This window comes from Rhodococcus sp. OS5, assembly GCF_056837585.1.
On sequence record NZ_CM166368.1, the window covers coordinates 1,132,094 to 1,587,046 of the forward strand.

The 454,953-nt window shown below is 62.0% G+C and carries 442 protein-coding genes, 1 tRNA gene, 4 pseudogenes and 5 riboswitches (1 of these 452 running past the window's edge); of the genes and pseudogenes, 237 read left to right on the forward strand and 210 right to left on the reverse strand.

The window, feature by feature from the left end; genetic code table 11:
* The first annotated feature begins 39 nt into the window (after positions 1-39).
* A complete protein-coding gene (locus tag ACVZUB_RS05215) occupies positions 40-612 on the forward strand; it encodes a TetR/AcrR family transcriptional regulator (protein WP_482628201.1) in 573 nt (190 codons plus the stop codon).
* A gap of 137 nt (positions 613-749) precedes the next feature.
* The gene (locus ACVZUB_RS05220) at positions 750-2,606 is read left to right on the forward strand and encodes a DUF2339 domain-containing protein (RefSeq protein ID WP_482628202.1); all 1,857 of its coding nucleotides are present in this window, start codon (positions 750-752) and stop codon (positions 2,604-2,606) included.
* On the opposite strand, the gene ACVZUB_RS05225 is transcribed toward ACVZUB_RS05220, so the two are convergent.
* From ACVZUB_RS05225 to trmB, 3 genes are read right to left on the reverse strand one after another with little or no spacing between them, the layout of a single operon-like run.
* Positions 2,581-5,520, reverse strand: coding sequence for an MMPL family transporter (locus ACVZUB_RS05225; protein ID WP_482628203.1), 2,940 nt, complete (start codon positions 5,518-5,520; stop codon positions 2,581-2,583). The genes ACVZUB_RS05220 and ACVZUB_RS05225 overlap by 26 nt on opposite strands.
* A gap of 10 nt (positions 5,521-5,530) precedes the next feature.
* Positions 5,531-6,238, reverse strand: a complete 708-nt coding sequence (locus tag ACVZUB_RS05230) for an NYN domain-containing protein (RefSeq protein WP_003945733.1) — start codon at positions 6,236-6,238, stop codon at positions 5,531-5,533.
* Positions 6,235-6,993 carry a tRNA (guanosine(46)-N7)-methyltransferase TrmB gene (gene trmB, locus ACVZUB_RS05235; protein WP_037132323.1) on the reverse strand — a complete coding sequence of 253 codons (759 nt, stop codon included), beginning with the start codon at positions 6,991-6,993 and terminating at the stop codon, positions 6,235-6,237. Before trmB ends, ACVZUB_RS05230 begins: the two co-directional genes overlap by 4 nt.
* Before the next feature lie 199 nt (positions 6,994-7,192).
* Here trmB and ACVZUB_RS05240 point away from each other — a divergent pair, with 199 nt between their 5' ends.
* The 6 genes from ACVZUB_RS05240 (at position 7,193) to epsC (ending at position 13,703) form a co-directional block, all read left to right on the forward strand.
* Positions 7,193-8,089 (forward strand): hypothetical protein, encoded by an 897-nt coding sequence (locus ACVZUB_RS05240; RefSeq protein WP_482628204.1) that lies wholly within the window; start codon positions 7,193-7,195, stop codon positions 8,087-8,089.
* 181 nt (positions 8,090-8,270) lie between these two features.
* On the forward strand, positions 8,271-9,422 hold the full coding sequence (locus ACVZUB_RS05245) for a hypothetical protein (RefSeq protein WP_482628205.1): 1,152 nt from the start codon (positions 8,271-8,273) through the stop codon (positions 9,420-9,422).
* A gap of 134 nt (positions 9,423-9,556) precedes the next feature.
* Positions 9,557-9,895, forward strand: coding sequence for a DUF6802 family protein (locus ACVZUB_RS05250; RefSeq protein WP_063314962.1), 339 nt, complete (start codon positions 9,557-9,559; stop codon positions 9,893-9,895).
* A 277-nt stretch (positions 9,896-10,172) separates the two neighbouring features.
* On the forward strand, positions 10,173-12,002 hold the full coding sequence (locus tag ACVZUB_RS05255) for a phosphoenolpyruvate carboxykinase (GTP) (protein ID WP_003945806.1): 1,830 nt from the start codon (positions 10,173-10,175) through the stop codon (positions 12,000-12,002).
* Between the two features lie 181 nt (positions 12,003-12,183).
* Entirely contained in the window at positions 12,184-13,119 is a 936-nt protein-coding gene (gene cysK, locus ACVZUB_RS05260) for a cysteine synthase A (protein WP_003945916.1), read from the forward strand.
* A 5-nt stretch (positions 13,120-13,124) separates the two neighbouring features.
* Positions 13,125-13,703 (forward strand): serine O-acetyltransferase EpsC, encoded by a 579-nt coding sequence (gene epsC, locus ACVZUB_RS05265; protein WP_482628206.1) that lies wholly within the window; start codon positions 13,125-13,127, stop codon positions 13,701-13,703.
* 58 nt (positions 13,704-13,761) lie between these two features.
* Here epsC and ACVZUB_RS05270 read toward each other — a convergent pair whose 3' ends face one another.
* From ACVZUB_RS05270 to ACVZUB_RS05280, 3 genes are read right to left on the reverse strand one after another with little or no spacing between them, the layout of a single operon-like run.
* Positions 13,762-14,064 carry a hypothetical protein gene (locus ACVZUB_RS05270; RefSeq protein ID WP_063314961.1) on the reverse strand — a complete coding sequence of 101 codons (303 nt, stop codon included), beginning with the start codon at positions 14,062-14,064 and terminating at the stop codon, positions 13,762-13,764.
* Between the two features lie 28 nt (positions 14,065-14,092).
* Entirely contained in the window at positions 14,093-15,040 is a 948-nt protein-coding gene (locus ACVZUB_RS05275; protein ID WP_042452614.1) for a cation diffusion facilitator family transporter, read from the reverse strand.
* Between the two features lie 10 nt (positions 15,041-15,050).
* The gene (locus ACVZUB_RS05280; protein WP_063314960.1) at positions 15,051-15,815 is read right to left on the reverse strand and encodes an alpha/beta hydrolase; all 765 of its coding nucleotides are present in this window, start codon (positions 15,813-15,815) and stop codon (positions 15,051-15,053) included.
* Positions 15,816-15,867: 52 nt separating this feature from the next.
* Between ACVZUB_RS05280 and ACVZUB_RS05285 the strand changes: the two genes are divergently transcribed.
* The 5 genes from ACVZUB_RS05285 to ACVZUB_RS05305 all read left to right on the forward strand — a co-directional run bounded on the left by ACVZUB_RS05285 (position 15,868) and on the right by ACVZUB_RS05305 (position 20,324).
* Positions 15,868-16,476 (forward strand): TetR/AcrR family transcriptional regulator, encoded by a 609-nt coding sequence (locus tag ACVZUB_RS05285; RefSeq protein ID WP_082845673.1) that lies wholly within the window; start codon positions 15,868-15,870, stop codon positions 16,474-16,476.
* A gap of 16 nt (positions 16,477-16,492) precedes the next feature.
* Positions 16,493-16,628, forward strand: a riboswitch (cobalamin riboswitch).
* A 117-nt stretch (positions 16,629-16,745) separates the two neighbouring features.
* Positions 16,746-17,753, forward strand: a complete 1,008-nt coding sequence (locus ACVZUB_RS05290) for a FecCD family ABC transporter permease (RefSeq protein WP_047269567.1) — start codon at positions 16,746-16,748, stop codon at positions 17,751-17,753.
* Positions 17,750-18,568 (forward strand): ABC transporter ATP-binding protein, encoded by an 819-nt coding sequence (locus tag ACVZUB_RS05295; RefSeq protein WP_063314958.1) that lies wholly within the window; start codon positions 17,750-17,752, stop codon positions 18,566-18,568. The genes ACVZUB_RS05290 and ACVZUB_RS05295 overlap by 4 nt, the downstream gene beginning before the upstream one ends.
* Entirely contained in the window at positions 18,565-19,626 is a 1,062-nt protein-coding gene (locus ACVZUB_RS05300) for an ABC transporter substrate-binding protein (protein ID WP_063314957.1), read from the forward strand. Before ACVZUB_RS05295 ends, ACVZUB_RS05300 begins: the two co-directional genes overlap by 4 nt.
* Positions 19,623-20,324 carry a (2Fe-2S) ferredoxin domain-containing protein gene (locus ACVZUB_RS05305; RefSeq protein ID WP_054781993.1) on the forward strand — a complete coding sequence of 234 codons (702 nt, stop codon included), beginning with the start codon at positions 19,623-19,625 and terminating at the stop codon, positions 20,322-20,324. Before ACVZUB_RS05300 ends, ACVZUB_RS05305 begins: the two co-directional genes overlap by 4 nt.
* 330 nt (positions 20,325-20,654) lie before the next feature.
* Here the strand turns inward: ACVZUB_RS05305 and ACVZUB_RS05310 are convergent, their stop codons facing one another.
* The 5 genes from ACVZUB_RS05310 to ACVZUB_RS05330 all read right to left on the reverse strand — a co-directional run bounded on the left by ACVZUB_RS05310 (position 20,655) and on the right by ACVZUB_RS05330 (position 26,265).
* Positions 20,655-22,100 carry an aldehyde dehydrogenase gene (locus ACVZUB_RS05310; protein ID WP_003945530.1) on the reverse strand — a complete coding sequence of 482 codons (1,446 nt, stop codon included), beginning with the start codon at positions 22,098-22,100 and terminating at the stop codon, positions 20,655-20,657.
* A gap of 4 nt (positions 22,101-22,104) precedes the next feature.
* The gene (locus tag ACVZUB_RS05315; RefSeq protein WP_042452600.1) at positions 22,105-23,274 is read right to left on the reverse strand and encodes an Rv3169 family protein; all 1,170 of its coding nucleotides are present in this window, start codon (positions 23,272-23,274) and stop codon (positions 22,105-22,107) included.
* 1 nt (position 23,275) lies between these two features.
* Positions 23,276-24,463: a phosphotransferase family protein gene (locus ACVZUB_RS05320; protein ID WP_007734522.1), complete on the reverse strand. Its 1,188-nt coding sequence runs from the start codon at positions 24,461-24,463 to the stop codon at positions 23,276-23,278.
* 139 nt (positions 24,464-24,602) lie between these two features.
* On the reverse strand, positions 24,603-25,490 hold the full coding sequence (locus ACVZUB_RS05325; RefSeq protein WP_070162157.1) for an ROK family protein: 888 nt from the start codon (positions 25,488-25,490) through the stop codon (positions 24,603-24,605).
* A gap of 4 nt (positions 25,491-25,494) precedes the next feature.
* Positions 25,495-26,265, reverse strand: coding sequence for a class I SAM-dependent methyltransferase (locus ACVZUB_RS05330; protein WP_003945692.1), 771 nt, complete (start codon positions 26,263-26,265; stop codon positions 25,495-25,497).
* Between the two features lie 173 nt (positions 26,266-26,438).
* On the opposite strand from ACVZUB_RS05330, the gene ACVZUB_RS05335 reads away from it, so the two are divergent.
* Positions 26,439-27,653, forward strand: coding sequence for a glycosyltransferase family 4 protein (locus ACVZUB_RS05335; protein ID WP_063314955.1), 1,215 nt, complete (start codon positions 26,439-26,441; stop codon positions 27,651-27,653).
* Here ACVZUB_RS05335 and ACVZUB_RS05340 read toward each other — a convergent pair.
* On the reverse strand, positions 27,600-29,339 hold the full coding sequence (locus tag ACVZUB_RS05340) for an MmpA family trehalose lipid delivery protein (RefSeq protein WP_482628207.1): 1,740 nt from the start codon (positions 29,337-29,339) through the stop codon (positions 27,600-27,602). The genes ACVZUB_RS05335 and ACVZUB_RS05340 overlap by 54 nt on opposite strands.
* A 33-nt stretch (positions 29,340-29,372) precedes the next feature.
* On the opposite strand from ACVZUB_RS05340, the gene ACVZUB_RS05345 reads away from it, so the two are divergent.
* Positions 29,373-30,599, forward strand: a complete 1,227-nt coding sequence (locus ACVZUB_RS05345; protein ID WP_482628208.1) for a lipopolysaccharide biosynthesis protein — start codon at positions 29,373-29,375, stop codon at positions 30,597-30,599.
* Here the strand turns inward: ACVZUB_RS05345 and ACVZUB_RS05350 are convergent.
* Positions 30,580-31,536, reverse strand: coding sequence for an ABC transporter substrate-binding protein (locus ACVZUB_RS05350; protein ID WP_065351995.1), 957 nt, complete (start codon positions 31,534-31,536; stop codon positions 30,580-30,582). The genes ACVZUB_RS05345 and ACVZUB_RS05350 overlap by 20 nt on opposite strands.
* Before the next feature lie 169 nt (positions 31,537-31,705).
* Positions 31,706-32,839, reverse strand: coding sequence for a cell envelope lipid trafficking protein PgfA (gene pgfA, locus ACVZUB_RS05355; protein WP_065351996.1), 1,134 nt, complete (start codon positions 32,837-32,839; stop codon positions 31,706-31,708).
* Between the two features lie 216 nt (positions 32,840-33,055).
* Here pgfA and ACVZUB_RS05360 point away from each other — a divergent pair.
* Positions 33,056-34,105, forward strand: a pseudogene (locus ACVZUB_RS05360) (acyltransferase family protein); the annotation flags it as partial.
* Between the two features lie 23 nt (positions 34,106-34,128).
* On the opposite strand, the gene ACVZUB_RS05365 reads toward ACVZUB_RS05360, so the two are convergent.
* The 4 genes from ACVZUB_RS05365 to ACVZUB_RS05380 form a co-directional block, all read right to left on the reverse strand.
* Positions 34,129-38,463 (reverse strand): alpha-(1->3)-arabinofuranosyltransferase, encoded by a 4,335-nt coding sequence (locus ACVZUB_RS05365; RefSeq protein WP_482628523.1) that lies wholly within the window; start codon positions 38,461-38,463, stop codon positions 34,129-34,131.
* A gap of 43 nt (positions 38,464-38,506) precedes the next feature.
* Complete coding sequence (locus ACVZUB_RS05370) at positions 38,507-38,680, reverse strand: DUF2613 domain-containing protein (protein ID WP_003945488.1); 174 nt, start codon at positions 38,678-38,680, stop codon at positions 38,507-38,509.
* Positions 38,681-38,809: 129 nt separating this feature from the next.
* Positions 38,810-39,898 carry an isochorismate synthase gene (locus ACVZUB_RS05375; RefSeq protein WP_083058398.1) on the reverse strand — a complete coding sequence of 363 codons (1,089 nt, stop codon included), beginning with the start codon at positions 39,896-39,898 and terminating at the stop codon, positions 38,810-38,812.
* Positions 39,899-39,943: 45 nt separating this feature from the next.
* Complete coding sequence (locus tag ACVZUB_RS05380) at positions 39,944-40,411, reverse strand: universal stress protein (RefSeq protein ID WP_003945900.1); 468 nt, start codon at positions 40,409-40,411, stop codon at positions 39,944-39,946.
* Positions 40,412-40,512: 101 nt separating this feature from the next.
* Between ACVZUB_RS05380 and ACVZUB_RS05385 the strand changes: the two genes are divergently transcribed.
* Entirely contained in the window at positions 40,513-41,691 is a 1,179-nt protein-coding gene (locus ACVZUB_RS05385; protein WP_058039141.1) for a glycoside hydrolase family 3 N-terminal domain-containing protein, read from the forward strand.
* 72 nt (positions 41,692-41,763) lie between these two features.
* A complete protein-coding gene (locus tag ACVZUB_RS05390; RefSeq protein WP_003945885.1) occupies positions 41,764-42,363 on the forward strand; it encodes a TetR/AcrR family transcriptional regulator in 600 nt (199 codons plus the stop codon).
* Between the two features lie 100 nt (positions 42,364-42,463).
* On the opposite strand, the gene ACVZUB_RS05395 is transcribed toward ACVZUB_RS05390, so the two are convergent.
* Both ACVZUB_RS05395 and ACVZUB_RS05400 read right to left on the reverse strand, forming a co-directional pair.
* Positions 42,464-43,327 carry a MaoC/PaaZ C-terminal domain-containing protein gene (locus ACVZUB_RS05395; protein ID WP_063314950.1) on the reverse strand — a complete coding sequence of 288 codons (864 nt, stop codon included), beginning with the start codon at positions 43,325-43,327 and terminating at the stop codon, positions 42,464-42,466.
* A complete protein-coding gene (locus ACVZUB_RS05400; protein ID WP_482628209.1) occupies positions 43,327-44,673 on the reverse strand; it encodes a 3-oxoacyl-ACP reductase in 1,347 nt (448 codons plus the stop codon). The genes ACVZUB_RS05395 and ACVZUB_RS05400 overlap by 1 nt, the downstream gene beginning before the upstream one ends.
* A 130-nt stretch (positions 44,674-44,803) precedes the next feature.
* Here ACVZUB_RS05400 and ACVZUB_RS05405 point away from each other — a divergent pair, with 130 nt between their 5' ends.
* Together ACVZUB_RS05405 and ACVZUB_RS05410 are read left to right on the forward strand one after the other, a co-directional pair.
* On the forward strand, positions 44,804-46,159 hold the full coding sequence (locus ACVZUB_RS05405; RefSeq protein ID WP_063314948.1) for an acetyl-CoA C-acetyltransferase: 1,356 nt from the start codon (positions 44,804-44,806) through the stop codon (positions 46,157-46,159).
* Positions 46,160-46,453: 294 nt separating this feature from the next.
* Positions 46,454-48,694: a VanW family protein gene (locus ACVZUB_RS05410; RefSeq protein ID WP_063314947.1), complete on the forward strand. Its 2,241-nt coding sequence runs from the start codon at positions 46,454-46,456 to the stop codon at positions 48,692-48,694.
* 4 nt (positions 48,695-48,698) lie between these two features.
* Here the strand turns inward: ACVZUB_RS05410 and ACVZUB_RS05415 are convergent, their stop codons facing one another.
* From ACVZUB_RS05415 to ACVZUB_RS05425, 3 genes are all read right to left on the reverse strand, one after another.
* Entirely contained in the window at positions 48,699-49,682 is a 984-nt protein-coding gene (locus ACVZUB_RS05415; RefSeq protein ID WP_172403486.1) for an LLM class F420-dependent oxidoreductase, read from the reverse strand.
* 85 nt (positions 49,683-49,767) lie between these two features.
* Complete coding sequence (locus ACVZUB_RS05420; RefSeq protein WP_050655513.1) at positions 49,768-50,256, reverse strand: hypothetical protein; 489 nt, start codon at positions 50,254-50,256, stop codon at positions 49,768-49,770.
* The gene (locus ACVZUB_RS05425) at positions 50,253-50,498 is read right to left on the reverse strand and encodes a helix-turn-helix transcriptional regulator (RefSeq protein WP_007734566.1); all 246 of its coding nucleotides are present in this window, start codon (positions 50,496-50,498) and stop codon (positions 50,253-50,255) included. The genes ACVZUB_RS05420 and ACVZUB_RS05425 overlap by 4 nt, the downstream gene beginning before the upstream one ends.
* A 65-nt stretch (positions 50,499-50,563) precedes the next feature.
* On the opposite strand from ACVZUB_RS05425, the gene ACVZUB_RS05430 reads away from it, so the two are divergent.
* Together ACVZUB_RS05430 and ACVZUB_RS05435 are read left to right on the forward strand one after the other, a co-directional pair.
* On the forward strand, positions 50,564-51,142 hold the full coding sequence (locus ACVZUB_RS05430; protein WP_482628210.1) for a nucleotidyltransferase family protein: 579 nt from the start codon (positions 50,564-50,566) through the stop codon (positions 51,140-51,142).
* Positions 51,143-52,019: 877 nt separating this feature from the next.
* Positions 52,020-52,556, forward strand: a complete 537-nt coding sequence (locus ACVZUB_RS05435) for a hypothetical protein (protein ID WP_054781872.1) — start codon at positions 52,020-52,022, stop codon at positions 52,554-52,556.
* Positions 52,557-53,990: 1,434 nt separating this feature from the next.
* Here ACVZUB_RS05435 and ACVZUB_RS05440 read toward each other — a convergent pair.
* Positions 53,991-56,003: a YhgE/Pip domain-containing protein gene (locus ACVZUB_RS05440; protein ID WP_058039138.1), complete on the reverse strand. Its 2,013-nt coding sequence runs from the start codon at positions 56,001-56,003 to the stop codon at positions 53,991-53,993.
* A gap of 5 nt (positions 56,004-56,008) precedes the next feature.
* A complete protein-coding gene (locus ACVZUB_RS05445) occupies positions 56,009-56,731 on the reverse strand; it encodes an ATP-binding cassette domain-containing protein (RefSeq protein ID WP_054826521.1) in 723 nt (240 codons plus the stop codon).
* 179 nt (positions 56,732-56,910) lie between these two features.
* Here ACVZUB_RS05445 and ACVZUB_RS05450 point away from each other — a divergent pair, with 179 nt between their 5' ends.
* A complete protein-coding gene (locus ACVZUB_RS05450; protein WP_230091090.1) occupies positions 56,911-57,543 on the forward strand; it encodes a hypothetical protein in 633 nt (210 codons plus the stop codon).
* Positions 57,544-57,628: 85 nt separating this feature from the next.
* Here ACVZUB_RS05450 and ACVZUB_RS05455 read toward each other — a convergent pair whose 3' ends face one another.
* From ACVZUB_RS05455 to ACVZUB_RS05470, 4 genes are all read right to left on the reverse strand, one after another.
* Positions 57,629-59,464 carry an acyl-CoA dehydrogenase gene (locus ACVZUB_RS05455; protein ID WP_003945933.1) on the reverse strand — a complete coding sequence of 612 codons (1,836 nt, stop codon included), beginning with the start codon at positions 59,462-59,464 and terminating at the stop codon, positions 57,629-57,631.
* A gap of 89 nt (positions 59,465-59,553) precedes the next feature.
* Entirely contained in the window at positions 59,554-60,186 is a 633-nt protein-coding gene (locus ACVZUB_RS05460) for a class I SAM-dependent methyltransferase (RefSeq protein WP_482628211.1), read from the reverse strand.
* Positions 60,187-60,207: 21 nt separating this feature from the next.
* Positions 60,208-62,691: an FtsX-like permease family protein gene (locus ACVZUB_RS05465; protein WP_482628212.1), complete on the reverse strand. Its 2,484-nt coding sequence runs from the start codon at positions 62,689-62,691 to the stop codon at positions 60,208-60,210.
* Positions 62,691-63,473, reverse strand: a complete 783-nt coding sequence (locus ACVZUB_RS05470; protein ID WP_054826162.1) for an ABC transporter ATP-binding protein — start codon at positions 63,471-63,473, stop codon at positions 62,691-62,693. Before ACVZUB_RS05470 ends, ACVZUB_RS05465 begins: the two co-directional genes overlap by 1 nt.
* Before the next feature lie 109 nt (positions 63,474-63,582).
* Here ACVZUB_RS05470 and ACVZUB_RS05475 point away from each other — a divergent pair, with 109 nt between their 5' ends.
* From ACVZUB_RS05475 to murJ, 4 genes are all read left to right on the forward strand, one after another.
* Positions 63,583-64,821, forward strand: a complete 1,239-nt coding sequence (locus ACVZUB_RS05475; RefSeq protein ID WP_242430781.1) for a sensor histidine kinase — start codon at positions 63,583-63,585, stop codon at positions 64,819-64,821.
* Positions 64,809-65,450: a response regulator transcription factor gene (locus tag ACVZUB_RS05480; RefSeq protein ID WP_083058382.1), complete on the forward strand. Its 642-nt coding sequence runs from the start codon at positions 64,809-64,811 to the stop codon at positions 65,448-65,450. The genes ACVZUB_RS05475 and ACVZUB_RS05480 overlap by 13 nt, the downstream gene beginning before the upstream one ends.
* A 161-nt stretch (positions 65,451-65,611) precedes the next feature.
* On the forward strand, positions 65,612-66,640 hold the full coding sequence (locus ACVZUB_RS05485) for a beta-ketoacyl-ACP synthase III (RefSeq protein ID WP_003945837.1): 1,029 nt from the start codon (positions 65,612-65,614) through the stop codon (positions 66,638-66,640).
* 97 nt (positions 66,641-66,737) lie between these two features.
* Positions 66,738-68,366: a murein biosynthesis integral membrane protein MurJ gene (gene murJ / locus ACVZUB_RS05490; RefSeq protein ID WP_482628213.1), complete on the forward strand. Its 1,629-nt coding sequence runs from the start codon at positions 66,738-66,740 to the stop codon at positions 68,364-68,366.
* Here murJ and ACVZUB_RS05495 read toward each other — a convergent pair.
* The 3 genes from ACVZUB_RS05495 to ACVZUB_RS05505 form a co-directional block, all read right to left on the reverse strand.
* The gene (locus ACVZUB_RS05495) at positions 68,352-69,506 is read right to left on the reverse strand and encodes an alkaline phosphatase family protein (RefSeq protein WP_042452555.1); all 1,155 of its coding nucleotides are present in this window, start codon (positions 69,504-69,506) and stop codon (positions 68,352-68,354) included. The genes murJ and ACVZUB_RS05495 overlap by 15 nt on opposite strands.
* A gap of 135 nt (positions 69,507-69,641) precedes the next feature.
* Positions 69,642-70,415, reverse strand: a complete 774-nt coding sequence (locus tag ACVZUB_RS05500) for a VOC family protein (RefSeq protein WP_058227329.1) — start codon at positions 70,413-70,415, stop codon at positions 69,642-69,644.
* Positions 70,416-70,677: 262 nt separating this feature from the next.
* The gene (locus ACVZUB_RS05505) at positions 70,678-71,622 is read right to left on the reverse strand and encodes an alpha/beta fold hydrolase (protein WP_047269548.1); all 945 of its coding nucleotides are present in this window, start codon (positions 71,620-71,622) and stop codon (positions 70,678-70,680) included.
* A gap of 219 nt (positions 71,623-71,841) precedes the next feature.
* Here ACVZUB_RS05505 and ACVZUB_RS05510 point away from each other — a divergent pair, with 219 nt between their 5' ends.
* Positions 71,842-71,979, forward strand: a complete 138-nt coding sequence (locus ACVZUB_RS05510) for a hypothetical protein (RefSeq protein WP_003945592.1) — start codon at positions 71,842-71,844, stop codon at positions 71,977-71,979.
* Here ACVZUB_RS05510 and ACVZUB_RS05515 read toward each other — a convergent pair.
* Positions 71,961-72,722: an SDR family NAD(P)-dependent oxidoreductase gene (locus ACVZUB_RS05515; RefSeq protein WP_042452547.1), complete on the reverse strand. Its 762-nt coding sequence runs from the start codon at positions 72,720-72,722 to the stop codon at positions 71,961-71,963. The genes ACVZUB_RS05510 and ACVZUB_RS05515 overlap by 19 nt on opposite strands.
* A gap of 205 nt (positions 72,723-72,927) precedes the next feature.
* Here ACVZUB_RS05515 and ACVZUB_RS05520 point away from each other — a divergent pair, with 205 nt between their 5' ends.
* The gene (locus ACVZUB_RS05520; RefSeq protein WP_003945944.1) at positions 72,928-73,056 is read left to right on the forward strand and encodes a hypothetical protein; all 129 of its coding nucleotides are present in this window, start codon (positions 72,928-72,930) and stop codon (positions 73,054-73,056) included.
* 109 nt (positions 73,057-73,165) lie between these two features.
* Here the strand turns inward: ACVZUB_RS05520 and ACVZUB_RS05525 are convergent, their stop codons facing one another.
* Positions 73,166-74,011: a glycosyltransferase family protein gene (locus tag ACVZUB_RS05525; RefSeq protein WP_482628214.1), complete on the reverse strand. Its 846-nt coding sequence runs from the start codon at positions 74,009-74,011 to the stop codon at positions 73,166-73,168.
* Positions 74,012-74,119: 108 nt separating this feature from the next.
* On the opposite strand from ACVZUB_RS05525, the gene ACVZUB_RS05530 reads away from it, so the two are divergent.
* From ACVZUB_RS05530 to ACVZUB_RS05540, 3 genes are all read left to right on the forward strand, one after another.
* Positions 74,120-75,355, forward strand: a complete 1,236-nt coding sequence (locus tag ACVZUB_RS05530) for a cytochrome P450 (RefSeq protein ID WP_058039133.1) — start codon at positions 74,120-74,122, stop codon at positions 75,353-75,355.
* A complete protein-coding gene (locus ACVZUB_RS05535; RefSeq protein ID WP_042452540.1) occupies positions 75,352-75,915 on the forward strand; it encodes a TetR/AcrR family transcriptional regulator in 564 nt (187 codons plus the stop codon). The genes ACVZUB_RS05530 and ACVZUB_RS05535 overlap by 4 nt, the downstream gene beginning before the upstream one ends.
* 99 nt (positions 75,916-76,014) lie before the next feature.
* The gene (locus ACVZUB_RS05540) at positions 76,015-77,928 is read left to right on the forward strand and encodes an alkyl/aryl-sulfatase (protein WP_209448377.1); all 1,914 of its coding nucleotides are present in this window, start codon (positions 76,015-76,017) and stop codon (positions 77,926-77,928) included.
* A 34-nt stretch (positions 77,929-77,962) separates the two neighbouring features.
* Here the strand turns inward: ACVZUB_RS05540 and ACVZUB_RS05545 are convergent, their stop codons facing one another.
* Genes ACVZUB_RS05545 through ACVZUB_RS05555 form a run of 3 tightly spaced genes read right to left on the reverse strand, consistent with a single transcriptional unit; the run spans position 77,963 to position 80,570 of the window.
* Positions 77,963-78,583 carry an L-threonylcarbamoyladenylate synthase gene (locus ACVZUB_RS05545; protein ID WP_003945756.1) on the reverse strand — a complete coding sequence of 207 codons (621 nt, stop codon included), beginning with the start codon at positions 78,581-78,583 and terminating at the stop codon, positions 77,963-77,965.
* 26 nt (positions 78,584-78,609) lie between these two features.
* The gene (locus tag ACVZUB_RS05550; RefSeq protein ID WP_064688682.1) at positions 78,610-79,035 is read right to left on the reverse strand and encodes a MerR family transcriptional regulator; all 426 of its coding nucleotides are present in this window, start codon (positions 79,033-79,035) and stop codon (positions 78,610-78,612) included.
* 35 nt (positions 79,036-79,070) lie between these two features.
* A complete protein-coding gene (locus ACVZUB_RS05555; RefSeq protein WP_482628215.1) occupies positions 79,071-80,570 on the reverse strand; it encodes a SulP family inorganic anion transporter in 1,500 nt (499 codons plus the stop codon).
* Between the two features lie 297 nt (positions 80,571-80,867).
* On the opposite strand from ACVZUB_RS05555, the gene ACVZUB_RS05560 reads away from it, so the two are divergent.
* The 4 genes from ACVZUB_RS05560 to ACVZUB_RS05575 all read left to right on the forward strand — a co-directional run bounded on the left by ACVZUB_RS05560 (position 80,868) and on the right by ACVZUB_RS05575 (position 84,437).
* On the forward strand, positions 80,868-82,082 hold the full coding sequence (locus tag ACVZUB_RS05560; protein ID WP_482628216.1) for an Ig-like domain-containing protein: 1,215 nt from the start codon (positions 80,868-80,870) through the stop codon (positions 82,080-82,082).
* 55 nt (positions 82,083-82,137) lie between these two features.
* Complete coding sequence (locus ACVZUB_RS05565) at positions 82,138-83,256, forward strand: Ig-like domain-containing protein (RefSeq protein ID WP_234550647.1); 1,119 nt, start codon at positions 82,138-82,140, stop codon at positions 83,254-83,256.
* A gap of 288 nt (positions 83,257-83,544) precedes the next feature.
* Positions 83,545-83,913 carry an Rv1352/Rv1906c domain-containing protein gene (locus ACVZUB_RS05570; RefSeq protein WP_029537646.1) on the forward strand — a complete coding sequence of 123 codons (369 nt, stop codon included), beginning with the start codon at positions 83,545-83,547 and terminating at the stop codon, positions 83,911-83,913.
* Positions 83,914-84,266: 353 nt separating this feature from the next.
* Complete coding sequence (locus tag ACVZUB_RS05575) at positions 84,267-84,437, forward strand: hypothetical protein (protein ID WP_007734610.1); 171 nt, start codon at positions 84,267-84,269, stop codon at positions 84,435-84,437.
* 16 nt (positions 84,438-84,453) lie between these two features.
* On the opposite strand, the pseudogene ACVZUB_RS05580 reads toward ACVZUB_RS05575, so the two are convergent.
* From ACVZUB_RS05580 to ACVZUB_RS05590, 3 genes and pseudogenes are all read right to left on the reverse strand, one after another.
* A pseudogene (locus ACVZUB_RS05580) lies at positions 84,454-85,197 on the reverse strand (HNH endonuclease family protein); the annotation flags it as partial.
* Between the two features lie 78 nt (positions 85,198-85,275).
* The gene (locus ACVZUB_RS05585; RefSeq protein WP_223304675.1) at positions 85,276-85,641 is read right to left on the reverse strand and encodes a pyridoxamine 5'-phosphate oxidase family protein; all 366 of its coding nucleotides are present in this window, start codon (positions 85,639-85,641) and stop codon (positions 85,276-85,278) included.
* Positions 85,642-85,754: 113 nt separating this feature from the next.
* Positions 85,755-86,123 carry a roadblock/LC7 domain-containing protein gene (locus ACVZUB_RS05590; RefSeq protein ID WP_020906454.1) on the reverse strand — a complete coding sequence of 123 codons (369 nt, stop codon included), beginning with the start codon at positions 86,121-86,123 and terminating at the stop codon, positions 85,755-85,757.
* Between the two features lie 704 nt (positions 86,124-86,827).
* Here ACVZUB_RS05590 and ACVZUB_RS05595 point away from each other — a divergent pair.
* Positions 86,828-87,298: a hypothetical protein gene (locus ACVZUB_RS05595; protein ID WP_003945723.1), complete on the forward strand. Its 471-nt coding sequence runs from the start codon at positions 86,828-86,830 to the stop codon at positions 87,296-87,298.
* A 7-nt stretch (positions 87,299-87,305) separates the two neighbouring features.
* Here the strand turns inward: ACVZUB_RS05595 and ACVZUB_RS05600 are convergent, their stop codons facing one another.
* The 3 genes from ACVZUB_RS05600 to ACVZUB_RS05610 form a co-directional block, all read right to left on the reverse strand.
* On the reverse strand, positions 87,306-88,229 hold the full coding sequence (locus ACVZUB_RS05600; RefSeq protein WP_075832379.1) for a DUF2797 domain-containing protein: 924 nt from the start codon (positions 88,227-88,229) through the stop codon (positions 87,306-87,308).
* 65 nt (positions 88,230-88,294) lie between these two features.
* Positions 88,295-88,951 (reverse strand): DUF305 domain-containing protein, encoded by a 657-nt coding sequence (locus ACVZUB_RS05605; protein WP_482628217.1) that lies wholly within the window; start codon positions 88,949-88,951, stop codon positions 88,295-88,297.
* Positions 88,948-90,513: an LVIVD repeat-containing protein gene (locus ACVZUB_RS05610; RefSeq protein WP_482628218.1), complete on the reverse strand. Its 1,566-nt coding sequence runs from the start codon at positions 90,511-90,513 to the stop codon at positions 88,948-88,950. Before ACVZUB_RS05610 ends, ACVZUB_RS05605 begins: the two co-directional genes overlap by 4 nt.
* Positions 90,514-90,691: 178 nt before the next feature.
* Here ACVZUB_RS05610 and ACVZUB_RS05615 point away from each other — a divergent pair, with 178 nt between their 5' ends.
* A complete protein-coding gene (locus tag ACVZUB_RS05615) occupies positions 90,692-91,279 on the forward strand; it encodes a TetR family transcriptional regulator (RefSeq protein ID WP_475845629.1) in 588 nt (195 codons plus the stop codon).
* Between the two features lie 45 nt (positions 91,280-91,324).
* Entirely contained in the window at positions 91,325-92,461 is a 1,137-nt protein-coding gene (locus tag ACVZUB_RS05620; RefSeq protein WP_042452510.1) for a GIY-YIG nuclease family protein, read from the forward strand.
* Positions 92,462-92,542: 81 nt separating this feature from the next.
* On the opposite strand, the gene ACVZUB_RS05625 is transcribed toward ACVZUB_RS05620, so the two are convergent.
* The 4 genes from ACVZUB_RS05625 to ACVZUB_RS05640 form a co-directional block, all read right to left on the reverse strand.
* A complete protein-coding gene (locus tag ACVZUB_RS05625; protein WP_007734620.1) occupies positions 92,543-93,760 on the reverse strand; it encodes a Dyp-type peroxidase in 1,218 nt (405 codons plus the stop codon).
* Entirely contained in the window at positions 93,753-94,253 is a 501-nt protein-coding gene (locus ACVZUB_RS05630; RefSeq protein WP_285181414.1) for a copper chaperone PCu(A)C, read from the reverse strand. Before ACVZUB_RS05630 ends, ACVZUB_RS05625 begins: the two co-directional genes overlap by 8 nt.
* 25 nt (positions 94,254-94,278) lie before the next feature.
* A complete protein-coding gene (locus ACVZUB_RS05635) occupies positions 94,279-95,709 on the reverse strand; it encodes a PepSY-associated TM helix domain-containing protein (RefSeq protein WP_054781348.1) in 1,431 nt (476 codons plus the stop codon).
* A 108-nt stretch (positions 95,710-95,817) separates the two neighbouring features.
* Positions 95,818-96,348 (reverse strand): hypothetical protein, encoded by a 531-nt coding sequence (locus tag ACVZUB_RS05640; protein WP_007734626.1) that lies wholly within the window; start codon positions 96,346-96,348, stop codon positions 95,818-95,820.
* 220 nt (positions 96,349-96,568) lie between these two features.
* On the opposite strand from ACVZUB_RS05640, the gene ACVZUB_RS05645 reads away from it, so the two are divergent.
* Entirely contained in the window at positions 96,569-97,276 is a 708-nt protein-coding gene (locus ACVZUB_RS05645; protein ID WP_003945876.1) for a hypothetical protein, read from the forward strand.
* Between the two features lie 309 nt (positions 97,277-97,585).
* Complete coding sequence (locus ACVZUB_RS05650) at positions 97,586-98,752, forward strand: MinD/ParA family ATP-binding protein (RefSeq protein ID WP_003945525.1); 1,167 nt, start codon at positions 97,586-97,588, stop codon at positions 98,750-98,752.
* A 40-nt stretch (positions 98,753-98,792) separates the two neighbouring features.
* Here ACVZUB_RS05650 and ACVZUB_RS05655 read toward each other — a convergent pair whose 3' ends face one another.
* The 3 genes from ACVZUB_RS05655 to ACVZUB_RS05665 form a co-directional block, all read right to left on the reverse strand.
* On the reverse strand, positions 98,793-99,827 hold the full coding sequence (locus ACVZUB_RS05655; RefSeq protein ID WP_007734628.1) for a baeRF2 domain-containing protein: 1,035 nt from the start codon (positions 99,825-99,827) through the stop codon (positions 98,793-98,795).
* A gap of 201 nt (positions 99,828-100,028) precedes the next feature.
* On the reverse strand, positions 100,029-101,111 hold the full coding sequence (locus ACVZUB_RS05660) for a M48 family metallopeptidase (protein WP_482628219.1): 1,083 nt from the start codon (positions 101,109-101,111) through the stop codon (positions 100,029-100,031).
* Positions 101,112-101,188: 77 nt separating this feature from the next.
* Positions 101,189-101,392, reverse strand: a complete 204-nt coding sequence (locus tag ACVZUB_RS05665) for a hypothetical protein (protein WP_003945456.1) — start codon at positions 101,390-101,392, stop codon at positions 101,189-101,191.
* Positions 101,393-101,537: 145 nt separating this feature from the next.
* Between ACVZUB_RS05665 and ACVZUB_RS05670 the strand changes: the two genes are divergently transcribed.
* A complete protein-coding gene (locus tag ACVZUB_RS05670; RefSeq protein ID WP_003945912.1) occupies positions 101,538-101,693 on the forward strand; it encodes a DUF6131 family protein in 156 nt (51 codons plus the stop codon).
* On the opposite strand, the gene ACVZUB_RS05675 is transcribed toward ACVZUB_RS05670, so the two are convergent.
* The 3 genes from ACVZUB_RS05675 to ACVZUB_RS05685 form a co-directional block, all read right to left on the reverse strand.
* Complete coding sequence (locus tag ACVZUB_RS05675) at positions 101,687-102,865, reverse strand: carboxylate-amine ligase (RefSeq protein ID WP_058037545.1); 1,179 nt, start codon at positions 102,863-102,865, stop codon at positions 101,687-101,689. The genes ACVZUB_RS05670 and ACVZUB_RS05675 overlap by 7 nt on opposite strands.
* A 1,165-nt stretch (positions 102,866-104,030) precedes the next feature.
* A complete protein-coding gene (locus ACVZUB_RS05680) occupies positions 104,031-105,443 on the reverse strand; it encodes a serine hydrolase (protein ID WP_328599954.1) in 1,413 nt (470 codons plus the stop codon).
* A gap of 184 nt (positions 105,444-105,627) precedes the next feature.
* Complete coding sequence (locus tag ACVZUB_RS05685) at positions 105,628-106,515, reverse strand: class I SAM-dependent methyltransferase (RefSeq protein ID WP_234550616.1); 888 nt, start codon at positions 106,513-106,515, stop codon at positions 105,628-105,630.
* 384 nt (positions 106,516-106,899) lie between these two features.
* On the opposite strand from ACVZUB_RS05685, the gene ACVZUB_RS05690 reads away from it, so the two are divergent.
* Complete coding sequence (locus tag ACVZUB_RS05690) at positions 106,900-107,385, forward strand: hypothetical protein (protein ID WP_064074095.1); 486 nt, start codon at positions 106,900-106,902, stop codon at positions 107,383-107,385.
* A 44-nt stretch (positions 107,386-107,429) separates the two neighbouring features.
* Here ACVZUB_RS05690 and ACVZUB_RS05695 read toward each other — a convergent pair whose 3' ends face one another.
* From ACVZUB_RS05695 to ACVZUB_RS05710, 4 genes are all read right to left on the reverse strand, one after another.
* Positions 107,430-108,200, reverse strand: coding sequence for an SDR family oxidoreductase (locus ACVZUB_RS05695; protein ID WP_312638582.1), 771 nt, complete (start codon positions 108,198-108,200; stop codon positions 107,430-107,432).
* The gene (locus ACVZUB_RS05700; RefSeq protein ID WP_312638581.1) at positions 108,197-108,784 is read right to left on the reverse strand and encodes a TetR/AcrR family transcriptional regulator; all 588 of its coding nucleotides are present in this window, start codon (positions 108,782-108,784) and stop codon (positions 108,197-108,199) included. The genes ACVZUB_RS05695 and ACVZUB_RS05700 overlap by 4 nt, the downstream gene beginning before the upstream one ends.
* A 51-nt stretch (positions 108,785-108,835) precedes the next feature.
* Complete coding sequence (locus ACVZUB_RS05705) at positions 108,836-109,363, reverse strand: SRPBCC family protein (protein WP_054781433.1); 528 nt, start codon at positions 109,361-109,363, stop codon at positions 108,836-108,838.
* Between the two features lie 114 nt (positions 109,364-109,477).
* On the reverse strand, positions 109,478-110,665 hold the full coding sequence (locus ACVZUB_RS05710) for a zinc-dependent alcohol dehydrogenase (RefSeq protein WP_042452468.1): 1,188 nt from the start codon (positions 110,663-110,665) through the stop codon (positions 109,478-109,480).
* 181 nt (positions 110,666-110,846) lie between these two features.
* Between ACVZUB_RS05710 and ACVZUB_RS05715 the strand changes: the two genes are divergently transcribed.
* Positions 110,847-110,993 (forward strand): hypothetical protein, encoded by a 147-nt coding sequence (locus tag ACVZUB_RS05715; protein ID WP_003945804.1) that lies wholly within the window; start codon positions 110,847-110,849, stop codon positions 110,991-110,993.
* Between the two features lie 139 nt (positions 110,994-111,132).
* On the opposite strand, the gene ACVZUB_RS05720 is transcribed toward ACVZUB_RS05715, so the two are convergent.
* Together ACVZUB_RS05720 and ACVZUB_RS05725 are read right to left on the reverse strand one after the other, a co-directional pair.
* A complete protein-coding gene (locus ACVZUB_RS05720; RefSeq protein WP_037132380.1) occupies positions 111,133-111,771 on the reverse strand; it encodes a PAS and ANTAR domain-containing protein in 639 nt (212 codons plus the stop codon).
* A gap of 168 nt (positions 111,772-111,939) precedes the next feature.
* Positions 111,940-112,815 (reverse strand): haloalkane dehalogenase, encoded by an 876-nt coding sequence (locus tag ACVZUB_RS05725; RefSeq protein WP_204856212.1) that lies wholly within the window; start codon positions 112,813-112,815, stop codon positions 111,940-111,942.
* A 62-nt stretch (positions 112,816-112,877) separates the two neighbouring features.
* Between ACVZUB_RS05725 and ACVZUB_RS05730 the strand changes: the two genes are divergently transcribed.
* Positions 112,878-113,336, forward strand: coding sequence for a MarR family winged helix-turn-helix transcriptional regulator (locus ACVZUB_RS05730; RefSeq protein ID WP_176741993.1), 459 nt, complete (start codon positions 112,878-112,880; stop codon positions 113,334-113,336).
* 125 nt (positions 113,337-113,461) lie between these two features.
* Here the strand turns inward: ACVZUB_RS05730 and ACVZUB_RS05735 are convergent, their stop codons facing one another.
* The 3 genes from ACVZUB_RS05735 to ACVZUB_RS05745 form a co-directional block, all read right to left on the reverse strand.
* Complete coding sequence (locus ACVZUB_RS05735) at positions 113,462-114,076, reverse strand: hypothetical protein (RefSeq protein ID WP_003945583.1); 615 nt, start codon at positions 114,074-114,076, stop codon at positions 113,462-113,464.
* Positions 114,077-114,125: 49 nt separating this feature from the next.
* The gene (locus ACVZUB_RS05740) at positions 114,126-114,914 is read right to left on the reverse strand and encodes a hypothetical protein (RefSeq protein ID WP_482628220.1); all 789 of its coding nucleotides are present in this window, start codon (positions 114,912-114,914) and stop codon (positions 114,126-114,128) included.
* Positions 114,915-114,984: 70 nt separating this feature from the next.
* Positions 114,985-115,857 carry a hypothetical protein gene (locus ACVZUB_RS05745; protein WP_007734676.1) on the reverse strand — a complete coding sequence of 291 codons (873 nt, stop codon included), beginning with the start codon at positions 115,855-115,857 and terminating at the stop codon, positions 114,985-114,987.
* 368 nt (positions 115,858-116,225) lie between these two features.
* On the opposite strand from ACVZUB_RS05745, the gene ACVZUB_RS05750 reads away from it, so the two are divergent.
* Complete coding sequence (locus ACVZUB_RS05750) at positions 116,226-117,602, forward strand: wax ester/triacylglycerol synthase family O-acyltransferase (RefSeq protein WP_475845996.1); 1,377 nt, start codon at positions 116,226-116,228, stop codon at positions 117,600-117,602.
* A gap of 15 nt (positions 117,603-117,617) precedes the next feature.
* Here the strand turns inward: ACVZUB_RS05750 and ACVZUB_RS05755 are convergent, their stop codons facing one another.
* From ACVZUB_RS05755 to ACVZUB_RS05780, 6 genes are all read right to left on the reverse strand, one after another.
* Positions 117,618-118,829 (reverse strand): serine hydrolase domain-containing protein, encoded by a 1,212-nt coding sequence (locus ACVZUB_RS05755; RefSeq protein ID WP_063314923.1) that lies wholly within the window; start codon positions 118,827-118,829, stop codon positions 117,618-117,620.
* Positions 118,830-118,903: 74 nt separating this feature from the next.
* On the reverse strand, positions 118,904-120,229 hold the full coding sequence (locus tag ACVZUB_RS05760; protein ID WP_475845988.1) for an MFS transporter: 1,326 nt from the start codon (positions 120,227-120,229) through the stop codon (positions 118,904-118,906).
* Between the two features lie 132 nt (positions 120,230-120,361).
* A complete protein-coding gene (locus ACVZUB_RS05765) occupies positions 120,362-120,676 on the reverse strand; it encodes a DUF202 domain-containing protein (protein ID WP_007734680.1) in 315 nt (104 codons plus the stop codon).
* Complete coding sequence (locus tag ACVZUB_RS05770; protein WP_081557457.1) at positions 120,673-121,044, reverse strand: YidH family protein; 372 nt, start codon at positions 121,042-121,044, stop codon at positions 120,673-120,675. The genes ACVZUB_RS05765 and ACVZUB_RS05770 overlap by 4 nt, the downstream gene beginning before the upstream one ends.
* Before the next feature lie 59 nt (positions 121,045-121,103).
* Positions 121,104-122,288, reverse strand: coding sequence for an acyl-CoA dehydrogenase family protein (locus ACVZUB_RS05775; protein ID WP_063314921.1), 1,185 nt, complete (start codon positions 122,286-122,288; stop codon positions 121,104-121,106).
* 12 nt (positions 122,289-122,300) lie between these two features.
* The gene (locus tag ACVZUB_RS05780; RefSeq protein ID WP_063315142.1) at positions 122,301-123,857 is read right to left on the reverse strand and encodes an acyl-CoA synthetase; all 1,557 of its coding nucleotides are present in this window, start codon (positions 123,855-123,857) and stop codon (positions 122,301-122,303) included.
* 115 nt (positions 123,858-123,972) lie between these two features.
* Between ACVZUB_RS05780 and ACVZUB_RS05785 the strand changes: the two genes are divergently transcribed.
* Positions 123,973-124,581, forward strand: a complete 609-nt coding sequence (locus tag ACVZUB_RS05785) for a TetR/AcrR family transcriptional regulator (RefSeq protein ID WP_007734687.1) — start codon at positions 123,973-123,975, stop codon at positions 124,579-124,581.
* Here the strand turns inward: ACVZUB_RS05785 and ACVZUB_RS05790 are convergent.
* The 7 genes from ACVZUB_RS05790 to ACVZUB_RS05820 all read right to left on the reverse strand — a co-directional run bounded on the left by ACVZUB_RS05790 (position 124,539) and on the right by ACVZUB_RS05820 (position 131,477).
* Positions 124,539-125,741 (reverse strand): CaiB/BaiF CoA transferase family protein, encoded by a 1,203-nt coding sequence (locus tag ACVZUB_RS05790; protein WP_217018458.1) that lies wholly within the window; start codon positions 125,739-125,741, stop codon positions 124,539-124,541. The two genes, ACVZUB_RS05785 and ACVZUB_RS05790, sit on opposite strands and share 43 nt — an antisense overlap.
* 138 nt (positions 125,742-125,879) lie before the next feature.
* Positions 125,880-126,740 carry a hypothetical protein gene (locus tag ACVZUB_RS05795; RefSeq protein ID WP_063314919.1) on the reverse strand — a complete coding sequence of 287 codons (861 nt, stop codon included), beginning with the start codon at positions 126,738-126,740 and terminating at the stop codon, positions 125,880-125,882.
* Positions 126,741-126,765: 25 nt separating this feature from the next.
* The gene (locus tag ACVZUB_RS05800; protein WP_064074086.1) at positions 126,766-127,539 is read right to left on the reverse strand and encodes an ABC transporter ATP-binding protein; all 774 of its coding nucleotides are present in this window, start codon (positions 127,537-127,539) and stop codon (positions 126,766-126,768) included.
* Positions 127,536-128,576 (reverse strand): FecCD family ABC transporter permease, encoded by a 1,041-nt coding sequence (locus ACVZUB_RS05805; protein WP_482628221.1) that lies wholly within the window; start codon positions 128,574-128,576, stop codon positions 127,536-127,538. Before ACVZUB_RS05805 ends, ACVZUB_RS05800 begins: the two co-directional genes overlap by 4 nt.
* Positions 128,573-129,325 carry a methyltransferase domain-containing protein gene (locus ACVZUB_RS05810; RefSeq protein WP_475845981.1) on the reverse strand — a complete coding sequence of 251 codons (753 nt, stop codon included), beginning with the start codon at positions 129,323-129,325 and terminating at the stop codon, positions 128,573-128,575. Before ACVZUB_RS05810 ends, ACVZUB_RS05805 begins: the two co-directional genes overlap by 4 nt.
* Positions 129,326-130,339 carry an ABC transporter substrate-binding protein gene (locus tag ACVZUB_RS05815; protein WP_482628222.1) on the reverse strand — a complete coding sequence of 338 codons (1,014 nt, stop codon included), beginning with the start codon at positions 130,337-130,339 and terminating at the stop codon, positions 129,326-129,328.
* A gap of 58 nt (positions 130,340-130,397) precedes the next feature.
* Positions 130,398-130,578: riboswitch (cobalamin riboswitch) on the reverse strand.
* A 41-nt stretch (positions 130,579-130,619) separates the two neighbouring features.
* The gene (locus ACVZUB_RS05820) at positions 130,620-131,477 is read right to left on the reverse strand and encodes a siderophore-interacting protein (RefSeq protein WP_217018460.1); all 858 of its coding nucleotides are present in this window, start codon (positions 131,475-131,477) and stop codon (positions 130,620-130,622) included.
* 156 nt (positions 131,478-131,633) lie between these two features.
* On the opposite strand from ACVZUB_RS05820, the gene ACVZUB_RS05825 reads away from it, so the two are divergent.
* The gene (locus ACVZUB_RS05825) at positions 131,634-131,792 is read left to right on the forward strand and encodes a hypothetical protein (RefSeq protein WP_155419158.1); all 159 of its coding nucleotides are present in this window, start codon (positions 131,634-131,636) and stop codon (positions 131,790-131,792) included.
* Positions 131,793-131,958: 166 nt separating this feature from the next.
* Entirely contained in the window at positions 131,959-132,750 is a 792-nt protein-coding gene (locus tag ACVZUB_RS05830) for an SDR family NAD(P)-dependent oxidoreductase (RefSeq protein WP_404650589.1), read from the forward strand.
* A 50-nt stretch (positions 132,751-132,800) separates the two neighbouring features.
* On the opposite strand, the gene ACVZUB_RS05835 is transcribed toward ACVZUB_RS05830, so the two are convergent.
* Entirely contained in the window at positions 132,801-134,156 is a 1,356-nt protein-coding gene (locus ACVZUB_RS05835) for a DUF1254 domain-containing protein (RefSeq protein WP_209448387.1), read from the reverse strand.
* A gap of 101 nt (positions 134,157-134,257) precedes the next feature.
* On the opposite strand from ACVZUB_RS05835, the gene ACVZUB_RS05840 reads away from it, so the two are divergent.
* The 4 genes from ACVZUB_RS05840 to ACVZUB_RS05855 all read left to right on the forward strand — a co-directional run bounded on the left by ACVZUB_RS05840 (position 134,258) and on the right by ACVZUB_RS05855 (position 136,813).
* Positions 134,258-134,659, forward strand: a complete 402-nt coding sequence (locus ACVZUB_RS05840; protein WP_007734703.1) for a nuclear transport factor 2 family protein — start codon at positions 134,258-134,260, stop codon at positions 134,657-134,659.
* A 164-nt stretch (positions 134,660-134,823) separates the two neighbouring features.
* Complete coding sequence (locus ACVZUB_RS05845; protein WP_003945564.1) at positions 134,824-134,979, forward strand: DUF6131 family protein; 156 nt, start codon at positions 134,824-134,826, stop codon at positions 134,977-134,979.
* Between the two features lie 135 nt (positions 134,980-135,114).
* Complete coding sequence (locus ACVZUB_RS05850; RefSeq protein ID WP_003945539.1) at positions 135,115-135,591, forward strand: hypothetical protein; 477 nt, start codon at positions 135,115-135,117, stop codon at positions 135,589-135,591.
* 64 nt (positions 135,592-135,655) lie between these two features.
* Positions 135,656-136,813, forward strand: coding sequence for an AI-2E family transporter (locus ACVZUB_RS05855; RefSeq protein WP_482628223.1), 1,158 nt, complete (start codon positions 135,656-135,658; stop codon positions 136,811-136,813).
* A gap of 7 nt (positions 136,814-136,820) precedes the next feature.
* Here the strand turns inward: ACVZUB_RS05855 and ACVZUB_RS05860 are convergent, their stop codons facing one another.
* Positions 136,821-137,036 carry a hypothetical protein gene (locus ACVZUB_RS05860; protein WP_003945874.1) on the reverse strand — a complete coding sequence of 72 codons (216 nt, stop codon included), beginning with the start codon at positions 137,034-137,036 and terminating at the stop codon, positions 136,821-136,823.
* Between the two features lie 187 nt (positions 137,037-137,223).
* Here ACVZUB_RS05860 and ACVZUB_RS05865 point away from each other — a divergent pair, with 187 nt between their 5' ends.
* Positions 137,224-137,493 carry a DUF4235 domain-containing protein gene (locus ACVZUB_RS05865; protein WP_003945929.1) on the forward strand — a complete coding sequence of 90 codons (270 nt, stop codon included), beginning with the start codon at positions 137,224-137,226 and terminating at the stop codon, positions 137,491-137,493.
* 22 nt (positions 137,494-137,515) lie between these two features.
* Here ACVZUB_RS05865 and ACVZUB_RS05870 read toward each other — a convergent pair whose 3' ends face one another.
* Positions 137,516-137,923 (reverse strand): RidA family protein, encoded by a 408-nt coding sequence (locus ACVZUB_RS05870; protein WP_019747226.1) that lies wholly within the window; start codon positions 137,921-137,923, stop codon positions 137,516-137,518.
* Positions 137,924-138,034: 111 nt separating this feature from the next.
* Here ACVZUB_RS05870 and ACVZUB_RS05875 point away from each other — a divergent pair, with 111 nt between their 5' ends.
* The gene (locus ACVZUB_RS05875; protein WP_003945782.1) at positions 138,035-138,250 is read left to right on the forward strand and encodes a BldC family transcriptional regulator; all 216 of its coding nucleotides are present in this window, start codon (positions 138,035-138,037) and stop codon (positions 138,248-138,250) included.
* A 72-nt stretch (positions 138,251-138,322) separates the two neighbouring features.
* Here the strand turns inward: ACVZUB_RS05875 and ACVZUB_RS05880 are convergent, their stop codons facing one another.
* The 3 genes from ACVZUB_RS05880 to ACVZUB_RS05890 are packed head-to-tail and all read right to left on the reverse strand — an operon-like array spanning position 138,323 to position 140,945.
* Entirely contained in the window at positions 138,323-139,522 is a 1,200-nt protein-coding gene (locus ACVZUB_RS05880) for an acetyl-CoA C-acetyltransferase (protein ID WP_482628224.1), read from the reverse strand.
* The gene (locus ACVZUB_RS05885) at positions 139,519-140,181 is read right to left on the reverse strand and encodes a 3-oxoacid CoA-transferase subunit B (protein WP_020906493.1); all 663 of its coding nucleotides are present in this window, start codon (positions 140,179-140,181) and stop codon (positions 139,519-139,521) included. Before ACVZUB_RS05885 ends, ACVZUB_RS05880 begins: the two co-directional genes overlap by 4 nt.
* Complete coding sequence (locus ACVZUB_RS05890) at positions 140,178-140,945, reverse strand: CoA transferase subunit A (RefSeq protein WP_172827097.1); 768 nt, start codon at positions 140,943-140,945, stop codon at positions 140,178-140,180. Before ACVZUB_RS05890 ends, ACVZUB_RS05885 begins: the two co-directional genes overlap by 4 nt.
* Before the next feature lie 167 nt (positions 140,946-141,112).
* Between ACVZUB_RS05890 and ACVZUB_RS05895 the strand changes: the two genes are divergently transcribed.
* A complete protein-coding gene (locus tag ACVZUB_RS05895; protein WP_165639149.1) occupies positions 141,113-141,892 on the forward strand; it encodes an IclR family transcriptional regulator in 780 nt (259 codons plus the stop codon).
* Here the strand turns inward: ACVZUB_RS05895 and ACVZUB_RS05900 are convergent.
* Complete coding sequence (locus ACVZUB_RS05900; protein WP_482628524.1) at positions 141,889-142,491, reverse strand: helix-turn-helix domain-containing protein; 603 nt, start codon at positions 142,489-142,491, stop codon at positions 141,889-141,891. The genes ACVZUB_RS05895 and ACVZUB_RS05900 overlap by 4 nt on opposite strands.
* Positions 142,492-142,603: 112 nt before the next feature.
* On the opposite strand from ACVZUB_RS05900, the gene ACVZUB_RS05905 reads away from it, so the two are divergent.
* The 10 genes from ACVZUB_RS05905 to ACVZUB_RS05950 all read left to right on the forward strand — a co-directional run bounded on the left by ACVZUB_RS05905 (position 142,604) and on the right by ACVZUB_RS05950 (position 156,254).
* Entirely contained in the window at positions 142,604-144,007 is a 1,404-nt protein-coding gene (locus tag ACVZUB_RS05905; RefSeq protein ID WP_482628225.1) for an MFS transporter, read from the forward strand.
* 109 nt (positions 144,008-144,116) lie between these two features.
* Complete coding sequence (locus tag ACVZUB_RS05910; protein WP_482628226.1) at positions 144,117-146,024, forward strand: alkyl/aryl-sulfatase; 1,908 nt, start codon at positions 144,117-144,119, stop codon at positions 146,022-146,024.
* Between the two features lie 17 nt (positions 146,025-146,041).
* Positions 146,042-147,022: a linear amide C-N hydrolase gene (locus tag ACVZUB_RS05915; RefSeq protein ID WP_081557465.1), complete on the forward strand. Its 981-nt coding sequence runs from the start codon at positions 146,042-146,044 to the stop codon at positions 147,020-147,022.
* Between the two features lie 104 nt (positions 147,023-147,126).
* Complete coding sequence (locus ACVZUB_RS05920; protein ID WP_338927692.1) at positions 147,127-148,458, forward strand: MFS transporter; 1,332 nt, start codon at positions 147,127-147,129, stop codon at positions 148,456-148,458.
* 46 nt (positions 148,459-148,504) lie between these two features.
* Positions 148,505-149,701, forward strand: a complete 1,197-nt coding sequence (locus ACVZUB_RS05925; protein ID WP_042452394.1) for an anhydro-N-acetylmuramic acid kinase — start codon at positions 148,505-148,507, stop codon at positions 149,699-149,701.
* A complete protein-coding gene (locus ACVZUB_RS05930) occupies positions 149,698-150,573 on the forward strand; it encodes a MurR/RpiR family transcriptional regulator (RefSeq protein ID WP_003941452.1) in 876 nt (291 codons plus the stop codon). The genes ACVZUB_RS05925 and ACVZUB_RS05930 overlap by 4 nt, the downstream gene beginning before the upstream one ends.
* Before the next feature lie 123 nt (positions 150,574-150,696).
* Complete coding sequence (murQ, locus tag ACVZUB_RS05935) at positions 150,697-151,614, forward strand: N-acetylmuramic acid 6-phosphate etherase (RefSeq protein ID WP_482628525.1); 918 nt, start codon at positions 150,697-150,699, stop codon at positions 151,612-151,614.
* On the forward strand, positions 151,615-152,394 hold the full coding sequence (nagB, locus tag ACVZUB_RS05940) for a glucosamine-6-phosphate deaminase (RefSeq protein ID WP_003941456.1): 780 nt from the start codon (positions 151,615-151,617) through the stop codon (positions 152,392-152,394).
* Positions 152,395-152,454: 60 nt separating this feature from the next.
* Positions 152,455-153,870 (forward strand): FAD-dependent oxidoreductase, encoded by a 1,416-nt coding sequence (locus ACVZUB_RS05945; RefSeq protein ID WP_482628227.1) that lies wholly within the window; start codon positions 152,455-152,457, stop codon positions 153,868-153,870.
* Positions 153,871-153,956: 86 nt separating this feature from the next.
* Positions 153,957-156,254 (forward strand): serine/threonine-protein kinase, encoded by a 2,298-nt coding sequence (locus tag ACVZUB_RS05950; RefSeq protein WP_054187591.1) that lies wholly within the window; start codon positions 153,957-153,959, stop codon positions 156,252-156,254.
* A 27-nt stretch (positions 156,255-156,281) separates the two neighbouring features.
* Here the strand turns inward: ACVZUB_RS05950 and ACVZUB_RS05955 are convergent, their stop codons facing one another.
* Positions 156,282-156,590: an amphi-Trp domain-containing protein gene (locus tag ACVZUB_RS05955; RefSeq protein WP_037129603.1), complete on the reverse strand. Its 309-nt coding sequence runs from the start codon at positions 156,588-156,590 to the stop codon at positions 156,282-156,284.
* Between the two features lie 248 nt (positions 156,591-156,838).
* Here ACVZUB_RS05955 and ACVZUB_RS05960 point away from each other — a divergent pair, with 248 nt between their 5' ends.
* The 3 genes from ACVZUB_RS05960 to ACVZUB_RS05970 all read left to right on the forward strand — a co-directional run bounded on the left by ACVZUB_RS05960 (position 156,839) and on the right by ACVZUB_RS05970 (position 160,094).
* Complete coding sequence (locus ACVZUB_RS05960; protein WP_064443491.1) at positions 156,839-157,282, forward strand: Fur family transcriptional regulator; 444 nt, start codon at positions 156,839-156,841, stop codon at positions 157,280-157,282.
* Between the two features lie 36 nt (positions 157,283-157,318).
* A complete protein-coding gene (gene katG, locus ACVZUB_RS05965; RefSeq protein ID WP_003941458.1) occupies positions 157,319-159,541 on the forward strand; it encodes a catalase/peroxidase HPI in 2,223 nt (740 codons plus the stop codon).
* A gap of 79 nt (positions 159,542-159,620) precedes the next feature.
* Positions 159,621-160,094, forward strand: coding sequence for an NUDIX hydrolase (locus tag ACVZUB_RS05970; RefSeq protein ID WP_003941446.1), 474 nt, complete (start codon positions 159,621-159,623; stop codon positions 160,092-160,094).
* 17 nt (positions 160,095-160,111) lie between these two features.
* Here ACVZUB_RS05970 and ACVZUB_RS05975 read toward each other — a convergent pair whose 3' ends face one another.
* From ACVZUB_RS05975 to ctaD, 3 genes are read right to left on the reverse strand one after another with little or no spacing between them, the layout of a single operon-like run.
* On the reverse strand, positions 160,112-160,930 hold the full coding sequence (locus ACVZUB_RS05975; protein WP_482628228.1) for a universal stress protein: 819 nt from the start codon (positions 160,928-160,930) through the stop codon (positions 160,112-160,114).
* Positions 160,908-161,159: a hypothetical protein gene (locus tag ACVZUB_RS05980; RefSeq protein WP_007726433.1), complete on the reverse strand. Its 252-nt coding sequence runs from the start codon at positions 161,157-161,159 to the stop codon at positions 160,908-160,910. The genes ACVZUB_RS05975 and ACVZUB_RS05980 overlap by 23 nt, the downstream gene beginning before the upstream one ends.
* Positions 161,152-162,894, reverse strand: a complete 1,743-nt coding sequence (ctaD, locus tag ACVZUB_RS05985; protein WP_482628229.1) for an aa3-type cytochrome oxidase subunit I — start codon at positions 162,892-162,894, stop codon at positions 161,152-161,154. The genes ACVZUB_RS05980 and ctaD overlap by 8 nt, the downstream gene beginning before the upstream one ends.
* A gap of 199 nt (positions 162,895-163,093) precedes the next feature.
* On the opposite strand from ctaD, the gene ACVZUB_RS05990 reads away from it, so the two are divergent.
* Positions 163,094-163,474, forward strand: coding sequence for a VOC family protein (locus ACVZUB_RS05990; RefSeq protein ID WP_007726436.1), 381 nt, complete (start codon positions 163,094-163,096; stop codon positions 163,472-163,474).
* A gap of 3 nt (positions 163,475-163,477) precedes the next feature.
* Here the strand turns inward: ACVZUB_RS05990 and ACVZUB_RS05995 are convergent, their stop codons facing one another.
* The 3 genes from ACVZUB_RS05995 to ACVZUB_RS06005 form a co-directional block, all read right to left on the reverse strand.
* Positions 163,478-165,178 (reverse strand): GAF domain-containing sensor histidine kinase, encoded by a 1,701-nt coding sequence (locus ACVZUB_RS05995; RefSeq protein WP_063314904.1) that lies wholly within the window; start codon positions 165,176-165,178, stop codon positions 163,478-163,480.
* The gene (locus ACVZUB_RS06000; RefSeq protein ID WP_039972719.1) at positions 165,168-165,899 is read right to left on the reverse strand and encodes a response regulator transcription factor; all 732 of its coding nucleotides are present in this window, start codon (positions 165,897-165,899) and stop codon (positions 165,168-165,170) included. Before ACVZUB_RS06000 ends, ACVZUB_RS05995 begins: the two co-directional genes overlap by 11 nt.
* Positions 165,900-166,133: 234 nt before the next feature.
* Positions 166,134-166,478: a PNPOx family protein gene (locus ACVZUB_RS06005; protein ID WP_037129595.1), complete on the reverse strand. Its 345-nt coding sequence runs from the start codon at positions 166,476-166,478 to the stop codon at positions 166,134-166,136.
* A 238-nt stretch (positions 166,479-166,716) separates the two neighbouring features.
* Here ACVZUB_RS06005 and ACVZUB_RS06010 point away from each other — a divergent pair, with 238 nt between their 5' ends.
* Positions 166,717-166,938, forward strand: a complete 222-nt coding sequence (locus ACVZUB_RS06010) for an RGCVC family protein (protein WP_075832430.1) — start codon at positions 166,717-166,719, stop codon at positions 166,936-166,938.
* Positions 166,939-167,045: 107 nt separating this feature from the next.
* Here the strand turns inward: ACVZUB_RS06010 and ACVZUB_RS06015 are convergent, their stop codons facing one another.
* Both ACVZUB_RS06015 and ACVZUB_RS06020 read right to left on the reverse strand, forming a co-directional pair.
* Positions 167,046-167,648, reverse strand: coding sequence for a hypothetical protein (locus tag ACVZUB_RS06015; RefSeq protein ID WP_082845672.1), 603 nt, complete (start codon positions 167,646-167,648; stop codon positions 167,046-167,048).
* A gap of 23 nt (positions 167,649-167,671) precedes the next feature.
* Positions 167,672-168,121 (reverse strand): winged helix-turn-helix transcriptional regulator, encoded by a 450-nt coding sequence (locus tag ACVZUB_RS06020; protein ID WP_007726458.1) that lies wholly within the window; start codon positions 168,119-168,121, stop codon positions 167,672-167,674.
* 127 nt (positions 168,122-168,248) lie between these two features.
* On the opposite strand from ACVZUB_RS06020, the pseudogene ACVZUB_RS06025 reads away from it, so the two are divergent.
* Positions 168,249-169,328, forward strand: a pseudogene (locus ACVZUB_RS06025) (MFS transporter); the annotation flags it as partial.
* 84 nt (positions 169,329-169,412) lie between these two features.
* On the opposite strand, the gene ACVZUB_RS06030 reads toward ACVZUB_RS06025, so the two are convergent.
* From ACVZUB_RS06030 to ACVZUB_RS06045, 4 genes are all read right to left on the reverse strand, one after another.
* Complete coding sequence (locus ACVZUB_RS06030; RefSeq protein WP_064689438.1) at positions 169,413-170,663, reverse strand: amidohydrolase; 1,251 nt, start codon at positions 170,661-170,663, stop codon at positions 169,413-169,415.
* A gap of 97 nt (positions 170,664-170,760) precedes the next feature.
* The gene (locus tag ACVZUB_RS06035; protein WP_007726468.1) at positions 170,761-171,183 is read right to left on the reverse strand and encodes a hypothetical protein; all 423 of its coding nucleotides are present in this window, start codon (positions 171,181-171,183) and stop codon (positions 170,761-170,763) included.
* A 470-nt stretch (positions 171,184-171,653) separates the two neighbouring features.
* Positions 171,654-172,202 carry a hypothetical protein gene (locus ACVZUB_RS06040; protein ID WP_064443219.1) on the reverse strand — a complete coding sequence of 183 codons (549 nt, stop codon included), beginning with the start codon at positions 172,200-172,202 and terminating at the stop codon, positions 171,654-171,656.
* Positions 172,203-172,361: 159 nt separating this feature from the next.
* Positions 172,362-172,622: a hypothetical protein gene (locus ACVZUB_RS06045; protein ID WP_042452363.1), complete on the reverse strand. Its 261-nt coding sequence runs from the start codon at positions 172,620-172,622 to the stop codon at positions 172,362-172,364.
* Between the two features lie 67 nt (positions 172,623-172,689).
* Between ACVZUB_RS06045 and ACVZUB_RS06050 the strand changes: the two genes are divergently transcribed.
* The 4 genes from ACVZUB_RS06050 to ACVZUB_RS06065 all read left to right on the forward strand — a co-directional run bounded on the left by ACVZUB_RS06050 (position 172,690) and on the right by ACVZUB_RS06065 (position 177,343).
* Positions 172,690-174,405 carry a 3-ketosteroid-delta-1-dehydrogenase gene (locus ACVZUB_RS06050; RefSeq protein ID WP_482628230.1) on the forward strand — a complete coding sequence of 572 codons (1,716 nt, stop codon included), beginning with the start codon at positions 172,690-172,692 and terminating at the stop codon, positions 174,403-174,405.
* Positions 174,406-175,094: 689 nt separating this feature from the next.
* Positions 175,095-175,907 (forward strand): peptidoglycan DD-metalloendopeptidase family protein, encoded by an 813-nt coding sequence (locus ACVZUB_RS06055; RefSeq protein ID WP_482628231.1) that lies wholly within the window; start codon positions 175,095-175,097, stop codon positions 175,905-175,907.
* A gap of 244 nt (positions 175,908-176,151) precedes the next feature.
* On the forward strand, positions 176,152-176,913 hold the full coding sequence (locus ACVZUB_RS06060) for a pentapeptide repeat-containing protein (protein WP_341514085.1): 762 nt from the start codon (positions 176,152-176,154) through the stop codon (positions 176,911-176,913).
* A 13-nt stretch (positions 176,914-176,926) separates the two neighbouring features.
* On the forward strand, positions 176,927-177,343 hold the full coding sequence (locus ACVZUB_RS06065) for a hypothetical protein (RefSeq protein WP_042452357.1): 417 nt from the start codon (positions 176,927-176,929) through the stop codon (positions 177,341-177,343).
* Between the two features lie 78 nt (positions 177,344-177,421).
* Here ACVZUB_RS06065 and ACVZUB_RS06070 read toward each other — a convergent pair whose 3' ends face one another.
* From ACVZUB_RS06070 to ACVZUB_RS06085, 4 genes are all read right to left on the reverse strand, one after another.
* A complete protein-coding gene (locus tag ACVZUB_RS06070; protein ID WP_482628232.1) occupies positions 177,422-177,763 on the reverse strand; it encodes a hypothetical protein in 342 nt (113 codons plus the stop codon).
* Positions 177,760-178,911 (reverse strand): alkane 1-monooxygenase, encoded by a 1,152-nt coding sequence (locus ACVZUB_RS06075; protein ID WP_063315140.1) that lies wholly within the window; start codon positions 178,909-178,911, stop codon positions 177,760-177,762. The genes ACVZUB_RS06070 and ACVZUB_RS06075 overlap by 4 nt, the downstream gene beginning before the upstream one ends.
* A 95-nt stretch (positions 178,912-179,006) precedes the next feature.
* The gene (locus tag ACVZUB_RS06080) at positions 179,007-179,660 is read right to left on the reverse strand and encodes a class F sortase (protein WP_482628233.1); all 654 of its coding nucleotides are present in this window, start codon (positions 179,658-179,660) and stop codon (positions 179,007-179,009) included.
* Positions 179,661-180,959 carry an ice-binding family protein gene (locus tag ACVZUB_RS06085; RefSeq protein ID WP_482628234.1) on the reverse strand — a complete coding sequence of 433 codons (1,299 nt, stop codon included), beginning with the start codon at positions 180,957-180,959 and terminating at the stop codon, positions 179,661-179,663.
* 223 nt (positions 180,960-181,182) lie between these two features.
* Between ACVZUB_RS06085 and ACVZUB_RS06090 the strand changes: the two genes are divergently transcribed.
* Positions 181,183-181,899: a TetR/AcrR family transcriptional regulator C-terminal domain-containing protein gene (locus tag ACVZUB_RS06090; RefSeq protein WP_042452349.1), complete on the forward strand. Its 717-nt coding sequence runs from the start codon at positions 181,183-181,185 to the stop codon at positions 181,897-181,899.
* A 356-nt stretch (positions 181,900-182,255) separates the two neighbouring features.
* Here ACVZUB_RS06090 and ACVZUB_RS06095 read toward each other — a convergent pair whose 3' ends face one another.
* From ACVZUB_RS06095 to ACVZUB_RS06115, 5 genes are all read right to left on the reverse strand, one after another.
* Positions 182,256-182,399, reverse strand: coding sequence for a hypothetical protein (locus ACVZUB_RS06095; RefSeq protein WP_165639161.1), 144 nt, complete (start codon positions 182,397-182,399; stop codon positions 182,256-182,258).
* 58 nt (positions 182,400-182,457) lie between these two features.
* Positions 182,458-182,919 carry an Hsp20/alpha crystallin family protein gene (locus ACVZUB_RS06100; protein ID WP_007726499.1) on the reverse strand — a complete coding sequence of 154 codons (462 nt, stop codon included), beginning with the start codon at positions 182,917-182,919 and terminating at the stop codon, positions 182,458-182,460.
* Positions 182,920-183,105: 186 nt separating this feature from the next.
* On the reverse strand, positions 183,106-183,990 hold the full coding sequence (locus ACVZUB_RS06105; protein WP_482628235.1) for an MBL fold metallo-hydrolase: 885 nt from the start codon (positions 183,988-183,990) through the stop codon (positions 183,106-183,108).
* Positions 183,991-184,127: 137 nt separating this feature from the next.
* A complete protein-coding gene (locus ACVZUB_RS06110) occupies positions 184,128-185,381 on the reverse strand; it encodes a wax ester/triacylglycerol synthase domain-containing protein (protein ID WP_482628236.1) in 1,254 nt (417 codons plus the stop codon).
* A 46-nt stretch (positions 185,382-185,427) separates the two neighbouring features.
* Positions 185,428-187,092, reverse strand: a complete 1,665-nt coding sequence (locus ACVZUB_RS06115; RefSeq protein WP_482628237.1) for a hypothetical protein — start codon at positions 187,090-187,092, stop codon at positions 185,428-185,430.
* Positions 187,093-187,275: 183 nt separating this feature from the next.
* On the opposite strand from ACVZUB_RS06115, the gene ACVZUB_RS06120 reads away from it, so the two are divergent.
* Positions 187,276-187,893, forward strand: a complete 618-nt coding sequence (locus ACVZUB_RS06120) for a hypothetical protein (protein WP_007726510.1) — start codon at positions 187,276-187,278, stop codon at positions 187,891-187,893.
* A gap of 200 nt (positions 187,894-188,093) precedes the next feature.
* Positions 188,094-188,585: an FBP domain-containing protein gene (locus tag ACVZUB_RS06125; RefSeq protein ID WP_007726512.1), complete on the forward strand. Its 492-nt coding sequence runs from the start codon at positions 188,094-188,096 to the stop codon at positions 188,583-188,585.
* Positions 188,586-188,734: 149 nt separating this feature from the next.
* Here the strand turns inward: ACVZUB_RS06125 and ACVZUB_RS06130 are convergent, their stop codons facing one another.
* From ACVZUB_RS06130 to ACVZUB_RS06140, 3 genes are read right to left on the reverse strand one after another with little or no spacing between them, the layout of a single operon-like run.
* Positions 188,735-189,475, reverse strand: coding sequence for an ABC transporter permease (locus ACVZUB_RS06130; protein ID WP_218695601.1), 741 nt, complete (start codon positions 189,473-189,475; stop codon positions 188,735-188,737).
* Complete coding sequence (locus ACVZUB_RS06135) at positions 189,472-190,407, reverse strand: ABC transporter ATP-binding protein (RefSeq protein WP_058227586.1); 936 nt, start codon at positions 190,405-190,407, stop codon at positions 189,472-189,474. Before ACVZUB_RS06135 ends, ACVZUB_RS06130 begins: the two co-directional genes overlap by 4 nt.
* The gene (locus tag ACVZUB_RS06140; RefSeq protein WP_042452337.1) at positions 190,404-190,766 is read right to left on the reverse strand and encodes a GntR family transcriptional regulator; all 363 of its coding nucleotides are present in this window, start codon (positions 190,764-190,766) and stop codon (positions 190,404-190,406) included. The genes ACVZUB_RS06135 and ACVZUB_RS06140 overlap by 4 nt, the downstream gene beginning before the upstream one ends.
* 847 nt (positions 190,767-191,613) lie before the next feature.
* Here ACVZUB_RS06140 and ACVZUB_RS06145 point away from each other — a divergent pair.
* Complete coding sequence (locus ACVZUB_RS06145; protein ID WP_482628238.1) at positions 191,614-192,621, forward strand: IS481 family transposase; 1,008 nt, start codon at positions 191,614-191,616, stop codon at positions 192,619-192,621.
* Positions 192,622-194,370: 1,749 nt separating this feature from the next.
* On the opposite strand, the gene ACVZUB_RS06150 is transcribed toward ACVZUB_RS06145, so the two are convergent.
* A tRNA-Gly gene (locus ACVZUB_RS06150) sits at positions 194,371-194,444 on the reverse strand.
* A 173-nt stretch (positions 194,445-194,617) separates the two neighbouring features.
* On the opposite strand from ACVZUB_RS06150, the gene ACVZUB_RS06155 reads away from it, so the two are divergent.
* From ACVZUB_RS06155 to ACVZUB_RS06170, 4 genes are all read left to right on the forward strand, one after another.
* Entirely contained in the window at positions 194,618-194,740 is a 123-nt protein-coding gene (locus ACVZUB_RS06155) for a hypothetical protein (RefSeq protein ID WP_256261805.1), read from the forward strand.
* 9 nt (positions 194,741-194,749) lie between these two features.
* Complete coding sequence (gene dcd / locus ACVZUB_RS06160) at positions 194,750-195,319, forward strand: dCTP deaminase (RefSeq protein ID WP_003943702.1); 570 nt, start codon at positions 194,750-194,752, stop codon at positions 195,317-195,319.
* Positions 195,320-195,344: 25 nt separating this feature from the next.
* The gene (locus tag ACVZUB_RS06165) at positions 195,345-195,629 is read left to right on the forward strand and encodes a hypothetical protein (RefSeq protein WP_042452329.1); all 285 of its coding nucleotides are present in this window, start codon (positions 195,345-195,347) and stop codon (positions 195,627-195,629) included.
* Positions 195,630-195,957: 328 nt separating this feature from the next.
* Positions 195,958-197,481 (forward strand): hypothetical protein, encoded by a 1,524-nt coding sequence (locus ACVZUB_RS06170; RefSeq protein WP_482628239.1) that lies wholly within the window; start codon positions 195,958-195,960, stop codon positions 197,479-197,481.
* A 3-nt stretch (positions 197,482-197,484) separates the two neighbouring features.
* Here ACVZUB_RS06170 and ACVZUB_RS06175 read toward each other — a convergent pair whose 3' ends face one another.
* Complete coding sequence (locus ACVZUB_RS06175) at positions 197,485-198,237, reverse strand: IclR family transcriptional regulator (protein WP_058038934.1); 753 nt, start codon at positions 198,235-198,237, stop codon at positions 197,485-197,487.
* A complete protein-coding gene (locus ACVZUB_RS06180; protein WP_482628240.1) occupies positions 198,237-199,748 on the reverse strand; it encodes an APC family permease in 1,512 nt (503 codons plus the stop codon). The genes ACVZUB_RS06175 and ACVZUB_RS06180 overlap by 1 nt, the downstream gene beginning before the upstream one ends.
* A 238-nt stretch (positions 199,749-199,986) precedes the next feature.
* On the opposite strand from ACVZUB_RS06180, the gene ACVZUB_RS06185 reads away from it, so the two are divergent.
* From ACVZUB_RS06185 to tatA, 3 genes are read left to right on the forward strand one after another with little or no spacing between them, the layout of a single operon-like run.
* A complete protein-coding gene (locus tag ACVZUB_RS06185; protein WP_063314892.1) occupies positions 199,987-201,567 on the forward strand; it encodes a flavin monoamine oxidase family protein in 1,581 nt (526 codons plus the stop codon).
* A 39-nt stretch (positions 201,568-201,606) separates the two neighbouring features.
* Entirely contained in the window at positions 201,607-202,278 is a 672-nt protein-coding gene (locus ACVZUB_RS06190) for a Rid family hydrolase (RefSeq protein WP_007726540.1), read from the forward strand.
* Positions 202,278-202,454 carry a Sec-independent protein translocase subunit TatA gene (gene tatA / locus ACVZUB_RS06195; protein ID WP_003943732.1) on the forward strand — a complete coding sequence of 59 codons (177 nt, stop codon included), beginning with the start codon at positions 202,278-202,280 and terminating at the stop codon, positions 202,452-202,454. Before ACVZUB_RS06190 ends, tatA begins: the two co-directional genes overlap by 1 nt.
* Before the next feature lie 52 nt (positions 202,455-202,506).
* Here the strand turns inward: tatA and ACVZUB_RS06200 are convergent, their stop codons facing one another.
* The 5 genes from ACVZUB_RS06200 to ACVZUB_RS06220 all read right to left on the reverse strand — a co-directional run bounded on the left by ACVZUB_RS06200 (position 202,507) and on the right by ACVZUB_RS06220 (position 206,510).
* Positions 202,507-203,121 (reverse strand): class I SAM-dependent DNA methyltransferase, encoded by a 615-nt coding sequence (locus ACVZUB_RS06200; RefSeq protein WP_042926398.1) that lies wholly within the window; start codon positions 203,119-203,121, stop codon positions 202,507-202,509.
* Positions 203,118-203,876 (reverse strand): PIG-L deacetylase family protein, encoded by a 759-nt coding sequence (locus ACVZUB_RS06205; RefSeq protein WP_003943643.1) that lies wholly within the window; start codon positions 203,874-203,876, stop codon positions 203,118-203,120. The genes ACVZUB_RS06200 and ACVZUB_RS06205 overlap by 4 nt, the downstream gene beginning before the upstream one ends.
* Positions 203,870-204,808: an acyl-CoA dehydrogenase family protein gene (locus tag ACVZUB_RS06210; protein WP_007726542.1), complete on the reverse strand. Its 939-nt coding sequence runs from the start codon at positions 204,806-204,808 to the stop codon at positions 203,870-203,872. The genes ACVZUB_RS06205 and ACVZUB_RS06210 overlap by 7 nt, the downstream gene beginning before the upstream one ends.
* Entirely contained in the window at positions 204,805-205,509 is a 705-nt protein-coding gene (locus ACVZUB_RS06215) for a glycosyltransferase family 2 protein (RefSeq protein ID WP_042452319.1), read from the reverse strand. Before ACVZUB_RS06215 ends, ACVZUB_RS06210 begins: the two co-directional genes overlap by 4 nt.
* A gap of 233 nt (positions 205,510-205,742) precedes the next feature.
* Positions 205,743-206,510 (reverse strand): ANTAR domain-containing protein, encoded by a 768-nt coding sequence (locus tag ACVZUB_RS06220; RefSeq protein WP_482628241.1) that lies wholly within the window; start codon positions 206,508-206,510, stop codon positions 205,743-205,745.
* A gap of 109 nt (positions 206,511-206,619) precedes the next feature.
* On the opposite strand from ACVZUB_RS06220, the gene ACVZUB_RS06225 reads away from it, so the two are divergent.
* The gene (locus ACVZUB_RS06225) at positions 206,620-207,318 is read left to right on the forward strand and encodes a HemK2/MTQ2 family protein methyltransferase (RefSeq protein WP_037131016.1); all 699 of its coding nucleotides are present in this window, start codon (positions 206,620-206,622) and stop codon (positions 207,316-207,318) included.
* Here the strand turns inward: ACVZUB_RS06225 and ACVZUB_RS06230 are convergent.
* Positions 207,275-208,324, reverse strand: a complete 1,050-nt coding sequence (locus ACVZUB_RS06230; protein WP_007726547.1) for an iron-containing redox enzyme family protein — start codon at positions 208,322-208,324, stop codon at positions 207,275-207,277. The genes ACVZUB_RS06225 and ACVZUB_RS06230 overlap by 44 nt on opposite strands.
* On the opposite strand from ACVZUB_RS06230, the gene ACVZUB_RS06235 reads away from it, so the two are divergent.
* Complete coding sequence (locus ACVZUB_RS06235) at positions 208,325-208,564, forward strand: CDGSH iron-sulfur domain-containing protein (RefSeq protein WP_064075807.1); 240 nt, start codon at positions 208,325-208,327, stop codon at positions 208,562-208,564.
* 128 nt (positions 208,565-208,692) lie between these two features.
* On the opposite strand, the gene ACVZUB_RS06240 is transcribed toward ACVZUB_RS06235, so the two are convergent.
* The 3 genes from ACVZUB_RS06240 to ACVZUB_RS06250 all read right to left on the reverse strand — a co-directional run bounded on the left by ACVZUB_RS06240 (position 208,693) and on the right by ACVZUB_RS06250 (position 210,714).
* Complete coding sequence (locus ACVZUB_RS06240; RefSeq protein ID WP_003943666.1) at positions 208,693-208,896, reverse strand: cold-shock protein; 204 nt, start codon at positions 208,894-208,896, stop codon at positions 208,693-208,695.
* A 316-nt stretch (positions 208,897-209,212) separates the two neighbouring features.
* Positions 209,213-210,190, reverse strand: coding sequence for a YihY/virulence factor BrkB family protein (locus ACVZUB_RS06245; RefSeq protein ID WP_003943713.1), 978 nt, complete (start codon positions 210,188-210,190; stop codon positions 209,213-209,215).
* 86 nt (positions 210,191-210,276) lie between these two features.
* Complete coding sequence (locus tag ACVZUB_RS06250) at positions 210,277-210,714, reverse strand: STAS domain-containing protein (protein WP_058038940.1); 438 nt, start codon at positions 210,712-210,714, stop codon at positions 210,277-210,279.
* 330 nt (positions 210,715-211,044) lie between these two features.
* Here ACVZUB_RS06250 and ACVZUB_RS06255 point away from each other — a divergent pair, with 330 nt between their 5' ends.
* The gene (locus ACVZUB_RS06255) at positions 211,045-211,293 is read left to right on the forward strand and encodes a hypothetical protein (RefSeq protein ID WP_003943680.1); all 249 of its coding nucleotides are present in this window, start codon (positions 211,045-211,047) and stop codon (positions 211,291-211,293) included.
* 16 nt (positions 211,294-211,309) lie between these two features.
* On the opposite strand, the gene ACVZUB_RS06260 is transcribed toward ACVZUB_RS06255, so the two are convergent.
* Entirely contained in the window at positions 211,310-212,092 is a 783-nt protein-coding gene (locus tag ACVZUB_RS06260) for a SigB/SigF/SigG family RNA polymerase sigma factor (RefSeq protein ID WP_003943639.1), read from the reverse strand.
* Positions 212,089-212,523: an ATP-binding protein gene (locus ACVZUB_RS06265; RefSeq protein WP_482628242.1), complete on the reverse strand. Its 435-nt coding sequence runs from the start codon at positions 212,521-212,523 to the stop codon at positions 212,089-212,091. The genes ACVZUB_RS06260 and ACVZUB_RS06265 overlap by 4 nt, the downstream gene beginning before the upstream one ends.
* 237 nt (positions 212,524-212,760) lie before the next feature.
* Between ACVZUB_RS06265 and ACVZUB_RS06270 the strand changes: the two genes are divergently transcribed.
* Positions 212,761-213,198, forward strand: a complete 438-nt coding sequence (locus ACVZUB_RS06270) for a hypothetical protein (protein WP_039972685.1) — start codon at positions 212,761-212,763, stop codon at positions 213,196-213,198.
* A 9-nt stretch (positions 213,199-213,207) separates the two neighbouring features.
* On the opposite strand, the gene ACVZUB_RS06275 is transcribed toward ACVZUB_RS06270, so the two are convergent.
* From ACVZUB_RS06275 to ACVZUB_RS06295, 5 genes are all read right to left on the reverse strand, one after another.
* Complete coding sequence (locus tag ACVZUB_RS06275) at positions 213,208-213,525, reverse strand: WhiB family transcriptional regulator (protein ID WP_003943622.1); 318 nt, start codon at positions 213,523-213,525, stop codon at positions 213,208-213,210.
* Positions 213,526-213,710: 185 nt separating this feature from the next.
* Positions 213,711-214,382: an ANTAR domain-containing protein gene (locus tag ACVZUB_RS06280; RefSeq protein WP_482628243.1), complete on the reverse strand. Its 672-nt coding sequence runs from the start codon at positions 214,380-214,382 to the stop codon at positions 213,711-213,713.
* A 48-nt stretch (positions 214,383-214,430) separates the two neighbouring features.
* Positions 214,431-214,565, reverse strand: coding sequence for a hypothetical protein (locus ACVZUB_RS06285; protein WP_256261806.1), 135 nt, complete (start codon positions 214,563-214,565; stop codon positions 214,431-214,433).
* Between the two features lie 73 nt (positions 214,566-214,638).
* Positions 214,639-215,184, reverse strand: coding sequence for a Dps family protein (locus tag ACVZUB_RS06290; RefSeq protein WP_003943731.1), 546 nt, complete (start codon positions 215,182-215,184; stop codon positions 214,639-214,641).
* Positions 215,185-215,268: 84 nt separating this feature from the next.
* Complete coding sequence (locus ACVZUB_RS06295; protein WP_003943664.1) at positions 215,269-215,427, reverse strand: hypothetical protein; 159 nt, start codon at positions 215,425-215,427, stop codon at positions 215,269-215,271.
* Between the two features lie 358 nt (positions 215,428-215,785).
* On the opposite strand from ACVZUB_RS06295, the gene ACVZUB_RS06300 reads away from it, so the two are divergent.
* Positions 215,786-216,088 (forward strand): MerR family transcriptional regulator, encoded by a 303-nt coding sequence (locus tag ACVZUB_RS06300; protein WP_003943719.1) that lies wholly within the window; start codon positions 215,786-215,788, stop codon positions 216,086-216,088.
* Positions 216,089-216,112: 24 nt separating this feature from the next.
* Here ACVZUB_RS06300 and ACVZUB_RS06305 read toward each other — a convergent pair whose 3' ends face one another.
* The 4 genes from ACVZUB_RS06305 to ACVZUB_RS06320 form a co-directional block, all read right to left on the reverse strand.
* Positions 216,113-216,490 carry a hypothetical protein gene (locus ACVZUB_RS06305; protein ID WP_482628244.1) on the reverse strand — a complete coding sequence of 126 codons (378 nt, stop codon included), beginning with the start codon at positions 216,488-216,490 and terminating at the stop codon, positions 216,113-216,115.
* 136 nt (positions 216,491-216,626) lie between these two features.
* Positions 216,627-218,114, reverse strand: a complete 1,488-nt coding sequence (locus tag ACVZUB_RS06310) for an alpha,alpha-trehalose-phosphate synthase (UDP-forming) (RefSeq protein ID WP_064075809.1) — start codon at positions 218,112-218,114, stop codon at positions 216,627-216,629.
* Positions 218,111-218,530 (reverse strand): STAS domain-containing protein, encoded by a 420-nt coding sequence (locus ACVZUB_RS06315; protein ID WP_007726563.1) that lies wholly within the window; start codon positions 218,528-218,530, stop codon positions 218,111-218,113. The genes ACVZUB_RS06310 and ACVZUB_RS06315 overlap by 4 nt, the downstream gene beginning before the upstream one ends.
* A 259-nt stretch (positions 218,531-218,789) precedes the next feature.
* Entirely contained in the window at positions 218,790-218,978 is a 189-nt protein-coding gene (locus ACVZUB_RS06320; protein ID WP_136472457.1) for a PI-type proteinase, read from the reverse strand.
* 166 nt (positions 218,979-219,144) lie between these two features.
* On the opposite strand from ACVZUB_RS06320, the gene ACVZUB_RS06325 reads away from it, so the two are divergent.
* Positions 219,145-219,393, forward strand: coding sequence for a hypothetical protein (locus tag ACVZUB_RS06325; RefSeq protein WP_007726566.1), 249 nt, complete (start codon positions 219,145-219,147; stop codon positions 219,391-219,393).
* 220 nt (positions 219,394-219,613) lie between these two features.
* On the opposite strand, the gene ACVZUB_RS06330 is transcribed toward ACVZUB_RS06325, so the two are convergent.
* Both ACVZUB_RS06330 and ACVZUB_RS06335 read right to left on the reverse strand, forming a co-directional pair.
* Entirely contained in the window at positions 219,614-220,105 is a 492-nt protein-coding gene (locus ACVZUB_RS06330) for a hypothetical protein (protein ID WP_218960345.1), read from the reverse strand.
* Positions 220,102-220,680: an RNA polymerase sigma factor gene (locus ACVZUB_RS06335; protein WP_007726571.1), complete on the reverse strand. Its 579-nt coding sequence runs from the start codon at positions 220,678-220,680 to the stop codon at positions 220,102-220,104. The genes ACVZUB_RS06330 and ACVZUB_RS06335 overlap by 4 nt, the downstream gene beginning before the upstream one ends.
* A 186-nt stretch (positions 220,681-220,866) precedes the next feature.
* On the opposite strand from ACVZUB_RS06335, the gene ACVZUB_RS06340 reads away from it, so the two are divergent.
* From ACVZUB_RS06340 to ACVZUB_RS06380, 9 genes are all read left to right on the forward strand, one after another.
* Entirely contained in the window at positions 220,867-221,331 is a 465-nt protein-coding gene (locus tag ACVZUB_RS06340; protein ID WP_003943699.1) for an Asp23/Gls24 family envelope stress response protein, read from the forward strand.
* Positions 221,328-221,612 (forward strand): Asp23/Gls24 family envelope stress response protein, encoded by a 285-nt coding sequence (locus tag ACVZUB_RS06345; RefSeq protein ID WP_042452304.1) that lies wholly within the window; start codon positions 221,328-221,330, stop codon positions 221,610-221,612. Before ACVZUB_RS06340 ends, ACVZUB_RS06345 begins: the two co-directional genes overlap by 4 nt.
* Positions 221,613-221,682: 70 nt before the next feature.
* Positions 221,683-221,871 (forward strand): hypothetical protein, encoded by a 189-nt coding sequence (locus ACVZUB_RS06350; protein WP_007726577.1) that lies wholly within the window; start codon positions 221,683-221,685, stop codon positions 221,869-221,871.
* A 38-nt stretch (positions 221,872-221,909) separates the two neighbouring features.
* Positions 221,910-222,089 (forward strand): hypothetical protein, encoded by a 180-nt coding sequence (locus ACVZUB_RS06355; RefSeq protein WP_003943629.1) that lies wholly within the window; start codon positions 221,910-221,912, stop codon positions 222,087-222,089.
* Positions 222,082-222,474 (forward strand): Asp23/Gls24 family envelope stress response protein, encoded by a 393-nt coding sequence (locus ACVZUB_RS06360; protein WP_482628245.1) that lies wholly within the window; start codon positions 222,082-222,084, stop codon positions 222,472-222,474. The genes ACVZUB_RS06355 and ACVZUB_RS06360 overlap by 8 nt, the downstream gene beginning before the upstream one ends.
* Positions 222,471-223,040 (forward strand): DUF6286 domain-containing protein, encoded by a 570-nt coding sequence (locus ACVZUB_RS06365; protein ID WP_287484152.1) that lies wholly within the window; start codon positions 222,471-222,473, stop codon positions 223,038-223,040. Before ACVZUB_RS06360 ends, ACVZUB_RS06365 begins: the two co-directional genes overlap by 4 nt.
* Positions 223,037-223,621, forward strand: coding sequence for a hypothetical protein (locus ACVZUB_RS06370; RefSeq protein ID WP_046378100.1), 585 nt, complete (start codon positions 223,037-223,039; stop codon positions 223,619-223,621). The genes ACVZUB_RS06365 and ACVZUB_RS06370 overlap by 4 nt, the downstream gene beginning before the upstream one ends.
* 409 nt (positions 223,622-224,030) lie before the next feature.
* Entirely contained in the window at positions 224,031-224,294 is a 264-nt protein-coding gene (locus ACVZUB_RS06375; RefSeq protein WP_003943661.1) for a GlsB/YeaQ/YmgE family stress response membrane protein, read from the forward strand.
* 90 nt (positions 224,295-224,384) lie between these two features.
* Positions 224,385-224,582, forward strand: coding sequence for a CsbD family protein (locus ACVZUB_RS06380; RefSeq protein WP_007726588.1), 198 nt, complete (start codon positions 224,385-224,387; stop codon positions 224,580-224,582).
* Positions 224,583-224,615: 33 nt separating this feature from the next.
* On the opposite strand, the gene ACVZUB_RS06385 is transcribed toward ACVZUB_RS06380, so the two are convergent.
* Positions 224,616-225,338, reverse strand: a complete 723-nt coding sequence (locus tag ACVZUB_RS06385) for a hypothetical protein (RefSeq protein ID WP_021333851.1) — start codon at positions 225,336-225,338, stop codon at positions 224,616-224,618.
* 306 nt (positions 225,339-225,644) lie between these two features.
* On the opposite strand from ACVZUB_RS06385, the gene ACVZUB_RS06390 reads away from it, so the two are divergent.
* From ACVZUB_RS06390 to ACVZUB_RS06405, 4 genes are all read left to right on the forward strand, one after another.
* Positions 225,645-227,606 (forward strand): hypothetical protein, encoded by a 1,962-nt coding sequence (locus tag ACVZUB_RS06390; RefSeq protein ID WP_042925707.1) that lies wholly within the window; start codon positions 225,645-225,647, stop codon positions 227,604-227,606.
* Positions 227,603-229,336 carry an ArnT family glycosyltransferase gene (locus ACVZUB_RS06395; protein ID WP_003943618.1) on the forward strand — a complete coding sequence of 578 codons (1,734 nt, stop codon included), beginning with the start codon at positions 227,603-227,605 and terminating at the stop codon, positions 229,334-229,336. Before ACVZUB_RS06390 ends, ACVZUB_RS06395 begins: the two co-directional genes overlap by 4 nt.
* Before the next feature lie 46 nt (positions 229,337-229,382).
* Positions 229,383-230,531, forward strand: a complete 1,149-nt coding sequence (locus ACVZUB_RS06400; RefSeq protein WP_482628246.1) for a beta-mannosidase — start codon at positions 229,383-229,385, stop codon at positions 230,529-230,531.
* A 572-nt stretch (positions 230,532-231,103) separates the two neighbouring features.
* Complete coding sequence (locus ACVZUB_RS06405; RefSeq protein ID WP_058038947.1) at positions 231,104-232,027, forward strand: UTP--glucose-1-phosphate uridylyltransferase; 924 nt, start codon at positions 231,104-231,106, stop codon at positions 232,025-232,027.
* A gap of 99 nt (positions 232,028-232,126) precedes the next feature.
* Here ACVZUB_RS06405 and ACVZUB_RS06410 read toward each other — a convergent pair whose 3' ends face one another.
* Positions 232,127-232,450 carry a helix-turn-helix domain-containing protein gene (locus ACVZUB_RS06410; RefSeq protein WP_223304618.1) on the reverse strand — a complete coding sequence of 108 codons (324 nt, stop codon included), beginning with the start codon at positions 232,448-232,450 and terminating at the stop codon, positions 232,127-232,129.
* A 348-nt stretch (positions 232,451-232,798) separates the two neighbouring features.
* Here ACVZUB_RS06410 and ACVZUB_RS06415 point away from each other — a divergent pair, with 348 nt between their 5' ends.
* Positions 232,799-233,962, forward strand: a complete 1,164-nt coding sequence (locus tag ACVZUB_RS06415; RefSeq protein WP_064443233.1) for an O-antigen ligase family protein — start codon at positions 232,799-232,801, stop codon at positions 233,960-233,962.
* Between the two features lie 13 nt (positions 233,963-233,975).
* Here ACVZUB_RS06415 and ACVZUB_RS06420 read toward each other — a convergent pair whose 3' ends face one another.
* Positions 233,976-235,427, reverse strand: coding sequence for a glycosyltransferase (locus ACVZUB_RS06420; protein WP_482628247.1), 1,452 nt, complete (start codon positions 235,425-235,427; stop codon positions 233,976-233,978).
* Positions 235,421-236,887, reverse strand: coding sequence for a hypothetical protein (locus tag ACVZUB_RS06425; protein ID WP_482628248.1), 1,467 nt, complete (start codon positions 236,885-236,887; stop codon positions 235,421-235,423). Before ACVZUB_RS06425 ends, ACVZUB_RS06420 begins: the two co-directional genes overlap by 7 nt.
* 850 nt (positions 236,888-237,737) lie before the next feature.
* Between ACVZUB_RS06425 and ACVZUB_RS06430 the strand changes: the two genes are divergently transcribed.
* From ACVZUB_RS06430 to ACVZUB_RS06540, 23 genes are all read left to right on the forward strand, one after another.
* Positions 237,738-239,258, forward strand: a complete 1,521-nt coding sequence (locus ACVZUB_RS06430) for a sugar transferase (RefSeq protein WP_064443494.1) — start codon at positions 237,738-237,740, stop codon at positions 239,256-239,258.
* 122 nt (positions 239,259-239,380) lie between these two features.
* Complete coding sequence (locus tag ACVZUB_RS06435; protein ID WP_198174632.1) at positions 239,381-240,538, forward strand: glycosyltransferase; 1,158 nt, start codon at positions 239,381-239,383, stop codon at positions 240,536-240,538.
* A 50-nt stretch (positions 240,539-240,588) separates the two neighbouring features.
* Complete coding sequence (locus ACVZUB_RS06440) at positions 240,589-241,092, forward strand: acyltransferase (RefSeq protein ID WP_080657158.1); 504 nt, start codon at positions 240,589-240,591, stop codon at positions 241,090-241,092.
* Positions 241,093-241,118: 26 nt separating this feature from the next.
* Positions 241,119-242,399, forward strand: coding sequence for a glycosyltransferase (locus ACVZUB_RS06445; protein ID WP_164490553.1), 1,281 nt, complete (start codon positions 241,119-241,121; stop codon positions 242,397-242,399).
* On the forward strand, positions 242,396-242,935 hold the full coding sequence (locus ACVZUB_RS06450) for a DapH/DapD/GlmU-related protein (protein WP_064443236.1): 540 nt from the start codon (positions 242,396-242,398) through the stop codon (positions 242,933-242,935). The genes ACVZUB_RS06445 and ACVZUB_RS06450 overlap by 4 nt, the downstream gene beginning before the upstream one ends.
* A gap of 70 nt (positions 242,936-243,005) precedes the next feature.
* Entirely contained in the window at positions 243,006-244,217 is a 1,212-nt protein-coding gene (locus ACVZUB_RS06455; RefSeq protein WP_158170310.1) for a lipopolysaccharide biosynthesis protein, read from the forward strand.
* Positions 244,210-245,274 carry a polysaccharide pyruvyl transferase family protein gene (locus ACVZUB_RS06460; protein WP_064443238.1) on the forward strand — a complete coding sequence of 355 codons (1,065 nt, stop codon included), beginning with the start codon at positions 244,210-244,212 and terminating at the stop codon, positions 245,272-245,274. Before ACVZUB_RS06455 ends, ACVZUB_RS06460 begins: the two co-directional genes overlap by 8 nt.
* A 100-nt stretch (positions 245,275-245,374) precedes the next feature.
* Positions 245,375-246,406 (forward strand): GDP-mannose 4,6-dehydratase, encoded by a 1,032-nt coding sequence (gene gmd / locus ACVZUB_RS06465; RefSeq protein ID WP_181991934.1) that lies wholly within the window; start codon positions 245,375-245,377, stop codon positions 246,404-246,406.
* Positions 246,403-247,371, forward strand: coding sequence for a GDP-L-fucose synthase family protein (locus ACVZUB_RS06470; RefSeq protein WP_042452275.1), 969 nt, complete (start codon positions 246,403-246,405; stop codon positions 247,369-247,371). Before gmd (ACVZUB_RS06465) ends, ACVZUB_RS06470 begins: the two co-directional genes overlap by 4 nt.
* Before the next feature lie 52 nt (positions 247,372-247,423).
* The gene (locus tag ACVZUB_RS06475) at positions 247,424-248,749 is read left to right on the forward strand and encodes a UDP-glucose dehydrogenase family protein (RefSeq protein WP_058038960.1); all 1,326 of its coding nucleotides are present in this window, start codon (positions 247,424-247,426) and stop codon (positions 248,747-248,749) included.
* 639 nt (positions 248,750-249,388) lie between these two features.
* A complete protein-coding gene (locus ACVZUB_RS06480; protein WP_474337785.1) occupies positions 249,389-250,834 on the forward strand; it encodes a polysaccharide biosynthesis tyrosine autokinase in 1,446 nt (481 codons plus the stop codon).
* A 417-nt stretch (positions 250,835-251,251) separates the two neighbouring features.
* A complete protein-coding gene (locus tag ACVZUB_RS06485) occupies positions 251,252-251,554 on the forward strand; it encodes a GNAT family N-acetyltransferase (protein WP_230359580.1) in 303 nt (100 codons plus the stop codon).
* A gap of 875 nt (positions 251,555-252,429) precedes the next feature.
* A complete protein-coding gene (locus ACVZUB_RS06490; RefSeq protein WP_047269061.1) occupies positions 252,430-253,953 on the forward strand; it encodes a sugar transferase in 1,524 nt (507 codons plus the stop codon).
* Positions 253,940-255,265 carry an O-antigen ligase family protein gene (locus ACVZUB_RS06495; RefSeq protein WP_482628249.1) on the forward strand — a complete coding sequence of 442 codons (1,326 nt, stop codon included), beginning with the start codon at positions 253,940-253,942 and terminating at the stop codon, positions 255,263-255,265. The genes ACVZUB_RS06490 and ACVZUB_RS06495 overlap by 14 nt, the downstream gene beginning before the upstream one ends.
* Before the next feature lies 1 nt (position 255,266).
* On the forward strand, positions 255,267-256,478 hold the full coding sequence (locus ACVZUB_RS06500) for a glycosyltransferase family 4 protein (protein ID WP_482628250.1): 1,212 nt from the start codon (positions 255,267-255,269) through the stop codon (positions 256,476-256,478).
* Positions 256,475-257,686, forward strand: a complete 1,212-nt coding sequence (locus ACVZUB_RS06505) for an MATE family efflux transporter (RefSeq protein WP_058038963.1) — start codon at positions 256,475-256,477, stop codon at positions 257,684-257,686. The genes ACVZUB_RS06500 and ACVZUB_RS06505 overlap by 4 nt, the downstream gene beginning before the upstream one ends.
* Complete coding sequence (locus tag ACVZUB_RS06510) at positions 257,683-258,579, forward strand: glycosyltransferase family 2 protein (RefSeq protein ID WP_482628251.1); 897 nt, start codon at positions 257,683-257,685, stop codon at positions 258,577-258,579. Before ACVZUB_RS06505 ends, ACVZUB_RS06510 begins: the two co-directional genes overlap by 4 nt.
* Positions 258,576-259,742, forward strand: coding sequence for a glycosyltransferase family 4 protein (locus tag ACVZUB_RS06515; protein ID WP_058038965.1), 1,167 nt, complete (start codon positions 258,576-258,578; stop codon positions 259,740-259,742). Before ACVZUB_RS06510 ends, ACVZUB_RS06515 begins: the two co-directional genes overlap by 4 nt.
* Positions 259,743-259,747: 5 nt before the next feature.
* On the forward strand, positions 259,748-260,542 hold the full coding sequence (locus ACVZUB_RS06520; protein ID WP_042452261.1) for a WecB/TagA/CpsF family glycosyltransferase: 795 nt from the start codon (positions 259,748-259,750) through the stop codon (positions 260,540-260,542).
* A 97-nt stretch (positions 260,543-260,639) separates the two neighbouring features.
* Complete coding sequence (gene gmd / locus ACVZUB_RS06525; protein WP_007726640.1) at positions 260,640-261,671, forward strand: GDP-mannose 4,6-dehydratase; 1,032 nt, start codon at positions 260,640-260,642, stop codon at positions 261,669-261,671.
* A complete protein-coding gene (locus ACVZUB_RS06530; protein ID WP_039972726.1) occupies positions 261,668-262,636 on the forward strand; it encodes a GDP-L-fucose synthase family protein in 969 nt (322 codons plus the stop codon). The genes gmd (ACVZUB_RS06525) and ACVZUB_RS06530 overlap by 4 nt, the downstream gene beginning before the upstream one ends.
* A gap of 55 nt (positions 262,637-262,691) precedes the next feature.
* Positions 262,692-264,017 carry a UDP-glucose dehydrogenase family protein gene (locus tag ACVZUB_RS06535; protein WP_482628252.1) on the forward strand — a complete coding sequence of 442 codons (1,326 nt, stop codon included), beginning with the start codon at positions 262,692-262,694 and terminating at the stop codon, positions 264,015-264,017.
* 129 nt (positions 264,018-264,146) lie between these two features.
* Complete coding sequence (locus ACVZUB_RS06540) at positions 264,147-265,571, forward strand: tyrosine-protein kinase domain-containing protein (protein ID WP_054187547.1); 1,425 nt, start codon at positions 264,147-264,149, stop codon at positions 265,569-265,571.
* Here ACVZUB_RS06540 and ACVZUB_RS06545 read toward each other — a convergent pair.
* The gene (locus ACVZUB_RS06545) at positions 265,543-266,067 is read right to left on the reverse strand and encodes an arsenate reductase/protein-tyrosine-phosphatase family protein (protein ID WP_058038968.1); all 525 of its coding nucleotides are present in this window, start codon (positions 266,065-266,067) and stop codon (positions 265,543-265,545) included. The genes ACVZUB_RS06540 and ACVZUB_RS06545 overlap by 29 nt on opposite strands.
* Positions 266,068-266,175: 108 nt before the next feature.
* Between ACVZUB_RS06545 and ACVZUB_RS06550 the strand changes: the two genes are divergently transcribed.
* From ACVZUB_RS06550 to ACVZUB_RS06560, 3 genes are all read left to right on the forward strand, one after another.
* On the forward strand, positions 266,176-267,495 hold the full coding sequence (locus tag ACVZUB_RS06550; RefSeq protein ID WP_063314864.1) for a UDP-glucose dehydrogenase family protein: 1,320 nt from the start codon (positions 266,176-266,178) through the stop codon (positions 267,493-267,495).
* A 149-nt stretch (positions 267,496-267,644) separates the two neighbouring features.
* Positions 267,645-269,321, forward strand: coding sequence for a DUF7159 family protein (locus ACVZUB_RS06555; protein WP_233405664.1), 1,677 nt, complete (start codon positions 267,645-267,647; stop codon positions 269,319-269,321).
* A gap of 442 nt (positions 269,322-269,763) precedes the next feature.
* The gene (locus ACVZUB_RS06560; RefSeq protein ID WP_054826884.1) at positions 269,764-270,597 is read left to right on the forward strand and encodes a glycosyltransferase family 2 protein; all 834 of its coding nucleotides are present in this window, start codon (positions 269,764-269,766) and stop codon (positions 270,595-270,597) included.
* An 18-nt stretch (positions 270,598-270,615) separates the two neighbouring features.
* Here the strand turns inward: ACVZUB_RS06560 and ACVZUB_RS06565 are convergent, their stop codons facing one another.
* A complete protein-coding gene (locus ACVZUB_RS06565; protein ID WP_058038970.1) occupies positions 270,616-271,302 on the reverse strand; it encodes a DUF998 domain-containing protein in 687 nt (228 codons plus the stop codon).
* Positions 271,299-272,459 (reverse strand): type 1 periplasmic-binding domain-containing protein, encoded by a 1,161-nt coding sequence (locus tag ACVZUB_RS06570; RefSeq protein ID WP_007726654.1) that lies wholly within the window; start codon positions 272,457-272,459, stop codon positions 271,299-271,301. Before ACVZUB_RS06570 ends, ACVZUB_RS06565 begins: the two co-directional genes overlap by 4 nt.
* Positions 272,460-272,693: 234 nt before the next feature.
* Here ACVZUB_RS06570 and ACVZUB_RS06575 point away from each other — a divergent pair, with 234 nt between their 5' ends.
* From ACVZUB_RS06575 to ACVZUB_RS06600, 6 genes are all read left to right on the forward strand, one after another.
* On the forward strand, positions 272,694-273,884 hold the full coding sequence (locus tag ACVZUB_RS06575) for a glycosyltransferase family 4 protein (RefSeq protein WP_063314862.1): 1,191 nt from the start codon (positions 272,694-272,696) through the stop codon (positions 273,882-273,884).
* 2 nt (positions 273,885-273,886) lie between these two features.
* Positions 273,887-275,902, forward strand: a complete 2,016-nt coding sequence (locus ACVZUB_RS06580; protein ID WP_482628253.1) for a glycosyltransferase family 2 protein — start codon at positions 273,887-273,889, stop codon at positions 275,900-275,902.
* Positions 275,899-278,151: a hypothetical protein gene (locus ACVZUB_RS06585; RefSeq protein ID WP_063314861.1), complete on the forward strand. Its 2,253-nt coding sequence runs from the start codon at positions 275,899-275,901 to the stop codon at positions 278,149-278,151. The genes ACVZUB_RS06580 and ACVZUB_RS06585 overlap by 4 nt, the downstream gene beginning before the upstream one ends.
* On the forward strand, positions 278,148-278,366 hold the full coding sequence (locus ACVZUB_RS06590; RefSeq protein ID WP_007726658.1) for a hypothetical protein: 219 nt from the start codon (positions 278,148-278,150) through the stop codon (positions 278,364-278,366). Before ACVZUB_RS06585 ends, ACVZUB_RS06590 begins: the two co-directional genes overlap by 4 nt.
* A 207-nt stretch (positions 278,367-278,573) precedes the next feature.
* Positions 278,574-279,257 (forward strand): glycoside hydrolase family 16 protein, encoded by a 684-nt coding sequence (locus ACVZUB_RS06595; RefSeq protein WP_082893210.1) that lies wholly within the window; start codon positions 278,574-278,576, stop codon positions 279,255-279,257.
* A 100-nt stretch (positions 279,258-279,357) separates the two neighbouring features.
* Positions 279,358-280,209: a glycoside hydrolase family 16 protein gene (locus tag ACVZUB_RS06600; RefSeq protein WP_063314860.1), complete on the forward strand. Its 852-nt coding sequence runs from the start codon at positions 279,358-279,360 to the stop codon at positions 280,207-280,209.
* On the opposite strand, the gene ACVZUB_RS06605 is transcribed toward ACVZUB_RS06600, so the two are convergent.
* The 3 genes from ACVZUB_RS06605 to ACVZUB_RS06615 all read right to left on the reverse strand — a co-directional run bounded on the left by ACVZUB_RS06605 (position 280,191) and on the right by ACVZUB_RS06615 (position 284,909).
* Positions 280,191-281,498: a lipopolysaccharide biosynthesis protein gene (locus tag ACVZUB_RS06605; RefSeq protein WP_230691577.1), complete on the reverse strand. Its 1,308-nt coding sequence runs from the start codon at positions 281,496-281,498 to the stop codon at positions 280,191-280,193. The genes ACVZUB_RS06600 and ACVZUB_RS06605 overlap by 19 nt on opposite strands.
* A gap of 384 nt (positions 281,499-281,882) precedes the next feature.
* Positions 281,883-283,145 carry a YibE/F family protein gene (locus ACVZUB_RS06610; protein WP_003943628.1) on the reverse strand — a complete coding sequence of 421 codons (1,263 nt, stop codon included), beginning with the start codon at positions 283,143-283,145 and terminating at the stop codon, positions 281,883-281,885.
* Positions 283,146-283,655: 510 nt separating this feature from the next.
* Complete coding sequence (locus ACVZUB_RS06615) at positions 283,656-284,909, reverse strand: pyridoxal phosphate-dependent aminotransferase (protein WP_003943683.1); 1,254 nt, start codon at positions 284,907-284,909, stop codon at positions 283,656-283,658.
* Between the two features lie 76 nt (positions 284,910-284,985).
* Here ACVZUB_RS06615 and ACVZUB_RS06620 point away from each other — a divergent pair, with 76 nt between their 5' ends.
* A complete protein-coding gene (locus ACVZUB_RS06620) occupies positions 284,986-286,926 on the forward strand; it encodes a S9 family peptidase (RefSeq protein ID WP_063314859.1) in 1,941 nt (646 codons plus the stop codon).
* Here ACVZUB_RS06620 and ACVZUB_RS06625 read toward each other — a convergent pair.
* On the reverse strand, positions 286,916-287,848 hold the full coding sequence (locus ACVZUB_RS06625; protein WP_482628254.1) for a hypothetical protein: 933 nt from the start codon (positions 287,846-287,848) through the stop codon (positions 286,916-286,918). The genes ACVZUB_RS06620 and ACVZUB_RS06625 overlap by 11 nt on opposite strands.
* A gap of 245 nt (positions 287,849-288,093) precedes the next feature.
* On the opposite strand from ACVZUB_RS06625, the gene ACVZUB_RS06630 reads away from it, so the two are divergent.
* Entirely contained in the window at positions 288,094-289,272 is a 1,179-nt protein-coding gene (locus ACVZUB_RS06630) for a DUF6745 domain-containing protein (protein ID WP_063314857.1), read from the forward strand.
* A gap of 45 nt (positions 289,273-289,317) precedes the next feature.
* On the forward strand, positions 289,318-289,773 hold the full coding sequence (locus tag ACVZUB_RS06635; protein WP_003943690.1) for a hypothetical protein: 456 nt from the start codon (positions 289,318-289,320) through the stop codon (positions 289,771-289,773).
* 173 nt (positions 289,774-289,946) lie between these two features.
* Here ACVZUB_RS06635 and ACVZUB_RS06640 read toward each other — a convergent pair whose 3' ends face one another.
* Positions 289,947-293,102: a (Fe-S)-binding protein gene (locus ACVZUB_RS06640; protein ID WP_063314856.1), complete on the reverse strand. Its 3,156-nt coding sequence runs from the start codon at positions 293,100-293,102 to the stop codon at positions 289,947-289,949.
* Between the two features lie 359 nt (positions 293,103-293,461).
* On the opposite strand from ACVZUB_RS06640, the gene ACVZUB_RS06645 reads away from it, so the two are divergent.
* Entirely contained in the window at positions 293,462-294,112 is a 651-nt protein-coding gene (locus ACVZUB_RS06645; RefSeq protein ID WP_003943407.1) for a DUF8020 domain-containing protein, read from the forward strand.
* A 79-nt stretch (positions 294,113-294,191) separates the two neighbouring features.
* On the opposite strand, the gene ACVZUB_RS06650 is transcribed toward ACVZUB_RS06645, so the two are convergent.
* The 5 genes from ACVZUB_RS06650 to ACVZUB_RS06670 form a co-directional block, all read right to left on the reverse strand.
* Positions 294,192-295,502, reverse strand: coding sequence for a S1 family peptidase (locus tag ACVZUB_RS06650; protein WP_007726683.1), 1,311 nt, complete (start codon positions 295,500-295,502; stop codon positions 294,192-294,194).
* Positions 295,503-295,727: 225 nt separating this feature from the next.
* Positions 295,728-297,068 (reverse strand): S1 family peptidase, encoded by a 1,341-nt coding sequence (locus ACVZUB_RS06655; RefSeq protein WP_054187118.1) that lies wholly within the window; start codon positions 297,066-297,068, stop codon positions 295,728-295,730.
* A 109-nt stretch (positions 297,069-297,177) separates the two neighbouring features.
* Entirely contained in the window at positions 297,178-298,428 is a 1,251-nt protein-coding gene (locus ACVZUB_RS06660; RefSeq protein ID WP_482628255.1) for a hypothetical protein, read from the reverse strand.
* 111 nt (positions 298,429-298,539) lie between these two features.
* Positions 298,540-300,975 carry a LuxR C-terminal-related transcriptional regulator gene (locus tag ACVZUB_RS06665; RefSeq protein ID WP_063314854.1) on the reverse strand — a complete coding sequence of 812 codons (2,436 nt, stop codon included), beginning with the start codon at positions 300,973-300,975 and terminating at the stop codon, positions 298,540-298,542.
* Positions 300,976-300,989: 14 nt separating this feature from the next.
* Positions 300,990-302,717 carry an Hsp70 family protein gene (locus ACVZUB_RS06670; protein WP_228401985.1) on the reverse strand — a complete coding sequence of 576 codons (1,728 nt, stop codon included), beginning with the start codon at positions 302,715-302,717 and terminating at the stop codon, positions 300,990-300,992.
* Positions 302,718-303,053: 336 nt separating this feature from the next.
* On the opposite strand from ACVZUB_RS06670, the gene ACVZUB_RS06675 reads away from it, so the two are divergent.
* The 5 genes from ACVZUB_RS06675 to ACVZUB_RS06695 all read left to right on the forward strand — a co-directional run bounded on the left by ACVZUB_RS06675 (position 303,054) and on the right by ACVZUB_RS06695 (position 311,168).
* The gene (locus ACVZUB_RS06675; protein ID WP_482628256.1) at positions 303,054-305,339 is read left to right on the forward strand and encodes an IniB N-terminal domain-containing protein; all 2,286 of its coding nucleotides are present in this window, start codon (positions 303,054-303,056) and stop codon (positions 305,337-305,339) included.
* Between the two features lie 123 nt (positions 305,340-305,462).
* A complete protein-coding gene (locus tag ACVZUB_RS06680; protein WP_007726689.1) occupies positions 305,463-307,331 on the forward strand; it encodes a dynamin family protein in 1,869 nt (622 codons plus the stop codon).
* The gene (locus ACVZUB_RS06685; RefSeq protein ID WP_042452229.1) at positions 307,328-308,812 is read left to right on the forward strand and encodes a dynamin family protein; all 1,485 of its coding nucleotides are present in this window, start codon (positions 307,328-307,330) and stop codon (positions 308,810-308,812) included. Before ACVZUB_RS06680 ends, ACVZUB_RS06685 begins: the two co-directional genes overlap by 4 nt.
* Before the next feature lie 104 nt (positions 308,813-308,916).
* Positions 308,917-310,500 carry an MFS transporter gene (locus tag ACVZUB_RS06690; RefSeq protein WP_007726692.1) on the forward strand — a complete coding sequence of 528 codons (1,584 nt, stop codon included), beginning with the start codon at positions 308,917-308,919 and terminating at the stop codon, positions 310,498-310,500.
* A gap of 23 nt (positions 310,501-310,523) precedes the next feature.
* Positions 310,524-311,168 carry an FMN-dependent NADH-azoreductase gene (locus ACVZUB_RS06695; protein ID WP_007726694.1) on the forward strand — a complete coding sequence of 215 codons (645 nt, stop codon included), beginning with the start codon at positions 310,524-310,526 and terminating at the stop codon, positions 311,166-311,168.
* A gap of 19 nt (positions 311,169-311,187) precedes the next feature.
* On the opposite strand, the gene ACVZUB_RS06700 is transcribed toward ACVZUB_RS06695, so the two are convergent.
* The gene (locus ACVZUB_RS06700; protein WP_042926298.1) at positions 311,188-312,192 is read right to left on the reverse strand and encodes a TIGR03617 family F420-dependent LLM class oxidoreductase; all 1,005 of its coding nucleotides are present in this window, start codon (positions 312,190-312,192) and stop codon (positions 311,188-311,190) included.
* Positions 312,189-312,764 carry a hypothetical protein gene (locus ACVZUB_RS06705; RefSeq protein WP_058038559.1) on the reverse strand — a complete coding sequence of 192 codons (576 nt, stop codon included), beginning with the start codon at positions 312,762-312,764 and terminating at the stop codon, positions 312,189-312,191. The genes ACVZUB_RS06700 and ACVZUB_RS06705 overlap by 4 nt, the downstream gene beginning before the upstream one ends.
* A gap of 262 nt (positions 312,765-313,026) precedes the next feature.
* Here ACVZUB_RS06705 and dnaK point away from each other — a divergent pair, with 262 nt between their 5' ends.
* From dnaK to ACVZUB_RS06750, 9 genes are all read left to right on the forward strand, one after another.
* The gene (gene dnaK / locus ACVZUB_RS06710) at positions 313,027-314,880 is read left to right on the forward strand and encodes a molecular chaperone DnaK (RefSeq protein WP_003944365.1); all 1,854 of its coding nucleotides are present in this window, start codon (positions 313,027-313,029) and stop codon (positions 314,878-314,880) included.
* A complete protein-coding gene (gene grpE / locus ACVZUB_RS06715) occupies positions 314,877-315,473 on the forward strand; it encodes a nucleotide exchange factor GrpE (RefSeq protein ID WP_003944430.1) in 597 nt (198 codons plus the stop codon). The genes dnaK and grpE overlap by 4 nt, the downstream gene beginning before the upstream one ends.
* A 22-nt stretch (positions 315,474-315,495) precedes the next feature.
* On the forward strand, positions 315,496-316,668 hold the full coding sequence (gene dnaJ, locus ACVZUB_RS06720) for a molecular chaperone DnaJ (RefSeq protein ID WP_058038558.1): 1,173 nt from the start codon (positions 315,496-315,498) through the stop codon (positions 316,666-316,668).
* Positions 316,665-317,075, forward strand: coding sequence for a heat shock protein transcriptional repressor HspR (locus tag ACVZUB_RS06725; protein ID WP_003944355.1), 411 nt, complete (start codon positions 316,665-316,667; stop codon positions 317,073-317,075). Before dnaJ ends, ACVZUB_RS06725 begins: the two co-directional genes overlap by 4 nt.
* Positions 317,076-317,407: 332 nt before the next feature.
* On the forward strand, positions 317,408-318,622 hold the full coding sequence (locus ACVZUB_RS06730; RefSeq protein ID WP_007726702.1) for an ABC transporter substrate-binding protein: 1,215 nt from the start codon (positions 317,408-317,410) through the stop codon (positions 318,620-318,622).
* Positions 318,619-319,476, forward strand: coding sequence for a branched-chain amino acid ABC transporter permease (locus tag ACVZUB_RS06735; RefSeq protein WP_007726703.1), 858 nt, complete (start codon positions 318,619-318,621; stop codon positions 319,474-319,476). The genes ACVZUB_RS06730 and ACVZUB_RS06735 overlap by 4 nt, the downstream gene beginning before the upstream one ends.
* A 1-nt stretch (position 319,477) precedes the next feature.
* On the forward strand, positions 319,478-321,328 hold the full coding sequence (locus ACVZUB_RS06740) for a branched-chain amino acid ABC transporter ATP-binding protein/permease (RefSeq protein ID WP_459682233.1): 1,851 nt from the start codon (positions 319,478-319,480) through the stop codon (positions 321,326-321,328).
* Positions 321,328-322,047 (forward strand): ABC transporter ATP-binding protein, encoded by a 720-nt coding sequence (locus ACVZUB_RS06745; RefSeq protein WP_003944438.1) that lies wholly within the window; start codon positions 321,328-321,330, stop codon positions 322,045-322,047. The genes ACVZUB_RS06740 and ACVZUB_RS06745 overlap by 1 nt, the downstream gene beginning before the upstream one ends.
* Positions 322,048-322,179: 132 nt before the next feature.
* The gene (locus ACVZUB_RS06750; protein ID WP_042452220.1) at positions 322,180-323,355 is read left to right on the forward strand and encodes an NADH:flavin oxidoreductase; all 1,176 of its coding nucleotides are present in this window, start codon (positions 322,180-322,182) and stop codon (positions 323,353-323,355) included.
* 91 nt (positions 323,356-323,446) lie between these two features.
* Here ACVZUB_RS06750 and ACVZUB_RS06755 read toward each other — a convergent pair whose 3' ends face one another.
* Entirely contained in the window at positions 323,447-323,908 is a 462-nt protein-coding gene (locus ACVZUB_RS06755; protein ID WP_311094499.1) for a hypothetical protein, read from the reverse strand.
* Between the two features lie 176 nt (positions 323,909-324,084).
* Between ACVZUB_RS06755 and ACVZUB_RS06760 the strand changes: the two genes are divergently transcribed.
* Complete coding sequence (locus ACVZUB_RS06760; protein ID WP_007726710.1) at positions 324,085-324,744, forward strand: response regulator; 660 nt, start codon at positions 324,085-324,087, stop codon at positions 324,742-324,744.
* A 7-nt stretch (positions 324,745-324,751) separates the two neighbouring features.
* Here the strand turns inward: ACVZUB_RS06760 and ACVZUB_RS06765 are convergent, their stop codons facing one another.
* Positions 324,752-325,192, reverse strand: a complete 441-nt coding sequence (locus tag ACVZUB_RS06765; RefSeq protein WP_047269511.1) for a hypothetical protein — start codon at positions 325,190-325,192, stop codon at positions 324,752-324,754.
* Between the two features lie 327 nt (positions 325,193-325,519).
* Here ACVZUB_RS06765 and ACVZUB_RS06770 point away from each other — a divergent pair, with 327 nt between their 5' ends.
* The 4 genes from ACVZUB_RS06770 to ACVZUB_RS06785 all read left to right on the forward strand — a co-directional run bounded on the left by ACVZUB_RS06770 (position 325,520) and on the right by ACVZUB_RS06785 (position 329,176).
* Positions 325,520-327,145, forward strand: coding sequence for a flavin-containing monooxygenase (locus tag ACVZUB_RS06770; protein WP_007726712.1), 1,626 nt, complete (start codon positions 325,520-325,522; stop codon positions 327,143-327,145).
* Complete coding sequence (locus ACVZUB_RS06775) at positions 327,142-327,939, forward strand: mycofactocin-coupled SDR family oxidoreductase (protein ID WP_058038555.1); 798 nt, start codon at positions 327,142-327,144, stop codon at positions 327,937-327,939. The genes ACVZUB_RS06770 and ACVZUB_RS06775 overlap by 4 nt, the downstream gene beginning before the upstream one ends.
* A gap of 4 nt (positions 327,940-327,943) precedes the next feature.
* The gene (locus ACVZUB_RS06780) at positions 327,944-328,774 is read left to right on the forward strand and encodes a mycofactocin-coupled SDR family oxidoreductase (RefSeq protein WP_064074638.1); all 831 of its coding nucleotides are present in this window, start codon (positions 327,944-327,946) and stop codon (positions 328,772-328,774) included.
* Positions 328,775-328,873: 99 nt separating this feature from the next.
* Entirely contained in the window at positions 328,874-329,176 is a 303-nt protein-coding gene (locus tag ACVZUB_RS06785) for a hypothetical protein (protein ID WP_007726715.1), read from the forward strand.
* 186 nt (positions 329,177-329,362) lie between these two features.
* Here ACVZUB_RS06785 and ACVZUB_RS06790 read toward each other — a convergent pair whose 3' ends face one another.
* Entirely contained in the window at positions 329,363-330,796 is a 1,434-nt protein-coding gene (locus ACVZUB_RS06790) for an FAD-dependent oxidoreductase (RefSeq protein WP_482628257.1), read from the reverse strand.
* 412 nt (positions 330,797-331,208) lie between these two features.
* On the opposite strand from ACVZUB_RS06790, the gene ACVZUB_RS06795 reads away from it, so the two are divergent.
* Positions 331,209-331,520 carry an STAS domain-containing protein gene (locus tag ACVZUB_RS06795; protein ID WP_228232503.1) on the forward strand — a complete coding sequence of 104 codons (312 nt, stop codon included), beginning with the start codon at positions 331,209-331,211 and terminating at the stop codon, positions 331,518-331,520.
* Positions 331,521-331,756: 236 nt separating this feature from the next.
* Positions 331,757-333,028 carry an EAL domain-containing protein gene (locus ACVZUB_RS06800; protein ID WP_080726745.1) on the forward strand — a complete coding sequence of 424 codons (1,272 nt, stop codon included), beginning with the start codon at positions 331,757-331,759 and terminating at the stop codon, positions 333,026-333,028.
* A gap of 57 nt (positions 333,029-333,085) precedes the next feature.
* On the opposite strand, the gene ACVZUB_RS06805 is transcribed toward ACVZUB_RS06800, so the two are convergent.
* Both ACVZUB_RS06805 and ACVZUB_RS06810 read right to left on the reverse strand, forming a co-directional pair.
* Complete coding sequence (locus tag ACVZUB_RS06805; RefSeq protein WP_042452212.1) at positions 333,086-333,328, reverse strand: hypothetical protein; 243 nt, start codon at positions 333,326-333,328, stop codon at positions 333,086-333,088.
* Positions 333,329-333,400: 72 nt separating this feature from the next.
* Entirely contained in the window at positions 333,401-334,771 is a 1,371-nt protein-coding gene (locus tag ACVZUB_RS06810; RefSeq protein WP_482628258.1) for a cytochrome P450, read from the reverse strand.
* Positions 334,772-334,862: 91 nt separating this feature from the next.
* Here ACVZUB_RS06810 and ACVZUB_RS06815 point away from each other — a divergent pair, with 91 nt between their 5' ends.
* The gene (locus ACVZUB_RS06815; protein ID WP_039972697.1) at positions 334,863-335,483 is read left to right on the forward strand and encodes a TetR/AcrR family transcriptional regulator; all 621 of its coding nucleotides are present in this window, start codon (positions 334,863-334,865) and stop codon (positions 335,481-335,483) included.
* Here ACVZUB_RS06815 and ACVZUB_RS06820 read toward each other — a convergent pair.
* Positions 335,461-336,138 (reverse strand): nucleoside/nucleotide kinase family protein, encoded by a 678-nt coding sequence (locus ACVZUB_RS06820; RefSeq protein ID WP_482628259.1) that lies wholly within the window; start codon positions 336,136-336,138, stop codon positions 335,461-335,463. The genes ACVZUB_RS06815 and ACVZUB_RS06820 overlap by 23 nt on opposite strands.
* Positions 336,135-336,569 (reverse strand): nucleotidyltransferase domain-containing protein, encoded by a 435-nt coding sequence (locus ACVZUB_RS06825; RefSeq protein WP_037131485.1) that lies wholly within the window; start codon positions 336,567-336,569, stop codon positions 336,135-336,137. Before ACVZUB_RS06825 ends, ACVZUB_RS06820 begins: the two co-directional genes overlap by 4 nt.
* A 92-nt stretch (positions 336,570-336,661) precedes the next feature.
* On the opposite strand from ACVZUB_RS06825, the gene ACVZUB_RS06830 reads away from it, so the two are divergent.
* Positions 336,662-336,862 (forward strand): hypothetical protein, encoded by a 201-nt coding sequence (locus ACVZUB_RS06830; RefSeq protein ID WP_042924160.1) that lies wholly within the window; start codon positions 336,662-336,664, stop codon positions 336,860-336,862.
* Positions 336,859-337,344, forward strand: coding sequence for a flavodoxin family protein (locus ACVZUB_RS06835; protein ID WP_007726729.1), 486 nt, complete (start codon positions 336,859-336,861; stop codon positions 337,342-337,344). The genes ACVZUB_RS06830 and ACVZUB_RS06835 overlap by 4 nt, the downstream gene beginning before the upstream one ends.
* Here the strand turns inward: ACVZUB_RS06835 and ACVZUB_RS06840 are convergent.
* From ACVZUB_RS06840 to ACVZUB_RS06850, 3 genes are all read right to left on the reverse strand, one after another.
* Positions 337,317-337,562, reverse strand: coding sequence for a hypothetical protein (locus ACVZUB_RS06840; RefSeq protein WP_003944366.1), 246 nt, complete (start codon positions 337,560-337,562; stop codon positions 337,317-337,319). The two genes, ACVZUB_RS06835 and ACVZUB_RS06840, sit on opposite strands and share 28 nt — an antisense overlap.
* Positions 337,562-337,948, reverse strand: coding sequence for a nuclear transport factor 2 family protein (locus ACVZUB_RS06845; protein ID WP_003944423.1), 387 nt, complete (start codon positions 337,946-337,948; stop codon positions 337,562-337,564). Before ACVZUB_RS06845 ends, ACVZUB_RS06840 begins: the two co-directional genes overlap by 1 nt.
* Before the next feature lie 112 nt (positions 337,949-338,060).
* Positions 338,061-338,561, reverse strand: a complete 501-nt coding sequence (locus ACVZUB_RS06850) for a flavin reductase family protein (RefSeq protein WP_075832512.1) — start codon at positions 338,559-338,561, stop codon at positions 338,061-338,063.
* 240 nt (positions 338,562-338,801) lie between these two features.
* Here ACVZUB_RS06850 and ACVZUB_RS06855 point away from each other — a divergent pair, with 240 nt between their 5' ends.
* Positions 338,802-339,503, forward strand: coding sequence for a PadR family transcriptional regulator (locus ACVZUB_RS06855; RefSeq protein ID WP_003944324.1), 702 nt, complete (start codon positions 338,802-338,804; stop codon positions 339,501-339,503).
* 1 nt (position 339,504) lies between these two features.
* Here ACVZUB_RS06855 and ACVZUB_RS06860 read toward each other — a convergent pair whose 3' ends face one another.
* From ACVZUB_RS06860 to ACVZUB_RS06880, 5 genes are all read right to left on the reverse strand, one after another.
* Positions 339,505-340,287 carry an IclR family transcriptional regulator gene (locus ACVZUB_RS06860; protein WP_007726735.1) on the reverse strand — a complete coding sequence of 261 codons (783 nt, stop codon included), beginning with the start codon at positions 340,285-340,287 and terminating at the stop codon, positions 339,505-339,507.
* Between the two features lie 291 nt (positions 340,288-340,578).
* On the reverse strand, positions 340,579-341,490 hold the full coding sequence (bphC, locus tag ACVZUB_RS06865) for a biphenyl-2,3-diol 1,2-dioxygenase (protein WP_007726736.1): 912 nt from the start codon (positions 341,488-341,490) through the stop codon (positions 340,579-340,581).
* A 39-nt stretch (positions 341,491-341,529) separates the two neighbouring features.
* Positions 341,530-342,711: an acyl-CoA dehydrogenase family protein gene (locus ACVZUB_RS06870; protein ID WP_003944352.1), complete on the reverse strand. Its 1,182-nt coding sequence runs from the start codon at positions 342,709-342,711 to the stop codon at positions 341,530-341,532.
* Positions 342,712-342,762: 51 nt separating this feature from the next.
* Positions 342,763-343,959 carry a 3-ketosteroid-9-alpha-monooxygenase, oxygenase component gene (locus ACVZUB_RS06875; RefSeq protein WP_058038551.1) on the reverse strand — a complete coding sequence of 399 codons (1,197 nt, stop codon included), beginning with the start codon at positions 343,957-343,959 and terminating at the stop codon, positions 342,763-342,765.
* A 126-nt stretch (positions 343,960-344,085) separates the two neighbouring features.
* Positions 344,086-344,631: a hypothetical protein gene (locus ACVZUB_RS06880; protein WP_007726737.1), complete on the reverse strand. Its 546-nt coding sequence runs from the start codon at positions 344,629-344,631 to the stop codon at positions 344,086-344,088.
* Positions 344,632-344,853: 222 nt separating this feature from the next.
* Here ACVZUB_RS06880 and ACVZUB_RS06885 point away from each other — a divergent pair, with 222 nt between their 5' ends.
* Positions 344,854-346,428 (forward strand): AMP-binding protein, encoded by a 1,575-nt coding sequence (locus ACVZUB_RS06885; RefSeq protein WP_031332006.1) that lies wholly within the window; start codon positions 344,854-344,856, stop codon positions 346,426-346,428.
* 24 nt (positions 346,429-346,452) lie between these two features.
* Here the strand turns inward: ACVZUB_RS06885 and ACVZUB_RS06890 are convergent, their stop codons facing one another.
* Entirely contained in the window at positions 346,453-347,136 is a 684-nt protein-coding gene (locus ACVZUB_RS06890; RefSeq protein WP_003944308.1) for a response regulator, read from the reverse strand.
* The gene (locus ACVZUB_RS06895) at positions 347,133-348,785 is read right to left on the reverse strand and encodes a sensor histidine kinase (protein ID WP_230359592.1); all 1,653 of its coding nucleotides are present in this window, start codon (positions 348,783-348,785) and stop codon (positions 347,133-347,135) included. The genes ACVZUB_RS06890 and ACVZUB_RS06895 overlap by 4 nt, the downstream gene beginning before the upstream one ends.
* A 112-nt stretch (positions 348,786-348,897) precedes the next feature.
* Between ACVZUB_RS06895 and ACVZUB_RS06900 the strand changes: the two genes are divergently transcribed.
* Together ACVZUB_RS06900 and ACVZUB_RS06905 are read left to right on the forward strand one after the other, a co-directional pair.
* Entirely contained in the window at positions 348,898-349,950 is a 1,053-nt protein-coding gene (locus ACVZUB_RS06900; RefSeq protein WP_482628260.1) for a Bug family tripartite tricarboxylate transporter substrate binding protein, read from the forward strand.
* Between the two features lie 93 nt (positions 349,951-350,043).
* Complete coding sequence (locus ACVZUB_RS06905; protein ID WP_003944372.1) at positions 350,044-351,429, forward strand: CitMHS family transporter; 1,386 nt, start codon at positions 350,044-350,046, stop codon at positions 351,427-351,429.
* Positions 351,430-351,435: 6 nt separating this feature from the next.
* Here ACVZUB_RS06905 and ACVZUB_RS06910 read toward each other — a convergent pair whose 3' ends face one another.
* On the reverse strand, positions 351,436-352,623 hold the full coding sequence (locus ACVZUB_RS06910; RefSeq protein ID WP_042924169.1) for a nitric oxide synthase oxygenase: 1,188 nt from the start codon (positions 352,621-352,623) through the stop codon (positions 351,436-351,438).
* A 235-nt stretch (positions 352,624-352,858) separates the two neighbouring features.
* Between ACVZUB_RS06910 and ACVZUB_RS06915 the strand changes: the two genes are divergently transcribed.
* Positions 352,859-354,019: a globin domain-containing protein gene (locus tag ACVZUB_RS06915; RefSeq protein WP_054781177.1), complete on the forward strand. Its 1,161-nt coding sequence runs from the start codon at positions 352,859-352,861 to the stop codon at positions 354,017-354,019.
* A 3-nt stretch (positions 354,020-354,022) separates the two neighbouring features.
* Here the strand turns inward: ACVZUB_RS06915 and ACVZUB_RS06920 are convergent, their stop codons facing one another.
* On the reverse strand, positions 354,023-354,769 hold the full coding sequence (locus ACVZUB_RS06920) for an FAD-binding oxidoreductase (protein ID WP_209448427.1): 747 nt from the start codon (positions 354,767-354,769) through the stop codon (positions 354,023-354,025).
* Positions 354,770-354,785: 16 nt separating this feature from the next.
* The gene (locus ACVZUB_RS06925) at positions 354,786-355,982 is read right to left on the reverse strand and encodes an FAD-binding oxidoreductase (protein WP_007726748.1); all 1,197 of its coding nucleotides are present in this window, start codon (positions 355,980-355,982) and stop codon (positions 354,786-354,788) included.
* A gap of 182 nt (positions 355,983-356,164) precedes the next feature.
* Here ACVZUB_RS06925 and clpB point away from each other — a divergent pair, with 182 nt between their 5' ends.
* From clpB to pyrE, 5 genes are all read left to right on the forward strand, one after another.
* A complete protein-coding gene (gene clpB, locus ACVZUB_RS06930) occupies positions 356,165-358,717 on the forward strand; it encodes an ATP-dependent chaperone ClpB (RefSeq protein WP_007726750.1) in 2,553 nt (850 codons plus the stop codon).
* Positions 358,718-358,875: 158 nt separating this feature from the next.
* Positions 358,876-359,847 (forward strand): hypothetical protein, encoded by a 972-nt coding sequence (locus tag ACVZUB_RS06935; protein WP_482628261.1) that lies wholly within the window; start codon positions 358,876-358,878, stop codon positions 359,845-359,847.
* An 86-nt stretch (positions 359,848-359,933) separates the two neighbouring features.
* Positions 359,934-360,821, forward strand: coding sequence for a hypothetical protein (locus ACVZUB_RS06940; RefSeq protein WP_003944407.1), 888 nt, complete (start codon positions 359,934-359,936; stop codon positions 360,819-360,821).
* Between the two features lie 46 nt (positions 360,822-360,867).
* The gene (locus tag ACVZUB_RS06945; protein WP_037131478.1) at positions 360,868-361,668 is read left to right on the forward strand and encodes an SDR family NAD(P)-dependent oxidoreductase; all 801 of its coding nucleotides are present in this window, start codon (positions 360,868-360,870) and stop codon (positions 361,666-361,668) included.
* Between the two features lie 98 nt (positions 361,669-361,766).
* On the forward strand, positions 361,767-362,300 hold the full coding sequence (pyrE, locus tag ACVZUB_RS06950; RefSeq protein WP_003944385.1) for an orotate phosphoribosyltransferase: 534 nt from the start codon (positions 361,767-361,769) through the stop codon (positions 362,298-362,300).
* Positions 362,301-362,351: 51 nt separating this feature from the next.
* Here pyrE and ACVZUB_RS06955 read toward each other — a convergent pair whose 3' ends face one another.
* From ACVZUB_RS06955 to ACVZUB_RS06965, 3 genes are read right to left on the reverse strand one after another with little or no spacing between them, the layout of a single operon-like run.
* Positions 362,352-363,608, reverse strand: a complete 1,257-nt coding sequence (locus tag ACVZUB_RS06955) for an MFS transporter (RefSeq protein ID WP_003944384.1) — start codon at positions 363,606-363,608, stop codon at positions 362,352-362,354.
* Between the two features lie 23 nt (positions 363,609-363,631).
* Positions 363,632-364,075: a MarR family winged helix-turn-helix transcriptional regulator gene (locus tag ACVZUB_RS06960; protein ID WP_003944339.1), complete on the reverse strand. Its 444-nt coding sequence runs from the start codon at positions 364,073-364,075 to the stop codon at positions 363,632-363,634.
* Between the two features lie 33 nt (positions 364,076-364,108).
* The gene (locus ACVZUB_RS06965) at positions 364,109-364,672 is read right to left on the reverse strand and encodes a TetR/AcrR family transcriptional regulator (protein ID WP_482628262.1); all 564 of its coding nucleotides are present in this window, start codon (positions 364,670-364,672) and stop codon (positions 364,109-364,111) included.
* Between the two features lie 63 nt (positions 364,673-364,735).
* Between ACVZUB_RS06965 and ACVZUB_RS06970 the strand changes: the two genes are divergently transcribed.
* Positions 364,736-365,416 carry a lysophospholipid acyltransferase family protein gene (locus ACVZUB_RS06970; protein WP_003944312.1) on the forward strand — a complete coding sequence of 227 codons (681 nt, stop codon included), beginning with the start codon at positions 364,736-364,738 and terminating at the stop codon, positions 365,414-365,416.
* Positions 365,417-365,465: 49 nt separating this feature from the next.
* Positions 365,466-366,179, forward strand: a complete 714-nt coding sequence (locus tag ACVZUB_RS06975; protein ID WP_482628263.1) for a lysoplasmalogenase — start codon at positions 365,466-365,468, stop codon at positions 366,177-366,179.
* A 4-nt stretch (positions 366,180-366,183) separates the two neighbouring features.
* Here ACVZUB_RS06975 and ACVZUB_RS06980 read toward each other — a convergent pair whose 3' ends face one another.
* Positions 366,184-366,627, reverse strand: coding sequence for a hypothetical protein (locus ACVZUB_RS06980; protein WP_007726759.1), 444 nt, complete (start codon positions 366,625-366,627; stop codon positions 366,184-366,186).
* Between the two features lie 34 nt (positions 366,628-366,661).
* Here ACVZUB_RS06980 and ACVZUB_RS06985 point away from each other — a divergent pair, with 34 nt between their 5' ends.
* The 5 genes from ACVZUB_RS06985 (at position 366,662) to ACVZUB_RS07005 (ending at position 370,701) form a co-directional block, all read left to right on the forward strand.
* On the forward strand, positions 366,662-367,444 hold the full coding sequence (locus tag ACVZUB_RS06985; RefSeq protein WP_003944309.1) for an SDR family oxidoreductase: 783 nt from the start codon (positions 366,662-366,664) through the stop codon (positions 367,442-367,444).
* A 67-nt stretch (positions 367,445-367,511) separates the two neighbouring features.
* On the forward strand, positions 367,512-368,111 hold the full coding sequence (locus ACVZUB_RS06990; RefSeq protein ID WP_064074646.1) for a DUF6636 domain-containing protein: 600 nt from the start codon (positions 367,512-367,514) through the stop codon (positions 368,109-368,111).
* The gene (locus ACVZUB_RS06995) at positions 368,111-368,803 is read left to right on the forward strand and encodes a TrmH family RNA methyltransferase (RefSeq protein WP_482628264.1); all 693 of its coding nucleotides are present in this window, start codon (positions 368,111-368,113) and stop codon (positions 368,801-368,803) included. The genes ACVZUB_RS06990 and ACVZUB_RS06995 overlap by 1 nt, the downstream gene beginning before the upstream one ends.
* Before the next feature lie 57 nt (positions 368,804-368,860).
* Positions 368,861-369,982 carry a glycoside hydrolase family 76 protein gene (locus tag ACVZUB_RS07000; protein ID WP_003944321.1) on the forward strand — a complete coding sequence of 374 codons (1,122 nt, stop codon included), beginning with the start codon at positions 368,861-368,863 and terminating at the stop codon, positions 369,980-369,982.
* 11 nt (positions 369,983-369,993) lie between these two features.
* Entirely contained in the window at positions 369,994-370,701 is a 708-nt protein-coding gene (locus ACVZUB_RS07005) for an alpha/beta fold hydrolase (protein ID WP_047269488.1), read from the forward strand.
* Here ACVZUB_RS07005 and ACVZUB_RS07010 read toward each other — a convergent pair.
* Entirely contained in the window at positions 370,664-371,662 is a 999-nt protein-coding gene (locus ACVZUB_RS07010) for a GNAT family N-acetyltransferase (RefSeq protein WP_231915013.1), read from the reverse strand. The two genes, ACVZUB_RS07005 and ACVZUB_RS07010, sit on opposite strands and share 38 nt — an antisense overlap.
* Before the next feature lie 91 nt (positions 371,663-371,753).
* Between ACVZUB_RS07010 and ACVZUB_RS07015 the strand changes: the two genes are divergently transcribed.
* A complete protein-coding gene (locus ACVZUB_RS07015; protein WP_007726771.1) occupies positions 371,754-373,106 on the forward strand; it encodes an LLM class flavin-dependent oxidoreductase in 1,353 nt (450 codons plus the stop codon).
* A 44-nt stretch (positions 373,107-373,150) separates the two neighbouring features.
* Positions 373,151-374,278, forward strand: coding sequence for a GTP-binding protein (locus ACVZUB_RS07020; protein WP_054187136.1), 1,128 nt, complete (start codon positions 373,151-373,153; stop codon positions 374,276-374,278).
* Between the two features lie 11 nt (positions 374,279-374,289).
* Here ACVZUB_RS07020 and ACVZUB_RS07025 read toward each other — a convergent pair whose 3' ends face one another.
* Entirely contained in the window at positions 374,290-374,952 is a 663-nt protein-coding gene (locus ACVZUB_RS07025; protein WP_003944306.1) for a DedA family protein, read from the reverse strand.
* A gap of 29 nt (positions 374,953-374,981) precedes the next feature.
* Positions 374,982-375,719: a VTT domain-containing protein gene (locus ACVZUB_RS07030; protein WP_277921643.1), complete on the reverse strand. Its 738-nt coding sequence runs from the start codon at positions 375,717-375,719 to the stop codon at positions 374,982-374,984.
* Between the two features lie 181 nt (positions 375,720-375,900).
* On the opposite strand from ACVZUB_RS07030, the gene fbaA reads away from it, so the two are divergent.
* Complete coding sequence (gene fbaA / locus ACVZUB_RS07035) at positions 375,901-376,938, forward strand: class II fructose-bisphosphate aldolase (protein WP_007726777.1); 1,038 nt, start codon at positions 375,901-375,903, stop codon at positions 376,936-376,938.
* Positions 376,939-377,017: 79 nt separating this feature from the next.
* Here fbaA and ACVZUB_RS07040 read toward each other — a convergent pair whose 3' ends face one another.
* On the reverse strand, positions 377,018-377,872 hold the full coding sequence (locus ACVZUB_RS07040; protein WP_083059794.1) for an Rv0361 family membrane protein: 855 nt from the start codon (positions 377,870-377,872) through the stop codon (positions 377,018-377,020).
* Between the two features lie 125 nt (positions 377,873-377,997).
* Here ACVZUB_RS07040 and ACVZUB_RS07045 point away from each other — a divergent pair, with 125 nt between their 5' ends.
* The 3 genes from ACVZUB_RS07045 (at position 377,998) to ACVZUB_RS07055 (ending at position 380,567) form a co-directional block, all read left to right on the forward strand.
* The gene (locus tag ACVZUB_RS07045) at positions 377,998-378,414 is read left to right on the forward strand and encodes a DUF3151 domain-containing protein (RefSeq protein WP_007726781.1); all 417 of its coding nucleotides are present in this window, start codon (positions 377,998-378,000) and stop codon (positions 378,412-378,414) included.
* Positions 378,401-379,546 carry an FUSC family protein gene (locus tag ACVZUB_RS07050; protein WP_083059808.1) on the forward strand — a complete coding sequence of 382 codons (1,146 nt, stop codon included), beginning with the start codon at positions 378,401-378,403 and terminating at the stop codon, positions 379,544-379,546. Before ACVZUB_RS07045 ends, ACVZUB_RS07050 begins: the two co-directional genes overlap by 14 nt.
* A 91-nt stretch (positions 379,547-379,637) precedes the next feature.
* Positions 379,638-380,567: a cation diffusion facilitator family transporter gene (locus tag ACVZUB_RS07055; RefSeq protein WP_083059811.1), complete on the forward strand. Its 930-nt coding sequence runs from the start codon at positions 379,638-379,640 to the stop codon at positions 380,565-380,567.
* Here ACVZUB_RS07055 and ACVZUB_RS07060 read toward each other — a convergent pair.
* Complete coding sequence (locus tag ACVZUB_RS07060; RefSeq protein ID WP_054187145.1) at positions 380,557-381,021, reverse strand: pyridoxamine 5'-phosphate oxidase family protein; 465 nt, start codon at positions 381,019-381,021, stop codon at positions 380,557-380,559. The two genes, ACVZUB_RS07055 and ACVZUB_RS07060, sit on opposite strands and share 11 nt — an antisense overlap.
* Before the next feature lie 64 nt (positions 381,022-381,085).
* On the opposite strand from ACVZUB_RS07060, the gene ACVZUB_RS07065 reads away from it, so the two are divergent.
* A complete protein-coding gene (locus ACVZUB_RS07065) occupies positions 381,086-382,039 on the forward strand; it encodes a helix-turn-helix transcriptional regulator (protein ID WP_482628265.1) in 954 nt (317 codons plus the stop codon).
* On the opposite strand, the gene ACVZUB_RS07070 is transcribed toward ACVZUB_RS07065, so the two are convergent.
* The gene (locus ACVZUB_RS07070) at positions 382,036-382,977 is read right to left on the reverse strand and encodes a DUF808 domain-containing protein (RefSeq protein ID WP_007726787.1); all 942 of its coding nucleotides are present in this window, start codon (positions 382,975-382,977) and stop codon (positions 382,036-382,038) included. The two genes, ACVZUB_RS07065 and ACVZUB_RS07070, sit on opposite strands and share 4 nt — an antisense overlap.
* Before the next feature lie 240 nt (positions 382,978-383,217).
* Here ACVZUB_RS07070 and ACVZUB_RS07075 point away from each other — a divergent pair, with 240 nt between their 5' ends.
* Complete coding sequence (locus ACVZUB_RS07075) at positions 383,218-383,874, forward strand: class I SAM-dependent methyltransferase (protein WP_042924200.1); 657 nt, start codon at positions 383,218-383,220, stop codon at positions 383,872-383,874.
* 28 nt (positions 383,875-383,902) lie between these two features.
* Here the strand turns inward: ACVZUB_RS07075 and ACVZUB_RS07080 are convergent, their stop codons facing one another.
* Together ACVZUB_RS07080 and ACVZUB_RS07085 are read right to left on the reverse strand one after the other, a co-directional pair.
* Positions 383,903-385,072 carry a thiolase family protein gene (locus ACVZUB_RS07080; protein WP_042452159.1) on the reverse strand — a complete coding sequence of 390 codons (1,170 nt, stop codon included), beginning with the start codon at positions 385,070-385,072 and terminating at the stop codon, positions 383,903-383,905.
* Entirely contained in the window at positions 385,069-386,484 is a 1,416-nt protein-coding gene (locus ACVZUB_RS07085; RefSeq protein ID WP_083059816.1) for an MFS transporter, read from the reverse strand. Before ACVZUB_RS07085 ends, ACVZUB_RS07080 begins: the two co-directional genes overlap by 4 nt.
* A 58-nt stretch (positions 386,485-386,542) precedes the next feature.
* Between ACVZUB_RS07085 and ACVZUB_RS07090 the strand changes: the two genes are divergently transcribed.
* Positions 386,543-387,040 (forward strand): winged helix-turn-helix transcriptional regulator, encoded by a 498-nt coding sequence (locus ACVZUB_RS07090; protein ID WP_003944415.1) that lies wholly within the window; start codon positions 386,543-386,545, stop codon positions 387,038-387,040.
* 92 nt (positions 387,041-387,132) lie between these two features.
* Positions 387,133-388,371: an HNH endonuclease signature motif containing protein gene (locus tag ACVZUB_RS07095; protein ID WP_341514103.1), complete on the forward strand. Its 1,239-nt coding sequence runs from the start codon at positions 387,133-387,135 to the stop codon at positions 388,369-388,371.
* A gap of 100 nt (positions 388,372-388,471) precedes the next feature.
* On the opposite strand, the gene ACVZUB_RS07100 is transcribed toward ACVZUB_RS07095, so the two are convergent.
* The 3 genes from ACVZUB_RS07100 to ACVZUB_RS07110 form a co-directional block, all read right to left on the reverse strand.
* A complete protein-coding gene (locus ACVZUB_RS07100) occupies positions 388,472-388,960 on the reverse strand; it encodes a GNAT family N-acetyltransferase (RefSeq protein WP_007726792.1) in 489 nt (162 codons plus the stop codon).
* A gap of 70 nt (positions 388,961-389,030) precedes the next feature.
* Positions 389,031-389,801: a site-2 protease family protein gene (locus tag ACVZUB_RS07105; protein ID WP_003944319.1), complete on the reverse strand. Its 771-nt coding sequence runs from the start codon at positions 389,799-389,801 to the stop codon at positions 389,031-389,033.
* Positions 389,798-390,472 carry a hypothetical protein gene (locus ACVZUB_RS07110; RefSeq protein ID WP_080961056.1) on the reverse strand — a complete coding sequence of 225 codons (675 nt, stop codon included), beginning with the start codon at positions 390,470-390,472 and terminating at the stop codon, positions 389,798-389,800. The genes ACVZUB_RS07105 and ACVZUB_RS07110 overlap by 4 nt, the downstream gene beginning before the upstream one ends.
* A gap of 283 nt (positions 390,473-390,755) precedes the next feature.
* On the opposite strand from ACVZUB_RS07110, the gene ACVZUB_RS07115 reads away from it, so the two are divergent.
* A complete protein-coding gene (locus ACVZUB_RS07115) occupies positions 390,756-392,045 on the forward strand; it encodes an adenylosuccinate synthase (protein ID WP_003944351.1) in 1,290 nt (429 codons plus the stop codon).
* A 52-nt stretch (positions 392,046-392,097) separates the two neighbouring features.
* On the opposite strand, the gene ACVZUB_RS07120 is transcribed toward ACVZUB_RS07115, so the two are convergent.
* Together ACVZUB_RS07120 and ACVZUB_RS07125 are read right to left on the reverse strand one after the other, a co-directional pair.
* Positions 392,098-392,568 carry a 5' nucleotidase, NT5C type gene (locus ACVZUB_RS07120; protein WP_054781778.1) on the reverse strand — a complete coding sequence of 157 codons (471 nt, stop codon included), beginning with the start codon at positions 392,566-392,568 and terminating at the stop codon, positions 392,098-392,100.
* A gap of 45 nt (positions 392,569-392,613) precedes the next feature.
* Positions 392,614-392,844 carry a hypothetical protein gene (locus ACVZUB_RS07125; protein ID WP_003944349.1) on the reverse strand — a complete coding sequence of 77 codons (231 nt, stop codon included), beginning with the start codon at positions 392,842-392,844 and terminating at the stop codon, positions 392,614-392,616.
* 61 nt (positions 392,845-392,905) lie between these two features.
* Here ACVZUB_RS07125 and yczR point away from each other — a divergent pair, with 61 nt between their 5' ends.
* Both yczR and ACVZUB_RS07135 read left to right on the forward strand, forming a co-directional pair.
* On the forward strand, positions 392,906-394,381 hold the full coding sequence (gene yczR / locus ACVZUB_RS07130; protein ID WP_064074656.1) for a MocR-like transcription factor YczR: 1,476 nt from the start codon (positions 392,906-392,908) through the stop codon (positions 394,379-394,381).
* A 47-nt stretch (positions 394,382-394,428) separates the two neighbouring features.
* Positions 394,429-395,532 (forward strand): class I SAM-dependent methyltransferase, encoded by a 1,104-nt coding sequence (locus ACVZUB_RS07135; protein ID WP_003944389.1) that lies wholly within the window; start codon positions 394,429-394,431, stop codon positions 395,530-395,532.
* A gap of 60 nt (positions 395,533-395,592) precedes the next feature.
* Here ACVZUB_RS07135 and ACVZUB_RS07140 read toward each other — a convergent pair whose 3' ends face one another.
* From ACVZUB_RS07140 to ACVZUB_RS07150, 3 genes are all read right to left on the reverse strand, one after another.
* Complete coding sequence (locus ACVZUB_RS07140) at positions 395,593-396,693, reverse strand: CaiB/BaiF CoA transferase family protein (protein ID WP_042924245.1); 1,101 nt, start codon at positions 396,691-396,693, stop codon at positions 395,593-395,595.
* Positions 396,694-396,800: 107 nt separating this feature from the next.
* Positions 396,801-398,867 (reverse strand): ABC transporter ATP-binding protein, encoded by a 2,067-nt coding sequence (locus ACVZUB_RS07145; protein ID WP_042924214.1) that lies wholly within the window; start codon positions 398,865-398,867, stop codon positions 396,801-396,803.
* Positions 398,864-400,597 (reverse strand): ABC transporter ATP-binding protein, encoded by a 1,734-nt coding sequence (locus tag ACVZUB_RS07150; RefSeq protein WP_482628266.1) that lies wholly within the window; start codon positions 400,595-400,597, stop codon positions 398,864-398,866. Before ACVZUB_RS07150 ends, ACVZUB_RS07145 begins: the two co-directional genes overlap by 4 nt.
* Before the next feature lie 320 nt (positions 400,598-400,917).
* Here ACVZUB_RS07150 and ACVZUB_RS07155 point away from each other — a divergent pair, with 320 nt between their 5' ends.
* The 6 genes from ACVZUB_RS07155 (at position 400,918) to ACVZUB_RS07180 (ending at position 405,383) form a co-directional block, all read left to right on the forward strand.
* Positions 400,918-401,040, forward strand: a complete 123-nt coding sequence (locus ACVZUB_RS07155) for a hypothetical protein (protein WP_003944443.1) — start codon at positions 400,918-400,920, stop codon at positions 401,038-401,040.
* A 210-nt stretch (positions 401,041-401,250) separates the two neighbouring features.
* Positions 401,251-401,373 carry a hypothetical protein gene (locus ACVZUB_RS07160; protein ID WP_019749478.1) on the forward strand — a complete coding sequence of 41 codons (123 nt, stop codon included), beginning with the start codon at positions 401,251-401,253 and terminating at the stop codon, positions 401,371-401,373.
* A 362-nt stretch (positions 401,374-401,735) separates the two neighbouring features.
* On the forward strand, positions 401,736-401,882 hold the full coding sequence (locus ACVZUB_RS07165; protein WP_007726811.1) for a hypothetical protein: 147 nt from the start codon (positions 401,736-401,738) through the stop codon (positions 401,880-401,882).
* A 240-nt stretch (positions 401,883-402,122) separates the two neighbouring features.
* A complete protein-coding gene (locus ACVZUB_RS07170) occupies positions 402,123-403,628 on the forward strand; it encodes a GGDEF domain-containing protein (protein WP_223304638.1) in 1,506 nt (501 codons plus the stop codon).
* A 40-nt stretch (positions 403,629-403,668) separates the two neighbouring features.
* Entirely contained in the window at positions 403,669-404,904 is a 1,236-nt protein-coding gene (gene purT / locus ACVZUB_RS07175) for a formate-dependent phosphoribosylglycinamide formyltransferase (protein ID WP_003944342.1), read from the forward strand.
* On the forward strand, positions 404,901-405,383 hold the full coding sequence (locus ACVZUB_RS07180; RefSeq protein WP_007726816.1) for a DUF456 domain-containing protein: 483 nt from the start codon (positions 404,901-404,903) through the stop codon (positions 405,381-405,383). The genes purT and ACVZUB_RS07180 overlap by 4 nt, the downstream gene beginning before the upstream one ends.
* On the opposite strand, the gene ACVZUB_RS07185 is transcribed toward ACVZUB_RS07180, so the two are convergent.
* Both ACVZUB_RS07185 and ACVZUB_RS07190 read right to left on the reverse strand, forming a co-directional pair.
* Complete coding sequence (locus ACVZUB_RS07185; RefSeq protein ID WP_223304639.1) at positions 405,287-406,126, reverse strand: amidohydrolase family protein; 840 nt, start codon at positions 406,124-406,126, stop codon at positions 405,287-405,289. The genes ACVZUB_RS07180 and ACVZUB_RS07185 overlap by 97 nt on opposite strands.
* Positions 406,127-406,235: 109 nt before the next feature.
* Positions 406,236-407,633 (reverse strand): FAD-dependent oxidoreductase, encoded by a 1,398-nt coding sequence (locus tag ACVZUB_RS07190; protein ID WP_372026715.1) that lies wholly within the window; start codon positions 407,631-407,633, stop codon positions 406,236-406,238.
* Positions 407,634-407,863: 230 nt separating this feature from the next.
* Here ACVZUB_RS07190 and ACVZUB_RS07195 point away from each other — a divergent pair, with 230 nt between their 5' ends.
* The 3 genes from ACVZUB_RS07195 to ACVZUB_RS07205 are packed head-to-tail and all read left to right on the forward strand — an operon-like array spanning position 407,864 to position 409,984.
* The gene (locus ACVZUB_RS07195) at positions 407,864-408,289 is read left to right on the forward strand and encodes an Rv0361 family membrane protein (RefSeq protein ID WP_007726820.1); all 426 of its coding nucleotides are present in this window, start codon (positions 407,864-407,866) and stop codon (positions 408,287-408,289) included.
* Positions 408,290-408,335: 46 nt separating this feature from the next.
* A complete protein-coding gene (locus ACVZUB_RS07200; protein WP_007726822.1) occupies positions 408,336-408,764 on the forward strand; it encodes a rhodanese-like domain-containing protein in 429 nt (142 codons plus the stop codon).
* Entirely contained in the window at positions 408,761-409,984 is a 1,224-nt protein-coding gene (locus tag ACVZUB_RS07205) for an O-succinylhomoserine sulfhydrylase (protein ID WP_172403504.1), read from the forward strand. The genes ACVZUB_RS07200 and ACVZUB_RS07205 overlap by 4 nt, the downstream gene beginning before the upstream one ends.
* A 43-nt stretch (positions 409,985-410,027) precedes the next feature.
* Here ACVZUB_RS07205 and ACVZUB_RS07210 read toward each other — a convergent pair whose 3' ends face one another.
* From ACVZUB_RS07210 to ACVZUB_RS07245, 8 genes are all read right to left on the reverse strand, one after another.
* Positions 410,028-410,624 carry an alternate-type signal peptide domain-containing protein gene (locus ACVZUB_RS07210; RefSeq protein WP_054782213.1) on the reverse strand — a complete coding sequence of 199 codons (597 nt, stop codon included), beginning with the start codon at positions 410,622-410,624 and terminating at the stop codon, positions 410,028-410,030.
* The gene (locus ACVZUB_RS07215) at positions 410,624-412,225 is read right to left on the reverse strand and encodes a signal peptidase I (protein WP_482628267.1); all 1,602 of its coding nucleotides are present in this window, start codon (positions 412,223-412,225) and stop codon (positions 410,624-410,626) included. The genes ACVZUB_RS07210 and ACVZUB_RS07215 overlap by 1 nt, the downstream gene beginning before the upstream one ends.
* A 5-nt stretch (positions 412,226-412,230) precedes the next feature.
* Positions 412,231-412,833: a SipW-dependent-type signal peptide-containing protein gene (locus ACVZUB_RS07220; protein WP_063314824.1), complete on the reverse strand. Its 603-nt coding sequence runs from the start codon at positions 412,831-412,833 to the stop codon at positions 412,231-412,233.
* Positions 412,817-413,461, reverse strand: a complete 645-nt coding sequence (locus ACVZUB_RS07225) for a signal peptidase I (protein ID WP_063314823.1) — start codon at positions 413,459-413,461, stop codon at positions 412,817-412,819. Before ACVZUB_RS07225 ends, ACVZUB_RS07220 begins: the two co-directional genes overlap by 17 nt.
* Positions 413,458-414,024 (reverse strand): hypothetical protein, encoded by a 567-nt coding sequence (locus ACVZUB_RS07230; protein WP_075832540.1) that lies wholly within the window; start codon positions 414,022-414,024, stop codon positions 413,458-413,460. Before ACVZUB_RS07230 ends, ACVZUB_RS07225 begins: the two co-directional genes overlap by 4 nt.
* Before the next feature lie 4 nt (positions 414,025-414,028).
* The gene (locus ACVZUB_RS07235) at positions 414,029-414,586 is read right to left on the reverse strand and encodes an alternate-type signal peptide domain-containing protein (RefSeq protein ID WP_047269467.1); all 558 of its coding nucleotides are present in this window, start codon (positions 414,584-414,586) and stop codon (positions 414,029-414,031) included.
* 290 nt (positions 414,587-414,876) lie between these two features.
* Positions 414,877-415,692: an HAD-IIA family hydrolase gene (locus ACVZUB_RS07240; protein ID WP_003944345.1), complete on the reverse strand. Its 816-nt coding sequence runs from the start codon at positions 415,690-415,692 to the stop codon at positions 414,877-414,879.
* A gap of 37 nt (positions 415,693-415,729) precedes the next feature.
* Entirely contained in the window at positions 415,730-416,497 is a 768-nt protein-coding gene (locus ACVZUB_RS07245) for a sulfite exporter TauE/SafE family protein (protein WP_003944404.1), read from the reverse strand.
* Positions 416,498-416,696: 199 nt separating this feature from the next.
* Positions 416,697-416,791: riboswitch (SAM riboswitch) on the forward strand.
* Between the two features lie 7 nt (positions 416,792-416,798).
* Between ACVZUB_RS07245 and ACVZUB_RS07250 the strand changes: the two genes are divergently transcribed.
* The 16 genes and pseudogenes from ACVZUB_RS07250 to ACVZUB_RS07325 all read left to right on the forward strand — a co-directional run bounded on the left by ACVZUB_RS07250 (position 416,799) and on the right by ACVZUB_RS07325 (position 431,810).
* Positions 416,799-416,876, forward strand: a complete 78-nt coding sequence (locus ACVZUB_RS07250; protein ID WP_350318888.1) for a putative leader peptide — start codon at positions 416,799-416,801, stop codon at positions 416,874-416,876.
* 110 nt (positions 416,877-416,986) lie between these two features.
* Positions 416,987-417,961 carry an amino acid ABC transporter permease gene (locus ACVZUB_RS07255; RefSeq protein ID WP_003944440.1) on the forward strand — a complete coding sequence of 325 codons (975 nt, stop codon included), beginning with the start codon at positions 416,987-416,989 and terminating at the stop codon, positions 417,959-417,961.
* Complete coding sequence (locus tag ACVZUB_RS07260) at positions 417,958-418,743, forward strand: amino acid ABC transporter ATP-binding protein (RefSeq protein ID WP_020968833.1); 786 nt, start codon at positions 417,958-417,960, stop codon at positions 418,741-418,743. The genes ACVZUB_RS07255 and ACVZUB_RS07260 overlap by 4 nt, the downstream gene beginning before the upstream one ends.
* Positions 418,744-418,777: 34 nt before the next feature.
* The gene (locus tag ACVZUB_RS07265; RefSeq protein WP_209448436.1) at positions 418,778-419,749 is read left to right on the forward strand and encodes an ABC transporter substrate-binding protein; all 972 of its coding nucleotides are present in this window, start codon (positions 418,778-418,780) and stop codon (positions 419,747-419,749) included.
* A gap of 10 nt (positions 419,750-419,759) precedes the next feature.
* A pseudogene (locus ACVZUB_RS07270) lies at positions 419,760-420,870 on the forward strand (FAD-dependent oxidoreductase).
* 8 nt (positions 420,871-420,878) lie between these two features.
* Positions 420,879-421,469 carry a GNAT family N-acetyltransferase gene (locus tag ACVZUB_RS07275; protein WP_050768581.1) on the forward strand — a complete coding sequence of 197 codons (591 nt, stop codon included), beginning with the start codon at positions 420,879-420,881 and terminating at the stop codon, positions 421,467-421,469.
* A 17-nt stretch (positions 421,470-421,486) separates the two neighbouring features.
* A riboswitch (SAM riboswitch) is annotated at positions 421,487-421,581 on the forward strand.
* 8 nt (positions 421,582-421,589) lie between these two features.
* Positions 421,590-421,679 carry a putative leader peptide gene (locus tag ACVZUB_RS07280; protein ID WP_310504006.1) on the forward strand — a complete coding sequence of 30 codons (90 nt, stop codon included), beginning with the start codon at positions 421,590-421,592 and terminating at the stop codon, positions 421,677-421,679.
* A 136-nt stretch (positions 421,680-421,815) separates the two neighbouring features.
* On the forward strand, positions 421,816-423,453 hold the full coding sequence (locus ACVZUB_RS07285) for an ABC transporter substrate-binding protein (protein ID WP_003944291.1): 1,638 nt from the start codon (positions 421,816-421,818) through the stop codon (positions 423,451-423,453).
* 2 nt (positions 423,454-423,455) lie between these two features.
* Positions 423,456-424,454 carry an ABC transporter permease gene (locus ACVZUB_RS07290; protein WP_210378170.1) on the forward strand — a complete coding sequence of 333 codons (999 nt, stop codon included), beginning with the start codon at positions 423,456-423,458 and terminating at the stop codon, positions 424,452-424,454.
* Positions 424,447-425,337: an ABC transporter permease gene (locus tag ACVZUB_RS07295; protein ID WP_482628268.1), complete on the forward strand. Its 891-nt coding sequence runs from the start codon at positions 424,447-424,449 to the stop codon at positions 425,335-425,337. The genes ACVZUB_RS07290 and ACVZUB_RS07295 overlap by 8 nt, the downstream gene beginning before the upstream one ends.
* Positions 425,334-426,956, forward strand: coding sequence for an ABC transporter ATP-binding protein (locus ACVZUB_RS07300; RefSeq protein WP_333831565.1), 1,623 nt, complete (start codon positions 425,334-425,336; stop codon positions 426,954-426,956). The genes ACVZUB_RS07295 and ACVZUB_RS07300 overlap by 4 nt, the downstream gene beginning before the upstream one ends.
* Complete coding sequence (locus ACVZUB_RS07305) at positions 426,943-428,061, forward strand: LLM class flavin-dependent oxidoreductase (RefSeq protein ID WP_209448439.1); 1,119 nt, start codon at positions 426,943-426,945, stop codon at positions 428,059-428,061. The genes ACVZUB_RS07300 and ACVZUB_RS07305 overlap by 14 nt, the downstream gene beginning before the upstream one ends.
* Positions 428,062-428,085: 24 nt before the next feature.
* On the forward strand, positions 428,086-429,456 hold the full coding sequence (locus ACVZUB_RS07310; protein WP_058038522.1) for an NtaA/DmoA family FMN-dependent monooxygenase: 1,371 nt from the start codon (positions 428,086-428,088) through the stop codon (positions 429,454-429,456).
* Entirely contained in the window at positions 429,453-430,277 is an 825-nt protein-coding gene (locus tag ACVZUB_RS07315) for a DUF1684 domain-containing protein (protein ID WP_209448440.1), read from the forward strand. The genes ACVZUB_RS07310 and ACVZUB_RS07315 overlap by 4 nt, the downstream gene beginning before the upstream one ends.
* Entirely contained in the window at positions 430,274-431,416 is a 1,143-nt protein-coding gene (locus tag ACVZUB_RS07320) for an LLM class flavin-dependent oxidoreductase (RefSeq protein WP_063314815.1), read from the forward strand. Before ACVZUB_RS07315 ends, ACVZUB_RS07320 begins: the two co-directional genes overlap by 4 nt.
* Before the next feature lie 28 nt (positions 431,417-431,444).
* Positions 431,445-431,810 (forward strand): nucleoside deaminase, encoded by a 366-nt coding sequence (locus tag ACVZUB_RS07325; protein ID WP_075832552.1) that lies wholly within the window; start codon positions 431,445-431,447, stop codon positions 431,808-431,810.
* Positions 431,811-431,840: 30 nt separating this feature from the next.
* On the opposite strand, the gene ACVZUB_RS07330 is transcribed toward ACVZUB_RS07325, so the two are convergent.
* Positions 431,841-432,782 carry an alpha/beta hydrolase gene (locus ACVZUB_RS07330; RefSeq protein WP_003944347.1) on the reverse strand — a complete coding sequence of 314 codons (942 nt, stop codon included), beginning with the start codon at positions 432,780-432,782 and terminating at the stop codon, positions 431,841-431,843.
* A gap of 114 nt (positions 432,783-432,896) precedes the next feature.
* On the opposite strand from ACVZUB_RS07330, the gene ACVZUB_RS07335 reads away from it, so the two are divergent.
* The 6 genes from ACVZUB_RS07335 to ACVZUB_RS07360 all read left to right on the forward strand — a co-directional run bounded on the left by ACVZUB_RS07335 (position 432,897) and on the right by ACVZUB_RS07360 (position 438,984).
* Positions 432,897-433,631 carry a hypothetical protein gene (locus tag ACVZUB_RS07335; protein WP_003944326.1) on the forward strand — a complete coding sequence of 245 codons (735 nt, stop codon included), beginning with the start codon at positions 432,897-432,899 and terminating at the stop codon, positions 433,629-433,631.
* Positions 433,631-434,104, forward strand: a complete 474-nt coding sequence (locus ACVZUB_RS07340) for an RDD family protein (RefSeq protein WP_003944375.1) — start codon at positions 433,631-433,633, stop codon at positions 434,102-434,104. The genes ACVZUB_RS07335 and ACVZUB_RS07340 overlap by 1 nt, the downstream gene beginning before the upstream one ends.
* Positions 434,101-434,448: a YidH family protein gene (locus tag ACVZUB_RS07345; protein ID WP_003944317.1), complete on the forward strand. Its 348-nt coding sequence runs from the start codon at positions 434,101-434,103 to the stop codon at positions 434,446-434,448. The genes ACVZUB_RS07340 and ACVZUB_RS07345 overlap by 4 nt, the downstream gene beginning before the upstream one ends.
* A 95-nt stretch (positions 434,449-434,543) precedes the next feature.
* Positions 434,544-435,557, forward strand: coding sequence for a glucose-6-phosphate dehydrogenase (coenzyme-F420) (gene fgd / locus ACVZUB_RS07350; protein WP_003944371.1), 1,014 nt, complete (start codon positions 434,544-434,546; stop codon positions 435,555-435,557).
* 146 nt (positions 435,558-435,703) lie between these two features.
* Positions 435,704-437,788 carry a phosphate acetyltransferase gene (pta, locus tag ACVZUB_RS07355; RefSeq protein ID WP_042452123.1) on the forward strand — a complete coding sequence of 695 codons (2,085 nt, stop codon included), beginning with the start codon at positions 435,704-435,706 and terminating at the stop codon, positions 437,786-437,788.
* Positions 437,785-438,984, forward strand: coding sequence for an acetate kinase (locus tag ACVZUB_RS07360; protein ID WP_209448441.1), 1,200 nt, complete (start codon positions 437,785-437,787; stop codon positions 438,982-438,984). The genes pta and ACVZUB_RS07360 overlap by 4 nt, the downstream gene beginning before the upstream one ends.
* A 33-nt stretch (positions 438,985-439,017) precedes the next feature.
* Here ACVZUB_RS07360 and ACVZUB_RS07365 read toward each other — a convergent pair whose 3' ends face one another.
* Genes ACVZUB_RS07365 through ACVZUB_RS07375 form a run of 3 tightly spaced genes read right to left on the reverse strand, consistent with a single transcriptional unit; the run spans position 439,018 to position 443,715 of the window.
* Positions 439,018-441,345 (reverse strand): serine/threonine-protein kinase, encoded by a 2,328-nt coding sequence (locus ACVZUB_RS07365; protein ID WP_058228018.1) that lies wholly within the window; start codon positions 441,343-441,345, stop codon positions 439,018-439,020.
* Positions 441,346-441,352: 7 nt separating this feature from the next.
* On the reverse strand, positions 441,353-442,339 hold the full coding sequence (locus tag ACVZUB_RS07370; RefSeq protein WP_042925914.1) for a glutamate ABC transporter substrate-binding protein: 987 nt from the start codon (positions 442,337-442,339) through the stop codon (positions 441,353-441,355).
* Positions 442,340-442,353: 14 nt separating this feature from the next.
* Positions 442,354-443,715, reverse strand: coding sequence for a hypothetical protein (locus tag ACVZUB_RS07375; protein WP_042452116.1), 1,362 nt, complete (start codon positions 443,713-443,715; stop codon positions 442,354-442,356).
* Positions 443,716-443,873: 158 nt separating this feature from the next.
* Between ACVZUB_RS07375 and ACVZUB_RS07380 the strand changes: the two genes are divergently transcribed.
* Positions 443,874-444,473, forward strand: coding sequence for an NUDIX hydrolase (locus ACVZUB_RS07380; RefSeq protein ID WP_042925897.1), 600 nt, complete (start codon positions 443,874-443,876; stop codon positions 444,471-444,473).
* Positions 444,474-444,565: 92 nt separating this feature from the next.
* On the opposite strand, the gene ACVZUB_RS07385 is transcribed toward ACVZUB_RS07380, so the two are convergent.
* Positions 444,566-444,697, reverse strand: coding sequence for a hypothetical protein (locus ACVZUB_RS07385; RefSeq protein ID WP_003944354.1), 132 nt, complete (start codon positions 444,695-444,697; stop codon positions 444,566-444,568).
* Positions 444,698-444,945: 248 nt separating this feature from the next.
* Positions 444,946-445,641: a thiamine phosphate synthase gene (gene thiE, locus ACVZUB_RS07390; protein ID WP_058038517.1), complete on the reverse strand. Its 696-nt coding sequence runs from the start codon at positions 445,639-445,641 to the stop codon at positions 444,946-444,948.
* Positions 445,642-445,667: 26 nt separating this feature from the next.
* A riboswitch (TPP riboswitch) is annotated at positions 445,668-445,814 on the forward strand.
* Between thiE and thiO the strand changes: the two genes are divergently transcribed.
* The 7 genes from thiO (at position 445,814) to ACVZUB_RS07425 (ending at position 452,288) form a co-directional block, all read left to right on the forward strand.
* Positions 445,814-446,893, forward strand: coding sequence for a glycine oxidase ThiO (thiO, locus tag ACVZUB_RS07395; protein WP_003944311.1), 1,080 nt, complete (start codon positions 445,814-445,816; stop codon positions 446,891-446,893). (Overlaps the previous riboswitch by 1 nt.)
* A complete protein-coding gene (gene thiS, locus ACVZUB_RS07400; RefSeq protein ID WP_003944402.1) occupies positions 446,890-447,105 on the forward strand; it encodes a sulfur carrier protein ThiS in 216 nt (71 codons plus the stop codon). The genes thiO and thiS overlap by 4 nt, the downstream gene beginning before the upstream one ends.
* Positions 447,098-447,850 (forward strand): thiazole synthase, encoded by a 753-nt coding sequence (thiG, locus tag ACVZUB_RS07405; protein ID WP_007726857.1) that lies wholly within the window; start codon positions 447,098-447,100, stop codon positions 447,848-447,850. The genes thiS and thiG overlap by 8 nt, the downstream gene beginning before the upstream one ends.
* A 129-nt stretch (positions 447,851-447,979) precedes the next feature.
* The gene (locus ACVZUB_RS07410; protein WP_058038516.1) at positions 447,980-448,969 is read left to right on the forward strand and encodes an ABC transporter ATP-binding protein; all 990 of its coding nucleotides are present in this window, start codon (positions 447,980-447,982) and stop codon (positions 448,967-448,969) included.
* Positions 448,969-449,739, forward strand: coding sequence for an ABC transporter permease (locus ACVZUB_RS07415; RefSeq protein ID WP_047268852.1), 771 nt, complete (start codon positions 448,969-448,971; stop codon positions 449,737-449,739). The genes ACVZUB_RS07410 and ACVZUB_RS07415 overlap by 1 nt, the downstream gene beginning before the upstream one ends.
* A gap of 132 nt (positions 449,740-449,871) precedes the next feature.
* Complete coding sequence (locus ACVZUB_RS07420) at positions 449,872-451,323, forward strand: M20/M25/M40 family metallo-hydrolase (RefSeq protein ID WP_209448442.1); 1,452 nt, start codon at positions 449,872-449,874, stop codon at positions 451,321-451,323.
* A 113-nt stretch (positions 451,324-451,436) separates the two neighbouring features.
* Positions 451,437-452,288 (forward strand): adenylate/guanylate cyclase domain-containing protein, encoded by an 852-nt coding sequence (locus ACVZUB_RS07425; protein ID WP_007730127.1) that lies wholly within the window; start codon positions 451,437-451,439, stop codon positions 452,286-452,288.
* Between the two features lie 4 nt (positions 452,289-452,292).
* Here the strand turns inward: ACVZUB_RS07425 and thiD are convergent, their stop codons facing one another.
* The gene (gene thiD / locus ACVZUB_RS07430; protein ID WP_209448443.1) at positions 452,293-453,135 is read right to left on the reverse strand and encodes a bifunctional hydroxymethylpyrimidine kinase/phosphomethylpyrimidine kinase; all 843 of its coding nucleotides are present in this window, start codon (positions 453,133-453,135) and stop codon (positions 452,293-452,295) included.
* Between the two features lie 237 nt (positions 453,136-453,372).
* Between thiD and ACVZUB_RS07435 the strand changes: the two genes are divergently transcribed.
* Positions 453,373-453,723 carry a GNAT family N-acetyltransferase gene (locus ACVZUB_RS07435; RefSeq protein ID WP_042453439.1) on the forward strand — a complete coding sequence of 117 codons (351 nt, stop codon included), beginning with the start codon at positions 453,373-453,375 and terminating at the stop codon, positions 453,721-453,723.
* A 44-nt stretch (positions 453,724-453,767) separates the two neighbouring features.
* Here ACVZUB_RS07435 and ACVZUB_RS07440 read toward each other — a convergent pair whose 3' ends face one another.
* Together ACVZUB_RS07440 and ACVZUB_RS07445 are read right to left on the reverse strand one after the other, a co-directional pair.
* Positions 453,768-454,568, reverse strand: coding sequence for an exodeoxyribonuclease III (locus ACVZUB_RS07440; protein WP_042926198.1), 801 nt, complete (start codon positions 454,566-454,568; stop codon positions 453,768-453,770).
* Positions 454,569-454,584: 16 nt separating this feature from the next.
* Positions 454,585-454,953: the 3' end of an N-acetylglutamate synthase, CG3035 family gene (locus ACVZUB_RS07445; RefSeq protein WP_202426378.1), read on the reverse strand. It continues 573 nt past the right edge of the window; only the last 369 of its 942 coding nucleotides appear in the window; its start codon lies off the right edge, out of view — the gene reads right to left on this strand; it ends in the stop codon at positions 454,585-454,587.

Consider the following 454,953-nt stretch of genomic DNA (forward strand, 5'->3'; position numbering starts at 1 on the left):
AGTGTTGTCTATATGTGTACTGATCGGTATATTGAACGTATGTCTACGAAGGATTTGTTGGTCGATGCCGCTGCCGATCTGTTGCAGCGGAAGGGCTACGCCGGAACGGGTGTGTCGGAAGTTCTCTCGGCTAGTGCGACTACCAAAGGTTCCTTGTACTTTCACTTTCCCGGCGGCAAGGAAGAACTCGCAGGCGAGGCTCTGAGACGACGTGGCGAGGCAATGGCCGATTTCATCCGGCACCTGCTGGAGAGCTCACCCGATGCAGCCACCGCGATCTCGGCATTCGCCGCCGCATTGGCTGCGCGTTTGTCGGATTCGGACTACGAACGTGGATGCGCCCTGGCTACGGCAACACTGGATGCCGCAACCGAATCCGAGGTCATCCGCGGTGCTTGCGCGGACGGGTACAACTCGTGGCTCGCACTGCTGGCTCAGCGCCTCGAGGCAGACGGTTGGTCCCGCGAAGACGCCGAGTCCGAGGCAATTCTCGCTCTGTCCGCACTCGAGGGCGCGCTGGTCCTTGCTCGGGCGCGTCAGGATCCCGCTCCGCTTCACACTTCGGGTCGGCTTCTGTCCGAACGATTGCGGAACGCGGCACCTCGGCGTTAGTGCCCTGTCAGTCGATGATGCAGTCAGTCGAGGGTGCTGTCAGTCGAAGGTGTCCTCAGTTGAGTACGAGAAGTCCCCAGGCTGATCGAGTAGTACTACTCATCTGATCGGTTCGGCCACGCAGCAAGCTCGAAGCCATGACCACACCGAGCTCTTCCGCCGTCGATCCGCGACTGGTGACCGCCCTCTCGGCCGAGTGCGACAGCATCGGCCGGCAGTTGCGTCACATGGGCCAGAACCTGTCGATCCTGCAGACTCAGCTGGCCTCGGCTACTGCGACCCCGCCCATGCCGGTAGTCCCGGCACCCGCAGCTCCGGTGCCACAGGTGCCGCAGATGCCGCCAATGCGTCCTCAGCAGAGCGTGCCCGCGTGGCAGCCGCCGACGTATCCGGCTGCCGCACCTCGCCAGCCCTGGTGGCAACGCGACGGTGTCATCAGTCGACTCCTGGCCGCGGCCGGTGTTGCCGTCACACTGATCGGCGTCGTGATGCTGCTGGTACTTGCAGCGCAGGCCGGATTCTTCGGACCTCCGCTGCGGGTGCTCGGCGGTGCGCTCCTTTCCGGCGCCTTAGTGTTTGCCGGGGTGCGGGTCCACGGACGACCAGGGGGCAAAGTGGGGGCAATTGCCCTGGCTGCCACAGGTTTTGCAGGGATGTATCTCGATGTCGTCGCAGCCTCCGTTCTCTACGGTTGGGTGACGACACCGCTCGCGGTGGTGATTGCCTTCGGAATCGCCGCCGCCGGCGTTGCCCTCGCCGTGAAGTGGCATTCCGAATCGCTGGCGCTCATGATCGTTCTGGGAGCAGCGCTGCTGGCTCCCGTGTTGACGTCGGGAATATCGTTGACCCTCATCGGTTTCCTCTTCGCGATCCAGTCGGCGACATTCTCCGCCCAGCTCGGTCGTGACTGGAAGTACCTGGGCATGGCGCGCACCGTACCGGTGGTTCTCGCACTGCTCGCAGCGATAGCGTCGGAGTCCATCTTCGGCGAATCCGGTAACAGTGCAGTGCAATTGGTGATCAGTGCCGGCGTGGTTGCAATCGTGGGGGCCGGCTGCGCGATGGTTATGCAGTGGACGGGTTCGCCCTCGCGTGACGGCATTGCAGGGGCGTGGTCCACCGCTACCTTTGTCGTCTCGTCCCTTCCGCTGATGAGCGTCGGAGCCGTGCTCGGGCGCACCGAATCCGCAGTGCTGTACGGAATTGCTGCGGCACTACTTCTTTCGGCTGCAGCGGCGGCCAAGCCTTTGCCGACGCAACTGCGATTCGGACTGGGCGCAACCGGCGCCCTCGCATTGTTGCTCTGCTGCTTCTCCGGGGCGACTGAATCTCTGGTCGTACCGCTGATCCTCACGGTCGGAATGATCTTCCTCGGAGTCTCGCTGTATGCGGGTTCGCGCTTCGTCTTCGCACTCGGAACCGCCTTTGCGGCAATCGGATCGATCGGATACCTCACGACGGTTCCGCCGGAGGCGTTGACGACCGCTCGCGCCGCATCCATGCAACTCGGTGCGATCACGGCACTCTCGAGCCTGACGGCGATAGGTGCACTGGTGATGCTGGTCTGGGCGATTCACCGACTGAAGTTGATTGCCGATTCGAATGCAGCGGTTCTATGGGCGGCCGCAGGGTTCGGTGTCCTCTACGCTGTGACGTGCGCGCTCGTCTCATCCGGCGTCGAAATTTTCGACAGTGCAACCGGTTTCGTTGCCGGGCACAGCGTTGCAACCATCGTCTGGATGCTTGCCGCCACGTCAGCGCTGGTGCTCGGATTGAACAACCGCCAGCACGCTCGCGTCTTGCTCGGAGCCGGGCTTGCTCTCACCTGTGCGGCCGTGGCAAAGCTGTTCCTCTTCGACCTGGCCACACTCAGTGGGCTGGTGCGCAGCGTTGCCTTCCTGGTGGTCGGCTTGCTGCTCCTGCTGGTCGGGACACGTTATGCACGAGCCTTCGCCAAGCAGGAGCAGGTCAGCTTCGCTTCTGGCGAGCGATGAGCTCGCTCACGCTGATGGCGCCTGCGTCGTCAGGCCGGTGCCTGCCGGTGGCGTTGTCGTCGCCGTCAGGGGTGGCGTCCGAGACTCGGGGCTCGTTGGTAGGCGAAGGCGAATCCGTGAAAACCCCGTTACGACGCTCCGGAGCGGTCGGTGGAGGCGGCGACTGGGGGGTCGCCTCCACCGAGGTCGGGGCTGAACCGTTTGTTGCAGAGCCGTTGGTAGCACGGTTTGCGGAGCCGTTCCGGCTCGCGCCGTTGGAGCCTGAACTGCTGCTGGCAGCACCGTTGGTCGCCGAACCGTTTGTCCGCGAAGGCGTCCGGACCACCGGCAGTGGACGTGAGGCCGGGGGAGTCTGTTCCCGGGCCCGCAGGTCCGACAACCAACTCTCGATGGGACGCTCGGCCGGCGCAGCGGGCGTGGGGTTTCTGCGCTTGTCGCTGGCATTCGGTTGCGGCCGGTACGAGGGATTGGGTACAGGTGCCTCGATCAGGTTCTGGGGGGCGCTGGCTGCACTCCCGATATCGAGACGACGTCGCGGTGCCGGCTTCTCCGCGGCGGGAGCCTCCGTGTTGGGTGCCTTGATCGCCATTTCGCTGAGCGGAATGGGCTCGGTGAGAGGATCGGGAACGCGAGGTCCGCTTTCCGGCTGTGCAGCCGGGGCAGGCGGCGGCATGACCCGCGAGGCCGCTTCGATCTTGCGCGGCTGCCCCGGTCCGGCGATCGCACCGACAGGCGCGATCTGCGGGACGTTCGCGAGTACCAGCTCGTTGTCGAGGATCGGCTCGCCCAGCCCGATCTTCTGCTGGATCCGCTTCATCCAGGCCGGAGCCCACCAGCAGTCGTCGCCGAGCAGTTTCATGGTCGCGGGGACCAGGAACATTCGGATGAGAGTCGCGTCGATGATCAGCGCGGAGATCATGCCGTAGGAGATGTATTTCATCATCACCAGATCGGACAGGCCGAATGCGCCGGTGACCACGATCAGAATCAGTGCGGCAGCGGTGATGATCCGGCCGGTATGTGCCGTGCCGATACGGATGGATTCGGTAGTACTCGCGCCCTGCGCTCGCGCTTCGACCATGCGGGAGAGCAGGAACACTTCGTAGTCGGTCGACAGGCCGTAGACGATCGCGATGATCAACACCAGGACGGGAGACATGATCGGTCCCGGCGTGAAGTTCAAGAGACCGGAACCGTGCCCGTCGATGAAGATCCAGGTCAGGATTCCGAGCGTCGAACCCAGTCCGAGCGCGCTCATCAATGCGGCCTTGATGGGCAGGACGAGCGAGCCGAACGTCAAGAACATCAGCAAGGTCGTCAGCAGGATGACGGATACGACCATCAGCGGCAGACGATCGAGCAATGCGTCGACGCTGTCCTGCTCGATGGCCGGAGTACCGCCGACCAGCACAGTTGTGCCCTCGGGCCAGTCCGCGGACCGCAGATAGTCGATGGTGGGACGTGCCTCGTTCCGCTCCGTCAGACCGGCCTTGAGGACGTTGACACCGTCCTTCGTCGCAACCTCCGGGGTGAACTTCTCGACCAGACCCGGCGCAGCATTTGCGGTCTTGGAAATCTGACCGAGGGTGGTGTTGTCGGCTCCCTCGATGACGAGTCGAACGGGCTCGGTGCGATTGCCGGGGAAGAGTTCGTCGAACTGCGCCTGCGCGACACGCGTGGGGCTGTCCGGGGGCAGGTACGTCTCGTTGATACCGCCGAACTTGATGCCCGTCAGCGGAATGATCATCAGCAGTAGAGCCGCGACGATCGGGACCGCGACCTTGAGCGGATGCTGCATGACCCAGCGGGTGAGCTTGCCCCAGAAACCGTTCTCGATTTCCTCGTTGGTCTTGGTCTGGCGCAGCTTCTTGAAGGTCAGCGCGTCGATCCGCTTGCCGAGAATGCCGAGAATCGCGGGAAGAATCGTGATGGACGAGATCGCGGCAAGCATGACGGCAGCAATGGCGCCGTAAGCCACCGATTTGAGGAAGCCCTGCGGGAACAACAGCAGACCGCCGAGGCTGACGGCAACCATGGTCGCCGAGAACATGACCGTTCTACCCGCCGTCATGACCGTTCGGCGTACTGCGGTCGGGGTGTCGTACCCCTCGGCTATCTCTTCTCGGAAACGGCTGACGATGAACAGTCCGTAGTCGATCGCGAGACCCAGGCCGACCAGAGAGACCACGGGCGCAACAAACGCGTTGACCTCGGTGAAGTTGGTGATCAGTCGAATGATGCCGTTGGCGCCGATGACGGTCAGACCGCCGACGATCAACGGGAGGGCAGCAGCGACGACGCCACCGAAGACGAAGAACAGCAGGACACCGACAGCAGGAATCGCGAGCATTTCCATGCGCTTGATGTCGTTGGCCATCGTGTCGTTGAGCGAATTCGCGACAGGTTGCAGGCCGGCGAGTTGCACGTCGACGCCGTCGATGTAGAACTGCGACTCGACGTCGCGGAAGTTGTTGGACACCGCGGTGTCGTTGTCTCCGGCGATCGCGATGCTGGTGACCGCGTGTTGCTTGGTCTTGTCCGCCAGGGCCGCCACCGAGAGACCGTTGTCGACCTTGAAGTACGAGCCGTTGATCTTCATGATCTGGTCGGGGTTGTCGGCGACGAGTCGCTGCAGATTGTCGATGACCTTCGCTTGGAACTCGGGGTCGTCGACGGTCTTGCCCTCCGGCGCCGTGTACAGCGCCAGAACGTCACCCGTCGTGCTGCGTCCGAACGTGCCGTCAGCGAGTTTGGCAGCCTCTACCGATTCCGACCCCGGATCGTCCCAGCCGCTCTGGCTGAGATGATCCTGCAGGCTCAGGCCGTACGCAGCGAGCCCGAGGAGCCCCGCCACCATGACAGCGATGACGGTGAAGCGGGCTCGATAGACGATGCTTCCCCAGCTGGCGAACACTGATCAACTCCTACTCGGCAACACTTTTTCGCCCGATGAGCAGGGCAGAAAGCGGTCGGAACGGCTGCAACCAGGCGCCCTCGTCGGGCAGGGTGTCCAGGCTTACCCGTGGCAGAGGCTCACGGAAGACACCTGGGATGTCCTCGAGATCGACGAAGTCCAAGATATCGGACGACACAGCCCAGCTGGCGTGTTCACGGAACCCGAGAACCTGGACCGGGATACCGGTTGCTGCGATGTCCTCGAGAGGTTCGCGGAACGCTTGGCCGTCGGCGGACGCGACCATGATTCCGGCGAGGCCCTCGCCGTACCGGAGCGCGATGTGCTCGAGCATGTCCGAATCGACATCGCTGTCTTCATCGACCTTCGGCTTGGCGAACACCGCGAAACCCACGTTACGCAAGGCTTCGACCCAAGGACGAACGACGTCGGCGCTGCCGGACGCGATGTTGGTGAAGACGGTCGCTTCAGGCTCGAGCGTGCCGCTGTTCTGTGCGGACAGTTCGGCGGTGCGAGAGAGCAGCCAACGACCCAAAGCGTCGAATCGTGGCCGGTAGGCGGCGGTAGGCCGGCCACCGAGGATGGCGCCGAGGCCCATGTCGAGGTTAGGGGCGTCCCAGACCAGAAGCACCCGCTTGGGGTGGCGGGAGTCACGACCGAAGTCGAGAGGAGATTCCGACGACGTCACGTCGTCGGATAGCTGTTCGCTGACGCTCATGCTCTGATCTTCCCCCATATAAGCTCGGTGATTGCACTTCCGACCTTATGGGCTTTGTCCTCGAACTTGGTGACCGGACGCTCGTGGGTCATCGGAGACTCCCAGTCGAGTGCGGTCAGCAGCGGCTCGGCATTGCCGGCTTCTTCGATCCATTCGGCGTACTCGGCGTGATCGGTTGCCACGTGCAGCACTCCGCCAGGCTTGAGACGGTTGGCGATCAGCGCGAACGTCGGCCCCTGCAGGAGGCGACGCTTGTGATGTCGGGCCTTGGGCCACGGATCCGGGAAGAACACCCGGACGCCCGTCAGCGACTCGGGGGCGACCATGTTCTCGAGTACGTCCATCGCGTCACCGCGCAGTACGCGGACGTTGGGAATCTCTTCGCGTTCGACCTGCTGGAGAAGCTGCGCGAGCCCGGGGCGGTACACCTCGATCGCGATCAGGTTCACGTGCGGTTCCGCCTTGGCCATTGCGGCCGTCGCGGTGCCGGTACCCGAACCGATCTCGATGATCAGGGGTGCTTCGCGTCCGAACCAGGCGTTCGCGTCGAGCGGTGTGTCCGAGACGTCGGCGCCGATGAGCGGCCACTGACGGTCCCAAGCCTGCTGCTGTGCGTCGGTCAGCGCACCCCGGCGAGAGCGAAAGCTGGTCACTCTCGGATGGAGACGGGACCCCTTGGTGTGGTCCGTCTGCCCCGTGTCAGGGGTCTGCGGTGCATGCTGATCGGCTTCGTTCACGAACCCATTGTCACGCATGACCCCCGTTTAGCGCAGACGGGTCTGAAGTTTGAGTTGAGACTTTCCACGGAAAGTCCTGAAACCGTCGACTTCGGACTGTCGGCGAAAGGGCGGTGTCACCTGCCGTCCTTGCCGAGAACCTGACAGAATCTCACCGACACGATGGGGACGTGGGGTGGGGATGAACACAGGATTTGCATGCAGTAATTGGTCACGAATGTTGCCCGCAGAATCGATCGACGACGCCTGCGTGGAGCCGATCGATCAGTTGCGCGCTCTGGCATATCGGCTGACATCGATCGATTCGGGAGCCGCCGAGGCGGTTCACTCGGTGCTCGGATCGCTGACTGCGCCGCTCGAGCTGGTGGTCGCCGGACGGGCCGGGGTGGGGCGGTCGTCGTTGGCGCGGATCCTGGGGCGCGACGACCGGTTCTCGCGCAGAGTTGTCGGCGCACCGGTTGTGGTGACCGAGTCGAGGGCATTCGATGTCCCTGGAACGTCGAACCCCGATCTGGGTCGTCGTTGCGTTGTCTACGTGGTGGTCGACGCGGTCCGCGACGTCGACGGCCGAGCCATTGCTCGAGTTTCCGATCGTGTGGTCGTCGCTGCGAACAAGGCTGACTTGTTCGGTCCGCGCTGGGACGAGGCGCTGGGACGGGCGGCGGAAATCTCGGAGAACGTCGGCGTGCCCACGGTTCCGGTGGAGACACTGACCGGGCGCGGCGTCGAAGAGTTGTTGGCGGCTCTCGGACCTGTTCTGGAGGCGCAGTGGTGGGGCCGGGTCGAGCAGATCGGCCCGGCGCTGAGGCGATCTGCCTCGCGCAGCGCTGCGGGCAGGGACGAGATCGAGTTGTATCTGAGTTCGGACTCCGCGGTGTTGTTCGGCGCTGCGGCGGCGATGATGAGCCCCGAAATTCGAGCCCTGCGTCAAGGCGAGCCTCCCGATCCTCGTACCGCTGACGACGCGGGCACGTGCAGCCGGTGGTGGGGCGAGCTCGTGGACGAGTCGGAACAGTGTCCGCAACAAAGGGTCTCACTGATTCGACGCGGGTATGTGCGTCGGTGGGCGCAGCTCGGAGGCGATCGCTCTGCCCCGGCGGTGACCGATGAATAGCGTTTCGGTACTTCCGGATTCGGTGCTGCGCGTGGTGCAGCGATGGAATCCGGCATCCGATCCGGGTCGCCAGGTCGCCGCCGAAACATGCAGGGGCACTCGCATTTACGTTGTCGGTCCACCAAGGTGTGGACGGGAAGACGTCGCGCAGATGTTCGATGCTTCGGATGATTGTTCGTCAGTGACACGCGAGGTGGACGCCGACGTCGTACTTCTGGTCGTCGACGCCGCCAGTGTGATCGGACGCGAGGATCTCCTTCTCCTCGGCGACGCTGCGGCGCGCGGAACCCCGGTGGTGGTGGCGCTGACCCGCGTCGACGTCTATCGAGACTGGCAGGCGGTGCGCCGGCGTGATGCCGAGATTCTCGCTTCGCACTGCACCGCTTTTGCTCAGGCTCCGGTGGTCCCGATTGCGCCTGGTCAGGAGCAGTCACTCGTTGCGGTCGTGAGCCGGGCGGCACGGGAGAGGGAAGCAGGTGGTTCGGATTCCGGAGTCATCGCACAGACGCGCCGGATGATCGAGATGGAGATCCGGAATCTACGTGACGGTGTTCCTGGTGCCGAACTGCGGGCAGAGCGATCGCAGCTGCTCGCAGACCGTGACGGCCGGCGAGGCGAACGCCTGGTGCAGGTGCGAAGCCGACTGCAACGAGCGCGCGGGGATCTGTCACAACAAATCGCCGAGGCAACCCGGGCGACGGTCGCCGGGGCACGTGCCTGGGTCGACACGGCCTCGCGAGCCGAATTGGGCAGCGTGCCGACGCGACTGCAGCACGAGGTCGACCACCACACCCGGGTGTTCGACGCCGCGATGGCGGCAGCGGTGGAATCTGCGGGGACGAACGGATACATGCCTTCCCCGCAGATTCCGGAGGGCCTGCCGGGCCGTCAGCGCGGAAACGAGGACCGGGTGACAATTCTTGTCGGCGCGTCCGCGGGTCTCGGCCTCGGCCGTATCGCAGTGACTCCGCTGGAAATGATTCCGGCCTTGGAGTTCGCAAGTATCCCCGTGACGTTGATTCTGGGTGGCGCCGCGGCGTGGTGGTTGGCGCGAACTCGCGGGCTGACGGCCGATCGTGCCCACTCCAGGTCGTGGATCGTCGAATCGATGTCGGCGGTTCGCGCTCAGTGGGAGCAGCGAGTGCAGAGCGTGCTGCTCGAGGCCGAGGCGGATCTGGGAGCGGCGATCATGGCGGAGAGTCGCGAGCAGTTGGCGTCGGCGCAGGCTCGAATCGTGGAGATCGACGGTGAACTTCGTGAGCTCGCCGCGGCCAGATCGGGTCAGCTCGCGTCGTGCGAGCGCGACCTCGCCGTTTTGAACACCGCCTACTGATCATTTCGCGAGTGCAGAGTTCTCCACAGTGCGGCAATTTCGGCCACGACTGATCGTCGGGGTCTGGTAATACTGAGCGGACGGTTTCGGTAGGGGTTGCCGAAGCAGTAGGTCACCATCCAGTAGGGGGAGTAATGGAAGCATTTCTGATCACGGCCGGACACATCGACGGGCACGAAGCCGAAGCGCTCGATCCTGGGCGTATCGAGCCCGAGACCTTCGGGCCCGCGTCGGGACCGGTCGATGCCGGCGACCTGAACTTCGACGCCTTCGACTTGGACGGTGACGGAACGGTCGACAGCCGTGTCGTCCACTCCGACGACGCTGTCGTGATCGTGTCCGATTTCGATCGCGACGGTAGCGCCGATCGCCTCACGATGATCGAGTCGGACGGCGACTACTCGGCCTGGGAATGCAGTCGAGACGACGAAGGCGCCCTCGTGTGGCAGAAAATCGATGCCGGAGCGCTCTGAAAAGCTTCCGTTTATGTGCTCTGAGCGCCGGGTAGGCACCTGAACACACCAACTGAATCGTTTCTGTGACATTTCTGACCGCACCCGATTACCTGCAGGTGAACAGCCAGCGTTAACCTCAATACATAGGACACCCGGCGTCCGTGAAATCCACGTGAGTGGATGACGCGGCTGGACCCCGTCGAGAGGGGGACACCGGGATCGACTGGTATCGGGGCGCTGCAGTTCGCATCCGGTGTCACGAGAACCCGGTTCCGGCTCACCCCAGGAGAGTTTGATGACCTCAGCGACCATTCCCGGTCTCAATGGAACTGACGGCACGCCCCCCACGCAGCACAAGGAACTGCTTGCATGGGTGCAAGAGGTTGCCGAACTCACCCAGCCTGATCGCGTCGTCTTCGCAGACGGCTCGGACGAAGAATGGGACCGACTGACAACGAAGTTGGTCGAGGCAGGAACCTTCACCCGCCTCAACGACGAGAAGAAGCCGAACTCTTTCCTCGGCAACTCCGATCCGTCCGATGTCGCGCGAGTCGAATCGCGTACGTACATCTGCTCGAAGGAAGAAATCGACGCAGGTCCCACCAACAACTGGATGGACCCGGCGGAGATGCGCACCCTCATGGGTGACCTGTACCGCGGTTGCATGCGTGGACGCACCATGTACGTCGTGCCGTTCTGCATGGGCCCCCTCGACGCCGAGGACCCGAAGCTGGGCGTCGAGCTCACCGATTCCGAGTACGTCGTCGTCTCCATGCGCGTCATGACCCGCATGGGCAGCAAGGTTCTCGACAAGCTCGGCACCGACGGGTTCTTCGTCAAGGCGCTGCACTCGCTGGGCGCTCCGCTGGCCGAAGGCCAGGAAGACGTCGCGTGGCCGTGCAACGACACCAAGTACATCACCCACTTCCCCGAGGATCGTGAGATCTGGAGCTTCGGTTCCGGCTACGGCGGAAACGCTCTCCTGGGCAAGAAGTGCTACTCGCTGCGTATCGCCTCGGCAATGGCGCACGACGAGGGCTGGCTGGCCGAGCACATGCTCATCCTCAAGCTCATCTCGCCCGAGGACAAGGCCTACTACATCGCGGCGGCATTCCCCTCCGCTTGTGGCAAGACCAACCTCGCGATGATCCAGCCGACCATCCCCGGGTGGCGCGCCGAGACCCTCGGTGACGACATCGCCTGGATGCGTTTCGGTGAGGACGGACAGCTGTACGCCGTCAACCCGGAATTCGGTTTCTTCGGCGTGGCTCCCGGCACCAACTGGTCCTCGAACCCCAACGCCATGCGTACCATCGACCAGGGCAACACGGTCTTCACCAACGTCGCTCTGACTGACGACGGTGACGTCTGGTGGGAGGGCCTCGAAGGCGACCCGCAGCACCTGATCGACTGGAAGGGCAACGAGTGGACGCCCGAGTCGGGCACCCATGCGGCTCATCCCAACTCGCGTTACTGCACCCCGATGTCGCAGTGCCCGATCATGGCTCCCGAGTGGGACGACCCGAAGGGCGTGCCGATCTCGGCAATCCTGTTCGGCGGACGCCGCAAGACGACGGTTCCGCTGGTCACCGAGGCTCGCGACTGGCAGCACGGCGTCTTCATGGGTGCAACGGTCGGCTCCGAGCAGACCGCAGCAGCCGAAGGCCAGGTCGGTACGGTTCGCCGCGATCCGATGGCAATGCTGCCGTTCCTCGGCTACAACGTCGGTGACTACTTCCAGCACTGGATCGACCTCGGCAAGTCCGCCGACGCGTCCAAGCTCCCCAAGGTCTTCTACGTCAACTGGTTCCGCCGCGGCGACGACGGACGCTTCCTGTGGCCAGGCTTCGGCGAGAACTCTCGCGTCCTGAAGTGGATCGTCGAGCGTATCGAGCACAAGGCTGCCGGTATCGACACCCCGATCGGCGTCGTTCCCACCGGATCGGCACTCGACATCGAAGGCCTGGACGTGTCGGACGCCGACATCACCGAGGCCCTCGCGGTCAACATCGACGAGTGGAAGGCCGAGATCCCGCTCATCGAAGAGTGGTTCGACTTCGTCGGCGAGAAGCTGCCGACCGGCATTCGCGACGAGTTCGAAGCTCTGAAGCAGCGGTTGGCCTGATAAACCGCCCCCGTATGTAGTGGCCTGATGCCGCATTGGTTCAATTTGATGAACCGATGCGGCATCGGTCGTCTGTATGCCCTTGCCTGTAGCCGTTAAGCAGTTCAGCCGTTATGCAGTTCAGCCGTAAAGCAGTGATCAGCGAGCGGGTCGACACACTCGATCCTCAGGAGGACCAGATATGAGCGGGATCTACAACAACGTGACCGAATTGGTCGGGCGCACCCCGATCGTGCGGCTCAACCGTCTAACCGAGGGCCTGGACGCACAGGTCGCCGTCAAGCTCGAGTTCTACAACCCGGCCAACAGCGTCAAGGACCGGATCGGCGTGGCGATTATCGACGCCGCCGAGAAGTCCGGTGCACTCAAGCCCGGTGGCACCATCGTCGAGGGAACCAGCGGTAACACGGGTATCGCACTCGCCATGGTCGGTGCTGCTCGCGGCTACAAGGTCATCCTGACCATGCCCGAGACCATGTCCACCGAGCGTCGCGTGATGCTGCGTGCTTACGGCGCCGAGATCGTGCTGACCCCGGGATCCGAGGGCATGGCCGGTGCGGTCGCCAAGGCCAAGGAAATCGTCGAGCAGACCGAGAACGCTGTCTCGGCCAGCCAGTTCGCGAACCCGGCCAACCCGGCCATCCACGAGGCAACGACGGGCGAAGAGGTCTGGGCCGACACCGACGGCGCCGTCGACATCTTCGTGTCCGGCATCGGCACCGGCGGCACTATCACCGGCGTCGGACGCACCCTTCGCAAGTACAAGCCCGAGGTCAAGATCGTGGGCGTCGAGCCCATCGACTCACCGATCCTCAACGGTGGCCAGCCCGGCCCCCACAAGATCCAGGGAATCGGCGCGAACTTCGTGCCCGACGTCCTCGATCGCGAGATCTACGACGAGATCATCGACGTCTCGTTCCCCGATTCCATCGAGGTCGCTCGCGCACTCGGCACCAAGGAAGGCATCCTGGGCGGCATCTCGTCCGGCGCCATCGTCTGGGCAGCACTCGAGTTGGCGAAGCGTCCGGAAAACGCCGGCAAGCTGATCGTGGCTGTCGTGTGCGACTTCGGCGAGCGTTACATCTCCACCCCGCTGTTCGAACACATCCGGGACTGAGACTTGTGAGTATCCTCGGGACAATTCGCGAGGACCTGCAGGCTGCGCGCGGTCAGGATCCTGCCGCGCGCAGCAATGTGGAGAACGCGCTCGTTTATTCAGGGCTGCATGCTATTTGGGCGCATCGGATTGCGCATCGCATGTGGGCCGTCCCTGCGCTACGCGGCCCGGCGCGAGTGCTCTCGCAGCTGACACGCTTCGTCACCGGCATCGAGATTCATCCCGGTGCCACCATCGGTCGGCGGTTTTTCATCGATCACGGCATGGGCGTCGTGATCGGGGAGACGGCCGAGGTCGGTAACGACGTGATGCTCTATCACGGCGTCACTCTCGGTGGTCGCTCGCTCGAGCAGGTCAAGCGTCACCCGACGCTGGGAGACCGGGTCACCGTCGGCGCTGGTGCCAAGATCCTCGGACCTGTCGTCATCGGTGAAGGTAGCGCTATCGGCGCCAATGCCGTTGTCACCAGAGATGTTCCGGCCGAATCCATCGCGACGGGTATCCCGGCGGTGGCGCGGCCACGGACCACCAAGGAAAAACTGGTGGACCCGAACAGCTACATCGATCCGGCGATGTACATCTGAAGCACTCCTTCTTCGATGGCCACCCTCGTGTAGACGGCGGGTGGCCATCGGCGTCTGTTCAGGCTCGCGTCAGGTGCCACCCGCGACGTCCCAGTACGACGGCCGTCGCAGCGCCCAATGCTGCTCCGATCAAGGGATAGCAGGCCAGGACGAGCCAGCGCGGTCCGTCTAAGGGTTCGTAGGCGGTGGCTATTGTCGACTCGTAGTCCCGAGCCATCTGCACGTCCCGGAACGGTACGTAGGAACCCTGATAGACGATGGTCTCGTCAGGGCTGGTCATCACGTCGATCAGACTGCCCACCAGGGGAATTCCCCCGACGACAAATCCCAGAACCGCCAGAATCACGATCAGTGTGCGCATCGCCCGAGCCTATCGCCCGGCCGGAAGTTCAGACTGTGATCGACGGTTCTTCGGGGGTCGAGAGGGTCAGGATCGCCCGCACGACACGTGGGCTCTGCTCGAGTGAGCGCTCGAGTTCGCGCAACGTGTGGGCCACACGGGATTCCGCGTAGTCACCGACCAGGTCGACGCTGGCCACCAGGTAGACCTGTCGCGGCCCGAGGTATTCCATACGCAGGAACGTGATTCGGTTGATCTCGGGCAGTTGGGTGAGAGCTTCGACGGCTGCTGCCCGCAGCGTCGGTGAGGCCTCTTCGCCGACCAGGAAGCGGCGGTTCCGATCTATCAGAATGATTGCGATGACCCCGAGGAGAATGCCGACGAAGATGGAGCCGAGGGCGTCGGGGATGGGTGAACCGGTGACCTGGTGCAACAGAACACCGACGAACGCGATGACCAAACCGATAAGTGCCGCAGCATCTTCGGCGAACACGGCCCGAGTCGTCGGGTCGGATGTGTTGAGTGCCTGGGTCATGACGTCGCGGTTCACGGCGGACGCTTCGTTTCGGAGTTGTTTGTACGCCTGCCGGAACGAGATGCCTTCGAGGATGAACGAGACGCCGAGGACGGCGTAGGCGACACCGAAGTCGGACGCCGGTTCGGAATGGAACAGTTCCTGGATGCCATGAGTGATCGAGACACCCGCGCCGAGTGCAAACAGTCCGAGAGCGGCGAACATCGACCAGATGTATGCCTCCCGGCCGTAGCCGAGTGGCTGGTCTCGGTCGGGAACCCTTTTCGAGCGGCGGTTCGCGATCAGCAGCAGCACTTCGTTGCCGGTATCGGCCCAGGAGTGGGTGGCCTCTGCGACCATCGATGCAGATCCGGTGACGATGGCGGCCGCCGTCTTGGCACCGGCGATCAGCGCGTTCGCCGCAAACGCCAGTACGACCGTCGTGGTGCTCTCGTCGGCCGATGCTTCCGTTTCGGTGCTCACGATTCTCAGGCTAGGCGGGTGACGACAGTTTCGTGCGGTGACGCTCGGCGACGGAGTGCAGCAGTGTGGCGACGGCGTCGTGGAACTGCGTCAGGCCCGGCTCTTCGACGGGAAAGTGCCCGCACCCGTCCAGCATCACGAATTCGGTGGGTGCGTTGATGCGGCGGAGGAACTGCAGGCTCAGTTCGGGTGGCGTCCATCGGTCGTCGGCCGGGTGGGTGAGCAGAACGGGCGTCGTCCGAAATGCTTCGGGTGCGGTGTGCTCGAACGAGAAGTAGCTGCTGAGGAATCCGAGTGGCACCCGAACACCGCCACCGCGCGGATCGGTTGCGCACAGCGTTGCGAGCTCCCGATTGCTGCTCATGTTCGCCACGTCGGCTACCTCGTAGGCCAGCAGACCGCCGATGCTGGCTCCCAACAACACCAGCGGCCGATCGTCGGCTGCCTTCTCGGCCCGGACGAGATCGCAGAGGAGATCGACCCACTGCTCGTACCGGACGCCGGCGGGATCGGCTACGACGGTGTCGCCGTACAGCGGAAGGTCAGGGAAGAGGACTTCGGCTCCGAGTTTCACGCCGATCCCGGCGAACGGCCACAACGCGCCCGAGTAGCCGCCGGCGCCGTGGATGCCGAGAACACGAACCGGCGCGTCTGGAACCACGGCCCGTGCGACGTGGACGGTGTTGCCGTTCCACTCCCACCACGTCGGGGTCGGCGCCGGCATGTGGTCGGTGTACCGGTCGGGCATAAACTTCGAGTAATCGGCGCTGGTCACCTACACAATTCTCGGTATCGGCGTCGCGGCTGACAACTCGCATCGGAGGACCGTGTCGACTCGGCGGAAAAGGCCCTCCCAGCAGCGCTCGAGGGCTACCTACGACGCGATCCTGGAGGCAGCTACTCGCGTTTTCGCTTCGGAAGCCATGGCAGCGACCACCAACCGGATCGCTGACGAAGCAGGGGTGTCGGTGGGCTCGCTCTACCAGTATTTCGGCGACAAGTACGAGATCCTCTCGGAGTTGGCGAACCGTCACGTGAGTGCTGCGCGGGAGAGTTTTGCGCTCTGCCTTGCCGACATCGTCGAGCGTGAGCTCACCCCGGACGAGGCCGTGAGGATGTTGGTGGAGTGCGCGGTCGAAGTGAACAGTAAGCCGCGAGAGTTCTTTCACCTGCTCTACGATCAGGTTCCGCGTACGCGTGAGCTCATCGAGCAGGTCGAAGGAATGAATCGGCAACTGGTACTGGGTTTTTCGGATTACTTGCAGAGCCGCGGTTTCAGTGCGGAGGATGCGTTGCTGACATCGCGGCTGACTGTGACTGCCGTGGACAGCCAGGTGCATCGGGTTGTGCTGGAATCGGATTCACCCGAAGAACTTCGAGTGCGAACGGAAGCCGTCGTGCGGCAGACGAGATCGATGATCGCGTCGGAATCCTGATCCGGTGTGCGGAATGGTGACCACAGTCCGTTATGGTTCTGACGTCATCATCGAGGTAATGGGAAGTCGGTGCAATTCCGGCGCGGTCCCGCCACTGTGAGGTCGTCCCTGCGTCGACCGTAGCCAGATACCACCCTCGTTGACGTTGTGTCATGCCACGAGGATGGATCGGTCACACCATGAATGCTGTTGGCGGAGCTCTGTCTCCACCTACCCACCTGCCTCCGCCGAAGGCGGGTGCGCCGCGAGGACGGCTCAGTCCGGGTATCGTGCTGCCCGCTCTGCTGGTCGTCACCGTGCTCTCTGCTGTGTGCGCGTTGGCATTCGGATCCGAGATGCTCCCCGTGTCCACTGTGGTGGACGTGGTGCACTCGCGCTTCGGAGGCCCACCCGTCACGCGTTCCGAACTTGCGATCGTGTGGGGGATCAGAGCACCTCGGGTACTGCTCGGTCTGGCCGTCGGCGCTGGTCTTGCCGTCGCCGGCGCGGTGGTGCAAACCCTCGTCCGTAACGCTCTTGCCGATCCCCACCTGCTGGGAGTGTCGTCCGGCGCGAGTGTCGGTGCCACCGCCGTCATCACCACCGGACTGTTCGCCGGCGCGGGAGTGTGGGCGCTCAGTTTCGGCGCGATGATCGGGGCGTTGGGAGCTGCGATTCTCGTCTTCACCATCGCGACGCTGCAAGGCGGTATCACTCCACTGCGATTGGTTCTGACCGGCACCGTTACCGCATCCGCCCTGTCGGCGATCGCGAGTTTTCTGGTGCTGCGTACCAATGATTCCCAGGCCGCGCAGTCCGTATTGTTCTGGCTCCTGGGAAGTTTGGCCGGGGCATCCTGGGACAAGTTGTGGGCGCCGGTCATCGTTGTGTTCCTGCTGACGGCAGCGGTGTTCGCCCTGCACGGTTGGCTGGATGCGCTGGCGGCCGGACCGGACGTCGCGGCTTCGCTCGGTATTCCCGTCCGAACCCTGCGAAACGTGCTGTTCGGCGTGCTGGCAGCGTTGGTCGGCACGATGGTTGCAGTGTCCGGCGCGATTGCCTTCGTAGGCTTGGTCATACCGCACGTCACACGCATGCTCGTCGGAGCCAGACATCGAGTGGTGTTACCGGCGGCAGCACTGATCGGCGCGTCCTTCCTGGTGTGGGTCGACGTCGTGGCGCGGACCTCGTTGCGGCCGACCGAGATCCCGCTGAGCGTGGTGACCGGGGTGATCGGGGCCCCACTGTTTCTCCTGCTTCTCGGCCGTCGGCGCTACCGATTCGGTGGCAGTTCGTGAGCGCCCGAGCCCTGGCGCTGACCGCGTCCGGAGTCGTTGTCCGCATCGACCGTCGAACCATCGTCAAAGGCGTCGACATCGCGGCCGACGCCGGCGCAGTGGTCGGCGTGGTTGGTCCGAACGGATCGGGCAAGTCGACGTTCTTGCGTGCTCTCGCGGGTCTCGGGCCGATCGCCGGCGGTGACATTCGTGTCGGCGGCGACTCCGTGCACGCGATGTCCGCGCGGTCGAGGGCCAAAGCCATTTCCTTTGTGGCGCAGGAAGAGCAGAGTCCCGCCGATTTGTTGGTTCACGAGTACGTGAGTCTGGGCCGCACGCCACATGCAAAGCCCTGGAGCGTCGGTGGAAAGCACGAGAATGCCGTCGTCGATCGTGCTCTGGGCGAGGTCGGAATGATCGAGCACCGGTTCTCTTCGATGGACACGCTTTCCGGCGGTGAGCGTCGGCGGGTGTTTCTCGCCCGAGGTCTCGCGCAGGACGCCGGTGTGCTCATCCTCGACGAGCCGACCAATCATCTCGACATCCGGCATCAACTCGAACTGCTCGATCTGGTCCGGTCGTTGGACCGGACGGTGATCATGGCACTGCACGACCTCGATTTGGCTGCGGCAGTGTGCGATCGGGTGCTCGTGCTCGCGGATGGAGTGGCCAGGGCGTTCGGACATCCATCCGACGTACTCACCACCTCGGTGGTGGCAACTGTTTTCGGCGTCGAGACTTTCGAACTCGTGAACCCCGCGACAGGCCGTTCACACCTCGTATTCGAATCACGAAATTCTCAACCACAACACACATTTTCGGAGAGTGCACTTTGATACACGTAAAGACCCGCGCGTCGTTCGGTGCGGTTGTAGCCGCGACAGCGTTGTTGGCCGTGTCCGGATGCTCGGCAACCGCGCCCGTCGACGAAGCCGCGGACAAGACTTCGGTCACGCTGGAGAACTGCGGAACGGAAAGCACTTTCCAGCTTCCGATCGAAAAGGTTGTTGCCACAAGCAATGCGGCCAATATCGGTACCATTCTCCGAGTCGGCGGTCTGGATCGTCTCGCTGCCGTCGTGTTGAACACGAACAACGACGCGGTCATGGACTCGATGTTCGGTCCCGGAATCGCCGACGTCCCACACCTGGACGGAACGATCACGATGGAGACGATTCTGGGTAAGCAGGCGGACCTGGTGGTCGGCTCCTACAGTGGCTTGTTCAAGGGAGCCTCCGGTGTGACGCCGGAATCGCTGCAGAGCAACAACATCGATGCATATGTGATCTCCGATAGTTGTCGGCAGAGTGCCGCAGCGGATTCCGCGCTCGGCACGATGGGTCCGTGGGATGCCCTTCGTGCGGACGTGACCAATTACGGAAAGCTGTTCGGAACCGAGGACACCGCCGCCGAGGCATTGACCGAATTGGATTCACGTTTGGCACGTCTGGAGTCCGCGCCAGATGCCGCCGACAAGCCGAAGGTGCTGATCTACGACAGCGGTGAAGAAGATCTGTACACCAGCGGCGGCAACGGAGCCCCCAACGGAATCATCGACGTCGCCGGGGGAACCAATGTGTTCGCCGACGTCGACAACACCTGGTTCAAAGCGAGCTGGGAGACCGTCGCGAAGTCAGAACCCGACATCATCGTGATCATGGACTACAAGAAGAGTGCCGACGAAGTACAGGGCAAGATCGACGCGATCAAGAGCCGAGAAGGCCTGCGTGACCTCGACGCAGTCAAGCAGAACCGTTTCGTCGTACTCCCGCTCGCCATGTTCACCAGTGGGTTCCCCAATATCTACGGCGCGGAACAGTTGCGCGCGAAGATCGAAGAGTTCGGGCTGGCTCCGTCGAGCAGCATCGACTGGACAACCGCGCCGTCGGCATGAGCAACAACCGGTGCTCGCGTCGGGTGATTGTCGTCTTACGGCCGACTGTCAGCGGCCTGGACGAGTCGGCTGCACGACGGATGCTCGACGCTGTTCAGGCGGGCACCGACGTCGACGTTCGTATTGCGTACCTCGATGTCTCCTCGCCGAGCCTTCACGAGGAACTCGATCGAGCCCATGTCGATGACGTCGACAAGGTCGTGTTGATTCCAGTTGCGGTGCCGAGGGATCGGTACCTGCTCACGTGGACCAGCAAGGCGGTTGCGAACTGGCGCGAAACCCGGATCGACGCCGAACTGGAAGTGACGCTCCATGAAACGGAAACGCTCGAAGGTGCGGTGGCCGGGCAGGTGATCGACGAACTCGACTCGGCGGGAAAGCCGATCACCGCGAGTCCGGCGTCGTATCGCAGTCCGGCGTGGTCCGTGATCGAGCAGCACGATAGGCATCTGTTGGTGTGCAAGGGCCCTCGCTGTATGGCGTACGGAGCAGGACCGTTGCACCGGGCGATGAGCGCGGCGGCCAAAGGTACCTCGTCGAAGGTGACCGGAACCGGTTGTCTGAGCCCGTGCAACCTGGGGCCGTTGGTGATCGCGAACCCCGGCGGTACCTGGTTCGGGCACGTGGACGCCGGTGACGCTGAAGCATTGGTCGCAGGTCAGGAGAATCAATTGGAGGATCACGTTCTGGACCGGTAGATGCAGGTCGGCGAAACAGAGAACCCGCTGAGCGCGAAGTGCGCTCAGCGGGTTCTGTTGTCCTGTCTCAGGAACCGAAGGGAAGGGTTCCCGGCGGGATCTGGTATCCACTGCTGCCGACGGAGGCGCTGCCCCAGAGTGCGAGGAAAGCGTTGATGGCGTTGGTGAGCATATGAATGTCCTTTGTGAGATGACTGATTCGTTTTCGACGGTACCGGGTGGATCTGTGGATTCGCTGGGAGTTGGCACCCATTTCATGGGGCTGGCACCCGTTCCGGCAGGTCGGAACGGGTGCCAACTGTCAGCAAAGGGTGCCAACTCCCGGGTGGGTCAGCCCACGTAGCCGGGCGGCATGAGTACGGACTTGGTCTCGCAGAAGGCTTCGAGGCCCTCAGGTCCGTTCTCGCGCCCGATACCGGAGTTCTTGTAACCACCGAACGGCGATCCGGGATCGAAGGCGTACCAGTTGATCGCGTAGGTACCCGTGCGGATCTGCGCAGCAACTTCGAGTCCGTGATCGATGTCGGTGGTCCACACCGATCCGGCGAGGCCGTAATCCGAATCGTTGGCGATCTTGATGGCCTCGTCCTCGGAGTCGTACGGAATCACCGAGAGAACGGGTCCGAAGATCTCCTCGCGTGCGATGGTCATCGAGTTGTCCACGTCGGCGAAGATGGTCGGCTCGACGTACCAGCCCTTGTCCAGGCCGGCGGGGCGTCCACCACCGAGTACGACGCGCGCGCCTTCTTCCTTACCCTTGGCGATGTAACCCTCGACGCGCTCGCGCTGCTTCTCGGAGATCAGCGGGCCGAGTTGTGCTGCGGGATCGGACGGATCGCCGACGGTCATGAAGCCTGCGGCGGTCTTCATTCCCTCGATGACCTCGTCGTAACGCGAACGGGGAGCGAGGATTCGGGTCTGAGCGACACAGGCCTGACCGGTGTTCATCAGGCCGGACATGACGAGCATCGGCATTCCGGCGGCGATGTCGGCGTCCTCGAGGATGATCGCGGCGGACTTGCCACCCAGTTCGAGGGAGCAGCGCTTGAGGTTCTGTGCGGCGATGGCACCGATCTTGCGGCCGACGGCACTGGATCCGGTGAACGTGATCTTGTCGATGCCCGCATGAGAGACCAGGTATTCGCCGGTCTCGGCTCCGCCGGGGAGCACGGAGATGACGCCTTCGGGAACGCCTGCCTCGGTGAAGATCTCGGCGATCACGTGGACGGAGAGAGGGGATTCGGGTGCGGGCTTGAGCAGTACGGTGCAGCCGGCGAGCAGTGCGGGGGCCAGCTTGTTGATCGCCAGGAACAGCGGGACGTTCCAGGCCAGCACGGCGGCGACGACGCCGACGGGCTCACGGGTCACCTTGGTCTGCCCGAAAGCGCCGGTGCGCTTCTCTTCCCACGCGAACTTGTCGGCCAGCTCGGCGTAGTAGCCCAGCGTCGCCATCGACGGGGTCTGCTGCATCATGCCGACCATGGCGGGCGGCTGGCCCATCTCGTTGGAGATGAGCTGGTTGATCTCCGCGCTGCGCTCTTCGATCAGCTTGGCGGCCTTGGCGAGGATCGCGCCGCGCTCGGCGGGGGTGGTGCGTGACCACGGTCCCTCGAACGCCGCGCGGGCTGCGGACACGGCCGCGTCGATGTCTGCCGGTGCTGCGATGGGACAGCTGCCGACGCGCTCCTCCGTTGCGGGAGAGAACACTTCGAGTACCTGGTCGGTGGCCGGGGCCACCCATGCTCCACCGATGTAGAGCTTGTCGTAGTCAGTCATCAATTCATTCCTCGGTGTTGTCGGTCGCCGCGAGGGCATACGCGTCGTCTGCCTGTGCGGTGTCGGTGAAACTGGTGAATCCGTATTTCTCGTGCGGTCCGATGGCGGCTACCTCGAAAAGACCGGTGCCGGTGTTGGTGTTCGTGCCTTCGGTGAGCGTGAAGGACGCGAGGTTGTCGACGGGGGAGAACATGCGTTGGAACGGTTCGATCTCGTGGACCTTGTGGCGGAGCCCTTGTACGACGAGTTCGCCCTGCCACATTCCGTGACGCCAGTCCTGTTCGAGCCCGTAGCCGGTGCCGATTCCGATGTAGTTGGCCAGCAGCAGTTCGCAGGCGACGGTCAGGACTTCACCGCCTGGCCGGTGGAAGGTGATGGTCGCTCCGGTGACGTCGCGGGTGTCGGGGCAGAACGTCAGTTCGTGTTCGGGTCGGCCGAGCCATTCGTTGTCCCTGGCTTCGTCCGGCCACACTCGCATGGCTTCTTCGACGATGCGCCTGCCCTGCTCGTCTTCCTGCATGATCACCGAGATCGTGAACTCGTCGAACTGCATGACCGCGTAGATCCAGAAGAAGTTCTGGATTCCGTCGACGGCGCGTCTGCCTTGCGGTTCGGCTTCACCGACCGGACGCACACCCCACGAGCGGTCGCGGTTACCTCGCCACGTCTTCGGGTCGATCGCGAAGTCCTCCCCGTCGACGGTGAGCGATCCGGTCCAGGTTCCGGTCTGCAGGAAGCGTGAGGTGTCGAACGTGACTCGTTCGAGTTGACGGCGAAAGTGCTTGGGCTCGAGCGCCGCCGGGATGGTGGCGTCGAAGGTGATGTCGAAGGAGAGATCGTATTCGCTGCCTGGTTCGAGGACGACGCGGAGCTTCTGCAGTCCTTCCAGCACTTCGATGCGCAAAGGTCCGACGGTGGTGTCGGTGCGGTCGGCGCCCAGAGCCTTCGACATACGAGCAACGATGTGGTCGTCACCGCGGCGCAGTACCGCGAAGGCGTCCATGACGCCGAGGTTGGGGTACTGGCCGAGTCCGACGATGAGGAACACGTCGGGGGATTCGGTGGGGTAGCAGTTGAAGTAGTAGCGGTCGTAGAAGTTTCGATCCGAGGTGGCTACGTGACGGATCGGTTCGGCGATCTGGTGAACGGGATAGTCGTCCATCGGTGAGAGCATGTCAGGCCAACCTCTCCCAGTAGGTACCGTCGAGCATCGCGGCGAGCGAAGCGCGGTGCATGATCATGTCGTCGGGGTCTTCGGGTCGCTGTGACTGGCCGAAAGCTATGGCGCGAGCCTGGATTCGCCACATGATGACCGCCTGACGCAGTGCGGCATAGGTAACGTAGAACTCCAGATCGTGTGGGGTGTGGCCGGTGATCTCGGCGTAGGTCTGCGCGAGATCCGGCAGTCGAAGGAAGTCGGGAAGACCGGGTAGGTTCGCCAGTCCGGCGATGTCCTCGAAGAACCTGTGCAGGAATGCCATCCAGCCCAGATCCATCTCCCGCGGGCCGAGAGTTGCCATTTCCCAGTCCAGTACGGCTACCGGCGCGAAGTCCTGGTACATGACGTTGCCGATGCGCGAGTCGCCCCAACAGAGCACTGCCGGCGAATCGTCCGCGGGATTGTTCTCCTCGATCCAGTCGAGGGCACGTTCGATGAGCGGTGATCTGATCCCGTCGGAGACCACCCACTCGTAGTACGCGCGCTGCTCGGCGATGTGCGCCGTGAATGCTTCTCGTGCAGTCGTTCCCGAATTCGGGAGTCGGAGGAAGTCGAAACGCTCACCAGGTTTGTCGATGGCATGCAACTGAGCCAGGACGTCGACCGAGCTGCGCTGCAGGGTCTTTCGCTGCTCGGGAGACGCTTCGGTGACCCACGATCCGAAGTTGTACGGCATGACGTCCGGTGGCACGTCGCCGGAGATGCGTTCCATCACGAAGAACGGCGCACCCAACGCGTCCGGGTCGGATTCCGACCAGTACACCGCGGGTACGGGCACTGCCGAGTGCTCGCGCACCTGAGCCATGGTGCGGAACTGGGATTCGAGGTCGTAGGCAGGAAAGACCGGCATGGTCGATTCCGTCGGCGCCACCCGAGCGACCAAGGGATGATGTTCGCCGTCCCAGGTGGCGTCGAAGAGGATGGTTTCGCTGGACATGCCGTTGGCTGCGGGCAAGGTGACGTCGGCGACGGTCACAGTGGATCCGCTCGGCACCTTGCCGGCCATCCACCGTTCCAGGCGCTCACGGAGGTCTTCGGTGTCGCGGAGGGAATCGCTTGGTCGGGCGACCTGGGCGTGATGCTCGGTTTCATCGGTCGAAGAAGCAGTCGAGGCAACGTCAGATGAGGAAGCGTCTGGGCTCACGGTCACCTCCTTCCCGTAGGCGTCACGTGCAATGCCCGTAACGGTGTGAGTCAGAACACTAAAACACGTTACAGAAATTGGGAACAGGTGGCGCCCGTTTAGTGGGACTCCCTGCGGATTTATCGGGGAAGAACGCGTGTCAGATAACGGCGGTGAGCGCGAGCAAGCCCGCACCGGTCAGAGTTCCGGCGCCACCCAGCTCGGCGGGAACGATCCGGAGCCCGGCGACGAACGACAAACGGGCATGTCGGGCAGCCGCGTCGAGCATCGGTTCCCACAGCGGTGTACCCGACTGGGCGAAACCGCCGCCGATCACCGCGAGGTCCACGTCCAGGAGGGCAGCCGCCGAGGCGATGGCACCACCGAGCGCCGTGCCTGCACGGTGAAGCGCGTCCACGGCGATCGCGTCGCCGCTGCGTGCACCCTCGGCTAGTTCACGGCCGGTGTTCCCCGACCAGCCCTGGCTACGAGCCCATCGCACCGCGGACGGTCCACTTGCCACCGTCTCGAGGCAGCCGACGCCCCCGCAGCTGCACGGTTCGGCAGATCCTGGAACGACGATGTGGCCGATGTGACCGGCGTTCCCCGTGCGACCCCGAGCAATCTCACCGCCGAGAACGATTCCTCCGCCGATTCCCGTCGAGACGACCAGGCTCAGGAGGTTCGGGGTTCCGCGTCCGGCGCCGTGGTGGAACTCCGCCAATGCCGCTGCGGCTCCGTCCATTGCGAGGGCGGTTCCGGCATCGGGAAAGACGCTGCGGACGCCCGCTACGAGCTCGAATCCCTGTGCCCACTCGGTGATGTTGATGGGAGCGACGACGCCGGCGACGGTGTCCACCGGCCCGGCGCACGCGATGCCGACACCGTCGACCTCTCGGCCGTCTGAGACTCGTTCGAGCAGCGCCGCACACGCTCTCCACGGGTCGGTCTGCGGCGTCGGCACGCTGTCGAACACGGGAACGCGGCCGTCCTCGGACACGACCCCGGCAGCCATCTTGGTACCACCGATGTCGACTGCGAGGCGCATGTCGCTATCGCTTTTCGAGAACCACGACGAGGTTGCTCACCAGGAACTCCCGCAGACCGGGGACTCGGACCATCCACCACGCCCACGACGGGTGGTAGCGCGGGATCGCGGCGAGCAACGTGCCCTGGCTGGTTCCACGGGCCCAGCGTAAGCCGTCCGTGGCGCCGACTTTGAACAACGACACCCCGAATCTGTTCTTCGGTTCGCGCCCGGTCTTGCGGAGGTACCGCTTGGCTGCGTACTCGCCGCCCAGCGCGTGCCACGGTCCGGTTTCGTGGCCGCCGAACGGACCCCACCACAGGGTGTACGAGAGAACCATCAAGCCGCCGGGCTTGGTCACGCGCAGCATTTCCTCGGCCATCAGCCAGGGCTCGCTGACGTGTTCGGCCACGTTGGAGGAGAAGCAGATGTCCACGGACGAGTCCAGGAACGGCAGTGCCAAACCGGATCCACGCACCGCGCCGCCCACGGTCAGACCCGCAGCATGCATCTCCGACGGATCGGGTTCGACGGGAATGTAGCGGGCACCTGCGGCTTGAAAGACCTCCGCGAAATAGCCCGGACCACCGCCCACGTCGAGGACGGTGAGACCGTCGAGGGATCGTCCGGTGTGACCTTCGTGCAGGTCCGAGATCAATTCGACGGAGTCGCGCGCGAGCGCGCCGTAGAAGATGTCGGGCGCGGACTGCTCGTGGCGGAAGTCGCTGAGCAGGCCGAACGAGCGTTTCAGGGTTGCCCGTCGGCCGAAAATGCGGGTCACTGCGGGCTTGGTCACGGGTAGCAACTTTAGCCACTGGGGCACCCGGTCCACGAACACCGTCAGGAGCGCGGCAATACGGACGCTCGAACAGTTAGGGTGTTCGGCAGGGTTACCGGCCGGTCAGGCGGGGCATCCCGCAGGATCGCCCGAACCGGGGTGGCCACCGACCAACTCAGGGAGTAACGCACGTGCGCGAGGTTCTGTTGCTCTGCTGGCGCGATACCGGGCATCCCCAGGGCGGTGGAAGCGAGCGTTACCTCGAGCAGGTCGGATCCCAGTTGGCCGAGCGCGGTATCAAGGTGACGCTGCGGACGGCGTCGTATCCCGGGGCGCCCGCGTCGGAGGTTCGAGACGGCATCACGATCAGCCGGGCCGGTGGACGTTTCAGCGTGTACCCCCGCGCTCTGGCCGCCATTGCCGCCGGACGTCTGGGTTTCGGATCGCTCAAGGGCATCCGCCCCGACGCGGTGATCGACACCCAGAACGGCATCCCCTTCTTCTCGAAGGCCGTGGCGGGTGCACCGGTCACGCTTCTGGTCCATCACTGCCATCGCGAACAGTGGCCGGTGGCAGGCAAGCTCGTCGGCCGGATCGGCTGGTGGGTCGAATCGCGATTGTCACCGCGCACCCATCGACGTAGTCAGTATCTGACGGTGTCGCTTCCCTCAGCGGAAGAATTGGTGGACCTCGGTGTCGAGCGCGAACGAATTGCCGTGGTGCGTAACGGTGCCGATCGGCTCCCCGTCGGCGTCGACGCGGGCGGATCGATCACCAGGGCCGAGCGTCCCACCATCTCGGTTCTCTCACGGCTGGTGCCGCACAAGCAGATCGAGGACGCACTCGAAGCGGTCGCAGCCCTGCGTCCGACGCTTCCGGACATCCATCTCGACGTCATCGGTGGTGGTTGGTGGGAGCAGAACCTGCGAGATCGCGCCGCCGAGTTGGGAATCGGTGACGCCGTCTCGTTCTACGGTCACGTCGACGAGGCTCGTAAACATGAACTCCTTGCGCAGTCGTGGATTCACCTCATGCCTTCGCGGAAGGAAGGGTGGGGCCTGGCGGTCATCGAGGCTGCGCAGCACGGTGTTCCGACGATCGGTTACCGCAGTTCGAAGGGTCTGACCGATTCGATCGTCGACGGAGTGACGGGCCTTCTGGTCGGGGGAGAGAACGCCGGCGACGGCGACATCGCCGATCTGACGCAGGCTGCCGGCACTCTGCTCCGCGACCACGAACTTCGCATGGTGCTCGGTGAGAAAGCTCGGGTGTGGTCGGGCGAGTTCTCCTGGGAGCAGACCGGCACCGGAGTGCTCGAGGTGCTGACCGCGCACAAGGACGGTCGGTGGGTCTCAGGACTGGCCGCGCCTCGCGAGTCGAATTCGGTTCTGGTTCAGTCCGACTGAGATCAGCGCGATCGCACCCATCAGTATCCACGCGAGATGCGCAGCGATGACGGCAGTTCGGGCACCGGTCGAGGCTTCCTGCGTGGCAACATCTCCGGGTACCCGGTAGAGCGCGAGATCGTTGTCGGCAAAGACCTGTTCCAATCCGTCGAGCGTGGTTGCCGAGTTGCCGAGTTGACCTGGTGTCCCGCGCTCGATCAGTACCCATCCGACTCCGAGATCGGCCAACTGCGTAGGACTTCCGCCGGCCAGCAGTAGGTCCTCGACCCGAGTTGCCCGAGTCCCCTCGCCGCCGACAGCACCACCGGCAACCACCAGTTGGCCGGTCTGCAGAACGTCGAGGGGCAGGAAGCGTGGTGCAGGGTCGAGTACCGGCGCATCACCGCTGTAGGGGAACGCGCGGAACATTCCGGCGGGAAGCACTGCAACGTCACCGGTTTCGTCTCGCAGTTGCTCGGTCACCACGGTCCAGGACCCGGGGTAGTGCACGGGCTTCAACGCGCCGCCGACACCCCACACCAGATCCGGCAGTGCCACGATCGTCACCACGATGGCGGCAACCGAGAATGCCGGGCGGGGGAGGGAGAACCGATTGCCTGCCCACATCACCGCTGCGGCCGCAGCAAGTGCGTAGAACGGGACGGCCAGCGCGACCCACTTCTGCGCGTCACGTAGTAAACCGGCGCCGGTGAACACCTCGACCGACCATCGGCCGGCGTCGAGACCCCACGGGGTAGCGCCCATGGTCGGAGCCAGCACCGCGAATAGGGCCAGCAGTCCGAGTCCACTGACAACAGGATTCCGGCGTCGGCGCCACAGAGCGGGCATACCGGCGAACACGACGACGAGCAGAAGAACCGTTCCCACCAATGCGAAGAGTGTTGTGCGCGTGGACGGTACCGCTGCCGAGTTCCAGATACCGCCGAGACCGGCGAGGCTGCCCAGCGTCGCGAGTCCCGGTTCTGCTCGGGCGGCAAAGGCGGCGACTCCCGCCGGATCGGAACCGTCGCCTGCTGCTCCGGATACGAAGGTGGCGACCAACCACGGCGAGGCGGCGACGAGGAACAGCCCGATAGTGCCGCAGACACGCCGCATGGCCGAGGTTCGGCCTCCGGGGGTGGCTACCACCACCAGCGCGGCCGTCAGAGCGAGCAGAGCGCCGGTAGGTGTCAGGCCCGAGAATGCCAGTGACGCGGCCAACGCCCACCAGGACCCGGGCGTGGCTCGGCGAACTCCGATTCCGGCACACACGATCCACGGCAGTGCGGCATAACCGGTCAGCAGGCTCCAATGTCCTTGCAACAGGCGCTCGGCCACGTAGGGGTTCCAGAGCATCACCGTCGACGCGACCAGTTGTGGACCGAGACCGGCCGTCGGCAGCAGAACGGCGACCATGCGCGCCGCACCCCAACCGGCGAGCCAGAGCGCCACGAGCAGGATGAACTTGACCACCAGTCCGCCGTCGATCACGGTGGTCAACGCTGCGATCAGCGCGTCCTGGGGAACGGCGCGGGCTGCGGCGTCGGTGAGTCCGAGGGCGGAGTCGGTCAAGTACGAGCGCGGCGTGCTGACGGCGTCGCGCAGCAGGAGGTAGCCGGGGCCGAGCAGCGGTCCGAGGATCAACAGTGCCAGCGCCAGGCTGTACGCCGCAGGCAGGTAACGGCGGTATCCGGCTTGCACTGTCATGACGCGCACGATACGTGGTGCATCATTACTGCCATGCCTCGCCAACCACTCGATCGCGCCGCCGCGGCCGGGGTCGGCATGGTTTTGGTGGGATCGATGACGGCCAATGTCGCGTCGTACCTGTTGGCATGGTTGGCCAGCCGATGGTTGGGTCCGGTCGGCTACGGCGAGTTCGCGAGTCTGCTTGCCGCCCAGTTGGTGCTTGCGGTTCCGGCATTGGCGTTGCAGACGGTGGTCGCCCGCGAGGCGGTGCGTGGCAAGAGCACAGATGCGTTGCGGTCGTTGGGGCATCGATGCACCGCGATCGTCGCCGTCCTCGCGGTTGCGCTCGCTCCGGCGATGGCGTGGCTGCTCGACACCGGAATCGTGGCGTCGTTCTCGGCATTGGTGACTGCGCCCATGTTGGTTCTGCTGGCAACGGAGCAGGGATTGTTGCAAGGACACGGTCGATTCGGCACTCTCAGTGCCGTACTGGCCGGAGCCGGGGTAATGAAAGTCCTTCCGGCAGTGATCGTTCTGGCTTTCGGCGGCGGGGCAGGCGCGGCATTGGTCGCGGGCGCGGCCGGAACTGCGTTCCTGGTGGCGATAGTTCGAGTGGTCGATCGAACCGTCTCGGTGAGCGAGGACCGTCCGGTGCGTATCGGCGTCGTCTCCGTGCTCGCGGCGTCACAGGTCCAGCTTGCGCTGATCGCGTTGTCTTCGCTGGACCTGCTGATCGTCCGCGTCGTCCTCAGTGAGTACGACGCCGGTGTCTACGCACTCGGCGCCGTCGCGACGAAGGTGGCGTTCTGGCTGCCACAGGCAGTGGGCGTCGTGCTGTACCCGAAGATGGCGAACCCGGCGCACTCGGCGCAGGCGGTTCGCTCGGCGTTGGCGGTGCTCGTCGGTATCGGCGCCGTCCTGGTTCTGGGGGCGGCGGTTGCCGGCCCGCTGGTGCCGATGCTCGTGGGCGACGCGTACGCCGCCGTGGCTCCGATGCTGTGGGCCTTCGCTCTGCACGGTGCAGCGCTGGCGGTACTCCAGGGTGCCTTGCTGTCCGCAATCGCGTCAGAACGCACGCGAGTGGCCCTTCTGGCGTGGGCAGGACTGGTTGTGGAGGCGACGGTCATGCTGGTGTGGGCGAAGACGCCGGGAGAGTTGATCGGCGTTGCCGTGGTGGTTGCGTCGACGACGGCGTTGTCGGTGTCCGTCGCCGCAGTGCGAAGTGCCGACCGCGCCGGGCCGGCACCTCGCGGCTCTGTCAGTTCTCCAGACGCGTGAACAAATCGTCGAAGTAGTCGAGCGTACGCATCGCGGTGTAGACGGATCCGTAGTTGATGTTCCCACCCGTGTAGACGACGTTGTCTCCTTGTACTGCGCGGATACGGTTCCACATCGCGCGGTCGTCGCTGACGGGATCCACGCCGGGCGCGGTGGTGACGATCATTCCGTCGGCCGAGTCGAGGGCAGTCACGAGGTTTTCGGTAGAGATCTCCTTCTGTCCCTCGACCGGCCACTGGAGCTGGACGCCGAGGTCTTCGGCCACCTGTGTGGAGATGCCCTTGCGGTTGACGCCGTTGACCTTCTGATTCACGTAGTTCAGCAGCACGATCTGCTTGCTCGCCAAGCTCGGGGCGTGGCGTTCCTTCAATCCGGCTGCCTTGTCCTCGTACGCTCCGATGACCTGACGGACGTCGGGGTTCTCGGTGCGATTCAGCCAACTCGCCAGCTGATCGATGTTCTCGCGCCACGGACGCGTGAAGTCCATCGGAAGCACAGGCGCTGTCTGGCTCAACTGCTGTAGCGGCCACATGTCGGAGGCCTCACCGATGTCGGTGCAGATGATCAGGTCCGGTTCCAGCGCGAGAATTGCCTCGACGTTGACCGGTGCCTCGAACACCTGTGCCGTGGGATCGGCCGGAACCCACGGCTCGGCGGCGTCGAAGCTGTACGCGATGACCGGCAGGCCCATCGCGACGGCTGGTTCGAGGTCGAGTCTGGAGTCGATGGCGACGACGCGCTTCGGGGTGACCGGAATGTCGTAGGTTCCGAGCGAGGTCGTGACCGTGCGCATCCCGGCCGAACCGCCCTCGGTACCGGCGGACCTCGCGCAACCGGCGGCGAACAGCCCGGAGAATGCAGCCGTGCCGACAACAAACCTCCGTCGCGTCAGATCGCTGACACAGATGTGCGAACCCAGAACTGTTGATGCGGGCATGTGGCTCCTCGTGTTCGGGGTGGTCTGGACTTCCAGAAAACGCTAAGCCCGCAACCACGCGGAGGGAACGACCCGTTGCGCCAATCCGTACGCCGATCCGGCAACAAAGCCCCGAAACGCAGCAGAGCGCCCCTTCCGTGTGGAAGGGGCGCTCTGCTTACTGTCTGAATCAGTCCTTGCGCAGATCCGGACGCGGAATCACCTGAGTGTCGTCCGAGGTCCAGTCGTGCTCACCCGGAGCCGGCTCGGGCGAGCCCTGGCCGCTGGGATTCTGGTTCGTTCCGCCGTGTGCAGCGCGGGCCGGAGTTCCGCCCTTGCCGCCGCGAATGCCGAGGAAGATACCGGCGATCAGCGCGATGACGCCGAGCACACCTGCCACGATCGGGACTGTGCGGCCGAACAGCGAGAGCTTGTCCATGCCGTCACGTGCCTGCTGGACCTGGTACTCGATGGTTGCTTCGTCGAAGGGCAGCGTGACCTTGAGAACCTCGACGTCGACGGCATCCTTGTTGCGTCCGTAGTACTGGTGCAACTGCTCCTGGCCCTTGACGACGACGCCGGTCTTGGGCTCGACCCACAGGTCACGGACGTTGGTGTACCAACGCGTCATCGTGATCGGAGTAGCGCCACCGGGAACGCCCCAGGTGTCGGCGGGCAGGCTCAGCTTGTTGGTGGGGGAGTTGACGACCTTCGACAGGTCGACGGGATCGATCGTCTGCTGGAAGTGGTACACCTTCAGACCGTTGATCTCGGTCTCTTCGACGAAGTCGATGTCCTTCGTGGCGCGAGCGTTCAGGTCGAAGTAGGGGTAGCTCTTCTGTTCCGTGTTGAACGGGAACTTGTACTGCAGACCGTCGCGGGAAACTTCTTCGGCGGGCTGGTCGCTGGACGTCTGGACGGTTCCGACCGGATCGTTGGTCGGCATCGAGCTGACGCGATCGAGCGTGACGCGGTCCAGGGTTGCGGTCAGCAGTCCGGTGTCACCCTGCTTGTCGGTACGACGGACGGTCTGGCCGGCTTCGACGGTGATGATGTCGGCGTCGGACGGGTCCTGCGTGGTGACGTAGCGCTGAGCGACGATCGGCACGTTGGTGTCGACCTGTGCCTTTCCGCCGAGGAGGGCCGCCGAGTTGAGGACGCTACCGGTGCCTGTGGCGACAGTGGTCACCTCGAGGTCGAGTGGCGTCTTCTCCAGCTTGCCTACCGTGTAGGTAGGAATGAGGATGGCGATGGCCAAAAGGAAGGCACCGAGGCCCACCAGAATGCAAGGAAGTATCCGGCTCGGCCCTGAGCGTTCCGCCATGCTGTGACTCCTAACCCGTTAAGTCTTTCGAGGTTCCCCAACCGGCACAATATGAGCTGCGCAGATCGCATGGGGCCCCCGATGGACACCATGTGTGGCAGAACACTAACAGTCCACCGGCCCGGTTTGTCGCATGAGGGCATGAATTGGCCAGGCATTTTGTTGTGAGTCCCTGGTGGTTTCCCTCAATCGGCCTGGGGTGCACACTTATCCGTGATGATCAGTTCCACGAATTCCCCTCAGACGGTCCCGCCACAGGCTCGGGGCTTCGTTCCGGCTTTGGACGGTATGCGTGGATTGGCGGCGCTCGGTGTCCTCGTCACCCATGTCGCGTTCCAAACCGGTGAAGCGCAGTCCGGCGCGATCGGGCGCGCGTTCGGTCGACTCGATCTCGCCGTAGCGGTGTTCTTTGCCTTGTCCGGATTTCTCCTGTGGCGCCCCCACGCGGCAAAGGCTCGCGGAATCGGGCAGCCGCAGTCGACCGTCCGGTACTGGATCTCCCGCGCGACGCGCATTCTGCCGGCGTACTGGGTGGCAGTGGTCCTGATCCTGCTGTTCCTGCCCGGTGCCGGCGGGGGCTACCAAGTGTGGTTGGCGAATCTCGGGTTGGCGCAGGTCTTCGTGCCGTTGACACTCACCGAGGGCCTCACGCAGATGTGGAGCCTGTCGGTCGAGGTGGCGTTCTATGTTCTGCTGCCGCTGTTCGCGTATCTGATGGTGCGACTACGCGGAAACTCGGCCCGGTTCCGGCTACCGCTTCTGCTCGGGGTGTCGGTGTTGGCGCTGACGTGGGCTTTCATTCCGATCCCGACTCCGGACGCCATTCACCACGACAACTGGCTGCCGGGCTACCTGCCGTGGTTCGGCGCAGGCATGGTGCTGGCCGAGTTGGCCGTGGGCCCGTCGACGTGGATGCATCGCCTCGCGCACCGGCGGGTGCTCCTGACTTTTGTTGCGTTTGTGGCCTTCGTTCTCTCGTGCACCGATCTGGCCGGGCCCGAAGGTCTGGTGCGGCCGGAGCCGTGGCAGTACGCGATCAAGATTGCACTCGGCGCGATCATCAGCTTCTCGTTGATCGCTCCACTGGTTCTGCGCGATCAATCGCAGCATCGATTCCTGGCGAGCCCGCTGGCGCTGGCAATCGGACGCTGGTCCTACGGCCTGTTCATCTGGCACCTGGCCGTACTGAACGCTGTGTTCCCCGTGTTCGGCATAGTTCCGTTCTCGGGCAGCTTCTTCTACGTCCTGGCCCTGACGGTCGTCCTGAGCGTCGCTGTGGCCTCGGCCAGTTACGCCTTGGTGGAGGAACCGGCGCGCGTCGCGGTGACGCGCTGGGAGAAGCGCCGCCATATCGGTGAACCGGCAAAGGGCAACGCGGCCAACCCGGTCACGACCAAGGCCACCAACATCGAGAACTGAATCGCGAACGAGTCGCCCACATAGCCGCCCGGTGCTCGCCACGGTCCGGTCGAGAGCAGCGTGATGCCGATCATCGCGGCCACGCCGGCGGTGCCGACGAGAATGCGTGCGGTCCGAGCGGGGCCGAAGATTCGCAGCGCGGCAAGTCCGAGGATCGAGCACACAACTGCGATCGCCGCTCCCACTCCGCCGCCGATGACGGTGGCCGCCGCGAGCACGCCCACCCATCCTGCCGCGACGCTGCGCCACGGACGGGGTGGTGTGAGGGACTTGGGCTCTCGGCGCGTAGGGACAAGTGCCGCGAACAGCAGTGGGATCAGCAACACGAGCCCGCCGAATATGCCGAGGCGGTACCAACGGTCGCTGGGGAAGTCGATGGTGACGGTTCCCGCGGTGCCTGCCGGCACGATCCAGCCCTGCTGCCAACCGTTCACGACCACCGGCGTCAGCTCGGAACCGTCCGGCGCGGTGGCGATCCAACCGATGCTGGTGCTCTCGGGATTGACGATCAGCTGATCGGTGGACGAGTTCGTGACGGTGAGTTCCCGGTGATTCGCCGTCCACGAGGTCGATTCGAGCGGTGTATTCCGTTGCGCGGCTGAAGGACCGACCGCCGTCAGATCGAGGTTGTCAACCGAGAATGCCGGGCCTGGTTCGACGACCACTTCGGGCTGGCCCGCCGGCAACGTCGCCGACGCGTCCAGACCGCACACACGTGCCTCGACGGGTGCGCCGGTCCGGAGTTGCGTCGCCGTCGCCGTGATCGAGGTGGGGAATTGCTGTCCGGCAACCGAAATGGTCGGGCCATCGCCACAGGTGACGGTGACGGTGCGGTTGTCGAATGAGTCCGAGCCCTGCACTCCCGAACCGGCGATCGGGGTTCCGTCGGCACCGATGACGTCGACCTCGGCGAGGCCGGTGGGCTGCGCCTGGGCGAAGCCGAGCGCCGTCTGATCGAGGACCGGTTCCCAATCGGTGATGCTCAGGACGATCTTGTCGGTGACGAAGGGGGAGAGGGTAATTCGACTGGTTCGAGGCGTGTCGTCCGAGGGTTCGGGCAGCTCTCGCACCTGCGGCCCGTTGCCGAGATTCACCGCGACGCTGGTCGGCAGCGACGGCAGGGTGCCGAGTCCCCGCGTGATGTCCAGGCCGGTGACCAGGGTCGGCTCGGGAAGATTGAGAGTCAGCGTCGGTTTCGGGCCGCCCGGTTCGGTGGTGCTCTGCGGCGCCGACCACGTGGTGCGTGCGTCGCCGTCGGTGGCAGCGAAGGCAGATCCGCGTGTGTCGCCGATGTCGCTCGAACCCGAAGCCGTGATTCGGCCGGGGACGGAAAGCAGATCTTCGAGGGCGTTGCCCTGACGCGCCCGGACGGTCAGTGTCGGTGCAACGACTGTATTTTCGGGCACCGTGAGTGTGCGTTGGAAACGGCTCGGCTCTTCGGGTATCGCCATGAATGCATTGCTGCACCGCACGCGGTCGGTCGAGTCCGCGCACGCGTTGCGACCGGGGAACTCCTGGCTCAGATTCCAGGCGTTCACGGATGCGCCCGTCGGCGTATTCGGCAGGACCGTGTCGAAACGGATCGGTACGGTCTTCGGTGCGCTGCGATCGGAGAAGTCTTCGACGGAGAGTTCGCTGATGCCGAACTGTGTTCCAGGCGATCCGTTTTCGGTGTGAGTCGCTGTGATGCGTACCCACGGAGTGGTGCCGCCCGGGATCGAGACGGTGATGGGCTCACCGGGACGCTCCACCTTCACCGCTGTGCTGCCGTTCGGTGTCGAGACCTCGAGCCATTTGACGGGAGCACCGATTGCCGCGGCACTGGTGGTCAGATGAAGCAACCCGCTGGAAATCGGTGTGTCGAAGTCGATCTGCAACCACTGGCCCAGGGCTCGCTCGATGCCGTTGCTGAACCAGCCGGTGGCGGGATCGCCGTCGACCGTCGACGCGGGACTGCTCGACGGTGAAGTGCCGCCCAGCTGGGTGGCATCCGAGGCGGCGCTGGAGACGGTGATCGAAGCTCCGCTCCAACGGCCTTCCACGAGAGGCGTGTTCGCAACCGGGTAGTCGGGCACCAGATTGTAGGTACGACGAGCGTCGTCGGGGGTGCGCAGGGCGGAACTGTGGTTGTCGACCTGACCGAAATCGGTTTCCCGATCGCGCGGTGTGTCGGTGACGGTGACAGAATCGACGGGCAGTCCCGCAGCTTCGGCGTCGGCGGCAAGAATCATCGGCCCGGTCCCCGGAACCAGCCCGCTTTCGTGAAGTCGCACAGACGATTCCGGCCCACCTTGTACACGCGGAACCTGGTTCAGGTCGACGGAGTACGGGCCGCTGACCGCCGGGGTGCCGTCGGGCGGGGTGACCTCGAAGACTTCGATGGCCGGGTAACCGGGACGCAGATCGCTGTCCGCGACCAGCCCTTCGATCGGTTCGGGTCTGTCGTCTTCACCGAAGTGGGCGACTCGCTTGATCCCCGGCGAGCCTTCGACCGCCTGGTGCACGAGTATCGGCCTAGCCGAGCGCGACGTTTCGCCGTCGAGGTCGTTGCGCATCACCAGGTAGTGGATGCCCTGCCCCAGCAAGGTCTGTGCGAGGCCGTCCGACGGACGTCCGTCGGCGATGAGACGTTGCACCGAATCGAGCGCTCGGATGGCGCCGGGAGGGGTCAGCGGGACCGAGTCACGTACTGCCCACGGCGTACTCGCCAACGCCTGAAGCGGTTCGTCGCGCGTCAGACCCCAGACTTGGCTGCCGAAGGGCGCTCCCGGGACGACCAGGGCACGTTCGGCTTCCGATCCGGGGGAGGTGTTGTCCTCGAGCCACTGCGCCGCTTCGTTCCAGTACGAGGGGACGTCCGGATACGCACCGCGGGGAGCGAGCTTTCCCGTCCAGGCCAAGGCGGTCGAGAGGGTGAGGGCAACGAGGATCAGGCTGGTCAGTGCGACCATCGGTTCGCGCTCGGGATGGGCGAACGAGCGGCGCCATCGGGGGAGTGGAACCGATCCCGGCAGTGGCACTTTGGCCAGCAGGTGTGCGAGTCCGAGCACCAGCGGCAGACGGACCAACGGCTCGAGCTTGTGGACGTTGCGCAGCGGCGCGCCTGCCGAGTCGAGGAACAGGCGCACCGACTCCGACACCGGCGAGCTGAGTTCACCCACGTAACCCGCGGCCAGGCCGGTGATACCGACGAACAGGATGAGTGTCAGCCGGCCGCGAGCAGGCATGGACCGCATGCAGAGCCCGGCGAGGCCGGCGGCGGCAACCAGGCCGGTGGCGACGACTGCTGCGGGTTGGGTGACCAGGACGGCGCCGGCAATGCGCTCGGGGGAGACGAACGGGGTCCAACTGTCCGTGCCGCGAAGTATCTCGGCGAGCGATGCCCACTGAGTGGTGACACCGGCGGACTCGATGTAGTCGAGAAACGGTGGGCTGATCTTGCCGAGCAGAAGTAGCGGCACGATCCACCAGAGGGTGCCGAGAGCGACGAACAGCGCCCACCACGCGGTGAACGTCAGCCATGTTCGGTTGGGTTTGTGCGAGAGCCACCAGATGATCGCGACCAGGCAGGCCGCGGCAGTGGCGACGGCATTGATCGAACCCATGAGCGCGACGGCAAGCGCGGATTGTGCGGCCAACCGCCTCAACCCCCGTGAGTGGTCAGGGAGTCCAGGGACTCCTTTTCCACGCACAGGGCCGAAGGCCAAAATCACCGGCAACAACACCCACGGCGCCAGCATCATCGGCAGGGTTTCCGAGGAAATCGAACCGAGCGTGGTCAGCACGCGGGGAGAAAGAACAAAGGCAACCGCTGCGATGACGCGCGAACTACGGCTGCCGATACCGAGAGCCTCGGCAACTCGGATGATGCCCCAGAATCCTGCGATCAGAAGCAGCGCCCACCAGATGCGCTGGGTGATCCACGGCGGAATGTTCGCCAACTCGCCGAGCGCGAAGAACGGCCCGTGCGGAAAGAAATATCCGTAGGCCTGGTTTTGAACCTGGCCGAGCGGGGCCTGACTACTCCACTGATGCGACGCGCGTTCGAGAAAACCGAACGGATTCTGCGTCAGGTCGTACTTGGTGTCAGCGGTGATCAGACCCGGCGATTGCAGAAAAGTGAGAAGAAACGCTACGACGGAGGCGCCGAACAGCCACCGCTTCGACAGGGGCTCTGCCGACGGGGCGGTGTCTACCGAAGACACCGCTGCGTCGGCGGAAGAACGGGAACTCGCGAGGCCTGCGCTCTCAGCGGCTGCCGTACTCAACCTGGTTCAGCACGGAAGAATCTGCGTTTCCGCTGCGGTCGATCTCGGGACGAGTGTTGTCCGACGCGGCGGCCGTGACACCGAAGATGACGCCGGCACCCAGAACGGCACCGATGACAGCGCTGGCCACACCGGGGACAAGGAACTTCGTCATCGCGGATCTCCCAATTGGTCGTTAGTCGGTCGTTCGCGGTCGGACGGACTTACCGGCCCGTACGAACTGCTCGGGTCAAGGTATCACCCGCACTCGAGAATCCGGACGATTACCCTCGTGACGTGCTGGTCAGTCGAGGGTTTCGGCGCCAAGCGCGGTCAACAGAGTGCGCAGTTTCGTAGATGTCTCGTCGAGTTCGTCCTGCGGATCCGATTCGGCGACAATTCCACCACCCGCGCTGGCCCAGGCGTTGCGGCCGTCTGCACTGATCTCGGCGCAGCGGATGGCAACCACCCAATCGCCGTCACCGGCCTCGTCGCACCATCCCACGGCGCCGCCGTAGAAACGCCGAGGCTCCTCGGTCTCGCGGATGACCTTCAGTGCCGCGTCAGTGGGTGTTCCGCACAGCGCGGGCGTCGGATGCAGCGCGATGGCGAGGTCGAGCGCAGTAGTGTCGTTTCGCAGCGTGCCGCGGATCGGGCTGGCCAAGTGCCAGACCTCGTGAGTATTGGTCAGTTCGGGAGTTGCAGGCACCGACAGATCACTGCACATCGGTTGCAGGACCTCGCGGATCCACGACGTCACGAAGGCGTGCTCGGCCAGATTCTTCGTCGAATGCAGAAGGCTTTCGCCTGCCTCGCGGTCTTGATCGGCGTCGGCGGATCGCTTGGTGGTCCCGGCCAACGGGCGACACGTCACGACGCGCCCGCGCCGACTGACCAATACTTCGGGCGTCGCGCCGACCAGGCTGTGGCCCTCGAATTCGGCTCCCGCAGCAGAGAGGTCGACGGCAAAGGTGTTGGCGACGGGATTGAGCGCCGCCATGCGTGCGGCGAGCGCGGTTGGGGAGATCGGGGTCTGCGTGCGAAGTTCCACAGTGCGAGCCGCGACAACCTTGTCGATCTCTCCACTGCGGAGGCGTCCGATCAACTTTTCCACTCGACGAAGATGCTCCGACGACGACGGGATCTCCCGGTCAACCCGGGTCGTGGGCAGGGCCTGGGGATCGCGCGGTTGCCACGGCCGCGACGCGATCGTCGCCTCGGCGGGTTCGTACAACGCCGTTGCGGCAGCCGGGTCGAAGGGGAGCGCTCCGACGATCAGCTTTGTCGTACCTGCCGACAGAGCGTTGGTGGCCGCGTCGGAGCTGTCGAAGCTGCGTCGTACGCCGCGGGTGACCACGCTGTGATCGGGGCGCGAGAGAACAAAACCGTCCATGGTGCTTTCGACACTAGTCGGCCACGGATCAGGAATGCGCGAAGGTCACTTCCCCGGAGGGACGATCAACACCGGCCGATGACTGTGACGCAGAACATGATCCGCGACGCTGCTCTGCAGTAGCGACCGCAAACCCGTGGTGCCACGGGTGCCGGTCACGATGATGTCGACGTCCAATTCGTCTGCGGTTTCGCAGATTGCAGACCAGATCGCGGATCGGCACTCGGCGCTTCTGCCTTCGACGGTCAGGCCTGCGGCCTCGGCCAGTGCGACGCCCTCGGCGAGGGTGACTTTGGCGTCGGTGTAGGCGATGTCCTCGACGTCGTCGTCGGGAACCCACTCCGGTTGCATCACCCCGGACAGGCCGGACATGCGAGCGGCCTGGCGAACCATGGGCTCCCAGGCAGTGACGAGAACAGCACGATTGGCGGAGAGGAAACGCCCCGCATAGTCGACTGCACGCTTGGCGTTGTCGGAACCGTCGTACGCGATGAGCATCAGACCTTGTGGCATCACGACCTCCTCGTCAGCGGGGGAATCGGTTCTCTTCCAGGCTACCGTCCCGATGTGCCCGTGAGGGAGTGTATGGGTACCGGGTCCGTTACGGTCGAGGTATGCGGATCAAGTTTCTGAAGGCTGCGACGACCATTGCATTGTGCGGAGGGTTGGTTGCGGGATGCTCGGGCGAAAACGGGACCGCCGATCCGGTTTCGAGCGCCCCGACCAGCACCAGCACCGAGATCACGTCGACGCCTGCGGCATCGAGCTCCGCACCCGTCGCCGCATCGTGCGGTAGCGACCTTCTAGCCTCGCTGTCCTTGCGTCAGAAACTTGCCCAGCTGCTCAACGTCGGCGTCACCGGGACCGACGACGCGTTGTCGATAGTGCAGAACGAGGAGATCGGCGGTATCTTCGTCGGAAGTTGGACCGATCAGTCGATGCTCACCAATCGCGAAGTGCCGCAGGTTGCTTCGGCGTCGAAGTTGCCGTTGATGGTGACGATCGACGAAGAAGGTGGACGGGTTTCGCGCGTCGCGGACATCCTCGGGCCCGATCCGTCGGCCAGGGAAACGGCGCAGACCATGACAGTGGAACAGACGTACCAGATGGCACTCGAGCGTGGACGCGGTTTGAAGGATCTCGGGATCACCGTCAACTACGCCCCCGACGTCGACGTCAGCAGCCAACCCGACGACTCCGTGATCGGGGACCGCTCGTACTCCGACGACCCCCAGACCGTGGTTGCCTACGCCGGTGCGTACGCGCAGGGGATGCGCGACGCCGGAATCTTCCCGGTGATCAAGCACTTTCCCGGGCATGGCAGCGCGTCGGGTGACTCGCACCGGGGTGAGGTGACAACGCCGCCGCTACAGGATCTGATCGCGTCGGACCTGATTCCCTTCCGTGAGCTGTCGGGAACCGGAGTCGGCGTCATGATGGGTCACCTCGAGGTTCCCGGTCTGACCGAGCCCGGTACCCCTGCCAGCATCAGCCCCGCAGCCGTTGCGTTGCTTCGCGACGGAGTGGGTTACGGCGCAGCGCCGTTCACTGGCCCGGTATTCACCGACGACCTCAGCGGAATGCAGGCGATCACCGACCGATACGATATTGCCGACGCGGTTCAGGCTGCGCTGGTGGCTGGAGTCGATCAGGCATTGTGGCTGACCACCGACGACGTTCCGCGGGTTCTCGATCATCTCGAGCAGGCCGTCGCGTCGGGTGAGCTTCCGCAGACGCGGGTCGATCAGGCTGTGGTCACAGTTGCCGCTGCCAAAGGTGCCGTGACCTGCTGAGTCGAAGTCAGGATTCGACGCGCAATCTTACCGTAGAGTAAGATCGGCATTTACCCTGTGGTTGGAGGAAGCATGGCCGGCGGTACCAAGCGACTGCCACGCGCAGTGCGTGAGCAGCAGATGCTCGACGCGGCTGTGGACGTGTTCTCCGACAGGGGGTTTCACGAAACTTCGATGGACACCATCGCAGCCAAAGCCGAGATCTCGAAGCCGATGCTGTACCTGTACTACGGCTCGAAGGAAGAGTTGTTCGCGGCGTGCATTCATCGTGAAGGGCTCCGCTTCCTCGAGGCCCTCGCCCCGGCCGGCGCGCCGAACCTGACTCCGCGTGAACAATTGCGCGCCGCTCTCGAGGGCTTCCTCGGGTTCGTGGGCGCAAACCGCAAGTCGTGGATGGTGCTCTACCGTCAGGCCGTCGGGCAGCAGGCTTTTGCGGGAACCGTGCAGTCCAGCCGCGATCGGTTGATCGAGTTGACCGCGCATCTGCTCGAGTCCAGCACCAAGGATCCTGATGCCGCGCATGATTACGGGATCATCGCCATCGCGCTCGTCGGCGCCGGTGAGGCGGTAGCCGACCGGGTCGCGGGTGGGGAAATCGAAGTGGATGCCGCAGCGGATCTACTCGAATCCCTCGCGTGGCGCGGTCTGTCGGGCAAGAAGAAGTCCGAATAGCTCTCAAACCAATCTGAGCGAACGTACCTTTCAGCGCATCCAAGGCGCCGAAAGGTACGTTCGCTCAATTGGGGCGGGTGGGAACCCGACAAAACTCAGGTCAGCGCAGCGTCGCAGTGACGTGCGGGTAACCCTTCTTCGGGTGGCGCAGTGACAGATCCCAGCCGTCGTCGGTGCGATCAGCGTAGGCATTCAGCGTCGCCGGTAGCAGAATCGGCTTGCCGAAACGCACGCGGTAGGTGACCTTGTCCGCGACGGACCCCTCGACGGTCCGCAGAACTGCCGCGGCACTCCACATTCCGTGAGCAATGGTCTTCGGGAAACCGAAAGCCTTCGCGCCCAGAGACGAGACGTGAATCGGATTGCGATCGCCGGAGACAGCGGCGTACTTGCTGATCGTGGTCTGGTCGACGCGGATGGTGCTCATCGGCATCGGCGGGACCTCGTCGGCCTTGGGCTCCGGACCGGGCTGGCCGGACAGGGAGGTCTTCTGCTGGTTCAGGAAGCTCGAGGTCTGTCGCCAGACCAGTTCCCGTCCCACCCGAATTTCGGTGATCACGTCGATCAGCAGGCCCTTGCGGTGCTCACGCAGGTTCTCGGCATGCACCGAGAGGTCAAGCGGTTCGCTGACGGAGATGGGCCGCAGTGATTCGATGACGTTCTCGGCGTGAACGGAGCCGACGGCGGCGAAGGGGAAGTCCTTCGACACCATCAGCTTCATCACGGTCGGGAAGGCCAAGGTGAAGGGGTACGTGATCGGCAGAGTGTCGCCGAACCGCAGTCCGGTCACGCGGCAGTACGCCGCCAGATTGTCGGTGTCGACCTTCAGTCCGGTGAGGGTGAAGGTCTGCTGTGGCACCGAGCGCGAGTTGGACTTGTTCCACGGCAACAATCCCAGTACCGCGCGGGAGTAGATGTCGAGGGTCTTCGGCTGCTCGGTGAGCGCGACGGTCTTTGTTGCCATCATGCGCCCAGGAGGCTCTGGCCGCAGACGCGAACGACCTGTCCCGTAACGGCATTGGAGGCCGGGCTGGCGAAGTATGCGACGGTCTCGGCGACGTCGACGGTCTCGCCGCCCTGCAGGAGCGAGCTCATGCGGCGGCCGGCTTCGCGGGTGGCGAAGGGGATGGCTGCGGTCATGGCGGTCTCGATGAAGCCCGGTGCGACGGCGTTGATGGTGATGTTCTTCTTCGCCAGGACGGGAGCTTCGGCGTGTACGAGGCCGATGACGCCGGCCTTGGAGGTGCCGTAGTTGGTCTGGCCGCGGTTGCCCGCGATGCCGGCGATGGAGGAGACGTCGACGACGCGGCCGCCTTCCTTGAGGGCGCCCTTCTCGACGAGGTGCTCGGTGATCTTCTGCGGTGCAAGAAGATTGACGTTCATGACCATGTTCCAGCGGCCCTCGTCCATGTTGGCGAGGGTCTTGTCGCGGGTGATGCCGGCGTTGTGGACGATGATGTCCGCTCCACCGTGACGCTCGAGGAGGTGAGCTGCGAGGACCTCGGCTGCGTCGGCTGCCGTGACGTCGAGGGCGAGGGACGTGCCGCCGACCTTGTTCGCGGTCTCGGACAGCGCTTCGCCGGCGGCCGGGATGTCAGCGCAGACGACGTGCGCGCCGTCGCGGGCCAGGACCTGGGCGATGGTGGCGCCGATACCGCGGGCTGCGCCGGTGACGACGGCAACCTTGCCTTCGAGCGGCTTGTCCCAGCTTGCGGGCGCGACGGAATCTTCAGCACCGACGACGATGACCTGGCCGTCGACGAAGGCGGACTTTGCCGAAAGGAGAAAGCGCAGAGTCGATTCCACGCCGGAGAGTCCGGTGGATGCCTTGGGGGAGACGTAGACCAGCTGAGCGGTGGAGCCGCGCTTGATCTCCTTGCCGACGCTGCGGGTGAAGCCTTCCAGAGCGCGCTGCGCGACATGCTCGTCGACGCTCGACGTTTCTTCCGGCGTCGTGCCGAGAACGACGACGCGAGCCGACGGTGCGAGGTTGCGGATTACGGGCTGGAAGAACTCGAACAGCTGCTCGAGCTCGCTGACCTGAGTGATTCCGGTGGCGTCGAACACGAGTCCGCCGAAGCTGCTGTCGTGTGCCTGAGCCGCCGGGTAGTCGGAGAGCAGTACGCGAAGTGGTTCTGCGAGTCGACCCTTGCCGCCGATGAGGACAGGTCCGGCGAGTGCGGGTTCCCCTGCTTTGTAGCGACGCAGGTTCTCGGGCCTGGGCAGGCCGGCCTTCGACGCGATGAATGCGCCGGGGGCGGACGAGAGGAACTGTGAATAGAGGTCGGGAGCTCCCTTGCTGGCTGCCACGGTCCTACCTTCTGTTGTGTTTCGGGTTGTCTCTCACCGGGCAATCGAAAGAATGCGGCGATAGACAAGTAACTTACTACTGAGTAAGAATAGTCTTCAACAGGTAATCGCACCATCCTTGGAGACGCAAGTGACAAGCAAAGCCCGTTCAAATGCAAAGCCCGCCGCACCGCGCACTGCACCGGCCACAGCCGCTGCAAATTCTGCAGGTCAGCGCCGTCCGGTTGCGATCGTCGGCGGAAATCGCATTCCGTTCGCACGCTCGGACAAGGCGTACGCACAGGCGTCCAACCAGGACATGTTCACTGCGACGCTCGACGGTCTGGTGAGCCGATTCAATCTGCAGGGCGAGAAGCTCGGCATGGTCGTCGGCGGTGCGGTGCTCAAGCACAGCCGTGATTTCAATCTCATTCGCGAGTCCGTTCTCGGCAGCGCGCTGAGCCCGTACACGTCGGCGTACGACCTTCAGCAGGCGTGCGGCACGGGACTGCAGTCGATCATCGCCGTCGGCGACGCCATTTCGGCCGGCCGCATCGATTCGGGCATCGGCGGCGGCACGGACACCACGTCCGACGCTCCGATCGGCGTCAACGATCAGGCACGCGAGTTCCTGCTCTCCCTCAATCGCGCGAAGTCCACGGGCGACCGCATCAAGCTGCTCGGCAACGTCCGTGCGGGCATGCTCGGCCTGGAGATTCCGCGCAACGGCGAGCCTCGCACCGGCAAGTCGATGGGTGACCACGCTGCGATCACCGCCAAGGAATTCGGCATCAAGCGCGAGGACCAGGACGAACTTGCCGCTGCCAGCCACAAGAACATGGCAGCTGCCTACGACCGCGGCTTCTTCGACGACCTCGTCACCCCGTTCCTCGGCCTGACCCGCGACGACAACCTCCGTCCCGGTTCGACCGTCGAGAAGCTGTCGACGCTCAAGCCCGTCTTCGGTACCAAGCTCGGCGACGCGACGATGACGGCAGGCAACTCGACGCCGCTCACCGACGGCGCTTCTGCAGTGCTCCTCTCCACCGACGAGTGGGCAGCCGAGCGCAATCTTCCGGTTCTGGCGCACCTCGTCGATTCCGAAACCGCTGCCATCGACTACGTCCACGGCAAAGACGGGTTGCTCATGGCTCCCACGTACGCGATCCCGCGTTTGCTGGCCCGCAACGGTCTGACCTTGCAGGACTTCGATTACTACGAGATCCACGAAGCCTTCGCTTCGGTGGTTCTGGCAACCCTGCAGGCCTTCGAGTCGGACGAGTACTGCAAGGAACGCCTCGGCCTCGACGGCGCATTGGGATCGATCGACCGAAGCAAGCTCAATGTCAACGGATCGTCCTTGGCTGCAGGTCACCCGTTCGCGGCAACCGGCGGACGTATTGTGGCTTCCCTCGCAAAGATGCTCGCTGAGAAGGGTTCGGGCCGCGGCCTGATCTCGATCTGTGCGGCCGGTGGCCAGGGTGTCACGGCGATCATCGAGCGGTAACCGCTCCACAATCTCCCCATGCGACTGAAAACTGCGCTCACCTGCAGTGATCGTCGCGAGGGGATGCGTAATCGGGGATCCGGCCACGAGGGGTGGCCGGATCCCCGAACTCTTTGCAAACTTTTTCGCGCAGGCGTGTAACGCTGCAGAATAGCTACCGATATTCATGACAGCCCCGTGTTGCTGCCTGACCCCCGACCTGGCAGCAGCGCGGGGCTCTCGTATGTCCGGATATCCTGTATTGAGTTGTCGGTGAGCGCCGCAGCGACGGTTGATGCAGCGAGGAGCCAACAGGTGAGTGACGAAGAGGGTCCGTCCGTCGAGAAGACGAACAGCGAGGACTCGTCCCTCCCGGAACAGGAACTCGAGTCGGTCGAGGAACCTCAGGCGGTCGAAGAGACCGAGTCGGTCGAGGAAACCCAGTCGGTCGAGGAACCCCAGTCGGTCGAGGAACCCGAGGCCCCTGAGGACACTGAGGCTGTTGTCGAGGCTGAATCAGTAGAACCTGAACCAGCCGAAGCACCAAGGCCTGTCGACGAAGAAGCAAGCGATTCCACGGAAGCGACAGTCGACGAATCGGCAAACGAGGTCACCACCGTCATCCCTGTCGTCCCAGCGGAGGACGCACCGCCGTCGGAAGTAGTCGACGAGGTTCCGGCGACAGAAGCCATCGACGAGCAGACAGAGCAGTTCGAGCCCCCGGCAGTGGTGGTTCCCCCGAAGCCGCCGCGTCCCGAGTTCGTGCAGCAGTACGACACCCAGCAACTCGAACCCATCCAGCAGCAGTACGAGCCTGTTGTCCGAGAACCAGAGGTAGTTGCACCCCCGGCGCCGCAACAACCGGTGGTGCCCGCTTCGCAGTCTTCCCGCAAGTGGGTCAAACCGGCGATAGCAGTCGGCGCCATCTTTGCCGTCGCAGCGATTGCCTACGGAGTGGACATCTTCACCTCGTCCGGGAAGACACCACGCGGCACTCAGGTCGCCGGGGTGGACATCGGTGATCTCACGCCCGCCGACGCGGAAGCCACGCTGCGCGCCCAACTCGGCCCGAGGCTCGTCGAACCGGTAGCGGTACATGCAGGCGGCGTCGACTCCGAGATCGTTCCCGCGTCTGCGGGTGTGGACGTCGACTGGTCGGCGACGCTGTCGGGCGTGAACGCTCAGCCCATCAACCCGATCACCCGCATCACGTCGTTCTTCGGCTCCCGCGAGGTGCCCGTGGTGTCGGCAATCGACCAGGGTGCGTTGGATGCGTCGATGGCGCAGCTCGCGGCGAACAGCGATCGTGCGCCCGTCGAAGGTGCAGTCGTGTTCGAGAACGGGAAGGCGACTGGTGTTTCGCCCGCTGCCGGTCAGGCGCTCGAAACGCAGCAGGCGGGTTCGACCTTCGCCGCTGAATGGTCCGATGGTGGCGTCGTCGATCTTCCGGTCGACGAGGTTCCGGTGACGGTCACTCAGGCCGGTGTCGATCGTGCGCTGCAGGAGATCGCTATTCCAGCTGTCTCGGGTGACGTCGTGGTCAACGGCCGTGACGGCAAGGTCGCGACACTCGGCGTCGATCAGATCGGCGAGGTTCTGACCTTCACACCCGACGGCTCGGGTGGGCTGACTCCGCAGTACAACACGGATGCTGCGATCAAGATTCTGACTCCGCAGTTGGCGTCGACGGAAGTACAACCCAAGGACGCGTCGTTCACCTTCGCCGGTGGCAAACCGTCGGTTGTGCCCGGTGTCGTCGGTGATCTGATCAACTGGCCGGACACGGTCAAGGAACTTCCGGTTCTGTTGGGCAGCACGGCTTCTCGGGCAACGCCCGCCGTTTACGGACCGGTCCCGCCGGCGTTGACCACCGAAGCCGCGGAGGCCCTCGGCATCAACGAGGTGATCGGCGAATTCACTACCGGTGGTTTCGAATACGCGTCTGGTGTGAACATCGGCCTGGCCGCGTCGGAGATCGACGGGGCCGTGATCAAGCCCGGTGACACGTTCTCGCTCAACGAGTACACGGGCCCGCGCGGTGCGGCGCAGGGATACATCGAGTCGGGGATCATCAACAACGGTCGCCCGGACAAGGCTGTCGGCGGCGGTATCAGCCAGCTCGCGACGACGCTCTACAACGCGACGTATTTCGCAGGTATGGAGGACGTCGCGCACACCGAGCACAGTTACTACATCTCGCGGTACCCCGAGGCTCGTGAGGCGACCATCTTCGATGGTGCGATCGACCTGCAGTTCCGTAATCCGGCGAAGACCGGCGTGATGATCGAGACGATTGCGACGTCGTCGAACATCACCGTTCGGATCTGGGGAACCAAAACTGTCGATGTCACGTCGACGACCGGCCCGCGGACGTCGCCGACGTCGCCGAACACCGTGACCTTGCCGGAGGGGCCTGGCTGTGTGGCTTCGAGCGGTGCGCCCGGGTTCACGGTCAGCGACACTCGCGTGATCACCGACCACGCGAGTGGCGCCGAGATTTCCTCGAACACCCGGACCGTCAAGTACGACCCGGTGCCGATCGTGAAGTGCGAGTAGGGAACTACTTGCCGACGAGTGGGGCGAGGGTGCGGCCCGCGAGGTCGACGATGCCTGGCTCTTCGCCGTTCGTGATCAGGTTGATCACGACGCCGTCGATGCCGTGGTCGAGGATGCGCGTCTGGACCTGCTCGGCTACGTCGTCCGGGCTGCCGACGAAATGGCGTTCGGTGGCCTTGGCGACCACGTCTTCCGGCGCGGTGGTGATGTCGAGGCCACGCTCCGCGAGAAATGTTCGCTGATGCGCGCGAGCCTTGTCGCCGTCCTCGTCGATCATCATGAACGTCAGGAAGCTGGTTTCGAGGGTTGCGGGATCGCGACCGGCTTCGTCGCAGCGTGCCGCAAGTGCTTCCATCTTGCGGGGCAGTTCCGACGGGTCGCAGATGATGTTGAGGTGATCCGCGAAGCGAGCGGCGAGGCCGAACGTTTTCTTCTCACCGCCACCGCCGAGCAGGATCGGTAGGTCGTCGCGGACGCGAGGCTCGTTGATGGCGTCCTCGACGTGGTACCACTTGCCGTCGAAGGTGGGGCGATCACCGCGGAGCATCGGCGCGATGATCTGCAGGGCTTCGTCGAGTTTCTGGAAGCGCTCGGTGAAAGTGCCGAACTCGTATCCGAACGAATTGTGTTCGAGTTCGAACCAGCCGGCGCCGATGCCCAGGATGGCCCGACCGCCGCTCACCACGTCGAGGGTGGTGACGGTCTTGGCGAGCATGGGCGGATTGCGGTAGGTGTTTCCCGTGACCAGTGCAGACAACTGGATGGTCTCGGTGGCCGTCGCCAGCGCGGAGAGCGCGGAGTAGGCCTCGAGCATCGGGGCGTCCGGCGCTCCGATTCCGGGGAGTTGGTAGAAGTGATCCATCACGAATGCAGTGTCGAAGCCTGCGGCTTCGGCTTCGCGGGCCTGCGCTATGACGGTGGGGAAGAGGTCCTTGACCGGACCGCCGTAGCTGAAGTTGGGCATCTGGTATCCGAGGCGAGTGCTCACCGTTTCGACGTTACTCGCGATCGGTTGACCTGGCACGATTTTACCAACTCTATGGATTCCGTTGTGCTGGGCAGACTTCCGGAATTCAGAGAAGTTCTTCGGCCGCTTCGCGTCGCTTGGCGCGCTGCTGGTGAAGTTTGACGATTGCGATTGCGACGCCACCGCCGATGATGGCGCCTACCAGCGCGCCGACCCAGGTTGACGATTCTTCGTACGAATCGAATTCGAGACGGGCCATGATTCCGACAGCGGCCACGAGGTAGAGCGCGATGCTGATCACCACGCGAGGACGGCCGTAGGTGGACAACACGTACACATCGACGTCGCGACGCTTCGCATAGATGATCGTGATCAACGAGCCGAACAACGCAACGATCAGCAGCGCGAGCGAGATCCACGCCCCTGTTCGGCCGGCGACCCAGGGCAGAATCGCCGAGCTGACGAATATTGCCCAGAAGACACTCTGGAGTCCCACCGCCGAGGCTTCGTTCCAGACGTCGCGCTGACGCTCGTCCTTGTAGAAGTCGTCGTCCAGATCGCCGACGAACCGCATTGCCTTCATCATGGTGCTCATGCCGTCTCCTCTGGAATTTCTGTGGTGAGTTCCGATTCGGGTAGGGGAAAGAGCGCTTCGACGGTGGTCCCCAGTGCCAGTGCCAGGCGTAGTGCCAGGTAGACACTCGGTGCATAGTCGCCGCGTTCGACGGAGACGATGCTCTGTCTGCTCACCTGACCTGCCGTGGCCAGTTGCGCCTGGGTGAGGCCGGCGAGGCGTCGGTGCTCCCGCACGTTGTTGTCGCCGGCCTTTCCAGTCATGCAAAAAGTAAAGAATACTTGTCACTAGATGTCAAGTTTGCTTGTCATATGAGAGGCTGAAGAGCATGCGTGAACGATTTCTCGAGATCGCCCTGGCCAATCCGGTGGTCGCAACGATCGTGGATCGGGCACCGAAGCTGGGATTGCCGGAGTGGTACCTGACGGCGGGTGGGCTCTTCCAAACCGTCTGGAATCACATCGACGGCCGTGACCTCGGCGCCGGAATCAAGGACTACGACCTCTTCTACTTCGACGCCGGCGATCTGAGCTACGACGCGGAGGACCGTGTGATTCGTTCGGCGGCAGAACTGTTCGCCGATGTCGATGCCGATGTCGAAGTACGCAACGAAGCCCGCGTGCACCTGTGGTACGAGCAACATTTCGGGATTCCCGGCGTTCCGTTCACCAGTTGCCGCGACGCTATCGACCACTTCGCTTCCACAACTTGCTGTTTCGGGATCATCAAGGGATCAGACGGCACCGTCGACGTGTATGCCCCGCATGGCTACGACGACCTTTTCGACATGATCGTCCGCCCCAACCCGGTACTGGCGCCGAGAGAGGTGTACGAGGCCAAGGCGGCACGGTGGCGCAGGGAATGGCCCGCGCTGACCGTGGAGCCTTGGCCGGAGAACCTGACCTAGACTTCGATCGGCGGATGCAGCCTGTCCATGGTCCATTGCCGATTTCGGCGTGAGAGGCGTGTCTTCCCTGGTCGCAGTGCGTCCGCCACGGCCACGAACTGTGGCCGATCCGTGTCGACCCTGCTGTCTCGTCCGTCCGTGCATGGAGACAACCGGCCGGATTCAACGCATCCAGCTGTAGTTCTGGTAGTTGAACCCCCGCAAGACCTTGCGCCTTTCGGAATCGTCTGCGCTAATTTCACGAACTTTCAGTGTGCTGCGACGTTCATCCATGATTGTCTGGGTCCCCTCATGGTGAAAATCTCTTCCGATATTTGGTGGATTGTTTCTAATACTTTACGTCTAATTATTTAGTGCTAATAAGGTTTCTCCAATGTGAATAGCAATCATCACTAACAAATGAACATTCTACGGTGAAAGTGTGGTTTGTCTATGTGACTTTTCGTGCAACGTGCGATATATCGGAATATTTTCTGCTCGACGACTGTCGTGGCTTTTCAAACTTCTCGACTATTTGGATTGTCGGTTTAAACGCTTTGCATTCGATGCTCGAAATTTCATTGAGAAAAATATCGAGGTTGGACGAAAAATTTCTAGAACCTGTTCCCGGATGGACGAAATGTGAGTACAGTGACTCACGTCACCAGAGCTTCGGGTCCTGTTCAATGCGAGCTCTCACCAGGGCATTCCCTTTTAGGGAAAGCTGTAGCCCTGCGAGCAGGGCCATAAATGCGAAGTTGGCGATAGCCCCGAAGATAGCAGGTCGGTTGGTGATAAGAGATGGTCAGAACAGATCGGGTTGGAGCGTTAAGGACTCCGCGCTCTCGCCTATGAATTGAACGCCTGGGGTCTATCAATTCAACCGAAGGAAGAACTCGTGAAGTTGACTGCCAAGAATTCCGTCAGAGGTGTCCTGCTCGGTACCGCAGCCGGTGCGATGGTGCTCGCCGGAACCGGTATTGCATCCGCTGCCACCGTCGGCGCTGCTGGCTCCGCCGTAACTCTTTCCGCATCCTCTGCGTATCAGGTATGTGGCAATTTCTACGTCGGCCCGGACGCCCACGTGGCGGGCGTGCCTTCTGGTGCCAAAGCGGTAGTGGGCGCCCAGGTCACTGGCAAGCTATACAGCTCATCCTCCAGCACGACTCCGATCACGACCTTCACCGCCACAACGAATGCCGCGGGTGGATGGTGCATGCAGGGTGACTCGGCGATGGCTAGCACCGTGACGAGCGGTGGTGAGGTCAGGATGTCCACCGACACTCCGACCGTGTTGGACGGCACAACAACTCGCACAGGGCAGTGGTCGGGCGGCGGGGCGGACGCCGTCATCGATGCAGGGGAGTTCCTCCTCCATGGCAATGCGTTCATCTTTTCGGATAGGGCCTCGAAGGTGAACTTCTACTACCAGTAAGTCGATCGGCTGCAAGGTTGATCGTAAGAACCTGGACGGGTTGGAGTGCGGGTCTCCGTGCTCCAACCCGTTCGCCGTATGACGCCGTGTTGCGAGTTCGGGTGTGTGTTTCGGCAATTGTGACAATGGGCGCGGGTGTCGCCAGGGAGATGGCGAATGCTGCTTCGGCTGTGACGAATGCAGGCCTGTCTCTGCGGCTTTGTCTCGCAGCCTGCTCGATGTAATTCGGTCGTCCGGCACGGATTGGACGGCATCGGTATCGTCTCGAAGTCATGGCTTATGGGCAATCGCCGTAAGGTTGGCTCGCAATCAATTCTTGTGCCACTGAATAGTGTTCGTGAAGCCGTGATCGGGAAGTTGGCTGCGCGACCTGAATCCGTGATTCGGGTGGCTTTCTGATCCTGCAAGCGGTTCCATCTCGCTTTCGGTGCAAAATTTCTAGTCCTAAAGATTTAATGAACCGAACTATAGTACTAGGACTTTAGTGCTAACTAAATGAATTCCATCTATGGCAAGAAAAATTCCTAGAACGAGTTCCTAATTTGCAAATTTTGGGTACAGTTGTCGGCACCACGAGGAGTTGCGGGCTTCCCCAAAACCTCGCTTGGCAACCACTGTTGTGCCGGATAAACCGACCTGGCCCCGCGCCACAGTCAGAGCAATTACCTACTGGAAACGGAGTAACAAATGTTAGGTCAGTTCATGGCCCTCCTGCGGGCATTTATCCCGTCCTTTGCAACATCGTTAGGCGACGGGCTTGATGGATTGAACGCCATCTCGCTCGACATGTCCGCGAGTGGAGGAGAGGGCTGATGGGATCCGTGCAGCAAGGTACCGCGTCGCTGGGGCAGACCGTAGAACAGATGCTTCCGATGTTATTTACATATCTGATGGATATCCCGCTCCAACTGTCATTCGGTTACCCCCGGTGACCCTGTTCAATCTGAGGAGAAACTAGATGTCGCTCAACGCAATGAGCACGGACCTGGCTGAACTTGCAACCATGACGTTCTACGCCCTTAGGTTTCCGCTTCAACAATTCCTTGTCGGACTCTCGTAAAGAAGGGTGAACTCATGTCGTCTGATTTCTGGACCGGAAGTGTCAAGAACACGCTAGCGTTTTACGGGCTGACGTTGGTCGGGTTGTGGACCGCATCAATGGAAGGCGGCGGGTGGGCAAGCCTCGATCGATGAGCGCGAAATAGAATATTCGACGTGAGCTGATCGGCAGCTCCGACGATATCTGAGATAGCCGAATGCAGACCCTGTCGTAAAGGTTCCTGGCAGGGTCTGCATCACGTGCGAGGCAGCTTCAAAACATGATCGTCCGCCCCTCCCGGTGCTGGCGCCGCGAGAGGTTTACGAGGCCAAGGCAGCACGGTGGCGCAGGGAATGGCCTGCGCTGACCGTGGAGCCTTGGCCGGAGACCCTGACCTAGACTTCGATCGGCGGATGCAGCCTGTCCATGGTCCATTGCCGATTTCGGCGTGCAGCAAGTGAACTGGCCCCGAGTGAGGCGACGAGAAGGCCGCCGAGGACGGCGATCGAGACCCACAGCCTCGAGTCGATGCCGCCGACGGTGAGTTGTCGAAGCCCGTTCACCGCGTAGGTCATGGGGTCGAACGGGTGGATGATCTGGAACGGTTTCGCGGTGGTTTCCACGGGATAGATGCCGCCGGCCGAAACCAGTTGCAGCATCAGGAACGCCAGGGTGATCACGCGTCCGACGGAGACTCCGAAGATGGCGTTGAACGCCTGGATCAACGCCATATACGTGGCAGTGATGAGCATCAGGAATCCGACGGTGCCGAGGGCGTGCGTGGGGTGCAGGCCAACGGCGAAGTGCACGACCAGGTACATCACGATCACCTGGCAGATGCCGATGAGCAAGGCCGGCCAGTACGAGGCGAGGACCACTCGCAGCGCGCCGAGTCCGTTTGCGATAGGCCGGTTCTGGAGCGGCTTGAGCAGCATCCAGGTGATGATGCCGCCCACGAACAGTGCGAGGGGCAGGAAGAACGGAGCAAAACCGGTACCGAAGGTGCTTGCCCGGTTCTCGTAGGTCTCCTGCAGCTCGACCGGACTGGAGAGGGTTTGAGCGGTTGCTGTTCGCTGCTGATCGGTCCAACTGGGAACCTGGCCGGCGCCCTCGGTGAGTTTGGTTGCGAGTTCGGCAGACCCGGCACGGAGTTGCTCGGTTCCGTCGGCGAGTTTGGCTGCACCGTCGGAGAGTTGGACGCTGCCGTCGGTGAGTTGAACCAGTCCACTGCTGAGGGTTTGAGCGCCGTCGTTGACTTGCTGACCGCCGTCACGCAGCTGTACCAGGCCGTTGCGGAGTTCACCGCCGCCGTTGGCCGCGGCGCTGAGCCCGGCGCGGAAGGTGCTCGAGGGATCGTCGAGTTGGTAAGCGAGTTGTTGTGCGCCGCTCTTGAGTTCGCCCAGTTGACCCATGGTCGCTTCGCCGAAGCCCTGAGTGCGCAGCATGTCCTGGGCAGGCGCGAGGGCGTTGGCGATCTGTTGGCTGACGGGATCCGGGTTCAGTCGAAGGCTGGCCACTGCCTGACCGACCAGCTGTGCGACGTCTGCTTGTGTGTTCCCGAGTACGCTCAGCTGGTCGACGACCTGGGTGACGCCACCACTGAGTTGGCTTGCGCCGTCGCCCAGTTGGACGGCCCCGAGATCGAGCTGCCCCAAACCGTCGGTCAGTGCGAGGACACCGTCCGTGGCGGTATTGATACCGGTCGAGAGTTGCGCTGTACCGCCGGCAAGAGTGGCTGCGCCGTCACGTGCGGTAACCATGTTGTCGGCCAGCGTTTTCGAGCCCGACGCCAATTCGCCGGCTCCGGCGTTGGCAGTGTTCACTCCGGCCGAGAGCTGGAGTGCTCCGTCGGCGGCCTGCTTCAAACCTGCACCCGCGTCGGTCAATCCGACCAGGACCGTCTCGACGGACTGCGCGCCGATCTTGTCGCTGACTTGACTGAGGACCTGCTGGGCGGCGTTTTGGCCGATGATGGTGCCGAGGTAGTTGTTGACGTCGTTGAAGGTGAACTGCAACTGAGCTTTGTGGGGGTCCTTGGTCGTCGGGGAGGCCACGGCCTCGCTGAAATTCTCAGGCAAGGTGAGAGAGAAGTAGTACGTGCCGTCCGAGACTCCCTGAGCGGCTTCCTGCTGTGAGACCAGGTGGAGATCGAGCTCACCGGAATCGAGCAGCGCTTGGCTTACCTCGTCGCCCGCGTTGAGTTCCTGACCCTGCACCATCGCACCGCGGTCTGTGTTGACCAGCGCGACGGGGACCTTGTTGACCTCACCGAACGGATTCCAGAAGGCCCACAGGTACATCGCGCCGTACAGCAGTGGCATCAAGATGATGGTGACGAGTGCGATCCTGGGCATCGCGCCGCGGGAGAACCGCTTGAGTTCGGTTCCGAGAGACATTCCAGCGAGCATCGCGGTTACCTCGCCCCTTCTTGGTCGGGATTGGTGACTTCTTGGAGCAGGGTGACGGCATCGATGGGTGATCCGTCGGGCAGCGGGTTGACGGTCGACGCGATGATGGTCTGGTAGCTCCCCATCTCGACCAGTCGCTCGACGAGATATGCGCGCTCGGAGTCACGCCGCACCTGTTCGAGATCGTCGACGACCAGCAAGGCCGGCTTCTTCGTGTTCGCGACGGCGATACGCAGCAGGGTCGCCTCGAGTTCCCCGAGATCGCTGACGTATCGGCCGAGCGCAGGCAACGGATGATCGCCGAAGACGGGAGCGCACACCGCTTCGAGTTCGCGGTCTCCGGCGCGTCCGACGAGTTTGTACCAGGGAGCATCCCAGCGAATTTGTTCGGTGATCAGATCGCGGACGGTGACGGACTCGGCAAGCTCGTCGATGTCCTCGAACCCGGCGATCCCGGCGATCTCGAAGATCTCTCGGGGACGCGTTCGACCGAAGACGGACAGTGATCCGGAACTGGCTTTCATTCGCCCGCTGAGTGTCAGAAGTAAGGACGTACGTCCTGAACCGGCCGAGCCTTCGAGGATGGTCACACCGCCCGCACGAATCTCGAGATTGACGGGTCCGAACACCGGCCCCCATGGGCCGTCGAGCGCCAAGTCCGTGGCGGTCAATGCCAGGTCAGGGGCGTAATCGGGTTGTGCGTGCTCTGGTGCGACCACGATGATCACCTGTCTGTTGATCTACTCGGCCTTCGAAAGAACCGAGTGCTGGTTCAGTGGACGTTCGTGCTCACCCAATCACATCGGTAGCGGGCGAGCTGTCCCATGAATGGGATGTGTCGGACACGTCCGGCAACTTGGAGACCGAACGGTATGTATTCTGTTGGAAACGGAACGGGGGAGTCGAGGTGCCGGTTCGTAGACGCGGGATGTGCGCGGTGCTGGTCATGGCCACCCTGTCGGTTGTCTCCTGTGCCGGTGAGCGCGAGTCGCCCCCGTTCGTGTCGAGCGAAAGGCTTTTCGAGTTCACCGGTCGCAATGTCGGACCCTTGACGGTGCCGCCCTTGCCCTCCGATCGGCACGAGTCCGAAGCAGCGCCATACGGAGCCATCACCCTGTCCGGTGGGTGGAGCGGCGCAGCCAATGTCTCGCTGCCTGGATCCGTCACGTGTTTCGAGCACAACTGGGCGGATTCGCTGCCCGCCGGTCACCGTCAGTGGGCCTACGAGGTGCACACGAGTTCCTTCTACGAGTACGACGGCGGCGGCGAATATCCGGGACGTGATTTCCAGTTGCAGGTCTACGTGAACGAGAAACCCGAACCAGGTCAGCACGGGTCCGCGATCATGAAGTTCTCGGATCAGAGCGGACAGTTCGTGTCCTTCGGCGGTGGCGACGACAAGTCCGTCGAAATAGTCAGTTCTCCGGACCGCAGGCGCGTGGCGCTTTCCCTGGCGGGTACGGCGGCACGACCGGGCGAGCAACCGACGACGTCGGTACTGTCCGCGCAGATCAGTTGTCCGACCGTCGAGCGCAGATGACCTCGGATTCCATGGACTGCTGAGCATGAAAATGCCGGCCCCGAAACGTTCTCGGGACCGGCACTTTTCATGAATCAGGAACGAATCAGAATGCTGCTTCGTCGATCTCCATGATGTCGTTCTCGGTGTTCGCGACGATCTCGCGTGAAGCGGTGAGCTCGGGCAGGACGTTCTTGGCGAAGAAGGACGCGATGGCGACCTTGCCCTCGTAGAAGCCCTTGTCCTTGTCGGAAGCGCCGTTGTCGAGTGCTGCGAGAGCGATCTCGGACTGGCGGAGCAGCTGCCAGCCGATGAGCAGGTCGCCGACGGACATCAGGAAGCGGACGGAGCCGAGGCCGACCTTGTACAGCTCGGTGGGCTGCTCCTGAGCTCCCATGAGGAAGCCGGTGAGCGTGGCGGCCATGGCCTGGACGTCTTCGAGTGCGGTGGCGAGCAGTGCGCGCTCCGCCTTCAGACGACCGTTGCCGGCTTCGCTGTCGATGAAGGTCTTGATCTGTCCGGCAACGTGAGCGAGCGCGACGCCGCGGTCACGAGCGATCTTGCGGAAGAAGAAGTCCTGAGCCTGGATGGCCGTCGTGCCTTCGTACAGCGAGTCGATCTTGGAGTCGCGGATGTACTGCTCGATCGGGTAGTCCTGCAGGAAGCCGGATCCACCGAGGGTCTGCAGGCTGTCCGTCAGGTACTGGTACGCACGCTCGGAGCCGACGCCCTTGACGATCGGGAGCAGCAGGTCGTTGACGCGGAACGCGGTGTCCTTGTCTGCGCCCGAGACGAGCTGGGCGACAACCTCGTCCTGGTGAGCTGCGGTGTAGAGGTACACCGCGCGCAGGCCTTCGGCGTATGCCTTCTGCATTGCCAGGCTACGACGCACGTCGGGGTGGTGCGTGATGGTCACGCGCGGTGCTGCCTTGTTGGTCATCTGGGTCAGGTCTGCGCCCTGCACGCGCTGCTTGGCGTAATCGAGAGCGTTGAGGTAACCGGTGGAGAGGGTGGCGATTGCCTTGGTGCCGACCATCATTCGAGCGTGCTCGATGACGTCGAACATCTGGGCGATGCCGTTGTGGACCTCGCCGACCAGCCAGCCCTGTGCGGGGATGCCGTGGCCGCCGAAGGTGACCTCACACGTGGCGGAGACCTTCAGGCCCATCTTGTGCTCGACGTTGGTGACGAAGACACCGTTACGCTCGCCGAACTCTTCGGTCTCGAAGTTGAAGTGCGTCTTCGGGACGAAGAACAGGCTCAGGCCCTTGGTGCCCGGTCCGGCGCCTTCGGGGCGAGCGAGAACGAGGTGGAAGATGTTCTCGAACAGGTCGTCCGAGTCGGCCGAGGTGATGAAGCGCTTGACGCCCTCGATGTGCCAGGAGCCGTCGTCCTGCTTGATCGCCTTGGTGCGTCCGGCACCGACGTCGGAGCCGGCGTCGGGCTCGGTGAGGACCATCGTGGCGCCCCATCCGCGTTCGACGATGGTGGCTGCCCACTTCTTCTGCTCTTCGGTGCCGTTGTTGAACAGCACGTCCGCGAAGGCGGGTCCGGCCTGGTACATGTGCGCTGCAGGCTGTGCGCCCAGGATCAGCTCACCGATGGCCCACACGACGGAGCGGGGAACCGGCACGCCGCCGACCTCTTCGCTCAATCCCATGCGGTACCACTCGGCATCCCACAGAGCTTTGAACGACTTCTTGAAGGATTCCGGAAGTGCAACGGTGTGCGTCTCGGGATCGAAGACAGGGGGATTGCGGTCCGCATCGGCGAAAGATTCGCCAAGCGGTCCCTCGGCCAGGCGTGCGACCTCTGCCAGCATGTTGCGGACAGTGTCGGCATCCAGGTCGCCCCAAGCGCCTTCGCTCAGTGGCTTCTCCAGTCCGAGAACCTCGAAGAGGTTGAACTCCAGGTCCCGAACGTTGCTCTTGTAATGGCCCATGTCTTCTGCTTCTCCCAGTGAGGTGGTGCGGTCCAGCACTCCTAGTACCGCCCGAAGTTTATTACTCGTCGGTAACTTAATACATGTTACTAGCCGTTCTTTGCATTGCCAACACCGGATTTGCGTCCGATGACAAGCGCGTCGACCGCGATTCCCGTTTCGGTGTGCCTGTGGGGATTTCCGGCGATCTCGAACTCGAGCTTTCCGCGGAACTCCTGCATCAATTCTTCTGGTGTGTAAAGGATTTCGGGATCTTGCGGCCCGCCGACGCCGTAGTCGATGTTGCTTCGGTCGTGACCCAAAATCATGAGGATTCCGTCAGGTTTCAGAGAATTTATGGCACGGTTCACAACCAGGGTGCGTTGTGGTGCGGGCAGATGAAGGTAAAGAAGCAGGGCCAAGTCGTATCCCTGCCCGTTCCTCGAGGCGTAATCCGCGACGGTGACGTCGCCGCGTCGGTAGTCGAGCCGGTCGAGAACCGATCGGGGCGAGCGGGCCGCGATCGTGCGGGCTTTCTCGATCGCGACGGCCGAGTAGTCGATCCCGGTGACCTCCCAACCGCGGGTCGCGAGCCACAACGCGTTACGGCCCTCGCCGCACGCCAGGTCCAGTGCCTGGCCGTGGGGGAGGGCCGTCGCGTATTCCACCAGCAGTTCGTTGGGAGGAGCGCCCCAGACGAGCTCGGTTTCTTCGTACTTCTTGTCCCAGGCCGCCGCATCCATAGATGACGACGGTAGTGCCACTCAGTGGTTACGCACTCCGTCCATCGGGTTCTTGCGTAGAGCGGCGCGCGTCGGGATCGCGATGGAGACAAATCCCAGAACAGCGGTCACCGCGACGATGGAACCGTAGATCGCCGGTGAAATCGCCGGGATCGGCTGCCCGGACACCGCTACGGCAATGCCCATCAGAGGCGGCAGGGCGATCAGTGATCCGACCACGACGGCGATTCCCACCACCATCAACGACTCGATGCGCATCATTGCTCGGACCTGCCTCGTCCGCGAGCCCACCAGTTGAAGGAGCGCGAACTCGCGGGAACGCTCGGCAGTGGCGGCGACCAGGGTGTTCACGACTGCGACTGCGAGATAGCCGAGCAGGACCAGGACGGCGAGGATGCTGACCCACGACTGCATGCGACGCTGATCTTCGCCTGCGGCCCCGAACTGGTCCTGGTTCATCGCGGCGATCGAGGGGAACGAGCGCAACGACTGCTGGACTTCGGCCGACCGTCCGGGTTCGGCAGCAACCAGAACGGTGTCGATCAGAGCGTCGGTGGAGTGCTGACGCAAAGTCTCGATCGGCATGGTCACGTCCCCGAATCCGAGGCCGCGACCATATTTTGCGACGACCATGGGATGTACCAGTGTTCCGTCACCCAGATAGAGGTCGACGCGCTGGCCTATCTTGGCTCCGAGGGTGAAGGCGCCGTCTTCGCTCACGGCAACGGTATCGCCGGTCAGAGCGCTGAGGTCGCCCTCGGTCACCGCGAGATCGAGGGTCGCGTCGGCGCTGGCGGCGTCGATGCCCTGGGCCGCGATCGCGCTGTCGGCTGAGCCGCCTTCCTCACCGCTGGGTACCGGGAGGACTTGACTGCGGACCACCGGGTTTGCCGCACTCACTCCGGGCACCGATGCGATCGACTCGAGGAGCGAGGGAGCGATACCGGCTGGTGCGCCGACGATCAGGACGGCGGTGACGCCCTTGATCGACTGGTTGGTCGCCTCGGCGGCGACGGTGCTCTGGCTGAAGAACTGCACCGAGCCCAGTGCGATTGCGAGAGCCAACGGAACAACCGCCGACGAGAGCCGTCTCGAATTGGATTCGGCGTTGGCGGCAGCGAGAACTTTGGACGCCGTCCCACTGCGGCGCAGCGGACCGCCGATCACCTTGATGATGCCGCGCACCAACAAGGGGCCGAGCAGCGCGACCGAGAAGATCAACAACAGTGCGCTCGAACCGGCTCCAGCGGCCGCCACGCTGCCGGGCAGGAAAGCAGGGAGGACGCAGGCGCTGAGGCCGGCGGCGCCGAAGATCAGCCCGGTGACGATACGTCCGCGGCTCAGTTTCGCCGGGCCGCTTTCGGATTCGCGAAGCGCTTCGACGGGGTCGAGCTTCGCCGGTCGTCGTGCCGCGATCGCCGCTGCCGCGCGGGCAGTGAGTACGCAGATCAGGAAAGCTGCGATCGCCGGAAGCGGGCTGTAGGCCAGCGCGAAATCGGTGGGCATGACCCCGGCGTCGGCGAACTGTGCGCCCAGCACTCGGGCGAGCAGGTATCCGGGCACCGCGCCGAGAGTTGCCGCCGCAGCAGCAACGAGCAGCACTTCACGTCCGATCATGACGTGCACTTGCCGCGTGGTGGCTCCGATTGCCCGCAACAGAGCGAACTCTCGGCGCCTGGCGTTGATCGAGAGCGACAGCGTGCTGGAAACGACGAACATACTGACCATCAACGCGAGACCGGCAAACGACGCGCAGAGCACGATCAACTGCGTCCGCGCAGCACCGGCGTCGAGGAATTCGATGCCTCCGCGTGCGGTGCCGGTCGAGACCTCCGCACCGGTTCCGGCGAGTGCATCGCGGGCGAGAGCGGCAGCATCCACGCCTTCGGGAGCGATCAATCCGACTGCGGTGACCGAGTTCTGGTGCGGCCACAACCGTTCGGCCTCTGCGTCGTCGAGGAAGACGAGTGCCGGACGGTCGGGTGACGGCGCCGAAGCCGAATCAGCTGTGCCGACGACGGTGTACTCGTCGGCTATCGCGCCGTGAGCCAGCGTGATTCGCTCGCCGAGCGCGGCGCCCGTGGTCGAGACCACCTCGTCGCGGCTCTGCGGAGCGCGCCCCTCGGTGAGCGAGTACGGCGCCAATTGTGCTGTGTTCCAAGGATGTGCATCGAGTACGACGCCCTCGGCGGTGCTGACGGGGACGGAGATGTCGGGAACCACGGTGACATCGAGTGCGTCGAGCTTGCGGACCGTATCGCCGGCGAGGAGAACTCGCTCGGCAAAGGGCTGATCGGCGTCTTCCTTGACCTCGAGCGCCTGTGGCGCACTCACGATGGCGTCGGCACCGGCGTAGAGATGTGGTGAGACACCGCCTCGCACTCCCGATTCCAGCAGCACACCCAGACCGCAGGTGAGGAGCGCTGCACAGAATACGGAGACGAACACGGCGACGAAACCGGAGCGATGCGCTTTCAGGTGCGCAAAGGTGTGCGCTTTCATCATCACCAGTCCCCGAGGTGCGTCATGCGCTCGGCGATCTGCTGCGGGGTCGGGCGGTCGATGTGCCCGACAAGTTTCCCGTCGGCGAGGAACAGCACACGATCGGCGTACGACGCGGCCACCGGGTCGTGCGTGACCATGACGATGGTCTGGTCGAACTCGGCGGCTGTCCGGCGCAACAACTCCAGAACCTGCTTGGCGCTACGGGAGTCGAGGGCGCCGGTCGGTTCGTCGGCAAAGAGTGCGTCGGGGTGAGTGACGAGGGCGCGCGCGATGGCGACGCGTTGCTGCTGACCGCCGGACAGTTCGGAGGGTTTGCGCTTTCGGTGTGATCCGAGTCCGACGGATTCGAGGACGAAGGTCAGGTACTGCTTGTCGGCTCGTCGCCCGGCGAGGAGTAGGGGGAGCGTGACGTTCTGCTCGACGTCGAGAGCGCCGAGCAGGTTGTAGGCCTGGAAGACGAAACCGATGTGATCGCGACGGAAGATGCTGCGGGCCTTCGGCTTCAGCTGTGAAATCTCGGTATCGCCCAGCCACACCGATCCGCTGCTCGGTCGGTCGAGGCCCGCGGCGCAGTGCAGGAAAGTGCTCTTACCCGATCCGGACGGGCCCATCACGGCGGTGAAGGTGCTGCGCGGCAGAGTGAGGCTGATGTTGTCGAGGGCGGTCACGGCGCCGCGGCCGTTGCCGTAGACCTTGCTGACCCCTTCGAGTCGCACGGCAGATGTTCGAGCTCCCGTGGCACCAGGAGCCGGCGGGGCGAGGACCGAGTGTCGATTCTTCATGGGAAGAACGCTATGGAGATTCGCCATTCGTCGACATCCAGCAGAGTCCCGAATCAATGGTGTAGCCAGCTGTAGTGGATCGTGCGGTGTGGTGCGGCATGCTGGGGCAGTGAAGAAGAGAACCAGGGCTGCGGTGTACGTGCTCGTCGAGGGCGCGGCAGCTGTGGTTTCCCTGTTCTTGCTGATGGTCGGTCTCATTCTGTTGTCGCTCTCGATTCTGATCGTCGGCTGGTTGCTGTTGCCGTCGTACGTGCGAGTGCTCCGGTGGTGGGCCGGCCTGGCTCGCAAACGCACCGCTGCGTACACCGGACGCCCTGTTCTGCAGCGATACCCACCGATGCCCAGCAATCCGACATTCGGGGACTGGAGCCGGTTCCTCACCGATCAGTCGACGAGGCGCGACGCGGCCTGGTTGTCGATTCATGGTCTGGGTGCTTTCGTCGCGGCGATGCTGACCATTGCTCTGCCACTCGGTGCGCTCAATGCGATTGCCGTCCCGCTGTACTGGCAGCAGATGCCCGCGGGCGAACCCGTCAACAACCCGTACCCCGTGACGTCGTGGCTGGGCGCTGCCGGAATGCCGTTGATCGGCATCCTGTACTTCCTGATCGCGTGGTGGTTGATCCCCGCGATGGCGAAATGGATCAGCTGGTCGACCACGACTTTGCTTGCGCCGGATACGCGTTCGGACCTCTCGAAGCGCGTCACCGCCCTGACGGCCAGCCGCGCTGCGGCGCTCGACGCGCATTCGGCCGAACTCAAGCGCATCGAGCGGGATCTGCACGACGGAGCGCAGAACCGTCTGGTCGCGGTGGTGATGATGTTGGGGATGGCCGAGCGGTCGTTGCAGATCAACCCGGACCAGGCTCTGCCACAACTGCATCGGGCCCAGGATGCGGCCACCGAGGCGTTGAGCGAACTCCGGACGTTGGTGCACGACATCTACCCGCCGATCCTCGACGAGTTGGGTCTGGAGGGCGCGATCTCGGCGCTCGCCGGGCGCTCCGCCGTGCCCTGCGTACTCGAGATCGACGAGCTCCGCCGTGCCCCGGCTGCCGTCGAGGCTGCTGCGTACTTCGTCGTCGCCGAGGCCTTGACCAACGTCGCAAAACACAGCGGAGCCCGCAGGGTCACCGTCACGGCACGGACGGAGACGTCGGACGACTCGTCGGGTGAGACGATGCTCATCGACGTGATCGACGACGGTCACGGCGGCGCGAACGAACGCCCGGGCGGCGGCGTGGCGGGTATTCGACGCCGGGTCGAGGCTTTCGAAGGAACCGCAGTATTGGAGAGCCCGGAGGGTGGACCGACAACGATGAGGGTGGAACTACCGTGCGGATTCTGATCGCCGAGGACGACGCTCTCCTGCGAGAGGGGCTGGCCCTGCTGCTCCGTGGAGAGGGCTTCGAGGTGTCTGCCGTCTCCGACGCCGCACAGTTCCTCACGGTGTTCGAGGAGACAACCCCCGACGCCGCGGTGCTCGACGTCCGGATGCCTCCTACTTTCACCAACGAGGGACTTCGAGCGGCGATCGAGGTGCGCAAGCTTCGCCCGGGCTTTCCCGTCCTGGTCCTTTCCGCTTACGTCGAGGATCGCTACGCCGGTGAATTGTTGGCAGGAGGCGCCGGCGGGGTCGGGTACCTGCTCAAGGAACGGGTCGGCAAGGTAGCCGAGTTCGTCGACGCATTGAACCGGGTCGTCGACGGCGGAACCGTGATGGATCCCGAGGTCGTATCCCAACTGATGAGCCGTCGACGCGCCGACGATCCGATCAGATCGCTGACGCCACGCGAGTCCGAGGTTCTCGGACTGATGGCGGAGGGGCTGGGAAATCAGGAAATCGCCAGGAAACTGGTCGTCAGCGACACTGCTGTGAGCAAGCACATAGGAAATATCTTCGCAAAACTCGGCCTGTCGGCTTCCGAAAGCGGGCATCGTCGTGTTTTGGCAGTTCTAGCTTATTTACGCGCCTGATCGTGGATCTGGACTACATACCTGACCGAAGCGTAATGTGAGCCAGCCTCATGTTGTTGCCGTGATCGAACGGTGACCTGAGAGGCAGGGGCTTATGTCCTGTACGTAACGTGTGATGTCGAATGCGCGTCATCACCAGAAACCAACGAGGAGATCGATCAATGGGTAAGCCGATTGCCAGTGTGGCCGGAGGTCGGCAGTCCGTCCTTCTCGGGCTCGGCGTTCACCGCCCGGAGCGAGTCGTGACCAACGACGAGATCTGCGAGCTGATCGATTCCACCGACGAGTGGATCCAGACGCGATCGGGTATCAAGTCGCGCCGGTTCTCCGGCGAAGGTGAAGGCATCCTCGCGATGTCGATCAGCGCGGCCCGTAAAGCACTGGACGTCAGCGGCATTGCACCCGAGCAGATCGGTGCCGTGATCATCGCGACGTCGACGTGGGACCTGCAGACTCCCCAGGCTGCGTCCATCGTCGCCCACGAGCTCGGCATCAAGGGTCCGGCTGCATTCGACGTCGCGGCAGGCTGCGCCGGTTTCTGTACCGCTCTTGCAGTGGCCAGCGATCTCGTTCGCGGTGGCACGGTTGATCACGTACTCGTCGTCGGCGTCGAGTTGATGAGCGAGGCCACCGAGCCCACCGATCGCAGCGTTCGCTTCATCTTCGGTGACGGCGCAGGCGCAGTTGTCGTCGGCCCGAGCGACACCGTCGGAATCGGCCCGGTCGAGTGGGGTTCGGACGGCAGCCAGTCCGACGCCATCGTTCAGGAGCCCAGCTGGCTCGACTACACCAAGAACCCGACCGGGCCTCGGCCGTGGATCAAGATGGCCGGCACCGCGGTGTTCCGCTGGGCTGCCTTCGAGATGGGCAAGGTCGCCACTCGCACCCTGGAGAAGTCGGGGCTGGGTATCGAGGACATCGACGCTTTTGTGCCGCACCAGGCAAACCAGCGCATCAACGAGGTCATCGCTCGCAGCATGAAGCTGCCCGAGGGCTTCCCCGTCTCCAACGACATCGCCGAGACGGGCAACACGTCCGCGGCCTCGATCCCGCTCGCCATGGAGCAGATGCTGCGCGACGGCCAGTGCAAGCCGGGCGACAAGGCATTGCTTCTCGCCTTCGGTGCGGGCCTGTCCTTCGCCGGTCAGGTTGTCGTCATGCCGCCGTTGGCTGGAGCAGAATCCGCCTGATTGTTCCTTTCGCAAGGGCGCCTCGAACCCACGGTTCGGGGCGCCCTTCCGTTTCCGTCCGGATCGTCGAACGTCTGCGATGTGGCACTCTGGCGAGATGGTCGAGAACGTGGGGGAGTCCGAACGCAAGTCCGAACGTTCAGCTGAGACGGGCGGCAGCTTGGCAAAGATGGGTGGGCAAGTGGCGCTCGCCAGCACGGTCAGTCGGATCACCGGCTTCGTCCGCACCCTTGCCCTTGCCGCGGTCCTGGGCATTGCCCTCGTCAGTGATGCGTACAACGCGGCCAACAGCTTCCCGAACATGGTCTATCAGCTCCTCCTCGGCGGGATTCTCGCCAGCGTCCTGCTTCCGTATCTGACGCGGCAACGGAGCCGTGGGCGGACGCTCGAACGAGAGCAGACGCAGCGCGTTCTCACCGTCGGAGCGCTGGCTCTTGCGCTCGTGACGGTAGTGGCCGTGGTGTGCGCGCCGCCTCTGGTCTCGGCCGTGATCGATGATCCGGCTCAACGAGAGCTCACGACGCTCTTCGCGTACTTGCTTCTTCCGGAGATCTTCTTCTACGGCGTCACGGCAATGATGACGGCTGTGCTCAGCGTTCGATCGGTGTTCGGCGCGCCGGCCTGGGCACCGGTGATCAACAACGTCGTCCTTCTGGTGACGGTCGCTGTCTTCCTGTGTATCCCGGGGCCGGTGGCTCTGACTCCCGAGTCGATGACCACCGCGCAGGTTCTGGTGATCGGTATCGGCACTCTGCTCGGGATCGTGGCGCAAACCGCCGTCGTTGCTCGAGCGCTGCACCGCAACGGGTTTCGGTGGCGCCTTCGCGTGCGCGTCGTACCGCACACCTGGCGACCGGTGCGCGTCGGGGCGCCGTTGCTCGGCTGGGTACTTGTGTACGTCGTTGCCGGCCAGATCGGTGTGTGGGTGACGATGAAGGTCACTCTCTCCCGTCACGTCTACTCGATGTACACGCACGCGGATCTGCTGTTTCAAGTGGCGTACGGCATTCTCGGTGTGTCGTTGTTGACGGTGCTGATGCCGCGGATCGCCAGGTCGGTTGCTGCGGGTGACGACGTCGGCGTCGTATCCGATCTCGGCCGGGGAGCCCGGTATTCTGTGGTGGCGCTGATTCCGGTCACTGTGGCGCTCATGGTGTTCGGTCCCTCGTTGACCACCTTGATCTTCTTTGGCCGGGTCGACGGCAGCAGTGCCCGGTTGATCGGGACGGCCGTTGCGGTCAGTGCATTCGGGCTGGTGCCCTTTGCGATGGTCATGCTTCAGCTGCGAGTGTTCTACGCCGACAACAACACCCGAACTCCCGCGGTGATCGCCCTGGTGATGGTGGTCGCCAAGACTGTGCTCGTCCTTCTTGTGTCACTGTCGGCTAGTGACGAAAGGCTGGTCCTGGCCGTCTGTGCTGCCGGCTCGTTCTCCTACGTGTGTGGAGCGGTACTCGGCCACATCCTTCTTCGAAAGCGATACGGGCTGTTGGGATTCCGTCGCGTGCAGGCCACCGTCGGAAGGATTTCGGCGGCGGCAATTCTGGCAGGTGGTTGTGCGTTCGCTTTGGTGGTGGCGGTTCAGAACCGAGTTCCCGAGCCCAGGCTTGCTGCTGTTATTTCATTGTCGGCGGGTGCGGCCGTCGGTGCCGTCGTCCTGTTGGGTGCATGCAAGGTCGTCGGTGTTCCCGAGATTCGCCGGGCGCGAACCCTACTGCTGTCCTGAGGACAAGAGCGGTACCAGCAGTTCGTCCGGAGTGAGGGCGCCGTGCTGTCCACGGAGTCCGGACAGTCCCGATTCGACAGATCGACGTACGACGGCCACGTCCCCGGACGCAATGGCGATGACATCACCGATCCGGCCGTGATACTCGGAATGCACTGCAGGCCCGAACAATCCTGCGACTATGCCCTCGGACCTCGTCCCGATCCACATGCGGTCACCCAGTTCGGCGCGCCAGCGGTCCGCAACATCTTGTGCAGCGCCTTCTCGGGTGTGGATGTGACGACATCTAGGTTCACCGGCAAGAGCGAGTACATCTTTGGACAGAATCGGAGTGTTGTCGAAGTCGATCTTGTTCTCGTCCGACACGTCGACCATTCCGTGGTCTGCCGTCACCAGCAATCTCACGTCCGGGCCGAGAGCCGCGGCGAGTTGCTCGACCAGTCGATCGACCAGCATCAGTTGGAAGATCCACGGCTCGGACTCGGGTCCGTAGACGTGGCCGAGTGCATCGATCTCGCTGATGTAGCAGTACGTGAACGTGCGGTCGGCAGATTTCGACGCCGCCACGGTGCGAGCGAGGAGGTCTCCGTATGCCTGGATTCCGGCGAACTGGGCACCGCGCATCCCGGCACGGGTGAGGCCGCTGCCGTCGAACTTCGACGGTACGACGGTTGTAACGGTGATGCCGGCTGCGGCGGCGCGATCGAACGTCGTTGCCTGCGGCTGCAGGGTCTCCGGGACGATGGAGTCGGTCTGAGATTCCTTCTTGCCCGCGCTGTGCCAACCCAGCCAGTTGAACACCGAATCGGCTTCTTCGACGTAGGACTGGTAGCCGGTGATGCCGTGCGCTCCCGAAGGCAGACCGGTCCCCAGTGAGACGATGCTGGTGGCCGTCGTCGTGGGGAAGCCTGCCCGGATGGGCGTTCCGATCAGTGAATTCAGGAATGGTGCATGTTCGGCGTTGCGGGCGAGCAAATTCGCGCCCATCCCGTCTACCAGCAGAATTACGGTCTTCTTGCTGGGCTGTAGATCGAGACGGTTCGCTTCGCCGCTCACTCCGAGAGAAGCGAGTACCGACGGCGCAAGCGTCGACAGAGTCGGCTGCGAGTACACATCGAGGAGAGGGGCGGGGGCGGGCATCCCATGAGATTAGGCGTTGGACGCAGAAAACTGCATACCTTCTGGGCGAGTGTTCAAATCTGTGCGGTCAAATCCGGACTTTCCAGATGATCAGCGCGCAGAGACCGCGGACCGGTGCGGCCTCCGCGCGGAGAGTCATTCCATGATCGTGGAGATCTGGAACTTGGCACCTAGTGGATCGGCCACCGACGCGAGACGACCGAAGGGCGTGTCCTCGGGATCGCGCAAGACGCTGCCGCCGAATTCGACGACCTTGGCGACGGCCGCATCGGTGTCGTCCGCCCCGAAGTACACCTGCCAGAACGACGGCGCCTCTGCCGGGAGGAACGAGCTGGCATCCATCAAACCGGCGACGACGGTGTCGCCCTGCTTGGCCTGTGAGTACCGGAACTCGTCGCTGTCACCGATCGACTCGTAAGTCCAGCCGAACACGTCGGTGTAGAACGGCAGGACCGCGGCGTAGTTCTTGGACAAGGTCTCGTGCCAGACCGGCGCTCCGGCCTCGCCGACCAAACCGAAGCCGTGGTGCTGATCTGCCTGCCAGATGCCGACGACGGCACCGGCCGGATCGCCCACGATCGCCATGCTGCCCTGAGGACCGACCTGCATCGACGGCATCATGATCGTTCCGCCCGAGGCTTGGGCCTTGGACGCCGACGCTGCCGCATCAGTCGAGGAGATGTAGGTGGTCCACACGTTGCCGTAGGGGTTTCCCTCCTGCTGGGGTCCGAGCCCGGCGATGGGCTGCCCGTCTTTGCTGAAGATCGCGTAGCCGCCGTACTGCGGGTCGTCGTTTGTGTCAGCCTGCCAGCCGAACACGTTGGTGTAGAAGGATTTGGCAACCTCGGTGTCGGAGCTGGTGAGGTCGATCCAACAGGGTGTTCCGTCGAGCGCTGTGCGTGCGGGCATCTGAAAACTCTCCTTAACCGAAACGGATACACAAGCAGGGGACGCGGAAATGCTTGGCCGAGGAAGGCCTGAATCTCACGCTACGCGCGTACCCCGACACATTCCCAGGGTTCGAGAGCTTTGGGGCATGTGTCCGTTTCGCGTTCCCCGGTGGGCCGGACCTGCCAACGTAGACGACCGCCGAATCGTTCTTGATACTCCGAAGTTGATGGGGCACTTGCTCGATCGGCAAGGGCGTTCCACCGGGGAGTGTTGGTACGTGTCAGCTCCTGATCAGCCCCGTGCGATCGAGCCACGCGAGCGCATGACGGGTGAACTCGTCCGGAATCTCCAATTGTGGGGTGTGGCCGGTGTCGCCGAGAATGATGGTGGTCCAGTGTGGATGTGCAGCAGCGGCTGCCCGTGCGGCCTCGACCGGGACAAGCCGATCGCGATCGCCGTGCATCAGGAGCGTCGGAGTCGTGATCTCTCGCAATGTCTTTCGATAGGAGGCAGGACGGGCGAGGGTCATCAGCAGTGACCGTGCTGCCTGAAGGAATTCGGCATCCTGGGTAGGTTCGTTGCGGCGAATCGCCGTCAAGGCAGCGCCCGCGTCGAGGACCGCGGGGTCGGCTCGCGTCGGATCGGCAAAACACAATCTGGTCATCTGAGCGGCCAACTGCCGGTCTGACATCTTTCGGCGTCCGAAGCCGAGAACCTGCTCACCGACGTACGGCATCGAGTAGAGCGCGAATTGGGCGGCGACGGTCAGATCGGGAAGTTGGACGGGCAGGGGGAGCGCCGGATCCACCAGCACCAGGCCGGCGACTGATTCGGGACTGGCATGGGTCGACATTGCCGAGACCATTCCGCCCATGGAATTGCCGAACAGGACGGCGGGCTCACCCACCACTGTGTCGAGAAAGCGATTCAGAAGTACTGCGTTGGCGTCGACGCCGGTGTGTCGCCCACGGGCAGAGGTGAGTCCGAATCCGGCGAGGTCAAGTGCGTACACGCGCGTGCGCGCCGCCAGCGCCGGTGCGACCCGCACCCAGTTCAGGTGCGAGCCGCCCAGACCGTGAACGAGCACGATGGGCGGCGCTCCGCTGGGACCGCCGAAGTCGATCCAGTGAACGTCACCGCCGAGATCGGTGATGTTGCTTGTCCCGCCCCACGGGTGTGTGAGGGTGCTTCCGTCGACGAGTTGGGCCGAAACAGCGGATTCCATACATGCCAGGATGCACCGAGGTGTCGTCGTAGTCACGCACTCGTTCCGGTTCGGGATCCGAATATGTGTCATCGATCACGGCTTCTCAAGAAGCTCAGGAAACGGGCAAAACGGAATTTGACTGGTGTTCAGCACTTTTCGAGGCTGTCGCCGCTTTCCGACGGCCGTGGCGCGCGTCCGGCGGAGGTCGGTTCGGGCATACTGAAAACCATGTGGTGGATGGTCGGGCTCATTGTTCTGGCCGCCTTGGTTTTGGCATCCGTTCTGGTCGGTTTCGTTTTCCGCCGCCCGATCGCCGAAGCCAAGTCGGCGGTGCTTGCCTTCGACGACGCCAGCTCTCAGCCCCAGCGCGACTGACCACCGTCGAGCGGAATTGTTGCTCCAGTCAGATACGCGGCATCCGGGCCGACCAGGAAAGCCACCGCGGTTCCGATGTCCGTTTCGCAGTCGCCGATCCTCCGTAGCGGAATCCCGGCAACAAAGGCGGCAGCCTCCTCCGGGCGTGCATCTGCCCACCGCTGCAGCCCCGGCGACGACGCGTGGGGAGCAACCGCGTTGACCCGGATCCCGTCGACGCCCCATTCGCATGCTGCCGCGCGACTGAGGGCTCGGACGGATTCCTTCACGGCCGCGTAGCCGCCGTAGCCGGCAGCGTCCCAGCGGACGGCCACGGAGCTGACCATGTTGATGATTGCCCCGCCGCCGCGCTCCTTCATGAACGGGTAACAGGCTTGCATGGTTCGCAGAGTCGCGACGGGGCCGGACGTCAATCCGTCGGCAAGGCGCTCCGGAGTGAGGTCGAGGACGTTGCCGAGCGGGTTGAGGCTGGCGTTGTTGATCAGAATGTCGACGCCGCCGAACAGTTCCACCGTTCGCGCCACGGCTCCGGTGATGGAATCCGCGTCGGCGATATCCATGAGCACCGGTTCGGCACGGCCTCCGCGTTCGGCGATCTCGTTACATGTGACGACGAGTTTCGACTCAGTGCGGCCCGCGACCGCGACGGAAGCGCCCTCCTTGGCGAGCGCAAACGCAACTCCCTGGCCGACGCCTTGCCCTGCGCCAGTGATCAGGGCCACTTTTCCATCCAACTTGCCCACTGCTGTTCTCCTGCTCGTCATTTAGCGGTTGTCGAATAGTTGTCCGCTCCGTGCAATATTTGTCTCGGCGTCCTGCTGGGCGAGATGTGATCTACATCCCACTTGGTGGTACGACTTTTAAAATCGGGCGTCTTACAGATAATGTGAGCGCCGTTACACACCTGGCGCGAGGCACGCGCACACATTCCATGATGAGGAGATAGACATGGGTTCCACAGCAGACGACCTCAAGGCTTGGGAAGCAATCGGCAAGGGCATCGGCGGAGTTGCCGGTCTCTTCGCTGGTGTTATCGCAATCATTTCTGCAGTCACCGCTGCACAGTCGCTTTCCTGATCCGTTTTTCGGATAGGTAGCACTCCGGCCCGCGACCTGAAGGCATTGCCTTCGTGGACGCGGGCCGGAGGTTTGTCTGCACCTGAATATCTGTGTCTTGCAGGCACATTCAATTCTGTGATACGTCCATTGCTGCCGGAACATCCACACCTTCTTCGTGGACCTGAGGTCCGAAGTTCGGCAGCGGAGTGTAGTCGAGCATCGCCTCCGAACCGCGGTAGTGGCGGAAGTAGTAGAGCGATCTGTCCGGCCGCACCAGGCTGTCCGGTTCGCTTGTCTTCCATCCCCAGTGGACGTCTGCTCGCAAAATCTCCGACAGCCTCAGTATGTTCTTGCAACCATGGCTCTGTAGCCCAAGGCATTTCAATTCCTCGACGTCTCGCAATTGTCCGTCGCGCGTCCACCTGGATTCGTAGACCAGAGCATCGAGAACGACGCGGTGCGAACCCGCTTGAGTAACGCCGGCAAGTAGAACCTCCCAGTCCAATCCTGGTGCGTGTTGGAGGTATTCGTCGGCGTCGATGAATGCTGCCCATGCGACGGTGTCGCGGTACCGGCTCACGTAATCGACGTACGCCTCTACCTGTCCGTGCACGATCCGACCGTCCGCGTCGCGCGGTTGCCAGTCGACGATCGTCACCGGAAGGTCGTGCAGTTCTTTGCGGAATGCGACCTGAACTTCACTGTCCGACATCGATCGGGTGAAGGCGCCGTAAGAGTTGCCTCTCTTGTCCTCGCTGCGGCCGTGCCAACGGTTTAGACTGAATGCGCTTGTCTTGCGGGTGGACCCGACGGAACCGGTGTTGTCGTAGAGAACAACCTCCCAGCCTTGCTCGATGTGGTGCAGGCACCAGTCTCTGATGAAGGGGAGATGTTCGCGGGGGAGCAGGACCGCAACCACGGCGCGGCGCCCGGCGTCAGCGCTGTTCGGATGATTCTTCGGATCCGTGATCACCCGACACACGATAGTGCTCTGCGTGGATGCGAGTTACTCAATGCTGCTCGTGGGAACGGTTGATCGTAGAACGTTGACACATTCGGCTATTTGTCTCATAGTCGAGTCATGACAACTTCTGTGTCACATTCGCCACGGTTTGTACCTTCCACCGGGGAGTCCTGGCGTTCGCCCTGGGCCATGTACGACGCATTGCGCGAGAACGACCCGGTGCACAACGTTGTGCCGGAAGCTGCGCCGCAGGACGACTACTGGGTGCTCACCCGTCACGAAGACGTCTACAACGCCGCTCGCGACTACGAGACGTATTCGTCGGCAAAGGGATTGACCACTGTCTACGGTGAACTCGAACAGATCGGGATGCAGGACAATCCGCCGTTCGTGATGCAGGATCCGCCAGTGCAGTCGGAGTTCCGGCGCATGGTGTCGAAGGGTTTCACTCCGCGTCAGGTATCGGCGGTCGAGCCGATGGTTCGCGAATTTGTCGTCGAACGTATCGAGGCGCTGAAAGCGCGTGGCAGCGGCGATATCGTCGTCGAGCTCTTCAAACCGTTGCCGTCGATGGTTGTCGCACACTATCTGGGTGTGCCGGAATCGGACCGTGACCAGTTCGACGGCTGGACCGAAGCCATTGTCGCTGCCAATTCGGCAGGTGGTGTGGCCGCGGCAGCGACGACGGCGCAGGCCGCCACCGGTGAGCTGATGATGTACTTCGCTTCGCTGATCGAACGCCGCAAGGACGAACCGGGTGACGACACGATTTCGCACTTACTCGCCGCTGGACTCGGTGAAGACGGCGACATGTCCGGCTTGCTGTCGATTCTGGGCTTCGCCTTCACCATGGTGGCCGGTGGAAACGACACCACGACAGGAATGCTGGGTGGTTCGGTGGCGATGCTGACCGAACGCCTCGACCAGCGTCAGATCCTGCTGGACGATCCCGCATTGATCACCGACGCGGTCGACGAGTTGCTTCGACTCACCTCACCGGTCCAAGGACTGGCACGCACCACGACGCGAGATGTGGCCTTGGGTGGCAAAGTGATTCCGGCAGGACGTAAGGTTCTGCTGATGTACGGTGCGGCCAATCGTGATCCCGAAAAGTACGGACCCGACGCGGCGGAGTTGGACGTCTTGCGTCGACCGCAGAAGATCCTCACCTTCAGCCATGGCGCCCACCACTGTCTGGGGGCGTCGGCAGCTCGGATGCAGGCTCGAGTTGCGTTGGAAGAGTTACTCTCCCGGATTCCCGACTTCCATGTCGACATCGACGCGATGCAATACGCGCCGGGCAACTACGTGCGCCGTCCGCTCTCGGCTCCGATGTCGGTGACTCGGCCATGAGCAACGACTGGCTCGGCGAGGGGCGCGCCTTGGCGGCAGCCGAGAAGATCCTCGACAGTGCGGCACAATTGTTCGTCGAGAAAGGCGTCAACGCGGTCGGTATGGCGGAGATAGCCTCTGCTGCAGGATGTTCCCGAGCCACCTTGTATCGGTACTTCGAGAATCGGCAGGCTCTTCACATTGCGTTCGTTCACCGCGAAGCTCGCAGGCTGGGAACTGCGATCGCGGAATCGGTAGCGACCATCGACGATCCGAGTGAGCGTCTGGAGACGGCCATACTCACTGCAGTGTCCGCGGTGCGTAGCACTCCGACGTTGGCTGCATGGTTCGCCCCGGGCGATGCGAGTCTTGCCGGTGAACTCGCCAATTCGTCCGACGTCATCAACGGACTTGGTGTCGCGATGCTCGGTGAACTCGGAGCAGGCACAGCGTCGCGGGCACGCTGGATCGTGCGGGTGATCCTCTCGCTGCTCATGGTGCCGGGGGCGGACGAGAACGACGAGCGGACGTTGGTGCGTGAGTTCGTCGTTGCGCTGTTGATTGCTGGACGGGCCACCTGATCATCCCTTCCGGGTGATGTGCGAGGGCTGCGTGGGGATCGAGGATGAACCGATATCCCGACACAGGTCACCGCGAGTTCCCGAGGAGCGTAAGAGAAGATGACTACACCGTCCGAACTCGACCCCAAGCCCGCCACCGAAGCGACTCGCCTGGCAAATGCCCAGGTTCTCCGTGACCTTCCTTTCGGCGACACCTTCGACTTCGAACTGATTTCTCGAGGTCTCGTGGCACCGCTCATCGATGGCGGACTGGTCAAAGGTGACAGAGGGCAGTTCATCTTCTCGTACGACGCCTACGGGTTCGCCGACGGCGATGCACCGGATACCGTCAACCCGAGTCTGTGGCGCCAAGCCACTTTGATGGGAAAGGGCGGTGGACTGTTCAAGCTGGCTGATCGTCTGTACCAGGTGATCGGCCAGGACTTGTCGAACACGACGATCATCGAGGGCGACACCGGGTTGATCATCGGTGACACTCTGATGTCCGCGGAAACAGCCGCTCTCGCGCTGGAGTTGTACTACCAGCACCGCCCGAAGGTTCCGGTCAAGGCAATCATCTTCACGCACTCCCACGGCGATCACTTCGGCGGTGTCAAAGGATTTGTCACCGACGAAGAGATCGAGTCCGGTGCCGTAAAGGTCTACGCACCAGACAGTTTCACGGAGGAAGCGATTTCCGAGAACGTACTTGCCGGCACGGCGATGACACGTCGCGGAATGTACATGTACGGATCGTTCCTGCGTCCGGGGCCACAAGGGCAGGTATCCGGTGGTCTCGGCCTGTCCACTTCGCACGGCACTTCGACGTTCGCCGTGCCTACCGACGTCATCACCGAACCGGTGCACGAAGAGGTCATCGACGGTGTGCGCGTGACGTTCATGCTCGCGCCGGGAACCGAAGCGCCATCCGAAATGCTCTTCTATTTACCAGATTTCAAGGCGCTCGGGTCAGCTGAGGACGTCACGCACACGATGCACAATCTATACACGTTGCGCGGCGCCAAGACTCGCGACGCCAAAGCGTGGTCGCACTACGTGCGTCTGGCAATGGAACTGTTCCCCGACGTCGAAATCATCTTTGCGCAGCATCATTGGCCCACGTGGGGCAACGACAAGATCTTGAAGCTGATGTCGGATCAGGCAGATCTGTACAAGTATCTGCACGATCAGACGTTGCGCCTTGCCAACAAGGGACTGACACCGGTAGAGATTGCCGACCAGATCGAGGTACCCGACGCCATCGGAAAGCAGTGGTACAACCGTGGGTACTACGGTTCGCTCAGTCACAACGTCAAAGCGATCTACACCTTCTATCTCGGTTGGTTCGACGGCGTTCCCGCTCATCTCAATCCCCATCCGCCGGTGGAGAACGGCAAGCGCTACGTCGAAGCCGTCGGCGGGCCGGACGCACTTCTGACCAAGGGCAAGCAGGCGTTCGACGACGGAGACTACCGCTGGGCCGCGGAGTTGGTGAACCATCTGGTGTTCGCCGATCCGAGTAATCAGAAAGCGCGAGAGTTGTTGGCGGACACGTACGAACAACTCGGCTACCAAGCCGAGAACGGTACGTGGCGCAACTTCTACCTGGTCGGAGCGATGGAATTGCGGCATCCGCTGGCGCCGATGCCGTCCAACAACCCCACTGGCCCGGCCGTGGTCGCAGTGATGCCGCTCGAACAGATGCTGGACTTCTGGGCAGTTCGCCTCGATGGCCCGAAGGCCGCCGACGTCGACCTGTCGTTGCGATTCGTATTGTCCGACACCGCGGACAACGTCCTGGTCACAGTGCGCAACGGCGTGCTGAACTACGGCATGGACAAGGCAGATGCTTCGGCCGCCCTGACTCTGACCTTGACCCGTGCCGTGTTCAACGAGGTGTATCTGGGAACGACCTCGCTCACCGAATCCATCAAGGCCGGAACGGCAAAAGCTGTGGGAGATCAGTCCGAACTGGAGACGTTCATCTCGCTGCTGGAGGACTTCGATCTGTGGTTCGATATCGTCACGCCGTGACTGGTCGACTCCATGATGTGGCCCGGGCGGGGGATCATTCGAAACGAGAAGGATCTCCCGCGCCGACCCGCACGATTTCGGGAACACCGGACGAATAGTCGACGACTGTGGTGGGTTCGGTTCCACAGTCACCCGAGTCGATGACGGCGTCGAGTTGGTGGTCGAGTTCTTCCTTGATCTGCCAGCCGTCCGTCATCGGTTCCTCGGCGCCGGGCAGGAGAAGGGTGCTGGAGAGGATGGGTTCACCCAACTCTTGCAAGAGTGCCCGCACTACCGGGTGGCTGGGGATACGCACTCCGACGGTCTTCTTCTTGGCGTGTGCCAGCCGACGCGGAACTTCCTTCGTGGCGGGAAGGATGAACGTGTACTGCCCAGGCGTAGCCGCTTTCACCGCGCGGAACGCCGAGTTGGTGACGTGGACGAAGTGCCCGAGCTGCGCGAAATCGGCACAGACCAGCGTGAAGTGATGGTCCGAACGCAGATGACGGATCTCGCGGATCCGATCGGTGCCCGAGTGATTGTCCATTCGGGCGCCCAGGGCGTAGCAGGAGTCGGTGGGGTAGGCGATGACCGCGTCGTTGCGCAGCATTTCGACGATCTGGCTGATCGCGCGCGGCTGCGGGTTTTCCGGGTGAACGTCGAAGTATCGGGCCATCAACTCAGCTTAGTTCAGCTTGCAGATCACGAATGCCGTTCACCGTTGAGACTGTGGTCGGCGAGCAAACCCGTCAGCTCTTCGGCGTAGGCGAGTTGCTTACGTAAGTGTGTGCAGCTTTCTTCCGCCCGGGTGTGGCAGTCGGTGACGAATTCGGTTGCAGCGGTGCGCGTTGACGTGTCCGAAGCTTCGTCGCCGAGCACTGCCAGAGAATCGAGAAGTTGTTTCATTTCTTCGAGACTGAATCCGAGCGGCTTCATTCGTCGGATTACCAGTAGCCGTTGGACATCGGCCTCGGTATAGAGGCGGAATCCTCCGGCGCTCCGCTCGGACGGAGTAACCAGACCGACCTCGTCGTAATGACGAATCGTCTTGATCGACAGTTCGGTGCGTTCGGCAACCTGTCCGATCTGCATGTTCGGCCCTTGGCCCGCATGTTCCGGCTCAGACATCACTCCCACTTTCCTCGCGCTGGGCCTCCATACTCTCAGTGACCGTCACCCAGGCGACCGGACAGGCGCAGGTGGCGCTCGGCCGATGCGTCGTCGAGCCCCACGATCTCGACATTCTTGCCTCTGGCCGCGTACTTGGTGGTGATGGCGTCCAGTGTCGCGACGGTCGACGCGTCCCAGACATGAGACTCGGACAGATCGATGACAATGTTCTTCGGGTCGCCGGCGTAGTCGAACTGGTAGATCAGATCGTTGCTGGATGCGAAGAACAGTTCGCCTCGAACCGCATAGACACGGGTGTCCTCGTCCGGATGCGCGACGTCGATCACTTCGGTGAGATGCGCGACGCGGCGAGCGAAGATGACCATCGCGGTGATCACTCCGACGATCACGCCGTAGGCAAGATTGTGGGTCGCGACGGTGACTACCACGGTGACCAACATGACCACTGTCTCGCCGATCGGCATGCGGCGCAGGGTCTTCGGATTGATGCTGTGCCAATCGAAAGTGCCGACCGAGACCATGATCATGACGGCCACCAATGCGGCCATGGGAATCAACGCCACCACATCGCCGAGGCCGACGACGAGTATCAGCAAGAACACGCCCGCCAGGAAAGTCGAGATTCGAGTGCGAGCGCCGGAGACCTTGACGTTGATCATGGTCTGGCCGATCATCGCGCACCCTCCCATGCCCCCGAAGAAGCCGGTGACGATGTTCGCGACGCCTTGGCCCCACCCTTCTCGGGTCTTGTTCGAGTGCGTATCCGTGACGTCGTCGACGAGCTTGGCCGTCATCAACGATTCGAGGAGTCCGACGAGCGCCATGGCCAATGCGTACGGCGCAATGATCGACAGTGTGTGCATGTCCAGGGGGACATCGGGGAACAGTAGCGTCGGTAGGCTCGACGGAAGCTCGCCCTCGTCGCCGACGTTGGGGACATCGAACGCGAAAATGACTGTGGCGGTTGTCAGTAGCACGATTGCCACCAGTGGAGCCGGGACGGAGTTCGTCAGTTTCGGCAGGAATACGAGTATCAGAAGTGCGACTGCAAGGAGTGGGTAGACGAGCCACGGAACATCGATCAGGTGGGGGAGTTGGGCGATGAAGATCAAGATGGCGAGTGCGTTGACGAATCCCACCATGACGCTGCGCGGAATGAAGCGCATCAACCTTGCGACGCCCAGGAGGCTCAGCACGATCTGGAGAAGGCCGGCCAGAAGGACTGTCGCAATCAGGTAGTCGATTCCGTACTCGCGCGTCAGTGGAGCGACGACCAGTGCGACGGCGCCGGTAGCTGCGGAGATCATTGCGGGTCGTCCGCCGACGACGGCGATGGTCACTGCCATCGTGAACGACGCGAACAGTCCTACCCGCGGATCGACGCCGGCGATGATCGAGAACGAGATCGCCTCGGGAATCAGTGCCAACGCCACGACCAGTCCGGCCAAAACCTCCGTTTTGAGACGGTGAGGTGACCGGAGCGCGGCCCGAACCGAATTGTCGTTGGTGGATGAAGCGATGGTTACTGCCATGAGATTCCGTCCTGACGAGGTTCTCATACTCTACCCTCCTGTAAGGGTAGAATATGAACGGAGTTCTCACTACGGCGCGGATTTCTGTCGAATTGTGTTTCCCCGCAGTGGATCTCGAATCGCGAGATTGACCGAAAGGGGCAACGCTCGCGGTGGCGGTCAGATGTGACGACCAGTAACCCTTACCAAGTATTTACCTACTGTGTGGTGTTTGTTTATTGAAAAAGGGTCAACTCGGGCGCTGGCTCCGTTACAGTTCGGCGGCAAACGACAATCAGGTTGTTCCGAGAGGGCATCATGTCAAAACGCCTACTGAATGCTGCGCTCCTTACCGGCCTCCTTGCCGGTGGAACCGCTGTGGCCGTGATTCCGGCAACCGCGGCGCCCGTTGCAGAAACCACGTCGACAACGTTCCAGGTCACGTGCCGCGCAGTTCCGAGTGCGTTCTCCGGTCCTTCGTCAGACGGAAAGCCTGCTACGGTGCGGGTTTCGGCTCCGACGGTAGTCGCGCCAGGTCAGGTCTTCGACATCGACGTGGATCCGGGTAGCGTCCAGATCCCGAACGATGTGAGCGGCGCAAGCGTCAAGAAGATCTCGCGTCTGAAGATTGATCTGCCGATTCCGACCAACGCGGAGTTCGTTTCGGCGACGGTCACCGATCCGGGCAATGTTATTGCCGGGAAACCTGCTTCGGTGATTCGTGTCAACGAAGACGGCACTCCCGCAGCGGACGGTCCGATACTCCGGTTGTCCGGCGCAAACGAAGCGATCGGCAACAGTCCGTCATCGTCGTCGGGTGCGCACGGCGGGCTTGCGATCAATGCTCAGTCCGGAGTCGAGACCAACATCGTCTTTCCGAAGATCAGAATCACCGTAAAGGCCGGGCCGTCCGGCGCAGTCGAAACCAATGTCCGGACTTCGGGTGCTGCAGGTACTTTCGGCGGGCCCGAGTCATTTTTGACCTTCCTCCCTCAGGTCAGTCACTGGCTCGCGGGAACCATCTGGGCGCCCACATCCTGCTCGCCGCGCGACGCTGAGACCGGCCCCCTCAATGCCGGTGCCGGCGCCCTGGCATCCACGAAGATCGACGGGGACCTGGGGCCCGTTGATCCTGAGCCAGGCGCGGACATCGTGACTAAGCTCGAAGGACCGGCTACCGCCGCGACCGGTACCAAGGTGTCTTTTGCTTCTCACGTCGATCCGGAAAACACAACGGGAACAGTACAGTTCATGGTCGACGGCAAACCCGTCGGTGACCCGCGGCCGGTGGTTCGCGGTATTGCGCGCCTGGATCTCACCTTCGGTAAGGCGGGTACCAAGTCCGTGACTGCAGTATTCACCGCTACCGGAGACGAGGCGAAGTACACGTCGGCGGCACACGTACTCACGGTGACCGGTGACACCACAGGTCCGGTCGATCCCAACCCGACCGATCCGGGCACCCCGGGTGGTCTCGGCAGCCTCGAGTCCGTTCTGCCGCAGCTGCCGACGGGTTCGCTCGGTGGCAAGTGATCACGGTCCTACCTCACTGAACTTTCAATGGCCGAGTTCTTCTGAAAGGCAACACATGAACCCCCGCACTCTGGCAGTTTGCGCTGTCGTACCAGCACTCGCGGCCGGACTCCTCGCTGTGTCCGCGCCGGTGGCAGCGGCTTCCGATACCGTGACGCGGACAGTTTCCTTCGAACACAAGTGCCGGGTCGACGGCGCCACCGATTGGGATTCGTCGTTCTCCGACAACATGGAGGTAACGGCGCCCACGTCCGTGCGTCCCGGCGAACAGTTCACAGTGAAATTGCATCCAGGCACCATGCGTAGTTCGGATTCGGACACCGGTCGTATCAAGTACGACATCGCACTACCGCAAGGGGCAACCCTGGTTTCGTACTCCCTCGTCGGTGATTCGTCGTCCAACTTGACCGGCGAGACTGCGGTGCTGCTCCGGGTGGGCGCAGACGGAAACGCGAACCCGGCGGGTGAGTACCTGCGAATTACCGGTACCGGCAACAAGACAGTCAACGACGGTCCGAGCGCGAACGACAACAAGCCCAAGGAAGGACTGCAAGTCAAGGCCAACACGGACTTTCGTTTACCGGCAGTCGAATTGAAACTCGAAGCTCGGTCCGACGAGGGAAACGCGACGACGCACCTGCGCGCCGGGGCGACGAGCCCGAGCATCAAGATCAAAGACACGAGCATGAGTTTCGGTGAGTCCCGGTGGGTCAATGCCGCTGGGTATTGTGTTGCTGCGGGCGAGGGACGCAGCGCCCTCTCGACTACCGAGGTCTTCAAAACCAACCAGACCGAGACGATGGTCGCTGTCGCACTGGAGGCACTGACGGGCGAAGACGTCAAGATTGCGGCGAGTATCGACCCGAACCCGGGTGAGGGAACGGTCGAGTTCTTCGACGGCGATACGAAGATCGGCAGCGCCACAGTCGATTCCAATGGCCATGCAGAACTGGTCTGGCCGTTCCGCGACCAGGGCGAGCATCGCATCACCGCAAAGTTCTTGGGTACCAAGAAGTTCAGTTCTTCGGAATCTGCGGACAAGACCGTGACCGTCACCGTGCCTGGTGTCATCGTCGTCGAGCCGGTGGATCCGACGGAACCGGAAACTCCTGGTGGAACCGGAAGCCTCGGGGACATCTTCTCGAAGCTGCCGACGGGCTCGCTCGGAGGCTGAGTCACCCAAACGGCAGGGGAGCGTCGACGTTTCGGCTCGAATGCGGGTGTGTGATCGAATACTGGAATGGCAGGTTCGAATCATGCCGAGAGCCGCAACGCCGGCGTTCTCTGATCTTCTCAATGGGAGTCTCCGTCACGGAAATCGGGCCAGAACCACAAAAGGTAGCTCACCAAAACTGGTGCCCTTTTACTACCGTTAGTTGAAGAACTGCGCGAACCGCGGGTTCTTACATCAACAAGCCTTCGAACTCGCCGCTGCGGTTCAGGTATGAACAAGGTAGGGAAAATGCGCAAGGTTAGTTTGCTCGCGTCCGCTGCAGCAGTAGCTGTCGGTGTGGCAATGATCGGGACGTCTGCGGCCTCAGCAGCGCCGGGAACGATTCCTGGTCACGGACTGTTCGACGTGCCGTGGGAGGTGTTGCCGGGAACCTACACGACGTCTGGGCCCGTATCAGCTGACATGCCGTGCATATACGGCCGAGCGAAAGTCGACGGCGATGGTGAATTGAATGTCCTCGAGTTCGAAAGCACCCTCGAACCGGCGACAGTCACGATTCTCTTGACGGATTCTCGCTTCACCACCGCATATTGCGCTGATTGGAAGCGAGTGTCGTCAGTCGGATCGTTGGATCTCGGATCACTTTTCGGGTCATAGACGTCGCCGCTCTGATTCCAGATGGGCCTCTGGCCGTGGCCACGGACCTCTGCCATCTCGGCTAACGCTCGCCTCGCGGATGTGCTCGTTCGTCTCGAGTTTCCGACCACTCGTCGCATGAGTCCATGACCAGGGACTTTAGCCCTCGGTAATTACCTACCAATCGGTATATTCTGCGAAGGTACGGACTTCGTGAACCGATGTGAGTTGGCTCCGGGGGACGTGCCGGCCTCGCAGGACCGCCCGCAAAGTCAGCCCGGTGAGGCCACCGGAGTTCGCGCATTTCGACAGATTGCCGCTGGGTCCGTCCGCTACGAGGGGAGCGGACGGACCTGACAGCACGAGAGAGTGCCATGCCTGAACGTGGTCAAAGCAGAGTGGACGCGGGGATCATTGCCGTCGTCGCAGTCATCACCGGTGTGTTCGTCGCACTGACCGGTCACGGTCTGGTTGCAGCGCTCGCCACCGTAGTGGGCCTCGCGCTCGGAATGGCGATTGTGCGGTATCTGATCAAGGGCCGCTGATCATCGCAAGAGTTCAGCAGGTCGCGAGAATGTCTGCGATGGTGTCGTGTTCGGCTTGGGTGACCCACAAACCGTATGCCGCTTTGACTTCCACTTGGGCAGTCACGTACTGGCAGCGGTAGGCCTTGTTGGGTGGCAGCCACGACGCCGCGTCGGAATCCGACTTCTTCTGGTTCGTGGGCCCGTCGACAGCGCGCAGGTTTCGAGGGTCGTTGGCCAGATTGGTTCGCGTCTGTGTATCGAGCTGTTGTGCGCCCTTCTGCCAGGCGTCCGAGAGTGCGACTACATGATCGATCTGGACTGCAGAAGACGTGTCCTGGCCGCGGGTGAACGCGATGGTCTTGTTCGTGTACGGGTCACGGAGCGTACCGGTTTGGACCGAGCAGCTTTTGGAGCCGTCCTTGAATGTCAGGTCGGTGAGGTCACGCCGCAGGATGTCGTTGCGGGTATCGCAGCCGTTGTGGCCGAATTCGACGGTGACGTCGTCGGTCCAGGCGGTACCGAACAGCGCGCGGTCGTATCCGGTCTTGGGTGCGCGTCCCTTGACGGGGATCTGTGCCAGCAGTTCAATTGCGGCGGACGAAGGAGCCGAGGCTTCGGTCACGACCGTCGTGGTGACACCGGATCCGATTCCCGAACCGAGAGAAGATGTTTCGGGCGCGTCGGCGTTGGAATTGGCGCAACCTCCCAGCACGATCACGGCAGCAATGCCGATGGTGACGCCGGTGATGCCGCGCCTGTGATGTGCCGTGCGTGCCATGTGTGAGAGTCCATTTCTGCGAGAGATGAACTACAAGTATGTCATTCACGACAATTCGGGCCTAACCGGCACTGTCTGTCAGTCTGGTCGAAGGAACCATCGAGTCACCGGGACCGAGACGAGGACCCGCGGACCGTCACGAGTTTCGTCTGCGGCATCCCAGCCGTCGTACTTCTCGCCGAAAAGTCTCAGGAGGTCGACGAATTCGCCGACGTCGTGATGAATTGTCGCGAGGCCCTGTGCGATCCACGGGTCGCCAGCGGATCCGTCGACTGCCAACGAGACCCGAGGATCGTCCAGCAGGTTCCGAACCTTGCGATTCTGCTCAGCGCTCGGTATCCAGAATGTGTTCTGATGCAGTAAGAACCAGACCGGAGTCGTGTGCGGCGAGCCGTCGCTTCGGAGGGTGGTCAACCACACGCAAGGAGCATCCGCGATAGTCACGGTCCCAGTATCGGCGCCGGCGCGCGGTTCACCAATCGAGGGTTCGGAACGAACAATGCCCGGCCCTCGCCGTCGGGCGAGGACCGGGCATTTGTCGGGGTTGGGGTGGAGCTTCAGATCTCGATCTTGGGGGTCTGTTCGCCCAGCTTGTGGCGGGCCAGCGCCAGGTTCGCACGTGCACGGTCCAAAACGAGGTACACGAACAGCGTCGACAGTCCGGGCGTCTCGAGGACGCGAATGAGGTGGTACTGGTTGCTCAGGGTGATCAGGATGTCTTCCAGGGTGTCGGTAATCCCCAAGTTACTCATCGTGCGGAGCTTTGCTCGCACAACCTCGGAGTTGCCGGCGCCGGCGTACTCGAGGCTGAATGACGGGTTGCCGCTCATGCCGAGAACCATTCCGCTGTCGGCGTCGACGACGGCTGCACCGCTGGCACCGTCGATGCGCATCAATTCGCCGAGGATCTTGTCGATGTTGCTCATTGCTTCTCCTTGGTAGGGCCGAGTCGCGCGGGGCGACTCCAGGTGATGCTTCGGTGGTGAAGTCATCGGTACATTTCGAGGTGGAATTGTTGGTTGCGGCGTCGGGAGTGGGTCGGGCGGCAACTTTTCAGTTTGTGAGATTTGTGGGCTCGTTCCGTTCGGTGCAGATGGGCGGCCATTCGACGACTCGAATTCGTCGATGCGGTCTGCGGGTAGCCAGCCGTCTCCGGCGGGTGCGTTGAGTGGCCGTCTCGTATCCGTCTCGTAGTCCGGGGCCGGCGGCTGGAGTTGCGGATACACCGGTGCGGTCAGCGGTCGCTTGTACGGAATCGGCTGACCACCCGCGTCGGCGACGTTCGCGAACCAGGCGGCGTACCCGGGGTCGCTGCGATCGAGGTTTTGCCCGCGATCGTCGTCTTCCTCGCGGGAACCTCGTCGACGAAAAAGTCCCACTCGTTCCAGCCCCTTATATACGAACTATTTCCGATCGGAGCGTTCCGGATGAACGCGGCAGACCGGACAATCCCACCCGTAGTTATTTTGCAGTTAAGTCACCGTAGCATGGGTTCGCGAACGGGGCATACAGTCCAATCCCGCAGTCGGGAGGGCGAGGCGCTCGGATTCGGCAGGATGCTCGGGCAATCGGCGCTGACGGGCGACGCCGGTCCGTTCGAGCGCCAGTGGCCCTCTGGCATCCTTGAGGGATGAAGAAAACGATCACCGGGTTCATCGGTGCCTGCTCGCTGGTGGCGCTGGTTGCCTGCGGTTCTGACGGAGACAAGCCGACCGAGGTCGGAACACTCACTTCCTCTGCTTCGGCGACCACCACGGCGACGTCGACGACGTCATCCGAGGCTCCGGCGACGTCGTCGGAAATACCTACCGAGACCCCTTCGGTCGACTCGAGTGCTCCGGCTGAGGTCCCGTCCGACCCGAATGTGAGTTCGGCACTGCCACGGACCTACGCGCAGGCGTGCTCCGACGTTCTCCGGTACCTCGACGCATACCAGCCGGCCATCGACGAGTCCGGAGAGGAAATGGGCATGACGCGTGAATCATTGGCAAACGACATGCTGACCTCCATCCAGGCTTATCCCGAATGGTCGAGCCTGTCTGCCGACGAGCAGGCCGAGGTCACTCGCGGATTCGCCGCAGCGACCGCGGGAAGTTGCTGACCTACTTTCAGAACAACGATTCCTGAATCGCCACGCCAGGGGACTCGAACTCGCCGACGGTGATGGTTCGACCGACCAGTCCGGACACGTCCGCGACAAAGCGTGGCGATTCAGAGTCGGGGTCGATCCACAGCGAGGCGATCGAACCGGCAAGGCCCTCCAAATACAAGGAATGTTCGCCGGACTCGAAAGTGTGCGGATACGCGATCAACGGTGCCGCATCGAAGACCACGTCAGCGCACGCCGGCGCCGTCCATTCTTCGGGAGCCTCCAGGATCTCGATTCCGTCGATGTCCGATCCGATGTCATTCAGCTCGTCTTTGATCGACGATACGAAGTGGTGCAACGACTTTCGTAGTTTCTCTCGATCCAAGGGCCCTGTCAACGCTTCGATCTTCCGAGACGTACGTATTGCCTGGCTCAAGTGGAAGTGCTCCGAAACTCGGGCTTCGAGGGCGCGAATGCTGTAACCGTCCGTCGACCGCGCTACGAACAATGCGCAGACTGCCCCTTGTTCGGCGACTCGCGGATGCTTGCGGAACTCGGACGCCGTCCCCACCTTCATCTGGCCGCCGGCGAATACGTCGACGTAGAGCCATTGTGGTTGTGCGAGGTAGGTACGCACATTCGGATGAATGTGCGCGCCGCTGACGTGTGCCTGATGAACCGTGGTGAACCCCTCACGATTTCGGCATCGGTCGCATTGGCGTCCTGCGGTGACCGTCGCCCCGCGGTCGCACGGCGAGTGTCCTGGACCTTCGGCGGTGAGATCTCGCCAGCCGAGGCAGCGGCGGCCCTTCGTCTCGTCGACGGAGAATCGCAGCACCGAGTCGTGAGTGAAGAAGGTCGTAGCAGCAGTGGTGTCGTCGACGCATCGGATCCGCGGTGCTGTCGGGTTCGACCAATCGATTCCGCGAACAAGCAGGGTCATGATGAAGTGTCGATTCCTTCTGTAGTTCGCAGGTCGACACCTATGGTAGTCACTGGACATGCGGGTCAGTGCAGTGGTTGTGCCCCACGTTGTTCGAGCATCAGTGTCATCAGCCCGGATTCCTGACTCTGGGTGTTGATCATGTCGCGGGCGGACTGTTTCACCGGCCCGCTCTCGAGCAGGGCATCGGCGGCCTGCGCCATGGCGATCCCGCCACGGTGGTGGCGTTCCATCAGTTGAAGGAAAAGGACCTCGGCGTCGAGCCCGCGAGCGCTGCTCAGTTTCTCGAGTTCTTCGGTCGTAGCCATACCCGGCATGGAGTCGGTCTCGGTGTCCAGCGTTGCCGGGTGATGACGAGAGTCGCTGGCGCCTCTCGGCGACGCCTCCACCCACGCCATCGGCGTTCTACTATTCGGCGGGACACCGGCCAACCTCAGCCAACCGAGCATGACACCGATTTCCGTTCGTTGAACATCGTCGATCTGCTGGGCCAGTCTCGTCACCGCCGGGTCCACATCGGGACTCAGACGCGCGAGAATGAAGAGGGCCTGTTGATGGTGGGCCGCCATGTCGTGCACCAATCCGATTTCGGTTTCGCTCAGAACAGCTCTCTGCGTGTGGTTCTCGGGTGCGAACAGGGGACGTAATGCTGCGCCGAGTACGAGCAGCATCAGTGCCGCGGCCACGAGTGCGACGGCTTTGACCGATCGCGGCGCCGTCATGATCCCACGGTCGTCTTCTGGTCAGCCGGTGGTGTGTAGACACCGTTTTCGAGTTGCATGGCAACAAAGCCGTTGTCGGCGCACGTCGCCCACAACGTGGTCCCGCGCCATTCGGGCGGGGAGAAGCACCAATCGGTCGAGATGTCGCCGAGAGCGACCATGCCCGACCGCGAACTCAGTGCTTGGCCGGGGTCGAACTGGCCCTGCGCGATCGACTGCGCGATTGCCGGGGTGCTGAGAACGGGTACCCCGATGAGCGACGCGAGAGCGTGTGGCGAGTTGGCGAGTTCGAGATTGCCGCCGGTCCGAGCAGGTGGGTTGAAGTACGCAATTTCGTGGACGTCGAAGGGATCTCGAACATCGAAGACCCGAATCCCGCTCGAGATCCATCCACATGCCAGCGCCGTCGGGTCGACCGGGCGATCTGCCGAACAGTAGTGAGATTCGTACGCGAACAGCGATCCGCCGGCAGCAGACGCCAGCGCAGCGTCTTGATTCTCCGGCAGATTGATTTCGAGCTTCACCGAATTGACGACCGACGGTTCGTCGTCATCGGAGACGTCGATCAATTTGACTCCGCCGGAACCACCTTCGTCGACGGTGAACAGGTACGGCGAACCGTCGTAGGTGACCGGAATGCTGTGTTGGGTGGCCCAACCGTCGGTCCACGAGAGCTGGGACAGTTGGCGCACCCGAGGATTCGGGACGCGGCGCTGAACCTCACTGATGTCGAGGACATGTATTCCGCCGAGATTGTTCGACAAGTACATGCGATTTCCGTCGGGACTGATTCCGAAGCCGTGCGTCGACAACCCGATGAGGTCCTGCCAGACGACGCGTGGGTTGGCGGGATCGGTGAGATCGACGGCGCTCACCACGCCGGGAGCGGTGCCGGAAGACCAGTAGGTGTTCCCGTCCGGTGAAAATCCTCCCTCGTGATTGGTGATAGGCAGCAGCATCCCCAGATCGGTTCCTGGTCCGGGGTTGAGTAGTTTCGGGTGCGCGCAATCGGAGATGTCGTAGACCGACATCAGGCCGACGCCGGTCAAGAGCGGAACGCCCGTGCCCACCAGCAGCTTTCGCGCGGTGTTGACCTTGAGGCTCTCCCACGTTCCGGCCAGCATCGCGGGTTCGGTCAGCGTGGCGGTGAGAGCGGGATTGGCAGGATCCGACACGTCGAGAACTTGGACGCCCTGGGTGGGGCCCAGGAGGTTCCCGGGGAAGAAACTGCCGACGTACGAGCAGTGTTCGAAGTTGGTGGACGTGATCCCGCCGCCGCGACCCGAGTAGCCGCCGATCTGAGACATGTTGCAGCTGTAGCCGTCTCGGCTGCGTCCGCTGTTTCGGTCCTCGGCCGGAACATCACCCTGCAACCCGGTCTCGGGCATCGATCCCGGGCCGCATTCGGCGCGGCTTGCGGCGGTGGAAGCGACACCCGGATTCTCGTGGATCGAGCCCGGGGCAGCGGCGGGCTCAGCCGACGCGACGCACACGGGAAGGACGGTGATCAAGGCGACGAGTGCGATGGCAGATCTGGTTCTGATGGTCGTGAACGATTTCATCGAGTCCAACTCCCGGTGCGGGATTGCCTTTCGTATCTCACGGGCAGACGTATCTCACGGACAGGCAGCACGGAGGGCAGGCGCGTGTTCGAGCGCTCACGACGATCGGGTCGGGGTGTGAACCGGTGTCGGGCCGCAACCAACCGGACAATGCTGTCCGGTTGGTATCGTAGTGTGCGTGACATCGTCTGGCCGCGTCAATAGCGGATCTCTCAACAGAGGGCCGAGAGATGCGGCGCGCAATCGTGCGGCACTCGTCTCAGCAGCTCGTGAGGTGTTCGCCACTCAGGGTTTTGCTGCTCCGCTCAGCCTGATCGCCCGCACGGCCGGCGTCGGTCAGGGCAGCCTCTACCGGCACTTTCCCACTCGCGAAAGCCTCGCACTCGCGGTGTTCGACGAGAACATCGTCGAGCTGCAAGATATGGCTGCCGATCCGGATTCGACTCTCGACGATCTTTTTCGATTGTTGGTAGACCAGATCACCACCTCCATCGTGTTCGTGGAGGTCATCAAGCCCGTCTCCTTCGGCGACTCACGACTGAATTCGGCAGGCACCCGCCTGACCGATCTCCTCGAAGGACGCCTCGAGGAGGCGCGTCGAGCTGGGAAGATACGCGAGTCCGTGACTGCTGAGGACGTGATCCTGGCGATCGCCATGTTCGCCGCGATCATGGAACGGACTGCCGAGTGCTCGCGAAAAGAAGTCGCGCACTCGGCCTGGAACCTACTTGTGCAGGGACTGGCCGGGCCGGCAGCGGCGGGCTGAGTCGCGTTCGCCTCGCGTCTCGAGGTGATCGCCTAGGCTCGTGGCATGGCTATTGTCTGGACAGTTCCTCGCGCTATCGGCTCCACTTTGCTCGTTGCTCCGTTGATCAAGGAGTTCCTTGTCGAGGGTGACGGCACCCTCGATGCAAAACTGACTGCGGTCGGTACGGTCTCTGCCTCTCTCGAGAAGCAAGTCGGCCGCACGTTCACCTCGATCAGCGCTGCTTCGGCGGCAATCTTTTCCGGTGCTGCCGGTTCCACCAGCGTGCCAGACGCACTACGTCTGGCCGTGATGCGCACTCTGTCCACCGAGGTCGTCGTCAGGAAGCCCGCTCCGCAGCCGTTCTCCGAGAAGGTCGGTAAGAGACTGGGGCAGTACGTCTTTGCTTTGCGTGACCCGCGTAACGACCAGGTGTTCCATGTCGGGCACGGCACGGGAAATCAAGTATTCGCGCCGGTATTCGAAGCGCTCGGTGAACTCGCGAACCTCGAAGGAGCGGACGCTCCGGTCGAGTCGAATGCCGCTGTGACGGCAGCCAAGATCGCTCGGATCCGCGAGATCTACGACGCAGGTTCGGCGGTGGAGCACTTCGTACTCCTCCGCTCGGTCTCTGCCGCCACGGATTCGGCCGCCACTACCGATGAGGTCGTCCGAGGCATCGTGGAAGCCTTGCGGATCACCGACGCGGGAGAGGGTCTGACCAATCTCGCAGGCGATACCTCGGACAAGGACGCCCGTGCGACCCGCGTCGAGGAACTCGCATTGCGCTACTCGGCTGATCCCGCGCCGGAACTCCCGACGCCGAGCATCGTCCTCCACGTACCGGCCTCCGCCCGTCCGGGAGCAACGCCGGAAGAGATCTACGAACTCGCGCGCGCCGAGTGGTCTGCCGGTGCGGCTGTTCGTGCCGAGATCGGAATTCCCGTTCTGGTGTTTGCCGACAGCATCATTCGTGGTGCCTTCCGTGCTCAGTCATGGGAGGTGTCCACCCGCAATGCCGACGGAAGCCAACTGTGGCGGTTCAACGGAACCGTCGACGACGAGCTTGCTGCCAAGTACGTCGGAACCGAGGTCACCCCACACAACGTCGGACTGAAGAAGTGGCCCGTCAGTGGTTGGGTCACGAGGTTGACTACCGCCCGTCCAGGTGCGGTCATGCCGGGACCTCGTAAGTCCAAGTAACGCAACAACTTCAGGTAGAAGGAATTGTGGGGGCGGGATCCGTTCGGATCCAGCCCCCACAATATCGTTGCCCGGGGGTTGTCAGCCGAGCAATCCGCTTCCCAGATAGTCGTTCTCGGTGCATCCCGGCGGAATGAGATACACCGCAGAACCGATCGGCGTCGTCCACTCGTTGAGTGCGTCGAAGTCACTCAATCGCTGTTGGACCGGTAGATATTGCTCGGCGATGTCCCGTTGGAATGCTGCGAAGATCAATCCCGAATTCGAGGTCTGCCCGCTCTCGGGTGCGTCGTCGTAGTTGTATGCCCGACGGAAGAACTGCTCCTTCTCATGCGTCTGGTGGGCTCGCGCGATGTGTGATCCTGGCGGGATCACCGGAATCCCGAACTTGTCCGTGAGTGTGAAATCCGCTTCGTCGAATTCGTTGGTTCCGTTGAGCGGAGCGCCATTGGACAACGTGCGCCCCATCGTGAGTTCGCGCCCCGAACGGTCGAGTTCGTCCCAGGTATCCATTTCCATGCGAATGCGTCGCAGTACCAACGAGGTTCCGCCCGCCAGCCACGACTGACCCGCGCCGTCGTGCCAGATCAGTGAATCGAAATCCACTGTTCCCGGAGCAGGATTGACGGTCCCGTCCACTTGGCCCATGAGATTGCGCATCGTGGTTCCCTCAGGCGTGGTGCCGCGAGCGTTGCGGAATCCCTTTTGCGTCCACCGGATGGTTGTCAGTGATCGGACGTTCTTGGTCAGAACTCGCACAGCATGAGCAATGGTCACCGGATCGTCGCCACAAATCTGCAGCAACAGGTCCGATCCGCCCCATCGATCGTCAAGTCGGTCGATCGCGTAGCTCGGCAACGGCTCGAACCAGTCCGGTTGACGTGCTTGCAATCCCAGCTTGGTGAACAGGCCAGGGCCGTAGCCGACGGTCACTGTCAAGCGTGCCGGATCCACAGCCAGTTCCCGTTCGGTGTCCGCCAACGCCGGGTTGCCCGCGGTGAGCCGTGACGCATCCTCGGACCACATCTTCATGATTCCGACGACGACTGCTCGATCGGTTCCAGGCAAGAGGTCGAACCCGATGAAGGTGCCGTGCGCTTGCGGCGTGGTGTCGATGCCGGCTTGGTGGACTCCGTAGAACGGTTCCACCAGCTTGCCTGCTTGCTGCTCCTGTTCGCTGCGCTCGACCACTGTGGTTGCGCCCCAGGTTATTCCCGCCACGCCGAGCGCGGCGGCGCCTCCTCCGAGAAGGCGCCGCCGACTGACTGCTCGGCTGGGCGGGTTCGTGTTCTCAGCCACCGTGATTCGGGTCGTAGTTCTCCTGATTACCGGAGAAGTCGCGAATCTGGGCTGTGAACGTGGTGCTGGAACCGTCGTCGTAGATCAAGGTGAGGTCGGTTTCTGCGCCTGGGAGCAGCGGCGCGGACAGGTCCATGAACATGAGGTGGTCACCGCCCGGGGTGAGGGAGGCGGACCCGTTGGCAGGGACCAGGAAACCGCCGTCCTTGGGACGCATCGTCATCGTTCCGCCGTCGCCGGTCACGACTTCGTGCAGTTCGAGTCGAGACGACGCGGGGCTGGTGGCCGAGACCACGCGTACGTCCTTGTCACTGGAGTTGACGAGTTCGGCGAACGCCGCGCTCATTCCTTCCTGCGCGGCCTTGACCCATTGATCCTGAACTGTGATGGATTGTGCACCTTCGGTTTCCTTGTCGGAGTTGGAAGAACAGCCGGTCAGGGCGAGAGCTGCGGACAGTGCAACAGCTGCGAATATCTTTGTGCGAACAGTCATGTGTGTCTCCGTAATTCGTGAAGTGTCAGGTGGTGGCACGGCGTTTGAACGCCGCAATGCACAGGTCGATCAGCAGGAATGCGAGAAGGCTGATGCCGAGTAGCGGAACGAACCAGCCGACCAACGCCGTGATCGCGACGAGAGCAACGAGGCCGACCGGGGAGAGGTTGCGGATTCCGCCGCGGGCAGGAACCCGGCCGACTGCCCAGTCGGAGCCACGAGTGGGGCGTCGGCGCCACCACATGATGTAGCCCCGAATGACCACGCTGACCAGTGCGAGTGCCAGTGCGGCGAGTGCGATCTGGTTGGCAAGACCGAACAGCAGGCCCATGTGGAGTTGGATTCCCCAGGCCGAAAGTTTGGCTGCGAGTGGCCAATCCGAGAACCACAACTCGTCGGTGACCTTTTGCGTCGCTCCGTCGATTGCGATGGTGTTGTTGCTGTACACCCAGGGCTGACGTGTCTGGGCGACGGTGAACGCCGTCTCGGCGTTCGCGGGTATCGATACTTCGACAGGACCGGTGATCCCGTTGTACCTGGCGATACCGAGGACGGTGTCGACGCGTCCGACGTTGGTGTCCGTCAGCGTGCCGGTGGCGGCGGGGGCCATGTCGTGACCCTCGTGCCCGCCTGTCGCCGGAGGGGGAGCGTCGCCGAGAGTTTTCACAACTGAGGGCGTCGTCCAACTCAACGCGGTTCTCAGATTGCTGACGTTCTCTCCGGCGTAGGTCGACCACGTGAGGCCGGTCGCCGAGAGGAAGACCAATGCAACTGCTATCCAGATGCCGACGACACCGTGCCAGTTCAGGGTCCGGCTTCGTCCGGTGGATGCTCGGTCGATCGTGAGCAGTCGAGCGTTCCGGGCGGTGCGGTAACGACGGAACCAGAGGTAGACACCGCCGAGTGCGACCACCCACATCCACGACGCGGCCAATTCGCTGTAGAGGCGGCCGGGTTCGCCCAGGTGAAGGTGGCGATGCAGTTGGGAGATCCAGGTTCGCAGCGGCAGCGAACCACTGCTTCCGTAGACCGCCAACTCGCCGACCGGCTGTGCGAGTACCGGATCGACGAAGACGGCGAGCCTCTCCGATTCGCCCAGTGACGGATCGGTGAACAGGACTCGGGTGGTTTCGCCGGCAGCAGGGGACGGACGTACTGCCGAGACGGTCAAGTCGGGGCGGTACTGCTGAGCGGAACGGATCTGATCGTTCAGTGACGCGATCTGTCCGGTGGTGTCGGTCTGGAGGTAGTCGCTGTAAGCGAACTTCTCGATGGTGGGTGCCATCGCGTAGAGACCACCGCTCAAAGCGGCGATGAGGATGAACGGTCCGATCAGGACGCCGGCGTAGAAGTGCAGACGCAGGATCAGTGGTCTGGCGCCGCCAACCTGCTTCTTCGGGGGAGAACTGTCGTTGGACGCGCGCGTCTGTGCGCGCTCCAATTCGGGTGCGGACATGCGTGTACTCGATCCCGCCGTGCGCCTTTATTAACCGCGGGCGGTTAATAAAGGCGCACAGCAAAGTGGCGCACGTAATCACGTGCGTGAAAGGAAAGGGGAGGTGAGTTACACGAATGCCGGTGGGCCGCGAGTGCCCAGGCCTGAGGTGAGAAGTTGACGTAGAACAACTTTGGCGCGGTATCGAGTACGTGCAGCGAACGGTGACGGTTCAGCTGCCCACGGGCGCAATAGAACGGCAACGATTGCCGCTACCGTCGATGCAGCCACGACGTATCCGCGTTCTGCGCCGCGGATCAGCACTGCGCACACTCCGACGGCAGCGATGTGTGCTGCGAGCATCGGAAGGGACAGGAGCAGGCCGTGTTGATGATCCGAAGCGATGGTCAACGTCGCGTGACCGATGGCCTGACCCGCAGCGAGCATGAGGGCGAGCAAGAGCGCGGGGGAGCGACGGGTGTCGATGGACGTGACCACCGCGCCGACGCTCGCGCAGGCGAGGATCAGCAACACGACAGCGCTTTCGGACGGGGCCATGCCGCCGCCACCGAGCGCGTGGGCTGCGACGGAAACCGCGCCGGAGGTGCCGCCCACGAAAGCACCGCGCAGCTGCGCGACATCTTTCGGACCCGGCGTCATACGCGAAAGGATACAGGCGCCTACTACCGGGCTTAGTAGGTGATCGGTCGGGATCGTTTCGGTGGCCGACCGACGAACGCATCAGGTGGGGGATTTGTCCGATTCGCCAAACTTTGCCGAGGACCGGGTGAAACAAACGTGACGGTCATTTTCCGGTGCCAGACTTGGCTCTGGTCGCCGGCAACGGGTCGACGGCAGGGCAAACACATAGGAGAGTTTCATGAGGCGTCGATTCTTTGCGATATTCGCCCTGATGGGTGCGTTCGGTCTCTTCCTGTCTTCGGTGGCCTCGGCGGACCCGGTCACACGCTCCGTGTCGGGCACCCTTGTCAACTCGTGTAGCGATACTGGCGATCCGGTCGGGATATGGATGGTCGTATGGGATGGCTCGACGCAGATATCCTCGGCCACTGTCGGGGTGGGTGGCGCATACACGATCACGAACGTTCCTCCGGGCAATTACACGGTCAGTCCATACTCGCCGGCTGGATGCGGATCCGTACCCGACAGGACGGCGGTAGATCTGACGACGTCCGACGCGACCGGGATCGACTTCGAGTTGGTGAAGGTGTTCAGCATCGTCGGAACTGTCACCGGGTGTCCGGGTGCCGACGGGGTCGGGGCGTCTGACGTGACGTTGAATCTCCTCGATGCCGGCACGCAAATCGCGACGACAACGACGGATGATTCCGGTGACTACTTCTTTCAGTACAAGCCGGCCAAGGACGGCTATTCCGTAGAAGTGGTTCCCGGCAGCGGATGCGGTGCCGATCCAGCAGTAATTCCGGTGAATCTGAGCACGAATGACGTCACCGGTGTCGACTTCGCGCTCACTGCCGACGGCTGCGATACGGGCAGTTCGTTCGGAAGTGTGGATCTGTCGACGATTTTCGGAAGTCTCGGTAGTTCGGAATTCTGCAGCAGCTGAACACTTGTCCATGAAGGGAGGGTGATCGCCGAGGCGATCGCCCTCCCTTTTCTCGTTTGTTACCAAGGGATTTGCCCTGACATTGCGGAAGGCTGTTTCTAGCGGCAGATGAAGATATCTGTGCCGCATATCGTTACGACGTTCGTATTTGCTGAGATCGGCACAAGCTTGGGGACCAAAGTCATCGAAGTGCGGGTGTAACGGTCTGTTGTGCCACGACGGTATTGAGCAGAGAACGGCAAGCCCGCCAGAGTGATAGCGTCCGAGAGGCTATGTCCGAAATGATTCCGAACTCGACCTAGGAAAACGGTGCGCAGCGATAACAACGGTTCGAATAACGGAGTCCTGGGGAACAACTCCGGAACGACTCAGGGCGACGGCCATTTCGACGCGTCCGACGACGGCTATGCAACGTCGATTCGAACCGTCACCTTCACACCACAATTCGACGAGCCTGCAGCAAAACCGTTGCCCAGTCAGCGGATGCGCCAGCAACGTCGTGAAGAGCCGACCGATTTTCGGACCTCGACGCCCAGGCCAATGACCTCCGTCGACGACCTGGACATCATCAAGCGGGCGAAGCGTCCACCCGAACGCGGTTTGGGCAGTGTGTTGTTCAAACTCACCGGGGGCCGGATCAACACTGGGCAGTCGGCTGCCGAACTCGAACACCAGGCTCTCGTTCGCCGTGCCAACCGAACGGTGCGCGGCGTGTACAAGATTGCTTTCATCTCACTCAAGGGTGGAGTGGGGAAAACCACGGCGGCCAAAACTGTCGGTTCGACGTTCGCATCGATCCGTGGGGATCGAATCGTAGCCATCGACGCCAATCCCGACCTGGGGACTCTGGCTGATCGCGAACGACGTGAACATCACCTGACCGTTCGTGATCTGTTGGCCGACGGTGACATTCGTACGTACAGCGATGTTCGCTACTACACCTCGCAAGGCGACAGCCGACTCGAAATCCTTGCGAGTGAGGCAGATCCGGAAACTTCGGAGTCGTTCAACGAGCAGGACTACCTCGATACTCTCCGAATTCTCGAGGTGCACTACAACATCGTCATCACCGACTGTGGCACCGGAATCATGCACTCGGCCATGTACGGAATTCTCGACGAAGCAGATGCTTTGGTTGTCGTCAGCCCGACGGCTCAGGATGGTGCCCGTAGTGCTGCAGCAACGCTCAGTTGGCTGACCAAGCACGGATACGCAGATCTGGTGAGCAGGTCGGTCGTGGCGATCAATTCGACGCGGCCGGGTTCGTCTTCGCTCGACCTCGATCAACTCGAGGACGTTTTCGCTCAGCGTGGAGTGCGAGCGGTCAAGACGTTGCCCTACGACGATCACCTGGGCGAAGGCGGTCCGATCGACTTGAAGTTGTTGAACAAGCGCACGGCACGGGCATATCTGGAACTCGTCGCAGCAATTGCCGATGGGTTCCCGGACTCGGTGGGCAAGCACGCTTCTCGATAGAACGTGCTCGCCACCGAATCTGATCAGCAGGCTCCGGCGTTCAAGGGTGCCGAAGTATCGCGCCGTATCCGTCGGCGAGAACGAGGCGTTCGTCGATCTGTACCAACTCGGTGCCGGTCCCGATTGCGATGTAGGGGAGTACGCGATCGGCGGGCCCGATCAACTCTCCACTGGTGACTTCCTTGTCGTCAGGATCGGTGAGCAGCAGCGTCTCGACCTTGCCCTGTTCGAGGGCGTCGAGGACGCGTGCGGTCCCGTCGATGGAGAGGCCGGAGTCCCGGCCCTGCTCGGCGACGTAGCGTTCGGTTTCCACATCCATTCTGCGCAGTCGCTGCGTGTCGATCAGTTCACGAATCGACTTGGACACCTCGGCGGGTGTCGAACCGACTGAACGCGAACCCTTTTCGACGTCCACCACCCGTAGCGTCGACGGCAAAAGCTGTGCAAAAGCTTTGCGGGATTGTACTTCTCCGATGACAACTACCAGCGCGACCTTGTGTTCACGGGCGAGCGCCGCCGCGCGCTCCACAGCCTGAGTCAGGTTCTTCCGGATATTCTCCTCCACGAGGCTTTGGCTGTCGGTGTATCGCTCCTGACCGCCCACGTGTGCCTTGTGGACCGGGAAGCCGTCTCCGTCTACCGTTTCGCCGTACACGTCACGCCCGCGAGCATCGCGCACGCACAGGTCCGCGCCAGTGTGGTCGACCTTGGCGATGAGGAACGGTTCGGTGTCGTATCCGTGTGCGATCAGTGGAATCAGGTAGGGCAGTTCGCCCAAGGTCGCGATAGTGGAGCCGGCAGGTTCGAGCAGAATATCGTCGATCAGCACTGCCTCGGAAGTGGCGACGATCGCGCGTCCGGCGCGACCTGAGATGCCGTGATGGTTGTCCTTCACCTCGTCCAGTCGTGCGATCAGCGATTCCGATGCTCCCTGTTTCGTGAGTTGATTGCGCATCGAGCGCCATTCGAGTTCGAAGCGCTCGCGCGCATCTTCCCGGTTACGGACGTCTTCGAAGTACACGGAGGCAAACGGGCCGTCACTCGAACCGACCTTCTTCAGTCGCCCAGCATGCATGTCGGCTCCCTTCTGTAGTGGTCCTATGCCGCGTACCCGACAACCGGTGATTCGACACGACCGCTTTCAGTTCGCACGTTTGTTCGACTGCTGGTACTGTCTGTGAACGTGAGGGTGGTGCAGAGGGAAGCCTGCATCACCTTCACGCCAAGAGCCCGGGACCTGCCGCCGACTGCCTTCGGCGGCAGGTCCCGATTCTGCTTACTCGGCGTCGTCAGTGCCCTTCGACCTGTCGGAACTCTTGCGCCAGTGGGTGAATCGTTCCTTGATGTCCGACGCTACATCGCCGACGCCATTCCCCACGGCGCCCACCGCACCGCCCAATCCGCTACCGATGTCGCGCACCATGCGGATCAAAGGGTCCTCCGACTCGTCGAAGTTCTGCTTGTAGGTCTTGGCTGCATTCTTGAACTCGTCGCTGATCTTCGCTCCGTCGTCATCGCCGCGACGGGGGTAGTTTCCGCGCAGAATCGCGGCGTAGTCTCCGCTGTCCACCCACTTCTCGAGCTCGGCGGCGCGAAGCACCGAGAACGGGTGAGAGAGCAGTTCGATGTTGAGGAGCTTGAGTACACCGTCGCGGAGGTCGCCGCTGGCGTCGTACTCGGCGGCCTGGGCAAGAAACGCGTCGATGTCGATTTCACTGACTCGGGATCCGCCCGCCAATTTCATCTGGACGCGAATCGCGGTGTGTACGTCCTGCCCGCACAACAGTCCGGCACGATCACCGGAAAGTTCTGACTTGCGCTGCCATTCCATGAGGGCGGCGATGATCGCGCGCAATGCCCACCCGCCGACGGGCAGCCATCCGATGGTTCCGGCCAGTCGCATCAAATGCATCAGGATGGTCCGATACACAGCATGACCGGACAGCGCGTGGCCAAGTTCGTGGCCGATGATGAACCGCTGTTCCTCGTAGTTCATCACGTCCAATAGGCCGGTAGTGACCACCATGAACGGCTTGTCCATGCCGATGGTGAAGGCGTTGACCATCGGGGTCTGGAGTACGAACAGCTCGGGTGTCTCGTCGGCCTGCAGGATGTCGACGCAGTCACGGCGCAGGTCGTTCAGGTCGCTGAACTGGCGTTCGTCGACTCGCACCGACGTGGCGAGGTACATGAGGCGGTGCTGACGTTCTTGGAGCAGTCCGGACAGCGTCCGCAGGACAGTGTCGAACCCCCGAAGCGTCCGGAGCGTCACCAATGCAGCCCGATCGGCTGGGTGTTCCCACGCACGCGAGCTGATGTCCGGGAACTCGATTCGGGTGCGATCTGGTGCAGTGGTCATGGTGGCCCCTCACTTCGATGTGTGTCGACTCACCTCCAGGGTAACGACTAGTCGGTTTAGCGTGGATTTCCGGCAGCTCACTCGGTGGGCTGGGGGAGCGTGCAGTCGGTGACTTTGGGGTTGACGCCGAAGTAGTTCAGCGGACCCGCGATGACCGTGAGCGCGATGGTCCCGACGCCGGCGCAGTTGGTCGGCGAACTGCTGTAGTAGCCGCGTTGGCCGGCCGCGACGGCCCCGACTATCAGCCAGATCAGAACGATCAGAGTCACAATTCTCATCATGGCGGGCTCGATTCTTCAAATATTATGGTGCCCAGCGAAATACCCGGTCAGAGTGGGTATGAAACGCTCTGCCGACGGGTATCCGCGGTGTATGCGGCTCGAGGCGGGCGTATCCGCCCGAGTGAACGCACTGAAGGAGCTTGTGATGATCATCCTCGGCGTGATCCTGCTGATAATCGGTTTCGTGGTGAACATTCCGATCCTGTGGACGATTGGTGTCGTCTTGCTGGTGATCGGAATCATCCTGTACGCGCTGGGCGCGGCCGGGCACGCCATCGGTGGTCGGCGGCATTACTACTGATCCGTTGTCGGCTCGTCGTGCGTATCCGTGCCAGTCGGCGCGGTCGGTACGGTGCGCTGAACGGCACGCGCAATCAGTTCCCGAAGGCAGACCTGGCGCAGCGTTCGCTGTTGCCAGTCGCTGCCGTTGCCTGTGACTGACTTGAGCTGCAGCGCCGACTCCACGCTCGAGTACTCGCCTCCCTCGTCGAGGGAGTCACGGACATGGATCAGGAGCCGGTGCAACAGTTCCGTGGCTGAAATTCTTTGTGAGGTAATCGGATCGATCGACGCTCCCAGGACGCCTTCCTTCGCGGACACCCAGGTTGCGAGGCGGAGGCTCTCGAGGGAAATGTTCGGAGCCTCGATGCCCCGGTCTATCGCGCGTAACGCAGTTGCCACCAGAGCTCGTCCAAGGGTTGCAAGTAGCGCTGCATCCTCTGCTGTCGGCTGAACGTCGCAGACTCGGATCTCGACGGTCGGTAGGTGGCAGGAAGGTCGGATATCCCAGTAGGCCATCCGCTTGTCGAGCATCACGCCGCAATCCACCATCTTCGCAACCGCGGTGTCGAAGTCCCCGGTGGTCTCGAAGTACGGCGGCGGCCCGGCGACTGGCCACCTGGACCATTGGATCGCCCGCCAACTCGCGAAGTCGGTGTCGACTCCTTGGTGGACACGGGAATTGGCGCTCAGTGCCAACAAGGCGGGCAACCAGATGCGCACGTGATTGCAGACCTGCACGGCCTGTACTTGATCAGCGACGCCCACATGTATGTGGCAACCGCAGATGCTTTGTTCGGCAGCGAGGGCGCCGAAGCGTTCGCCCATCCGGCGGTAGCGAGGCGAGTCGCTGATCTCGAAACGCGAAGGCCCCGAAAGCGGTGCGCCGACGGCCAACAGCCTGCAGCCGTTCAACTCGGCAGCTTTTGCCGCGAGCCGACGCATGTCGATCAAGTGGGTTCGGAGTTCGTCGATGCCATGGCACACGGGAGAGTTGGTCTCGACTTGGCAGCGGGACAACTCGAGCTGAAGATCCAACCCCAGTGTCGACGCGGTTTCCGCAACCGCAACATTGTCGGTGGACGGCAACCAGGAGGTCGGGTCGACGAGGATGAATTCTTCTTCGACGCCGACAGTCGGGGTCGTCGATTCGTGGCGGCCAGCGGTGGATTCGGTCGAGCAGGTGGCGCCCATGCTCGCGTCTACCCGGTCGGTCGAAGGCGGAAACCGACCCGAGGAAGCCCCGTTCTCGTCGGGAGAACGGGGCCTGTGGTCGGCCTTGCCAACATCTCGGAAGCGTCAACGAGTCCTTGCACACCGTATGAATCTGGGGACTGGCGTGCCTGGGAAAACGTACTGTGTCGGACTCTGTAAAACGAGACCCCAAGGCATGTCTCACCCCCTATTTCACCCTCGTGTGGACTTGTCCGCACGCCCTTCGCCGAGTCGCGGATCATGACCTGGCGGCCTGCGGTGGTGCAGTCTCGGCTTTATCCGTGGGGCCGCCGTTATCGAGCAGATTCCGAGAATGCGAACCCATCTAAACTAACGTCCAGCATTCGGATGTGGCGTTCTGGCGGAGTGTGTGGGTTCGGTGAGTCAACAGATATTTGATCAGTTAATCGCGTGCACAGCATCCGGAGAAGTTGTGGAACTTTCGAACTGGTATTGCGTTTCACCAGCGCAAATCTTCAGTGGTCATGGGTAAAAGTCAGAAGATGGGAGAAAGTGCCTGGGATTGTGTTGCTACCGGTTCGTTATCGCAGACGAATGTCCACTATGTGCGTGGATGACGACTCTTGAAGGCGGGCAAAACTGCGTGTCAGCTGTGTCGGAGCTTCCTCTGTCTTTGTGTTCTTGGATTGAGAGTTTCACCAGGAATATCTTTCGTGATCGACGCGCCGGGAAATTTTTCTCAAGATTTACCCACTTGCTAATTGGGGAATTCAGCGGGTTGCAGAAGACTGAAATATTGCGGGTGGGAGCTGTTATTTCCGGTGATTTGCCCATATCTTGCTGAGTGGCGTATTTGCGACCGAAGTGTCGCGCGGTCGAGAAATAATGCTTTTCATGCTTTACATTGGAAATTGCAAGATGCACGTTTCATCCTCAGTGTTAAACGAAAGGACGAACGCAATGGGTAGCTTGGAAGATTTCGACATCGCGGCACTTCTTCAGAAGGTCATCGCATTCTTCGACGGATTCTCGTCGGACGAGACCGAGACCCCCACGGGCTAAGACTTAGCGAAGCCGCTGTGCATCCGGATGACACTGGATGTGCAGCGGCTTCTCTGTATCCGGCGCCTTCATCGGCGAAGGCAATGAATCGGCGTGCGTGGTTTCGGCCCGCCACTGGGCACTAACTGGTTGCATCCGTCTGGATCAAGAGCATCGCGTCGTCGACCGGATCGAAGTACAGAGCCGGGTCGGCAACCAGTGCAGCGTCGTCACCATGAGTTTGCATGGTGACAACCCAGGCACGATCGTCGTGTTCCACGTAATAGGCACCCGCGAGGACCCCGATGGAACTGCCGCCCTTGAATCCGCCGTAAGTGAACCATTTCGCGGACTCGTCGCTGAGCGCCGGATCCTCGGCGAGAATGTCTCGAACCGGTGCGCCGCTCTCGGTCTTCGCCTTCTCTTGCAACGTGACCAACGCGGCACGCAGGTCGGCGGGCGAGGCGAACCAATCGATGTCGAAAGGCCATGCGGGGGTGGTGAATGCTGACGCCGGGATGTCCACCAGGCCGCCAGGTAGTGCCGCGAGTATCGCTCGACGCTCGTCCGGAGTTCCGTCGCGCCAAGCGATACGTTGTGCGCCTTGGTCACCCCAGCCGAGTTGGAACAGTGCGCGGGTCGGCTTGAGCGGGATGTTGAGCGAAGGATTTGCCATGCCCATCGGGGCGAATTCGGCTTCTACCTGCTCGCGCCCGACAGCAGCGATCAGCATGTCGGTGGCGGTGTTGTCGCTGATCGAGATCATCTTGCCGGCGGTATCTCGGACCGTGACTCCAGTTCCCGATGGCAGGTCCTGCATGGTCCCGCCGGGCATCGATTTGAGGTCGTCGGTGATGGTGAGCTTCTGATCCCAGGAGAGTGTCCCGTTCTGGACGGCCGTCGCGACCGCGCCGAGAACGTACAGCTTGATCGTTGACCCTGTGGGCTGTGGTGAGGTGTCGCCGACATTGAAGACTTCGGCGTTCTTTCCTTCGGTGACCTCGGTGACGGTCAGATTGGTCGGCGCGGGAAGCGCTTTGACAGCTGCCTCGAGTTCTTGCCAAGATGCGGCCGGCACATGAACGTCCTTGGTCGGTGTGATCGCCATTCCGAGGATCAGCCCGTTGCCGTCGACGTCGACGACGACGTTGACGTCGAACGCACCGCCGGTGGTGCTGGTGATGGAAACTGTGCCGTCGGAGTCGCCTCCCTTGTAATTCACTGTTGTCCAAGGCTGTCCGGCTCGGATGGAGTCGAAGTCCGGAGGTGTCAGGATTACGGGTGCAGTGGGCCCGAAGTGTTCGGCGATTTCTTCCTGGGTCAACGGCGTGCTCGTGTTGAACGCACTGAGAAGCCAGGTGATCTGCTTGCCGACGGAGCTGTCAGGGATCGTGACCGTAGCGGGTGCCGCGGTGGGGGAGGTCTTTGTGCTGTTTTCAGAGGTTTGTGCGGAATCAGTCCCGGAAGTACATGCGGCGAGGGCGAATACCGCTGCGGAGGCAAGTGCTACCAGCGCGAGCGGGCGGCCTTTCCTGCGTGTGTGTTCGAGATTCATGGACTTATTTCATCAGCATCTTCTTCGGCGCGCGTCCGTCTAAGGTGTAGACATACTCAGCCTGAGGTACTGAATCGCTTCATCCTGGAGTACCGTCAACCACTTGTAGTGGTGACACGCGCCTTGCCGCTGGACAAATGGGAGAAAGGCTGCACTCGAAGAACTTTCGTGATGACTGCGAGAGCTAGTTCTTGGTCGCGGCCAAAAAGGACGGTTGCGTTGACAGCGCTGCGATTTCTTCGGGGAGTTCGGGGATCCGACGATCGTACAGTTCTGCCAACTCGACCGAGCTGAAGCGTCGGACAGTCCAATTGTGTTCAGCCAACCACTGGCCCGGATCGGATCGCTTGTCGCTGTAGAACAGTTGCGAAATGTCCAGGTCGCCGAACAGGTCCTTGGCGAAGTACTTGGATCTGATGGCCGCAAGCTTGCTCGGGTCGGTTCCCGCCGGAAAGTCGTTCACCGCCAAGCGACTACCTGTGGCCGAGAGTTCGTCGATCCGCTCGAACAGGGCGTCGTGGGCCGGGCCGGGGAGATAGGCGAGCAGGCCTTCCGCCGACCAGGCCGTGGGTTCGTTCGAGTCGAAACCAGCCTCTTCGAGTGCGGCCGGCCAGTCGTTTCGCAGATCAGTAGGCACAGTGCGTCTATCGGTCTTCGGCTGGGCGTCGTGCGCAGCGAGCACTTCGGCTTTGAACTCCAGCACCTTTGGCTGATCCACTTCGAATACCGTCGATCCTGAGCTCCAATCCAGCCGGTACGCACGCGAATCCAACCCTGCTGCAACGATTACCGCCTGCCTTACTCCGGATTCGGTTGACGACGAGAAGAATTCGTCGAAGAACCTGGTTCGCAACCCCATGAAACCGCCGAAGGGGGTGTCCTCGAGGAGTGTGGGATCTTTCAGAAGAGCTGTGAAATGCGGCTCGGCTGCAGCTTCTACGAACCACGATGCGAACTTGTCCTCGATGATCGCGTCCGGACGGGTGCTCTCCAGTGCTCGGAACGTTGCCACTGCCAGCGCGGTAAGTCCGACGCTACTGACGATGTCCCACGTATCTCCATCGCTCCGCATTGTCTGGGTGTCCTTCCGCTCTTGACGACTGAGCCGAACTCTCTCGACCCTACGCCCGTGTGACCCCTCGTCGCCTGGAACGGAACGGTCGGACTTGGAGCAGCAAATACACGCTGACCGGATCGAAAAATTCTGCAGTGCAAGGCGTTCGGTTTGAATCAGCATCCTGCCAGGAATTTGCCAGGTCAGTGCCAGTGAGCGGCAAGGATGCAGGACTTCACTGGGGTGTGCCTCAGGGCTGAGAGAGAGCCTCGAGAATCCTTCGGGCAGGGGATTGATCGTGGCATGACCATCCGCCGGAACCACTTCGTGGGACCGTTCGGTTCCAGTTGATCTCTCGGACCGCACAACGAATGTCCCGTCGAGAAAGAGAGATGTGAGCCCATGTTGCAGGAAGGCTCGCTGGATGTATTGGCCGCCGCGGCGCGGAGCGGTAGCCGTGAGTCCATGGCCAGTTTGTATGCGGCGTTTCGTCCGATGGTTGTGCTGCGGTGCCGCGCCGAGCTTGATCAGGCCGTTTCCGATTCCGCCGCGGATGCCGCGTGCGTCGCCGTTCTCACGGCAGTGTGCGACGGATCGGAGACGTATCAGCCTTTTCTACGCGTGCTGTACGCGAGTACAAGCATCGCGATTGCTCGGGCGGCATCCGACGGGTTCAGCGGTGGATCGCTCCCGCCTCCGACAACGCTCCCGATTGTCGAACGCGATGTCCTGGTGTTGCGGCTGATCGTCGGGCTCGATACAAAGGCGACCGCAACGTCGCTTGCCCGTACGACAGACGAGGTGTCACTCGACCTGCATCGGGCGCTGCGGCGACTGCGAAAGTTGTCTTCTCCGAATGCAATCAGAGAGAGTTTGGTATTCACCTGAGGGCGTTCGGAATGCGCAGATTCGGGCGGGAACGGATCCCTGCCTTACTGGCCGGCGATGTATTCGATCGACGGGCCGGCAGTCCAACCGCCGTCGACGGCGATCTCGGAACCCGTTGTGTACGAGGCATCGTCGGAAAGCAGGTAGGTGACCGCGCCGACCAACTCCTCCGGGCGACCGACACGGCGATACGGATTGTTGGGGAATGCGCCCTCTTCGAGGCTGATACCCGTCGGTGCAGTCATGGGCGTCAGGACCATGCCGGGGTGAACCGAGTTGACCCGGATCTTGTCGCGGCCGAGTTCGACGGCGGCGATCTTGCTCAGCCCACGCACGCCCCACTTGGCTGCGCCGTAACCGCTGGTCAGGGCCATGCCCATCAGGCCGGCGGCCGAGGAGATGTTCACGATGGATCCGCCGCCGGCTGCCTTCATGACGGGCACCACCGTGTGGATACCGGTGTGCACGGACACCAGGTTGATCTGGATGATGCGCTGGAACGTCTCGAGTGGTTCCTCGGCGACTGTCTGGCCGGACGCCGAGATTCCGGCGTTGTTGACCAAACCGTTGATCGCGCCGAACTCGGATACCGCGTACTCGGCGGCGGACTTCCAAGACGCTGGATCGGTGACGTCGAGGTGAACGTAACGCGCTGCGTCGCCGAGAGATTCGGCCACTGCTCGACCGTCGTCGTCGAGTAGGTCGCCGATGACGACGCGGCCGTTGCCCGCGACGATGCCGCGGGCAAACGCCTCGCCCAGGCCGCGTGCGCCGCCGGTGACGAGAACGATTTTTCCGGAGAGATCCTGAGTCATGATTGTTCCTTACCTGTTGGTGTTGCGAGATATGGCTTCGAGAACGCCCGGAGCGCGCGGGTGATGGCCTCGGGTGCGGGCGTCCGGAGGTCTGCCATCTCACGCAGTGCGGCCACTACCGCAAGTGTTGCCTGGCCCGAAGCCGCTGTGGTGTCGAGCGAGGTTTCCGGACGATCGATCAGGCGTGCGACTTCTGGGCGAATCAGTTCCATCGTCTCGAAAGTTGCTGATTCCCAAACTCTCCGGAGTGCCGCATCACCGAAGATGATGGGCATCAGTGACCGGGTCATCGGCTCGAAGGACTCGCCGACCGATGCGATAAAGGCATTCTTCACAGCCGCTGCGAGCCCGAATTCGCGGGCTTGCGCGCTGAGTGCCGTGGCCAGACTGCGGTTTCCCTCGTCGAGCATCGGCCAGATGCTCTCCTCTTTGGTGGCGAAGCAACGGTAGAACGTTCGCTCGGAGATTTCTGCCCGATCGGCGAGCTCCGCGATGGTCGTCGAAGTGTCGCCGCGTTCGACGAAAGCGGCAGCACAACTCTGCGAGACGCGGAGAAGTAGTGCAGTGCGGCGGGCTGTTGCCATATCCGCACTGTACCAAAAGTGGCAGAAACTGCCACAAATGGTGTCGGCCGGTCAGCCGACGTTGCCTTCGATTCCGGAAACCTCCTGCTCAACTGCGTTCTTGAGGTTCAGGAGCGTCTTGCGGATGTTGCCGCGCTGAAAGTCGGCGAAGGTTTTTCCTCCGGTGGCAATTTTGTCGAACATGTCGGCGGCGAAGTCCGGCCAGCCGCGCCTGTCGTCGGTCCACGTTTCGGTAACTCGGGTTCCGTCGGGCACCGGCGAGAATCGGTACTGCCAGGTTGCGATAGAGGCGGGGATCCGGGGAGTACTGAGGCCGATCTTGTGAACACGGAATTCGAAGAGCTTCCCGGCCTCGGCAGCGGTGACTGTGCATCGCGTGGTCCACTGCGCGCGCCCACGCTTGTTGTGCCCGTCGAACTCCATGCCCAGGAAAGCGCTTTCGCGGGCTCCCCGCAAGGTTGCGCCTATGTTTTCGGGACTCCAGGCACCCATACGAGTGGGATCGCTGATGACCTCGTAGAGGGAAAGCGCGTCGGAGCTGACGACGATGCTGTCGGAGACGGTAAGTTCGCGAGCCATTTCGGTTTCAGGTTCTTTCTGTCGAGCGTGTGTGAGGTGTGAGTATGACGATCGGTGGTTTCGCGAACAAGATGCGGACGTGGCGGATGAACCGTCGACCTGATCGGCGTTGAACTACAGGTGCGGTTTCAGTTGGATCTTGACCGCGCCTTCCTGCTTCTTCTGGAAGATCTCGTAGGCGTGTGGCGCCTGATCGAGCGGCAGCTGATGGGTGGAAAAGGTGTCGACGCCGAGTGGGTCGTCGTCAGTGAGCAGGGGCATGATGTCCTCTACCCACTTCTTGACGTTCGCCTGGCCCATCCTGAGCTGAATCTGCTTGTCGAACATGGTCATCAGCGGCAGCGGATCAACCATTCCGCCGTAGACACCGATCAAAGAAATGGTTCCGCCGCGCCGAACGATGTCGATGGCCGAATAGACAGCGCCAAGGCGATCGATTCCTGCGTTACGCATCGCAGGCGCGGCAAGAGCATCGGGAAGGAGTCCGACGAACTGCTGCGCGAGCTTTCCGATCGGAGACCCGTGCGCTTCCATACCGACAGCGTCGATCACCGAATCGGTTCCGCGGCCGTTTGTCGCGTCTCTGATGGCATCGCCGATCTTGCTGCCGTAGTCGTCCAGGTTGAGGGTCTCGATACCGCGTTCGGCAAGGCGCGCAAGGCGTTCGGGTACACGGTCCACACCGATTACTCGAAACCCCTTGTGGTGGGCGATACGAGCCGCCATGTCACCGATCGGTCCGAGGCCGAGGATTGTCACGGACCCACCCGGCGGAATGTCGGCGTATTCGACCGACTGCCAAGCGGTGGGGAGCACGTCGGAGAGGTAGACGAATCGCGAATCCGCGGGACCTTCGGGAACTTTGATGTGTGTGAAATGTGCTTGCGGTACTCGGAGGTACTCAGCCTGCCCGCCGGGCACCGAGCCGTAGAGCTCGGAGAAGCCGAACAATGCTGCGCCCGTTCCCTGATCGCGGACCTGCGTCGTCTCGCACTGTGTGTAGAGGCTCGAATCGCACATGAAACAGTTGCCACACGAGATCTGGAACGGAATGACGACGCGGTCACCTATCTCGAGATTCGTGACTTCCGAACCGACTTCTTCGACGATGCCCATCGGTTCATGGCCGAGAATGTCACCGGCATTCATGAACGCACCCAGAGTCTCGTACAGGTGCAGATCGGATCCGCAGATATTCGTCGTGGTGACCTTGATGATTGCGTCGGTGGGTTCGACGATCTTCGGGTCCGGAACCGTATCGACGCTTACTTTCCGTTTGCCTTGCCAAGTCACTGCGCGCACTGGGATCGACCTCTCATCGTGGAAATGCTGTTCGCAGTCACCTGCCCGAAAGCACTGAAATGCAAACAAAATCGGTGAGGGTTGCGAGAAGTCCTGAGCGCGTTAGATTGAGATGGAGCTGGGTCCCGGTCTCTTTGCGCCGGCTCCAGGACCGAGACGACGAGATGATGAGGACGATCGCATGACCGACAAAGACGACAACGACCAGTCGCCCAAGGGCGGGCACCCAGGACCCGTGGACAAGGGCGGCGACGGGGGAATGGCAACGCGAGAACAGGCGCCTGAACTGGTCGAGGAGACCTCCGACGAGAAGTCTGACGACGAGTAGTTTCCTTTTACTCCGCGTTGGGTAACAACGGGGATAGGCCGCATCGGACCGTCCCGGAATCAATGCGGGCGAGGTTCCTCGAGGTTGAGCAGCCAGCCACGGGAACCGCCTTAAGTAGATCCCTCAACCCTGTTGTCATTCAACCCTGTAACAGCACGTGATCGAATCGGGTCCGCAGTAGTGTCGGGACCCGGAAGTCGTCAAGCGTTCGAACTATCAACTGTTCGGCAACATCCCGGAGTTTCACGTTGGTCTCTTGAGAACGCCACACGAGGATGTCGAAGGCGCGATCGGCCGAAATGCCGTAGATCACCATGAGCATGCCTTTGGCTTGCTCGATTACTCCGCGAGAAGCGGTGATTTCGTTGACCAGCACGTCGACAGACGCTTTCACCGTACTGTCGAGGGTTTCGGTGACGTCGATGTAGAAGCCTGAGCTGCCGACCACGGCACCCGACTCGTCCACGACGCTGTCGCCGACGACGATTACCGAGTGAGTGTCCCCTGCAGTGTCGATGATGCGGTGGCGGCTGCTGAACGGTCCGCCTGAAGTGCGGATGGCGTGCAGTGTCTGAGCAACGTGTCTTCGGTCGTCGGGATGCTTGTGCGAGAGCATCAATTCTGTCGTCGGAGCTACTTGGTCGGGTTCGTATCCGTGAATCCGTGCAACTTCGTCCGACCACTCCCACCGGTCGCCGTTGCGGTGATAGAGAAAGCCGCCCACCCGGTGTGGAGCCCCCGATCCTGACGTTCGCCCCAACCCGTCCTCGTTCACCACACACGCCCCCTCGTTCTCGACCTCGTCCCAACCGGCGTACTCGCCAGTTAGTTATATCGGACAAATCCGGCGGAGGTGGTGTCGGTCCCATATTTCGGAGCATCGTCTGGATCGCTACCGCATGGGTCGGGGAAACCGGCGCTCAGAGTACTTGGCGACGGTCCCACGTCACTCGCGGTTGAAACAGTGTTGCCGCTCTGTCCATTCGGTGATCGCCGCCGCGATGGCCGCAGGCTGATCCTCGGGGGCGAGATGTCCTGCGGGACCGCACTGTTCCACCTCGAGATTTGCGATATTCGATCGGCTCCACGTGACTTCGTCAGGTCCGATCATGAGAAGTTCTGCGGGGCCGCTGAAGGTGAGAAGAAGTTTGGGTACGTCAGTGCTTTCTGCGAGCCAATCGCTGTACGCCGCCACACGTGCATTCACGTCACCGGGAGTTCCTTCGATGGGGAAGGATCGTGGCCACTCGAGAAGGGGTCGGCGACTCTCTCGTGACGGATAAGGGGAGCGATAGGCCTCGGCATCGGTTTCGGTCATTTCACCGAGAACCGTTCTGTGAAGCGCTATTTCGAGAAAGAAGTTCTCGTCGAGTACCTTCGTCTCTCCTGTGTCGGAGTCCCTCAGAGCTTCCACCCGTGCCCGTGCCTCTCCCGGGAAGTGTTCGTCCCAGGTCATCGGACGAAGGATCGTTTCGAAGAAGGCCACACCTCGGACGCGATCGGGGTGGCGGGCAGCCCAGTCCAGTGCAAGTGCCCCGCCCCAGTCGTGTCCGACGAGTACGACGTCGTCGAGTTCCATCTGGTCGAACCAGGCGTCGAGGTAGCGGGCGGTGTCGAGGAAGCCGTAGTTGATTGGCGGTTTGCCTGACCGCCCCATTCCGATGAGGTCAGGGGCAAGTGCGCGGCCCAGATTTCCTATCTGCGGCAGGATGTTTCGCCACAAGTGCGAGGATGTGGGGTTTCCGTGGATGAGTACGAAGGGTGGTCCTTCGCCGCGCGAGCGGTAGGCCATGGTCGAGTCGAGCACGGGAATTGTGGGCATTGCGACTCCTCAAATAGTTTCCATATACTCTAATTGAGATAGTAGCCATGTATTCTATTTGTATGCAAGATCGAGAAACATGGACGACAGGGTCGCTGGTGTGGCACCTTGGCTTGCGCTGGCGGGCGGGGGTTGACCGAGCGATCGCGCACCTGGGGTTGACTCACGCCCAGTATTCAGTGCTCGCGTCTCTGCATGGTCTGGTGAGTGCGGGGGAGAGGCCGAGTCAGCGAGAACTCTCAGCGCACACAGGATTGCAGCGAATCTACATATCCAAGCTCGTGCGAGCGTTGGAGAAGAGCGGGTTTGTTGTCAGTGAACGCGATAGACGCGATGCGCGAGCCGTTCGCCTCGATCTCAGTGACGAGGGCAAACGAGTCATAGAGCTCGCTAAAGACATTGTCCGCCAATTGGATGCAAAGAATACGGAAGTGCTGACGAAAACCGGAGGGCGGGAACTCGCCGAGCTCCACCGCGCCCTTGACGCGTTACTCGACGCCACCGAAGCAGCAGATGGATAATGCGCCGGTCCGCTTCGTGGCGAAACCGAAGGCGATCGTGTGCGGACCCGGTCCACAGGACGTTCGTTGGGGGAGCGACGGAAGCGTCGATCCCCCAACGAGCCCTATTGTCTAGCTGTCGATCGTCACGGTGTCACGTTGATCGGTGTGGCCGATGCGAACTGCAGTGTGCCCGACATTGTTGCCGTCCCAGTGGCTGCGGCGGGGCAGACGGGTCCGGTGCCGGTGCGTGTGTAGTTCACGGTGCCGGTGTTGCTTGCCACGACGCGCTGGTTGGGAATATCGAATGGCAGCGGTCCGACAGTGCTGGCCCCGACGGTGACTGTGCATGTTGATCCGGGCATCGTGACGACTGCGCCTCCTGCAGGAATGACCAGGGATCCCTGAGCCGATCCGGTGTCTGCCGATACGTTCAATAGCCAGGAGCCGGAGGTCGTGACCACAGCGGGTAGGCCGTTAGCCTTGCACCCGGTCAGGCTGGGGGTGCCGATATTGACGTTGACTCCGCCGGTGCCGGTGTTGGAATTACCCGGCGCGGATGGGATGGTCCCGGAGCCCGTCGTACTGGAGCAGGTAAGTGTGATCGTTCCTGTCTTGATACTGAGATTGCTGCTCGAAGCAGTCACGGCTTGACCCGCTGGAGTGACGACGGTCGAAGCCAGAGCGGTGCCGGCTGCGACCGCAATCGCGGCTGCGGCGGCAGCTGTGACGATGGTGGTGCGGCGAACTGCATGGGACATCGATATCTCCTTGTTGTCGGTGATACTTCGTGAGTCGCCGGTGCTTGCTCTACTGCGTCCGCAGGCTGTCGGCGCCGATGTTGAACACATCGCTTGTGGTGGTCAACGAGTTGTGACCACTCGAAGACGGAACGTTGGCGCGAAGATTGACTGCCCAATTCAATGCGCCGAACAGTCCACATCCAGATGCGCCCGGTACCGCGAACGTCTGGTCGGCGTGCGTCACGTTTCTGACGGCGGCGGTATCCGGAAATCCTGGAACTTCCTCCAGGACACCATTTTCGGACACTCCGAGTTTGAACATGATCGGGTTGCTCGCAGAACCCAGATAGCAGTTGCCGCCCAGCAAGGGGTTGGAGATCTTCAATCTTGCCGGAAGTGTGACACCGAGTTGGAATGCGTCGACTGTTGGCAACGCGACCGGTTCGACTGTTGCCTTGATGGTGGTCAAGCCGCCGGGGAACGGTATACCGAGCCCGAAGATTCCTCCTGGTACCTCGATGGGGGTGGAATAGACGCCTTTGGTGCCGTCAGTGGGAGGAATGAAGATCTGGTCGAACCCGAATTCAGCGTCGGGGTTCTCGCGATAGGCGACACCGCCGGCGATATTCAACGAGCCGGAAGGAATCGGTACTTTGAGCCCGTTGATGTTCATTTCGCCGCCTCTGACGACGACATCGACACAGGTGCTTGTCTCCGGATTGGCTATCGGGCATTTTCCCCAGCCCCCGAACGGCGCATTGGGCAGCGGGGCCGCCGTCGCGGTTGACACCGCCCCGAGAGTGAGGACTCCCGCTGCGACGACGGCGAGCGCGGCTCTGAATCGTATTGTGCGCATGGACAAGTGAACTCCGTTTCGAGGTGGCAATCTGTCGTCGATGACGGTTCTGTGGCAGTGGGTTGGATTGCTAGTTGGCGCTACGCTCGGCAACGACGGCAGCGGGTTCGGGTGAGCCGGCCGGCTGGGGCCTGAGGCTGTCGGCACCGATGTTGTAGACGTCACTCGTCGTGGCGAGGGAGTTGGACGTGGTGGACGAGGGAAGCCCGGCGCGCCAGTTGACGATTGGATTCAGAACGCCGAACGGGCCACATCCGGAAGCTGTCGGGACCGCGAAGGGCTGTCCGGTGTGCCCGGTGTTTCGAACGACGGCAGTATCCGGGAAACCTGGAACCTCTTCGAGGACACCGTATTCGGTCACATCCAAGTTGAGTTGGACGGGGTTGTTGTCCGAGCCCAGGTAGCATTTGCCGCCGAGGAGAGGGTTCGCGATCTTCAATTTGACGGGTAGCTTCACACCAAGCTGAAATGCATCCACGGTGGGGAGTGCAGACGTCGACTCTACGGTGGCCGAAGCCTTGTTCAGTCCGAAGAGATTGTTGAATGGCAGGTCGATTCCGAGTGCGCCCCCGGGGATGTCGATGGGTTTGGCGTAGATCCCCCGACTGTTGTCGTTCGGCGGGATGAATACTTGGTCGAATCCGAATTCAGCCTCTGGATTCTCCCGGTATGCAACTCCGCCCGCGATGCGCATCGCCCCGGCGGGAATGCTGACGGAAAGCTTGCCGATCTTCATGTTTCCGCCGGTGACCGTGACGTCCATACAGGTGCTGGTCTCGGGATTGTCGATCGGACATGAATCCCAACCGCCGAAGGGGATCTCCGCTGCCGGGGCGGCTCCTGCAATGCTTGCTGACAAGCTTCCCACCGCAGCGGCGGTGGCGAACACAGTTGCGGTGGCGAGTGCGCCGAAAAGCCCACGCGACGTCGAACGTCGGGACATGTATTTCTCCTTTGGGTACAACCGACCAGTCGGGATTGTGATGATGAGTGACGGTAGTCACGTGTGACTTGGATGTACAGACAATTTGAAACAATTCCGACAAAAGTATTACTGCGATCGCCTCCGCTACTACTTGTGGCTGTGAGGATTGAAATTTGTTGCAGTGCTCTGTGTCTCGTCATTCACCCGCGAATCGCTGTGAGGTGCTTCGACCCGAAAGGCGTTCGTCGACGGGAATATCGGACTCCTGTCGAAATCGAGGTGGCAATGTTTTGTCGGAGTCGCCAATGAGGGAAGTCAGGGCGAGTAACTTTGTCGAACAGCGGCTGATCGGTACTCCGGGCAGCCGCCCGAGAGAACGGATCGCCATGACGCTGATGCTGCCGCTCGACTCGATGTTCCTTCTGATGGAGTCACGGGAGCATCCCATGCACGTCGGTGGCCTGTCGCTTTTCGTTCCGCCGGAAGGGGACGACGGCGAATTCGCAAGATCGCTCTACCGTTCGCTCACCGACGTCGACTCGATTCGCCCACTCTTTCGCCGCAAGCCGGTGCAGTTCTTGTCGAACTTCGCGCCGGTGCGTTGGACGGAGGATGCAGACGTCGATCTCGAATATCACGTCCGGTTGCTCGCGCTGCCCAAGCCGGGGCGAGTCCGCGAGTTGCTCGAGCTGACCTCCATGCTCCACGGCACGCTGCTCGATCGGCATCGGCCGCTGTGGGAGGCGTACGTGATCGAAGGTCTCGCCGACGGCCGAGTTGCCGTGTACATGAAGACGCACCACGCGCTCATGGATGGTGTGTCTGCTGTTCAGGCGTGGTACCGCAGCCTCTCGTCGGACCCGCTCGATCGAGAATCGATGCCTCCGTGGGCGCAGCGACCTTCTTCGGGGCGGGTTCGTGCCGGTCGCGGGCTGGACCTGCAGAGGCGGGTGGGCTCCGTGATCGAGACCGTGCAAGATGTGGTCGGGGTCGGCCCTGCGATAGTGAACGCCGCTGCCTCGGCAGTGAAGGACCACGTCGCACCGTTGCCGTTTGCTGCCCCGAAATCTATCTTCAACGTCCCGATCACCGGAGCGAGGCGTGTCGCCGCGCAGTCGTGGCCGATCGAGCGCCTGCGCAAGGTCAGCTGCGTTGCAGACGTGACGCTCAACGATGCGGTGTTGGCAATGTGCGCGGGTGCGCTACGGCGATACCTGATCGAACTGGACGAGTTGCCGGACAAACCGTTGATCGCGATGGTGCCGGTATCCCTTCGCAAAGGCGAAGAGGGTGAGGCTTCCGGCAATGCCGTAGGTGCGGTGTTGTGTGATCTGGCAACCGAATTGGCAGATCCGGCGGCCCGACTTCAGAGAGTTCACGACTCGATGAGTAGCGCCAAGTCTCTGATGTCGGGCCTGACGCCCCTGCAGATCACGGCGCTCAGTGCATTGAACGTCGCGGGTCTCGGGCTGCCGCTGATCCCTGGTTCATCCCGACTGATCACTGGGCGTCCAGTCTTCAATCTGGTGATCTCCAACGTCCCCGGCCCGACAACGACGCGCTATTGGAATGGCGCGAAGCTCGAGAGCTGTTACCCGGCATCGATTCCGTTGGACGGGCAGGCGATGAACATCACCGTCATCGGCTACGCGGACACCATGCAGTTCGGGCTCGTCGGCTGCCGCCGCAATGTTCCGCACTTGCAGCGGCTCCTCGGCCATCTCGAGGAATCCTTGAGTGAGCTCGAAGCCGCCGCAGGTTGAATGCGTGAGGAAACCTCAGCTGACGGGGACCGCTCCGCGAGCGTTCGATACCAAGTGAGTGCCGATCTGAAGGAACGCGGGTACGAAGTTCGGGGTGTCGATTGCAGGCGAAAGGATGTGGGCTCCGAAATGCGCGACCACAAACTCCAGGTCGCGTGAGATCAAGAGCCTCTGGCCATGGATTCCGCTTGCCATGAACGATCCGAACGGATCATTGAGGATCCACCAGTAGTCGTGGTAGCTCATCGTCGCGGGGGAATCGACAGGGGCACGCGGGCTTCTGACCTCCGAAGGATAGCCTGCGGGCACTCCCGCGGTCATCGATCGCGCGATGTGCGGTGGGATCACCTGACGATCCTCGACGGCACCGTCACAACGAATCATCTCACCCAATCTGGCCACGTCTCGAAGGGTCGCACTGAATCCGCCCGCCGCCATTTCCGTTCCAGCGGAGTCGACTATGTAGAACGCATCTTCTTCGGCTCCGATTCTTGACCAGACCAGCTCACTGAGTAGTTCGGCGAGTGAAGTTCCGGTCACGCGGCGCAGTATTTCTCCGACAGTCTCGACATTGCCGTTCTCGTAGCGGAATTCGACGCCGGTCGGGCCCGCAGTACGTGCCGTGGCGAGGTGCTCGAGAATGGTCTCCGGGCCGCGGTAATTCATGGGGCGCAGCTTCGGGGCGACTACGGCCCAGAAACGGCTGGCTTCGATGGTGCGATGGAACGGCCGACCGCCGTACGTTACATCAGTGCCCATGTGAAGAAGGTCCTGAATCCGATTGTCTCCGAACGCAGTTCCCGCCAACTCGGGAATGAATTTCGACGCCCGATCGTCGCGGTCGAACAATCCTTGTGCTTCGACCAGTGCAGCCATCAAACCGACGTAGGATTTCGCCATCGATGCATTGAGGTGCGGTTCGTGCGGTTTGCAACCGTGCAAGTAACTCTCGTACACGATGCGTCCCCGATGTAGCACTGCGATACCGTCACTGTGCGCACCCGCGAGGAACTCGGACACCGTCTGCTTCGGCTGATCCGGGAGGTTCAACGTGACACCGGACAGATCCGTGTAGTCGGTCGGGAGGGTCCATTTGGGTCCGTCGCCGCGCCACACACGGCGAGTCGCAACCATCTCTCGTATGGTTGTGGCTTGTTGGCGCACGTCGGCCGGGTCGGTGAATCCGCGCGCCCAGGGGATGTCATCCGTTGCGATGTTTTGTGCCATCTGAGGTCTACTTCCGTCTTGATTGCCGAGTTGGAGTGTTGATTGCCGCGTTCGTAGTTGATGAACTGAATTGCCTAGTGCCGAAGCGCATTCTGTTCATGTAGGGGGTTGGCGGATGGCCCGGAGAGTAGGGCCGCACTGTCGCGGGCGTAGGGGCGATACAGTGCGCCTGAAGCGACCCCGTTGACGGTGGTCAGCACTACGGTGACGATGAAGAGCGCGCCTTGCAATCCGATTCTGTCGCCGAGGGTTCCGACCAAGACAGCGTATCCGGCGTAGGCCAGCGCTTCGACTGTCGAGACGGAGACGGCAAAGGCCAGGGCTCGCAGTTCCGGACGAACTACGGCCATGATAATCGGCCGATTGACCACTGGGACCTGACCTTGAAGGACGCCGACGATCCCGAACAAGACCGCGTAGACGCCGATGCTGTTCCAGGAAATCTGCGTAGCGATCAGTGCTGCGGCCGCGAATCCGAGTTGGCTGGCCTGAAGCATGATGATGCGGCCGTTTCGGGGTCGTTTGACGTGTACGGCGTCGTTGACTCGTCCGCCGACGAACGTGCCGAGCAGGTACCCGATTGCGAAGGGCGGTGCGATGATCGAAGCAGTTGCGGTCGTGAATCCGTGCTCCTCGACGAGAAATACGATGCTGAAGCTCATGATGACGTTCTGGCCCGAGAATGCGCGTTGTACGAGTAAGTATCGGAATGTCTTGATAGCGAGTAGCTCTCGTATCCCTTCGCGCCAGAATCTTGCTTTGGAGCCGAAATCGTCGGTGGTCGTCTGTGCGGGCGCATCGGCGGATTCAGGATCGTCGAGGAAAAGCATGATAAGCACACCGATGGCGATGCAGATTGCACCGGTGATGATGTATCCGTAGCGCCATCCATCTTCGAAGCGAGACAAAAGCCCGAATATCGGGGCGGTCGCGCCGGTGATGACGGCGACGCCGCCGTATACCAATCCCGTTGCGCGGCCCCTCCGGGCGTCCTCGTACAGATCTCCGAGGATGGACAATGCAATCGAGCCGGCGCCGGCGAAACCTGCGGCGCCGATCGCATAGACGACGAGAAACTGAGTGAAACTGCCGGACAATCCGGCCAGGATTACCCAGACACCCCAGAACCCTGAACAGATGGCAAGTACCGACTTACGAGAATATCGTCGGGCAAGGAACGCCCAGGGGATTGCCGTGAAGACCCCGACGGCCTTGGCCACTGCAACGATCGTGCCGAGCGCCGCCGATGACAATCCCATGGCCTCGCGCATGAGAGGGAAGAGCACGGACGTCACGCTGCTTTCGGCGTTGTCCATTGCCGTGGAGCCGGTCAGGAGTGCGAGGTTCTTACCTCGCCGACTGCGTGGAAACTGAGTAGGTGCCGCAAGTTCTGTGGTCATTGTTCCCTCTCGAAAAATGCCGATGATTGCTTGGGCGCGGTGGGCAGCGCTCGGCGGTCGACTGTGCACTGAGTCACAGTGAGCATTAATGGAGACAATATACATAAATAGACATACTGTCTATCTCTTTGTTCAAAGTTGGATGACAGTGCAGGTGCCGAGTCCCGCAACCGTGACGCCTACGGCCAAAGTCGCCATGACAATGAACGGTATTTCTCGAGAATCCTTGTCGTCCAGACTGAGTCGACGATGACGGATTGTCGTGCCCACGATGACTCCGGCAGTCGTAATGATGAGCGTGGCGAACACTGCGATTCGTAGAACGGACGGATGTAAAGCGATTTCGCGACCGGTGATCACTGACACAGTCACAGAGGAGAGGGCAGTTCGTCGCCAGGCGAGCACGGTTCGCTCGGGTTGCAGTCCGGGCGGCTCGTTTTTCGTCACAACACGGTCATCCCTACGCCGAGACCCGCAACGACACACACCCCACCGACGAGAAGCGCGATCATCGGTGACGTGGGTAAGGGAAGATCACGCCTCATCGCGGTTTGGACGGCCTTCCAGTGTCTGAGCGCGCCGAGCGCTACAGCCGACGCCACGACGGTGCACACGACTCCGAGCATTTTGTACATATTGTTGTCGTTTTCGGATACGTAGAACTGACCGACTGCGACGCCGCCTGCCAACAACCCCAACGCAGTTCGTATCCAAGCCAGAAATGTTCGTTCGTTCGCAAGACTGAATCTGTAGTCCGGTTCGTGATCGATCACGGTGATTGCCTCCGAAATGTCGAGTGCCCGCCAGGCCGTCACGTCGAGCGTATGACGACCTGGCGGGCGCGAAATTGGATACGACTGTCCTTGAATGATCTTCAGGTGGTGAGTAATTGACGCGCGATTCCGTTCTTCTGAATCTCGGAGGAGCCGGTCAGGATTCGGAACATCCTCAACCGCTGGAACAGTGATTCGACCTCCGAACCACGGATGACCCCGGCTTTTCCGTGAATCTGAACTGCGTGGTCGGCGATGGTGAAGGCCTTCTCGGCAACGAACAGCTTGCACATAAATGCTTCGGTACGCGGACTCCCACCGGCATCGAGTGTGGCGAGTGCGTCGTAGGTCATCGAGCGCGCAGCGTAGTAGTCGGTCGCCATGTCGGCGAGTTTGTGTTGGATGGACTGCAACATCGCAAGAGGAGCGCCCTGCACCTGGCGAGTCTTGCTGTACTCCAACGACAATTCCAGTGCTCGGCGGGCTCCGCCGAGGACGGTGGGGCAGTGCAACAACCGGTTGACTGTGACTCGACCGAGTCCGATTCTCAAGCCTTCGCCCACATTTCCGAGAAGCTGTTCCGGCCCCACGTAGCAGCCGTCGAGGATGATGTCCGCTTCGATGTGCTGACCGGACATCGGGACGTCACCGTCCGCCACTGTGCAGCCAGGAGAATCCAAGTCGACCAGGAAGGCCGAGTACGAATCCGGTCCGTCGCCGTCGGATGCCATCTTTGCGATCAGGACCGAAAAGTCGGCGAAGGGGCCCGCGGACGAGAACACCTTGTGGCCGTTCAGGCGCCATCCGGCACCGTCCGGGGTAGCTGTGGTGAGCATGCCGCGAACATCGGAACCTGCGTCGTTCTCGGTGAGAGAAAAGCAGCACGCCTTCTCTCCTCGCAGCACCGGAATCAAGTACTTTTCCAACTGGTGCTCGGTGGCGTATTGAAAGATCGATCCCGCGCGGAGTGGGCCACCCATGTCTCCGAGCACGGACGTCGCGAGGACCCGCGGCGATGCACCGACCTCTTCTTTGAGTGCGGCGAGTTCGGTATAGGTGAGGTTCTGGCCGCCGAGTTCAGTGGGGAGGTGTATTCCGTAGAAGCCGAGTTCGCGGCTGCGTCTCCATACTGGCTCGAGTGTCTCACGGATGTAGTGGGATTCTTGAGTGAGACCCAATTCGGCTTCGTACTCGGCTAGTTCGCCGTCGAGATAGTCGCGTAGACGCTCGACGAGCGATTGAAGTCTTGGATTGTCTTCGTAGGTAGGGGTGAGAGCGAATGACATGTCTATTTCCTGTCAGTTGACGTGACGGTCAGCGGTGGTCCAGTAGGTCGCGCGAATCGCGCGGCGATCGATCTTGCCGTTTCGGTTGACAGGCAACGAATCTGCGAAGTCGACCGAACGTGGCTTCTTCATGCTTGCCAGACGCGTCGAGCAGTGCGCGATCAATTCCATTGCGGTGGTGTCAGTTCCATCTCTGGTCACGACAACAGCCTTGACTGCTTCGCCCCACTTCGGATCGGGAACTCCCACTACGCAGACTTCGGAAACGGCGGGATGTTCGTACAAAGCGGCCTCCACCTCGCTGCAGTAGATGTTGAATCCGCCCGAGATGATCATGTCCTTCTTGCGGTCGACGATGAACAGGTAGCCGTCTTCGCGGAAATAGCCGACATCGCCCGTGTGGACCCAGCCGTTCCTGAACGTCTCAGCCGACAGCTCGGGTTCGTGGAAGTATTCGCGGACACAGTCCGGACCACTGGCTACGATCTCGCCGATCGTGCCGGCCGGGACCTGTACGCCGTTGTCGTCGACCACGCGAACATCGGTGTCGTATGCCGGCCGGCCGCACGAGAGAAGAAGCTCAGGGTCGGATTCGATACCGCGCACCACGTCTTCAGCGGTCAAGACAGTGACGACGCTGGTCGTTTCGCCGAGCCCGTATCCCTGAATGACGATGGGACCGAACACCTTTACCGCGTCGCGCAACCGTTGTGGAGAAACCGGCGCTGCGCCTACGCCGATGCAGCGCAGAGAGCTCAGGTCGACTTCGGTAACCGACGGATGGTCCATCAGCAAGTTGAGCATCGTCGGGACCACCATGGTGGTGGTGATCCGCTCACGTTCGATGGTCTGCAGGAACGTCCTCGTGTCCCATGCCGGCAGGATCACCACTGCGGCGCCCCTGGCGAACATTCCGAGCATCACCATGCCGGAAGCGTGTGTGATCGGGCCGGGGGCGAGGTAGCGATCACCAACAGTCGGCGCGCCTTCGGGGCTCATCAGTCGCTTGCGCATGTTCGCCAAGCGGTTGCCGTGACTCTGGACCGCAGCCTTGAGCTTGCCGGTGGACCCGGATGTGTAGTTGAGGACAGCCGGGGCGTCAATGTCGACGTCCACCTCGACGTTGTCTTCGCTGCCCCTTGTCGTCAGTTCGTGATAACTGTCCGCGCCGGGAGTCGAAGTGCTGTAGTCGATCACCCTGCAGTTCAGCCCTGCGTCGGCGACGACCTTCAGCGCCATCTCGGCATGGGCGGGGTCGACGAAGAGGACACGCACATCGGCGTCGGCGAGGATATGCCCGAGTTCGTCGGCGCCCAGTCGTGCGTTGATCGGCACCCTGACGAATCCTCCCTTGTACAAGGCCATTTCGGTCACTACGAGTTCCCCGCAGTTTCCGGCAAAGGTTCCGATCATGTGTCCGGGCCGTGTCCCGGTCACTGCGAGAGCGGACGCGAGACGGTTTGCGGCCGTATCGAGCTCGCTGTAGGTCCACCGGCCTTCGCCGCAGACAAGGGCTTCGAGATCGGGGTAGTAGCTGGCGCTTCGGGCGAGATAAGTACCGAGGTTCATGGACATCTCCAGAGAAAATCGACATCACGAATGTTAATGGACAGTCTGTCTATATTCGATCGTCCTGTCAATGTTGAACTATGCTTCGTACAACAGTGCGAAGGAAGGGAACCCAATGCCTCCAGAAGACAGACGTGTCCGGCGTACCCGACGATTGCTGCGGGATGCCTTGGTCTCGCTCGTTCTGGAACGGGGATATGCCGGGATCACCGTCGAAGACATCACGGACCGTGCAGATTTGGGTCGGGCGACGTTCTACAGTCACTACACCGACAAAGACGATTTGCTCGGTCAAGTCGTGTCCGATCTGGCCGATGACCTGCAAGAGCGGCTCGGTCCACTCATTCCCGCCTCTTCGATCGGATTCACCGGCAAGCCTGTGCTCGAGATGTTCAGGCATGCCGCTGAGGAACGTGACGTCTACCGTGTGATCCTGCGTGGTGAGGGGGATGGCAAGGCGCTGCGAAAGTTCGTCGAAGACCGCAGCGTCGCCGCTGTGCGGATATTTTCCGCACGGGCAGAAGCGCTCGGGGTTACTCCGCGAATCGACATCGAAGTACTCTCGCGGGCATGGGTGGGTGAACAGATCGCGGTCATGCAGTGGTGGCTCGAGTCCGACCCGCCACCGCTGACGCCGGAAGAAGTCACCGAGATGCTGCTCGAACTTTCGTTGCGGGGACGTTACTGGTCTTCGGGTTTCGACGGCGAATTGAAATCCGAATAGCCGCTGTCACGTCTCGCCGTTGCCGCGGCGGCTTCGTCGAGAACCGACTCGGTGTGCTCGCCCACGTACGGAGTCGGAAGTCGAAAACTGTTCAGTCCCAAGCTGAATTGCGCCGGGAATCTCATCTGGGGCCAGCTTTCTCCGTTTTCGGTCGCGACCTCGCTGAACAGGTTTCGAGCGACGACATGGGGATCGCTCATCAGTTGTCCGGCGTCGGTGAACACCGGCGCCCACGGGGCATTGATCGCAGTCAACGATTTTTCCCACCACCCGTATGTGTGCGTACCGAAGGTGGTGACCAGGAGTTCCCGCAACTCTGCCTTGTGCTGTGTTCGGGTCCATCGATCGTCGTAGCGCAGTGTGTTCAGTGCCGGAAACTCAGCGCTGAATGCTGTTCGGAACTCGATCCAGAACTTGTCTTCGAAAGTGGCAAGTGAAAGCAAGCAACTGTCGGACGTCTCGAAAATGTCGTTGTCTCCCTGGACGGTCGGTGAATCGGTAGGGTTCTCGATATCGCGGATCATGAGCGCGAAAGGCGCGCACCAGGCGGTTGCAGCCTCGGCGAGGGAAATGTCTATGTGTTGTCCGCGTCCGTGCTTGTCCACGCTGGCGAGAGCAACCGAGATGGACAGTGCTGCGTACATCGAACCCACCAGATCACCGGCCCGGATACCAGGGCGGGTGACGACTCCGTCGGTGCACCCGGGAACTGCGAAAAAGCCGGAAAGGCCGAGGAAGTTCAATTCGTGCCCCGGCTTGTCGGCATAGGGTCCGGACTGCCCGTAACCGGTGATCGAACATAATACGATGCGTGGGTTGGCTTTTCGAAGTACGTCGTAGCCGAGTCCCATGCCTGCCAGTACCTGTGGCCGGAACCCCTCGACCACTGCATCTGCAGTCTCGACCAGTCGAAGGAACGTCTCGCGATCGGATTCGAGACGGAGATCGAGCGCGATCGATCGCTTGTTCCTGTTCAACGAAGCCATCCGTTCACCAGCTGCCCGCGTGGGATCAGGTCGCTTCGGGTTCTCGACCTTGACCACGTCGGCGCCCAGATCTGCGAGCAGCGTCGTCGCAAACGGGCCGGGCAGAAGGCGAGAGAGGTCGAGAACGCGCTTGCCGTGTAAGAAACTCCATTCCGACGTGTTGTCGCTGTCCATGTTCACACTCCGAAGACTGTCGAGGCAGTAGCCGATAACGCCAAACCCTCATCGGCACGGCATTGTTCGTAACTGCTGGATCCCAGGATGATCAACCTGATCGATAATTGGCAGACTATCGATTAATGAACAGGATGTCTACGAATTGATTGCGGCGAGGTTTTGTTCTGCTTTGTCGACGCGACGCTCAGCAACACGGAGTTCCTTCTCGGATTCTCGAACCGCAGCGTCACTGGTCTTCTCGGCGTTCCGTGCGAACTGCCGTTGCTGCTCAGCGTGCTCGAGTTCGGTGCGCAGTTCTTCAACGCGCCGTTCGACGTCGGAGAGCGTCGTTCTGGCTTCCTGGAGTTCGGCGGTCTCGGACTTCACCCGGCGGCGGATCTCGTCGGCCTGCGCCGTGGCTTCCTTCAATTCTGCTTTTGCTCTGGCTTGTTCGGCCTTCGGTTCCGGAGTTTTCGACTTCGGAGTCGTCGGCTCTTCAATCGCGGCGTGCTGCGGTGATTTCTCATTCACCACGGCGAGCCCGGCGGGTCCGAAACCGCTGTAACTCGCCGCGGTCACGACCCGTCCGAGTCGAACCTGCGCGGCAGTCTCCTCATCGGCCAGAGCGGCATTGAGGGTCTGCGCGACATCACGTAAAGCATCCTCGCCGACGCTTTTTCCCCGTGAAGCCGCGATCTCACCGGATTTGTGGGCGAGACTCCGCACCACCTGCTGCCTCTGTGTCGTCAGCCGTCGCAAGTCCGGGCCCGAGAGATGGCGTTGAGCGTCGCGTAGCGATTCGCCAAGCGCGAGAAGTGCATCCAGATCCTCTGGTGCATCGCGCGAGATGAGATTGACCAACCACCCCACGGTGGTCGGCTTCCGAAGTTTGCCGATTTCCGCGGCCAATGTGCGGTCGTTGTCCTCCCGGGCGGCCTTCACATGATGTGTACGTGCCTCGACGAACTCGCCGGGGTCGAGCCCGTACAGTTCGTTGGCGACATCATCGAGGGTCACGTATCCATATTGGCACTCGGAACGGTTACATGTGGCAAGGCGGAAGGTATCGCACGGTAGGTACTCCGCCGGGACCGTCCAGGCGAACCTCGGCGTCGACCTGGTAGACCTCGGCTATCAGGTCAGCGGTGAGGACCTCGGTCGGGCTTCCGTGGGCAACGATGGATCCCCGGTTCAGCATCACTATCGAATCGCAGAACATGGCGGCCAGATTCAGATCGTGCAATGCCATGATCGTGGTGGTGGGGAGGCGTCGCACGAGCGCGAGCAATTCGAGTTGATGGTTGATGTCCAGGTGATTGGTCGGCTCGTCGAGTAGCAACTCATGAGGTTCCTGAGCGAGGGCGCGCGCGATCTGGACGCGTTGGCGCTCCCCGCCGGACAGGGTGTGCCACGACCGGTCCAGCATGCCGGCGAGGTCGGTGTGTTCGATCGCTGCCCGAACGGCGTCGCGATCGGAATCCGACTGCCCACCCCACAGTCCGCGGTGAGGTGTGCGTCCGAGTTCGACTACCTCCGCGACCGTCAGATCGATCTCGGTGTTGCTGTGCTGATCAACGGTCGCGATCCGACGCGCGATGTCGCGGCGTTTCCAGTCGGACAACGGGGTTCGGTCCAGGGTCACGACACCGGATGTCGGACGATTGTGCCCGGCAAGCAGTTTCAGCAGCGTCGATTTCCCCGAACCGTTGGGGCCGAGAAGCCCCACCGTACTTCCGGTTGTAGGCGAGACGTCGAGGTCGTCGACTATGAGCGCCCCGCCGACCCGCCAACTGACGCCGGTAGCTTCGAGTGTCATGGCCTGGCCTTCCGTCTCCAGAGGATGACGGCAAACGCAGGCACACCGACCAGCGCGGTCACCACACCGGCCGGGAGTTCCTGCGGCGCAATGGCTGTGCGTGCCACAGCGTCGACCCAGACAAGGAAGATGGAGCCGATCAGTGCGGACGCGGGCAGGAGTCGGCGGTGGTTCGAACCGACGAGAGCCCGCGCCGCGTGCGGGAGGACCAGGCCCACGAAGCCGATGGCACCTGCGACGCTCACGATCACCGCGGTCATCAAGGCTGTTGCCAACAACAGGGTCATACGCACCCGCCACACGTTCACCCCCAGCGACGACGCCGCGTCCTCGCCGAAGGCAAAGGCGTCGAGTGCGCGGGAGTGAGTCAGACAGACCGCGAGGCCGACTGCGACCACCGCAGCGCAGAGTGCGACGTCGAGCCAGTCGGCGCCGCCGAGTGAGCCCAGGAGCCAGAACATCACGCCGCGGGTCTGCTCGGGATCGGCCGAGGTGATGACGATGAACGAGGTGAGCGCGGAGAACAGTTGGGTCGCGGCGACACCGGCCAGGATCACCCGATCCGGCGTGCCGCCGGCCGCATGGGCGAGCAGCAACACAAGGGCGAAGGAGATCACCGCGCCGATGAAGGCGCCGCTCGACAAGCCGATCACTCCCGACCCGACTCCGAGGATCACGATCAGTACGGCACCGGTCGAGGCGCCGGACGAGATACCGAGGACAAACGGATCGGCCAGCGGATTGCGAAGCAGCGACTGCATGATCGCACCGCACAACCCGAGACCGGCACCGCAGAGCGCGGCGAGCAGGGTACGCGGCAGACGGAGGTCCCAGACGATGCCGTCACGGATAGGGGTGACGTCCGCCGCGGTACCGCCGAGATGGCCGACGACGATCGAAGCCACCTCACCGACCGACAGACCGGCCGGCCCCAACGTGATTGCCACGGCAGCCGATCCGGCCAGCGTGACAACACCGATCATCCACAGCAGGGTGACGGTCGTCGGGTTGTCACGCAGCCGAACTCTTGTCGTCATCTCACGCCGTAGACCACGTAGTCGTCGAACAGCTGCCAGACCGTCCCCGACTCCCGAAAACCTGCTTGCGCGAGCGCCGCCAACTGGAAGTCGACGGCCGTGGGCGCAGTGGCGTCACGTCCGGCGAATCTGCGCTCTCGCTCGTCGGTCATTGGTCCGATGCCGGGAGTTGCCCGCAACTCCTCCCACCAGCTCTCCCACTCGGGAGCACCGGCAGCAAAGGCGGAGCGTTGCGTCTGCTCGTCGTGAGCCTTCGCCCATCGCTCGATGACAGGGAAGCGGCTGTCGAAACGAAAGTGATCACCGTTGAGCAGGACTCCGTCCGGACTCAGCAGTTCGCGGCACTGCCGGTACACCTCGACGAGCTGCTGCGGTTGCAACCAGTGCAGCGCGGTTGTCGACACTATCGCCTGAACCGGCGCAGCCACCGAATTCGGCCAATCGGCTCCCGCCAGATCTGCGTCGATCAGCTGCAGTCGGTCACCGAAACGCGTCGACGACTGGCGGGCGAGCTCCAGCAGCATCGGGTCGTAGTCGATCCCCACAACGCTCGCATGCTCGAACTTCTCGAGAATCCGGGCGCTCAGTGAACCCGGCCCGCAGGCCAGGTCGACAACCGTGAACGGGGTGTGCGCGTGCTGCAATTCGAGAACGTCGAGAATCACGTCGAAGCGCTTCTCACGGTCGGCGATGTATGCCGCCTGCTGGTCGTCCCACCGACGCACCAGTTCACAGATCTCCGCGGACATCTAGACCACACCCAACTGGCGCAGCCCGTCGGAGAGCTGTTCGATGCCACCGACATTGCGGATCGAGGGATCCATCGTCGTTCCTTCGAGGATGATGTAACGCTTGTTCTTCACTGCGGTGAGCTTGCTGGCGACCGGGTCCGATTCGAGGAACGCGATCTTGTCTGCGGCACTGTCGCCGTCTCCACCGCGGTCGAGATCTGCGAGCACCAGCACGGTCGGGTCTCGATCGAGCACACTCTCCCAACCGATTTCGGGCCAATACTGCTTGTTGTCGTCGAAGGCGTTCTTCGCACCCACCGCGTCGGTCATGATTCCCGGTGCACCGCAGCACCCGGCGAAGTACGGAGTCTTCGTGGCTGCGTACCACCACGCCAGCGTCACGTCCTCAGCTCCCAGTGCCGCCGTGGCGGTGGCCGCGCGATCCTTCAAACTCTCGGTGAGCTCGACACCTTTGTCCTTGGCATCGAACAGTGTTGCCACGTCGTCGATTTCGTCGTACAAGTCGTCGAGCGTGAGGGCCTTGCTCTGCTCGGCATCCTGACCGGTGCACTCGCTGGGTGACTGATATGTCGCGACACCGAGGTCGGTGAACTTGATCCGGTCGGCGATGCCCTCCGAGGTGAACGTGTAGTTGAACGTCGTGTAGACCATGTCCGGTTCGCGTTCGAGGACACTTTCGAATGACGGGAACTCGGTGTCGAACGCCTGGACCTGACCACGCGCCTCGCGCAGTTCTGGGAGGACATCGTCATCGCTCATGGCGTACCCGGCCATCCGGTCCTGCACTCCCAGCGCGAACAGCATCTCTGCTGCAGGTTGATTTACCGCGATTGCCCGTTCGATCGGTCGCTCCACCGTGACGTCTCGGCCACAGTTCTGGACTGTCACGCGCGATTGTTCGGAAGAGTTGGATTGTCGGGCAGCACTGTCGTCGGAGGAGCAGGCAACCAACGACGCGCTCAACAGGGCAGCGACGGCGGCGGCGGGTAGGCGAAGTCTGGACAGACGCATGGAATCTCGTTCTCGCAGGGGCTCGTTCGCGGAGCCCGTTACCGTGTGAACAGGCGCCTGTTGACCCCTGCTGCCAGCCGGTATTCGGACTCGAGATCGCCCCACCCGAGCGCCTTCCCAGATTCTCATCCAGTGGCGTAAGCCCGGGCGGTCACCCTCACCGCTGCGCGTCAGTTCCGGATTCACACCGGATTCCCTGACCCCCTGTGTGGAGGTCCGCTGGCACAGAGGAACTTATCACCGCAGTGCACCGCCGGTCAGGTCGGCTGGTGTGAGGCAATCAGATCTCGATGGCCAGGTCGTCGATGTCGGTGAGGGTTCCGCCGTCGGCGAGGATGCGCTCGTAGTTCTCGCGTCGACGGAGGTCGATTTCGGTGTTGCTGACGCCCTCCTTCCAATATCCGAATATCGCGACGTCGTTTTTGTCGAGTCCGACGGTCGATCGAAAGTGCTTCCGGATTGCGCGCATCTCGTTGCGTTCACCGGCGCCCCACACGACGTAGCTCGCGGGATTGGCGAGCTCGCGTGCTCGTACCGCCAGTGGGCCGTCGGGCTCGGCCGGATCTGCGCTCACGCGGTGAAGCTCCAGGCCGGGGAGGGCGGGCAGTTCGGCGAAGGCGACCTCGTCATCTGTTGTGACCCAGCCGATTCCGACGACGTCGGTAGGCAACTGCTCGATGATCGAGTGCAATGCGGGTATTGCGGTGCCGTCCAGAAAAAGTGCGATACGTCGACCAGGAACATCAGGGATCAAGAAGTGTGGCCGCGGACCGGTGAGGCCGAAGGTGTCACCGACGGCCAACGCTGCTGCCCACCTCATCATCGGACTGGTCTGTCCGTGCAGGACCACATCGACGACGATCGATCCGCTCGCTGAATCGTAGGAACGCACCGTGTACACGCGCGAAGCGTCGTCGAAGGCCGGCCCGAGATTCATGCGTACGGTCACATTCGGGCGTGACCAGGTCGGATCGTCGGTCGACTCCGTCAAACGAGCCGTGATCCGCAGCAGGTGATCGCTCGGTCGCTCCAGTGCTTCGACGATCGCGAGAACGTCGTTGAGTCCGCGATTGTGGTCAGCGGTCCGTAGGACGGTCGTCGGGGGAGTTGTTGTGCGCGAGGCGTCTGCATGTGTCATCGACTGTGCTCCTGGATCGGGTTTTCGGGATGCCGCCAGGTTAGTGCTACCTAAGTCGAGCGAGTTGTCCAGAAGTGACATCTGATTACCTGAATGATTCGGGTCTCGAAACGACGCGGTTGAGCGAGTGGTGCCGGCGCTGCTACCGTGCCTGTGATGTCCATACGCCGCTGTTCTCTCGCTTCCGGCCGTGCACTGCGCACGGCCCGATTCGGCGTAGCGACTTTCCGACGTGGGCGTAAGGCGATCGACCGCCGCCCGTCCGGTCTTGTCTGGATCGAAAGAGCCTTGGCCGCACCGGCCGGATCCGTCTGACATTCGCCACTTCGGCGAGCATTGCCTCGCCGAGATTTCGCAGTGCCACACCTGTTGCAGTGCTGCGCATTTCCCGTACCTGAAGTTTCTCGCGGGTGAGTTGTGAGTGTCGGCGCCACCGAGCCTGGAATGCCAGCCAACTCGTTTTCGTGAAAGGTACACAGCAATGAATCGTTTCGAAGGTCGTCGTATTCTCGTCACCGGCGCAGGATCTGGAATCGGGCAGGCCACCGCGCTGCGGTTGCTCGCCGAAGGTGGCCGCGTGGTCGCTGCCGACATCTCCGAGCAGGGTTTGGCGAACACCCGGAAATCGGCAGAACATGCTTCGACGGAGGATCGCCTCGACACCCTCGTCGTCGATATCGGTGACGAGGGTTCCGTCATCAGGGTTGTGGGTCAGGCGATTTCGTCTCTCGGGGGATTGGACGTACTGGTCAACGCCGCCGGGATACTGCGTGGTGGGCACACCCACGAGACCTCGCTGGACCTGTGGAATCAGGTGCTCTCCGTGAATTTGACGGGCACTTTCCTCGTTACCCGCCAGGCACTGCCGGCTCTCCTTGCCACCGGCAACGCAGTCGTGGTGAATTTCAGTTCCACCTCCGCGGCCTTTGCGCACCCGTACATGGCCGCGTATGCCGCAAGTAAGGGAGGAATCCAGTCCTTCACTCACGCACTGGCTCTCGAATACGGCAAGCAGGGTCTGCGTGCCGTCGCGGTGGCTCCGGGCAGTGTGAAGAGCGGGATCACCGACACTACGGCGTCGTACTTGCCGGAAGACACCGACTGGTCGCTCTTCGGCAAGTTGTCACCGATTCTGAGCACTGATCTGGAGTCCGGTGGTGCCCCCATGGCCGGGCCGGAAAGTGTTGCGGGAGTTATCGCGATGTTGGCATCCGACGATGGTGCCTTCATCACGGGCACGGAGATCCGTGTCGACGGCGGCACACACGCCTGATTCTGAGTCCGTCTGACGGCCCGCACAGGCAGGCCGTCAGACGCGAGCCGTCATTCTTGCGAGCGAGTGATGGCGGGGACGACGTAGGACTGATCGAGCACGGCGGGCGAAGGTTCGTACATTCTCAGTACCGGTCGGAAATCCCCGCGCGGTGCGGGCAGCCAGTTTGCCTTCGCCGTGGGATCTTTCGGCTCCTCGTGGCTGATCGTGATCGTCAACGCACCGTCGGCGTCGTGGACGATTCCTGGAGTGCGGTCGCCGATCGAGTATCGGTCGACGGGGTTCGCCACGAGGAAGAAGTCCGGCACCGAGTACATCGTCAGCGACCAGAAGGCGCTCACCGGCGGAGTGGGGTCGAGTCTTATTGTGTAGGTCTGGTTTCCGTTCAACTGCTCGCCCTGATCGTCGACGTAGGTCATGATGTACGCCGCTTCGTAAGGGTGGTTGCCCCACAGCCCGCCCTTGGCAGCCGCGGCGCGTTCGACGATGCGCAACTTGGGATCGGCGATCTTGAATTGTGGATCGTCGATTGTGCCGACCTCGAAGTAGTCGAGGTTGTAGTCGAAGGCGTGGAATGTGAGCTTCCATCCGTTGACTTCGGGGCTGGAGCCTTTGGTGAGGGCCTCGAGCAGGTTCTTCTCACCGATCGTCAATCCGTCAGCCAACGCGGCTGCCTCGTCGGCAGAGAGTGAAGCGGCAGAGTGTGAGCTATAGGGAGAGGCCCCGGGCTCGTCGATTCCGATCGGGGAGAAGGAATCCTGGAGTTCTCGATCGCGTGGGGCCGGCGGAAACGCCTGTGACCAGATGCGGAGTTTCTCGAGGAACAGGAGGTCCTGGCTTACCCCGGGTTCGGGCACTGGGAGACCCGCCGAGTTTCCGGTGGAGTCGACGACGGTCAGTGTGGTGGCGTCCTGCAAGGCGTGCACCGCAGGGAGGTCGTCGTCGCCACCGCATGCCCAGCGGCCCACGATCGACGCAATGTTCGTGGGAAATCTGATCACCGTGGTCTGGTCCGCCGGGGTTCCCGTCCAGGTGGGTGGGACGAGAAGGAAGTCTCCGCTCTTCGTGCCGGTGGCCCGATGCCCGACGTAAGCGAAATTGTTTGTCCAGGCGTCCACGAACTGGAGGACGTAGTAACGGCCATCGGTATCGGGGACGTGCAGCGCAACGGGGCCGACAGAGAGGTCGATCTGCGCCATGGAGTACACGGTGTCGTTGTTGATCGTGACGAAAGTGTCTGCCGGCCCGGCCAGTGTGCGGGCGTGGCTGAAGGTGTTGAAAGGTGCGGCGGGGTTCGCTCCGACACCGTTGTGAACATACCGATGGACCTGGTCGAGATTGAAAACGAGGGGGAATCCGTAGATATACCCCTGAGCTGCAAGCTCGGTGCGACTGGTGTCTGTCATCTCTGCCCTCTCGTCGTGCACGTCGGTTCGAAGTCCACCCTGCGGGAACCCTGCCGTCGGGGCATCACCCGCCGAGGGTGACGACGGTAGAGGGAGAAGACATGTCGGATCAGGAGAGTGCGGCATTGGTCGCTGTCGCAGACGAGTGGAACGTCGCGATGTGCTCGAACGACGCCGAACGGATCGGCGATTTCATGGCAGACGACTGGGTGATCGTCTCGGAATCCGGAGTGTCGACCAAAGCGGAGTTCCTGGGTTTCGTGGCCTCGGGCGACCTGACTCATTCGGCGATGGACCGCGTCGGGAGCGCTCGCGTGCGTTTCTTCGGTGACGTCGCACTGTTCACCACGCGGATCGTCAATACCGCGCACTACGGCGGCAGACAATACGACGCCGACGAGTGGACCACCGACGTGTTCGCGCGGCGAGACGGTCGTTGGTGCTGCGTGTTGAGCCACATCACGCCGGCGGTCGAGGCGAAGATCGAGGACGTGGAACTATGACGTAGAGATAGGAGAAAGGCTGATGTTTTAACGGTGACACTATTGGGTAGTAATACGAGTTTCGCATTTATGAATGTATTTATCGGATTTATCGATTGTGAAGTTTCTGTAGTAGCGTCAGTTGAGTAGATCATTTTGATACGCATACCGGATGAGGTTCTCACATGATTGTTCTCGGCATTATTCTGGCGTTGATCGGCTTTTTCACGGGGTTGAGCATTCTGACCACCGTCGGCATCATCTTGGTCGTCGTAGGTGCAGTTTTGTCCATCCTCGGTGCTACCGGGCGCGCAGTGGGCGGACGAAAAGTCTGGTATTGATCAATACTGCGCGAGTAGCTGAGAAGGCGGTACCCGATCTCTTCGGAGATCGGGTACCGCTTTTTGTGCTCCAACTGGTTTTCGGTCTCTCTACCCCAAATTATCGATCTGAGCGGCATCGGGTAAACATGAAGGATGCTTTCTCGAGACCATGACGAAGAGAAATCTGCCGAGCGATTCAGATTCCCTCGCAGATGGAATCAGGTTGACGAATCGCGCCGCGGTTTGGTGTTGGCGTGGGTGGCCTTCACGTTGACGTTCGGCGGAGCACGTCTGGTGACGTGGTTGATCCAGATCGACACCAGAGACGTCGGCGACATCAGCGCCGGTGGCACTCATCTGCATCACTATCTATGGGGAATTCTGCTGTTGGCCGGGGTGGCGATCTTCGGACTCGTAGACCGAAGCCCTCGCGCAAGAACATGGATGGGCATCGCGTTGGGCATCGCACTCGGGCTCATCGTCGACGAGGCTGCGTTACTGATCACTCTCGACGACGTCTACTGGCAGAGCGACGGTTGGCCCAGCATCGCCATCGCTGTGTCGATCATCGGAGTGGTAGGAACCGGTCTCGCGCTGACCCGAAGCGGAGCGGAGAAGCCTCGAGGTTGATCCGGCCACGGCACGGGTACTCACTCCCGTGCCGGGAAGTCGCGCGGATCGTGAGGTGGCTTGAATGGATCCCAGTTCCGCGGACACCTCACCGGACTCCGACAGTGAAGTCAAAGCGGCAGATCCGATGGCGGAAGCCGAACGTGAAGCCGCAGCATTGGCGACTCCCGTCCGGCCGCTGGGCGAACCGGGGCCGAGATTCGATCGTCGTTCACCGTTCTTCATCGGTCTGAGCGCGGCGGCCGGTGTTGCCGTGACGTACGCGGTGATCGAAGTGCTCCTGGCGGCGCGAGGCATGCTGATCCTGATCGTGGTCGCGCTGTTTCTCGCGGTGGGCATCGAACCGATGATCGTCTGGCTGGAGCGGAGACATTTCCGGCGCTGGATCGCAGTCACCGTGGTACTCCTCGGAATTGCAGTGATGTTGGCGCTGTTTCTGGTTGCTGCGATCACCCCGCTGGTCGAGCAGGGACGTCAGTTCGCATCACACGCTCCCGAACTTCTGACACACATTCGTGACCGGTATCCGATCGTCAGCGACCTCGACGAGAAGTATCACCTCGAGGAGCACCTCACCATCCAACTGGACGGTTCGGGGTCTGCGCTCGCGACGGGTTTGCTCGGAGCGGGGCGGGCGGTGTTCAGCGCAGTCGCCGACGCTGGAATCGTTGCTGTACTGACGACGTACTTCTTGATCGACTACCCACGAATCCGCACGAATCTGTATCGGCTGGTGCCACATTCGCGGCGGCCACGAGCAATCGCCATCGGTGATCAGATACTGGCAGGTGTGGGTGGGTACGTCCTCGGCAATGTTCTGATCTCCGTGATCACCGCAGTGTGCACCTTCGCGTGGTTGTTGATCTTCGACGTGCCGTATCCGTTGATCCTGGCGCTGCTGGTCGCTCTGCTCGATCTGATCCCGATAGTCGGTTCCACGATCGCAGGGGTTGTCGTCGCCCTGGTCTCCCTGACAGTCTCTGTCCCAACGGCATTGGCGACAGTTGCGTTCTTCATTGCGTTACGTCTGCTCGAGGACTACCTGCTCGTTCCGAAGATCATCGGGAAGACGGTGGCGGTCCCGGCACTGGTGACCGTTGTCGCGGTTCTGTTGGGTGGAGCGTTGCTCGGTATTGTCGGTGCGTTGCTGGCGATTCCGGTCGCTGCGGCCTTGCTGCTGCTTGCAAGGGAGACGCTCTTTCCGCGCCTCGACGCTTCTTGACCGGCTTCTATCGGACGCTTCGCGCGCGACGCCGAGAACCAGGATTCGGCTTGGGGCACATCCGAGTCGGGATGGTTTCTCCCTCGGCGGTGATACGGAATACCGAGACTTTCTCGCTACAACCGTGATTCAGATCGACCGCGTATGCGATTGCGGCGCGATCCGAGACGAAATCTTCCATCACCGTTGTACCGTCCGGTAGTTCGATTCTGTAGTTTTCCATGACTTACACAACCTTCTTTCGCTAAGACGATCCTACCCGGCTCGAGAAGTGGCAAACCCGTGGAACACAACGTGCGACAGTCGTCTTCGTGCCTTGCCGGTGCAATGTTTCGACACCTCGCCTGCTGGGTAGTGAGAGTCGGTCAGCCGCTCAGGCGGTACGTATCGAACCACGGAGGATCCGCGCAATGAGCGCAGTATCGAAAGCGATGTACAAGCCACTCTCACTGGCGACCAGCGTCCTGGGCGGCATCTTGGCCGGCGCTGTCTTCCAGCAGGTGTGGAAGCGCATCGGTGACGACAAGAATGCGCCCGAGCCCAAAGACTTGAGCAGGTCGAGCAAGGAAGTCCTGATCGCCGCAGCCCTGCAGGGAGCCATCTTCGCTGTTGTGCGAGCCGCAGTGGATCGCGCGGGGGCAAAGGGCTACCGGGCCCTTGCTCATGAAGATCCTCGGTAGGAACGCCCGGTTCGGTTCGAGTTCAGTCGACGACGGCCGCGATTGCCTCGATCTCGACCAGTTGATCGTCGTAACCGAGAACGGTCACACCCATCAGAGTGCTCGGGGCGTCGTGATCACCGAACGCGTCGCGGACTACCTCCCACGCCGCAACGAGGTCGGCTTGATTGCTCGACGCCACCAGGACGCGGGTGTTGATCACGTCGGTGATGGACGCGCCCGCGTCCGAGAGAGCTGTTCTCAGGTTGTCGACGGCCTTGGCTGCCTGTCCTGCGTAGTCACCGATGGCGGCAGTAGAGCCGTCCTCGTTCAACGGGCAGGATCCGGCCAGGAAGATCAGTCGGGCCTCGGCGGGAGCCGTTGCTGCATAGGCATATTCAGCCACCGAAGAGAGTGACGTGGAACGGATCAGAGTTACCGACTTCGACATTATTTCCCCAAGGAATAGTAAAGTTTTGCAGCGAGTCTTTCACAGCACGCCAGGGGTTGCCAATTCATCGTCGGACCCATCCATTCAGTCGGCAGCTACGAATGACTGTCAATGAGCCGAGAAGAAGAGCACACAGCACCTGTCGACGAGTGGCTGACGACCAAACAGGTTGCAGCACTGTTCCACGTCGACAGGACCACGGTGTCCAGATGGGCGAGGGAGGGCAAAGTCGGCACTCTGAGAACGCTTGGCGGGCATCGGAGGTACCGGCGATCGGAGATCGAGACGTTGCTGCGTAACCGCTCGACGACGCTCGATCACCAATAACCTCCGGCACGAAACAGACAGGTCGCCGAGCATGATGAGGGCTCGGCGACCTGTCTGGTCAGCAGGAAGTAATTACGCCTTGGGGACGCGGACGATGAGTGCGTCGCCTTGTCCGCCGCCGCCGCAGAGTGCGGCTGCGCCGATGCCGCCGCCGCGGCGTTGCAGTTCGAGGGCGAGGTGCAGGGCGATGCGGGCGCCGGACATGCCGAGGGGGTGGCCGACGGCGATGGCGCCGCCGTTGACGTTGACCTTGGCGGGGTCGAGGCCGAGTTCGCGGGTGGAGGCGATCCCGACGGCGGCGAATGCTTCGTTGATTTCGACGAGGTCGAGGTCGGTGGGGTCGATGCCTTCCTTCGCGCAGGCTTTGGCGATGGCCCGGGCGGGTTGGGACTGGAGGGTGGAGTCGGGTCCGGCGACGACGCCGTGGGCGCCGATTTCCGCGATCCAGGTCAGGCCGAGTTCTTCGGCTTTGGTTTTGCTCATCACGATCACGGCGGCGGCGCCGTCGGAGATCGGGGAGGCGGAGCCGGCGGTGATGGTGCCGTTTTTGCTGAACGCGGGACGCAGTTTGCCGAGGGATTCGGTGGTGGTGTCGGCGCGGATGCCTTCGTCCTGGGCGAAGACGATGGGCTCGCCCTTGCGTTGGGGGATGGAGACGGGGACGACTTCGTTGTCGAAGAGGCCGTCTTTCCAGGCGCGGGCCGCGTTCTGGTGTGAGGCGGCGGCGAAGGCGTCCTGCTCGGCGCGGGTGATGTGGGCGGTTTCGTGTTGGTTGACTTGTTCGGTGAGCAGGCCCATGGCCTGGTCGGTGAAGATGTCGTGGAGGCCGTCGTAGGCCATGTGGTCGCGGAGGGTGACGTCGCCGTATTTGAAGCCTTCGCGGCTTTTTTCGAGCATGTGGGGTGCGCGGGACATCGATTCCTGCCCGCCGGCGACGACGATGTCGAATTCGCCGGCGCGGATGAGTTGGTCGGCGAGGGCGATGGCGTCGATGCCGGAGAGGCACACTTTGTTGATGCTCAGGGCGGGGACGTTCATGGGGATGCCGGCGGCGACGGCGGCTTGGCGGGCGGGCATCTGGCCGGCGCCGGCGGTGAGGACCTGTCCCATGATGACGTAGTCGACCTGTTCGGGTGCGACTGAGGACTTGTCGAGGGCGCCTTTGATGGCGATGCCGCCGAGGTCGGACCCGGAGAGGTCTTTCAACGATCCGAGGAGTCGACCCATCGGGGTACGAGCTCCCGCGACAATCACAGTGGTCGTGTCGGTCATGCCAGTTCAACTTTCAGTTCGGTGCCGGTTGCGGCGACTACGTCTTCGACGCTGACATCGGGGGCGAGTTCACGCAGGACGAGTGGGCCTTCGTCGCTCACGTCGATGACGGCGAGGTTGGTGATGATCCGATTCACCACGCCCTGGCCGGTCAGGGGCAGGGTGCACGCGTCGACGATCTTGGGGTTGCCGTCGCGGTCGTTGTGCTCCATGACGACGATGACACGCCGGGCACCGTGGACCAGGTCCATTGCGCCGCCCATGCCCTTGACCATCTTGCCGGGGACCATCCAGTTTGCGAGGTCACCCGTCTTCGACACCTGCATACCGCCGAGGACTGCGGTGTCGATGTGGCCGCCGCGGATCATCCCGAACGAGAGGGCCGAATCAAAATATGCTGCACCGGGGTTGACGGTCACGGTCTCTTTGCCGGCGTTGATGAGGTCAGGATCGACGTTGTCCTCGGTGGGATACGGTCCGGTGCCGAGAATTCCGTTCTCCGAGTGCAGGACCACACGAACGTCCGAGCCCAGGTATCCGGGAATCAGTGTGGGAAGGCCGATTCCGAGATTGACGTACTCCCCGTCGATCATCTCTGCAGCCGCCCGCGCTGCCATCTGCTGGCGCGTCCAACCCGTCACTGTCACTGGTGCGGTCATCGTGAGGTTCCTTCCGAAGCGCTGACGGTTCGCTTTTCGATTCGCTTGTTCTGAGGGCCGGTGTGCACAATTCTCTGCACGAAGACTCCGGGCAGGTGCACCGATGCCGGGTCGATTTCACCGGGCTCGACCAGACGTTCCACCTGCGCGATGGTGACCCGTCCCGCCATCGCGGCGAGCGGGTTGAAGTTCATCGCGGTCTTGTCGAACACGAGGTTGCCGTCGGTGTCTCCGAGAACGGCGTGCACGAGTGCGTAGTCGGCGTTGATCGCCTCTTCCATCACGTAACGCTTGGTTCCGAAGACGCGAGTCTCCTTCGGAGGCGATGCAATAGCGATCGAGCCGTCGGCGTCGTAGCGCCACGGCATTCCGCCGTCGGAGATGGGGCTACCCACTCCGGCCGGTGTGAAGAATGCCGGGATTCCGGTTCCGCCGGCGCGCAGACGCTCAGCGAGCGTTCCCTGCGGCGTCAGTTCCACTTCGAGTTCGCCGGCCAGGTACTGCCGGGCGAACTCCTTGTTCTCACCGACGTACGACGCGGTCACTCGTCGGATACGGCCGGCGCTCAGCAAGATTCCGAGACCGTGATCGTCGACGCCGCAGTTGTTGGAGAACACCTCGAGCTCGGTTGCACTCGTAGCTGCGATCGCGTCGATCAACACGTCGGGGATGCCGCACAAGCCGAATCCGCCGACAGCCAGCGTTGCGCCGTCGACGATGTCGGCGACCGCCTCCGCTGCGGACTCGTACACCTTTGCTGTCATGTTCTCTCCCTGCCAAGCGTTCATTGAGTAGACACTCACTCACTTCGATATCCAGTGAACTATCTCCAGTTCACAGGTTCAAGGAATCTCGAACATCAACCGAGAACTGATCGACTACTGATCGTCTGAAGGAATTTCGTTCATTGAATGGACGCTAGGATGGCTGCATGCCAACTCACGGGCAATCGCCGGCCATGGTCGCGCGGGTGGCTGCACTTCTGCGAGCCCTCGGCGCGTCCGAACCAACGGGCACTTCCACCACGGAATTGGGCAAGGTCACCGGCCTCGCTCGGCCCACTGCGCACCGACTGCTCACGTCCCTGGCTGCCGAAGGACTGGTCGACCGTGACGCACGAACCGGTCGGTGGTCTCTCGGCCCAGAGTTGTACCTCCTGGGGGCGGCGGCCGGAAATCGGTACGACATCACCGACCGGGCCCGCGACGTCGTCGACGAACTTGCCCGGGTCACGGGGGAGAGCGCCTTCCTGTCGGCACGCCGAGGTGACGAGACCGTCTGCATCCTGAGTCAGGAAGGCAGTTTTCCACTGCGATCTCACGTGCTGCACGAGGGGAAGCGATTCCCGTTGGGGGTCGCGTCGGCGGGGCTTGCCATCTTGAGCCATCTACCGACGCGGGATGTCGACGACTATTTCGCCCGAGTGAATCTGGAATCGGAATGGGGTGAGATCCACAGTGAGGCATCAATCCGTGAGCGAATCGAGTCGACGCGTGTCACCGGGTACGCGGTCAATCCAGCCCTCATCGTCGAGGGAAGCTGGGGGATGGGTGCCGCGGTGTTCGATCGCAACGGTCGCCCGGCCTGGGCGCTGAGCCTGACCGGAGTGGAAACACGCTTCCGGCCCGCGCGTCATGCCGAGTTGGGAACGCTGCTCCTCGAGCACGCTCACACACTGTCGAACCGATTGAAAACGCATGCAGTGAACTAACTTTCGGGAACCAGGTCTTGTGCAGTAGTAGTTTTTGCCTTCGTGCGCACATGTGCCTTCTCGCCTTGCGGGCCGAAAAGATGCAAGATTTCCACCACCTGTTCATCGGTAGGCCCGAACCAGTGGGGCTCGGCAGTGTCGAACTCCGCGACTTCCCCGGGGTGTAAGAGAACCTCGTTCGCCCCCAGGATGAGACGCAGATCCCCGGCGAGGACGTAGAGCCATTCGTAGCCGGCGTGGGTGACCAGCTTCGGTGGACGCGGACCGATCACCTGCTTGAAGACCTGCACGCGGCCGGGATAGCGCGTCAACGGAACGACGGCACTGCCGTTCTTGCGTCGGCTCGGGGTGAGATGGACCCGAGGATCGCCCGTAGCGGGGGCGCCGACGAGTTGGTCCAGCGCGACCCGGTGCGCTCGGGCAAGCGGCAACAGCAGATCGAGGGTGGGACGACGCTTCCCCGATTCGAGGCGTGAGAGTGCGCTGACAGAGATGCCGGTGGCTTCGGACAGGCCCTCGAGGGTCAATCCGCGATCGCGTCGGAGCGTGCGCAGTCTCGGTCCGATATCGGTGATCAACTGCTCGAATTCAGCATCCATGCCGTCCATCTTTGCAGTTTCCGCAAAATTCTTACCGACTTCGGACGCTGGAGAGCAACGATCCTTTCGACAGTCGAGTACGGCAGAGCACTTCGAGAGATGGAGTCCGACCATGAAACCTTCGAGCGGGATCGAACCGCAAGTGATCGGACTTGATGCACGGCGGCGATGGGGCATCCTGGCGATCTGCTGCACGAGCCTGTTCGTCGTCGGGTTGGACACCACCATCGTCAACGTGGCCCTGCCGACGATCGGTGAGGGATTTCGCGTGGGAACCCGTGGTCTGGAATGGGTCGTCAACGCATACACACTCGTCCTGGCGAGCTTGCTGATCTCGTCCGGAGCAGTGGCCGATCGTTTCGGCAGGAGACGAGTCTTTCAGATCGGTCTGGTGGTTTTCGGGGTGGCGTCGATTGCCTGCGCGCTCGCTCCGTCCGTCGAGATGTTGATCGCGGCGCGGATCGTCCAAGGCGTCGGCGGGTCGATGCTCAGTCCGGTTGCCTTGGCGATCGTCGTCAACGTGATGACCGACCCGAAGGAGCGGGCCAAGGCAATCGGGGTGTGGGCCGCGGTCTTCGGTCTGAGTATGGCGGCAGGTCCGATCGTCGGCGGCGTGCTCATCGAAAGTTTCGGCTGGCGATCGGTTTTCTGGATCAACGCGCCCGTGATCTTGGCCGTGCTCGCCCTGACTGCTGTGTTTGTACCGGAGTCCCGAGCGCAGCAGTCGCGACGACTCGATCTTCCCGGTCAGTTGCTACTGGTGATTCTTGTCGGCGGGGCGGTCGCCCTTCTGATCGAGGGTCCGCGAATCGGATGGTTCTCTGCCGCGGCGACGGCAGGGTATGTCGTTGTTGCTGCAGCGTTGGCCGCATTCATCCGCGTCGAATCACGCAAGCGCGAGCCACTGATGGATCTGGCACTCTTTCGCCGCAGAACGTTCTCGTCGGCTGTGGTCGGCGCTGTCGTGGTGTTCGTGGCGTTGAACGTGACGCTACTGCTCGGCACGTTCTACTTGCAGCACTCCCGCGGAATGAGTCCGGCACTGGCCGGCGCGATCACCCTTCCGATGGCTGTTGCGGCAACGGTCTGCGCGCCGTTGTCCGGAATACTCGTCGGACGCTTCGGCCCGCGGCGGCCGCTACTCATTGCTGGTAGCTTCACGACACTCGGCGGGCTGTGCCTGGTCTCGCTCGACAACAACACGGCGATTCCGATGCTCTTGGCCGCTTACCTGTTCCTCGGTATCGGATTCGGATTCTCGAATGCCCCGATCACCAACACCGCCGTCAACGGGTTGCCGAGATCGCAGGCGGGGCTTGCTGGTGGAATAACCTCCAGTGCACGCCAATTCGGTGCTGCTCTCGGTGTTGCGCTGGCCGGTGGCATCATCGGCGGCAGTGCATCGGTGGATGTCGCGCAGGCATCGAGGTCGGGATGGATCCTGGTTGCCGGATGTGGGATCGCGGTCCTGGTGATTGCACTCGCATCTCGGAATTCCGAGGAACTCCCCGGCTGATCACCTCGCGTGTTCGTGGGAGCTTCACCCTGCGCGGGTGATTCCAAGCGCGTGCCCAACCGATACAGATGATGGGGTATCAGATCGTCGTATCCGAGCGGGGAGTGCCATGTGCCAGACACCTAAGGACGCAACACCGGCCACAGTCACGGCGAATCGCGAGGCAGTCGCACGGTATGCCATGGACGACCGGCAGGATTTTGCCGACGCGGATCGAGGATTGATCGCTCCGTTGCCGGGCAAGGTTGTCGCCGATGACGGGCATACGGTCTTCGATCCCGATGCGATGGCATACCTCGGTGACGATGTTGCCGCGCCGGAGACAGTCAATCCGAGCCTGTGGCGTCAAGGACAACTGATGCGCCGAGGTGGTCTGTATCAGGTGACGGATCGCCTTTACCAGGTACGGAACAACGACCTGGCAAATTTGACGGTTGTCGAAGGTGGCGAGGGACTGATCGTCATCGACTGTATGGCGGGGGTCGAATCGGCGCGCCAGGGTATGAAGATGATTCGTGAGCACGTCAGCGATAAGCCAGTTTCGGCGATCATCTACACGCACACCCACATCGACCACTACGGCGGAGTCAAAGGGATCGTCGATCTGGACGACGTGACGTCCGGGCGAGTTCCGATCATCGCACCGGGCACGATCGCGTCGTTCGACAAGTTCGCGATCGGTGAGAACGTTGTAGCCGGCAATGCCATGGCCCGGCGGTCTTTCTATGCCTTCGGTGGATTGCTCGACCTCGGCCCGAAAGGGGCAGTCTCTTGCGGAATCGGTGTGCTCAGCACCAAAGGCCCTCAGATCTCGTATATTTCGCCGACCGACAGCATCACGGAGACCGGAACGAAGCGTGAGATCGCCGGTCTGGAATTCGAGTTCCTGTATGCGCCGGATACCGAGGCCCCGGAGGAAATGCACATCTGGATCCCCGAACTCGCCGCGCTGACCTGTGCGGAGAACGCCAATCATTCGCTCCACAACATCCAGACCTTAAGAGGTGCGCGCACTCGCGACGCTCGGAACTTCGCGCGGTATCTGGACGAGACTCTCGAACGGTGGGGAGATGACGCGGCTGTTCACTACGGACCGCACACGTGGCCGGTGTGGGGTAACGAGAACCTGGTGCCGTTCATCGAATCGCAAAGGGACACTTACAAGTACATTCACGACCAGGCACTCCGTCTCGCGAACAAGGGGTACACGCCGCTCGAAGCTGCCGAGGTGATCGAACTACCGGACGAACTCGGGCGCAAGTGGTACAACCGCGGATATCACGGCACTCTGCACCACGACGTTCGCGCCGTGTACACCAAGGAACTGGGAATGTGGGACGGCGATCCGGTGTCGCTTCATCCTCATCCGCCGGTCGAATCGGCGAAGAGGTTCGTCGATCTCCTTGGCGCGCAGAAGATCCTGGACGAGGGTAAGCGGGCATTCGACGCCGCGGACTACCGATGGGCGGCAGAGATCCTGCACAAGTTGGTGTTCGCGCAACCGGAGAACGCCGAAGCGAGGAACCTGCAAGCCGACGTCTACGAGCAGATGGGCTATCAAGCCGAAGGGCCGCAGTGGCGTGGGATCTATCTCTCGGCCGCATTGGAACTACGCGAGGGCGCCCAGCCTGCCCCGTACGTCACGGCAAGTCAGGACAGTGTCCTCGCGATGCCCATCGACATCCTCTTCGACTTCGTTGCAATACATCTCATCGGCGACAAGGCCACCGACGCGGAACTGCGGATCGATTTCGTGTTCACCGATCGCGGCGACGAGGCATGGACTGCGTGGGTCAAGCGCGGTGTCCTCAATGCACGTAAGGGTGCGTCACCGAACACACAACTGACGGTCTCGGGCCCGAAAGCGGCACTCGTGGGAGCGCTTCTGCAACCGGGCGCGGCCGCCGAACTGGCCAAGGCCGGGAAGATTTCGCTCGACGGAGACGAATCAGCGCTCGAGACGCTGGGAGGGTTGCTCGATACCTTCGATCCCAGTTTCAATATCGTCACGCCGTAACGAAGGGATAGTTTTCGATGTGTACACGCTTGGTCTACTTGGGGCCCAACGACACTGTGATCACTGCTCGATCGATGGATTGGAAGGTCGACCTCGGAACAAACCTCTGGGCTTTCCCGCGCGGCATGACCAGAGGGGGCTGCGCAGGTCCGAACTCGATACAGTGGACGTCGAAATACGGAAGTGTTGTCGCGACGGCCTACGACATGTGCACGACCGACGGGGTCAACGAGGCTGGACTGTCTGCCAATCTCTTGTGGTTGGTCGAGTCCGAGTACCCGACGTATGACGGTTCGACCCCGGGATTGTCGATCGCGGCGTGGGCGCAATACGTCCTGGATCGCTTTGCGACAGTTCAGGAAGCGGTCGAAGTACTCGCGTCGGAACCGTTCACGGTAGTGACCGCTGCCGTTCCCGGCGAAGACCGCCTCGCAACGCTGCACATGTCGCTCTCGGACGCCGGGGGAGACAGCGCGATCATCGAGTACGTCGGTGGACGCCCGACGATTCATCACAGCCGTGAGTACCAGGTGATGACCAATTCGCCGATCTTCGATCAGCAACTCGCCGTCAACGAGTACTGGAAGCAGATCAACGGGACCGTCATGCTGCCCGGAACAAACCGTGCCGCTGACAGATTCGCTCGGGCGTCGTTCTATGTCGATGCGATACCGCAGACGGACGATCCGCGGGCGGCGTTGGCATCCACCTTCAGTGTTATTCGGAATGTGTCGGTGCCCCTGGGGATTTCGACTCCCGATGAGCCCAACATTTCATCGACCCGTTGGCGCACCGTCGTCGATCACAAACGCACGCTCTATTTCTTCGAGTCGGCGATGACGCCCAATACCTTCTGGGTGGACGTGGCGTCGATGGATCTCGCGGAAGGGACACCCGTCCGAAAGCTCGGACTCGGACCGAACGAGAGCACCGTCTATTCCGGTGACTCCACTGACCAGTTCGAACGGGCGGAGGCATTCACGTTCGCGGGAGCATAAGGCTTCGGGGCGTAGTAAAAATCCAATCGTGAAACTTCTTGACATTTCTACTCCGTTCAGATGAAACTTTGTTGCATATTCGGGTTTCGTCAACGGAGGACGGCATGGGCATCACAGTGCAGACACGGAACGATGGTGCGCAGCTCAAACGGCGCAGGGCGCTCGTCGCCGGCTCCGTCGGAAATTTCATCGAGTGGTACGAGTTCGGTGTGTACGGGTTCTTCGCGACGATCATCGCGTCGAACTTCTTCAGCGCCGACGGCTCCGGCGACCTCGAAAGCCTGATCAAGACCTACGCGTCGTTTGCGTTGGCGTTTTTCTTCCGCCCAGTGGGGGCCGCGCTGTTCGGTCGACTCGGTGACCGCATCGGCCGACGTCCCACCCTGGTGATCGTTCTTCTGCTGATGTCGGCTGCGACGACCCTGATCGGTGTGCTCCCCACCTACGAGAGCGTCGGAATTCTGGCACCGCTTCTCTTGACGGTCCTTCGAATTCTGCAGGGATTGTCGGCCGGTGGTGAGTTCGGCGGTGCAGTGTCGGTGATGACCGAGTTCGCTCCGCCCGGACGACGTGGGCTGTACGGCTCGTGGCAGTCGTTCACCGTCGCACTCGGACTGCTCGCCGGTGCGGGGATCGCAGCACTCCTCGCCACTGTCCTCGACCCGGGACAGCTCGGTGACTGGGGCTGGCGCATTCCGTTCCTCCTTGCACTTCCGATGGGTCTGGTTGCTCTGTGGCTCAGGCTCCGCCTCGAAGAAACGCCGTCGTTCGAGCGTGCTCGATCAGTCCAGTCCGAACCGACAGCTGATGAAGCGGCGCCTGTAGTGCAGCCGACTGTCGGAGAGACAGCCAAGGCGATTCTGCTCGGAATCGGGCGGTTGATGGGGTGGTCTGCTGCCGGTTACACGTTCCTCGTCGTGATGCCGACTTATCTTCAGAGTTCACTCAACGCGACTTTCCATCAGGCACTTGTTGCTTCCGTGCTCGCCAATGCGGGCTTCGCGGTGACCATTCCGATCGCGGGCGGACTCAGCGATCGCATCGGACGACGCGCGGTCATGCTCACCGGCACCGTGATAATTCTGGTCTTGGCTCTGCCGCTGCTCAACGTCCTGCAGAACGAGCAGACGTCTTTGACAGCCAAGGGATTTGCAGTGTTTGCCGCCGGCGCCGCAGTGGGACTTGTTGCCGGACCCGGACCCGCCATGCTCTCCGAGATGTTCCCCACCTCGGTTCGGTACACCGGATTGGGACTCGCATACTCCCTGTCCAACGCGGTCTTTTCGGGCTGCGCCGGTTTGATCATCACGTGGCTGATCAAGGAAACGTCCAATCTCGATATTCCGGCCTACTTCGTGATGGCAACGTGCGCCGTCAGTGCGATCGCCTTGAGTACCTTGCGAGGAAATGCCCACAAGCGGGCACTCGTCGACTGACCGCAGCTTTTCCGAATGCCGAAACGATCCGAGTAAGGGATATTTCATGAGAGTCATCGGCCTGATGTCCGGTACTTCGTACGACGCTATCGATGCTGCCGCAGCAGACATCCGGATCGACGGGGACACTCTTGTGCTCACCCCACTGGGCATGGTCAGCGAACCGTATTCCGGTGAGTTGCGGGCTGCGGTGGCGGCTGCGGTACCGCCGGCGTCCACCACTGTCGGTCAGATCTGCCAACTCGACACCGAGATCGGACAGGCATTTGCGGCCGTGGCTGCGCGGGCGAACGAGGAACTGTGCGGTGGCAGTGCGGAATTGATCTCCTCACATGGTCAGACGATGTTCCACTGGGTCGAAGGAGCGCAAGTAAAGGGCACTCTTCAGCTCGGGCAGCCGGCCTGGATAGCCGAGAAGACCGGATGCACGGTCGTGTCGGACCTGCGCTCTCGCGACGTGGCGACGGGTGGTCAGGGTGCACCACTGGTCAGTGCGTTCGACGTATTGTGGCTCAACGGAAGAACTTCGGGTTCCGTCGCGCTCAATCTCGGTGGCATCGCGAACGTCACTGCTCCGGGAGGCGCTCCGACATCGACGGCAGATGGTGCCGCAGTACCGATTGCCTTCGACACCGGCCCCGCAAATGCGCTGATCGACGCTGCGGTAAGCGAATTCACCGCGGGGGAGCAGTGGTTCGATCTCGGAGGTGCTCTGGGCGCAGCGGGCACACCGAACGTCGATCTGCTCGCACAACTACTGAGCGAACCGTATTACGCGCAGCCCGCTCCCAAGAGCACAGGCAAGGAATTGTTCCATCGGGACTACCTACTCGCCGCACTGCGGGGCTACGAATCCTTGTCTCTGGCCGACATCGTCGCGACACTGACTGCACTGACCGCCCGGACCGTCGCCGATTCCGTCAAAGCGCTGGCGGCTACCGAAGTGGTGGTGTCAGGCGGTGGCACCAAGAACCCGACGTTGATGGCGATGCTCCGTGACGAACTGGGCGACATCGCGCTTGTCTCTTCGGACGAGCTCGGCGTCACTTCCGACATCAAGGAAGCATTGGCTTTCGCGGTTCTCGGCTATCTCACCGCACACGGATTGCCTGGAAGCATCGCTTCGTGCACCGGTGCGCGTCACGCCAGTGTGCTCGGATCTCTGACGCCAGGAAGCCGTGGGCTGCCTAGAATCACATCGGTGCCGTCAGCTCCGAAAACGATGCGAATCGAGGCGTTATGACTTTGGACCGGAGTGCTCCGGCGTCCGTCGACCTGCTTGCTCGTATTCGTGCATCACTGAGTAGCCTCTCGCCTGCCGAGCTGCGGATCGCCGAAATCATCGAAGCCGACCCCAGTCTGGCCTCCACCCTGACGGTCAACGACCTCGCCGAACGAGCGTCGACAAGCACGGCGACAGTGGTCCGCACAGCCAAACGACTCGGTTTCGAGGGTTATCCACAGCTTCGTCTCGCGCTGGCGGCGATCAGCGGGTCCGGTACAGAGAACACGATTCCGCTCGGTGTGGACATCGTTGCTGCCGACTCGGCCGGTGAAGTGATGGCCAAGCTCGCCGAGTTCGAATCCGAACAACTCAAGGGCACGGCGCAATTGACAGATCCTGCTGCGCTCGAAGAAGTTGTGTCCCGGATTCGATCCGCCCGCCGCGTCGAGGTCTACGGCATCGGCGCCTCTGGCATCGTCGCGCAAGACCTCACGTTGAAGCTCTCTCGCATCGACGTCAACTGCCGGGTTCATCTCGACCGAGACGCGGCCATGGTCAGCGCCAGCTTGCTCGGACCGGACGACATCGCAGTGGGGATCTCACATTCAGGTGAGACTTCGGATGTCGTGGAACCACTTGCCCTTGCGCGTCGAACCGGGGCGTCGACGGCTGCGATCACCGGAGGGGCACGATCGACGCTTGCCGTGCAGTCACATCACGTTCTGCTCACTGCCGGTAGAGAATTCGGTTTCCGATCGGCTGCGATGGCAAGCCGCACCGGTCAGCTGTTGGTAGTCGACACAATTTTTGCGATGGTGGCGCACTCGCTGCCCAGCGCACTCTCTGCTCTGCAACGAAGCCATGATGCCATTGCTTCGAAGCGGCACTGACGAGGAGTCGTCGCTGTGAGTACTGACGAGGAGTCGTCGCTGTGAGTACTGACGAGGAGTCGTCGCTGTGAATACTGACGAGGAGTCGTCGTAATGAATATCGATCGAGGAGGACTCGCCACAATGCAATTGGAAATGCTCTCCACCGAGAGACCCAACCCTCTGACCCGCGATCTCGATGTCATGTCGGTGTCGGGTCTGCTGACGGTGATGAATCAACAGGACGCAATCGTGGCCGGCGCGGTGGCAGCGGTACTACCCGCCATCGAAGCCGCAGTCGACTTGATCGTCGCGGCCCGAGCACAAGGTGGTCGACTGATCTACCTGGGAGCGGGGACAAGTGGGCGTCTGGGAGTTCTCGACGCGGTGGAATGCCCTCCGACGTTCGGGACCGATCCGGGCGAGGTGATCGGCATCATCGCCGGTGGCCCTGGAGCGTTTCTGAACGCCGTCGAGGGGGCAGAGGACGATCCGCGAGCGGCTGGGGTCGATCTCGACGCAATCTCGTTGAACGCCAACGACGTCGTGGTGGGTCTGGCTGCCAGCGGTCGTACCCCCTACGTCATCGGGGGACTCGATCACGCCCGCGAACTCGGCGCTGCAACAGTGGCAGTCTCGTGCAACCGGAACGCGGCAATGAGTTCTCACGCCGGCGTGGCCATCGAAGTGGAGACCGGCCCCGAAATCCTCACCGGATCGACGAGGCTCAAGGCCGGAACTGCGCAGAAGATGGTGTGCAACATGCTCTCCACGGCGAGTATGGTTCGCTCCGGGAAGGCATTCCACAATCTGATGGTCGATCTTCGGCCGACCAATGCCAAGCTTGTCGATCGTGCGAACCGGATCGTCGCGGCAGCCACCGGAGTCGATACCGAGATCGCTGCGGAGACCATCGACAATGCCGATGGTCAAGTGAAGGCAGCGGTCGTCATGTTGTTGGCCGAATGCGACTTCGCCGAAGCAACCGAACTGTTGGACCGCGCTTCGGGTTCGGTACGTGAGGCCATCGTCGGAGCCGGCAAGAGCAGTGAGGAAGTCTGAATGGAAATCGTCATAGTTCCCAGTCCGGAGGACGGCGGGCGAATCGCTGCCGATATCGTTTGCGGCGCAATCGAAAACGGAGCGCGGACGCTCGGCCTCGCGACCGGATCGTCACCGCTGCACACGTATCGAGAGCTGATCAAGAGGCATCGAGAATCGGGAGTGTCGTTCGCGGCGATGAGCGCGTATCTTCTCGACGAGTATGTAGGTCTCACGTCCGATCAGCCGCAGTCCTACGCGCACACCATCCGCACGGAACTCGTGGATCACCTCGACATCGACAATGCGCGAGTGTTCAGCCCCGACGGCGGGGCCGCGGATCCCAGTGACGCTGCCCGGCGTTACGACGCTGCCATCGCCGAAAACGGTCCCATCGACGTGCAGATCCTCGGCATCGGCCTGAACGGACACATCGGTTTCAACGAGCCCTCCTCCTCGCTTGCATCGCGCACCCGAGTGAAGACCTTGACCGAGAGGACCCGCGCCGACAATGCACGGTTCTTCGCAGACCCAGCCGACGTACCGCATCATGTGATCACGCAAGGGCTCGGAACCATCAGTGATGCAAGGCATCTCGTCCTGATCGCGGACGGCGCCCGCAAAGCGCCCGCCGTCCGGGCCGCGGTCGAAGGTCCGGTCTCGGCATTCTGCCCGGCGTCGGTGCTGCAGCTGCATCCACACGTGACCGTCATAGTCGACGAGGCAGCTGCCGGCGAACTCCAACTAGCGGACTTCTACCGCTACACAACCGAGCACAAGCCTGCAGAGCAAGGTTACTGAAAAGCGGGCTGCTGAAAGCGGACTTGATCTCCAGCGCAGTTGAGGTCCTAGCCTCGGGGGATGATCAACGCCAGAGGTCCAGCGGTATGCCCGCCTGCGGCGCCCCGATTCTTCTCACCACCGCTCAGTGTCGCGATCGTCGGAGCGGGGCCGGCGGGAATCCACGCCGCCGGCGCTCTCGCCGAACTTGCGCCCGGCACCAAGACAGACGTGTTCGAGCGTCTACCGACGCCGTACGGACTGGTGCGCTACGGTCTCGCACCAGGGCACCCCGAGTCCGAAAAGTTCGCCCATTCTCTGCACACCACGCTGGTCGCCAGTGAGTTCCGGCTGTTCTGCAACGTGGAGATCGGAAAGGACCTTTCCGTCGATGACCTACGTTCGTCCTACGATGCCGTGATCATTGCAACCGGTGCGCCGCGGGATGCACCTCTCGACATTCTCGGCGTCGAGCTTCCAGGTTCTTTCGGTGGCGCCGAGTTTGTCGGTTGGTACAACGATCACCCGGACAGCTCGCCGCAGTGGCCGCTGAACGCGGAATCGGTCGCAGTGATCGGAGGTGGCAACGTCGCACTCGACGTCACCCGTATGCTCCTCGCCGAGGCGCAATCGCTGCAGGCCACGGACGTCTCCGACCAAGTTCGGGAAGGGATCGCCGGCAGTCGAGTTCGCGAAGTACACATCTTTGTCCGGCGCGGACCAGCCGACGCTCGCTTCTCCCCGAACGAGTTGCGCGCTCTCGGTGAACTACCCGGCGTAGATGTTGTCGTCGATTCTGTCGATGTCGTACCGGACCGGCATGTCGAGCGGATGACCAAACAGTTGGTGCACACCCGACTGGCAGTCGAGACACTCCGTGGTTTCGCGGACACTGCGCCTGCCGACCGAACTGCCCAGCGTCGAGTTCACCTGCACTTCTACCGACAGCCGGCGCAGATTCTCGGCAACGGGAAAGTCGAGGCACTCCGCGTCGAGCGGACAGTCCCGGACGGATACGGTCACGTCACCGCTTCGGGTATCTGTACCGACTATCCGGTTCAAGCTGTGTACCGGGCAATCGGATTTCTCGGGACGCCACTTGCCGGGGTGCCTTTCGATCACGGACGCGGCAATGTTGCGCACCAGGGCGGCGCAGCGGTCGACGAGAGCGGCTCGCCGATCGCAGGTTTGTTCGTGACGGGCTGGATGAAGCGAGGTGCCGCCGGGCTGATCGGTGCGGCTCGGCCTGATGCACGCCAAACCGTCGAAACCTTGCTGCGACAGTTGGATTCGGCATACGAGCGTCGAGCCGGCCACGGCCGTATCGCGGAGGTCCTCAGGGCCGGCAGAGTGGTGCCCGTCGATTGGGACGGATGGCTTCGCATCGATGCCGCCGAACGTGCCCTCGGTGTGAAGCATGGGCGTGATCGGATCAAAATCAAAGAGCGCGACGAACTCGTTCGCATCGGCACGGAGTCGGCAGTTCACGCCGAATAGATTCGCTGGGGTCTGGAGTACCACCGGGGTTACGCTGAAGTGAGTCACTCCGATTCATTGTGATCGAGGTGCGGAACAGAAGTGTCATGAATGAACGTGGTGCGCAGGCCAGTGACGCGACAATCGCGAGCGGGCCCCTGACCGAACGGGGCACCGTCACCGAGTTGCGCCCCTCAACGCTGCCGGTGATGCGTGACGGCCAGAACGGTGCAGACGGCCTCGGCCGCCTTGTGGCGGATTGGGAGGAGGGACGAACCCCGTCCGACCTGAGCGACTATCTGCCTGATCCAGCCAAGATTCGTCGGGCGGCGCTGATCGAATTGGTCGGAATCGACATGGAGTACCGCTGGCTGAAAAATGATTGCCCGAAACGGCTCACGGATTACTGTGCCGAGTATCCCGAATTACTCGAAGAACCATTACCGGCCGAGCTCCTGTACGAGGAGTTCCGGCTGCGGAAGCAGGGTGGGGAGGACGTCGCAGCAGCCGAGTACCTCAGCGAGTTTCCCTTGCAGGCAGAGAGTTTCGAGCAGATGTTCGACCGTGATTCGATGGCCGGTCGCGAAGACGTGATGATGTTGGGACTCTCGGGTTTCGACGAGTTCGAAATCGGGCAGCACCTGGACGATTTCGAGCTGGTGTTGGAACTCGGGCACGGCGCATTCGCCCGAGTGTTCCTCGCTCGGCAACTCTCGATGCAGCGGTGGGTTGCGTTGAAAATCTCGCGCAACGTCGGAGTCGAGCCGCAGACTCTCGCCCAGCTCGACCATCCCAACATCGTCCGGGTCTTCGATCAACGGTTGCTCGAGGAACGCGCACTGCGAGTCCTGTTCATGGAATACGTGCCGGGTGGGACCCTGCTCGACGTGGTCAAACTTGTCCGCGTGACACCGCAGGCGCAGCGGTCCGGACAACTACTTCTCGACGCCATCGACAAGACCCTGGCGAAGAAGGGAGAGATGAAGCCCAGCGAGACGAGCCTGAGGAGCGAGATCGCTGCGATGTCGTGGCCGGAGACCGTGGCCTGGATGGGGATGCGACTGGCCGATGCCCTCGAGTATGCGCGTGAGCACGGCGTATTACATCGGGACATCAAGCCGGCGAATGTCCTGCTCAGCGTCGAAGGCATCCCCAAGCTCGCCGACTTCAACGTCAGCTCGAGTGAGGAGGTCTCGACCGAGGACGCTGCATGTTTTGTCGGAGGCTCGCTTGCCTACATGTCTCCGGAGCAATTGGAGGCCTGTGCGGTGGGGGCGCCTGGCACACTCGACACCCGTAGCGACATCTATGCACTGGGCGTGATGTTGTGGGAACTCCTCACCGGGAGTAGGCCTTTCACGGACGACGGTACGGGGGAGAGCCCACCGTCGCCCAAGAAGGCGCTCGAGGCCCGCCGGCGCGGGGTGGATCCCGCAGCCGAGGCACGGCTACCGGACGACTGTCCGCCGGCGCTGCGCCGAGTTCTGGTCAAGTCTCTCTCGCCGGAGAGAGACGGAAGGTGGTCTGGCGGCCGAAAGTTGGCTCGTCAGTTCGCACTGTGTCTGGACCGGTCTGCTCGCAATCTGGTGGACCCACCGGAAGGGAGTCCACGTTCGACGTTGTGGAAGTGGGCGCTGCCGATAGTGCTTGCCGCGATCGGAATTCCGAATCTTCTTGCGGCGGGCTACAACTACTACTACAACAAGATGCTGATCATCTCGGGTCTCTCGCCGCAGGCTCAGCAGCATCTCGAGCAGGTTCATCTGGTCATCGGGGTGGCTGCGTTCTCTCTCGGTGCCGCAGCGATCCTGTATTGGTGTCGGCTTGCACTCACCGTGCCTCACGGACTGCGCAACGGTCAGACGTACAGCGCGGAGGTCTTGAACAAAGCGCGTACCGCGACGCTGAATGTCGGACATCGCGCGGTGGTGATCGCATTCGGGCTGTGGGTTCTGGCCGGTATCGCATATCCGGTCGCATTGCAGATTGCCGCCGGCGGAATTCCGCAGCGAGCCTACGTGCACCTGATGTCGTCGCTGGCGGTGTGCGGCGCCGTCGCAGTCGCGTATCCGTTCTTCATCCTGACGTATTACTCGGTTCGATGTCTGTATCCGATCTTGTTGTCGCACGGCGAGTTACGAAGCGACGACGGTCGCGATATTCGCTCACTGGGTCGGAGCAGCACGCGTTACCTCGCAGTCGCGGCGTCGGTTCCCCTGGTGGGAATCGCGGGGCTCAGTTTTGTCGGTTCGGGTGCCGGTGAGGAACTCAACGCAACAGTCCGTGCGCTGTGTTTGGGCGGGATCGCCGGATTCATCGTTGTGTATCAACTGTTTCGACGGATCGAAAGTGACCTCCGAGCACTGCTGCGCGTCGTGTCTCTCGAGGTGTCGGCGTCTCCGTAAGTGCCGAACAACCGTATTCGAGTCGGCCTATGTGGAAGTGCTCTTGCGTGGTCGGCTGCGACGAACTGCTTTGGTGCGAGGCGGAGACTTCTCTTCCGATTCTTCCTGAGGGTCGTCGCGCCAGTGAATCTCGATTTCTATCTCGACTTCGTTGCCGTCGACTTCGATCTCGAGTTCCCACCGAACCTGTTCCGGAACACTGATTTCGATCGAGTCCCCACCCGACCCCAGCTCCACTTCCGATCCACTGGCGAGGGCTTGGCCGAGGGCGATGAGTCGGTCGGCGACTTCCTGCCGTGAGAGTTCTGACTTCCTCTTGATCTCCAGTTTGGGCACGAGCACTCCTGACCTCGGCGGATTCTCCCTTTCACGGTAGTTGGACGAAGGGGAGATTGTCGGAGTTTGTGGAACCACACAGCAGGACGCGTCGACGCGCAACAAACCTGAAGGCGGTGTGGGGACGCCAGAAAGAGCGAGGAATCCGGCTCACTTCCAGCACGGACGAATCGGGCGGGAGGGCCCTGTCAGCGATGATTTTCGCGAAAGTCTGGGTTCAGTCCAGAAGATTGCGCAATAGTGGAAAGGTGCCTTCGACGCCGGATTATGCAGCCCAACTGCGTAACGCTGAGCTTCGCGTGACTCGTCCCAGAGTCACGGTGCTCGAGGTTGTGCATGCACGCCCACACGCAGCCACCGAGACTGTCTTCGATGCTGTGCGGGCTGTTCTGCCTGGGGTGTCGCGGCAGGCGGTCTACGACGTGTTGCACGCTCTCACCGACGCCGGGCTGATCAGGCGGATCCAACCGTCCGGATCGGTGGCGCTGTACGAGTCACGCGTCGGCGACAACCATCATCACGTCGTCTGCCGGTCCTGTGGGGTCGTTTCAGATGTCGACTGCGCAGTCGGAGAGGCACCGTGTTTGACGCCGTCGGCGCACAACGGTTTCGTTCTCGACGAAGCCGAGGTCATTTACTGGGGCCTGTGTCCCGACTGCTCGACAACTCAGAGTTTGCGATCACAAACGTGATCGAAGTCCGTTCTACTCGCTCATGGAGGGATTATCGTGTCCGATAGTTGCCCGGTTGCTCACGACGGAAACACCGAGAGCACCAGCGAAAGTGAAAACCCCGCAATCCCGTCTCCGACGCCTACCGGGAATCGTCCGAGAACAAACAGCGACTGGTGGCCGAATCAGCCGGATCTCTCTGTCTTGCATTCACATTCGTCGAAGTCGAATCCGATGGGTGCCGACTTCGATTACGCCCAGGAATTCGCCAAGCTCGATGTCGAGGCGCTAAAGCGCGACGTCATCGCGTTGATGACGGCGTCGCAGGATTGGTGGCCGGCCGACTACGGGCACTACGGCGGACTCTTCGTGCGTATGAGCTGGCATGCTGCCGGCACCTATCGCATTGCAGACGGCCGCGGCGGTGGCGGCCAAGGTGCTCAGCGTTTCGCCCCGCTCAACAGTTGGCCGGACAACGCCAGCCTCGACAAGGCCCGGCGCCTGCTTTGGCCCGTGAAGCAGAAGTACGGAAAGCAGGTTTCCTGGGCCGACCTGCTGGTGTTCGCGGGCAACTGTGCCCTGGAGTCGATGGGGTTCAAGACCTTCGGCTTCGGATTCGGCCGAGAAGACATCTGGGAGCCCGAGGAGATCTACTGGGGTCCCGAGGACACCTGGCTCGGCGACGAGCGTTACAGCGGAGACCGTGAGCTGTCCGGACCGCTCGGAGCCGTGCAGATGGGCCTGATCTACGTCAATCCCGAAGGACCCAACGGGCAACCGGATCCGGTAGCGGCCGCCCGCGACATCCGAGAAACGTTCGCCCGCATGGCGATGAACGACGTGGAGACAGCTGCGCTGATCGCCGGCGGTCACACCTTCGGCAAGACGCACGGAGCCGGACCGGCCGACCTCGTCGGACCGGAGCCGGAAGGTGCTCCCATCGAGCAGCAGGGACTGGGCTGGAAGAGTGCCTTCGGCACGGGTGTGGGTAAGGACGCGATCACCAGTGGTCTCGAAGTCGTGTGGACTCCCACTCCGACGAAGTGGGACAACACCTTCTTGGAGATTCTGTACGGCTACGACTGGGAGCTGACCAAGAGTCCGGCGGGTGCGTGGCAGTGGATTCCGAAGGACGGCGCGGGGGCGGGCACCATCCCGGATCCGTTCGATTCGTCGGCCGGACGCACCCCGACGATGCTGACGACCGACCTGTCCCTACGCCTGGATCCGACGTACGAGAAGATCACCCGGCGCTGGCTCGATCATCCGGAAGAATTCGCCGAAGAGTTCGCCAAGGCTTGGTACAAGCTCCTTCACCGTGACATGGGACCGGTCACGCGCTACCTGGGACCTTGGGTTCCCGAGCCGCAGCTGTGGCAGGACCCGGTTCCCTCGGCCGATGATCAACTGATCGGGGACGCAGACATCGCGATCCTCAAGAGTCGACTTCTCGACTCCGGGCTGTCCATTTCGCAGTTGGTATCGACGGCGTGGGCGTCTGCCGCGAGCTTCCGCAGCACGGACATGCGCGGCGGCGCCAACGGTGCGCGAATCCGACTGGAGCCGCAGAAGAATTGGGAAGTCAACGAGCCTGCAGCTCTCTCCGCGGTGCTTCAGACTCTCGAGCGTGTTCAGCAGGACTTCAACCAGGCTGGTGGAGCAAAGGTTTCTCTCGCCGACCTGATCGTTCTGGGTGGTACAGCGGCCGTCGAACAGGCTGCGAAGAACGCCGGACAGGACATCACGGTCTCGTTCACGCCGGGCCGAACGGATGCAACGCAGGAGCAGACAGACGTCGACTCGTTCGAGGTACTCGAACCCCGGGCCGACGGATTCCGGAACTACCTCAAGGGAGGCGAGAAGATTCCGGCAGAGATTCTGTTGGTCGACCGCGCGTACATGCTGTCGCTGACCCCGCCCGAGGTGACAGTGCTGGTCGGCGGACTTCGCGCGCTGAACGCGAACTTCGGCAATACCCGTCACGGCGTGTTCACCGATCGTCCCGAGACGTTGACCAACGATTTCTTCGTCAACCTTCTCGACATGGGTACCGAGTGGAAGCCGTCGAAGACGGACGAAAACGTATACGACGGCGTTGATCGCGTGACGGGCGATCCGAAGTACACGGCAACTGCGGTCGATCTCGTTTTCGGATCGAATTCGCAACTGCGTGCACTCGCCGAGGTGTACGCCAGCGCAGACGCCAAGCAGAAGTTCGCCGAGGACTTCGCCGCAGCCTGGACCAAGGTGATGGACCTCGACCGGTTCGACGTGAACTGATCCAGCAGATCGTCGACGACGCCCCGCGAGCTTGTTCTCGCGGGGCGCCGTCATTTCACGCGCACGATAGCGTGGTCGTGTGGCCGATCAATTTGCGCTGGTACCAGCGGTGTACGTGATGTTCTGTCGAAGCAACCCGGTACAACGGCGCGAGGTGCTGCTGCAATTGCGCGAGGGCACGGGATTCATGGACGGATACTGGGCTCACGCTGCTGCGGGCCACGTCGAACTGGGGGAGTCGGCGATCGACGCTGCCGTTCGGGAGGCTGCGGAAGAACTTGGTGTCGAATTGCTTTCCTCGGAACTGAAGCCGCTGACCGTGTTGCATCGCCGCCACGCGGACGGGAGCGAACCGGTGGATCATCGAGTGGACTTCTTCTACGAATGCCGCACGTGGTCGGGTGAACCACGCCGGATGGAGCCGTTGAAATCTGCAGATCTGCGGTGGTGGCCGGTTGACGAACTCCCGGAGAAGTTGGTCGACCACGAGCGTTTCGTAATCGAAGCCCATCACTCCGGTCAGCTCGCACCCATCCACAGTTACGGCTTCTGACCGGGTGACGATCTGATTCAGGCTTCGCTGGCAACGATGACCGGGCAGTGTGCTTTTCGAATCATCGCACTGCTCGTGGTGCCGAGAGCGGTGTCGTCGAACGAGCTTCGCCCACGCCGACCCACGACGAGAAGCCGTGCCTCGGTGGAGAGTTGTTCAAGAATGGCAACCGAGGGGCCGTCGAACTCGATCTGACGGATCGCGACGCCAGGGTAGAGCGTGGCCCAACCCGACAGTTGCCACGTCAGCGGCGTCGAGTGCTGGGGCGCGTGCCCGGATGCGAAGTCTCGACGCAGCTCGGCCTCTGGCGGCGCTGCGTGCACGACGACCAGTTCGGTGTTCGCTGCCTCTGCTTCCTTGAATGCGATGGCCAGAGCGCTTTCGCTGTAGGCGCTTCCGTCCAAACCGACGACAACCGGCAAGGCTGCCGCAGCGCTGCTTTCACGCGGTGTTCCGACTCTTGCGAACGAACATGTCGGTCCAGGTGCGGCGGGATCGTCCTGTGGTGCGACGATCAAGGCGGCCTCAGCTGTCAGCGCGGTGAGAATTGCGGTGTTCTCCCCGGAGATCAGATCGGTCCGGATCCGAAGATCTGGCGACACCGACTCGGCGATCTGAATGGCCTCCATGAACAGGCCGGTCGGCGATGCCGAGGTGTTCAGATCGGCGCTCGGAGCTACGAAAACGATTCGCATCCAGAGACCGTGGCGATGTGCGAACTCAGCCGCCCACGTGATCTCGCCGGGGCGCAGCGGGGATCCGTCGATGCACACGACCACCGCTCCGTCCGCGGACCACTCCGAGGTGATGAGATCAGTCGATAGTTCGGGCTTCATCGTGAACTCCTCGAGCTGTGTCTGTTGAATGCGAACTAGCTTGCAGGACAGTGCCGAACAGCAATCCTGCGACGACTATCGAGCACGCGGCAGTCGTCAGGGGCAACCACACGAGCGTCGTGACAGCGAACATGAGCACGAGCAACGGGGCGAGGAGATGGCCGGGTTTCGCTCGGCATTCGTGGTGCTGCTTTTCTGCCCAGGCTCGGTACTTCGTGCCGTCATTCATGTTGTTTCACCTCAGTTCTCACGTCGGAAACCGACTTGTGACCAAGCAGTCCGACATGCGCCTCGTCGCGCATTCTTTCGACCATGTGGGGGTAGTGCAGTTCGAATGCCGGCCGCTCACTGCGGATTCGGGGAAGTTCGGTGAAGTTGTGTCGCGGTGGTGGGCAGGACGTCGCCCATTCGAGCGAGTTTCCGAAGCCCCAAGGATCGTCGACGGTCACAATTCGGCCGTACCGGTAGCTCTTGAAAACGTTCCAGATGAACGGAATCGTCGAGGCTCCGAGCACAAACGCGCCGATGGTCGAGATCGTGTTGAGAAGAGTGAAATTGTCCGATGGCAGGTAGTCCGCGTACCGACGAGGCATGCCCTGGGCGCCGAGCCAATGCTGGACGAGAAATGTTGCGTGAAAGCCGATCAGGGTCAACCAGAAATGGATCTTGGCGAGCTTCTCGTCCAACATCCGGCCGGTCATTTTCGGGAACCAGAAGTAGATTCCGGCGTATGTCGCGAACGCGATTGTCCCGAAGAGGACGTAATGGAAATGCGCGACAACAAAGTACGAGTCGGTGACATGAAAGTCCAAGGGCGGGCTGGCAAGGATGACGCCGGAGAGTCCGCCGAACAGGAATGTGACCAGGAAGCCGACGGAGAACAGCATGGGCGATTCGAAAGTCAACTGCCCCTTCCACATGGTGCCGATCCAGTTGAAGAACTTGACTCCGGTGGGAACTGCGATCAGGAAGGTCATGAACGAGAAGTAGGGGAGGAGAACGGCGCCGGTTGCGTACATGTGGTGCGCCCACACAGCGATCGACAGTGCAGCAATTCCCAATGTTGCGTAGACCAATCCGGTGTATCCGAAGATCGGCTTGCGGCTGAAGACGGGGAAGATCTCCGAGACTATGCCGAAGAACGGCAGCGCCAGAATGTAGACCTCGGGATGGCCGAAGAACCAGAACAGGTGCTGCCACAACATGACTCCACCGGTGGCGGGGTCGAACAGGTGCGCTCCCAGGTGCCGGTCCACCCACAGTCCGATCAAGGCAGCAGCGAGCAGCGGAAAAACGAAGAGGATCAGCATGCTGGCGACCAGCGCATTCCACGTGAAGATCGGCATGCGGAACATCGTCATACCCGGGGCGCGCAGGCAGACGATCGTCGAAACGATGTTGACTGCGCCGAGGATGGTGCCGACGCCGCCGAGAGCGAGACCGATGATCCACAGGTCGGCGCCCATGCCGGGGGAGTGGAGTTCGCTGGTGAGCGGTACGTAGGCGGTCCAGCCGAAATCTGCCGCACCACCAGCAGTTACGAATCCGGCGGACGCGATCAGTCCGCCGAAGAGATAGAGCCAGTAGCTGAAGGCGTTGAGTCGCGGGAAACACACGTCCGGCGACCCGATCTGCAGTGGCATGAGGTAGTTGGCGAATCCGAAGAACACCGGGGTCGCGTACAGCAGGAGCATGATCGTGCCGTGCATGGTGAACAACTGGTTGTACTGCTCGTTGGACAGGAATTGCATTCCCGGAACGGTCAATTCCATGCGCATGAGTAGTGCCATCAGTCCGCCGATCAAGAAGAAGGCAAACGATGTCACGATGTACATCAGACCGATCATCTTGTGATCGGTGGTCCTGAGGATCTCGACCAGTTTCGAACCCTTCGGAGCGGTTCGGGGAATTGCATCGGCGGGGGAATCGACCTCACCGACCGGCCGGGGCGCGAGATCAACCACGACGGCCGCCTACGCACATCGACGTGACGAAAGACCGAGAATGCCTGGGACTGTGGAACATAACGCAATGATCGTGGCGACCGGGAACTCGGACGAGGGGAAAAGGTCCCTAGGATCGGAACAGAGGCATGGCGTAGATCACGTGGTCCGGTACGGTCGAGAGAGTTGTCTTCACGAGCCGAAAGAAAGCGAGATGGTCATGGCATGTCGTATCAGTGAACTGGTGCTCGGTTGCCGGGAACCCGAGGTGCTGGGCCGGTTCTGGTGCGAGGTCCTGGACTTCGTCGTGCTCGATCGAATGGACGACGGTTCGTTGGAGATCGGCCCACGCGAAGGGTTCGGCGGTCCGCAGCCGACGATCATCCTCAGTCGCAGAGACGAACCGGAGAAGGGTAAGCCCCGCCTGCATATCGACGTCAACGCCACCGATCGCGATCAGGAGGCCGAACTGGAACGCCTGTTGAGTCTTGGTGCGCGGCCGGCCGACATCGGCCAGACAGGGCACGAACAATGGCATGTCCTGGCCGATCCGGAAGGTAACGAGTTCTGCCTGCTCAAGGCCCAACTGGATCCGCTCTGACGCTCAACGATGCTGGATCGGCAACGGACTTCGCCTGGGGCTCAGCGGAACACGCCACACCAGTTCGGTGACACCGTTCTCGCTGGTGATGTTGCTCGAGCCTCCGCACTGACGAGCGCGGGTCGCCAGGTTGTCGAGACCGTGGATTCTGGTTGCCTGGTCGATTCCCACACCGTCGTCGACGATGCTGATGACAAGCTCCTCGGTGGCCCGGATGGTGACGTCGATGGCATCGGCATGTGCATGCCGCAGAGCGTTGCTCAAGCCCTCGCGCACAACGGCTTCGGCGTGCGGGGCAAGTCGAGACGGGACGGAACTGTCGATGGTTCCCTCGAAAGTGACGCTGGGAGTGATCGACGAGTGGCCGGACAGACCGTTGACGGCATCGAGTAGTCGCCGCCGCAGGCTTGTGGGAGTAGACATCTCGCTCGTATGGAGGTCGAAGACTGCGGTGCGGATTTCACGGACTGTTCGATCGAGTTGATCGACAGAGGTGTCCAATACGGTTCGAACGGTGTCCTCGTCGCCTGGACGTTGCAGCACCCCCTGCAAACTCAACCCGGTGGCGAACAACTGTTGGATGACGTGGTCATGGAGATCCCGCGCGATTCGGTCGCGATCTTCGAGGACGTCGACCAGTCTTTCTTTCCGTTGCTGTTCTGCGAATTCGACAGTGACAGAAGCGATGTCTGCCATCGCCGTCAGTTGCTCGATCTCGTCCACTCCCCACGGGCGGTTGCTGCGGCGTGACGCGAAGAGAACACCGCCGCCGAACGAGGTTCCGGAGAGGGGGAGTGCGACCACTGATTCGTCGCCGGAAACGTTCAGTGCCGGAACGGAACTGCCATGTGGTGCAGAGATCGGCCGCCGGCTCCGCGCAGCGTCGTCGATCACGGTCCCGGACAGATCGACGGCTGATCCGGTCGCGGGGGCAGGCTGGGAATCAGCAGCATCGGCGACGTGGACTACCGGCTCTCTGCCGAGGTCGTAGCGAACGACGCACACAAGATTTCCATCCGTGAGGTGCCGCGTCGTCCGAACCAGTTCCGATAGCGTCTCGTCGCGGGATCCGCCGCTGAGCAGACGTGCATTGACGGCGGCGACGGCCTTGAGCCAGGCTTCTCGCGTCCGGGATTCCTCGAACAGACGCGCATTGTCGATGGCGATGCTCGCAGCATTTGCCAGAATCTGGAGTACAGCCTCGTCGCGGTCGTCGAATGCAGTCCGTTCCGAGCTGTCCGCGAGGTAGATGCTGCCGAACACCTCGCCCCTGACGAAGATCGGAACACCGAGAAACGTGTCCATCGGCGGATGATTGGTCGGAAACCCTGCCGAGGACGGATGCGAGGAGATTCGGTCGGTTCGAACCGGGCACGGTTCTCGAACGACCAGGCCCAGCAGGCCGTGACCTTCGGGAAGATGCCCGATCTTGGCAACCTGCCCCTGAGTCATACCGGAGTGGATGAATCGGGACAAGCGTCCGTCGGGGGATTTCACGCCGAGCGCGCCGTAGTCCGCTTCGAGGAGATGTCGCGCGACGTCGACTATCTGTTGCAGGGTTTCGTCGAGCTGGAGTGTGGACCCGACGGTCAACACGGCACTGAGCAGTTTGGGAATTGCAGTCGGGTTGAGAGCAGTCAGCTCTGCGCTTCCGGCGATGTCGCCGAAAAGGCTGAGCATGAGCGCGTCGCGGCTACCTGGCATGGTGCGTGCCCGTGGTGGCGGAGAAGGGCGAGCCGGATGGCGTCAGCAGGTGAGTGGTCGCCTGGCCGGAAGGATCCGGGTGCGAAGTGCCCGCACGAAGCTTTGTCGCCAGAACTGCGGCCTGCGTTCGACGTTCGAGACCCAGTTTCTCGAGGATGCGTGAGACGTAGTTCTTGACTGTTTTCTCCGAGAGTTCTGCGTGCGAGCTGATCTCTCGATTGCTCAGTCCCTTGCCGATCAACTCGAAGATCAAGAGCTCCTGATCGGTCAACAGGGCTGCCGCAGTACCCGACTCCTGTTCGGACCGGATGCGCCGGACCAAACCGATCACCGCCTGGGTGTTCAACAGCGACTTGCCGGTAGCAACCGTGCGGATCGCCGACACCAGGTCGTGGCCGCGGATGTTCTTGAGGACGAATCCTCGTGCGCCGGCGATCAGGGCGTCGAGCAGTGCGTCGTCGTCGGAGTACGACGTGAGCATCAAAGTGGCGGCGCTCGGGTAGGTCGACGCCAGTTCTCGGCACAGTTCCACACCGTTACCGTCGGGAAGTCTGACGTCCATGACAACCACGTCGGGTCGGCATTCGGGTATTCCGGCCGAGGCTTCGCGAACACACGACGCCTCGCCAACAACGTTGAATCCCGATACCTGGTTCAACAGGTCTGCCAATCCACGACGGACGATCTCGTGGTCGTCGACCAGATAGATGCCGATCGTCACGGTGGTCACCTCTTCCAGCTCACGCCTGCCGTCGATGTTACCGGACGGTAATGTCCCGACAGGATCGGGTTGTCCGACCGATGGTCGACAAAAAACCCGCGTCGAAGGGTGCGAGACCGAGTCTCGATTGCACAGAGTCAAAGGTCCCGACCGTCACGAGATCTGAATCACCCAGATCTCGTGAGGCGGTGGGTGTGAGCTGAATGTGATTGCACCGGTGGCTGTTCGATCCGCTCAGTCGACGGGAGCGAGTTCGACGGAGACGTAGACACCCTTGCCTTTTCGGTGTGCGAGTGCCTCGCCGGGGCGATCGATACCGTCCAGTTGGAGAACGATCGGACCTTGTTCCGGGTAGAAATTGCGCCACCAACTCTTCTTGTCTGGCATGGCAACGCCGATCGTCACATGGTCGCCTTTTCGTTTGTAGGACACGGGCGCGCTGAAGGTGCGACCGGACTTGCGTCCGACGTAGGTGATGACGGTCATGGAACGGCCCAGTAGTTTGCCTACGATCGGAGCGCCGATCAGTGGTTGGACCACTACGTTCACGGCGGCGGATACACGTTGGAAAGTGTTCACGAGAAGCCCTTTCACGACGAATGCTGCACGAATTCGAATCCTGCACGGAAATGGTGCGTGCAGTAGTTCTATCCTGCTCGACCGGGAATGTCGCGTGGGCAGAAATTGGTACAAACCGGTGTGCCGAAGCGAGTAGCGTGGGGTACGTCGAGGGTCATTCGAATATGCGCGGTCAAGCCATGTCGTCCTCGACGCCAACCCGGTCTGTGGTCGAACGGCCGAGAACTGGAGCGCCTGTATGGCGTCGAACCCGTCCGATGTGTCGAATGCACGAGGGCAATCCGAGTCGACTGACGAGGATCAGAAAACACCGTCGATCTGCCCGGCGTGTCAGCACAGTATGGAATCCCATGATCCGCTCGGGGTTCGCTTCTGCGCAGTGACTGCCGACCGCGGTCTCGATCGAAAGTGCATCTGCGCTGCCGATCGTGAGGAAATTCAGCACTACTCGCGATACTGATCCGCCTGGGCATCACGTCAATTCATACGCCAAGATTCGACTGTCACCTCGACGACACTGCCCGCGCCACTGAACGCGCCGCGGGTGAACCGCACTGAGTGACAGATTCACCCTCGTTGCGACCACTTGCCGCGCAGAAGCATCAGTGCGGTAAGGGTGAGGCCCCATCCGATCGTGGACAGTGCGACGCCCACGCCTGCCTGTCCGGTGACATCAGTACTGGCGTCGATGCTGAATGCGGTGGTGAATCCCGCAGCAGTGCCGGCAGCGGCCGTCATACCGCCGGCCTTCATCCATCGCGAGCAATGGGCGGAACCGAAACACGCCAGAATCACTGTCAGTCCACAGGCGACGACCTGCCAGGTGGGGAACTGTGTCGGGGCAGGCAGGCCGGGGCCGCGGAATCCGCCTTTGTAGTCGGCTGACCAGCTGAGCCAGCCCATGCAAGACAGAAAGCCCAGTGCAAAGGCCAACAGGCCGGTGCTCCACAGTCCGAGTGAGCCCGATCCCGTGTGCCCGCCGCCGAGGGCGGTCGTGGAGTGCTCCAGGCCAGTTCGTTCCGAACGCCAGATTGTCCAGATGATGCTCGCGCCGATAGTTGCGGGCACGCCGACGAAGATGAATGCAATCCAGAGAAACTGCGGCCAGGAGAACTCGAGATCGACAGTCATAGTCGGAGTATGCGCGCACTTCGAATCATGTGCGCCCATCTGTCAATCTGGCGAGTTGCGGGTCAACCTTCCTCGACCTTCTCCACATGTGTACTTGTAGGGTCCAGGTCGATATTCCGTGTGTTGATCAGTCGAAGCCTGGGAACCGGATCGCCCGTGGTGTCGTCGATCAAGATCGAGTGTGGCTCACCGTCATCGAAGGCGTGGCGCTCTCCCCACTGTCGCAGGCTAATGATCACGATGAACAGATCCATACCGCGTTCGGTCAGGATGTACTCGTTGCGGGTACCTTGCGCGTTCGGTTGGACTTCGAAGATTCCCTGCTCGACAAGGACTTTGAGCCTGTCCGTGAGAATGTTCTTTGCGATGCCCAGGTTTCGTTGAAACTGACTGAATCTCGATGACCCGTCGAAGGCGTCACGCACGATCAGCAGCGACCATCTGTCGCCGATGATGTCGGCCGCTCGGGCCGTCGGGCAGTGCGGGTCCGTCCATTGTGCGCGATCCGGCATCGAGTTCCTCATTGGTTGCGTTTTGAAACTGTATTGACGTAACCTCCAAATGGTATCAAAACGCAACCAAGTTGAGGTGGAAGTGCCTGCACGTCATGCTGTCGAGAACGCGCGGGGCAAGTTGAAAATGTCTCGCGGACTTCGCCTGTTGCTCGCAGTGCTCTGCGGGGTCTCGGTAGCCAACATCTACTACGCACAGCCGCTCCTCGGGCAAATAGGCTCGGATCTTTCCATTCCTCCGGCCGGCCTCGGTTTCGTAGTCGCACTCGCCCAACTCGGTTATGTGGTGGGGTTGATCGTGTTGGTGCCATTGAGCGATCTCGTGAATCGAAAGAAATTGATCGCAATCCAGATCGTCGCTGCTGCAACGGGAACGATGCTTGTTGCTCTGGCCACCACGAATCTGCAGCTGTTGATCGGGATGGCGGTCGCAGGCACGTTCTCGGTAGTTGTTCAAGTCATAGTTGCCTATGCTGCGGCAATCAGTGACCCGGACGAGCGGGGCGCAAACATCGGTGTCATCACCAGCGGCGTTGTCGTCGGCATCATCCTCGCTCGGACTGTCGCCGGCGCAGTTGCGGATCTGGCAGGCTGGCGGGCGGTCTACGCGGGATCCACTTTCATTTCGGTACTGGTCGCGGCCGTCGCGCTGACGATGCTGCCGAAAGATCCTCGTTCGCAACACGATAGGCGTTCGTACGTGCGTGCAATGGGGTCTGTCGTGACGTTGACGCTTACGAACCGACTGTTTCGCACCCGGGCCCTGATCGCCTTGTTCCTTTTCGCGTCCTTTGGTGCTTTGTGGAGCGGAATGGCCCTGCCGTTGAGTGAGGAACCATGGCGGTTGTCGACCACACAGATCGGGCTCTTCGGAATCGCAGGATTGGTTGGAGCATTGGGCGCGGTCGGTGCCGGTCGGTGGGCCGATCAAGGCAAAGCGCAACGCGTCACCGGGGCGTCGTTGGTCGTTCTCTTGCTGTCGTGGGTATTCAACGCGCAGGCGACGCACTCGCTGGTGTTACTCGTAGTCGGTGTTGTTGCGTTGGACTTCGCCGTGCAGGCTGTTCATGTCACGAGCCAGAATCTGATCGTCGCGAACACACCGGAATCGTCGGGGCAGATCATCGGTAGTTACATGGTGTTCTATTCGTTGGGCAGCGCGGCTGGGGCGGTTTCCACCACTATGGTTTTCGACGCGGCAGGGTGGGGCGCTGCAAGTATTCTCGGCGGCGCCTACGCGTTTGCAGCCTTGATCGAATGGACGATCGATCGATTGCGGACCCGCAACACTCTAGGGAGTTGGGAGCCACGTCCTGGCCGCGACGACCAAGGCGTTCACACCGATGGTCAGGGTCGGCTCGATCACGGGAGCGTAGTGCGGAGAGTGGTTCGACGGCACGGTTCGCAAAGCCGGATCAGTCATGTCACCTGTCGTGAACAGTGAAGGGTCGGTACCGCCCAACAGCCAGTACGACAGTGGCGCACCGGCACTGGTCGCGAGAATGCCGACATCTTCACTACCTGCTCCCGCTCCGGGATCGAGAATCTTGTTCGTCCCCAACCATTCGGCAAACGCATCGAGTGTCTTGTCCAGCGCTGCCGGATCATTGACGACGATCGGAAAGTGCTCCGTCTCGGTGATGGTCGGTGGGGTGGGTGCACCGGCGGTGGCCGCTTCGCCCCGGACGATGCGGTCGACGCTGTCCAGGATGCGCTGACGCACACCTGCGTCGTAGCTGCGGATGTTGAGTTGCAGTTCTGCTTCGCCGGGAATGACGTTGGCGGCATCTCCAGCATGGATGGAGCCGACGGTGAGGACAGCTGTGGCAGTACTCGGGACCTCGCGTGAGATGACAGTTTGCAAACGCAACACGGTTTCGGCTGCCATGACCACGGGATCGACCGAGTTCTCCGGCATAGATCCGTGGGCGCCCTTTCCGACCAGTCTCACACGAAGTGAGTCCGATCCCGCATACGAGGGGCCGGCGTGCCCGGCGATCGTGCCTGCCGGTAGCGGCGATACATGTTGTCCGAGAACGATGTCGGGCCTCGGGAATCGCTCGAACAGTCCGTCGTCGACCATGGCTTGCGCACCCGCGCCAAGTTCCTCAGCCGGTTGGAAGACGAGGACAAGAGTGCCAGACCAGGTCGTCGTATCCTGAGAGAGGATCCGGGCCGCACCGAGTAAGCAGGTCGTATGCAGGTCATGGCCGCACGCGTGGCTGACCGAGACGGTCTTTCCCTGATCGTCGGTCGTTGTTACGGTACTGGCGTAGTCCAATCCGGTTTCTTCCCGAACCGGGAGGGCGTCCATATCCGCACGCAGCAGCGCTGTGGGGCCCACTCCGTTCTTCAGGACTCCGACGACTCCGGTAGTCCCGACATCGGTGGTGGTGTCGAATCCAAGTGCTGTTAAATGTCTTTCCACCAGACTGGATGTTCGTTGCTCGTGAAACCCCAGTTCCGGATGGCTGTGGAGGTCCTTGTACAGGTCGATCAAATCCAGATCCACGGCGATCGTTTCGTGCACTGACGAGGTCATGAGTGTCCTCTCGGTAGCGTCTTTTCAGGCTAACCGGGATGACGGGTCGGTAAACAGGACCTTAGGTCCAACGGTGCCGGTGATGCGGAGTCTGGTGCTACGGCACGTAGAACGATGTGACACCTGGGGTGATGATGGATCCGGCCACGGACAGCACGGCAACAGCGACTTGACCGGTCCCGGTCTGCACGATCGCCTCTGCTGGGACTCCGTTGAGACCGTCCGAGAGCCGAGCCGAGCCGGAGGCCCCGGTCGAAAGGTTCAGCCAGCGCACTTCGGACGAGAGCAGGCATCCCCACCGGCCTTCCTTGCCTCCGGTGATCGTCACCGTGCCGGGTTGTTCACCGACGACAGCTACGCAGCGGACGGCCGGCGCGTCGAAGCTGCCGTTCGGGTTGCCGTACGGCGCAGGGTTGACCTGGAATGGAATGGTCACCGCGGCGGATGCGAGCGCTACCGACGTCAGAGTAGAAGCGATCACGACGGATGTGCAGACGCTCAGTCGGCGAACGAGATTCATCACGGAGGCCTCCAGCCATGTCCAGGTGATTTACTTGTCTTCCCCGACGTAACGTCTTGGTCGCAGCTTCCCTTCTTGCATCGCCGCATTGAAGACGACAGCCTCACCATATCCGGTTGCACAGGAGAATTCAGGTACTCGTCGCTATTCGCTACATGTGGCGGCCTCAGATGCCGTCCGTCGAACCGTCTCTGCCGTCGTCGAAGCACGTACTACGGCAACCGGTGTTCCGGCTGCGGGATCGAAACTCCAGTCCTGCCGATAGGACTGGAGTAGATCTGGATCTGTGATCATCGCACCTGGCGACAATCGCTGGGCGAGCGTGTTCAAAGCGTCGACATTGACCATGATCTGGTTTCAGCCTTCCGCTCCGAGATGTGAAACTCATTGTGTCCAAGGCATGTCCGTGGACCTGAGAGTTGAAAGTCAGTATCTCGAGTGCGGTTGAGATCCACCGAATATGGCGTACGTCATATGTTGCTGAGGTCGGTCAGTACCTGATCGAAGGCGCCGGTACGTCCAGGTGTCACTACCTTCTGAAACAGTGTCAGGACACATTCGTCAAGGGCGTCCGTTGCCGTGAGGGTTCTTCTGGCGACGGTGCTTCTAGCGGACCATCGGCCACGTTCCATGTGTGCCAATGCGATTCCGTCACGCCGGGCTGTTGCCTTTCGGCCCGATGAATGAACGAAGAGGTATGTTCTGCCCGCAATATCGACTTCGCACAGCTTGTTCTTGCGGCGCATGGCCTTGGGCTTCTGGTCGATCAGGGTCCCGATCGTTCCGTCGGACAATCGAAGTGATGCAGGTCGGCCTTTGCGGAATGTGAGCCTGGATCGATCCTGCTCGGCTGTTGACGATTTCCTCTTCCGCCCGCCGGCAACGCTCTCCGATCCGTCGTCGGATGCGGGAATCAGTTCGCCTTGAACGTTCCCCGACGGATCGAATATCGATACGGCCGAACCACCTTCAGCAAGGTTGACGAACCAGCCGGTCTCTGTAGGGGTGTTCCATTTCATGTAGATGATTATTCTTCATCAGTGCCGAGGAACATCAGCCGACAGCCCGAGACAAGGATCGCGGTCAGGATTCGACAGTCACCTCGATCACGCCATCGTCGCCGTTGAAGCGAACTGCCGGCCAGTACCCGTCCATGAGATGCAAACCGCACGAGTCTGTCAGACGTTGACAATCGCTTCGACGGCCAGACGGTGAAGAGCCTGGTGCTGCTCGAAGACGTGGCGTAGGCGGGGAAGCATGCCGCGTGCAAGGGTGCCGAGCGTTTCGTCGACGATGCCGAAGCTGGGATTTGTCCTCACGTGAGCAGCGTAGACATCGAAGAAGGCAAGCCGCGATTCTGCTGGGGCGGGCACAACGCCCGAACCGTGGCAGGAGCCGTTCTTCGCCAATCCACTCGCAATGTCCCGCTGACTGGGCATCCGGAACCTTCTGCGCCGCGACTGCCTTAGCGTTCTACGTCGATAACCACGTGAAGGGATTTGTTCAATGGCGAAGAATCAGGCACCCCCCGCGACACAAGCCAAGGACATCGTTGTCGATCTACTGGTGATCGGGTCCGGTACCGGCATGGCTGCCGCCCTCACCGCGAACGAGCTCGGCTTGTCCACGCTGATCGTGGAGAAGACGCAGTACGTTGGCGGTTCGACGGCGCGGTCCGGTGGAGCTTTCTGGATGCCTGCCAACCCGATCTTGGCGAAAGCCGGTGCGGGCGACACCGTTGAGCGCGCGAAGACATACGTGCGTTCGGTGGTCGGTGATACTGCCCCTGCCCAACGTGGGGAGGCATTCGTCGACAACGGTGCCGCCACCGTCGACATGCTTTACCGCACGACGCCCATGAAGTTCTTCTGGGCCAAGGAATACTCCGATTACCACCCCGAACTGCCGGGAGGTAGCGCCGCCGGACGTACCTGCGAGTGCCTGCCGTTCGACGCGTCGGTACTCGGCGCGGAACGCGGTCGCCTGCGGCCCGGTTTGATGGAAGCCGGACTGCCGATGCCGGTGACAGGTGCGGACTACAAGTGGATGAACCTGATGGTGAAGAAGCCGAGCAAGGCTTTCCCTCGCATCATCCGCAGCCTGGCGCAGGGCGTTTACGGCAAGTACGTACTCAAGCGTGAATACATCGCAGGCGGTCAGGCGCTCGCCGCCGGCCTGTTCGCAGGTGTGGTCCAGGCCGGTATCCCGGTGTGGACGGAAACGTCGTTGGTTCGACTCATCACCGAAGATGGCCGCGTAACGGGTGCAGTTGTGGTGCAAGACGGACGTGAAGTGACGGTGACCGCTCGGCGTGGTGTCGTTCTGGCAGCCGGCGGGTTCGACCACAACATGGAGTGGCGCCACAAGTACCAGTCGGAGAGCCTCGGTGAGCACGAGAGCCTGGGCGCAGAGGGCAACACCGGCGAAGCGATCGAGGCAGCACAAGAGCTCGGCGCAGGTATCGGATCGATGGATCAGTCGTGGTGGTTCCCCGCGGTGGCAAGCATCAAGGGCCGCCCGCCGATGGTGATGCTCGCAGAGCGTGCGCTGCCAGGCTCGTTCATCGTCGACCAGACCGGTCGTCGATTCGTGAACGAGGCGACGGACTACATGTCGTTCGGCCAGCGCGTGCTCGAACGGGAAAAGGCCGGAGATCCGGCCGAGTCGATGTGGTTTGTTTTCGACCAGGAGTACCGCAACAGCTACGTGTTCGCAGGCGGTATCTTCCCTCGTCAGCCGCTTCCGCAGGCATTCTTCGACTCCGGCATCGCGCACAAGGCGAGCAGTCCGGTCGAGCTTGCCCGCAAGGTCGGTCTTCCCGAGGAGGCTTTTGCCGAGTCCTTCGAGAAGTTCAACGAGGCCGCTGCTGCCGGTAGCGATGCGGAATTTGGTCGCGGCGGAAGTGCATACGATCGGTACTACGGCGACCCGACAGTGTCCCCGAACCCGAACCTGAGGAAGCTCGACACGAGTGCCCTCTACGCGGTGAAGATGACGCTCAGCGACCTCGGCACCTGCGGCGGTGTGCAGGCAGACGAGCATGCACGCGTGCTTCGTGAGGACGGCAGCGTGATCGACGGCCTGTACGCGATCGGCAATACTGCGGCCAACGCATTCGGTCACACCTACCCGGGCGCCGGTGCAACGATCGGCCAGGGGCTGGTTTACGGATACATTGCCGCTCACCACGCAGCCGAGAAAGTAGCTTCGACTCAGCAGTAGATCCACTAGGCAACAGATCGCCGAACGGGAGATCAGCACGCGTTTCCGATGCCGGGAACGTGCACTGGTCTCCCGTTCGGCTTGTAGGAGCAATGCCGCCTGTATGTCCCATCTCGGTAACGCTGACGCGCCGGGTGACCAAGACGCGGTATCGTCTCCAGAAGTGACATGGGGCACTGGCGATTGTGCGACCAGATGCCATCTACGGAAGGCGCGCCTGATATCGACCGGTCGGGTCGAATGCGCAAAAACAGGTATGTACCCAGGTAATTCAACCGTGGTGTGGAGCGTCGTGAAGCGACAGCGTATGAGGTGATTCCTCATCCGCAACGCAAGGATCTCCATGTTCCACCCCCTTTCCGACCATCCGGGTAGACACCCACCCTGTCGATCTTCGAATGAGAAGCCTTCGGTTTGTTCCGGCATTCGTAGTCCTCGATCAACGATCGATTCAGGCACTGCCTCGATGTAGAACCCGTATCTCCTGTGCTGTCACCAGGAGATACAGACCTGCGGGTCTATGCGCGCGCTCGCGTTCGAGAGCGGTCACCGTACCTCTCTCCATGGCGCGATCCGAACATTTCACTCCAACGGAGTCTTGGTGCGATACACCAAGTAGCTCAGCACGTATTGAGTGCTGTCTGCGGGTAGAGCCTGCACCTGCTCCGAGCACATCAGTCAAGGAAAACATGAGTAAGCACAGAAAACACAAGCCTTCCAGCACAAAACGATTCATCGCCGTAACTGCGGGACTGGGCGCCCTTGTGGGGGCCGGAGCAGTAGCCAATGCAGGTACCGCCGGTGCGCAGGGCTGGTCGGCGAGTTGCAATTGGGAGTGGCCGGTAAGCGGATCACTTTCGCAGGGTTACCACGCGGGACATGACGGAGTCGACTTTGCTGTCAACGTCGGCACCGCGCTCCACGCGCCCACATCGGGCACGATTTCTGTTGCCGGACCCAATGATCCGGGTGGATATGGAACGTACATCCAGTTGGAAGCGGACAGTGGCGAGCAGATTCAGATGGGCCACCTCTCCGAAACATGGGTCGGTGTGGGGCAACACGTCGAGGTAGGCGACGAGATCGGGGCAACGGGTAACACCGGTAGCTCCACCGGCCCACATCTGCATCTCCGCATTCACAGTGGAGGCGCCGTCGATCCCATGTCCTTCCTGAGTTCGATCGGGGCGTGCGATACCGGGTCGAGTATTGCTCCCGCGCCCGCGCCCGCGCCCGCGCCGGCACAGGACGTAGCACCCGAATTTGCACCGGAACCGGCGCCTGCTCCCGTTGTCTACTCTGAGACATCCGAATCTGCACCGGTAGAAAGCATTCCGGAGTCGGAGACTCCAGCGCCCGGCTCAGAGGTAGTCGTTGCAGCCGGTGATACATTGTTCGACCTCGCGACAGAACGAGGTCTCACCTGGCCGCAGGTGTGGGACATGAATCCGCAGATCGTCAATCCCGATCAGATCCTTGTGGGCGACGTGATCAACTTGTGAGAGTTGATAATTCGATACTGATCCGGAGATGAGTCAACGGCTCGTACACGACCGGTTTCAGTACCCCAGTTGACTCCGAGTTCCACTTCGTGCGCGTGAGCGCTGCAGCCGGGCCGTGCATTTCACGGTCCGGCTGTTTTGCGCGCTCCGAGAAGTGATTCCTACCGAAGTACTGATGTGTGGTGGTTCGCTTCTCGGGCAGCCACGGCCAATCAATGGGGATCTTGCCGATACTATTGAGCCCGTGAACCGGTCCGCGATCACCTCCCTACGTCGACGTTGGTCAGATGAGGGCGTCGATAATTTACGGGCGCAGCTGCTCGATCAGTCGCGGATCGTCAAGCCGCCCCACACTCTCGTCTCCCCATGGGCGGAGACCGATGACGGGCTGATCGATGTGCGTGGCCTGACAGCGGGTAGCGCTGGATTGGACATCCGGTATCTCACGTTGGAACGGATTGATCTGAGTTTCGCTCGGGGTCCGATCTCCGTCTTCGAATCCGAATTATTCGACTGCCGTTTCGATTTCGTGGCACTGACCGGACAGCCCCGTTTCAATCGCCGATTCGAACGGTGCAGTTTCCGGGGTGCGACGCTCTCTCGTCTGGCGCTCGGACCGAGGGTCGTCGATTGCGATTTCACTGGAGCCAAAGCACGCGGGCTCCGCTCCGTGCCCAATACTGTGTTCGAACGATGCGCATTCGACGACACAGACCTGACTGGTGCGCAGTTCGCCGATACCTCATTCGTGGAGTGCACTTTCGGCGACGCACGATTCTCGGCGGCCACGAGTTTTGTGCGGTGTTCCTTCACCCGGACCGCTGTCGAGTTCTCCGAGGCGCAAGTGTCGCGAACAACGTGTGACGGCACCGCGATTCCGGATCAATGGGAAGGTGAGGCCGATTCAGCAGTCGCACTGGAGCGGTATGCCGGTCGATATGCCCGAGCACTTGGCGTGGGGGACACAGAGGGTATGGCCCTCGATCCTGAAATGGATGATTCGTAAAGGGGGCAGATCGATGACTCGCGGGGTCACGTTCAGGACAGTATTCGGTGGACCGTCGGTGCCGCTTGACTTCATCGAGGAGTTGACTCGGCTCAGACACCGGCTGAGGGGCATCGCGATGCAGTACGACTTCGATCTGTTTGTTGTCGTTGGTGGCGACATCTCCGTGGTGACCGATCCGACCGGGATCCGGCTTCCGCGTGTATTTCTGGGCAGGCGTACCGCTACGGCGCAGGTACAGATGAACACTGACGACGTGATGGGGGTGCCCGACCCGCGTGCATTTCTGTACACGACGATCCATGCGGCACTGACGGAACTGATCACGCGTGTCTCAGACCGCGACAACGACTTCGATGCGGACGGGGAGCGAGCGAAGATCGAGTTCTTGATCCTCGATGACATTGGCGAGCGCGAATCAAAGCTGTGATGGCAAATGACAAATGCTGCGCTCCCGAATTCGTCAGGCTGTTGTCACTCTCTGGCATCAAACACTGCGGTGACCACTTCACAGAAAATCGCCGGGTGCCGGCAATGGACGAACCTCACTATGAGTTCTGCGGTGCGCGGTAGCGGTGACAAGTAGGTAGCGTTCAGCTGCGGCGTAGTCGGTGATCGATGTTCCGTCGGGCCCGGGGGTTTGAGTGATCAGGTCGAGGTATCGGCGGCGATAGAGGTATGCGGCGGGCTGGGTCAACAGGTACTCCGCGGCAGCGACGACGTCCAGGCTCGGGGCGGCTCGTCTGAGCCGGGTGCGCGCCGGCTGGTACGCAGCTCTGGCGTGTTTGGTCGGCCCGGTGGCCGTGTAGTGCCCGTCGCTGTGGTCGTCGTCTCGGGCATTGTCATTCATATCGTCGCCTTGGTGTGAATGAGCTCGACGTTGCCGTTGTAGTAGCCGAGGACACGGTGATCCATCATCCGCCGCCACAGTGGTGGTACGGCAGCGCAGACGATCATCACCGCGTATCCGGCAGGGAGTTGCGGAGCGGTTGGAGCGCTGCGCAGAGATTGGTAGCGCAGACGCGGATTCGCGTGATGGTCACTGTGTCGTTGTAATTGGTACAGGAACAAATTGGACAAGAGATGATCACTGTTCCAACTGTCTTCGGGCCGGGCTTTGACAAAGCTGCCGTCTTGTCTTCGCGCACGGAGCAATCCGTAGTGTTCGAGGTAGTTTGCGGCCTCGAGGAACGTGATCCCGGCCAAGGCTTGCAGGAGCAGCCAGGGCAGTATCTGCCACCCGAATAAGGTGATCAACGTCCCGAACAGTGCGGCGCTCAGCGACCATGCCTGCACGATGTTGTTTCGAGGTGACAGTGCGGGTGAACCCTGCCGGCGCAGGCGTGCTGATTCGATCCGCCAGCCCGATTTCAGACCTCCGAATATGCTGCGGGGCAAGAATATCCAGAACGATTCCCCGAAACGAGCACTGGCGGGATCGCGCGGCGTCGCAACGTTGACGTGGTGACCGTGATTGTGCTCGATGTAGAAGTGCCCGTAGAACGATTGAGCGAGCACAATTTTCGCCAACCGCCGCTCGAGGCGGCTGCTCTTGTGGCCTAGTTCGTGTGCGGCATTGATACCGACGCCCGCAACGACGCCGACGGTCATCGCCAGTGCGATCTTCTCTCCGGTTGCCATCGGGGCGTGCGCCCAACACCATGCGGCGAAGACGAGGCCAGCGTATTGAAGTGGCACGAACAGGTAGGTACACCAGCGGTAGTAGCGGTCGTCCTGCAATGCCGCGATCACGTTGTCGGGTGGGCTGCGGCCATCTGCGCCGACTGCGACGTCGACGATCGGGATGACGAGAATCAGGATCCAGGCACCGGTCGCCCAGAACAGGCCGAGGTGCAAATATTCGACCAGCAGCCAGGACAGGAAGGGACTCAGCGGGATCAGCAATCCCAACGGCCACCAGTAACGCTTCCGATCCCGCCATGCAGGAGCGTCGACACCTGCTTCGGCGCTCGCTCGAATGTCGTCGGTGTCTGTCATCGAAACTTCTCGAGCACGGGAAAGTGGAATACGGTCATTGCTCTCCAACGGTTCGTGCGGACTTTCGAAGTGGTGTGCTGCGGCGTCTCAGGCGGTTAGGCCAGGTCGGCGAATGCGATGATGTTGTCGTTGTAACTGCGTGCGGTTTCGTCGAAGGATCCACCGCACGTGATGATCCGGAGTCCGGGGTGGTCGATGTCGCCGTATACAACGTCGGTGGGAAAGTCCTCTTTGGGGAAGTGTTCGACACTGGTAGCGGTGAACACTGCGCGACTTCCGTCTTCGCGGGTGACGATGATGTCGGCTCCTGTTTCGAGATTCCGCAGATCGAAGAAGACCCCGTCGGTGCCTTGCCAGTCGACGTGGCCGGCGATGATTGCCGGTCCGACCTCACCGGGTGCGGGAGCGCCGGTGTACCACCCTGCGTCCTTCCCATCCGGTGGGACCTCGAGTGCTCCATCGGTATCGAGTCCGAGATCGATGATGTCGGTGTCGACGCCGATGGACGGGATTTCGAGGCGCGCGGGGCGGTGTTCAGCAGTTACCGGCGCCCTTTCGGGCAGTGCAGAGTCAGTGGCGCGTGGCGCGGATGTGGTGTCTTGTCGAGGCGACGAGTGTGGTTGTGAATTTCCGCTGTCGGATTGTCCATCGGCGCATCCGACCACCGTTACGAGTACTGAAACAGTAAGGGCGAGAGCCGTGATGGCTCGGCGAGTTCGCGGAGCCATCACGGAGTTTTCGTCTTTCATCTATCGACTTGTCCGACGGATGACGAGGGCCGACATAGCCACGACGCTGAAGAAGCCGACGAGCAGGGCGATCCACCCTCCACTGGACTGTCCGTCGCGTTGGGATTGTGTGCTTCCGTCACCGGTGTCGACCGACCCTCGTGGTACCTGCTGCACCTGAGGGGCTCGAACATTCGGGGATTCCGGGCCTACCGGTTGAGTGGTCGGGGTACCCGTTCGAGAAGCTGACGTCGTCGGCACCCGAGACGGGACGGTTACCGTCCCGGGAACGGTGGGAGGTATTCCCGGCAGTGGTGGGAGACCGGGAATCTCGGGTATGGACGGAATGTTTCGGCTGGTCGTGATGATCGGCGGTACGTCCACAGTGGTTGTAGTCGTGCCGTTCGGCCCTGGTGTGGTGGTCGTCGCTTCCACCGGTGTACCAGTCGTGGTTGTAGTCACCTCCGGCGGGACGACCGTCGTGGTTGTAGTCACCTCCGGCGGGACGACCGTCGTGGTGGTAGTTGTCGCGGTGTCAGGCGGGACCGTAGTCGTCGTAGTGGTCGGAGTCGTGGTCGTGACAGGAGGCGCACAGGTCGGGATCGTAACGGTGTTCGTATCCAGAGTGACCGCGCCATTGATCGCCAACAGTCGACCCTCGACGGTTGCCTCGGTTGTGGCAGTAATGTCTGTCAGCGCCAACAGGTTTCCTCGGAAGACGGAGTTGGTGCCCAGGGTGGCGGAACTTCCAACCTGCCAGAAAACATTGCACGCCTGCGTTCCGTTGATCAGTGCAACGGTGCTGGACGACGATGTGATCAGCGTTGATCCCGCTTGGAAGACGAAGACTGCATCGGGGTCACCTTGCGCGTCGAGGGTGACGGTTCCCGACAGTGCGATCGACGAACCGGAGTTGTAGACACCCGAAACCAGTGTCCGACCGGTCAAGTCGGCTCCCGTCGGTTGTGTGGGTCCCTGACCGGCAAGAGTGTTGTAGGCAGTCAACACGTCGGGTTTCGCTCCCTGCGATACCGCGTCGCCACCATGATTGGTGCCGGTAATCGTCAGGTCCGATACACCGGTGATGGTTGGAGTCGGATACGTGCCGATATCGCCGCCGAGGGTTGTCGGTCCGGTGTTGGTGATTCCTGCTCCGGCAAGGACTGCAAAGGGCTCAGCGGTGCCGAGTCCGACAGCAGTCGCTTCCGCGCCGGCAGTGCCGGCCGGCAAGACGAGAATGCCGACGGAGAAAACGGAAATCGTTGCAATACCCGAGAATTGAAAGAACCGCGAGCGTCGTGTTGCGGTGGGTGCTGTCATGTTCTGTTCATCTTCGATCCTTTGAAGAAGGGACTCATGCGACGAAAGTGAGTCCGTACGTCCGCGCCGACTCCGGCGCCGGGACGTATCGATGAGCGCCCACGTAAATCCGGACATTCCGGGTATACGATGTGTATATACGTTGTATGCATAGGGCGTATCCGAAGAGTAAACCAGCCGTACTGTTCTGTCAACGCGTAGGCATACGATGTATGTTTTGTGAATGACCGGACACTCGCCAGATCGCACTAAGGGTTTGATTCCCGCCGCGGACCGCGAGGAGCCCCTCACCAGGGCGCTCGTACTCTCGACGGCGTTGGCGATCATCGACGAGGAAGGTGCCGACGGCCTCTCCATGCGCCGACTGGGCAAAGCGCTCGACAGAAATCCGATGACTCTCTACAGGTACGCGGCCAACAAGGCGGCCCTGCTGGACGGGGTCGTCGAGACCGTGCTCGAACAACTGGTCGTCGACCCGTCCGATCGCGACTGGAGGGGGCAGCTGCACGCAGTTGCGTACGGGTATCGCCGCCTCGCGCTCGCGCACCCAAACGTGGTTCCTTTGCTGGTCACTCGGCCGCTGTCCACCCCGCTCGGATTGCGCCCTCCCGGGACGTTGCGCTACGTCGAAGCGATTCTCGAACTGCTGATACGGGCCGGTTTCACTCCTGAAGACGCATTACACATCTACCGAGCAGTGTTCGGCTTCCTCAACGGGCACATTCTCAACGAGCTTCAGGAAATAGTCGAAAATCCCGAGGAGACGGACGATCTCTTGCGGCTCGGTCTGCATCGGCTTGCGCTTGCCGAGTTTCCGAGACTGCGGTCGATGGCTACGATCATGGCTCACTACGACGGGCAGGACGAACTCGAGCGCGGTCTGGCAATCCTTCTGGAGGGTCTGGCGACGGCATCTCCTCCGACGAGGGTTGAGGGCTGACCACTTTCAGTTTGGGTATAGACATGAGACGACCTCGACGGCCACACAATTCAGGGGACCGACGAGGTCGGTAAGCGTCAGCGCAGTCACTGACGTCTACATTTCAACCGTACGAGTCGCGGTTGGCAGGTGGCGGCGAGCTTCGTCCTTGTTGTGTGAGTGTTTCGTCCTGCTTCGCCCATTTCGGGCGGTTCCTGACCTGCTGCAGGTGATGGCTCTTCGGTTCGGCCGGAAGGCTTCATCGAGCTGAACGTGTGTAGAGCGCCTGTAAATGCCTTCCGTCCGCCTCGGTGGACGGACGGAAGGCATCAATTCATTTGTGGGTGACCGTATTCGGCGAACACGGTCTGGTTTTGTCAGGGTTGAAATTCTTCGTTGGTGGGGTTCTCGGGCGGGGTGGCCGCGAGGATGCGCTTCCACCAGCCTTGCCGCTGCGGGTCTTCGTTCCAGACGACCGGTTCAGCCAGAGCTGCGGCGGGGGCCATGATTGGCGCGGGCATAGTGGACCTCCTGGATGAAAGGCTCTCGTACAGTCGATTTCGTGCCAAGCCGTTCAGGTCAGGCTTCGATCTGTCCTTGGGTTTTCACCTCGGAGTTTGCGGTGCGGGACGGCGGCCCCGACGAGATTTCGATCCGCCGCGGTTTCGCCTTCTCTGCGATCGGCAAGGTCACGGTCAACACGCCGTTGTCGTATGAGGCGACGATCCGTTCGGAATCGATGTCCTCGCTGATGGACAGCTGCCTTCTGTATGTTCCTGTGAAACGCTCACCGGCCAGCCACGTCACTCCCTCTTCGGAAATGGCGCTGCGGTGCGCGGTCAGGGTGAGGGTCGAGCCGTCTACCTGTACGTCCACTGATCCTGGGTCGACGCCGGGAAGATCGGCGTGAAGGACGTAGTGGTCATCGATCTTGTAGAGGTCCATCGGCATGAAGCGTGGACTTCGGCTGCTGCCGGTTCCGGTGGCAAGCAGGGACTTGGTGATCGCGTCGATGTCGGTGAAAGGATCGAAACGAAGCACAGCAACACACCTCCCGTATCGTCTAAGAAAGGTCACCGTCACCTCGACGGCGACCGAACTTACTGTGCGAGAACATGATAACCAGCCAAACTGGCACTCTGCAACCTCGAGTGCCAGATTTTTTCGGTGAACTTCGGTCCGATTTTCGGAAGTATCCGAAATGGCGCGATCAGTTCGCCAGGGATGTCAGAGGGTCCGGCGAAACACCTTGTCTTCGTCGACTGTGACGGCACCGGATGCGATGAGTCGTTCGAGGTGTAGCTGAGCTGTCCGTCGTTCGACGGCGTCGACGTACGGGGCCGATACGTGGGGGCGGTAGACGAGTCGATGAGCGACTATGTCTTCCAAGAGTTTTGGTTCGCCGAGGAATTGGATGAGACGGTCTTCGCGGCTCAGTAATTTGTCGCGGTATGCGGACAACCGGCGACGGAACTCGTCGCTGCCCTCGACCACGCCCTTCTGATGGAATGTTCCGTACCAGCGTGCGTCGATCGTTGCGACGTGGTCGATGGAGTCGAGGAAGTCGTTGACGCTGCTACCCAGGTCGCCGTACATCGGGCCGAAGGAGGTGAGGTCGATGTCGGCGACGTAGAAGAAGCCGTCTGGTTCGACGAGGACCCCGCAGTGTCCGCGGGTGTGCCCTGGCAAATGAATGACTGTCGCAGTGCGGTCGCCGAGGTCGAAGACGTGGCCGCCCGTGATCCCCGACACGTTCTCGTGGGTCGGGGGTATGCCGTATTGCGTAGCAATCGACTGCTGGACCTCGACTCGTTCGTTCGGAGGAAGGCCGTAATTGGTGAGCATCGTGTCGAGGGATGCGACTGCGGGTGCGTCGAGATGGTGCGCATAGGCCGGGGTGTCGAAATGGCGTAGTCCGGCGATGTGGTCCTCGTGCCCGTGGCTGACGAATACGAGGTCTGCGCCGACGGGGTCGCGGTCGAGGGAGAGCGAAGGGTCGATGACGAGCGTGCTTTCAGATCCGTGCACTACCACGGTGTTCCCGTAGGGGACGGCACCACCGTTCTCAGGAACCAGTACCGAGACCTTGCCGAATTCTGCAGGTGTGAACATCTTTCGCCTTCCTCGTGACGATCGTGTCGTGACGACACCGGCTTGCATGCTCGAATCAGTGGAGATGTTGTCGAGACGTCTCGACAGTATCCGTTGCCCAAGCGGCGAGGTGCATCGGATAGTGGCAGTAGATCCAGTCAGTGTGCAGTGCCGGCTATTTCGTCGAGAGTCCGTTCGACGGCTCGGGCGATCTTGCTTGCAGGTGGGAGATGCTCGGCATCGGCCTGGATTCCGATCCAGAATGTGTCGTTGTAGGACGCTGCGGTGAAGCCGACGCGGACATTGCCCGCCAACGGGCCCAGAGGCCAGAGTTCGACTAGCGCTGCCCCGTCGAGCGTGAGCGGGCCGCGCGGTCCATGGACGTTGGACGCGACTGCACCGATCATGTGCTGCCGCTTTGCGAGCTTGTCGAAAACGCCGGCGATACGCGGTGACCGAAAGGTTGTTCCCGCAGCGCGTGCGGAAGGTTTGGCCGCAGCGGTTTGCTTCGCGACGATCGCGACTGTGCGTTGTGGGTCGGTTTCACGAAGTGGAAGGTCGATGATCATGAACCCGACGGCATTGCGTGCGCTACCGATCGCTGTGACTGCGACGGGTACCGATACCGCAATCGACTTGGGGATGGGCTCGCCGCATTCTTGGAGGATGAATCGCAGTCCGCCGCCCACCGCAACGAGATAGGCATCGTTCAAAGTGCCTCCCGCTTGCTGCGCGGCATGCTCGATCGGAGAGGTGCGGACGTTGACGGACGAGATCGATCTCGTGGGACCAATGGCGCCCAGCAACACCCGTGATCGGATTGGCCGGTGCAGGAAAGTACCGATTCGAAATCGGAGGAGGTCGAGGGAACCGGCGGCCTTCGGAGGGATGTTCGGCACGGGAGCGCCCGGGTCGGTACTTTTCGAATCAGGTGAGGCGAACAAGCGCTCGAAAAGGTCGCTGGCTCTGGCGCCGTCGAGAACCGCGTGATGCACTCGGATCACAATGCCGCACAGACCCGGTCGAGCTGCAGGAACGAAGGCGATGTGCCACAACGGTCGGGTGGTGTCGAGGGGTTGCATCACGAGTCGACCACAGACGGATTCGAAGTCGGGTTCTGTAGGCCCGCGTTCGTCAAGCGAGAGATGGAGGTCGAAGTCGATGTCGTTTTCCGTCCACCACCATGACCCGTTCCGCATGATCGGTCGCTGCCGCAGTAACGGCTCCTGCGCGATGTGAGCGGCGAGGGTGCGGTGAAGTCGCATTAGATCAGGTCGACCGTCTCGATCGACGAAGCCACCAGGAGCGAGCAGTCCGGCAATAGTGACCAGGTAGGGCTGGACGTGCACACCGAGCTGGAAGCTCGCAGCGTCGACGGGTGATATCGGCACGTCGGGTGTGGTGTCGACCATCTGCTGAGCCTAATCGAGGCGACACGGTGGACGGCGATGGTTTCGGCTAGCGGATCACCAAGTCGTGGTCGGTGGCGCTGAGCGTGATCGCGGCAATGGGGTTTCCGCGCATCCAGTCCTGCACGAACGCGTCCAGAGCGGGGTTCGATGCCCGATCCGCGTACGCGTCCGACGGGATCTCGATTGCCCCGACGAGGTGGCGCGGATCGGCATCGAGGCCGGATGCGCGGGGAGCCATCCGTAGTCCGTCGGCGGTGTGCAGGACGACCGGAAGAACCGTGCCATCCGGTGCAGTCACGGTCGCGGTCCGCGTGGTGGCGACCGGGTCGAAATGGTCCACGTCCAGTCGGTATCCGGACGGTTGTGCGTGCTGGCCGATCGCGTCGAGCAGACGCGGATCCACCACAGAGTACGGAAACCCGATGTCGATCAGAGCCTGACCGTCGATGGCACCGTCGCGGGCGGGCAGGGTCGTGGACAAGTGCCAGGGGGCAGCGGGGGACAGGGTATCCGTCGACCGGTCTGTCGGCGCGTTTTCGATCAGTGTGCCGAGGAGGGACGCGCCGGTCGGTGTGAACTCCCAGTCGCCGCCGACGAGATCCTTGTGCCAGAAGCCGGATTCGGCGCCGCGGAGACCCTCGACACGCAACTCCCGCCGGTTCGGGCCGGGACCGAGTGAGTGCACACTGATCGCGGATGTAACTTCACCGGGAATTTTGGGCTGGTGCACCCAGTCGGGGGCCGGAAGTTGAATCGCGGCGGTGCTGCGGTCCAGTGTTTCGGCCACGAGGTTGGGTGCCGACGGCTTGTCCGACTGATCTTCCCAGCTGTAGCGGAAGAAGATCGAGTCCGATCCCGAAGAATCGAAATCAAATGTGCGGGTGTACATGTCGCCGTACTTGTTCATCACGAAAGTGGTTGATCCGGCCGCCGACAGCGAGTCCGCCTGGAATCGCCCGCCGAGCGGGCCGCCGATCTCGTAGCTGTCGTCGTTGGGCAGCCACGGGTCCGCGTAGGTTATCCGGCTGCCGTCCCCGGTCAACGTGGGGATCATCGTCATCTTGGCGAGTCCGACGAAGTGAATCCGTCCTGCGACGTCGGTGAAAGTTTGGTTGTCCCAAGGCGACGAGACGCTCAGTGCCCACCCGTTCGGGTGGTCTCCGGGGAGTTGTCGGCCGGGACCGCTCCACAGCGGTGCGCCCCATGCCGAGGTCCAATTCCACACCAGCGGATCCTGGGATGCGTTGTCCATCGTGTAGATCCAGCCGTTGTCGTCGACCGCGACGAGTTCGTCGTCGTCCAGTGATATCCCGACCAGTCGTCCACGCAGGCACTCGGGCATCGGCACGAAACGCCACGGTTGAGCCGTTGATGCGCCTGTCTCTCGCGGCCGAGCGAGTAAGTCGTGGTCGACTAGCGCGAAGTCCCAGAAACGATTGAATTGCGTAGTTGGCGTGCGGATCTGGACCGAGCTGGGGGCGGTTGAACCGGTGAATGTCGGTAGGTTTGCCAACCCGACTCGACCTCCACCGGAGGGCGCACCTGGTGGCAGTTGGGCGGTTCCGAATGATATGCAACTGGCCGGCCCAGGTTCGGTGGGCGCGGCAGCGGCGAGGGGAGTGGACCACAGGAGGGCGGCGGAGAGTAGGACGCCGACGCTCAGCAGTCGCGGTCGGTGCGGGTGCGAAACTCCACTCGCGGTCTCGTTCACCGTCCGATTGTCGCATGATCGGCACGTTGAATCTGAGAATTGTGAGGTTTGTCCATCTGTGTCGGTTGCGGCGAGAGTGCCGATCGCTGCGTTGGTTGTTGTGAGTGGAACGAGAGTGCGTGTACTGCAAAGGTATTCGCCGTGTAGCTGAGTTTTGCCATGACCTGCAGATACGGTGGGGTGATGAGAAGGCCGAAGTCGCTGGGTGAATGGTTGGTAGCTGACCCTCCGGAGTCGTCCAAGCCACCGGGGCCGATTCTTTTGGCATTCACCGTTGTTCCGCTCATTGCGTTGGTCTGCCGGCATTACGGTTGGTGGCCTTCGCCGTTCGGGGAGTACAGATGGTTGGATCCCTTCCTCGTCAGCGCCGCGGCTCTGCTCATCTTGATCGTGGTCGGTCTGGTGTGGGCGATCCGCACCCTCTATGCCCTTGGCCAGGACCGGCGGTGGTCGTGGTGGATTCTGTCCTCCCCGATCGCCGTCATCGCTGCAGTAGCTCTGGTGTTGTTGATGCCGCCGGCAACTTTCCTCGACAAGAGCGGAGAGTTCGAGACCATCGCGATTGGTCTTTTGGAGCAGCCTGAATCGACCGTGGAAGAGCTCGAGATCGGCCAGTTCGATATCAGTAGTGCCCATGTCGTGCGGCCGGATGAGGTCTACTTCATCGACAACGACAGCATGTTCATCACCTCGAGTGGGTGGGTGTACTCGCCCAGCGGCCCACCATCGGGGTTCGATGATTTCTCCGCAACTCACCTCGGCGGACCTTGGTACGAGTTCACGGCGGTATGGCGTGACTGATAAATCGAGTGGCCTGTAACGCAGGCCTGTAGCTACCATCGCGGTGTGGATACGTACACGGTGACGCCCCATGGGCGTGAGGGGGTTGTCGGCGTCGTCTTCGCCGGCGACAGATAGCGCATTTCGGACCCGACAGCACTTGGTGCTGATCGGGCCATGAGCTGTACCCACCTTCACCGAGCCACGATTGGTATACACCCATGATCATTTTGACCGATACATCTATTCGTTCCAGCCTCGTCAACGCGAGTCGTAAGGAGAAGTCCGATCTCACCCTGCCGGACGGCTTCGGCACCATCGACTTCGACGCTCTCGACTACCTGGGCTGGCGAGATCCGAAAATGGGCCGACGCGCCTACGCGATCGTCCCGACACTCGACGGGGAGACCATCGGAGTCTTGCTCGTTCAAGCCGAGGCCACTCCGCGATCGCGCGCCCAGTGCTCCTGGTGCCGCGACACGCGACTCCCCAACGAGGTCGTCTTCTACGGCGCCAAGTTGGCCGGGCCCGCCGGTCGACGTGGCAGCACGGTCGGAACACTGATCTGCCGAGACTTCCAGTGCTCGTCCAATGTTCGTAACGACCCCCCGCTCCCGTATGCCGGCTACGATGCCGCCGCTGCGCGCCAGAACCGGAAAGATGAACTGGTGCTGCGGGCTTCGAGTTTTGTCGAGCGGGTGGCTCGGCAGTAGAGCGGACCAAATCGGGGACGAGATAGCACCCTGTTGCGACGTTCGTCCCCCTTTCCTGACTCAGGGAGGGGGACGAGCTGTCTAGACGGGTTTGATCCGACGAGCACTTCGAGACGACGCGACATGTGGCGTCGCACATGATTGCGCGGTCACGGCGTTGCTCGACGCAACGTCGCCCAGGCTCCGGCGATGCACGCGATGGCAAGGGCCAGAGGGAGTAGTGCCATCGGTACCACTCGGGGAGTATCGACAAACCACGAACCGATCGCCGGCCACCACCCAGCCCAGGTGATCGCGATCGCTGACAAGCCGAGGAAGCCGAAAAGCCCGGTGAGGGAGGCGAGTAGACCGGTGATCCTCCACCGCTGGTAGATAGCACCTGCCAGCATTGCGATCGAACTGGTCAGCAGCAGCGTCGCGAACAGTGCGAGCAACTGTACGGCGGTGTTGTCGGTGAAATAGCGTGCGATGCCGAACATGCGCATGTGCACACCCCAGCCGTTGGTGGCGGACTCCAGCACGGACAGCAGTTGCAGCGCGATTGCGAAGACTGCGGACTGTGCCAGCGCCATAACCGTGGTGGCAGTGAAGAACTCGCGGCGGGTCACGCTCAGTCCGAGCGCGAATGGGAACGTCTGCGTCATCGACTGGAGGTAGAACGCCAGCACGAAACCGTAGACCGAGAACACACTGCCGGTGAATCCCTCACCCTCCTCGTTCCCGACGATCGCGTAGATAGTGAAGCTGATCAGGAACGAGATCAACAGGATGCCCACCGGCCAGGCGATCAGCAACGGCCACGCGACCGTGTGCAGTTGTAGGACGGCACCGATCCTGGACCGAGCGGGCGTCTTCGGGACCGTCCGTGGCTCTGTCGTTGCGATACTCATACGGTGATCTCCTTGCGCTGCGTCGAAGTCGCGATGACAAGTTCCTGCAAAGATGCCGGTTCCACTTGGACTCCTGCCTCCCGCAGTCGGTTTCGCTCGGTCTCTGTCACATCGGCCTGCAACATGATTCGGCTGTGGGCGCCCAGTGTCTCCCGGCGCAGGACCCTGCCGGACGCAGCAACGGCATCCACCGCATCAATGGGACCGGATACCACCACGGCGCGGCTACGCAGTGCATCCGCGTCTGCGTCGACGACAATCCGGCCGCCGTCGACGACAATCACGTGCTCGAGTAGATTGGCTACCTCGTCGATCAGGTGAGTCGAAAGCACCACAGTGCGAGGATGTTCGGCGTAGTCCGCAAGCAGGCGATCGTAGAACAGTTGGCGTGCAACGGCATCGAGACCGAGATACGGCTCGTCGAAAAGCGTGAGCGGTGCACGGGAGGCAAGTCCGATGATCACTCCCAACGCTGACCGCATGCCGCGCGAGAGCTTCTTCACCTTGCGGCACAGGGGAAGTTGGAAATCGTCAAGCAGTGTCTCGGCGAACGCGTGGTCCCAATTCGGGAGTAGATGGCCGGCGGCGACGAGTACGTGCTTGACCTTGAGGTCTTCGGGGTACGTCTGGCTTTCCTTGACGAAGCACACGTTCGCCAGGACGTCGGCATTCTCGAAAGGGGCGGCCCCGAAAACTTCGACGTCGCCGCTGGTGTGCAGGTCCTGCCCGGTCAGTATCTGCATGATCGTCGTCTTGCCTGCGCCGTTACGGCCGAGTAGGCCGTAGATCTTGTTGCGGCTGATCTCGAACGAGACGTCCGCGAGCGCGTCGACATCCCCGTACTTTCTGTCCACGGAGCGCATCGAGGCGACAAGTTCAGTTTCGTCGAAACGCCTGACTCGGGGCTCGGTCGTTGTCGTGCTTGCGTTCATCGGTCCGCCTTCCTGTCGTCCAGCATGGATTTGAGTTCGCCGAGGGAAATCTGGAGCCGGTCGGCCTCCGTGACCAGCGGCTCGATGTATTGGCGCGCGAACGCTTCTCGTCGTCTGAACCTGAGTGCGTCGCGGGCGCCGACCGTGACGAACATTCCGATTCCCCGTTTCTTGTAGAGGATCCCCTCGCCTACGAGCTGATTGAGGCCCTTGGCTGCCGTCGCCGGATTGATTCGGTGGAACGCCGCCAGTTCGTTGGTTGAGGGCACCTGCCCGTCTTCCGGCAGGGAGCCGTCGATGATCGAGCCTTCGATCTGCTCGGCGATCTGCTGGAACAGTGGTCGTCCGTCGTCGATCACGATGATCGATGCCCGATGTTCACTGGTTCATTACTCATGTAATGAACCATAGAACGTCGTGGGGCATGTTGGCAATGAGATCGCGGAATCTGGCACCGATGACTTGGGTCTCCGAGCGCTGCCTATCGGGACATTCATCGCAGAGGCTGATGGAACAGCTTGGATGCAGACCGGCTACGACTTCCAGATCCCGGGGCGTTGCGCACAGGCATTGAGCTTCTTCGGAACCATGGAACCGCCGATCTAGGTGGTCGACCACGGGACGGGGCACCTTCGGGTGGCCGGGTAGTTATCGCCTCAATGAATTCGGCCACCTCGTCGAAGGCGGCAACTATGTCGCGGGGGTCATTCTGCATGGACGTTGTCGATGGAGAGTTCGCTATGTGTTGACGCAAACACCCGTCAGCATCGGCAATTCGCCACCCAACGTGAACAGACGAAACCCGCGGCCTCGGCTTCGGGGCGTAACCCGTAGTCGTAGAACGGAAGCCGGACCGCACGCGGCGGTCGGGCCCCTTTTCGTCAACCCAAAGACGGAGTCGTATCCACCGCAAGTAGGGACTTAGCGCCCCGTTTTGGTGTTTCTGTACTGATTTGCAATCCCGATACGTACGCTTCCGGCCAGGGAATCGGACACTCGACCAGCAGGGGTATCTATGCCGAATGTGACAGTGAAATTCGGGGGTTCAGACCCGGAAACAGCAGACCTCGCACGCCGGGCACTGCAACCAGTACTAGATGTTGTGGGTATGGACGTTGCTGACGCTGGATTGAAGTAGACGGGCTGGCCCTTCGCGGCAGGATGGAAGTTGCGAAACAGACCATCAACAGCAAAGGGACCAGCCCTGTGACACACCGTAATGCTCCGCTGACTGTCGAGGGAAGACGACGACTCGTCGAGCGGTGCCAGAGTCGTCCGATCACCCACGTCGCCGCCGAGATGGGCATCTCCCGACAATGCGCCTCCAAATGGGTCAACCGGTACCGAAAATACGGTGACCTGGGATTACAGGATCGATCCAGCACACCACACCATCAACCGGCCGCCACGGCGGCAGGGCTTGTGGCCGAGATCGAAGCGATGCGGCGAACCCGGAAATGGTCGGCCGCGCGCATCACGTTCGAACTCCGAATGGATGGAACGGTCATCGCACGCCGGACAGTCACGAAAATTCTGCGGAACCTGGGATTGCACCGTCGCCGGTTCATCGACCCGAACGGCGAGAACAATCGCAAACCGCAGGTCATCGTCGCGAAACGACCAGGCCAGATGGTGCACGTCGACGTCAAGAAAGTCGGCCGAATCCCGGACGGTGGTGGTTGGCGCGTTCACGGCCGCGGCTCCGCACAGGCCAAACAATCCCAGCGACGCAAGGCGCGAGCGAAGCAACCCCGGATCGGTTACACATACCTGCATTCCGCGATCGACGGCAACACCCGTTTGGCATACACCGAGGCACGCGATAACGAAACCGCCGCAACAGCCATCGATTTCATGAACAACGCCCGACACTTCTTCGCTGCACATGGCATCACCCGTATCGAACGGGTGATCACCGACAACGGATCATGCTATCGCGCAGCAGATTTCACCGCTTCACTCCGCGAGGCTCGGCATTACCGGATCAGGCCGTACACACCGAAACACAACGGGAAGGTCGAACGCTACAACCGCATCCTCGCCGAAGAACTGCTGTACTCCCGTGAGTACATCAGCGAAGCCCAGCGGCGCATTGCCGTCGAGGTATGGAACGTTCACTATAATTATCACCGACCGCATTCAGCACGCGGAGGACGACCGCCCGCCGCTTACCGCCGGCACCGCGTCACCAACGTCCGTTCCTCCTACAACTAGACAGCATCTACCGCACATACCGCAGGAAACCGCTCCCATTCGTCGAAGCCGCACTTAGACGCGCAGGTCGAGGAAGCTTCTCACAAGCAGGAATTGAACGATTCGCCGACTACATTTCAAGAGGAGACCGACCGATTCTCACCACATAGCGGCCGCTCGTGATGAGGCCGAAGACCGAAGCGCTTCCACCGGCTACCTGTTCGACGACCTAAATTGGTCAGTGCCAACTAGGTACAGGTCCATCGTGGTCAACATCAACATCAAGAGACAGCGCCCGCCCGCGTCCGAGATCGGTAGCTTGCCTCACCGTGGCAAGGGCACTCGAGCCAGCAGACGTATTCGATCAAACGGAGCTGAGGAGGCTGATTCAGCAGATGCACATTAATCGACCTCTGTGTGAATTCTGCTCACGGTGCACACTCGCGTGATCAAACCAGTCGGCGCTGTGACATTCGGTTGCTGATCCTATTCGGGGCGGCCTCGACCGACTATTTGAGACCTGTCAAACATAAGCTCCCCTTCCTGGCCAGGTAGGGGAGCTTGTGTTTGTGACCACCGCACGATCCACGCATCTGCTGATATGCAGGTTTCAGGCAGAGCTGAAAATGTCATCCACATGCGGTCGGCCGATCTTCTCTACAAGTCGGGAGCGGTTAGTGGCCCTGCGCCTTCTAATGAGAAGGGGATCGTGGAACCGTTCGCCATCGCCACGATCATGTTGACGATAGCAAAGAGGACGTTATCCATTTGAATTCACCTCCTCGCTCCGTCTAGGGCCCGGCAAGATTCGCTACTGCATACAGGGCAGATGTCCTGCTATCGAAATTGGGACCTGCAATGTAAGCGGGCGAGCCTGGACCGAATGAGGTGACTGTCCTGATATATCCGAGGCGATTCGAGGAGTTGTAGTCCATCAACCAAGGTCCACCAGAAGCACCTGCGCCAAAGTTGCCCGGTTTGGGAGTTGCGTGAGAAGCCGTAGCTCCGAACGTCATAACCAGGGAAGGCGCTGCGATGCTTGCGGGGAATAAGGTTTCGACTCTGGACACTTACGGCCTTCTATCGAATTGGGGCCAATCTGCCGGTTTCTAAGGATCGTCGGGAAGGTAGCACGACGCTAATGTGACAGTCCTCGAAACTGGGGTATTTCTTCGAGCTTTATCCGGCTCTCCGGATCCGTGCAGAGCGATGGTCGTACATTGGCACTTACGGTTAGGGCGTCCGATACTGAGGAAGAATACGTACTTGATTCATTTCGAAGGTGATTTTTGACGAACTTGGGTATTTTCACAGTTGTGATTGTGAGAAGATCTGCATTCTTGCATGAGTTGTGGTCCCCGGTGTCCGGGTGCGCTACGGCAGATCGGTTTCAAAAACTTCAACTGATAAGCGCGCGGAGTCCGAGCGGAGACAGTTTCCAACCCCATCGGTTGGTAGTCGCGCTCGAATCACTGATGGACGGCAAACGAACCGAGGTACCGGCGACCATCGGCTTCGAGGTCGACAGCACTCTCCTGACAGTGCGCGCAATGGACACCGATTCAGGCCGGGGGACGACCAGTCGGACTGCATCGATGAACTGCAGAATTCCGAGACGCGGTCCTCTAGCACCCCCATTTTCGTTGGATTCACATTGACTGATCACTGAATGGAGGGGGTTGTGTACCTGCCGTGTACCTGTCACAGGATTGGGTCCCAAACAAGCGAAGTTCGACTGCCCCAAAAGGGCTCTGAACTGCGGAGAATCTGTGGAGCCGATGACGGGAATCGAACCCGCGTATTCAGCTTGGGAAGCTGATGTTCTACCATTGAACTACATCGGCGTCGCAGCCGACCGGACGTGTTTTCACCGCCGATCAACGTGCTTTCCGAACATTATCAGACGAGCTTTCAAGCAGCGGTGTCCCCGGCCGTCATTGATCAACACAGGCGTGTGGAAGTCGGAGCCATCGGTAAATGATTTGCCCACAAGTTCTGCGCGGGAAAGCCTTTCGGCATGGAGAACTTGAGACAGGTGGGGCTGGGCTCTGCCGTGGGAGTCCAGAACCCGCGCATCGTGTTCGGTAACCACAGTGTGATCGCGCCGGCGATGGGTCGGCACTGCCCGCAGAACCGGTAACCTCTACCTGTGCTGCTCTCCGATCGTGACATCCGTGCCGAAATCTCCGTTGGACGTCTGGGTATCGACCCTTTCGACGACTCCATGGTGCAACCGTCGAGCGTCGACGTCCGACTGGACGGTCTGTTTCGGGTGTTCAACAATACGCGGTACACGCACATCGACCCGGCACTGCGCCAGGACGAGCTGACCAGCCTGGTCGAACCGGCAGAGGGCGAGCCGTTTGTACTGCATCCCGGCGAGTTCGTTCTCGGTTCGACTCTCGAAGTGTGCTCACTGCCGAACGACCTCGCCGGCCGTCTCGAAGGTAAGTCGAGCCTCGGGCGCCTGGGCCTTTTGACGCACTCCACCGCCGGCTTCATCGACCCGGGTTTCAGCGGCCACATCACACTGGAGCTGTCCAATGTCGCAAACCTGCCGATCACGCTCTGGCCGGGAATGAAGATCGGACAGCTCTGCCTGCTCAAGCTCTCGAGCGCTGCAGAGTTCCCCTACGGAAGCTCCGAGGCCGGATCCAAATACCAGGGCCAGCGCGGCCCGACACCGTCGAAGGCGTACCTGAACTTCAACCGCGGCTGAACGAACGAACTTCGGGGGGAGTCGCATGATCGGAATTTTCTACGGTCTGGTTTTCATGAACTTGTTGTTCGTGACCAGCACCGTGTGTTTGATGAAGCCGTCCAAAGCCAGTGTTGTTGTGACCGTCTGTGCAGGGGTGGCGTGGCTGTTCTTCAATGGACCGCTGGAAGGTCAGGTCTTGTGGTCGTTGAACAGAGAACACGGTCTGACGGTCTCGGATCTGATGTCGCTTGTTGCCTTCGGCATCGCCGCTCGTGGTTGGAATCAGGTTCGCAAAGCCCGTGAAACCGTCGACGCAGATCGTTTCTGACCTGCGCGCTCACCTGGATTGACCGCCACGATTCGGACAGATGTTTCGACCTGGAGCACAACAGTCGTCGAATCGGGCACAATTACTGGTTATGTGGTGGATTGTCGGAGGCGTACTACTCGTATGGGTCGTGTGTTCCATTCCGATTGCCATCCTGGTGGGGCGGGGTATCGCGCGTCGGGACCGCGCGGAATTCGACGGGCGAAATCAACAGTGGGCCGACGAGGTTGTCAGGTCGATCGAGAAGCAATCGGAGCAGGACAATGCCGATCGGCGTAAGCCACCACTGATAAGCTGACCAGCTGGACTTTTCCGGAGGTGAGTGGGCATGGAACTTCCATCCGATACTCCCGACGAGGTCGTGGCCGCGGCCGCCGGCGGACCAAGGGTTCCGCAGTTCGATCCCACAGTGGGGATTCCGGTAGTTCCGCCAGGGGGAGATGCTCCCCACCGGTTGGTGGTCATCGGCGATTCGCTGTCGCAGGGATTCCAGAGCGGGGCGATCTTCAATACCGATCTGTCGTATCCGGCGATCATTGCTTACCAGCTGGGCCGGCTCGACCAGTTCCGCTTTCCCCGTTACGGCGGCCCGGGCGGGCTTCCGCTCAACATCGAACTGTTGCTCCGCACCCTCGAGGAGCGCTTCGGCCCACGGCTCGACCTCTGGGAGGTTCCGCTCGCACTCTTTGCTGCACGTGCGTTCATGGATCAGGTAGAGGATTACTGGGAACGCGGACCGGGCAGCGAAGCGCCGACGTTCTCGGCAATCAACCACAACCTCTCGGTGTACGGGTGGGATCTTCGTGACGCTCTGACCAAGACGGCGCAGGGCTGTGAGGCAGCCCTGCACGAACCGCACGACGATTTGATCAGCCAGATCGTCGAGAACAACGGTGAGCGCGCCGCACTGCGAGTTCTGCCGCGAGGCTCCGACGCCGAGAAGCGTATGACCGCGTTCGACGCAGCAGCGGAGTTGGGCAAGGAAGGCATCGAAACTCTGATCGTCTTCCTCGGTGCCAACAACGCGCTCCGCACCGTCACCGAACTTCGAGTCGAGTGGAGCGGCAACAACTTCCGTGATCCGGGCGGCAAGCGCGACTACACGGTGTGGCGGCCTGAGCACTTCGCGTCGGAGTACGCCGAGGTGCTGGCCGCGATCCGCAAGATCAACGCCCAGCACGTCATCCTCTGCACCGTCCCACACGTGACCATCGCACCGATCGCCCACGGGCTCGGGGGGAAGATCGAAATCGGATCCCGCTACTTCCCGTACTACGCACGACCGTGGGTGCGCGACACCGACTTCGACCCACAACGCGATCAGCACATCACCGGCGCGCAGGCGTGGGCCGTCGACACCGCAATCGACATGTACAACGACGGAATCGAGCAAGCCGTCGCGAATGCCCGTCGGGTGGGGAAGGACTGGTACCTCTGCGATATTGCCGGGTTGCTCGAGCGCGTGGCCTCACGGCGCTACGTCACCGACGTCAATGCGCGGCCGTCATGGTGGACGCCGTACCCCCTTCCCAAGGCGCTGACCGACTTGCAACCCGTGCCGGACTCGCTGTTCCTCTCCGCCGACGGTCGCGGCGGCCGCGCTTCGGGCGGCCTCTTCTCGCTCGACGGCGTTCATCCCACGACAGTCGCGTACGGGGTGATGGCGCAAGAACTGGCGAACATCATGGTCACGGCAGGGGTCCAGTTCGACCGCGCTCAGATCGATTTCGACCGACTCGTCCGACGCGACACCTTGGTGCGCACTCCGCCGCAGAATCTCGATTCCACGCTCGGCGTCATCGGCTGGGCCGACGAGCATCTCGGCTTTGCCAAACGTGTGTTCGGCCTCTGACTTTCAGCTTGCCTTCGACATCGTCGGTGCAACGATGCGTTCCGCATACTCCCGCAGCAGTGCCACCAGGTCTGCGTCGTCGACGGAAAGTCTGCCGGTCGGACCTATCGCAGCCAAGGCACCGACGACACACCTTTCCGCGTCGTGGACCGGGACGGCGACGGCGGAGCGTCCGACACGAATCTCGTCGACCTCACGGGCGGCCTCACCGCGCCGGATCCGCGAGAGCTCGAGTTCCAACGCGTCGCCGTCAGTGATGGTGTGTGCGGTGACCTTTCGCAGTGGGGCCTCGGCCAATTCGGGTCGGTTGGCGAGGAGCAGCTTCCCGATAGCCGACGCGTGAACGGCTGTGACCAGTGTCCGTTCACCACTGAGTTCGTGGTCGGGATCGCGATCGACGAGCCGAATTCTGTTTTCTGCAAACGACGCGAGGTAGACGCCGAACCGTAGCTGTTCGCGGAGTTCTTCGAGGAGCACCGAATTGTCGATGGGTGTGGGTTCGGCGGCAGCCCCGGCTAATTCACGGGTGCGTCGGCCTAGTGCGAAGCCGGAGAGGTCGGCGATCCGAACCAGGTAACCGTCGGCGACAAGGATGTTGAGTAACCGATACGCAGTGGCAGGTGGGATGTCGGCCAGGGCGGCAATGTCCTTGGCGGTGGCTCCCGATCCGAGCCTGGCCGCCGACTCGAGGAGGGCAAGGGCGCGCTGAACCGCTCGGGGTTCGTGCCCACCGAGGTCGCGTGGTCGGCCCACCATCAGCGGGCGCCGGCAGTCGGCTCGCCCACCAGCACGATGTTTCCGGCTGCGTCGGTAGCGAACACCCCAGCTCCTGGTAGTACGTCCTCGGTTTCGGGACTGTCGAAAGCTCCGACGTGCAGCAGACTTTTGGGGCTTCGGCGTCGCAGGTAGAACTGCCAGAGTGTGCCCGAGGTCAGGATCACGAGCACGGCGATCGGTGCAACGTACGCGTGGTCGATCGTGTTGGCATAAACCAGGTAACCGAGGACTATCGCTCCGGCACCACTGCCACACGACGCGGCCGCGAGAATGCCGGGAGTGTGCTCGCCGATCCGTGTCAGGAAGACAACGGATGCGATAGCCGTCAGTGCATAGGCCACGATGACGGCGCCGCGAACAGTCAGTCGAACGTCGTCGAAGATTTCTCCGCGCCCGAGAACGGCAAAGGTTCCGCCGCCCAGCAGGACGGTGCAGACCACGGTAGTCAATGCGAAGTAGGGCGTACGGAAGGCACTGTGAACCGAGGCGAACCGGCGGGGGAGTAGGCGCTCGACACCGAACGAATAGACCAGGCGTGACGCAGCATTGGACGACGCCATCGAGGACGCCAGCCACGAGCACCCCAGACCGACGTTGAGCGCGATCACGACACCGGGGCTCACGCCCGTCGCCGTTCCGTGGAGATAGGCGTTGACGAGGGTGTCACTGCGCCCGGACCATGCGGCCCAGCCCGCGAAGATGAAGAGCGATCCACAGATGATCGGAGTGAGAAGGACTGTGCGGGTGACGGTTACCAGCGGACGACGGGCCTCGGGGCCGAAGAAGGCCGCGCTCTCGAATCCGGCGAGAGCGAACACGGCAGCCAGGGCGGTGAGTAACAACCCGTGGCCGGAGGTGGGTGGAACGATCTGTGCTTGTTGACTTCCGGAACCGCCCAGGATCATGAGCCCGACGATGAACAGAAGTGAACAGCTTTCGACGACGAGGATCGCGAGCGCGGCAAATCTGACACTTCGCACGAGAGCGCCGAGAATCAGCAAGGCTATCCCCAGATAGAGCGCGATGACGTGAAAAGTCTTGTCCACGTGCACACCCGCGAAGCCGAGCAATGCGATTGCGGCCTGTCCGCCGTGATAGAGCGTCATCACCGCGCTGCCGACGTACTTGACCAGCATGGCGATGCCGGTGGTCAATGCTGCCCGGGTGCCCAGGCCACGAAAGACGAAGCTGTGCAATCCGCCCGACGCAGCCATTCGGCGAGTGAACTGCGAAACGCAGAAGGCTATGAGCGTCACCAGCACGGTGGCCGCGATGATGGTGATCATCCCGCTCAACAATCGGCCGTGTGTCAGCATGGTGACGGGCAGAACGACCATCGACACAGCAGGGGCAGTGGTTGCCACCGACTGGGCCAGCACTTCGGCGCCCGAGAGTTGCCGACGGCCCAACGCCCGCAGCGGTGATCGCGCCGGGGGCTGCTTCTCGCGCGTGGTGAAGGACCGCGCGATGGCTTCGGTGAGAGCGGACATGTCGCGTCACGCTAGTCCGGTTCTGTAACGCCGATATTGCGGGCATGCTTCCGCTGATCGCACTCGGGTGAGAGAGCAAGATGCGAACGCTCGCACGTTTCTCACTCGGTCCCCACCGACTGTTTCCTGCGCGTCAAGTTCCGGACCCAACGCTCCTGAAGTCTGTGTTCAACACCAACCACCCGCGTCACCGGGAGCACACTGGGGAGCTCGAATGCCATACACACGTAGATCTTTCATGCGCAGCCTGGGAATCACCGGCGGCGCCGGCCTGGCACTCGGTGCTATGTCGTCCATCGGCCTGGCGCCGGCAGTGGCGTCGACGCCGAGGCGATTTCAGGCACCTGCTGCGGGTGACCTGATCGGAAAGGTCAAGGGAAATCACTCCGTCGTGATCCTCGGCGGCGGACCGTCCGGGCTGTGCTCTGCCTACGAACTGCAGAAGGCCGGATACAAGGTCACCGTCCTCGAAGCACGCAACCGCCCGGGTGGTCGGGTGTGGTCGATCCGCAACGGCACCGAAGAAACCGACCTGAACGGTGAGACACAGACCTGTTCGTTCTCCGAGGGGCACTTCTACAACCTCGGTGCGACGCGTATTCCGCAAAATCACAACACCATCGACTACTGCCGCGAACTGGGCGTCGAACTGCAGATGTTCGGAAACCAGAACGCGAACACCTTCGTCAACTACACCGGCAACAAGCCGCTGGCGAATCAGTCGATCACCTACCGAGCAGCCAAAGCCGACACCTACGGATACATGTCCGAGCTGCTGCAGAAGGCCACCAATCAGGGCGCTCTCGACCAGGTCTTGAGCAAGGAAGACAAAGAAGCACTCTCGTCCTTCCTCACCGATTTCGGCGATCTCTCCAGCGACGGCCGCTACGTCGGATCCGCGCGTCGAGGGCACTCCGCGGAGCCGGGCGCCGGCCTCAACTTCGGAACCGAGATCGAACCATTCGGGATGAGCGATGTCATCCAGGGCGGCATCGGGCGTGCATTCTCCTTCGAGTTCGGTTACGACCAGGCCATGACGATGATGACCCCCGTCGGCGGCATGGACCGGATCTACTACAAGTTCCAGGACGCGATCGGGATGGACAACATCGAGTTCGGCGCCGAGGTCAGCGGCATGAAGAACGTGCCGGAAGGCGTCACCGTCGACTACGTCGTCGACGGCAAATCCAAGTCGATCACCGCCGACTACGCAATCTGCACGATCCCGCCGCACTTGATCAAGCGGCTGAACAACAATCTGCCCTCCGACATCCTGCTCGCGTTGGATGCAGCCAAGCCGTCGTCGTCGGGCAAGCTCGGTATCGAATACTCGCGTCGGTGGTGGGAGACCGAGGACCGCATCTACGGTGGCGCGTCCAACACCGACCGCGACATCTCCCAGATCATGTTCCCCTACGATCACTACAACTCCGACCGCGGCGTCGTCGTCGCGTACTACAGCTCGGGTAAGCGTCAACAGGCTTTCGAATCGCTCACCCACCGTCAGCGGCTGGCAAAGGCCATCGCCGAAGGCGCAGAAATCCACGGCGACAAATACACTCGCGACATCTCGTCGTCCTTCTCCGGAAGCTGGCGTCGCACCAAGTATTCGGAATCCGCCTGGGCATCATGGGCCGGCGCGGGAGATTCCCACGGCGGCATGGCAACTCCCGAGTACACCAAGCTGCTCGAACCCGTCGACCGGATCTACTTCGCCGGCGATCACCTCTCCAACGCCATCGCCTGGCAGCACGGGGCCTTCACGTCCGCGCAGGACGTCGTGACCCACCTGCATCAGCGTGTTGCGCAAACTGCCTGACGTGCTTCGTTTCCCATCACTTTTTCTGGAGGTCTAATCATGAAATCTCGCAGCACCAAGGTCCTTGCAGCGGCATTCGCCGCCACCACGCTACTGGGCTTCGCCACTGCCTGCTCGTCTGACGAGGCGGACGCCGAGACCACATCGAGTTCGTTCGTCTCGAAATCGATTCTCGAAGCGGGGCAGGCAAACCCGATGATCGCTCAGGGCGTCGCGATCGGCGGCGACACCGCAATCTACAAGACCAGCGGCATCGGTCCGTCGGCAGGAAACAAGGCGGCGCCGGAAGGTTCGCCGGAGTCGTACATCGACGGTCAGTTCTCCGGCGGTGTTCTGCCGACCGGTGTCACCGTCACCGAGGCGCAGGGCATCAATGTACTCAAGAAGATCCGCGACAACCTCGAAGCTCAGGGATTGAGTCTCGAAGACGTCGTGACGATGCGCGTCTTCCTCGACAACGCGCCGGGATCGGACAAGGCCGACTACACAGGATGGAATCGCGCGTACCGGCAGTTCTTCGCCAACACCAATCTCGACACGGGTGACACCGAGTTGGTGCCGATGGGCACGGCCGAGCCGATCGCTCCGATCGAGCGAAACAGCGCCCGGCCCACCCGATTCGCCCTCGAGGTTGCCGGACTGCCCGTTGCCGGTTGGCTCGTCGAGGTAGAGGTCGATGCGGTGTACCCCGACGGCAAGGAACCCGCCTGATGGGCGCGCTCAGCCCGACTCACTGGGCGATCGTCGCAGTAGTGCTCGTGGTGCTGTTCGGTTCGAAGAAGCTGCCCGACGCGGCCCGGGGCCTCGGCAGGTCGATGCGGATCCTGAAGTCCGAAGTCGGTGAACTGCAGTCGGATACGGACCTCGCGTTGGAGCAGCGAGACTGACCCCCGTGCGCGGTTGAGGAGTCCCCACACTCCTCAACCGCGCACAGGTCTACTAGATCAGACCTTCGGAACGAGCTACCGACGGTGGTGACGGCGGACCCTTCACGAAGACATCGATCAGCACGTCCTCGTCCTGGTACGACGCGAACTGCGCCAACCCCGGCGTCTGGCGCACAGCCGAATGAACGGCGTCACCGTTTTGCGGGTACTCCGGTACGACGTGACGCCAATGGGCGCACAGCAGCGTTCCGCCAGGCTCGAGATGCTCGACGACCTGCAGCATTGCCTCGATGAGCTTTTCGAAGGTCAGGTAGTAGCCGACTTCGCTGATGACGACGAGGTCGAAGGTTTCGTCGGACCAGTCGTCACCCAACGCCCAGAGCCGAAATTCGGAGTCATGTCCGGTAAGCCTCGCTCGAGCGCTCTCGAGTGCGGTCGGGACGATGTCGGTGGCGAGAACGCTGTCGCAGCGCTCGGACAACTTCTCGGTGAGAACCCCGATCGAGCACCCCGGTTCGAATGCGCGACGGTATCGAGGTTTCGGGAGCATAGCGACACTGAGTGCGTACTTCCGCTGCTCGTACCAGCGGGATTCGAAATCCCATGGGTCGGACTGTGCGGCATACATCTTGGCGAAGTAATCCGCGGGGAGTTCACGATCGCTCATACGAACACCGTCTCGTACGGCCTCAGTAATCGTTCCATCGCGTGGCGGGGGAGGATGGGTGCATCCGCGGGATGATCGGAAAGCGGAGCGATCTGTGAAGTGAACTCATTGGTGGCAGCAGATTTCGCAGCCTGAACGTCGGAGGGCAAGGTCACCTTTCGTGCTCTTTCCCACGGGACTGCCGCATGATCCGGCGCGGCCCAATGCCACGCCCAGATGGGATACTCGATCAATCGCGATCCAGTGTCCGCGCACGCCCTCGCCGCCGCGTCTCCGGTGGCTTCGTGGTCCGGGTGGCCGTCCCCGCGCCACGTGGAGGCGCACCAGGTATCCGCCGAGGAATCACCGAGAATCGAGCTGAGGCGGTCGGTCAACTCCTGTCGGTTCTCGCCGATCTTTCCGTCCGGGATGCTCAATCGAACCGGTGTGGGAATTCCGAGGACACGCGCTGCCCGATCCGACTCGGACCGTCGACGGCGTTCCATCTCGGGCTGAGTCACGGTCGGTGAATCGGGATGCGAAGCTCCGCCGTCGGTGACAGATACGACCTGAACACTGATGCCGGAAAGTATTGCCAGAAGAGCGGTTCCGCCCAGACCGAGTATTTCGTCGTCGGGATGGGGAGCGACGATGATCAATCGTGAGCATCCGGTGAGATCCAGTTCCGGAAAACTTCTTCCCCACTCCCGCCATGTCGATTCGGGAGTACCGCCGTCGTCGACAGGTTTCTGCGCGAACAGTTTCGAGTTCACCACGGCCGTTTCCCCTTGGCTGCAATCCGGCCCAGCTCGGCGAGATCCTTCTCGGCGTGACTCTGCCGCAAGTAGACGGTGAGATCGGCTACCCGTGCCGCGTGCGCGGCGTCCATGCAGAGCGGTGCGGCGCCGAGAGCGCGTCCCACCCGATCCAGGGTCTCGGTAGCGGCGCGCTCGACAATTGCGCGCACACGGAGTGCCCGCTGCATGGCCTCGGCATTTTCGTCGAAGGGATCCGCATCGATCTCGGCCGCCGCGACTGCGAGCGCGTTGCGCGCTGCGGCGAGCGCTGCATCGACCGCACCGAGGTGTGCGAGTACGTAGGGGTCTTCGCTGCTTGCAGCCTTGTCGTACAACGGATCAGCGACGCCGCAGGCGCCGCCGTACCAGCATGCAGCCACGCCGATCGCGCCGTGCCAGAACCCCGGGCGGCTCAGATAGTCGCCTGCCGTCCCGACCGGTATGGCCGGAACCATGTCGAAGTCGACCGCGCTGGAGTCGCTTTCGGCCATACCGACGGCCTTCCACGAATCGGGAACGGGATGCACCCCAGGTAGTCCGAGCTCGACCGCGAAGAGGGAGGGGACACCGTCGACCAAGGCGGTGATCAGTGCATGCGTGCAGGTGTTGGCGCCGGAACACCACAACTTGCGACCGGTGAGCGTCCAGATCCCCACGTGCTCAGACGCATTCACCACAGGTTGGGGTGGCTCGGCCGCCCACACTCCCCACAGCTGCCCGGGTTCGGGATCCGGTCCGTCGAGTTCGGTGAGTATCGCGACGGCATCGGTGTGAGCCTCAGCCATCCGGCCGAGAACCACATTCTCCCGTGTGAGCTCTGCCAGGGAGGTCCACCGTGCGGCCGTCGCGCCGCCGCCGGGCAGCGGCAAGTACAGTCCACCTGCGTCCAGGAGTGTGTGTAGTCGTTTCATCGTGCCAGCTCCGCTTCTTCGTTATCGGCGGTCGTACCACCCAGGTTACGGATATGTCCGGCAAAGCCGCCCGGAGTTCGGCCGTCGAGACGCGCAGACGTGGTGACCGCAATGTCCTCTGCCCACGCGATACAGGCACCGGCCTCGCTCAACCGCCGGACGAGATCGACATCCTCGTCTTCTTCGAGATCGCAGAATCCTCCGACGTCCCAGTACATATCGGCGCGGACACCGAGGTTGGCACCGTGGACGTGACCGTGTCGACCATAGGGATGTGCGTGGTACATACGTTCGTACCGTTCGCGAACGGAGTGCGGATGGCCTTCCCAGTCCGCGATGCGAACGGTGCCCGCGACGACGTCCGCAGTACGCGCATACTCCAATTGGCGCGCAATCCAGGTGGGGCCGACCACCGAATCGGCATCGGTCGTGGCGAACCACGCTGAGGCCCCCAAATCCGAGCCGAACGCAGAGAAACCCGTCGCTCGCGAACGGCCGACGTTCTGATGCTCGACGCGGAGTACTTCCACCCCGTCGGGGATGACCCCCGCGGTTCCGTCCGAACAGTTGTCGAGGACGGCAACCACTCGGACGGGGACAACGCAAGCCGACGCCGCTGTTGCGAGTGCACGAAGGCAATTGGGGAGGTCTTCGGCTTCGTTGTGGGCGGGAACTACGACAAGAACCTGGTCGATTGGCACAGTGACGATCCTTTCCTCACCCTGGTACGGTCGGGTCTTCTTTCGTCCCGGTTCTCAACAGATAACCACATTTCGGACGGGTGCCGCCGCGCGACCGCCAGCAGCCGTGCAGGTCGAAAACTGTTTCGGTGAAACATCTCTGGATACGTTTGAGAGATGTGCCGGCGGGGTACAAGACGGGGTTTTGCGACTGTGCTTTCGGGTGCAAAACGGGGTTTTGCACCGAAGAATCTTCAGAACCGGCGGTGGCGCACCGAATCGACGAGCATCCGGGCCACCTCGTGCAGTTTCACGTTGGTGTGCTGCGATTGCTGAACGAGTCGGCTGAATGCTTCGTCGGCGTCGATGCCGTGGATGGCGATCAGCACGCCCTTGGCTTGTTCGATCTCGGCACGAGATTCCATGGCGCAGTGCAACTGTTCGATGTGCTCGTGTGCCTGACGCCAGCGTCGTGAATCTGCGATCGCCGCGCCCGCACCGGCGGTGAACAATTTCATCAACTCTTCGTCGAAGGGCTTGAACTCTGTCGAGGCGAATCCGTAGACGTTGAACGCGCCGAGAAGTTCGGTGCTTCCTTCGCCCATGGTGAGCGGCACGGACAAGTAGGACCGGACACCTTGTTTCCGGGCCTCGGCGGTGAATTCCGGCCATTTGTCGTCGTGATCACCCACCTTCGACCGAACCGACGACATGGTGCGCGCGGAGTCAACGCACGGACCACGATCGGCGGAATGCTGGGCATCGTCTATCGCGGAAAGGTAGTCCGCGGTAGATGCAGCAGTTCGTGGGCCATCGGCGGACAGCACCGTCACGCGGACAGCATCGGCATCCGGCAGCGCTTTGACCGCCGTCTCGGCCAGACGTTGGAGCATGGAGTCGAGATGCGCGTCCGTGTTCAGAGTGGACCGGAGTCCGGCAATCGCTTCGGCGAGGGTGTCGAGCGAATCTGCTGCGGAAGCAAACGCCGCGGCTCCCTGTGGGGTGTCCGCATTGCCTGTCATGATTCAGGTCTACTCCGCAAATTGCGGCGATGTAACCGTTCCAGGCGGTCTTTGCTTCGATGTTGCATGAAATCCGAGGTTCCTGGGTAGCCGCACGCAGCGATGTGCGATGTCGCCTGAAAAAGAGGAGCCGATGATGATCCTGCGTTTACCTGGTGTGTATCCACCGCAACACGACACGTCGTTACTGGCGGATGCGCTGCTGTTCGAGCGCCTCACCGCTCGCAGTCGGGTGCTGGATCTGTGCACGGGGACCGGCGCCCTCGCTGTCGCGGCATCCGCGGCAGGCGCAGGCCACGTCGTCGCGGTCGACATATCTCGCCGAGCGTGTGCCAATGCTCGTCTCAACGGGATCCTCAACGGAACCTCGATCGACTCCCGTCGTGGCGACCTCACCGAGGCGGTGCACGGCGAACTCTTCGATCTGGTGATCTCCAACCCGCCGTACGTCCCTGCTCTTGCAGATGATCTCCCTACCGCTGGAATCGAACGTGCTTGGGACGCAGGCAAGGACGGACGCGCCCTCATCGACAGGATCGCAGCCACCGTTCACGAGGTGCTCGTCCCGGGCGGCACACTGCTTCTCCTGCAATCGGTGCTGTGTGGGGTCGACAAGACCGAGGCGATACTCGAAGAACACGGTATGGCCGTAGAGATTTCAGCCCGGAAGTACGTTCCCTTCGGGCCCGTGATGCGCGAGAGGCGCACCATGCTCGAGGCACGAGGGTTGATCACCACCGGTCAGGAAATCGAACAACTCGTGATCATTCGCGCAACGAAGTCTTGCCCTTCTCCCAACTCGATGTGAGGTGATCGCCGAGAAGATCGTCGAACGCCAGGCACGCTGCGGCGCCGAACAAGATGTCATCAGTGCGGTGCGGCTGCGAAGAAGCGAGACCGCCGGCAAGGTCCCGAACGGCGATCTGTTCGTGAACGGAATCCGCTTCCACGTGCTCGTCGTAGAACAGTGTCGCGCCCGAACCGAATCCGAGTCGGCGCAGTCCTGCGCTGTATCGTTTGCTCGGCAGCGCAGACGTGGTCTCGACAGCGCACAGGTGCCCGACCAGCGTTCCGAGATGGCGGCGATGAAAACCGAAGAGCGAGAGAGCATTCAACGACGCCAACGTTACCGCGGGAACAGAATCGATGTAGTGGCCGTAGCGGTCCGAAAGACCCACAGCCCGCATGGTGTCGGCAAAAAGACGCGAATGCATTCGCTCTGCGCGGCCGCCTCCGTACTCGTCGCTCTGCACTTCGACGAGGGCGGCCTTGACGGCGCCGGAGAGACGCGAAATTCCGAGGGTGTGCACATCCGCCTCGCGGAGCTGATTGAGGGAACGGTGAATCAGCACCTCCGAGAACTGATCGATCGTTGCATCTTTCGCCATGAAGGACGCAAGACCTGGGCCTGCACTGGGGGCGGTCATCGACCAGAGGTCGGCCACGACGTCGCCAGACGACTCCACTGTCCCCACGAGTTGCGCGATGGCGGACTCGAAACGCTCTTCGAGCCGAGACCGCACCGCGAGCAGGTCCGGATTCCACTCCCATTTGTCCGAGACGTTCTCGATTCCCTGCAAATGAAGCTCGTAGAGGAGCGTCAGGGTCAGCTGAGCGTCGTCGTCACGAAGAATGTCGTAGGTGAGGTCGGTGGACTGTGCATCCTCGTACGCGTCAGCGGCAGCCGTAATCTCCCTCGGATCGGCCGAGGAGCGCAGAATGGAAACGAGAGTGGCGCTCAATGGGCCGCGGGCCTGTGGAACAGGCATGGAAGTGGGCACACCAGTGGCCGAATCGAGAACTGAAGAGGACATATGACCGCGTTTCCCGAATCGTCATCTGCCGAAACACCGAGTGTTCCCGGTAACAACACCACCATAACCGCCTGCACGGACGGCCCGCTGCTGGTGCGTGGTGACTTCGAGTTGCTCCGTGAAGACGGCACTCCGATAGAGAACAAGCGCTCTACGGTTGCATTGTGTCGATGTGGGCGGACCGGCATCGCGCCGTTCTGCGACAGCTCCCACAAGAAGAAGCGGGCGCGAGCGACGTAACCGGTGCCAATTGGGAACAAGCCCGACCCGTGAACCAAGACGACCCGGAAACCAAGAAAAGGCTGGATGCCGGCACCATGCGGTGCAGCGTCCAGCCTTTTCAGTCTGAAGTCAGACTGGGATCGAACTCAGATGGCGCGAACGTTCTGAGCCTGGGGGCCCTTCTGGCCCTGTCCGATCTCGAACTCGACCTTCTGGCCCTCGTCGAGGGACTTGTAGCCGCTGCCCTGGATCTCCGAGTAGTGAACGAACACATCCGGTCCGCCACCTTCCTGCTCGATGAATCCGAAGCCCTTTTCACCGTTGAACCACTTGACACTGCCCTGAGCCATAACCAAATTCTCCTGGATCCATCGAGCCGAGCCCTCCCATCGAGAGTCCGGTCTCACACCTGATCCTGCCATGCTCTTCTTTTTCTGTCTCCAATTACATGCATGGCGAGTTGCAGTATTTGACGGCTTTGTCCCGTTCCGGGACCACGTCGGAAGCAGGTGATTGTTCAACTATGCGCGTTTACCTGCTGTGATGTATTCGTCCCTTCGATGCAGCGCGAAATGACAACACCTGTGTTAAATCTGGATTCGCGGCGCAGAATGCCACCCCGATACCGAGGAGGGGACCAAATACCCAACTCGATCGGGGTCGAGATCAGTCCGAATCGTCGGGTTTGGTGTGCCCGTCGAACGTCACATGGATGTTCTCGTGGGGAACCGCGCGTTGTGCTTTTGCTTGATCGGCGAAGGTGCGCCGATCGCCTTCGATGAGTTCGGTGTTGTCGGTGAACGGAGCCAACAACGCCCGCGGATGGAGTTTGTCGACTCGCACGACGTTGATTTCCGCACACATGACGATCGAGGCTGCAGCGAGGAACAAGAAGGCCAACAAACCCAGAACGATGGCAAAGACGCCATTGGTGGTGGAGGCACCCCGCACCACAGAGGTCACATAGAGGGCACCGAAGGACTGAAGTGCTTGCCAGAGAACAGCAGCGGCGATCGCTCCAGGTGCCACATCGGCTACCGAGAGCGGGCGGGCGCAGGTGAGCCGGAAAGCGACGATGAAGATGCCCGCATTCAAGACGACTACCGCAAGGGTCAGTAGGAAGCTGAACGAACCGCCCAGATGAAGCGCACCGCCGATGTTGGAGACAGCGGTGGTCCCCAAGATCGCGAGACCGATCGTGCCGAGGAGTAGTAGCCCTTGGAGACGCCCGCGGATGGGATCCGGTCGCATGTTTCGGGGCACCGACCACACCGTGTTCATCGCGTTCTGGCAAGCCAGAGCGACACCGAGGCCACCGTAGAGACCACCGACGATTCCGATCACCAGACCCGTGACACCGCCGCCGATCTGTTGCGCATTGCCCAGGTCGTCACCGATCACCGGAAACTGATGCAGCGCGGAGTCCAAGATCTGTTGCTGAAGCTCAGGGTTGCCCGACAGCACGAAGCCGAGAATGGTCGAGAGCAACAGAAGAAGAGGAAAGAGCGAGACGAAGCCGTAGTAAGCGATCAGCGCGGCTAGATAAACACCTTGATCGTCGAGGAACTTGTAGAGGACCGCTATCGGGAACCCCAGGGCCGGATGCTTCTGTTGCAAGGCATCGAGGCGCTTGGCGATTGTCATTCTCGGTCTCTCTCAGCTCGTCGGACAGCCCGACGAACCTTAGTCGCTGCGAGCGCCCGGCGCTCGACGCCGGTGCAGCCGTCGCGTCAGGAGGCTTCGAGTGACTTCTCTGCTTCGTCGAGCGCGCGCATTGCTCCCTCGACAGAGTTGGTGACCGGGAATTCCTCTTCCGCCCGTGCCGCGCGAAGCAAGCGTCGAAGCGGGTGTGACCCGATCGCGGCCCACTGGAAGTCGTTGGCTCGCGAACGGGAGTTCAGCTCGGCGAACAGTTCGAGGCAGACCGCACCGACGAACAGTGAGTTGGACAAGTCCAGAATGACGCGAGACCACTCCGCAGCGTACGAGTTGAGAAGTTCTCGTAGTGCTGGGGCGGAGAGTTTGTCGAGGTCGACGTCGACCTGGATCAAGACTGTCGAGGGCGCTATCCGCCAGGCCGCGAAACCATGCGTTTCCACGATCGGCCCCAATTGTGTTGAGGGATCGATGGAATCGATCGGTGTGTGGTCGAGTTCATTCAGATTCATGGCAGATCCGGTCTGTGTGCTTTCATCGAAAGGCTGACGACCGATCTGGCGGCGCGGAAAGTGAATGCGTCCAGGCGTGGAAAGCTTTAGAGCTCAATGGAAATGAACAGTACAGATGTGCGCAGGAAATACTCACCTGATCCAGAGCCTTGATGCGAACCGAGCGCCAGTGGCTTCAACCCCGGCTGTATTCTCAACCTCGGTACCGTTCAGTGTAGCTCGAGGGCGTGAATCGGTCCAGGTGAGAGGTCGAATATTAAGCGGTGCAATGTTTTTGGCTCGACGCTTCGGTATGGTGGAAGATCAGCGTCACCGGACGAAGGGAATCAGATGAACGACCGCGATGCACTCACGGCCATCTCGACCAAGCTCGACACACTGATCGGCGCGGAGACCAACGGTTTGCGGGACGAGGTTCCGCCCGGTTCCAGTGTGCAGCGCACCGAGCAGGACGGCGAGCACGGCCGGTGGGGGCACGATTACCGCCTCGCCAACAAGTATCTCGAGGCCCTCGACATCGGCCAGCCCGGTCTCATCGATCGAGACGAGCTGGAACGTCTTGCACAGGAATACATCTGATCCTCGAGACGTACCTTCAGAAGATTTCACCCATCTCGGTGCGTAGCTGCTTCAGTGACTGAGTGAGGATTCTGGATACATGCATCTGAGAGATGCCGACCTTTTCGGCAATCTGGGATTGGGTGAGATGGCCGAAGAATCTGAGAACGACGATCGTGCGCTCGCGCTCCGGTAGTGCCAGGAGCGCGGGCCGCAGGGTTTCGTGATTGTCGATCCGACTGATCGCTTCGTCGTACTGTCCCAAAGTGTCTATCAGAGTCAGACCACTCCCGTCGCCGGCGGACGCGGTGTCGAGCGGTGTGGTTCGGTACGAATTACCGGCGGTCAAACCTTGTTCGACCTCGTCCGGTTCGATGTCGAGTTCCTTGGCGAGTTCCGCGACTGTCGGTGCACGGCCGAGCGTCTGGGACAAAGTCGTGAGCGCCCGGTTGAGGGCAAGGTGCCGTTCCTGAAGGCTACGAGGCACTCGCACGGACCAGCCGTGATCGCGAAAATGCTTGCGAACCTCACCCATGACGGTCGGGACGGCGAACGACAGGAAATCCGATCCTTTGTCGACGTCGAATCGCTGCACGGCCTGTATGAGCCCGACACGAGCAACTTGCTCCAAGTCCTCGAAAGGCTGGCCACGCCCCTGGTATCGGCGAGCGACGTGTGTGGCCAGGGGTAGGCACAGTTCGATGATCGAGGTGGTGATCTTTTCTCGGCTGGGATCATTCGGCGGAAGCGAGGCCATCGAGACGAACAGTTCGACAGCTGTTTCGTACTGGTCCTTCTTGTCCGGTGGGACAGCGGTCACGCACGCTCCTGGGGCAAGCCCTTTTCAAGCGTCATCGTCAGGGTGATGTGACCGTCCGCGTCGATTTCCGACTGTTCCAAGCGGACGGAATCGACCAGCGCTTCGAGAACGAACCATCCGAAGCTGTGCGACTTGTCGGGTATCTCGGAGTGCGCGATCACGGACACGACGGTCCGAAGTGTGCGGCCGAGGGTGTCGAATCGGCAGGTCAAGTCGCTGGACGGTATCGCGTGGCCGATGAGGATGCTCGCGACTTCGTCCATCGCCAGAGCAAGGTCGGCTGTTCCGTCGACATCGAGTCCGGTGTTGTTGGCAACCGTTCGGGTGATTCCGCGCAGAGTGGGAAGTTGAGAGTACGACGCGCGGACGCGGAGCGAGGCGATGGAGTCGTGAGTTAGTTCGGTTTCGGTCGGACTCGACAGAGGGATCAAGGGGCTTCCTGTAGGTAGATGTGGCGTAATTCCGGCGGACCGAGGCAAGGACCGGTACCGGCCGTGCGTGCCAGCCATCTCTACCCCGGAAGTATTCATGGCCTTGGATTACCCTTCGCCCGGCGAACTAACCCTCTTTACCCGAACTAGAGGATGAATTGTGAGACACATCACCTGTGGTGCGGACGTACCGAATCCTCATCTTTCATTTTCGCGTCGTTCGGGTACAGCCGCTTCATGGACACCCATTCGGACAGACAGATCCCCGTACACATACGACCGGAAGGTGTCACTGATGACGAGGTGAAGGCGGCAGGAGTGCTGTCGAACGCCCTTGAAACGGTGGAACGGGCACGCGGTGCCCTGTACGACTTCCATCAGCTGATAGGGCATGCCGATCTGATGCTCGACGAGGTCGTCGAGCTACTGCGATCCAGCGGCAACGACGACCTGGCCGATCAGGTCGAGGGCGAGTTGATGGGCCGGAACGTGGTCGAGGGGCGCTGGACTTTCCAGTTGGTCGAAGAGTTCGACGAGAACTACTGGTCGTTTTTTCGTGAATGCGAGAAAGTGGTGCGCGACAAGCTGGCAGGCGGAGTGCCGCACCTCTTCGAAGCCGAGATGAAGGAGCGACGCCGCACGCACGGTTTGCGGCACCACGAGGCCAGGCCCTGAGATTCCTATCTACTCTCGTGAGCTCGTCGCGGCACTGATCAGTGGTTCAGTTCGAGCTTTGCGCAACGATTCTCGCTCGGTCGCCGTCATGCCGCCCCAGATACCGTGGGGTTCCCCGGTCTGGATGGCGTGCACCAGGCATCTCTGCACGACAGGGCATCTGGCGCACACCAGCTTCGCCGAACTCTCGCGCTTCGCTCGCCTGGAGCCGCGCTCGTTCGTGTCGTCGTAGAACAGAGCGGGGTCGGTGTCGCGGCAGGTGCCGGACAGTTGCCAATCCCACTCGTCGGCAAGGGGCCTGGGAGATGTGTAGGAGCGCATGAACATGGACGTTCCCTTCGCTGCGTGACGAACTCGACTCGGATCGCGGATCCAGGTCGGGTGTTAAGGCAAAGCTCGGTCCCGCCGGCCTGAACCGGCGGGACCTTCGAGGCTCCTCCCTCGAGGGGGAAGATTTCGGGGGTACCTCTGGTCGGTCATTACCCAGCCGTACAACTTTTGAATCCCGGTCGTCAGGAATTCTTTTGATCCACGGCACGTCGTTCTGCTGCGGCGACAAGACCACCGGCGATGTCGCGCACCTTGACGTTCCATTCCTGCGACATCTGGACCAGAAAGTCGAAGGCTTGGTCGGCCGAGCACTCACGCTCGGCCATCAGTAATCCCTTGGCCTGCTCGATCAAGGGCCGAGAATCCAAAGCTCTTCTCAGTTCGTCATTTGCCGCGCGAAGGCGGGTGAGGACGTCTGACGCCGAACTGGACTGCTGAGCCAGCGGTCGTTGAACCTCGTATACACGATGAAGCACACCGATGACTCTGCCGTCATCATCGGTGACGGCGGAATTCACCGTATTCCAATATCGGGTGACAAACATCCCGCTCCCGCGCTCGTCGCGCACGTCGTAACGCTGAGTCGGCAGTGTGTCCCGAGTTCGGGACCGCATCGTGCGCTCGAATGACGCTGTCAACGAGAAGATTCCATCGGCAAACGAGTCGTCGGGATTGTCGGGGAAGGCTTCGAACACTTCCACTCGGTGCAATTGATCGAGGCTACGACCGGATACGGCAAGGTATTCGTCGTTTGCGCCCTGGATACGAAAATCGCTGTCCACGAGCAGAAGAGAAGAACTGCTTGCCGCAAATCGATCGCTACGAACGATCGAGCGGAGAGTGCTCGAACTCATGATTGTGTCGTTTCTGTCCTGTCTTCGACGGTTGCGGCCCCTGATATTTCAGAAGTAGGTGATCGCGAGAACTCCAAGGGCGGTGCCTGCCAGGATCGATCCGAACAACAAACGCTGCTGCAACACGAACATCTGATACTCGCGACGTGTTTGTGTCGAGGTGCCGCGCGAGTCCGCAGACATGCTCTTGCCCTTTCCTGTTGTGGGGAGTGCGATTTCGGCCGACCCCCGATCGGCCGAAACCGCGGACGGTGCATCAGTTCTGACGCGCCTCATTTGCGGCATCCTGCTCGGTGGACGCGCCTTCGTGTACGAGGCTGCCACCCGAGTTCTCGAGGTGAGCACGAACGAACCACTGGAACTTTTCCAACTGCGCCGTCTGGCCGATCAACATGTCCTCGGTGATCGGATCGATCTTGCCGACACTGTCGATTGCGGTGCGACTGTCGGTGATGATCCCGGTGTAGACGAGGTCGAGCGCAGCGAGGTGCGCACGAGCGTCGTCGCGGCCGACGGAGTAGTCGTCCCACGTTCGATCGCGCTCGATTGCTCCCGCGGTGCCCTTGGGTGAGTTACCCAGTGCCGCGATACGTTCGGCCACATCGTCGGCGTAGCCGCGAACCAACTCCACCTGGGGGTCGATCATCTCGTGCACGCCGATGAAGTTGGGGCCCACGACGTTCCAGTGAACGTGCTTGAGCGTGAGGTGAAGATCGTTGTAGGCGCTGAGGCGTTCCTGCAGAATATCGGCGACGGACGAACCGTCTGCGCTGCTCAGTCCCGGTACGGTGAACTCGGACATATGTTTTCCTCTCGTCTTGATGGGGATCGCCCTCCAGTGGGGCGGTCTCGCGCCATCGTCAATCGGATCGCGTGTCGGTCAGGTTCAGTGCGCGAGTGCTACTGGCTCCTCTGTCACCGGGTCGCCGTACATCATCGCGATTCGGCGCTTGACCTCTTCGGTTGTCAAAGTCGCACTTGCGACAGTGATTCCGATGCCGGTGGTGCTCTCGCCCTGTGTGGGCGGGATGTCGATCGTCGTCATCTTGCTCCCGGTGAAGAGTGTGCCGTGAGGGAGTCGGCTGAACCACCGACTCCGACGTCTGGGTGTTCTGCGCCTTCGAGCTCCAGTTATGGCGCTTTCAGGTGCTACAAAATCTATATCAGCCGATGTAGATAATTGGCAAGGCTACTTCGATTCGCGGGCGAAGGAAAGCGCATTGTGCAATCTTGTCGAAATCGGCTTTGATCTGCCATTTCACGCCTTTTCTGCTCGACGATTCTTGTTGTCAGTGGTCCTGGACACGCTTGAATCTATGTCCTGGGCGTCAGATTCACTGCGTGATGGTGCTAAGGTCGGGTGACGCCGATTGAGACAGCCCACACCGAACTAGGAGGTTCCAGTGACGTCGGAATCCCAGACCCGGGCGCTGCGCGGCGTGTACGGGATCTCAGTGATGTCTGAACTGTCCGGGGTAGGACCTCAGACGCTGCGCCTTTACGAGCGAAGGGGCTTGCTCACACCAACCCGCACCGATGGCGGTACGCGCCGGTACAGCGAGGCCGACCTGGATACGCTCGGACGAATCACCGCGCTGATCGACGACGGAGTCAATCTCGTCGGTATTCGTCTGATTCTGTCCCTCGAGGCCGAGAATGCAGTCTTAGCGGCTCGAATCAGCCAGTTGACCGCCGAGGGGGACTAGTGGTGCTGCTCGAGACGATGCCGTTCAGGATGGAGTTTCGGTGCGGGTAGGGTCGCCGAAGTCCGCGTCGGCGGAGATTTTGTTCCCTGCCGCTGCGATCTGTTCGAGCGCGGCGTCCAACGCATCGACCAACCATTGATGCGACGCCTCCGCGAGGAGGCGATCCGGAGTGTCGGCGTTCTCGGATTGGAAGAACCGCACCAGCCATGATTCTCCGTTGTCGGGTCGATCGGAGAGTCCAGCCGCGGTATTGGTCGCCAGAAGGAACCGGTTGTATTCGAGGTCAACACGAATGGCGTACTCGCCGAACAGGTTCACCACGTTGGCCGGCCGATGAGTAGCGGCAGCGAGCGCAATGAGAGCGTCGTTGTAGGTTTCGGAGTACTTCATCGTGAGGGGCATGGTCGGCCTGTCTTTCTGGGCCGATGCAGCATTGCACGGCTATGTCGAGGAGATCAGTTCGCAGCCGCTGCTTGACGATGAACTGAAACCAATCCTAGCTCGAGTCTCCGAGCGCACTGACGCAAGCCCGTGAGGGTCAGTTGTTGCGCGCAAAGTTCGACTCACGCTCCGTGACGAACTGATCGTCCGGAAGCGGTCCGGGTGGGGCAAGCGCAGTCAGGAACGACTCGGCCCACTGATGCACATCGTGTGTCATGACCTGTCGATGCAGCGCAGCCATACGGCGACGGCCTTCCTTCGGATCCTGATGAACCGCGGTCAGGATCGTATTCTTCACGCCGTCCAAATCGTGCGGGTTGACCAGGTATGACTGTCGTAATTCCATTGCGGCACCGGTGAACTCGCTGAGAACGAGAGCACCTCCGAGGTCGCCACGACAGGCCACGTACTCCTTGGCCACCAGATTCATCCCGTCGCGCATCGGCGTCACGAGCATGACGTCGGCAGCGACGAACAGTGCGATCAGTTCTTCACGGTCGACCGGCTGATACAGGTAGTGAACGACGGGGCGGCCGATCTGACTGTGGTCACCGTTGATGCGGCCCACCTGCTCTTCGATGACGCTACGCAGGTCGATATAGTGCTGCACGCGTTCACGACTGGGCGTCGCGAGCTGCACCATCGTGTACTTCTCCGGATCCAGACGATCCTCGTCGAGGAGTTCCTTCAAGGCTTGAAGCCGCAGGTCGATACCCTTGGTGTAGTCCAGCCGGTCGACTCCCAGCAAGATTTTCTCGGGATTTCCCAGCTCTTCCTTCAATTCGCGCGCGCGACGCAGGACCGAATCGCTTTTCGACTGGCGCTCGAGTTCGGCAGAATCGACGGAGATGGGAAAGGCGCCCACCTTGACGACGCGAGAATCGAAATCCACATGCCCGAGCGCACTTCGAACACCGACGCCCGCGGTCGTCGTCTTGAGGCCGAGAAGTTTGCGGGCCAAGAACAGGAAATTGTTTGCGCCACCAGGTAAGTGGAAGCCGATCAGATCGGCGCCCAGCATTCCCCTGACGATCTCCTTGCGCCACGGAAGCTGCATGAAGAGCTCGACCGGAGGGAACGGGATATGAAGAAAGAACCCGATCGTCAGATCTGGCCGCAGCTCGCGCAGCATCGCCGGCACAAGTTGCAACTGATAGTCCTGCACCCAGACAGTCGCTCCGTCCGCGGCGCAACGCGCGGTTTCCTCGGCGAACCGCTGGTTGACTGCGACGTAGGTGTGCCACCACGACCGCTCGAACGTCGGAGCCACCAGAACGTCGTGGTAGAGCGGCCACAACGTGTCGTTGGAGAACCCCTCGTAGTACTCGGCGAGGTCCTGAGAGGTCAGCTCGACGGGAAACAGACGAAGGCCGTCAACCACTATCGGATCGACCTTCTCGTCCGCGACCCCCGGCCAGCCGACCCAGGCGCCATCCCGCTGTCGGAGGATGGGTTCGAGCGCAGTGACGAGCCCACCCGGACTTCGCTTCCAGTTCTTGCTTCCGTCTTCGTCGGTTTCGAGATCGACCGGCAGTCGGTTTGCGACGACGACGAATTCGGAGAGCTTTTCGAGATCGGTACTCACGCCGACATCGGCTCCGCCAGGGTCTCGTCCAGGACGGAGGTCGAGGACAGGTACGCGACTGCATCGGCTGTCGAGTCGGTGTACACGATGTCGGTGTCCATCTTCAGAAGAGACAGCGGACGCCTGACAGGGTGCGCTGCGACGAGCGTCCACGGCACGCCGAGCCTCCGTGCCTTGGCCGACAGAGTCTCGATGATGGAAAGACCTCCGACGGAGATGAACTGGACGTCCGAGCAGTCGAGTACGAACGGGTGTCGCTCACCGATCAGGTCGTCGACGCAGGCAGCGAAATCAGCTCGGGACCGGACGTCGATCTCGCCGCTGACCACGAGCGACTGAATGTTTTCGGCACAGGTCGTCGTGAAGGTGGGGGGACTGTCCGTACGCTCATCTGTAGTTCTCGAAAACTCGTTCATCGAAACTCCTGACGGATTGCTCGAAACGGTTCGTTCGAACGGTCTGGTTCGAAACGGTTTCGTTCGAAACCGGGAAACGGCACGGGAAGCAACGCACGAACCGTGCTCGTCTTCAACGGCTGGGTACTCAACCGTGCTGAGTGCCTACCTTACCGCATCGCGAAAACCCAGGTGAAAAGCGTTAGATCCGTACGGATTTCAAGGTCCCGTGAGCGTCGGCCCACGGGACCTTGGTCCCGATGGTTCAGACCTTCCGGGATCAGTCGGTGTCAGTCGCCGGGCCGGTGCTCGAGGCTCCGCCCTCGTCGGCCCACGTACGTTCGCCCGACGGATCGGTCTGAACGTCCTTGGGTGCGGTGTCGGAGCCGGTTCCCGGACCGTGGTCGGTGCCGGTGGTCTGCGGCTCGTCCGTCTGATCCGTGCGGTCGGTGGAATTCTGTTCACTCATGGTGTGCGTTTCCTTCGGGAAGTCGTTGTTCATGTACTTGTCGTTTCCTGCTCACCCGCGAGGGGTACTCAGTAGGGGTAGTGCGTCACGTCGAGCCAGTACGTCACGTCGAGTCCATACCGGCAAAGTCAGCTGTCACCGAAGCAGGAGATTTCACGTGAACCATATGACCGTGACGACCGAACACCTGCGTGCACTGCTGGGCAGTGGCCCCCATTCGGAACTGGTAGCGGTCGGGGGCGAGATCGAGATCTACGTCCCCGATGAAGAAGGGTTCGGTCTCGAGGGTATCTCGCTTGTCACTCGCGAGCAGTTGGCCGAACGTCTACCGTCCTCACCCGACAACCCCGACGAAGGTGAACTACGTATCGCCGCAGAATCGTTGAGCGAGATGATCGCCGAACTCGGCGGTTGAACTCCGAAGTTCGGGGCAGCCGACGTCAGATCTGCGGGATCGGATCCGGAGGGTACGGGTTCGGTGGCGTCGGAGTCGGTGGCACGGGCGGCGGATTCATCGGATCGGGTGGTGTCGGCGCCGGTGGTGTCGGCGGCCCCGGGTCGGGGGCGGGGCCCGGATCCGGTGGTGGGGGAGTGGTCATGAGTGCCGGGTTCCCAAACACTTGCCGAACAAACACCTAGTGTTCGGAGTGGCTTTTGGTGTTCCCTTCGGCAGGTAGATCATCGACGATGTCGACTACGGCGACGTGGATGCTCTCTGCAGAGACCGGTGGGTCCGTGTCGCCGAGGATCAGGTGAACGACGTCCACGACGGTGAACCGAACCCGGTCCGACAGTTCGGCCAGATCCACTCCGTATGGCGCTGCCAGTTCGATACGTAGTGAACGTATTTCGTGGCCGTCGACGAAGAACTCGATGCTGCTCGGCGAGCAGTGGTGCCGAGAACGTATCTCGGCGGCCAAGTGGGTACGGAGTACGTGATCGCTCACCGACACAGTGCCTAGACGTGGACCTTCCGACGCGTGTGCGTCGAGCGGCCAACCGGACGCCGAGGTCGACCGTAGCGCCCGGATCACCTTGTCGCTGATTCGATCCCAGCCCGGCTCGGGAGCGTTCCGCAGGACGTCGGATGCGTGCGCCATCAATGCGTCGGTTCGTGATTCAGTCATCGCCACCTCGTCATTCGTTCACTCAGGTTAGCCCGTGCACGATGGTGATGCCCGCGCACCGCATCCGGGGTGAGTCTTAGAATCTTGCCGATTTGAACGAACGTGAGCATCTCCACCTCTCGCAGCGTCCATGCCGCACGCTGGCGATAAGGCAGTTCACCCAACGCTTCTTCCAGTGCCTCGAGGAACGCGGAGTTCGAGGTCGTGTCGAACGGGCCGGCCTCGGGAGACGGCACGAGAGGATCGAGCAATCTGTCGTCGATCGGTTGAGCTCTCTTGATTCGATAGCTGTCCACGATCTTTCGGGAACAGATCGCGAAAAGCCATGTTCGCATCGACGATTCGCCACGAAACGAATCGAGTCGACGCCAGGCGGCCACGAAGGTGTCCTGGACTACCTCGAGAATGTCACCTTCGTCTGCGAGCATGCGACGCGCATAGCGGTGAAGTGCAGGTCCGTAGTAGTGCACCAGTGACTCGAATGCTTCTCGGTCGCCGAGTATCGCAGCGTTCACTGTCGCGGTGTCCAAACCGTCAGGTGCTTCGGTGAGCCCCTGTGTATGCGGTAACGCCACAGTCGCTCCTCTCGCGGAAATGCGGAACACTCGGCTGCGTTCGAAGATTGTTCGCCCGGCCGGGGCGTTGAATGTTACGGACAGTAACTAACAAGTGTCAGTGATGCACGTCACCTGACTGGGGCATTCGGTTTTGCCTTCGAGTGACGACTACACAGGTAGATCGATCAACAGGAGGAGATGACAATGGTCAGCACGCAGGTTGCGACAGCATCTACGAAGGATGTTGCATCATCGAACGACTCGGCTCTCGTGAGTTCGCAAGGAAAGACGTCGATCGCCGACACCGTTGTCTCGAAGATTGCCGGCATCGCTACGCGAGAGGTGAGCGGCGTGTACGACGTCGGCGGCGGAGCGTCGCGGGTTGTCGGGGCACTGCGCGAGCGGATCCCCGGCGCGAGTGTCAACCACTCCCAGGGAGTATCGGTCGAGGTCGGCGAAAAGCAGGCAGCGGTCGACATCGACATCGTGGCCGAGTACGGCGTATCGCTCGCCGATCTGGCCACCGGCATTCGCCGCAACGTCATTGCGGCGCTCGAACGGATGACGGGTCTCGAAGTGACCGAGGTGAACATCACGGTTCACGACGTTCACCTCGACGAGGGCAGTGACGACGAAACCGGCGAGCCCAAGACTGCGCGGGTGCAGTGAGTTCCGAAATCGCCGACACCATCGCGGCGGCTGTGACGGGGATACCTGGGGTCGCCTCGCTTCATGCCGGAATGTTCGGCGAGGTTGGCACGTACCTCCCCGGTCGCCGCGTCGTCGGCGTGCGGGTGACGGAGTCGTCGACAGACATCCATGTGTGCATCTTCGCCGACGCCGCCGTTCGAGATACGGCTTTACGTATCCGCCAAGCGGTTTCAGGACTCGTTACAGGCCCCGTGAACGTGACAGTGGAAGACGTAGTCGGTCGTGCGCACGATGCCTGAGCACTCTCGTGGTCCAGTTCCTGATCGCCGATCCGCACGCCGAGAGGCGATCAGGAGCTACCACCCCGACGTGGGCGGATCTGCCGACGCGCTCAATCGAGCGCTCGAACGCGTCGACCGGGACTTCGCGTCCCCGATCGGTGTGGGTGTGCGCAGGACACTGCGCGGCACGATGCGGCAGATAGCGAAACCCGCTCGGACCCAGTACACGCGTTTGCGCGCTCGGTTTCCGGGTGCCAAGACCTACACCGAGATCTGACTCGCACCATCGAACATCATCCACAACGGAGGATTCACATGACCACCTCGACTGTCGGCCTACTGGCAGGACTACTTCTCGGAGTCGCAGCTGCTGCAGGCGGTTTCACCGGATTCCTCATCGCTCTGGTTCTCGGTGTGATCGGATACCTCGTCGGTGGTCAGCGTGACGGCGAGTTCGATCTCGGTGTGATGCTGAAGGGTCGCGGACGTGGCTGAGACAGCTCGACCGGAGTCGTCTGTGCTTGGTGAGCCGGGCGATCGCGGAACGCTGACGATTCGAGACAGAGTCGCGCAGAAGTTGGTTCTCGAGGCGACGCGCGGGACCCCGGGGGTGCGTCATCACGCCGGCGGCATGGACAAACTGACCGGGCGTGAATTGCCGAGGGCGCGAGTGCTGGTATCCGGCAAGCGGGTACGGGCCAAGGTGGACATCGCGATCGAGTGGCCCGGATCCTTGTCGGTCATCGGTACCGCGGTGCGAGAGAACGTGACAACCCAGTTGCAGTCTGTATCGGGCCTGGACGTAGACGGCGTGGACGTGGCGATCGTGAGCGTTCTCCCGGCATCGACCAAGCGTGACGCGGGAAGGACAGTGCGATGACCGCCGACAAGGTCGCACCACCCACTGCCTCGAGGGCTGCTGCTCCTGTTCCCCTTGCGGCGCCCGGATCGGCCGTCACGGGATTCCTCATCGCCGCGGCGCTACTTGCGCTCGGCGTGGTCGGCGTCCGCGACGCGCTGGTGGATACCGGCGTGATCACCGGGTCGCAGTGGATACCAAGTGCTGCCGCATATGTGGACGGGCTCGCGTACCAGGGTTGGATGTTGCCGGCGGGGATCGCAGCCGTCGTTCTCGGCCTGTGGTTCGTCATCGTCGGACTCAAACCGCGACGAAAGACTGCCAATGCCTTGGTCGGAGTCGCGAATACGTGGATCGATCCCGCCGATGTAGCGGCGATAGCGTCTGTTCGCGTCGAGTCACTGGCCCAGGTTCGATCCGCTTCGTCACACGCGACCCGGCGCAAGCTGGAAGTGAAGGCCTCGGTCACGCCCGATGGAGCCGCCACCGCTGAATCGGAAATCCGTGCGGTGCTGGGGGACTTGGCCGGGTCGCTGTCACCATCGCCGCGAATCAAGGTTCGTATCCAGACGGGATCGCTGTCATGACTCGGACGGCGACGGCGATGGATCGCGTGGCGACATGCGTCGTGGGGATGCTCGCGATAGCGCTGGGAGTTGCAGCGATCCTGTGGAATCGCGACGTGATCAAGGATTTCCCGGCGCGTATCGAGATCCCGTGGGCTGAAGATCTTGTCGATCACTCGTGGTGGCCATGGGCTGTCGGAGCTGGGGGAGTATTGCTAGTCCTCCTCGCGTTGCGGTGGTTGATCGCGCATGTGCCGCTGCGTCGGGTGAAGGAGATCACGGTCCCTGGGTCGAACTCGCACAATTCCATCACCGCGGATCTGGGTGCGGTGGCGGAAGGGGCGAGCGCATCACTGGAGGACTTCGACGAAGTGTCGCGTGTCCGAGGAAAAGCGTTGCTCGATCGTGGAGTTCGCACGATCGATTTGCGAGTGACATTGAGACGTAGCGTCGTATCCGGATCGGAAACGTTGTCCGAGTTGATTTCTCGCGTCACTGACACGGGGGATCAAGTCGAGTCGATGGTCGGTGATCCATCCGTCGCGACCAGAACTCACATCGCCGTGGAAAGCGCGAAACGCGATGAGCCGAGAACTCTCTGATCAATCGAGGTTTGAGCCTCCCGGTGACCGGGTATTGGTAGACCTCCCGATCGTGCACAGAGTCATGGATGTTGCTGTGGCACTGTGTGTCACGGTGCTCCTTGCGACCGTCACTTCGATGGCGATCGCGATCGTAGTGACGCTGATCATGTGCGCGTCGGTGAGTGTCGTTTCTCGTATGTGGTGAATCGCCAGTCATTTTGGTTCTGTCGTGAACACCTGATAGAAAGGTAAGCAGACAATGTGGCTGCTACTGAGTGCACGATCCCCCGCGTCGTGCGGTGGAGAGTCCGGTTGTGTGCAAACACTACCCGCGATCACGGTCTAGTTGCGCGGGCCGATCGCTCGGAACTCTCCCTTTACCGGCAGTCTCTCATTGCGCCGCCCCTCTTTACTCTAAGGAGTTCAAATGCTTCCTCTCGGTATCATCGCCTGGATCATCATCGGTGGACTGGCGGGTTGGATCGGCAGTAAGATCATGAAAACCGATGCGCAGCAGGGGATCTTCCTCAACATCGTTGTCGGTGTCATCGGCGGTCTGATCGGTGGTTTCCTGCTTCGAGTCTTCGGCGTCGATGTCGAGGGCGCGGGCTGGATCTTCAGCTTCCTCACTTGCCTCCTCGGCGCCGTCATCTTGCTGTTCCTGGTCAAGGCAGTCACCGGAAAACGCTGACACGCATTTGTCCACGCAGTTCGAGTTCGACTGAATCCACGACCGAATTCCACGGCCGAACGCACGACCGAATCCAAGAAGGAGAAATACATGTCTGACTTCATCGACAAGGCAAAGCACCGCGCTGAGGATCTCATCGGCGAAGCGAAGGAAAAGTTCGGAAACGCCACGGGCAACGATGATCTGGCTGCCGAGGGTGTTGCCGATCAGGGCGAGGCGAAGGTCAAGAAGGCCGGCGACACTGTCAGTGACAAGGTCTCGGATATCAAGGACAAGTTCACAAGCTGAGTGAGCTTCGGCGCGGTTGATCGGCACGTCCGGTCAACCGCGCTTTTGTGTGTCTCCTCGGCCGTTGCGGCTACCGCGATACGCGAACTTGCGCGTTTCTGCGAGCCACTCCGGAAGCATGCGCATGTGGGCCGGTGTGTTCAGAATCGGATCGAAGGACGGCTGGAGGCAATCCGGGTGGTCCTCGACCTCGTCGAGACAGAGATGCCCGATCGGTATCAACTGAAGTTGAATTCTCGCGAGGTACACGGAGAAGTGCAGCGGGGAATGATCGACCGCAGCTTTCAATGCAGACAAAGAAGTGCCGGCCGGATGGACACCGCGCGGTGTCACGATCAGCCACGCCGCGGCACCGCCCGCGCGTGAGTAAGGAACCAGTGTGCTGTATCTCGCGCCGTTCCACGAGAAAGCCGGAGCTGGAAACATTTTCGAGAAGGTAGAAAGTCCTGATGTTGCGAGAAGAATGTCCCACGGGTTTTCATCTGCGCCGACATCGTGCAACCGAAGCGCCAGGCCGAGTACGTCGGGTAGGTCTCCGGGTGTTCCGAGGGCTTTCGACATTCGAGCGGTGACGGTAATCGTCGACGACTCCGATACCGGCCACCATGGGGTGGCCGGCTTCAATGTTCCCTTCAGTTCGATCCCGTGAGGGTGAAAAACCCTGGCCATGCGCAGCGATGATGCGAAGTGGAACGGCGCACCGACCAGCTTCCCGATCGCACTCTTGCCGGCGGGGATGATCGAATTGATCGTCACAGCTTCCTTTATCTGAGAATTCTCCGCCCGTGAAGCGCCCGGACTGGACGGACGTTCAGGCGTATTGACGGGCTTTTCAGTGGCGTCTTTCGACTTCCCAGTGGTGGTGATTGCTAATCATGTGACATGCCGTAACAAAAGTCTCGCCCGCCGGGATAATTAGCCAAACGCATAAATTGGTCGTTATGGTTTGTTTGTCCGTAACGGTGCGATCGGACCTGCGACCGTCGCGAACTGGCGAGATTGCTACTCGTGATTTGTGTTTGGTGATTGCGCGGAAACAAGAAATGTCGAGGAGACACGCTGATGGGCCACTCTCGAACCTGGCTGACGCGCGCGCTGGCAATGCCGGTGGCTGTCGCGGTCACTTTGTTGCTTCCGCTCGGCAGTGTCGCCTCCGCCCAGGATTTCGAGGACGACGCAGATACTTCGGTGGCCGCCGCAGCCACAACTCCGATCTCCTTCACCGAACTCGGACGAGGAACAGACATCGTGTTCTCCTCCGATGACGCACCCGTCTTGGTGACCGTGCCGGTGCCGGACGGACTCACCGCAACAGCCGTGACCGGAATCCTGACCGCCCCGACCGACTTCAGTAGGGGTTGGCTCGAAGTGACTGCCGACGGCAGATTGGTGAGCCGCGTCGACTTCGACGCCGGGCAGGCCGGAACCGGCCTACCGATTTCGGTTCCGTTGCAAGGTCTCGAAGTGGTCGACCGGAGCGTGACCGTGTCGATGATCGCTCACCTCGTTCCCGTCGACGACCGCTGCTACGACCGAACGAGATACCAGCCCCTTGCGCTCCGGGATGCCTTTGTCGCCTACGACGGTGCCGAGCAGCAGCCCACGACTGTTGCAACCTTCTTTCCGCCGATTTTGAGGAAGGCAACCATCTACGTCACGGATGGTTCGTCACGGTCACAGCAGAGTGCGGCTCTGCAGCTGAGTGCAGCGATTGTCAACAAGTACGGAAGTCAGCCTGACGCCGTGGTGGTGGAACAACTGCCGAACGGCCAGAGTCTGCCGTCCGCTGAGCCGGGACTGTTCGAGAGAGCTGTAGTACTCGGCAACAGTGGGGACGCCGGCATCGATCTCGCGGCTGCTCCGAATGGTGCACCAGTGCTGCGAATTTCAGGGGACGACAAGACCCTCGTTCCTCAGGTCAGTCTGTTGGCGGCGAACTTCGACGGCTACTGGGCGGCGAGCAGGGCGCTCGCGTCACCGGACAACACAGTTGCCCAGATTTCCCAGGACGCCATCACCGTCGGTGAGCTGAAGCTCGGAACGTTGACGGCTTCCGGTCTCAATCACATCGAGGTCGACGTCCCGTTCAGCCAGTCGCAACTGGGGCGTCCGATGAAGGACGTGTCGATCCGAATGATCGGTTCCTATGTACCGCTGCCGAATTCACGCAACGGAGAACTGTCGATTTCGCTGGGGGACTCACGGCTTGCTTCGCAGACGGTGAACGAGACAGGGCGCTTCGACATCGGCGTCGATGTTCCGAACGAACTCCTGCGTCGCGACCTGACCTTCGAAGTCTCGATGGATGTGACCGGCGACTTCCAATGCGGCACCAGTAGCCCGTCTTCGCTCACTGTCGATCCGGCAAGCACCATCACGTCCACTACCGGATTCCCGCCGACGCCTGGAGGCTTCCAGGCATTACCGCAGTCGATGCTGCCCACACTCGATGTCGGTTTGAGTCACGGTGATTTCGCAGATCTCGTTCGAGCGCAGCGCCTCGTTGTGGCGATGCAGCGGTTGAGCTATCTGCCGCTGCAACCGCGTGTGCTCCCGTTCGGCGACGCGGCGACCAGTTCTCTGCCGGCGTTGTTGATCGCGGCGGACGGGACGCTCCCCACTCCGGTGGCCCTACCCATGGACACAGCAGATCAAGGGCTCCTGCGCTTGCAGGGTCTGGAATTCGGTGGACAATACGGTGCCTTGCAGGTGGTTTCGGGTTCGCACAACGAAGTGGTGGCGCTGACCTCTGAGGGTGATGCGGCCGATGCCGACGGTCTGCTCAACTGGTTGGAAGGTGGGAAGGACCGGTTCGCAGAACTGACCGGCGATCTCCTGGTCGCGCCTCGGGGAAGTGAGCCCTTCGATGTCGGAGTCAACGTCGCCCCGTTGGGCACCGCGACCTCGGCCGAAGAGGAGACCGGACTGAGCGCGGTCACGATCGGCTGGATCGGATTCGGGACCGTGGTTCTGATCGCTGTTGCCGTCGGTGGTGTGCTCGTGGCTCGGCGTCGCGGACAGTGACCGTCACCGATCGCCCGGCCCTGTCCGTCGCGGTCCACGATCTACCGGGCCGCAAGCCATGGCGGATGTTCGTCGCGCTCTTCGCGATCTACACCGCGTTGGGCGTGTGGATGAACGCGGGTATCGGGTTCATCTTCACCGATTCGCTCAGCCGCGTCGCCGCGGTGTCGGCGATGCTGCTCAGCCGTGATCCGCACTTCGCGGCGATCGGGTTCGTGTTCACCCCGTTGACGGCGGCAGTCCAGATTCCGATGGGCCTGATGGGTCATTGGTGGCCGGATCTGCTGCGGTGGAACATCACTGCGGTCGTGATGTCCGCGGCCTTCATGGCTGGTGCTGTGATTCAGGTACGTGGGATCAGCCGCGACCGTGGGTGTGCGCGATGGGTCACCGTCGTCCTGACCGTGCTGTTCGCTGTCAACCCGATGATCGTCATGTACGCGGCGAGCGGAATGAGCGAAGCTCCGTTCCTCTTCTTCGTTCTGTGGGCGACGCGTCGATTGATTCGGTGGATGCGAAGCGACGACGTACACGACCTCATCGGTGCCGGCCTCGCGTTCGCTCTGGCGTACCTCACCAGATACGACGCATTGGCCCCGCTGTTCGTCGCGGTGGTGCTGGTGACCGTGGTGAGTTGGCTTCGTTTCCGCCCGACTGCTGAGGAGCGCGGCGAGGGCGCGGGGCCCGGCTTGCGGCTCTGGGCAGCAGCCCTCGACGGTGCCGTAGTGCTGATGCCGGGATTCCTTGCCTTCGCCTTGTGGTCGTTTGCCAGTTGGCTCATCACAGGTCAAGCGTTCCAACAGTTCTCGTCGGTCTACGGGAACAGTTCCATCCTGGAGCAGGCTGGTGCCGGAACCGACTCACCGATCGCCCGTCTTGCGTTCTCGATTACCGAAATGGCCGTACTCGGCCCGGCGCTCCCGGTGCTCGCGGTCCTTGCAATCATCTACGCACTTCGGCGGCGCGACACCGAAGTGGTCGTGCCTCTTGTGTTGTTCGGCGCCATCCTCGGTGCCCAAACCTTGCTCTACGTGATGGGATCGACGTTTCCCCTTCTGCGCTTCTACATTTCGATCATTCCGCTGTGTTTCGTGTTGGTCGTCCTGATCGCACCTCGCGGAGCGCCGGTCGTCACGCGTCGACCGGGGGCTGCTGCGTCACGCTCGGTATCGACGTACCCCGAGCAGTCGGGACCCTCTCTGCCCCTTGTGATCTCTCTGTGCTTGCTGGTCGGGTCGACGCTGGTCACGTTTGTCGCGATGGGTAATGCGCGGATCGCAGTGCTCGAGCATTCCATTGCCAGTGCGATCATTCCGGGCCGGCAGAACCTGGAGGAGCAGACGAATCTGCGCACGTTTGCGGCCGAGCGTCGCATCGCCAGATACCTGGACGACTTGGCTCTGCCGGAGGGGTCGGTTCTGCTCGACACCGTGCAGAGCTATGCCGTCGTGGCGTCGTCGAACAACCCTCGGCAATTCGTCGTGCCTTCCGATGCGGACTTCGTGCGCGTACTGAACAACCCCGCCGAACATCACGTCGAATACATCCTGTCGGTGCCGAACACCGGTCGCGGTGTGTCGGACGCGGTCAATCGGCGCTATCCGACGATGTACGACACCGGGGCCGGCGGTGTGGGAGCGCTGGTACTCGAGGTTCCCAACGACGGCGGCATGGACCCTTCGGCCTGGCGTTTGTATCGCGTCACCGGTGAACGGCAAACGGGTCGATGAGGCAATTCGTGTGGGAGGATTGTCCGTATGACGTGGATGGTTGTAGATGTCTTCTGAAGAAGTGCGTCCGCGTGTGCCTGGCACAGTGCGTCGCCGTATCGCTGCCGCTGTAGTCAGCTTTGCAACCGTCGCGGTGGTGACAGGAATGTTCACGACGCCGGTGGTTGCCGATTCGCCCAAGACGGTTCGGGTGGGAGCGTCGTCGAGCGGACTGACGCTCGACGGACAGCCATGGTGGCCTACCGGGCTGAATGCTTATCAACTGGCCACTGATTGGTCGGTGAACTTCGGCTGTGGCGCCATGGTCGATCTCGATGCCTACTTCGGTTCTCTGCCACCGAACTCCGTCACGCGTTTCAACGCGTTCCAGGCGCTCGCGGTGAACAAGGTGTCCGGGGAGATGGATTTCGGCCCGATGGACGCGGTGTTCGACGCTGCGGCGCGACACAATCAGTTCACGATTCCGGTGCTCTCACCCCAGGACAGCGGGTGTGATGACGGGCTGTTCAAATCCAGGGACTGGTACACCGACGAGTGGAAGGTCGCGAACCTGATCCCAGGTCGAGCCACCATTAGCTTCCAGGACTGGATGCACACCGCCGTCGACCGTTGGAAGAACGAGCCTTCCGTCGCGGCGTGGGAATTGGTGGGGGAGCCGGAACCGAGCCTGTGTACCGATGCCGCCTGCAATTGGTGGACAAGAACGTGCCCGTCTGATTCCGCGCAGGTGTTGCGGGAGTTCTTCGACACGGCAGGCGCCGAACTTCGGGCGATCGATCCGAACACCCTGATCACGGCCGGATACGTCGGGGGCGGTCAGTGCGGCACTGCGGGTGACGACTACCAGTACGTGAGCGAGTCCGACTTCGTCGACGTTCTGCAGTATCACGACTACGGAGCAGACGGGGTTCCGCTTCCGGGCGACCAGTGGAACGGACTGGCGCGTCGCATCGAACAGGCCGCGAACGTCGGGAAGCCGTTGTTGGTCGCCGAGACAGGCGAATTGGCAGGCAGTTGTGAATCACTGGCGACCAGAGCCACGAATATCGAGACGAAGCTGACGGGGCAGAAGGTGGCCGGTACGGCCGGAGCTCTCCTGTGGGCATTCGTGCCGGATCCACGGCCGAACGAATGCACAATGGATATCGGGCCTGACGATCCACTCTTCGACGTGATTGCTTCACTGGCAAGTTAGGACACTGCTAGTAGTCCACTGGGAGTTCCATCCAGTGGGAGTATGGTCACGATTTGATAACAACCTGAATCTGGTGTTGTGGCGTGATGACCGTATTTCGTTCGTATTCAATGGTATTCAGTGGCATTCACCTGTGGATAACCGAACTTGAAGACGGGTGAAGTCGCACGGGACCATCGATGCGACGCTTCCAGGACCTTCGTCCGGGTCGGCTGGGGACGGTCCGGTTGAGGTGCTGAGTTCGGAAGTTGTGTCGTACCTGTCTCTTTGGCCAGTTGCTACGTCCCGCCGTGGTCAACGTCGAAATACGATCACAACCGTTCGCCGCGGTAACGGGTAGTGCGCGGAGTGCGGCGTGCCCCTCGTGGAAGTGACATCGAGGGGTGGTGTGTAGCTCTCGCGCGCAACGAATTCCGAGTTCGAGTCAACTTGCGGCGGCATCGGCCGCCCGGTAGACCTTGTGCGCAGGCTGTACATGCGATGTGAGCTTTCGGTCGTCGAAATGAGGGGACGACCGCTGCATGCGCGTAACGGTAAGTGTGTGGAGCATCGTGTGAGCGGAGAGGTGAACGATGACTGGGTGCGCTGAACGGCCTTTCAAGACTGCTGTGGTGCCGGCTGCCGGGATGGGGACTCGTTTCCTCCCGGCCACCAAGACGGTTCCGAAAGAGTTGCTCCCCGTGGTCGATACACCCGGGATCGAGCTGGTCGCAAGCGAAGCGGCGCAAGCAGGCGCGGAACGTCTGGTAATTGTCACTGCGCCGGGCAAGGCATCGGTCGTCGGGCATTTCGTCGAGGACCTGGTGCTCGAGGGCAAGCTCGCCGCCAGCGGGAAGCACCATCTACTCGAGCGTGTGCGTCGGGCCCCGGGCCTGATCTCGGTGGAGCCGGTTGTGCAAGAGTCTCCGCTGGGATTGGGACACGCTGTCGGTCTGGTCGAATCGGTGCTGGATGCGGACGAGGACTCGTTCGCGGTGCTGCTTCCCGACGATCTGGTCCACCCCTGCGGCATTCTCGACGCGATGGCGAAGGTACGTGTCGAGCGTGGTGGTTCTGTGCTGTGCGCGTTTGACGTCGCGCCCGATCGTGTTGGGGCCTACGGAGTATTCGACGTCCAAACACCTGTGGAGGGCAGCGATCCCGATGTACTTGCCGTCGTCGGCATGGTCGAGAAGCCGGCTCCTGAGGATGCTCCGTCCACTCTCGCCGCGGCCGGACGATACCTTCTCGATCGCGCCGTGTTCGACGCGCTCAGACGAATCTCACCCGGGCAGGGTGGCGAACTACAACTGACGGATGCGATAGCGCTGTTGATCGCGGAGGGGCATCCGGTTCACGTCGTCGTCCATCACGGAACCCGCCACGATCTTGGTAACCCGGGAGGCTTTCTGCGAGCATCTCTCGACCATGCGCTCAGTCGCACCGAGTACGGACCGGAGTTGCGAGTCTGGCTCAAGGAACGATTGGATCAGCCGGATCCGCAGTTGACGTACTGAATAATGCCGTCCATGACAGCTGAGGTCGAAATATGTTTTGGTGCACGAGAATCTGCACCACGTTCGGCTAGCGCGTATGTGAATGTCGGTAGCCCGGATTCATTCACTTTGTCGGTCGATACCGCGTCGGGTGAGTTCGTCCACCAGGGACTGTGTCGAAATCGTCGCGACGATCGACGGTGGAGTCATCCCCGGCTCCGCTTCCTCAGAGGTCAGATAACCGGCGGCTACGAGGACCTCCATGATCGGAGCGTCGAAGACCTGACATGCCGTCCGCATCGTGTCCTGCGTGGGAGGGCGTTTAGCCGACAGCCATCGACTCAGCTCGGAAGGTCGAATCTTCAGCGCACGCGCAGCTTCCTGGATGTCGCCGAACGAGCGAAGTTCCAGTTGATTCTCGACCCATGCGGAGAAACCACTCATAGCGGTCATATTGCCTGAGCCGAGACGTATATGCCACTTCCTTTCGGCCACGAGTCGAGGACAATTGGATATCTGCCATGTCGTGGCAAAGTTTTGCGTCGACGATTCGCTTATTTGCAGTTACGCGACGTTGCCGACAGAGGATGACTTCTGCGCTGAGCGGGGATTATTCAGCCCGGCGTCGGCGAAGGGTGAAATCGAGGGTGAAATGCAAAAAATTCGATTGTCGGAAGCAGGAACTCAATGACAACGCCGAGTCAAGTCAGACCTCAAGGTCTTCGGAATGATGCCGCTTCGACGGCAGGGCGAACAGGCAGAATTCCTTTGTCGCCGACTACCGCTGTGTGGATGGCGATCGCGATCGCAGTTCCGATATACCGCTCGTTGCCCGGCGCCGTCACGCAGTTGTGGGCGATGGCAGTGCTTGCGGTCATCGTGGCGTCAGTAGCGCTGGGACGAGTTGCTCGGCCGCAGTTTGTCGGCGTCTGGTTGACCGCCGGCTACGCCGCTCTCGTCGCAACGGTAACAGCGACGCGTGGCAATGATATCGGCGGAAATCTTTATGTTGGAATCCAACTTTTCATAGTTCTCGGGCTCGGAATATTTGTGATGGTCGCCAATGTCCGGCGTGATCCGGGTTTTGTCAGGCGTGTATGCATTGCGTTCATAGCAAGCCAATCGGTTTCTGCTCTGGCCGCCGCTATCCAATTGGCCGGTTCATCCGTCTTCGGTTTCGGTGTTGTGAACGGTCGTGCTCCAGGTCTGGCAGGTCACCCGAACGTTCTGGGCATCATGTCCTCACTTGCGCTGATTCTGTGCCTGGGGGCTGCAGTGCGAAAGGTAGGAAATCGGGTCGTTCTGGTGCTGATATCGATTGTGAACGCGGTGGGACTGCTGGCAACCGGTAGTTTGAGTTCGTTGTCGGCATGCGCGATCGGATTGATCGTCGTGGCGATTTCTTCGCGAGTGAAGATCACCACCATCGTCAAGAGTTTTGTCGGCGCCTCTGTTCTCTTCTGGGTCGCAATCACCTACACCGAGTTCGGAAAGCACCTGGAGACGCCGGCCGATCGATACCTTCAGGTCACAGGGCAGACCAAAGCCGTCAGCACACTCGAGATCCGTAACGACACTTACGGATTCGCTTGGGATGCTATTCGCGCGCATCCGCTGTCCGGGGTGGGTCTGAACGCTGCCAATGCGGCCTCGTTCGACAACGTCACAGTCGTCCACAATGTGTTTCTACGGTCTTGGTACCAAGGCGGGGTGGTGCTTGCCCTGGCTGTGGGACTCATCATCTGCGCGACGGCATTGGTTGCGTTCAGATCGATGAAGTCCGGCAAGAACGCCGCCGCGGCCGGCGTGCTGGTCGCGATGATGACATTCGCACTGACCTCGGCATTTTTCGAGCAGGCGTACTACTGGCTACCGGTCGTACTCGCGTTTGCATGTCTTTCGGCCGGCAGTGATCGGACCGCAAGCTTCAAAGCTCACCCGCGCAACAAGAGTTGATCGGGAATTGAGCTTACGTGTTCAAGCCATGGAAGGTCTTCTCCCAGTAAGACGGGTTGCGTATCAACTGATATGTGCCTTTGATGGCTGCGATGCTCATCAAGACCCAGTAAAGCGGAGCGGTCAGGCAAGCTATCAGCAGCATAGGATTTCGCGTCTCTCGGCATGCCACCAGGTTCATGTAAAGGACTGCGGCGTTACCGAATACGAGTGACACGAGGGCGGGAAAATAGACGTAGTTGGGAAACACGTCGTGGATGACCTCGGGCTGGCCGAGAATCCAACCCAGACTGATCAGCCAGAACGCCATGTTCAGTGTCGCCACAATGGGTGTCCCCGCCATCAAGATGGTGAAGCGTAGAAATCCGACCGTGCCGAGTCCGCGCCACAGTTTCACAGGTTGACGCATGTGAACCAACCAAGTCTGCAGGTAACCCTTGTACCAGCGTGAGCGTTGTCGGATCCAGTTGATCGTGTCGCTGTTGGCCTCCTCCAGCGTCGTCGAGTTCAGAACAGCGGTCCGGTAGCCGCTCTCCGCGATGCGAACTCCGAGATCTGCGTCCTCCGTGACGTTGAAGGGGTCCCAGGCGCCGATCTCGTCGAGCACACTTCGTCGAAGGTGATTGGACGTGCCTCCCAAGGGAATCGGTGACTGACTGCGCATCAGTCCTGGGAGGATGAAATTGAACCAGAGGGCGTAGTCGGCCGTGAACCACGCGGTCAACAAATTCTGAGTCCCGTTGTGAAATGCGAGTTTCGCCTGAACGCACGCGGTATTCGATGGAAGCTTCGCGAAGGTTGCCACCACACGGCGTAACTGGAGCGGATCCGGTGAGTCCTCGGCGTCGTAGATGGTGATTATCTCGCCCGTAGAGAAGTGCAATCCGTAGTTGCAGGCTTTGGGTTTGGTGCGCGGATCTGCAGCAGGGACCTTCAAGATACTCACCACGGCATCGACTCCGGCGGCAGTCGCCGCGTCGATGGTGACGGTGTCATCCTCTTCGAGGAGCAACAGCACCTGCAATTTGTTCGAGGGGTAGTCGATCGCACGCATAGCGGAAATCAGGTCTCCGACTACTTCCGGCTCGTTGTACGCCGGCACAAGGATTGTGTAGTGCGGTAGTTCTTCATCGGAAAGCGAGCTTGCCTCCTGATCGCTGATCGTCACGATCGAGGAGGCATCCAGACCTCGTGTGAACAGCACTAGGCGATCCACCATCGCCCATACGTACCCGAGCGTGCATGCCAATGTGAGAACGATGAGCGTGGGAGTAAGGAAGAAGACCAGACACACAACGGTGATCACGAGAATCAGGAACAGGATGTTGCGCTGCCACGGATAGAACGCAACTGATGCCGACGAAATCGGTTTAAGTTCACGCAGTCCGTTCACAGCATCGTGAAGTGCAACTCGTTTGAATTCTTCCGAGCTTTCGTCCTCAACCGAGAGATCGGGATCTACCACTTCTGTGCCTCCACGACAAGCCTTCCGAGGGACTGGAGCATACCTAGATCCTTGTACTGAGATTCGCTGTCGACAGTAGATATCCTGCCTCTGAGTAGAACTGCCAAGGTGTTGCTTCCATTCGAAGCCATCGATGGTTTCGGTTCGGGGAACAAGGCATTCGGTTCATGATTGTCCACTGTCAAGAGTGTGACGCGTTGTGCGGCACCGTCGCCGCGTGTCCACACGAAATTGAGGTTGCTCCAGGTGAGTAGGAGGGAGTCGTCGACAACTGTGTACATTTCCGCGACAACTCCACGAGTCAACTCAACTCGTACGGTGGGGCTGACACGTGCGTTCTGGAGATCATAGGTTGTATTGCTCGGATAGACAGACAGAGTAGACGGGCGACGCACTTGAACAACGTCCATTTGGACGGTGCGTGGTCGCATCTGGGTGTCCCAGGCAGGGTTGGGTGTGTCAGCACGAATTGTCTGGCGAGTGAGTGCCGAGGTGGAACCGAAGTATTTTCTCGGCCAATCGTATTCGTCGGTTGAGATCTCACGCCAACCGGCGGGGACGATGAGGCGTGGATCAGCAGTCGCCGGCGGACCTACTGAGACCGGAACGCTCTGAGTGGTGGGCACTGGCGTAAAAAACATCACGATTGCCGCGGCGAACACCGCCAGGATCGTCCAGTTGCTGGTTGACGTCGAGGGATTCCGGAGCGGACGCTCGAACGGCTTCCATGACCTTCCACGTCGCTCGTACAGGTAGAAGAACCCGCCTACCAGTAACGCACTACCTATTGCTGGTAGCAGCTGGACGCTGAACAAGGGTGCAGTCGGGTACTGCCGCGAGAGGTAGTAGACCAAGGCAGCACCCAGGACGGACGAAGCGACGAACCCGGCGAATCCCCGTCTCCAGGTCCTACTGACGGCGATCGTCGTTGCGGCCGAGGCGACCAGCACCATGATGATGCTGTAGTCGAATCGTGTGCCGCCGAGTTCGGTCGCCAGCGTGCGGTAGATGAGCGGCGCCAGGACGATCGGAACAACCCAGATTGCCCAGTAGCGGTTCACCGGACGCAGCCCGAACATGAGAACCGCTGCGCTCCAGACAAATACCCATGCCGCGATTACATCGATATGCATCAATTCATAGTTCTCGGCAAAACGTGGCATGAGGAGTGCCTGTAAACCCAGAGAAACAAGTAAGCCGATACCACCGACAATCTTGTCCGTCTCACGGTCGTGGATCGGAAGGTCCGGGCCGCGTCGCAAATCTGTTCCGACGGCGGCTATCAGGCAGAGCAAAGGGAGGACAAAAACGTATCCGATGGCGGTACCGCTCGCGGTGCTCCTCCACAAATTGGTCCAGGTGGGCCAGAAAGCAAAGATTGTCGCGGCTGCAATCATCAGCCAACGTACTGTGAGGCGGGGGATAATTCCCGACTGCGTGCGTAGGTCGCGAATCTTCAAGATATGTAGTCCTATTCGAACTGGTCGTCCACTCCGGCTGTGTCGGCTGCAGCGAGGTTGTGTCAGCGAACCCGACTTTGGTCGACCTTACGTGATCGATCACAAGGTGCGAATCCGAGCACCGGCCGCTGCGGAACGGCCGAAGCGGGGCAGAAATCCCACATATTGAGACGAAGGAAAATTTTCTTTTCGGAGCTTGCTTGTTGCGAACTGGACGAGTGACCTGATCTTGTTTCGATGTTGAAGCCTGTATCAGCAAGGGCTGTAGGGCTATTCGCCTTCGAATTGCACATCGAATCGGCAATAGGGACCAAGATCCCTGCCGGGGACGTAGGTCCCCAACGGCGCAGGCACCTTATGTCGGCGAAAGTCATTGCGTTGGTTACCAATGGAAATGATCCTCTATTCAGGCCGTATCGGTAATGCGTTGCCCTGTGGCAACCGCCTACTGACGAGTAAGGTCCTTCGCTTTGCCGCACTTTCGTCGAAGTAACGCGATAGTTGCCTCTGAATCGATCTTTCGTTCTGTTGTTCCAGGCGCTCCGCCTCCGAACGGTGAGAGGCAAAGCGCTTGCGTTGCGGCCACATTGGAATAGGTAGGGGTGCGGGCGACTACAGGCCTGAACTGGGGCGACTTTGCGTTTGATCCTGCGCGCGGACAGTGCTGAAATGTAATCCACTCGGAGCGTGAGAGCGTTCCGATTCTCGAACAATTGCACTCTTCGGATCGAAGCGAGCAATTTGCTGTTCCAGTGGATTGCTCAAATCTGGTGAATCACGCTCAACACCTGTCAACGACACACGGATTCAACGACACACGGATTCCACGAATGAGGAAGGGACTGATCACGTGACGGCGCTCGACGTGTCCACACTGGGCAAGACCAAGCACACGCTTCCCCGCGCAGTGCCCGACCTCCGCCGCGGATCGACTTCTCGGAGGGAATGGGAAACGGCGTACCGCAGAAGGCTGTTCCTGGGCGATTCGGTGATCATCGTGGCGACGGTTTTCCTGGCTCAATGGCTGCGATTCGGTGGAGACAGCCGCGCAGTGAGCCCCGGAATCCTCGGGCAACTCAGCTACACCGGTGTGTCAATTGCATTGGCGGCGATGTGGTTATCGTCGTTGGGGATCTTTCGCACTCGCTCGATTCGTGTGATCGGCAGCGGACCCGAAGAGTACAGGCGAATCTTCGTCGCGACAGTTCGCCTCTTCGGACTCATTGCGATTGTCAGCTTGCTGTTGCAGTTGGACATCGCGCGGCTCTATCTGGCCTTCGCATTTCCTGTCGGTCTGACCGCGCTGATGGCGAGCCGCTGGATCTGGCGAAAGGTGATTGCGAGGAAGCGCTCGCGCGGCGATTTCCAGACGTCCGTCTTAGTCGTGGGAAGCCCGGTTGCAGTCAAGAAAATGGCCCAAACCTTCGAACGAGCTCCCGGTGACGGGTACCGGGTCGTGGGCGTCTGCCAACCCAGTCAACTAGGTCGTCGCGACAGAGTCATCGTGGTCGACGGCAACGAAATACCGGTCCTCGGGGACGAGCACGATGTGACCGACGCACTCGACTTGGTCGGAGCCGATGCGGTGGCGGTTACGGCGACGGAACACCTCGGCTACGACGGTATGCGGAAACTGGCCTGGGATCTGGAGTGTAAGGACGTCGATCTTGTTGTGGCACCGGGAATCCTGGATGTTTCCGGTCCGCGACTGTCGATGCGGCCGGTGGCGGGCCTTCCACTGATTCACGTCGAACGTCCGCGATACCACGGTGCTCAACGGTTCGCCAAGACAGCCTTCGACGTCGTTTTCGCATCTGTAATTCTCATTTTGATCAGTCCCGTTTTGATCGTGACGGCGTTGGCAGTCAAGTTCACCAGTCGGGGTCCTGTGCTCTATCGGTCGGAGCGAATGGGATTGGACGGGGTTCCCTTTCCGATGCTGAAGTTCCGATCGATGGTTCAGAACGCAGATACGCAGGTCGACAGCCTGCTGTCGGATAACGAGGGCGCCGGTGTCCTGTTCAAGATGCGTGACGATCCTCGGGTTACCAAGGTGGGGCGCGTCATTCGAAAGTTTTCGATTGACGAGTTGCCTCAGTTCGTCAATGTGCTCCGGCGCGAGATGAGCGTAGTTGGTCCGAGACCGCCGTTGAGGCGTGAGGTAGAGGCATACGACGGGGCCGTGAAAAGGCGACTGCTGGTCAAACCGGGTATCACCGGTTTGTGGCAGGTGAGCGGGCGCTCGGATCTTTCGTGGGAAGAAACCGTTCGGCTGGATCTGTCCTATGTCGACAACTGGTCGATGGTCGGGGACGTGATGATCGTCGTGAAGACGCTCAAAGCCGTAATGGCTAGTGACGGCGCATACTGATCCGTTCAGTCAGTCAGTCAGTCAGTCTTTCGTATTCGTATCGCGAATCCGATTCGCCATTCCCGGCGAACCCTGCCTGGGATCCGAAGTAAGGGAACTGCGCAATGCACACTGGCCAATCGGTGGCGCTCGATGAGAACTTTGGGGGAGCAGGCTCGATGTCATCAAAAAAATACTCGATGTATTTGGCGGTGATTCCAACGTATCGGAATCCGTGCATCGAGGTGTTGCGTGAGATGGAGGAAGGAAATCTCGATATTCTGGCTTCGGACTACGGGTTGGATTCCACGGTACGAACTGGCATCGACACGGATTTCTACGACCGCGTTCGACGGATCGGAATCTTCGGTGACAAGGTTCTTCTTCAGGTGGGTTCTTGGAAAAATCCGCTTTCAGCGTCCGTGACTATCCTGGATTTGAACCCCCGTAGTCTCACATCGTGGAGTATTTTGGTCCTTCGACGAATAGCGCGTCGCCGTACTCTTCTTTGGGGCCATTTGCATCCCAGGCAAGGTTCTTCGTCGAAGACGGCTTTCCTTCGGAGAACAATGCGCCGCTTGTCTCAGGGGACTATTCTTTACGGGTACGCCAGTGTGGTCCCAGCCAAGCTCGAGGTTCCAGGCCAACCAGTTTGGGTTGCACCCAATTCTTTGTACAAACGCGCTGACATCAACGCTGGTAACACCGGTGAATCGCGTAAATCAATTGTCTATGTCGGCCGATTGGTTGCCGAGAAGAACGTCGATCAATTGGTTCCGGCTTTCCACCAATCAGGCCTCGTCGACGAGGGTGCCGTGTTGGAAATCGTGGGTTTCGGCAATGCGGTGGAAACGATAGAACGGCAAATTCTCGATTTAGGTCTGGAAGAGTCCGTTGTGGTACACGGACGCATTGAAAGTCCGATCGAACTTGCTGAAATCTACGCACGCTCAATCATGTCGATCTCTCCCGGATACGTCGGGTTGAGTGTCACTCAGAGTTTGGGATTCGGAGTCCCGATGCTGTACCCCGAGGACGCCCCGCACGCCCCCGAGATCGAACTTGCTGCTGTCGGTCCTATGCAGAGTTACTCACCGACGACCGAGGAGTCGCTGGCTGCGGCGCTGCGAGACTACTTCTTGCATCTTGTCTCCAATCCCGTTCCAGCGGAGAAAGTTTCAGCGAAGGTAGGGGATCTCTATTCCGCCGAAACCATGGCATCGGGGATCTCTGCTGCGTTGCGAGGTCAGGTCGTCGAATTCGACAATGAGGGATGGCCCAAGGAGATGGTCGTACGATGAGCAACCGATCACGCCTACCGTCAGGTGTCAGGCGAGCCCTTCGCGGAATAATGAATGGACTCGCAATATCGAACGGGAATGTTTCAGTAGGGCGCGACTTCAACGCCGGCCGTGGAGCCATCATCAGTGCGCCTCACCGGCTGAATATCGGCGATAATGTCAGCGTCGGACCCCGAACCGTTATTCAGGTAGACGGCTCCATCGGATCCCACGTCATGATCGGAATGAACGTCTACATCGTGGGGCGCGAAGACCACGCGATCGACGAGGTGGGTATTCCGATGCTCGCGTCGACGTGGGTGGGGGACCGTCAGCCTGGTGCACGCGATTCTGTCGAAATTGGAACAGACGTATGGATAGGCGCCTGTTCGGTGATATTGAGCGGTGTGAAGATCGGTGACGGTGCGGTTATCGGAGCCGGTTCGGTCGTGACGAACGACGTCGAGAGTTTCTCGGTGAATGTCGGAGTTCCGGCACGGAAAGTCGCCGAACGATTCGAGAGTGACACGCAGAGAAGTGCACACCTGCAAGCTGTGCACGGACTGCCGTCCTGAGTTAGCTGAAAAGGGAAATGAGCACGATGGATAATCAGGGAAATAAAATCCTGATCGTGGGAATCAACTATTCTCCTGAGCCAACCGGTATCGCTCCGTACACGGAGGGTTTAGCAAATGCGATAGCGGATGCCGGTGCTGACGTCAGGGTAGTGACAGGGTATCCGCACTATCCATTCTGGCGAAAGATGGATGGCTTCTCAGGTCTGTCTTCCGTAGAGCAGTCAGAAAATCTGACGGTTCAAAGACTTCGTCATTACATCCCCCGGAATCCCAGCTTCCTGCGAAGAATTCTGATGGAGGCAAGTTTCGCTTTGAGGGCGACCTGGGCGACTCTTTTCCATCGAGCAGACCTCATACTGTGTTTAAGTCCTACACTTTTGTCCTCGGCGGCATTTGTCATCAGGACCAGGCTCCTTCGATCGCGCACACCCGTGGTGCTGTGGGTGCAGGACTTCTACGGACTGGGCGCGTCCGAGACCGGTCAGCTGAGCGGAGGCCTGTCGTCTCTCGTCGATCGAGCCGAATCCTGGATCTTGCGAAAGTCCGATCACGTCGTCGTGATCCACCCGCGGTTCGCGAAGCATGCGCAGGACAACCTCGGAGTCGACTCGAGCAGCGTCACAGTCATCAGGAACTGGACCCACCTGGATCTCTCCCAGTCTGCCTGCACCCGAGAAGATTCGCGAAAGCGATTGGGCTGGGGGCCGGAACAGAAGATAGTTCTGCATGCCGGCAATATGGGTGCAAAGCAAGGGCTCGAGAACGTGGTGAACGCCGCGCATTTACTTGGGCCGCGCCAGTCCGACATCAAATTCGTGCTGATGGGGGATGGGAATCAGCGGGCCCATCTCGAAGAGCTGTCCGAGGGATGCACTGGGATCGAATTCATGGATCCTGTTGGCGGCGAGGACTTCACCGATGTGCTGCGAGCAGCGGACGCATTACTTCTCAACGAGTTGGCCGATCTTCGCAGTATGGCCGTTCCGAGCAAACTTACATCGTATTTCGCTTCAGGGGTACCTGTCGTCGCGGCTACATCTTCGGACAGTGCCTCCGGCGAGGAGATCGCCCTGTCCGGGGCGGGAGTACGTGTTGACGCCGGAAATCCGGAAGCATTGGTACGTGAAATAGAGATGCTGGTTTCCGACCCCGTCCGTGCCGCTCAACTCGCGCGAAACGGGGGGGAGTACGTGCACGAAACCTTGTCTCCCGGCTCTGCCACCACCGCGTTCGGTGACCTCTTCGACGGACTCATCAATCGAGACAGTTTGCCGACTCGACCGACGCAAGCCCGAGCGCGATGACACACCCGCAGCTCTCCCTCGGCGAATTCACCGGGGCAGGATACGACAAGGGACGTCCGGCATCAGTGCAGGTCGCCTGGCTCGCGGTGGCACCACTGTTCCGGGCCTGGTTCGTGCCGGCACGCATACGAGTTGCCATTCTCAGACTGTTCGGCGCTGAGATCGGTGATGGAGTCCTGATTCGGCACGGCGTGAAGATCCATTGGCCGTGGAAACTGTCGATCGGTGATAACACTTGGGTGGGTGAGGGAGCATGGATCCTCAATCTCGAACCGGTGAGTATCGGGTCGAACAGTTGTGTCTCGCAGGACGTCTTTCTGTGCGCGGGCAGTCACAGCAGACAGTCACGGACTTTCGAGTTCGACAACGGACCGATCGTCATCGGCAACGGAGTGTGGATTGCGGCCAGGTCCACAATTCTCCGCGGCACGTCGGTCGGTGACCACTCGGTTATCGGCGCAAATTGCCTTGTTACATCCGATGTTCCGGCGAGTTCGATCGTCCGCGCCCCGGTTTCGTCGATCGGACGACCATGAAGGGCGCACGACCGCGCTGCGCCGGGGTTCCGCACTCGTTCGAGTGCCCGGGTGGTGGAACATGAAGGTGATGACGAACCCCTTGGTGGTTCAGTTCACGGGAATCGCCGGCGGACGTCTTGTCGGTGCGTTGATTCAGGCACTGAGTATGGTCCTACTCGCGCGTATCTCCGGTCCGTCCGGCTTTGGAATCTTCGCTGCGGCTTATGGTGTCGGACTGGTGCTTCAGACCATTCTGAACTTCGGGTTCACCCCATTTCTGGTTCGGATCCGTGCGTTGGGTGACCAGGAACCCCTCATCGCGTCGACCTTGGAGTTCTCGCGCCGCGCCAACCTGGCCGTCGGTGCATTGCTGGCATTTACCGCGGCGGTAGCCGCGGTCTTCGAGCCGAAGCTTTGGTTCGTAGTGCCGTTGACAGCTTGGGTTGTTCTGGACAATTACGTCGAGACGCTGCTCTCGCTACCACTCGCTGACGGGAATACCTGGCAGAACGCGGTGTCGTTGCTCCTCCGGCGAGCACTTGCTCTCGTTTTTGTTGCGGCCGCTTGGCTCGCAGGAGTCGACGCAGTGTTCTGGTATTCCGTGGGCCTCGCGTTCTCTTCGATGATCGCTGTCTTCGTGGCCATTCGGCTCGGACCGGCGATCACTCGTGTCAGATCGAGACGCTCGTACAAGTCGATCATCGGCAAGTCCTCGCACTTCTGGTTGAATTCCGTTGCTACTCAGACGCGCAACTTCGACGTACTGCTGGTTGGACTTGTCACGTCACCGGCCGTCTCCGGAATCTACGGCGTGACGAGTCGTATCACCACTCCGTTGCGGCTGATTCCCACATCGTTTGCGGCAGTTCTCATGCCTGCGGCGGCGCGCTCGACGACCGGGCGAATCACCCAGGGCATTCTGCGACCCGCGATGTACGTATGCATCGCAAGCGCGGTGATCTTCGGTGTGATCGCAGCTGTCATCCCTGTACTCGTTCCACCGATTTTGGGCGATGCGTACGTAGACGCGGTACCGGTAATGCAGGTCGTCTGCTTCAGTTTGATCTTCGCAGCGATCTCGTCCCAATTGAATGCGATCCTGCAAGGTACGGGCAGAGTTGAAATCGTCTCCTACATAACGGTTGTGAGCACCTTGATCTGCCTCGTCGGAATCGTGCTGGCTGCCCCCCGTTACGGGGCGCTCGGAGCGGGGTGGTCGCTCTCGCTCAGCTATGTACTTCAAACCGCATTGCTGACCTGTGTCGTTGTCGTTGCAATGAGGAGGGATCCCCATGCGTAGGTTCTTCATGAGTATCGCAGCAGCTCAGGGCAATCTGGGTGACATCGAGATACGCCGAACAGCAGTCGACTACATGCGTGAACTGGGGTTCAGACCCGTTGTATTTTCGGGCAGTATGAGCGCGGAGTACGTCGATGCCTTCGATTGGGAACCAACCGACGAGGTGATGGATTCGGGTATCAACTTCTGGCGAGCGATTTTGTCCGATACAGTGCGCCGAAAGCGGGCAGTGATCGTGATGGCACCTGGGCCGGCGGTTCTGGGGGCATCAGCAGCAAGCGTCGTCAAGCACTCGTTGTTGGTGACAGTCTTTGCGGTGCTTCGCATGTTCGGTACACGAGTCCTCGTTTTGGGACGGTCGATCGAGGTACGAAGCCCAATGGCGGCAGTACCCGAGAAGATCCTCGTCGGCGTAGCCGACGTCTACGCGGCACGTGACAAAAGGACGTGTGAGTACCTGCGAGGTAAGAGTCGGTTCTATCCCGATCTCGCGTTCGGGGCCGGTGTATCCGACGGAGCGAAGTCTGCTGGCCGAGAATCTGCGCGCCGAGAAATAGCCTTGCTTTCACTTCGGCATGACCGACCGGTGAACTACGCGTCCCTTCGGTCGATCCAAAGTCAGTTCTCGGCAAATGGTTTGGATTTGATGGCCTGTTGCCAGGTTGTCGAGGACGACAGCCACAACCGCGAAGTTGCTGCGACGCTGGGTATTCCCTACGTGGGATGGGACGATGACACGACCCATCGGCAACAGGAGTCGGCTGTCCGCGCCCTGTACGAGCGCGCCGCCGTAACCGTCAGTGACCGCCTCCATGTTTTGATCCTGAGCGCTCGAGGCGGATCGATACCGGTGATGTCGGGTAGTAGTTCGGTACCGAAGCTGAGGGATTCGCTGGAACCGGTACTCGCACCGCAGGCCTCCTGGATGGACGATGCGACAGGTGGCAGCTTGAATCTAGGGCACGACGAATCTACCCGAATCTCTCGCGGAATGGATTCCGCTGCCGCGGAACTGGAGGATCTGAGATCGCGGATCAAGGAGGCAGTAATGCCGTGAGGGTTTCTCAGTTCTGGTTGTGGGTTCGCTGCTCCCACACAACACAATTCGGCCGATGACTACTCGCAGACAAGTATCTGCTTCGAGGACGGAGTTTCAAGTGAAACGCGCACTGATTACCGGAATTACAGGCCAAGACGGTTCATACCTGGCCGAGCTGTTGTTGAGCAAGGGATACGAGGTCCACGGACTTATTCGTAGATCGTCCACGTTCAATACGGCTCGAATCGATCACATGTATGTGGATCCCCACACGCCGGATGCAAAACTGTTCCTTCATTACGGAGATCTCAGCGACGGGGCGCGTTTGGTCACTCTTCTCGCACAGATACGCCCGGACGAGGTCTACAACCTCGCAGCGCAGTCACATGTACGGGTAAGTTTCGACGAGCCCGAACATACCGGAGACACGACGGGAATCGGGTCGATCAGGTTGCTCGAAGCAGTCCGGATGGCTGGTCTCGAATGCAGGTTCTACCAGGCGTCCAGCTCCGAGATGTTCGGTGCGACACCGCCTCCGCAGGACGAGCAGACTCCCTTCTATCCGCGATCGCCGTACGGTGCGGCGAAGGTGTACTCGTACTGGATCACCAAGAACTACCGCGAGGCGTACGGGATCTTTGCCGTGAACGGAATTCTGTTCAACCACGAATCTCCGCGGCGAGGCGAAACATTCGTAACTCGCAAGATCACGCGAGCGGTGGCGCGCATCAAGGCCGGCCTGGAAAACGATTTGTACATGGGTAATCTCGATGCAATCCGCGACTGGGGCTACGCGCCGGAGTACGTGGAGGGAATGTGGAGGATGCTTCAGGCCGACGAGCCGGACGATTACGTGCTCGCGACAGGCGGTAACTACTCGGTCAAGGATTTCCTGACGGTGGCCTTCGAGCACGCGGGTCTGAACTGGGAAGATCATGTGCGCTTCGACGAGCGCTATCTGCGGCCGACGGAAGTAGACGCGTTGATCGGAGATGCAGGTAAGGCGGAGCAGAAGCTCGGCTGGAAGGCGACTGTACATACCCCCGAGCTGGCTCGAATCATGGTCGATGCGGACATAGAGGCTCTGAAGTGTGAGGGCAAGCCCTGGATCGACCGCCCGAACCTGGTGGATTGGGAGCATGCCCGATGACGGGGGAGTACGCGCAGAAGTCCCTCGATCGGAACGATGCGGTGTACGTCGCGGGCCATCGTGGACTCGTGGGTTCAGCGATCTGGCGTCGTTTGGAGGCCGACGGTTTCAATCGCCTTGTCGGTCGCACGTCCGCCGAACTCGATCTTCGCGACCGCGGTGCCGTGTTCGAGTTCTTCGCCGCCGAGAGGCCGAAGAACGTGGTCCTCGCGGCAGCCAAGGTGGGCGGGATACTGGCGAACAGCACACTGCCGGTGGACTTCATCTCCGACAACCTTCGCATCCAGGTGAACGTGATGGACGCGGCGGCCGAGTTCGACGTAGATCGCCTGCTGTTCCTCGGATCATCCTGCATCTACCCGAAATTCGCTCCTCAACCGATTCGCGAAGAATATTTGCTGACCGGTCATTTGGAACCGACGAACGATGCATATGCCATCGCCAAGATCGCGGGAATCCTGCAGGTACAGGCTGTTCGAAAGCAGTTCGGGCGTCCGTGGATCGCCGCGATGCCGACCAATCTCTACGGCCCGGGTGACAACTTCTCTGCCAAGGGCTCTCATGTGCTGCCAGCCCTCATCAGACGCTTCGACGACGCGCGCCGTGATGGAGCTGCTTCAGTCGTGAACTGGGGCAGCGGGACGCCGAGGCGCGAGTTTCTCCACGTCGACGACATGGCGGATGCCTGCCTTCATTTGCTCGACCACTATGACGGAGCAGAACACGTCAATGTTGGTACAGGCGAGGACCAGAGCATCGCGGAGATCTCTGCGATCGTGGCGGACGAGATCGGGTTCGACGGCGAGATCGAATGGGATCATTCGAAACCTGACGGGACGCCGCGGAAGTTGCTTGACATCGGGAAGCTTCGAGATTTGGGGTGGCAGCCCAAGATTGATCTTCGTGCGGGGATCGCATCGACCGTGGAGTGGTATCGACAGAACGTCGATTCGATCAGGACATGAAGTACTACAGCATTATTCGACGTAAACTCGACTTCGACAGGCAGACATCGTTATGACTTCTCGTATTGCGGTATTCGGCACAGGCTACCTCGGGGCGACACACGCAGCTTGCATGGCCGAGTTGGGTCACGAGGTTCTCGGGGTGGATGTTGATCCGAACAAGCTCGCTATGCTCGAAGCTGGGGAGGTTCCTTTCTACGAACCGGGACTCGAGGAAGTACTGCGCCGCAACATAGCCGCGGGACGTCTTCGATTCACGGCTTCCTACGAGGAGGCCGCAGAGTTCGCCGACATCCACTTCCTCGGCGTCGGTACGCCGCAGAAGAAGGGGGAGTTCGCGGCCGACATGCGTTTTGTCGATTCGGTGATCGAGACACTCGCACCCCTCTTGACCAGGCCGACCGTAATCTTCGGGAAATCAACTGTGCCAGTCGGTACAGCAGAGCGATTGGGTGCGCGGGCACGGGAACTGGCGCCTGCCGGACAAGACGTGGAGGTGGCGTGGAACCCGGAATTTCTCCGGGAAGGCTACGCGGTGAAAGACACGCTTCACCCGGACCGGCTTGTGCTCGGGGTCGACCGCAATCGACCCGGACGTGCGGAATCGATTGCGCGTGAAGTGTACGAGCAACTCTTGAACGAAGGTATTCCCTTTGTTGTGACCGACCTTGCGACTTCGGAGTTGGTCAAAGCATCAGCCAATGCATTTCTGGCAACGAAGATCTCGTTCATCAATGCGATCTCGGAGGTGTGCGAGGCTTCAGGTGCGGATGTGACCGTTCTTGCCGATGCCATCGGCCACGACGAGAGAATTGGTAGGCGATTCCTCAACGCCGGAATCGGTTTCGGTGGGGGCTGCTTACCGAAGGACATCCGTGCTTTCATGGCACGTGCTGGTGAGCTGGGAGCAGATCAAGCACTCACATTCCTACGCGAAGTCGACAATATCAACATGCGTCGTCGTACTCGGATGGTCGAACTGGCTCGAGAAGCGTGTGGTTCTCTACTCGGAGCCAATGTGGCGGTTCTCGGTGCAGCCTTCAAGCCTGACTCCGACGACGTGCGCGACTCACCTGCGCTGAACGTTGCCGGCCAGATTCAGCTGCAAGGCGCTGCCGTCAATGTCTATGACCCGAAGGCCATGGGAAACTCGAAGGCGTTGTTCCCCACCCTCACTTACACTTCGAGTGCACTTGACGCGTGTGCAGGAGCTGATGTCGTCTTGGTTCTGACCGAGTGGACCGAGTTTCGAAAGTTGTTGCCGTCGGACCTCGAACCTGTCGTCCGCAAGAAGGTCATCATCGACGGACGTAACTGTCTGGAACCGACCACCTGGCGTGACGCAGGGTGGACCTACCGAGGTCTCGGAAGGCCGTAAACCGGTGAAACCTTCACGGAGGGTGGGTGTTGTAGGCATCGAGGGGAAGTGGCCGTGTGCCCGGGACCAAAGTCCGTCAGCGAGCGAGCTGTGGCCGGGGGAGATGCTGGGATAGCCGCTCGTGCATCGCAGGGTGAGGGGCATGATGCCTTGTTCGGTTGGTATGCATCAACTTCCGGCGGCAAGTTGCGTAGTTGGTCGTCGACGGACGTTGGTCCTACGGCCCGCTGTGGTATGTGACCCTTTCATGGTCGGCACAGTCGACTGACGATGTCTAGGAAGTTTCGAGGCTCCGTTGCGGTGGTGAAAAGACCAATGACGCAGTAGAGTTCAGCCTGGCTGCACGTTGTGTCTGCTCTGCGCGATGTGTGAGTGGGCCCGATGTCAGTGTCGCGGGTTTGTCAGTGTCGCGTGTTCGCCACTTCCCGATCATGCATCGGCCAGGAAGTGAGATGTGTGAGATGCCGTGAAGGCCTCTCCCCCCTGGCTGTTTCGGCAAATACCTCGCGCTGTGACGCAGGGACACGAGATAGAAGATTGGCTGCCTCGTTCAGCCTGCATTGAGTGCAGCGGCTCGACAGCGGCTGTCGATTACTACTCGAAGACGTGATACGTGTTCGAGCCGAAGGAGATTCGACGATGGATGTACGGGACTACCTGAAGATTTTGCAGGCACGGTGGAAGATAGTCGCTGTCGTCACTGTGGTCGTGATCTTGGGCGCATTGGGCGCCTCGTTGATTGCCACGCCGATCTACCAGGCTTCCACGCGCCTGTTCGTGTCGACCTCTACCGGAACAACCGTGAACGAGGCTTACCAAGGTAACCAGCTCTCACAGCAGTTGGTCACTTCCTACGCCAAGCTCCTTACCGGCGAGACACTGGCACAGAGAACGATCGATTCAGTCGGGCCCGATCGACTCGGCGGGCTTTCCGCTGCGGAGATTTCGTCCAAGGTGACCGCCACATCGGCGCCGGATACAGTACTGCTCGATTTGAGCGTGCAAGATGCGTCGCCTGAACTGGCACGTGAAATCGCAAATGCGCTCTCGGACGAGTTTGTCGTGATGGTCAAAGATCTGGGTACGCCCGCAAATGGTGGCACAGCACCTGCGCGCGTCGTTGTCGAACAGCGAGCACAAACTCCCGCGGAACCGGTGTCGCCGAAGACTTCGCGGAACGTGGCGCTCGGTGCCGCGATCGGGCTTCTGCTGGGGATCGGGTTGGCTGTGGTGCGTGATCGCCTGGACAACACCGTCAAAGAGCGCAAGGTGGTCGAAGACATCGTCGGCGCGGCGATGGTGGGAACAATTCCGTTCGACAAGGAACGCGAAGTTCATCAAGCGATCAACTTCCACGAGGGCAACTCCGCAAGTGCCGAGGCGTACCGCGAGCTGCGAACCAATCTGCAGTTCCTGGCCGTGGATCGCCCACCGAGTGTCATCGTCGTTACGAGTTCTCTTCCCTCCGAGGGAAAGACCACGACTGCGGTGAACATCGCACTCGTGTTGGCCGAGGCAGGCAAGAAGGTGTGTCTCGTCGAAGGTGACCTCCGTAAGCCTCGCGTTTCGAAGTACCTCGGACTTATCGGAAGCGTCGGTCTGAGCTCGGTCCTGGCCGGGCAAGCAGATCTCGACGACGTACTTCAAGTCACGAGCAATGCTGACCTGACGGTTCTTGCCTCAGGTCCGATTCCCCCGAACCCGAGCGAACTTCTGGGCACTGACACTGCCCATGCGGTCTTTACCGATCTCCGCAGAAGGTTCGACTACGTCATCATCGACGCCTCGCCGTTGCTTCCGGTTACGGATGCTGCAGTTCTTTCAGCGCTGGCGGACGGTGCGCTAGTGATTGCTCGTCACGGCACGACGAAGAGGGAACAGCTGAGCAGGGCGGTCGGCAATCTCCACAGTGTGGGCGCGACGATTCTCGGTACTGTCATCACGATGACCCCGCTGAACGGTCGTGGTGTCTACGAGTACAAGTACTACTACGATTCCGATCCGGTTGTCGCTGACGTGGCCGTGGAAGGTTCCGTGGACAGCAATCCAGTCGGCGAACGAAAGGTCACGTCGACAGTCATCTGACCTGGTCGTACTTTAAAATCCCGACGCCTCATAGGGCCCTCGAGCAAAGCTCGGGGGCCCTTCTCTGTGTGGTGAATCGGACGCAATCTCCAGTCGGGTCCTCTGAGTCTGCGACGCGCACTGCCGGAATGCAGATTCATCGGCCGTCGCAGTAATCGGGTAGGCACGGGCATGCGGGATGTGACGCTGCGGTCTGAGCTGTCCCTGCTTGACCGGTGCCTCTATGACTGTCGATCTGGTTGCGACCGACGAGGCCTTGTGGGCGTCTCGGTTGGAATCGCGTAGCGAGTGTGGCGGACCGCAGGCGGACCAGCCCGATTCGGCCTCGAGAGTTTCGCAACGCCTAGATGTCGATCTGGCATCCCTCGATGGACTTGGACAGCGGGTGCGGGGGTTGTCGGCCAGCTGCGACTCAGCATGAACGAGTTCTTGGCCGATGTCGGTGGTCATATCGGCCACGGGGTCCGTCGGTCGGAGGGCCGGAAAGGGATAGCGTCGACTGCTCTGGGTGAGGCGCTCGCGTATGTCGGCGACCCGGTGGGGCTCAGTCGCGTCCTGGTTACCTGCGACGAAAGGAACCCGGTTTCGCGTAAGGCAATCGAAGCGTGCGGGGGTTTACTCGAGAGCGTGCGCCCAGCTGATCAGTTGTCCCGCAATGTCGGTTGTTCGAGAGACACGCTCCGCTACTGGGTGCGAACGAGCGTGTCGAGCGTCCGTTGACCCTACACGGCCACACACGTTTGCCATGGCCATAGCCATAGCCATCGGTAGCAGTCGCCCCGCTTTGCAGCCGAGCGGCTGCGCAACTCGCATGTCCCTAATTGGGCTGTGCTGCAACTATTTCAGGACCTCACAGGCGATCGCTGGCGGTCCACACTCCTCCTTTTGCATGTCTGAATTCTCGGTGTCGCCCGATCGTAGGTTCGCGCAATGCCGGCCAGGAGTAGGTAAGACGCCCAGAGGCGAAGTGTCGAACAATCGTCCAGGGCTGAGTCGACGCTGAGCGCATCAAAGTATGGATTGCAGTGTGTTTACCAACCGCGTGCTGGTTTCCGTCCAAACGTGGAGCCCAAATGGGCTAGGCGATGAAAACTATAGGTACGCAATGGTAATGGTGAGCAATGTTCACTCCTTCTTGTCGGAGGGTGAATAACTGACGTCAATGCTGGCGTCGGGAAGAACTTCGGAAAGCGCTATTGCCACGCTGTCCGGAATGTGGCAAACTCCTCACTGGTACTGACCAGCTAGCCGAAGAGTTGCCAAGATGTGAGTCCTGGCAATATCGAGGCCGGCGACGTCAGCGGGCGAGGAGAAATCGCCGATCGTCCTGTGTTTGGGTTGTTAGTGGACTCTGCTTCAATCACGGGGTGTGAGCTGCGGCAATGCCGCAATAATCGACAGTTGGGCCGAGGCCTGACAATAGTCGCCGGGTTAACTGCAAGGCGCACGTAATGCGACCATACGCACTGAACGCAGCAATGCGGAGCAGTTGCTTCGCTGTCGAAGTTTCGGGAATCGGCAAGGCGGTCCGATGGACCTCGGCCGGTGAACATCTTCAGGCCGAATTCTGTGCATGGGGAAAGGTTTCTGAACACATGACGGTTCTCGAGATGGCCGCGCCCACGAAAGAGCGGCCACAACAACACCGACGAGTAACGCCGGAGAGGGCCGGTGGAGTTTCCGCACGCAGGAAATGGCAATCTGCGTATCTTCGTCGTCTGGCGATCACCGACACGATCATCGTTGCGGCAGTTGTGTTTCTGGCTCAATGGTGGCGATTCGGTAGCGACGCGGATGTCGTCGACGGTGAAGCATTCGGTCATTTCAGCTACACCGCACTGTCTTTCGCCCTGATTATCGGCTGGTTTGCCGTACTGAGGGTATTTCGGACCAGATCTCCTCGTGTGATCGGAAGCGGCCCTGAAGAGTACCGATTGATCGCTGTCGGAACGCTCCGCCTGTTCGGACTGATTGCGATCGCCAGCCTTCTCCTTCACCTGGAGATCGCGCGCCTGTACCTTGCCGTGGCGTTTCCGATGGGATTGACCGCCTTGATCGCGAGTCGTTGGATCTGGCGACGGGTGATTGCTCGTGAGCGAGCCCGAGGTGAATTTCGAACTGCCGTACTTGTGGTCGGTGTGCGAGGGGCGGTTGTCGATCTTGCACGCAACCTCGAGCGCGACGATGCCCATGGATACCGAGTTGTCGGAGTCTGCGTACCCGGCTACGGAGGAGACGTGGGCGAAGTTGTCACAGTGAACGGTCGGGACATTCCGGTGCTCGGAGACGAGCACAGTGTCACCGACGCACTCGAACAGGTCGGTGCCGACACGGTGGCGGTGACGGCGTCGGAGCGACTCGGACCGGAAGGGCTGCGCAAGCTGGCCTGGGATCTCGAGCGCGATCATGTGGACCTTGTTGTCGCACCGGGGATTCTGGATGTGTCCGGGCCGAGGCTCTCGATGCGCCCGGTCGCAGGATTTCCGCTGATTCATGTCGAGCGTCCGCGCTATCACGGCGCACAGAAGTTCTCGAAGACGACCTTCGACGTTGCTTTCGCGGCGCTCGTGCTGGCCGTGATCAGTCCGGTGCTTCTGGCGGCTGCGATCGCCGTCAAGCTCACGAGCAAGGGTCCGGTTCTGTACAAGTCGGAGCGGATGGGGTTGGACGGTCAGCCGTTCCCCATGCTCAAGTTCCGCTCGATGGTCCAGAATGCGGATTCACAGGTCACGGCACTGATGAAGGAGAACGAAGGCGCCGGAGTGCTTTTCAAGATGCGAGACGATCCGCGTGTGACGACGGTAGGTCGATTCATGCGCCGATACTCGATCGACGAGTTGCCCCAGTTCGTCAATGTCCTCCGGCGAGAGATGAGTGTTGTAGGACCGCGGCCACCGCTTCGGCGCGAGGTCGAGATGTACGACGACGCGGTCAGTCGTCGGCTACTGGTCAAGCCCGGTGTCACCGGCCTGTGGCAGGTCAGTGGACGTTCTGATCTTTCGTGGGAAGACACTGTCCGCCTGGACCTTTCCTACGTCGACAACTGGTCGATGATGGGTGACGTCATGATCGTCGCGAAGACGCTCAAGGCGGTGGTGGGAAGTGATGGCGCCTACTGACAAGAAGGCGGTACCGGCGCCTTGCGAAAATGAGGCGCCGAACAATCCGCTGATCTTGCGAACGGCATTGGTGATCGCGGTCATCGGCGCGAGCGGAGCCTTTCAGGCGTACACGCAGAGGACAGCGCTCGGATCGTTGCTCGTACACGGTTCGGCCGTTCTTTCGGCGACACTTGCGTTGGTCTACTTCCTCGACCGGCGATACTCACGCAATACGACGTGGCCTGTCTTCACGCTTATGATCTCGGCCGGCGTCCCGGCAACCAGCTGGTACTGGTCGACACTGCCCCGGAACTCCGCCGTCGCCGGCATCGTCGTCGTGTGCCTGGCGATCACGGGAATCATCGTCGCCCGTGAGTTGACCTTCGCGGTGCGAGTGCGGACTGTTGCCCTCACCTTGCTGGTACTTCTCGTGCTGTCGCTGATGGTCGTGTTCCTCGATCCTTCGACTGGCATCGACGTGGACACCCGCGCCGTTGCTTATCGCGGAATCTTCACGCACAAAAACACTTTGGGACGAATGGCTGCCATCGAAGTTGTACTTGTCGGTGTCATGCTCATGCTTCCCGACGGCAAGCGTATTCCGTGGGTGGCGGCGCTGGCTGTCGCCGGCATCGTGTTGTTCGAGGCCCGGAGCCAGACCGGTCTCGTCGCTGCGGGGATTGCGCTGGCGACAATGCTTGCTCTGAGGTGCTTTCGACGGACACCGAACGCTCACCTCGCCTCGACTGTGATCATCGGCCTGTACCTCGGGGTGTCCGGCGCGATGAAGGTGCTCGGACCCGATGTCGCGGCGCTACTCTCGCGAGATGTCACGCTGACCGGCCGGTTACATCTCTGGACGGTATCCGACTACTACGCCGAACAGCGGCCTCTGCTCGGATGGGGCTTCGGCTCGGTGTGGGCGCCGGACAGTGCAGTGGGGCAGATGATTCGGTCAAAGCTGTCCTTTCCGGCGACCAGCGCACACAACGGAATGCTCGACATTCGGCTGCAGATCGGTTGGATCGGATTCCTGCTGCTGTTGGCCGGCTATTACCTGCTTCTGAGCACGGCGCTCGGGCGAGCCCGCAGCAGAACGGAGTACATCGCCGTCGTCGCGATCATGGCTCTCGTCTTCTCGATGGACTTGACGGAGTCGACGCTCTTCTTCGGCGCCATGTGGCTGATCGCATGGGTCTTCCTGGCGCCGTACGGACCCTCGACCCACCGCTCCCACAATGCGGGCAACGCCGAGTTGTCGATCCGTGGGGTTCGTGCCGACCAGAACGACGCGTACAGGTTCGCTCCGGAGCGAAGAGGAGGTCACTGAGATGTACAAGTCGTTCGATGTAGCGCGTTCGAAGCCTGAAGTGAACCCGACGTCCGCCGGTGGATTCACGCCGCCGAAAGCCTTGATGTTCCATGCGATCTATCGGAATCCGGGTGGTGAGGAGCAGAGCTTCGCCAACGAATCCAAGCTCCTGAAATCGATCGGATACGAGACGGTTCAGTGCACCACCGAGAATTCCAAGATCTCCCGGGGACCGTGGGCGGCAGTCACCGCTGTTTTCAGTCCTCGCGTACTCGTCGATGCGTTGCGCATCATCCGTTCGGAGCGCCCCGACGTCATCTACGTGAACAATCTCTGGCCGGCGTTCTCGGCTTCGTTGCTCGTGGCCGCAAGAGCCGCCGCAATTCCTACGTTGCAGGCGGTTCGGAACTATCGCCTCGCCACACCGTCAGCCAAGTTGCGCGCAGATGGCACGTGCACCGAATGCGGTTCCACCAAATACTTCACGAGTTGTGTCCGCAACGGATGCTACGGAAACAGCCGACTGCAGAGCCTTGTCTGCTACCTGAGCGCTACGGCGGTCAAGCTGAGCGTCTTTGGGTGGAAGCAGCACAGGTTCGTCGCAACGAGCGCGATGACAGCACGTCTGGTCGAAGGACGACTGATCAGTTCTGGCCGCGTCGTGGTTCGTCCGAACTTCGGATTCGAAGAAAATGAACCCGAGTTTCGGAGCACTGATTCGGTTGTGTGCGTCAGCCGACTGACACCGGAGAAGGGCGTCCTGGATTTGGTGCGCAACTGGCCGCAGGGCGCTGGAAGTCCCTCGCTCACAGTTCTCGGTGACGGACCGCAGTACGGCGAGATCTCCAGCATAAGCGCAGCTCTCGACAACGTCACGCTGGCCGGATTCACTTCGCACGAAGATGTGATCGAGATACTTCGCGACAGTGCGGCGTCCGTGGTGCCGTCTCAATGGGCAGAACCGTTCGGACGCGTTGCGATCGAATCGATGTCGGTTGGCACCCCGGTCATCTACGCAACCAACGGTGCACTCGCGGACATCGTCGGACCGGGCGGAACGCCTCTCTATACCTTGGAAGAGTCGTCGATACGCGAGGCCCTCGATCGAATCTTCGGAGCGGACGATCGATCGGCGATACGCAGATCCGCTTATCGTCACTACTCGAATCGCTTCACATCGCGCAAAGCGGCGACGTCGATGCGTGAGCTCATCGACGAGGTGAGATCGTGAAAGATCGCACTCGGCATGTGACATTCATGGCCGATCAAGGGCTTTCGAGCGTCCTCACTTTTGTCGTTCTAACCTCGGTGGCACGACTCGGTGGTCCGATCGAAGTCGGCCAGGTTGCCGTGATTCAATCGGCGGGTCTGTTGGCACTGGCACTGGGGAGAGCGATCGGCGTCGACGTCTGGCTGTCGCGAGGGGCGGGGTCCGACGAGCGTGGACCGGCGTTGGCGCCCACGATCGTGCTGGCGGCGGTATCGGTGACATCGGTGTGGGCACTGTTCGTGATCGCCGGCTCGGACTCGATGAATCTCACGGTATACGCCTTGGCTGCAGCTGGTTTCGTGGTGTTGGACGTGATACGCACGATGCTGATGCACGACGGTGCGAGTTGGATCTCTGTGTCGATACAGATCGTGACACTCTCGTTCGTCCTTATTGCAGCTTTCCTGGTCGAGAATCTGACACTTGCACTCGTGACCTATACGGTCGGTGTCTTCGTCGCGCTCGCTCTCGGTCACGCATCCATGCGTCTGGTACCGCCGGTACCGTCGATCAGGTACTCGCGCACTCACCGATATCGATCCGTGCCGTTTGCGATCGAGATATTGATGGGATCAGCTGCGCAGCAGGCGATGTTCTTGATACTCACTGTGGTGGCGTCGATCTCGATGATCGGTGAGATCAGAACTGCCCAGACACTGCTCGGTCCGCTGTCCTTGATGTTCGCGGGCATCTCGCCAATTCTGATGCGTAAGTTCGGCAGTGGTGTCGAAGCGATGAGCCCGAGCGAGTGCATGGCACTCGGCCGCCGAGTGGGCTTGCAGATCTTCTGGGTTTCGATCATCTGCGTTTCGCTGATCTGTCTCACGCTCGAGATTCGATTCTCGGGAGTGCGATTGATGGATCATCTGGTCGGGTCGCACTTTCCGAACTTGATACCGGTCATTCTGCTGTGCGGGTTGGCGGTGGCGTTCAACGGGATTCTGCTGGGAGTCGGCACGTCGATCCGCGTCGTGGACAAGACGGGAAACCTCAACAGATTTCGCGCCTTGCTGTTACCTCTGCAGTTTCTGATCGTTCTCGGGGCGGGACTGACCGACAGCGCCGTACCCGTCGCAGGAGCATTGGCCGCGTCGGCGTGCGTCAGCGCGAGCGTCGCACTTCTGGTTTCGATGAACCGTGACGCCCGACCGAAAGTTGACCTCTCATGAAGAATCCCAGCGGCGTCGTAGTGGCGATTCTGACCTTCCGTCGTGAATCGGAACTGGCTGTCTGCATCGACAGCGTCCGGGCATCGATCCAGGCTTCCGGTGCCTCCGCCCAGGTCGTAGTAGGCGACAACGATCCGGAATCCACCACGCCGACGTATGTTGCCGACGGGATCGAACGACTGCATCTCGGATTCGGCGGGGTATCTCCGGCGCGACGTGCGCTGGTCGATCTCGCCCGTGCACGAGATCGTCGTTACATCGTCTTCGTCGACGACGACGAGTACGTCGATGTCGACTGGCTGTCGAATCTCCTCACCTGCGCCGCAGATTTCGACGCAGGTGCTGTGGCCGGTCCTGTGATTCCGGTGGGTCTGCCTGCCTCGGAACTTCCATTGCACACTCGCGTTCGCCATTCGACCGGCACCCCGGTTGCGTCTGCAGGCGCTGGAAATCTGTTGTTGGACCGGAAGGCTTTGAACGGCTTGAACTTCAGTGACGACTGGGATCTACCTGGCGGCGAGGACACCGAGTTCACGCTCAGGATGAGCGCCGGCGGTGTCCGGTTGGTGTGGTGCGACGAGGCGCTTGCGTACGAACCGGTAGGCGAGGATCGGCGTCGGGATTCCTGGCTCTTCGCCCGGTATGTCAACAACGGACGAATCCTCGCGGTCTGTCAGGGACAGCTCGAGCTGCCACTGTTGGCGGCTCAGAGTGCCAAACGCGCTCTGCTCGTACTCGCGTCGGCGACGTTGATCCCCGTTGCCTTGATCAGTCCACGGATCAAGCGCGTGGTTCTCGACAACGGTGCACGCAACATCGGTTGGTTCTCAGAGCGATTCAGCCGCAGCGATTCTCGGACGCCGCGCGCACAGAGGCTGGTGGTAGCGCGATGACACGGTTGTTGATGACGGCATACGCCTGCGATCCGAATCAGGGGAGTGAATCCGGTGCGGGTTGGGCGCTTCTCTCGGCAGCTTCCGAACTGTGTGAGTCGATCACGGTGGTGACTCGCTCCGGTGAGGCTCCCGCATTGGAATCAGAGTGTGAACAGCTCGGTTGCGAAGTTCGTGTCGTGCGAATAGCGACTTTGCCCGCGGAAGAAGCCGGATCGTACGGTCGATACCTCCGATGGCTCTGGCACACCTCACTGTTCGTTCGGCGTGAAGCGGCAAACTTCGACGTCCTGCATCATGCAACGTTCGCCTCCGACTGGTTGCCCCCACCGGTGCTGTTCGGTGGAGCCGGCGGAGTACGACTGGTATGGGGGCCTGCCGGGGGCAACACCTACCCGCCGATGCCGCTCGCCAGGCGCATCGGTATGCGGTACCTGGCAACCACGGCAGTTCGGACCTGCTCCACGAAAGCCGTTCGGTCACTGACACACATCTTCATGTCCGGACGAGTCGACACTTTCATCGCGATGAACTCCGACAGCGGACGAGGCGCACCGCGGGCACGCAATGTCGTCGTCCAACCCAATTGTGTTCTGGACTACGACGGAATCGAGAAGCAAGCGGTACCCAGACCGAAACGAAGACTCTTGTTCGTAGGAAGACTGTTGCAATACAAAGGAATCGACCTGATTCTGGATGCGCTCGAGCAGCTGGGCACCGATTGGTCCATGACCTTTGTCGGGGAGGGACCCGCCCGCGGGCGGATCGAGAAGTCGCTTCCGTATCGGCGCGGTCAGGTCACGCTTCGCGGATGGCGCGACAGATCGGAAGTGGTAAGCGAGATGGGGGCCTCCTCCGCTCTGCTCTTCCCGAGCATGCACGATTCGGGCGGCTGGGTGGCGGCCGAAGCGGCTGCGGTGGGCCTGCCGGTGGTCTGTTTGGAACTCGGCGGTGTGCCGACACTGGCAGGTAGGAACGCCGTGACGATCCAGGTTGCTCCGGCGTCGACTCTCTCCTCTCGTATCGCTCGATCGATTGTCGAGACCGAGCTTTCTCTCTTTGAACCGCAGCGTGATTGGACTCGGTCCCGGTTGACATCGGTCTTGTCGCGCAGCTACGGCCAGTGCAATGAACGTCGACATACGAACTCGGAAAAGTGGTGAGACAGATGAGCAGTCCGTTCGAGGTCATCGAGGTGGGTGGCATTCCGTTTGCCGCGACCAATCTCGAGAGAGCTACCGATTGGGTAGTCAACGACAGACGAGAGGGAGCAGGAACCGGAGTCTCCGTGAGGTTGTCGAATTCCTACTGCGTGTCGGCGGCGCACAGTGATCGCGACTACTCCGCGGTTTTGAAGGGTCCGGGTGTGAACTTCGCAGACGGAACCCCGGTCAGCTGGGTGATGCGCCTGATCGGCGGCACCGCCGATCACGTCGGTGTTCGACCAGTCCGGGGTCCGTCGTTCTTCGAGGCCACCCTGGACAAGGGACGCCGCTACAGCCTTCGTCACCATTTTGTCGGCACGACAGAAGAGACGTTGAATCTCTTGACGGATCGAGTCGAGGAGTTATACCCGGGAATCAAGGTGGCCGGCACATATGCCCCGCCGTTTGCCGCGTTCAGCAAGGAGTTCGTCGACGACATCATCACGAAGATCGATCCGACGTCACCGGACATCGTGTGGGTCGGTCTGGGTGCGCCGAAGCAGGACTTTGTCACGAAGGCGATAGCGGATCGAACCGACTACGTGGCCGTCGGTGTCGGCGCTGCCTTCGACTTCTTGGCCGGAACTGTTTCGGAGGCACCATCTTTCGTCCAGAACTCGGGTTTCGAGTGGTTGTATCGACTTGTATCCGAACCCAAACGTCTGTGGCGGCGCTACCTGTTCGGTAACTCGACATTCATACGGCTGGCATCACGTGACATACGAAAAGTCTTCGGCCGTTTGGGGGGACGCGCATGAGCGAGATCAAGACTGCCGAGCGATTCGGAGGACTACGGACCACGACCGTGGTTTCGCAACTATCAGGCGGGCTGTCCCGCAACGGAAGGAACGCAGGATGAAACGCGCACTGATTACCGGAATCACGGGGCAGGACGGCTCTTACCTTGCCGAGTTGCTGCTCTCCAAAGGCTACGAGGTTCACGGACTGATCCGTCGATCCTCGACGTTCAACACTTCGAGGATAAACCACATCTACGTTGACCCGCACGATGCGGATGCTCGACTTTTTCTTCACTACGGTGACCTCAGTGACGGAGCGCGCCTGGTGACACTACTCGCGCAGATCAAGCCGGACGAGGTGTACAACCTCGCTGCGCAGTCTCACGTCAGGGTCAGCTTCGACGAACCCGAACACACCGGGAACACCACTGGCGTCGGGTCGATCCGACTACTCGAAGCGGTTCGGATGGCCGGACTCGACTGCCGGTTCTACCAGGCGTCGAGTTCCGAGATGTTTGGTGCCACACCGCCACCGCAGAACGAGGAGACACCGTTCTACCCACGTTCGCCCTACGGTGCGGCGAAGGTGTACTCGTACTGGATCACCAAGAACTATCGTGAGGCATACGGGATCTTCGCTGTGAACGGAATTCTGTTTAATCACGAATCCCCTAGGCGTGGTGAGACATTCGTGACGCGGAAGATCACGCGCGCGGTCGCACGCATCCAGGCAGGTATCGAGGATCATCTGTACATGGGCAATCTCGATGCGATTCGCGACTGGGGATATGCGCCGGAGTACGTGGAGGGAATGTGGCGCATGCTGCAGGTCGACGAGCCTGAGGATTTTGTGCTCGCCACCGGTGGCAACTACTCGGTGCGCGACTTCCTGACCGTCGCGTTCGAACATGCAGGTCTGAACTGGGAAAACCACGTTCGATTCGACGAACGGTATCTTCGGCCGACCGAGGTGGACGCACTGATCGGGGATCCGAGTCATGCCGAGCGCAAACTCGGTTGGAAGGCCGGCGTGCACACACCCGAACTGGCCCGGATCATGGTCGAGGCAGACATCGAAGCGCTCGAACACGAAGGGCGACCGTGGATCGACACTCCGGCACTTCCCGACTGGTCGGCGACGCGATGAGTGATTCATTCGCAGCGCGACCACTCGATCGAGGCGCACCGTTCTACGTGGCCGGCCACCGAGGTCTGGTCGGCTCTTCGGTGTGGCGACACCTGGAATCTGCGGGCTTCACCAGGTTGCTCGGAAAGACGTCGGCCGAACTCGATCTACGTGACCGGGAAGCTGCTTTCGATTTCTTCGCCCGCGAAAAGCCGACCAACGTGATCCTCGCAGCAGCAAAAGTTGGGGGGATTGCGGCGAACAGCACTTTCCTCGTCGACTTCCTGTCGGAGAATCTGCGCATCCAGGTGAACGTGCTCGACGCTGCCCTCGCACACGGCGTCGAGCGTCTCCTGTTCCTCGGATCATCGTGCATCTACCCGAAATTGGCACCGCAACCGATCAAGGAGGAATATCTGCTCACCGGGCATCTCGAGCCGACCAACGACGCCTATGCAATAGCAAAGATCGCGGGAATACTCCATGTTCAAGCTGCCAGGCGGCAGCATGGTCGCCCCTGGATCTCAGCTATGCCCACCAACCTGTACGGCCCGGGAGACAATTTTTCTCCGCGCGGATCGCACGTACTTCCCGCCCTCGTTCGGCGTTACGACGAGGCGCAGTCGTCGGCAGTCCAGTCGGTTGTCAACTGGGGGAGTGGCAATCCGCGACGTGAATTCCTGCATGTCGACGACTTGGCGTCGGCGTGTCTGCATCTGCTCGACAACTACGACGGTGCATCGCACGTCAACGTCGGAACCGGCGAAGACCACACAATTCGCGAGATCGCTTCGATGGTCGCCGACGAGGTCGGATACACCGGCGAGACGCAGTGGGACACCTCGAAGCCTGACGGAACGATGCAGAAACTGCTGGACGTGAGCATGATTCGTGAACTCGGATGGCGGCCGACAATCGGATTGCGCGAAGGAATCGCGTCGACGATCTCGTGGTACCGCGACAACATCGGTGCCGTACGCACCTGAATCACTTTTCCCATCAACACACTTCGCACACTCTCGAGAAAGCAGATCGAGCAACATGAGCACTCGCATAGCAGTATTCGGCACGGGATACCTGGGCGCGACACACGCGGCCTGTATGGCCGAACTCGGTCACGAGGTCCTCGGAGTGGATGTCGATGCGGCAAAGCTGGAGAAACTGGCAGCAGGTGAAGTTCCGTTCTACGAGCCAGGGTTGGGCGAGGTCCTACGAAACAACATCGATCGAGGGCGACTGAAGTTCACGTCGTCGTACGAGGAAGCCGCAGAATTTGCGGACGTGTTCTTCCTCGGGGTCGGGACGCCGCAGAAGAAGGGTGAGTTCGCCGCGGACATGGTCTACGTGGATGCCGTGATCGAGACTTTGGCGCCGCTGCTCACCAAGCCCGCGGTCATCTTCGGCAAGTCCACGGTACCGGTGGGAACCGCGGAACGGCTCGGCAAACGCGCGCGGGAACTGGCACCGATCGGTGACAGCGTCGAAGTCGCGTGGAATCCCGAGTTTCTCCGTGAAGGATTTGCCGTCCAGGACACGTTGCACCCGGACCGACTTGTGCTCGGAGTCGATCGAAATGTCCGCGGTCGAGCGGAATCTGTTGCGCGCGAAGTTTATGCAGAGCTCATCGATGCGGAGATTCCGTTTCTCGTCACGGACCTTGCGACGGCGGAGTTGGTGAAAGCGTCAGCGAACGCTTTCCTGGCCACCAAGATCTCGTTCATCAACGCCATCTCCGAAGTGTGCGAGGCCGCGGGCGCCGACGTCACAGTGCTCGCCGACGCGATCGGGCACGACGTTCGGATCGGACGTCGATTCCTCAACGCGGGAATTGGTTTCGGCGGAGGGTGTTTGCCGAAGGACATCCGCGCCTTCATGGCTCGCGCCGGTGAACTCGGTGCCGACCAAGCACTGACGTTCCTGCGCGAAGTCGACAACATCAATATGCGCAGACGTACACGCATGGTCGAACTGGCGCGGGAGGCATGCGGATCGCTTCTCGGTGCGAGAGTCGCAGTTCTGGGTGCCGCGTTCAAACCGGACTCGGACGACGTTCGTGATTCGCCGGCGCTCAACGTCGCGGGTCAGATTCAGCTCCAAGGTGCTGCAGTGAACGTGTACGACCCAAAGGCCATGGACAATTCGCGCGCGCTGTTCCCGACGCTGACCTACTCGGCAAGTGCATTGGAGGCCTGCGAAGATGCCGATGTCGTCCTGGTATTGACCGAGTGGCTCGAATTCTTGAAGTTGCAGCCGTCCGATCTCGATTCGGTGGTTCGCAACAAAGTGATCGTCGACGGGCGCAATTGCCTTTCCCCCGACGACTGGCGAGGCGCAGGTTGGAACTACCGCGGACTGGGACGCCCGTGAGCACAGGACGTCTCGTCCGTCGCAGCTGATCTATATCGAAATGAGAAAGCCCGGTTCGCCCTCGCGGTCCGACCGGCAAAGACCGCTCAGACCCGCAGTGGACATGCGTGAGCCGAAGGAGACATCAAGATGGAAATTGTCGACTACCTGAAGATATTGCAAGCCAGATGGCGAATCGTCGCTGCTGTAACCTTGCTCGGAATCCTCGGAGCCCTTGGCGCTTCTCTTCTTTCGACGCCCGTTTACCAGGCCTCGACGAGGCTGTTCGTTTCGACGTCGGCGGGTACCTCGGTCAACGAGGCACTGCAGGGCAGTCAACTTTCACAGCAGCGAGTTCTGTCCTATACAAAACTCCTGACCGGCCGAACACTCGCACAGCGGACGATCGACGAACTGGGACCGAGGGTGGTCGGCGGGATGTCGGCTGACGAGTTGGCCTCCAAGGTCACTGCGACGTCGGCGCCCGACACTGTGTTGATCGACCTCGCAGTCAAGGACGCGTCACCGGAACTCGCACGCGAGATCGCGAACACTCTCTCATCCGAATTCGTGGCATTGGCAAAGGAACTGGAGACACCCGAGAACGGCGGAACACCGCCTGCACGTGTGGTCGTCGAACAGCAGGCTCAACAGCCGACTGTTCCGGTGTCACCCAAGACTTCGCGCAACCTCGCGCTCGGCGCAGTGGCGGGACTGGTTGTGGGGATCGCGCTTGCGTTGATTCGTGATCGACTCGACAACACGGTGAAAGATCGTCGAACTGTAGAAGAGATCGCGGGTTCGGCGATGGTGGGCACGATCCCGTTCGACAAGGACGTCGAAGTCAATCACGCGATCGCTTTCAGTGACGGAAGTTCCGTGAGTGCCGAAGCCTTCCGTGAGTTGCGCACCAACCTTCAGTTCCTCGAGGTGGACCATCCACCGCGTGTCATCGTCGTCACGAGTTCGCTTCCCTCCGAAGGTAAGACGACCACGGCCGTGAACATCGCTCTCGTCTTGGCGGAGGCCGGCAAATCAGTGTGCCTGATGGAAGGCGACCTCCGGAAGCCGCGAGTATCGAAGTATTTGGGATTGCTCGGAAGTGTCGGCGTCAGTTCGGTGCTCTCCGGTCAAGCGACGCTGGACGATGTGCTTCAGCCGACCGAGTTCGACGGGCTGACAGTGCTCGCCTCCGGACCGATCCCGCCGAACCCGAGCGAACTACTCGGCACGGACACGGCCAAACATGTTCTCGAGGAACTGCGGGCGCGATACGACTACGTCATCATCGACGCCTCGCCGTTGCTACCCGTCACGGATGCCGCGGTCCTGGCCGCGATGTCGGACGGTGCCCTGGTGATCGCCCGACACGGCTCCACGAAACGCGATCAACTGGCGCGCGCGGTCGGAAACCTACAGAGTGTGGGTGCGCACGTCCTGGGCACTGTCATCACGATGACGCCGTCTCGCGGACGCAATGCGTACGAGTACAGCTACTACTACGAGTCGGACAAGTCGCTACCGCAGTTGACCGCGGTGCCCGCGCTCAACGCTCACCGAAGCGAAGTCGGCTGAGCAGCGGGCCGAGGAGATCGGCGATCTCAAGTCCGATCTCGTGAAACACGTTCTCTTCCTTACCCATCGGATCCATGACGTCCTCGGGTTCGGTGGCACGAAATCGGGGTCTGGCGGCGGCGAGGTCCTCGACAGTTCCTGCATCTGCGAGCGAGCCCAACCGTGCGGCTTCTCGAAGTGTGAACGTGCGCTTGAGCCGCGCCGGAGCCATCGCCAGGACTTTGTCTCGCTGACTTTCGGTCATCGTGAGAATGAGGTCGGCGTCCGAGGCCAGCGCTGTTGTCATGCGTCGGGCTTGAAACTCCGTGGGGTCGCCGCCGAGCCCCGCGAGAACCCTCGCAGCAGTCGGCTCGATCGGGTGTCCGACCATCGCCCGGGTTCCGGCACTCGACGCGGTGAATCCGGTGACCCCGGCTTCGGCGGCATAAGCACGTGCAAGGCGTTCGCCCGTGGGTGATCGGCAGATGTTTCCCGTACAAACGAAGAGAACGTGCATGGCAGAAGCATAGGTTGCACACGCGACGCACTCGTCGTACGCCCGATGTTGGTTTCGCGCCCACCTGGCGTACGCGTTTCGGAAAGTTCGGACGCATACCAACAACACATGAAGATGACCGTGTTCGGAACGGGATACCTGGGGGCGACCCACGCAGTGTGTATGGCCGAACTTGGCCACGACGTGCTGGGAGTCGACATCGACCAGTCCAAGGTCGACAAGTTGTCTCGTGGGGAGGTCCCGTTCTTCGAGCCGGGTCTGACCGACATGCTGGAGAAGAATCTGGCGTCGGGTCGGCTGCAGTTCACGACTTCCTACTCCGATGCCGCGGATTTTGCGGACATCCATTTCGTCGGTGTGGGGACGCCCCAGAAGAAGGGGGAGTACGCCGCAGATCTGAGTCATGTTCATTCGGTGATCGACATGTTGGCGCCGTTGTTGCGAAAGCCTTCGCTGATAGTCGGGAAGTCGACGGTGCCGGTAGGCACGGCAGCGGCTCTCGGCGAGCGACTCCGAGCGACTGCGCCGGCGGGTGGCTCGGTAGAGGTGGCCTGGAATCCGGAGTTCCTGCGTGAAGGACACGCGATCGCGGACACCTTGAGCCCTGACCGGTTGGTTCTGGGGATCGATCGTGACCGGCCGGGAAACGCCGAAGGCCTTCTTCGCGAGGTGTATGCCGAGATACTGGACGCAGGGGTGCCCTTCCTCGTGACCGATCTGGCGACGTCCGAGTTGGTCAAAGGATCTGCGAATGCGTTTCTCGCGACCAAGGTGTCCTTCATCAATGCGATTGCGGAGGTGTGCGAGGCGACCGGGGCCGACGTCACGATGTTGGCCGACGCTCTCGGGTACGACGCTCGGATCGGTAGGCGATTCCTCAATGCGGGCTTGGGGTTCGGCGGTGGTTGCCTGCCGAAGGACATTCGGGCGTTCATGGCACGCGCCGGGGAGTTGGGTGTCGACCAGGCGCTGTACTTCCTCCGCGAGGTCGACAGCATAAACATGCGACGACGGACAAAAGCTGTGGAACTGGTGACGGCAGCCTGCGATGGCAGTTTGCTGGGAGCTAACGTGTCGGTGCTGGGAGCCGCGTTCAAACCCGAATCCGACGATGTGCGCGATTCGCCTGCGCTCAACGTTGCAGGAATGATGCAGTTGCACGGGGCGGCGGTCACCGTTTTCGATCCGAAGGCAATGGATAATTCTCGCCGACTGTTTCCCACCCTTCACTACGCAACCTCCACGTCAGAAGCTTGCAGGAATGCTGATGTGGTCTTGATCGCCACTGAATGGGACGAGTTCGCCTCACTCGTGCCCGGCGATTTGGAACCGCTCGTTCGGCGGCGGGTGATCGTTGACGCCAGAAATTGCCTCGATCCGGACCTGTGGCGCGCCGCCGGTTGGAACTATCGCGGATTGGGGCGGTAGGTCGAACGTCCAGGTAGCGAAAAAATAGCTGCGAGAAGGCCTTAGGTGAGATGCGCGAACCTCGCAGACCATGCCCAGTGGGTAGACTTCCGGCCGGGGAATGACGGGGTCTGGTGACGGAACCCGTCGACGGTCGACGAAGGTGGATCATGAACTTGGTTTTGGGTGTGACGGTGGGAGCCAGCGCTGTGCGTTTGGCGCGCCCGGGGACGCCCGACCACAGTGGTCCGGTGTTCCGATCCAGAGCGGTCGATCGAGGCCGCGAGATTCCGGAGGAAGTCGCAGCGGAGGCAACCGGCGTGGCCTTGACCGAGAATGCCGACCTCGGCAGCAATACGGTCGTCGCCTACCGGGATCAAGCACAGGCCGGAGCACTCCAAGCAGCGTTCGAACAGAAAGGCATCGACAACTTCGAGCTGGTTCCCGAAGTAGTCGCGACGCTTCGAATGCTCGAGGAGTCCGGTGCGTTGACCGACCAGAGCACACTCGTCGTCGTCGACATCGGTAGTTCTGGATCGACGATCAGCATCGTGGACAGGCAGATGCGGTCTACCGTCGTCACCGCCCGGTCGACGCGGGTCAGTGGAGATCACTTCGACGAGCTCGTCTACTCGGATCAGACCGTGCGTCGCCGTATAGCTACGCCGGCCGACCCGGGCGGCGATGCCGAACTGCAGGCGCGATGCCGACTCGCGAAGGAACAGCTGTCCTCACGAAGTGCGGTGTGCCTGCCCGGCCCCGGCGGGCTTCTCCTGCTGTCGCGGGAAGTTTTCGATTCGTTGGTCGTCACGTCGGTGGAGGCCTTCGCACGCGAGATACGAGAGGTCATCGCAACGTCCGGCCGTAACCCCGACGCGATTCTCCTGATCGGTGGCGGTGCACGCATTCCGATCGTGCGGGCGACCCTCGCCGCGTGGCTGGAGTGCCCCCTCATCGCGCCCGAGCAGCCGGAACTCGTGACTGCTCAAGGCGCTGCGCTGATCGCGGAGTCGTCGATGACGCCATCGGCGCGCGCGGTATCTGCCCCGGTTCAAGTTCCGGCTGTAGCGCCGATCTTTGCGCCGTATCCGATCCACACCCCGGCGGAGGTACCCGTTCCGGTTCAGGCGTTCAGCCACGGAGGGGTCGCAACGCTCGCGGAATCGGAGCGGCCGAATGCCTTGTCCGAAGCCGCTTCCGGTACGAAGTCCGTTCCGCAGGAACAGGTGCCGAGCCCTTACGCGGCGGAACTGCCTCAGCCGCGACCGAACCGACACGAGCAACGATTCGATCCGGCCGCAGATCTCGTGGTCGCCGACAGCGACCCGGCCACGGACGGATTCGGCACAGAACGTGACGCAGACACCGAGGCCGTGATGGTTGACGCCCAGGCGTACTCGGCGATGTACGAAGGCGAGGGACCCGGGGCAGGAACCGCACACCCGTCCTGGCTCGCCGGGACACAACCCGTTGAATCGACATCCAAAGAGCCGAGAAACCCGCTACGGTTCGCGGGCCTCGGCGCCGGTGTGATCGCGGCGATCGTGATCGTGGGGCTGGGATTGGGCTACGGAGGAAAGGTCTTCGATTCCGAGGACGCCGGACCCGTGGCAACCGAGGTGACCACGACGGCACCGACGACCACGACTACCCCGCCGCCTACGACCACAACGACCCCGCCCCCGACGACGACGGAGGAAGCCCCTCCGGTCGTCGAGGCTCCGCCAGTCGTGCAGGACACTTACGTGCCTCCCGCGCCCGCGCCCGCGCCGCCACCGCCGGCGATCTACATCCCGGGGCTTCCGCCGATTCTGTTGCCGGTTCTCCCACCGATTCCCGGACTCTGAGCAGTTGATTCCTGGACCCTGAGTCGCCGATTCGTGGACTCTGGGGCCGGTTGGGCTGTTCCTGACGGGCGGCGCGGCCTTCGCAAAGCAGGTCCGGTGATCGACTTCACAGGGTTCCCGAAGGCTGGATGAGCAAATTTCTGGCTACTTTACTTTGGTGCCGAATTTCTTTGCTTTCGTGTTCCAATAACCGGGTTGTTGGTCTCTTTTCGCCCAAAAATTCAGGCAATTCCCCCTTTGAGCTGTAATTATTCGCCTTGCGAACAGTATCTTGCGACGATTTGGCTTATACAAACGAGGTCATGGTTTGCGCTCAGACGGATGACTATCCCGTGCATTCGGCGCAGATTCGTGTAGGTTTCGATTTGCTGATTGGTAGCGATTCGATGAATCTGTATCGATTGAGCATCACTGTGAGGCACACGACCGAAGGAAGCACATCATGGACAACGACGCCCCTGCGGCAGACGAGCGTATGCGTTCGGCGACGATGCGCCCCCGTGTCACGGTGATCGTGCCGGCGATGAACGAGGCGAAGAATCTGCCTCACGTGGCTGCTCAGATGCCGAAGGGAATCGACGAGATCGTGTTCGTCGATGGAAATTCGGTTGACGACACCGTCGAGGTCGCCACGATGTTGTGGCCCGACGCCACGGTGATCACACAAACGCGCAAAGGAAAAGGAAACGCCCTGGCGTGCGGGTTCGAGGCGGCGACCGGCGACATAATTGTCATGATCGATGCCGACGGGTCCACCAACCCCGGCGAGATTCCGCTCTTCGTGCAGGCACTCGTGGATGGGGCCGACTTCGCCAAGGGTTCGCGATTTATCGCAGGGGGTGGAAGTTCGGACATCACAAAGTTGCGGCGGCTAGGCAACTACGGCCTGAATTCCCTGGTGAATATCCTCTTTCGTACGCATTTCACAGACCTTTGCTATGGGTACAACGCGTTCTGGCGCAATGCACTCGACGTCATGCAGCTCCCGGATACAGGCATTGCTGCAGCTCAGTGGGGTGACGGATTCGAGATCGAGACGTTGATCAATGTTCGTGTAGCTGCCGCCGGATTGGGAATTGCGGAAGTCGGAAGCTTCGAGGCCGATCGAATTCACGGTGTCAGCAACCTCAATGCCTTCTCTGACGGAATGCGCGTGCTGCGTATAATCGGGATGGAGTGGCGCCGCCGACGCAGCGCGCGCAGGGGCGCCACCTCGCGTCGTTCCATCCCTCTCGACCCGCAAAAATTGACGTTGCCTGAGTCGATCGTTAGCTGAAGCAGGTTGGAGCGCACATTAAATCGGTTCCTGTTCGCGTCTGGTTGCCGGTTCGGAGCCCAGGACCGTCGCCAGCGCGATCAGGCCGATCAGTGAGGGGTACACCGTGAACCTTTGGATCGTGCCCATCCCGAGCATGCCGAGACCGCCGACTGTGTGGATGAAGTAGGCGCTCAGTCCGAGTACTCCGGCTGCGAGGGCGACCCATTTTGCTGGGGACGGTCTGCGGAGCGTCCGGGACGAGGTCGCGATCATGATCACGGCGGTGTTGGCCAAGACGAAATACATGTTTGCACCGATTCCATGGAGGATCGATCCGCGGTCGAGGGACGACACGGCGATCAGGATCAAACCGCTTGCCGACACGAGTAGAAAGGAGCCTTCTGTAGGCGATACGACTCGCGACTTCCACCACAATAGTGTGCCGACAGATATTCCCAGTGCAGTGGTCACGAAAGAAATGTTCATCAACCAGTACCAACTGCACACGCCCGCACGACTGTCGCAGACACGAACACCTAGTTCGCTTACGAATTGATTGCGGCGCGAGTAGTTTCCTCGCCAGCTCCACGCGGTCAAGAATTCACACACAAAAAACAGGAGTGTCGAAATCCACGCGTATCTGGCGAACAGCTCGATAATGTGCGAGGATTTGCCGTTTCCTTTGTTTGCGACGAATTCTTCGTTGTAGTCCGAGTGGATCATTCAGCGATTCCTTCTCTGAAGAACTTCAGTGGATTTTTGCATGCATTCTCGAATGCGGATCCGATTCTTTCGGCGTCGAATACATTGTCGTGAAACGAAAACGAGACATTGTTCAAGGTTCCCAGTCGTCCGACTGCAATCACGATATGTTCGGGACTTTCAGGTAACAAGGTCGCGATATAGACAGATTCTTTCGGGGTGCCGGTCAATGGAAAATTCTTGAACTGCGGAGCGCCTGACATATCGCTGTAAGCGATGCGCGCACGAGGGTGTGCCGGAGCGCTCGTCACAGCGTCTCCCACCGGCCTGCGCGTAATGCGACCGAGTCGGGACTTTACTGAAGTGGCGGCGAGATTGAGCAGCGGTCGACCCGAATCGGCCGCAGCGGAGATACCGTCCCCGACGGATGCAGGTGAGCCCGCATCGTCGAATGACAAGTCCAGGCCTGCCGCGAAGTTGGAGAGCGTCCGGTGGTTCTCGGGGAGGTACCGCCTGGCGTCGAACAGGACCTTCACGGTGTTGTCCACCTTGATACCTTCCTCTCGAAGTGCGCGCACTATGGAGGCGAAGAAGATCGACGACAACGACGCGGGAACGGCGTTTGCTTTCCTCCAAGCCGCGAGATCGCCAAGCGCAGTGGGTGACGATGTTGCGAATCCGACGTGATGGGAAGGTTGCCACTTCGCTGTAATTGGTTGTGAAGAAACCTCTTTCGGTCTCCCTGCGGTCACGCTGCGGAGAAGCTTGCCGGGGCTCGACGCATAAAGATTCCAGGAGGCAGCCGTCAGAGGGAATCGTGTCGGTTGTAGCGCAGTGCACCATTGTGGGACTTTGCCGGTACGCGTCGCAGGGTCAGCGAGCGCGCGCGTGAGATTGACTGTGGTCTGGCCGTCTCCCACTCCGTGTGCAAGTCGCACGATCAGGTATCGGCCGCAGACCGTCACCGCAATAGGCAGCGACACGTCGGCCAGGCGGACCGCAGCGGCGAGGGTGGCAGGTAGGTCTTGTGTGTGAACAGCAGGGATTTCGTGCACGCCGCGCTGCAGTGAGTCCGGTTCGAACACCCAATTCCGAGTTCGACTGCTCGGGATCAGTCCGACTCGCGCGTGTGGGCCCGCGGACGCGATCGTGCGGAGCGCAGCGCGAACTCCTTCCACACCTCCATGGTCGATTGGCCCCATTGCGACTAATGTCCAGTTTTCAACCATGGCAACGTCGAGATCGGTAACTTTGTAGCGCGTGGGCTGAATCTCATTTCGCACGGTGAGGCCTTTCTAATAGTAGAAAGTGGGGAGATATGCGACATTTCGGAAATTGTGTCCTCATGGCGCGTGATTCTTTCTTGGTATGCTAATTCAGTGACGCGTAGCGAGGTTATCAAAGTGCTTGGAGTGACGCTTTCGGAGAATGTCGGCGGAACCGATCACAGCTTCCGAAATCTAGCTCTCGTTCTTGCCTCGGAAGGTATTCAATTGTCGCTGGCAGGCCCGTCCGGAGATACCCCGACCCGGCGCTGGTGGACAGAATCGAACCTTGAATATGTTCCGCTGGAAATTCCCAAACGAGTTGGATTGCGTCCGACAAGCGGGGAAGGCTTCAACTCCAAGTATGACTTTTTCTCGCAAGTCCCGAAAAGTATGCGCGCGGTCAAGGCTTTGATCGGGAAGGTTCGTTCCTTCGATGTCGTCCATTCGAACGACTTGATGACTCACGTGGACGTCGTGCTCGCCGCGCGACTAGCAGGAAGGCCGTCGTTGCTCGAGTTGCACGACATCGTGCCCCCAGGTGGTGGGCGGCTGGTGATGAGTAGTGCGGTGTCCACCGCAAACGCAGCAGTCGCCGTGAGCGAGGCTGTATTCGAGCAGTTGGGCCCGCTGGCACGGAGGAAGGCCCGGGTCGTCCATCAAGGTGTCGACTCTGTTCGATTTAGTCCGGGAGTGGCCGATCCATCGATTCGCGCCGAGCTGTCAGCAGATCCCCGAGCATTGCTCGTGGCGGTGGTGGGGAGGTTGGACAGAGAGAAGGGCATCGGCGAGTTGATCGAGGCACTGGGGTCGTTGCGTCGATCGGGAGTTGACGTACATCTGGCTGTTGTCGGCGCACCGGCCAAGAATGACGCTGCATTTGTCGACGCGTTGCACACCTTGGCGCGGGCATCGATGCCGGGCGCCCATCGGTTCCTGTCGCCCAGAAATGACATTCCGTCGATTCTGCGTGCCGTCGACGTCCTCGCGTGCCCGTCTCGCGACGAGCCTTTCGGGCTGATCGCGTTGGAAGCTCAAGCCTCCGGAGTCCCGGTGATAGCCAGTGACAGTGGAGGATTGCGCGACTTCGTTCACGACAACAGCACCGGCGTGGTCTTCCGGACAGGGGACGTCGATTCTTTGACCGTTGCCGCACAACGGCTTCTCGGCGATCCCGCACTATGCACCCGAATCGCCGCCGAGGCGTTGGGCCGGTCCAGAGACGACCTGTCCATCGAGCGACGAGCAGATTCGTTCGCCACGACGTACAGAGCTCTGCTCCGTGACGCAGGACGGCGGAGGCGAATATCGAGGTTCGATTCGAACGGGCAGGGGTGATCATGTCTTCGTCGCCGGTTTCGAAGGTCGAATTCCTCGACAAGACAACATGTTCGGTATCCGTGGTGATCTGCGCGTACAGCATGAGTCGGCTCGAGATGCTGCTCGCTGCGGTTGATGCCGCCACTGTCCAGGCAAACGGCCCAGGCGACGAGGTCGTTGTTGTCATCGATCACAACGAGTCCATGCTTGCTCATGTTCGTGCACGCGTACCAACGGGGGTCCGGGTGGTGCCCAACACTGCCGAGCAGGGCTTGTCCGGCGCGAGAAACTGCGGAATCAGTGCAGGCAACGGTCATCTGGTGGCATTTCTCGACGACGATGCGATCCTCCGAACTGGCGGGATCGACGCGATCCGAGCAACGATGAGTGCAGATCCCACGATTGCGGCAGTCGGAGGGGCAGTGCACGCACGGTACGAGGGGTCTAAGGCTCGGTGGTTTCCGGAGGAATACGGCTGGGTCGTCGGCTGCGACTACCGCGGCCTCCCACCAGACGGAGAACAGATTCGCAATCCGATCGGCGCATGTATGGCGGTTCGGCGCACCGCGCTCGAGTCCATCGGCGGGTTCTCGAGCGAACTCGGGCGGGTCGGCACGTTGCCGGTCGGTTGTGAGGAGACGCTGATGGGAATCAAGATCCGCCAGCGGGATCGCACTGCCAAGATACTGCGAGTCTGTGATTTCGCAGTCGATCATTTTGTTCCTGCCGACCGCCAGCAGTTTCGCTATTTTCGTCGACGTTGTTTCTACGAAGGTCGGTCCAAGCGAATTCTCACCCAAGCGGTGGGGAGCGCGGACGGGTTGTCCAACGAACGGGCGTACGTCGTCGGTGTCTTGAGCAGTGGAATCTTCACCGCAGCCAAGGATTCGATTCGAGGCGATCGCTTCGCGCCAGCCCGCGCGGCAGCTCTGATTTTCGGGTTCCCTGCCACCTTGCTCGGGTTCCTTTCGGCGAGAACCGTATTCGGTGGAGAGCACCTGGTTGACGACTGCGACGACATAAACGCCGATGAACTGGTGTCTGTGGTCGTGGCCACCGTCGGCCGTGATTCGCTCGCTCGGACACTGGACGCTCTGTTGGGTCAGAGCCACCACAATCTGCAAATTCTGGTGGTCGACAACAAACCTGATACCGATCGCGTGGACCAGGTCCTGTCGGCGATGGACGACGAGCGTTGCGTGATACTGAGACAACCAGTCAAAGGTGCTTCTGCCGCGCGTAATCTCGGACTTCACCACGCGAACGGGCGAATCGTGGCCTTCACCGACGACGACGCGGAGCCCGACCCATTGTGGATCGAGAAGATTTTGGACGTCTTCGTGCTCGACGCCTCCCACGAGGTTGCTGCGGTGACCGGTCGCGTTGTGGGAATTGGCATCGACACCGCCGAACAACGGTGGTTCGAGGAAGTGGGCATATTCGACAAGGGCGATACCACGACCTTGTGGGCGATGGAGACGCCGAAAATTGCTTCGATCGGATTGGGTCAGCGGGGGACTTCACCGCTTTTCCCCTACACGGCAGGCGAACTCGGTAGCGGCAACAACATGGCCTTCCGCACCGAAAGCATCCGACGTCTCGGCGGGTTCGACGAGGCACTCGGACCCGGAACACCGACGCTCGGAGGCGAAGACCTCGACCTGTTTCGGCGGGTAGTTCTTGCTGGAGCGACGCTGGTTTACGCCCCCGAGGCAACAGTAGGACACCATCACCGCGCGAGTGTCGCGGAGTTGCGGGACCAGATGTACGGCTACGGAACGGGAATGTCCGCGGTTTTGGTCAAGATCATTTCGGGCGGCGACCGGACTGCTCTGGGTTTGTTGAAGGTCGTGCCCCGAGGTGTGCGCATGCTTCTCGTTCCCGACACTGCGCGTTTCGGTGACAGAAGTACAACGATGCCCGGCGATCTCAAGCGAGTGGAACTGGCCGGGTATCTGGCCGGCCCCTATCTGTACGCTTCCAGCAAGCTACGCCTGCGTCGTAGGCGGGCGCAGGCGGATCAGTTGTCCCGATGATCGTCGGACAGGCGTCGACTAAGGGGGACGCGGAAACGAAGCGAGGTCGTCATCGAGGTGACCTCGATGACGGCGGAACCACTCGCACCGCACAACTGGGACTCGATCATGTCGTCCTCATCGCAATCGCTGTATTGACCTGTACCGCGCTGATTCTCGCGTTGCTTGTTCGCCGCGATGGAGGGGAGGGAGTTCCATTCTCACTGCGCGTGTTGATCGGGGTCGCGACGACGGTTCTGGTTCCTGGTGTGCCTATTGCACTCATGGTTCGCATTCCGGATCCAGTGATCACGACGGCAGTGGGGATAAGCCTCTCACTCTCGGTCAACATCATTGTTGCGCAGTCTCAGTTCGTTATCGGCGCATTTCATCCGACCTTGATTCAGACAGTGCTGTGCGGGCTGTCCCTCCTCTCCTGTGCGGTGGCGTGGAAGGTTATGCCCTATCGAGAGATCGGACCGCCGCGGGTAGGGCGTCGGCGAATGCTCGCCGGTGTGACGATCACGGTTGCAGTGCTCTTCTTCGCGGTGGCAGTTCGAACTCTGGACACCGCTGCCGCAGGCGCGGCAGGAATCATTCCAGAAATCGGGTGGGCGTACTACGTTGCGCTTTTCCTGGTCTCACTCGTAGCCGGGATCGCACTGACTTCGCGCAGACTCGACGCAGTAGTGCTGACTGTCGCAGCACTGACTTTGATCACATTCACGACTTTGCTGGTAAGCCTTGCAGACGGGGTGACATCAATCCCCACAGCTTACGTACATCGTGGTCTCATCGAGATACTCGTCCATTTCGGAGAACTTCCACCACCCTCCGACGCGCGCTTCAGTTGGGCTGGATTCTTCTCCGGGAGCGCCCAAATGAGTACCGCCTACGGGATTACCGATTTCACCGCCATTTTCATCTGGGCACCCGTGTTCTTCAACGCGATGATCGCGTTGCCGATCTACTCGATCGGGTTGTCGATATCACGGAGTCGACGTGTGGCATGGCTGGGCGTGTTTGTCTATTTGCTTTTCAACTGGTACCAACAGGACTACTTTGCGCCACAACCAACCGCAATGATGTTCTACACCAGCGTGATTGCAGTGCTCTTGTGGCAACTGCGTCGTGCTCCACTCCCCGTGGTCGAGGGAGGGTTGGTGGCGAGAACTGTCGGCGCATCTCGTCGCACTCCGGGGCGTGTGCCTGGACAGAGTTCGGCGCAGACCCTCGCCGTAGAGGCGATTCTGGTTGTGATTCTGGCGGCGATGGTTGTGACACACCAGTTGACGCCGATGGTGATGGTCGGTGCACTGTTGATGTTCACGCTGACGGGATCGACTCGCTATCGGTTGTTGTGGGTGGCCGCCGGCGCGCTCTTTCTCGTCTGGTTCAGCTACGGCGCAGTCGACTACTGGAAAGGCCACCTTCAGGCGTTGCTGTCGGATGTCGGGCAGGTGAGCGGCGCGGTGCAAGGCGGTGTCAGCAAACGCATCGGCTCCGGGCCGACCTACCAAGCAATGCAATATCTGCGGCTCGCAGCTACAGGTTTCATGGGATTGCTCGGGTTCCTCGGCTGGGTTCTGACACGTGGACGAAAGACGTGGTTGATGTCGGGAGTGCTGTGTGTGGTTCCCTTCGGATTAGTGGCAGTACAGAGTTACGGCGGCGAAGTGGTCATTCGGTGTTTTGTCATGGCAGCTCCGATCCTGGCTCCACTTGGCGCCGTGACAATTGTGCGTAGTGCCGCTGCGCTTCGGAACGTTCTGATGAATTCGAGACGACGGCGTGGCGGGCGTATACCGCGTGTTGTCATGGCGTCGCTGTCGATTCTCGTTCTCTCCGTCATTCTCACCGCTACTCGAGGGTTGAACACCTCATTCGAGCACTCGTCGCCTTATCAGATCCGGATTGGTGATGCACTCCTCGCGTCAGTACCGGACGGTGTCACGATCATGGCGTGGGGACCGTCCGCGCAACTGGTCTCCCCGCGAATTCTCACCGGAGTGACGGTTTCTCAAGTTGATTCGATCGATTGCCTGGACAACTTCGATACATGTGTCGCTGATCGAGATCCGGACTACGTATTCGTTGCGCAGCAGGCTTCCTCCCAGATATCCCTTCAATACGGATACCCTGCGGGAATGTTCGACGATGCCATCGCCGATATGCTCGCGTCCGGCAATTTCGAGATCGTCGTCGAGAATGCCGATGTCACCGTGCTGCGTCGCGCTGGTGCCCCCGAGATCGACCTGGAACAGCGATGACAAATCTGTTGGGAGCATGCATCTTCGGATTGTTGTTCGTTGTGCTCACTCTGATTACGGTGACGCGGGAACGGCAGGTGCCGGACCTTGGCACCATCGGCCGTGGGAAGGCTGCGAGAGCTCTTACCGTTCTCGGGGTCGTCCTGGTCCTGTGTGCAGTCGCCGTGGTGTTCTTACGATTCGACCAGATCGCGCTGATCTCGAGTCAGGAGTGAAACACATTGTTGTTCAACAAAATAACGGCCCTCGGGGGAGTTGTCGCTTTGTGCTTGTCAGTGGGGTGTTCGGTCACGGGTGACGTGCCAACCGACGCATGTGAAGAAGGACCGAGCGCGCCAGGCACCACGAATGCGCCGACAGGGGATCTGCGCGGGTGGACGCAAGTATTCGTGGACAACTTCGATCGCTGCGAGCTGGGAGAAATGTGGGGGGCGTACAGCGGCCAACCTGGGGGTGATCCTCACAGTTGGTGGGAGCCTGAGCAAGTCAGTGTCACCGAGGGGGTTTTGCGCCTGCGTGCGCAGCAGGATGGCGACCAGTGGGTCACTGGCGGTGTTTCTAACAGTGCAGTGTCGCAAACTTATGGGAAATGGATGGTTCGTCTGCGGGCGGGGGTATCGGACGAGATCAGCTATCATGTGTTGCTGTGGCCGCGAGACGAGGTATGGCCGCCAGAGATCGACATCGCGGAAAGTGTGTCGGGTCGACGTGAGTCGATGTCATCTTTCATTCATTGGTCCGACGAAGGTGAGCATCACTTCGCACAAGCGGACACAACTGGTCGATTCGACGAATGGCATACCGTCGGTGTGGAGTGGGGCCCGGGAATTGTTCGATACCTTGTCGACGATAGTGAGTGGGCTGAATTCGAATCATCTTTTGTTCCATCGACTTCCATGTGGTTGGGGATTCAGGCGCAAGCCGGGGCATGTGACAAGCAGAGGGAGTGGGGAACGGGGGATTGCCCGGTTTCGGGGTCGCCGGCAATCGCTGACATCGATATCGATTGGGTCAGCGTCTACTCGCCCGATTTCGCGGCTCTGGCAGCTGTCGAGTCTGCGCGAAGTACTGATCTCGAACTGATCGAACTGACTCCACGTCGGTAGTAGCTGTGGATTAATTGTCGCTGAAAATTTATACCTTTAGTCCCAATTGGTGCGTTATGCTCTGGTAGCAGATGAACATTCACTGCGACTAGACGGTGGCATGATGGTAAATCCACGGCAGCGTGTTTCGAAGCGGTTCTTCGGTTGGCTCAATCTTCTTCTTCTGTCTGTTCTTGTGGGAATAGTGCCGCAGGCAACTGTGAGCGCAGCTCCGCTGTGTTCTTCGGTAGCGAGGTCCGGTACCAAACCTGCTCCGGTCGGGAATATTTCGACCTGGCCGAAGTGGCGCCAGATCTTCATCGACAACTTCGACCGGTGTTCGCTGGGCGGGGACTGGGGTCCTTACTATGGTGCACCAGGTGGCAATTCGGCGAGCTGGTGGGATCCGTCGATGGTTCGCCTCGACGGTGGCAAGTTGCAGCTTCGTGCGCAACAAGTAGATGGTCGATGGCTCACGGGTGGGGTTTCCAACTTCACCCGCGCGCAGCAGTATGGCAAATGGGAAATGAGATTTAGGGCAGACAAGTCCGACGAGATCAGCTTCCATCTTCTGTTGTGGCCGAAGAATGAAATATGGCCCCCCGAGATCGACATTGCGGAAACTGTTGACGGAAACCGGAAGTCGATGTCGGCGTTCGTACACTGGAATACACCGACAGATGGATTCGGTCAGGGGCAAGCAGACATCACAGGCGACTTCAGCAACTGGAATACGGTGGGAGTGGAGTGGGGGCCAGGAATTGTTCGCGGCACTCTCAACGGTCGCGTGTGGACTACGTTCGAATCTGCAACCAAGGTTCCGGCGACGCCGATGTGGCTCGGACTGCAAACCGAGTCCGGGGCCTGCGCGCGGAAAGTGGCGTGGGGAGTGGGGTCCTGTCCATCTGCGGGTACGCCTGCGGTCTCGAACGTCGAAATCGATTGGGTGAGCGTCTATGCCCCCGGCTGGTGATCGACCGTCGATTCGTTGGATTCGATTTGAGTCGGAGTACGTGCGGCGCGTCGCAACATTCCGACCAGTGGAACCGAAACAATTGCTGCGGAGAGAATTTCGGCCGCGAGGTAGGACCAGCCGACACCGGCTATGCCGACGTGAGGTGTCAGGACAATTGATCCGGCGATGACCACGATGGTGTTGAGTACTTGCGCAACAACAGCCGAGCCCATTCTTTGGTACACCCTGGCGAGTGCGTTGTGTAGAACGACGAGTGCGGATATCGGAATGATGATCGCAGACAAGCGAAGTAGGGTCGTGCCTTCTGTCCGATAGTGATCGCCGACGGATCCCAGCGCAACCGGTGCCACGAGTGCGAGAAAGATTGCACCGAGAACGGCGAGTCCGGACAGTAGTGCGATGAATCGACGGGTCAGTGACTGTATCTGCGTCGGAAAGGCGCTCGCCTCTGAGACGAATGGGCCCATGAGCATGTAGAAGAGTACGAACAGGGCGCTCACCAATGCCCAGGTTATCGCGAAGTATGCATTCTCCTCCGCGCCGAGAAGTGAAATGACAACGAGCGGCACTGCAAGCGGGGCAAGGGAACCGAGCGTCATGAGGCCGTACGAGTGGCCGAAGTACGACCACAGTTCACGTGCAGGGGGAAGTGCCGGTTGGGCCGCGGACTCACCTCGCGTGCGCAGTTTCCGACGTATCGCAACACCGAGGACCAGGGCCGCGATCGCCGCCGACCCACCCCAGGCTCCGACGACAGCAAGTTCATGCGCTGTGAATGCCAGTGACGCGACAAGAGCTAGTTTGGCGATGGCATGAACGATGTTCTTCGCGGCTGACCACCTCGCAACTCGAAGACCGTTGGTGGTCTGGTCTTCGAGGGCGAACAGCGCGAGGGTAACGACGAGCCCTACATACGAGAGCATGGCCCACCCCGAGGAGAACAGTTTTTCACGTGGACCGAACATCAACAGTGCGGTGGCGAGGATTGTCGCGAGGAGCGCTACGAGGAGATATCCGCGCGCCACCAGTGCGCCGGCACGGCTTCCTGCCAAAGGTAGGAATCGCTCGTACATCGATCCGAGGCTCAACGTAGACAGAGTGGACAGTACCACCGCCGAATTGATCACCGCAGATGCCCGGCCGACAACGTCGACCGGATACATCCGAGCTGTGACTGCCCAGAACACCAGCCCGAGTACTGCCGTGACGGCGCCCGAGATCAGCACGGCGATCGAGTCGTACTCGAACTTGCGCTTGTCTGTAGCTGGCGTTTCTGGTGATGCCACGGTTGTGACCGGTGATGAGTGCGTCATGTCCACTTTCGGAAGTCGATCTTCCGATGCTACTTGCCAGTAGTTAACTTGTGCATGTCGACGGGTCGGTCAAAATTGCTCTATTGAGAATCGTTGCACTTCAAGGCGGGTGATAGCGCGAATAAATTGTGAACTTCCATGTGCGAGCGATTTGCCTGATGCGACCGACTGGTCGGGTTTGTGCAGTCCAGTACGATGGCGCCGTGGCTAATGGCGAGGGCGAAGTATGTGCATGCGGTCATGCAGAGGTGGCACACAGCCATCATCGTGCGGGAACCGACTGCGCCCTCTGTGACTGCGTCAGGTTCAAGCGTCGTGGGAGCATACTTTCCCGTCTGCTTCGCTGAACAGCTGGTGTCAACGCTTGGAGTGTCGGCCACCTGACGTGGGGCCGGCCTTGACCGCGCTACCGGGCGGACGGGCGAGAATCACGGCGATGGCAGTGGTGAGTGGAACCGAAAGCGCCAGGGCTATTCCGCCGACAGCGGACCTTACGATCTCGATTGCGACGGCGTCACCGACCAGGACGTCCTGAAGAGGGCGCCCGCTGACGCTGAAGAGCAGTAGCAGTGGCAGCGCCCCACCCGCGTACGCGAGAACCAAGGTGTAGACCGTGCTGGCGATGTGATCACGTCCGACCCGCATCGCACCGCCGAAGACTTTTCGACGGGACGCATGCTTGTCGAGTTCGGCCAACTCGAATGCCGAGGATGCCTGGGTGATGGTGACGTCGTTGAGAACGCCGAGCGAGCCGATGATGAAGCCCGCCAGCAGCAGGCCGGTGATGTCTATGTGCTCGATATAGGTCTGAACATTGGTGTTCTGCTCTTCAGACAAACCGGTGAGGTGTGTCAGTTCAATGCAGAGGTAGGAGAGAACCGCGGCGAGCACCATGGCGGCAAGGGTGCCGAGCAAAGCAGAACTGGTCTTGAGTGAGACCCCGTGCGCCAGATAGAGAACCGCGTACAAGATCACCGCCCCGGCGACCAGCGCAACCGGTATCGCAGGCTTGCCGTCGAGCAGAGCGGGTAGGAGAAACCCGACGACTACGCCGAAGGCGATCACCAGGCCGACGAGTGCGCGCAGCCCTCTCCACCGTGCGACTGCGATGATGACGACGGCGAACGCGATGACGATCAACGCCAGCGGGAGCCCACGCGAATAGTCTTCGAAGGAGTACTGCGTGTTTCCGTTCGGGTCGGTCTGACGCACCAGGCGAATGTGGTCACCCACGCGAAGGTCCGGCTGACCGGCGCCCGGAATGACCTCGAGCAATGTCTTCGTTCCGGCATTCGGCCCGGATTCGATATCGACGATACTTCGCTGGCACTGGTAGGCGGAGGTAGGCGGCGGTTGCGGGGCACCGACGAATACCCTTCCGGCAGAGGAACTTCCGCAGTCACCGAGATCCTGCATCGTGACGGTGCCCGCCTCGGTTTCCACCGAGCTGCCGTCGGCATTCTGGAAGGGGAGTGGGACGGGAATGGTGTTCTTGTCCGGCCACAGTGCGACAGCTGCCGCGACGACGACCATGCCGATGACGACGAGCAACCCGATGACGACGCGTGATGCGGTGGGGCCGATCTGAATGGGGCCACCGTGGCCGTGGCCGTGACTCATCGGAAACTGAGTGTCGGACTGGGGATTTGCACCGGTGCAATGTTATCGGCTCCGAAGCGAATGGTCAGCTTCTGACGGCAGTGTCGGTGAAAGGCAGTGTCGCTTCAAGGCAGAGTCGGCGAAAACCGGTGCTACCGATGAGGGGTTGTGAAACTGGGATTGGTCGAGCTGGGTGGCGGGGAACAGGGGGGGTTGTCCCCGCCACCAACCTGGTATCCACAGGGGGGGGGAGGGATACCAGGTGCTCGCGGCACCGAAGTGCTGCTAACTAATGTACCCAATTTCAAACCGATTTGGCGCGTTGTCCAACTACCAATTTCACAACGAATCACGTACCGGTTGGACCGTTTTCACATCGGGGCAGGTCACTAAATAGTTAAAGAGTCAATCAAACCGCATGGTTTGCGAAAAATGTGACCAAGGTCGCACAAATGCCCCGCAGTTTTACGTTTACGGGGCATTTGTACAACGAATTGTTTACTCGATTTCAGCCGGATTCAGCGTGAGAATCTACTGTTTGTAACTGGTGAGGAAGTTGCCGAATCGCTCGATGGCCACGGCGAGATCTCGGGCCCACGGAAGGGTGACGATCCGAAGGTGATCGTGATTCGGCCAATTGAACCCGGTGCCTTGAACCATCAGGATCTTCTCCTGGAGAAGCAGGTCCTGAACCAATTTCTCGTCGTCGTGGATCTCGTAGACGTTCGGATCCAGACGAGGGAACGCGTAGAGCGCGCCGCGAGGCTTCACACACGAAACGCCCGGAATCATGTTCAATCGCTCCCAAGCGACGTCGCGCTGCTCGAGCAGGCGGCCGCCGGGCAGGATCAGGTCTTCGATGCTCTGGTGACCGCCGAGGGCGACCTGAATGGCGTGCTGTCCGGGGACGTTGGGGCACAGACGGGTCGACGCCAAGAGATCGAGTCCCTCGAGGAAGCCGGCCGCGTGATCCTTCGGGCCCGTGATCGCCACCCAGCCGGAGCGGTAGCCGGCGACGCGGTAGGCCTTCGAGAGGCCGTTGAACGTCAGGCACAGCAGATCAGGGGCAAGTGTTGCCAGCGAGATGTGCTTGGCGTCGTCGTAGAGGATCTTGTCGTAGATCTCGTCGGCGAGCAGCAGAAGCTGATGCTTGCGTGCCAGATCGACCAACTGCTGCAGAACCTCCATCGAGTACACCGCACCCGTGGGGTTGTTCGGGTTGATGACGAGGAGAGCCTTGGTCTTGTCGGTGATCTTGGATTCGATATCGGCGATATCGGGATTCCAGTCGTTGGCCTCGTCGCAGAGATAGTGGACGGGCGTCCCTCCGGACAAGCTCGTCATCGCAGTCCACAGGGGGTAGTCCGGTGCTGGGATCAGAACCTCGTCGCCGTTGTTGAGGAGGGCCTGCATGGTCATCGTGATCAGCTCGGAAACACCGTTGCCGAGGTAGATGTCGTCGACGTCGAGCTCGGGGAAGCCGGGAACCAGCTCGTAACGCGTCACGATTGCGCGCCGCGCCGACAGAATGCCCTTCGACTCCGAATAGCCCTGTGCATAGGGCAGGGCGGCGATCATGTCCCGCATGATCACATCGGGGGCGTCGAATCCGAACGGTGCCGGGTTGCCGATGTTGAGCTTGAGGATCCGGTGTCCTTCCGCCTCCAACCGGGCGGCATGCGCGTGCACCGGTCCACGGATTTCGTACAGGACGTTCTGGAGCTTCGACGACTGCTCCAGCTCGCGCTGCGGCTGACGGTGGCGGACGGGTTCTGGTGTGCTCACGAGTTACATGATTCCACCACTGTGCAAGTGCATTGTCGGGGACCGTGTCGCACGCCCCGTTGGCTATTGTCGAGCGATGACCCCCAGCGAGCAGATTGCAGCCCCGTACGGATCGTGGACTTCTCCGATCGGAGCAGCTGATCTGGCTGCAGGTGGGCATCCTGTCGAGGGTGGACGATACGTCGGTGACGAGATCTGGTGGGCTGAACTTCGTCCGACCGAGGGTGGTCGGACCTCGATCCGTCGATCTGGTCTCGACAACCAACCCGTCGACATCCTCCCCGCGCCGTGGAACGCGCGAACCAGGGTTCACGAGTACGGCGGTGGCGCCTGGACGGTCACCGAGTCCGGAAAACTGGTCTTCAGTGAATTCTCCGATCAACGGGTGTACATCCTCGAAGGAGTCACTCCACGGGCTCTGACGCCCGAACCGGCGTCGCCGGCCGCATTGCGATACGCAGACCTGCAGATCGTGAACGGCGAGGTGTGGGCGGTTCGGGAAGCGCACGCGGAGGACGGGGTGATCACTCGCGATATCTGCGCGATTCCGCTGGACGGTTCCGGCAACATCCGCTCGATCGTCGGCGGCTCGGACTTCCTCTCGTCACCGAGGCTTTCGCCGAGTGGAACCAAGATCGCCTGGATCGCATGGAACCATCCGCAAATGCCCTGGGACGGTACCGAACTGAGGGTAGCTCCACTCGTCGACGGCGTCGCTCAGGCGTATTCCGTGCTGATCGGCGGACTTGAAGAGTCCGTCCTGCAGCCGGAGTGGATCACCGACGACGAACTCTACGCAATCAGCGATCGCAGCGGCTGGTGGAACATCTATCGCGTCGGCGGCAAGATCAGCCCGATTTGCCCGGTGAACGCGGATTTCGGTGGCCCGCAGTGGCGCTTCGGTGGGCGCTGGTTCGTCGAACTCGGCAACGGGCACCTTCTCACCGCACGCACCGTCGGAACCGACACGCTGGCGGTACTCGACCCGGCGTCGGGGGAACTGCGCGACATCGCGACCCCGGGTGTCACCAGCATCGGCCTCATGCAAGTTCGCAACGATCGGTTACTGCTCATCTCGGGAGGCGCGAAACTGGCGGGCGCGCTACGTGAACTGGACCTCGGTACCGGCGAACTCACCGAAATCCGTTCGTCGGTCGAAGAATTGCCCGAGTCTGCCTACCTTCCGGAAGCGCGAGCCGTCGTGGCTCACGGACACGGGCGAGAAGTTCACGCCGTTGCGTATCCGCCGCGCAGTCCGCGATACAAAGGGCTCGACGATGAACGACCGCCGTATGTCGCGTTTGTTCACGGTGGGCCGACGGCGCACGTCGCACCGGCCCTCAACCTCGTCTACGCCTTCTTCACCAGCCGCGGAATCGGCGTCGTCGACGTGAACTACGGCGGGTCGACCGGTTACGGACGTGAGTACCGTAATCGATTGCGTGGTCAGTGGGGTGTCGTCGACGTGCAGGACGTCGTCACCGCCGTCAACGGGTTGGCCGAGCAGGGGCTTGCCGATCCGGCCCGCCTTGCCATCGAAGGCGGATCCGCCGGTGGTTGGACCGTTCTGGCCGCACTGACGACGTCCGACGTGTTCGCTTGTGGTGCTTCCTATTTCGGCGTGGCCGAACTGGACCTGTTCGTGCAGGAAACTCACGATTTCGAATCGCGTTACGTCGACGGTTTGATCGGCCCGCTGCCGGAATCTGCCGACCTGTACGCGGAACGTGCTCCACTCAACAACGTCGACGGGTTGAACTGCCCGGTGTTGCTTCTCCAGGGTCTCGACGATCCGATCGTGCCACCCTCGCAGGCGGAGCGATTCCGGGATGCTCTGGTGGCCAAGGGCATTCCGCACGCGTACCTGGCCTACGAGGGTGAATCTCACGGATTCCGCAAGCAGTCGACCATCATCAGCTCGCGCAACGCCGAGCTGTCTTTCTACGGGCAGGTGCTCGGATTCACTCCACCCGGCATTCCGACGATCGAGCTGTGGAAGCCTGTGATCAGTAGCTGACGGCCCCGTGGCTGCGCGCGAAGGCCGCCAGGATCCGACTTGCCACCAGTGACGGGGTCGACAGGTCGGCCCACGTCCACCTCGCGACCTCCCACCCTGCGTCACGGAGTCGGTCTTCGCGGAGCTTCTCGTTCCAGAGCGTGTCCTCGGGGCTGCGACCGGCGGGCACCAGTCGGCCGTACTTGACGCGGCCGTCGAACTCTCCGATGGTGCGCTGCTCACGCCACAGGAAGTCGACGCGGCCGGCGAACCCTCGAGCGTCGTGGATGTCGACCTGGGGTTCGGGGAGCGGTAAGTGTTCGTGCAGGAACAATGCGAGGCTCCGTGATTCACCGACGCTTTCGATACGGGAGTCCATCGCGGTGAGCGCGTGGAGCGCATGTCGATGGCGCGGATCGTTCGGGCTGAGTGCCAGCGATGCTGCAACCGCGTCCTTGGGCAACCTTGAACGGTGCAACGCTGAATTGCCCACGACGAGAGCCTGTTCGAAAGTGAGTGTCCTCGCGAGATCCGCAACAGTTCGTGCCGGAGTCGTGACGCGCAGCCCATCGACTTCGGTGATCTCGTTGTCCGCCAGCCATGTCGAGTGCACGTGACGTCGAGCGGACTTTCGGCCACCACCTCGCCGGTTCCGGGACAGGTGAACGACCTCGAGCGGAGTGTTCCAGAGTTCGAAACCGTGCAGAACCGCAGCCGAGACGTGGCTGACAGTGGCACCGGGTGAAGCGGCGCAGGCCACGGCCTCTGCCCGCAATCGATGTCGTCCGTATGCGTCGAGGCGGGACAGGTGGCCGCTGTCCACGTACGCACCACGATGGATTCTGGCCCAGGTTCCACTAGCGCAGGCCTGTCGGATCTCGGCATCGGTGCGACCGATCGACAGTTGGTCCGGCCTGCGGATGATATGTGTCTGTTCCCCCATGTCGATCGATCTTGCTGTGCCCGGCGCTGGAAAGGAAGCCGTGACCCCGGGGGTGTGGATAGCCGTGAGTGAACACCACTTGTCCACAGTTCGAACCGGTTTCGCGTCGCTGGAGAGGGTGTTCGGTATGGGGAAACGGTGGCAGGTTCCCGGTGTCGCGCTCTAGGAAACCCTTGCGTCCGCAGCGTTCGCGTGCCAGGCTGTTCAACTATGACTACAGGAAAGGCGGACACCGCCACCGTCGCGTGAGCGCCGCACCGATTCGCTCGTCGGCATCACATCGAGCGACATTGCCCGAGAACTTCAATCTCTTCGATGAAGACAGTCTGGCCCTGGAAAAGATCCGCGACGTATGGCTCGAACGCGGATTGTGTACTCGTCCTGCTGATCGAACCACCGCAGAAGCCTCTGTCGCGCAACTGTATCGGCGCTCCGGGCTCCCGAAACCGGAGTTCGTCTGGGTCCCGTCGCCGTCTGCTGGTTCGGACCTGATCGTCACCGAAGGACTGTCGACCAAGATGTCATTGGACGGCACCGGCCTCGACTGCGCTTCCGGGTATATCGCGAGCATGTTTGCGGCATCGCGCCGACGCATGGACGCGCGAATCGAATGTCGGAGAACTGGCTGGCAGATGGAACGCCGGCAGGGGGAGCGCTTGATCAGGGCGTCCATTTGGGAATCGTTGCACACCACGCTGTTCGACGGCGTCGCAGCTGCGATACGAACGATGTCGACTCCGGTGGCCGGGGAAGTGACCTGGTACGGGCAGCAGGACGCACATCGAATCGCGTACTACGACACATGTCATCGATTCGGTCTTGCGACTTTCCGCTCGGAAGACCGTGAACTCCTCGACGTGCAGACCGCACTGGCCGACTCGACCGGGTGGTGGTGGGCGTTCGACGACGTGTGCATCATGGCGGAACGACCCACCGCCTTACATGCCGAACCGATTCCGGGCAGCGCGCAGGGAGCACGGCGCTTGCATCATTCTGATTCCCCCGCAATCGAATTCGTAGACGGTACACAGGCGTTCGTTCTACACGGAGCGATCGTTCCAGACTGGGTAGTGCTCGACCCCACCGCCGAACGCATCGCACACGAGCGCAATGTAGAGATCCGTCGATGTGCAATCGAGCGGATCGGGTGGGATTCCTACATCGAGCTGGCGGGCCTGACACTGGTCGACCAAACCGACGATCCCGGTAACGCCGGTTGCCTGCTGCAGCTCTACGCGTCGCCGGAGGGCTGGGGTCGAAGTGGACGGATTCTCCTCGCGGTCAACGGTTCTCTCGAACGCGACGGGCATCGGCGTCGATACGGCCTTCACGTACCCGGATGGTTTACCTCCGCGTTGGATGCCGCCGGATGGACTTACGGCATCACCGGTACCGACTATTCCCGTCTCGTTCGTCGAACCTGAATCTCGAACCCTCTACCCTCAATCCTCAAACCTTGGGTGATACTTATGAACTCGAACATGACCTTGTCCGCTCTCACCAGCCTCACCGGCCTCGATGTCTTCGACTACCTGGACCAGGAAGTGTCCATTCCTGTGATCGACGGACTTCAGGCGCAAGGCGATCTCATCGTGATCCCGTTTTCGCTGCTCGCAAATATCGTGGCGCCTCTGCCATGGACACGCTCTGTGAGAGTGCCGCTCTCCGGCGTGGAACTGCTGCGAAGTGCGGCGGGAGGGAACCCCCACAGTCTGGTTGCAGACGAAGGGGAGTGCACGTGGTCGACGCCGGTGAAAGATGCTCGGGGCCTTGCACTCGGCATGCTCGACACCCGAGTGACCGCGTACCTCATCCACCCGGAGCACGGCGCGACCGGCATCGCTCCGGGACGATACGTCATCGGCCGGCAGCAGGAAAGGGGCGTCGGGCGTGCGCGCGGTGCGGTGATGCTTGTCGCCGATTGACACGCCGGCCTCGAGTTGGCGGGGGAGTGAGCACCACTTGCACAGGGCGAGCACCGGTTTCCGTGTGCTGGACGGTGTGTCGGGTCGAGGGAAAGGGTGCTCGGTCGGCAAAGGCTCCCGCACAAACACGAATGCCCTCACCGTGACGGTGAGGGCATTCGCGTGTGGTGCGCTTACTTCTTGCGGCCAGGAGCCTTCGCGCCGGCCTTGAATCCGAGTCCGCCTGCCTTGGGGGCGGGCGGCGCGGCAGCAGGCGCCGGAGCTTCCGCGGGTGCGGACGCTTCAGCAGGCGCTTCAGCGGGTTCTGCCTTCACAGGTTCGGCCTCGGGAGCCGGGGCCTCTGCAGCCGGCGCCGGGGCCGCAGCGGGAGCTGCCTTCCGGGCACCGGGAGCCTTTGCGCCCGACTTGAATCCGAGTCCGCCGGCCTTGGCAGCAGGCGGAGCCTTCGGGGCTTCCGCCTCGGCGGCCGGAGCCTCTGCCGGTGCAGCCGGAGCCTCTGCCGGAGCAGCAGCAGGTGCTTCAGAAGCAGGAGCAGCCTTTGCACCAGGAGCCTTGGCCCCACCCTTCATCTGCAGTCCCTTGCCGCCGGGTGCCTTGGCGCCGGACGCCAGGCCCAGACCCTTCGGCTTGGCGACGGGTGCAGCAGCTTCGGGTGCAGCAGCCTCAGCAGCCGGAGCTTCCGCTGCCGGCGCGGCAGCGGCCTTTGCTCCGGGTGCCTTGGCGGCGCCCTTCATCTGCAGTCCCTTGCCGCCGGGAGCCTTGGCCCCGCCTGCCAAGCCGAGACCCTTGGGCTTTGCGACAGGTGCTGCCGGTGCAGCAGCTTCGTCAGCGGGAGCTTCCGCGCTTGCGGCGGGAGCCGCTTTCTTGGCGCCGGGAGCCTTTGCCCCGCCGGCCATTCCGAGCCCCTTGCCGGGTGCCTTGGCACCGGGAGCTTTTGCACCTGGTGCTTTGGCGAGGCCCTTCATGGCCAGACCCTTGCCTGCCGGTGCAGCCTTGGCTTCCGGAGTCGCGGCAGCTTCCTCGACTTCGGCGACCCGATCCTGCTCGACGGTCTCGGCCTTTGCCTCAGCAGCGACCGGTGCCTTCTCGCGTGGGATCACCTTGATGTTCTCGCCGAGCTGGGCGGGATCGAGACGAGTGACGGAGTTCAGCATCAGCTGCGCGACGTCGACGACCTCGACGCCTTCGCCCTGGCCTTGCTCCTGGCGGGCAGTGACGCCGTCGGTGAGCATGACGCGGCAGAACGGGCAACCCGTGGCGATCTTCTTGGGGTTGGTGGAGAGCGCTTCGTCGACGCGGTCGACGTTGATGCGCTTGCCGATGTTCTCTTCCATCCACATGCGAGCACCACCGGCACCACAGCACATGGAACGTTCGCCGTGACGCGGCATTTCGACGAGCTTGGAGCCTGAGGCTTCCATGAGTTCACGGGGAGCGTCGTAAACCTTGTTGTGGCGTCCGAGGAAGCACGGGTCGTGGTAGGTGACGTCTTCGCTCACGGACGCAACCGGGATCAGCTTCTTCTGGCGCACCAGACGGTTGAGCAGCTGAGTGTGGTGCACGACCTCGTAGTCGCCGCCCACCTCCGGGTACTCGTTGCCGAGGGCGTTGAAGCAGTGCGCACAGGTGACGACGATCTTGCGCTTCTTCTGCTCGATACCGTCGAAGACCGAATTGAGCATCTCGATGTTCTGCATCGCGAGCTGCTGGAACAAGAACTCGTTGCCGGCACGACGTGCGGAGTCGCCGGTGCAGGTTTCGTCGGCGCCGAGGACCATGAACTTCACTCCCGCGGTGGCGAGGAGTTCGGCGACAGCCTTGGTGGTCTTCTTGGCACGGTCTTCGTAGGCGCCGGCGCAGCCGACCCAGAAGAGGTACTCGTAGTCCTCGAAGCTGTCGGCGTCCTTGCCGAAGACAGGGATCTCGAAGTCCATCTCGTTGATCCAGTTGAGACGGTCCTTGGAGTTCTGACCCCAGGGGTTGCCCTTGTTCTCGAGGTTCTTGAACAGGCCGGCGAGCTCGGAGGGGAACTCCGATTCGATCAGGACCTGGTAGCGACGCATGTCGATGATGTGGTCGACGTGTTCGATGTCGACGGGGCACTGTTCGACGCAGGCACCGCAGTTGGTGCAGCTCCACAAGGTTTCGGCGTCGATGACCGGGGCCATCTCACCTTCGACGGTTTCACCGACGAGCTTGCGGTCGGCCTCGAGACGTGCGGCCTCGGGGATGGCTGCGAGTGCGGCTTCCTTGACATTGCCTTCGCTGTCGACGAGACCGATCTCGTCGCCGCCCATGTCCTTGCGTCCACCAGCGAGCAGGTACGGGGCCTTGGCGTAGCCGTGGTCACGCAGCGACATGATGAGCAGCTTGGGCGAGAGCGGCTTTCCGGTGTTCCAAGCAGGGCACTGGGACTGGCAACGCCCGCACTCGGTGCAGGTGGTGAAGTCCAGCCAGCCCTTCCAGGAGAAGTCTTCGATGTTTCCGGCGCCGAGAGTGTCGGTGTCGGGGTCGACGTTCTCCATCGTCAGGACTTTGCCCTTGGACATCATGGGCTTTGCTGCGCCGAGCGCGACGGTGCCGTCGTCTTCACGCTTGAAGTAGATGTTGAAGAACGCCGAGAAGCGGTGCCACGCGACGCCCCAGGTGATGTTGCGGCCCACGATCGCGAGCCAGATCATGCCGGTCATCAGCTTCACGAATGCGAACACCGAGATCATGACGGGGCTGGCGGGAAGCAGTTTCGCGACCTGCATGGTGAAGAAGTCGGTCCACGGGTTGGCGTGACCGTAGGTCGCGATCTTGCCTGCCTTGACCATGATCATGCCCAGGCCCTCGAGCAGGACGATGCCTTCGATGACGTAGGCAGCCTTGAAGTTGGAGCCGCCGAAACGGGACAGGCGCGCGGGCAGACGCGGGTGGTTGAGCTGACGGATCACGATCAGCGTGGTGATACCGATGACGGTGCCCAGGCCGAGGATCTCGTCCCACAGGTGCCACGCCCACGTGTTACCGAAGATGGGCCAGTGGAATTCGGGGTTGAACGTCTGGCCGTAGGCCTCGAACCACAGCAGGAACCCACCGAGGAAGCCGACCATGACGAGCCAGTGGGCCCAGCCGACGCTGCGGAACTTGTTCATGCGCGTGTGCGCGATGAACTCGATGATCATCTGCTTGAAGCGAGGGAAGAACGGGCGCCATCGATCGGGTGCCGACTGGCCGATGCGCACGGTGTTGAACATCCTCAGCGCGCCTGAGAGGAAGATGTACCAACACACCAAGCTCAGCAGAGCACCAATCGTGCCCAACGTAATCGTCAGGGCATTCATGTCGCGGCCTTTCGTTTCAGGGCGACGCGTCGGCCACCTCGGGACAGCCCACTGATACTAACCTGCGTTATGTTACCCGCCAGTAACTAGCATTACCAGCCTGTAGGTACCGGCTGGTAACCGCTCGTGGCCTGGAGAGATCGATCTTCTGCGTCGGACGGGCTGGGCCAGACGCAGACATGTCTGGTCGTCACGTTAGGCGGTGCCCGTCAGGTGTCCATCTGTCAGGCAGCCCTAAGTCGGGTTCCGAGCAGGTGAGAACAACCGACCGGCTGTTATCGTTACGCCCGTCACGCACAGGGGAAACGGGTGGTGTGAGTCATCGACTGACGCCCGCCCGATCCCGGGGAGGATCAAAAATGTTCATTCGAAAAGCTGCGGCCGTCGCAGCGATGACCATTGCCGCTACGGGCATCGCTGCAGGTACTTCTTACGCAGCTCCGGAGACGTCACCCGACGTTTCGTACACCGCCGAGGTCGTCGACCAGGCCGTTGTCACCACCATCGACGCCGGAGCATTCCGGGTCTCGGGCGACGGAACTCACGTCGACTTGCAGAACAGCCAGGGCGCAACTCTCGTGAGCCTTCCGCTCGCGTTCAACCTCGGCGACGTTCAGTTCCCGTTCGACGAGACCGTCAGTGAGGACGGCAAGACCCTCACCCTCAAGCCGAACCTGGACCCGGCCAGCTCCAAGCCGAAGCCGGTCGCTGCCGAGTTCACCCCGGTTGCTTCGCCTGACGAGGATCAGAAGGCAATCGAGAAGTTCCAGTCACAGCTCGGGCTTGCCACGCAGATCGGTAGCCTCACCGGCACGATCGTCGGGGCGGTCATCGGTTGCATCGTGGGTCTGCCCGGCCTGGTCGTCGGCTGCCTGCCCGGCATGGTCACAGGGGCCGGTATCGGTGGAGTCGCCGGTACCATCCTCGCCGGCGGCGGAACCGCCGTCGTCGCGGGCTTGGACCTGATCAAGGTTCTGAACGCTCCGGCTGGAACAACTCTCTTCCAGTAGAACGTCACGAACGCCGAAACGGGCGCCACACCTTCAGAAGGTGTGGCGCCCGTTTTGCTGTCTCGAGGAATGCGTGTGATCAGTAGTCGCGAACCTTCAGGCCTGGGTTGGCGGCGAGGATGTCGTTGATCGGCGTCGCGTACTGGGTCGGGGCTTCTTGCCCGAACAGTGTCTCTGCCTGAGCGATCTCGCACAGGGGAGAGGTGGCGACGTTGGACGCACTCGTGATGCCCACTGCCAACGTTCCGGAGACGATCGGGCCACCGCTGTCACCCTGCAGGACGCAGATGTTGGTGGTGAAGCCGTTGTCGAGGGTGTGATCCAAAACCTTTGCGACGCGGTTGACGCCGGTGACGACGCCGCAGCTGAAGCCTGTGGTCGATCCTGCCTTGCAGACCGGGGCGCCCACGACAGGATCGGCGGTACCGGTGATGTTGACCGAGCGGTTGAACGGGACCCGCACGCTGTTGTTCTCGAAGCGGTACTTCGCGTTGTCGTCGATGTTGATGATCGAGTAGTCGCGCCCGTCGAAGCTGCTCTTGGCGAAGTACCCGACGCGGGGCCCGGTCTGGTTGTTCACCATCGGGAAGACCTGGCTGGAGTTCGAGGTGCCGGCAGCGGCACGGTTGGGATCGCAGTGACCGGCGCTGATGTTGACTGTGCGTCCTGAACCGTCGGTGCCGTTGAAGCCGAATGAACAACGCAGTCCAGTGTTACCGGAGGTTGCGCCGAAGGCGTCTCCGCCCAGTGCAGCGTCGCCGGTTGCGGATCCGGTTGCGGGGATGAGGTCCGCGACGATCGGGGGAACCAGTAGCGGAGCAGCGGTATGGACGACGGTCCGCTTCAGGAACTCAGGCAATTCGATGCCGGCGGCAGGATCGGCGGTGAGGGCGACTCCGTTGCCGACGACGTCGACGGCAATGCCACGCACGAGGTCTGCGACCTCGGCAGGCTGCGAATCGAGCCAGGTGTTGAGTGCCGAGAGTTGACTTTGCAGAGCCTGCTCGCTCTGCGCGACGTCCTTGACCTCGAAACCGGCCTTCTCGGCGGCCTCGCGGGCAGCATCCTTGTCTCGACCGTCAGCGAGAGCGACTACGCCCTTACCGAGGTCGTCGAGCCACACTCCGGCAAAAGAGTCGGGAAACTGGACGCGCGCGATGGCGGCGAACTCCGCGAGCTTCTGCGCGAGTTCGGAACGCGAGACGAACTGGTCGGGCGTCAGCGCCAAGTCGTGCTGTAGGGCTTCGGCGAGTTCGACGGGCAGATGGGCTGCCTGATCGGATACCCCGGATTCGTTCGGTTCTGCGTTCGCGACCGCGGTGATCGGTCCGAGGAGCAGCAGCGCGGCCGAACCGAACACTGCGGCGCGACGTGCGATGGAGCTTCGCATGTGGGCCTTTCCACTTCGTTGACCGTGTACCACCCCCCTGGGAGCACACGGATACGGCTCACGGACTTGTGGTGAGCCGATCACAGTCGACCATGACTATATGGGTTCGAACGCGCTATTCCCACCCGTTACATGAGCAGACAGCGCTGACCCCGACCGACAACAGCACTGTGCCCGCCGATCGCGAAACGGATCGGCGGGCACAGTGCGTGAATCAGTGGTTGGTCAACCTGCAGTGCGGACGCGGATTCCGGCACCGACACCGCCACCGGAAGCGCGATCTGCCGCGTCGAGGATGTCTCCGACCGGAATACCCAGATTCGAGGTTCCACCGGAGGTCGCCAGTACCAGGTTCGCTTCGTTGCAACTGGGTGCTCCGCTGCTGTTGGAGCCGCTGGTGATGCCCAGAGCCAAGGTTCCGGAGACGATGGCGCCGCCACTGTCCCCGGCGAGGGTGCACGCGGTGCCGGCGAATCCGCGAACGGTTCGTGAATCACCGTCCGCCATGACCAGTTGAGTTTCGACGCGATCGGCTGCCACGACACCACAGGTGAAGGACGACGTCTGGCCGGACTTGCAGATGGGAGCGCCGATCACGGGACGTGCCGTTCCGGTGATCGCGAGGGTGGTCCCGTTGGCACCGCGGACGGCAGCACGGTCGAGGCCCGCGTCGATGCCGGACTGGTCGAACTTGATGACCGAGTAATCGAGATCGCCGGCGTTGTTGCCGACGGAAGACTGTGAGAATGCTCCGATCAACTGACTGTCGTCGACGTTCGCGTGATTCGGCAGGTAGACGGGCGACTTCGAACCCTCGGCCGGATTGCAGTGTCCGGCACTGATATTGAGAGCATTGTTCTGATCGTCGACGGCGTTGAACCCGAACGAGCAGACCGAGATGTTCTCGGTCGGTGTCTCGCGAATGGGGCCTGTCGACGTGATGTAGGTGTCGCCGCCGAGTGCTCCGGGATCAACCGATCCGCCGCCGTCCGGGCTGAGAACGATCTTGGTGTTCTCGAGCAGGGTCGGAAGATTGAGCGCCTGCCCGACGGGGCTGTTCGCGACGTCGATGACGACCTGGTTGTTCAGGACGTCGATAGTCGCCGAATTGACTGCGCGTGAGATTTCCTTGGGCAGCCCGGCAATCCATCCGTTGACATCGGCCAGCGTCTTCTCGAGGGTGTCGGCGGATACGGGGGCGACGTGCGTGCGGTAACCGTCGTCGGCCGCGATGCGTGCAGCTTCGGTGGTGGTGACGGCTACGACGGGTTGACCGTCGAGTCCCATCCACGAGCCGGCGTAGTCGCCAGGGCGCTCGGACTTGAATTCCTGGGCGTATGCACCGAGTTCCTGAGCTTTGGCAGCGCGGTCCAGATACTCCTGTGGGGAGATCTTCAGATCGCGTGTGATCGCCTCGATCAGCTCAGCCGGAAGCTGATCTGCCCCGAGCTGTTCGACATGCGTGTCGGAGGCGGGCTCTGCCGATGCCGTCGTGGTGAATGGAGCTGCGAGCAGTAGTGCCGAGGCGCCGACCACAGCGGTGCGGATCGCCAACGAGTTACGCATGAAATCCCTTCAAGTCCCCGGCACCGAGCCGGTAGGTACCGCACCCACCATAGGGGAAAAGTTTCGACGAGGAATATGTGCCTGTTGTCGGCAAGTTGAATTATTCTGTCTAACTTGGCATTCCGGGTCTCGGGGCCAATGGCATGACGGGCATGTCGGGATTCGGAACCACCGGATCGGTTGTGTCGGTCGGGTTGGACGGCTGCGTCGGCGTTGTCTGTGTATCAGTGGGGGCGGTCACGGCGGGAGTGTCCGGGGTATCCGGATCGACCGGATCCAGCGGTCCGACGACCGGCGGCAGGTTCTCGATCCGAAGGGGATCGATCTGGATGGTGATCGGCGATCCCTGTTGCGCGGGGACGTTCGCCGTAGTGGATTTCTCTGTACCGGTGCCCGGACTCACCGGAATGGGCTGGGATTCGGATGAGGTCGATTCTGCTTCGGATGCCCACGACTGCGCCGTCGGCTGCGCGCCGAGAGCGGGTACTTCCGGTGGAGGTGAGGTCGCTGATTGCGTGCCTGTCCCGGATGAACTCGTCGGGGTGGCAGCTGTGTCCGTCCCGGGGGACAGGGAAGATTGTGCGTCGAGAATCCTGGGTGCTGAAATGGTCGGAGTGTGTCCGATGATGACCGCGGCCGCGCAACCCGACACCGTCAGAAAGACTGCGGCGGCTGCTGCGGCGATGATCGGTCGGCGCTCCGACCGCCACTGGCGATTCAGCCAACCGTCGATGCTCGGTTCTTTCGTGACCGGTGCCTCCACGCCGGATTCCGGCTCCGGTTCGATCAGAACGAACGGCGGAAACTCTTCGGGGGTGTCCTCTGGCTCGGCAAAATCGGTTGGCTGGGGTTCGGGACAGGTAGAGGTGATCGAGAAGGGTGCGGCCAACGCAGCGGCTCCGCGAGCAGCACGGTCGTCGGCGTGCGGATCCGCGAGCCAAGCCGCAGAGGCTTCATCTTCTGAAATCAGTTCGACGCCGTCGAGATTCATGCTGTCGAGTGCGCCGCGCAGTACGTCGACGGAATCGCTCGACCAACCCGCGGGGATCACCGCAGAGATGTTCAGGTTCTGATCGGTGAGTGTTCGGACTTCCTTGACCAGGCAATACATCGCTGTCGCTACCAGTTCCTCCCCTCGCGTCATGTGCTCGGAGAAGTTGTCGGTATCGTCGGTGCCGACCCTGTCGAGGAACCCGCGCAACCCGGTGGACCCCGCCGCGGTTCCGCCTAGCTGCATGGTGCCGTCGGGGGCGTGGTGCAGAACCGATTCGCGTTCGAGGGTCACCAGCTCCGAGTCAGGTCTCGCGATCGCAGCAATGCTTCGTTTGTTGCCGACGGCGAGTCCGACTCCCCACTTCATAGCGATCCCCGTTTCACAGTTACCGAACTTTGCTCGGCAGGCATGTCCTGATTCCTGTGAAAACTATCACTTAAACGGATATACGCAACCCTCTGGACAATATGCAGCTAACTACTTGTTCGGCGGTGTCATGCTGCGAAGGATAGTGAGCAGTTCCGAACGAGACTGCGCCCCGACGCGCCGCTTGATGCGTGCGACATGGTGCTCGACGGTTTTAGCGGAGATGTAGAGGCGTTCGCCGATTTCCCGATACGTCAGTCCGACGACGACGAGTTCGGCAACTTCTTGTTCGCGCTCGGTCAGCACCGACGGTGGCGCCGCACTTGTGGCGGTATCGGTTGCACTTGTCTCGGCCGTCGACGTTGTGCGTAGCGAGCGCGCAACGTGGAGCAGTGCCGTGGCCGATTTGGTGTCCGGGGTGCGCAGCGCTGCTTCGCCGGCGAGGCGAGCGGCGTCCCACGGGAGTCCGATCCGACTGAGCGTTCGTGCGGCGGCTTCGACACCGTCTGCGTCGACGTTGCCTTGCATCAGTAGGAGCCACTGGCGTCCGGCGATCGCCAAACCGGCTGCGTAAGTGTGAGTTTTGGCTGATTCGGCGAGTGTATGGGCGTGTGGGAGGAGATCGGCCGGCGACTGCGAGAGGATCGACGCCTGGACGCCGTACCAATGCAGCGGCGACGACCACAGCGGCGGCTCGCCGAGCGCGCGGAGGAGTGAGCGCGCGTCGTCGACGAGATGCTCGACCTGCTCGGTCTCCTCGAGCCGTACTGCCGCAAGCCACAGTTCGCCGATGGGAAGCAGATTGAACAGATCAACGCTGCAGGACGAGAGGGTGCCTGCCGCGCCCGACCAAGCTCGACGCAGCTGGGCGAGATCGCCGGAACGCCGAGCGAGACCCACGATCAGAGCATGCAGAAACAGTGCGTCACGCTCACGGAGGGGGCCGCGGACTACCTCCTGCGGTAGGTCTTCGAGAATCGTGTCCTGCCCGCGGACCATCGCGATCCAGGCGCCGAGAAGGTGAAGTCGCGCCCACGTGTGGCTGCTTGCGTCGTCGGCGGCGATCGCGGCCGTGACGACAGCGGCGGCCCGTTCATGGGCGCCGTTGTGCAGGAGTGCAAGAGCTACCAGCGCCGGGGCGGAATCAGGCTGGAATTCAGATGTGTCGGCTCCGCCGGGGAGCGAGAGTGCGCGCGACATCGTGTTGAGCGCACTCGGCGCGCTCCCGGTGACCGATTGCATCAGTCCGTTGGCCAGTGTGGTAGCGCCGACCGTCGAGCTCGACGGTGATCCGGTGTGTCCGGTGAGCGCGGCGTTCGCGTCATCGACCTTGCCGATGCCGAGGAAAGTGATTGCGACGAAGGGGGATTCGTTTCCGGTGCGCCCTGGCCCCAGCCAGGTGTAGAGATCTGCAGCGGCGCCGAGTTGGCCGCATGCTGCGGACGAAGCTGCGCGGATTCGCACCGCCGCAGCCAATCTCGCGTCGTCGAGATCGGGTGCGGCGATGACGGAATCGGCCAGACGGCAGGCAGTGTCGAGGTCACCACTGCGAGCCGAGACCTGGGCGTACAGCAGCGTGTCGGCCACGCCGAGAGGCTCGATCGAATTCACGCGGCGAAAGAGATCTGCCGCGACCGCCGGCGTGCTCGCCTCGACGGCGTCTCGTAGTACACCCGTGAGATCGCGGTGGCGGATTCCGGAGTCGAAAAGTCTTCGTGCTGCGTCGATATCGAGGGTTCTCGTGTGTGCGCGTGATTCGACGATTCTGATCAGCTCGCTGCGGATACGCCCGGTGCTCGTCGACTCGGCGAGCACGCTCGCGACGAGTGGTGATCGCGAACCGAACAGTCCGGTCGCCAGTGCCCGGTCGAATGCAGCTGTGAGGCTGAACTTCTCCTGTCCCAGATCGAGCTCGAAGGCGTCGATGTCCGGGACGGCGAGTGAAACTTCGAGGATCTCGCGCTCGATCGGATGCAGAGCGGTGACCTGGTGGAGGATGTGTGTGCGTATGGCGTTCGGCATTTCCAGGCGGCCTTCCGAGGCGGCGGCGAAGTACGCTTCGATCGCCCCGAAGGAACCACCGGACAGATGCTCGAGCGCCACCACGGCGCGGTCGTCGAGCGGGACTCTTCGCTCGGCCGCGATCTTCCGAATATCGTTTCGGTTCAACGGGTTCAGATGCAACACGGTGCCGAAACTCGAGATGTTCGAGTAGATCGGTGCGAGTGGTGGATCGATCCGATCGGAGGCTACGACAACTCCGAGGTCGTCACGTTGGACAAGCTCTTTCAGGGCACGGATTTCATCGGAGGTCAGAGCTTGCGCGTCCGCGATCACCACAATCGCGTCGGCGGGGACGTCATGCGTGACTGCGGTGACCACGGGCTTGTCACCCGATTCGATTCGCTTCCGTACAACCCTCGTCACTTGGGGCCGAGCGCTGGCATCGGTCCCGGTGACGAATAGGCGCAGTGGCGATGCAGTCAGGTCGACGTCGCGCAAAAGTCCTGCGATGAACGACGATTCGGTGCCGTTGTCACGGTTCATCGAAAGACCGCCGGTCAGCGGATCGGTGCGGTGACGCCGCCGACGACACCACCGACCACGTTTCCGACACCACCGACGACGTTACCGAGACCTCCGACCACGCCGCCGACTCCGTTGCCGACACCGTCGACCAGACCGCCGACTCCGTTTCCGATGCCGGTCGCAGCGTCACCGACACCGGTCCCGACGCCGGCTCCAGGCGCGGGTGCGGGTGCTGGTGCCGGGGCGGGAGCAGGTGCGGGCGCCGGGGCGCCGGGTGCGGCAGGTGCAGGCGCCGACGGAGCGGTCTCGCCCGGTGCGGGCGAGGATCCCGCCGGTGCGCCGGCAACCGGAACTGCCCCCGGCGCCGTCGTCGAGCCGCCTGCGGCAGCAGGAGAACCGGGCTGATTGCTTTGAGTGCCGTTGTTCGCAGTCGTGGATCCGGTGCCTGCCGCTTCCGCTGCCGTGGTGCTGCCGGGAGTAGAGCCCGCGGTGGTCGAAGCGGTCGAGGAGGTGGACTCGCTGGTGGTGTTCGCCGAACTGGACGGAACGTTGATCTTGTCCATGGCAGTTCCGATTCCGAGCCCGCCTGCGGCGAGCACGATGAATGCTCCCACCACTGCAGCAACGACGCCGACCCTCGACGAGCGTCGAGTCGCCGTGTTCTCTTCTTCGGTCGGCTCGGCAAGCAACGGAGTGGAGAAGGCGGGAACCGGTGCGGGCTTGCGAGACGGCTCGGCGGGAATCACTGCAGTGGCAGCGGCCGGCACTTGCGAGTCTCTGGCGTCGAGTGCGAGGGTCGCGGCGCCGGACGCCGCGCACGACGCTGGATCGGCGTCGGCGATCACCGGGACACGAAGCTCCGCCGACAGTAGTTCGGCGACAAGGGGAATGGACGAGCTTCCGCCGGCCAGGACAACCTGATTGACGTCACTGGACTCGACGCCGGCAGATCGCAGGCTTTCGCGAACCAATGCCACCGATTCGGTGAGGGCGGGCCGGATCAGATCTTCGAGTTCGGAACGAACGAGTCGAACGTCGCTGACGGCACCGGGAAGCGCCACGCGGGCAACGGTTTCCGTCTCGGTGGAAAGTTCCTCCTTGGCTGCGCGGGCATGCTCGCGCAGAGTTTCCAGCGCTGCAATCGTCTCGGGTGCAAAGGGATCAAGGGTTGCGAACTGGTCGGAAACCGCATCGAGCAGGTGAACGGTGACGAGGTGATCGAATTCGTCGCCGCCGATGTCCTCGCTGCGCAGCGGCTTACCGAATATCTCGCTTCGTCCGTCGGTCGTGGACATCATCGTGACGTCGAGCGAGCGAGCACCGAGGTCGTAGACGACGGTCAGACCGTCGCTGACGACAGTTCCGGAAGCGGCGAGCCACGCCATGACGGCTGCGGGTTCGGCGACGAGAGTCGCCCCGTGAATTCCGGCGTCGTCCAGAGCGGACTCCATGGTGCGTGCTGTGTGGCGGTTCCACCCCACCGGGTGAGCCAGGACGACAGTTGGCCCTTCGTTACCGCCTGCCTGGTCTACCAGTGCGCCGACCGCTGTCGCCGCGAGAGCCTCGCCGCGGTACTCGGTACCGTCGGCGGCAAGTATCGGAATCGGGTCCCCGACGCGCTCGACAAATCCGGTGATGACGGATCCGTCGTCCAATTGCAGCGCACTGGGTAAGCGGACCTGTTGCGTTTCACCGGTCGAGCCGTCGGTGACAGCTACGAGAGTGGCCGAACCGATGCTGATGCCGAGCCCTGCCGCCATGAACGAACTCCCCTGGTCGTGGGCGACAGAAGGACTGTCGCGGTTGTCTGCGATGTCGGTTTCAGGACCTAGATCGTTACCGGATCGGAGGCGTCGCGACGAAGTAGGGGACCGATCCCCTAATCGGGGCAAATCCCCTATTCCGACCGGGCGTAGCCCAATGGGGGGCTTCCCCACCTGTCCCTGGAGAAGAGGGGGGGTGCTCCCCGTTGGCCCCAGTCGCAAAAGTTCTTAGCGTTGATTCCACTCGCTACCTCTGGCAGCGCACCAGTTTCCGGACCACCGGCAACTACCCACCGGCAACAACCCGGTCAACGAACTTCAGGAGAACCCGCCATGGCAACGAACGCCGTACTCGAATTCATCCTCGGGCTACTTCGTGACGACGAGGCAGCTGCCAACTACTGCGCCAACCCGACCGCGGCACTCGATGCTGCCGGTCTGTGCGACGTCAGCCCCGCCGACATCGTCGCGGTCGCTCCGCTGGTCGCCGAGTCCGGACTCTTTGCCGGTGGCGGCGCCGACCTGTCCGCGATCGTCAACGCCGGTGCGTCCGCTGCCGGTGCAATCGGCGGCGGTCTCGGACTCGGTGGTGGACTCACCGGTGGTCTCGGTGGTGGCCTCGGCGGCAGCCTGGGTCTCGGCGCCGGTGCAGGAATCGGAGTCGGAGGCGCCCTCGGCGGCCAGTTCGACCTGGTCGGCGACTTCGCAGCAGCCCTCAGCGCTGCGCTTGCCATCGGTGGCGAGATCAGTGCCGAACTCGGCGCAGCCTTCGGCGCTGTGATCGAAGCCGGTCTCGGTTTGGGCGGCGCACTCGATCTCGAAGGAGCTCTCGATCTGGGCGCACAGCTCAGCGCGGCTCTGGGCGGCGCCCTCGGTGTGACCGGCGGTCTGACTGCGGAGCTGGGAGCAGCCCTCGACGCCGCGATCGGCGCAGTCGGCGGACTCGACCTGACGGCAGGGCTCAGCGGAGCTCTCGCACCCGTCTTCGCCATCGGTGGTGACCTCGGAGCCGATCTCGGCCTGGCTCTCGGTGGACTCCTCGGCGGCGCAGCAGACCTCAGCGGTCTCCTTGACATCGGCGGCGAACTGGGTGCGAGCCTGACCGGCGCACTGGAATCCGCTCTTGCACTCGGCGGCGGCCTGGATCTTGCCGGCGCTCTGACAGGCGACCTCAGCACGGCATTGTCCGGCGCGCTCTCGGGCGTCCTGGGAGCCGGCGGCACGATCGGCGCCGATCTGGGTGCATCGCTCGGTGGCGTCCTCGGCGCGATCACGGATGTCAGCGTTCTCACCGATATCGCAGGCGGCCTCGATCTCGGTGCTGCCCTGAGTGGCGCCCTCGGCGGAGCACTCGGCGTCGGCGGCGGTCTGGAAACTGCATTGGGCGGCGCACTCGACGCAGCACTGGGTCTCGGCGGCGGACTCGACCTCGACGCCGTACTCGGCGGCGGCGCAGACCTCGGCGCGCAGCTCAGCGCGGCACTCTCCGGCGCCCTCGGTGCCGGCGGAACGGTCGGAGCCGACCTGGGTGGCGCACTCGGTGGACTGCTCGGGGGAGCACTCGACCTCGAAGGTGGTCTCGGCGCAGACCTCGCGGCAGCTCTGGGCGGAGGCGCGAATCTGTCGACGGCCCTCGAGGGTGTTCTCGGTTCGGCACTCGGCGTCGATGCCGGGCTCACGGGCGGTCTCGGCGGCGCTCTCGACGCAGCGCTGGGCGCAGGCGGACTTACCGGAATCGACCTCGGTGGTGCACTCGGTCTGGGCGGTGAAGCAGGCTTGGCAGCCGGTGTCGCTGCGGCTCTCGACACCGCTCTCGCAGGTGCAGGCGGCTTGGGTGCTGTCGGTTCCGTGGGCACGGACCTGACCGGCGCGCTGGACGGTGCGCTGGGCGCAGGCCTCGGGCTGGGGGGCTCTCTCGACAGCGTTCTCGGTGCCGAAGGTGCACTCGGTGGAGCGCTGGACACGGCACTGAACCTCGGCGGAATCGACACCGGTTCGATCGGTGCCGACTTGCCCTCCGTCGACCTCGGCGCTGTGAACCTCGGCCCGATCTCCGCTGAACTGCCTTCCGTCGACCTCGGAAGCATCGCGGCAGAAGGCCTGAACCTCGGCGGTGTGACCGGCGACCTCGGAGCAACTGTGGGCGGCGCGCTGGACGCAACCGCAGGTCTCGACGCAACAGCAGGTCTCGACGCGGCCACGAACGCTGCGGCTGGTTTGGGTGGGTCGCTCGGCGGCGCACTGAACGGCGTCACCGATCTCGGTGGATCGCTCGGCGGGGCTGTCGGAGCAGTCACCGACGTGACGGGTTCGATCGGTGCCGACGCAGCCGCAGCTGCCGGTGGCACAGTCGACGGCGGCGGTACCGTTGGCGGCGGCGGAGTCGCTGACCTGGGCGGATCCCTCGGTGGAGCAGTGAGCGGAGTGTCCGACCTGACGAGTTCGTTGACCGGTGCGCTGAACCCGTGGTCGTCGATCGATGCGACCGATGCTTTCGGTTCGGGTTCCACTTCGGGTCTGAGCGCCGATACCGAACACTCGCTCTTCGCCGAGGATTCGGTTGCAGCGCCGGTCGATCACATCGACCCGGTTGCGGTTGTCGATCACCTGCATCCCTGATCTGCTGACGCAGGAACTGAAATCGGTCAAAATGACCTGATGTAACAAATCCGGCCCTGCGTGCGCTATGCGTTCGCAGGGCCGGATATTCGAGTCGGGAAGAATTGCGGGTCAACGTAGCTCATGAGTGATTCAGCGAGTCAGGTAAGCAGCCGGAAGGCGCGCGTCGCGTCGTCGACGGCGTCGTTGCTCGAACGAACAGCCGTCGTGGCGAAGGATTTCGGGCGCACGGATCTGGTGCGCCGACTCGAGAACGCTCAGGTGAGAGTCAACGACCCGCGTATTCGCATCGTGGTGGTCGGACCCCTCAAGCAGGGCAAGAGCCAGTTCGTCAATTCTCTGCTCGGCATCGACGTGTGCTCGGTCGGTGACGACGAGACCACGGCCGTGGCGACGGTAGTTCAGTACGCGGAGACCGCGGTCGCCGAACTGATTCTCGCCGATCCGGGTGCGGCGCCCATTCGGGTGCCCCTCCCGCTCGAGGAACTGATGGGGATCACCCCGGCCACGCCTCGCGCCGAAGGGCGTGAGGTTCTGCGTGTGGAAGTGGGTGTTCCCAGTCCGCTGTTGGCCGACGGTTTGGTTCTGATCGACACCCCTGGTGTCGGCGGTCATGGAAATCCTCATGCTGCAGGAACATTGGGATTGATCACTGCGGCCGATGCAGTGTTGGTTCTGTCGGACTCCAGCCAGGAGTTCACCGAACCGGAGCTGGGATTCATCCGCCAGGTCGTCAATCTGTGTCCTGCGGTAGCCGGGCTGATCAGCAAGACCGATCTGTACCCGCACTGGCGGCAGATCCTCGACGCCGATCGCGGACATCTCCAGCGTGCCGGGTTGGATCTGCCGCTCATTCCGATCTCCTCGGTACTGCGCTCGCACGCGCTGAGGCTGGGGGACAAGGAACTCGAAGCGGAATCCGGATTCTTGGACCTCTATCAGTTCTTGCGGGACAACGTCGTTGCGCGTGCCGAATCGAATACTCGACGCGCAGTTGCGATGGATGTGCGTTCTGCGGCAGCGCATCTGACGTTGGAGATGGGCAGTGAGCTTGCGGCGCTGAAGGATCCGTCGACCGCTCAGGCAGCGGTCGCGGGACTGCAGCGTGCCCGGGCAGCGGCCGAGGAACTGCACAAGAAGACCTCACTGTGGCAGCAGAGCCTCGGTGACGGCATCGCAGACCTCGCCGCCGACATCGATCACGACCTCCGGGACCGGTTGCGCCGGGTGACCCGCCAGGCCGAGGAGACGGTCGACGAAGGCGATCCCGGTAAGGACTGGGACGTCGTGGGGGAGTGGCTCGAACAGGAGATCGCCACCGCGATCGGTGACAACTTCGTGTGGGCGCATGATCGCGCACAGTGGCTGGCAGAAGTTGTGGCGCAGCACTTTGCGGAGACCGGTGACGTCGCGCTCCCGCATCTCGACGTCGCCGACACCGACGGTTTCCTGGAACCGGTCGGTGCATTGGCGGACCTCGAATCCGGCCGAATCGGCATCACTCAGAAAGTCCTGGTCGGCATGCGCGGCTCGTACGGCGGCGTGCTCATGTTCGGCTTGATCACCACGATGATGGGCATGGCTCTGGTCAACCCGATCTCCATCGGCGCCGGGGTTCTGCTGGGCACCAAGGCTTATCGTGAAGACAAGCAGGCTCAGGTGCTCAAGCGTCGCGCTGAGGCGAAAGCGGCTATCCGACGGTTTGCCGACGACGTCAGCTTCCAGGTGGGCAAGGAGTCGAAGGATCGCCTACGCCTGGTGCAGCGGCTGTTGCGTGATCACTTCACCGACATCGCCGAGCAGGCGTTGCGCTCGATCAACGAATCCCTCCGCGCCACTCAGGAAGCCGCGCAGTTGGAGTCGAGTGAACATGCCGCTCGGATCAAGCGTCTGGAGACCGACATGCGCGTCGTCGCGGAGCTCGACGCCGTTGCCGGAACGCTGATCGGCGAAACTCCCGCTCCTGCCTCGGCAAAGGTGACCAACGCATGAATGCCACGACCACCGTGACCGCAGTGGAGTCGGCACACGCCCTGATCGACCACGCCAGACGTGCCTACGCCGATCAGCCGCAGACGCGCGCCCAGTTGGAAGAATGTGCGGCCAGGCTCGACGAGCCACTCCGGGTGGCGCTCGCCGGCTCCCTCAAAGCGGGTAAGTCGACGCTGCTCAATTCGCTTGTCGGACAGGATATAGCGCCTACCGACGCGACGGAATGCACACGCGTCGTCACCTGGTATCGGAACGGGACGACGCCGCAGGTGACCGCGACGGCCGAGAACGGTGCCGAGTTCAACGTGCCGGTGACGCGCCGCGACGGCAGGCTCACGTTCGATCTGGGCGAGTACACCGCAGACTCGGTGGACCGCATCGACGTCGACTGGCCGTCTTCGGCATTGGCTCGTACGACGATCATCGACACACCGGGCACTTCGTCGCTCTCGACCGAGGTCTCGGCCCGCACCTGGGACATGCTCGTTCCCGACGGTGAGGCACCAGGCGCGGATGCAGTGGTCTACCTCCTGCGGGCTCTCAACGCCAGTGACATGCAGTTCCTCGGGAAGATCGCGGATCACGTGGGCGGAGAATCCGGGCCACTCGGAGTGATCGGAGTTCTCTCGCGTGCCGATGAGGTCGGCGCAGGCAGGCTCGACGCGTTGTCTTCGGCGAAGGACGTCGCGGCGCGATTTGCCGAGGAGTTGGAGCGAACCGGCCTGTGCCAGTCGGTGGTTCCGGTGGCAGGTCTGCTCGCGCTCGCTGCTCGGACGATGAGGCAGAGCGAGTTCGCGGCCTTCTCGGCGCTCGCGCAGGTTCCGGCCGAGGATCTGAGCCTTGCGCTCCTCTCCGCGGATCGCTTTGCCAGGCAGGACAGTCCGCTGCCGGTCGATGCGGCCATGCGGGCGCAATTGGCCGATCGGTTCGGGCTCTTCGGAATTCGCCTCGCCGTGACGTCGATCAAGTTGGGGGCCACTGATTCACCGTCCCTGGCGGCCGAATTGTTGGAGCGCAGCGGCCTGGACGAACTGCGTCAGGTGATCGACGTTCAATTCGGGCAGCGGGCAGATCAGCTCAAATCGCACACGGCGCTGGTGACGCTGGGAAGAATCCTCGAAGCCGATCCGAGCGAGGAAGGCGATCAGATCGCGGCGGAGGCGCAACGGTTGCTTGCCGATGTTCACGGCTTTCACGAACTTCGCCTGCTCGGGCGTCTTCGTTCGGTACACACGGATCTGCCACCCGACGACCTGGCACAACTGCAAAGACTGATCGGCGGCTACGGAATCCGGGCAAGTGACCGGTTGGGCTGCGAACCGGAAGAATCGCCGGAGGTGCAGCGTGCGCGGGCCACGGCGGCTGTCCGCAGATGGCGCGAGTTGTCCAGACATCCGCTCTTCGACAGGTTCACCTCGCGCGCCTGCCTGGTCGCCGCCCGCAGCGCCGAGGGCGTCCTGGCTGAAATTGTGCCCGAATAGGGACCCGTTCACTATGCGAGCGCCGGACGAGGGTTCTATCTTGAGTTTGGGATGATCCGGACATAACTACCAGGTTCGGGTCCCACCTCGATGGGAGCACGCGCATGGCGAGTGACATCAAGTCCGCTTCACCGGATCGAGCCACCCTCGTCCTGGGGACGCTCATCCTGGTCGCTGCGGTCGCGAACCTCAATCTCTCGGTCGCGAATGTCGCTTTGCCCGATATCGGGCGGGCTTTCGACGCCAGTCAGACGCAACTGAACCTGATCGCGGTCGGCTACTCGCTGGGCCTGGCCGGAACGGTGCTCTACCTGGGGGCCTTGGGAGACCGATACGGCCGCAAGATGTTGCTGGTCACCGGCATGGCGCTGTCCATTCCGGCGTCGATCGTGGCGGGATTCGCCGGGAACTTCGAAGTGCTGTTCCTCGCTCGGATAGTCGGAGGCGTCTCGGCAGGTCTGGCGTTCCCGACCACGCTGGCAATCATCACGGCGTTGTGGGCCGGACCGGCACGAACCAAGGCGATTGCCATGTGGTCGGCAATCGGTGGCGCGATTTCAGCACTCGGTCCGATCGTCTCGGGGGCGCTGCTCGAGCAGTTTCACTGGGGTTCGGTCTTCTTTGTCACCCTTCCCTTGGCCCTTGTGGCACTGATCTGTTCCCTGGTGTTGGTTCCCGCTCACGTCAACGAGACGACCGAGCGAGTCGATCACCTCGGCGGCATAGTGTCGATCGTCTTCATCGGGGCGCTGGTGTTGTCCATCAACTTTGCGCCGGTGAAGGGTTCGGGCACGTTGGCTCTGGTGCTCGGGGCGATAGCAGTTGTCGCGGGTATCGGGTTCTTCCTGCAACAGCGACGCGCGGCCAATCCGCTGTTCGATCTTCACGTAGCTGCGCGCCCGACCTTCTGGGTCGCGGCGGTGGGTGGGTTGGTCGTGTTCGGTTCGCTCATGGGCGCGATGTTCATCGGCCAGCAGTTCCTGCAGAACGTCCTCGGGTACTCGACGCTGGCAGCCGGTGCGGCGATCATTCCGGCTGCGCTGGCGATGGTGATCGTCGCGCCGCGCTCGGCGACCATGATCGAAAGGTACGGCGCCCGCGTCACGCTGCTCGCCGGCTACCTGTTCGTGGTTCTCGGTTTGTTCGTCGCGCTGTTCCTGTGGAACGAAAGCACACAGTATTGGCAGGTCGCGCTGGCCTATGCGCTTGTCGGCATCGGCGTCGGTCTGGCCGGCACACCGGCATCGCGTTCGCTGACCGGATCCGTTCCCGTGCACCGCGCTGGTATGGCGTCGGGAACCTCGGACCTGCAACGCGACCTGGGCGGCGCCATCATGCAGTCGATTCTCGGCGGAATACTCACGGCCGGGTACGCAAAATCGTTGGGAAATGCGATCTCGTCCTCGCCGAACGCATCCGAAGTGACTCCCGAAACTCAGGCCGCGCTCACCAAATCCTTCTCCAGCGCCGAAGTTCTCGCGGAACGCTACCCGCAATACGCGGACCAAATCATGACCGCCGCCAAAAACGCCTTCCTGGACGGGGATACAAACGCCTACATCGCGGCGATCATCATCGTGTGTGCCGGTGCCGCGGTGGTGACGTTCTTCTATCCGCGTCGCGAGCGCGAACGAGTCCTGCTGGCGCAGTACGCAGCGGAATCCGATCTAGCCGCGGAGAAGAGTTGAGCGCGCTCTGGTAGTGATGAGGGATGCCACAGCTACTTCACATCGATTCGTCCGCCGAACTCCACCACTCGACCTCACGTGATCTGACCGCACTGTTCGCTCAGCAGTGGTCGAAGAACAGTCCGGATCACACGACGGTGACGTTGGACCTGCACCGGGATCCCTTGCCGCACCTCGCGGACGCGGCCCTGCACTATGCACCACGCTTGCGAGTCGAGGGCGAGATTCCGGATCCCGCCGCGGAAGCACTCCAGGCTCGGGTCATCGAGCAACTTACCGCTGCAGACGTCGTCGTGATCGGTGCGCCGATGTACAACTGGTCGATCCCGTCCACGTTGAAGGCGTGGATCGACTACGTACACGTCCTGGGGACTACGGTGCCTTTCGACACGCGTACTCAGCCTCTGGCAGGTAAGCCGGTGGTGATCGTCTCCAGCCGCGGAAACACCTATGCGCCGGGCTCGGGAAACGAGGCCAACGATCACACCGTCCCGCCACTCGTTCAGGTGCTCGGGGTGTCGATGGGAATGGATGTCTCCGTCATCACCGCGGAACTGACTTTGGCGCAACGTATTCCGGCGATGGCACCTCTGATCGAGCAGGGTGACGCGAGCCTGCGTGCTGCCCGGGAGTCGTTGACCGAGCTGGCCCGTACCTTGGGGGCCTGATCAAGAAGTTCGACCGGGTTCAGGTGAGAGACGAGATCATCGACGCCACGTCTGACGGTTCTACGTCGTAACCGGGGAAATAGCAGCACACTTCGTCGGCATGTTCGCCGAACCGCCGCCGAATCTCGGTGGCGCACTCTTCGGGAGTGCCGACGACGGCGAGTGTGGTCAGCATCGGATCGGTGATCAGCGACGCCATCTCGGTGTAGCCACCTCGCTTCGACAGGGCATTGAGTTCCGGTTGGACCTCGCCCCACCCTTCGACGTCGAGCACCGGACGGTATGCGGGCGTCGAACCGTAGAACGAGAGCAGGGCTCGGACGCCTCTGGCGGCCGCGGCAAGTTGATCGTCGCCGCGGCCGACGCCGACGATGACCTGCGGGATGATCGTGAATTCGTCTCGGGTGCGGCCGGATTCGCGAAGACCGGCACCGACGGCCGGAAGTGTTCGTTCGAGGAAATGACGTTGCGTGTGGAACGGCATGACCAGTAGTCCGTCGGCCACCTCGGCAGCTGTCCTGGTCATCACCGGTCCGAGCGCACCCATCAGGATGGGCGGCGGCCCATAGGGGTTGGGGCCTGGATCGAACGTCGGAGGCATCAACGTGTGGGTGAAGAACTCGCCGCGGAAGTTCAGCGTCGAGGTGTTCTCCCACGCAGTGAAGATCGCCTTGACCGCTGCGACAGTCTCCTTCATGCGGGCCGCCGGACGCGACCACGTTGCGCTGTAGCGTTTTTCGATGTGCGGTTTGATCTGCGATCCGAGGCCAAGTCGAAAGTGGCCGCGACTGAGCAACTGCAGGTCGTTGGCCGAATGCGCCAGATGCATGGGACTGCGGGGGAATGCGATGGCGACGTTGGTCATCAGGTCGAGGTCGACGGCCGATGCTGCTTCGACGAGCGGGAAGAACACGTCGTGTGGTCCCTCGAACGTGAACAGGCCACCGGCGCCGGTCTCCGCGAGTTCACGGCTACGAGCAGCGCCCGCGCCCGGCGCGGAGTCCAGTTGTACGTGAACCTTCATCGGCGTCCCCGCAGCCAGGTGCTGACACCGGGAGCGAACGGAGCGATCGCCGCCACCGCGACCAGGGCGCAGTAGAGAATCGGACCCCATCTCAGAACTCCGGCGCCGATGTCTGCTGCGCCGTCGACCAGAGACATGAAGCCGAGTCCGGCCGCGATGCTCAGGACTCCCACGATCGCCGTCATCACCCGCCCGGCGTTCTTGCGTGCGCGGAGGAGTTGAAGGCTCAAAAGTGCGAGCAGGACCAGGACGAGAGCGCCGCCGCCGCTGCCGGCGAGTACGACGGTCACGGCATCGGAGATGTCGGTGGACGAGTATCCGGGATTGTCGCGCGCAGTCGATTCTTCGAGAGCCGACCGGACGTCGTCGAGGCTGGTGACTACCACTCCGGCGATTCCGGCCAGGACGACGAACGAGCCGATCCAGGCAGAGGTGGACAATGTCACGGCTTTGGGTGTCTCGTCGCTCGCTGCAGGTCGGAGCGGCCGAACCGAGACGTCGGGTCGCTCGGGTGCCGGGCGTGGAGGTGACGGGCGAGGAGGTCGCGCGGGAGAATTGTCGGGATCGGTCACCGGCCGATCGTAGCCATTCGGAGAGATACGGAAGTGATGTGGCGCACTTTTCCGGCTTTTCGGGGAAGGCGGGAACAAATCTACGTGGGCTGTAGTTGACCATTTCGACAAGCTTGAGCGCCCTCGGCTCAACTTCAAGTTGACTCTCGGTCACGGTCGGAGGCAAACTTGAGCGGAGGACGCTCACCAAGCGAAAAACTCGCGGTCATGTTCGAGATCAACCACTCGGGCAGAGAACCGCAGAACGAAAGGTAGGAACACTATGGCTCGTGCAGTCGGTATCGATCTCGGTACGACCAACTCGGTAGTTGCAGTGCTGGAGGGCGGCGAGCCCGTAGTGGTCGCCAACGCCGAAGGCTCACGTACCACCCCCTCGGTGGTCGCATTTGCCAAGAACGGCGAGGTTCTCGTCGGTCAGCCCGCGAAGAACCAGGCAGTCACGAACGTCGACCGCACCCTCCGCTCCGTCAAGCGCCACATCGGCACTGACTGGAACGTGGAAATCGACGGCAAGAAGTACACGCCGCAGGAAATCAGCGCCCGCACGCTCATGAAGCTCAAGCGTGACGCGGAGGCTTACCTCGGCGAAGACATCACCGACGCCGTCATCACCGTCCCCGCGTACTTCGAGGACGCACAGCGTCAGGCAACCAAGGAAGCCGGCCAGATCGCCGGCCTCAACGTCCTTCGTATCGTCAACGAGCCCACCGCGGCTGCACTGGCATACGGACTCGACAAGGGTGACACCGAGCAGACCATTCTGGTCTTCGACCTCGGTGGCGGCACCTTCGACGTCTCCCTGCTCGAAATCGGCGACGGTGTCGTCGAGGTTCGCGCAACCTCCGGTGACAACCACCTCGGTGGCGACGACTGGGACGAGCGCGTCGTCGCTTGGCTGGTCGACAAGTTCAAGGCTCAGAACGGCATCGATCTGACCAAGGACAAGATGGCCCTGCAGCGTCTGCGTGAGGCTGCGGAGAAGGCGAAGATCGAGCTCTCCAGCTCGCAGAGCACCTCCATCAACCTCCCGTACATCACGGTCGACGCGGACAAGAACCCGCTCTTCCTGGACGAGCAGCTCACCCGCAGCGAGTTCCAGAAGATCACCTCGGACCTGCTCGATCGCACTCGTGCGCCGTTCCAGGCAGTGATCAAGGACAGCGGAATCGCCGTCAAGGACATCGACCATGTCGTGCTCGTCGGTGGCTCCACCCGTATGCCGGCCGTCTCCGATCTGGTTCGTGAACTGACCGGTGGCCGTGAGCCCAACAAGGGCGTCAACCCGGACGAGGTCGTCGCCGTCGGCGCCGCACTCCAGGCCGGTGTGCTCAAGGGTGAGGTCAAGGACGTTCTGCTCCTCGACGTCACGCCGCTTTCCCTCGGCATCGAAACCAAGGGTGGCGTGATGACCAAGCTCATCGAGCGCAACACCACGATCCCCACGAAGCGTTCCGAGACCTTCACCACCGCTGACGACAACCAGCCTTCGGTGCAGATCCAGGTCTTCCAGGGTGAGCGCGAAATCGCTTCGCACAACAAGCTGCTCGGCTCCTTCGAGCTCACCGATCTGCCGCCCGCCCCGCGTGGCGTTCCGCAGATCGAGGTCACCTTCGACATCGACGCCAACGGCATCGTGCACGTGACGGCGAAGGACAAGGGCACCGGCAAGGAAAACACGATCAAGATCCAGGACGGCTCCGGTCTGTCCAAGGAAGAGATCGAGCGCATGGTCAAGGATGCCGAGGCTCACGCCGAGGAAGACAAGGCCCGTCGCGAAGAGGCAGAGGTTCGCAACCAGGCCGAGTCGCTGGTCCACCAGACGGAGAAGTTCGTCAAGGAGCAGCGTGAAGGTGAGAACGCGGGCAAGGTCTCCGAGGAGATCCTGACCAAGGTCGAGGCAGCGGTCAAGGACGTCAACGACGCCCTGGCAGGCACCGACATCGCTGCAGTGAAGACCGCAGTGGAGAAGCTGGGCACCGAGTCGCAGGCTCTGGGCCAGGCCATCTACGAGGCTTCCGCTGCAAACGAGGCCGGAAACACCGACGGCGCAGGCAATGACGACGACGTCGTCGACGCCGAGGTTGTCGACGAGCCCACCGACTCGGACAAGAAGTGACCTCGGACAACCCCGAGAACAACCCGGTCGACCCCGAGACCGGTGCACAGGGAGAGGCGGCGGGGGAATCCCTGCCGCCGCTCGACTCGGAAGACACAGGGGTAGTTCAGGAAGCAGAGTCGATCGTGGAGGAAGCATCCGCCACCGATCAGCTCGCCGAACGGACTGCGGATCTGCAGCGACTTCAGGCGGAGTTCACCAACTACCGTCGTCGCGTCGAGCGTGACAAGCAGGTCATCAAGGAAACCGCGCGGGCTTCGGTCATCACCGAGCTCATCGGAATTCTCGACGACCTGGATCGCGCTCGGGCACACGGTGACCTCGAATCGGGTCCACTGCGTGCACTCGCAGACAAACTCAACACGACTCTGACGGGTCTGGGTTTGACCGACTTCGGTAGCGAGGGTGACGATTTCGATCCCGCACTCCACGAAGCGGTGCAACATGAAGGCGAAGGCCACGACCCGGTACTCGGGACGGTCATGCGCAAGGGATACAAGCTCGGCGACCGGGTCCTTCGGACCGCAATGGTGGCCGTGACGGACCGGGTAGGCGACAAGCCTGCAGACGGTTCAGAACAAGAAGCGAAGTAAGAGTGAGAGGAGGAGACGCCCAGTGAGTCAACGGGAGTGGATCGAGAAGGACTTCTACAAGGAGCTGGGCGTCTCGTCCACCGCGACGGCCGACGAAATCAAGAAGGCGTATCGCAAGCTGGCTCGGGATCTTCATCCCGACGCCAACCCTGACGATGTGAAGGCCGAAGAGCGTTTCAAGTCCGTCAGTGAAGCTCATGCCGTTCTGTCTGATCCGGACAAGCGCAAGGAGTACGACGAGGCTCGGCGCCTCTTTGCCAGCGGCGGCTTCGGCCCCCGCGCGCAGGGCGGCGGCGGATTCAACCCCGGCGCTGGTGGTTTCGACATCAACGACCTGTTCGGCGGCGGGGCCGGTGGGCAGGACTCGGGTCTCGGAGACATCTTCGGCGGATTGTTCAACCGCGGGGGAGCGGGCCAGCGAACAGCTGCGCCCAACCGCCCGCGTCGAGGCAAGGATCTCGAGACCGAGACGACGCTCGCCTTTCGTGAAGCAGCGCTCGGTGTCACCGTCCCTCTTCGTCTGACCAGCCCTACGTCGTGCACCACGTGTCACGGCAGCGGCGCAAAGCCAGGCACCAGCCCGCGAGTGTGCCCACATTGCAACGGAACCGGCGTGGTCAGCCGGAACCAGGGCGCCTTCGGATTCAGTGAGCCGTGTGACGATTGCCGGGGAACCGGCTCGATCATCGACTCGCCGTGTGAAGACTGCCACGGTAGCGGCGTCACCAATCGCACACGGACCATCACGGTTCGCGTGCCTGCCGGTGTGAGCGACGGTCAGAAGATCAGACTCAAGGGCAAGGGCGAAGCGGGACTCCGCGGCGCTCCGGCCGGCGACCTGTTCGTCAACATCCGCGTCAAGCCGGACAGTGTCTTCGGACGCAACGGCGACGACCTGACACTGACGGTTCCGGTGAGCTACGGCGAGCTGGTGCTGGGAACGACACTGTCCGTGCCGACTTTGGAAGGCCGTGTCGGAGTGAAGGTTCCGGCTGGAACGGTGGACGGACGCATTCTGCGAGTTCGCGGACGCGGTATCCCCAAGCGGCCGGACGGTGCCGGTGACCTTCTGGTCACGGTCAAGGTATCCGTTCCGCAGAAGTTGGACGACCCGGCGATCGAAGCGCTGAAAACCTATCTCGAAGCCGAGAAGGCGAGCGGGTTCGATCCACGGGCCGGGTGGGCCGGTGCATGATGACAGAGCGACCGCAGAATCAATGGGATGCGACGGTCGATCCTGACGCTCAGATCTTCGTGATCTCGGTGGCAGCCGAGTTGGCCGGAATGCACGCGCAGACTTTGCGTAACTACGACCGACTCGGGTTGGTCACCCCGCATCGAACCACCGGTGGCGGACGACGCTACTCCCCGCGCGATGTTGCGCTTCTTCGTGAAGTACAACGGCTTTCGCAGGACGAGGGAGTCAACCTTGCCGGAATCAAACGAATCATCGAACTGACCAACCAGGTCGAGGCTCTGCAGCATCGCGTCCGCGAATTGGCCGAGGAGATCGCGAAAGTCCATGCGGGCTATCGCCGGGATCTCGTGCCGATTCCGCGCAACAACGCGTTGGTGGTCTGGAAGCCCCGCAACCAGCGATAGTCGGACCTTTACACAAACGGCTCCACGCCCTGTCGGATTCATTTCGTCGAATCCGCCAGGGCGTGGAGCCGTTTCGGCGTTTCCACCCAGCGGGAAGAGATCTGTCGACGCCGCCTCAATGTGCATAGCGTCCGCTTCCATGACTCCACTTTTCAGCGTTTGACGTTATCCAGATCACATTCTATGCTCCATCCCAAGCAACTGCTTGCTAGATCATCAAGCGGGTGCTTGGTTGGCTGGTGCTCGAAATCAGGCACGTCCACCGGCCGATCATTCTTTCGTCAGGTATTCGCCTGACGTTCGGTGCATACATGTGTTCTAGGAGTGCAGACATGAATCGTCGGCCCATTCTTGTTGCGGCAGTTGCCGTGACGGCTCTGGCTCTTGCAGGGTGCAGTGGTTCTTCGGAGTCCGACGGAGGTGCGGACTCGCCCTACCGTGTGCTGCTGACCGGCGGGATCAGTGCACAGGGAGTCCTCGCGGCTAATTCGCAGACCTCGCTGCTCGCCACCAAGGCGGGCGTTCAGGTCCAGAACGAAGCCGGGGGGATCGGTGGCCGTCAGATCGAGCTCACTACGGTGGACGACGCGGGTGACGCAACCATCGCCGTCACCAAGCTGCGCGAAGCCATCAATTCGGGGAACAAGCCTGACCTCTACCTGAACTCGGGTCCGTCGTCGATCGCGGCTGCGGTTCTGCCGATCCTCAAGCAGAACAACATTCTCTCGATGAGCATGGCTCCCTCGCCCGATTCGACGGACCCCTCGAAGTTCCCGCTCAACTTCGATCTGGCTCCGGGTGCGACCGATACCGCTCGCGGAATTTCCGAGTACGCGAAGTCCAAGGGTTACAGCAGCGTCGGAGTCTTGCACGGCAGCACCGCTTACGGTGAGCTGTTCGGCGAAGAAATGACCAGTGCTTTGCAATCCGCAGGTCTGAAGGCCGCCGGTAACGAGGAGTACGACGCCGCCGCTTTGGACATGACGGCGCAGTTGCAGTCGCTCAAGAATTCGGGTGCCGCGGCAATCGCCTTGGATGCGTACGGCGCTCCTCTCGGATACGTGTTGCAAAGCCTCGAGCGACTCGGCTGGGACGTGCCGCTGGTCGGAAACACCTCGGTGTCTGCCACCAACCTGATCGCGAATGATCCGCCGGCCGGTGTGCTCGGCACCCCGCAGGTGAAGAACCTGGTGACGCAGGTGTTCAGCAGCACGGTGTTCGATCCGAACAACGCACTCGTCAACACGATGGTGGACACGATGGCTTCGCTGGGCTCCATCCCGTCGACGCTGATCCTCGCGGACAACTACGACGCTTTCCCCCTCGTCGCGGCGGCAGCGGAGAAAGTCGGCAGTTCGACCGATCCGAAGAAGCTCGCCGAAGCACTGGAAACCACTGAGGTCCAGGAGAATGCCAAGACCGCATTCCTCTCGCGCTACAACTTCAGCTCCGACAACCACGGCCCGAACCCGGACACCAGCGAGCTGAAGTTCATCAGTCCGACGAAGATCCTCAACGGTCAGTTCGGAAACCCGGCTGCGTCATGACCATTCTGTGGTCCGGGTTGGCGCTCGGCGCGGTCTACGTGCTGGTTGCCATCGGGTACAACATCGTTTTCGTTTCCTCCAACACATTCAACTTCGCTCAAGCTCAGCTGATGATGGTGGGCACCTTTGTCGCCTACACGGGTCTGGTGACCCTGAAACTCCCCGTTCTCGTGGTGGCCGTCATGGCTACCGTGACCGTGATGCTCCTCGCCTCGGTCGAGGAGATCGTCGCGATCAGACCGGTGGCCGATCACCAGAACCAGTTGGTCACGACGTTGGGTGTCGCAACTCTGCTCAACGGCGCCACTCAATTGATCTGGGGTAGTGAACCTCTCACGGTTCCGTTCTTCGGATCGAACGAACCGATCACCCTGCTCGGCGGCCGTACCTACCCGGTCGAGATCGCTCTGCTGGTTGCGGCGATCGCACTGGTCGTCGGGTTGAGTTACGTCTCGAAGAAAACGATGACGGGTCTGGCTCTGATCGGCATCTCCGAGGATCGTGAAGCGGCGATGCTGCGAGGAGTCAACGTACGACGGTTGGCACTGGGAGCGTTTGCCTTCTCGGGTGCCTTGGCCGGTGTCCTCGGACTCTTCGTCGGCCCCAAGACGTTTGCAGTTGCGACGTTGGGTGCAGCGTTGGCCCTCAAGGGATTCGTGGCGTTGGCGATCGGCGGGTTCGGCTCTCTGCCTGGCGCTTTGATCGGCGGTCTGACCGTCGGCCTGGTGGAATCGTTCACCGCCCTGTGGGCGGGAAGTCAGTACAGCAATATCGCCGTCTTCACGGTGCTGATCGTCATCTTGATGGTCAAACCGGCTGGACTGTTCGGCAATGTCCGAGAACGGGTGGTGTGAGATGGTAAGTGCGTGGCGGACTTTCCGTTCCCTACCGAGCTGGATCATCCCACTCGTCCTGGCCGTGGTGATCCTGCTGCTGCCCGTGATGGGACTCGACCTGTCGACATCACGTCAGATTCAATTGGCCTGCATCCTGGCACTTGTGGTCAGTGGCCTGAACTTGAGCCTCGGCTTTGCCGGTGAACTGGCACTCGGCCAGGCAGCGATGTACGCGGCCGGTGCCTACACCGCGGGTCTGATGTCCCAGGCAGGTCACACCGACATTCTGCTTCAGCTTGCTGCCTCCGGAGCAGTGGCACTGGCGGTCGGAATCCTGACCGGTGTTCCCGGTCTGCGCCTGGGCAACTGGTCCCTGGCGATGACGTCGTTCTTCCTGGTTCTGCTGGTACCGGACGTACTGGCGATCTTCGGTGGCAAGACCGGCGGCCGAAACGGCCTCACCGGTATGGAGCCGCCGACGTTCTTCGGTTCCGAACTCGACACCCAGCAGTACTACATGGTGGTCGTCGTCGTGACCGTGCTCTGGTTCGCGGTGATGCGTAACCTGGTGGTCTCGCGGCACGGCATCGCGTTCCGCACGCTCAAGCAGTCGCCGGTTCTGGCGTCGTCGCAGGGTGTATCGGTGTTCCGGATGAAGCTGCTCGGTTATGCCATCGGTGCGTTCCCCGCCGGTCTGGCGGGTGCGCTGTTCGCCAACACCGACCTGTTCATCTCGCCGGAAGCCTTCGGGTTCACCTTTGCCACAGCAGTTCTGGCGGCGTCGATCCTCGGCGGTGCGGCAAGTGTGTACGGCGCCGTGGTCGGTGCCGCGATCATGCAGCTCGGTCCCAACCAGTCGACGGCGTTCCAGGAGTATTCGCTGATCTTCTACGGCGGCTTCCTGATCGTCGGCGGTGTGCTTCTCTCCGGGGGTTTGACCAAGGTCGGGCGAGCGATCGTCTCGAAACTTGATCGCAAGGCCGGCCTGGGCGTAGTCACTGCAAAGGAAAACAGCGGTGGGACACCGGAACTGGCGCCGATCAACGGAGCACGGTTGGCGGTCGACGGAGTGTCCAAAGCGTTCGGTGGCAACCAGGCGCTCAATGCGGCAACCCTGACCGCAGAGGCCGGTAAGGTCACCGCGTTGATCGGGCCCAACGGTTCGGGTAAGACGACCATGCTCAACATGATCTGCGGCTTCTACACCGCAGATGCGGGCGTGATCACGATCGGTGACACGGTGGTCTCGCAGTCGTCGCCGCACAAGGTGGCGCGCGTGGGTGTGGCGCGCACGTTCCAAACTCCGACGATTCCGGAAAACATCACGGTTCTGGAAGCTGTTGCATCCGGACGTTATTCGGTGCACCGAGCGTCGATGGCGTCGGCTGTGCTTCGCCTGCCCAGCTTCCGCAGGATCGCGAAGGCCGACATCGTCGAGGCCGAGCGTGTCCTCGAACTCGTGGGGATGTCGCACTTGCGCAACGAGATCGCGACGTCGCTGCCCCTGGGGATGCGTCGCATGCTCGAGGTTGCTCGCGCCGTCATCGCCGAACCGAGGGTCGTCCTCTTCGACGAGGTGGCATCCGGACTCGACGAGGACGAACTCGAACGCCTGGCAGATCTGATCCGGGTACTGCGAGATGCCGGGGCGACAGTGGTGTTGGTGGAGCACAACTTCCGCCTCGTCCTCTCGCTGGCCGACGAGATAGTCGTGCTGGCGCAAGGGCAGGTGATCGCCACCGGCGATGCGGCAACCATCGAACATCACCCACGCGTGTTGAGCGAGTACCTCGGAGTCAAGTCCGGTGACGAAGAAGCACTTCTCGAAGAAATCGGCGCGGTAGACCATCAGACCAGTGAGGTGAAGTGATGGAACCGATTCTGAAGGTCCGAAACTTGCAGACCGGGTACGGCGATCTGCGCGTCGTCTGGGATGTCTCGTTCGACGTCTATCCCGGTCAGGTGACCGCCCTGCTCGGACGCAACGGCGCAGGCAAGACGAGCACGCTCCGTGCCCTGTCCGGCCTCAACAAGGTGGCCTCCGGAACCGTCGAGATGGACGGCGCCGACATCACCGGAGTCCCCGCGCACAAACGGGTACGACAGGGGATGGCGTACGTGCAGGAGGGCAAGCGGGTCTTCCACAAGCAGACCGTCGAGCAGAACCTCCTGCTGGGCGGGTACACCCGCAAGGCAAAGCGCGGCGAGCTTATGGAATCCGTCGAATCGATGTACGAGATGTTCCCGATCCTGGGGGAGAAGCGTTCGCTTCCCGCCGGTTCCATGTCGGGCGGTCAGCAGCAGATGCTCGCGATCGGCGCAGCGCTGATGGCGCAGCCTAGGTTGCTCCTTCTCGACGAACCTTCGGGCGGTCTCGCTCCCGTGATCGTCGGTGAGGTGATGGACCGCGTCCAACAACTCAAGGAAACCGGCCTGGCTGTTCTACTGGTCGAGCAGGCAGTCGAGGCCGCGATGAGCGTCGCCGATCATGTCACGGTCCTCGACATCGGCAAGGTGGTTCTCGACGCCGATGCCAAGGACATCGACGACCTGGCAGTGCTCAAGGATGCGTACTTCGGACGCGTCTGAACGGCAATGACGACTTCAGCCCGGCCTCCTCGGCCGGGCTGAAGCCGTTTCCCGCTCCGTGGCACGGGCCCTAGCCGGCTCGGGGCCATCGATCTACCGTCCTGCAAACAACTCCCGCGAGAGGCAAACTCGATGACCACTGCTCCCGACGTGCTCGCCCCGGCGAAGCTCGGCCCGGTGACCCTTCGAAATCGAATCATCAAGTCCGCGACATTCGAAGGCAAAACTCCCGACGCCCTGGTCACCGACGAGCTGATCGAGTTCCATCGTCGCCCAGCCGCCGGCGGAGTCGGGATGTCCACCGTCGCGTATTGCGCCGTCGCACCGGAAGGGCGCACCGAATACGGCCAGCTCTGGATGCGGCCCGATGCCCTCCCCGGGCTTCGGCGGCTCACCGATGCCATTCACGCCGAAGGTGCTGCTGCGTCGGCGCAGCTCGGCCATGCCGGTCCCGTGGCGAATCAGAAGTCGACCGGACTGCCCGCGCTGGCACCGTCGAGTTCGTTCAATCCGTTGAGCATGAGGATGATTCGCACTGCCACGACAGCGGACATCACCAGAATTGCGGCCGCGCACGGGAGCGCTGCGCGACTTGCCGTCGAGGCAGGATTCGACGCCGTCGAGATCCACTTCGGTCACAACTATTTCGCGAGCTCGTTCCTGAGCCCGAAACTCAACCGTCGTAAGGACTCCTACGGCGGATCGCTGGAGAACCGGGCTCGCGTCGTACTCGAAACTGCACGCAGTGTGCGCGATGCCGTCGGTGACAAGATCGCGATCTTGGCCAAGCTGAACATGGACGACGGTGTGCCAGGCGGATTCTGGGTGGACGAAGCAATCCAGGTGGCGCAGTGGCTCGAAGCATCCGGAAGCGTCGACGCGCTCGAGTTGACGATGGGCAGTTCACTGCTCAACCCGATGTACCTGTTCAAGGGCGATGCGCCGATCCGCGAGTTCGCCGCCGCGATGCCGCAACCTGTTCGACTCGGTGTGCAGTTGGTGGGGAAGAGCATGTTGCATACCTATCCGTACAAGCCGTTGTTCATGCTGGAAGAGGCTCGGCAGATTCGTGCTGCGGTGAAGTTGCCGCTCGTGCTGCTCGGGGGTGTCACGGACAAAGCGGGCATGGATACCGCAATGGCGGAAGGGTTCGAGTTCGTCGCCATGGCACGGGCGCTGCTCAGAGAACCAGATCTGATCAATCGGATCGCGGCCGAATCCGATACCCAATCACTGTGCATCCACTGCAACAAGTGCATGCCCACGATCTTCAGTGGCGCCCGCTGCGTGTTGGTCGAACGCGTCTGAGCTGGTCAGCGCACACCACGTCCCGACATCCATGCGGATACCGGGTCGTGGGCCGTAGCGGATCAAGTTCGTGGTCGCATCAACGCTTGGTTCAGTTCTGCGTGAAGACGTCGAAGGAGGCGTTCATCGTGGGGTAGCCGGTGGCCATGTAGTCGGTGAGGATGACGTGCGTCGGGTCGCCGATGATGCGAGTCCCGTCGAGGGTGGGGTTGCCGGCGTAGTTGTTGGCAGCCATGACCGTCTGGACGCCGTCGGCGACGTTGTAGGTGACGTCGACACCGATACCGCGGGGATCGCTGCTGTAGGCGGTGACGATCTCGGTGGTGTGCGGGGCCAGGTAGGAGCGGGGGCCGTTGATCCACTGTCCGTAGGGGTTGGACGCGCTGTCCAGCAGCATCGGGTTGTCGGTGTTGTTGGTGATGGTCATGGCAACCGTCGGGCCGTCGGTGGGCATGGTGCCGGCGTTGGCGATCGCTGCGGTTCCCAGTGCGGTTCCGCCGACAGCGAGGGCGATTGCGGTGACTGCTACGAAGCGAGTGGTGTTGGTACGCATGATGTCTGCTCCTGGGATGGTGTGTGGTTGCCGTTCTCGGCGATGAATCAATCTTGTCGCGAATGAGTGCTGCAGTATGTCCGCCGACGGGGCCGTGGCGGGGTTGAATCTCTTGTCCCCCGATCGGGGGAGGCGTAAGTGCTCGCATTGCTGGTACGGGCGTGAGAAAGTGAGCAATGCGCGAAGGCACGAAGCCGCTGGCCGGCAAGGTTTCCGTGGTAGTCGGCGACGATCACCCACTGTTCCGTGAGGGCGTGGTTCGGGCTCTGACCGGCAGTGACAGCATCGACGTCCTGGGCGAGGCCGACGACGGCGCAGCAGCGCTCGCAATGATCCGCGAACTACGCCCGCAGGTCGCGCTGCTCGACTTCCGGATGCCGCACCTGGATGGAACTCAGGTCGCCGCCGCAGTCGTTCGAGACGAGCTTCCGACGCGTGTGCTTCTGCTCAGCGCTCACGACGAATCGTCTGTCGTGTACCAGGCCCTGCAAGCCGGTGCTGCCGGATTCCTGCCGAAGGAATCCACTCGCGCCGAGATCGTGAGTGCCGTGCTCGACTGTGCTGCGGGACGAGATGTGTTGCCGCCCAGTATCGCCGCCGGATTGGTAGGAGAGGTTCGGCGTCGTAGTGAACCGTCCGGTCCGACGCTCAGCGCGCGCGAACGCGAGGTTCTCGGATTGATCGCGCAGGGCGCCAGCATCCCGGCCATTGCCTCACAACTCTTTCTTGCGCCCTCCACCGTCAAAACCCACGTGCAGCGCCTCTACGAGAAACTCGGAGTCAACGATCGAGGCGCCGCCGTCGCCGCTGCAATGCGGCAGGGATTGTTGGAGTGAGCAAGCGTCACCGAAGCACGTACGTGACGTTCATGGCCGGGTAACCCGAGGTCATCGTCACCGTGACGTCGTGGCTGTCGGGGGCGTACGTACCTCCGGCATCCGCCCTGGTCTTCGAGTTGGTAGCACTGAAGACAAACACCCCACCGTCGTCGGAGCGGTACGTGAGCACGATGGGGAAGTCGTTCTGGTTCTTGCTCGTGGCCACAACGTTCACGTTCATGTTGGGGAGGATGTAGTCCGCCGGCGGGACGACCCAGTCGCCGTTCGGGTTGGATGCGTCGACCAGATACAGGGCCCCGCGACCCGAATTGCTGATCATCGCCGTCGTGACGGATGTGTCGGTCATCGACTTCACCGTGTTCGCACCGGCGGAGCGGGCAACCAGAGCTGCCATGCTGAGGCCGGAGAAGGAAAGTGCTTCAGGTCGAATTGTGTTGGTGCTCATCATGTTCTCCTCGATTTGTCGGTCTTGGTGACCGTGTGTTTCTGTGATGAGACAACTATGGCCCCGAAATCCCTTCGGGTCTGTCCACCTACGGGTCCGAGTGCTGGACGACATCGCTGTCCCCCGATCGGTGGACACAGCGCTCTCCGCCCACCCAGTGTCATGGGGTGGAGGCTTCGCCCACCCAGTGTCATGGGGTGGAGGCTTCGCCCACCCAGTGTCATGGGGTGGAGGCTTCGCCCACCCAGCGTCATGGGGTGGAGGCTCCGCCCACCCAGCGGGAGAACCTGTTCCTCTACCATTCAACCCACTCGTAGCGTGGCCACCATGACCGATCCTGACTTCTCCACCGCACCACTCGACGTCGTAGTCATCGGCGCCGGCGTCGCCGGCATGTACGCCATGCACCGACTTCGCGAGCAGGGACTGCGTGTCCACGGCTTCGAGGCGGGCTCCGGAGTGGGCGGCACGTGGTACTTCAACCGCTACCCGGGCGCACGCTGCGATGTCGAGAGTTTCGACTACTCCTACTCGTTCTCCGAAGAGTTGCAACAGGATTGGGACTGGAGCGAGAAGTACGCCGCGCAACCGGAGATCCTGTCCTACCTCGATCACGTCGCCGATCGCTTCGACCTACGCAGTGGGTTCACTTTCGATACCCGTGTCCTGAGCGCACAGTTCGACGAGGACTCGTCGACGTGGCGAGTGCACACCGACGGTGGTCATGACGTCACCTCGCGGTTCGTGGTGTGCGCCACGGGCAGCCTCTCGACCGCGAACGTTCCGAACATTGCAGGTCGCGAGACTTTCGGCGGTGAGGTCTTCCACACCGGCTTCTGGCCGCACGAGGGCGTCGATTTCACCGGCAAGCGAGTGGGAGTGATCGGCACCGGATCGTCGGGCATCCAGTCCGTTCCGTTGATCGCCGAGCAGGCCGATCACCTCTTCGTGTTCCAGCGGTCCGCGAATTACAGTGTGCCGGCGGGAAACACGCCTCTCGATGACAAACGACGCGCAGAGATCAAGGCCGACTACGCCGAGCGTCGAGCGCTGTCCAAGCGCAGTGGCGGTGGATCTCCGTTCGTTTCGGATCCTCGCAGCGCGCTCGAGGTATCCGAGGCCGAGAGAAACGCGGCCTACGAAGAGCGGTGGAAGCTCGGCGGTGTCCTGTTCGCCAAAACCTTCGCCGACCAGACCAGCAACATCGACGCCAACGCGACGGCGGCCGCATTTGCCGAGGCCAAGATCAGATCGGTGGTCGAAGATCAGGCCATCGCCGACCTGCTGATCCCGAACGACCACCCCATCGGGACCAAGCGGATCGTGACGGACACCGACTACTACCAGAGCTACAACCGTGACAACGTGAGCCTGGTCGATCTCAAGAGCGCACCGATCGAGGCAATCGACGAGGCCGGGATCAAGACGACCGACTCGCACTACGAACTCGACGCATTGGTGTTCGCCACCGGCTTCGATGCGATGACCGGGGCACTCGATCGCATCGAGATCCGTGGCCGCAACGGCGAGACCTTGCGAGAGAACTGGCATGCGGGTCCGAGAACCTATCTTGGTTTGGGAGTTCACGGCTTCCCGAACCTGTTCATCGTCACCGGGCCGGGCAGCCCGAGTGTGCTGTCCAACATGATTCTCGCTGCCGAACAGCACGTCGACTGGATCGCCGACGCGATCAACCACCTCGATTCGGCGGGCATCGACACCATCGAGCCGAGTGCCGAAGCCGTGGACAACTGGCTCGAGGAGTGCTCACGCCGGGCGTCGGCAACATTGTTCCCATCCGCGAACTCCTGGTACATGGGAGCCAACATCCCGGGAAAGCCGAGGATATTCATGCCCTTCATCGGAGGCTTCGGTGTCTACTCCGACATCTGTGCAGACGTGGCAGCAGCGGGATACCGAGGCTTCGAGCTGAACAGCGCGGTGCACGCATGAGCCGGCTGGAGGGCAAGCGGGTACTCGTGACGGGTGCGGCCGGCGGAATGGGACGCTCACACTGTGAGCGGCTCGCCGAGGAAGGCGCGTCCGTGATCGCGTTGGATGTCGAACAGGCGCAATCGGGGTTGGCGGAAACCGCTCAGGCAGTGCGTGATCGAGGCGGTGTCGCGGTCACCGGTGTGGCGGATATTCGGGACTTCGACGGTCTGGCCGCCGTCGTGGCCGAGTGCGTTACCGAACTCGGCGGGTTGGACGTCGTGGTCGCGAATGCAGGCGTCTACGACACGCCGGGACCGTCGTGGACCATCGATCCTGCAGTGTGGAACCGCTCGCTGGACGTCAATCTGACCGGGGCGTGGCACACCGTCAAGGCCTGCGTTCCGCACTTCGGCGACGGTGGATCCGTCGTTCTGGTCAGCTCGACAGCGGGAATCAAAGGTATTGCCGGAGCAAGTCATTACAGCGCAGCCAAGCATGCCGTGGTGGGCCTGGCCAGAACGCTGGCCAACGAGTTGGGGGCGCAGAGTATCCGCGTCAACTCCGTGCATCCGGGTTCGGTACGTACCCCGATGATCATCAACGAGCGAGTGTTCGCGAACCTGTGCCCGGACATCGAGAATCCCACCGAAGCAGACGCTGCTGCAGTGCTCAGCGCTCGCAACTTGCTGCCCGTTCCCTGGGTCGATCCGGTGGACGTCAGTAATGCGGTCCTGTTCCTCGCATCCGCGGAGTCCCGCTACATGACCGGCTGTCAGTTGGTTGTCGACGCCGGCCTGACCCAGAAAGTGTGAATTGATGACTTCTCGATTGGAAGGCAAGATCGCGCTGATCACGGGTGCGGCACGAGGAATCGGGCGGGCTCAGGCCGTGCGTTTTGCCGAAGAGGGCGCGGACATCATCGCGGTCGACGTGTGCACCTCGGTGGAAACCACAGTCACGCCGCCCGCGACGGAGGCCGATCTCGATGAGACAGTGGCGCAGATCCGGGCGCTGGGGCGAAAGGTCGAATCTGCGGTAGTGGACGTTCGGGATCTCGAGGCACTACGCAGTGCCGTGGACTCGGCCGTCGGAACGCTCGGTGGTCTCGACATCGTCTGCGCTACAGCTGGTATCACGTCCTCCGACGGGGCCCTGACCATGTCGGAAACGATGTGGCAGACCATGCTGGACGTCAATCTGACCGGCGTGTGGCACACCACGACCGTCGCGGCTCCGCACTTGATCGCGCGGGGCGGGGGATCGATGACACTCACAAGCTCCATCGCCGGACTTCGGGGGCTGGTCGGAGTCGCGCACTACACCGCAGCCAAGCATGGAGTCGTTGGTCTGATGCGTTCGCTGGCAAAGGAACTGGCTCCGCACAACGTACGCGTCAATACGGTCCATCCCACCAACGTCGACACCCTCATGATTCAAAATTCGTTGGTGCGCGGCAAGTTCCGCCCCGATCTCGAGAACCCGACGCGCGAAGAATTTGCTGCCGCAGCGATGACGATGAACATGCTCGCCATTCCGTGGATCGAACCGGTGGACGTAGCGAACGCTGCTCTGTTCCTGTCTTCCGACGAGGCTCGCTACATCACGTCGGTCGCCCTGCCGGTGGATGCAGGAAGTTCGTCCCGCTGAGGTTTCGAACAGCTGAAATCTTGAACAGCTGAGGTTTTGACACGCTGAGTTCCGCCACGGTGTGTAGCGTCGGTTTCACCTAACCGAAAGGCGTACACCGTGGCGGAACGGCGCTATCTGGAAGTCACCGTCGGGACCAACATCGTGATGGTCCTCGACCACCGCACGGTGGAGGTCTTCGACCGCACCGCCGCGAGCACGAGCGAAGTGGCTCGTTGGCATGTCGAACACATTGCGGTGAAGGCGAAACCGTCGAAGTCGGGACTGAAACTCACCATCGGGAACAGACTCGCCGACGACTCGATCGCGGTAGCAGGTCCACGGGCATCGCTGACCGTTCCGCCGGAGAACGAGGCAGCCGTCATCGCGTTCTTCGACGAGGTCAAGGCTGCTCGGGTGTGAATCGCCAGAAGATCTTCGGCGCGGATGATTCGGTTTCTCTAGTCGAGCACGTCGTACGCTGCCACGATAGCGTCCCGGCACGAATCCCGGTTTCATCCGGCGCAGAGGATTCATCTGCGTGACGATCGACCACAACTGACCAGCCACGTAATCGTGCGTGGCTAGTCAGTCGAAAGGCCGGCGATATCATGCTTTACGCGCGGCGGCATGGGCCCCGGCGACACGGCCGAATGCGAAGGCGTCGGCAATGTGGAATCCGCCGTCCTTCGCCGCGCTGTAGGTGGAACTGACCGCGCCCGCGGCGTAGAGGCCAGGAATTGGTTTGCGGGCAGTATCGAGTACGCGGGAATGACCGTCGCGGCGCGGCCCACCGCTACTCCATCCCAGCAGTGGCGACCCGGAGACGGCGTAGAACGGAGCGGTAGCCACCGGGGCCAAAGTTTCGGGATTGCGGCCGAACGAATGGTCGATGCCGTCCGCGCACGCCTCGTTGTAGCGTCGCACGCTCGTTTCCACGACTGTTGGGTCCAGTCCGAGTTTCTCGGCGAGTTCGGCGAGCGTGTCCGCCTTTAGGATCCATCCCTTGTCGATCTCGGCTTGATTGTCCGAGCTCCACTCGTACCCTTCGTCGAGAACCCTGTGGCCGACGGGCAGTGCGTCGCGGCCGGGGCTCAGCTGTCCGGCCAACCTCATCGTCTCGTCGAAGACGACGTTCATCGGTTGCACCGGAAAGTGTTGGTAAGAACCCTCTCTGAACACATGACCATGCCGCATTTCGGCTGACTCGTCGGTGAAGCGTCTACCTTCCCGGCTGAGGAACACATAGTTGTGCGCGTTCCACAGTGCGAGGAAGAATCCAGTCGGATTTTCGAGGTCGCCGGGAATTCCCGTAATGGTCATCATGTTGTTCATGTGCCACAGATCGGCGCCCACGGCCTGTGCCATGCGGTGACCGTCGCCGGTTGCCGATGGTGAGCCCCAGATCTTCGGATTCTCCAGACGCAAGTAGTCGCGCACCATCGTCGGATTTGCTTCGAATCCTCCGGTGGCAAGGATGACGCCCCGGCGTGCCTGGATCTGCGAAGTCTTTTCACCCGAACGGATCTCGACTCCGGTCACCGCTCCGGATTCATCCGTCAGCAGTCCGGTGGCTTCGGTGTCGAATAGTGTTGTGACGCCGCGTTCAGCGAGAGCGGAGACGAGGAACCGGTAGAGAAGTTCATTGCCCATCTTCCCTTCGACGGTGTCCATCCCTGCGTAACAAGAACTTCCGTCAAGTTCGGCGAACTCTGCCGTGGAATGGAAATCGCCGGTCATCGCTACAGTTGCACCCAGACTGCGGATCCAGTCGGACAGTCCGTGAGTGTTCTCGGCCCAGGCATCGATGACGTCCTCGGCAACGGGGAACTCCCCGTTCAACGAACGCAGGAAGGTTCGGGCGGCAGCGGGGTCCTGGTTGACGAACCATCCACTGCCGGACAGTCGAGTGTTGCCGCCCGCGGAATCAGGTCCGCTCTTTTCCAGAATCACGACCGATGCGCCGTCGGCGTGCGCTTGGAGCGCTGCGGCCGATCCGGCAGCTCCCGATCCGATGACGAGTACGTCGACAATGTTATCCATGTCACAGAAGGTATTGCGGAATGGTGGTGCGGCGAACCCACCTTCCCGATGAGCGAGAAAGCCAGTGGTCGACGCCGCAGAGACGTCGCCCCGGGGGCCAGGCGAGGTAGCGGTTCAGTGCGTCAGGGGTGGCGCCAAAAGTGCGATATCGCGCTGTGACGTTTTCGAGACCCTAGCGTTATAGATGTGGTTGTGTCGGCGAAACCTGCCGGTGGCAGAGTTCGTCTGGAACGCAGTGACCGACACGGTTGGTTATCCGACGCACAGTGATTCATCGCTGATTCGGGCGGTGGGGCACGCCGAGTCCAGACAAGAGGCTTTCATGACTACGATCAACGAACGTTCTTCAGCTGCAAATGTTCTCGATCTCTTTGACAGCGCCGGCCGAGAAGGGCATCGGTACAGTATCGACGTGGAAAGCTACACCCCTTCGTATGCGGTACTGAGACTTGCCGGAGAATTGGACATGGGTCAGCGGGTGGAATTGGTGCACGCGCTCGACCGACTTCTCCTGGTCGGAACCGATATTCACGTCGATCTCTCCGGCGTGACCTTCATGTCGTCCGGAGTGGCGAATGCCGTTGTCGATGCTGCGGGGCGTGGCAACAACCGCATTCGCTTGTTTGCCCCGACGCGAGCGGTCTCCATGATCTTTCAGGCTCTCGGCGCCTCCGAACTCATTGCGGGCGATGCCACGTCGACCGCTGATGCTCTCGGTGCTTGAGCCGGAAACAACTGCCACGAACGATGTGAAGTGAGCAGTGCTCGATACGCGTTGACTTGGTATCTGGTCTGATCTGCGTGTCGATGTGCACTTTGCGGCGCGGGATCAGGTTGTCGTCACCGGGTTGCGCCGAGATTTGCGGTAGTCTCGTTCGGTGTCGAGCAGCCGGCGCTGCCATCGACGCGTCCGGCCGCATGAACGCTTGGTGGTCCCGACTCGTAGTGAAGAGCCACACCATGGCGTATGACACCAGCAACGGTTCGACATCGTCGAATTCTCCGATCACCCAGTTCTCCGATGTGATTGGTCTGGAAGTAAGCATGCAGTTCGCACCGATACGCCGCCTCGACGACCACGCACTTGCAGGCGCCGAGTTGCAATTGCGTGGGCCTGACAATTCCTCTCTGTGTTCGGCGCATGCCCTCCGTCGCGCCTCGCAGTTGATGCAGCAACGCTCGGAATTCGACAGTCACAAACTGGCCATGTCCCGTACTGCACTCGCATGCACCGTCGCGGATCGCCTGCCGTTGCTGGTGGCAGTCGACTCGGCTTCCCGAGCAGCTCTGAACGCTCCTGGTATCGAAGGAGCGACGAGAAATCTGCAACGGATCGTCATCACGGTTGACAGCGCATCGGTGCTTACCGATCCCCACAACTCTCTGGCAGTGATCAGAGAAGCCCGCGCGGGCGGGCGTCTGATTGCACTCGACGGTGTCGGCATCGACAGGCACTCGGCGACACTTCTGTCTTTGGTCGAACCCGACATCATTATCACTTCCGCTGAATTGCTTTCCAAGGCAGCATATTTCGAAGTGGGAACGACGGTGCACGCGCTCGGCGCCTACGTCGAGCGATCGAACGCGATTATCCTTGCCGAGGGTGTCGACTCGGAATCGTCCCGTCTTGCCGCAATCACCATCGGAGCCACATACGGAACGGGTGAGTTGTATCCCGCAGTCGACGATCCGAGTTCACTGTTGTCCGAACCGGTCGTCGCGATGCCCGACAGTCCGGTGTGGAGTGATCCCATCCCCGAGGTGGGCACTCCCTACTCGATCGTGTCTGCTCACAGCCGGATCCGGCGCGGTACCAAGCGTCTGTTGATCCAACTGAGCAAGTCCCTCGAAGCGCAAGCCGCCACATCGGGTTCCTCGATGCTTGTTCTGGGCACCTTTCAACAAGCCGAGCATTTCACCGCATCCACAACAGCACGGTGGCGTCACCTCGCCGATACCGTAGGGTTTGCCGGTGTCTACGGTGTCGGACTGTCCGTGATGCTCGACGGTAAAGTTCAACACGCACCGCTCGACCCGGGTGATGATCTCGTCAACGAGTGGACGGTCGTCACTCTGGGACCACACCATGCGGCGATGCTGTCGGCGCGAGATCTTCATGACAACGGTCCAGATCTCGAGCGGACCTTCGACTTCGTGCAAACCTACGATCGCACCACCGTCACCCAGGCAGCGCACTCTATTCTTCGTCGTTACCCCAAGACGAATTCGTGAACCCCGTACCGATGTTCTCGACGTTCGCCGCGAGCGCTGCCCGACCGGCGATCGTGGCTAAGGAGTGGCCGGGCGCCGCGCAGCACGTCTCTTTGCTGCAGAGTTGAGTAGATACCTTTCGGCGACCGTGTAGTCCGTGACGGTTGCGCCATCCGGCGCTGTGGTGTGGGTGAGCAGTTCGAGATAGCGGCGACGGAAGACATGGGCGTCGGATTCTGCGAGTAGGAACTCCGCCGCTGCGACGACCTCTGGTTTCGGAGCAGCGCGTGCATGCCGGTTTCGGGCGGGCCGAGTGCTCATGTTTTCCTCTGGATTTCGAAAGCGTCTGTGCCGGTAGTCATGTGCGAGTCGATCTTGACGTCGGTTCGGTCGCTACCGGTCATGAGAAGTCGTGAGTGGTTTCAGATCGATCGGTTGTCCGTCGGAGGGGAACGGCAAGGACATGTAGTTGAGAGGGGCGGTGTAGCCGGGCGCGACCTGCCAATCGAAGCGTGTGAGCAGGTGGTGCATGATCGCTTTGATTTCGACGCCGGCGAAGTGCATGCCGAGGCATTTGTGCACGCCTCCACCGAACGGTTCCCAGGCATACCGGTGCACCTTGTCTTCACGTCGGTGGTCCGCGAAACGTTCGGGATCGAAACGTTCGGGGTCGGGCCAGTACTGCGGCATGTGGTGAGTGAAATGTGGCACCACTGACACGTAGGTCCCAGCGGGTACGAAGTGGTCCTGTATCTGGGTGTCACACACCGCTCGGCGAGCCATGACCGGCACGGGAGCGACGAGTCGGAGGCATTCTTTCATCACCAGGTCCAAGCCGGCGAGTTGGTCGAGTTCGGCATAGCTCGGCGTCGACGTACTCAGTGCGAGTGATTCCGCCCGACATCTGTTCTGCCACTGAGGATTCTGGCCGAGATATTGCATCATTGTCGAGATGGTGATGGTGGAGGTGTCATGTGCGGCCATCAGCAGGAAGATCATGTGATCGATCACCTCGCCGTCGCTGAAGCGCTGTCCGGTGTCTGATTCGATGTGACAGAGAACGGAAAACAGGTCGTCGGTTTCGCGTGAACGGCGCGCAGGTAGGTAGCGGCGGAAGAAGTTTTCGAGGGTTCGGCGCCCGTCGAGGCCGCGCTTCCATCTGGTGCCGGGAACTCGATAACGGATCACCGAGGTTGCAGCTTGCACGCAATCGACGAAAGCTTTTTTCACAGAGTCGATTTCGTTGTCAGTGGTCCCTTCCGCGCCGCCCATGAAGATGTCGGTCGCGAGGTTGAGTGTGAGAGCTTTGAGAGCGGTGTAGGCGCGGAAGCCATCGGACGGAGTCCAGGCGTCGAGCGCGGAGGCGATCGCGGGATTCAGCACGTCCACGGTCTTTTCGAGACGCGATCTCGTGAAGGCTTGTTGCATGATGCGTCGTTGTCGTAGGTGCTCTTCGGAGTCGAGAAGCATCAGACCCCCGTGAAAGAAGGGACCGATGAGCACTGACCACCCGTCGCTGTTGACAAAAGCGCGGTCCTTGTTCTGGAGAACTTCTTGGCATGCGTCGGGTCCGAGGGCTGCGACCCACCGTCTACCGGCCATCGAGAACCACGAGACCTCGCCGTAACGATCCCAGCGTTTTTGCATCAGAGCTAGAGGGTCGCGGATGTATTCGAAAGTTTGCCCTATTCCGGGTAGTCCCGAATTGCCTGAGATGGGACGCAACTGCGACCGGATGGGTGGAGCGGCCAGGATTTTCGACATCACGTACCTGCCTTCCGTTTGCATCTGACAGTGGCGCCTGTCAGATGGGGGTAGTCTGCGTCACAGTCGCGTTGTCTGTCAAGATCGACTCATGGCTTCTCCCACACCCCGTCGATATGCCGGTCTGAGTGGTGAGCAGCGGGCCGCGCTTCGGCGTGAAAGCTTGCTCGCAGCAGGACTGGACGTGTTTGCAGCCGCGGGCAGGCAGGGTGCCACCATGACCGCCATCTGTGCGCATGCCAAGCTGACAGAGCGATATTTCTACGAGAGTTTCACCAGCAGGGACGAACTCCTCCAGCAGGTTTTCGACGGAATCGTCGACGAGGTGCGCGTGGCCGGAATGGCTGCACTCCGAACGACCGATGGGACACGGGAGGAGCGCGTGCGGAGCGCCATTGCTTCGTTCGTCAACATCCTGACGGACGATCCTCGAAAAGGGCGTGTCGCGATGGTCGAGTCGGTGGCTTACGAGCCGCTGCGCACTCACAGGCGGGGAGCGCTGCGTGGGTTCGCGCAGATGGTGGCCGACGAGGCTGCGCTCTTGTACGGCGATCGAGCTTGGCCTCCCCATCAGGGTGAGATCAACGGATTACTGTTCGTGGGCGGCCTGGCCGAATTGGTGACGGCCTGGCTCAACGGCGAAATCGACATCACGCCCGCTGAGATCGTGGATGCCGCAACCTTCCAATTCACATCCACAGCGCACCGATGAAACGCGGGGCCGGCGATGCGGACTGCCAACTCCAGTGGGCGGCATGTGTCGTGATTCGAGGCAGTTTCGGGTCTGAATTGTCGATGACACTGTCCGCGCGGGTCCAGGGCTCTGCAGCCGCGAAGTACAGACGTTGGCCGCCGACATAACGGTTCATCGACGGGTGTTCCGGATCCGCGTTCGTTCCGTCGCGAAGGTTCATTCGCTCGGCGGTGATCTCGAAGGACACGTCGAGAAAGATCGAATAGTCCCATCGGGAAGCAAATTCGTCCCGATGCATAAAGAGTCCCTCGACGAGGACCACGGCTCCGTCGGCTGCATGCAAGTACGCGTCGCTGTCCCGTCGTGGTCGGTACTCGCGGTCACCTCCCGGTCTCAGAGGGGCGAGAACATGACGCTCGAGGGCGTCGTAGTCGTAGCTGTCGAGCCAGAAGCCTTCCGGTGACAGCCGACCTCTGCGATGGCGAATCTCCGGCGGATTGAGGAAGTCGTCGACGTGAATCACAATGGCGGGGCGTTCATTCAGCTGTGCTGCAAGACTTTTCGTGAATGTCGTCTTGCCGCTCCCGTCGACGCCGTCGATCGCGACGACGGGAGAGCCGCGCAGCGCGTTTATTTCGGCGGCCAAGGTCTCGAAGACCGTCTTGGTGCTCATCGAGCAGTTCTTCCCGCGCTCGTAGCGACGCGAAGAGGCCCGGTGTCGTACAGGATTCGGTGGCCGTCTTCGAGGACGCGTCGAGTGCCCGCGTCGAGCGGAAGGTCGGCCCAGCTCTCGCTCGCGAAATTCAGTTCGACGAGAAGACCGGACCGTAGGCGGAAGCGTCGTTCTCGGACTGGCCCCCAGTTGGCGGCTCTGATGAATCGCGCGTCGGGGCGGAGCCGGTCGAACCAGTCTTCATTTGCGAGCGCGTTCGCGTCGTCGGCCAGGATCATCAGATCAAGATCACTCGCCATACGCTCCGCGCCGCGCGCGTAGGACCCGACCAGCGCTACAGCTTTGACGTCATCGTGCTCAGCGGCCCATCGTTCGACGTCGACGAGCAGCGCGTTCACCGCACGTCTTCGTCCCTTCAACCTTGCTGACATACCGGCATCATTCCCCATCGCCACCCTTCTCCGTAGCTTCGCCGGGGCCTCTATCCTGGAACTGTCAGTGACAAGCCAGGGGAGGGGTGCGTATGTCCAAGGAAGTATCGGCGGGTCTGGCTGTTGGTGCGATGGTTCTTGTTGCAGGCTTGATCTGGACTGGATTTCCCCTCGACATGTATTCGATTGTCGCCGTGATCTTTGCAATGTGCGGTGGATTCATCACTTGGATCTACGTACGCGCAAATGAAGAGAGCACCGGAGACGCTGCGACGGAAGAAAGAAGTCAATGAAGACGATCATCGTGTGTACCTCTGTCTCCCATGGCAATACGAAGCTGATCGCCGACGTCATCGGAGAAGTTCTCGATGCTCGCGTGGTCGAGCCCGGTGACATCGACGCCGCGCAGCTCGCCGACTACGACCTCGTGGGGTTCGGCTCCGGCATCTACCTACGCTCGTACCACGCAGATTTACGCTCGTTCGTCGAGGCACTCCCCGAAGAACGGCGATCCAAGGCTTTTGTCTTCGCCACCAGTGGTTTTCCTGACAAGGGGATTCATCGCTTCTCGCGTCCACTGGTTCAGTTGCTCGAACAGAAGGGCTTCGATGTGGTCGCAGCCTTCTCGTCCCGTGCGTGGGATACCTATCTCCCGTTCAAGCCGTTCGGCGGTATCCGGAAGGGGCGGCCGAACGCCGACGACCTGGAATCGGCGCGCATGTTCGCCGAAATGCTACGCGGAAGCGTTCAGGACAGCTTGCCCGGCACCGGGTAGCTGCGCAGGCTCATCTCCAGCTCACCGGCGTCGGCAAGGTCGTTGATCGTCTGGCGCAGAGCGCCACACGTCCGTTGAGCGTTGGCACGGCTGTTCACGCGACCCAACTCCGGGCACACTTCCTGCGACTCTTCGAGCCATTGGACGCTGGTGTGCGCTTCGCTGTACTTCTCGACGAGGACGCGATTTCCGCAGTTGCGGCAACTGACCTGACGCATCAGCGTGCAATCAGATCGGCCGGTGACCAGAAGGCGCGCATGCTCGTGATCTTGGCGTCCTCGTCGAAAGTCATGACGTCGATCGGTTCGACCTCGTAGACCTGATCGCCCACCGGTGTGACGACGCGGAAGTGGAAGGCCGCGCTGGATCCGCTCACCCGCAAGGTAAGCAGTTCCGTCTCTTGCGAACCGCCCTCGAGAGCGCCGTAGAACTCGGTGATCGCGGCCTTGCCGACGCGGGGTTCGCTGCCGACCGGGTCTTCGAGCGTCGCGTTCTCGGCGTAGAGGGCGGCGATGTCCGCTGACGATCCGCGAGCCACGGCGTCGAGGTAGGTGGTAACCGTCGCCGTGATCGCGGCCGTGGTGTCTGGTTCGAGAGTGGTCATCGAGTTAGTCCGATCAGTCGAGAAGTTCAGGGTCTGACAACTACTTCGGACGCTATCGGTGCGGGCTCGATTCGGCGCCGGCATCTCCCACGCAGCGGGACAGCCTGAGCACTCAGGCGTCGAAGCGTCCGAACCCGCCGCGGTAGAACAGAAGCGGACCGTCGTGGCGCAGCACGTTCAGATCGGTGATGCGTGCGACGACGATGGTGTGATCACCGGCGTCGTGCTCCTGCTCGACCGTTGCTTCGATGCGGGCGAGCGCGCCGCTCAGCGCCGGAGCACCGTTGCCGGCGGCATCCCAATCGACGCCGAGGAACTTGTCCGTCCCGCCGCGAGCGAACGCCGAACACATGTCCTGCTGATCGTGGGCGAGAACATTGATGCAGAGAGTTCCCGTTTCGCGAAGCTTCGGCCAACTTGTCGACGTCTTCGCCGGGCAGAACGAGAGCAACGGGGGATCAAGCGATACCGAGACCAGGGACTGGCAGGTGAAACCGAGGGGTGAATTTCCGTCGTGAGCGGTGATGACGGTGACGCCGGTGCAGAAATTGCTCATCACGTTGCGAAGTGTGCGTCCGTCCAGAACTGGCGGCTCGGCGTTTTCCACGGTCATGTCGTCTCCTTGTTCAAATCTTTTGTTCAAAACTCTGCAAACAGCTTCAGAAGCAACGATGTGTGGCGCCGCGGCCGTAATCCAGCGGCAGTCCCACTCAATGGCAGCAATGGCTTCTCGGCACGGGTCAGGACCGACCGAGTGGCAGGTGGTGGGGTTTCGAGCAAATTTGATCCCGCTCAGCGGTCCGTTCGGATTCTACGAAACCAGCAAATGACCAGTGATTGTTAGACTTCGGGCATGTCCGAACCTGATGACGTGTCCCGAGGACTTCCCGCTACCAGCTGGGCAGTGCTCGGGATGCTGACGTTCGGGGAGGAGCTGACCGGAAACGATTTGAAGAAGTGGGCTGACTGGAGTGTCGGCTTCTTCTATTGGAGCCCGTCCATCAGCCAGGTGTACGCAGAACTGAAGAAGCTCGAAAGCATCGGGTTCGTGGAGTCCCGGGTCGTCTCCGAACCAGGGGTGCGAGGCAAGCGCCTTTACTCCATTACTCAGTCAGGAACCGACGCCGTCCGGACGTGGTCACGGGAGGCACCGGTGGAAGTTCCGGTGCTCAAGCACGGTGTGATGTTGCGTCTGTGGATGGGACACCTCAACGAGCCCGAGCGACTGAAGGCGCTGGTGGAAGCCCACATCGCCAATGTCGAAGAGCAGATTCGACGCGCGAAACTCCACGCAGATCATGCCGAGAACGAGCCGGCCTGGTCGTTCCCGGTCATGACGTTGCGATGGTCGGAACGGTACTTCCGAGCCGAGATCGAACTTGCTCGCGAACTGCTCGACGACATCGATCGTGCGACCGCCGAGTTCGCGAACGTCGCCGAGCACGACCGACTGGGATCACCGTTGCCCTCGACGCCTGGCAAATGGAAGAACGTCGAGGAGTACGTGTTGGCGCTCGAGCAAGCCGGGCTCACCGGCAACGGTTCGAGTATCTGAGTCAGGCCCCGGCTGCGGTCGGCATGTTGCGCAGCAGATGACGACGTTGCAAAGTCGGAGTGACGCTCAGCGATCCGCCGTCGATGCCTCGCCAAATGGCAGCGGCCGCCATACGGACCGGCGCTGCGCTGACGTGGTCGAGGCGGAGGGCCTTCGACGGCGCGCAGATGGATACCGCGGCGACGGCGCGGCCGATGGGGCCGATCGGTGCCGCAAGACAGCTGAATCCCGGTAGGCCGTTTCCGGATTCGAAGGCCACCCCGGACTCGCGGATTCTGGCGAGGTGGGGCAGTGCGTAGCCCGAGGACTTCGGCGAACCGAACGCGAGCAGTGCCTGACCGATCGCAGTGGTCTCGGCGCGGCGTCGACCACCGACACGCGTCGGCACTGCGGCGGCGAGGCGTCCGCCGATCTTCTCCATGTAGACCACATCGGGCCCGTCGAGGATGCCGAGGTGAACCACGAATCCGGTGACTCGGTAGAGCTCATGGAGAAGGGGCATGGCTGCAGCGTGGAGGCGGTCCTGATGAACCGCGAGCGATCCCAGTTCGACGAGGCGCATACCGAGTTCGTAGTCACGGCCGTCGCGACGCAGCCAACGCATCGAGACAAGACGTTCGAGCATGCGGTGGGCAGACGAGCGGGGAAGGCCCGTGCTCCGAACGACTTGAGCGAGCGTCAACCTGCCGGGACCGTCGAAGGCGTCGAGAACCAGCGAGACGCGATCGAGAATTGCTGTCGGGGCCGAATCGGCGCCTAAAGCATCCACAGCCTGCAGTGTCATCGTGTACCTCACTTCTCTTAGAGCTCCACAACCAGTGAACTGGCTATTTCAATTAGAAATAGTGTCATAGAGTTACGGATTTGTGAAGTGGATCACCGGTCTGTTTTCGGGCGCGTCGCGGGTGGAAACGACGAGGGGGTTTGCGCGAATGCTCGCGCAAACCCCCTCGTCGTTTAACTACTGGCAGGTATTACATCGCCACCGGCAGGTATTGATCGCCACCGGCAGGTATTGATCGCCACCGGCAGGTATTGATCGCCACCGGCAGGTATTGATCGCCACCGGCGGGTACTACATAGCTGCCAGTGGTTCGCTTCCGGACCAGTCGTGGCCCCAGTAGCTGTCAGCGGTGATCTCCTCGGAGGAGTACGAGTCCTGATCCACCCTCGCGCCCTCGGTGCCGAACTCGATGTCCCAGCCGCCGGGTGCGCGGACGTAGAAGGAGATCATCTTGTCGTTGGTGTGACGACCCAGGGTCGACGACACGGAGAATCCGTCCTTCATCACGCGGTCGAGTGCCTGGCCGACGGCGTCGAGGGTGTCCACCTCGACCATGATGTGAATCAGGCCGGGTGCGCCGCCGTGCGGTGCCGGGCACAGGGCCAAGCTGTGGTGACGCTCGTTGACGCCCATGAAACGGATTCGCAGCGGCCCGAATTCAGGCGGGGCCGGCAGGCGGAAGGCGCCGCGCGGGTAGAAGCCGAGCACCTCGGTGTAGAAGTCGAAGCTCGCAGCACTGTCCATGACGGGGAGTACGACGTGGCCGAGACCCTGTGAGCCGGTGACGAATCGAGCGCCGAAGGGCGTCACCACGGGGCTGTGGTCGAGGATCGCTCCGTGGAAGACCTCGATGGCTGCTCCGCCGGGATCGGTGAAGGCGATGACCTCTTCGACCCGTCGAGCATCTGCTTCGGCGAGCGAAAGCTGCTCGACCTCGGTGCCGTTCTTTTCGAGTGCTTCTTGAACGCGGCGCAGTGCGGCGTGGTCGGCGACCTCCCAACCGATGTTGACGATCTCGTCGCGCTCACCCTCGACGACGACGATGCGAGCAGCACGCTCGTCGAGTCGTAGGTAGAGCGCGTTCTCGTCCGGCCCACTGCCCTTGGCGAAGCCGAGAACGTCGAAAGCGAAAGTGCGCCAACGTGCCATGTCGTTGGTCGAGATCTTGACGTAGCCAAGTCCCTTGATGTCAGTGCGTGTCATCGTGTCTTTTTCCTGTCGATTTCTTGTGTCGAAGTCTGATCAGATCATCGCCCGCAGCGGACCCTGCGGGTCTGCGCCGAGACGGCTCAGTGATGCGGCGTGGAAAACGGTGCTCGGCACGTGAATTGCGTGATGCTGTCCAGCATGAGCATCGCGCCAGAATCGCTGAAGCGGCTTGTCCATCCGCAATGCGTTGCCACCGCAGCGTGGGTAGACCTGATCGATTGCGTTGACGGCGCGCCAGGCGGCCTGTACCTGAGTCTGACGTCCCTCCGCGCGCTGCTCGAAGGTCACTTCCTTGCCAGCGTCCACTCGATCCCACATGCGGTCGACGTTGGCAAGCAGGGTGTCGCGCGCAGCCCGGATGTCGGCGGTTGCCTGACCGATGGCGAACAAGGTGTACGGGTCGTCCTTGATCGCCGTGCCCTGCGCGTTGATGCGATCGGCTTGGTACTCGTTGGCGTGGAAGAGCATTCCCTCGCAGATGCCAATCGTGGCGGCGGTGATTCCGAGGGGGAAAATGTTCGACCACGGCATGAGGTACAGCGTCTCGGTGCGCCCGTACTTGCGCACTGCCGTGCCGTCGATGACCTCGTCGCAGTCCATGACGCGGTAATCGGGGACATACGCATCCTTGACTACGAGATCCTTGGAGCCGGTGCCGCGAAGTCCCATGACATCCCACGAGTCTTCAATGATCTCGTAGTCGGTGCGCGGAATGATCACATGGAGCATGCGCGGCGGCATCTCCATGTTGCCGTCCTTGTCACACGCCATCGCGCCGAGGAATGCCCAGTCGCAATGGTCGGTACCGGAGGAGAACTGCCAGCGACCGGAGAACTTGTAGCCGCCGTCGGTGGGGATACACATTCCGCCGGGCATGTACGGCGATGCCATCCAGGTGTCGGGATCGGATCCCCAGATCTCCTGCTGCACCTTGGGATCCGCGAACGCGAGTTGCCACGGGTGAACTCCGACGATCCCGTGGACCCAGCCGGCCGACGGGTTCAGTGAAGCCATCCGCATGACGGTTTCGGCGAATTCGCGCGGATGCGCCTCCATGCCGCCATGTTCCTTGGGCTGCAGCATGCGGATGGAACCGATTGCCTTCATCTTCTTGGCGGTGTCGTCGGCCACCCGGCCGATCCGCTCGGCCTCGATGCCTTCGGCGAAGATGTCGTCGGCCATCGCGTTGATCTGTTCGAGCACTTCGTACGTCATGTTGTTCCTTGCATCCAGTCTGGTTGTCTCAGCAGTGTTTTCGACTGCGGATCAGGAGGTTGTCTCGAGTGCCTGGGCGTCGCGTGCGGCAACGTTTTCGGCGACTTCCCGCTTCCAGCTCTCCACTGCGCGGGTGGTGTCGATCTCGAATTCGAAGCGCTTCGTCATGTCTTCCGTGACATTCTCGACGTCGGTGTAGAACTGGTTGTACCAGCGACGCAACTGGTAAACCGGGCCGTCCTCCTCGGAGAGCAGGGGGTTGTCGATCGGAGCTTTGTTCTTCCAGATCTCCACGTCCTGAAGGAATCCCATCTCGACGCCCTCGGTGAACTGCGCGGCCATCGCGGCAGTGGACTCGTCGTCCATACCGGGTAGCTTCTTGACCATCGCGCCGTACTGCAGGACGAACGCATTGTTCGAGATCGGGTAGTGGCAGTTGATCAGGACGGTCTCGATGATCTGCCCGTTGGCTTCGCTCTTGATCCAGTCGATCATGTACGACGGTCCGAAATATGAAGCATCCGAACGGAGCACAGCGTTGGGATCGCCGTAGTTGGTGCCGCTGATGACGTCCTCACGTCCCACCGATTCCATGTACTGGCTCGCGACATGACCTTCGAAGATGTTCTTGAAGTACTTGGGGAACGAGTAGTGAACGTAGAAGAAGTGGGCCATGTCCACGACGTTGTCCACGATTTCGCGGCAATGAGAGCCTTCGATGGTGAGCGTGTTCCAGCTCCAGGCGCTCCACTCATCGCTTCCGAAGCCCTCGATGTCGGGGATCGTGACCTCGGCGGGCGGGGGATTTCCCTGGGGATCGTGCCAGACGAACAGCTGACCGTTCTTCTCGAGAGTGATCCATGCCCGCGTCTTGGCCAGCGGCGGAACGCGTCGTGCGTAGGGGATCGCCGTACATTTTCCGTTACCGCCCCAACGCCAGTCGTGGAACGGGCAGGCGATCGAATCGCCCTTGACGGTTCCGTGAGCAAGGTTGCCACCCATGTGGCGGCAGTATGCGTCGAGAATCTTGATGTCGCCCTTGCTGTCGGCGAAGACGACAAGGCTGGTGCCGAATGCCTCGATCTGGTGGGGCTGACCGTCGCGATAGGTATTGCTCAGTCCGAGGCAGTGCCATCCACGTGCGAACCGTGCGGGAGGCGCTGCCGCTTCGATTTCTCGAATTTCCTCGCCGGCGCCCGTCTGCGTCGGGGTGTCCGTAGTGGTGAGTGGGCCGGTTCCGAGTGCCATGTCTTCCTCCGAGCCGCGTCTTGCGACGCTCCAGTGATGTGATCCGTCTCATACAACGACGAAGCGTCCGCTGGAGATACGGCAGTTCCCGCTGGATGGAACGCCTACTCGGTGACCTGCAGAGATTCAGCTCGCGAGTGTCGCCACATCGTCGATCGCGTAAGTCGCCCAGGCCCGGGCGGTGACGACCCCAGCGGGATCGGTGGCGACCAGAGCTACGTCGGCCACGCTCTCGTGGTCCTTCTCGTACGTCGCGAGCACTGTCACGGAGCAGTGCAGATCTGCTCCCGTGGAAGTCGCGGTGGAACGTCCGCGGAAGCGTCGTAGTGACGCCGAGCCGTAACGACGAGCAGCGAAATCAGCAAGGGCGGCAACGGAATCGGTTCCGGTGCCCGCTGTCGGGACTTCCCGGACGAAGACCTCGGCCACCAGATGTCCGGTCTGGTCGTGGTATTCGGTGATCCGCTCGAGTGTCGAACTCAACGCCCTCACGGATCCGGTGAGCAGTGCGCCGGGATCGGGGCGTCCGAAGAACACGACGTCCTGCTCGACGACGGCCCCGTCGGGTGCCGAGCGCACGGTGCCGTACAACGAGTCGAAATCGGAGAGGAGCGTGGTGGCAGTACGCGGAGCAGTTGCCGTGAAGTGGGCGGTACCGAGGTTGGTAGTCATGACACTCTCCGTTGGACGCGACCGAGACGCTGTCGTCTCGGTGGGTACATCGACGCTAACCACCGCTCTCACGGGTGACGACGGGCTTCCCGCTGATCGGGAGCATTCTCGGATTCGATCGAAGAGGTGGAACCTGTTCCAGTTTTGTGCAATTCTGGATATCGTATCCGTGACCGGGAGCACATCTCGATGACTGCACGCGCCGAGCCGAAGGAAGACCAGATGACAGACGAGTTCGCTGACCTGCACCGACCGGTATACGGTCCGGACCTGCTCATCACCGCTCTGGAACGCAATCACGACAAGCCCGCGCTGTACCTCGGCGACGTGATCCTCACCGGCGGTCAGATGCGCGATCAGATCAGCTGCTTCGCCCAGGCGCTCGCGTCTTTGGGAATCACTCAGGGCACCAGCACCGCGATGCTGTCGAAGAATCGCCCCGAGGTTCTGATCAGTATGGGCGCGACCATGATCACCGGCTGCCGGGCGAGCGCCTTGAACCCGATGGGATCGCTCGACGACCACAAGTACATCGTCGACGACGCCGAGATCGAGACGCTGATCTTCGATCCCAATGCCTTCGAAGAGCGTGCCGCCGAGTTGAAGGCGTCGTCACCCTCGTTGACCAACGTGCTCTCGATGGGGCCGTCCGAGGTGGGAATCGACATCCTCGCGCTGGCTGCCACGTTCGAGCCCGCGCCGCTGAAGGCAGCGCACGTCGACGCCGAAGACGCCAGCAGCATGGTTTACACCGGTGGAACGACCGGCAAGCCCAAAGGTGTTGTCGGATCCTTCCGTTCGGGTGCTGCGCTCAATCAGATCCAGATGTCGGAGTGGCAGTGGCCCGAGGACAACCGCTTCCTCATCTGCACGCCACTCTCACACGCAGGTGCAGCGTTCTTCATCCCGACCTTGCTGCGCGGCGGTGCGTTGATCGTCCTGCCTGCCTTCGAGCCAGGTGCTGTGCTCGAAGCGATCGAGAAGCACAAGATCACGGCAACCATGTTGGTGCCCACCATGATCTACATGCTCATGGACCACCCCGATCTGCCCAAGCGGGACGTCTCGAGTTTGCAGACGCTGTTTTACGGAGCGTCCGCGATGTCTCCCGCCAGACTGCAGGAGGGCATCAAGAAGTTCGGTCAGATCTTCTTCCAGTTCTACGGTCAGACCGAGTGCGGCATGACTATCTCGGTGCTGCGCAAGGAAGAACACCTCGCCGACGATCCGGCCCGCCTCGCCACGTGTGGGCGTCCGGTGCCGTGGCTCGACGTCCGGTTGCTCGACGACGACCTCAACGAGGTGCCGCAGGGAGAACTCGGTGAGATCTGCGTCCGTGGCCCGCTGATCATGAAGGGCTACTGGAAGAAGCCGGCCGAAACCGCCGAGGCGTTCCGGGGTGGTTGGCTGCACACCGGCGACATCGCGCGCAAGGACAAGGACGGGTTCATGTCCATCGTCGATCGCAAGAAGGACATGATCGTGACCGGTGGTTTCAACGTGTTCCCCCGCGAAATCGAGGACGTGATCTCGGCGCATCCGTCCGTCGCGTCGGTGGCGGTAGTCGGTGTGCCCGACGACAAGTGGGGCGAAGCCGTCAAGGCCTGTGTCGTACTTCGTGCCGGACTGACCGTCGACACCGAGGAACTGGTCGACAAGGTGAAGGCAGCCAAGGGTTCGGTTCACGCGCCCAAGAGCATCGACTTCGTGGATTCCCTTCCGCTGACGCCGCTGGGCAAGCTGGACAAGAAGGCGCTGCGCGCGCGGTACTGGGAGACCAGCGCCCGCGCGGTCTAGGAACCAGCGTCGTGTAGCGAAGGGTCAGCGTTTCCAGACGTAACGACGTTCCGGGCGGCCCACCACTCCGTATTTCAGCGAAGTGGTGGACCGCCCGGTTTCGTAGAGGTATTCGAGGTAGCGCCTCGCGCTCGCGCGTGAGATGCCGACCCTCTCGGAAATGTCTGTGGCCGAGGCGGGTTCGGTTTCGTCTCGTAGTGCTGCCTCGACCAGCTGAAGGGTCTCAGGACTGAGTCCTTTCGGTAGACCCTTGAGGGACGACGCCGTTGTCGCGCCACCTGCCACGCCGAAAGCCTCGTCCACCGCCTCCTGTTCTGCTTCGCCGGAGCTGTCGAGATTCGCATATGTCGATCGGTAACGCTCGAGACGCTCACGGAGAACCTCGAACGTGAAGGGCTTCATCAGGTAATGCACGACGCCGCTGCGCAGCGCTTTCTTGACCGAGCCGGCCTCGCGCTCACTAGTGATGACAAGAACATCCAGCTCCGGTGCCAGCTCGCGAAACGGGGCGATCAGATCGAGTCCGGTGGTGCCGGGCAGGTGGACGTCGAGAAGCACCAGGTCGGGTTGCAACTCACCGACTGCGGCCAGCGCGGTCTCGGCCGAATGGGCAACGCCGCACACTTCGAAACCGTCTATCCGTGAGACGAATCCGCTGTGCACCTTCGCCACCATGAAGTCGTCGTCGACCACCAGTACCCGGATCATGCGCCCTCTCCGTCGTGTAGGACTGCGCTGAAGACAGTCCACTCGATGTCCTCTGCCGAACGAGTGCTCACGGTGACGTCGCCGCCCCGCCGACGACACGTCAGGCGCACCAGCGCCAAACCGAAACCGTGTCCGTCACTCGATTGTCCCTTGGTGCTCCAACCCTGGCCGAACACCCTGTCGCGATTCTCCGGCGCGATACCGGGGCCGGCGTCCTCGACCCGCACTTCGACCGCGGTGCCACGGCCCCGAATCGACAACCGAACCTTGCGGCGCGCGGCTTCCGGCATCTCACCGACGGCGTCGACGGCATTGTCGACGAGGTTTCCGACCACTGTCACGAGATCTCGTCCGAGTCTGCGGTCCACCGGTTCCAGATGCGTGTCCGCCGCCAGCTCGACCGTGACCAACCCCTGTGCAGCAGCACCTATCTTGGCGATCACGAGTGCGGCGGTGCCGACGTCGGCGATCTTCTCGGTCACGGTCGCGCTGACCTGCGCGCGCTCCATGGTCAGACCCTCGACGTAGCCGACCACCTCGTCGTATTCGCCGAGCTGGATGAGGCCGGAGATGGTGTGCAGTTGATTGTCGAACTCGTGGATGTGGGCGCGTAGTGCGTCGGTGCTGGTTTTGGTCACGTCGAGTTCTTCTTCCACGGAGCGCAATTCGGTGCGGTCGCGGAAAGTGGTGACCGACCCGATGGTGCGGCCTTTCGATTCGATCAAGACGGTGTTGAGGACGAGCAGGCGATCGCCGACAAGAACCAACTGATCGGATTCGGTTGTGCCGGAGGTCAGTACACTCTGGAGGCGGTCGTCGAGACCGAGGTCCCGCACCGATCTACCGGCGCTGCCGCGTGGGATGTCGAGGAGTTGGTGGGCACTGTCGCTCATCAGCACCACCTTTCCCTGCGCGTCGAATGCGATGACGCCTTCCTTGAGACCGCGCAGCATTGCTTCACGTTGACGAACCAGGTCCAGGATCTCGCCGGCTTCCATGCCGAGGGTTTGCCGTTTTACCCTGCGGGCCAACAGGATCGACCCGACGCCGCCGAGAAGGGATGCCACCGCGAGGTATACCAGGAGATTCGGTGCAGACTGCAGCAGCCGTGTCCAAATCGAGGGGTACTCGATGCCGACGATCGCGGTTCCGGTAATCGCTCCTTCGCTGCCGAGAATCGGAACGTGCGCCTCCACGGCCTTGCCGGAGGGCGTGTCGACCAAACCCGTCCACGACCGATCCTCCGTCTGACGTGCGTCGATGCCGACATCACCGGGACGCGTCGAAATGACGACACTGCCGTCGGCGTCGGCAAGCGAGACGTAGGTGACGCCCGAGATGGCGCGTACCGAGTCGACCGAACCTTGTAGTCCGGAGCGGAGACGGGTCTGCGCCTGGGGGAGTAGCTCGCGTACTGCCGGATTGGCTGCGAGCGATTCCGCTGCCGAGAGTGCGCGACGTCCCTCCTCGCGTTGGAAACTCGCGGACGACTGCGCGAGGGAGAGGGCGGTGACGCACACGAGAACTGCAACGACGATCAGAAGTTGCAGTTCGAGAAGTTGTGTCGCCAGAGTGTGCCGGCGGCGAAACAGTCGGGCAAACAGAGACGACTTGCTCTCTCGCTCCGCCTGCTCGTTTCCTGAGGACACCAGCCAGACCCTAGCCTTCAGTTCGATGCCGGGAAAGCGGCCGTTCGTGAGCACAATGAGCACAAATCAATTTGCTTTCCCAATGGTGACCCCAGTCACAAAGTGCGTCAGTATGAAACCTGTTCACACATCGGTACCGGCAGACAAGGACGAAGCCATGAGCACATCGAAGCGGCTGAGCAGGCATATCGCCCTGCTCGGTGCCTGCGCGATGACTTTCGTGCTCTCGACCGGATGCACTCCGGTCGAGTCCTTCTTCGCCGGTGGCCGAGCGGGTGAGAGTTCCGAAGAACTGCGCGTACTGGTGCCCTCGGTGGCCGGTGGTGGTTACGACCTGACCGCCCGGACCATGGTGCAAGCACTGGCCGACGAAGGGACCGTCGACGCCGACGTCGTTGTGCTGCCCGGATCGGGCGGCATCGTCGGACTCAACCGGTTGGCTCTCGAAAGCGGGAATCCCGACCTACTCATGGTCATGGGGCTCGGAGTTCTCGGTTCGCTCGAGATACTGCCGTCCGAGCACACACTTGCCGACGTGACACCGATTGCGAGACTCGTCGAAGAACCGGAAGCGCTACTGGTTCCAGCAGATTCACCGTACAAAACTCTCGCCGATCTGACGCAGGCCTGGGTGGCTGATCCGTCGTCGATCTCGATCGGCGGTGGTTCGAGTGAAGGTGGACCGGACGGGTTGTTCCGCCTTCTGTTCGCACGGGCGGTCGGCGTCGATCCGTCGCGCTCCCCGTACCGCATCTACGACGGCGGCGGCGAACTGCTTCCCGCACTGCTCACGAGGCAGGTCGACGTAGCCGCCACCGGTATCGGTGAATACCTCGATCAGATTGCGGCAGGCACGGTTCGGGTCCTTGCGGTCAGTTCGCCGGCCCGTACCCCGGCGGTGGATGCGCCCACGATGGCGGAGTCTGGCGTCGACGTCACGTTCACCAATTGGCGCGGGCTCATGGCGCCGCCGGGCCTGACGGACGATCAGCGTCAGCACTTGCAGAATTTGGTGCGGGATCTGGCGGCAAGCCCGCGCTGGAACGAGCTGTCTAGCCGAAACGGTTGGAACAGTGCAGTTCTCACCGAACCCGAGTTCTCCGCATTCCTCACCGATCAATCCCGGTTCGTCGACGCAACACTCGATCCGCCCGGCATCAACTGAGCACTACCGAAGTTTCGTTTCACCTCCACGAAGGTCACCGGCTCGATTTGCCGTGCCGTTTTTCTCGGCAATTCAGCACTAAAGGAGTTCATCATGCTCGTCACACTCGGCTTCCTCATGGTTGCGGTGTTCATGTTCCTGATCCTCACCAAACGCGCGACCCCGGTGGTGGGACTGACTCTGGTTCCGGTGGCCTTCGGACTACTTGCCGGGGCCGGCCTCGGAATCGGCGACATGATCACCGACGGCATCAAGTCGCTCGCACCCACCGCGGCGCTGTTGTTCTTCGCGATCATCTTCTTCGGAATCATGATCGACGTCGGCCTCTTCGATCCGCTGGTCAAGCTCATCCTGCGGATGGTGCGAGACGATCCGATGAGGCTCGTGGTCGGAACCGCAGTGCTCGCGATGGTGGTCTCGCTGGACGGAGACGGTTCGACGACCTTCATCATCGTGACCTCGGCGCTGCTTCCGCTCTACCTCAAACTCGGTGTCAGTCCCGTCGTTCTGACGGTGATCGCCGGCCTGTCCAACGCGACGATGAACATCATTCCGTGGGGCGGCCCGACCGTCCGGGCCGCGAGCGCGCTGGGACTCTCGCCCTCCGACGTGTTCGTGCCGATGGTGCCGTCGTTGATCGTCGGCCTGATCATGGTGCTCGGATTCGCGATTCACCTCGGGATCATGGAGCGCCGCAGGATCGGGACTTTGGTCCTGACTTCTGAGCGCATCCTCGAAAAGGTCGGAAACGGTGGAAGTTCCAGCACCGGTAGCGCCGGCACCGGCGGCTCGAACGACTCCGAGGACGACGGCGGCGACACCGGACGATTCATCGACGGCCTCGACCCCAAGCGGGACACCTTGCGGCCGAAATTGCTCTGGTTCAACGCTGCGCTGACGACGATCCTTCTCGTCGTACTCGTGATGGACATCCTGCCCATCCCGGTGTTGTTCATGATCGCGTCGTCGATCGCCCTCGCGGTGAACTTCCCGGCGGTCAAGGATCAGGGTGAAGCAATCGCACGCCATTCGTCGAGCATCGTCTCGGTGGTCGCGATGGTGCTGGCAGCAGCGGTGCTGACCGGCGTTTTCCAGGGAACCGGCATGGTCGAGGCGATGGCAGAGTGGCTGCTTCAGGTCATCCCCGACGCTATGGGCCCGCACCTCGCCGTCATCACGGGCGTCCTGAGTATCCCGCTCACGTTCTTCATGACCAACGACGCGTTCTACTTCGGTGTGCTGCCGGTGCTGTCCGAGACTGCAGCGCAGTACGGCATCGAGCCGGTGGAGATGGCGCGCGCCTCGATCACCGGGCAGGCCGTGCACATGCAGAGCCCGCTGGTCCCGGCGATCCTGCTACTGGTCACACTCGCCGGTGTTTCTCTGGCGGATCACCACAAGAAGGTTCTGTGGCGAGCGGGCCTGATCTCGATCACGATGCTCGTGGTCGGCGTCGGATTGGGGCAGATCCCCTTCTGAGCGCGATCAGTTGTGGAAGGGGCACCGGCCTTGGTCGGTGCCCTTCTTCTTTTTTGTCACGAAATTGGGCCGGATGTCGAGATCGGGCTCGTCGTACAGGCGGTGGAACGTCGGCGTGAGCGAGCTGGACATGGGCGGGTTCACCCATGACCAGTCGGTCGGGCACTTGCGCCCGGCCTTGTCCTCACGCGCGATGTGATCGATGAATTGCTTTGCGACAGTGTGATGGTCGACCATGATGACGCCGGCCTTGCGGTAGCTGTGGATAACTGCACGGTTCAGTTCGACCAGTGCGCGGTCCTTCCAGAGCGTGCGGTCGTGGCTCATGTCGAGCTCCATCATCGCTCCGATGGTGGGCAACATGTTGTAGCGATCGGTGTCGCTGAAGTTGCGTGCGCCTACCTCGGTGCTGACGTACCAACCACTGAACGGCGTGCAGGGATAAACGATTCCGCCGATGTCGAGGTTCATGTCCGAGACCGCAGGGACGGCATGCCATTTAAGCCCCAGATCAGCGAACCAGCTGTATTCGGGATGCTCGATCTCGACCTCGAGAACCAGGTCGGTCGGGACGTCGAAGTACTGCAGGGGTTCGTCGGGAACCGAAATCAGTACGGGGAGAACGTCGAACGGCGTACCGGCGCCCTTCCACCCCATCGCGGTGACCTGAGCAGTCAGATCGACGTGCCACGGGTCGCCCAGAATGGTGCCGTCAGGCTGCCGGTAGCCGGCGTAGCGGATCAGTTGCGGGCTGAGGATTCGGTACTCCTGACCGTCCTCGCGGGGGAGTGGTCCGACCGTCACGACCGACTGCAGAGCGCCGCCGTTGGTCGACAGTCGCAGGTGCTCCCAGCATGCTTCGGCGAGAGCGGAAGCCGTGACGGCATCGCGCGCGTCGATGAGTTTGAGGGTCCGCCAATGCGCGCGACCGACGCACCTGGCGTGGTTTCGCCACGCGAGTTTGGCGCCGACGAGCAATTCCTCCGCTGTGTGCGTGTAGGTGCCGGTCCGATGGAGTTCACGCAAGGCCTCACGCCGCCGAGACGTCGGGAGGTGTCCCAGTTCCGGAGAGTCGAAAAATTCGACGCACTCGAGTTCCCGACGTTGAAGCTCGGTCAGCGTCGGGGTAGTGGAGGCGATCTGGGACGTAAGCCCGCTATCGGTGGGCAATTCGTCCTGTCGAACAAAATCCACGGCACGACTCCTGTTTGGCTGGTTGAGATTTCGCTGAACGTTAGCTCGGCGATCGAGAGTGTCGAAGCTCTTGTTTATCTTGCACGCAAGAATAAGAAAGGGACGGTCACACCGCGAAATGGGGTCGCATTGTGACACTTGTCCAGAATGATTTACGAGTCAGACATTTGTGACATAAGCTGCAGACGAAATTCCGCGGCGGGTCTTGCCGCGTCTAGTCGGGACGAGGATGAGCGTGGATTCGCAAGCAATCTCTCTGGTCCGGTCGAGCTTCAAATCCGTCGCTGCGGTAGAAGATGGTCCGGAACGGCTCGCCCGTACCTTCTATTCGATCCTGTTCGCTCGATCGCCCGAAACCCGGGAGTTCTTTCCGGCAGCGATGGATGTGCAGCGTGACCGGCTTGTCAGCGCTATCGCTCACGTCGTCGAACGCCTCGACGAGTCCGACGCGATACTCGAGTACCTCGCGCAGCTCGGCCGCGATCACCGTAAGTACGGCGTCACCGACGAGCACTACACGGCAGTCGGCAATGCCCTGATCGAAGCACTCGAGACTTTCGGTGGCGCCGAAATGTGGACAGACGAGGTCGACAGCGCGTGGCGCAACGCGCTCGCGATCATCTCGGCAGCGATGATGGACGCCGCCAACGCGGAAGGCGGTCCGCCCGCGTGGAGTGCCACGGTCATCGAATGCCGCCCGGTCATCAAGGGCGTCGCCGTCGTGCGGCTGCAACTCGACCAGACGATGGAGTACCGCGCCGGTCAGTACGTCAGCGTGCAGGTCGCCGCGAGGCCACGGATGTGGCGCTACCTCTCTCCGGCCACGCCGTACGACGGGACCGGAATCCTCGAGTTCCACATCCGCCAGGTCACCGGCGGGTGGGTCAGCCCGGTCATGGTGAACCAGACCGCTGTCGGAGACACCTGGGTGGTCGGTTCGCCCATCGGCGCCTTGGGGATTCCGGAGAACTCCAAGGACCTTTTGATGATCGCGTCGGGAACCGGAGTGGCTCCGCTGCGCGCTCAGATACTCGAGCTGATCCGACGCGGCAACACCCGCAAGGTCCAACTGTTCTACTCCGGACAGCATCCGTGCGATCTCTACGACCTTCCGCATCTGTGGAAGCTGGCAGAGAAGTACCCGTGGCTCACGATCATCCCGGTCTCCGAAGAAGACGAGAATCCGTGGTGGCACACCGAAGTGGAGCCACTGCCGCCGATCGGCATGAAGCGGCGCATCGTCGGCAAGGTCGGTAAGGTCGTGACCTCGTTCGGGGACTGGGCGGGCTACGACATTCAGGTCGTAGGCAGCGAATCCATGGTCAACAGCACCAAATTCAGGCTTCGCGCAGTGGGCATCGACGTCGACACCGTTCGCAACGACCCGACGTACTGACCGTCAGTACGGATCGAACTGAATGACCTCGGCCGGCGTTCCGGCCTCGATCAATCGATCACGCGTCGACCGAACCATGGCCGCCGATCCGCACACCAGGACCTGATGTTCGGTGAATGCACCGTACGACGCGACGACATCGGCGAGCGTGCCTTCGATGAGATGATCGTCGCCGAATCCGATGTCGACGTTCAACCGGTCGAACCATCCGTCGGGCGGGCCGCCGTCGGAGAGATCTTCGACGACAGGAATGGGCTGCAACCACGGAAACTGGTCGGCGAGCAGCCACAGCATGTCCGCAGCGTAGAGATCACGAAGCGTTCGGCCACCGAAGAAGAGGTACACCTGCGGCGGGTTCGGGGTCTGAGCCAGATCGAGAATGATCGACCGGAGTGGGGCCAAACCGGTTCCGCCCGCGACCATGATGACGGTGGGGCCGTTCTCGTCGACGGACAGGTTGCCGCGCGGGTCGAGGATCTGCCAGACGTCACCAGGCTGGGTGTCCTTGACTATCGAACCGCTGACCCAACCACCGGGAACCGTCTTGACGTGAAACTCCAACTTCCCGTCGTGTGAGGGAGGCAGTGCGGGGGAGAGTCGACGGAGCAACCGCGAATTCTGCGGGATGCTGACGTCGACGTACTGGCCCGGTCGGAACGGGACGACGTCGCCGACAAGACGAACAACCGCCAGATCCTCACGGAGACGGTGATGTTCGACGACTGTGCTCGACCAGGTTCGCTGGGCCATGAAAGTTCTCCTGTAGTCAGTAGAGCGGGTCGTGCCGGATCTGGTCGAGCGGAGTTCCGCCGGCACGCAAGGCGTAGACGGTTGTCTTGATCATCGACGGTGACCCCGAGATCTGCACCTGACGGTCGGCCCACGAACCGAACTGCGCGACCACTTTTCCGATCGGTCCGATCAGCCGGCTGTGCATTCCGAACGGTGGTTCGAGCACCGGTCCGTTGTGCCACCAAGGGTTTTCGGGTTCTTCGGAAACCGGTACGACGGTCAACCACGGGTTGCTGAGCGAGATGTGCCAGAGGGTTTCGAGGTCGTACAGATCGCAGGGATAGCGGCCGCCGACGAACAGGTGCACGCGCGGGTTGTGCGCGCGTTGAGACATTTCCATCACCTGTGCCCGCAGTGGAGCGATACCGGTGCCGGACCCGATCATGAGAACGTCACGGTCGCTGGTGAAGTCGACCTCGAGACCGCCGAGGGGAGTGGACATGACCCAGCGGTCACCGACGTTGGTCTCGCTGACGATCGCGGGGCTGACCCATCCTCCCGACACCTTGCGGATGTGGAACTCGAGCTGACCGAAAGGGTTGGTCGGAATCGCCGGTGAGTAGTACCGCCACATTTTCGGGCGCTGGGGAATCTGAACACCTACGTATTGCCCCGCTCCGTACGGAATGGGTGGGTCGGCTTCGAGGCGCACAATCGCCAGATCGTCGAGGACTCGTTCGTGGCTGACCACGGTTGCGCCCCAGAGCGCCGGGGTCGTATCGGATTCGGCGCCGTCGGCCATCGTGCCGACGACGAGGTCGGTGAACTGAGACCAGGCCTCGTCCAGCTCCGGCGTCCACTTGTAGCGGCTGTGCGCGCTCGTGCCGTACATCGACCGAACCGCACGCTTCAGAGCGACGCCGGCGGCCTCGTAGTGCTCACGCTCGACGCCGTAGCGACGGTGGTCGCGGCCGAGTTGGGTGAGGAACTTCCGGATTCGGCGATGCTGGGGCAGATTCTTCACGACGAACTCGATGGCTCTGAAGAAACGGTGGCCCTGCGATTCCATCCCGGCGGGGAACAATGAGCGGTACAGAGGATGTTCCGCAAAGAGGCCGGTGTAGAACACTGCCGAGAAGTGCGCACGGCTCTCTTCGTCGTCGGTCAGAGAATCGAGGCTGGATTGCAGACGGGCGATCACTGTCGGATCCAATCCATCCCCCTTTCGCACCAGCTGCAACTCTCGCCACAATTCTAGTACGGCTGAAAATGTGACCTACGAAACCAACTCGGCCTGGCGAAAACAAACTTGAGCGGAATAGACTCAAGTTTGTCCGCGTTGAGCATATTGACACAGTCGCAATACCAACCGGTCGCGGCTCTTCCCGTTCGACTTCGCCAGAAAGGTGACAAGTGGACTCGTTCACACCAACAACCAAGACCCAGGCTGCGATGACGGCTGCACTGCAGTCGGCGTCGTCGGCGGGTAACCCCGATATCCGGCCTGCCCATCTGCTGGTCGCATTGCTCGACCAGACCGACGGCATCGCTGCCCCACTACTCAAAGCTGTAGGCGTCGACCCCACGGTCGTACACCGTGAAGCACAGGCAATCGTCGATCGCCTACCCAAGACAACCGGCGCAAGCTCCACCCCGCAACTCGGGCGTGAGGCACTCGCGGCACTCACTGCTGCTCAGCACCTCGCCACCGAGATGGACGACGAATACGTCTCCACCGAGCACGTCCTCTACGGACTGGCCGGCGGCGACTCCGACGTCGCACAGTTGCTCGTACGGCACGGCGCCACCCAGGACGCATTGCGTGAAGCCTTCACCACCGTCCGCGGTAGCGCTCGCGTCACCAGCCCGGAGCCCGAAGGCACCTACCAAGCGCTGGAAAAGTACTCCACCGACCTCACCGAAGCTGCACGTAGCGGCAAGCTCGACCCGGTGATCGGTCGCGACACCGAGATTCGCCGTGTCGTGCAGGTGCTCTCGCGTCGTACCAAGAACAACCCGGTACTCATCGGTGAGCCCGGCGTCGGCAAGACCGCGATCGTGGAGGGCCTTGCCCAACGCATCGTCGCGGGTGACGTCCCGGAATCGCTGCGAGGCAAGACCGTCGTGTCCCTGGATCTCGGGTCCATGGTCGCCGGTGCCAAGTTCCGCGGTGAATTCGAAGAACGCCTCAAGGCTGTCCTCGACGACATCAAGAACAGTGCCGGACAGGTCATCACCTTCATCGACGAGTTGCACACCATCGTCGGCGCCGGAGCCACCGGTGAATCCGCGATGGACGCAGGCAACATGATCAAGCCGATGCTCGCCCGTGGTGAGCTGCGGCTGGTCGGTGCGACCACACTCGAGGAGTACCGCAAGTACATCGAGAAGGACGCAGCACTCGAGCGTCGTTTCCAGCAGGTGCTCGTCGGTGAGCCCTCGGTCGAGGACACCATCGGTATCCTGCGCGGCCTCAAGGAGCGCTACGAGGTGCACCACGGCGTGCGCATCACCGACTCCGCGTTGGTGGCGGCTGCCGCGCTGTCGGACCGCTACATCACGTCGCGGTTCCTGCCGGACAAGGCCATCGACCTCGTGGACGAAGCCGCATCGCGACTTCGTATGGAGATCGACTCGCGTCCCGTCGAGATCGACGAGGTGGAACGCACGGTTCGCCGACTCGAAATCGAAGAAGTGGCACTCGAGAAGGAAACCGACGACGCGTCCAAGGCTCGGCTCGAGAAGCTGCGTCAGGAACTCGCGGACGACCGCGAAAAGCTCAATCAGCTCAGCACCCGCTGGCAGAACGAAAAGCAGGCCATCGACTCGGTGCGCGTGCTGAAGGAACAGCTCGAAACCCTGCGAGGAGAGTCCGAACGCGCTGAGCGTGACGGCGATCTGGGCAAGGCAGCCGAGTTGCGCTACGGCCGTATCCCGGCGCTCGAGAAGGAACTGGAAGAGGCAGCAGCCGCTTCCGGAGCTGCCTCCGACGGTGACGTGATGCTCAAGGAAGAGGTCGGGCCCGACGACGTCGCAGACGTGGTCGCAGCCTGGACCGGAATCCCCGCCGGCCGGATGATGGAAGGCGAAACCGAGAAGCTGCTCCGCATGGAGTCCGAACTCGGCAAGCGTGTCGTCGGCCAGACCGACGCCGTCGTCGCCGTCTCGGATGCGGTTCGCCGCGCCCGAGCAGGTGTCGCCGACCCCAATCGGCCCACCGGTTCGTTCCTGTTCCTCGGCCCGACCGGCGTCGGCAAGACGGAGCTCGCCAAAGCCTTGGCGGACTTCCTCTTCGACGACGAGCGCGCGATGATCCGCATCGACATGAGCGAATACGGTGAGAAGCACTCGGTGGCCCGACTCGTCGGTGCTCCTCCGGGATACGTCGGCTACGAAGCCGGTGGCCAGCTCACCGAAGCAGTTCGACGACGCCCGTACTCGGTGGTCCTCTTCGACGAGGTCGAGAAGGCACACCCCGACGTGTTCGACGTCTTGCTCGCAGTACTCGACGAAGGCCGACTGACCGACGGTCAAGGCCGCACGGTGGACTTCCGCAACACCATCTTGATCCTGACCTCCAACCTGGGATCCGGTGGCACGCGGGAGCAGGTCATGGATGCGGTACGCCACGCGTTCAAGCCGGAGTTCATCAACCGTCTCGACGACGTGGTCATCTTCGACTCGCTCTCCGAGGAGCAGTTGGAGCACATCGTGGACATCCAGCTCGAGCAGTTGCAGAAGCGTCTGGCTGCGCGTCGTCTCACCCTCGAGGTGAACGGTGCGGCTCGGATGTGGCTCGCAGTGCGCGGCTACGACCCGCTGTACGGCGCTCGGCCATTGCGTCGACTCGTTCAGCAGTCGATCGGCGACCAGCTCGCCAAGCTGCTCCTGGCCGGCAAGGTCCAGGACGGCGACACCGTGCACGTCGGTGTCAGCGAGGACGCGGATCAGTTGGTTCTCTCCTGATTCCGTAAGCGGAATGCCCCGTCGATCCACTTGGATCGGCGGGGCATTCGCATTTTGTTCTACCCTGGATGGCTGGATGCTCGAACCGGGGACGAGTGCACCCGCGCCTCTCCGAACGACTTCGACGCTCTTTCGTCCCAACCGAAGGTGAGCCAGGCATGACCGATCAGAACGATCCGCGTAACTCGGGTGGGCCGCGCCGTGAGGATCCCGAGGCGACCGAGGTGTGGGGGCGTACGCCCGACCAGCCGACGGAGCAGTACGGGACGGTGTCCGGCCAGAATCCGAACCAGCCGACGGAGTTTTTCGGTCAGCAGCCGGGGGCACAGCAGTATCCGGGGGCACAGCAGTATCCCTACGGCGGACCGGATCAGAACACGGAGTACTTGGGGCAGCAGGGGCAGCAGCCGAATCCCACTCAGGCGTTCCCTGCCTACAACCCGCAGTTCGATCCGCAGGCGCCGCCGCCTGGTGCGACGCAGGCCTATCCGCCGTACACCGCTCAGCAGTACGGGAACCCGGATCAGTACGGGAACACGCAGCAGTACGGAAATACACATCAGTATCCGGTTGCCGGTGGTGGCGGTGGAGTTCCGCCGGAACAGCCGTTCATCGACGATGGATCGTCGGGCGGCGGTAAGAAGCGCAAGCTCGCGACGTGGGTGGCCGCCGGTGTGGTCGGGATCCTGGTCGCCGTGATCGCGATCATCGCGTTCTCGGCGTTCGGCTCGAACGACAAGGGCACCCAGACCGCTTTCGTTCCCCCGACCACCACGACGCAGGCGCCGACCACGACACCGCCGAAGGCCAGCACCACGGCGCCGACTCCGACGACGGATTCTCCGCTCAGCCAGCTTCCAGGCGGGCTCGGCGAAGTCATCGGTGACGCCGGGGGAGCCGTCGGCACCGTGAAGTCGAACGACGGCGGCACGTTGGTCATCGATTCGATCGGGGGTTCGCAGGTGACGATTCTGACCACCGCGGACACCACGCTCATCGCGCTCAACCGCGCCACCATCGCCGATCTGCAACCGGGAGACAACATCGTCGTCGACGGCACGCCGGTGGAGAACGGCACGATGACCGCCAACACGATTCTGAGTACGTCGCTGCCGAAGTTCGGCAACTGAGTCGTTCACGACACATCGGGCGAGTCCACCAGGGTGTCGCGGGAGGTTGAGGCCGCGAGTCGCTACCCTGGAGGGTGATGACTGGAATGTGGTTCGGACTGGCAGCAATTGCACTCGCAGGCGCGGGTGCGCTTCTGTACGTCGACAGGACGAGGCGAGATCAATCCGGGCGAGTGCGTCAGATCTGGGCCAAGGCGCAGGGTTACACGTACACGGCCACTGACGATCAGCTGGCAGGCGAATGGCACCGCGCGGTCATGGCCAAGCAGGACTACCTCACTGCTACCGACGTCGTCCGCGGCCGCCGTCGCGGAGAGCAGTTCGTGCTGTTCGACCTGGAGGAGACCGCAACCATCGTGGCTGTTCGCCGCGAGATCGGGTCGGACGTCGACATCGATCTTCGGTTGAAGTCGACGGCTCCGCCCAAGGACGGCGACCTGAACCTGTTGGGTGCGATTGGTTCACGAGTCGTCTTCGCGACCGATCTCGAGATCGCACGTCGTGTCTGTGATCAGCGCATGGTGGCGTTCACCGAATCGGTTCCGCCGTCGATCAGCATGCTGTGGAGCGAAGGGCAGTGGACGCTCGGTTCGCTTCCGGTGACCAGTAACGGCCGGGACTGGGACGCGGCAATCGAGTCGGTTGCGCGCCTGTCCGGCATTCTGCATGTCCTGCCTCCCGTCACCGATCCCAACGAACTCGAGGTCGATCACGATCCGAGCCGCCCGCGGCCGGGCGCCGAGAAGTCTCGCCCAACTCCGGATCCGGTAGAACAGCCCCGTTCGCGTCAAGAGCAGCCGCCCCGTGACGCTCCGCCGCGTGAATTTGCCCCGCGTGAGTCCGCACCGCGTGAGCCCGCACCGCGGGAATCTGCGCCACGTCCGGATCAATCGCTGCGCAAGCCCGAGGCGGCTGACAAGCCGGCTCAGCGCCCGGCGTCGCAGCGCTCGGGCACAATTCGCCCGGTCGACTGACCTTTAAGGTTCCCGTCCAGGCGCGATAACCACTAGCGTGGCCGGTATGTCGACTTCCCACTCGGATCGCCCTGTGCGTCCCGTTGCCCTGGTGACCGGACCCACCTCTGGTCTCGGCGCCGGTTTCGCCAAGAAATACGCCTCCCTCGGATACGACCTGGTTCTCGTCGCACGTGACGAGGTCAGATTGCACGACCTCGCGTCCGAGTTGAAGACGATGTTCGGCACCGAGTCGGAGATTCTGGTTGCCGATCTCGCATCGGAGGCCGGACGCGACACGGTCGCGCTTCGTTTGGAGAAGGGCGTCGAGGTGTTGGTGAACAACGCCGGATTCGGTACCTCCGGCGAGTTCTGGACCGCCGATCCGGCGCTTCTTCAGTCTCAACTCGACGTCAACGTCACCGCCGTGATGCGGCTGACCCGTGCGGCGCTGCCCAGCATGATCGCGTCGGCGCACGGAACGATTGTCAACGTGGCGAGCGTCGCGGGCCTGCTGTCCGGGCGGGGTTCGACGTATTCGGCAAGCAAGGCCTATGTCATCTCGTTCACCGAAGGGCTGTCCGGCGGGTTGGCCGGGACGGGAGTGCGCGTGCAGGCGCTGTGCCCGGGCTTCATTCGCACCGAGTTCCACGAGCGCGCGGGCATCGAGATGTCCACGATCCCCAAGCCGATGTGGCTGAGCGTCGACCAGGTGGTTGCGGCGTCGATGAAGGATCTCGGTGACGACAAGGTCATCAGTATTCCGGGATTCCAGTACAAGGTCCTCACGACGGCCGGGCGTCTCGTTCCCAAGGGGCTGGTTCGCCGGCTGACCAACATCGTCGGACGTGGCCGCGGGCGGACGTAGCCCAGAGGCGGAAGCCGGACGTAGCCCAGAGGCGGAAGCCGGACGTAGCCCAGAGGCAGAAGCCGAACACAAGGCAGTGGTCGGTAGGCTGAGCACTCATGAGCGATCGTGAGGATTTGGCTGCGCTGGTGCGCGAATTGGCTGTTGTACACGGAAAGGTGACGTTGTCCTCGGGCAAGGAAGCCGATTACTACGTCGACCTTCGCCGCGCGACACTTCACCACAAGGCAGCGCCGCTGATCGGCTCGCTGCTGCGTGAACTGGTCGCGGACTGGGATTTCGACGCCGTCGGCGGTTTGACGATGGGCGCCGACCCGGTTGCCATGGCGGTGATGCACGCTCCCGGCCGACCGATCGATGCGTTTGTCGTCCGCAAGGCCGCGAAGGCCCACGGGATGCAGCGCCAGATCGAGGGCCCGGACATCGTCGGCAAGCGTGTCCTGGTTGTCGAGGACACGACCACGACGGGCAATTCGCCGTTGACAGCAGTGAAGGCCCTGCGCGAGGCAGGGGCCACCGTGGTCGGAGTCGCTACGGTCGTAGATCGCGCCACGGGTGCGGATGCGGTGATCGGTGCCGAGGGCGTCGAGTACCGCTCGCTGCTGGGCCTGGAAGATCTGAACCTGAGCTGACGCCCCGTGAGTGGTGAAGGAGTCCCTGCACTCCTCAACCACTCACAGGGGTCAGTCGCCTACGGTGACGGCGAGTGCTTCGTCGACGCTGTGCGGCGCGGGATCGTGGTCGTCGACGTGAGCGAGAACCTTACGTCCGCTAGACAGGACGAATACGGCGGCGAGGGTGAGCACCGCGCCGACCCAGAACGGCATGTGGACGTTGGACTCGCCGAGCTTGCCGGCTACCCACGGAGCAGCGGCGCCGCCGACGAATCGAACGAAGCTGTAAGCAGCCGAGGCGGTCGACCGCTCCACGGGTGCCGAGATCATGACGGTTTCGGTGATGAGTGTGTTGTTCACGCCGAGGAACAAACCGGCGAGGACGACACCGACGATCAAGACGATCTTGTTCTCGGTGAAGAGCGCCATCATGCCCAGGTCGAGTGCGAACAGGGTCAGTGCCAGCATCATCATCGGCAGGGTGCCGAAGCGTCGTTGCAGGCGAGGGGCGAGGAAAACCGACGAGATCGCCAGCATCAGGCCCCAACCGAAGAAGATGAATCCGATCGGGTACGCCCCCATGTCGAGGGGGAACGGCGTGTACGCGAGCAGCGTGAAGAATCCGTAGTTGTAGAGCAGCGCGGTGATGGCAACGGTGAGTAGCCCGCGGTGCCGCAACGCCTGGAAGGGCGCAGCGATGGACGTGTGGTGTTCGGGCTTGGGTGCGCTCGGAAGCATCACGACGATGAGAATGAAGGCGACCGCCATCAGGGCTGCGACGCCGAAGAACGGTGCGCGCCAGCTGATGTCACCGAGAACTCCGCCGACCAACGGGCCGACTGCGATACCGATGCCCAGTGCAGCCTCGTACAGGATGATCGCCCGTGCCACGCCGCCGCTGGCCGCGCCGACGATTGCCGCGAGTGCCGTTGCGATGAACAGTGCATTGCCGAGTCCCCAGCCCGCACGGAATCCGACGATCTGGCCGATGGTGCTGGAAGCGCCTGCCAGAGAAGCGAACACGATGATGATGGCAAGGCCTGCAAGAAGTGTTTTCTTGGCGCCGATGCGGCTGGACACCACACCGGTGATGAGCATGGCCACGCCGGTGACGAGCATGTAGCTGGTGAACAGGAGCGAAACCTGCGACGGTGTGGCGTCGAGTTGTTCGCCGATCGGCTTGAGGATCGGATCGACCAATCCGATGCCCATGAAGGCGATGACGCTGGCAAAGGCTACCGCCCACACCGCTTTCGGTTGTTTCAGGAGGCTCGGCGGAGCCTCGTTCTGGTGCGTTGATGTCGCGGTCGTGTTGCTCACGGCCACCTCCTTTTTCAGTGGTGGGTGTTTCAGCTGGGATCGGAAGTCTTGATGATGGACCGCAATTCGGCCAATCCGTCGGCCAGTTTCTTGATCTGCTCGGGCCCGAGTTCGACGAAGTGGGGGACTAGAGCGTCGGCGATCTCGTTTCGACCGTCGTTCAAGATCTTTCGTCCCTTGTCCGTCATGGCCACTCGAACTGCCCGGGCGTCCTCGGGGTCGGCGCGGCGTTCGACGTAACCGTTCTCGCCGAGTTTGCGCAGTAGTGCAGTGGCAGAGGGCTGCGAGCTTCTGTCGAGTCGAGCGAAGTCGCTGATCCGCATTTCGCCGTATTCCTCGAGTAACGAGAGTGCGCGCAGCCAGGCACGTGGGTACTGATCGGACGCGAAGGAGCCTGCCAGCTTCGCGAAGCGGTGCGTATTGCTCACGAGGTCGACGAGTAGTTCGTGCAGTTGCTGTTCTTCGTCTGTCACGAAGAATATTATTGCATAGGTTAACTATGTAAATCAACGAGTCCGTGGAAGGTGGTCCGTCACGGCGGTGGCTACCAGCGACGGCACATCGAGGTCGGGTGCGACGAGTGTGAGGCTTCGATTTGCCGCCAGCACTGCGATGCCGTGGGTTCCGGTCCAGATGTTCAACGCAGATGTGGTGGGATCGGAGGCGTCGGCCTCTTCGGTCAGGGATTGCAGGGCGGCGAAGAGTGGGAGAGAAGACTCTCGGAGGTTGCTGCCTGCGCCCTCGAGGAGGTCGTGGCGAAACATCAACTCGAACATCGCCGGTCGCTCCTGGGCGAATGACACGTATTCGATTGCTGCCGAGATCAATCGGCTACGAGCGGGTTGTTTGCCGGCGAGGACGGGATCGAGTCTGTCGGCGAGATCGCGCAGGCCGTGTGAGGCAATTGCGGCTAGCAGGCTGTTGTGGGTCGGAAAGTATCTCCGCGGGGCGCCGTGCGACACGCCCGCCCGACGCGCTATCTCCCGTAGCGTCAGTTCTGTGGCGCCGTCGGCATCGAGAATCTCGACGCCGACGGCGACGAGTGTTTCGCGAAGGCTGCTGACAGTCATGGAAGACAGTGTCTACTATTCTCGTCGTAGACACTGTCTAATAGACGGAAAAGGTGATGCCCTGTGCTCTATTGGCTGTTCAAATACGTCCTGATCGGCCCGGTCCTCTGGCTGTTCGGGCGGCCGACGATCGAGGGTCAGCACCACATCCCCAAGAAAGGGCCGGTGATTCTCGCCGGCAACCATCGGGCAGTCGTCGACTCGTTCTTCCTGGTTCTCATGGTGCGCCGACGCATCACCTTCGTCGCGAAGAGTGAATATTTCACCGGGACCGGTGTGAAGGGCGCGATGCAGCGCTGGTTCTTCGGTGGGGCCGGTCAGGTGCCGATCGACCGTAGCGGCGCCGACGCCTCCCGTGCGGCGTTGGACACGGCCATCGGGATTCTCGACAAGGGTGGTGTCTGGGGGATCTACCCCGAGGGAACACGATCACCCGACGGTTGCCTGTACAAGGGAAAGACCGGAGCGATTCGAGTTGCCTTGGAAACCGGGGCGCCGGTCATTCCCGTCGTCGTACACGGCGGCGACGCAGTCAACCCGCCGGGTACGCGGATGTGGCGCTTCAGCAAGGTCCGGATCACGGTAGGGGAGCCGATCGACTTCTCTCGGTACCGCGAACTTCGTGGCTACCAGGCCGTCGTGCGTGCGGCGACGGACGAATTGATGGCAGTGCTCTGTGACCAGTCGGGGCAGGAATACGTCGATGTCTACGGCGCGGACGTCAAATCCGGCGATGCCGCCTGAGTGACCCAGTACGGTCGCTGTTGGACGTGTAACCAACAGGAGGATTGTGATGGCGGGCAAGTGGGGCATCGAGCACGCAGTTTTTGCGGCGGCGACGGCAGCGACAGTGGTCGGGGCAGTAGTCGGTAACGAGCGGGTTCAGCAGATCGCGAAGCCGTTGATCGCACCCGCTCTGGCCGCCCGAGTGCTGCGCAAGCGCTCGGAGACGGAAACTGCCGATACCGCACTGCTTCTGGCCGGTCTCGCCGCTGCAACTGTCGGCGACGTGTTCATGATCGACCCGGACAACGATGCTCGTCTGATCAAGGGCGCGTCCTCGTTCGCGGTGATGCAGGCCAGTTACTCGGCGCTCCTGCTGCGCCGCGGCGCTCGGCCGACCCGCGCTGCCCTGCGGCCCCGCATCAGCGGTTGGTCGACGGCGTCCGGACTGCTCCGTGCCAAGGCCCCGAGCGTGTCGACGCCGCTCACCGGATATGGATTGATGTTGGGAACCACCTCGACGTTGTCGGCAGACCCCGCTCTGGCACCGCAGTCCAACGCCGTGCTCGACGTGGTCGTCCCGAACAAGGATCGACGCTCCTGGCTCGGATTGGGCGGAGTGCTCTTCACCGCATCGGACGGACTGATCGTGGTGCGTCGTCTGTTCATCCGCGGGACTGCCGGCCGCGCTGCTACCGAGGGAGTGATCCTGGCGTCGTACGCGGGAGCGCAGCTGATGCTGGTGGAGGGCATGTTGGCGCTGGGACGCAAGAAGAGCGTCTAGTCCTTCACGGGCACAGCATGATTCGGTCTCGGTTCTTCGGGTCCACCATGACGGTGACCGTGGATCCGGGAGTGATCTTGTCTTTGTACTCGGGTCGGATCTCGTACTCGATCCGGCCCGAGTACGAATCGGAACCTGGAACCGTGAGGTGGAGTGCGAGCTTGGCCAATTCGCCGTCGACGGTTCGGCGCAGGGGTGTGACGGTGTCGATTCGTGCCCACCCTTCGAGGCCGTGCTTTTCGAGTTTGCGCTCGGCGCGGGTCGGGCGGTTGGCCCATGCCATTCCGAATCCGAGAACCGAGCCGAAAGCGGCGAGCAGCCCGCCGATCTGATAGGGCAGCGTGCCAGGTGGGGTGTGCTCGACCAGCCATCCGAGCCACACGGCGAGCACGATCAGATACCCCACCGCGATGAAACACACGGTGTGTACGACGCGACGGTGATTCATCAGATTTCCTCCACATCCAGGATAGCCTGACCGGATGAGCGAACCGAACGTCTTCATCACCGGTGCTGCGGCTGGAATCGGGCGGGAGACGTCGCTGTTGTTCGCGCGCAACGGATACCGCGTCGGCGCGTTCGACATCGACGACGCCGGCCTTGCCTCCTTGAAGGCCGAGATCGACGGTTTCGGCGGCAGTGTCGTGACGGGTGTCCTGGATGTCACCGATCCGGCGGGGTGGGCGCAGTGTCTGGCCGATTTTGCCGGGGAGTCCGGGCGTCTGGACATCCTGATCAACAATGCGGGCGTGCTCTCGTCGGGACGGTTCGAGGATATTTCTCTTGCGGCGCATCGCCGAATGGTCGACATCAACATCACCGGCACCCTCAACGGCACGCACACGGCTTTCCCGTACCTCCGCGATACCGTCGGCGCTCAGGTGGTCAATCTGTGCTCCGCTTCGGCGATCTACGGCCAGCCCGAACTGGCGACGTACGGTGCAACCAAGTTCGCGATCCGCGGCCTGACCGAGGCGCTCGATCTGGAATGGGCACAGCACGACATCCGTGTTCTCGCGCTCTGGCCGTTGTTCGTCCAGACCGCGATGGTCACTGGAATGGACACCGGAGCCACCAGATCGTTGGGTATCAAGCTGACTGCAACCGACGTCGCGCAGGAACTGTGGGCGGCCACACGCGGCGCCGGACGGATGCACAAGGTTCACTACCCGGTCGGAACTCAGGCGAAGCTCTTCCTCAGCGCGTCGCGGTTCTCGCCCGCGTGGCTCTCACGGCTGATGAACAAGCGCGTCACCAGCACTTAGTCGACCACACGATAGAGTGCACTGTCGGCTGTTGCTGGGCCAAGATGACGTGTGTGGAGGTAGTCGGGTGGTTCGTGTTCGGGTGGGGTTCGTCTTGTTGGGCGTCGGGTCGGCGCTAGTGCTCGCAGGGTGCGGCGGGGAGGCGGATTCAGCGCCGACCGTAGCGGCGCAGCCCAGTTCGTCCACCACTACCGCAGTGCCGACGACAACCACCACCGTCGCGCCCGTCGTCCCCACGACCACCGAACCACCGACCACGACGCTGCCACCGACGACGACACTCACGGACGTGCAGTTCGAGCGCAACGAGTCGTACTACTTCACCACTCCCGACGGAAACTTCCAGTGCGGCATCATCAAGTTGCCCACCAGAATCGAAGCCGGGTGCGAGGGAACGACCACTCCCGTTCCGCCGCGGCCGGAGAGCTGCATGGTCAACTGGGGCAACGGTATTCGCGTCACCGACGAGGGTGAGGGTGCTTTCATGTGTTCGGGCGGAGAGGTGTACACCTCTGGCGGCCCCGACGCCGATCCGGTGTTGGCGGCCGGTCAACCGCTGAGCAAACTGGGTTTCACCTGTACGACCACCGCGACAGACGTCTCGTGTGTCAACGATCAGACCACGCACGGCTTCACCGTGGCTGCAGATTCCAACGAGGTGTTCTGATGACCGAAGTCGCAGCCGACGAGGTGTCCGGCGGAGCCGGTGAACCGGGACCCACCGAGTGGGGCGAGAACCCCAACGGCGTCGGACCCTGGGCCGAGGAGCACGACACGGAACCGCCGACCGACGCGCGCTTCGACCCGGTACTTCTGGCCGAGGGTGATCGTCGAAACGTCTTGGACGAGTATCGGTACTGGACGCGGGAAGCGATAGTCGCGGATATCGACTCGCGCCGTCACACGATGCATGTCGCCATCGAGAACTTCGCGCACGACGCCAACATCGGCACGGTGGTCCGCACGGCCAACGCGTTTGCCGCGGCCGCGGTCCACATCGTGGGGCGTCGGCGCTGGAATCGGCGGGGCGCCATGGTGACCGATCGATACCAACACATCGTTCACCACGCAGACATCGGCGAACTCGTCGAGTACGCCCGTGAGAATTCACTCACGATCGTGGCCGTCGACAACACCCCGGGGTCGGTGCCGCTGGAAACGGCAAGCCTGCCGCGGGAGTGCATCCTGCTGTTCGGTCAAGAAGGCCCCGGAGTGACCGATCATGCGAAAGAGGTTGCGTCCATGACGGTCTCGATCGCACAATTCGGTTCGACTCGCAGCATCAACGCCGGTGTCGCGGCCGGCATCGCGATGCACGCGTGGGTACGTGAGCATGCCGATCTCGCCGATTCCCGCTGATCTCGCTCGCGAATTCCGGCTAGCGTGTAGCGCCTCGACCAGACAGGATAGGTAGTTATGCAGGAAGTGTGGGCAGAGCGGGCCGATGCGGCTGAGGGCGCGATAGTCAGTCGTCACCTTCGGCGCCTGTGGGGAATGCCCCGGACAGCACTCGGCGTGGTTGCCTGGCCTGCTGTTCGACGCGAGCGGATGTTCAAGCCGTGGCACTACTGGTGGCAAGCGCACCTGCTCGATACTGCGATCGACGCACTCGAACGTGACCCGACCCCCAAGCGTCGTCGCCGGGTCGCGAAGGTTGCCCGCAGTGTGCGGGTCCGCAACGTCTCGGCGTGGACCAACAACTACTACGACGACATGGCGTGGCTGGGCCTCTCGCTCGAACGTGCGCAACGCATGTTCTCGGTCGATCACCGAACCGCGGTTCAGGCGCTCGAATCGCAACTCTTCGATTCGTGGTCCCCGGCCGACGGCGGCGGTATTCCGTGGTGCAAAGGCTCCGATTTCTACAACACACCGGCAAACGGACCCGCCGGAATCATGCTGGCGCGCACCGGAAAACTCTGGCGTGCGCAGGCAACGGCCGACTGGATCGACGAGACACTGCGGGATCCGGACTCCGGACTGATCTTCGACGGTATCCGCCGCGACGGCACCCTCGAGCGCGCGATCTACTCGTACTGTCAAGGCGTCACGCTGGGGTTGGAAACCGAGTTGTCGACGCGATTGGGCGAACCGCGCCACCGCGAGCGAGTACACAAACTCGTCGACGCCGTGTACGACGGAATGACCGAGTACGGAGTCATCACGGGCGGTGGCGGAGGCGACGGCGGACTGTTCAACGCAATCCTGGCTCGCTACCTCGCGTTCGTGGTGGTGAACCTGTCCTGGGAGACGCACGAGGACCTGCGAGCGCGCGAACTCGCAGCGCAGATCGTTCTCTCCTCCGCGGAAGCTGCCTGGAACAACAGACTGCAGATCGAAGGCCTGCCGCTGTTCGGGCACGACTGGACCAAGGATGCTCAGTTGCCGAGTCTGTCCGGCGACATCGCCACCTTCGCCGCCGGAACCGTGCGCTCGTCGAGCGTGCCCGAGCGAGACCTCTCGGTGCAGGTAGGTGGGTGGATGCTCATGGAGGCGGCATTTGTCGTCTCGGCGGCTGGATACCCGCGTAAGCGTTAGGCTTTTCCCTCATGGAATCCGGTCACGCGGTCGACACGGACGGCGTACGTCTTCACATCGATGTCGGTGGGGCAGGGGCGGACGTTCTGGTTCTCTCCGGCGGCCCGGGATGCGTTCACTATCTTGCTCACGACGAGCTGGTTCCGGAAGGAATGCGCGCGTGGTGCCCTGAGCCACGCGGAGTCGGCCGGTCCGGTGGCGGCGCTCATACGATGGCGCAGGCCGTTGCGGACCTCGAACTCGTCCGACGCACGTTCGAGATCGACAGCTGGGTCGTGCTGGGGCACTCGTGGGGATCCGACTTGGCGGTGCGGTACGCACTCGACTGTCCGGAATCGGTGTCCGGCGTCGTCGGCATCGCGGGGCACGGCCTCCACAAGGACCGGACATGGTCGAAGCAGTACGAAGCGGGAATCGAGCCGGACCCGCAGATACCTTGGGAACCTGTTGTCTGGCAATCGCTTCAAGAATCGTTCATCGAATGGATCCATGAACCACAGCTGTTTCGGCAGTTGGCCGACTCACCAGTGCCCATGACATTTCTCGCGGCGGCCGACGACATTCGCCCGTCGTGGCCGTTGCAGCAACTGGCCGAGCTCGTGCCTAACGGTAGTTTCGAGGTCGTCGACGGTGTCGCGCACAACTTCTGGCAGTCTCACCCGCTCCTGTGGAGGAAGATCGTCACCGAGGCTTGTGCTGCGCACTCTCGGCTCTCCTGATTTCCACCAGGATCCGCTCCGCGACGGTCTGGTATCCCAGGCTCCGATTGACGGTCAGCATCGGGTGATTCTCCGCGTTCACCGTTGTGTAAATCTTTCGCACGGAGGGAAATTCAGCTGCCAACACAGACGCTTGTTGCTCCTTGACCCACTGAGCGAGACCGTGTCCGCGGTGCTGGGGAAGTACCACGGTGTCGTGCTGCGATGCGTGGGTGCTGTCATGTTCGTCCACCGTCACCACTGTCGCTGCGGCTACTTCGCCGACGCTGTCGTCGACCGCGCAGCACACCAGGAGTACTTGAGAGCCACCCGTCATCTTCTGTTCCCACGATCTGACCTCGTCGGCTCCCCAATTACGTTCGGGCACCTGCAGTTCAGCGCCCGGCGCGTCGAGGAGTCGGTTCAATGCCTCCGAGAAGGAGTGGATCAGCTCGTCCGGGGTTCGGTTGCGCCAACTGACGATTCGATAGCCGGGGCGGGTGCTGTGTGCGGTGGGAGGGCTGAGGTGCTGAACCTGGTTGGCCAACCGAAGCAACACGCGGTGACCGTCGAACGATCGCAGGAAATGCTCGGCTGCGCTTCCGACGAGCGCCGTCACTCTGATTCTTCGCACGCCGAACCCGGCGATGTCGACTTCGACGAGTTCGGCAAGCGCTCGTCCTACCCCTCGTCGCTGCGCGTGGGGTGTCACGTACATCCGAAACTCTGCGAGATCGGCTTCGGCCGAGTTGCGTCGTGCCTGGGCGATGCCGAGGACCTCGTCGGTGCCGGCGTCGCGTGCAATCCAACGCCGTACATCGGCCGAATTGTCTTCGGCCTCGATCATTTCCATCAGCGCAGTCGCTGTCGGCGCAGTCCCGGACAGGTGACGTTGGCCTTCGGCGAACACCTCACACCACTGATGAAGAACAGTTGCTGTCGCTCCGGACGGTACGAACTCGGCTACGACTACGCGGCTCACCCATGTGACGATACCGACCTGCCCACCCTGAGTTGGAATCACGCGAACCCTAACCCTGTCGGACTGCGGCGGCAGTTGCCAGCATTCAGGCATGTCTGATTCTCCGCGCCAACTGAGCCTCAACGCGTTCATCCACCCCGCCGGTCATCACGAAGCGGCGTGGCGTCATCCGTGGACAACCCCGGAACGTCTGTTCGACGTCACGTATTTCCAGGAGATCGCTCGCACTGCTGAGGCGGCGAAGTTCGACGGAATCTTCTTCGCCGACGGTCCCGCGTTGCGCAGCGACGTCGAGCACGGTCCCGCAGGGACATTGGAGCCGATCACCTTGTTGACGGCCATTGCAGTGGCGACCGAGCGAATTGGATTGATCGCGACGGCGTCGACCACGTACTACGAGCCGTACAACCTGGCTCGGCTGTTCGCCTCGCTCGACCACATCTCGAACGGACGCGCGGGGTGGAACATCGTCACCACGGGTACGGATCTGGCGGCAGCCAACTTCGGGCTGGCCAAGCACCCGGATCACGGGGACCGGTATTCGCGCGCACGGGAATTCGTCGACGCGGTGGTGCGGTTGTGGGACAGCTGGGAGGACGACGCGATCAGTCTGGACCGGGAGAACGGAATCTACGCGGACAGAAACAAGATTCACGAGATCAACTACGTCGGCCGGCATCTGCGGGTGCGGGGACCGTTCAACGCACCGCGAACTCCGCAGGGATACCCGGTGCTGGTGCAGGCCGGTGCGTCCAACGACGGTCGCGCGTTTGCCGGTCAGTATGCGGAGGCGATTTTCACAGCGCACCAGAGACTTTCCGATGCGCAGGCGTTCTACACCGACATCAAGTCGAGGGCTGCGCAGTTCGGGCGCAACCCCGATCATGTCAAGATTCTGCCGGGAATCAGCCCGTTCATCGGTGACACCGAGGAACAAGCCAAGGCGCTCGAGCGAGAATTCAACGAGTTGACTTCGCCGGAGTACGGGCTCGCGCAACTCGGTGCACTCACCGGGACCGATGTTCGGAATCTGGAACTGGATGCACCGGTTCCCGTCGAATTGTTCGCGGCGGCAGGTGATGTCACCGACAACAAGCAAAGTAGATTGCAGGTGATCGCCGGCATCGTCGAGCGTGAGCGTCCGACGGTTCGGGGACTGCTTCATCGTTTGGCGGGTGCGCGCGGACACCGGGTGTTTGCCGGAACCGCCGAGCAGGTGGCTGACACGATCGAGGAATGGTTCACCAGCGGTGCTGCTGACGGCTTCAACGTCATGCCGCCGTACTACCCGGGTGGGCTCGAGATCTTCACCGAGCGTGTGGTCCCGATCCTGCAGGATCGCGGTCTTTTCCGGACTGAATACACGGGTACGACCCTTCGTGATCATTTCGGTTTGCCGAGGCCCGAGAGCCAGTTCTCGGGTAGTGCATCTGCAGTGCAGTAGGCCCGCCCGCTGTTGTCGATAATGACAATGGTTACCATTAAGGAATGAAGCAGCTACCGGTAACCGTGCTGTCCGGATTTCTGGGCGCAGGCAAGACCACACTCCTCAACCACATTCTCGCCAATCGCGATGGCCGGAGGGTCGCCGTCATCGTCAACGACATGAGCGAGATCAACATCGACGCGGCCCTCGTCGCGGGCCAGGGTCATCTCGACCGCACGGAAGAGAAGTTGGTCGAGCTGACCAACGGATGCATCTGCTGCACGCTGCGTGAGGATCTGATCGACGCCGTCGGCGCTCTCGCGCGAGAAGGACGGTTCGATCAGTTGGTGATCGAATCCACCGGCATCTCCGAACCGATGCCGGTGGCGGCCACCTTCGACTGGGAATTCGAGGACGGTTTCAGCCTCGGCTCGCTCGCGAAGCTCGACACCATGGTGACCGTGGTGGACGCGTCGACCTTCCTCGGCGAGCTGGCAAAAGGCGAACGACTGGACGAGCGCAACCTCGAAGCAGGGGAGGGGGACGGACGCAGCATCTCCGATCTCCTGGTCGATCAGGTGGAGTTCGCCGACGTCATCTTGCTGAACAAAACCGACCTGGTGAGCCCGCGGGCGGCAGGAACCGTCGAGGCGACGCTTCGTAGGCTCAACCCCACCGCTCAACTGATTCGAACAGATCACGGCAAAGTCACCCTCGACCGTGTCCTCGAAACCGGTCTCTACAACCCGGAACTTGCTGCGCAGGTACCCGGTTGGGACGAGGAACTGGCCGGTGGGCACACCCCGGAAACCGAGGAATACGGAATACGCAGCGTCACATACCGCGCCTCGCGACCCTTTCATCCGGCGCGACTCGAGGCCGCGCTCGGTCAGTTCGCCGGACTCCTGCGGAGCAAGGGATTCTGCTGGATCGCCAGTCGGCCCGAGTTCGCCGCGATCTGGTCGCAGGCAGGCCCCAACCTCGTCATCGAACCGGCTCAACTGTGGGCGTCGGCGGCGGAGGTGCCAGGGCAGGAGATCGTGTTCATCGGAGTGAAACTGGACCCGGCGGCGCCGTCACGAATCCTCGATCCGGCTCTGCTGACCGATGACGAACTACGCGAAGGGCCGCGGGCATGGACTCGCTACGAGGACCCGCTGCCGGCGTGGGACCAGGGCCACCTGCACTGAGCAGTCAGCTTCTAGTCGAGGACTTCTTCGACCTCGACGTCTTCGGCCGGTCGGGCCATCTCCTTGCGGTACTGCCAGATTCCCAGCGCAGTACCGATGACCAAGCTGACCATCATCACGATCAGCACGGCGGGCAGCAACCACGGCACGCGATCGAGGAACGAGCCACCGTAGAAACCGAGTAGCAGGAGCACGGGCGCCCAGATGATCGCGCCGATGGTGCTCGCGATGGTGTAGCGCGTGTGGTTCATCTTGGCTGCGCCCGCGACCATCGGGCACAGGGTGCGCACCCACGGAACCCAGCGAGCAATCAGGACCGCCCAGAACCCGTGTTTTTCCAACAGGATGTTCACGCGGTGCAGGTTCTTCTCGGTGAAGTACTTGCCGCCCTTACGGGCTTTGATGTGATTGCCGGTCCGGTGGCCGATGACGTACCCGACCTGGTTGCCGGCAATGGCCGCGATCATCGCACCGACAGACAACGCCCACACGTGGCCCGCGCCGGATTCGTGGCCGGCGAGAACGATTCCGGCTGTGATCAGAAGCGAATCACCGGGGAGAAACAACCCGAGGATGATCGCGCACTCGATGAAGACGAACGTGACGACGATGATCCAGACCAACAGAGGCCCGGCAGTCTCGAGCGGGGAGAAACTGCCGGATGCGAGCGTCATCGTCGTCAGTTCTTCGCCTCGTTCTGCAATCAGGGGGTGGGGTCTTCGGGGACTGTCACCGTCGAATTGTCCGTAGTGGAAGTATTCGCCGTTTCACCACGTCTCGACGCCAGAATTCGCTTCCCGATTTCGAAGACGATCGGCAGAACCGACACCAGGACGATCAAGATGAAGATGTAGTCGACATTGTCGCGGATGAATTCGATCTGCCCCAGGAGGTAGCCGAGCAAAGTCACGCCGGCACCCCACAGGATGCCGCCGACGATGTTGTACGTCAGGAACAGTGAGTACTTCATCTTCGAAGCGCCGGCGACAACCGGAGCAAAAGTACGCACGATCGGCACGAACCGAGCCAGGATAATGGTGATCGGGCCGTGCTTTTCGAAGAAGGCGTGTGACTCGTCGATGTACTTCTTCTTGAAGAACCGCGCGTCGTCCGTCTTGAACAGGGCAGTTCCGCCCTTGGTGCCGATGTAGAACCCGACTTGGTCACCCAGAATCGCGGCGATCGGAATGGTCACCAGGAGCACCCACAGCGGCGCGAACGGTTCGATCTCGGTGGACTTGGACGCCGCGATCAGCCCTGCGGTGAAGAGGAGCGAATCGCCGGGCAAGAGCGGAAACAGCAGGCCTGATTCGATGAAGACCACCAGAAGCAATCCCACCAGAACCCACGTTCCGAAGGAATTCAAGAGGTTCACGGGATCGAGGAAGCCGGGCAGCAAGGCCAGGTTCGTCACGGATTCAGTTGCTGCCTGCACATTCACGGTGGCCAGAGTACCGGCCGAATCTGAGTGTTTCCCACCACCGCAGGTCATCGCGTCGGTGGCGGCGGGCCGAGACCGCAAAGAGACGTGACGAGTCGGACTTGCCATACTGCTAGGACCACACGAAGCGCTTTCACATCGCCGAGCGCTCCGAACGACACGTATATGGAGGACTCCCGCCGTGCCTATCGCAACTCCCGAGGTCTATGCCGAGATGCTTGGTCGGGCCAAGGAGCATTCCTTTGCCTTCCCCGCCATCAACTGTGTCGGCTCCGAATCCATCAACGCAGCCATCAAGGGCTTCGCGGACGCCGGCAGTGACGGCATCATCCAGTTCTCGACGGGCGGCGCCGAGTTCGGTTCCGGTTTGGGCGTCAAGGACATGGTCACCGGCGCTGTTGCGCTCGCCGAGTTCGCACACGTGATCGCGGCAAAGTACGACGTCACCATCGCGCTGCACACCGATCACTGCCCGAAGGACAAGCTGGACACCTACGTGCGTCCGCTGCTCGCGATCTCGCAGGAGCGCGTCGACGCCGGTCGTAACCCGCTGTTCCAGTCGCACATGTGGGACGGCTCGGCTATCCCGATCGACGAGAACCTGGCCATCGCCAAGGAACTGCTCGCCCTCTCGAAGGCTGCACGCATCATCCTCGAGGTCGAGATCGGTGTCGTCGGCGGTGAAGAAGACGGCGTCGAAGCCGAGATCAACGACAAGCTCTACACCTCGAGCGAAGACTTCGAGAAGACGGTCGATGCTCTGGGCATCGGCGAACAGGGCAAGTACCTCCTTGCCGCCACCTTCGGCAACGTCCACGGCGTCTACAAGCCGGGCAACGTCAAGCTCAAGCCCGAGGTTCTCGAAGAGGGCCAGAAGGTCGCCGCTGCCAAGCTCGGCCTGGCTTCCGGTTCGCAGCCCTTCGACTTCGTCTTCCACGGTGGATCGGGATCGTTGAAGTCGGAGATCGAGGACTCGCTGAACTTCGGCGTCGTCAAGATGAACGTCGACACCGACACCCAGTACGCGTTCTCCCGTCCGATCGCCGGACACTTCTTCACCAACTACGACGGCGTCCTCAAGGTCGACGGCGAGGTCGGAAACAAGAAGGCATACGACCCGCGCAGCTACCTCAAGAAGGCCGAAGCCGGCATGACGGCTCGCGTCGTCGAGGCGTGCAACGACCTGAAGTCGGCCGGACGCTCGGTGTCGGCAGGCTGATCGGTTTCACAACTGCGCTTCACAGAACAAAATGCGCGCCGGCGAAATTCTCGCCGGCGCGCATTTTCTGTTCAGGTACCTACTTGCTGGGATCGCAGACCTTCCACGTGCCGTCCTGGCGCTCGAGGTCGAACGTGCGCCACGACTGCTCGCCCGTGCTCGGCAAACTCGCCTGGACCTGAGCGATCGCGGTGTCGTCGGTGATGCGCACCGCGTCGACGGCTCCGACCTGCGGGATCGTCTTCTGCGCGACGGCATTGTCGTGGACCTGCGCGAACGCTGCGTCGGGAATGGTGCGGTAGTACTCGCCCAACGCCCCACAGGTCGACGTTCGCAGCGTTGCCAGATCGCCGGTCTGCAGAGCGTCGACGTACGTCGAGATGGCGGTCTGGACCTGAGCTTCGGGTGAGCTTTCACCGCTACCGCTGTTGGACGAGACGAATACGGCGACGCCGATCGCCGCGAGGACGGCGACGCCGGCCGCTGCTGCCGCGATGTACCAGCCCTTGCCGCTGCGCTTGGTCTTCTCCGGCGCGGCGGGCTCGATGCGAGTCGGCATCGGCTGAGCCGGCGGTGGGGTCGCTGCGACACCCACACGTTGAGGCGCGGCGCGCTGCTGCGGTTGAGGCGCAGCGCGCTGCGGTGGTGGTGGGGTCGGAGCCTGCCGGGGTGGTGGTGTCGGCTGCGCGGCTTTCGGAATCGCGACGGTGGCAGGCTCCGGCTTGGGCTGGGGTGTCGGTGCTGCTGTGGTTGCCTCAGTTGCCTTGGGGATCGCGACGGTTGGTGCGCTGGCAGTTTTGGCGTCGCCGTCCGCTTTCGAGGCCTTGTCTGTCTTCTGGATCGCCACAGTCGCAGGTTCGGTCGGGGCCGACTTCTCGGGCGCACCCTTCGGTGCTGCGCTCTTTTTCGAGTTGTCGTCTTTCGAGTCCGGCACGGGTAACCCTTCGGTCTTATGCAGCAATGACCATGTCAGGGTAACGACCGGTATGTAGCCTGCATAACTCCGACCGTCGGCGAGGCGGTCCTGTGGCAGAAAGGCGTAGCGGGCACAATGAGCGCATGACCCAATTCGGTGACCTGCTCGGACCCAAGCCCACTCTGCTTCCCGGCGACGACGACGCGGAATCGGCACTGCTCAACCACGCTGAACCGGCCCAGGTAGCGGCCGACCACCCCACTGCCTCCATTGCGTGGGCCTACCTGGCCGAGGCTGCCCTGGACAAGGGCGAAACCATCACGGCCTACGCCTACGCGCGTACCGGATACCACCGCGGACTCGACCAACTGCGTCGCAACGGTTGGAAGGGTTTCGGTCCCGTGCCCTACAGCCATGAACCGAACCGTGGTTTCCTGCGTTGCGTCGCAGTCCTGGCCAAGGCCGCGAAGACGATCGGTGAAGCCGACGAGTACGCGCGTTGCCTCGATCTGCTCGAAGACTGCGATCCCAACGCCGCCGAAGCGCTTGGCCTCGGTTAGCAGTTTCCGTCCGAGCCGGGCCGGCATCAAGGACCGGGCTCGCAAATCGGTGCGTCGACTTCAGACGTCGGCGCTACCGATCATTCAATGTGCCTTGGCGGCCGGATTGGCGTGGTGGGTTGCCACCACGGTGATCGGGCACCACGCGCCGTTCTTCGCGCCGATTGCCGCTGTGGTCTCGCTCGGTCTGTCGTTGGGTGCACGACTACGACGCTCGTTCGAGTTGGTTGCGGGAGTCACGGTCGGTATCGGAATCGGTGATCTGATCATCTCCGGTATCGGGAGCGGACCGTGGCAGATCAGTTTGGTTGTCGTGCTGGCGATGTCCGTCGCGGTGCTTCTCAACAGCGGGCCGATCTTCTCCATGCAGGCGGGAAACTCGGCTGTGCTGGTGGCGACGCTGATCCCGCCGGGCGGCAGCGGCGGTCCCGATCGCATGATCGATGCACTTGTCGGTGGCCTGGTGGGTATCGCGGTGGTCGCGATCATCCCCACCCACCCGGTACGACGCGCGCGCAAGGATGCCGCATCGATCCTCGGAACCGCTTCCGAGGTACTGCAATTGGTGGCAGACGGCCTCGTCGCGAATGACCCGGACCCGATCGTGAAGGCACTGCAGAAGGCGCGCGCAACTCAGGGTGCCATCGACGGGTTGCGCAGTAACCTTCTCGGCGGGCGCGAGATCAGCCGAATCTCCCCGCTGTACTGGAACAGTCGGCCTCGCCTCGAAAGGCTCATGGCGACAGCCGATCCCATCGACAACGCGATGCGCAACATTCGAGTGCTCGCGCGTCGTTCGTTGACGTTGGTCAGGGACGACGAGATCCTCGATCCGCGTCTGGTGGCTCAGGTCGAGCGCTTGTCGAAAGCCGTCGAAGTTCTCGAGGACATGATCCTGGCGGAGCCGGGGGAGCAGCCTGATCAGGCCGAAGCAGCGCGCGTCCTGCGCTCGGTCGCGAAGGAACTGAAACCGGCGATGGTGGAGAACGCGGGCCTGTCCTCGACGGTGGTGTTCGCCCAGATTCGATCGCTGGTCGTCGACCTGTTGCAGGTCGCGGGCATGAAGCGAATCTCGTCGATCGCCACTCTGCCGCCCACCGTGCCTCATCCCGCCTACGAGCCGGATCACTGACCTCTGCCGTTTCCCGCTCACTGAGCAACTCATTGTATGTATGCGAATGTATGCATATGCTCTGAGAAGGACTTGGGAGGGAACAGGACAAATGGGAGCAGGGCACGGTCATTCACATGGCCACTCGGCAGCAGATTCGGTCGGCGTAGGACCGTCACCGCAACGCATCAGAAAAATGGCGATCGCGCTTGCGATCCTCGTTGCGTTCCTCGTACTCGAGGCCACGGTCGGCATCCTGATCAACTCGTTGGCTCTGCTTGCCGACGCCGGTCACATGCTCACAGACGTGGTGGGTATGGCCATGGGACTGACGGCGCTGCTGCTCGCGAAGAGGGGCAGCACCACCGCTGCCAGGACCTTCGGTTGGCACCGCGCCGAAGTGCTGACCGCCATGGCCAATGCGGTGATGCTGCTGGCCGTCGCCGCCTGGGTCTTCTACGAGGCAATCGGCCGCATCGGTAACGAACCCGAGATCCCGGGCGGCGCCCTGATCATCACGGCGGCCGCCGGCCTGGCCGCGAACATCGTCGTGATGCTGATGCTGCGCGGCGATTCCAAGGACAGCCTGGCCGTGCGTGGTGCCTACCTCGAAGTGCTTGCCGACGCCGTCGGTAGCGTCGGCGTTCTGATCGCCGGTGGCCTTGTCCTGCTGTTCAACTGGACGTGGGCAGACGTCGTCGTCGGTGTTCTCATCTCGCTGTGGGTGGTGCCGCGTGCGATCAAACTGGCCGCAGCATCGCTGCGCATTCTGACGCAGGCGTCGCCGGCCGACATCGACGTCGAAGCGGTCGAGGCCGACCTGGCGGCGCTGCCGAGCGTGGTGGGTGTTCACGACCTACACGTCTGGACGCTCACCACCGGCATGGATGTCGCGACGGTCCACCTGACCAGTGACGCGAATTCGTCGAATGTTCTGGAATCCGCGCGCACCGTCCTCGAGAGTCACGGTCTTTCCCACGCCACCGTTCAGGTGGAATCGTGCGCCAACGGCGAGCATTGCGAGAAGAACGTCACTTGGTGAAGCGGGTGATCTCCTTGCCCGGCTTCCAGAGATCGACGTACATGTGCTCGTCGTCGACCGTCGTGTGCACCACCTCATCGATGTCGAGCACAAAGAGGTGCAGGGGTTTCGGAACCTCGTAGGTGTAGCTTGCGAGCACGGCTTCGAACTCGTCGCCGGTCACCTCGCGTGCGATTCCGGCGATCTTCGCGTCACCGCCCTCCATGGTGTGCTCGCCGGGATTGCTGTGGAGGGCGTAGCGCCCGTCACGGATGAGATCCTTCGCCTTGAGTGCGCCGAACATCGAACCGAGCACCAGACGCCCGTCGAGGATTTCGACTTCGGTGCCGCTGACCCGTGGTGAGCCGTCCTTGCGCAGCGTTGCGAGGACGTGATGCTTGTGGGCTTTGAACCGCGCTAGGACCGCGTCGGCAAGAGCGGGTACTTCTTCGGAGAACTGCTTCCAGGTGACCATGACGGTCATTGTGCACCCCTATTCCTGACAACTTCTGTCAGTGATTCTCGGTAATGTTCGGTCCATGAGATCCGCGCGGTTACTCCAACTCATGCTGCGTTTGCAGGGGAGTCGCGGCGTCGTCGCCGAGCAGTTGGCCGACGAGTTCGGTGTGTCAGTGCGGACGATCTACCGCGACGTGGCCTCGTTGTCGGCTGCCGGTGTGCCGATCTGGACCGAGAGCGGCCCCGGTGGTGGCATCCGTCTGCTCGACGGATGGCAGTCCAAGTTGTCCGGCATGACGGACGACGAGACGTCCGCACTCATGCTGTTGGGTGTGCCGTCCATCGCTGCAGATCTCGGACGATCAGACGCCGCCGGTTCGGCGGGGGCCAAACTGCTCCGCTCCCTGCCCGGTCCGCTGCGCGAGAGCGCACGGTTGTGGCAGGACCGCATTCTCGTGGACGTTCCGGGTTGGTTCGGCGGCGTCGACGACATCTCTGCGCTTCCGATCGTCACATCCGCTGTGCTGGACTCGCGTCGACTGCGCTTCGCCTATCGCGATCGCGAGCGGACGGTCGAACCGCTGGGTCTGGTCATCAAAGCCGGAATTTGGTATCTCGTGGCAGGTTTGAACGGACGTACGCTCTCGTTCCGGCTCGGCCGCATCAAAAACGCCGTCGTAGAGGATGATTCGTTCGCCCGCCCGGCGGATTTCGACCTGCCGTCGTGGTGGGCGGCGTCGATGGCCGAGTTCGACCGTTCGCTGCTTCGCTTCGAGTGTCGCGTGCGATTGTCACCAGAGGGCAGGCGCCGGCTCCCCGATGTGGTGGGCGAGCTTGCCGCTGCAGTCGAAGTGGGGCCAGAGGACAACGACGGATGGGTCAGTGCCGAGCTGAAACTCGAGAGCGAAGCTGTCGCGCTCTCGCAGCTGATCGGGCTGGGAGCCGACGTCGAAGTGCTCGAACCCTCGTCTTTGCGTGAAGGGATACGCACCGTGGCGGAGCAGATGGTGCTCCGCCACGGGCACGACAGCTAAGCCGTCGCAGAACGCTTTGCGAGCATGCGGGTGATACCCAGTTGAGCGGCGACGATAACGGCGCCAACCACCAGGCCCAGTGCTGCCGAGGCAAGTGTGTTGACGATCCACGCCAGCACGCCACCGACTCCGGCGATGTCACTGACTGCTTCTTCGCCGTGATGAACGGCGTCGTAGAGCGGGTGGAAGCCCAGTTCGTCGATGCCGACCAACAGGATGTGGCCACCGACCCACAGCATCGCGGCGGTACCCACGACCGAGAGCACTGACATCACGTGAGGCATGCCGCGAACGAGGCCTCGGCCGACCTTGTGGGTGAAGCCAGACGACGTCTCGGCGATCTTCAATCCGATGTCGTCCATCTTCACGATCAGTCCGACGACGCCGTAGACGACCACGGTGATGACGACCGCCACGACGGCAAGGATCACCAATCGGCTCCAGAAGCCTTCGCCTGCGATGGTGTTGAGTGCGATCACCATGATCTCGGCGGACAGGATCAGGTCGGTGCGGACGGCGCCCGAAACCACTGCTTCTTCGTCGCGAGGATGCTCGTCAGCGGCCTCGTGGTGGTCACCGTGGCCGAAGATTGCACCCCAGATCTTGTGAACCGCTTCGTAGCTGAGGTAACAGCCGCCGACCATCAACAGTGGCGTCAGCAGCCAGGGGAGGAACTGACTCAGCAGCAGAGCGATCGGAAGGATGATCAGCAGCTTGTTGCGCAACGATCCGATGGCGATGCGCTTGATGATGGGCAACTCGCGTTCGGCTGCGAGCCCACGGACGTACTGCGGCGTGACGGCTGCGTCGTCGATGACCACGCCGGCCGCTTTGGCGGTCGCCTTACCGGTTGCGGCGGCAACGTCGTCGATCGAGGCGGCAGCCATGCGAGCCAGGGCTGCGACGTCGTCGAGCAGGGCGAAGAGTCCGCCGGCCATCACAGACCTCCAGTGGAATCAGTGGAAAAAGGTGGCCGGACCGAACCGGTGACGCAGTTACTTGATCGCACGAGGTCTCTATCCATGATCGTCGTAGGTGAGGTCAGGTCACCTGGAACGATACCGGGGGCATCCGTCAGGGACGACCTCGCGAGGTCGGTTGCCCTTCGTCACGAAAGGTCTTCCCGACCCGGTGCTCGCGTGTAAGACTGCACAGAAGATCGATCGAAACGGGGCACTATGCGTGAACCAGACACTGCACAGGTCGCCAAGACTTTCGACGCAATGGCGGCGCACTACGACCGACAGATCGGGCGCTTCGAACGCTTTGTGCTCGGTGACGCCCGGAAATGGGCCGTGGACCAGGCGCATGGCCGCGTGGTCGAGATCGCCGTGGGTACCGGACTGAACCTGCCTCTCTACGGAGACGACGTCGATTACGTCATCGGCGTGGACATCTCGACTGCGATGCTCGATCAGGCCAGGCTCAAGGTCTCCGAAGGAGTGAAGACCGAAGTCGACCTACGACTCGGAGACGTGCAAGCACTCGATGTTCCCGACGAGTGCGTGGACACGTTGGTCTCGACCTACGCCTTTTGCACGATCCCCGATCCGGACCGAGTTGCGAACGAAGCATTTCGAGTCCTGGTACCCGGTGGTCGATTCGTCCTCGCCGAGCACGGACCGAGCAAGAACGTTGTTGCTCGTACGTTGATGAAGGTCGTCGAACCGCTTTTTGTTCGGTTCGGTGCCGATCATCTCACCCGTCAACCGGTTGAATACCTCGAAAACGCCGGTTTCCTGATCGACGAGGTGCAGCGCAGCGGCCGGGGCGGAATCGTGTTTCGGGTCGTTGCGCGCAAGCCGGATCCCGAATGGACGGCACTCGGTCACTGATGTCGGAATGCCGTCCATCGGGGATCGCTCAGCCCAGACGCTCCAGGATGGTCGCGTTTGCCAACCCACCTGCCTCGCACATGGTCTGGAGTCCGTAGCGCGCGCCGCGCTGCTCCATCGCGTTGACCAGGGTGGTCATGATCCGCGTTCCGCTGCCGCCCAGTGGGTGGCCGAGCGCGATGGCGCCGCCGTGGACGTTCACCTTGGACAGGTCGACGCCGGTGTCCGCTGCCCACGACAGGACGACGGGGGCAAAGGCCTCGTTGACCTCGAACAGATCGATGTCCGAGACCGTCAATCCCGCACGGGCCAGGACCTTCTGTGTAGCCGGGATGACCGCGGTGAGCATGTAGAGCGGATCGTCGCCGGCAACTGCGAAGCTGTGCAATCGTGCCTTCGGGGTGAGGCCGAGTTTCGCGGCGATCTCACTGGTCGTGATCATCACCGCCGAACTGCCGTCCGAAAGCGGGCTGCTGTTGCCCGCGGTGATGGACCAGTCGATCTGTGGGAATCGCTGTGCGTAGTAGTCGGATTCGAAGGCGGTCCGTAGGCCGGCCAGGGTCTCGACCGTGGTGCCGGGGCGGATGGCCTCGTCGACCGACAGCTGCGGGAGCGTGGCGAGTTCCTTGGTGAAGTACCCACTCTCGGTTGCCAGCGCGGCTTTCCGATGACTCGACGCCGAGAACTCGTCGAGTTGGGTGCGGCTCAGTCCCCACTTGGCGGCGATCAATTCGGCGCTGATGCCCTGCGGTACCAGACCGTCCGGATAGCGCTCTTCGAAACCCACGCCGAGTGATTCGCGCCCGATGCTGCTCGAGCCCATAGGGACTCGGCTCATCGACTCGACTCCGGCAGCGACAACGATGTCGTACGCACCGGCAATGACGCCCTGAGCGGCAAAATGAACTGCTTGTTGGCTACTTCCACACTGTCGGTCGACGGTGGTTCCCGGTACCGACTCAGGGTAGCCTGCGGCGAGAAGGGCAGTGCGAGTGACATTCTGGCTCTGTTCACCGACTTGGCTTACCGCTCCACCGATGACGTCGTCGATCAATGCTGCATCGATTCCAGTGCGTTCGACTACCGCCTTGAGGCTGTGGGCGAGGAGGTCGACGGCGTTGATGCCGTGCAGGGCGCCGTTCGCCTTTCCCTTGCCGATCGGAGTGCGAACGGCTTCGACGATAACTGCGTCTCTCATGACAAATTCCTTTCAGGGATGGCGGATTCAGCAGGGACAACCGGGGTGGGTGTGGTCGCAGGCGTCATTCCCAGTGATGCCAGGGCAGACACAAGCGCGACGGCAAAGATCACCCACCAGGCCTGGCGGAAGGTGTCGTAGTCGACAGCAGAGCCGAGAACCGCGATCAGAACGCTCACGCCGAGAACGGTTCCGATCTGTCGGCTCATGCTGACGATTGCGCTACCGGTGGCCGATCTGGCAGGTGCCAGATCCGCCGTGGCCTGCGACAGAATGGTCGGCAGGGCAAGACCGACACCGATCCCGGCGATGATCCAGCCTGGTAGGAGTCCGGTCGCGTAGTTAGGCGTCGTATCAACCGAGACGAGAACGAGTACGGTTCCGACTGCCCACAGAAGGCTGCCGAGTGCGGCGACGCGTCCCGCCGAGTACCTGCGCGTCAGCGATCCGCCGGCGATGGCGAACAGCGGAACGAGAAGCGGACCCGGTGAGACGGCGAAACCGGTTCGCAGAGCGGAGTATCCCCAGGCTTCCTGGAGCCACAGGATGTTCGAGAGAAGACCCGCGGCGAATGCTGCGCTGAACAGGATGGCGGTGACGTTGGACCAGGCAAACGAGCGGATCTTCAGAAGATCCGGAGCAATCAACGGAGTCCGGTGACGAGAGTTGCTCCACCAGAACGAGAGTAGTGTCACGGCGGCCACGGCGAAGGCGATCAGAACGCGATTGTCGGTCCATCCCCAGTCCGGACCCTGGACGAGTGCCAGGGCGAGAGAGCCGATTCCGACGGTGAGGAGGGCAGCGCCGACGAAGTCGATACCGGCATCGGGGTCCTTGTGTGTTGTATCCGGTACGAGTCGGACTGCGAAGTAGAGCAACACGATGCCCACTGGAACATTGATCAGGAAGACCCAGCGCCACGAGGCCTCTACGAGGATGCCGCCCACGACAGGGCCGAATGCAGCTGCTGCAGCGCCGGCGGCTGCCCAGATGCGAACGCCGGATTGACGTTTCGCGGCGGGAAGCGCATTGATCAGAAGCCCGAGGCTGGCCGGGGTGAGCGCAGCGGCGCCGACTGCCTGGACGATACGGAAGGCCACCAGTGCCCACAAGGACGGGCTGAAGGCACAGGCGGCGCTGGCGAGGGTGAACAGTGCGAGGCCGGCGATGAAGGCGCGCTTGTGCCCGATCCTGTCCGCCCAGCGTCCGAGGGGTATCAACAGTGCGGCGTAGACGATCGCGTAGCTGTTGAGGATCCAACTGAACTCGCCGAGCGAGTGACCCGGGTAGCTCTTGGCGATGTCGCCGAAGGCCACGTTGACCACAAAAAGATCGAGGCTGGCGACAAACGGCGCCCCCGACAGTATCGCGAGCAGGGGTCCGATCCGCACCGGCTGGCTATGAAGTTCCATAGTTAGCAATCTAGACTCTGACTATGGTTATGGCAAGCCAGGGGGTATGGTGAATTGCATGGACGCTGTGCGACTGACCGGAGTGCTCGAAGATCGCGACGCCTGGCGGGCCACGCACTGTTCGATCGGGCGGGCCATGGAAGTGGTCGGCACTCGATCCGCGATGCTCATTCTGCGAGAGGCCTATTACGGCACAACGCGTTTCGACGACTTCGCGTCGCGAGTCGGCATCACCGAGGCGGTTGCGTCGGCGAGGCTGAAAGAACTCACTGAGGCGGGACTGTTCGAGCGTGTGCCGTACAAGGAGCCTGGAAAGCGGACGCGGCACGAGTACGTGCTCACCGAGAAGGGCCGTGACCTGCTGCCGGCGGTTCTCGCGCTGATGCAGTGGGGCGACAAGTATCTGCACGGCGGAAAAGGTGGACCGTTGGAGGTGGCCGACGACGCTACTGGTGAGCGCGTTCGCGTCGAGGTGCGCAGTGAGTCGGGTCGTGAAGTGCCTTTGGGGGAGTTGCGAGTCTCTGTCAACGAATCGCGTCGGCGGTTGCGCGAATAGCGATGCATCTCAACAGCTCTCGAGTGTAGGTCTTCTTGAAGTTGTCCGGTTTGTCTCTGGTTATCGAAAGTATGTTCGATTAAACTTTGGGCATGGACAGTCGGGATGCGTGGCAACTGGATGGCGAGGACCTCAAGGGTGAGGTTCTGGATCTGGTGCGCGCCCGGCACGAGTTGCAGTCGCGGATGGTGTTGCTGATCGTGGAGATGTTTTCCCGGGACGTTCTCGGTGGGAAGGGTTTTCGGGCGATCGCGCAGTGGTTGCATGGTTCGACGAATCTGGAGATCGGTGAGTGCAGTCTGCTGGTCGGGTTGGCGCGGTTGTTGATGCTCGAACCCGTGGTGGGCGATGCGTTTCATCGCGGTGACGTGGATGCGTTGAAAGCCCGTCAGGTGGCGTCGTTTTGTCAGCATCCGCCCAAGAACATGACCCTGGCGGATGTGGACAAGGCCCGCGGGATCTTGCTTGGCCTGGCGTCGAAGAACATCGCGGATTGTGATGCGGTGCGGGCGGCGATCCGGCGGATCGAGAAGCAGTACGGCAGGCGTGAGGACGGCGTCCCGGTGGGTGAGGATTCGGAGCGTAACGAGTTCTACGCCTCGAAAGGCTTGTACGGGCGAGTGTCGGTGAAGGGTGATCTGGATGCTGTGAACGGGGCCCGGTTGATCACGTTGTTGTCGAGCCTGTCTGCGCCGACACCGGAAAAAGACGGCGTGAAGGACACACGCACGCCTGCATTACGGCGTGCGGATGGGTTCTGCGATTTACTGCGGCGGTACGAGCGGGCGGGGTTGGGTCCGATCGAGGGCGGAGTGAAACCGCACATCACGGTGACCGCGTCGGCAAAAGATATGACGGACCTTAAAGTTCTGAAAGACCTGTTGCCGTCGACTCAGGAACTGGGGTTCGCGTGGGCGGATTGGGTGGGCCCGATCAGTATCGATACTGCCCGGATGCTGGCGTGCGACTGCACCGTCACCCGGATCCTCCTGGACGAGAACGGTGTTCCGCTCGACTGCGGCAAAGAAGCAAGGACCGCGACGGTACCCCAGCGGCGGGCGTTGGCGGTTCGTGATGGTGGGTGTGCGTTTCCGGGATGCGGGACACCATCGGGGTGGTGCGATGCCCATCATATTGTTCACTGGAACGATGGTGGCCCAACGGATCTCGACAATCTGATCTTGTTGTGCGGTCATCATCATCGGACGATGCATCACACGGAGTGGCGGGTGGAGATCGGCCCGGATCGGAAATCGGTGTTCTATCCACCGATGTCGGTTGATCCGTTCCAGCGGCCGATCGGCGGGAACAGCCCACCGACAGCGGCGTGAACCGCGACAACTGAAGACGTGAGCACCGGGGCACCTCTACGCCCCGGTGCTCGAGCTCGCGTTTGGGAGTCCCCGCGTTTGGGAGTTTTGTGGCAGGGCGTCAGCTCAGTGACTTCTTGAACCCGACATGGGAGGCCACAAATCCGAGTCGCTCGTAGAAGTCGTGAGCTTCCTTGCGAGTTTGATCCGAGGTGAGCTGCGCCAGAAACGCGCCGCGCCGGGCACCTTCTTCGCAGGCCCATCGGATCATCGAACTGCCGATGCCTTTACTTCGGTAGTCCTCGTGGACGCGAACAGCTTCGATCTGCAGTCGCGTGGCACCCATCCGGCTCATACCCGGAATGAAGGTCAATTGCATTGTGCCGATTACCGCGTCGCCGACCAGAACGGTGACGAGAAGTTGAGCCGGATCCTCGTCGATTCGCTTGAACGCGTCCTCGTAGATCGTTCGGGCTTCGGGGTTGGTCGTCTCCCGGGTGCTGCCGATCGGGTCGTCGGCGAGCAAGTCGATCAGTGCCTCCACGTGTCGAATCTCGGCCCGCGTGAGGGTGTACTCCACTCCGCCGGACTGAAATGACGTCGCAATCATCGATGCTCCCCTGAAGAAGAATGAATGTCTGAAATGTCAGACTCTCACGAGTCTCCTCCAGCGCACTCGATCACGTCCAAAAACGCATGAGGGCGTTACCGAGCATGGCGTAGTAGTCGGACACACCGCTCAATTCGAAGATCCAGTAGATCGCGTCGAAGAAGACGACATTGATCTGTGGGACGAACAGGAGCGCAACCAGCAGGAGCAGTCCGTACGGCTTGAACTGGTCGAGTTGGTGCCGTGTGTTGGGTGCGAGGTAGGGCTCCAGTGCGTTGTAACCGTCCAGACCCGGGACTGGGAGCAGGTTCAAAACTGTTGCCATGACCTGCAAGAAGGCCAGGAAACTGAGGCCTGCCCAGAACGTCAGATGCTCGGCCGATGAGCCGTACGTACGTATGACGACGAGGAGGATCACGGCGGCGACGGCATTCGTGAACGGACCGGCGAGCGATATTCGGGCCTGCACCTTGGGCGGGAACATCCCGGTGCGCAGGTACACGGCGCCGCCGGGAAGCCCGATGCCGCCCAATGCGATGAACAGCACCGGCAGACCGATCGAGAGCATCGGATGGCTGTACTTGAGCGGGTTGAGCGTCAGGTAGCCACGAGCCTCGACGTCGGTGTCTCCATGACGCCACGCCAGATAGGCATGCGCGAATTCGTGCAAGCAGAGCGTGACCACCCAGCCGGCAACCACGAGGACAAAAACACCCGCGCGGCCCGCGATGGAACCCCACGTCGAGTTCCAAGCGACGATTCCGGCGATGACAGTGATCGCAACGACGCCGAGGAAGACAGGGCTCGGCCGAACCGCCGACCGTGCTGCTCCGGTTCTCACCTGACCAACAACCAAGTCTTGTCGTGCCGGTAGAAGGTCGAACGCTTCAGATCGCGTGGGTTGGCCACCCCGTCGCGAACCAGTCGCGCTGCCGGCGAGCCCAGTTGAATGGCTCGGCCTTCCAGCCAGCGTCGCCCGCTCCAGCGGCTCTTGCGGTCGACTGATGCCTTGATCCCGGGGAGCTTGGGGCTCGGCACTATCCGGATGCCGGGGACTGTGCCGGAGAACAGCTTGTTGTCGTCGACGTAGGCCTCGCCGATCAGTTCGTCTGCATCCGCCGGACCCGTGACAGTTGCTGCACCTACCAGCGCGATTCCGGCGTCGTCGCGAATGAGCGGCACGGTGTGGACTGTGCCTTTCAAGGCCGTGCGCGCAGCTCGTGCACCGGTCGCGAGTTTGTACGCGTCGGTTGCGTCGGACCTGTTCTCGGTGACGTAGGCGAGTTCGACGTTGAGTCGCTCCAATCGCATCAACCGCGTCAATGCCGCGGCAAACGCGCCGTCGTTACCCACGACGATCAAGCGAGGCTCCGTCACGACCTGCAGTTGGGACAGTGCCTCGTCGAAGTCTTGCTTCTCCGGAAGTTCAGGGACAGTGAACGACGTGAGTTCACCCAGGGGGAGTGGAACCGGCGAATCGCCACATTTGAGCACCACAGGGGTCAAAGCCACTCCTAGCTCGATCAAGACTTCTTCTCGGGTAGTGGGACCTCGCCACCCTTCCCCGAAATGGCCGTCCGAATCACTGCCGACGATCTTAGTGCGAGTCTCTGTGTCGACTCGCAATCGTGATGGTCACCGGCCAAATTCTGGACCGTCAGGTCTGGTCTGATGCTCTGGGCTAGACTGCTCCTTCGGTCACTGCAACAGTTCGGCGCTGCATCATGTGCGCGGAAGCCAGGCAGTACCAATGCGGCGGGACAACTGCTGCACGTCGACCGTAGGAGACAACGTCATGCCGGCAATCGTCCTGATCGGCGCCCAGTGGGGCGACGAAGGTAAGGGCAAAGCTACAGATCTACTGGGCGAGCAGCTTCAGTGGGTCGTGCGATACCAGGGCGGTAACAACGCCGGACACACCGTGGTTCTGCCGAACGGTGACAAGTTCGCACTGCACCTCATCCCGTCCGGAATCCTCACCCCCGCCGTCAACAACGTCATCGGTAACGGTGTCGTCGTCGACCCGGGTGTGTTGTTGACCGAATTGGCAGGCCTGGAAGAGCGCGGCGTGGACACGTCCCGCCTGCTGCTTTCTGCTGATGCGCACCTGATCATGCCGTACCACGTGGCCATCGACAAGGTCACCGAACGCTTCCTGGGAGCGAAGAAGATCGGCACGACCGGCCGCGGTATCGGCCCGTGCTACCAGGACAAGATCGCCCGTGTCGGTGTCCGTGCCGCGGACGTCCTTGACGAGAAGATCCTGACCCAGAAGGTCGAAGCAGCACTCGAATTCAAGAACCAGGTGCTGGTCAAGATCTACAACCGCAAGGCACTCGACCCGCAGCAGGTCGTCGAAGAGGTACTGACGCAGGCCGAGGGTTTCAAGCACCGCATCTCGGACACGCGCCTGGAACTCAACCTCGCCCTCGAGCGCGGCGAGACCGTTCTGCTCGAAGGTTCGCAGGGCACTCTGCTTGACGTCGACCACGGCACGTACCCGTACGTGACCTCGTCCAACCCCACTTCGGGTGGTGCGGCGGTCGGTTCGGGAATCGGTCCCACCAAGATCACCACCGTGCTCGGCATCCTGAAGGCGTACACGACGCGTGTCGGTTCCGGTCCGTTCCCGACGGAGCTGTTCGACGATCACGGCGCATACCTGGCGAAGCAGGGCGGCGAGGTCGGTGTCACCACCGGACGCGCTCGTCGTACGGGATGGTTCGACGCTGTCATCGCGCGCTACGCGACGCGCGTCAACGGCATCACCGACTACTTCCTCACCAAGCTGGACGTGCTGAGCAGCCTCGACACCGTGCCGATCTGTGTCGCGTACGAGGTGGATGGTGTCCGCCACGACGAAATGCCGATGTCACAGAGCGACATTCACCACGCCAAGCCCATCTACGAAGAGATGCCCGGCTGGTGGGAAGACATCTCGGAGGCTCGCACCTTCGAGGAACTGCCGCAGAATGCGCAGAACTACGTGCTTAGGCTCGAAGAGCTTTCGGGTGCGTTCATCTCCTGCATCGGTGTCGGCCCCGGCCGCGACGAGACGATCGTCCGGCGCGAGATCGTCCGCTAGTTCGTTCCCTCGAAATCCCCGCTCATGCAAGCATGAGCGGGGATTTCGAGTTTCAAGCCAGCTTCGACAAGTGTGCGGTGACGGTCTTCCAGTCGGGAAACTCGGTGCTGCCGAACTTGATCCACTCGCCCTCGAATCGATCTGCTCCGTTTGCTCCGCGGTCGTCGACGAGGTAGTCGCCACGATTGAGGTGTTTGTGGTGCGAGAGGATCAGACGTTTGTATGCGACGCTGCCTTCCTCCATTCCGAGGTGCTCTTGTACCCACAGAACCTTGTCGTGCCAGGCTGTGGCGTTCTTCCACGGCGCTGTCGAGAGGATGTAGGTGTCGAACTGCTGTGCCAGTTGGTGGTAGGCGTCGATAGCGCCGTCGAGAGGATCCATGCGAGAGAAGATGTGCGGCGCTTCGTCGAGGTCGTTCTGGTACTTCACTCGGACGCCGTCGGTCAGGCGATCGATGCCCGACTGGAAGTTGACCAAGGTGTTGTCGAGATCGATATAGAGAATCTTTTTGGAAGCCGGCATGGGAACCCTCTCTGGAGACTTTCTGAGTGCGAAAAGAGTCCAGTTTTACGCAACTGGACTGAGATCAGTGAATTCTTCCCCCTGATCACAATCGCACGGGGGTCTGACAGCGTCGTTCTCGCGGTCTGAAGTCTTGTCGTGGAAGATGCCGCCGAGGGGTGCTGCCAGGCGAAACTGCTCCAACCGAATGTATGTACCTTCACCTTCGGCGGGCGCGAAGAAGTAGACGAGTGCCACGAAGAGTCCGATGCCGATCAGGGTTGCGAAGGTAGTCATGGACATATGATCAACTCGACTGGTATTGAGTTACATAGCCAAGTTGTCGATACTGGACTGCATGATGACTCGAGTTCTCGGTGCCCGTTCGCTTGCTCGCGATCTGGGATCCTGGCAGGAAGAGTCCGGACGCAGGCCCGCGTACCGTGCGCTTGCCGACGGTATCCGCCTGCTCGTGCACGACGGTCGCGTTCCGCTGGGAGTCGCACTGCCGAGTGAGCGTGAACTTGCGGCGGTACTCGAACTCAGTCGAACCACGATCACGTCGTCGTACTCGGTGCTGCGAGACGAGGGGTACCTGATCAGCAGGCAGGGTTCGCGAAGCACCGTGGCATTACCTGCCGGCGCGCGGCCGAACGGGTTGATGTTCCGCTCCCATCAACCCGGGCCGAGTGGACCCGTCGTCGACCTCAGTTACGCGGCGATGGCAGCTCCCGCCGCTCAGGTCGAACTGGCGTATGCGTCTGCGCTGCAGGAACTTCCGAACTTCCTTCCCACGCACGGGATGGAACCGGTCGGGATCGCCGACTTGCGTGACGTGATCGCGCGGCGCTACACGGCGCGGGGTCTTCCCACCACCGCCGAACAGATCATGGTGACCTCGGGTGCGCAGCACGCGCTTCGATTGTTGCTGTCGGTGCTCACCTCACCCGGCGAGCGAGTGCTGGTCGATCATCCGACGTACCCCAATGCGCTGGAAGCGATTCGGCGAAACGGCGCTCGGCCCGTACCGGTTCCGGTCCGACCGGAGTTCGCGGCCGCCGGAGCCTGGGATCTCGACGGGATTCGTAGTGCAGCAAGGCAAACCGCTGCCAGAATGGCATACCTGATCCCCGACTTTCACAACCCGACCGGCCTCTGCATGGACTCTTCCGGCCGCGCCGAGCTTGCGAAGATTGCGCACGAAACGCGAATGACTCTGGTCGTCGACGAGACGATGGTGGATCTGTGGCTCGACGCACCACCGCCGGCGCCGGTCGCCTCACATGGGCGAGGCGCAGCGAAAACCGAAGTGGTGACGCTCGGTTCGACCGCGAAGTCGCTGTGGGGCGGGCTACGTGTCGGTTGGATTCGCGCCGATGCCGCGCTCATCACCCAGTTGGTGGGGGCGCGTGCCGCGGTCGACCTCGGTACTCCCGTCATGGATCAGTTGGCAGCCGCTTACTTGCTCGCCGACGACCGCTCGTTGCTCGAACAGCGTCGCGAAGTTCTGCGAGAACAGCGTGCGGTACTCCTCGGTGCGGTGGCCGAGCATCTGCCGGACTGGCGTCCCACCATCGGTTCCGGCGGAATGTCGGTCTGGATGCGAATGTCCGCGCCCGTCTCGACGGCGTTGGCGGCGGTGGCACCCAACTTCGGCGTACTCCTTGCCGCCGGCCCCCGTTTCGGCGTCGAAGGTGCGTTCGAACGATTCATCCGCGTGCCGTACGCACGTTCTCCCGAGGACCTCATTCGCGGCGTTGCGTCCATCGCCGCTGCGTACGACACTCTCGCGACGGATCGCGACACGGCAGACCAACGAATGGTCGTCGTCTGAGAACTGGGTACACACCCTGAAAGTGGTGTGAAACCAGGAGGTAGGGCATGACGGCGGTAGACGGTACAGGCGCAGCGGGAACCAGTGCGGCGGAAGCGCTCGCAGAACGATTGTTCGCGGCCACGCTCGGGGCATCGGAGCTGCAGGCCGTGTATCTGGGCGACCGGTTGGGCTGGTACCGCGCGCTGAGCGATCACGGCCCGCTCACGTCGACGGAGCTGGCGGACCGGACAGGGACCGTCGAAAGATATGCGCGGGAGTGGCTCGAGCAGCAGGCCGTCGCCGGTTATGTGGACGTCAATTCGGATGCCGATCGCCGGTACAGCCTGCCGCAGGCCCACGCCGATGTTCTGGTCGACGACGAGAACCTTCTTTTCCTGGCGCCGCTGGCGAGGCTGTTCGTCGCGACGACGTCGTCGATGCCACGTCTACTCGACGCTTATCGTCACGGTGGGGGAGTCACGTGGGAATCGATGGGCCCCGATGCTCGCGAGGGTCAGGCGCTACTGAATCGGCCGATGTATCTCCATCAGCTCTGTCAGCAGTTTCTGCCGGTAGTCACCGACCTGCACGCCACACTTTCGGACGGCGGGCAGGTCGCTGATCTCGGGATGGGGGAGGGCTGGTCGTCGATCGCGCTCGCCCTCGGATACCCGAAGATCGAAGTGCACGGCTTCGACGTCGACGCGGCGTCGGTGAACGCTGCCCGTCGTAACGCTCATGATCGGGGGGTGGACGACCGCGTGCATTTCTCGTTGGTCGACGTCGCCGGACAGGCTCCTGAGGCCGGGCGAGCCGATGCCGGGACCTACGACGCCGTCTTCGCTTTCGAGTGCCTTCACGACGTTCCGGATCCGGTGGGTTTTCTGTCCACGGCTCGGGCGATTGCCCAGCCGGGCGCTCCGGTGATCGTGATGGACGAACGAACGGCGGATGAGTTCGATCCCGAGGCGGGTCCGATCGAGCAATTGCTGTACGGATTTTCGCTGACCTGCTGCTTACCGGACAGTCTTTCGCATCCGGGAAGCATTGCCACCGGGACGGTGATGAGGCACTCGACACTCGAAAGCTATGCCAAGGCGGCAGGTTTCGAGCGGGTGGACGTGCTGCCGATCGAGCACGAGATGTTCAGGTTCTACAGGTTGGGCTGACGCCCCGTGCGCCTTTTTGGTTGCAGTAACTACCAAAAAGGCGCACAGGGGCCGAAGGCCCTAGGTCCAGACCGTATCGATATCCGTCGCCTCACGCGCCGGCGCAGCAGGCGTCGTGGTGGGCGTGCGCGAGAAGCGCGGTGCGGGAGCATGCTGGGTGACGCCGTCCAGTTCGATGAGCGAACCGCGAGCCGCGATGTGTTCGTTGGACGGAGCCTCGGCGAAAGTCAGGACAGGGGAGACGCAGGCGTCGGTGCCGAGGAAGATCTTGGCCCACTCGTCGCGAGTCTTGGACAGGAACTTTTCGGTGAAGAGCTTCTTCATGTCGTCCCACTTGGACGTGTCCATCTGGTGAGGGAGCGTCGCGGGATCGAGTTCGAGGCCCTCGAGCAGCAATGCGTAGAACTGCGGTTCGATGGATCCGACGGCCATGTACTTGCCGTCGGAGGTCTCGTAGGTGTCGTAGAACGGAGCGCCGGTGTCGAGGAGATTGACGCCGCGCTCGTCGGACCAGACGCCGCGACCGCGGAATGCCCACATCATGTGGGAGAGCGCGAGGGTTCCGTCGACCATTGCCGCGTCGACGACCTGGCCCTTACCGGACGTCGAGCGCTCGACGAGAGCCGACAGAATGCCGAAGATCAGGAACATGGAACCGCCGCCGAAATCGCCGACCATGTTGAGCGGCGGGACGGGACGTTCACCCTTGCGTCCGATGGCGTTGAGGACACCGGTCAGTGAGATGTAGTTGATGTCGTGACCGGCGGCGTTGGCGAGCGGTCCTTCCTGTCCCCAGCCCGTCATACGGGCGTAGACGAGGCGCGGATTGCGCTCCGAGACCACGTCGGGTCCGAGTCCCATGCGTTCCATGACGCCGGGGCGGAAACCCTCGATGAGGACGTCGGCGCGGCCCAGGAGATCGAGCACTTTCGCGACGTCGGCCGGGTCCTTCAGGTTGGCCTCGACGATGCGGCGGCCGCGCTTGATCTGGTCGGTTGCGTTCGAGTCCTGCGGAATCTGCCCTGCGCGCTGCACGATGACGATGTCGGCGCCCATGTCCGCCAACAGTGTCGCGGCGTGCGGGCCCGGTCCCAATCCAGCGAATTCCACGATCCGAATGCCCGCGAGCGGGCCCTTCTTCTCCACAGCTTCTGCAGACACACGCACTCCCAATTCAGACGGTGACAACACTTCTGACCCGACGGTAACGTGTCGAATCGATCAGGTGTGCTCCGGGGCACTGTGTCCACCGAGGGAGGCGCCGATCACTAGACGGCGGCACCCTCGAACTGAGCGTTGTAGAGACGGAAGTACGCGCCCGCCGCTGCGATGAGTTCGTCGTGTGTGCCCTGCTCGACGATCTTGCCCGACTCCATCACGACGATCAGATCGGCGTTACGGATGGTGGAGAGCCGGTGCGCGATGATGAAGCTGGTCCGCCCGACGCGCAACGCGGACATTGCTTGCTGCACAAGCTGTTCCGTACGTGTGTCGACTGAGCTGGTCGCCTCGTCGAGAATCAGCAGCGACGGCTCCGACAGGAATGCTCGGGCAATCGTGATGAGCTGCTTCTCGCCGGAGCTGATGTTCGACGCCTCCTCGTCCAGCACGGTGTCGTAACCGTCCGGGAGCGTGTGGATGAAGCGGTCGACGAAGGCAGCGCGTGCGGCTTCGTGAATCTCGTATTCGCTGGCGTCGAGTCGGCCGTATGCGATGTTGTCGCGGATCGTGCCGCCGAAGAGCCAGGTGTCCTGCAGAACCATGCCGACGTGCTTGCGCAAGTCGGAGCGGCGCATCTGCGAGATGTCGACGTCGTCGAGAGTGATTCGGCCGGAGTCGACTTCGTAGAAGCGCATGAGCAGGTTGACCAAGGTGGTCTTGCCGGCACCGGTGGGCCCGACGATGGCGACCATCTGCCCGGGCCGGGCCGTGAGGTACACGTTCTCTATCAACGGCTTGTCCGGCTCGTACCGGAACGAGACGTTCTCGAACTCGATGTGACCGACGTTGCGATGACGTCCGGCGGGCTCGGGGAGAAGCGGCACGTCGATGTCGGGCGACTGCTCGGGTTCGTCGAGAAGCTCGAAGACCCGCTCCGCCGACGCGGCTCCGGACTGCAGGCTGGTCGACATGGACGCGATCTGCGTCAGTGGCTGGCTGAACTGACGCGAATAGACGATGAAGGCCTGAACGTCACCGAGTGACATGTTGCCGCTGGCGACCTTGAGAGCGCCGACCACAGCGAGCAGCACGTAGGTGATGTTTCCGACGAAGTTCATGACCGGCATGATCAGGCTGGAGAGGAACTGTGCGCCGAAGGACGCGTCGAGGAGCTTCTTGTTCTGCTCGGCGAATTCACGCTCGGCTTCGGCCTGATGCCCGTACACGCGTACCAGGTCGCGACCGCTGTAGTTCTCCTCGATCTGCGCGTTGATCTTGCCCGTCTCGGTCCACTGAGCCTTGTACAACACCTGTGCTCGCTTGGCGACCCTGGCAACGAGGAGCACCGATACCGGCACCGCGATCAGTGCGATCAGGGCGAGCATCGGAGAGATGACGAACATCATCGTCAGGACGCCGAGGACGGTGAGCACCGACGTCAGGAGCGAGGTCAACGTCGACGACAGCGTCGACGAGATGTTGTCGATGTCGTTGGTGACGCGGCTGAGGATCTCGCCGCGCGGTGTCTTGTCGAAATACGGAAGGGGGAGACGGTGGAGCTTCGCCTCCACCGAGGCACGCAGGTTGTAGATGGTCTTCTGGACGATGATGTTGAGGAGGAATGCTTCCAACCAGGCAAGCAGCGACGAGAGCAAGTACACGCCGATCGCGAGCATGACGACCTTGCCGATGGCGTCGAAGTTCAGACCCACACCGGGAACGACGTCGGTCGAGTTGGCGACAAGATCGGCGAACGTCGAATTCCCTGATGCCCGGATGGCGTCTGCGGCCTGCTCGCGGGTCAGTCCGGCGGGCAGGCTCTTGCCGATGAACCCGGCGAAGATGAGGTCTGTCGCGTGACCGAGGATTTTCGGCACTGCGACCGACAGCGCGATGCTGGCGATCGTCGCAACGACGACACAGAAGACCGCAAACTTGTGCGGCTGCAGAAGCGAGAGAAGCCGCTTCATCGTCGCCTTGAAGTGGCGAGGTTTGGTGTCAGTCGCGGTCAGCGCGGGCTTCGGCTCTTTGTCGGGGGTCTCGGGGTTACTCGACTTCGCATCCCCGTCCGCGGATTCAGGTTCGCTCGGGATCTTGGCGAACACCACCGTCGGGGCATCGTCGAAGTACTGGCTGTTGGGGCCGCCCCATGTCGGGTCCTGCGGGCTGGTCATGCGCTCATCTCCGCGGGAATCTGGGAAGCCACGATCTCTTGGTACGTCGGACAGTTGGCCAGAAGGAACTGATGGTCGCCGAGGCCGACCGGCGCACCGTCTTCGAGGACCATGATCTGGTCGGCATCGATGATGGATGCGACGCGCTGAGCCACGATGATGACCGTCGAATGAGTCGAAACCGTCCGGAGTTCGCGTCGGACCGCGGCGTCCGTATGCATGTCGAGAGCGGAGAACGAATCGTCGAAGACGAAGATCCGGGGTCTGCGGACCACCGCTCTGGCGATGGCGAGACGTTGTTTTTGTCCGCCCGAGAGATTGCCGCCGCCCTGGGCGATCGGTGACTCGAGACCGTCGGACAGCTCCCGGACGAAGTCGTCTGCCTGGGCGATGGTGAGGGCTGCCCAGATGTCGTCGTCGGTGGCGGTCGGGTTTCCGTAGCGGATATTGCTCGCGATCGTGCCGGCGAACAGATAGGCCTTCTGGGGCACGTATCCGAAGTTGGCGAAGAGTTCGTCCTGATCCCAGCCACGGACGTCCAAGCCGTCGACCAAGACGGCGCCGGCCGTGACGTCGAACAGTCGGGGGATGAGTGAGACGAGGGTCGATTTGCCACTACCGGTACTGCCGACGATCGCGGTGACCGTGCCTGGCATGCATCGCATCGAAACATTCGACAGAACCGGCGTTTCTGCTCCTGGATACGTGAATCCGGCTCCACCGAACTCGACCACGCCGTAGGGGCTGGTCGGGCGAAGGGGCTGGGCCGGCGCGGGCACGGTCGCCTCGGTGTCGAGTACTTCGGTGATGCGGTCGGCGCACACGGCGGCGCGGGGGATCACGACGGCCAACATGGTCGCCATGACCACCGACATCAGGATCTGCATGACGTAGGCGAGGAAGGCGCTGATCTGTCCGATCTGCATGTCCCCGGTGTCGACCAGATGCGCGCCGAACCACAGGACCGCCACGCTCGACAGGTTGGCGATCAACATGACGGTGGGCAGCAGAACCGCCTGGTACCGGCCGATGAGGAGCGAAGTGTCGGTCAGTTCCTTGTTGGCCTTGTCGAAGCGGATCGTCTCGTCGGGTTCGCGAACGAAGGCGCGAATGACACGCATACCGGTGAGCTGTTCGCGCAGTGATCGATTGATGTTGTCGATGCGCGTCTGCATCGTCCGGAAATGCGGGATCAGCTTGGCCACCGCGACCGAGACGGTGATGCCGAGCAGTGGCACCGAAATCGTCAGGAGCCAGGACATCTGCAGGTTCTCGCGCAGAGCCATGACGATGCCGCCGATGCACATAAGTGGGGCGCTGACGAGCATCGAGGACGTCAGCATGACCAGGGCCTGGATCTGCAGGACGTCGTTGGTGTTGCGTGTGATCAGCGTCGGCGCACCGAAACTGTTGAATTCGCGATCCGAGAAACTGCCGACTGCCTTGTAAAAGGCGCCTCGAACGTCGTGGCCGAAGCCCATCGACGATTTTGCAGCCAGATAGGTCGATGCGACCGACGCGATGATCGACGCAAGCGAGACCAGGAGCATGATCCCGCCGGTGGACATGATGAATCCGGTGTCGCCTCGGGCGACGCCGTCGTCGATGATCCGCGCGTTGAGTGTGGGGAGGACCAACGACGCGATGGCCCCGAAGAGTTGCAGTGCGAGGACCCCGGCAAGCAACCAGCGGTACGGCGGCAGGTACGTCTTGAGGAGTTTTGCTAGCACGACGGTTCCCGGTGAGTTGCCTCGGTTGCCGCTCGTTCGCGATTGATCACACGCACACGGTATGACAGATCGCGGTCGAGGTTGGCACCGACTCTGACGATTGCATCCTTTTGTCCTAATTGACTGTGATCTCGAACACACTCGAATTCGAGATTGGATTCAGGTCACAGCACCTGAACTGCAGGTTTACATATTCATCCAATGTGTCACGTTTTCGCTTGGACAGAAACAAACTGGACGTACGTATTTAGCTTGGCTACAAAGACGTGGAGCGAACAAAACGTGCGCCGCGTCATAGATATTCATGCAAGGAGTCACATATGGGATCCCTCGGAAACCTCCTCAAGGCCAACGGTATGGGCTGGGGCATTCTCCAGCTTCTGCCCCTGGTCAACATGCTCAAAACCCTTCAGGGGCTGGACACCGCGAGCTCGAACTCCTGACGTTCGACCTCGAGAAATCTTCCGAAACAACACAGGAGTAGTCGCATGACCTCGATTCAGAATCTCGACGCCTTCCTCAAGAGCGTTCTTGCATTCGTGACCAAGTTGAACGCGGGATCGGCAGACGGCTCGGGTTCGGCCGGTTCGGCCGCCGAGTAGTTCTCGGTCCTCACTTCACCTCAACTGCATTCCGACAAAAGGAGGCCCGACATGGGTTCATTCGAAGACTTCAGCGGCGTCGTCAAGACGTTCATTCCGGTGCTCAAGGACCTGTTCACGGCACTCGGTGGTGGCTCTCTCACCCCTGGGACGGGATCGGCGGCCGATAAGTAAGTCCAGTTTGTCCGAAAGTGTGGCTCGCAGTTGTCTGCGGGTCACACTTTTCGGCTTTTCACTGTGAGCTAAATCACATTATGGGACATTCTAGAGGGTGAATTTGCGCTTTGAACTGCAATTATCCGTAAAGGTGTGACCGAAAGTCCGCATTGATAGCTATTAGGTAGCTAGACAAGTGTGAAAAGCCGGTCTATAAATGCAGGCAGCGCCAAGTAAGTGCGCTACATCACAGCTCGGGATGTTGTTCGGGGGGCGGTTCAGCCATCCGTGCGGCAGAAGTTCCCGAACCATCTCGGCCACCGCCTGCGGCCGGAATGGCGCTGGAACATCACACCACCTCACATACAGGAGAACCTCCTATGTTCGGATCACTCAGCACCCTCGGACCCCTGCTCACCGCGCTCGGAGCTTTCCTCAAGTCCGTTCCCACCGAATCGCTGTCCGGCAAGGGCGAGGGCTCGTCCACCGGTTCACTCTCGGGTCTGTCCAGCGGATCCGCCGAGTAGTCATCCCTTCCGGCAGGTCCATTCGGCTCTGCCGATCGGATTGCATGCAGGTGCCCTCTGTCCACTGTCGTGGCCGGAGGGCACTCGCGTTTGCGGAGATGGTCGCAGCTGCCGTTTTGGCATGTGAACACAGAACTGCGAGTGGCAGCACCTGCGTACGATGGTTCGACGACATCGGCATACGGTCACCGCGACGTCCGGTGCTCCCGAATTCAGAGGTAGCCGACCGCGAGGTGACGCATGGTAGGGACGAGTCGCTTTCTGCGCCTTCTCCTAGTGCTGGCCGTCGTACTTGCGGCATCGTTGATCGGCATCCTCACGCGCCCACCAGGTTTGCTCGCGACATTCTGGTGCGCCAACGCCATTCTGCTGGGAATGATGGTCAGATGGCCGGTCCTGATCGAATGGCGGACGTGGATCGCCGCGGCCGTCGGATACGTCTGCGCTGACCTGATTACGGGCAACTCGCTGTCGCTTGCCCTGCAGCTGAACGGGGCCAACCTCGCCGGAGTGACGCTCGGTGTTCTCGTTCTGTACTACTTGAAGCGCACACCGTTCCGATTGGTCGATTCGCAGTCGCTGGTATGGATGGTCTTCGTTTCGTTCGTCGCGGCGACTGGTACCGCGGCCACGGCCGGCGCCTTGGACCGGCTCTTACGCGGTCAGTCCTTTGCCGACACGTTTTTCCACTGGGGTGCCACCGAGGTCATGGCGTACCTGCTGGTCCTTCCTCTCATTCTCACTCTCACCATCCCATCGAGTCTTGCCGAGTTCCGCAGGAAACTGACCGCCAGAACTGTCGCCGCTCTGAGCGTTCCGCTACTCGCCACTGCAGCCTGCGTGCCGATCGCCCTCAGTATCGAAGGGCCGATTGCGCTGGTCTTGCCGATTCCAGCTCTCCTCTGGTGTGCCACTCGCATCTCGGTTCCGAGCACTGCCTTCGTTTCAGTGGTCTGGTCGGTGTGGTCACTCATGATGGCGGGTAGCGGTCGACTCGACATCGGAGATCAAGCCGCCTCGACGTGGAACGAGGACGTCATCACATCCATAGCGGTCACCCTGATCGCGTTGGGGCCGATAGCGGTTGCCTGTGCGACCGAGGAACGCCGTGCTGCCGAGCGTGAGCTCTTCCTTGCCGTCGAATTCGACCATCTGACCGGGGTCCTCTCGCGCGGTGCGTTCCTCGGCCACGCGGAAGCGGAACTTGCCGACGCGACTCGCACACAATCTCCGGTCGGCCTGCTGATGCTCGACCTGGACCACTTCAAGAGCATCAACGACACGCATGGACATATGACCGGTGACAGCGTTCTCGCGAACTTCGCCGAGCGGGCCGCTGACCGATTGTCGGACGGCGATCTGATCGGAAGGCTCGGCGGCGAGGAGTTCGCCGTTCTGCTTCCGGACTGCAGCTACGCGCGAGCAATCGATGTCGCCGAGGCGGTCCGCGGCGCGCAAGTCGAGTACTCGGCCGAATCAGATGTGACGAGCACCGTCAGCGTCGGCGTCGCGTGGGTCGATCATGCGACGCCGGCGCTGTCGACCCTCATGAGCGTCGCAGACGAGGCTCTGTACGACGCCAAGCGTGCTGGGCGCAACCTCGTGAAAGTGCACCGCGTCGGCAACGACACCGTGCCGCAACGGAATTCCGAGCCGGACACTGCCACCCACACCTATCGCAAACCTGCGCTACCCCGAACGATCCGGCGAGGATTTGGCCGCGAAGGTGTGGTGGACGGCCGATAACCGCGCTGACCTGCATCGGGATTGGCATATAGTCGCACCCATGCAGCTTGATTCGACGCCTTCGCCCCTGCCGACGCTTCCGCTCCGATTCGGAACCCCACTGACCGAGAACTCCATCCGCGTGATGATGTTGGGATCAGGCGAGTTGGGTAAGGAAGTTGTCATCGCGCTGCAGCGTCTGGGCGTCGAAGTGATTGCGGTGGATCGGTATCCCGATGCCCCTGGGCACCAGGTGGCTCATCGTGCTCATACCGTCGACATGACCGATCCGGAAGCACTGCTTGCCGTCATCGAGTTGGAAAAGCCTCACTTCGTGGTTCCCGAGATCGAGGCCATCGCGACGGATGCGCTTGCACTCGTCGAAGAACGCGGGGGTGCGGTGGTCATTCCGACCGCCCGAGCCACCCAGCTCACGATGAACCGTGAGGGAATCCGTCGGCTCGCGGCCGAGGAGTTGGGCCTGCCCACTTCGCCGTACGCTTTCGCGGACTCGCTTGCCGAAGTGCAGGCAGCGACAGACCGAATCGGTTTCCCGTGCGTCATCAAGCCAGTCATGTCCTCGTCGGGGAAGGGACAGTCGACGGTTCGATCCGCCGAAGATCTCGACGCCGCATGGGATTACGCGATGGCCGGAGGTCGTGTGAATCACGGCCGGGTGATCGTCGAAGGCTTTGTCGATTTCGATTACGAGATAACGCAATTGACAGTTCGAGCCGTCGGTGAGAGCGGTCAGGTCGAGACGTCGTTCTGCGAACCGATCGGGCACCTGCAGGAGGCCGGAGACTACATCGAATCGTGGCAGCCGCAGCAGATGTCCGCGGTTGCGCTCGCCTCGGCCCGAGACGTCGCCGAGAAGGTGACCACGGCTCTGGGCGGGCGAGGCATCTTCGGCGTCGAGCTATTCGTGAAGGGCGACGACGTCTTCTTCTCCGAAGTGAGCCCACGGCCGCACGACACCGGATTGGTGACTCTGCGGACGCAGCGACTTTCGGAGTTCGAACTGCATGCCCGCGCGATCCTGGGCTTGCCGGTCGACACGACGCTCACGTCTCCGGGAGCATCGGCAGTGATCTACGGCGGAGTGGAGGCAAAGGGGATCGGATTCGACGGCGTCGCCGAGGCGCTCGCGGTTCCCGAGACGGACCTGCGGCTCTTCGGCAAGCCGGAGAGCTTCACGCGTCGTCGCATGGGTGTTGCAGTGTCGACGGCCGCCGATGTGCCTACTGCACGCGACCGTGCTCGCGAGGCTGCGTCGAAGGTGCGTCCCGTCGGATGAGTCCAGCGGCCGAGGTCCTCGTCGGGCTGGTCATCCTGGTCGGTCTGATCGGTGTCGTCGTTCCGATTCTCCCGGGGACGCTTCTCGTTTTCGGTGCAATTCTGGTGTGGGCGATCATGACCGGTGGTGCCACGGCGTGGACGGTGTTCGCGCTGTCCACGCTGGCACTGGTGGTCACCGGGATCGTGAAGTACACGTGGCCGGGCAAGCGGATGAAGTCCGGGGGAGTGCCCAACCTGTCGGTGGTGGTCGGCGGCGTCGTCGGCATCATCGGGTTCTTCGTGATTCCGGTCGTGGGGTTGTTCCTCGGATTCATCGTTGGAACGTATTTCGCGGAACTAGCGCGGCTGCGCCGTTACGACATCGCTTGGTCGTCGACGCTTCACGCGGTGAAGGCAGTCGGATTGTCCATGCTGGTGGAACTGTTCGGAGCGCTGATCGCGGCGGGGCTGTGGCTGGGAGCCGTTGCGTTCACCTGAGCGCAGCGGTACCAGGAGCGGGCGTTGTCGCACATGACCGCGGGCAGGTCGTCGCCGACAGCGTCGGCGATCACGTCCAGGTCGTGGACCTCGAACGCTCGACGTGCCCGTGTACCGGGTAGATCGGTGCCGAACATCAGCGCAGCGGGATTGACCGCGTGGATCTGGCGCAGCACATCGCTGACGTCGGAGATGGTGGTGCGGCCGAACCCGGTGGCTTTGACGCGCACTCCGCGGTCGACGAGGTTGAGGAGATACGGCAGTCCGCGGGTGGACATTCCCAAGTGGTCGATGCTCACCGCGGGCAATTTGGCGAAGACCGGTTCCAACGACAGCAACAGCGTGGCATCGACGTAGAACTCGGCGTGCCAGCCGACCAGATCGAATGCGCGGTTGGCGAGATCGGCGAGCAGACGCAGGTCGGTGGCGCCGCGGCGCAGGTTGAACCGGACGGCACGTACTCCCAGTGCGTCCAGGGCAACGATGTCTTCATCCGTCGCATCGAGCGGCAAAGCAGTGACGCCCACCCAGCCTTCGCCGAGTTCGGACAAGGCAGCTTTCAGGTATTCCTGGTCATTGCCCTGGTACGACGCGGTCACCACCGCGCCGCCGTCAACGCTGAGGCCCTTCAGCGAGGCAATCCGGGCCCGGTAATCGGCCACGGTGAAGGGCTCAGGCAGGTACCCGTGATTCTCGACCAGCGGGAAGCGCGGGTCGATGATATGCACATGGGCGTCAAACACGGGGTCTATTTTGCCCTGTTGCCCTGGGTCCCTGCACACACCACCGGCCCGATGTGACCTGGGTCGCGTCGGGCCGGTGGAGGGCTTCTGTTCAGTTACTTCCGCGCACTCAGTTCGCGCGGTCGGGCTCGGATGCCTTCAGCATGTCGTGACGCTCGACGACCTTGATGCGCTCACGGCCCTCGGGCTCGCCCAGGCTGCGCTCGTGCGCGTCGAGGCGGTACCAGCCCTGCCAGGTCGTGTACGGAACCTGCTTGCCTTCGAGGAACTCGATGACTGCGTTCTCGTCGGGGTTCGCGGCGCCCGCGAAGTCGACGGAATCCTCGAGAAGATTCGCGACGGTTTCGTTGGCGTCGCCCTTGGTGTGGCCGATGAGGCCGACGGGGCCGCGCTTGATCCAGCCGGTGACGTAGGTGGCCGGCATGAACCGGGCTGCGCCCTCGGCGTTGTCGTCGGCGACGACGCGTCCGGCGTCGTTGGGGACGGTGCCGGCCTGGTCGTCGAACGGCAACTGCGTGATGTTCTGCGAGAGGTAACCGACGGCGCGGTACACGGCCTGGACATCCCAGTCCTTGTACGTGCCGGTGCCCTTGACGTTGCCGGTGCCGTCGAGCTGAGTGCGCTCGGTGCGCAGGCCGACGACCTTGCCGTCTTGACCGAGGATCTCCGTGGGAGATTCGAAGAAGTGCAGGAACAGCTTGTGAGGACGGGCTCCGACGTCGCGAATTGCCCAGTCCTGCAGCGTATTCGCAACCATGTCGACCTGCTTGGAGTTGCGGCGAGCCTGCTCGGAACCCTCGTCGTAGTCGATGTCCTCGGGGTCGACGATGACCTCGATGGTCGGCGAGTGGTCGAGTTCGCGCAGTTCGAGAGGGGTGAACTTGGCCTGGGCCGGGCCGCGGCGTCCGAAGACGTGAACCTCGACGGCCTTGTTGTTCTTGAGGCCCTCGTAGACGTTGGCGGGGATCTCGGTCGGCAGCAGTTCGTCGCCGGTCTTGGCGAGAACGCGGGCGATGTCGAGCGCAACGTTGCCGACGCCGAGGACGGCGACCTTCTCGGCTTCGAGCGGCCACGTACGCGGTACGTCGGGGTGGCCGTCGTACCAGGAGACGAAGTCGGCCGCGCCGTAGCTGCCGTCGAGTTCGATACCCGGGATGCCGAGCGCACGGTCGGCGTTGGCGCCGGTGGAGAAGATGACCGCGTCGTAGAACGACTGCAGGTCGTCGAGGGTGATGTCGGTGCCGTAGTCGATGTTGCCGAGCAGGCGTACCTGAGGCTTGTCGAGCACCTTGTGCAGGGCGGTGATGATGCCCTTGATGCGCGGATGATCAGGCGCGACGCCGTAACGAATCAGGCCGAAGGGCGCGGGCATGCGCTCGAAGAGGTCGATGCTGACGCCGCGGCCGGAAACTGCGGTGTCGGATTTCATGAGGGCGTCGGCGGCGTAGATGCCGGCGGGGCCGGCGCCGACGATCGCGACCCGGAGTGGGCGGTTGGAGTCAGTCATCGTGAGGACAGCTACCTTCTTCGAAGTTCGGACAACATATCGACAAGTATCCAATTTAGCCGAACCTAAGCACAGTGCCTCGGTTGCGGCCGAACGGATCCACACTCTCACTCGATCGGTTGTGGGTAAACCTATTCTTTCCTCCCATTCTCCTGTTGTCTCGGGTATCCGGGGTAGGGGCTTGATCCTTGACGGGCCACAATTTCAAGTTGTGGGGGACTATTGGCGTTATGAGTGACGAGCTGCGCGAATCCGACAACATCGATGGCAAGAAGGCGTCTGCGGGGCCGTTCCTCTTGGCTGTCGCCATCGTCGCCTTGATCCTGGGTGGAATCTTCGTCGCATCGTGGATCTCGCCGGCCGAGGAGAACGTCACCGAGTCGGACCGCGTGAGCCGCTCCGTCACCGACTACGTCGATGCCGAGAATCGGAATGACGCGGAGACGATCAAGACCCTGACCTGCGCGAGCTTCAATTCGAGCAACGGTCCGATGGCCGGCGTCGACGGGACGGTCGAGCTGAAGGGTGTGGACGGGGTCGCGGTCAACGGCGATCGCGCCCGGGCCGACGTGACGATCACCGGTGGCGGAGCGGGCGAGCGAGTCTCGACCTGGGCCCTGACCCGTGACGGCAACCGTTGGGTCGTCTGCAACTGACGGCCCGCTCAGGCGCTCACGGCAGTCTTGTGAAAACATGGACTACGTGAGTTACGCAGGCGATCTGACGCCGGAGCAAGCCTGGGAGCTGCTCCGCGAAAACCCCGACGCCGTGCTGGTCGACGTGCGGACCGATGCGGAGTGGAAGTACGTCGGTGTCCCCGATGTGTCCTCCCTCGGCAAGCAGGCCGCACTGATCGAATGGGTGAGCCACCCGACCGGCGCGCGCAATGACAACTTCGTCGACCAGTTGAAGGAAGCCGGCATCACTGCTGATTCCTCCGGGTCGGAGCGTCCGGTGATTTTCCTGTGTCGATCCGGACAACGTTCCATCGGTGCGGCGGAAGCTGCGACTGCGGCGGGCATCGGCCCGTCGTACAACGTGCTCGACGGGTTCGAAGGCGCATTGGGTGCCGACGGACATCGCGGACTTGTAGGTTGGCGGGCCATCGGCTTGCCATGGAGGCAGCAGTGAGCGGAATTCCCCAGGGTGGCGCATTTCAACGAGCGCTGCCGGACGACGTCGGTCTCGGCACTCTCGGAGTTCGCGGCGGACTGATGCGTACCGGGTTCGAGGAGACTTCCGAAGCGCTGTTCCTCAACTCCGGATTCGTCTACGAGAGTGCAGAAGCCGCCGAACAAGCCTTCACCGGCGAGGTGGATCATTTTGTCTACTCCCGCTACGGCAACCCGACGGTCAAGATGTTCGAAGAGCGCCTGCGTCTCATCGAAGGTGCAGAAGCGTGCTTTGCGACGGCCAGCGGAATGTCGGCAGTCTTCACGGCGTTGGGCGCACTGTTGGCCAACGGCGACCGATTGGTCGCCGCGCGCAGCCTCTTCGGATCCTGCTTCGTGGTGTGCAACGAGATCCTTCCGCGCTGGGGGGTCGAGGTTGTTTTCGTCGACGGTGAGGACAACGCGCAGTGGGAAGAGGCGCTGTCCGTGCCTACCACGGCAGTGTTCTTCGAGACTCCGTCCAACCCGATGCAATCTCTCGTCGACGTTCGACGGGTGTCGGAGCTTGCTCATGCAGCCGGTGCAAAGGTAGTGCTGGACAACGTCTTCGCGACGCCGCTTCTGCAGCGCAGCCTCGATCTGGGGGCCGACGTCGTGGTGTACTCCGGCACCAAGCACATCGACGGTCAGGGGCGCGTGCTTGGTGGCGCGATTCTCGGTACCGAGGAATACATCAGCGGTCCCGTTCGAGAACTGATGCGGCACACCGGTCCTGCGCTCAGCCCGTTCAATGCGTGGACTCTGCTCAAGGGCCTGGAGACGATGCCGGTTCGTATTCGGCACTCCGTGGCTTCGGCACTCGAGATCGCCGAATTCCTCGAAGGACACTCCGGCGTCAAGTGGGTCAAGTATCCGTACCTGACGTCGCATCCGCAGCACGAGCTCGCGAAGTCTCAGATGAGCGGTGGCGGAACGGTTGTCACGTTCGAGCTCGATGCGCCTGACGGAGAGGGCAAGAAGCGGGCGTTCGAGGTTCTCAACGGCCTGCGCGTCATCGACATCTCCAACAACTTGGGAGATTCCAAGTCGTTGATCACTCACCCCGCCACGACAACGCACCGGGCCATGGGGCCGGAAGGCCGTGCAGCAGTGGGTCTTACAGACGGCGTTGTCCGTCTGTCCGTCGGGCTCGAAGACACGGCTGATCTGTTGGCTGATCTGAAGCGAGCACTCGGCTGAATCGCTGGAGCGCCTTGCCTCGAACTTCCGACGGCAAGGCGTTCTACGGTGCGGGCGTGAGACCCAGTTGTTTGACGTCGATCGTCAACGCCGTCGTATTCAGTGTGAGACCTGAGCTTGTCGTGTCGGTGGGGTAGATCGTGAACAACACCTGCGCCGTCAGATTGGTGTTGTTCAGGGCCGACGTGACCGCGATGAGGTTCGGCGTCGGTGCTGTGCTGTCGTACAGCAGATTGTTGCTCTGATCCGTGACGTACGTGCGAAGGTCGATGTTGGCGGCTGCGAGCCCGCCGCTCAACTTGGTCTTGTCGACTGTCACGTTCGCTTTCAGACGTGGGCCGGTGGCCATCACCTTCGAATCGCAGAAATACGTGTAGTTGAATCCGGGCTTGAGCCGGTAGGTAGTGATGTCCGGGATATATACGAGTGGATTCGGATTGGTGGGCGCGTTGACGTAGACCTGCGAATACCAGCCCCCGCCGTTCGTGGTCACGCATGCTCCCAGATCCAGGGTCCCGGACTGGACAGCGGCGCTTGTCAGGGTCGCACTGTCGGTCCACTTCGCCAATGTGCCCGAGCCGCCGAGCAATACAGCTCCGGCCGCGGCGACTGCCATTGCAGCCTTCGTCGTCTTCTTCATCACGGCACCAGTGCCTTGATTTCGTCCGGAAGTTCGCTCGGGGTAGGAGATTCGGCCCAGACTCCCGTTGACGTGTCGATGACGGTGACTCCGGAAGGGGTGATTACGTATAGCTGATCGGTACCGGTGAGCCAATGCAGGACAGCGTCGCTGTCAACGGGACCTCGATATACCTCAGCGCCCGATGAATTCGACACGGACACAACCGTTCCGCTGGCAGTCGAGAGCTTCTGGGCGCTGAGACCGGTCGTGGTCGCCGGGGCGTCGACGGGAACCTCGCTCGGGGTGGTCGTAGTTGGTGGCACCGTTGTCGTTGTCGTTGTCGTTGTAGCGGTCGTCGTCTGGGGCGCCGTAGTTGTAGCCGGTGACGAGGTGGTTGTCGACGGTGCAGTTGTGCTGGTGGTTGTCGACGGTGCAGTTGTGCTGGTGGTTGTCACAGCCGGCGCCAATGTCGTGGTGGGCGTGGTGGATGAGGCGGTCGTGGAAGTGACGGCCGTAGTAGGAGTGCTCGGAGCGTCTGCCGCCAGTGCCGGCGCTGCCGATCGACTGAGAGCAGATGTCCCGCTGATCGGACCGCCACACGAGTAGAGCAGGCCGACGAGAATGCTGAATTGGTAGCCGGAGTACGACGGCGTGACCGACGTGCCGCTCAGTCCATGGATTTCGATGTTGTAGGTGCCGACTATGAGCGGGAACGCGACTGTTGTACCGCCCGAGCCGTATCTCATGGAGCCTGTAGTAGACGTTGCGGTGTAGTCGTTCGACCCCAAAAGGTTTCCGCTGGCGTCGCGAGCGATGAGGCGGTATGAGCTTCCGACAGTCGCGGGCCAAGTGATCGTTACTGCGACCGGAACAACGAGCGCAAAATTCACCGCGCAACTGGCTGTGCTTGGCGACGTGGGAAAGGTTGCAGCAGTGCCGAACTGAATGCTTGTTGCCGCGGCTGTGTCGGTGTACCCCGCCTTGGTACCACCGATCTCGGACACACCGACCACCGTGAGACCGACCGTAGCCAAGGCGACGATGGCCTTGAGGGCATGGGAGTCGCCGCGTATGTCCTGACGATCCCGCTGAGGTTCCTCCGCGTCGGAAGCCTCACGTCGACGGAACGCGATGTACAGGAGCCCGCCGACGGCAATCGCACCAAGCACAAGCCCACTCGGTCCGGACAGCCAGACTGCCACGTATCCGAGGCGGTTGATGCTGAAGAAGACGCGATCGGCTTCGGTGATGACGTAGGGATCGGGATCGGCGATCGGATTTGCATCACCACGCAGTTGTGCGACGGCAAGGTTGTTGCCCTGCTGATCTATTGATTCCACACGATGGGTGATGCGCTTGCCTTGGCTGTCGGAGACGCTGACGATGTCACCGACCAGCACTTCCGAAGCAGGCACGGTGCGCGCGAATGCGAGAGCACCGGTATCGATCGTGGGTGACATCGATCCACTCCGAAAGATCAGCGGGGTGATACCGAAAGCCAGACCGGCGATGAAAATGATGATGGATACCAAGCCTGCGAGGGCTCCCAGGCTGAGCAGGACTTCCCGTACCCGGTTCTGCATCGAGGCCTTTGCATGTTTTTTCGTGTGTCGAGCCATTGCCATCACACCTTTGCCGTGAAGGTCAGGACGATGTTCGACGTGCTGTTCGTCGGCGGTGTCGGTGTTGTCGGAAGCTGCACCGAGACACATAAATTCTCGGTAGCCCCGACCGCCAGTGGGCGGTCGGGGCTACCGATGGCTTGATTCGCGGTGAGTGTCAGCGCGAGCGAGGACACAACGTTGGCGCCGTCAGTGCACTTGTTGGCAACAGTTCCGTTGGAGGAAACCGTCATTCGTAGAGAAGTCGTCAACGCACCGCTACTCGTAGACGTGATCGTGTACTTCAGTGGGACAGTTGCCGCTGTGCCCAGGTTGTTGACCTTGATCAGAGCGGTGTTCGAATCACCGGGAATCATTCCGGACTTGCCAAGCTCACTGAAATTCAGGGACTTGGTCAGGGTGGGCTGGGCGGTGCTGTTCAACTGCAGATTGATAGAACCCGTCGTGATGTTGCCCGAGGTTGCCGTGGCGGAAGACGTCCAGGCCGCGAGCGTGGTCACTCCGCCGACACCAAGCACCATCCCCAGCGCGAGCAGCGCGCGAAAACGCGTGCTGGTCAACAGGTGACGAATCCGATGGGCCGGACGGTCAGGGCGCGAGGGCATCGTGCTGGCCTTTCTCGATCTGGGCGGAGTCTGCGGGCGCGAAAGTTGCAGGGTCAGGAGCCAATCGGGCTCGAGCTCGCTCCTTCCGGCCGTCACGGATGCCGCTGATCATCATGTACGACGCGTACAGCAGTAGAGCGGTCACTACGATCACCACGATCACGGTGCGCTGCTCTCCCGTCAGCCAGGTGTTCACGTAACCGAGATAAGGCAGGCTGTACCAGACCTTTCCCCGGATCTGCACCGGCCGCACTTCCTTCTCGTCAGGCTCACCGTTCGCATCGCCCTGGGTGATGAAAGTTCTTTCACCCTTCTGGTTTTCACTTGTGGCGATGATCCGGTGCGTGACGACGGTCGGCTGACCCGATTCCAGCTGGTACGTAATAGGTGTACCGATCCCCAGTTCGGACGGATCGACAGGTTTGACCACTACCAGTGATCCAGGGTTGTACGTCGGGCGCATCGAACCGGTCAGAATCGTGAAGCGCTGTGCTCCGGCAAAGAAGGGAACGACAATCGTTGCGACGATGACTGCCGAAATTGCCAGCAGCAGTGTCCAACTGACGATAGAGGTGATCCACCAGAGTGGGCCGGTGCGATCGGTGCGCTTCGTGGAGTGTTTTGTCATACCGGACCTGCCTGGAAGGTCAAGGTCGTGGTGCTTGTTGCACCTGAGACCGCCCCGACGCCTACCGTGAGTCGCAAGCACAGAATGTACGTACCGCCTGAGACCAGTGGACTCGGCATGTACGCCGGTGAAACCGGGTACTGCAGCGATGCATCCATCGATCCGGACGTCAGTGGGGTCACTGCCGGAGCCGCGGTGTTGACGCCGGCAGGGCAGGCGCCTTCGTTGGCGACTCCGTAAGTGGTCAACGTGAATCCCGTAAGTGCGGTCGTCGACTGCATTCGCCATTGCAGAGGATCAGTCCCCGAATTCTTGACGGTGAGCGGTGCTTGCACCGTGTTTCCCGGGACAACGGGCGTCGCGGCCGTCGTCAAGTTCGCCAGGGTGTACGCCGCACTGGTTCCGGCAGTTGTACCAACCGTGAGGTTGACGCTGGCGGCTGTCGCCGTACCGCCATTCGCGCTCGCCGAATCGGACCACAGCGCGAGCGACTGCTGTGACGATGCAAACACCGCTACAGCAGCCACCGCGACTGCGATCGCTCCCCAGACCTTTTTCCTCATGAAATTACGGGGCCGGTGTCAGTGCTGTCTGAGTGACGACCAACTTCATCGCCGACAAGTTCAGCGACTGGTTCTGCGCGACCTGATTGGCCACCTCGTTGAAGTTCAGCCGGACTCCGACGTGGACGATCGTTCCGTTCTGGGCTTTGGTGATCTGCGAAATCGGGTTGCCGCCAGTGTCCTTGATTGTCGTCACGGGCACGACAGCAGCGGCAAGCTCGGCGCTGTTCGCACCCGGAACGATTCCGGCCGTATCAGCGGTCAGAACAGCCGCGAGACGATCGCCCACTGCGGTCACAGTGACGTCGCAGGTGTATTCGATGCTCTCGGTGGTGACTATTCGGTAAGCCGAGATGTTGGTGATCGCGGTCTTCGTCGGGTTGAGGGAGTTCCACCCGCCACCGACCGGTGCGCAAGAGCTCAGGTCGAGGGCGCCGGACGTGACGGGCCCGCCGCCACTGACGTCGGCCGAATCGCTCCAGACTGCGAGCGAGCCGGCACCGCCGAGGAGGAGGGCACCGGCCGCCGCAGCAGCGATCGCACCCTTGGTCTGCTTCTTCATGAAAATCTCATTTCATGTCTGGGACCCGAAATGGGGCCATTCAGACATGAGTATCAGACACGGCAAACGATTCGTTACCACTTTTCGAAAAATCAATTTTACGACTGGAGTCCAACTGTCACTCGGTGTCGAAATGATCTTTGACCTGCGTCTAACTACTCGTTTGTAAGTTTGGTGCGAATAAAACCGCTGGTTTGTTCAGTTGGACAAAGCGGACGAGTCGGAACCTGGCAAATCTGCTGTTTTTTACCAGTTAATTACCGAGTTTCGGTTTTGTTTTGCAATTTGAATCAATTGTTTGTGTTGCTACGGAATGGATCGGTTGTTGTTCCCACAAGATCGGCGACCGACTCGAGGACGATGGTCGGGCGGTAGGGATAGAGCTCTACCGACGCGCGGGTCGAGATCCCGGTCATCACCAGAATCGTCTGCAGTCCGGCTTCGAGGCCACAGACGATGTCGGTGTCCATGCGGTCGCCGATCATCAACGTATTGGCGGAATGAGCGCCGATGGACCGCAGGGCTGAGCGCATCATCAAGGCGTTGGGCTTGCCGACGTAGTAGGGATCGCGTCCGGTTGCCTTGGTGATGAGTGCCGCGACAGAGCCGGTGGCCGGCAGCGAGCCGTCTCGCGACGGTCCAGTGGCGTCCGGGTTGGTGGCGATGAACCGCGATCCACGCTCGACCAGGCGAATGGCGGTGGTGATTGCCTCGAAGGAGTACGTTCGCGTCTCGCCGAGGACGACGTAGTCGGGGTCGCTGTCCGTCAGCACGTAACCGATGTCGTGCAGGGCAGTGGTCAGGCCCGATTCGCCGACCACGTAGGCGCTGCCGCCCGGCCGCTGGTTGGCCAGGAACGTCGCGGTTGCGAGCGCTGACGTCCAGATCGACTTCTCCGGGATGTCGAGTCCCGAATTGAGCAGGCGTGCTCGCAGGTCACGCGGGGTGCGGATGGAGTTGTTGGTGAGCACCATGTACGGGATGTCGTTCGACGCCAGCTCTGCCAGGAACGTGTCCGCTCCAGGTATCAAGTGCTCCTCGTGGACGAGAACCCCGTCCATGTCCATGAGGTAGGTCCAACCGGTCTGATCTTCTGTACTGGTCATTACTCCAGTATGTGCGGGTGGCGCCCGATGTGGGCGGTCAAGCGAGAAGGCGCCACAGTCCGATCAGGCCGACGACGACAATCGTGTAGCGCAATGCAGTGGGGGACAGGCGCCGTCCGTAGCGGGCACCGAGAACGCCACCACCGAGTGAGCCGACGGCGATCAAACCGGCTGCTGCCCAATTGATCTGATCGAATGCCAGAGTGATGTACATCCCTGCTGCAACGATGTTGACGAGCAGCGACAGCAGGTTCTTCGCGCCGTTCATGCGCTGGAGGGTTTCCGGGAGGATGGCACCCATCACACCGATGAGAAGGATGCCCTGCGCGGCAGTGAAGTATCCGCCGTAAATGCCGACTGCAAAAGTGCCGGCGGTCAGGAGCATCAGCCTCTTGGTGGACAGCGTCGTTTCTTCGGTGGAACGCTTCTTGGCCCACGCCTGGATGCGTGGTTGGAGGAGGACGAGCGCGAGAGCGAGGACCAAGAGCACCGGAACGATGGTCTCGAACAGTTTCTCGGGTAGGTGCATGAGCAACCACGAACCGAGTAGTGCTCCGGCGAGGGACGCCGGAATCTGCCACTTCAGTCGGTCCCACTGTCCGGACAGCTCACGTCGGTAGCCCCAGGTACCCGAAACTCCGCCGGCGACGAGCCCGACCGCGTTGGACATGGTTGCGGTCACGGGCGGCATGCCGAAGGCGACCAGGGTGGGAAACGTGATCAGCGTTCCACTGCCGACCACGGCGTTGATCGCGCCCGCGCCGATACCGGCCAACAAGATGAAGAAAGCGTCGAGTCCACTCACTCCGCAGACGGTACGGCAGAGGAAAAGTCAGTCCGGACGGCGGTCCCGGTCTTCATTCGAACGCTCCATTCAACACGCCGAACGCGGCTTCGGACACCGTTGAAATCAATGCGATTTCAACATCGTAGACACTTCATTTCCCTTGCAGTGCAGGGAAATACAACATTTGACGACTCGACATTTCGCGTCTAGTCTTTGCTCACCATCCAGAGCGACCGAGAGACCTGGCTCGTCGACGTCGCAGCAACCCCCCGAGTGATCGGGAGCGGGTGCTACCGCCAGGACCGATGGAAGGCATCACATGGGTACCACTTCGCACGCTGCGCACAAGCGACGTCACATCGATCTGTGCCGCACCGCTTCGTGTCACTGTCGCTGACCGAACTCTCGTCGTCTTCGCAACTCGAGCGCACCAACTCGAGGACACAGCTGCGTTCCCATTTCCCCGAAAGGTCTATTCGTGATGTCCACTCCGTCAGGTAGCGCGCCGTGAGCGCGCCCACCGATGTCCGCCCCGAAAAGTCGGTGTCCGAGTCGCAACTTCCCGACTCGGAGCTTGTCGTCGCTCGCACCTGGCACCCGCTGCGCTGGGTGATCAGTGCGGTCGTGCTGGTCCTGCTTGCTCAGTTCATCCACGGGCTCGTCGTCAACCCCGGCTGGGACTGGCCGACGTTCGCGCAGTACTTCACCGCGAAATCAGTGCTCGCCGCGTTGTGGATGACGATCAAACTGACCCTGTGGGGGACGATCCTCGGGTTCGGTCTCGGTGTTTTCCTGGCACTCGGTCGGTTGTCGAAGAATCCGGTCCTGCAGGTGATCGCCTGGACCTACATCTGGGCCTTCCGCTCGATTCCACTCATCGTGCAGTTGCTCTTCTGGTTCAACATCACTTACCTGTACCAGACACTTTCTCTCGGAATACCTTTCGGTCCCGAGTTCTTCACCTTCCAGGTCAGCGGTGTGATCGGCGGATTCACCGCGGCAGTCATCGGTTTGGCGCTGCACCAGGCTGCATACTCGGCCGAGATCATTCGCTCCGGAATCATCTCGGTGGATCACGGTCAGATCGAAGCTGCTCACTCGCTCGGCATTCCGCGCAGTCGCCAGTTCTTCAAGATCGTTCTCCCGCAGGCAATGCGGGCGATCCTCCCCAACGCCGCCAACGAGGTCATCGGACTCTTCAAGGGAACGTCGATCGTCTCCACCATGGCAATCGCCGAACTGTTCTACCAGGTGCAGGTCATCTTCGGACGCAACGGACGAGTCGTGCCCCTGCTGATGGTCGCCACGATCTGGTACATCATCCTCACGACGTTGCTCTCGATCGGTCAGTACTACGTGGAGCGCCACTATGCACGAGGATCCGCCCGTGCTCTTCCGTTGACTCCGGTACAGAAGGCGCGCAAGAAGTTCGAAGAGATTCGCGATGCGCGTCTCGATATTCCGAGAGGTGCGACCCGATGACCGCAGAACTGGCCGAAGAGACGGTGTATGCCGTCGAAGCGCGCGGAATTCACAAGTCCTTCGGCACGCTGGAAGTACTTGCCGGCGTTGATCTCCTGGTCCGCAAGGGCGAAGTGACCGTCATTCTCGGTCCGTCGGGTTCCGGTAAGTCCACCTTGCTGCGAACCCTCAATCACCTCGAAAAAGTCGACCGCGGAACCGTACGGATCGACGGAGAGCTGATCGGATACCGGCGCAAGGGAAATCGACTCCACGAACTGCGTGACCGCGAGATCCTGAAACAGCGTTCGCACATCGGATTCGTGTTCCAGAACTTCAACCTGTTTCCGCACCTGACCGCGTTGGAAAACGTGGTGGAAGCGCCGCTCTCGGCCCAGAAGCGTGATCGTGACGAGGTGTACCGCGAGGCCCGCGCACTGCTCGAGCGAGTGGGAGTGGGGGACAAGGCGGACGAGTATCCCCGCCAACTCTCCGGTGGCCAGCAACAGCGCGTCGCGATAGCGCGAGCGCTGGCACTGCGGCCGGCGGTCATTCTCTTCGACGAGCCGACGTCGGCGCTCGACCCGGAACTGGTGGGCGAGGTTCTCGAAGTCCTGGCTCAGCTGGCCCGTGACGGCGCCACCTTGGTGATCGTCACACACGAGGTCGGATTTGCTCGGGAAGTGGCGGACACTGCGGTCTTCATGGACGGCGGCGTCATCGTCGAACAGGGCCCGCCTTCGCAGGTGATCGACAATCCGGTCCACGAACGGACCAAAGCCTTTCTCTCCCGCGTCCTCTGACGCGACCCAGACTCATTCCCGGAAGGAAAAATTGATGTTCTCCACATCCCGTCGCGCGACTTTTCTGATCTCGGCGCTTGCCACCGTCGGATTGCTCAGCGCTGCATGCAGCAGCGCGGACGCCGAGTCCGACGGCGCCCAGGTCACCGCTGCTGCGGGTTACAACCTCACGGCCGATCAGAACCGCATCAGCACCGACAAGGTGGATTCCATCGCCGCCGAGCTACCTCAGGACATCCGCGATCGTGGCACGCTGCGCGTCACCGGTAGTGCCGGTTCCGCTCCGCCGCTCCGTTTCTACGCCGACGACGACACCACCCTCATCGGTTCCGAGACCGACTTCGCCTATCTGATCGGTGACGTTCTCGGCTTGAAGGTCGACCTGCAGACAGCAGATTGGGCACAGAACTTCGTCCGGATCGACTCCGGTGAGGCCGACGCCTTCCTCTCCAATGTGACTGTCACAGAGGAGCGTAAGGAGAAGTACGACTTCGCGACCTACCGTCTCGACACCCTCGCCTTCGAAGCCAAGAAGGGTGCCGGAATCTCCATCAAGGAACCCAAGGACGTCGCGGGCAAGAAGATCGCCGTCTCCTCGGGCACCAATCAGGAAGCGCTGCTGGTCAAGTGGAGTGAGCATAACGTCGCGGCCGGCCTGGCGCCTACCGACATCTCCTACTACCAGAACACCACCGACTACTACCTCCCGCTGCAGTCCGGCCGGATCGACGCCTACTTCGGCCCGAACCCGTCGTCGCAGTTCCACGCCAAGCAGTCGGGGGAGACCGAGGTTGTCGGTGAGTTCTCCGGGGCCGGCGACACCCTGCAGGGGCAGATCGCGGTGCTGGTGAAGAAGGACAACGGCCTGATCAAGGCGATCAACGACGCGATCAACCACACGATCGAGAACGGCACGTACCAGCAGATCCTCGAGCGCTGGAACATCACCAGCGAAGCCGTCGACACGTCCCTGATCAACCCGCCCGGCCTTCCGAAGACCAAGTGAGCTCTCGTCCATGAGTGAGATTTTCGATGTGATCGTCATCGGCGGAGGACTCGTCGGGTCCTCCGCCGCCTGGCGGCTCGCGGCACGCGGACGTAGCGTCGTTCAGCTGGAACAGTTCGGGCCGGGGCACAAGCACGGTGCGTCGCACGGTACTTCGCGCATCTACCGGCAGGCGTACGACAATCACCTGTACACAGGTTTGGCGGCCGACGCGCTGCCGCTGTGGCGGGAGTTGGAGACCACGACGGACATCGGGTTCCTGGAACTCACCGGTGCCGTTGATCACGGCCTGCCGCAGGCCGTGCAGTCCAAGGCGAAGATACTTCTCGAGGCGGGCATCAAGGGTGAGATCCTCACCCCTGCCGAGGCGTCCGCCCGTTGGCCGGGGCTGCGATTCGACACCACGGTGCTCCATCATCCCGACGCAGGCCGGTTGCACGCGGACCGCGCCGTGACCGCTCTGAAGGCGGGAGCGGTGTTTGCCGGTGCCGAGGTCCGTCACGATGTTCGGGTGTTGGCACTCGCGCGAGCGTCCTACGGCGTGGACGTGGTGACGGACAGTGGAACGCTCGCAGCTCGTCAGGTCGTGATCGCGGCCGGTGCGTGGACTGCGGACCTGATCGCAGACAGCGGTCTCGGCTCCGAGATCGTATTGCCGACACTGCGCACGACACAGGAACAACCAGCACACTTCGCACCGCTCGATCCCGGAGTCGAGTGGCCGAGTTTCGTTCACCACACCGGCGCAGAATTGGAGACCGCGGGGATCTACGGGCTTGGTTCCGAGGACGGGATCAAGATCGGCGAACACGCGACCGGGCCGGTGGTGACTCCGCAGACCCGTGACTACACCCCTGACGTCGACGGAGAGCGGCGATTGGCCCAGTACGCCGAGTCGTGGTTGCCCGGTGTCGATTCCACCCGTGTCGAGTCGCTCACCTGCCAAGTACACGAGCACGCCGGACAGTAACTTCGTCATCGACCGAGTCGGCGCCGTCACAGTGGCGGCGGGGTTCTCGGGGCATGGGTTCAAGTTCGGTCCGGCCTTGGGTGAACTTGTGGCGGACCTCGTCGACGGAACCACCCTCGCTCCGGAAGTTTTCAGGCTGGGGGAGCGTTGACCAGATTCATGGAGGAAAGTGTTGTGGCACTGGAGCTCGGAACTCGGCAGCTCGAGGGTATCGGAGCGGTAGAGGTCTATTCGGTATCGCAGGACGATCCCCTGGCAGCTCCACTGATCGCAGAGTTGGCACTCGAATACAGTTCGCGTTACGGCGGGACTCGCGAAGCGATGCTCGAGGATCTCACGACGTATCCGGCAGAAGAATTTGCCTATCCGCAGGGTGCGCTTCTGGTGCTCACCCACGACGGTCTGCCGATCGCCGGCGGTGCGTTTCGTCAATTCGATTCCACCACTGCCGAACTGAAGAGAATCTGGACATCGGTCGACTATCGGAAGCGCGGCCTCGGCAAGGCCGTCGTTCGCGAGTTGGAACGAGAGATCGAACTTCGTGGATACAACCGTGTGTTTCTCACGACGGGTCCTCGGCAGCCGGAGGCCGTCGCGCTGTATCTGTCCAGTGGATACACACCGCTTTACGACGCTTCACTCTCGCCCGAAGAGGTGGGCATCCACCCGTTCGAGAAACAACTTCGGGTCCTCGAAAATGTGACTCGAGCAGCAATTCCTACCGACCGGGTTGACAACACCCGGGTTTGACCTCGTACACTTGCGAACGACCATCCAGAGCGACCGAGAGACCTGGCTCATTGAAGTCGCAGCAACCCCCCGAGTGATCGGGTGCGGGTGCTACCGCCAGGACCGATGGAGGAACACGAAATGAAGGCAGTCGAAGGCGGTTTCGATACCGCCTGGTCGCGTCGTCACGTAGACCTGTGCCGCACCGCGGGATCTTTCTGTACCAACTGACCTCGGTCAGTCATTCACACTCAGGCGAGTCGTCGACAAGTCTGTTTTCTCTTCTCTCACAAGTGATTCGTGCTCGATCGCCTTTTCGTCTCAGGCGACGGGTGCGCTCTTCGGCATGCCTCTTTAGGAGTTCTTGGTGTCTTCGCCCTCATTCGGTGCCCGCAAACGCGCGACCGTAATCGCCGGTATCGGTGCTGTCTCGGTTCTCGGCACCGTCCTCGCCGGCTGCAGCAGCGGGAGTGACAGTGCTGCCGACGCAGGCCCCGCCCAGTCCGGCGGAACCCTTCGCTACGGTCTGTCGCAGGCGCCGACGTGCGCCGATCCGGCCCAGGCCGGCAGTAACCAGACCGTGTATGTCACTCGGACAGTGGTGGATTCGCTTACCGATCAAAATCCCGACACCGGAGAGATCACCCCGTGGCTCGCCAAGAGCTGGGAGATCAGCCCCGACGCCGCTAGCTTCACGTTCGTCCTTCGCGACGACGCCACCTTCAGTGACGGCACACCGGTGACGGCGGATTCGGTGAAGAAGACCTTCGACTCGGTCAAGAACCTGGGACCGAACGCGTCGTTGGCGAAGAGTTACCTGTCCTCGTACACCGGTACCGACGTCGTAGATGCTCACACGGCGAAGATCAATTTCTCCGGACCCAATGTTCAGTTCCTGCAAGCAACTTCGACGCCACAGCTCGGAATCCTCGCCGATTCCACCACCGCGCTGGCATCCGAGCAGCGCTGCCCCGGTGCAGCGGTGATCGCCTCCGGACCGTTCGTGTACACCGACTGGCAGCAGGACAAGAGCGTCAAGATCGCCAAGCGTGCGGGATACAACTGGGCCTCGGATGCGGTCGCGCATCAGGGCGAGGCGTACCTCGATGGCGTCGACTTCACGGTGGTTCCCGAATCCGGTGTGCGGGCCGGCAGCGTGGCCTCCGGCCAGCTCGATGCGGTCAGCGATGCGCTTCCGCAGGATGCGCCGCAAATCGAGGGCGCGGGTGGACGAATCCTCACAAGGCCGAACCCGGGTGTGAGCTTCTTCTTCCAGCCCAACGTCAGTCGCGGCGTTCTCGCTGATCAGGCTGTTCGTCAGGCCATCATTCCCGCGATCAACCGCCAAGAACTCGTCGACACCGTTCTGGATCCGTCGTTCTTCCCGGCCACGAGCCCGCTGGCTCACACCACTCCGCTCTACAGCGACGAATCCAGTGTCGTGACGTACGACGCCGACAAGTCGGCGAAACTCCTCGACGCGGCTGGTTGGAAGACCGGCAGCGACGGTATCCGCGAGAAGGACGGGCAGAAGCTCACTTTCAGCGTCACCTTCAGTCCGGTGTTCTCGGGTAACCAGGCCATCCTCGAGCTCGTGCAGCAGCAGCTCAAGAAGGTCGGCGTCGACCTGCAGCTCAACTTGGTCTCGAACGGTGAATGGACCGAGAAGGGAGTATCGGGTGATTACGATTCGCTGTATTACAACAGCACTCGCGCGGACGCCGACATCTTGCGGGCATCGTTCAGCACCGAAGGCCGCAACCTGAACCGTCGCGGCGCAGATCCGGAGCTCGACAAGGTACTCACAGACCAGCTTGCAGCCACGGACAACGGCCAACGCGGCGAACTGGTATCCACCGCACAGGAATTGATCCTCGACCGTGGACTCTCCATCCCCACCATCGAGCTCTCGCAGGCCATCGGCGCCGGATCGAGTGTGCAGGACCTGAACTTCGAAGCCTCCTCGCGCCTGCAGTTCTACGACGCATGGTTGTCGGGTAAGTAATCATGACTCGATACGCACTCACCCGACTGGGCCAGGCCGCTGTGGTTCTGTGGGCCGCCTTCACCATCTCGTTCGTGATTCTGTTCCTCCTGCCGAGTGATCCCGTCAGCATGGCTGCCGACTCGTCCGGTCAGGGTGTTGCAGTGGATCAGGCTGCGCTCGATCAGCTTCGGGCACGGTACGGCTTGGACCAGTCGGTGTGGGTGCAGTACTGGACGTCGCTGACGAATGCTCTTCGCGGCGATTTCGGTACGTCCATCTCCACCGGTCAGTCGGTGACGGATGCCATCTTCTCGGCGCTGCCGAGCACTCTGGTCTTGGCAACCACCGCTTTGGTTCTGGCCGTGTTGTTCGGAGTGGCGATCGCGTTCTTCGCTACCTACACCCGCAAGCGGTGGCTCGCGAATCTGTTGTTCTCGCTGCCGCCGCTGGGTGTGGCGGTGCCTACCTTCTGGGTTGGCCTGATTCTTCTGCAGCTGTTCTCGTTCCGTCTGCACATCTTCCCCGCTTTCGGAGACAAGGGATTCGCAACGGTGATTCTTCCGGCGATCACCTTGGCGATCCCGACCGGCGCGGTGATCGCGCAGGTGCTCACGACCAGCCTGCAGTCGACGCTACGTTCGCCGCACGTGGAGACTGCGTACGCCAAGGGCGCAAGCCGTTGGCGCGTGCAGACCCGTCACGCGTTGCGACTGGCGAGCATTCCGGCATTCACCATTGCCGGTGTGCTGGTCGGCACGCTGCTGGCGGGCTCGGTGGTTGTGGAAACGGTGTTCTCCCGCGCGGGCGTCGGCCGTCTGACACAGACGTCGGTGATGGCGCAGGACATCCCTGTGGTGCAGGGAGTCGTTGTGTTCGCCTCTCTCGTGTTCGTGCTCGTCAACCTCGCGGTCGACCTCTTCTACCCCTTGATAGATCCACGGATCATCCAGACGAAGAAGAGTCACACCGAAAAGTCGAATACCGAAAGCTCGACCGATCTGGAGCCGGCTCATGTCTGACACATTGATCGAACCCCTACTCCTCGATCCGACCGTCGAGGCGAAGGCACCTGTTGTTTCGCGCCGAAAGTCCACGGCCATCGGCTGGATCCGAAAGCCCGGCTTGGTGATTCCGGTGTTGATCGTGTTGCTTGCCATCGGCTTTGCCGTCGCACCCGGATTCTTTGCCAGCGGCGATCCGTTGTCCGGTGTCCCGGCGGACAAACTGCAGGGCCCGAGCCTGGCTCACTGGTTCGGAACCGACAATCTCGGTCGTGACCTGTACACACGGTTCGTGCACGGCGCCGCGCTGTCCCTGACCGCAACCTTGGTGGCGGTCGGAATCGCATTGGTGGCGGGATCGATAATCGGTTTGCTCGCGGGCTTTGTCGGTGGCGTCGTCGACGCCGTGCTGATGCGCACCGTCGACGTGCTGCTGTCCATTCCGGCGCTACTGCTCTCGTTGGCACTGGTGACCGCACTCGGCTTCGGCACCATCAACGTCGCCATCGCGGTCGGCGTCAGCATGGTCGCGAACTTTGCGCGAGTGATGCGTGCCGAAGTGATGCGGGTGCGCGGCGCTCAGTACGTCGAGGCCGCGTTCGGTTCGGGTGTGCAGTGGCTCGGTGTCCTGCGTCGGCACGTGCTTCCCAACTCCTACGCGCCGGTGGTCGCGCTGTCCGCTGTCGAGTTCGGGCAGGCAGTACTGGCGGTGTCGGCTCTGAGCTTCTTGGGATTCGGCGCCGTTCCGCCTACCCCGGAATGGGGATCGCTGGTATCCGAGGGACGTAATTTCCTCGCCAATGCCTGGTGGATGACCACACTTCCCGGTCTCGCGATTGTCGCCGTGGTCATCTCGGCACACCGTATCGGCCACGAGATCGAAAGGAACAACCGGCGATGAGCACGACCGAGGAACAGTTGCTTTCCGTCACCGACTTACAGATCGCCTACGGCGCCGAGCCCGCGGTATCCGGCGTGAGCTTCACCGTCGGTCGGGGCGAAGTAGTTGCGGTGGTCGGGGAATCGGGTTCCGGTAAGTCGACCACGGCCCACGCGATATTGGGTCTGCTCGCCGGCAGTGGCCACGTCACCGGCGGGACCGTCGAGTTCGAGGGTGAACAGATCGACTCGTATTCCGACCGTGCGTGGCAGCGAATCCGCGGCGCGCGTATCGGTTTGGTGCCGCAGGATCCGACGACCTCGCTCAACCCGGTGACGAGGATCGGCGACCAGGTTGCAGAAGTCCTCCGGATCCACGGCCTCGCAGACCGTCGCAAAGCCCGGTTGGACGCCGTCGAGGTGCTCGAGCGCGCGGGTATCGACCGGCCGGAAATCCGAGCACGCCAGTACCCGCACGAGCTCTCCGGCGGTATGCGGCAACGAGTTCTGATCGGTATCGCGCTTGTCGCGAACCCGGCCCTCGTAATCGCCGACGAGCCGACCAGTGCTCTGGACGTCACGGTTCAACGGCGCATTCTCGACCATCTCGACGAGCGGATTGCCGAATCCGGTGCCGCCGTGCTCCTGATCACGCACGACCTGGGTGTGGCCGCAGACCGCGCGGACCGGATCCTGGTGATGCAGGGCGGCAGGATCGTCGAATCCGGCCGCACCGCAGATATTCTGGACAACCCGCGAGACGAGTACACGAAGAAACTTCTGAGCTCTGCGCCGAGCCTGTCCTCGGGACCAGTCGTTCGCCCGGTCCGCCAGGACACCAGCCCGTTGCTGACCCTGACGGGAATCACCAAGCACTTCAACGTCGGACGCGGGAGTTCGATCACCGCGGTGAACGAAGTGTCGCTGACTGTTCCGAGGGGTCAGACGGTGTCGCTGGTGGGGGAGTCGGGCTCCGGCAAGTCGACCACGGCGCGCATCGCCGTGCGGTTGGAGCAGGCGGATGCCGGCACCATCTCCTTCGACGGCCAGGACATCACGAAGGTCAAGGGCAGCGACCTGCGTGAGCTGCGCCGAAGGATCCAGCTCGTGTATCAGAACCCCTATGCATCCCTCGACCCGAAATTGTCGGTCCAGGACATCGTTGCGGAGCCGCTGCGGGCCTTCAAGGTTGGTGGACGCAGCCAGCAGCAGACTCGTGCGGCAGAGTTGCTCGATCAGGTTGCACTTCCCGAGCAGTTCCTGAGCCGCAAACCGGCCGAACTCTCGGGCGGCCAGCGTCAACGGGTGGCGATCGCTCGTGCGCTCGCGTTGAAGCCGGATCTGCTCGTTCTCGACGAACCCGTCTCCGCTCTCGACGTCTCGGTGCAAGCGCAGATTCTGGCGCTACTCGACGAGTTGCAGCGAGAACTGGGCTTGACCTATCTCTTCATTTCCCACGATCTGGCGGTTGTTCGCCAGATCAGCGACGTCGTCGGCGTCATGCAGGCCGGGCGATTGCTCGAAATCGGCACTACCACCGAGATTTTCGACAATCCCCGAAACGAGTACACACGCACACTTCTCGACGCGATCCCCGGGCGGGATCATTCGACACGAAAGGCCGAACATGTCCGAGCGTAGTTCCGGAGCATTCCTGGTCGGTCTCGAATTCGAGGGCACCGGAGCTCATCCGTACTCCTGGCGACGCGAGGACTCACGCGCCGAAGATCTGTTCACACCGTCGTACTGGGTGGACCTGGTGACCACCGCGGATCGGGGTGGGGTGGATCTGGCGTTCCTCCCTGACTCGTTCGGACTGCAATCCGAAGGCCGGCACGCAGTGCGCGGGAGATTGGAGGCGGTGGCAACTGCGGCGCGGCTGAGTGCCGTGACCTCGCGCATCGGTCTGATCCCCACTGCGACAGTCACGCACACCGAGCCGTTCCACATTTCCAAGGCCGTCGCGAGTATCGACTACTCGTCTGCTGGGCGGGCCGGTTGGCAGGTCGCGGTGTCCGACACCGCCGAGCAGGCGGCGTTGTTCGGCCGAAAGACAGTGCAGGGTCCTGAGTCTGCGTGGGAGGAAGCGTCCGAGGCTGTCGAGGTGGTCAGTCGGCTGTGGGACAGCTGGGAGGACGACGCCGAGATACGGGACGCTGCGAGCGGACGATTCATCGATCGAGACAAGCTGCACTACATCGACTTCGAGGGAAAGAACTTTTCCGTCAAAGGGCCGTCCATCACGCCGCGCTCCCCGCAGGGGCAGCCGCTGATCGCCGTCGACGCGAGCAGGCCGGAGGCACGCGAACTCGCGGTTGCGCGCGGAGATCTGATTCGGATCTCGGCAACCGATCTCGCCGAGGCCAAAACTACGGCCAAGCTGGTCCACGCGAGTGCCGCCGCCCTCGGGCGCAGCGTCAGGGTTCTCCTCGACGTCGACGTGCTTCTCGGCGCTGATCGCGGAGCCGCCGACGACGCTCTGGCGGAACTCGAGGAATGGGCGGGAGCGCCGTACGCCCCGCACTCGCTGTTCTATCGCGGTGACAGTGCCGGCCTGACTGTCCTCCTTCGCGAGATCGGTGGGCTGGCCGGGGTCGACGGTGTTGTCCTGCGTCCCTTGGCTTTGGCTGCCGCAGTGGAGAAGATCGCGGCGGACGTGGTGCCGACTCTCAATCCGCGACCGACTACCGGCCCGACGCTGCGCGAGCGGTTGGGTTTCGAGTTGCCCGTCAATCAGTTCGCGTAGCGCGAGCAAAGAACAGGAACACCGATGACACAGAACAGGATTCGCAAGCAAGTTCACCTGGGTGCTCACTTCCCCGGCGTGAACAACACCACGGTGTGGACCGATCCGGCGTCCAAGAGCCAGATCGAGTTCAGCTCGTTCGAGCATCTCGCCCGCAGTGCCGAACGCGGATTGTTCGACTTCTTCTTCCTCGCAGAAGGGTTGCGCCTGCGCGAGCATCAGGGCAAGATTCACGACCTCGACGTGGTCGGCCGCCCGGATACGTTCAGTATTCTCAACGCGGTTGCCGGTGTGACAACGCATCTCGGCCTGGCCGGGACGATCAACACCACGTTCAACGAGCCGTACGAGTTGGCCAAGCAGTTCTCGACGCTCGATCATCTCTCCGACGGCCGCGCCGCCTGGAACCTGGTCACCTCCTCGGACGCCTTCACCGGCGAGAACTTCCGCCGCGGTGGCTATCTGGAGCATTCCGAGCGGTACGCACGCGCAAACGAGTTGGTCGACGCAGTACGGACGCTGTGGGACAGTTGGAGCATCGATCGTCCGATCGTCGACCGTGAGCGCGGCGTTTTTGCCACCGACCAGCAGGTCGGTCAGTTCCACCACGCCGGTAAGCAGTTCGATATCACCGGACGCTTCGAAGTTCCTCGGAGTCCCCAAGGGCACCCAGTTCTGTTGCAGGCAGGTGATTCCGACGAAGGACGCGAGTTCGGCGCCGCCAAGGCGGACGCGATCTTCACCGGGCACGGAACGCTCGAAGCAGGCAAGGCGTTCTACGCCGACGTGAAGGGACGCCTGGCCAAGTACGGACGCACGCACGCAGACCTCAAGATTCTCCCCGCCGCCACCTTCGTGCTCGGTGACAACGCCGCGGACGCACAGGAGAAGGCGTATCACATCCGGCGGCAGCAGGTCGGACCCCAGACTGCCATCGCTTTTCTCGAACAGGTTTGGGGCAGAGACCTTTCCCAGTACGACGCCGACGGCCCGTTGCCGAAGGAAGATCCGTCGGACGACGTCAACATCACCCGCGGACGCGTCCGCCACGTCAAGGATCCGCGAGCGGTCGCAGATCAGTGGCGTGCCAAGGCCGAGGCCGAAAACCTCAGCATCCGTGAACTCATCATCGAAGTGACTGCCCGCCAACAGTTCGTGGGTAGCGCCGCCGAGGTCGCTGCCGAGATCGACAGCTACGTCCAGGGCGACGCAAGCGACGGATTCATCCTCGTTCCCCACATCACCCCCGCGGGCCTCGACGAGTTCATCGACACCGTCGTACCGGAACTACAGGACCGCGGCAGTTTCCGGACCGAGTACTCAGGAACCACCCTGCGCAGCCATCTCGGGCTGCGTCACCCGCACGAGCAGGCTGAAGGAGTCCGCGCATCATGACCGTTACCGACACTTCCACCAGCACCTTCACCGGCGATTGGAATGCCTGGCACGCCTCGCGCGACGCCACCTTCGGCGAACCCCTCGGCTGGCTGAGCCTGACTGCGTTGCATTGGCTGGTGGACACCGATTCCACCTTCGCAGACCTACCTGGTGCATGGCGCGCCGACGCGAATGCCGTGGTCGTCACAGCAACGGCGGCAGACGATCTCTCGATCGACGGAGTCGCAGTGGACGGTTCAGCCACTCTGAATCCGATCGAGGGGGCGCCGGGACTGATCGTCAAGCAGGGCGCGCGGTTGGTCGAGGTCATCCGCCGCACCGGCGAGGTGGCTCTGCGGATCCACGATTCGTCGGCCCCGGCTTTGGCGCAGTTCAGTGGTATCCCGACCTTCGAGCCGAACCCGCAGTGGCGCATCGAGGGTGTCTTCACAGCTTTCGAGGAGGCTCGCACGGTGACGACGGGTGCGGTCGTCGAGCGCCTCGAGCATCATCACGACGCCCGCGGAACCATCAGCTTCGAACACGACGGTGCAACGCATACGCTGATTGCGTTCGCGGGCAGGGACAACGGCTTTCACATCCTGTTCACCGACGCGACCAGTGGTGTGTCCACCTACCCGGCCGCCCGCTCGCTGCACGTGAGCGCACCTGAACCCGGTGGCGCGGTAGTCCTCGATTTCAATCGGGCGTCGAACCTGCCCTGCGCGTTCACCGATTACGCGACGTGCCCGGTGGCCCCCGCCGAGAACCGCCTGGCGTTCGCGGTGGAAGCCGGCGAGAAGACACCGGACACCCGCTCCGAAAGCGGGCCGAGGTGAGCGCGCCGCTGTCCGTACTCGACCTCTCGCCGATCAGTGAGGGCGGAACGGCCCGCCAGGCTTTGCGGAACTCGCTGGACCTCGCTCGTTCTGCCGAAGCGTGGGGATACAAGCGTTACTGGGTCGCCGAACACCACTTCGTCGGCGTTGCCTCTTCGTCGCCAGCAGTGCTTGTCGGGCTGATCGCGGCCGCCACCAACACCATTCGTGTCGGCTCGGCCGCCGTGCTGCTGGGCAACAACACGGCGGCTCAGGTGGTCGAGGCCTTCGGTACCGTCGAAGCGTTGTATCCGGGTCGTATCGATCTCGGTATCGGGCGCAGCGGACAGCGTCGGGTGGAGGCACTTCGCGCCGTCGCTGCCGGAACGCCTGCGCCGGCAGAATCGAAGCGAGAGAACGTCGTACGCGACGGCGTCGTGATCCCGGCACCCTTCGATCCAACCGGTCTTCTCACGTCACCGCGGTTGCAGGCGTCGTTCGAGGCATTGGCGTTTCCGGGCGCGCAGGCGCCCGATTTCAAGCAGCAGGTCGACGACATACGCTCGCTCCTGAACGGTACCTACAGAACCCGCGACGGCATCGAATTGCACGCCAGTCCCGGCGAGAATGCCGACGTCGAACTGTGGGTGTTCGGAAGCAGTGCGGGCCCCAGTGCCGAGCTCGCCGGACGACTCGGATTGCCGTTCGGTGCGAATTACCATGTGGCGCCCTCGAGTACGCTCGATGCCGTCGAGGCATACCGTGCAGCATTCCGACCGTCGGCAGTTCTGTCGGAGCCGTATGTCGTCGTCTCCGCGGATGTTGTTGCTGCGGAAGACGATGCGACGGCGAGAGAGTTGGCGTCTACGTTCGGGCACTGGACGCACAGCATTCGCAGCGGACACGGCGCCATCCCGTACCCCGATCCCGCGACAGCGCTCCCACTTTCCGACGCCGACAAAGCAGTGGTGGAGGATCGGCTGATCACGCAGTTCGTCGGTTCACCGTCTACCGTCGCCGACAGGCTCGACAGTTTGCAGAAGCTCACCGGAGCGGACGAATTGGTAATCACCGGGGTGACCCATCGGCACGAGGATCGTCTGCGCTCGTACGAGCTGCTTGCCAAGGAATGGGGACTACCCGCACTACTGGCAGCGTGAGTTTGCCTTGGTCCATTAGTGTCGAGTGATGTTTTCACCTCGAGATGCCCTTGCGGTTGCTCTTGACGTAGCGCGTGAGGGCATGGAGCTCGGGGAGATGCCGATCGGCGCAGTCGTGTTCGACGACGACCGTGTGCTCGGGCGGGCGTATACGCAAGAACGGGCACTCGGCCGACGGGTAGTCCATGCGGACCTTCAAGCGCTCTTGCAGGCCGACGAGGCTCTCGGATTCACTCGAGCGTCCGGTGAATTGACATTGGCGGTCAATCTCGAACCATGTCTCATGTGTATGGGTGCCGCGATCACGCTCGGCGTGACCCGGGTGTGGTTCGCTGAATACGCCACCGGCACTGGCCCCGCCGGGATGCGGGACTGGGCGCGCAGTCTCACCTGACGCCATGGCTTGTAAGGAGGGCCGTGAGGCTCACGCCCCGATAGCGCCCGCGATCATCGGCCACGACGCGCGCATGTCGGCTTCGAAGAGCCCCCAGGTGTGGGTGCCTTCGGGTCGGAAGCTGAACGTCGCGGGAATGCCGAGCTGACCGAATCGCCCCTGCAGGGCAGCGGTGCACATGTTGGTGATGCCTTCGAGGACCGCGCCGGGAACGACGCCGGCGGCCATCGCCAGCGAGTTGATTCCGTCCACCGGGCCGGGGAGGCCGTTGCCGGTCGAGATGAACAGCGCTGTGCCACGCAGTTTCTCGGCGTTGATCAACGGGTCGTGCGCCGCCCACTGCGGGCTACCCCACGGCCCCCACATGTTGGCAGCGTTGCCGCCGCCGAGTATCTCGACCATCGAGCGCACCGCTGCCTGGCCGAGCGGGTCGCCGGCGCGCGGACAGCCGCTGTACGAGCCGACTGCGCGGTAGGTGCCCGGCGACTGGATCGCGAGGTCCAGAACCGGTCCGCCTGCCATCGACACACCACCGAGTGCGTTGACACCGGTCGTGTTGTACCGAGCGTTGACCGCCGCCGGTAGTTCCTTGGTGAGATACGTCTGCCACTTGTTACGGCCCAGCACCGGATCGTCGGCGTTCCAGTCGGTGTACATGCTGAACTTGCCGCCGACCGGCATGACCACGTTGACGTGTTTGTCGTCGAAGAAGTCACGAACTCCGGTGTTGTTGAACCACGAGATCCCGTCCTCGCCGCCGCCGACACCGGTCAACAGATAGAAGGTCGGGGCCGGGCCTCCTCCGGCCGGCGAAATCACGTCGTTGGCGATCCAGCGGTCCATCGAGGGGGAGTAGACGTCGATGCGACTGACCACGGAATCCGCGCTCGCGGTCGGCGCGCTGAGGCCGAGAAAGCCGGCGGCCATGGCCACCGCCATCGTCAGCCGAACCGTGAAACGACGTGTCTTCATATTTCCCCCAGGCGCAAGCCGGACAGCGTATTTGTGCCTTCCAACAGTGGCACAATGCGAAGAGGAGTGACGAATGTCCGGGTAACAGTCGTATAAGAAGATGGAGACAATTGCGTGGGATCGCAGTCGCACCACCCCGAATCCGACGTGATTCGGCTGGCCTTCGGGCTGGCCGCGATCACGGCTGGTGCGGCGCGCAGAACCGCTGGTCTCGCACTTGATTCCGTGCAGCGGATCCCTGTCGTCGGTGACGCACTCGACGGCGCGATCACTCAGGTCACCACTCGCGGCACGGAAGCGATGCACTCGACCGTGGAGTTCGCCGACTCGACCTTGCGGACGGTGATCAAAGCTGTCGTCGACGCTGCTCTGTCCGAAGTCGACATCACCAAGATCGTCGTCGACCACGTGGACATCGACAAGATCGCCGAGAACATCGACGTGGACAAGATTGCCGAACGGGTCTCGCTCGAACCGATCATCGACCGGGTCGACGTGGACGAGATCGCAAGCCGCCTCGACGTCAAAGCGGTGATCGATCGCCTCGATCTCGACGGGATAGTCGACACGGTCGACCTCGAACGCCAGGTCAACCGCATCGACCTCGTCAAGATCGCCGACCAGGTCATCGAGGGCGTCGACCTGCCCCAGATGATTCGTGAATCGACCGGTTCACTCTCCACGGAAGCCGTGCACGGAGCTCGAGTGCAGGGCATGCAGGCGGACGACGCTGTCGCCGGCTTCGTCGGGCGACTCTTCGGCCGCGACAACGCACCGTCATCAGATAAACCGTCACCAGAAAAACCGTCGACAGAGACCGATCCGAAGACGAACGCAGGCGAACGCTAGTGGCCCAGGAGAGTTCCGGCCCAGCCGGCATCGTCACCCGTGGACTCGCCGGACTGATCGACCTGGGCGTCGTCCTGCTCCTGATGGGTTCCGTGTACGTGGGCTTCGCCTTCGTCCGACTGCTCTTCTCGCCACAGAGTTTCACTTTCTCGGAACCGGGAATCTTCCTGTCCACGACGGCATTTCTCGGTGTCTCGGTGGCGTATCTGACCGCCTGCTGGGCGACCACCGGTCGGACTGTCGGGTCCCTCGTGATGGGGCTGCGGGTGATCACGTCCGGGCATCGCCTCGTGCGCTGGCCGTTGGCCTTCATCCGTGCGGTGCTCTGCGTGCTCTTCGCCTTCGGATTGCTGTGGTCGGCGGTCGATCGACGACGACGTTCGTTGCAGGACATCGTTCTGCGCACCGAGGTCGTCTACGACTGGCGTCAGGACCCGGATCTGGTGGCACCGCACGGAGGTGAGCACGCATGAGTGAACCGAACCGCCCGGACGAGCGCTTCACCCTTGCCAGCGAGCGCACCTTCCTCGCCTGGATGCGTAGCTCACTCGCCCTGCTGGCCGGAGGCATCGCCGTCGTCCAGTTGGTACCGGAATGGAGTACAGGGTGGGTTCGCACGACTCTCGGTCTGACCCTGATCGCACTCGCGGCGGCGGCCGCACTGGTAGGTATGCGACGCTGGCTACAGGTGAAGAAGGCGCTCGAGGACGGAGCGGCGATGCCGGAACCGCACGCTTTGTGGCTGTTTGCACTGGCACTGGCCGGGGTTGCCGTCGCAGCCGGCGTGGCAACGGTGGTCACCAGCCTCGCTCGCTGAGATACGCAGAGAAGTCCGAGCGGTGTCTGGATAGTCTGCAAAGAACGTGAAGCATGTCAGAGAAGTAAACGAAACAGACGACAAGGGAGTGCACGGTGGCGCAGGAACTCAAGCTCGGATACAAGGCATCGGCTGAGCAATTCGGCCCTCGCGAACTGGTAGAGCTGGCAGTTCTGGCAGAGCAGCACGGCATGGATTCCGTTGCGGTGAGCGATCATTTCCAGCCGTGGCGTCACAACGGTGGCCACGCACCGTTCTCGCTCGCCTGGATGACCGCCGTCGGTGAGCGCACCGAGCGCGTGCAGATCGGCACGTCCGTGATGACGCCGACGTTCCGCTACAACCCGGCAGTCATCGCTCAGGCGTTCGCGACGATGGGATGTCTCTACCCGGGACGCATCATGCTCGGCGTCGGCAGCGGTGAGGCTCTCAACGAGATCGCCACCGGCTTCCAGGGCGAGTGGCCCGAGTTCAAGGAACGCTTCGCGCGGCTGCGTGAGTCCGTGCGGTTGATGCGTGAGCTGTGGCTGGGCGATCGTGTCGACTTCGAAGGCGAGTACTTCACCACTCGTGGCGCGTCGATCTACGACGTTCCCGAGGGTGGGATTCCCGTGTACATCGCGGCCGGCGGACCCGTTGTCGCCCGGTACGCGGGACGTGCCGGTGACGGCTTCATCTGCACCTCCGGAAAGGGCATGGAGCTCTACACCGAGAAGCTGCTTCCAGCCGTTGCCGAGGGCGCAGCCAAGGCCGAGCGCGACGTCGCCGACATCGACAAGATGATCGAGATCAAGATCAGCTACGACACCGATCCGGAGGCTGCACTCGAGAACACCCGCTTCTGGGCTCCGCTGTCCCTGACGCCGGAGCAGAAGCACAGCATCGAGGATCCGATCGAAATGGAAGCCGCTGCCGACGCTCTGCCCATCGAGCAGGTGGCCAAGCGCTGGATCGTCGCTTCCGATCCGGACGACGCCGTCGAGCAGGTCAAGGCCTACGTCGATGCCGGTCTCAATCACCTGGTGTTCCACGCACCGGGCCATGATCAGCGCCGGTTCCTCGAACTGTTCGAGCGTGACCTCGCGCCTCGCTTGCGTGCTCTGGGCTGATCCTCGAGATCAACTGAACGGTGTCTGCCACTCGACGTGTGGCAGGCACCGTTCGTCTTTCTCGTAGCCGCCGGTTGTCGGCACGAGCGTGAGCGTGACCACGATCAGTGGCAAGGTGGGCGGCGGCCCACACTAGGCTGTTGGGCATGCCAGAAGCGCCCGCTGCCGTGTCGAGTGTCTACGTTGCCTCTCCTGAAGGTGACACCGGAAAATCCACCATCGCGCTTGGCGTGCTGCAGATGCTGTGCGCGACCGTCGCCCGGGTCGGTGTCTTCCGCCCGATCGCCCGCTCTACCGAGGAAACCGACTACATCCTCGAACTGCTGCTCGAGCACACCACCGCCGATCTCTCCTACGCCGACGCACTCGGCGTCACCTACGAGCAGGTTCACGCCGATCCTGAAGCCGCGCTGGCCGACATCGTCGCGAAGTACCACACCGTGGCCGAGCAGTGCGACGCCGTCGTCATCATCGGAAGTGACTACACCGACGTAGCAAGCCCGAGCGAGCTGAGCTTCAACGCCCGCATCGCCGTGAACCTCGGCGCGCCGGTTCTGCTGGCGGTTCGAGGCGCTCGGCGCAGTGTCGAGGAGGTCGCCCAGCTCGCGCATCTATGCGCCGCCGAGTTGGCCGCCAACCACGCTCATCTGCTCGCGGTCGTCGCCAATCGTTGCGATCCCGACAAGCTCGACGAGGTCACCGCAGCGCTGTCCGACATCGGTGTTCCGACGTGGAGCCTGCCGGAGATTCCGTTGCTCGTCTCGCCCACGATGGCCGAGTTGATGGAGGCCACCGGCGGCGAGTTGTATTCGGGTGACCCGGAACTGCTGCACCGCGAAGCGCTGAAGGTGATGGTGGGCGGCATGACCGCGGAGCACATCCTCGAGCGTCTGGTCGAGGGCATGGTCGTCATCGCACCGGGCGATCGCTCGGACGTACTGCTCGCATTGCTCAATGCACATGAGGCGGAAGGATTTCCGTCGCTCGCGGGCATCATCATGAACGGCGGAATCACACCGCACCCAGCCATCGCAGCGTTGATGGCCGGCCTCAAACAGCGTCTTCCGATCCTGACGACAACCCTCGGTACCTTCGACACCGCAAGCGCCGCAGCCCAAACCCGCGGACGCGTGGCAGTCGGTTCGCAGCGCAAGGTGGACACCGCGTTGAGCTTGATGGAACAGCGCGTCGACGCCGACGTCCTGATGGACCGACTGGCACTGCCGATCCCGTCCGTCGTGACCCCACAGATGTTCGAGTACAAGCTGATCGACCGCGCTCGACGCGATCGCAAGCACATCGTCCTGCCTGAGGGTGACGACGACCGGATCCTGCGCGCGGCCGGCCGGTTGCTGCAGCGCCAGGTTGCCGACCTGACGATCCTCGGTGACGAACCCAGTGTGCGTCGACGCGCAGCGGAACTCGGCGTCGACATCAGTGGCGCGCAGGTACTCGCACCCGCGCAGTCCGAGTACACCGAGCGCTTCGCACAGGAATACACCGCGCTGCGTGCTCACAAGGGCATGACCATCGAGCGGGCCCGCGAGGTGATCGCCGACATCTCGTACTTCGGAACGATGATGGTGCACTTGGGAATTGCCGACGGCATGGTGTCCGGCGCTGCACACACCACCGCTCACACGATTCGACCCTCGTTCGAGATCATCAAGACTGCCCCCGGTGTCTCGACGGTCTCGAGCATCTTCCTGATGTGCCTGGCCGACCGCGTTCTCTCCTACGGTGACTGCGCAGTGGTTCCGGACCCGACGTCGGAGCAGTTGGCGGACATCGCGATCTCGTCCGCACAGACGGCGTCGCAGTTCGGGATCGATCCGCGCATCGCGATGCTCTCGTACTCCACCGGGGATTCGGGCAGCGGAGCCGACGTCGACAAGGTTCGCACCGCGACCGCTTTGGTGCGCGAGCGTCGACCGGATCTGTTGGTGGAAGGGCCCATTCAGTACGACGCCGCCGTCGAGCAGAGTGTCGCCGACAAGAAGATGCCGGATTCGCTGGTGGCGGGCAAAGCAACGGTGTTCGTGTTCCCGGACCTGAACACCGGCAACAACACGTACAAGGCAGTGCAGCGTAGCGCCGGTGCTATCGCCGTCGGGCCGGTTCTGCAGGGACTGAACAAGCCGGTCAACGACCTCTCGCGTGGAGCGTTGGTCCAGGACATCGTCAACACCGTGGCTATCACGGCAATACAGGCACAGGGAGCGCAAGCGTGAGCGACGGCACCGTACTGGTCATCAATTCCGGCTCGTCATCCATCAAATTTCAACTCGTGCATCCGGATACGGCGGAATCGGTGGCGCACGGTCTCATCGAGCGCATCGGTGAGCCCGACGGCCACATCGTCTACAACCACCGCACCGGAGTCGAAGACCGGAGCCTTCCGATCGCCGATCACCGCGCAGGTCTGAAGATGGTGCTCGACATCGTCGCCGAGGTCGGGCGGCCGCTGAGTGAGGCCGGAATCATCGCAGTCGGTCACCGAGTCGTGCACGGTGGTGACATCTTCCATTCGCCGACTCTCATCGACGACGGCGTCGTGAAAGCCATCGCGGATTTGTCGAACCTTGCGCCGCTGCACAATCCAGCCAACGTGATCGGTATCGAGGTGGCGCGCGAAGAACTGCCAGACGTTCCGCACGTCGCAGTGTTCGACACCGCCTTCTTTCACACACTGCCCGCGGCGGCGTCCACCTATGCGATCGATCGGGATGTGGCCAAGGCCAACCAGATTCGCCGGTACGGCTTCCACGGGACCTCACACGAATACGTGTCTGGACGGGTCGCGGAGTTCCTCGGCAAGGATCCGGCCGAGCTGAATCAGATAGTCCTGCACCTCGGAAACGGCGCTTCGGCCTCGGCAATCAAGGGCGGCAAGGCCATCGACACCACGATGGGCCTCACCCCGCTCGAGGGTCTTGTCATGGGCACCCGCAGCGGCGACATCGACCCAGGCATCATCTTGCACCTCAACCGCAACTCGGGAATGAAGGTCGACGAGATCGACGACCTCCTCAACCGGCGCTCCGGTTTGAAGGGACTGTCGGGAGTCAACGATTTCCGTGCCCTGCTCGCACTGATCGAGGGCGGCGACCAAGACGCACAACTTGCGTACGACGTTTACGTGCACATGCTCCGTAAGTACATCGGCGCCTTCATCGTTCAACTCGGTGGCGTCGACGTCATCACCTTCACCGGCGGCGTCGGGGAGAACAACGTCGACGTACGACGCGACAGCCTGGCCGGGCTTTCCCGTCTCGGTATCGAGGTCGATCCGGCTCTCAACGAGGCGAAGAGTCGCGACGAGCGTCGTATCTCCGCATCCTCGTCGGCCGTCGAGGTGCTGGTGGTCCCCACCAACGAGGAGTTGGCGATCGCCCGCGCGGCGAAGGCTTTGGTGGCCGCACTATAGGTTTCTGCAGCACTGTAAACCTCGGGGCGTCCGTCAGAAATTGCTGCGCGGACGCACCGCATTCGCCCGGTCCACGAGGGCGTAGCGGTGCGTGCGGGAGGTCGTGGCGCGAGCGAGGGCGCGAAGGCAGGCTTCGGCTCCGGTGCGCAGACCTTGCTCGGTGAAGGGCAGGTCGAGGATGGGTTCGAGTTCGGTGTGCGAGCGATTGCCGTAGCGAATCCAATCGAGTGCCGTGCCCAACACCAGGGTTCGCATCTGCAGGCTTCGGCTCTCTTCAGCAGGTAGCGCCCGAACACGACGGGCGGCTTCCCGCAGAGTCGATTCGTCGAGTTCGGCGATCGGAACGCCGGACAGCATCGTCAGAGCGCTGGACATCCGTGCGACGTTGTAGTGCCGGGAAGACGTGGGTACTTCGTCGAGGGCGGCGATGGCTGCCTTCTTGTTGCCGTGATCGGCGAGTTGTCGGGCGAGCCCGAATGCTGCGCTCACGTAGTTTCGTTCGGTCCGCCAGACGGTGCGGTAGTACTTCTCGGAGAAGCGGCACCATTGGTCCGGGTCGTCGCTCTCCCAGTGCTGGAGAATCAGTTCTGCCGTCGCTGCCAACGCCAGCTTTGGTGCAGCCTCGCCGGGCAGTGCGGTGAGAACTGTCTCGAAGTGACTGAAAGCGGGCTCGAATCGGTCCAGTTGTAACGCCGCAAGTCCTCGATACCACTCGATCTTCCAGTGGTCCCCGATGTTCTGCTGGAGTTCGCCCAGAACTGTCAGTGCGGTTTCCGGATCACCGAGATCGAGATGAGCTTTGGCCTCGGCCAGTCGAACTTCGCCCGAGACGGCGGCCGCCGGTGTGCCCGATGTTCGGTCGATTCCGTTCTCGCGGGCGTGTTTCAACGCATCGAGGGTCTGCGACGGTTCGCTGTGCACCGCTGCCGCCAGCAACGGCGCGCTGGGATCGGTGGGGTCGACCAACGGAATGGGAAGTGCGTGCGCAACTTCGCGCGGATCGAGAGCGGCGTCGTGGCTGACACCGTCCACGTACACATCGGTTTGCCCGACCAATTCATCGGTGCCGAAAGACGTTCGCTGCCTGCTGAACACGAGCGAGAGTCCGGGATTCTCCTGCCCGGTTTGCTCGGCGAGGATTTCTCGCAGAACGCCGGTGAGTTGTCCCGCGATTTCCTCGGCGGACTGGAATCGCTTCTTCGGATCCGGGTCGGTGGCGCGTAGCAGTAGACGGTGGAAGAACTCGTGGTCGCGCAGTAGTGGCTCGTCCTCGGGTTCGGGAAGGCCGTCGAGGTACCGTCCGTGCTTCGAAGGCATGTCGAGGGTGAGAACCGCGAGTGTTCTTCCGACGGTAAAGATGTCGGAGGCGATGGTCGGGCCGGTCTCGATGATCTCGGGTGCTTGATAGCCGGCGGTACCGTACAGGTATCCGTAGTCTTCGATTCCGGACACGGCGCCGAGATCGATCAGCTTCAACTGATCCTCGGTGACCATCACGTTCTCGGGTTTGAGGTCGTTGTAGGCCAGGCCGGTGGAATGCAGATAGCTCAGCGCCGGAAGGATTTCCAGTACGTAGCCGATTGCCTGCTCGATCGGCATGTGCTTGCCGTCCGGGAATTCGGCCAGCACCTCTCGCAATGATCGCCCACCCACGTACTCCATGACGATGTACCCCATGGGTGTGCCGTCCGGGCGCGGATGCTCGACGAAGTTGAAGATCTTGACGATGCTGGGGTTGGCGACCTCGGCGAGGAACTGACGCTCGGCCACCGCAACGGCTTGCGCTTCGGAATCACCGAAATGCAAGAGCCCCTTGAGAACTACCCACCTGTCGCTGACATTGCGATCGATCGCGAGGTAGATCCATCCCAGGCCGCCGTGCGCGATGGGCCCTTGAACCTCGTATTGACCGGACACCAATTCGCCCTCTTCGAGGAGTGGACGGAAGTCGAAAGTGGAACCGCACTTGGGGCAGGTGCCGTGCTGAGTTGCCTTGGTGCTTGCGCTCTTACGACCGACTGGTTCGTTGCATTTCCAACAGAACCGTTTCCGCTCGGGGACGGTCGGGTCACTCATCACCGCAGATGCGGGGTCGATCTGCGGGACGGGGGGAACCTCGACCAGGCCGCCGCCGAGACGCAGCTTTCGCCCCGACCGGCTGCGGCGGGATCGAGTGGAGCGGCCGGTCGGGGAGGAGGATGCGGAGGGCGTGGTACCCCGTATCTGCGCCGAAGTCGGCTCGAGACGCTCGTAGGCGCCGGTGGCTTCGGGCTCGGGCCGCTCGTAGGCGCCGGTGGCTTCGGGTTCGGGACGCATGGAAGCCTGCGTGGCGTCGGGCTCGGGGCCGGTTTCTTCGGTCATGTCAGCCTCAATCCCGGTAGACGGCCGGCGGGGGACCGGGCGAAGGACCGAGGACGCTGAGCCAGCGGTCGTAGATACGGTTCCAGGTCCCGTCGCTCCGGATCCGATCCAGTGTTCCGTTGACGAATCGGACCAAGTCGGGGTTGTCCTTGTTCACTCCGATTCCGTACGGTTCGACGCCCAGTGAGCCACCGACCATCATCAGATACGGGTCTTGCGAGGCGAGGCCCGCGAGGATCGTGTCGTCGGTGCTGATCGCGTCCACCTGCCCCTGCTGGAGGACGACGAGGCAGTCGGACCACATCGGGACGGTGACGACGGTGGCTTCGGGTTGGAGTTGCTGGATTCGAGTCGCCGAGGTCGTTCCCCGGGCAGCGCAGACCCGCTTGCCTGCGAGGTCGTCGATGCCGCGGACGGATGACCCCTGCAAGACCTGAATTCGTTGTTCAGCGGAGAAGTACTGCGTCGAGAAGTCGACCTTCTCGCGCCGCTCGCACGTGATGGTCATGGTCTTGACGACCACGTCGACCATCGATTCCTGGAGTGCGGCGATCCGATCGTCCGACGTCAGGATTCGGTACTCGATCTTCTCCGGGTCACCGAGCAGATCTCGGGCGATTTCGCGGGCGATGTCCACGTCGAAACCCTCGAGGCGCCCGGTGGCCGGATCGCGAAAGCTCATGAGGTTGGAACCGGTGTCCAGGCCCACGATCAGCCGCCCGCGGGCGCGGATGGCGTCGAGGCTCGGCGTGGGTGGCTGCGGAGATGCGTCTGCGGGGGTGGGCCGCAGGCTCGCGGTGAGGTTGGTGCACGACGCGGTAGTCGTCGGTGTCGGGCTGGGAGCGATGGTGGCCTCGGCCGGCAGCGGCGGTTCCGTGTACGACGTGGCGCCTGCGTTGTCCAAGTCTTCGGCTCGATCCGCACCGCAACCGGCGAGCATCAGCATGGCCGCTGCCAGAACCGCGACACATACGGCCGGGCTCTTCCTCCGCATCACCGGTACTCCCGTCACTGATACTCCCGCAGTCGAGGCCAGAATCCGATGAAGATTCCGGCAACTCCGAGAACTGCCAATACAGACATGCCCGGTGCAGAGGCAGCCAACACCCGGGAGGCGTACGAGACGTCGGACCGAAGATTCGTGCGCGAATCCACGATTCCCTGCCAGAGTTCGTGATCGAGCTTTCCGTACTCCGCGGCCGAATCCTGTTCTCCGGCGCCGATGGTGATGGCTGCGGCGGACGTGAAGTCGCCGTTTCCGAGACGGTCGTACATGCGCGTGTGCGCAGCCACCCACTGCTGGCGCGAGTCGAGTGCGGCGGTCAGCACTTCGCTGTTCACTCGGGCGCGTTCGTCGCTTTGCAGGCCCTCGAGGATGTCCCGCAGAGCATCGACCTTGCGGGTGAACGTCACGTTGTCCTCGGCGGTCGAATCCCGCCTCGCCAGCGTGAGGGTTTCCACGGTGCGTGCTTGCTGCGCCATGATTCGTGCCTCGGTCAGTTCGTGCAGTGGCTCGGCCCCGGCGTCGAGCGCGCGCCCGGTGGCCAGTGCGGAGACCAGTCCGACCGTGAGCAGCCACAGCAGAGCTGCAGCGACCGCGAGCGAGGCAAGGATCAACCCGAGATTGAAGCGTCGGCGACTCTTGCGGGAGAAGTACATCTGTGTCGCCACCAGCGCGCACAGCACGAAGACGAACGCCACGATCGGCCACCACGGTGGAGTCTCGAAATCGCGCTGTACTTGGGAGACCAGCGTCTCCTGCGAGGCGTGCAGTTGCTGGGCCATCGGCAGCAGCGAGGTCTGCATCAACTGCGAGGCCTCGCTCAAATATGCTGCCCCGACCGGGTTTCCGACGCGATTGTTCGCCCGTGCAGTTTCGACCAGCCCGGTGTAGACGGAGAGGTCGGTCGAGATTGTGGTCAACGCGCTGTGACCGGCAAGATCGGTCGAGTCGAGACCGGCCGACGCCTGGACGATCTCCGCAGAGGCCTCACCGATCGACTGCGTGTATCGGTCGCGGACTTCGGCGGGTTCGAGGCCGCCGGAGATGAAGGCGGTGGCCGCGGCGGCGTCTGCCAAGGACAACGCACTGTAGAGATTCTGGGCCGAGTTGGCGAGAGGCTCGGTTTCGACGAGGAGGAGGTCGAGGTTCGCCTGGCGGTTCTCGATCGCTGCGGTGGCGAGGAGTCCGGCGATCAAAGTGATCGCGATCAGGATCAGTCCGACGACGGTCAACCGGCCAGGCGTCGAGGACATGAAGGCCTGCAGTTCGCGCCGCAGAAGTGCCTGCTCGTCCTCCGCCGACACTGATGTGGCCTCGGAGGGCGGCAGCGACCGGGGTTCGATGGACGGGACGACACGGTCGACCATCGAGCACCTCACTTCGCTGTAGGCGGGCTACCGAGAAATGATGCCGCCGAGAAATGATTCAGGGCATCTTCGCGAGCATATAAGCATCACCTACACCTGGAGCAGATTGAAACGGTTAGTGTGGGACAACGGCGAGAGCAGGCGGAGCGAGGTAGTCGATGCGTGGTGACGGTGACGGTTGGTCCATCGGATCGGACGGTACTCGGCATTGGGGTAAACACGGAGCCGCAGGACTGCTTCTGCGTGCCCCCGATTCGGACGGATCACCCATGGTCTTGCTGCAGCATCGTGCGGCGTGGAGCCATCAGGGCGGAACGTGGGCACTGCCCGGCGGAGCGCGGGACTCACACGAGAGCACGACGCACGCTGCCGTCCGGGAAGCACACGAAGAAGCAGGTATCGCCGAGGACGCCGTCCGTGTCCGCGGGGAAGTAGTGACGATGCGCGCCGAGAGCGGGTGGACTTACACCACCGTCGTGGCTGACGCGGCGCATCCACTGTCGACGGTTGCCAATGGTGAGAGCACCGAGTTGCGGTGGGTACGCGAAGCCGACGTCGACTCACTGCCGCTGCATCCGGGCTTCGGTTCCTCATGGCCCGACCTCCGGACCGAGCCTGTTGTGGCCGTGGACGGCGATCCGCACACCGTCGTGCTCGAGGACGGCGGATTCGGATGGTTGTCGGGTAGTTCCCACCAAGGCAGTGAGCAGTCAGGCAGTGACCAGAACCTGTCCGAGGCGTCGAGTACGCAGTCGTAGCACTCGAGTCTTCACAGTTCATACACAGCAGAAGGGCCGGACTCCGCGGGAGTCCGGCCCTTCGGTGTTTCGGTCGTCGACCGAAACGAGGCTCAGCTGAGCGAGTTCAGCGCCGTGATGAAGCTGACCGCGGTGATACCGAGCTTGAGCAGCTCGCTGATCTTGCCGAGGTTCAGGTCTTCGAGCGATTCGGTGCTGAGCGAGCCGGTGTCGAGGGATCCCATTTAGTGCTCCTAGGTTCAGTTAGTAACTGGAGGTAAACTACAACAAACCGAATGGGATGTGACACGCAATCGAAGCAACTGTGAGCAAGATCACTTAATCCGACTTTTCGGACATCCAATCGCACCTAGGAACTGGGAGTTTGTTGTCTGATCGGACAACTTCCGTTCACAATTCGAGTCAGGCGTGCTGACCCGTAACTGTGCGGAAATCGCCCGGCAAACACTTGACGAACGCCAGTTACCGGCTTTCAGCGCCCAGCGACGGCTGCGGCGAGGCGTTGCGCGGCCGCCTGGGGATCCGATGCTTGCGTGATTGCACGCACGACGACGATGCGCCTGGCGCCGGCATCGAGCAGCTCTGGCAGACGTTCTTCGTCGATGCCGCCGATCGCGAACCAGGGCCGCGGCGGTGCGGCGTCGGCGGTCGATCGAACCAGTTCCAAACCGGACGCACTTCGATTCGGTTTGGTCGGTGTCGCCCAGACCGGCCCGGTACAGAAGTAGTCGACGCCCTCTTCGATGGCGGCCAAACTCGCCTGCGCGCGACTGCTCGTCGAACGGCCGATGACTACGTCTTCACCGACAACGGTTCGCGCGTAGGGGACGGGAATGTCGTTCTGGCCGAGGTGGAGGATGTCGGCGCCGGAAGCCATCGCGAGATCCGCGCGATCGTTGACGGCCAACAATGCGCCGTGGCGTCGCGCTGCGGTCGCGAGAATGCCCAGCGCCACCAGTTCGTCCTTGGCCTCGAGCGGGCCGAACTCGCGCTCACCGGCAGAGCCTTTGTCACGCAATTGGATGATGTCGACTCCGCCGGACAATGCTGCCTCGGCGAACTGCGCGAGGTCGCCTTTCTCGCGGCGCGCGTCGGTGCACAGGTACAGCCGTGCTGCTGCCAGGCGCTCGCGCCGGTCGATGTCGTTACTGGGATGTGTGGGGTGCACGGAGCAAACGGTAGCCTCTAGGGAGCAAGGTTCGACACGGGAGTCCTGAAACGTCGTCGTCACTTTTTGTCGTGACTGCGAGGTTCGTAGGGCTGAGAGGGGATCGCGACCAGATCCCGACCGTCAGACCTGACCCGGATCATGCCGGCGCAGGAAGTGGAGGTGGAGTTTCGTGAGTACACACGCTCGTACGGTGTCGGTTGTCGGCGGCGGTGTCATCGGTCTCGCTATCGCGTGGCGAGCAGCCCGCGACGGGTGGGCCGTTCGGTTGTACGACCCGTCCATTGGATCAGGTGCTTCGTGGGTGGCGGGCGGAATGCTTGCCCCGCTTTCCGAAGGCTGGCCGGGTGAAGAAACCGCGTTGACAATCGGTGCAGCGTCCCTGGAACGGTGGCCGACGTTCGGTGAGGAGCTCGGAAAATTCGGGCAATCGGTCTTCACCGCGGACAGCTCGCTGACGGTTGCACTCGACGCTGCCGACGCGCAGGACCTGCAGACCATCGCCGAGTGGGTGAGCTCGCAGGGGCACGAACTCGAAGTTCTCGGTCGCGCGCGCATCCGTGAACTCGAACCGATGCTGGGCCGGGGCATCCGGTCGGGGTTGATGGCTGTTGGTGAGTCCGCCGTCGACAACAGACTTCTGCTGGCGGCGTTGCAGAAGGCCTGTGCGGAATCCGGCGTCGAATTGATCGCGCGGGCCGTCGACGACCTCGCCGAACTCGATACCGATCAGATAGTGCTCACCGCCGGTATCGCGTCACCCAAGCTGTGGCCCGGGCTACCGGTACGCCCGGTCAAGGGCGAAATCCTTCGCTTGCGCAGTAGGCCTGGAGTCACCCCGGCGCCCAGCCGCACCATCCGCGGAAGCGTCCACGGGCGGCCCGCCTACCTCGTCCCGCGCGGTGACGGAATCGTCGTCGGCGCAACACAATACGAGTCTGGTGAGGACACACAGGTCACGATGGCCGGAGTACGGGACCTGATCAACGACGCCGAGGCACTGATGCCGGCGATCGGCGAATACGAACTGTACGAGTGCGCGGCAGGTCTGCGTCCCATGACGCCGGACAACCTGCCGTTGATCGGGCGCGTGTCCGATCGTGTTGTCGTCTCCACCGGGCACGGCCGCAACGGAGTCCTGCTGACGCCCGTCACCGCCGATGCGACGGTCGCGTTGCTGAACGGCACATCTTTGGTCGAGGTAAAAGGAACCGAACCCGAGCGGTTCGCAGTAGCTAAGGAAAATTCATGAGTGAGCAGGTCCCGATCGGGATCACCGTCAACGGCGAAGATCTCGAGTTCGATCGAGCAGTCACGGTGACCGAACTTCTGACGCACCTCGAGTTGCCGAGCAAAGGCATCGCCGTCGCCGTCGACGGTGCGCTCTTTCCTCGCGGGCGTTGGGACGAATCCGTCGGACGTGGTTGGGAAATCGAGATCCTCACGGCGGTGCAGGGTGGCTGAGCAGGACCTTCTCACTATCGCGGGCCGCAGTTTCGGTTCCCGGCTCATCACGGGGACAGGCGGCGCCGCCAACCTTGCGGTGCTCGAGGAAGCGCTTGTCGCCTCCGGTACCGAACTGACCACCGTCGCGATGCGGCGAGTCGACGCGGCAGGCGGCACCGGCGTTCTGGACCTGCTTCGTCGCCTCGGAATCGAACCGTTGCCGAACACCGCCGGGTGTCGGGGCGCCGCCGAAGCGGTCCTGACGGCGCAGTTGGCACGCGAAGCGCTCGAGACGAACTGGGTCAAACTCGAAGTCATCGCCGACGAGCGGACTCTGCTGCCCGACGCAATCGAACTCGTCTCCGCCGCAGAACAATTGGTGGACGACGGATTCACCGTCCTGCCGTACACGACGGACGATCCGGTGCTGGCGCTTCGCCTCGAAGAGGTCGGCTGCGCGGCAGTCATGCCGCTCGGTTCACCCATCGGGACAGGGCTGGGTATCGCGAATCCGCACAATATCGAGATGATCGTCGAGCGCGCCGGCGTGCCCGTCATCCTCGACGCCGGAATCGGAACGGCCAGCGACGCCACCCTTGCTATGGAGTTGGGCTGCGACGCCGTCCTACTTGCGACAGCGGTGACGCGGGCCAAGAATCCCGCGTTGATGGCGTCGGCGATGCGGCACGCAGTGGTAGCAGGTTTCGAAGCGCGTCACGCCGGCCGGATTCCCAAGCGGTTCTGGGCCCAAGCATCGTCCTGACGGACCATTTCCGGGTGTTTTCTCAGGGTTATGCCCGGATTGTCCGGCTTCGTGTCCTACCTGAGTACCACTCGGAACTAGACCTGTGGCCGATGTGCTGGTCATTGCCGGTAGGGCAAAGTTCTCCTCATGATTGAACTGAGGGGATTGACCAAGGTTTACGGACCGACGAAAGCGGTGGACGACTTGTCGTTCACGGTCAAGCCGGGCATCGTGACGGGCTTCCTGGGCCCGAACGGTGCCGGTAAGTCGACGACGATGCGGATGATCCTGGGTTTGGATCAGCCGACGTCGGGTGCGGCGTTGATCGAGGGCAAGCCGTACCGCGAGCTCAAGACGCCATTGCGGACTGTCGGTGCGTTGTTGGATGCGAAGTGGGTGCACCCCAATCGCAGTGCGCGGGCGCATCTGCAGTGGATGGCTGCTTCGAACGGGATCCCGAAGTCCCGCGTCGACGAGGTGCTCGGGTTGGTCGGATTGTCCGAGGTGGCGGGCAAGAAGGCAGGCGGGTTCTCGCTCGGTATGTCGCAGCGTCTGGGGTTGGCGGGTGCGCTGTTGGGGGATCCGAAGGTGTTGTTGTTCGACGAGCCGGTCAACGGTCTCGATCCGGAGGGCATCGTCTGGATTCGTAAGTTCATGCAGCGGTTGGCGGCCGAGGGCCGCACGGTGTTGGTGTCGAGTCACCTCCTGTCGGAGATGGCGCTCACGGCGGAGCAGTTGGTGGTGATCGGTCGGGGTCGGTTGATTTCGGATTCGACGGTCGCGGAGTTCGTGGATCGTTCGTCGGAGTCGACGGTGCGGGTGCGCAGCCCTCAGCTCGATGCGTTGCGCAGTGTGTTGCTCTCGCAGGGGCTGACGGTGCGTGAAGACGGTTCCGGTGTTGCCCCGGCATTGGTGGTGGTGGATTCGACCACCGATGTGATCGGTGGTTTGGCTGGTTCGCAGGGGATCGTGTTGTACGAGTTGGCTTCTCAGCAGGGGTCGCTCGAGGATGCGTTCATGAAGTTGACCGGGGACGATGTCCAGTACCACGCATCCGGTATCGATCCGGGTGTCGGTGCACACCACGCAAATACACAGCAGGCAAACACGCAGCAGGCTATGGGAGGTGCACTGTAATGGCTGTTCTCAGTGCTGAACGTATCAAGATCACCACGACCAAGTCGCCGCTGTGGTGCTCGGTCATCATCGTCGTGCTCGCGCTCGGCTTCGCGGCCATCATGGGCGCGGTTGCCAAGTCGGCTCTGACGTCCTCCGACGTCCAGGGAGCACCGGACCTCGACACCGCCGTTGCCACGGCCGGCATCTCGGGTTTCGGAATCATGGTTCTCATGATCATGGCGGCCCTCGCGGTCACCAGTGAGTACCGCTTCGGGACCATCCGCACCACCTTCCAGGCCGTTCCGAACCGTGCCTCGGTTCTGATCGCCAAAGCCGGCCTCATCGGTGCTTTCGGTGCTGTACTGACATTTGTTCTCGCCTTCGGCGCGTACGCCATGGCCAAGGCCATCGCCGGTACCGAGGCGAGTGCCGGATTGACCCTGTCGAGCGGCAGTGACTGGCGCGCGATCTACGGCATCCCGATCTACGCCTTCCTGTGCGTGATTCTCGCTGTCGGCGTCGGATCGATCATTCGCCAGTCGGCCGGCGCAATTGCGTTGCTCCTGCTCTGGCCGCTGCTCATCGAGAGCCTGTTCGGACTGTTCGGCAGCTTCGGCGAGAAGATCACCCCGTTCCTGCCGTTCGCGAATGCAAACCACTTCCTCAGTGCGAGCAGCGGTGGCGTCGACTTCCACTGGGGACCCTGGGGCAGCCTGATCTACTTCGCGGCCTTCGTTCTGGTGATTTTCGGAGCAAGTATCGTCATCGTGAATCGTCGCGACGCCTGATCTTGTCGCTCCCTCGGTAGGTGTTGTCGGGAGACCTACCGAGAACCAGGAGTGACAGCAGAGTAGGGACCCAGTACGAAAAACCATTCGTACTGGGTCCCTTTCCTGTGCTTCGGCCGATATCCTCCGAAGATGAGACTCTTCGGTGTGGTTGTGGTCGCAATGGCTGGAGCACTCGTGGTGAGTGGATGCTCGTCGGGAAGTGAAGCGGCCGTCCCGACAGACCCGGTTGCATTCTCCGAGACCGTCACGGTCGACGCCGTGACCGGGCATCTGGAGCAACTCGAGAAGATCGCCGCCAACAACGAGGGCAATCGATCGGCCGGTACCCCCGGCTATGACGCCAGTGTCGACTACGTGGCAAACCTGCTCGAAGACAAGGGTTTCGAGGTCAGCACCCCGGAATTCGACTTCAGCTCCTTCGATCCCGGCACCGAATCCCTGAAAGCCGCTGACGGCTCCGATGTTCCGGTGCGGGCGCTGACATATTCCACCTCCACGGGACCGACCGGAATCACGGCGCGTCTGGTGGCGATTCCCGCCGACGAGACCCCCGGTTGCGAGGCCACCGACTACGACGGCCGCGACGTGAACGGTGCAATCGTGCTGGTCACCCGTGGAGTGTGCCCGTTCGGCGACAAGCAGAAGATCGCCGCTGACCGCGGCGCGGCAGCGCTGTTGGTTGCCAACAACGAGGACGCAATGCTGGGCGGGGCAACTTTGGGTGAACCCGAAGATGCCCGCATCCCGACCGGTGGGGTGAGCAAGGCGTCGGGCGAGGCTCTTGCCGCAGCGCCCGGAGACCTCACGCTGATTCTCGACACGTCGACGGAAACGACGAAGTCGCGCAACGTGATTGCGCAGACCAAGACCGGCGCGACCGACAACGTGGTTGTCGTGGGCGCCCACCTGGACAGTGTGCCGGAAGGTCCCGGAATCAACGACAACGGAAGCGGCACCGCAGCCGTGCTGGAAACCGCGCTGCAGATGGGAAGCGCACCAAGCATCGAGAATGCCGTGCGTTTCGCTTTCTGGGGAGCGGAAGAAGTGGGATTGGTCGGCTCCACCCGCTACGTCGAGGGTCTGAGCGATCAGGAACGGGCCGACATCGCCCTGTACCTGAATTTCGACATGCTCGGTTCGCCCAACGCCGGATACCTGGCTTACGACGGCGACAACTCGGATGCCGTCGGGGAGGGGCCCGGGCCCGAGGGGTCGGCGGGCATCGAGCGCACCTTCGTCGACTTCCTTGCCGATCGGGGGATTGCGGCGGACGGAACGGACTTCGACGGGCGTTCCGACTACGGCCCGTTCATCGAGATCGGAATCCCGGCGGGCGGAGTGTTCAGCGGTGCGGACGAGCGCAAGACGCCGGCACAGGCCGAGAAGTGGGGCGGAGAAGCGGAGGAGACCTTCGACCCGAACTACCACAGTGCCCAGGACAACCTCGCGAACATCGATCGCGAAGCGCTCGCTGCCAACGCTTCTGCAGTAGCCTTCGGAGTTGCGACGTATGCCCAGGATTTGAGCGGACCGAACGGAGTTCCCGTCGGCGATGCCCGGACACAGGCCAGAACCGAATGATCGACTGACCGAATGATCGACTGACCGAATGATCGACTGTGCGAGCGACCAGGAGGCCACTGTGCGAGAACGGCGGCAGCACACTGTCTGTAACTCTGAGTTACGCTTGAGTTATGGCTGATCTGTCCCCGGAGAACACCGACACGGCAGGTGCTTCTTCCTCCTCGGTTCGAGGCGTCGTCGACGTCGTCTTGAACTCTGCGGCAGAACTTAACCGTCGGCAGCAGCTCATCGACGCGCTACGACGCCTCAGGCGGGCACTACCCGGTGATCCAGGGTTTGGGGATCCGCTCTCGCTCGCCGGCCCCGGCGGTGCGCGCGCCGTGGCGCGCGTCGCTGACAGATTGCTCGATCAGAAGCCGGCAGCCACTCGCGAAGTGAGCCTCGGAGCACTGCAGGTGTGGCAGGCAGCGCTGGAAAAGATGGGCCGCGGACGTGGCGATCAAGAACTGACCATCGTCTTCACCGATCTGGTGGGCTTCTCCACCTGGTCGCTCGCAGCCGGTGACGGCGCGACGCTGACCCTTCTGCGTGCGGTGGCGCAGGCCGTGGAAACTCCGATCACCGACAACGGCGGACACGTCGTCAAACGGATGGGCGACGGTCTGATGGCAGTGTTCATTCGCCCGGATGCGGCTTTGAAGGCGGTGTTCACCGCGCAGGACGCGCTCGCGGAAGTCGATCTCGACGGATACACCCCACGCATGCGCGTCGGCCTACACACGGGTACCCCGCGTCAGATCGGTGACGACTGGCTCGGCGTCGACGTGACCATCGCCGCCCGGATGATGGGCTTGGGCGGCGACGGCAACGTCATGATGTCGGCGACAACTCTCGAGGAACTCGAAGCCGGCACCCTGGAGGATCTCGATCTCACGATCCGGCCATGGCGGCGAGGGTTTTTCGCGACCACGCCCAACGGAGTTCCCGTCGACCTGGGAATCTGGCGCGTGCGCCGGAACTAGCGCACTAAACCTGGAGCCGCCAGAGCGGGGACACCGGACCATGTCCCGCGCCGAGGTCGTACGACGCCTCGAGGCACTTGGTCACCCACTCCTTGCCGAACGCCACCGCGTCCGGAACGGAATAGCCGTGTGCGAGAGCGCAAGTGATCGCAGCAGCCAGCGTGTCTCCGCCACCGTGATCGTTGCCGGTGTCGATCCGGGCACTGCTGAATTCGAGGAAACGGTCGCCGTCGAACAACAGGTCGGTGGACAACTCCGAAGTACGAAGGTGGCCACCCTTGACGATGGACCATTGAGCGCCGAGCGCATGCAGCGCTTCTGCCGCTTGGCGGGCGCTCTTGTCGTCGACGACCTCGATACCGGTGATCAACCGAACCTCGTCGAGGTTCGGAGTGACCACCGTGGCTGCCGGAATCAAGGTGTTGCGGACCGCGTCGAGAGCTTCTTCGTGCAACAGCGGATCGCCGTGCATCGACGCGCACACCGGGTCGACCACGAGCGGAACCGGACGGTCGCGGCCGATCCCAACCTCGGCGGCAACCGCGGCCACCGCTTCGATGATCGTCGTCGACGCGAGCATTCCCGTCTTCGCCGCACCGACGCCGATGTCCGAGACCACGACGCGCACCTGGTCGGCGACGATCTCCGGCGGAATCTCGTGGAATCCGCTGACTCCCACCGAATTCTGGACCGTCACCGCGGCGACGGCCACGCAGGCGTGCACTCCGCACATCGCCATCGTGCGGGAATCGGCTTGAATGCCGGCTCCGCCACCGGAGTCGGTTCCGGCGATGGTCAATGCCCGAATCGGGGTCTGTCCGGCGGGGGTCAGGGGCAGCAGCTTCACGACGACGAGCCTACCGATCGGACCTGGGGAAACGGCAGCTCGGTCCCACCTCTCGCGGGAACGACGGCGCGAACTGCGATTGCGATCCGGTCGTTCCCGGTGCAAAAATTGGTCGAACCCGGGACAGCATCGTCGGTAGCTGATTCTATGAGTGGCATGGATCACAGTTATGGAGAGCGTGCGAACGCAGCTGTCGCCGATCGCGCAGGTGCACATCGTGCCGTGGAGGTCGCCGCAATGAACGACATCGAAAATTCGAAAACCGGAACCTCACCGGAAGTCACGCTCGTGGACAATCCGTCGCACGAACGATTCGAACTGCTCTCCGACGACGAGTTGGTCGGCATCCTCGGATACCGCGACGAAGACGAGATTTCGGGGAGCGGAGCCGAAGCGGGCGACGTGGTTGCGTACATGCATACCGTCGTCAAAGAGGAGTACGGCGGGCAGGGACTGGCAGCCGTACTCGTGCAGTTCGCAATGGACTGCGCCCGTGAACGTGATTGGTCGGTACGGCCCGTGTGTACCTATGTTCAGCGGTACCTCGGCGAGCATCCCGAGTATCTGGAACTGCTCGTCGAGGACTAGAAGCCCGAGGGTGCAAACAGACGATCAGGCTCCGAGATTCACGATCACCCGAGATTCACGATCACCGGAGCGTGATCGCTGGCGCCCTTGCCTTTTCGCTCGTTTCGATCGATCTCGGCCGCCTCGACGCGTGCTGCGAATGCCGGTGAGCCGAGGATGAAGTCGATTCGCATACCCTGCTTCTTCGGGAAGCGAAGCTGCGTGTAATCCCAGTACGTGTACACGCCGGGACCGGGTGTGTACGGGCGAACTACGTCCGCGAACCCGGACTCGGTGAAGGCGGTGAACGCAGCTCGTTCCGGCTGCGACGTGTGGGTCTTGCCCTCGAAGAAAGCGGGATCCCACACGTCGTCGTCCGTGGGAGCGACGTTCCAGTCGCCGACCAGGGCGATCTGCGCGTCGGGATCCTGCTTGAGCCAGCCCTCCGCGTCGTCGCGCAGCTTGGCCAGCCAATCCAGCTTGTAGGCGTAATGCGGGTCTTCCAGCTCACGGCCGTTGGGGACGTACAGGCTCCACACCCGCACACCGCCGCAGGTGGCACCGATCGCACGTGCCTCGCGGACCGGGTCTGCCTCGGGATCCTTGTCGAATCCGGGCTGATCCTCGAATCCGATCTGCACGTCGTCCAAGCCGACGCGGGAAGCGATGGCGACACCGTTCCACTGGCTCAACCCGACGTGGGCGACCTCGTAGCCGATCTCCTTGAAGCGTTCGTACGGAAACTGCTCGTCCTTGCACTTGGTTTCCTGCATTGCCAGGACGTCGACGTCGGATCGACCGAGCCAGTCGATGATCCTGTCGGTACGGGCACGGACGGAGTTGACGTTCCAGGTAGCGATGCGCACGAGGGCAAGCCTAGCGTCAGCCGCCGACAGGATCGGTGGCGTATCGGTAGCGGTGGTGTTCGACGAATCCGAGCTGCTCGTAGAGCGCGATCGCCGCGAAGTTGTCCGCCGAAACCTGGAGGTACGCGTGCGTCGCACCGTTCTCACGACCCCAGGAGAGTAGATCTCCGCAGATCAGCGACCCGATTCCGTGACGACGGTGTTCAGGGGCGACGTGAATGCCGGTCAGTCCTACCCAGCGTTTGTGGTCGGGTGCCTCGGTGAGCGCAGCGCGCCCGATGGCAAGCGTCGTGTCGGTGTTTCCGATCGCGCCGAAAGTTGCAGTGCCCACGACAGCCGTGAGGACCGCCTCGACGTACGCCGGATCGCCGTGGGCGTCGTACAT

Coding starts and splice junctions, on each gene's coding strand:
- ACVZUB_RS06120 (WP_007726510.1), top strand. CDS start 187,276: ATGAGAAGGCCGAAGTCGCTGGGTGAATGGTTGGTAGCTGACCCTCCG.
- ACVZUB_RS06860 (WP_007726735.1), bottom strand. CDS start 340,287: ATGACACTGCAGGCTGTGGATGCTTTAGGCGCCGATTCGGCCCCGACA.
- ACVZUB_RS05750 (WP_475845996.1), top strand. CDS start 116,226: ATGACGCTGATGCTGCCGCTCGACTCGATGTTCCTTCTGATGGAGTCA.
- ACVZUB_RS05890 (WP_172827097.1), bottom strand. CDS start 140,945: ATGACAGCAAAGGTGTACGAGTCCGCAGCGGAGGCGGTCGCCGACATC.
- ACVZUB_RS06530 (WP_039972726.1), top strand. CDS start 261,668: ATGAGTGATTCATTCGCAGCGCGACCACTCGATCGAGGCGCACCGTTC.
- ACVZUB_RS05755 (WP_063314923.1), bottom strand. CDS start 118,829: ATGGCACAAAACATCGCAACGGATGACATCCCCTGGGCGCGCGGATTC.
- ACVZUB_RS06585 (WP_063314861.1), top strand. CDS start 275,899: ATGATCGTCGGACAGGCGTCGACTAAGGGGGACGCGGAAACGAAGCGA.
- ACVZUB_RS06745 (WP_003944438.1), top strand. CDS start 321,328: ATGGAACCGATTCTGAAGGTCCGAAACTTGCAGACCGGGTACGGCGAT.
- ACVZUB_RS06665 (WP_063314854.1), bottom strand. CDS start 300,975: ATGAACCGTGACAACGGCACCGAATCGTCGTTCATCGCAGGACTTTTG.
- ACVZUB_RS05345 (WP_482628208.1), top strand. CDS start 29,373: ATGCCTCGCCAACCACTCGATCGCGCCGCCGCGGCCGGGGTCGGCATG.
- ACVZUB_RS07055 (WP_083059811.1), top strand. CDS start 379,638: ATGGGAGCAGGGCACGGTCATTCACATGGCCACTCGGCAGCAGATTCG.
- ACVZUB_RS06320 (WP_136472457.1), bottom strand. CDS start 218,978: ATGAGTGAACAGAATTCCACCGACCGCACGGATCAGACGGACGAGCCG.
- ACVZUB_RS06405 (WP_058038947.1), top strand. CDS start 231,104: ATGACTGGGTGCGCTGAACGGCCTTTCAAGACTGCTGTGGTGCCGGCT.
- ACVZUB_RS06090 (WP_042452349.1), top strand. CDS start 181,183: ATGACCGGACACTCGCCAGATCGCACTAAGGGTTTGATTCCCGCCGCG.
- ACVZUB_RS05610 (WP_482628218.1), bottom strand. CDS start 90,513: ATGAAATCGTTCACGACCATCAGAACCAGATCTGCCATCGCACTCGTC.
- ACVZUB_RS05325 (WP_070162157.1), bottom strand. CDS start 25,490: ATGCGCCTCGCAGTCGACATCGGTGGTACCAAGATGGCTGCCGGGGTC.
- ACVZUB_RS05630 (WP_285181414.1), bottom strand. CDS start 94,253: ATGACTGTTCGCACAAAGATATTCGCAGCTGTTGCACTGTCCGCAGCT.
- ACVZUB_RS07145 (WP_042924214.1), bottom strand. CDS start 398,867: ATGACCAGCCCGCAGGACCCGACATGGGGCGGCCCCAACAGCCAGTAC.
- ACVZUB_RS05925 (WP_042452394.1), top strand. CDS start 148,505: ATGAGAGTCATCGGCCTGATGTCCGGTACTTCGTACGACGCTATCGAT.
- ACVZUB_RS06820 (WP_482628259.1), bottom strand. CDS start 336,138: ATGAGCACCAAGACGGTCTTCGAGACCTTGGCCGCCGAAATAAACGCG.
- ACVZUB_RS06875 (WP_058038551.1), bottom strand. CDS start 343,959: ATGGCACTCGGAACCGGCCCACTCACCACTACGGACACCCCGACGCAG.
- yczR (WP_064074656.1), top strand. CDS start 392,906: ATGATGACTCGAGTTCTCGGTGCCCGTTCGCTTGCTCGCGATCTGGGA.
- ACVZUB_RS06565 (WP_058038970.1), bottom strand. CDS start 271,302: ATGATCCACTCGGACTACAACGAAGAATTCGTCGCAAACAAAGGAAAC.
- ACVZUB_RS07210 (WP_054782213.1), bottom strand. CDS start 410,624: ATGAAGAAGACGACGAAGGCTGCAATGGCAGTCGCCGCGGCCGGAGCT.
- ACVZUB_RS07290 (WP_210378170.1), top strand. CDS start 423,456: ATGACTCGATACGCACTCACCCGACTGGGCCAGGCCGCTGTGGTTCTG.
- ACVZUB_RS06225 (WP_037131016.1), top strand. CDS start 206,620: ATGTCGCCTGAAAAAGAGGAGCCGATGATGATCCTGCGTTTACCTGGT.
- ACVZUB_RS05690 (WP_064074095.1), top strand. CDS start 106,900: ATGTTGCAGGAAGGCTCGCTGGATGTATTGGCCGCCGCGGCGCGGAGC.
- ACVZUB_RS06510 (WP_482628251.1), top strand. CDS start 257,683: ATGAAGAATCCCAGCGGCGTCGTAGTGGCGATTCTGACCTTCCGTCGT.
- ACVZUB_RS07300 (WP_333831565.1), top strand. CDS start 425,334: ATGAGCACGACCGAGGAACAGTTGCTTTCCGTCACCGACTTACAGATC.
- ACVZUB_RS06085 (WP_482628234.1), bottom strand. CDS start 180,959: ATGACAGCACCCACCGCAACACGACGCTCGCGGTTCTTTCAATTCTCG.
- ACVZUB_RS06725 (WP_003944355.1), top strand. CDS start 316,665: ATGATGACAGAGCGACCGCAGAATCAATGGGATGCGACGGTCGATCCT.
- ACVZUB_RS05815 (WP_482628222.1), bottom strand. CDS start 130,339: ATGCGTCTGTCCAGACTTCGCCTACCCGCCGCCGCCGTCGCTGCCCTG.
- ACVZUB_RS05705 (WP_054781433.1), bottom strand. CDS start 109,363: ATGGCTCGCGAACTTACCGTCTCCGACAGCATCGTCGTCAGCTCCGAC.
- ACVZUB_RS06410 (WP_223304618.1), bottom strand. CDS start 232,450: ATGAGTGGTTTCTCCGCATGGGTCGAGAATCAACTGGAACTTCGCTCG.
- ACVZUB_RS06375 (WP_003943661.1), top strand. CDS start 224,031: ATGCTTCCTCTCGGTATCATCGCCTGGATCATCATCGGTGGACTGGCG.
- ACVZUB_RS06740 (WP_459682233.1), top strand. CDS start 319,478: ATGGTAAGTGCGTGGCGGACTTTCCGTTCCCTACCGAGCTGGATCATC.
- ACVZUB_RS07125 (WP_003944349.1), bottom strand. CDS start 392,844: ATGACTACCTTCGCAACCCTGATCGGCATCGGACTCTTCGTGGCACTC.
- ACVZUB_RS05640 (WP_007734626.1), bottom strand. CDS start 96,348: ATGACGCCGGGTCCGAAAGATGTCGCGCAGCTGCGCGGTGCTTTCGTG.
- ACVZUB_RS05495 (WP_042452555.1), bottom strand. CDS start 69,506: ATGCCCGCCCCCGCCCCTCTCCTCGATGTGTACTCGCAGCCGACTCTG.
- ACVZUB_RS06400 (WP_482628246.1), top strand. CDS start 229,383: ATGTCTTCTGAAGAAGTGCGTCCGCGTGTGCCTGGCACAGTGCGTCGC.
- ACVZUB_RS06095 (WP_165639161.1), bottom strand. CDS start 182,399: ATGCCCGCGCCAATCATGGCCCCCGCCGCAGCTCTGGCTGAACCGGTC.
- ACVZUB_RS05255 (WP_003945806.1), top strand. CDS start 10,173: ATGACCTCAGCGACCATTCCCGGTCTCAATGGAACTGACGGCACGCCC.
- ACVZUB_RS07420 (WP_209448442.1), top strand. CDS start 449,872: ATGAGACTCTTCGGTGTGGTTGTGGTCGCAATGGCTGGAGCACTCGTG.
- ACVZUB_RS05670 (WP_003945912.1), top strand. CDS start 101,538: ATGATCATCCTCGGCGTGATCCTGCTGATAATCGGTTTCGTGGTGAAC.
- ACVZUB_RS06760 (WP_007726710.1), top strand. CDS start 324,085: ATGCGCGAAGGCACGAAGCCGCTGGCCGGCAAGGTTTCCGTGGTAGTC.
- ACVZUB_RS05695 (WP_312638582.1), bottom strand. CDS start 108,200: ATGACTCAGGATCTCTCCGGAAAAATCGTTCTCGTCACCGGCGGCGCA.
- ACVZUB_RS07310 (WP_058038522.1), top strand. CDS start 428,086: ATGACACAGAACAGGATTCGCAAGCAAGTTCACCTGGGTGCTCACTTC.
- ACVZUB_RS06450 (WP_064443236.1), top strand. CDS start 242,396: ATGACACACCCGCAGCTCTCCCTCGGCGAATTCACCGGGGCAGGATAC.
- ACVZUB_RS05730 (WP_176741993.1), top strand. CDS start 112,878: ATGCAAGATCGAGAAACATGGACGACAGGGTCGCTGGTGTGGCACCTT.
- ACVZUB_RS05860 (WP_003945874.1), bottom strand. CDS start 137,036: ATGGAAAACTACAGAATCGAACTACCGGACGGTACAACGGTGATGGAA.
- ACVZUB_RS05740 (WP_482628220.1), bottom strand. CDS start 114,914: ATGCGCACAATACGATTCAGAGCCGCGCTCGCCGTCGTCGCAGCGGGA.
- ACVZUB_RS06370 (WP_046378100.1), top strand. CDS start 223,037: ATGACTCGGACGGCGACGGCGATGGATCGCGTGGCGACATGCGTCGTG.
- ACVZUB_RS07100 (WP_007726792.1), bottom strand. CDS start 388,960: ATGATTGCGACGTCATTTCAGTCCGGCGGAGTGGAGTACACCCTCACG.
- ACVZUB_RS05920 (WP_338927692.1), top strand. CDS start 147,127: ATGGGCATCACAGTGCAGACACGGAACGATGGTGCGCAGCTCAAACGG.
- ACVZUB_RS05870 (WP_019747226.1), bottom strand. CDS start 137,923: ATGTCGAAGTCGGTAACTCTGATCCGTTCCACGTCACTCTCTTCGGTG.
- ACVZUB_RS07180 (WP_007726816.1), top strand. CDS start 404,901: ATGAGTCCAGCGGCCGAGGTCCTCGTCGGGCTGGTCATCCTGGTCGGT.
- trmB (WP_037132323.1), bottom strand. CDS start 6,993: ATGCGTGACAATGGGTTCGTGAACGAAGCCGATCAGCATGCACCGCAG.
- ACVZUB_RS06070 (WP_482628232.1), bottom strand. CDS start 177,763: ATGAATGACAATGCCCGAGACGACGACCACAGCGACGGGCACTACACG.
- ACVZUB_RS06805 (WP_042452212.1), bottom strand. CDS start 333,328: ATGAGCACTCGGCCCGCCCGAAACCGGCATGCACGCGCTGCTCCGAAA.
- ACVZUB_RS06330 (WP_218960345.1), bottom strand. CDS start 220,105: ATGACTGAATCACGAACCGACGCATTGATGGCGCACGCATCCGACGTC.
- ACVZUB_RS06325 (WP_007726566.1), top strand. CDS start 219,145: ATGACCGTGACGACCGAACACCTGCGTGCACTGCTGGGCAGTGGCCCC.
- ACVZUB_RS06075 (WP_063315140.1), bottom strand. CDS start 178,911: ATGACAGACACCGACGACATTCGAGCGAGCGCCGAAGCAGGTGTCGAC.
- ACVZUB_RS05380 (WP_003945900.1), bottom strand. CDS start 40,411: ATGCCACAAGGTCTGATGCTCATCGCGTACGACGGTTCCGACAACGCC.
- ACVZUB_RS05620 (WP_042452510.1), top strand. CDS start 91,325: ATGGCTATTGTCTGGACAGTTCCTCGCGCTATCGGCTCCACTTTGCTC.
- ACVZUB_RS06275 (WP_003943622.1), bottom strand. CDS start 213,525: ATGTTCATGCGCTCCTACACATCTCCCAGGCCCCTTGCCGACGAGTGG.
- ACVZUB_RS05805 (WP_482628221.1), bottom strand. CDS start 128,576: ATGACGACAAGAGTTCGGCTGCGTGACAACCCGACGACCGTCACCCTG.
- ACVZUB_RS05215 (WP_482628201.1), top strand. CDS start 40: ATGTCTACGAAGGATTTGTTGGTCGATGCCGCTGCCGATCTGTTGCAG.
- ACVZUB_RS06635 (WP_003943690.1), top strand. CDS start 289,318: ATGAACTCGAACATGACCTTGTCCGCTCTCACCAGCCTCACCGGCCTC.
- ACVZUB_RS07365 (WP_058228018.1), bottom strand. CDS start 441,345: ATGACCGAAGAAACCGGCCCCGAGCCCGACGCCACGCAGGCTTCCATG.
- ACVZUB_RS07435 (WP_042453439.1), top strand. CDS start 453,373: ATGAACGACATCGAAAATTCGAAAACCGGAACCTCACCGGAAGTCACG.
- ACVZUB_RS06155 (WP_256261805.1), top strand. CDS start 194,618: ATGGAGAACTTGAGACAGGTGGGGCTGGGCTCTGCCGTGGGAGTCCAG.
- ACVZUB_RS06050 (WP_482628230.1), top strand. CDS start 172,690: ATGGCGAAGAATCAGGCACCCCCCGCGACACAAGCCAAGGACATCGTT.
- ACVZUB_RS06235 (WP_064075807.1), top strand. CDS start 208,325: ATGACCGCGTTTCCCGAATCGTCATCTGCCGAAACACCGAGTGTTCCC.
- ACVZUB_RS06675 (WP_482628256.1), top strand. CDS start 303,054: ATGGCAACGAACGCCGTACTCGAATTCATCCTCGGGCTACTTCGTGAC.
- ACVZUB_RS05555 (WP_482628215.1), bottom strand. CDS start 80,570: ATGGCAGTAACCATCGCTTCATCCACCAACGACAATTCGGTTCGGGCC.
- ACVZUB_RS06180 (WP_482628240.1), bottom strand. CDS start 199,748: ATGTCCGCTCTCACCGAAGCCATCGCGCGGTCCTTCACCACGCGCGAG.
- ACVZUB_RS05780 (WP_063315142.1), bottom strand. CDS start 123,857: ATGAACCTCGGTACTTATCTCGCCCGAAGCGCCAGCTACTACCCCGAT.
- ACVZUB_RS07120 (WP_054781778.1), bottom strand. CDS start 392,568: ATGCCGGCTTCCAAAAAGATTCTCTATATCGATCTCGACAACACCTTG.
- ACVZUB_RS05980 (WP_007726433.1), bottom strand. CDS start 161,159: ATGAATGACGGCACGAAGTACCGAGCCTGGGCAGAAAAGCAGCACCAC.
- ACVZUB_RS06650 (WP_007726683.1), bottom strand. CDS start 295,502: ATGCGAAGCTCCATCGCACGTCGCGCCGCAGTGTTCGGTTCGGCCGCG.
- ACVZUB_RS05775 (WP_063314921.1), bottom strand. CDS start 122,288: ATGTCATTCGCTCTCACCCCTACCTACGAAGACAATCCAAGACTTCAA.
- ACVZUB_RS06700 (WP_042926298.1), bottom strand. CDS start 312,192: ATGAAGGTTCACGTACAACTGGACTCCGCGCCGGGCGCGGGCGCTGCT.
- ACVZUB_RS06905 (WP_003944372.1), top strand. CDS start 350,044: ATGCTCGTCACACTCGGCTTCCTCATGGTTGCGGTGTTCATGTTCCTG.
- ACVZUB_RS07305 (WP_209448439.1), top strand. CDS start 426,943: ATGTCCGAGCGTAGTTCCGGAGCATTCCTGGTCGGTCTCGAATTCGAG.
- ACVZUB_RS06845 (WP_003944423.1), bottom strand. CDS start 337,948: ATGACCACTCTCGAACCAGACACCACGGCCGCGATCACGGCGACGGTT.
- ACVZUB_RS05855 (WP_482628223.1), top strand. CDS start 135,656: ATGGATCCCAGTTCCGCGGACACCTCACCGGACTCCGACAGTGAAGTC.
- ACVZUB_RS06415 (WP_064443233.1), top strand. CDS start 232,799: ATGGCGATCGCGATCGCAGTTCCGATATACCGCTCGTTGCCCGGCGCC.
- ACVZUB_RS06210 (WP_007726542.1), bottom strand. CDS start 204,808: ATGAAACGACTACACACACTCCTGGACGCAGGTGGACTGTACTTGCCG.
- ACVZUB_RS05390 (WP_003945885.1), top strand. CDS start 41,764: ATGGCCGGCGGTACCAAGCGACTGCCACGCGCAGTGCGTGAGCAGCAG.
- ACVZUB_RS06470 (WP_042452275.1), top strand. CDS start 246,403: ATGACGGGGGAGTACGCGCAGAAGTCCCTCGATCGGAACGATGCGGTG.
- ACVZUB_RS06175 (WP_058038934.1), bottom strand. CDS start 198,237: ATGGTGGGCCGACCACGCGACCTCGGTGGGCACGAACCCCGAGCGGTT.
- ACVZUB_RS05840 (WP_007734703.1), top strand. CDS start 134,258: ATGTCGGATCAGGAGAGTGCGGCATTGGTCGCTGTCGCAGACGAGTGG.
- ACVZUB_RS07045 (WP_007726781.1), top strand. CDS start 377,998: ATGACCCAATTCGGTGACCTGCTCGGACCCAAGCCCACTCTGCTTCCC.
- ACVZUB_RS05995 (WP_063314904.1), bottom strand. CDS start 165,178: ATGCCAGGTAGCCGCGACGCGCTCATGCTCAGCCTTTTCGGCGACATC.
- ACVZUB_RS07070 (WP_007726787.1), bottom strand. CDS start 382,977: ATGGCCGGCGGACTCTTCGCCCTGCTCGACGACGTCGCAGCCCTGGCT.
- ACVZUB_RS07000 (WP_003944321.1), top strand. CDS start 368,861: ATGCAGGAAGTGTGGGCAGAGCGGGCCGATGCGGCTGAGGGCGCGATA.
- bphC (WP_007726736.1), bottom strand. CDS start 341,490: ATGACACGCACTGACATCAAGGGACTTGGCTACGTCAAGATCTCGACC.
- ACVZUB_RS06540 (WP_054187547.1), top strand. CDS start 264,147: ATGGAAATTGTCGACTACCTGAAGATATTGCAAGCCAGATGGCGAATC.
- ACVZUB_RS05820 (WP_217018460.1), bottom strand. CDS start 131,477: ATGACACATGCAGACGCCTCGCGCACAACAACTCCCCCGACGACCGTC.
- ACVZUB_RS05590 (WP_020906454.1), bottom strand. CDS start 86,123: ATGAGCAACATCGACAAGATCCTCGGCGAATTGATGCGCATCGACGGT.
- ACVZUB_RS06500 (WP_482628250.1), top strand. CDS start 255,267: ATGTACAAGTCGTTCGATGTAGCGCGTTCGAAGCCTGAAGTGAACCCG.
- ACVZUB_RS06835 (WP_007726729.1), top strand. CDS start 336,859: ATGAAGACGATCATCGTGTGTACCTCTGTCTCCCATGGCAATACGAAG.
- ACVZUB_RS06560 (WP_054826884.1), top strand. CDS start 269,764: ATGGACAACGACGCCCCTGCGGCAGACGAGCGTATGCGTTCGGCGACG.
- ACVZUB_RS07165 (WP_007726811.1), top strand. CDS start 401,736: ATGTTCGGATCACTCAGCACCCTCGGACCCCTGCTCACCGCGCTCGGA.
- ACVZUB_RS06985 (WP_003944309.1), top strand. CDS start 366,662: ATGAGCGAACCGAACGTCTTCATCACCGGTGCTGCGGCTGGAATCGGG.
- ACVZUB_RS06830 (WP_042924160.1), top strand. CDS start 336,662: ATGTCCAAGGAAGTATCGGCGGGTCTGGCTGTTGGTGCGATGGTTCTT.
- ACVZUB_RS06855 (WP_003944324.1), top strand. CDS start 338,802: ATGTCCGAACCTGATGACGTGTCCCGAGGACTTCCCGCTACCAGCTGG.
- ACVZUB_RS07060 (WP_054187145.1), bottom strand. CDS start 381,021: ATGGTCACCTGGAAGCAGTTCTCCGAAGAAGTACCCGCTCTTGCCGAC.
- ACVZUB_RS05810 (WP_475845981.1), bottom strand. CDS start 129,325: ATGTCCGCGGAGATCTGTGAACTGGTGCGTCGGTGGGACGACCAGCAG.
- ACVZUB_RS05465 (WP_482628212.1), bottom strand. CDS start 62,691: ATGATGAAAGCGCACACCTTTGCGCACCTGAAAGCGCATCGCTCCGGT.
- ACVZUB_RS07085 (WP_083059816.1), bottom strand. CDS start 386,484: ATGGAACTTCATAGCCAGCCGGTGCGGATCGGACCCCTGCTCGCGATA.
- ACVZUB_RS06670 (WP_228401985.1), bottom strand. CDS start 302,717: ATGGCGGCAGGGCTCGGCATCAGCATCGGTTCGGCCACTCTCGTAGCT.
- ACVZUB_RS05560 (WP_482628216.1), top strand. CDS start 80,868: ATGTCAAAACGCCTACTGAATGCTGCGCTCCTTACCGGCCTCCTTGCC.
- ACVZUB_RS07075 (WP_042924200.1), top strand. CDS start 383,218: ATGCGTGAACCAGACACTGCACAGGTCGCCAAGACTTTCGACGCAATG.
- ACVZUB_RS06250 (WP_058038940.1), bottom strand. CDS start 210,714: ATGAATCTGAATGAACTCGACCACACACCGATCGATTCCATCGATCCC.
- ACVZUB_RS07190 (WP_372026715.1), bottom strand. CDS start 407,633: ATGACTGACTCCAACCGCCCACTCCGGGTCGCGATCGTCGGCGCCGGC.
- ACVZUB_RS07345 (WP_003944317.1), top strand. CDS start 434,101: ATGAGTGAACCGAACCGCCCGGACGAGCGCTTCACCCTTGCCAGCGAG.
- ACVZUB_RS05910 (WP_482628226.1), top strand. CDS start 144,117: ATGTGCCAGACACCTAAGGACGCAACACCGGCCACAGTCACGGCGAAT.
- ACVZUB_RS06445 (WP_164490553.1), top strand. CDS start 241,119: ATGGATAATCAGGGAAATAAAATCCTGATCGTGGGAATCAACTATTCT.
- ACVZUB_RS05725 (WP_204856212.1), bottom strand. CDS start 112,815: ATGCCCACAATTCCCGTGCTCGACTCGACCATGGCCTACCGCTCGCGC.
- ACVZUB_RS06870 (WP_003944352.1), bottom strand. CDS start 342,711: ATGACGTACGAAGTGCTCGAACAGATCAACGCGATGGCCGACGACATC.
- ACVZUB_RS05785 (WP_007734687.1), top strand. CDS start 123,973: ATGCCTCCAGAAGACAGACGTGTCCGGCGTACCCGACGATTGCTGCGG.
- ACVZUB_RS06520 (WP_042452261.1), top strand. CDS start 259,748: ATGAGCAGTCCGTTCGAGGTCATCGAGGTGGGTGGCATTCCGTTTGCC.
- ACVZUB_RS07325 (WP_075832552.1), top strand. CDS start 431,445: ATGTTTTCACCTCGAGATGCCCTTGCGGTTGCTCTTGACGTAGCGCGT.
- ACVZUB_RS07065 (WP_482628265.1), top strand. CDS start 381,086: ATGAGATCCGCGCGGTTACTCCAACTCATGCTGCGTTTGCAGGGGAGT.
- ACVZUB_RS06890 (WP_003944308.1), bottom strand. CDS start 347,136: ATGATCCGGGTACTGGTGGTCGACGACGACTTCATGGTGGCGAAGGTG.
- pgfA (WP_065351996.1), bottom strand. CDS start 32,839: ATGGCGGAACGCTCAGGGCCGAGCCGGATACTTCCTTGCATTCTGGTG.
- ACVZUB_RS06190 (WP_007726540.1), top strand. CDS start 201,607: ATGAAATCTCGCAGCACCAAGGTCCTTGCAGCGGCATTCGCCGCCACC.
- ACVZUB_RS06945 (WP_037131478.1), top strand. CDS start 360,868: ATGTCGACTTCCCACTCGGATCGCCCTGTGCGTCCCGTTGCCCTGGTG.
- ACVZUB_RS06580 (WP_482628253.1), top strand. CDS start 273,887: ATGTCTTCGTCGCCGGTTTCGAAGGTCGAATTCCTCGACAAGACAACA.
- ACVZUB_RS07280 (WP_310504006.1), top strand. CDS start 421,590: ATGAAGGCAGTCGAAGGCGGTTTCGATACCGCCTGGTCGCGTCGTCAC.
- gmd (WP_007726640.1), top strand. CDS start 260,640: ATGAAACGCGCACTGATTACCGGAATCACGGGGCAGGACGGCTCTTAC.
- ACVZUB_RS05825 (WP_155419158.1), top strand. CDS start 131,634: ATGTCCATACGCCGCTGTTCTCTCGCTTCCGGCCGTGCACTGCGCACG.
- ACVZUB_RS07160 (WP_019749478.1), top strand. CDS start 401,251: ATGGGTTCATTCGAAGACTTCAGCGGCGTCGTCAAGACGTTCATTCCG.
- ACVZUB_RS05645 (WP_003945876.1), top strand. CDS start 96,569: ATGAGGCGTCGATTCTTTGCGATATTCGCCCTGATGGGTGCGTTCGGT.
- ACVZUB_RS06590 (WP_007726658.1), top strand. CDS start 278,148: ATGACAAATCTGTTGGGAGCATGCATCTTCGGATTGTTGTTCGTTGTG.
- ACVZUB_RS06240 (WP_003943666.1), bottom strand. CDS start 208,896: ATGGCTCAGGGCAGTGTCAAGTGGTTCAACGGTGAAAAGGGCTTCGGA.
- ACVZUB_RS05880 (WP_482628224.1), bottom strand. CDS start 139,522: ATGACCGACACGACCACTGTGATTGTCGCGGGAGCTCGTACCCCGATG.
- ACVZUB_RS06245 (WP_003943713.1), bottom strand. CDS start 210,190: ATGACAATCGCCAAGCGCCTCGATGCCTTGCAACAGAAGCATCCGGCC.
- ACVZUB_RS06660 (WP_482628255.1), bottom strand. CDS start 298,428: ATGAAGTGGGGAGTCGGACTCGCCGTCGGCAACAAACGAAGCATTGCT.
- ACVZUB_RS05485 (WP_003945837.1), top strand. CDS start 65,612: ATGGGTAAGCCGATTGCCAGTGTGGCCGGAGGTCGGCAGTCCGTCCTT.
- ACVZUB_RS06495 (WP_482628249.1), top strand. CDS start 253,940: ATGGCGCCTACTGACAAGAAGGCGGTACCGGCGCCTTGCGAAAATGAG.
- ACVZUB_RS05830 (WP_404650589.1), top strand. CDS start 131,959: ATGAATCGTTTCGAAGGTCGTCGTATTCTCGTCACCGGCGCAGGATCT.
- ACVZUB_RS05430 (WP_482628210.1), top strand. CDS start 50,564: ATGCGTGAACGATTTCTCGAGATCGCCCTGGCCAATCCGGTGGTCGCA.
- ACVZUB_RS05375 (WP_083058398.1), bottom strand. CDS start 39,898: ATGGACGGTTTTGTTCTCTCGCGCCCCGATCACAGCGTGGTCACCCGC.
- ACVZUB_RS07370 (WP_042925914.1), bottom strand. CDS start 442,339: ATGCGGAGGAAGAGCCCGGCCGTATGTGTCGCGGTTCTGGCAGCGGCC.
- ACVZUB_RS05680 (WP_328599954.1), bottom strand. CDS start 105,443: ATGAATCTCGAACACACACGCAGGAAAGGCCGCCCGCTCGCGCTGGTA.
- ACVZUB_RS06480 (WP_474337785.1), top strand. CDS start 249,389: ATGGATGTACGGGACTACCTGAAGATTTTGCAGGCACGGTGGAAGATA.
- ACVZUB_RS06620 (WP_063314859.1), top strand. CDS start 284,986: ATGACCCCCAGCGAGCAGATTGCAGCCCCGTACGGATCGTGGACTTCT.
- ACVZUB_RS05545 (WP_003945756.1), bottom strand. CDS start 78,583: ATGGCCCGATACTTCGACGTTCACCCGGAAAACCCGCAGCCGCGCGCG.
- ACVZUB_RS07250 (WP_350318888.1), top strand. CDS start 416,799: ATGGGTACCACTTCGCACGCTGCGCACAAGCGACGTCACATCGATCTG.
- ACVZUB_RS07295 (WP_482628268.1), top strand. CDS start 424,447: ATGTCTGACACATTGATCGAACCCCTACTCCTCGATCCGACCGTCGAG.
- ACVZUB_RS06305 (WP_482628244.1), bottom strand. CDS start 216,490: ATGCCCCTCACGATGAAGTACTCCGAAACCTACAACGACGCTCTCATT.
- ACVZUB_RS07380 (WP_042925897.1), top strand. CDS start 443,874: ATGCGTGGTGACGGTGACGGTTGGTCCATCGGATCGGACGGTACTCGG.
- ACVZUB_RS05270 (WP_063314961.1), bottom strand. CDS start 14,064: ATGCGCACACTGATCGTGATTCTGGCGGTTCTGGGATTTGTCGTCGGG.
- ACVZUB_RS05915 (WP_081557465.1), top strand. CDS start 146,042: ATGTGTACACGCTTGGTCTACTTGGGGCCCAACGACACTGTGATCACT.
- ACVZUB_RS06800 (WP_080726745.1), top strand. CDS start 331,757: ATGGCGTATGACACCAGCAACGGTTCGACATCGTCGAATTCTCCGATC.
- ACVZUB_RS05655 (WP_007734628.1), bottom strand. CDS start 99,827: ATGCATGCTGGGCGACTGAAGAAGGTCGGTTCGAGTGACGGCCCGTTT.
- ACVZUB_RS06280 (WP_482628243.1), bottom strand. CDS start 214,382: ATGAGTTCGAGCACTCTCCGCTCGATCGTTCGTAGCGATCGATTTGCG.
- ACVZUB_RS07415 (WP_047268852.1), top strand. CDS start 448,969: ATGGCTGTTCTCAGTGCTGAACGTATCAAGATCACCACGACCAAGTCG.
- ACVZUB_RS07230 (WP_075832540.1), bottom strand. CDS start 414,024: ATGAGGAAAAAGGTCTGGGGAGCGATCGCAGTCGCGGTGGCTGCTGTA.
- ACVZUB_RS06995 (WP_482628264.1), top strand. CDS start 368,111: ATGACCGAAGTCGCAGCCGACGAGGTGTCCGGCGGAGCCGGTGAACCG.
- ACVZUB_RS05350 (WP_065351995.1), bottom strand. CDS start 31,536: ATGCCCGCATCAACAGTTCTGGGTTCGCACATCTGTGTCAGCGATCTG.
- ACVZUB_RS06035 (WP_007726468.1), bottom strand. CDS start 171,183: ATGAATCTCGTTCGCCGACTGAGCGTCTGCACATCCGTCGTGATCGCT.
- ACVZUB_RS07020 (WP_054187136.1), top strand. CDS start 373,151: ATGAAGCAGCTACCGGTAACCGTGCTGTCCGGATTTCTGGGCGCAGGC.
- ACVZUB_RS05550 (WP_064688682.1), bottom strand. CDS start 79,035: ATGTCTGAGCCGGAACATGCGGGCCAAGGGCCGAACATGCAGATCGGA.
- ACVZUB_RS06015 (WP_082845672.1), bottom strand. CDS start 167,648: ATGGGCGCACATGATTCGAAGTGCGCGCATACTCCGACTATGACTGTC.
- ACVZUB_RS05520 (WP_003945944.1), top strand. CDS start 72,928: ATGGGTTCCACAGCAGACGACCTCAAGGCTTGGGAAGCAATCGGCAAG.
- ACVZUB_RS05455 (WP_003945933.1), bottom strand. CDS start 59,464: ATGGGCCATTACAAGAGCAACGTTCGGGACCTGGAGTTCAACCTCTTC.
- ACVZUB_RS06885 (WP_031332006.1), top strand. CDS start 344,854: ATGACAGACGAGTTCGCTGACCTGCACCGACCGGTATACGGTCCGGAC.
- ACVZUB_RS07375 (WP_042452116.1), bottom strand. CDS start 443,715: ATGGTCGACCGTGTCGTCCCGTCCATCGAACCCCGGTCGCTGCCGCCC.
- ACVZUB_RS06550 (WP_063314864.1), top strand. CDS start 266,176: ATGAAGATGACCGTGTTCGGAACGGGATACCTGGGGGCGACCCACGCA.
- ACVZUB_RS05535 (WP_042452540.1), top strand. CDS start 75,352: ATGAGCAACGACTGGCTCGGCGAGGGGCGCGCCTTGGCGGCAGCCGAG.
- ACVZUB_RS07170 (WP_223304638.1), top strand. CDS start 402,123: ATGGTAGGGACGAGTCGCTTTCTGCGCCTTCTCCTAGTGCTGGCCGTC.
- ACVZUB_RS07385 (WP_003944354.1), bottom strand. CDS start 444,697: ATGGGATCCCTCGACACCGGCTCGCTCAGCACCGAATCGCTCGAAGAC.
- ACVZUB_RS06600 (WP_063314860.1), top strand. CDS start 279,358: ATGATGGTAAATCCACGGCAGCGTGTTTCGAAGCGGTTCTTCGGTTGG.
- ACVZUB_RS05745 (WP_007734676.1), bottom strand. CDS start 115,857: ATGTCCCGACGTTCGACGTCGCGTGGGCTTTTCGGCGCACTCGCCACC.
- ACVZUB_RS05305 (WP_054781993.1), top strand. CDS start 19,623: ATGAGCAACAACCGGTGCTCGCGTCGGGTGATTGTCGTCTTACGGCCG.
- ACVZUB_RS05530 (WP_058039133.1), top strand. CDS start 74,120: ATGACAACTTCTGTGTCACATTCGCCACGGTTTGTACCTTCCACCGGG.
- ACVZUB_RS06810 (WP_482628258.1), bottom strand. CDS start 334,771: ATGTCGAAAATCCTGGCCGCTCCACCCATCCGGTCGCAGTTGCGTCCC.
- ACVZUB_RS06655 (WP_054187118.1), bottom strand. CDS start 297,068: ATGCGTAACTCGTTGGCGATCCGCACCGCTGTGGTCGGCGCCTCGGCA.
- ACVZUB_RS05370 (WP_003945488.1), bottom strand. CDS start 38,680: ATGACGAAGTTCCTTGTCCCCGGTGTGGCCAGCGCTGTCATCGGTGCC.
- ACVZUB_RS06980 (WP_007726759.1), bottom strand. CDS start 366,627: ATGAATCACCGTCGCGTCGTACACACCGTGTGTTTCATCGCGGTGGGG.
- ACVZUB_RS06685 (WP_042452229.1), top strand. CDS start 307,328: ATGAATGCCACGACCACCGTGACCGCAGTGGAGTCGGCACACGCCCTG.
- ACVZUB_RS06900 (WP_482628260.1), top strand. CDS start 348,898: ATGAAACCTGTTCACACATCGGTACCGGCAGACAAGGACGAAGCCATG.
- ACVZUB_RS06220 (WP_482628241.1), bottom strand. CDS start 206,510: ATGACAGGCAATGCGGACACCCCACAGGGAGCCGCGGCGTTTGCTTCC.
- ACVZUB_RS05230 (WP_003945733.1), bottom strand. CDS start 6,238: ATGAGCGTCAGCGAACAGCTATCCGACGACGTGACGTCGTCGGAATCT.
- ACVZUB_RS07315 (WP_209448440.1), top strand. CDS start 429,453: ATGACCGTTACCGACACTTCCACCAGCACCTTCACCGGCGATTGGAAT.
- ACVZUB_RS06645 (WP_003943407.1), top strand. CDS start 293,462: ATGTTCATTCGAAAAGCTGCGGCCGTCGCAGCGATGACCATTGCCGCT.
- ACVZUB_RS05685 (WP_234550616.1), bottom strand. CDS start 106,515: ATGCGGAGCGATGGAGATACGTGGGACATCGTCAGTAGCGTCGGACTT.
- ACVZUB_RS06625 (WP_482628254.1), bottom strand. CDS start 287,848: ATGGGGGAACAGACACATATCATCCGCAGGCCGGACCAACTGTCGATC.
- ACVZUB_RS06440 (WP_080657158.1), top strand. CDS start 240,589: ATGAATGGACTCGCAATATCGAACGGGAATGTTTCAGTAGGGCGCGAC.
- ACVZUB_RS06065 (WP_042452357.1), top strand. CDS start 176,927: ATGACTCGCGGGGTCACGTTCAGGACAGTATTCGGTGGACCGTCGGTG.
- ACVZUB_RS05315 (WP_042452600.1), bottom strand. CDS start 23,274: ATGCTCTCACCGATGGACGACTATCCCGTTCACCAGATCGCCGAACCG.
- ACVZUB_RS07095 (WP_341514103.1), top strand. CDS start 387,133: ATGGACAGTCGGGATGCGTGGCAACTGGATGGCGAGGACCTCAAGGGT.
- ACVZUB_RS06935 (WP_482628261.1), top strand. CDS start 358,876: ATGACCGATCAGAACGATCCGCGTAACTCGGGTGGGCCGCGCCGTGAG.
- ACVZUB_RS06775 (WP_058038555.1), top strand. CDS start 327,142: ATGAGCCGGCTGGAGGGCAAGCGGGTACTCGTGACGGGTGCGGCCGGC.
- ACVZUB_RS06455 (WP_158170310.1), top strand. CDS start 243,006: ATGACGAACCCCTTGGTGGTTCAGTTCACGGGAATCGCCGGCGGACGT.
- ACVZUB_RS06460 (WP_064443238.1), top strand. CDS start 244,210: ATGCGTAGGTTCTTCATGAGTATCGCAGCAGCTCAGGGCAATCTGGGT.
- ACVZUB_RS05845 (WP_003945564.1), top strand. CDS start 134,824: ATGATTGTTCTCGGCATTATTCTGGCGTTGATCGGCTTTTTCACGGGG.
- ACVZUB_RS05660 (WP_482628219.1), bottom strand. CDS start 101,111: ATGACCACTGCACCAGATCGCACCCGAATCGAGTTCCCGGACATCAGC.
- ACVZUB_RS06840 (WP_003944366.1), bottom strand. CDS start 337,562: ATGCGTCAGGTCAGTTGCCGCAACTGCGGAAATCGCGTCCTCGTCGAG.
- ACVZUB_RS06285 (WP_256261806.1), bottom strand. CDS start 214,565: ATGTCTGCGGACTCGCGCGGCACCTCGACACAAACACGTCGCGAGTAT.
- ACVZUB_RS07155 (WP_003944443.1), top strand. CDS start 400,918: ATGGGATCCCTCGGAAACCTCCTCAAGGCCAACGGTATGGGCTGGGGC.
- ACVZUB_RS06355 (WP_003943629.1), top strand. CDS start 221,910: ATGACCACCTCGACTGTCGGCCTACTGGCAGGACTACTTCTCGGAGTC.
- ACVZUB_RS06255 (WP_003943680.1), top strand. CDS start 211,045: ATGAACGACCGCGATGCACTCACGGCCATCTCGACCAAGCTCGACACA.
- murJ (WP_482628213.1), top strand. CDS start 66,738: ATGGTCGAGAACGTGGGGGAGTCCGAACGCAAGTCCGAACGTTCAGCT.
- ACVZUB_RS07225 (WP_063314823.1), bottom strand. CDS start 413,461: ATGACAAAACACTCCACGAAGCGCACCGATCGCACCGGCCCACTCTGG.
- ACVZUB_RS06185 (WP_063314892.1), top strand. CDS start 199,987: ATGCGCAGCCTGGGAATCACCGGCGGCGCCGGCCTGGCACTCGGTGCT.
- ACVZUB_RS05220 (WP_482628202.1), top strand. CDS start 750: ATGACCACACCGAGCTCTTCCGCCGTCGATCCGCGACTGGTGACCGCC.
- ACVZUB_RS07090 (WP_003944415.1), top strand. CDS start 386,543: ATGGACGCTGTGCGACTGACCGGAGTGCTCGAAGATCGCGACGCCTGG.
- ACVZUB_RS05950 (WP_054187591.1), top strand. CDS start 153,957: ATGAATGAACGTGGTGCGCAGGCCAGTGACGCGACAATCGCGAGCGGG.
- ACVZUB_RS06730 (WP_007726702.1), top strand. CDS start 317,408: ATGAATCGTCGGCCCATTCTTGTTGCGGCAGTTGCCGTGACGGCTCTG.
- ACVZUB_RS06535 (WP_482628252.1), top strand. CDS start 262,692: ATGAGCACTCGCATAGCAGTATTCGGCACGGGATACCTGGGCGCGACA.
- ACVZUB_RS05790 (WP_217018458.1), bottom strand. CDS start 125,741: ATGGACAGCGACAACACGTCGGAATGGAGTTTCTTACACGGCAAGCGC.
- ACVZUB_RS06080 (WP_482628233.1), bottom strand. CDS start 179,660: ATGAAAGACGAAAACTCCGTGATGGCTCCGCGAACTCGCCGAGCCATC.
- ACVZUB_RS05850 (WP_003945539.1), top strand. CDS start 135,115: ATGCTTTCTCGAGACCATGACGAAGAGAAATCTGCCGAGCGATTCAGA.
- ACVZUB_RS07080 (WP_042452159.1), bottom strand. CDS start 385,072: ATGAGAGACGCAGTTATCGTCGAAGCCGTTCGCACTCCGATCGGCAAG.
- ACVZUB_RS05600 (WP_075832379.1), bottom strand. CDS start 88,229: ATGACCCTGCTTGTTCGCGGAATCGATTGGTCGAACCCGACAGCACCG.
- ACVZUB_RS06165 (WP_042452329.1), top strand. CDS start 195,345: ATGATCGGAATTTTCTACGGTCTGGTTTTCATGAACTTGTTGTTCGTG.
- ACVZUB_RS05605 (WP_482628217.1), bottom strand. CDS start 88,951: ATGACGGCGCCGCGATCGGTCAAAGCCGTCGCACTCGTGGCCGCGGCA.
- ACVZUB_RS06940 (WP_003944407.1), top strand. CDS start 359,934: ATGTGGTTCGGACTGGCAGCAATTGCACTCGCAGGCGCGGGTGCGCTT.
- murQ (WP_482628525.1), top strand. CDS start 150,697: ATGCAATTGGAAATGCTCTCCACCGAGAGACCCAACCCTCTGACCCGC.
- ACVZUB_RS05240 (WP_482628204.1), top strand. CDS start 7,193: ATGTTGCCCGCAGAATCGATCGACGACGCCTGCGTGGAGCCGATCGAT.
- pyrE (WP_003944385.1), top strand. CDS start 361,767: ATGAGCGATCGTGAGGATTTGGCTGCGCTGGTGCGCGAATTGGCTGTT.
- ACVZUB_RS06825 (WP_037131485.1), bottom strand. CDS start 336,569: ATGTCAGCAAGGTTGAAGGGACGAAGACGTGCGGTGAACGCGCTGCTC.
- ACVZUB_RS05875 (WP_003945782.1), top strand. CDS start 138,035: ATGAGCCGAGAAGAAGAGCACACAGCACCTGTCGACGAGTGGCTGACG.
- ACVZUB_RS05905 (WP_482628225.1), top strand. CDS start 142,604: ATGAAACCTTCGAGCGGGATCGAACCGCAAGTGATCGGACTTGATGCA.
- nagB (WP_003941456.1), top strand. CDS start 151,615: ATGGAAATCGTCATAGTTCCCAGTCCGGAGGACGGCGGGCGAATCGCT.
- ACVZUB_RS06545 (WP_058038968.1), bottom strand. CDS start 266,067: ATGCACGTTCTCTTCGTTTGTACGGGAAACATCTGCCGATCACCCACG.
- ACVZUB_RS05865 (WP_003945929.1), top strand. CDS start 137,224: ATGAGCGCAGTATCGAAAGCGATGTACAAGCCACTCTCACTGGCGACC.
- ACVZUB_RS06850 (WP_075832512.1), bottom strand. CDS start 338,561: ATGACCGTGGAAAACGCCGAGCCGCCAGTTCTGGACGGACGCACACTT.
- ACVZUB_RS06380 (WP_007726588.1), top strand. CDS start 224,385: ATGTCTGACTTCATCGACAAGGCAAAGCACCGCGCTGAGGATCTCATC.
- ACVZUB_RS06750 (WP_042452220.1), top strand. CDS start 322,180: ATGACCACTGCTCCCGACGTGCTCGCCCCGGCGAAGCTCGGCCCGGTG.
- ACVZUB_RS07115 (WP_003944351.1), top strand. CDS start 390,756: ATGCCGGCAATCGTCCTGATCGGCGCCCAGTGGGGCGACGAAGGTAAG.
- ACVZUB_RS05595 (WP_003945723.1), top strand. CDS start 86,828: ATGAAGAAAACGATCACCGGGTTCATCGGTGCCTGCTCGCTGGTGGCG.
- ACVZUB_RS05800 (WP_064074086.1), bottom strand. CDS start 127,539: ATGACACTCGAAGCTACCGGCGTCAGTTGGCGGGTCGGCGGGGCGCTC.
- ACVZUB_RS05760 (WP_475845988.1), bottom strand. CDS start 120,229: ATGACCACAGAACTTGCGGCACCTACTCAGTTTCCACGCAGTCGGCGA.
- ACVZUB_RS05460 (WP_482628211.1), bottom strand. CDS start 60,186: ATGGATGCGGCGGCCTGGGACAAGAAGTACGAAGAAACCGAGCTCGTC.
- ACVZUB_RS05635 (WP_054781348.1), bottom strand. CDS start 95,709: ATGTCCGCACCCGAATTGGAGCGCGCACAGACGCGCGCGTCCAACGAC.
- ACVZUB_RS07015 (WP_007726771.1), top strand. CDS start 371,754: ATGTCTGATTCTCCGCGCCAACTGAGCCTCAACGCGTTCATCCACCCC.
- ACVZUB_RS05900 (WP_482628524.1), bottom strand. CDS start 142,491: ATGGATGCTGAATTCGAGCAGTTGATCACCGATATCGGACCGAGACTG.
- ACVZUB_RS07005 (WP_047269488.1), top strand. CDS start 369,994: ATGGAATCCGGTCACGCGGTCGACACGGACGGCGTACGTCTTCACATC.
- ACVZUB_RS05470 (WP_054826162.1), bottom strand. CDS start 63,473: ATGAAGAATCGACACTCGGTCCTCGCCCCGCCGGCTCCTGGTGCCACG.
- ACVZUB_RS06695 (WP_007726694.1), top strand. CDS start 310,524: ATGCCACAGCTACTTCACATCGATTCGTCCGCCGAACTCCACCACTCG.
- ACVZUB_RS06975 (WP_482628263.1), top strand. CDS start 365,466: ATGGCGGGCAAGTGGGGCATCGAGCACGCAGTTTTTGCGGCGGCGACG.
- ACVZUB_RS06515 (WP_058038965.1), top strand. CDS start 258,576: ATGACACGGTTGTTGATGACGGCATACGCCTGCGATCCGAATCAGGGG.
- ACVZUB_RS06270 (WP_039972685.1), top strand. CDS start 212,761: ATGGACACCCATTCGGACAGACAGATCCCCGTACACATACGACCGGAA.
- ACVZUB_RS07195 (WP_007726820.1), top strand. CDS start 407,864: ATGAGTGACGAGCTGCGCGAATCCGACAACATCGATGGCAAGAAGGCG.
- ACVZUB_RS07275 (WP_050768581.1), top strand. CDS start 420,879: ATGGAGGAAAGTGTTGTGGCACTGGAGCTCGGAACTCGGCAGCTCGAG.
- ACVZUB_RS07235 (WP_047269467.1), bottom strand. CDS start 414,586: ATGAAGAAGCAGACCAAGGGTGCGATCGCTGCTGCGGCGGCCGGTGCC.
- ACVZUB_RS07215 (WP_482628267.1), bottom strand. CDS start 412,225: ATGGCTCGACACACGAAAAAACATGCAAAGGCCTCGATGCAGAACCGG.
- pta (WP_042452123.1), top strand. CDS start 435,704: ATGCCAGAAGCGCCCGCTGCCGTGTCGAGTGTCTACGTTGCCTCTCCT.
- ACVZUB_RS05395 (WP_063314950.1), bottom strand. CDS start 43,327: ATGGCAACAAAGACCGTCGCGCTCACCGAGCAGCCGAAGACCCTCGAC.
- tatA (WP_003943732.1), top strand. CDS start 202,278: ATGGGCGCGCTCAGCCCGACTCACTGGGCGATCGTCGCAGTAGTGCTC.
- ACVZUB_RS06640 (WP_063314856.1), bottom strand. CDS start 293,102: ATGAATGCCCTGACGATTACGTTGGGCACGATTGGTGCTCTGCTGAGC.
- ACVZUB_RS05675 (WP_058037545.1), bottom strand. CDS start 102,865: ATGGGCGCCACCTGCTCGACCGAATCCACCGCTGGCCGCCACGAATCG.
- ACVZUB_RS06610 (WP_003943628.1), bottom strand. CDS start 283,145: ATGAGTCACGGCCACGGCCACGGTGGCCCCATTCAGATCGGCCCCACC.
- ACVZUB_RS06680 (WP_007726689.1), top strand. CDS start 305,463: ATGAGTGATTCAGCGAGTCAGGTAAGCAGCCGGAAGGCGCGCGTCGCG.
- ACVZUB_RS06125 (WP_007726512.1), top strand. CDS start 188,094: ATGATCATTTTGACCGATACATCTATTCGTTCCAGCCTCGTCAACGCG.
- ACVZUB_RS06490 (WP_047269061.1), top strand. CDS start 252,430: ATGACGGTTCTCGAGATGGCCGCGCCCACGAAAGAGCGGCCACAACAA.
- ACVZUB_RS05835 (WP_209448387.1), bottom strand. CDS start 134,156: ATGACAGACACCAGTCGCACCGAGCTTGCAGCTCAGGGGTATATCTAC.
- ACVZUB_RS07265 (WP_209448436.1), top strand. CDS start 418,778: ATGTTCTCCACATCCCGTCGCGCGACTTTTCTGATCTCGGCGCTTGCC.
- ACVZUB_RS06170 (WP_482628239.1), top strand. CDS start 195,958: ATGGAACTTCCATCCGATACTCCCGACGAGGTCGTGGCCGCGGCCGCC.
- ACVZUB_RS07330 (WP_003944347.1), bottom strand. CDS start 432,782: ATGAAGACACGTCGTTTCACGGTTCGGCTGACGATGGCGGTGGCCATG.
- ACVZUB_RS07240 (WP_003944345.1), bottom strand. CDS start 415,692: ATGACCAGTACAGAAGATCAGACCGGTTGGACCTACCTCATGGACATG.
- ACVZUB_RS06010 (WP_075832430.1), top strand. CDS start 166,717: ATGGCGTCGAACCCGTCCGATGTGTCGAATGCACGAGGGCAATCCGAG.
- ACVZUB_RS05700 (WP_312638581.1), bottom strand. CDS start 108,784: ATGGCAACAGCCCGCCGCACTGCACTACTTCTCCGCGTCTCGCAGAGT.
- ACVZUB_RS05735 (WP_003945583.1), bottom strand. CDS start 114,076: ATGTCCCATGCAGTTCGCCGCACCACCATCGTCACAGCTGCCGCCGCA.
- ACVZUB_RS05420 (WP_050655513.1), bottom strand. CDS start 50,256: ATGAGCACCATGATGAAGGCAATGCGGTTCGTCGGCGATCTGGACGAC.
- dnaK (WP_003944365.1), top strand. CDS start 313,027: ATGGCTCGTGCAGTCGGTATCGATCTCGGTACGACCAACTCGGTAGTT.
- ACVZUB_RS06780 (WP_064074638.1), top strand. CDS start 327,944: ATGACTTCTCGATTGGAAGGCAAGATCGCGCTGATCACGGGTGCGGCA.
- ACVZUB_RS05440 (WP_058039138.1), bottom strand. CDS start 56,003: ATGCTCGCTGGAATGTCTCTCGGAACCGAACTCAAGCGGTTCTCCCGC.
- ACVZUB_RS05975 (WP_482628228.1), bottom strand. CDS start 160,930: ATGAAGCCCGAACTATCGACTGATCTCATCACCTCGGAGTGGTCCGCG.
- ACVZUB_RS06200 (WP_042926398.1), bottom strand. CDS start 203,121: ATGAGCGATCGTGAACTCCCCGCGGATTACTTCGCCAAGATGTATGCC.
- ACVZUB_RS06290 (WP_003943731.1), bottom strand. CDS start 215,184: ATGTCCGAGTTCACCGTACCGGGACTGAGCAGCGCAGACGGTTCGTCC.
- ACVZUB_RS05250 (WP_063314962.1), top strand. CDS start 9,557: ATGGAAGCATTTCTGATCACGGCCGGACACATCGACGGGCACGAAGCC.
- ACVZUB_RS05505 (WP_047269548.1), bottom strand. CDS start 71,622: ATGGAATCCGCTGTTTCGGCCCAACTCGTCGACGGAAGCACCCTCACA.
- ACVZUB_RS06735 (WP_007726703.1), top strand. CDS start 318,619: ATGACCATTCTGTGGTCCGGGTTGGCGCTCGGCGCGGTCTACGTGCTG.
- ACVZUB_RS07135 (WP_003944389.1), top strand. CDS start 394,429: ATGACGGCGGTAGACGGTACAGGCGCAGCGGGAACCAGTGCGGCGGAA.
- ACVZUB_RS06045 (WP_042452363.1), bottom strand. CDS start 172,622: ATGCCCAGTCAGCGGGACATTGCGAGTGGATTGGCGAAGAACGGCTCC.
- ACVZUB_RS06135 (WP_058227586.1), bottom strand. CDS start 190,407: ATGAACGCAAGCACGACAACGACCGAGCCCCGAGTCAGGCGTTTCGAC.
- ACVZUB_RS05540 (WP_209448377.1), top strand. CDS start 76,015: ATGACTACACCGTCCGAACTCGACCCCAAGCCCGCCACCGAAGCGACT.
- ACVZUB_RS06030 (WP_064689438.1), bottom strand. CDS start 170,663: ATGACCTCGTCAGTGCACGAAACGATCGCCGTGGATCTGGATTTGATC.
- ACVZUB_RS05340 (WP_482628207.1), bottom strand. CDS start 29,339: ATGACAGTGCAAGCCGGATACCGCCGTTACCTGCCTGCGGCGTACAGC.
- ACVZUB_RS05500 (WP_058227329.1), bottom strand. CDS start 70,415: ATGCCCGCACGCACAGCGCTCGACGGAACACCCTGTTGGATCGACCTC.
- cysK (WP_003945916.1), top strand. CDS start 12,184: ATGAGCGGGATCTACAACAACGTGACCGAATTGGTCGGGCGCACCCCG.
- ACVZUB_RS05565 (WP_234550647.1), top strand. CDS start 82,138: ATGAACCCCCGCACTCTGGCAGTTTGCGCTGTCGTACCAGCACTCGCG.
- ACVZUB_RS06390 (WP_042925707.1), top strand. CDS start 225,645: ATGGGCCACTCTCGAACCTGGCTGACGCGCGCGCTGGCAATGCCGGTG.
- ACVZUB_RS06040 (WP_064443219.1), bottom strand. CDS start 172,202: ATGAAATGGAACACCCCTACAGAGACCGGCTGGTTCGTCAACCTTGCT.
- ACVZUB_RS07425 (WP_007730127.1), top strand. CDS start 451,437: ATGGCTGATCTGTCCCCGGAGAACACCGACACGGCAGGTGCTTCTTCC.
- ACVZUB_RS05385 (WP_058039141.1), top strand. CDS start 40,513: ATGCGGATCAAGTTTCTGAAGGCTGCGACGACCATTGCATTGTGCGGA.
- ACVZUB_RS06690 (WP_007726692.1), top strand. CDS start 308,917: ATGGCGAGTGACATCAAGTCCGCTTCACCGGATCGAGCCACCCTCGTC.
- ACVZUB_RS07025 (WP_003944306.1), bottom strand. CDS start 374,952: ATGACGCTCGCATCCGGCAGTTTCTCCCCGCTCGAGACTGCCGGGCCT.
- ACVZUB_RS06880 (WP_007726737.1), bottom strand. CDS start 344,631: ATGACTACCAACCTCGGTACCGCCCACTTCACGGCAACTGCTCCGCGT.
- ACVZUB_RS06770 (WP_007726712.1), top strand. CDS start 325,520: ATGACCGATCCTGACTTCTCCACCGCACCACTCGACGTCGTAGTCATC.
- ACVZUB_RS05575 (WP_007734610.1), top strand. CDS start 84,267: ATGCCTGAACGTGGTCAAAGCAGAGTGGACGCGGGGATCATTGCCGTC.
- ACVZUB_RS06230 (WP_007726547.1), bottom strand. CDS start 208,324: ATGTCCTCTTCAGTTCTCGATTCGGCCACTGGTGTGCCCACTTCCATG.
- ACVZUB_RS06595 (WP_082893210.1), top strand. CDS start 278,574: ATGTGGGGGGCGTACAGCGGCCAACCTGGGGGTGATCCTCACAGTTGG.
- ACVZUB_RS06965 (WP_482628262.1), bottom strand. CDS start 364,672: ATGACTGTCAGCAGCCTTCGCGAAACACTCGTCGCCGTCGGCGTCGAG.
- ACVZUB_RS06110 (WP_482628236.1), bottom strand. CDS start 185,381: ATGGTCGACACCACACCCGACGTGCCGATATCACCCGTCGACGCTGCG.
- ACVZUB_RS06485 (WP_230359580.1), top strand. CDS start 251,252: ATGAACGAGTTCTTGGCCGATGTCGGTGGTCATATCGGCCACGGGGTC.
- ACVZUB_RS05425 (WP_007734566.1), bottom strand. CDS start 50,498: ATGACTGGAAAGGCCGGCGACAACAACGTGCGGGAGCACCGACGCCTC.
- ACVZUB_RS06340 (WP_003943699.1), top strand. CDS start 220,867: ATGGTCAGCACGCAGGTTGCGACAGCATCTACGAAGGATGTTGCATCA.
- ACVZUB_RS05310 (WP_003945530.1), bottom strand. CDS start 22,100: ATGACTGACTACGACAAGCTCTACATCGGTGGAGCATGGGTGGCCCCG.
- ACVZUB_RS06055 (WP_482628231.1), top strand. CDS start 175,095: ATGAGTAAGCACAGAAAACACAAGCCTTCCAGCACAAAACGATTCATC.
- ACVZUB_RS06365 (WP_287484152.1), top strand. CDS start 222,471: ATGACCGCCGACAAGGTCGCACCACCCACTGCCTCGAGGGCTGCTGCT.
- ACVZUB_RS06755 (WP_311094499.1), bottom strand. CDS start 323,908: ATGCGTACCAACACCACTCGCTTCGTAGCAGTCACCGCAATCGCCCTC.
- ACVZUB_RS05715 (WP_003945804.1), top strand. CDS start 110,847: ATGACCGACAAAGACGACAACGACCAGTCGCCCAAGGGCGGGCACCCA.
- ACVZUB_RS06295 (WP_003943664.1), bottom strand. CDS start 215,427: ATGACGACGATCGACATCCCGCCCACACAGGGCGAGAGCACCACCGGC.
- purT (WP_003944342.1), top strand. CDS start 403,669: ATGCAGCTTGATTCGACGCCTTCGCCCCTGCCGACGCTTCCGCTCCGA.
- ACVZUB_RS07220 (WP_063314824.1), bottom strand. CDS start 412,833: ATGCCCTCGCGCCCTGACCGTCCGGCCCATCGGATTCGTCACCTGTTG.
- ACVZUB_RS05990 (WP_007726436.1), top strand. CDS start 163,094: ATGGCATGTCGTATCAGTGAACTGGTGCTCGGTTGCCGGGAACCCGAG.
- ACVZUB_RS05665 (WP_003945456.1), bottom strand. CDS start 101,392: ATGATGAGAATTGTGACTCTGATCGTTCTGATCTGGCTGATAGTCGGG.
- ACVZUB_RS05895 (WP_165639149.1), top strand. CDS start 141,113: ATGCCAACTCACGGGCAATCGCCGGCCATGGTCGCGCGGGTGGCTGCA.
- ACVZUB_RS07410 (WP_058038516.1), top strand. CDS start 447,980: ATGATTGAACTGAGGGGATTGACCAAGGTTTACGGACCGACGAAAGCG.
- ACVZUB_RS06475 (WP_058038960.1), top strand. CDS start 247,424: ATGACTTCTCGTATTGCGGTATTCGGCACAGGCTACCTCGGGGCGACA.
- ACVZUB_RS07260 (WP_020968833.1), top strand. CDS start 417,958: ATGACCGCAGAACTGGCCGAAGAGACGGTGTATGCCGTCGAAGCGCGC.
- thiS (WP_003944402.1), top strand. CDS start 446,890: ATGAGTGAGCAGGTCCCGATCGGGATCACCGTCAACGGCGAAGATCTC.
- ACVZUB_RS06790 (WP_482628257.1), bottom strand. CDS start 330,796: ATGGATAACATTGTCGACGTACTCGTCATCGGATCGGGAGCTGCCGGA.
- ACVZUB_RS05930 (WP_003941452.1), top strand. CDS start 149,698: ATGACTTTGGACCGGAGTGCTCCGGCGTCCGTCGACCTGCTTGCTCGT.
- ACVZUB_RS06130 (WP_218695601.1), bottom strand. CDS start 189,475: ATGAGTATCGCAACGACAGAGCCACGGACGGTCCCGAAGACGCCCGCT.
- ACVZUB_RS06765 (WP_047269511.1), bottom strand. CDS start 325,192: ATGAGCACCAACACAATTCGACCTGAAGCACTTTCCTTCTCCGGCCTC.
- ACVZUB_RS06020 (WP_007726458.1), bottom strand. CDS start 168,121: ATGCCGGATCGCGCACAATGGACGGACCCGCACTGCCCGACGGCCCGA.
- ACVZUB_RS06105 (WP_482628235.1), bottom strand. CDS start 183,990: ATGTTCACACCTGCAGAATTCGGCAAGGTCTCGGTACTGGTTCCTGAG.
- ACVZUB_RS06815 (WP_039972697.1), top strand. CDS start 334,863: ATGGCTTCTCCCACACCCCGTCGATATGCCGGTCTGAGTGGTGAGCAG.
- ACVZUB_RS06920 (WP_209448427.1), bottom strand. CDS start 354,769: ATGGCCCAGCGAACCTGGTCGAGCACAGTCGTCGAACATCACCGTCTC.
- ACVZUB_RS05570 (WP_029537646.1), top strand. CDS start 83,545: ATGCGCAAGGTTAGTTTGCTCGCGTCCGCTGCAGCAGTAGCTGTCGGT.
- ACVZUB_RS05510 (WP_003945592.1), top strand. CDS start 71,842: ATGGTCGGGCTCATTGTTCTGGCCGCCTTGGTTTTGGCATCCGTTCTG.
- ACVZUB_RS06315 (WP_007726563.1), bottom strand. CDS start 218,530: ATGAACGAGTTTTCGAGAACTACAGATGAGCGTACGGACAGTCCCCCC.
- ACVZUB_RS05885 (WP_020906493.1), bottom strand. CDS start 140,181: ATGACCGCACCAGTGACAGTGACGGGTTGGACGCGCCAGCAGATGGCA.
- ACVZUB_RS06555 (WP_233405664.1), top strand. CDS start 267,645: ATGAACTTGGTTTTGGGTGTGACGGTGGGAGCCAGCGCTGTGCGTTTG.
- ACVZUB_RS05945 (WP_482628227.1), top strand. CDS start 152,455: ATGATCAACGCCAGAGGTCCAGCGGTATGCCCGCCTGCGGCGCCCCGA.